Origin of the sequence: Nocardioides agri (genome assembly GCF_013778305.1) — a bacterium.
GTDB lineage: Bacteria > Actinomycetota > Actinomycetes > Propionibacteriales > Nocardioidaceae > Nocardioides > Nocardioides agri.
In genome coordinates, this window is the sequence record NZ_JACEIC010000002.1 from 1797576 (window position 1) to 2253060 (window position 455485).

General features: G+C 72.6%; 417 protein-coding genes and 4 tRNA genes (2 of these 421 only partly in view). 202 read left to right on the top strand and 219 right to left on the bottom strand.

The window, feature by feature from the left end:
- Positions 1-1692 carry the 3' portion of a hypothetical protein gene (locus tag HZF07_RS13335; protein ID WP_157342285.1) on the top strand. The gene continues 438 nt to the left of window position 1, outside the view, so only the last 1692 of its 2130 coding nucleotides appear in the window; its start codon lies beyond the left edge, outside the window; its stop codon occupies positions 1690-1692.
- Between the two features lie 238 nt (positions 1693-1930).
- On the top strand, positions 1931-4054 hold the full coding sequence (locus tag HZF07_RS13340) for a hypothetical protein (RefSeq protein ID WP_157342287.1): 2124 nt from the start codon (positions 1931-1933) through the stop codon (positions 4052-4054).
- Between the two features lie 90 nt (positions 4055-4144).
- On the opposite strand, the gene HZF07_RS13345 is transcribed toward HZF07_RS13340, so the two are convergent.
- Both HZF07_RS13345 and HZF07_RS13350 read right to left on the bottom strand, forming a co-directional pair.
- A complete protein-coding gene (locus HZF07_RS13345; RefSeq protein WP_309504726.1) occupies positions 4145-4645 on the bottom strand; it encodes a MarR family winged helix-turn-helix transcriptional regulator in 501 nt (166 codons plus the stop codon).
- A complete protein-coding gene (locus HZF07_RS13350; protein ID WP_157342290.1) occupies positions 4642-5142 on the bottom strand; it encodes a universal stress protein in 501 nt (166 codons plus the stop codon). The genes HZF07_RS13345 and HZF07_RS13350 overlap by 4 nt, the downstream gene beginning before the upstream one ends.
- Positions 5143-5187: 45 nt before the next feature.
- Between HZF07_RS13350 and HZF07_RS13355 the strand changes: the two genes are divergently transcribed.
- Positions 5188-6183: a DMT family transporter gene (locus HZF07_RS13355; protein ID WP_232523048.1), complete on the top strand. Its 996-nt coding sequence runs from the start codon at positions 5188-5190 to the stop codon at positions 6181-6183.
- Between the two features lie 578 nt (positions 6184-6761).
- Here HZF07_RS13355 and HZF07_RS13360 read toward each other — a convergent pair.
- Positions 6762-7199 carry a nuclear transport factor 2 family protein gene (locus tag HZF07_RS13360; RefSeq protein WP_181645162.1) on the bottom strand — a complete coding sequence of 146 codons (438 nt, stop codon included), beginning with the start codon at positions 7197-7199 and terminating at the stop codon, positions 6762-6764.
- Between the two features lie 45 nt (positions 7200-7244).
- Between HZF07_RS13360 and HZF07_RS13365 the strand changes: the two genes are divergently transcribed.
- The 5 genes from HZF07_RS13365 to HZF07_RS13385 are packed head-to-tail and all read left to right on the top strand — an operon-like array spanning position 7245 to position 12354.
- Positions 7245-8123: a TIGR03619 family F420-dependent LLM class oxidoreductase gene (locus HZF07_RS13365; protein WP_157342292.1), complete on the top strand. Its 879-nt coding sequence runs from the start codon at positions 7245-7247 to the stop codon at positions 8121-8123.
- The gene (locus tag HZF07_RS13370; protein ID WP_157342294.1) at positions 8120-9274 is read left to right on the top strand and encodes a hypothetical protein; all 1155 of its coding nucleotides are present in this window, start codon (positions 8120-8122) and stop codon (positions 9272-9274) included. The genes HZF07_RS13365 and HZF07_RS13370 overlap by 4 nt, the downstream gene beginning before the upstream one ends.
- Entirely contained in the window at positions 9274-10113 is an 840-nt protein-coding gene (locus HZF07_RS13375; RefSeq protein ID WP_157342296.1) for an SDR family oxidoreductase, read from the top strand. The genes HZF07_RS13370 and HZF07_RS13375 overlap by 1 nt, the downstream gene beginning before the upstream one ends.
- Positions 10113-11270 carry a sulfotransferase family protein gene (locus tag HZF07_RS13380; RefSeq protein WP_157342298.1) on the top strand — a complete coding sequence of 386 codons (1158 nt, stop codon included), beginning with the start codon at positions 10113-10115 and terminating at the stop codon, positions 11268-11270. Before HZF07_RS13375 ends, HZF07_RS13380 begins: the two co-directional genes overlap by 1 nt.
- 7 nt (positions 11271-11277) lie before the next feature.
- A complete protein-coding gene (locus tag HZF07_RS13385) occupies positions 11278-12354 on the top strand; it encodes an NAD(P)H-dependent amine dehydrogenase family protein (protein WP_157342300.1) in 1077 nt (358 codons plus the stop codon).
- A gap of 153 nt (positions 12355-12507) precedes the next feature.
- On the opposite strand, the gene HZF07_RS13390 is transcribed toward HZF07_RS13385, so the two are convergent.
- Positions 12508-13443: an AraC family transcriptional regulator gene (locus HZF07_RS13390; protein WP_157342302.1), complete on the bottom strand. Its 936-nt coding sequence runs from the start codon at positions 13441-13443 to the stop codon at positions 12508-12510.
- Between the two features lie 87 nt (positions 13444-13530).
- On the opposite strand from HZF07_RS13390, the gene HZF07_RS13395 reads away from it, so the two are divergent.
- From HZF07_RS13395 to HZF07_RS13405, 3 genes are read left to right on the top strand one after another with little or no spacing between them, the layout of a single operon-like run.
- Positions 13531-13986 (top strand): anthrone oxygenase family protein, encoded by a 456-nt coding sequence (locus HZF07_RS13395; RefSeq protein WP_198346400.1) that lies wholly within the window; start codon positions 13531-13533, stop codon positions 13984-13986.
- 36 nt (positions 13987-14022) lie between these two features.
- Positions 14023-15492, top strand: coding sequence for an ABC transporter substrate-binding protein/permease (locus HZF07_RS13400; RefSeq protein ID WP_309504727.1), 1470 nt, complete (start codon positions 14023-14025; stop codon positions 15490-15492).
- Positions 15489-16238, top strand: a complete 750-nt coding sequence (locus tag HZF07_RS13405) for an amino acid ABC transporter ATP-binding protein (protein WP_157342307.1) — start codon at positions 15489-15491, stop codon at positions 16236-16238. The genes HZF07_RS13400 and HZF07_RS13405 overlap by 4 nt, the downstream gene beginning before the upstream one ends.
- Positions 16239-16260: 22 nt before the next feature.
- On the opposite strand, the gene HZF07_RS13410 is transcribed toward HZF07_RS13405, so the two are convergent.
- A complete protein-coding gene (locus tag HZF07_RS13410; protein WP_181645163.1) occupies positions 16261-16935 on the bottom strand; it encodes a TetR/AcrR family transcriptional regulator in 675 nt (224 codons plus the stop codon).
- 56 nt (positions 16936-16991) lie between these two features.
- Here HZF07_RS13410 and HZF07_RS13415 point away from each other — a divergent pair, with 56 nt between their 5' ends.
- Positions 16992-17480, top strand: a complete 489-nt coding sequence (locus HZF07_RS13415; RefSeq protein WP_157342308.1) for a cupin domain-containing protein — start codon at positions 16992-16994, stop codon at positions 17478-17480.
- 20 nt (positions 17481-17500) lie between these two features.
- Here the strand turns inward: HZF07_RS13415 and HZF07_RS13420 are convergent, their stop codons facing one another.
- From HZF07_RS13420 to HZF07_RS13430, 3 genes are all read right to left on the bottom strand, one after another.
- Positions 17501-17974 carry a pyridoxamine 5'-phosphate oxidase family protein gene (locus HZF07_RS13420; RefSeq protein WP_157342310.1) on the bottom strand — a complete coding sequence of 158 codons (474 nt, stop codon included), beginning with the start codon at positions 17972-17974 and terminating at the stop codon, positions 17501-17503.
- A gap of 138 nt (positions 17975-18112) precedes the next feature.
- Positions 18113-19396: an MFS transporter gene (locus HZF07_RS13425; RefSeq protein WP_309504728.1), complete on the bottom strand. Its 1284-nt coding sequence runs from the start codon at positions 19394-19396 to the stop codon at positions 18113-18115.
- 42 nt (positions 19397-19438) lie between these two features.
- Positions 19439-20815 carry a cytochrome P450 gene (locus HZF07_RS13430; RefSeq protein WP_309504729.1) on the bottom strand — a complete coding sequence of 459 codons (1377 nt, stop codon included), beginning with the start codon at positions 20813-20815 and terminating at the stop codon, positions 19439-19441.
- A gap of 99 nt (positions 20816-20914) precedes the next feature.
- On the opposite strand from HZF07_RS13430, the gene HZF07_RS13435 reads away from it, so the two are divergent.
- A complete protein-coding gene (locus HZF07_RS13435) occupies positions 20915-22330 on the top strand; it encodes a hypothetical protein (protein WP_157342312.1) in 1416 nt (471 codons plus the stop codon).
- Complete coding sequence (locus HZF07_RS13440; RefSeq protein ID WP_157342314.1) at positions 22327-22995, top strand: class E sortase; 669 nt, start codon at positions 22327-22329, stop codon at positions 22993-22995. Before HZF07_RS13435 ends, HZF07_RS13440 begins: the two co-directional genes overlap by 4 nt.
- 3 nt (positions 22996-22998) lie before the next feature.
- On the opposite strand, the gene HZF07_RS13445 is transcribed toward HZF07_RS13440, so the two are convergent.
- Genes HZF07_RS13445 through HZF07_RS13455 form a run of 3 tightly spaced genes read right to left on the bottom strand, consistent with a single transcriptional unit; the run spans position 22999 to position 25810 of the window.
- Entirely contained in the window at positions 22999-23889 is an 891-nt protein-coding gene (locus HZF07_RS13445) for an alpha/beta hydrolase (protein WP_157342316.1), read from the bottom strand.
- Complete coding sequence (locus HZF07_RS13450) at positions 23886-24485, bottom strand: TetR/AcrR family transcriptional regulator (RefSeq protein ID WP_181645164.1); 600 nt, start codon at positions 24483-24485, stop codon at positions 23886-23888. The genes HZF07_RS13445 and HZF07_RS13450 overlap by 4 nt, the downstream gene beginning before the upstream one ends.
- A complete protein-coding gene (locus HZF07_RS13455) occupies positions 24482-25810 on the bottom strand; it encodes a flavin-containing monooxygenase (protein ID WP_181645165.1) in 1329 nt (442 codons plus the stop codon). Before HZF07_RS13455 ends, HZF07_RS13450 begins: the two co-directional genes overlap by 4 nt.
- Before the next feature lie 102 nt (positions 25811-25912).
- On the opposite strand from HZF07_RS13455, the gene HZF07_RS13460 reads away from it, so the two are divergent.
- Genes HZF07_RS13460 through HZF07_RS13475 form a run of 4 tightly spaced genes read left to right on the top strand, consistent with a single transcriptional unit; the run spans position 25913 to position 27960 of the window.
- Entirely contained in the window at positions 25913-26632 is a 720-nt protein-coding gene (locus HZF07_RS13460) for an SDR family NAD(P)-dependent oxidoreductase (protein WP_157342318.1), read from the top strand.
- 55 nt (positions 26633-26687) lie between these two features.
- Positions 26688-26999 carry a PadR family transcriptional regulator gene (locus HZF07_RS13465; RefSeq protein ID WP_157342320.1) on the top strand — a complete coding sequence of 104 codons (312 nt, stop codon included), beginning with the start codon at positions 26688-26690 and terminating at the stop codon, positions 26997-26999.
- A gap of 7 nt (positions 27000-27006) precedes the next feature.
- Positions 27007-27381, top strand: coding sequence for a hypothetical protein (locus tag HZF07_RS13470; RefSeq protein WP_157342322.1), 375 nt, complete (start codon positions 27007-27009; stop codon positions 27379-27381).
- A gap of 27 nt (positions 27382-27408) precedes the next feature.
- Positions 27409-27960: a CG0192-related protein gene (locus HZF07_RS13475; RefSeq protein WP_157342324.1), complete on the top strand. Its 552-nt coding sequence runs from the start codon at positions 27409-27411 to the stop codon at positions 27958-27960.
- 14 nt (positions 27961-27974) lie between these two features.
- On the opposite strand, the gene HZF07_RS24470 is transcribed toward HZF07_RS13475, so the two are convergent.
- The 8 genes from HZF07_RS24470 to HZF07_RS13515 form a co-directional block, all read right to left on the bottom strand.
- The gene (locus tag HZF07_RS24470; protein WP_181645166.1) at positions 27975-28871 is read right to left on the bottom strand and encodes a sucrase ferredoxin; all 897 of its coding nucleotides are present in this window, start codon (positions 28869-28871) and stop codon (positions 27975-27977) included.
- Positions 28868-29977, bottom strand: coding sequence for a cupin domain-containing protein (locus HZF07_RS13485; RefSeq protein ID WP_181645167.1), 1110 nt, complete (start codon positions 29975-29977; stop codon positions 28868-28870). Before HZF07_RS13485 ends, HZF07_RS24470 begins: the two co-directional genes overlap by 4 nt.
- Positions 29978-30175: a hypothetical protein gene (locus HZF07_RS13490; RefSeq protein ID WP_157342328.1), complete on the bottom strand. Its 198-nt coding sequence runs from the start codon at positions 30173-30175 to the stop codon at positions 29978-29980. It abuts the gene before it with no gap.
- 76 nt (positions 30176-30251) lie between these two features.
- Entirely contained in the window at positions 30252-33194 is a 2943-nt protein-coding gene (locus HZF07_RS24475) for a helix-turn-helix transcriptional regulator (RefSeq protein ID WP_181645168.1), read from the bottom strand.
- A gap of 67 nt (positions 33195-33261) precedes the next feature.
- Positions 33262-33411 (bottom strand): hypothetical protein, encoded by a 150-nt coding sequence (locus tag HZF07_RS13500; RefSeq protein WP_157342333.1) that lies wholly within the window; start codon positions 33409-33411, stop codon positions 33262-33264.
- A gap of 99 nt (positions 33412-33510) precedes the next feature.
- On the bottom strand, positions 33511-34665 hold the full coding sequence (gene hutI / locus HZF07_RS13505) for an imidazolonepropionase (protein WP_181645169.1): 1155 nt from the start codon (positions 34663-34665) through the stop codon (positions 33511-33513).
- Positions 34650-35876 carry a formimidoylglutamate deiminase gene (locus tag HZF07_RS13510; RefSeq protein WP_181645170.1) on the bottom strand — a complete coding sequence of 409 codons (1227 nt, stop codon included), beginning with the start codon at positions 35874-35876 and terminating at the stop codon, positions 34650-34652. The genes hutI and HZF07_RS13510 overlap by 16 nt, the downstream gene beginning before the upstream one ends.
- Positions 35873-37057 (bottom strand): allantoate amidohydrolase, encoded by a 1185-nt coding sequence (locus tag HZF07_RS13515; RefSeq protein ID WP_309504730.1) that lies wholly within the window; start codon positions 37055-37057, stop codon positions 35873-35875. The genes HZF07_RS13510 and HZF07_RS13515 overlap by 4 nt, the downstream gene beginning before the upstream one ends.
- A 10-nt stretch (positions 37058-37067) precedes the next feature.
- On the opposite strand from HZF07_RS13515, the gene HZF07_RS13520 reads away from it, so the two are divergent.
- The 9 genes from HZF07_RS13520 to HZF07_RS13560 all read left to right on the top strand — a co-directional run bounded on the left by HZF07_RS13520 (position 37068) and on the right by HZF07_RS13560 (position 44794).
- On the top strand, positions 37068-37697 hold the full coding sequence (locus HZF07_RS13520; protein ID WP_157342337.1) for a nitroreductase family protein: 630 nt from the start codon (positions 37068-37070) through the stop codon (positions 37695-37697).
- Between the two features lie 76 nt (positions 37698-37773).
- On the top strand, positions 37774-39099 hold the full coding sequence (locus HZF07_RS13525) for a M20/M25/M40 family metallo-hydrolase (protein ID WP_181645171.1): 1326 nt from the start codon (positions 37774-37776) through the stop codon (positions 39097-39099).
- The gene (locus HZF07_RS13530; RefSeq protein ID WP_157342339.1) at positions 39096-40541 is read left to right on the top strand and encodes an MFS transporter; all 1446 of its coding nucleotides are present in this window, start codon (positions 39096-39098) and stop codon (positions 40539-40541) included. The genes HZF07_RS13525 and HZF07_RS13530 overlap by 4 nt, the downstream gene beginning before the upstream one ends.
- A gap of 82 nt (positions 40542-40623) precedes the next feature.
- Positions 40624-41154, top strand: a complete 531-nt coding sequence (locus tag HZF07_RS13535; protein ID WP_157342341.1) for a DnaJ family domain-containing protein — start codon at positions 40624-40626, stop codon at positions 41152-41154.
- Positions 41151-41996: a 3-hydroxybutyryl-CoA dehydrogenase gene (locus tag HZF07_RS13540; protein ID WP_157342343.1), complete on the top strand. Its 846-nt coding sequence runs from the start codon at positions 41151-41153 to the stop codon at positions 41994-41996. The genes HZF07_RS13535 and HZF07_RS13540 overlap by 4 nt, the downstream gene beginning before the upstream one ends.
- A gap of 213 nt (positions 41997-42209) precedes the next feature.
- Entirely contained in the window at positions 42210-43286 is a 1077-nt protein-coding gene (locus HZF07_RS13545; RefSeq protein WP_157342345.1) for an HpcH/HpaI aldolase/citrate lyase family protein, read from the top strand.
- Positions 43279-44148, top strand: a complete 870-nt coding sequence (locus HZF07_RS13550) for an HpcH/HpaI aldolase/citrate lyase family protein (RefSeq protein ID WP_309504731.1) — start codon at positions 43279-43281, stop codon at positions 44146-44148. Before HZF07_RS13545 ends, HZF07_RS13550 begins: the two co-directional genes overlap by 8 nt.
- Complete coding sequence (gene dtd, locus HZF07_RS13555; protein WP_181645172.1) at positions 44145-44576, top strand: D-aminoacyl-tRNA deacylase; 432 nt, start codon at positions 44145-44147, stop codon at positions 44574-44576. The genes HZF07_RS13550 and dtd overlap by 4 nt, the downstream gene beginning before the upstream one ends.
- Before the next feature lie 74 nt (positions 44577-44650).
- Positions 44651-44794 (top strand): hypothetical protein, encoded by a 144-nt coding sequence (locus HZF07_RS13560; RefSeq protein ID WP_181645173.1) that lies wholly within the window; start codon positions 44651-44653, stop codon positions 44792-44794.
- Between the two features lie 70 nt (positions 44795-44864).
- Here HZF07_RS13560 and HZF07_RS13565 read toward each other — a convergent pair whose 3' ends face one another.
- The 6 genes from HZF07_RS13565 to hutH form a co-directional block, all read right to left on the bottom strand.
- Positions 44865-45731, bottom strand: coding sequence for a universal stress protein (locus HZF07_RS13565; RefSeq protein ID WP_181645174.1), 867 nt, complete (start codon positions 45729-45731; stop codon positions 44865-44867).
- On the bottom strand, positions 45728-47164 hold the full coding sequence (locus HZF07_RS13570) for an amino acid permease (protein ID WP_181645175.1): 1437 nt from the start codon (positions 47162-47164) through the stop codon (positions 45728-45730). The genes HZF07_RS13565 and HZF07_RS13570 overlap by 4 nt, the downstream gene beginning before the upstream one ends.
- An 85-nt stretch (positions 47165-47249) precedes the next feature.
- Positions 47250-47798, bottom strand: coding sequence for a cysteine dioxygenase (locus HZF07_RS13575; RefSeq protein WP_157342349.1), 549 nt, complete (start codon positions 47796-47798; stop codon positions 47250-47252).
- On the bottom strand, positions 47795-48778 hold the full coding sequence (locus HZF07_RS13580; protein ID WP_309504732.1) for an amidohydrolase family protein: 984 nt from the start codon (positions 48776-48778) through the stop codon (positions 47795-47797). Before HZF07_RS13580 ends, HZF07_RS13575 begins: the two co-directional genes overlap by 4 nt.
- Before the next feature lie 58 nt (positions 48779-48836).
- Entirely contained in the window at positions 48837-50492 is a 1656-nt protein-coding gene (gene hutU, locus HZF07_RS13585) for a urocanate hydratase (protein WP_157342351.1), read from the bottom strand.
- A complete protein-coding gene (gene hutH / locus HZF07_RS13590; RefSeq protein ID WP_157342353.1) occupies positions 50489-52039 on the bottom strand; it encodes a histidine ammonia-lyase in 1551 nt (516 codons plus the stop codon). The genes hutU and hutH overlap by 4 nt, the downstream gene beginning before the upstream one ends.
- Before the next feature lie 180 nt (positions 52040-52219).
- Here hutH and HZF07_RS13595 point away from each other — a divergent pair, with 180 nt between their 5' ends.
- The 8 genes from HZF07_RS13595 (at position 52220) to HZF07_RS13630 (ending at position 62432) form a co-directional block, all read left to right on the top strand.
- Complete coding sequence (locus HZF07_RS13595; RefSeq protein WP_157342355.1) at positions 52220-53527, top strand: choice-of-anchor P family protein; 1308 nt, start codon at positions 52220-52222, stop codon at positions 53525-53527.
- 61 nt (positions 53528-53588) lie between these two features.
- Positions 53589-54785: an MFS transporter gene (locus HZF07_RS13600; RefSeq protein WP_309504733.1), complete on the top strand. Its 1197-nt coding sequence runs from the start codon at positions 53589-53591 to the stop codon at positions 54783-54785.
- 61 nt (positions 54786-54846) lie between these two features.
- Positions 54847-55254 carry a hypothetical protein gene (locus HZF07_RS13605; RefSeq protein ID WP_157342357.1) on the top strand — a complete coding sequence of 136 codons (408 nt, stop codon included), beginning with the start codon at positions 54847-54849 and terminating at the stop codon, positions 55252-55254.
- A gap of 36 nt (positions 55255-55290) precedes the next feature.
- Positions 55291-56055: an IclR family transcriptional regulator gene (locus tag HZF07_RS13610; protein ID WP_157342359.1), complete on the top strand. Its 765-nt coding sequence runs from the start codon at positions 55291-55293 to the stop codon at positions 56053-56055.
- Positions 56056-56095: 40 nt separating this feature from the next.
- A complete protein-coding gene (locus tag HZF07_RS13615) occupies positions 56096-57013 on the top strand; it encodes a DMT family transporter (protein WP_181645176.1) in 918 nt (305 codons plus the stop codon).
- Positions 57014-57056: 43 nt separating this feature from the next.
- Positions 57057-59471 (top strand): hypothetical protein, encoded by a 2415-nt coding sequence (locus tag HZF07_RS13620; protein WP_157342362.1) that lies wholly within the window; start codon positions 57057-57059, stop codon positions 59469-59471.
- 43 nt (positions 59472-59514) lie between these two features.
- Positions 59515-61761, top strand: a complete 2247-nt coding sequence (locus HZF07_RS24480; protein WP_157342364.1) for a sensor histidine kinase — start codon at positions 59515-59517, stop codon at positions 61759-61761.
- Positions 61758-62432, top strand: coding sequence for a response regulator (locus tag HZF07_RS13630; protein WP_157342366.1), 675 nt, complete (start codon positions 61758-61760; stop codon positions 62430-62432). Before HZF07_RS24480 ends, HZF07_RS13630 begins: the two co-directional genes overlap by 4 nt.
- On the opposite strand, the gene HZF07_RS13635 is transcribed toward HZF07_RS13630, so the two are convergent.
- The 3 genes from HZF07_RS13635 to HZF07_RS13645 are packed head-to-tail and all read right to left on the bottom strand — an operon-like array spanning position 62429 to position 65561.
- On the bottom strand, positions 62429-63316 hold the full coding sequence (locus HZF07_RS13635) for an LCP family protein (protein ID WP_157342368.1): 888 nt from the start codon (positions 63314-63316) through the stop codon (positions 62429-62431). The genes HZF07_RS13630 and HZF07_RS13635 overlap by 4 nt on opposite strands.
- Positions 63313-63930, bottom strand: a complete 618-nt coding sequence (locus HZF07_RS13640) for a hypothetical protein (protein ID WP_157342369.1) — start codon at positions 63928-63930, stop codon at positions 63313-63315. The genes HZF07_RS13635 and HZF07_RS13640 overlap by 4 nt, the downstream gene beginning before the upstream one ends.
- Before the next feature lie 35 nt (positions 63931-63965).
- The gene (locus HZF07_RS13645; RefSeq protein ID WP_157342371.1) at positions 63966-65561 is read right to left on the bottom strand and encodes a N,N-dimethylformamidase beta subunit family domain-containing protein; all 1596 of its coding nucleotides are present in this window, start codon (positions 65559-65561) and stop codon (positions 63966-63968) included.
- 305 nt (positions 65562-65866) lie between these two features.
- Here HZF07_RS13645 and HZF07_RS13650 point away from each other — a divergent pair, with 305 nt between their 5' ends.
- A complete protein-coding gene (locus HZF07_RS13650) occupies positions 65867-69151 on the top strand; it encodes a heterodisulfide reductase-related iron-sulfur binding cluster (protein ID WP_157342373.1) in 3285 nt (1094 codons plus the stop codon).
- Between the two features lie 45 nt (positions 69152-69196).
- The gene (locus tag HZF07_RS13655) at positions 69197-69688 is read left to right on the top strand and encodes a hypothetical protein (RefSeq protein WP_157342375.1); all 492 of its coding nucleotides are present in this window, start codon (positions 69197-69199) and stop codon (positions 69686-69688) included.
- Positions 69689-69793: 105 nt separating this feature from the next.
- Here HZF07_RS13655 and HZF07_RS13660 read toward each other — a convergent pair whose 3' ends face one another.
- Entirely contained in the window at positions 69794-70225 is a 432-nt protein-coding gene (locus HZF07_RS13660; protein WP_181645177.1) for a DUF1810 domain-containing protein, read from the bottom strand.
- A 71-nt stretch (positions 70226-70296) separates the two neighbouring features.
- Here HZF07_RS13660 and HZF07_RS13665 point away from each other — a divergent pair, with 71 nt between their 5' ends.
- On the top strand, positions 70297-71256 hold the full coding sequence (locus tag HZF07_RS13665) for a PASTA domain-containing protein (protein ID WP_157342376.1): 960 nt from the start codon (positions 70297-70299) through the stop codon (positions 71254-71256).
- On the opposite strand, the gene HZF07_RS13670 is transcribed toward HZF07_RS13665, so the two are convergent.
- Positions 71238-71492: a hypothetical protein gene (locus tag HZF07_RS13670; protein ID WP_157342378.1), complete on the bottom strand. Its 255-nt coding sequence runs from the start codon at positions 71490-71492 to the stop codon at positions 71238-71240. The genes HZF07_RS13665 and HZF07_RS13670 overlap by 19 nt on opposite strands.
- 10 nt (positions 71493-71502) lie before the next feature.
- Positions 71503-73248, bottom strand: a complete 1746-nt coding sequence (locus HZF07_RS13675) for a sodium:solute symporter family protein (RefSeq protein WP_157342381.1) — start codon at positions 73246-73248, stop codon at positions 71503-71505.
- A 142-nt stretch (positions 73249-73390) separates the two neighbouring features.
- Here HZF07_RS13675 and HZF07_RS13680 point away from each other — a divergent pair, with 142 nt between their 5' ends.
- The 3 genes from HZF07_RS13680 to HZF07_RS13690 all read left to right on the top strand — a co-directional run bounded on the left by HZF07_RS13680 (position 73391) and on the right by HZF07_RS13690 (position 75027).
- Positions 73391-73924 (top strand): toxin-antitoxin system HicB family antitoxin, encoded by a 534-nt coding sequence (locus tag HZF07_RS13680; RefSeq protein WP_157342383.1) that lies wholly within the window; start codon positions 73391-73393, stop codon positions 73922-73924.
- Positions 73925-73998: 74 nt separating this feature from the next.
- Complete coding sequence (locus HZF07_RS13685; protein WP_157342385.1) at positions 73999-74820, top strand: DUF4097 family beta strand repeat-containing protein; 822 nt, start codon at positions 73999-74001, stop codon at positions 74818-74820.
- Positions 74821-74871: 51 nt separating this feature from the next.
- On the top strand, positions 74872-75027 hold the full coding sequence (locus tag HZF07_RS13690; protein WP_157342387.1) for a hypothetical protein: 156 nt from the start codon (positions 74872-74874) through the stop codon (positions 75025-75027).
- 1 nt (position 75028) lies between these two features.
- Here the strand turns inward: HZF07_RS13690 and HZF07_RS13695 are convergent, their stop codons facing one another.
- Positions 75029-75973, bottom strand: coding sequence for a siderophore-interacting protein (locus tag HZF07_RS13695; RefSeq protein WP_157342389.1), 945 nt, complete (start codon positions 75971-75973; stop codon positions 75029-75031).
- Between the two features lie 44 nt (positions 75974-76017).
- The gene (dcd, locus tag HZF07_RS13700) at positions 76018-76593 is read right to left on the bottom strand and encodes a dCTP deaminase (RefSeq protein WP_181645178.1); all 576 of its coding nucleotides are present in this window, start codon (positions 76591-76593) and stop codon (positions 76018-76020) included.
- 49 nt (positions 76594-76642) lie between these two features.
- Between dcd and HZF07_RS13705 the strand changes: the two genes are divergently transcribed.
- The 4 genes from HZF07_RS13705 to HZF07_RS13720 all read left to right on the top strand — a co-directional run bounded on the left by HZF07_RS13705 (position 76643) and on the right by HZF07_RS13720 (position 79968).
- A complete protein-coding gene (locus HZF07_RS13705; protein WP_309504734.1) occupies positions 76643-77404 on the top strand; it encodes an SGNH/GDSL hydrolase family protein in 762 nt (253 codons plus the stop codon).
- 33 nt (positions 77405-77437) lie between these two features.
- Positions 77438-77513: transfer RNA gene (locus HZF07_RS13710), tRNA-Gly, on the top strand.
- Between the two features lie 218 nt (positions 77514-77731).
- Positions 77732-78934 (top strand): C39 family peptidase, encoded by a 1203-nt coding sequence (locus tag HZF07_RS13715; protein WP_157342393.1) that lies wholly within the window; start codon positions 77732-77734, stop codon positions 78932-78934.
- Positions 78934-79968: a hypothetical protein gene (locus tag HZF07_RS13720; RefSeq protein WP_157342395.1), complete on the top strand. Its 1035-nt coding sequence runs from the start codon at positions 78934-78936 to the stop codon at positions 79966-79968. Before HZF07_RS13715 ends, HZF07_RS13720 begins: the two co-directional genes overlap by 1 nt.
- Here the strand turns inward: HZF07_RS13720 and HZF07_RS13725 are convergent.
- Positions 79943-80806, bottom strand: a complete 864-nt coding sequence (locus HZF07_RS13725; protein ID WP_157342397.1) for an endonuclease/exonuclease/phosphatase family protein — start codon at positions 80804-80806, stop codon at positions 79943-79945. The genes HZF07_RS13720 and HZF07_RS13725 overlap by 26 nt on opposite strands.
- Positions 80807-80846: 40 nt before the next feature.
- On the opposite strand from HZF07_RS13725, the gene HZF07_RS13730 reads away from it, so the two are divergent.
- Positions 80847-81485, top strand: coding sequence for a DUF2461 domain-containing protein (locus HZF07_RS13730; protein ID WP_309504735.1), 639 nt, complete (start codon positions 80847-80849; stop codon positions 81483-81485).
- A gap of 9 nt (positions 81486-81494) precedes the next feature.
- On the opposite strand, the gene HZF07_RS13735 is transcribed toward HZF07_RS13730, so the two are convergent.
- Positions 81495-81947, bottom strand: coding sequence for a nuclear transport factor 2 family protein (locus HZF07_RS13735; protein WP_157342402.1), 453 nt, complete (start codon positions 81945-81947; stop codon positions 81495-81497).
- Positions 81948-82054: 107 nt separating this feature from the next.
- On the opposite strand from HZF07_RS13735, the gene HZF07_RS13740 reads away from it, so the two are divergent.
- A complete protein-coding gene (locus tag HZF07_RS13740; protein WP_157342404.1) occupies positions 82055-82708 on the top strand; it encodes a hypothetical protein in 654 nt (217 codons plus the stop codon).
- Here the strand turns inward: HZF07_RS13740 and HZF07_RS13745 are convergent.
- Complete coding sequence (locus HZF07_RS13745; RefSeq protein WP_157342406.1) at positions 82665-83123, bottom strand: RrF2 family transcriptional regulator; 459 nt, start codon at positions 83121-83123, stop codon at positions 82665-82667. The genes HZF07_RS13740 and HZF07_RS13745 overlap by 44 nt on opposite strands.
- Before the next feature lie 69 nt (positions 83124-83192).
- Positions 83193-84095: a sulfite exporter TauE/SafE family protein gene (locus tag HZF07_RS13750; RefSeq protein ID WP_157342408.1), complete on the bottom strand. Its 903-nt coding sequence runs from the start codon at positions 84093-84095 to the stop codon at positions 83193-83195.
- A gap of 185 nt (positions 84096-84280) precedes the next feature.
- On the opposite strand from HZF07_RS13750, the gene HZF07_RS13755 reads away from it, so the two are divergent.
- Positions 84281-84856: a DUF2231 domain-containing protein gene (locus tag HZF07_RS13755; RefSeq protein ID WP_157342410.1), complete on the top strand. Its 576-nt coding sequence runs from the start codon at positions 84281-84283 to the stop codon at positions 84854-84856.
- A gap of 112 nt (positions 84857-84968) precedes the next feature.
- Positions 84969-86825 carry an acyl-CoA dehydrogenase gene (locus tag HZF07_RS13760; protein WP_181645179.1) on the top strand — a complete coding sequence of 619 codons (1857 nt, stop codon included), beginning with the start codon at positions 84969-84971 and terminating at the stop codon, positions 86823-86825.
- A gap of 52 nt (positions 86826-86877) precedes the next feature.
- Here the strand turns inward: HZF07_RS13760 and HZF07_RS13765 are convergent, their stop codons facing one another.
- Positions 86878-87540, bottom strand: coding sequence for a DNA alkylation repair protein (locus HZF07_RS13765; RefSeq protein WP_181645180.1), 663 nt, complete (start codon positions 87538-87540; stop codon positions 86878-86880).
- A 4-nt stretch (positions 87541-87544) separates the two neighbouring features.
- Positions 87545-88951 carry an aminotransferase-like domain-containing protein gene (locus HZF07_RS13770; protein WP_157342412.1) on the bottom strand — a complete coding sequence of 469 codons (1407 nt, stop codon included), beginning with the start codon at positions 88949-88951 and terminating at the stop codon, positions 87545-87547.
- A 37-nt stretch (positions 88952-88988) separates the two neighbouring features.
- Between HZF07_RS13770 and HZF07_RS13775 the strand changes: the two genes are divergently transcribed.
- On the top strand, positions 88989-89903 hold the full coding sequence (locus HZF07_RS13775) for a DMT family transporter (RefSeq protein ID WP_309504736.1): 915 nt from the start codon (positions 88989-88991) through the stop codon (positions 89901-89903).
- Here HZF07_RS13775 and HZF07_RS13780 read toward each other — a convergent pair.
- Entirely contained in the window at positions 89854-90720 is an 867-nt protein-coding gene (locus tag HZF07_RS13780; RefSeq protein ID WP_157342417.1) for a LysR family transcriptional regulator ArgP, read from the bottom strand. The genes HZF07_RS13775 and HZF07_RS13780 overlap by 50 nt on opposite strands.
- Before the next feature lie 69 nt (positions 90721-90789).
- On the opposite strand from HZF07_RS13780, the gene HZF07_RS13785 reads away from it, so the two are divergent.
- The 5 genes from HZF07_RS13785 to HZF07_RS13805 all read left to right on the top strand — a co-directional run bounded on the left by HZF07_RS13785 (position 90790) and on the right by HZF07_RS13805 (position 94619).
- Positions 90790-91392, top strand: coding sequence for a LysE/ArgO family amino acid transporter (locus HZF07_RS13785; RefSeq protein WP_181645181.1), 603 nt, complete (start codon positions 90790-90792; stop codon positions 91390-91392).
- Between the two features lie 25 nt (positions 91393-91417).
- On the top strand, positions 91418-92245 hold the full coding sequence (locus HZF07_RS13790) for a maleylpyruvate isomerase family mycothiol-dependent enzyme (protein ID WP_157342419.1): 828 nt from the start codon (positions 91418-91420) through the stop codon (positions 92243-92245).
- Complete coding sequence (locus HZF07_RS13795) at positions 92242-93183, top strand: oxidoreductase (RefSeq protein ID WP_181645182.1); 942 nt, start codon at positions 92242-92244, stop codon at positions 93181-93183. The genes HZF07_RS13790 and HZF07_RS13795 overlap by 4 nt, the downstream gene beginning before the upstream one ends.
- A gap of 66 nt (positions 93184-93249) precedes the next feature.
- Positions 93250-93828: a hypothetical protein gene (locus HZF07_RS13800; RefSeq protein WP_157342421.1), complete on the top strand. Its 579-nt coding sequence runs from the start codon at positions 93250-93252 to the stop codon at positions 93826-93828.
- A gap of 95 nt (positions 93829-93923) precedes the next feature.
- Positions 93924-94619, top strand: coding sequence for an ANTAR domain-containing protein (locus HZF07_RS13805; protein WP_181645183.1), 696 nt, complete (start codon positions 93924-93926; stop codon positions 94617-94619).
- Between the two features lie 4 nt (positions 94620-94623).
- Here the strand turns inward: HZF07_RS13805 and HZF07_RS13810 are convergent, their stop codons facing one another.
- Entirely contained in the window at positions 94624-95436 is an 813-nt protein-coding gene (locus HZF07_RS13810; RefSeq protein ID WP_157342425.1) for a hypothetical protein, read from the bottom strand.
- Positions 95437-95625: 189 nt separating this feature from the next.
- Here HZF07_RS13810 and HZF07_RS13815 point away from each other — a divergent pair, with 189 nt between their 5' ends.
- Positions 95626-99384 carry a 5'-nucleotidase C-terminal domain-containing protein gene (locus HZF07_RS13815; protein WP_157342427.1) on the top strand — a complete coding sequence of 1253 codons (3759 nt, stop codon included), beginning with the start codon at positions 95626-95628 and terminating at the stop codon, positions 99382-99384.
- Here the strand turns inward: HZF07_RS13815 and HZF07_RS13820 are convergent.
- A complete protein-coding gene (locus tag HZF07_RS13820) occupies positions 99381-100772 on the bottom strand; it encodes a hypothetical protein (RefSeq protein WP_157342429.1) in 1392 nt (463 codons plus the stop codon). The genes HZF07_RS13815 and HZF07_RS13820 overlap by 4 nt on opposite strands.
- A gap of 13 nt (positions 100773-100785) precedes the next feature.
- Complete coding sequence (locus HZF07_RS13825; RefSeq protein WP_157342431.1) at positions 100786-101451, bottom strand: VC0807 family protein; 666 nt, start codon at positions 101449-101451, stop codon at positions 100786-100788.
- 87 nt (positions 101452-101538) lie between these two features.
- On the opposite strand from HZF07_RS13825, the gene pgm reads away from it, so the two are divergent.
- Positions 101539-103167 (top strand): phosphoglucomutase (alpha-D-glucose-1,6-bisphosphate-dependent), encoded by a 1629-nt coding sequence (pgm, locus tag HZF07_RS13830; protein WP_157342433.1) that lies wholly within the window; start codon positions 101539-101541, stop codon positions 103165-103167.
- Positions 103168-103175: 8 nt separating this feature from the next.
- Here the strand turns inward: pgm and HZF07_RS13835 are convergent, their stop codons facing one another.
- Entirely contained in the window at positions 103176-104648 is a 1473-nt protein-coding gene (locus HZF07_RS13835; RefSeq protein WP_198346401.1) for an MFS transporter, read from the bottom strand.
- 79 nt (positions 104649-104727) lie between these two features.
- On the opposite strand from HZF07_RS13835, the gene HZF07_RS13840 reads away from it, so the two are divergent.
- The gene (locus HZF07_RS13840) at positions 104728-105351 is read left to right on the top strand and encodes a winged helix-turn-helix transcriptional regulator (RefSeq protein WP_181645184.1); all 624 of its coding nucleotides are present in this window, start codon (positions 104728-104730) and stop codon (positions 105349-105351) included.
- A gap of 3 nt (positions 105352-105354) precedes the next feature.
- On the opposite strand, the gene HZF07_RS13845 is transcribed toward HZF07_RS13840, so the two are convergent.
- On the bottom strand, positions 105355-105750 hold the full coding sequence (locus HZF07_RS13845; RefSeq protein WP_181645185.1) for a hypothetical protein: 396 nt from the start codon (positions 105748-105750) through the stop codon (positions 105355-105357).
- A gap of 56 nt (positions 105751-105806) precedes the next feature.
- Here HZF07_RS13845 and HZF07_RS13850 point away from each other — a divergent pair, with 56 nt between their 5' ends.
- On the top strand, positions 105807-106304 hold the full coding sequence (locus HZF07_RS13850; RefSeq protein WP_157342435.1) for a pyridoxamine 5'-phosphate oxidase family protein: 498 nt from the start codon (positions 105807-105809) through the stop codon (positions 106302-106304).
- 12 nt (positions 106305-106316) lie between these two features.
- Here the strand turns inward: HZF07_RS13850 and HZF07_RS13855 are convergent, their stop codons facing one another.
- Positions 106317-107570, bottom strand: a complete 1254-nt coding sequence (locus HZF07_RS13855) for a fatty acid desaturase family protein (protein ID WP_157342437.1) — start codon at positions 107568-107570, stop codon at positions 106317-106319.
- A 10-nt stretch (positions 107571-107580) separates the two neighbouring features.
- A complete protein-coding gene (locus HZF07_RS13860; RefSeq protein ID WP_157342439.1) occupies positions 107581-108696 on the bottom strand; it encodes a ferredoxin reductase in 1116 nt (371 codons plus the stop codon).
- Positions 108697-108778: 82 nt separating this feature from the next.
- Between HZF07_RS13860 and HZF07_RS13865 the strand changes: the two genes are divergently transcribed.
- Positions 108779-109936, top strand: coding sequence for a helix-turn-helix domain-containing protein (locus HZF07_RS13865; protein WP_157342441.1), 1158 nt, complete (start codon positions 108779-108781; stop codon positions 109934-109936).
- 105 nt (positions 109937-110041) lie between these two features.
- On the top strand, positions 110042-110671 hold the full coding sequence (locus tag HZF07_RS13870; protein ID WP_157342443.1) for a fasciclin domain-containing protein: 630 nt from the start codon (positions 110042-110044) through the stop codon (positions 110669-110671).
- 21 nt (positions 110672-110692) lie between these two features.
- Here HZF07_RS13870 and HZF07_RS13875 read toward each other — a convergent pair whose 3' ends face one another.
- The 4 genes from HZF07_RS13875 to HZF07_RS13890 form a co-directional block, all read right to left on the bottom strand.
- Positions 110693-111337, bottom strand: coding sequence for a pentapeptide repeat-containing protein (locus tag HZF07_RS13875; RefSeq protein ID WP_157342445.1), 645 nt, complete (start codon positions 111335-111337; stop codon positions 110693-110695).
- Between the two features lie 31 nt (positions 111338-111368).
- Positions 111369-115139 (bottom strand): SpoIIE family protein phosphatase, encoded by a 3771-nt coding sequence (locus HZF07_RS13880; RefSeq protein ID WP_157342447.1) that lies wholly within the window; start codon positions 115137-115139, stop codon positions 111369-111371.
- Positions 115140-115258: 119 nt separating this feature from the next.
- The gene (locus HZF07_RS13885) at positions 115259-115807 is read right to left on the bottom strand and encodes a DinB family protein (RefSeq protein WP_157342449.1); all 549 of its coding nucleotides are present in this window, start codon (positions 115805-115807) and stop codon (positions 115259-115261) included.
- A gap of 10 nt (positions 115808-115817) precedes the next feature.
- A complete protein-coding gene (locus HZF07_RS13890) occupies positions 115818-116297 on the bottom strand; it encodes a diadenosine tetraphosphate hydrolase (protein WP_157342451.1) in 480 nt (159 codons plus the stop codon).
- Positions 116298-116321: 24 nt separating this feature from the next.
- Between HZF07_RS13890 and HZF07_RS13895 the strand changes: the two genes are divergently transcribed.
- Positions 116322-116816, top strand: a complete 495-nt coding sequence (locus HZF07_RS13895; protein WP_157342453.1) for a DinB family protein — start codon at positions 116322-116324, stop codon at positions 116814-116816.
- 94 nt (positions 116817-116910) lie between these two features.
- Here HZF07_RS13895 and HZF07_RS13900 read toward each other — a convergent pair whose 3' ends face one another.
- The 10 genes from HZF07_RS13900 to HZF07_RS13945 form a co-directional block, all read right to left on the bottom strand.
- Entirely contained in the window at positions 116911-117690 is a 780-nt protein-coding gene (locus HZF07_RS13900) for a glucosamine-6-phosphate deaminase (protein ID WP_157342455.1), read from the bottom strand.
- Positions 117690-118625 (bottom strand): N-acetylglucosamine-6-phosphate deacetylase, encoded by a 936-nt coding sequence (locus HZF07_RS13905; RefSeq protein WP_157342457.1) that lies wholly within the window; start codon positions 118623-118625, stop codon positions 117690-117692. The genes HZF07_RS13900 and HZF07_RS13905 overlap by 1 nt, the downstream gene beginning before the upstream one ends.
- A 9-nt stretch (positions 118626-118634) precedes the next feature.
- A complete protein-coding gene (locus HZF07_RS13910; protein WP_309504737.1) occupies positions 118635-119528 on the bottom strand; it encodes an ROK family protein in 894 nt (297 codons plus the stop codon).
- Positions 119525-120898: a glycoside hydrolase family 3 protein gene (locus tag HZF07_RS13915; RefSeq protein ID WP_232523049.1), complete on the bottom strand. Its 1374-nt coding sequence runs from the start codon at positions 120896-120898 to the stop codon at positions 119525-119527. The genes HZF07_RS13910 and HZF07_RS13915 overlap by 4 nt, the downstream gene beginning before the upstream one ends.
- Positions 120899-120900: 2 nt before the next feature.
- A complete protein-coding gene (locus tag HZF07_RS13920) occupies positions 120901-121740 on the bottom strand; it encodes a carbohydrate ABC transporter permease (RefSeq protein ID WP_157342462.1) in 840 nt (279 codons plus the stop codon).
- A complete protein-coding gene (locus tag HZF07_RS13925) occupies positions 121740-122660 on the bottom strand; it encodes a carbohydrate ABC transporter permease (RefSeq protein ID WP_157342465.1) in 921 nt (306 codons plus the stop codon). Before HZF07_RS13925 ends, HZF07_RS13920 begins: the two co-directional genes overlap by 1 nt.
- A 113-nt stretch (positions 122661-122773) precedes the next feature.
- Positions 122774-124069: an extracellular solute-binding protein gene (locus HZF07_RS13930; protein ID WP_181645187.1), complete on the bottom strand. Its 1296-nt coding sequence runs from the start codon at positions 124067-124069 to the stop codon at positions 122774-122776.
- A gap of 68 nt (positions 124070-124137) precedes the next feature.
- Positions 124138-125268 (bottom strand): ROK family transcriptional regulator, encoded by a 1131-nt coding sequence (locus HZF07_RS13935; RefSeq protein ID WP_181645188.1) that lies wholly within the window; start codon positions 125266-125268, stop codon positions 124138-124140.
- A gap of 158 nt (positions 125269-125426) precedes the next feature.
- Positions 125427-127277 (bottom strand): ABC transporter permease, encoded by a 1851-nt coding sequence (locus HZF07_RS13940; RefSeq protein WP_157342467.1) that lies wholly within the window; start codon positions 127275-127277, stop codon positions 125427-125429.
- Complete coding sequence (locus tag HZF07_RS13945) at positions 127274-128005, bottom strand: ABC transporter ATP-binding protein (RefSeq protein WP_157342469.1); 732 nt, start codon at positions 128003-128005, stop codon at positions 127274-127276. Before HZF07_RS13945 ends, HZF07_RS13940 begins: the two co-directional genes overlap by 4 nt.
- A gap of 107 nt (positions 128006-128112) precedes the next feature.
- On the opposite strand from HZF07_RS13945, the gene HZF07_RS13950 reads away from it, so the two are divergent.
- A complete protein-coding gene (locus HZF07_RS13950; RefSeq protein ID WP_157342471.1) occupies positions 128113-129366 on the top strand; it encodes a sensor histidine kinase in 1254 nt (417 codons plus the stop codon).
- On the top strand, positions 129363-130013 hold the full coding sequence (locus HZF07_RS13955; RefSeq protein ID WP_157345273.1) for a response regulator transcription factor: 651 nt from the start codon (positions 129363-129365) through the stop codon (positions 130011-130013). Before HZF07_RS13950 ends, HZF07_RS13955 begins: the two co-directional genes overlap by 4 nt.
- 81 nt (positions 130014-130094) lie before the next feature.
- Here the strand turns inward: HZF07_RS13955 and HZF07_RS13960 are convergent, their stop codons facing one another.
- On the bottom strand, positions 130095-131060 hold the full coding sequence (locus HZF07_RS13960; RefSeq protein ID WP_309504739.1) for a cation diffusion facilitator family transporter: 966 nt from the start codon (positions 131058-131060) through the stop codon (positions 130095-130097).
- Between the two features lie 40 nt (positions 131061-131100).
- On the opposite strand from HZF07_RS13960, the gene HZF07_RS13965 reads away from it, so the two are divergent.
- The gene (locus HZF07_RS13965) at positions 131101-131991 is read left to right on the top strand and encodes an SGNH/GDSL hydrolase family protein (protein WP_157342475.1); all 891 of its coding nucleotides are present in this window, start codon (positions 131101-131103) and stop codon (positions 131989-131991) included.
- Here the strand turns inward: HZF07_RS13965 and HZF07_RS13970 are convergent.
- Entirely contained in the window at positions 131984-132934 is a 951-nt protein-coding gene (locus HZF07_RS13970; protein WP_157342477.1) for a GlxA family transcriptional regulator, read from the bottom strand. The two genes, HZF07_RS13965 and HZF07_RS13970, sit on opposite strands and share 8 nt — an antisense overlap.
- A gap of 71 nt (positions 132935-133005) precedes the next feature.
- On the opposite strand from HZF07_RS13970, the gene HZF07_RS13975 reads away from it, so the two are divergent.
- Positions 133006-133998: a saccharopine dehydrogenase family protein gene (locus tag HZF07_RS13975; RefSeq protein WP_198346402.1), complete on the top strand. Its 993-nt coding sequence runs from the start codon at positions 133006-133008 to the stop codon at positions 133996-133998.
- Here HZF07_RS13975 and HZF07_RS13980 read toward each other — a convergent pair.
- The gene (locus HZF07_RS13980; RefSeq protein ID WP_181645189.1) at positions 133995-135509 is read right to left on the bottom strand and encodes an amidohydrolase; all 1515 of its coding nucleotides are present in this window, start codon (positions 135507-135509) and stop codon (positions 133995-133997) included. The two genes, HZF07_RS13975 and HZF07_RS13980, sit on opposite strands and share 4 nt — an antisense overlap.
- Before the next feature lie 10 nt (positions 135510-135519).
- Positions 135520-136134, bottom strand: coding sequence for a MerR family transcriptional regulator (locus HZF07_RS13985; protein ID WP_157342481.1), 615 nt, complete (start codon positions 136132-136134; stop codon positions 135520-135522).
- Between the two features lie 78 nt (positions 136135-136212).
- On the opposite strand from HZF07_RS13985, the gene HZF07_RS13990 reads away from it, so the two are divergent.
- Positions 136213-136620 (top strand): hypothetical protein, encoded by a 408-nt coding sequence (locus HZF07_RS13990; protein WP_157342483.1) that lies wholly within the window; start codon positions 136213-136215, stop codon positions 136618-136620.
- A gap of 80 nt (positions 136621-136700) precedes the next feature.
- Here the strand turns inward: HZF07_RS13990 and HZF07_RS13995 are convergent, their stop codons facing one another.
- A complete protein-coding gene (locus HZF07_RS13995; RefSeq protein WP_157342485.1) occupies positions 136701-138122 on the bottom strand; it encodes a DHA2 family efflux MFS transporter permease subunit in 1422 nt (473 codons plus the stop codon).
- Between the two features lie 93 nt (positions 138123-138215).
- A complete protein-coding gene (gene paaN, locus HZF07_RS14000; RefSeq protein ID WP_157342488.1) occupies positions 138216-139874 on the bottom strand; it encodes a phenylacetic acid degradation protein PaaN in 1659 nt (552 codons plus the stop codon).
- A gap of 89 nt (positions 139875-139963) precedes the next feature.
- On the opposite strand from paaN, the gene HZF07_RS14005 reads away from it, so the two are divergent.
- On the top strand, positions 139964-140599 hold the full coding sequence (locus tag HZF07_RS14005) for a hypothetical protein (protein WP_157342490.1): 636 nt from the start codon (positions 139964-139966) through the stop codon (positions 140597-140599).
- Positions 140600-140602: 3 nt separating this feature from the next.
- Here HZF07_RS14005 and HZF07_RS14010 read toward each other — a convergent pair whose 3' ends face one another.
- Positions 140603-142045: a serine/threonine-protein kinase gene (locus HZF07_RS14010; protein WP_157345277.1), complete on the bottom strand. Its 1443-nt coding sequence runs from the start codon at positions 142043-142045 to the stop codon at positions 140603-140605.
- A 129-nt stretch (positions 142046-142174) separates the two neighbouring features.
- Between HZF07_RS14010 and HZF07_RS14015 the strand changes: the two genes are divergently transcribed.
- The 5 genes from HZF07_RS14015 (at position 142175) to HZF07_RS14035 (ending at position 146977) form a co-directional block, all read left to right on the top strand.
- Positions 142175-143083 (top strand): ABC transporter ATP-binding protein, encoded by a 909-nt coding sequence (locus HZF07_RS14015; RefSeq protein ID WP_157342492.1) that lies wholly within the window; start codon positions 142175-142177, stop codon positions 143081-143083.
- Complete coding sequence (locus HZF07_RS14020; RefSeq protein ID WP_157342494.1) at positions 143080-143886, top strand: ABC transporter permease; 807 nt, start codon at positions 143080-143082, stop codon at positions 143884-143886. Before HZF07_RS14015 ends, HZF07_RS14020 begins: the two co-directional genes overlap by 4 nt.
- Positions 143887-143949: 63 nt before the next feature.
- Positions 143950-144510 (top strand): RNA polymerase sigma factor, encoded by a 561-nt coding sequence (locus HZF07_RS14025; protein ID WP_157342496.1) that lies wholly within the window; start codon positions 143950-143952, stop codon positions 144508-144510.
- Positions 144510-145958: a M1 family metallopeptidase gene (locus HZF07_RS14030; RefSeq protein WP_157342499.1), complete on the top strand. Its 1449-nt coding sequence runs from the start codon at positions 144510-144512 to the stop codon at positions 145956-145958. Before HZF07_RS14025 ends, HZF07_RS14030 begins: the two co-directional genes overlap by 1 nt.
- A gap of 41 nt (positions 145959-145999) precedes the next feature.
- A complete protein-coding gene (locus HZF07_RS14035) occupies positions 146000-146977 on the top strand; it encodes an NAD-dependent epimerase/dehydratase family protein (RefSeq protein WP_181645192.1) in 978 nt (325 codons plus the stop codon).
- Positions 146978-146981: 4 nt separating this feature from the next.
- Here the strand turns inward: HZF07_RS14035 and HZF07_RS14040 are convergent, their stop codons facing one another.
- Positions 146982-147977 (bottom strand): hypothetical protein, encoded by a 996-nt coding sequence (locus HZF07_RS14040; RefSeq protein WP_157342503.1) that lies wholly within the window; start codon positions 147975-147977, stop codon positions 146982-146984.
- A gap of 123 nt (positions 147978-148100) precedes the next feature.
- Between HZF07_RS14040 and HZF07_RS14045 the strand changes: the two genes are divergently transcribed.
- The 4 genes from HZF07_RS14045 to HZF07_RS14060 are packed head-to-tail and all read left to right on the top strand — an operon-like array spanning position 148101 to position 152885.
- A complete protein-coding gene (locus HZF07_RS14045) occupies positions 148101-149591 on the top strand; it encodes a carboxyl transferase domain-containing protein (protein ID WP_157342505.1) in 1491 nt (496 codons plus the stop codon).
- A 37-nt stretch (positions 149592-149628) separates the two neighbouring features.
- Positions 149629-150447 (top strand): SDR family oxidoreductase, encoded by an 819-nt coding sequence (locus HZF07_RS14050; RefSeq protein ID WP_157342507.1) that lies wholly within the window; start codon positions 149629-149631, stop codon positions 150445-150447.
- A gap of 20 nt (positions 150448-150467) precedes the next feature.
- Entirely contained in the window at positions 150468-151736 is a 1269-nt protein-coding gene (locus HZF07_RS14055; RefSeq protein WP_309504740.1) for an ArgE/DapE family deacylase, read from the top strand.
- 18 nt (positions 151737-151754) lie between these two features.
- Positions 151755-152885, top strand: a complete 1131-nt coding sequence (locus HZF07_RS14060) for a right-handed parallel beta-helix repeat-containing protein (protein ID WP_157342509.1) — start codon at positions 151755-151757, stop codon at positions 152883-152885.
- Here HZF07_RS14060 and HZF07_RS14065 read toward each other — a convergent pair whose 3' ends face one another.
- The 5 genes from HZF07_RS14065 to HZF07_RS14085 form a co-directional block, all read right to left on the bottom strand.
- Positions 152886-153827 (bottom strand): DUF2804 domain-containing protein, encoded by a 942-nt coding sequence (locus HZF07_RS14065; RefSeq protein ID WP_181645193.1) that lies wholly within the window; start codon positions 153825-153827, stop codon positions 152886-152888. It lies immediately after the preceding gene.
- 17 nt (positions 153828-153844) lie between these two features.
- On the bottom strand, positions 153845-155245 hold the full coding sequence (locus HZF07_RS14070) for a dihydrolipoamide acetyltransferase family protein (protein ID WP_157342511.1): 1401 nt from the start codon (positions 155243-155245) through the stop codon (positions 153845-153847).
- 1 nt (position 155246) lies between these two features.
- Positions 155247-156227, bottom strand: a complete 981-nt coding sequence (locus HZF07_RS14075) for an alpha-ketoacid dehydrogenase subunit beta (protein WP_157342513.1) — start codon at positions 156225-156227, stop codon at positions 155247-155249.
- A complete protein-coding gene (gene pdhA / locus HZF07_RS14080; protein WP_309504741.1) occupies positions 156227-157390 on the bottom strand; it encodes a pyruvate dehydrogenase (acetyl-transferring) E1 component subunit alpha in 1164 nt (387 codons plus the stop codon). The genes HZF07_RS14075 and pdhA overlap by 1 nt, the downstream gene beginning before the upstream one ends.
- Positions 157391-157603: 213 nt before the next feature.
- A complete protein-coding gene (locus tag HZF07_RS14085) occupies positions 157604-158599 on the bottom strand; it encodes a LacI family DNA-binding transcriptional regulator (RefSeq protein ID WP_157342515.1) in 996 nt (331 codons plus the stop codon).
- Between the two features lie 65 nt (positions 158600-158664).
- On the opposite strand from HZF07_RS14085, the gene HZF07_RS14090 reads away from it, so the two are divergent.
- The 3 genes from HZF07_RS14090 to HZF07_RS14100 are packed head-to-tail and all read left to right on the top strand — an operon-like array spanning position 158665 to position 162633.
- A complete protein-coding gene (locus tag HZF07_RS14090; RefSeq protein ID WP_157342516.1) occupies positions 158665-160038 on the top strand; it encodes an MFS transporter in 1374 nt (457 codons plus the stop codon).
- Complete coding sequence (locus tag HZF07_RS14095; RefSeq protein ID WP_157342517.1) at positions 160035-160898, top strand: shikimate dehydrogenase; 864 nt, start codon at positions 160035-160037, stop codon at positions 160896-160898. The genes HZF07_RS14090 and HZF07_RS14095 overlap by 4 nt, the downstream gene beginning before the upstream one ends.
- Before the next feature lie 10 nt (positions 160899-160908).
- The gene (locus HZF07_RS14100; protein WP_157342519.1) at positions 160909-162633 is read left to right on the top strand and encodes a sugar phosphate isomerase/epimerase and 4-hydroxyphenylpyruvate domain-containing protein; all 1725 of its coding nucleotides are present in this window, start codon (positions 160909-160911) and stop codon (positions 162631-162633) included.
- Here the strand turns inward: HZF07_RS14100 and HZF07_RS14105 are convergent.
- The 7 genes from HZF07_RS14105 to HZF07_RS14130 all read right to left on the bottom strand — a co-directional run bounded on the left by HZF07_RS14105 (position 162630) and on the right by HZF07_RS14130 (position 168266).
- Positions 162630-163553, bottom strand: a complete 924-nt coding sequence (locus HZF07_RS14105; RefSeq protein ID WP_157342521.1) for a cation diffusion facilitator family transporter — start codon at positions 163551-163553, stop codon at positions 162630-162632. The genes HZF07_RS14100 and HZF07_RS14105 overlap by 4 nt on opposite strands.
- Positions 163554-163654: 101 nt before the next feature.
- Positions 163655-164596, bottom strand: a complete 942-nt coding sequence (locus HZF07_RS14110; protein WP_157342523.1) for a glutathione S-transferase family protein — start codon at positions 164594-164596, stop codon at positions 163655-163657.
- A gap of 22 nt (positions 164597-164618) precedes the next feature.
- Positions 164619-164753: a hypothetical protein gene (locus tag HZF07_RS23960; RefSeq protein ID WP_258562581.1), complete on the bottom strand. Its 135-nt coding sequence runs from the start codon at positions 164751-164753 to the stop codon at positions 164619-164621.
- A gap of 47 nt (positions 164754-164800) precedes the next feature.
- Positions 164801-165994 carry a glycoside hydrolase family 3 protein gene (locus HZF07_RS14115; protein ID WP_198346403.1) on the bottom strand — a complete coding sequence of 398 codons (1194 nt, stop codon included), beginning with the start codon at positions 165992-165994 and terminating at the stop codon, positions 164801-164803.
- Positions 165995-166021: 27 nt separating this feature from the next.
- Positions 166022-167092, bottom strand: coding sequence for a histidinol-phosphate transaminase (hisC, locus tag HZF07_RS14120; RefSeq protein ID WP_157342525.1), 1071 nt, complete (start codon positions 167090-167092; stop codon positions 166022-166024).
- A gap of 19 nt (positions 167093-167111) precedes the next feature.
- The gene (locus tag HZF07_RS24485; protein ID WP_157342527.1) at positions 167112-167663 is read right to left on the bottom strand and encodes a VanZ family protein; all 552 of its coding nucleotides are present in this window, start codon (positions 167661-167663) and stop codon (positions 167112-167114) included.
- Between the two features lie 9 nt (positions 167664-167672).
- A complete protein-coding gene (locus HZF07_RS14130; protein ID WP_157342529.1) occupies positions 167673-168266 on the bottom strand; it encodes a TetR/AcrR family transcriptional regulator in 594 nt (197 codons plus the stop codon).
- A 74-nt stretch (positions 168267-168340) separates the two neighbouring features.
- Between HZF07_RS14130 and HZF07_RS14135 the strand changes: the two genes are divergently transcribed.
- The 8 genes from HZF07_RS14135 (at position 168341) to HZF07_RS14170 (ending at position 175232) form a co-directional block, all read left to right on the top strand.
- Positions 168341-169675 carry a carotenoid oxygenase family protein gene (locus tag HZF07_RS14135; protein ID WP_157342531.1) on the top strand — a complete coding sequence of 445 codons (1335 nt, stop codon included), beginning with the start codon at positions 168341-168343 and terminating at the stop codon, positions 169673-169675.
- A gap of 173 nt (positions 169676-169848) precedes the next feature.
- A complete protein-coding gene (locus HZF07_RS14140; protein ID WP_181645195.1) occupies positions 169849-170250 on the top strand; it encodes a phage holin family protein in 402 nt (133 codons plus the stop codon).
- 4 nt (positions 170251-170254) lie between these two features.
- Positions 170255-170764, top strand: coding sequence for a low molecular weight protein-tyrosine-phosphatase (locus HZF07_RS14145; RefSeq protein WP_181645196.1), 510 nt, complete (start codon positions 170255-170257; stop codon positions 170762-170764).
- A complete protein-coding gene (locus HZF07_RS14150) occupies positions 170761-171627 on the top strand; it encodes a fructosamine kinase family protein (RefSeq protein WP_181645197.1) in 867 nt (288 codons plus the stop codon). Before HZF07_RS14145 ends, HZF07_RS14150 begins: the two co-directional genes overlap by 4 nt.
- A 48-nt stretch (positions 171628-171675) precedes the next feature.
- Positions 171676-172377, top strand: a complete 702-nt coding sequence (locus HZF07_RS14155) for a response regulator transcription factor (protein ID WP_157342533.1) — start codon at positions 171676-171678, stop codon at positions 172375-172377.
- A complete protein-coding gene (locus tag HZF07_RS24490) occupies positions 172374-173801 on the top strand; it encodes a sensor histidine kinase (RefSeq protein ID WP_181645198.1) in 1428 nt (475 codons plus the stop codon). The genes HZF07_RS14155 and HZF07_RS24490 overlap by 4 nt, the downstream gene beginning before the upstream one ends.
- Complete coding sequence (locus HZF07_RS14165) at positions 173801-174334, top strand: DUF3558 family protein (RefSeq protein ID WP_157342534.1); 534 nt, start codon at positions 173801-173803, stop codon at positions 174332-174334. Before HZF07_RS24490 ends, HZF07_RS14165 begins: the two co-directional genes overlap by 1 nt.
- 46 nt (positions 174335-174380) lie before the next feature.
- Positions 174381-175232, top strand: a complete 852-nt coding sequence (locus HZF07_RS14170; protein ID WP_309504742.1) for an acyl-CoA thioesterase domain-containing protein — start codon at positions 174381-174383, stop codon at positions 175230-175232.
- Here the strand turns inward: HZF07_RS14170 and HZF07_RS14175 are convergent.
- From HZF07_RS14175 to HZF07_RS14190, 4 genes are read right to left on the bottom strand one after another with little or no spacing between them, the layout of a single operon-like run.
- The gene (locus HZF07_RS14175) at positions 175229-176353 is read right to left on the bottom strand and encodes a low temperature requirement protein A (protein WP_157342536.1); all 1125 of its coding nucleotides are present in this window, start codon (positions 176351-176353) and stop codon (positions 175229-175231) included. The two genes, HZF07_RS14170 and HZF07_RS14175, sit on opposite strands and share 4 nt — an antisense overlap.
- On the bottom strand, positions 176350-177585 hold the full coding sequence (locus HZF07_RS14180) for an anthranilate synthase component I family protein (protein ID WP_181645199.1): 1236 nt from the start codon (positions 177583-177585) through the stop codon (positions 176350-176352). Before HZF07_RS14180 ends, HZF07_RS14175 begins: the two co-directional genes overlap by 4 nt.
- Positions 177582-178187: an anthranilate synthase component II gene (locus tag HZF07_RS14185; RefSeq protein ID WP_309504743.1), complete on the bottom strand. Its 606-nt coding sequence runs from the start codon at positions 178185-178187 to the stop codon at positions 177582-177584. Before HZF07_RS14185 ends, HZF07_RS14180 begins: the two co-directional genes overlap by 4 nt.
- A 33-nt stretch (positions 178188-178220) precedes the next feature.
- Positions 178221-180152 (bottom strand): anthranilate synthase family protein, encoded by a 1932-nt coding sequence (locus HZF07_RS14190; RefSeq protein ID WP_157342538.1) that lies wholly within the window; start codon positions 180150-180152, stop codon positions 178221-178223.
- Between the two features lie 120 nt (positions 180153-180272).
- Between HZF07_RS14190 and HZF07_RS24495 the strand changes: the two genes are divergently transcribed.
- A complete protein-coding gene (locus HZF07_RS24495) occupies positions 180273-181865 on the top strand; it encodes a glycosyltransferase (RefSeq protein ID WP_157342539.1) in 1593 nt (530 codons plus the stop codon).
- A 101-nt stretch (positions 181866-181966) separates the two neighbouring features.
- Positions 181967-183280, top strand: a complete 1314-nt coding sequence (locus HZF07_RS14200) for an O-antigen ligase family protein (RefSeq protein WP_157342540.1) — start codon at positions 181967-181969, stop codon at positions 183278-183280.
- A 15-nt stretch (positions 183281-183295) separates the two neighbouring features.
- On the opposite strand, the gene HZF07_RS14205 is transcribed toward HZF07_RS14200, so the two are convergent.
- From HZF07_RS14205 to HZF07_RS14220, 4 genes are all read right to left on the bottom strand, one after another.
- Entirely contained in the window at positions 183296-184750 is a 1455-nt protein-coding gene (locus HZF07_RS14205; RefSeq protein WP_157342541.1) for a lipopolysaccharide biosynthesis protein, read from the bottom strand.
- Positions 184747-186087, bottom strand: a complete 1341-nt coding sequence (locus tag HZF07_RS14210; RefSeq protein WP_157342542.1) for a glycosyltransferase family protein — start codon at positions 186085-186087, stop codon at positions 184747-184749. Before HZF07_RS14210 ends, HZF07_RS14205 begins: the two co-directional genes overlap by 4 nt.
- Positions 186084-187400 carry an O-antigen ligase family protein gene (locus HZF07_RS14215; RefSeq protein WP_157342543.1) on the bottom strand — a complete coding sequence of 439 codons (1317 nt, stop codon included), beginning with the start codon at positions 187398-187400 and terminating at the stop codon, positions 186084-186086. Before HZF07_RS14215 ends, HZF07_RS14210 begins: the two co-directional genes overlap by 4 nt.
- 84 nt (positions 187401-187484) lie before the next feature.
- Positions 187485-189353: a glycosyltransferase family 4 protein gene (locus tag HZF07_RS14220; protein WP_157342544.1), complete on the bottom strand. Its 1869-nt coding sequence runs from the start codon at positions 189351-189353 to the stop codon at positions 187485-187487.
- 110 nt (positions 189354-189463) lie between these two features.
- On the opposite strand from HZF07_RS14220, the gene HZF07_RS14225 reads away from it, so the two are divergent.
- The 7 genes from HZF07_RS14225 (at position 189464) to wecB (ending at position 197802) form a co-directional block, all read left to right on the top strand.
- Positions 189464-190642 (top strand): DegT/DnrJ/EryC1/StrS family aminotransferase, encoded by a 1179-nt coding sequence (locus HZF07_RS14225; RefSeq protein ID WP_181645200.1) that lies wholly within the window; start codon positions 189464-189466, stop codon positions 190640-190642.
- The gene (locus tag HZF07_RS14230) at positions 190639-191238 is read left to right on the top strand and encodes a sugar transferase (protein WP_181645201.1); all 600 of its coding nucleotides are present in this window, start codon (positions 190639-190641) and stop codon (positions 191236-191238) included. Before HZF07_RS14225 ends, HZF07_RS14230 begins: the two co-directional genes overlap by 4 nt.
- Positions 191235-192563, top strand: a complete 1329-nt coding sequence (locus HZF07_RS14235) for a glycosyltransferase family protein (RefSeq protein WP_157342545.1) — start codon at positions 191235-191237, stop codon at positions 192561-192563. Before HZF07_RS14230 ends, HZF07_RS14235 begins: the two co-directional genes overlap by 4 nt.
- Before the next feature lie 113 nt (positions 192564-192676).
- Complete coding sequence (locus HZF07_RS14240) at positions 192677-194413, top strand: polysaccharide biosynthesis protein (RefSeq protein ID WP_157342546.1); 1737 nt, start codon at positions 192677-192679, stop codon at positions 194411-194413.
- Positions 194414-194477: 64 nt separating this feature from the next.
- Entirely contained in the window at positions 194478-195539 is a 1062-nt protein-coding gene (locus HZF07_RS14245) for a polysaccharide biosynthesis protein (protein WP_157342547.1), read from the top strand.
- Positions 195536-196666, top strand: a complete 1131-nt coding sequence (locus tag HZF07_RS14250) for a polysaccharide biosynthesis C-terminal domain-containing protein (protein WP_157342548.1) — start codon at positions 195536-195538, stop codon at positions 196664-196666. The genes HZF07_RS14245 and HZF07_RS14250 overlap by 4 nt, the downstream gene beginning before the upstream one ends.
- Positions 196663-197802: a non-hydrolyzing UDP-N-acetylglucosamine 2-epimerase gene (gene wecB / locus HZF07_RS14255; protein WP_157342549.1), complete on the top strand. Its 1140-nt coding sequence runs from the start codon at positions 196663-196665 to the stop codon at positions 197800-197802. The genes HZF07_RS14250 and wecB overlap by 4 nt, the downstream gene beginning before the upstream one ends.
- A 6-nt stretch (positions 197803-197808) precedes the next feature.
- Here the strand turns inward: wecB and HZF07_RS14260 are convergent, their stop codons facing one another.
- From HZF07_RS14260 to HZF07_RS14270, 3 genes are all read right to left on the bottom strand, one after another.
- A complete protein-coding gene (locus HZF07_RS14260) occupies positions 197809-199338 on the bottom strand; it encodes a glycoside hydrolase family 5 protein (RefSeq protein WP_157342550.1) in 1530 nt (509 codons plus the stop codon).
- Between the two features lie 64 nt (positions 199339-199402).
- Positions 199403-201595 carry a HelD family protein gene (locus tag HZF07_RS14265; RefSeq protein ID WP_157342551.1) on the bottom strand — a complete coding sequence of 731 codons (2193 nt, stop codon included), beginning with the start codon at positions 201593-201595 and terminating at the stop codon, positions 199403-199405.
- 116 nt (positions 201596-201711) lie between these two features.
- Positions 201712-202461: an enoyl-CoA hydratase-related protein gene (locus HZF07_RS14270; RefSeq protein WP_309504744.1), complete on the bottom strand. Its 750-nt coding sequence runs from the start codon at positions 202459-202461 to the stop codon at positions 201712-201714.
- A gap of 62 nt (positions 202462-202523) precedes the next feature.
- Here HZF07_RS14270 and HZF07_RS14275 point away from each other — a divergent pair, with 62 nt between their 5' ends.
- The 12 genes from HZF07_RS14275 to HZF07_RS14330 all read left to right on the top strand — a co-directional run bounded on the left by HZF07_RS14275 (position 202524) and on the right by HZF07_RS14330 (position 216073).
- Entirely contained in the window at positions 202524-204017 is a 1494-nt protein-coding gene (locus HZF07_RS14275) for a molybdopterin-dependent oxidoreductase (RefSeq protein WP_157342553.1), read from the top strand.
- Between the two features lie 293 nt (positions 204018-204310).
- Complete coding sequence (locus HZF07_RS14280) at positions 204311-205447, top strand: HNH endonuclease signature motif containing protein (RefSeq protein ID WP_232523051.1); 1137 nt, start codon at positions 204311-204313, stop codon at positions 205445-205447.
- A gap of 264 nt (positions 205448-205711) precedes the next feature.
- Positions 205712-206377 carry a fasciclin domain-containing protein gene (locus HZF07_RS14285; protein WP_157342555.1) on the top strand — a complete coding sequence of 222 codons (666 nt, stop codon included), beginning with the start codon at positions 205712-205714 and terminating at the stop codon, positions 206375-206377.
- A 17-nt stretch (positions 206378-206394) separates the two neighbouring features.
- Positions 206395-206997 (top strand): ECF RNA polymerase sigma factor SigK, encoded by a 603-nt coding sequence (sigK, locus tag HZF07_RS14290; protein ID WP_181645202.1) that lies wholly within the window; start codon positions 206395-206397, stop codon positions 206995-206997.
- Positions 206994-207707 carry an anti-sigma factor gene (locus tag HZF07_RS14295; RefSeq protein ID WP_157342556.1) on the top strand — a complete coding sequence of 238 codons (714 nt, stop codon included), beginning with the start codon at positions 206994-206996 and terminating at the stop codon, positions 207705-207707. The genes sigK and HZF07_RS14295 overlap by 4 nt, the downstream gene beginning before the upstream one ends.
- A complete protein-coding gene (locus tag HZF07_RS24500; RefSeq protein ID WP_309504745.1) occupies positions 207704-209659 on the top strand; it encodes an FAD-dependent oxidoreductase in 1956 nt (651 codons plus the stop codon). Before HZF07_RS14295 ends, HZF07_RS24500 begins: the two co-directional genes overlap by 4 nt.
- The gene (locus HZF07_RS14305; RefSeq protein WP_157342559.1) at positions 209656-210858 is read left to right on the top strand and encodes an SAM-dependent methyltransferase; all 1203 of its coding nucleotides are present in this window, start codon (positions 209656-209658) and stop codon (positions 210856-210858) included. Before HZF07_RS24500 ends, HZF07_RS14305 begins: the two co-directional genes overlap by 4 nt.
- Complete coding sequence (locus tag HZF07_RS14310; protein ID WP_157342561.1) at positions 210851-211642, top strand: DUF1295 domain-containing protein; 792 nt, start codon at positions 210851-210853, stop codon at positions 211640-211642. The genes HZF07_RS14305 and HZF07_RS14310 overlap by 8 nt, the downstream gene beginning before the upstream one ends.
- A gap of 13 nt (positions 211643-211655) precedes the next feature.
- Complete coding sequence (locus HZF07_RS14315; RefSeq protein ID WP_157342562.1) at positions 211656-212219, top strand: protein-L-isoaspartate O-methyltransferase family protein; 564 nt, start codon at positions 211656-211658, stop codon at positions 212217-212219.
- Positions 212220-212261: 42 nt separating this feature from the next.
- A complete protein-coding gene (locus tag HZF07_RS14320) occupies positions 212262-213050 on the top strand; it encodes a tyrosine-protein phosphatase (RefSeq protein ID WP_157342564.1) in 789 nt (262 codons plus the stop codon).
- A 15-nt stretch (positions 213051-213065) separates the two neighbouring features.
- On the top strand, positions 213066-214523 hold the full coding sequence (locus tag HZF07_RS14325) for an ArnT family glycosyltransferase (protein ID WP_157342566.1): 1458 nt from the start codon (positions 213066-213068) through the stop codon (positions 214521-214523).
- A 59-nt stretch (positions 214524-214582) separates the two neighbouring features.
- A complete protein-coding gene (locus tag HZF07_RS14330) occupies positions 214583-216073 on the top strand; it encodes an ArnT family glycosyltransferase (protein ID WP_157342568.1) in 1491 nt (496 codons plus the stop codon).
- A 15-nt stretch (positions 216074-216088) separates the two neighbouring features.
- Here HZF07_RS14330 and HZF07_RS14335 read toward each other — a convergent pair whose 3' ends face one another.
- From HZF07_RS14335 to HZF07_RS14400, 14 genes are all read right to left on the bottom strand, one after another.
- Positions 216089-217111: a YihY/virulence factor BrkB family protein gene (locus HZF07_RS14335; protein WP_181645203.1), complete on the bottom strand. Its 1023-nt coding sequence runs from the start codon at positions 217109-217111 to the stop codon at positions 216089-216091.
- Between the two features lie 9 nt (positions 217112-217120).
- Positions 217121-217900: a carboxymuconolactone decarboxylase family protein gene (locus HZF07_RS14340; RefSeq protein WP_157342570.1), complete on the bottom strand. Its 780-nt coding sequence runs from the start codon at positions 217898-217900 to the stop codon at positions 217121-217123.
- 4 nt (positions 217901-217904) lie between these two features.
- Positions 217905-219128, bottom strand: a complete 1224-nt coding sequence (dinB, locus tag HZF07_RS14345) for a DNA polymerase IV (protein WP_309504747.1) — start codon at positions 219126-219128, stop codon at positions 217905-217907.
- Positions 219129-219167: 39 nt separating this feature from the next.
- On the bottom strand, positions 219168-219773 hold the full coding sequence (locus HZF07_RS14350; RefSeq protein ID WP_157342574.1) for a hypothetical protein: 606 nt from the start codon (positions 219771-219773) through the stop codon (positions 219168-219170).
- Between the two features lie 19 nt (positions 219774-219792).
- Positions 219793-220953, bottom strand: a complete 1161-nt coding sequence (locus HZF07_RS14355) for an acyl-CoA dehydrogenase family protein (protein WP_181645204.1) — start codon at positions 220951-220953, stop codon at positions 219793-219795.
- Positions 220950-222827 carry an acetyl/propionyl/methylcrotonyl-CoA carboxylase subunit alpha gene (locus HZF07_RS14360; protein ID WP_181645205.1) on the bottom strand — a complete coding sequence of 626 codons (1878 nt, stop codon included), beginning with the start codon at positions 222825-222827 and terminating at the stop codon, positions 220950-220952. The genes HZF07_RS14355 and HZF07_RS14360 overlap by 4 nt, the downstream gene beginning before the upstream one ends.
- Positions 222824-224395 (bottom strand): acyl-CoA carboxylase subunit beta, encoded by a 1572-nt coding sequence (locus HZF07_RS14365; protein WP_157342576.1) that lies wholly within the window; start codon positions 224393-224395, stop codon positions 222824-222826. The genes HZF07_RS14360 and HZF07_RS14365 overlap by 4 nt, the downstream gene beginning before the upstream one ends.
- Complete coding sequence (locus HZF07_RS14370) at positions 224392-224844, bottom strand: SRPBCC family protein (RefSeq protein ID WP_157342578.1); 453 nt, start codon at positions 224842-224844, stop codon at positions 224392-224394. Before HZF07_RS14370 ends, HZF07_RS14365 begins: the two co-directional genes overlap by 4 nt.
- Before the next feature lie 8 nt (positions 224845-224852).
- Positions 224853-225971: an acyl-CoA dehydrogenase family protein gene (locus HZF07_RS14375; RefSeq protein WP_181645206.1), complete on the bottom strand. Its 1119-nt coding sequence runs from the start codon at positions 225969-225971 to the stop codon at positions 224853-224855.
- A 148-nt stretch (positions 225972-226119) separates the two neighbouring features.
- Positions 226120-227811 (bottom strand): acyclic terpene utilization AtuA family protein, encoded by a 1692-nt coding sequence (locus HZF07_RS14380; RefSeq protein WP_309504749.1) that lies wholly within the window; start codon positions 227809-227811, stop codon positions 226120-226122.
- Complete coding sequence (locus tag HZF07_RS14385; RefSeq protein ID WP_157342580.1) at positions 227808-228608, bottom strand: TIGR03084 family metal-binding protein; 801 nt, start codon at positions 228606-228608, stop codon at positions 227808-227810. The genes HZF07_RS14380 and HZF07_RS14385 overlap by 4 nt, the downstream gene beginning before the upstream one ends.
- Positions 228605-229237: a TetR/AcrR family transcriptional regulator gene (locus HZF07_RS14390; protein ID WP_157342582.1), complete on the bottom strand. Its 633-nt coding sequence runs from the start codon at positions 229235-229237 to the stop codon at positions 228605-228607. Before HZF07_RS14390 ends, HZF07_RS14385 begins: the two co-directional genes overlap by 4 nt.
- A 130-nt stretch (positions 229238-229367) precedes the next feature.
- Positions 229368-232325 carry a S8 family peptidase gene (locus tag HZF07_RS14395; protein WP_157342584.1) on the bottom strand — a complete coding sequence of 986 codons (2958 nt, stop codon included), beginning with the start codon at positions 232323-232325 and terminating at the stop codon, positions 229368-229370.
- Positions 232326-232396: 71 nt separating this feature from the next.
- Positions 232397-233050 carry a histidine phosphatase family protein gene (locus HZF07_RS14400; protein WP_157342586.1) on the bottom strand — a complete coding sequence of 218 codons (654 nt, stop codon included), beginning with the start codon at positions 233048-233050 and terminating at the stop codon, positions 232397-232399.
- Positions 233051-233120: 70 nt separating this feature from the next.
- Between HZF07_RS14400 and HZF07_RS14405 the strand changes: the two genes are divergently transcribed.
- Positions 233121-233720, top strand: a complete 600-nt coding sequence (locus HZF07_RS14405; protein ID WP_157342588.1) for a hypothetical protein — start codon at positions 233121-233123, stop codon at positions 233718-233720.
- Here HZF07_RS14405 and HZF07_RS14410 read toward each other — a convergent pair.
- Complete coding sequence (locus tag HZF07_RS14410; protein WP_157342590.1) at positions 233706-234653, bottom strand: ArsR/SmtB family transcription factor; 948 nt, start codon at positions 234651-234653, stop codon at positions 233706-233708. The genes HZF07_RS14405 and HZF07_RS14410 overlap by 15 nt on opposite strands.
- A 61-nt stretch (positions 234654-234714) precedes the next feature.
- Here HZF07_RS14410 and HZF07_RS14415 point away from each other — a divergent pair, with 61 nt between their 5' ends.
- The gene (locus tag HZF07_RS14415) at positions 234715-235671 is read left to right on the top strand and encodes an SMP-30/gluconolactonase/LRE family protein (RefSeq protein WP_157342592.1); all 957 of its coding nucleotides are present in this window, start codon (positions 234715-234717) and stop codon (positions 235669-235671) included.
- Between the two features lie 55 nt (positions 235672-235726).
- Here the strand turns inward: HZF07_RS14415 and HZF07_RS14420 are convergent, their stop codons facing one another.
- Entirely contained in the window at positions 235727-237916 is a 2190-nt protein-coding gene (locus HZF07_RS14420) for a 3-hydroxyacyl-CoA dehydrogenase NAD-binding domain-containing protein (RefSeq protein ID WP_157342594.1), read from the bottom strand.
- A 32-nt stretch (positions 237917-237948) separates the two neighbouring features.
- Entirely contained in the window at positions 237949-239160 is a 1212-nt protein-coding gene (locus HZF07_RS14425) for an acetyl-CoA C-acetyltransferase (RefSeq protein WP_157342596.1), read from the bottom strand.
- 102 nt (positions 239161-239262) lie between these two features.
- Between HZF07_RS14425 and HZF07_RS14430 the strand changes: the two genes are divergently transcribed.
- Complete coding sequence (locus HZF07_RS14430; RefSeq protein WP_157342598.1) at positions 239263-239988, top strand: MerR family transcriptional regulator; 726 nt, start codon at positions 239263-239265, stop codon at positions 239986-239988.
- A 124-nt stretch (positions 239989-240112) separates the two neighbouring features.
- Here HZF07_RS14430 and HZF07_RS14435 read toward each other — a convergent pair whose 3' ends face one another.
- On the bottom strand, positions 240113-240556 hold the full coding sequence (locus tag HZF07_RS14435; protein WP_157342599.1) for a pyridoxamine 5'-phosphate oxidase family protein: 444 nt from the start codon (positions 240554-240556) through the stop codon (positions 240113-240115).
- Between the two features lie 72 nt (positions 240557-240628).
- On the opposite strand from HZF07_RS14435, the gene HZF07_RS14440 reads away from it, so the two are divergent.
- On the top strand, positions 240629-241549 hold the full coding sequence (locus tag HZF07_RS14440; protein WP_157342601.1) for an NAD(P)H-binding protein: 921 nt from the start codon (positions 240629-240631) through the stop codon (positions 241547-241549).
- Here HZF07_RS14440 and HZF07_RS24505 read toward each other — a convergent pair.
- The 10 genes from HZF07_RS24505 to HZF07_RS14490 all read right to left on the bottom strand — a co-directional run bounded on the left by HZF07_RS24505 (position 241511) and on the right by HZF07_RS14490 (position 250513).
- Positions 241511-242101, bottom strand: a complete 591-nt coding sequence (locus HZF07_RS24505; RefSeq protein WP_157342603.1) for a CPBP family intramembrane glutamic endopeptidase — start codon at positions 242099-242101, stop codon at positions 241511-241513. The genes HZF07_RS14440 and HZF07_RS24505 overlap by 39 nt on opposite strands.
- Before the next feature lie 32 nt (positions 242102-242133).
- Positions 242134-243624 (bottom strand): DEAD/DEAH box helicase, encoded by a 1491-nt coding sequence (locus tag HZF07_RS14450; RefSeq protein ID WP_157342605.1) that lies wholly within the window; start codon positions 243622-243624, stop codon positions 242134-242136.
- A gap of 197 nt (positions 243625-243821) precedes the next feature.
- A complete protein-coding gene (locus HZF07_RS14455; protein ID WP_157342607.1) occupies positions 243822-244016 on the bottom strand; it encodes a CsbD family protein in 195 nt (64 codons plus the stop codon).
- Between the two features lie 42 nt (positions 244017-244058).
- Complete coding sequence (locus tag HZF07_RS14460; protein ID WP_181645207.1) at positions 244059-245495, bottom strand: flavin-containing monooxygenase; 1437 nt, start codon at positions 245493-245495, stop codon at positions 244059-244061.
- A 23-nt stretch (positions 245496-245518) separates the two neighbouring features.
- A complete protein-coding gene (locus HZF07_RS14465; protein WP_157342609.1) occupies positions 245519-246253 on the bottom strand; it encodes a glutamine amidotransferase in 735 nt (244 codons plus the stop codon).
- Between the two features lie 24 nt (positions 246254-246277).
- Entirely contained in the window at positions 246278-247444 is a 1167-nt protein-coding gene (locus tag HZF07_RS14470) for a CaiB/BaiF CoA transferase family protein (RefSeq protein ID WP_157342611.1), read from the bottom strand.
- A gap of 122 nt (positions 247445-247566) precedes the next feature.
- Positions 247567-248301, bottom strand: coding sequence for an amino acid ABC transporter ATP-binding protein (locus HZF07_RS14475; RefSeq protein WP_181645208.1), 735 nt, complete (start codon positions 248299-248301; stop codon positions 247567-247569).
- Complete coding sequence (locus HZF07_RS14480) at positions 248298-249146, bottom strand: amino acid ABC transporter permease (RefSeq protein ID WP_309504751.1); 849 nt, start codon at positions 249144-249146, stop codon at positions 248298-248300. The genes HZF07_RS14475 and HZF07_RS14480 overlap by 4 nt, the downstream gene beginning before the upstream one ends.
- Positions 249143-250036, bottom strand: coding sequence for an ABC transporter substrate-binding protein (locus HZF07_RS14485; RefSeq protein WP_157342613.1), 894 nt, complete (start codon positions 250034-250036; stop codon positions 249143-249145). The genes HZF07_RS14480 and HZF07_RS14485 overlap by 4 nt, the downstream gene beginning before the upstream one ends.
- 21 nt (positions 250037-250057) lie before the next feature.
- Positions 250058-250513 (bottom strand): DUF4396 domain-containing protein, encoded by a 456-nt coding sequence (locus HZF07_RS14490; protein ID WP_157342615.1) that lies wholly within the window; start codon positions 250511-250513, stop codon positions 250058-250060.
- A 49-nt stretch (positions 250514-250562) separates the two neighbouring features.
- Between HZF07_RS14490 and HZF07_RS14495 the strand changes: the two genes are divergently transcribed.
- On the top strand, positions 250563-251498 hold the full coding sequence (locus HZF07_RS14495; protein WP_157342618.1) for a M28 family metallopeptidase: 936 nt from the start codon (positions 250563-250565) through the stop codon (positions 251496-251498).
- On the opposite strand, the gene HZF07_RS14500 is transcribed toward HZF07_RS14495, so the two are convergent.
- Positions 251473-252831, bottom strand: coding sequence for a CapA family protein (locus HZF07_RS14500; RefSeq protein WP_157342620.1), 1359 nt, complete (start codon positions 252829-252831; stop codon positions 251473-251475). The two genes, HZF07_RS14495 and HZF07_RS14500, sit on opposite strands and share 26 nt — an antisense overlap.
- 23 nt (positions 252832-252854) lie before the next feature.
- Between HZF07_RS14500 and HZF07_RS14505 the strand changes: the two genes are divergently transcribed.
- Complete coding sequence (locus tag HZF07_RS14505; protein WP_157342622.1) at positions 252855-253970, top strand: MalY/PatB family protein; 1116 nt, start codon at positions 252855-252857, stop codon at positions 253968-253970.
- An 88-nt stretch (positions 253971-254058) separates the two neighbouring features.
- Here the strand turns inward: HZF07_RS14505 and HZF07_RS14510 are convergent, their stop codons facing one another.
- Positions 254059-255420 carry a GH1 family beta-glucosidase gene (locus HZF07_RS14510; protein ID WP_309504753.1) on the bottom strand — a complete coding sequence of 454 codons (1362 nt, stop codon included), beginning with the start codon at positions 255418-255420 and terminating at the stop codon, positions 254059-254061.
- 15 nt (positions 255421-255435) lie between these two features.
- On the opposite strand from HZF07_RS14510, the gene HZF07_RS14515 reads away from it, so the two are divergent.
- Positions 255436-256101, top strand: a complete 666-nt coding sequence (locus tag HZF07_RS14515; RefSeq protein WP_157342626.1) for a pirin family protein — start codon at positions 255436-255438, stop codon at positions 256099-256101.
- Between the two features lie 18 nt (positions 256102-256119).
- Here HZF07_RS14515 and HZF07_RS14520 read toward each other — a convergent pair whose 3' ends face one another.
- Both HZF07_RS14520 and HZF07_RS14525 read right to left on the bottom strand, forming a co-directional pair.
- On the bottom strand, positions 256120-257031 hold the full coding sequence (locus HZF07_RS14520) for a diacylglycerol kinase family protein (protein WP_181645209.1): 912 nt from the start codon (positions 257029-257031) through the stop codon (positions 256120-256122).
- Positions 257028-258596: an FAD-binding oxidoreductase gene (locus HZF07_RS14525; protein ID WP_309504754.1), complete on the bottom strand. Its 1569-nt coding sequence runs from the start codon at positions 258594-258596 to the stop codon at positions 257028-257030. The genes HZF07_RS14520 and HZF07_RS14525 overlap by 4 nt, the downstream gene beginning before the upstream one ends.
- A 17-nt stretch (positions 258597-258613) precedes the next feature.
- Here HZF07_RS14525 and HZF07_RS14530 point away from each other — a divergent pair, with 17 nt between their 5' ends.
- The 6 genes from HZF07_RS14530 (at position 258614) to HZF07_RS14555 (ending at position 264639) form a co-directional block, all read left to right on the top strand.
- Positions 258614-259216, top strand: coding sequence for a TetR/AcrR family transcriptional regulator (locus HZF07_RS14530; protein ID WP_157342628.1), 603 nt, complete (start codon positions 258614-258616; stop codon positions 259214-259216).
- Positions 259213-260757: a glycerol-3-phosphate dehydrogenase/oxidase gene (locus tag HZF07_RS24510; protein WP_181645210.1), complete on the top strand. Its 1545-nt coding sequence runs from the start codon at positions 259213-259215 to the stop codon at positions 260755-260757. The genes HZF07_RS14530 and HZF07_RS24510 overlap by 4 nt, the downstream gene beginning before the upstream one ends.
- Before the next feature lie 22 nt (positions 260758-260779).
- Positions 260780-261748, top strand: coding sequence for a sigma-70 family RNA polymerase sigma factor (locus tag HZF07_RS14540; RefSeq protein ID WP_232523054.1), 969 nt, complete (start codon positions 260780-260782; stop codon positions 261746-261748).
- Positions 261745-262299: a TIGR03086 family metal-binding protein gene (locus HZF07_RS14545; protein WP_157342630.1), complete on the top strand. Its 555-nt coding sequence runs from the start codon at positions 261745-261747 to the stop codon at positions 262297-262299. The genes HZF07_RS14540 and HZF07_RS14545 overlap by 4 nt, the downstream gene beginning before the upstream one ends.
- Before the next feature lie 66 nt (positions 262300-262365).
- Positions 262366-263391 (top strand): helix-turn-helix transcriptional regulator, encoded by a 1026-nt coding sequence (locus tag HZF07_RS14550; RefSeq protein WP_157342632.1) that lies wholly within the window; start codon positions 262366-262368, stop codon positions 263389-263391.
- Between the two features lie 15 nt (positions 263392-263406).
- Positions 263407-264639 carry a low temperature requirement protein A gene (locus HZF07_RS14555; protein WP_232523055.1) on the top strand — a complete coding sequence of 411 codons (1233 nt, stop codon included), beginning with the start codon at positions 263407-263409 and terminating at the stop codon, positions 264637-264639.
- A gap of 9 nt (positions 264640-264648) precedes the next feature.
- On the opposite strand, the gene HZF07_RS14560 is transcribed toward HZF07_RS14555, so the two are convergent.
- The 4 genes from HZF07_RS14560 to HZF07_RS14575 are packed head-to-tail and all read right to left on the bottom strand — an operon-like array spanning position 264649 to position 269448.
- Positions 264649-265914, bottom strand: a complete 1266-nt coding sequence (locus HZF07_RS14560) for an MFS transporter (protein ID WP_157342634.1) — start codon at positions 265912-265914, stop codon at positions 264649-264651.
- A gap of 52 nt (positions 265915-265966) precedes the next feature.
- Positions 265967-266929, bottom strand: a complete 963-nt coding sequence (locus HZF07_RS14565) for a zinc-binding dehydrogenase (RefSeq protein ID WP_157342636.1) — start codon at positions 266927-266929, stop codon at positions 265967-265969.
- A 17-nt stretch (positions 266930-266946) separates the two neighbouring features.
- Positions 266947-267942 carry a DUF2332 domain-containing protein gene (locus HZF07_RS14570; RefSeq protein ID WP_157342638.1) on the bottom strand — a complete coding sequence of 332 codons (996 nt, stop codon included), beginning with the start codon at positions 267940-267942 and terminating at the stop codon, positions 266947-266949.
- A gap of 48 nt (positions 267943-267990) precedes the next feature.
- Positions 267991-269448 (bottom strand): NAD-dependent succinate-semialdehyde dehydrogenase, encoded by a 1458-nt coding sequence (locus HZF07_RS14575; protein WP_157342640.1) that lies wholly within the window; start codon positions 269446-269448, stop codon positions 267991-267993.
- Between the two features lie 368 nt (positions 269449-269816).
- On the opposite strand from HZF07_RS14575, the gene HZF07_RS14580 reads away from it, so the two are divergent.
- Positions 269817-271913 carry an elongation factor G-like protein EF-G2 gene (locus HZF07_RS14580; RefSeq protein WP_157342642.1) on the top strand — a complete coding sequence of 699 codons (2097 nt, stop codon included), beginning with the start codon at positions 269817-269819 and terminating at the stop codon, positions 271911-271913.
- A gap of 6 nt (positions 271914-271919) precedes the next feature.
- Here the strand turns inward: HZF07_RS14580 and HZF07_RS14585 are convergent, their stop codons facing one another.
- The 6 genes from HZF07_RS14585 to HZF07_RS14610 form a co-directional block, all read right to left on the bottom strand.
- On the bottom strand, positions 271920-272756 hold the full coding sequence (locus HZF07_RS14585) for an alpha/beta hydrolase family protein (protein WP_157342644.1): 837 nt from the start codon (positions 272754-272756) through the stop codon (positions 271920-271922).
- The gene (locus HZF07_RS14590) at positions 272753-274633 is read right to left on the bottom strand and encodes a penicillin-binding transpeptidase domain-containing protein (protein ID WP_181645211.1); all 1881 of its coding nucleotides are present in this window, start codon (positions 274631-274633) and stop codon (positions 272753-272755) included. Before HZF07_RS14590 ends, HZF07_RS14585 begins: the two co-directional genes overlap by 4 nt.
- Before the next feature lie 22 nt (positions 274634-274655).
- Entirely contained in the window at positions 274656-275456 is an 801-nt protein-coding gene (locus tag HZF07_RS14595) for an SGNH/GDSL hydrolase family protein (RefSeq protein ID WP_157342646.1), read from the bottom strand.
- Between the two features lie 157 nt (positions 275457-275613).
- Positions 275614-277371, bottom strand: coding sequence for a DEAD/DEAH box helicase (locus tag HZF07_RS14600; RefSeq protein WP_181645212.1), 1758 nt, complete (start codon positions 277369-277371; stop codon positions 275614-275616).
- A gap of 58 nt (positions 277372-277429) precedes the next feature.
- Complete coding sequence (gene glmS / locus HZF07_RS14605) at positions 277430-279250, bottom strand: glutamine--fructose-6-phosphate transaminase (isomerizing) (protein WP_157342648.1); 1821 nt, start codon at positions 279248-279250, stop codon at positions 277430-277432.
- Positions 279251-279263: 13 nt separating this feature from the next.
- Positions 279264-279539 (bottom strand): hypothetical protein, encoded by a 276-nt coding sequence (locus tag HZF07_RS14610; protein WP_157342650.1) that lies wholly within the window; start codon positions 279537-279539, stop codon positions 279264-279266.
- Positions 279540-279775: 236 nt separating this feature from the next.
- Between HZF07_RS14610 and HZF07_RS23995 the strand changes: the two genes are divergently transcribed.
- Both HZF07_RS23995 and HZF07_RS14615 read left to right on the top strand, forming a co-directional pair.
- Positions 279776-279910 (top strand): hypothetical protein, encoded by a 135-nt coding sequence (locus tag HZF07_RS23995; protein ID WP_258562589.1) that lies wholly within the window; start codon positions 279776-279778, stop codon positions 279908-279910.
- Positions 279911-280061: 151 nt separating this feature from the next.
- Complete coding sequence (locus tag HZF07_RS14615) at positions 280062-280652, top strand: YceI family protein (protein ID WP_157342652.1); 591 nt, start codon at positions 280062-280064, stop codon at positions 280650-280652.
- A gap of 71 nt (positions 280653-280723) precedes the next feature.
- Here the strand turns inward: HZF07_RS14615 and HZF07_RS14620 are convergent, their stop codons facing one another.
- Both HZF07_RS14620 and HZF07_RS14625 read right to left on the bottom strand, forming a co-directional pair.
- Positions 280724-282004, bottom strand: coding sequence for a DUF1501 domain-containing protein (locus HZF07_RS14620; RefSeq protein ID WP_157342654.1), 1281 nt, complete (start codon positions 282002-282004; stop codon positions 280724-280726).
- A 19-nt stretch (positions 282005-282023) separates the two neighbouring features.
- Positions 282024-283583 (bottom strand): DUF1800 domain-containing protein, encoded by a 1560-nt coding sequence (locus tag HZF07_RS14625; protein WP_157342656.1) that lies wholly within the window; start codon positions 283581-283583, stop codon positions 282024-282026.
- Positions 283584-283761: 178 nt separating this feature from the next.
- Between HZF07_RS14625 and HZF07_RS14630 the strand changes: the two genes are divergently transcribed.
- From HZF07_RS14630 to HZF07_RS14640, 3 genes are all read left to right on the top strand, one after another.
- Complete coding sequence (locus HZF07_RS14630; protein WP_157342659.1) at positions 283762-284667, top strand: GNAT family N-acetyltransferase; 906 nt, start codon at positions 283762-283764, stop codon at positions 284665-284667.
- Positions 284668-284785: 118 nt separating this feature from the next.
- Entirely contained in the window at positions 284786-285751 is a 966-nt protein-coding gene (locus tag HZF07_RS14635) for an LLM class flavin-dependent oxidoreductase (protein ID WP_157342661.1), read from the top strand.
- A 45-nt stretch (positions 285752-285796) separates the two neighbouring features.
- A complete protein-coding gene (locus HZF07_RS14640) occupies positions 285797-286234 on the top strand; it encodes a universal stress protein (protein WP_157342663.1) in 438 nt (145 codons plus the stop codon).
- Positions 286235-286300: 66 nt separating this feature from the next.
- Here HZF07_RS14640 and HZF07_RS14645 read toward each other — a convergent pair whose 3' ends face one another.
- Together HZF07_RS14645 and HZF07_RS14650 are read right to left on the bottom strand one after the other, a co-directional pair.
- Positions 286301-286888, bottom strand: coding sequence for a hypothetical protein (locus HZF07_RS14645; RefSeq protein ID WP_157342664.1), 588 nt, complete (start codon positions 286886-286888; stop codon positions 286301-286303).
- Positions 286888-288111, bottom strand: a complete 1224-nt coding sequence (locus HZF07_RS14650; protein ID WP_309504756.1) for an acyl-CoA dehydrogenase family protein — start codon at positions 288109-288111, stop codon at positions 286888-286890. Before HZF07_RS14650 ends, HZF07_RS14645 begins: the two co-directional genes overlap by 1 nt.
- 97 nt (positions 288112-288208) lie before the next feature.
- Between HZF07_RS14650 and HZF07_RS14655 the strand changes: the two genes are divergently transcribed.
- On the top strand, positions 288209-288604 hold the full coding sequence (locus HZF07_RS14655) for a MerR family transcriptional regulator (protein WP_157342666.1): 396 nt from the start codon (positions 288209-288211) through the stop codon (positions 288602-288604).
- Positions 288601-288939 (top strand): thioredoxin family protein, encoded by a 339-nt coding sequence (locus HZF07_RS14660; protein WP_181645213.1) that lies wholly within the window; start codon positions 288601-288603, stop codon positions 288937-288939. Before HZF07_RS14655 ends, HZF07_RS14660 begins: the two co-directional genes overlap by 4 nt.
- A gap of 24 nt (positions 288940-288963) precedes the next feature.
- Here the strand turns inward: HZF07_RS14660 and mctP are convergent, their stop codons facing one another.
- The 7 genes from mctP to HZF07_RS14695 form a co-directional block, all read right to left on the bottom strand.
- Positions 288964-290604 carry a monocarboxylate uptake permease MctP gene (gene mctP, locus HZF07_RS14665; RefSeq protein ID WP_157342668.1) on the bottom strand — a complete coding sequence of 547 codons (1641 nt, stop codon included), beginning with the start codon at positions 290602-290604 and terminating at the stop codon, positions 288964-288966.
- The gene (locus HZF07_RS14670; RefSeq protein WP_157342670.1) at positions 290601-290924 is read right to left on the bottom strand and encodes a DUF3311 domain-containing protein; all 324 of its coding nucleotides are present in this window, start codon (positions 290922-290924) and stop codon (positions 290601-290603) included. The genes mctP and HZF07_RS14670 overlap by 4 nt, the downstream gene beginning before the upstream one ends.
- Before the next feature lie 84 nt (positions 290925-291008).
- The gene (locus tag HZF07_RS14675) at positions 291009-291416 is read right to left on the bottom strand and encodes a DUF1707 SHOCT-like domain-containing protein (RefSeq protein ID WP_157342672.1); all 408 of its coding nucleotides are present in this window, start codon (positions 291414-291416) and stop codon (positions 291009-291011) included.
- Positions 291416-292135: a PadR family transcriptional regulator gene (locus tag HZF07_RS14680; protein WP_157342674.1), complete on the bottom strand. Its 720-nt coding sequence runs from the start codon at positions 292133-292135 to the stop codon at positions 291416-291418. Before HZF07_RS14680 ends, HZF07_RS14675 begins: the two co-directional genes overlap by 1 nt.
- A gap of 191 nt (positions 292136-292326) precedes the next feature.
- The gene (locus HZF07_RS14685) at positions 292327-294243 is read right to left on the bottom strand and encodes a M3 family metallopeptidase (protein ID WP_157342676.1); all 1917 of its coding nucleotides are present in this window, start codon (positions 294241-294243) and stop codon (positions 292327-292329) included.
- Complete coding sequence (locus tag HZF07_RS14690) at positions 294240-295457, bottom strand: RNA polymerase sigma factor (RefSeq protein WP_181645214.1); 1218 nt, start codon at positions 295455-295457, stop codon at positions 294240-294242. The genes HZF07_RS14685 and HZF07_RS14690 overlap by 4 nt, the downstream gene beginning before the upstream one ends.
- A 7-nt stretch (positions 295458-295464) precedes the next feature.
- On the bottom strand, positions 295465-295818 hold the full coding sequence (locus HZF07_RS14695; RefSeq protein WP_157342677.1) for a YciI family protein: 354 nt from the start codon (positions 295816-295818) through the stop codon (positions 295465-295467).
- A 169-nt stretch (positions 295819-295987) separates the two neighbouring features.
- Between HZF07_RS14695 and HZF07_RS14700 the strand changes: the two genes are divergently transcribed.
- Together HZF07_RS14700 and HZF07_RS14705 are read left to right on the top strand one after the other, a co-directional pair.
- Entirely contained in the window at positions 295988-296977 is a 990-nt protein-coding gene (locus tag HZF07_RS14700) for a glycoside hydrolase family 6 protein (protein ID WP_157342679.1), read from the top strand.
- A 10-nt stretch (positions 296978-296987) separates the two neighbouring features.
- Positions 296988-297344, top strand: a complete 357-nt coding sequence (locus HZF07_RS14705; protein WP_157342680.1) for a hypothetical protein — start codon at positions 296988-296990, stop codon at positions 297342-297344.
- 12 nt (positions 297345-297356) lie between these two features.
- Here HZF07_RS14705 and HZF07_RS14710 read toward each other — a convergent pair whose 3' ends face one another.
- A complete protein-coding gene (locus tag HZF07_RS14710) occupies positions 297357-297833 on the bottom strand; it encodes a DUF427 domain-containing protein (protein ID WP_309504758.1) in 477 nt (158 codons plus the stop codon).
- 55 nt (positions 297834-297888) lie between these two features.
- Here HZF07_RS14710 and HZF07_RS14715 point away from each other — a divergent pair, with 55 nt between their 5' ends.
- Genes HZF07_RS14715 through HZF07_RS14730 form a run of 4 tightly spaced genes read left to right on the top strand, consistent with a single transcriptional unit; the run spans position 297889 to position 301498 of the window.
- Positions 297889-299172, top strand: coding sequence for an MFS transporter (locus HZF07_RS14715; RefSeq protein WP_181645215.1), 1284 nt, complete (start codon positions 297889-297891; stop codon positions 299170-299172).
- Positions 299169-300632 (top strand): SDR family NAD(P)-dependent oxidoreductase, encoded by a 1464-nt coding sequence (locus HZF07_RS14720; protein ID WP_181645216.1) that lies wholly within the window; start codon positions 299169-299171, stop codon positions 300630-300632. The genes HZF07_RS14715 and HZF07_RS14720 overlap by 4 nt, the downstream gene beginning before the upstream one ends.
- A complete protein-coding gene (locus HZF07_RS14725; RefSeq protein ID WP_309504759.1) occupies positions 300629-301327 on the top strand; it encodes an NADPH-dependent F420 reductase in 699 nt (232 codons plus the stop codon). The genes HZF07_RS14720 and HZF07_RS14725 overlap by 4 nt, the downstream gene beginning before the upstream one ends.
- Before the next feature lie 24 nt (positions 301328-301351).
- Positions 301352-301498, top strand: a complete 147-nt coding sequence (locus tag HZF07_RS14730) for a hypothetical protein (RefSeq protein WP_157342683.1) — start codon at positions 301352-301354, stop codon at positions 301496-301498.
- Here the strand turns inward: HZF07_RS14730 and HZF07_RS14735 are convergent.
- On the bottom strand, positions 301495-301992 hold the full coding sequence (locus HZF07_RS14735) for a mycothiol transferase (protein ID WP_157342685.1): 498 nt from the start codon (positions 301990-301992) through the stop codon (positions 301495-301497). The two genes, HZF07_RS14730 and HZF07_RS14735, sit on opposite strands and share 4 nt — an antisense overlap.
- Before the next feature lie 54 nt (positions 301993-302046).
- Between HZF07_RS14735 and HZF07_RS14740 the strand changes: the two genes are divergently transcribed.
- Complete coding sequence (locus HZF07_RS14740) at positions 302047-302514, top strand: group II truncated hemoglobin (RefSeq protein ID WP_157342686.1); 468 nt, start codon at positions 302047-302049, stop codon at positions 302512-302514.
- 1 nt (position 302515) lies between these two features.
- Here the strand turns inward: HZF07_RS14740 and HZF07_RS14745 are convergent, their stop codons facing one another.
- The 6 genes from HZF07_RS14745 to HZF07_RS14770 form a co-directional block, all read right to left on the bottom strand.
- Positions 302516-304165 carry a DUF429 domain-containing protein gene (locus HZF07_RS14745; protein WP_181645217.1) on the bottom strand — a complete coding sequence of 550 codons (1650 nt, stop codon included), beginning with the start codon at positions 304163-304165 and terminating at the stop codon, positions 302516-302518.
- A gap of 14 nt (positions 304166-304179) precedes the next feature.
- Positions 304180-304647, bottom strand: coding sequence for a TetR/AcrR family transcriptional regulator (locus HZF07_RS24000; protein ID WP_181645218.1), 468 nt, complete (start codon positions 304645-304647; stop codon positions 304180-304182).
- The gene (locus tag HZF07_RS14755) at positions 304644-305819 is read right to left on the bottom strand and encodes a cytochrome P450 (protein ID WP_309504760.1); all 1176 of its coding nucleotides are present in this window, start codon (positions 305817-305819) and stop codon (positions 304644-304646) included. Before HZF07_RS14755 ends, HZF07_RS24000 begins: the two co-directional genes overlap by 4 nt.
- A gap of 52 nt (positions 305820-305871) precedes the next feature.
- Positions 305872-306030 carry a hypothetical protein gene (locus tag HZF07_RS14760; RefSeq protein WP_157342688.1) on the bottom strand — a complete coding sequence of 53 codons (159 nt, stop codon included), beginning with the start codon at positions 306028-306030 and terminating at the stop codon, positions 305872-305874.
- 227 nt (positions 306031-306257) lie between these two features.
- Positions 306258-307178 carry a pseudouridine-5'-phosphate glycosidase gene (locus HZF07_RS14765; RefSeq protein WP_157342689.1) on the bottom strand — a complete coding sequence of 307 codons (921 nt, stop codon included), beginning with the start codon at positions 307176-307178 and terminating at the stop codon, positions 306258-306260.
- Positions 307175-308272, bottom strand: a complete 1098-nt coding sequence (locus tag HZF07_RS14770; protein ID WP_157342690.1) for a carbohydrate kinase — start codon at positions 308270-308272, stop codon at positions 307175-307177. Before HZF07_RS14770 ends, HZF07_RS14765 begins: the two co-directional genes overlap by 4 nt.
- A gap of 84 nt (positions 308273-308356) precedes the next feature.
- Between HZF07_RS14770 and HZF07_RS14775 the strand changes: the two genes are divergently transcribed.
- Entirely contained in the window at positions 308357-310519 is a 2163-nt protein-coding gene (locus HZF07_RS14775) for an arylsulfotransferase family protein (RefSeq protein WP_157342691.1), read from the top strand.
- Between the two features lie 72 nt (positions 310520-310591).
- Positions 310592-311233, top strand: a complete 642-nt coding sequence (locus HZF07_RS14780) for a LysE family translocator (RefSeq protein WP_181645219.1) — start codon at positions 310592-310594, stop codon at positions 311231-311233.
- A gap of 130 nt (positions 311234-311363) precedes the next feature.
- On the opposite strand, the gene HZF07_RS14785 is transcribed toward HZF07_RS14780, so the two are convergent.
- The 3 genes from HZF07_RS14785 to HZF07_RS14795 are packed head-to-tail and all read right to left on the bottom strand — an operon-like array spanning position 311364 to position 313901.
- Positions 311364-311711: an iron chaperone gene (locus HZF07_RS14785; protein WP_157342692.1), complete on the bottom strand. Its 348-nt coding sequence runs from the start codon at positions 311709-311711 to the stop codon at positions 311364-311366.
- Positions 311712-311719: 8 nt separating this feature from the next.
- Positions 311720-313264 carry a PucR family transcriptional regulator gene (locus HZF07_RS24515; RefSeq protein WP_157342693.1) on the bottom strand — a complete coding sequence of 515 codons (1545 nt, stop codon included), beginning with the start codon at positions 313262-313264 and terminating at the stop codon, positions 311720-311722.
- Between the two features lie 28 nt (positions 313265-313292).
- The gene (locus HZF07_RS14795; protein WP_157342694.1) at positions 313293-313901 is read right to left on the bottom strand and encodes a TetR/AcrR family transcriptional regulator; all 609 of its coding nucleotides are present in this window, start codon (positions 313899-313901) and stop codon (positions 313293-313295) included.
- A 57-nt stretch (positions 313902-313958) separates the two neighbouring features.
- On the opposite strand from HZF07_RS14795, the gene HZF07_RS14800 reads away from it, so the two are divergent.
- The 8 genes from HZF07_RS14800 (at position 313959) to HZF07_RS14835 (ending at position 324418) form a co-directional block, all read left to right on the top strand.
- Positions 313959-315302: a cytochrome P450 gene (locus HZF07_RS14800; RefSeq protein ID WP_157342696.1), complete on the top strand. Its 1344-nt coding sequence runs from the start codon at positions 313959-313961 to the stop codon at positions 315300-315302.
- A gap of 15 nt (positions 315303-315317) precedes the next feature.
- Positions 315318-316526, top strand: coding sequence for an acyl-CoA dehydrogenase family protein (locus HZF07_RS14805; protein WP_157342697.1), 1209 nt, complete (start codon positions 315318-315320; stop codon positions 316524-316526).
- Positions 316523-317497 carry an acyl-CoA dehydrogenase family protein gene (locus HZF07_RS14810; RefSeq protein ID WP_157342698.1) on the top strand — a complete coding sequence of 325 codons (975 nt, stop codon included), beginning with the start codon at positions 316523-316525 and terminating at the stop codon, positions 317495-317497. Before HZF07_RS14805 ends, HZF07_RS14810 begins: the two co-directional genes overlap by 4 nt.
- Positions 317494-318999 (top strand): class I adenylate-forming enzyme family protein, encoded by a 1506-nt coding sequence (locus HZF07_RS14815; RefSeq protein ID WP_157342699.1) that lies wholly within the window; start codon positions 317494-317496, stop codon positions 318997-318999. Before HZF07_RS14810 ends, HZF07_RS14815 begins: the two co-directional genes overlap by 4 nt.
- A gap of 73 nt (positions 319000-319072) precedes the next feature.
- Entirely contained in the window at positions 319073-320566 is a 1494-nt protein-coding gene (locus HZF07_RS14820; protein ID WP_157342700.1) for a CoA-acylating methylmalonate-semialdehyde dehydrogenase, read from the top strand.
- Positions 320567-320591: 25 nt separating this feature from the next.
- Positions 320592-321896, top strand: a complete 1305-nt coding sequence (locus HZF07_RS14825) for an aspartate aminotransferase family protein (protein WP_157342701.1) — start codon at positions 320592-320594, stop codon at positions 321894-321896.
- The gene (locus HZF07_RS14830; RefSeq protein ID WP_157342702.1) at positions 321886-323289 is read left to right on the top strand and encodes an NAD(P)/FAD-dependent oxidoreductase; all 1404 of its coding nucleotides are present in this window, start codon (positions 321886-321888) and stop codon (positions 323287-323289) included. Before HZF07_RS14825 ends, HZF07_RS14830 begins: the two co-directional genes overlap by 11 nt.
- A gap of 553 nt (positions 323290-323842) precedes the next feature.
- Positions 323843-324418 (top strand): GNAT family N-acetyltransferase, encoded by a 576-nt coding sequence (locus tag HZF07_RS14835; protein ID WP_157342703.1) that lies wholly within the window; start codon positions 323843-323845, stop codon positions 324416-324418.
- On the opposite strand, the gene HZF07_RS14840 is transcribed toward HZF07_RS14835, so the two are convergent.
- The gene (locus tag HZF07_RS14840) at positions 324415-325065 is read right to left on the bottom strand and encodes a GNAT family N-acetyltransferase (RefSeq protein WP_157342704.1); all 651 of its coding nucleotides are present in this window, start codon (positions 325063-325065) and stop codon (positions 324415-324417) included. The genes HZF07_RS14835 and HZF07_RS14840 overlap by 4 nt on opposite strands.
- A gap of 47 nt (positions 325066-325112) precedes the next feature.
- Here HZF07_RS14840 and HZF07_RS14845 point away from each other — a divergent pair, with 47 nt between their 5' ends.
- Positions 325113-326213, top strand: coding sequence for a heparan-alpha-glucosaminide N-acetyltransferase domain-containing protein (locus tag HZF07_RS14845; RefSeq protein WP_157342705.1), 1101 nt, complete (start codon positions 325113-325115; stop codon positions 326211-326213).
- Here the strand turns inward: HZF07_RS14845 and HZF07_RS14850 are convergent.
- From HZF07_RS14850 to HZF07_RS14860, 3 genes are read right to left on the bottom strand one after another with little or no spacing between them, the layout of a single operon-like run.
- Complete coding sequence (locus HZF07_RS14850; protein WP_157342707.1) at positions 326194-326667, bottom strand: tetratricopeptide repeat protein; 474 nt, start codon at positions 326665-326667, stop codon at positions 326194-326196. The genes HZF07_RS14845 and HZF07_RS14850 overlap by 20 nt on opposite strands.
- On the bottom strand, positions 326664-327176 hold the full coding sequence (locus HZF07_RS14855; RefSeq protein ID WP_157342708.1) for a GNAT family N-acetyltransferase: 513 nt from the start codon (positions 327174-327176) through the stop codon (positions 326664-326666). The genes HZF07_RS14850 and HZF07_RS14855 overlap by 4 nt, the downstream gene beginning before the upstream one ends.
- Positions 327173-328066, bottom strand: coding sequence for an alpha/beta hydrolase (locus HZF07_RS14860; protein ID WP_157342709.1), 894 nt, complete (start codon positions 328064-328066; stop codon positions 327173-327175). The genes HZF07_RS14855 and HZF07_RS14860 overlap by 4 nt, the downstream gene beginning before the upstream one ends.
- A gap of 92 nt (positions 328067-328158) precedes the next feature.
- Here HZF07_RS14860 and HZF07_RS14865 point away from each other — a divergent pair, with 92 nt between their 5' ends.
- A complete protein-coding gene (locus HZF07_RS14865; RefSeq protein WP_157342710.1) occupies positions 328159-328779 on the top strand; it encodes a TetR/AcrR family transcriptional regulator in 621 nt (206 codons plus the stop codon).
- Here HZF07_RS14865 and HZF07_RS14870 read toward each other — a convergent pair.
- From HZF07_RS14870 to HZF07_RS14880, 3 genes are read right to left on the bottom strand one after another with little or no spacing between them, the layout of a single operon-like run.
- Positions 328760-330589 (bottom strand): PKD domain-containing protein, encoded by a 1830-nt coding sequence (locus HZF07_RS14870; protein ID WP_157342712.1) that lies wholly within the window; start codon positions 330587-330589, stop codon positions 328760-328762. The genes HZF07_RS14865 and HZF07_RS14870 overlap by 20 nt on opposite strands.
- Before the next feature lie 21 nt (positions 330590-330610).
- Entirely contained in the window at positions 330611-332281 is a 1671-nt protein-coding gene (locus HZF07_RS14875; protein WP_309504762.1) for a copper resistance CopC/CopD family protein, read from the bottom strand.
- A complete protein-coding gene (locus HZF07_RS14880; protein ID WP_181645220.1) occupies positions 332278-333000 on the bottom strand; it encodes a YcnI family copper-binding membrane protein in 723 nt (240 codons plus the stop codon). The genes HZF07_RS14875 and HZF07_RS14880 overlap by 4 nt, the downstream gene beginning before the upstream one ends.
- A 161-nt stretch (positions 333001-333161) precedes the next feature.
- Between HZF07_RS14880 and HZF07_RS14885 the strand changes: the two genes are divergently transcribed.
- Positions 333162-333389: a tautomerase family protein gene (locus HZF07_RS14885; RefSeq protein ID WP_157342714.1), complete on the top strand. Its 228-nt coding sequence runs from the start codon at positions 333162-333164 to the stop codon at positions 333387-333389.
- A 92-nt stretch (positions 333390-333481) separates the two neighbouring features.
- On the opposite strand, the gene HZF07_RS14890 is transcribed toward HZF07_RS14885, so the two are convergent.
- From HZF07_RS14890 to kduI, 10 genes are all read right to left on the bottom strand, one after another.
- Positions 333482-339943, bottom strand: coding sequence for a LamG-like jellyroll fold domain-containing protein (locus tag HZF07_RS14890; RefSeq protein ID WP_157342715.1), 6462 nt, complete (start codon positions 339941-339943; stop codon positions 333482-333484).
- Positions 339944-340070: 127 nt separating this feature from the next.
- The gene (locus HZF07_RS14895) at positions 340071-341168 is read right to left on the bottom strand and encodes a sugar kinase (protein ID WP_157342716.1); all 1098 of its coding nucleotides are present in this window, start codon (positions 341166-341168) and stop codon (positions 340071-340073) included.
- Positions 341165-341818 (bottom strand): bifunctional 4-hydroxy-2-oxoglutarate aldolase/2-dehydro-3-deoxy-phosphogluconate aldolase, encoded by a 654-nt coding sequence (gene eda, locus HZF07_RS14900; RefSeq protein ID WP_157342718.1) that lies wholly within the window; start codon positions 341816-341818, stop codon positions 341165-341167. The genes HZF07_RS14895 and eda overlap by 4 nt, the downstream gene beginning before the upstream one ends.
- The gene (locus tag HZF07_RS14905; protein ID WP_157342719.1) at positions 341818-343311 is read right to left on the bottom strand and encodes an aldehyde dehydrogenase family protein; all 1494 of its coding nucleotides are present in this window, start codon (positions 343309-343311) and stop codon (positions 341818-341820) included. The genes eda and HZF07_RS14905 overlap by 1 nt, the downstream gene beginning before the upstream one ends.
- Positions 343312-343363: 52 nt before the next feature.
- Complete coding sequence (locus HZF07_RS14910) at positions 343364-344359, bottom strand: ABC transporter permease (protein ID WP_181645221.1); 996 nt, start codon at positions 344357-344359, stop codon at positions 343364-343366.
- Complete coding sequence (locus tag HZF07_RS14915; RefSeq protein ID WP_181645222.1) at positions 344356-345918, bottom strand: sugar ABC transporter ATP-binding protein; 1563 nt, start codon at positions 345916-345918, stop codon at positions 344356-344358. The genes HZF07_RS14910 and HZF07_RS14915 overlap by 4 nt, the downstream gene beginning before the upstream one ends.
- A complete protein-coding gene (locus HZF07_RS14920; RefSeq protein WP_157345353.1) occupies positions 345915-346922 on the bottom strand; it encodes an ABC transporter permease in 1008 nt (335 codons plus the stop codon). Before HZF07_RS14920 ends, HZF07_RS14915 begins: the two co-directional genes overlap by 4 nt.
- Positions 346923-346924: 2 nt before the next feature.
- Positions 346925-348013: a sugar ABC transporter substrate-binding protein gene (locus HZF07_RS14925; RefSeq protein WP_157342720.1), complete on the bottom strand. Its 1089-nt coding sequence runs from the start codon at positions 348011-348013 to the stop codon at positions 346925-346927.
- Between the two features lie 119 nt (positions 348014-348132).
- The gene (kduD, locus tag HZF07_RS14930; protein WP_181645223.1) at positions 348133-348888 is read right to left on the bottom strand and encodes a 2-dehydro-3-deoxy-D-gluconate 5-dehydrogenase KduD; all 756 of its coding nucleotides are present in this window, start codon (positions 348886-348888) and stop codon (positions 348133-348135) included.
- Positions 348885-349667 carry a 5-dehydro-4-deoxy-D-glucuronate isomerase gene (kduI, locus tag HZF07_RS14935; protein ID WP_309504764.1) on the bottom strand — a complete coding sequence of 261 codons (783 nt, stop codon included), beginning with the start codon at positions 349665-349667 and terminating at the stop codon, positions 348885-348887. The genes kduD and kduI overlap by 4 nt, the downstream gene beginning before the upstream one ends.
- A 202-nt stretch (positions 349668-349869) precedes the next feature.
- On the opposite strand from kduI, the gene HZF07_RS14940 reads away from it, so the two are divergent.
- Positions 349870-350658 carry an IclR family transcriptional regulator gene (locus tag HZF07_RS14940; RefSeq protein ID WP_157342721.1) on the top strand — a complete coding sequence of 263 codons (789 nt, stop codon included), beginning with the start codon at positions 349870-349872 and terminating at the stop codon, positions 350656-350658.
- A gap of 256 nt (positions 350659-350914) precedes the next feature.
- On the opposite strand, the gene HZF07_RS14945 is transcribed toward HZF07_RS14940, so the two are convergent.
- The 3 genes from HZF07_RS14945 to dnaB all read right to left on the bottom strand — a co-directional run bounded on the left by HZF07_RS14945 (position 350915) and on the right by dnaB (position 353470).
- Positions 350915-351310, bottom strand: a complete 396-nt coding sequence (locus HZF07_RS14945; protein ID WP_157342722.1) for a hypothetical protein — start codon at positions 351308-351310, stop codon at positions 350915-350917.
- A gap of 161 nt (positions 351311-351471) precedes the next feature.
- Positions 351472-351981 carry a hypothetical protein gene (locus HZF07_RS14950; protein ID WP_157342723.1) on the bottom strand — a complete coding sequence of 170 codons (510 nt, stop codon included), beginning with the start codon at positions 351979-351981 and terminating at the stop codon, positions 351472-351474.
- A 199-nt stretch (positions 351982-352180) separates the two neighbouring features.
- Complete coding sequence (gene dnaB, locus HZF07_RS14955) at positions 352181-353470, bottom strand: replicative DNA helicase (RefSeq protein ID WP_232523484.1); 1290 nt, start codon at positions 353468-353470, stop codon at positions 352181-352183.
- A 599-nt stretch (positions 353471-354069) separates the two neighbouring features.
- Between dnaB and HZF07_RS14960 the strand changes: the two genes are divergently transcribed.
- The gene (locus tag HZF07_RS14960) at positions 354070-355398 is read left to right on the top strand and encodes an MATE family efflux transporter (RefSeq protein WP_157342725.1); all 1329 of its coding nucleotides are present in this window, start codon (positions 354070-354072) and stop codon (positions 355396-355398) included.
- A gap of 73 nt (positions 355399-355471) precedes the next feature.
- Here the strand turns inward: HZF07_RS14960 and rplI are convergent, their stop codons facing one another.
- The 4 genes from rplI to rpsF all read right to left on the bottom strand — a co-directional run bounded on the left by rplI (position 355472) and on the right by rpsF (position 357216).
- A complete protein-coding gene (rplI, locus tag HZF07_RS14965; RefSeq protein WP_157342726.1) occupies positions 355472-355918 on the bottom strand; it encodes a 50S ribosomal protein L9 in 447 nt (148 codons plus the stop codon).
- Positions 355919-355932: 14 nt separating this feature from the next.
- Complete coding sequence (gene rpsR / locus HZF07_RS14970; RefSeq protein ID WP_157342728.1) at positions 355933-356169, bottom strand: 30S ribosomal protein S18; 237 nt, start codon at positions 356167-356169, stop codon at positions 355933-355935.
- Between the two features lie 77 nt (positions 356170-356246).
- A complete protein-coding gene (locus HZF07_RS14975) occupies positions 356247-356804 on the bottom strand; it encodes a single-stranded DNA-binding protein (protein ID WP_157342729.1) in 558 nt (185 codons plus the stop codon).
- Between the two features lie 124 nt (positions 356805-356928).
- Positions 356929-357216 (bottom strand): 30S ribosomal protein S6, encoded by a 288-nt coding sequence (rpsF, locus tag HZF07_RS14980; RefSeq protein ID WP_181645225.1) that lies wholly within the window; start codon positions 357214-357216, stop codon positions 356929-356931.
- Positions 357217-357384: 168 nt separating this feature from the next.
- On the opposite strand from rpsF, the gene HZF07_RS14985 reads away from it, so the two are divergent.
- From HZF07_RS14985 to HZF07_RS14995, 3 genes are read left to right on the top strand one after another with little or no spacing between them, the layout of a single operon-like run.
- On the top strand, positions 357385-358299 hold the full coding sequence (locus tag HZF07_RS14985) for a serine/threonine-protein kinase (protein ID WP_157342730.1): 915 nt from the start codon (positions 357385-357387) through the stop codon (positions 358297-358299).
- Positions 358300-358308: 9 nt separating this feature from the next.
- Positions 358309-359277 carry a threonine dehydratase gene (locus HZF07_RS14990; RefSeq protein WP_181645226.1) on the top strand — a complete coding sequence of 323 codons (969 nt, stop codon included), beginning with the start codon at positions 358309-358311 and terminating at the stop codon, positions 359275-359277.
- On the top strand, positions 359274-360071 hold the full coding sequence (locus tag HZF07_RS14995; RefSeq protein ID WP_157342731.1) for a deoxyribonuclease IV: 798 nt from the start codon (positions 359274-359276) through the stop codon (positions 360069-360071). Before HZF07_RS14990 ends, HZF07_RS14995 begins: the two co-directional genes overlap by 4 nt.
- A gap of 361 nt (positions 360072-360432) precedes the next feature.
- Here HZF07_RS14995 and HZF07_RS15000 read toward each other — a convergent pair whose 3' ends face one another.
- The 5 genes from HZF07_RS15000 to HZF07_RS15020 form a co-directional block, all read right to left on the bottom strand.
- Positions 360433-360762 (bottom strand): hypothetical protein, encoded by a 330-nt coding sequence (locus HZF07_RS15000; protein ID WP_157342732.1) that lies wholly within the window; start codon positions 360760-360762, stop codon positions 360433-360435.
- Between the two features lie 71 nt (positions 360763-360833).
- Positions 360834-363290: a CHAT domain-containing protein gene (locus HZF07_RS15005; RefSeq protein ID WP_157342733.1), complete on the bottom strand. Its 2457-nt coding sequence runs from the start codon at positions 363288-363290 to the stop codon at positions 360834-360836.
- A gap of 4 nt (positions 363291-363294) precedes the next feature.
- The gene (locus HZF07_RS24520) at positions 363295-365043 is read right to left on the bottom strand and encodes a S8 family peptidase (protein WP_157342734.1); all 1749 of its coding nucleotides are present in this window, start codon (positions 365041-365043) and stop codon (positions 363295-363297) included.
- Positions 365044-365051: 8 nt separating this feature from the next.
- Positions 365052-365513 (bottom strand): hypothetical protein, encoded by a 462-nt coding sequence (locus HZF07_RS15015; RefSeq protein ID WP_157342735.1) that lies wholly within the window; start codon positions 365511-365513, stop codon positions 365052-365054.
- Positions 365513-366118, bottom strand: coding sequence for a sigma-70 family RNA polymerase sigma factor (locus tag HZF07_RS15020; RefSeq protein ID WP_157342736.1), 606 nt, complete (start codon positions 366116-366118; stop codon positions 365513-365515). The genes HZF07_RS15015 and HZF07_RS15020 overlap by 1 nt, the downstream gene beginning before the upstream one ends.
- Positions 366119-366310: 192 nt before the next feature.
- Between HZF07_RS15020 and HZF07_RS15025 the strand changes: the two genes are divergently transcribed.
- Entirely contained in the window at positions 366311-367444 is a 1134-nt protein-coding gene (locus HZF07_RS15025) for a lipid II:glycine glycyltransferase FemX (RefSeq protein WP_181645227.1), read from the top strand.
- A complete protein-coding gene (locus tag HZF07_RS15030; RefSeq protein WP_157342737.1) occupies positions 367444-368514 on the top strand; it encodes an alanine racemase in 1071 nt (356 codons plus the stop codon). The genes HZF07_RS15025 and HZF07_RS15030 overlap by 1 nt, the downstream gene beginning before the upstream one ends.
- Here the strand turns inward: HZF07_RS15030 and HZF07_RS15035 are convergent.
- Together HZF07_RS15035 and HZF07_RS15040 are read right to left on the bottom strand one after the other, a co-directional pair.
- A complete protein-coding gene (locus HZF07_RS15035; RefSeq protein ID WP_157342739.1) occupies positions 368475-369923 on the bottom strand; it encodes a glycosyltransferase family 87 protein in 1449 nt (482 codons plus the stop codon). The two genes, HZF07_RS15030 and HZF07_RS15035, sit on opposite strands and share 40 nt — an antisense overlap.
- Before the next feature lie 3 nt (positions 369924-369926).
- The gene (locus HZF07_RS15040; protein ID WP_181645228.1) at positions 369927-372257 is read right to left on the bottom strand and encodes a transglycosylase domain-containing protein; all 2331 of its coding nucleotides are present in this window, start codon (positions 372255-372257) and stop codon (positions 369927-369929) included.
- A gap of 250 nt (positions 372258-372507) precedes the next feature.
- On the opposite strand from HZF07_RS15040, the gene HZF07_RS15045 reads away from it, so the two are divergent.
- The 3 genes from HZF07_RS15045 to HZF07_RS15055 all read left to right on the top strand — a co-directional run bounded on the left by HZF07_RS15045 (position 372508) and on the right by HZF07_RS15055 (position 375359).
- On the top strand, positions 372508-373116 hold the full coding sequence (locus HZF07_RS15045; protein ID WP_181645229.1) for a PadR family transcriptional regulator: 609 nt from the start codon (positions 372508-372510) through the stop codon (positions 373114-373116).
- 18 nt (positions 373117-373134) lie between these two features.
- The gene (locus tag HZF07_RS15050) at positions 373135-374220 is read left to right on the top strand and encodes an inositol-3-phosphate synthase (RefSeq protein ID WP_157342741.1); all 1086 of its coding nucleotides are present in this window, start codon (positions 373135-373137) and stop codon (positions 374218-374220) included.
- Between the two features lie 161 nt (positions 374221-374381).
- Positions 374382-375359, top strand: a complete 978-nt coding sequence (locus HZF07_RS15055; RefSeq protein WP_157342742.1) for a hypothetical protein — start codon at positions 374382-374384, stop codon at positions 375357-375359.
- A gap of 59 nt (positions 375360-375418) precedes the next feature.
- Here the strand turns inward: HZF07_RS15055 and HZF07_RS15060 are convergent, their stop codons facing one another.
- Together HZF07_RS15060 and HZF07_RS15065 are read right to left on the bottom strand one after the other, a co-directional pair.
- Positions 375419-376984 carry a helicase HerA-like domain-containing protein gene (locus tag HZF07_RS15060; protein ID WP_157342744.1) on the bottom strand — a complete coding sequence of 522 codons (1566 nt, stop codon included), beginning with the start codon at positions 376982-376984 and terminating at the stop codon, positions 375419-375421.
- Positions 376985-377005: 21 nt separating this feature from the next.
- A complete protein-coding gene (locus HZF07_RS15065) occupies positions 377006-378451 on the bottom strand; it encodes a CCA tRNA nucleotidyltransferase (RefSeq protein WP_181645230.1) in 1446 nt (481 codons plus the stop codon).
- A gap of 69 nt (positions 378452-378520) precedes the next feature.
- Here HZF07_RS15065 and HZF07_RS15070 point away from each other — a divergent pair, with 69 nt between their 5' ends.
- The 7 genes from HZF07_RS15070 to trxA all read left to right on the top strand — a co-directional run bounded on the left by HZF07_RS15070 (position 378521) and on the right by trxA (position 387187).
- A complete protein-coding gene (locus tag HZF07_RS15070) occupies positions 378521-380698 on the top strand; it encodes a DUF6049 family protein (RefSeq protein ID WP_157342746.1) in 2178 nt (725 codons plus the stop codon).
- The gene (gene murJ, locus HZF07_RS15075) at positions 380695-382371 is read left to right on the top strand and encodes a murein biosynthesis integral membrane protein MurJ (protein ID WP_157342747.1); all 1677 of its coding nucleotides are present in this window, start codon (positions 380695-380697) and stop codon (positions 382369-382371) included. Before HZF07_RS15070 ends, murJ begins: the two co-directional genes overlap by 4 nt.
- Before the next feature lie 64 nt (positions 382372-382435).
- Positions 382436-384295, top strand: a complete 1860-nt coding sequence (locus HZF07_RS15080; protein ID WP_157342749.1) for a protein kinase family protein — start codon at positions 382436-382438, stop codon at positions 384293-384295.
- Positions 384292-384966, top strand: coding sequence for an RNA polymerase sigma factor SigM (gene sigM / locus HZF07_RS15085; protein WP_157342750.1), 675 nt, complete (start codon positions 384292-384294; stop codon positions 384964-384966). Before HZF07_RS15080 ends, sigM begins: the two co-directional genes overlap by 4 nt.
- A gap of 54 nt (positions 384967-385020) precedes the next feature.
- Positions 385021-385680 (top strand): hypothetical protein, encoded by a 660-nt coding sequence (locus HZF07_RS15090; RefSeq protein WP_157342751.1) that lies wholly within the window; start codon positions 385021-385023, stop codon positions 385678-385680.
- Between the two features lie 75 nt (positions 385681-385755).
- Positions 385756-386781 (top strand): thioredoxin-disulfide reductase, encoded by a 1026-nt coding sequence (gene trxB, locus HZF07_RS15095; protein WP_157342753.1) that lies wholly within the window; start codon positions 385756-385758, stop codon positions 386779-386781.
- A gap of 79 nt (positions 386782-386860) precedes the next feature.
- The gene (gene trxA / locus HZF07_RS15100) at positions 386861-387187 is read left to right on the top strand and encodes a thioredoxin (RefSeq protein WP_309504765.1); all 327 of its coding nucleotides are present in this window, start codon (positions 386861-386863) and stop codon (positions 387185-387187) included.
- Between the two features lie 18 nt (positions 387188-387205).
- Here trxA and HZF07_RS15105 read toward each other — a convergent pair whose 3' ends face one another.
- Positions 387206-387853 (bottom strand): GNAT family N-acetyltransferase, encoded by a 648-nt coding sequence (locus HZF07_RS15105; RefSeq protein WP_157342754.1) that lies wholly within the window; start codon positions 387851-387853, stop codon positions 387206-387208.
- Between the two features lie 61 nt (positions 387854-387914).
- On the opposite strand from HZF07_RS15105, the gene HZF07_RS15110 reads away from it, so the two are divergent.
- Both HZF07_RS15110 and HZF07_RS15115 read left to right on the top strand, forming a co-directional pair.
- Entirely contained in the window at positions 387915-389129 is a 1215-nt protein-coding gene (locus HZF07_RS15110) for a pyridoxal phosphate-dependent aminotransferase (RefSeq protein ID WP_181645231.1), read from the top strand.
- Between the two features lie 17 nt (positions 389130-389146).
- Complete coding sequence (locus HZF07_RS15115; RefSeq protein ID WP_157342755.1) at positions 389147-389911, top strand: lysophospholipid acyltransferase family protein; 765 nt, start codon at positions 389147-389149, stop codon at positions 389909-389911.
- Between the two features lie 39 nt (positions 389912-389950).
- Here HZF07_RS15115 and HZF07_RS15120 read toward each other — a convergent pair whose 3' ends face one another.
- From HZF07_RS15120 to rpmH, 8 genes are read right to left on the bottom strand one after another with little or no spacing between them, the layout of a single operon-like run.
- Complete coding sequence (locus HZF07_RS15120) at positions 389951-390895, bottom strand: ParB/RepB/Spo0J family partition protein (RefSeq protein WP_181645232.1); 945 nt, start codon at positions 390893-390895, stop codon at positions 389951-389953.
- On the bottom strand, positions 390892-392001 hold the full coding sequence (locus tag HZF07_RS15125) for a ParA family protein (RefSeq protein ID WP_309504766.1): 1110 nt from the start codon (positions 391999-392001) through the stop codon (positions 390892-390894). The genes HZF07_RS15120 and HZF07_RS15125 overlap by 4 nt, the downstream gene beginning before the upstream one ends.
- On the bottom strand, positions 391998-392705 hold the full coding sequence (gene rsmG / locus HZF07_RS15130; protein ID WP_309504767.1) for a 16S rRNA (guanine(527)-N(7))-methyltransferase RsmG: 708 nt from the start codon (positions 392703-392705) through the stop codon (positions 391998-392000). Before rsmG ends, HZF07_RS15125 begins: the two co-directional genes overlap by 4 nt.
- 44 nt (positions 392706-392749) lie before the next feature.
- Positions 392750-393295, bottom strand: coding sequence for a Jag family protein (locus HZF07_RS15135; protein WP_434063454.1), 546 nt, complete (start codon positions 393293-393295; stop codon positions 392750-392752).
- Positions 393292-394260 (bottom strand): membrane protein insertase YidC, encoded by a 969-nt coding sequence (gene yidC / locus HZF07_RS15140; protein ID WP_157345370.1) that lies wholly within the window; start codon positions 394258-394260, stop codon positions 393292-393294. The genes HZF07_RS15135 and yidC overlap by 4 nt, the downstream gene beginning before the upstream one ends.
- 36 nt (positions 394261-394296) lie before the next feature.
- Positions 394297-394590 carry a membrane protein insertion efficiency factor YidD gene (gene yidD, locus HZF07_RS15145; protein ID WP_157342757.1) on the bottom strand — a complete coding sequence of 98 codons (294 nt, stop codon included), beginning with the start codon at positions 394588-394590 and terminating at the stop codon, positions 394297-394299.
- Complete coding sequence (gene rnpA / locus HZF07_RS15150; RefSeq protein ID WP_181645234.1) at positions 394587-394955, bottom strand: ribonuclease P protein component; 369 nt, start codon at positions 394953-394955, stop codon at positions 394587-394589. The genes yidD and rnpA overlap by 4 nt, the downstream gene beginning before the upstream one ends.
- 26 nt (positions 394956-394981) lie before the next feature.
- On the bottom strand, positions 394982-395119 hold the full coding sequence (gene rpmH, locus HZF07_RS15155; protein ID WP_011758123.1) for a 50S ribosomal protein L34: 138 nt from the start codon (positions 395117-395119) through the stop codon (positions 394982-394984).
- A 560-nt stretch (positions 395120-395679) separates the two neighbouring features.
- On the opposite strand from rpmH, the gene dnaA reads away from it, so the two are divergent.
- The 16 genes from dnaA to HZF07_RS15230 all read left to right on the top strand — a co-directional run bounded on the left by dnaA (position 395680) and on the right by HZF07_RS15230 (position 412256).
- Entirely contained in the window at positions 395680-397101 is a 1422-nt protein-coding gene (dnaA, locus tag HZF07_RS15160) for a chromosomal replication initiator protein DnaA (RefSeq protein ID WP_396954815.1), read from the top strand.
- A 430-nt stretch (positions 397102-397531) separates the two neighbouring features.
- Complete coding sequence (dnaN, locus tag HZF07_RS15165; protein ID WP_181645235.1) at positions 397532-398668, top strand: DNA polymerase III subunit beta; 1137 nt, start codon at positions 397532-397534, stop codon at positions 398666-398668.
- A gap of 29 nt (positions 398669-398697) precedes the next feature.
- On the top strand, positions 398698-399618 hold the full coding sequence (gnd, locus tag HZF07_RS15170; RefSeq protein ID WP_157342760.1) for a phosphogluconate dehydrogenase (NAD(+)-dependent, decarboxylating): 921 nt from the start codon (positions 398698-398700) through the stop codon (positions 399616-399618).
- Between the two features lie 12 nt (positions 399619-399630).
- Positions 399631-400743, top strand: a complete 1113-nt coding sequence (gene recF / locus HZF07_RS15175) for a DNA replication/repair protein RecF (RefSeq protein ID WP_181645236.1) — start codon at positions 399631-399633, stop codon at positions 400741-400743.
- On the top strand, positions 400736-401275 hold the full coding sequence (locus HZF07_RS15180) for a DUF721 domain-containing protein (RefSeq protein ID WP_181645237.1): 540 nt from the start codon (positions 400736-400738) through the stop codon (positions 401273-401275). Before recF ends, HZF07_RS15180 begins: the two co-directional genes overlap by 8 nt.
- A gap of 240 nt (positions 401276-401515) precedes the next feature.
- The gene (gene gyrB, locus HZF07_RS15185) at positions 401516-403627 is read left to right on the top strand and encodes a DNA topoisomerase (ATP-hydrolyzing) subunit B (RefSeq protein WP_309504768.1); all 2112 of its coding nucleotides are present in this window, start codon (positions 401516-401518) and stop codon (positions 403625-403627) included.
- Positions 403628-403738: 111 nt separating this feature from the next.
- Positions 403739-406354 carry a DNA gyrase subunit A gene (gene gyrA / locus HZF07_RS15190; RefSeq protein WP_157345380.1) on the top strand — a complete coding sequence of 872 codons (2616 nt, stop codon included), beginning with the start codon at positions 403739-403741 and terminating at the stop codon, positions 406352-406354.
- Positions 406354-406914, top strand: coding sequence for a DUF3566 domain-containing protein (locus HZF07_RS24020; RefSeq protein ID WP_232523057.1), 561 nt, complete (start codon positions 406354-406356; stop codon positions 406912-406914). Before gyrA ends, HZF07_RS24020 begins: the two co-directional genes overlap by 1 nt.
- Positions 406915-406985: 71 nt before the next feature.
- Positions 406986-407062 (top strand) — tRNA-Ile (locus tag HZF07_RS15200).
- Between the two features lie 43 nt (positions 407063-407105).
- Positions 407106-407231, top strand: coding sequence for a DLW-39 family protein (locus tag HZF07_RS23510; RefSeq protein WP_220131841.1), 126 nt, complete (start codon positions 407106-407108; stop codon positions 407229-407231).
- A gap of 24 nt (positions 407232-407255) precedes the next feature.
- Positions 407256-407331: transfer RNA gene (locus tag HZF07_RS15205), tRNA-Ala, on the top strand.
- Positions 407332-407500: 169 nt separating this feature from the next.
- On the top strand, positions 407501-407794 hold the full coding sequence (locus tag HZF07_RS15210) for a hypothetical protein (protein ID WP_157342762.1): 294 nt from the start codon (positions 407501-407503) through the stop codon (positions 407792-407794).
- A gap of 157 nt (positions 407795-407951) precedes the next feature.
- Positions 407952-410000: a Z1 domain-containing protein gene (locus HZF07_RS15215; RefSeq protein WP_157342764.1), complete on the top strand. Its 2049-nt coding sequence runs from the start codon at positions 407952-407954 to the stop codon at positions 409998-410000.
- Positions 409993-411099 carry a hypothetical protein gene (locus HZF07_RS15220; RefSeq protein ID WP_157342765.1) on the top strand — a complete coding sequence of 369 codons (1107 nt, stop codon included), beginning with the start codon at positions 409993-409995 and terminating at the stop codon, positions 411097-411099. Before HZF07_RS15215 ends, HZF07_RS15220 begins: the two co-directional genes overlap by 8 nt.
- A gap of 3 nt (positions 411100-411102) precedes the next feature.
- Complete coding sequence (locus HZF07_RS15225) at positions 411103-411978, top strand: hypothetical protein (RefSeq protein WP_157342766.1); 876 nt, start codon at positions 411103-411105, stop codon at positions 411976-411978.
- Positions 411975-412256: a hypothetical protein gene (locus HZF07_RS15230; protein ID WP_157342767.1), complete on the top strand. Its 282-nt coding sequence runs from the start codon at positions 411975-411977 to the stop codon at positions 412254-412256. Before HZF07_RS15225 ends, HZF07_RS15230 begins: the two co-directional genes overlap by 4 nt.
- Before the next feature lie 12 nt (positions 412257-412268).
- Here HZF07_RS15230 and HZF07_RS15235 read toward each other — a convergent pair whose 3' ends face one another.
- Both HZF07_RS15235 and HZF07_RS15240 read right to left on the bottom strand, forming a co-directional pair.
- Positions 412269-413660, bottom strand: a complete 1392-nt coding sequence (locus HZF07_RS15235; protein WP_157342768.1) for a DNA cytosine methyltransferase — start codon at positions 413658-413660, stop codon at positions 412269-412271.
- Positions 413661-413845: 185 nt separating this feature from the next.
- On the bottom strand, positions 413846-414289 hold the full coding sequence (locus HZF07_RS15240) for a very short patch repair endonuclease (protein ID WP_157342770.1): 444 nt from the start codon (positions 414287-414289) through the stop codon (positions 413846-413848).
- 887 nt (positions 414290-415176) lie between these two features.
- Between HZF07_RS15240 and HZF07_RS15245 the strand changes: the two genes are divergently transcribed.
- Genes HZF07_RS15245 through HZF07_RS15265 form a run of 5 tightly spaced genes read left to right on the top strand, consistent with a single transcriptional unit; the run spans position 415177 to position 419771 of the window.
- Positions 415177-416712, top strand: coding sequence for a zinc metalloprotease (locus tag HZF07_RS15245; RefSeq protein WP_157342771.1), 1536 nt, complete (start codon positions 415177-415179; stop codon positions 416710-416712).
- A gap of 56 nt (positions 416713-416768) precedes the next feature.
- Complete coding sequence (locus tag HZF07_RS15250) at positions 416769-417521, top strand: SURF1 family protein (RefSeq protein WP_157342772.1); 753 nt, start codon at positions 416769-416771, stop codon at positions 417519-417521.
- Between the two features lie 9 nt (positions 417522-417530).
- The gene (locus tag HZF07_RS15255; RefSeq protein ID WP_181645239.1) at positions 417531-417875 is read left to right on the top strand and encodes a DUF3817 domain-containing protein; all 345 of its coding nucleotides are present in this window, start codon (positions 417531-417533) and stop codon (positions 417873-417875) included.
- Between the two features lie 7 nt (positions 417876-417882).
- A complete protein-coding gene (locus HZF07_RS15260; RefSeq protein ID WP_157342773.1) occupies positions 417883-418731 on the top strand; it encodes a patatin-like phospholipase family protein in 849 nt (282 codons plus the stop codon).
- Positions 418728-419771 (top strand): 1-acyl-sn-glycerol-3-phosphate acyltransferase, encoded by a 1044-nt coding sequence (locus tag HZF07_RS15265; RefSeq protein ID WP_309504769.1) that lies wholly within the window; start codon positions 418728-418730, stop codon positions 419769-419771. The genes HZF07_RS15260 and HZF07_RS15265 overlap by 4 nt, the downstream gene beginning before the upstream one ends.
- 21 nt (positions 419772-419792) lie before the next feature.
- Here the strand turns inward: HZF07_RS15265 and HZF07_RS15270 are convergent, their stop codons facing one another.
- A complete protein-coding gene (locus HZF07_RS15270; RefSeq protein ID WP_157342774.1) occupies positions 419793-420512 on the bottom strand; it encodes a hypothetical protein in 720 nt (239 codons plus the stop codon).
- Positions 420513-420605: 93 nt separating this feature from the next.
- Between HZF07_RS15270 and HZF07_RS15275 the strand changes: the two genes are divergently transcribed.
- Positions 420606-421118 (top strand): peptidylprolyl isomerase, encoded by a 513-nt coding sequence (locus tag HZF07_RS15275; RefSeq protein ID WP_157342775.1) that lies wholly within the window; start codon positions 420606-420608, stop codon positions 421116-421118.
- Between the two features lie 120 nt (positions 421119-421238).
- The gene (locus HZF07_RS15280) at positions 421239-422054 is read left to right on the top strand and encodes a rhomboid family intramembrane serine protease (protein ID WP_220131842.1); all 816 of its coding nucleotides are present in this window, start codon (positions 421239-421241) and stop codon (positions 422052-422054) included.
- Positions 422055-422318: 264 nt separating this feature from the next.
- Here the strand turns inward: HZF07_RS15280 and HZF07_RS15285 are convergent, their stop codons facing one another.
- The gene (locus HZF07_RS15285) at positions 422319-422786 is read right to left on the bottom strand and encodes a cell division protein CrgA (RefSeq protein ID WP_181645241.1); all 468 of its coding nucleotides are present in this window, start codon (positions 422784-422786) and stop codon (positions 422319-422321) included.
- 72 nt (positions 422787-422858) lie between these two features.
- On the opposite strand from HZF07_RS15285, the gene HZF07_RS15290 reads away from it, so the two are divergent.
- Positions 422859-423662, top strand: a complete 804-nt coding sequence (locus HZF07_RS15290; RefSeq protein ID WP_309504770.1) for a DUF881 domain-containing protein — start codon at positions 422859-422861, stop codon at positions 423660-423662.
- Between the two features lie 21 nt (positions 423663-423683).
- On the opposite strand, the gene pknB is transcribed toward HZF07_RS15290, so the two are convergent.
- The 7 genes from pknB to HZF07_RS15325 form a co-directional block, all read right to left on the bottom strand.
- Entirely contained in the window at positions 423684-425357 is a 1674-nt protein-coding gene (gene pknB, locus HZF07_RS15295) for a Stk1 family PASTA domain-containing Ser/Thr kinase (protein ID WP_232523506.1), read from the bottom strand.
- A gap of 82 nt (positions 425358-425439) precedes the next feature.
- Positions 425440-426900 (bottom strand): serine/threonine-protein kinase, encoded by a 1461-nt coding sequence (locus HZF07_RS15300; protein WP_157342777.1) that lies wholly within the window; start codon positions 426898-426900, stop codon positions 425440-425442.
- Positions 426897-428369 (bottom strand): peptidoglycan D,D-transpeptidase FtsI family protein, encoded by a 1473-nt coding sequence (locus tag HZF07_RS15305; protein ID WP_157342778.1) that lies wholly within the window; start codon positions 428367-428369, stop codon positions 426897-426899. The genes HZF07_RS15300 and HZF07_RS15305 overlap by 4 nt, the downstream gene beginning before the upstream one ends.
- Positions 428366-429772 carry an FtsW/RodA/SpoVE family cell cycle protein gene (locus tag HZF07_RS15310; RefSeq protein WP_157342779.1) on the bottom strand — a complete coding sequence of 469 codons (1407 nt, stop codon included), beginning with the start codon at positions 429770-429772 and terminating at the stop codon, positions 428366-428368. The genes HZF07_RS15305 and HZF07_RS15310 overlap by 4 nt, the downstream gene beginning before the upstream one ends.
- Before the next feature lies 1 nt (position 429773).
- On the bottom strand, positions 429774-431120 hold the full coding sequence (locus HZF07_RS15315) for a PP2C family protein-serine/threonine phosphatase (protein WP_157342780.1): 1347 nt from the start codon (positions 431118-431120) through the stop codon (positions 429774-429776).
- 6 nt (positions 431121-431126) lie between these two features.
- Positions 431127-431603: an FHA domain-containing protein FhaB/FipA gene (locus HZF07_RS15320; RefSeq protein WP_157342782.1), complete on the bottom strand. Its 477-nt coding sequence runs from the start codon at positions 431601-431603 to the stop codon at positions 431127-431129.
- A 6-nt stretch (positions 431604-431609) separates the two neighbouring features.
- On the bottom strand, positions 431610-432317 hold the full coding sequence (locus HZF07_RS15325; protein WP_181645244.1) for an FhaA domain-containing protein: 708 nt from the start codon (positions 432315-432317) through the stop codon (positions 431610-431612).
- A gap of 234 nt (positions 432318-432551) precedes the next feature.
- Here HZF07_RS15325 and HZF07_RS15330 point away from each other — a divergent pair.
- Together HZF07_RS15330 and HZF07_RS15335 are read left to right on the top strand one after the other, a co-directional pair.
- Positions 432552-432634, top strand: a tRNA-Leu gene (locus tag HZF07_RS15330).
- 111 nt (positions 432635-432745) lie between these two features.
- Positions 432746-433891 carry a CDP-glycerol glycerophosphotransferase family protein gene (locus tag HZF07_RS15335; protein ID WP_157342783.1) on the top strand — a complete coding sequence of 382 codons (1146 nt, stop codon included), beginning with the start codon at positions 432746-432748 and terminating at the stop codon, positions 433889-433891.
- A 102-nt stretch (positions 433892-433993) separates the two neighbouring features.
- On the opposite strand, the gene HZF07_RS15340 is transcribed toward HZF07_RS15335, so the two are convergent.
- Positions 433994-434395 (bottom strand): DUF7144 family membrane protein, encoded by a 402-nt coding sequence (locus tag HZF07_RS15340; protein ID WP_157342784.1) that lies wholly within the window; start codon positions 434393-434395, stop codon positions 433994-433996.
- A gap of 169 nt (positions 434396-434564) precedes the next feature.
- On the opposite strand from HZF07_RS15340, the gene HZF07_RS15345 reads away from it, so the two are divergent.
- From HZF07_RS15345 to HZF07_RS15355, 3 genes are all read left to right on the top strand, one after another.
- Positions 434565-435851, top strand: a complete 1287-nt coding sequence (locus tag HZF07_RS15345; RefSeq protein WP_309504771.1) for a D-arabinono-1,4-lactone oxidase — start codon at positions 434565-434567, stop codon at positions 435849-435851.
- 85 nt (positions 435852-435936) lie between these two features.
- The gene (locus HZF07_RS15350) at positions 435937-438201 is read left to right on the top strand and encodes a SpoIIE family protein phosphatase (protein ID WP_181645245.1); all 2265 of its coding nucleotides are present in this window, start codon (positions 435937-435939) and stop codon (positions 438199-438201) included.
- A 9-nt stretch (positions 438202-438210) separates the two neighbouring features.
- Positions 438211-439089 (top strand): formylglycine-generating enzyme family protein, encoded by an 879-nt coding sequence (locus HZF07_RS15355; protein ID WP_198346404.1) that lies wholly within the window; start codon positions 438211-438213, stop codon positions 439087-439089.
- Here HZF07_RS15355 and HZF07_RS15360 read toward each other — a convergent pair.
- Positions 439056-439631 carry a potassium channel family protein gene (locus tag HZF07_RS15360; protein ID WP_157342788.1) on the bottom strand — a complete coding sequence of 192 codons (576 nt, stop codon included), beginning with the start codon at positions 439629-439631 and terminating at the stop codon, positions 439056-439058. The two genes, HZF07_RS15355 and HZF07_RS15360, sit on opposite strands and share 34 nt — an antisense overlap.
- A 142-nt stretch (positions 439632-439773) precedes the next feature.
- On the opposite strand from HZF07_RS15360, the gene HZF07_RS15365 reads away from it, so the two are divergent.
- On the top strand, positions 439774-440679 hold the full coding sequence (locus HZF07_RS15365; RefSeq protein WP_157342789.1) for a YhjD/YihY/BrkB family envelope integrity protein: 906 nt from the start codon (positions 439774-439776) through the stop codon (positions 440677-440679).
- On the opposite strand, the gene HZF07_RS15370 is transcribed toward HZF07_RS15365, so the two are convergent.
- From HZF07_RS15370 to HZF07_RS15390, 5 genes are all read right to left on the bottom strand, one after another.
- Positions 440588-441946 (bottom strand): hypothetical protein, encoded by a 1359-nt coding sequence (locus tag HZF07_RS15370; protein WP_157342790.1) that lies wholly within the window; start codon positions 441944-441946, stop codon positions 440588-440590. The two genes, HZF07_RS15365 and HZF07_RS15370, sit on opposite strands and share 92 nt — an antisense overlap.
- A gap of 26 nt (positions 441947-441972) precedes the next feature.
- Positions 441973-442560, bottom strand: coding sequence for an HdeD family acid-resistance protein (locus HZF07_RS15375; RefSeq protein WP_157342791.1), 588 nt, complete (start codon positions 442558-442560; stop codon positions 441973-441975).
- A 91-nt stretch (positions 442561-442651) separates the two neighbouring features.
- Entirely contained in the window at positions 442652-445261 is a 2610-nt protein-coding gene (locus tag HZF07_RS24025) for a LuxR C-terminal-related transcriptional regulator (protein ID WP_232523058.1), read from the bottom strand.
- A 154-nt stretch (positions 445262-445415) separates the two neighbouring features.
- Positions 445416-448001: a LuxR C-terminal-related transcriptional regulator gene (locus HZF07_RS24525; protein ID WP_309504772.1), complete on the bottom strand. Its 2586-nt coding sequence runs from the start codon at positions 447999-448001 to the stop codon at positions 445416-445418.
- 130 nt (positions 448002-448131) lie between these two features.
- Complete coding sequence (locus HZF07_RS15390) at positions 448132-448638, bottom strand: DUF1269 domain-containing protein (protein WP_157342792.1); 507 nt, start codon at positions 448636-448638, stop codon at positions 448132-448134.
- A gap of 217 nt (positions 448639-448855) precedes the next feature.
- Between HZF07_RS15390 and HZF07_RS15395 the strand changes: the two genes are divergently transcribed.
- Positions 448856-449056 carry a hypothetical protein gene (locus HZF07_RS15395; protein WP_157342793.1) on the top strand — a complete coding sequence of 67 codons (201 nt, stop codon included), beginning with the start codon at positions 448856-448858 and terminating at the stop codon, positions 449054-449056.
- Between the two features lie 37 nt (positions 449057-449093).
- On the opposite strand, the gene HZF07_RS15400 is transcribed toward HZF07_RS15395, so the two are convergent.
- Positions 449094-450161, bottom strand: a complete 1068-nt coding sequence (locus tag HZF07_RS15400; RefSeq protein WP_309504774.1) for an AI-2E family transporter — start codon at positions 450159-450161, stop codon at positions 449094-449096.
- Positions 450162-450329: 168 nt separating this feature from the next.
- Here HZF07_RS15400 and cls point away from each other — a divergent pair, with 168 nt between their 5' ends.
- Together cls and HZF07_RS15410 are read left to right on the top strand one after the other, a co-directional pair.
- Positions 450330-451811, top strand: a complete 1482-nt coding sequence (gene cls / locus HZF07_RS15405) for a cardiolipin synthase (RefSeq protein ID WP_157342794.1) — start codon at positions 450330-450332, stop codon at positions 451809-451811.
- Between the two features lie 16 nt (positions 451812-451827).
- Positions 451828-452472, top strand: a complete 645-nt coding sequence (locus tag HZF07_RS15410) for a hypothetical protein (RefSeq protein ID WP_157342795.1) — start codon at positions 451828-451830, stop codon at positions 452470-452472.
- A 202-nt stretch (positions 452473-452674) separates the two neighbouring features.
- Here the strand turns inward: HZF07_RS15410 and HZF07_RS15415 are convergent, their stop codons facing one another.
- Together HZF07_RS15415 and HZF07_RS15420 are read right to left on the bottom strand one after the other, a co-directional pair.
- Positions 452675-454999: an MMPL family transporter gene (locus tag HZF07_RS15415; protein ID WP_157342796.1), complete on the bottom strand. Its 2325-nt coding sequence runs from the start codon at positions 454997-454999 to the stop codon at positions 452675-452677.
- 33 nt (positions 455000-455032) lie between these two features.
- A protein-coding gene (locus HZF07_RS15420; RefSeq protein ID WP_157342797.1) for a TetR/AcrR family transcriptional regulator crosses the window boundary here: on the bottom strand, positions 455033-455485 show its 3' portion. Its footprint extends 135 nt past the window's final position; 453 of the gene's 588 nt are visible here — the last part of the coding sequence; its start codon lies off the right edge, out of view — the gene reads right to left on this strand; it ends in the stop codon at positions 455033-455035.

Here is a 455485-nt window from a genome sequence, read left to right on the forward strand (position 1 = left end):
GCGCCGGACTGCACCACGCACACCGTGACCAGCACCAAGGAGTCCCGCTCCCGCACCTACAGCTGGAACGGGACGAGCTGGACCCCCGGACCGTGGTCCGCGTGGACGACGGTCACGACGACGACGACGCCCACGACCCCCGAGCAGTGCCCGGGCACCGAGGTGACGGCGACGACGCCGACGTACTCGCCGCCGGACTGCTCCTCGGCACCGAGCCTCACCTACGCGGCCGGCGAGGGCTACCACTGGACGCTCAGCGGTCCCCCGGAGGCGCGGGTTCTCACCGCAGTCGCCGAGAACGGCCGCACCCTGGTCGGCCAGACGGTCTTCGGGCCCTACGACACCACGCCGTGGACCGCGGACGAGAGGGCTGCGCACGGCTGTGTCGCCCAGCTCGCCGAGCCCGTGGCCATCCCGTCGTCCGGGTGCGGCGCTCCCGCCTCCATCACCCCGCCGACCGGTGAGCACCTCGCGTACACGATCTCGGGGGGACGCTGGAGCGACCTGGCCGGCGGTGACTACCTCATCACCGCGACCCTGACGGACGGCGCCACCGAGTTCGGCAACACCCTCGGCTGGCAGGTCCAGGGGCGGACGGCGACCAAGATCGTCCACATCGCGCCTGCCAGGACCTGCGTGACCCCGGACGTCCAGGTCACCTCGGCCGCCTGTGTGCCCGGGTCGACCAGCCCGGCCGTCGGCGGTCACCTCACCGTCCCGGTGCAGCAGGGCGTCACCTACCAGGTGCGCAACGCAGCGGGTGCCGTGATCGACGCGAGCGCCACTCTCGCACCCGGCACGTACGTCGTCACGGCGACGGCGGCCGACGGCTACGAGGTGGCCGACGCCAACGGCTTCGTCGACGGCAGCCGGACCGTGGAGATCGCGGCCACGGGCACGAGCTGCGCGGCGGCCTCGGTCCCGATCCGCCCGTCCGTCCGTGCGGTGGACCGCTGCTACACGGCGGCCGATCGCGTGGTCTTCGACCGGGAGAACCAGTACTGGACCGCGTCGATCACCGACGACTCGCACGTGACCTTCGTCGCCAAGGGCGACAACCGGTTCGTGGACGAGAGCGGCACCCCGGTCGACCGGCTGGTGCTGGCCTACCCGCCGCTCACCGACGAGCAGTGCCCGCTCACCCCGGGCGGGGTCGACGCCTCCTGCGTCGGGTCCGTGCCGTACCTGGCCTACTCGCTCGACCTGCCCCGTGGGTTCGAGACCGACGAGGCGACGCCGCTCACCATCACGTTCGTCAACCCGGACGGCCCCGACCACGCCATCACCGACCTGCCGCTCTCGGGCCGGGTGCTGTGGCCCGGAGCGTCGGCGACACCGCCGCTGATGTGGCCCGGGTGGGACCTGGTCGACGGCGAGTACGTCAACGTCGGGGACCAGCGGTTCGGCTGGACGCGCGACGGCATCACGGTGCGCTTCAAGGTCAACCCGGAGTACTCCACGACGCTGAACTACCCACCGGCCACGGTGGCCTGCGCCAACCCGCCGACCACCTCTCGGACGCCGGAGCTCCCGCCGACCGGACCTCCGCCCGGCGCCTTCCGCCCGCCGCCGGCGATCGGCCCGCCGCCGCTGCCCAACACCGGTGGCCCGAGCAGCCTGCTGGCCGGACTCGGGGCGCTGCTGCTGCTGGCCGGGTGCGCGCTGGTGGTGCACGCGCGCAGGATCGGCTGACCGACGAGCGGTCACCCACCGACTGGCGGGCCTCTCCGGGCCCGCCAGTCCGCCGGGGCTCCTCACCGTCAGATTCGCCGGTGACGGCGCCCGACGACGAAGAAATAGCGGCTCCGCCGCCGAACTGACGCCAGACCTGCCGAATATCGGTGACGACCTCAGCGCCGAGTCTGGCGATGGTGAACCAATGACTGGGGGATCAGGCAAGGTACACACACGACTTCTGACCCGGATCGGCGTGCTTCTTCTCGTCGTCCTGGGTCTCACGACCGTCACCGAGGGCACCGCCTCGGCGCACATCGGCAGGGCCGGAGCGACCTGCGAGGCGTTGACGGTCACGTTGACCGACTACAAGACACCGGGCACGAACACGGTGAAGGTCGTCGTCGACGGGGCGACGCTGGCGGACACCACGTTCGTCGAGGAGTACTCGCAGAGCTTCGGGCTGGGCAACCCCGCGGTGGCGCACACCTGGAGCGTCGCGGTCACCGCGTGGGACGACCCGGACGGCTCGATCGGCTGGACGTTCACGAAGAGCGACTCGTCGACGCCGTGCACTCCACCCGACGCATGTCCCGACCTGGAAGGCGACCAGCCGCCCGACACGATGTGCACGCCGCCTCCGGACGACAAGGAGACCCGCGAGGTCCGCGGGACCCCTGACTGCACGTCCGAGACGGTGACCGTCACCACCGAGGAGCGGACCCGCAGCTACTCGTGGAACGGCACGAGCTGGGTGCCCGGCCCGTGGAGCAGCTGGAAGACGGTGAGCACGCGCAGCGAGCCCACCCAGCCCGGCGACTGCGCCGAGAACAAGGTGACGTCCGCTGCTCCCGGCTACACGCCCCCGAGCTGCGCGTCCGCACCCAGCCTGCACCTCCCGCAGGGAGTCGGCTACCACTGGGTGCTCAGCGGCCCGGCGGATGCACGCATCGCCACCGCGGTCGCCGACACCGGCTACACGCTCACCGGTACGACGGTCTACGGGCCCTACGACACGACGGCGTGGACGGCGCAGAAGCGGGTCGAGGAAGGCTGCGCGGTCGTGCTCGCCGCCCCGCAGGTGCAGCAGGAGGCACGTTGCGACGCGCGCGGCTCGATCGCGCCTCTGGTCGGAGCGCTGGTCACCTACACGATCTCCGGCGGCAGCTGGAGCGGCCTCGCCGCGGGTGACTACACGATCACCGCCACCCTCAAGGGCGGCGCCACCGAGTTCGACGCGGCCGCTGCGGCCGGATGGAGCATCGCCGGCACGACGGCCACCAGGGTCGTCCACATCGGGGCACCGAAGACGTGCGTCGTCCCGAGCGCCCAGGTGAGCCCGCAGGTCTGCGTACCGGCCGGCACCACCACCGGTGGTGCCATCACGCTGGGCACGCAGCCGGGCATCAGCTACGTGGTGACCGGCGCCGATGGAGCGGTGATCGCACCGACCGCCCTGAGCTCGCTGGCGCCCGGGACCTACACGGTGACCGCCACCGCGCTCAGCGGCTTCGACGTCGTCGCCGGCAACGGCTTCATCTCGGGGGTGCGGACCCTCGTCGTTCCCCCAGCGGCGACCGACTGCAGGCAGGCGGCGGCGGTCCGCCCGGCGGTCAGCGTGGTGGACGAGTGCTACACCGCCGATGACAAGGTCGTCTTCGAGGCCGAGAACGCCTACTGGACCGCGTCTGCCTCCGACGCAACGCACGTGACGTTCACGGCGAAGGACGCCTACTACTTCGCCGACGACCAGGGCAACCAGACCAAGCAGGTCGTGCTCGAGCACGCGCCGACGACCAACGAGCAGTGCCCGTTGCTGCCGGGCTCCGTCGAGACCGCCTGCGTCGGGGACGTGCCCTACCTCGACTACGCGATGACGCTGCCCGAGGGGTTCGAGACCGACGATCCGACGCCGCTCACCATCACGTTCGTCAACCCGGACGGCCCCGACCACGCGATCACCGGCCTGCCGCTCTCGGGCCGGGTGCTGTGGCCCGGAGCGTCGGCGACACCGCCGCTGATGTGGCCCGGGTGGGACCTGGTCGACGGCGAGTACGTCGACGTCGGGGACCAGCGGTTCGGCTGGACGCGCGACGGCATCACGGTGCGCTTCAAGGTCAACCCGGAGTACTCCACGACGCTGAACTACCCACCGGCCACGGTGGCCTGCGCCAACCCGCCGACCACTTCTCGGACGCCGGAGCTGCCGCCGACCGGACCTCCGCCCGGCGCCTTCCGCCCGCCGCCGGCGATCGGCCCGCCGCCGCTGCCCAACACCGGTGGCCCGAGCAGCCTGCTCGCCGGACTCGGAGCGCTGCTGCTGGTGGCCGGCTGCGCGATGGTGTGGCGGGCCCGCCGGACCCGCCCGACGACCGACTGACGGGCCGGTCCCGGGAGAGACCGCCGTCAACGTCGACCGCCACCGGGCACCGTGGGTCCGGTGGCGGTCGACCGGGTGGATCCGGAGGCGTCAGGCCCCCGGACCGAGGGCCCGGCCCCACTTCTCCAGGAGGTGGGCCAGCCGGGCCCGCTCCATCTCGTCCAGGTGCCCGACCAGCCGGTGCTCGTTGGCCATGTGCGCCCCGAAGGCCCGGTCGATGACGTCGAAGCCCGCGTCGGTCAGGGCCACCACCCGGCCGCGCGCGTCGTTGTCGCTGACCCGGCGCGTCACCCAGCCCTGCTCGACGCACCGGTCGACCCGCTTGGTGACGGCGCCGGACGACACCATCGTCTGGGCGCCGAGCTCGCTCGGCGTCAGCTCGTACGGCGCGCCCGCGCGGCGCAGCGTCGCGAGGACGTCGAACTCACCCTCGCCGAGGCCGTACTCGCCGTAGACCGCGACCAGCTCCTCGGTGAGCCGGGCCGCGAGCCGGTGCAGCCGGCCGATGATGCCCTGCGGCGAGACGTCGAGGTCGGGGCGCTCGACGGCCCACTGGGCCATGATCCGACCGACGTGGTCGGGCTCGGTCACTCGACGAGCCCGCTGTCGAGGCGGCGCGAGCGCTCGATGTCGGCGGAGTGCTCGTCGCGGATCACCACGACCGGGCACGCGGCGTGGCGCACGCACTGGTCGCTGACCGAGCCGAGCGCCAGCCCCTTGAAGCCGCCGAGCCCACGGGCGCCCATCACGAGCAGGTCGGCGTCCTGGGACGCCTCGACCAGCCCGTTGGCGGGCGCGCCGCGATAGGCCTCGTAGGAGACCGGTACGCCGGAGCCGCGCTGGGCCACGACCCGCGCGCCGTCCTTCTCGAGGTCGGCGACCACCGCAGCCTCGAACTCCTCGATCGGCGGCACGTAGCCGCCGGTCATCGAGGCCGGTCGTGGGGCCGTCGACATCGACCAGCCGCGCACGACCCGGATCTCGGCGTCGAAGCGCCCGGCGTAGTCCAGCGCCCACGCGAGCGCCAGGTCGGCGGTGCCCGACCCGTCATGACCGACGACCACGGTGCGTGCAGCAGAGCTCTCCATGCCTCGGAACATACCGACTTGGCGATATCTGACGTGGAAACTAATATGTCTTCCATGGAAAATAGGTGGCGCACGCTCGGGCTCACGGCCGTGGCGCCGATCGCGTGGGGGTCGGGCTACTACGTCACCGAGGCCTACCTGCCGCCGGACCGTCCGCTGTTCGGCGCCATGGTCCGGGCGCTGCCGTTCGGCCTGCTGCTGCTCGCCCTCCGTCCCGGGCTGCCGCGGGGCGTGTGGTGGTGGCGGGCGCTGCTCCTCGGCACCCTCAACATCGGCGCCTTCTTCGCGCTGATCTTCGTCGCGGCCTACCGCCTCCCCGGCGGGATGGCGGCCACCCTCACGGCGACCGCGCCGATCATGGTCATGCTCGTCGCCTGGCTGGTGATCGGCGAGCGGCCCCGCGCCGCCTCGCTCGCGGGCGCGGCCGTCGGCGCCACCGGCGTCGCGCTGCTGGTGCTCCGCTCCGGCGTCGTGGTCGATCCGCTCGGCGTCGCCGCGTCCTTCGGCGCCGTCGCGATGTCGTCGTTGGGCTTCGTGCTCGTCAAGCGCTGGCAGCCCCCGGTCGACCTGCTCACGTTCACGGCCTGGCAGCTCGTCGCCGGCGGCCTCGTGCTGCTCCCCATCGCACTGGTCGTGGAGGGTGCTCCCCCGCCGATCGACCTGCCCGCCGTCGGCGGCTTCCTCTACCTCGGCGTCGCCGGCACGCTCGTCGCGTACGTCGTGTGGTTCCGCGGCCTGCGCCGGCTGCCGGCCGCCGCGGTGTCGCTCGTCGGCCTGCTCAACCCGGTCGCCGGGACGGTCGTGGGGGTGGCCCTCGCGGGCGAGGCGTTCGGCGCCGCCCAGGCCGCCGGGCTGCTGCTGGTGCTCACCGGCATCCTGGCCGGCCAGCCGGCGATCCTCGACCGGCTGCGCCGCTCACCCGACGACGGTGATCGTGACCTCGTCGGACTTCAGTCCGGAGTCGCTGTCGACGACCCGGAAGCGGGTCTGGCCGAGCCGGCTCGACTGGACCGGGATCTGGAACTGCTCGCCCGCCACTGACCCGGTCGCCGGGAAGTCGACCCACGAGCCGTTCTCGAACCGCTGGACGGTGAGGATCGCGCCCTCGCCCTGCGGGTAGACGCCGGTCAGCTCGAAGGGCTCCATCGAGCCGACCTCGGTCGCGGACACCGCGAGCGTGATCGAGGGCTCCGGGGACTCACTTCCCTTGGGCTCGGGCGACTCGGACGCCGTCGGCGACTCGGTCTCCCCGGAGCCCAGGGTGACCTCGGGCTCGTCGAGGTCCTCGGTCGGCTTCGGCTCCGGCAGGTAGAGCGTCGCCTGCCCGCTGCTCGAGCCGTCCGAGGAGTCCTCCCCGAGCCCGAGCACCTTCGTGCCAACCAGGACCACGGCGCCGATGACGACCCCGACTGCAACGCCGACCGCGACGAGCGCGACCAGCCCCGCGACGATCGGGTGGCGCTCGTCAGGGCGGTCCGGCATTCGGTCGGCCACGTCGTCACTCTCCCCGAAGACTTGGTGCGGGCGTCGCGACCATTCTCGACATGCGGCCCAAGCGCGCCAACCCGGGCCGGGTCGACGACCGCCCGAGCGTGACCAGCGTCGCTCGGGCCGGCGCCCTAGAGCCCCCGCTTCCAGACGATCTCCTCGTGCAGCCTGCGGCTGCGCCAGCCGTCGGCGGTCCGCACGAGGGTGTGGTGGTAGAGCCCGCCGAACTCGACGACCTTGGTGCCGCCCTGGCCGTCGTCCATCGGCATCGGGTTGTGGAAGTACGCCGTCGCGAGCGCCTCGTCGCCGGCGCCCTCGTCAGGGAACGAGATCGCGACCTGCGCGAGCGAGTGCATCCGCTTCGGGAAGAACGCCGGCAGCACCTCGGCCAGCCAGGCCTTCACGGCCGGGAACGTGTCCGCGATGCCACCGGACTCGGTGTAGTCGATCTCCGCGTCCGGAGTGAAGACCGTGTCGAGCAGGTCCCACTCGCCGGTGTCGATGCCGCGGGTGTAGCGGATGAGCACACCCTCGATCTCCATGCGGTCGCTGATCTCCTGGAGGTCCACGCCCGCACTCTGGCACAGAACTGGAACACGTTCTAGTGTGTGCGCATGCGATTCAGCTACGCCGAGGCGATGACCCAGGCGACGTACTACGCCCCTCTGGCTCAGGCCGCCGAGGCCGCCGGCTACACGAGCATGACCGTGGCCGACAGCGTCATCTACCCGAAGGACTCCGACTCGAAGTACCCCTACACCGACACCGGGGACCGGGAGTTCCTCGACGGCAAGGAGTTCATCGAGACGATGGTGCTGTGCGCGCACCTCTTCGCGCACACCACCACGCTGCGGCTCACGCCGTTCGTGCTCAAGCTGCCGATCCGGCCGCCGGTGCTCGTCGCCAAGCAGGCGTCGTCCCTCGCGTTCCTCTCGGGCAACCGGCTCGGGCTCGGCGTCGGCATCTCGCCCTGGCCCGAGGACTTCGACGCGATGGGCGTCTCGTGGGAGCGGCGCGGCAAGCGCATGGACGAGGCGATGGACATCCTGCGCGGGCTGACGACCGGAGAGTTCTTCGAGTACCACGGCGACTTCTACGACGTGGAGGCGCTCAAGCAGTGCCCGGGCGCCACCGAGAGGATCCCGCTGCTGGTCGGCGGGCACGCGGACGCCGCGCTGCGCCGCGCCGTCCGCAAGGGCGACGGCTGGATGCACGCCGGCGGCGACGGCGAGGAGCTCGACCGGCTGCTCACCCGGCTCGCCGAGATCCGCGCCGAGGAGGGCGACACCCGCGACGACTTCGAGGTGCACGTGATCTCCTACGACGCCTACACCGTCGACGGCATCAAGCGCCTCGAGGACAAGGGTGTCACCGACTGCATCGTCGGCTTCCGGATGCCCTACATCAAGGGCCCCGACACCGAGCCGCTGGACAAGAAGGTCGAGCACCTGGAGCGCTACGCCGAGCAGATCATCTCGAAGGTCAACGGATGAGCGAGTCCTACGGCCTGACCAAGGTCCTCCAGGACGCGATCGCGGAGGCCGAGGAGCTGGTCGCCAACGCACCGTTCATCACGACCGAGCAGGACCGGCTCGAGGGCTACGACTACCTCGCCGGCCGGATCCGGATGGCCATGCAGATGGCCTTCGACCACGACCTCGACCGGCCGCTGTTCATCAACCCCACGCACCAGTTCTCCCGGCAGGGCCTGGACAACCCGGACGCGATCTACTTCAACGCCTACCTCAAGGAGGGCGTCGAGTACGTCGTCCGCGGCCGCCGCGGCACGAGCGCCGACCTGTCGTTCCAGGTGATGGGCGGCTCCTACTCGGCCGACTCGGCGGCCAGCTCGATGCTGGCCTTCGACGACCGCGAGCTCGACGTCGCATCCGACGGCACCTTCGAGTTCCGCTACGTGGCGGAGCCCGGAGCGAAGACGATGATCGTGCGCGAGGTCTTCAACGACTGGGACACCGAGGAGCGCGGCCTGCTCACGATCGAGCGCGCCGACACCCTCGGGCAGCCCGCCAAGCCGCTGCGGCGGGAGCGGCTGGCGCAGCGCTACGAGGTCGCGGCCAAGAGCCTGGTCGGCTCGATCCAGACCTGGATCGCCTTCCCGCACTTCTTCCAGTACCAGGAGCCGGCCAACCGGCCGACCGTGCCGCAGTCGACGCCCGGCGGGCTGTCGTCGCAGCGCTCCTCGATCGGCCACTACGACCTCGCCGAGGACCAGGCGCTGGTCATCACCGTGCCCGAGTGCGCCGACTGCGCCTACCAGGCGATCCAGATCGGCTCGGACTGGTACGCCTCGACCGACTACGAGACGCACCAGACCTCGCTGACCAAGGCGCAGGCGCAGGTCGACCCCGACGGCAGGATGCGCTTCGTGATCTCGGAGACGCCGCCGGGCGGCACGCCGATCGCCAACTGGCTGGAGACCACCGGCCACCGCACCGGCGCGATCATGCTGCGCTGGCAGCGCCTCGAGCGCGACCTCGGCCCCGAGGACGGGCCGGTCGCCGAGGTGATGCCGCTGGCCGACGTACCTTCTCGGGTCCCGCACTTCACCCCCCTCACCACCGAGGAGTACGCCGCGCGGATCGCCGCCCGGCAGCGCTCCGTTGCCCGAAGGATGATCAGCTGATGACCGAGCTTGGCTACGCCGAGGCCCACGACACCTCGATCGAGGAGCGCTACACCCCCGTGCCCCTGCTCCGGGGCAAGGTCGTCGTGATCTCCGGCATCGGACCCGGCCTGGGCCGGTCACTGGCCCACGAGGCGGCGAGGATGGGGGCCGACCTCGTGATCGCGAGCCGCACCGAGTCGCGGCTCCTGGAGCTCCAGTCCGAGCTCGAGGGCCACGGCGTCAAGGTGCTGAGCGTGGTCACCGACGTGCGCGACGAGGCGTCCCGCGCCAACCTGCGCGACCGGACGCTCGAGGCGTTCGGCCGGGTCGACTGCGTCATCAACAACGCGTTCACGATCCCGCCGATGGACCCGATCTCGCAGATCGACCCGGCCAAGCTGGCCAAGGTCAACGAGACCAACGTGTTCGCGCCGCTGCGGCTCTCGGCGCTCTTCGCCGATGCGCTGTCGGAGTCCAAGGGCTCGATCATCATGCTCAACTCCTGCGTCGTCTTCTCCTCCCAGCCCGAGTACGCCGGCTACAAGCTCTCCAAGGGGGCGCTCGAGCACCTCGCCTCGTCCCTGGCCACCGAGCTCGGGCCGCGCGGCATCCGGGTCAACAGCGTGGCGCCGTCGTACATCTACGAGGACGTCAACCGCGGCTACTTCGACTTCCTGGCGGCCGTCGAGGACAAGACGCACGAGCAGGTGTACGCCGAGAAGGCGGCGCCCACCGACCTCAAGCGGCTCGCCTCCTCGGAGGAGGTCGCGCGCGCCACGCTCTTCCTCGCCTCCGACCTGGCGTCCGCCGTCACCGGCCAGATGCTGACCGTCGACTGCGGCGAGTTCCACGACTGATGTCCGACAACGTCATGACCCGGGAGCGCCCGGACGTCGGCAGCTACGAGGACATCGTCGCGGCCGCCGTCCGGACCACCGGCATGAGCGACTTCGGCGACGGCGCCCACGAAGAGGGCCTGCGGGTCCTCGTCGAGGATCTGTCGTCCCCCGAGGCGGGGCTGACCCCGCGGGGCAACTACTTCCAACGGTCCGAGGTGAAGTCGGCGCTGGTCGGCGTGCTGCTCACCCAGGCTCAGCTCACGGCCCACCCGGAGCACCGCGACGTGCCGATCGAGCGGCCGATCTTCCTGATGGGCCTGCCGCGCACCGGCACCACGGCGCTGCACCGCTACCTGCACGCGGACCCGAACGCGCAGGGCCTCGAGATGTGGCTGACCCAGTACCCGCAGCCGCGCCCGCCGCGCGAGACCTGGGAGTCGGACCCGATCTTCCAGGCCATGCAGCAGGCGTTCACCGCGCACCACGTCGAGAGCCCCGCGTTCATGGGGATCCACTACATGGATGCCACCACCGTCGAGGAGTGCTGGCGGCTGCTGCGCCAGACCGGGAAGTCCAACTCCTACGAGTCGTTGGCGAACCTGCCCCGCTACACCGAGTGGCTCAAGCAGCAGGACTGGACCGACGCCTACGCGCGGCACCGGCAGAACCTCCAGCTGGTGGGGCTCAACGACCCCGAGAAGCGCTGGGTGCTCAAGAACCCCTCGCACATGACCGCGCTCGACGCGCTGATGACCGTCTACCCCGACGCCCTGATCGTCTACACCCACCGCGACCCGGTCACCTGCATCGCCTCGTCGTGCTCGCTGTCCGCCGAGACCACCGCGGGGCACAGCGACACCTACGTCGGCGGCGTGATCGGCCACACCCAGCTCGACCTGTGGTCCCGGGCGTTCCACGCCTTCCACGACGCGCGGCCGGCGTACGACCAGGACCAGTTCATCGACATCGCCTTCCAGGACCTGGTGGCCGACCCGCTCGGCGTGACCCGCCGGGTCTACGACCGGTTCGGGCTCGACTGGACGCCCGAGGCGCAGGCCGCGATCGAGGCGGTCGACCGGGAGTCCAAGCAGGGCAAGGCCAAGCCGTCGCACACCTACACGCTCAAGGACTACGGCCTCACCGAGGACCGGGTCCGCGCGGCGTTCGACCGTTAGGACCGTCATGGACAAGAAGCGCGTCGTCGTCTGGGGCACCGGCGTGGTCGGGTCGATGGTGATCGCGGAGATCGTCGACCACCCCGTGTTCGAGCTGGTCGGGGTCGGCGTGACGCGCAGCGACCGGGCCGGCACGGACGTGGCCGAGCTGTGCGGACTCCCAGCCGCCACAGGCATCCTGGCCACCACGGACGTCGACGAGCTGATCGCGCTGCGGCCCGACGCGCTGGTCCACTACGGCCCGACGGCGCAGTACGCCGACGACAACATCCGAGTGATCACGGCGTTCCTGCGCGCCGGCATCGACGTCTGCTCGACGGCGATGACGCCGTGGGTGTGGCCGCACATGAGACAGAACCCCGGCAACTGGATCACCCCGGTCGAGGAGGCCTGCGCCGAGGGCGGCGCCTCATGCTTCACGACCGGCATCGACCCCGGCTTCGCCAACGACCTCTTCCCGATGACGCTGATGGGCCTGTGCGGCCGCGTCGACTCGGTGCGCGCGTCGGAGCTGCTCGACTACACCGACTACGCGGGCGACTACGAGGACGAGATGGGCATCGGCCGGCCCCCGTCGTACACGCCCCTCCTCGAGATCCCGGACCTGCTGGTCATGGCGTGGGGCGCGACGGTGCCGATGATCGCGCACGCCGCCGGCATCGAGCTCGACGACATGACCACCACCTGGGAGAAGTGGGTGACGCCGACCGACCGCAAGACCGCCAAGGGCGTCATCGAGGCCGGCAACGTGGCGGCGATCCGCTTCACGATCAACGGCGTGTACGGCGGCCGCGAGGTCATCACGCTCGAGCACGTCAACCGGATCGGTCTCGACGCCGCACCCGACTGGCCCTCCGGGTCGGGAGACGACGTCTACCGCGTCGACATCGTCGGCTCGCCGTCGATCAGCCAGGAGACGGCGTTCCGCTTCACCGACGGCTCCGGCCGCGCCCCGGCGGTGGCCGGCTGCCTGGCGACCGGGCTGCGCGCGCTCAACGCCGTCCCTGCCGTCAACGACCTGCCGCCCGGCTGGGTGACCGCACTCGACCTGCCGCTGGTGCCGGGGGTCGGGACGATCCGCTAGGGCCCGCGGGAGTTTCATCAAGGGATGAGGGCGAACCCGCGCTTCCCACGACGAGTTCGCCGAGGGAACCGCGGCGCCACCGTCATCCCTTGATGAAACGCCACCACGTCCACCACGCCGGCCACGCCGCCACGCCCGCGCCCGCCACACCAGCTACGCCGACACCAGCCGGTGCTCCCGCGGGCTGACGCCGTGCTCGCGCTTGAACGCCGCGCTGAGCGCGAACGGCGTGGAGTAGCCGACCTGGCGCGCGACGGTGGCGAGCGTCGCCGTCGGGTCGCGCAGCAGGTCGGCGGCGAGCGCGAGGCGCCAACCGGTGAGGAACGTCATCGGCGGCTCGCCGACGACGTCGGTGAAGCGGCGGGCGAACGCCGCGCGGGACACCCCGGCGGCAGCGGCGAGCGACGCCACGGTCCACGGGTGGTCGGGGTGGTGCTGCATCAGCCGGAGCGTGGGGCCGACGACGGGGTCGGACTGGCCGACGTACCAGGCGGGCGGGTCGGCGTCGGGCCGGGCGAACCAGGACCGGAGGACGGCGATGAGCAGCAGGTCGAGGAGCCGGTCGAGCACGGCGTCCTGGCCGGGGTCGTCCTTGACGATCTCGTCGGCCAGCAGCGGGAGCAGCGGCGAGCCGAGCTCCGCCTCCGACAGCACGACGAAGCGCGGGAGCGCCCGCAGCAGCCGCCGGCTGACCTCGCCCTCGAGCGCGTAGGCGCCGGTCAGCATCACCGTCGAGCCGGTGGCGCTGTTGCCCCAGCTGCGCACGCCCTGGTGCATCGCCTCGGCCAGCGGCCGGCCGTCCGGCGTGGTGCAGTGCTGTCCCGGGTGGATGACGGCCTGCACCGGGGTCGCCGGCTCGTCGGCGATCGTCCAGTGGTCGGTGCCGACGGTGACCAGAACGTCGCCCGGTCCGAGCCGGAACGGCGGGCCGTCGTCGGGCACGGCCCACATCTCGCCGCGCACCACGGCCGTGAGCGTCAGCGGCGACTCGTCCTGCAGCCGGACCGACCAGGGCGGGTCCATCAGGCAGCGGAGGAGGAACGCGCCCCGCGCCCGCGGGCCGTCGAGCAGCGCCGCCAGTCCGTCCATGACCGGAAGCGTAGGCCTGGACGCTCGCGTATGGAAGTGCGCGTTCTCGCCATGGATCGTCTCGCCGCGGCGAGGTGGGATGGGGGCATGACCGCGATCCTCGAGACCCTGCGCAGCCCCGTCCTGCTCGCCGCCACCGTCGCGGCCGGCCTCCAGGCCGGCACCTACTACACCTGGGCCTGCGGCGTGATGCCCGGTCTGGCCGAGGTCGACGACCGCACGTTCACCTCCACCATGACGCAGGTCAACGTGGCGATCGTGAACCCCGTCTTCATGCTGACCTTCCTCGGCGCGCCGGCCCTCGCCGCGGCCGCCGTCGCCACCACCACGGGCGGCGCGCGGGGGTGGGCGATCGCCGGGCTGGTGCTCGCGTTGGGGACCGTCGCCGTCACCGCGGCCGGCAACGTGCCGCTGAACGACGCGCTGGCAGCCGGCGGCTCCCGAGCGGACTTCGAGACCGCCTGGGTGCGGTGGAACGTCGTCCGCACGCTCACCTCGACCGGCGCGCTCGCAGCACTCGCGTGGGCGGCCATCCGCTCCTGAGGGTTGGAGCCGGAGCGTCGCGGGTATCGGTTGCGGGTGCGCCCCCGCCTCATCGTGCTGCTCGCCCTGCTCGGCGCACTGCTCGCGGTCGGCGGGCCTGCCGTGGCCGACGCCGACGGCGAGCCGCAGGTCGTGCGGGTGGGGACGGAGGGCGTGTACCCGCCGTTCACCTACCGCGACCCGGACACCAACGAGCTGACCGGCTTCGACGTCGAGGTGATGCGGGCGATCGGCGACGAGGCCGGCTGGGACCTCCGGTTCGTGGAGGCGCCGTTCGACTCGCTCTTCCCCGCCCTCGACTCCGACCGCATCGACGTCATCGCCAACCAGGTGACGATCACCGGCGAGCGCGAGGCGCGCTACCTGTTCAGCACGCCGTACACCTACTCCCACGGTGTCATCGTCACCGCCAAGGACACCGACGACATCACGTCGCTCGACGACCTGAAGGGCCGGACGACGGCGCAGACCGCCAGCAGCAACTGGGCGCAGGTCGCCAAGGACGCAGGCGCGAAGGTGCAGTACGTCCAGGACTTCGGCCCCGGGGTCGAGCTCGTCGTCCAGGGCCGGGTCGACGCGATCGTCAACGACAACATCGCGGTGCTCGACTACCTGGCCACGTCCGGCAACGACCAGGTCAAGATCGCCGGCGACGCCGGCGACGAGGTCCTCGAGCAGGCGCTGACCTTCCGGCAGAGCGATCCGGACCTCCAGCAGGAGGCCGACGACGCCATCGCGACGCTCACCGAGGACGGGACGCTCGCCGAGATCTCGGAGAAGTACTTCGGCGCCGACGTCACGGTGCAGGGCGGCGCCGAGGACGTCGACGTCGACGCCTCCGACTCGCGCACGACGTGGGAGGTCGTCAAGGACACGGCCTGGCCGATGTTCGTCGGGCTGGTGAAGGGCAACATCCCGCTCACGATCTGCAGCTTCGTGATCGGCATGGTGCTCGCGATCGCGGCGGCGCTCGCGCGGCTCTCGTCGCTCCGGGTCCTCGGCTGGATCGCCCGCGCGTACGTATCGGTCATCCGCGGCACGCCACTGCTGGTCCAGCTGTTCATCGTCTTCTACGGCCTGCCCCAGATCGGCATCGACCTCGACCCCTACCCGGCGGCGATCGCCGCGCTGAGCCTCAACGTGGGCGGGTACGCCGCCGAGGTGGTGCGGGCCGCCATCCTCTCGGTGCCCCGCGGCCAGCAGGAGGCCGCGACCGTGATCGGCATGGACTACTGGCAGTCGATGCGGCGCATCGTGCTGCCGCAGGCGGCGCGCATTGCCGTACCGCCGCTGGGCAACACACTGCTGTCGCTGATCAAGGACACGGCTCTCGCGTCGCTCGTGCTCGTGCCCGAACTCTTCCGGGAGGCTCAGGTCACCGCGGCGGCCACGACCGAGTACCTGCCGCTCTACACGATGGCCGCCCTCTACTTCTGGGTCGTCTGCTACCTCGTCAGCCTGGCGCAGGGTCCTCTCGAACGTCGACTGAGCAGGTACGCGACATGACCGACCTGATCGAGGTCCGTGGACTGGAGAAGTCCTTCGGCGACCACCACGTGCTGCGCGGGGTCGACTTCAGCGCCGAGTCCGGCACCGTGACCGCGCTGCTCGGTCCCTCCGGCTCGGGCAAGACGACGGTGCTGCGCTCGATGAACGTCCTCGAGATGCCGGACGCCGGGGTCGTGCGTATCGGCGAGGCCTCCATCGACTTCGCGACCCGGCCGGACCGCCGAGCGGTCAAGGCGCTCCGCGCGCGCAGCGGGATGGTCTTCCAGGCCCACAACCTGTTCCCGCACAAGACCGTGCTCGGCAACCTCATCGAGGGTCCGGTGCAGGTGCAGGGGCGCCCCACCGACGAGGCCGTCGCCGACGCGCGCTCCCTCCTCGAGCAGGTCGGCCTCGCCGGCCGCGAGGACGCCTACCCCGCCCAGCTCTCCGGTGGTCAGCAGCAGCGCGTGGGCATCGCCCGCGCCCTGGCCCTTCGGCCCGAGGTGCTCCTGCTCGACGAGCCCACCTCCGCCCTCGACCCCGAGCTGGTCGGCGAGGTGCTCGCCGTCATCCGCGACCTGGCCGCCGAGAACTGGACGCTCGTGATCGTCACCCACGAGGTCCGCTTCGCCCGCGACGTCGCCGACCAGGTGCTGTTCCTCGACGAGGGCGTCGTCGCCGAGCGCGGCGGCCCGGAGGTGCTCACCGATCCGCGCGAGGAGCGGACCCAGCGGTTCCTGGCCCGGGTGCTCGAGGCGGGCTGAGGAGGCGCTCCGCCCGGAGAGGCTACGTCGGCGACGTCTGCGATGCCGCCCCGGCCGCGAGGAGCGTCCGGCACAGGAGGTCGCCGAGCAGGTCGCCGTACTGCGCAGGCGTGTGGCCCCTGGAGGTGATCAGGGTGAACCACTCGGGGCTGTTGAGGGACCAGATCAGGTCGGCGACCAGCTCGTCGCCGAGGTCGTCGCGCAGCTCGCCGGTGCCTCGCAGGTCGGCGGCGAGCAGGCGCATGTTGGTGGCCCGGCGCTCCGCGATCTGCTCGTACTGCTCGGCGCACGCGGGGTCGGAGGCGCCGGCCTCGCGCAGTGCGGACATGATCGGCACCGTGCCTGGGAGCAGCCGCCCCATCGCGGCCGCGTAGGTGCGCAGCTTGGCCGCAGCGGTGGGTGCGGCCCGGACCGCCCGGACGTAGTCGCGCTCCTCGGCCTCGACGGGAGCCGGTCCTTCGGCCAGCACCATGTCGTGGACGGCCAGGAGCAGCTGCGGCTTGCGGCCGACCGTCGCGTAGACGGTGTCGACGGCGACCTGCGCGCGGTCGGCCACCGCCTGGACGGAGGTCGCTGCGTAACCACCCGCGGCGAACAGCTCACGCGCCGCGGCCAGGACACCCAACCGGGTCTGCTCGGCCGCAGCCCGCCGGCGGGACGCATCGTAGGTCCGTCGACGCTTGACCGGCTCCGTCACAGTGCCTACCTTATTAGTCCGAAGTGAATTCGGTCGAATATCGGAGGCGGCGAGCCATGGACGAGCAGCTGGTGGTGCGTGAGCCGGGAGCCGGGCGAGCGACGTGGGCGATGCAGTCGCTGTTCGAGCACCTCCTCGAGCCCGGGCAGAGCGCACGGCTCGGCGTGGCGCTGGTGACCCAGCCACCCGGCGTGGCCACGCCGACGCACCGGCACACCCAGGAGGCCGAGGCGTTCTACGTGCTGGAGGGCCGGCTGTCCTACCGCGCCGGCGAGGACACCTTCGACCTCTACGACGGCTGCTTCATCCACCTTCCCCAGGGCGTCCCCCACGCGTTCCGGATCCGGGGCGACCGGCCCGCCCGGCTCCTCGCCCTCACGACGCCGGCCGGGCTGCTGCACCTCTACGACGAGGTCGGCATCCCGGCGACCGAGCACCGACTCCCGGGCCCGGACGGCCTGGCCCCGGAGGTCGAGATCCCCCGGTGGATGGAGGTCGGCCCACGCTACGGGCTCGAGGTCGTCGGCCCACCCATCCCGGAGTAGCCGGAGGCCGGGCCGCGGACTCAGGCGAGGGGGACCTCCACCCGCGTCGCGTTCCCGAGGAGGAAGGCCGATCGGATCCGGGCGATGTAGAGGCGTGGCACCGACGGCTCCTCCACCTGGGCGCGCGTCCAGGTCCCACCGCCGGCCGCCACCGACGCGGCAGAGAACGCGGCGGCCGCGTCGTCCAGCAGCGCGGACGGGACGAGCTCGGCGTGTGCGGCGAACTGGAGGCCGTCCCCGGTGCCCGCAGGCTGGGCGCTGTTGAAGATGCTGATGCCGACCTCGGGCCGCTGGGTGAGGTTGCGCGAGTGCAGCGCCTCGGGCCTGGACAGCCAGACGAGCTCGACGGCGAGTCGTGTCGACGACCGGGACCGCTGCCAGGCGGTGTACCAGACGGTCGTGGACCAGGGCCGGCCACTCGCGTCTGCGGTCGCCAGGGTGAGGTACTGGTTCTCCTCGAGCAGTGCGTGTGCCCGCGCCACCAGGTCGTCCATCCGAGGATCGTCACACGCGGACGACATCTCACGCCTCCCCCGGTCCGGGAGGAGACCCAGACCGCTGACCCGGCGAACACCCCGGCTTGCTCCAGCAGGGCGACGATGCCGGCGCCGACCATCGCGCCGAGGCGGGGCTCAGGCCTCGCCGGCCGCCTCCCGTACGGCGCGCTCGGCGACGGCGTGCTCGTCGGTGCGGGCGTCGTAGGACCAGAAGTCGTGCAGGACCGCGGCGGTGGCCGCGACGCCGGCGACGCAGGCGAGGCCGCCGGACACGAAGGCGCCGCGCACCGACCACAGGTCGGCGGTGATGCCGGCGCGCACCTGGCCGCCGAGCGGGCCGACCGAGTAGGACAGCATCTCGATGCCCGCCAGCCGGCCGCGCATCGCCTCCGGGATCGTCTGGCTCCACACCGTCGACCGGAAGATGCCGGAGATCATGTCCGCCGCGCCCGCGAACGCGAGGAAGAGGGCGACCAGCCAGATCGACGGCATCAGGCCGGCGAGCGCGATCATCGCGCCGTACACCGCGGCCGCGAGGACGATCGCGCGGCCGTGGTGGTGCACCCGGGCCGTCCAGCCGCTGAGCCCGGTCGCGACCATCGCGCCGACGACCTCGGCGGTGTAGAGGAGGCCGAGCAGCTCGGGACGGTCGAAGATCTCCTCGACCATCGCCGGGAAGAGCACCACCGGCATCGCGAGCAGCATCGCGGCGATGTCGACGAAGTAGGTGCCGAGCAGGTCGCGGCGCCGGAACGCGTAGACCATCCCCTCCTTGATGCCGGCCAGGCTCGGCGGGGTGGTCTCCTCGCGGTGCGGGTAGGAGCGCATCAGCACGAAGAGGGAGGAGGCGATCAGCAGCCCGCACACGTCGACGAGGAAGCACCAGCCGACGCCGACGTACGCGACGAGGACGCCGCCGACGGCCGGGCCGGCGAAGAGCCCCAGCTGGATGCCGAAGCTGGAGAGCGCGTTGGCCGCGGGCAGCTCGTCGTGCCGCACGGTCCGCGGCAGCAGCGCCTCGCGCGAGGGGCGCTGCAGCGCCGAGCAGGACGTCAGCGCCACGGAGACCGCGAAGATCACCCAGACGTGCGGGTCGGCCAGGAAGGCGTTGACCGCGAGCACCGCGGTGAAGACCGCCTGCCCGAGGCCGGTGAAGATCAGCAGCCTGCGCCGGTCGACGTGGTCGGCCAGTGCGCCGCCGTAGAGGCCGAAGACGAGGATCGGCACCAGCTCGGCGATGCCGATCGCGCCGACCGCGAAGTTGGAGCCGGTCAACGTGTAGATCTGGTACGGGATGGCGACATAGCTGACCATCGCGCCGAAGTAGAAGACCGTGCCGGCCAGGAAGAGCAGCCGGAAGTCACGGGAGGTGCGCAGCGGCGTGGTGTCCATCCGCAGCGCGCGCAGGCGATCGATCACAAACGCAGATCGTCGCACCGGTGACGGTCGGCGCGAAGCGATTTACCGAGCCGTTACCCGGATCCGGGCGCCGTTGCGGGGCACGCTGGTGATGTTGCGGACCTTCGGCCGGTCGTCGCCGACCGCCTCGACGTCGTACGCCGCGAACACCTCACGCAGCACGGCGACGCCCTCCATCAGCGAGAAGCCGGCGCCGATGCAGCGGCGCACGCCGCCACCGAACGGGATCCAGGTGTTCGTCGGCGGGTTCTGGCCGAGGAACCGCTCCGGCCGGAAGGCCTCCGGGTCGTCGTGGTTGTCCTCGCGCTGGTGCGCCAGGATGATCGACGGACCGACCGTGGTGCCGGCGGGCAGGTCCCAGCCGGCGATCGTCGCGGGCTTCATGAGGGTGCGCACCACCATCGGGATCACCGGGTGCAGCCGCAGCGACTCCTTCAGCACCGCGTCGAGGAGCTCGTCGTCGCCGTCGGCCGCCGCCTGCTGGCAGCGCGCCAGCAGCGCGGGGTCGCGGCCGACCTCGTAGAGCGCCCAGGCCAGGGCGGTCGCGGTCGTCTCGTGCCCGGCCAGCAGCAGCGTGACGAGCTGGTCGCGCAGCTCGGTGTCGTCGAGCCGGTCACCGTCGCCGCCCTGGAGGATCAGCCGCGAGAGCACGTCGGTGCGCTCGGCCAGGTCGGGCGCGGTACGACGCTCGCGGATCTCGGCGTACATGAGCAGGTCGAGCTCGCGCTGGTTGTCGACGGTGCGCTTCCACGGGCCGAACTCCTGGAGCTTGGGGTAGCCCCAGCCGAGCAGGATCGCCGGACTCACGTTGACGGTGGCGTTGACCCGGGGCCGCAGCCGGGCGAGCCGCTCCTCGTCGGTCACCCCGAAGACGACCCGGAGGATCACCTCGAGCGTGAGCGCGTTCATCCGGTCGAGCGAGCGGAGCTCCTCGCCCGGACGCCAGCTCGCGACCTCGGCGCGGGCGACCTCGGCGACGAGGGCCTGGTACTCCCGCAGGGCGTGGCCGTTGAAGGCCGGCATCAGCAGCTTGCGGGCGCGCTTGTGCTCGGCGCCGTCCTGGAGGAGCAGCGAGTGCTCGCCCATGATCGGACCGAGGATGCCGTTGGCCTTGCCGGCGTGGAAGACCTCGGGGTCGCCGGCGAAGATCTCCTTGGCGTGCTCGGGCCGGGTGAAGAACACCAGCGGACGGCCACCCGGCGCGATCCTGATCGTGAAGACGTCGCCGTACCTGCGTCGCAGGTAGGGATGGAAGCGGTGCCGGAACCGCAGCAGCGCGGCCGTCTGGACGAGGACCGGCCAGCGCGGGCCGGCCGGCAGGCCGGACGTGTCGACGGGCGCCGACCGGGGCTGGTTGCCGGGGCTCATCCGGCGGAACCGCTGGGTCGTGAGCTCGTCGACGTCGTCGAGGGTCGTCACGTGCGCGACGCTACGCCCGCTATTGAACACTCGTCAATAGACGGGATCGCCCGTCCCGGGCGTAGCCAACGGCGGGCCGATCGTGCTGGGATCCTGGGCATGTCGGCAGTCTCTCGGAATCGTGCTCGTGCCCTCCTGGCCCTGGCGGTCGTCACCGCCTGCCTGTCCCTGGCGCCTGTCCGCGCGGACGCGGCGCCGCAGGAGAAGGTGAAGATCTGCCACCGCACGAACTCACGCACCAACCCCTACAACCAGGTCAACGACTCCAAGGACGGCGTCGTCAGCGGCCACGCGAACCACACCGGCCCGATCTTCGGGCCGGACGTGGAGAAGTGGGGCAACATCGTGCCGCCGATCGACCCCGGGCTGCCCGACGGCCTGAACTGGACCGCCGAGGGTCGCGCGATCCTCGACAACGGCTGCGAGATGCCACCCGATCCGGGGCCGATTCCGGCCGCCGAGATCGCCGACGCGGCGTGCAGCGGCGCAACGCCGAGCGTGAGCGTCACCGTCTCCAATGACGCCGACGCCACCGATCCGGCATCGTTCACGATCCGCGTCAACGGCGTCGCCGTCCAGACGGTCGGCCCGATCGCGCCGGGCGACAGCCAGACGGTCACCCTCGCCGGCGTCCCCGAGGACCGGGTCGCCGTCGTGGACGTGCTCGCGGACGGCGAGGTGGTCGCGAGCCGGGTCGTGACCGCGGACTGCACGCCGGGCCCGCCGCCCGTCAGCATCAAGGCCGGGTTCGGCTGCGTCGGCACGACGCCGCAGGGCACCCTGCAGGTGACCAACAACGGCACGGCCCCGCTCTCGGTCGTGCTGCAGGTCGACGGCGAGCAGATCGGCCCGGCCGTCTCCGTCGCGTCGGGCACCACCGAGAGCCGCACGATCGACGCGTCCCGGTGGGAGGACCAGACCGCGACGGCACGGGTGCTCGTCGACGGCGTCGTGGTCGCGACGTACACCGTGACCCCGGACTGCCAGCATCCGGTGGCGCGCCCCGCGGCCCGGATCGGCGGCGCCGTCTGTCCGCCCCTGAGGACGACGGTCACCCTCGCCAACGACGGCGACCCGGCCTCGACGGTCGTCTTCTTCATCCGCGTGAACGACCGGCCGGTCCAGCGCTCCGCCGCGCTCTACGGCGGCGACGCGACCACGATCGTCGTCGACCTCGCGCGCTTCGAGGGCAGGAGTGCGCACGTCGAGGCCGGGTACGACGACACCGTGCTCATCGACCGCACGATCCGGGTCCGGTGTCCTGCGGACACCGGGGGCGACACCGGCACGTACGCCGGCGGCGGCACCGGCGGCGATAGCGCCGGCGGAGGTAGCGACACCGGCGGCGGTAGCGGCGGCGGAGGCGCCGGCGGGGAGATCGCCGACGAGGCCGCGCTGCCGTCGGTCGGCTCCGGCGTGCCGAGCGGCGGCGTGCTCCTCGGCGCCGGTCTGCTGGCGGCCGGCGCCGTTCTGACGCTGGCCGGTCTCCGGACCGGGCGGCCGGGGCGGCGATGACCCGACGACGCGTCCTCCTCTGGTGCGGAGCCGGCCTGCTCGCGGCAGGCCTCGCCGTCCTCGGGTACGTCGCCTGGCAGTACGTCGGCACCAACGTGGTCGCCGAGCGCGCCCAGGCACGGAACATCGAGCGACTCGAGGAGCAGTGGCGCCGGCTCCCCACGTCGCAGGAGGGAGCGGCCGGCCCGAGCGAGACCCCGGTGGACCTCGGTGACGCGCTGGCGATCGTGCGGGTGCCGCGCTTCGGCGACGACTACGTGATGCCGGTGGTCGAAGGCGTCGACGACGACGCGCTGAGCAGCGGACTGGGCCACTTCGAGGACTCGGCCGCTCCGGGCGGCACGGGGAACTTCGCGCTCGCCGGGCACCGGGTCACCCACGGCGAGCCGCTGCGCCACATCGACGCGCTGCAGCCGGGCGACGTCGTGACCGTCGAGACCGCCCGCGCGACGTACACCTACGAGATCGACACCGACCCCGACGACCTCGAGGTCGACGACGACGACGCCTGGGTCATCGCCCCGGAGCCCGTGAACCCCGACGACGCCGGGACCGGACCCGCCGACGCGCGCAGGCTGCTGACGCTGGTCACCTGCGCCGAGCTCTTCCACACCGACGAGCGGACGGTCGTCTTCGGGCACCTGGTCGACACGGCCGAGAAGTAGCGGTCAGGGCGCGAGCACCCGGCGGAGGAAGAGCACCTGGTGCGCGACGACCGCGTCGTGCCAGGCCGTGCCGGCGTAGACGTCGAAGTGGTCGCAGGGGTAGTGCCGCACCTCGGCGCGGGCCGCGAACGCCGCCTTGGCGGCTGCCTGGGGCGGGGCGCTGCGGTCGAAGTCGGCGATCTGCACCAGCAGGGGCGCGCGGACGTCGGCCGCCGCCTTGCCGGGGCGGTGGTTGCCGAGCTCGAGGCCAACCGTCGCGTCGACCTCGTTGCGCCAGGTCGGGCCGGCGATGGCGAGGTAGGACTCCATGCTCCCCTCGAGGGTGAGGCAGCCGAGCTCGCCGGGGCGCGCGACGACCGGCATCATCCGCGGCCGGCCGACCTTGGACTGGAGGCCGACCACCGTGGAGCGGAGCATCGCGGTGGGCTTGTGGAAGGCCAGCGCGTGCCGCCCGGCCGCCACGCCGTCGACGAGCGGGGTCAGCGCCACGACGGCAGCGACGTCGTCGCGGTGCGCTGCGGCCGCGAGCACGTGGCCGCCCGCGAGCGAGACGCCCCAGAGCACGAGCCGGCGCGGGTCGACCCCGGGCAGCCGCGCCGCTGCGGACATCGCGGCGCGGTAGTCCTCCAGCTGGCCGGCCATCGAGACCGTCTGGCGCGGCTCGCCCGCCGAGGAGCCGAAGCCGCGGTAGTCGAAGGCCAGCACGTCGAGCCCGACCGCGGCGAGCGCCTCGGCGAAGGGCTCGAGCCCGGAGTCCTTGGTGCCGGCGAGGCCGTGCGCCATCACGACGACCGGCCGGCCGGCGTCGGTGGCGAGAGCGTCGCCCTCGCCGGTGTAGTGCCAGGCGTGGCACTCCACGCCGCCCGAGAGGAAGGTGACGTCGGCATGCTTCATGAGGTGCTCCCGTAGATGCTCGTCAGCCAGACGTGGACGACGGCCTCCAGGTGGGCCGCCGCGTCGAACCCCTCCGGGGCGCGGACGACGCGCTCCAGCGTGCGGTCGTTGAGGTCGAGCAGCGCGAGGGCGATCTCGCGGGCGTCGGGGCCAGGGGGCGCTGCACCGGCCGCGCGCTCGGCCTCGACGAGGTCGGCCACCACGTCGACGTACGACTGCTGGTAGTCCTCCCACTGGTCGCGCACCGCGGGGCTGGTCGCGCGCGCGTCGAGGATCGCGGCGTAGACGTGCGTGCGGTGGCCCCAGCCGGTGATGATCGCGCGGATCGCGGAGTCGATGCGGTCGCGCACCGAGCCGTCCCCGCCGAGGACGCCGGCCGCGTCGAAGCCCTCGGCGTACATCTCGTCGTGGAGCGCGGCGACCGCAGCGGCCTTGTTCTCGAAGTAGAAGTAGAACGCCGAGCGGGTGACGCCCGCGCCGCGGGAGATGTCGGCGATGTTGATCGAGTCGAGCGTGCTGCCCGCGCGCAGGGCCTCCTCGAGCGCGGCCAGCAGCGCGCCGCGGCGCTCGTCGCCCTTGGTGGCGCCGGCGCTCACGACGCCCGCCTCGCGTGCGCGCGCCTGCGGCCCTGCGGCAGCTCCTTGGTGCGCATCTGGTGCTCGTAGACGAAGTAGTCGAGCTGGTGGGTGTGCCGCGGGCGGTCGAGCATGTGCCCCATGTAGAGCTCGTCGTCGGCCTTGATCGCCGCGTGCATCTCGGCGACCGACGGCGGTGCGTACTCCCCCACGGCGTACGCCGCGATCAGCCGCGCCTGGCACTCGACGAACGGGAAGAGCGTGGGCGTCGCCTGGGCGAAGCCCGCGAAGAGGAGGTCGTCGATGCCCGGCTTGAAGATCCTGCGGTAGAGATCGATCCGGTTGTCCGGGGCGCTGAGGAACTCGGGGTCGAAGAACGGGAACGTCAGGTTGTAGCCGGTGGCGTAGATGATCACGTCGAAGTCGGCCGACGTGCCGTCCTCGAAGTGGACGGTCTCGCCGGCGAGCCGGGCGACGTTGCCCTTCGGGGTGACGTCGCCGGACTTCAGCCGCAGCGGCAGCTCGCCGGACTGGGTCGGGTGCGCCTCGAAGAACTTGTGGTTGGGCTTCGGCAGGCCGTAGAGCGTCGGGTCGGAGTAGGTGAACCGCTGCCCCCACTGGGCGGCCTTGCGCTGCCAGGAGAGCGGCAGCTGCGGGATCGTGCGGTAGTTCATGTCGGCGGCCTTGCCGGCGACCAGCTTGGGCACGATCCAGGCGCTGCTGCGCGTCGACAGCGTGACCTGGTTGCGGAAGGCGCGCTGGGAGAGCTCGACGGTGATGTCGGCGGCGCTGTTGCCGAGGCCGACGACCAGGATCCGCTTGTCCATCAGGTGCAGCGGCGTCCACGGGTCGATGTAGTGGTGCGAGTGGATGGTCTCGCCCGTGAACATCCCCGGGAAGTCGGCGAAGCGCGGGTCCCAGTGGTGGCCGTTGGCGACCACGAGCAGGTCGAAGCGGCGTACGTCGCCGGCCTGGTCGAGGATCTCCCAGCCGCCGCCGTCGAGGCGGGTGGCCTTCGCGACGCCGTTCTGGAACTCGATCCGCTCGCGCAGGCCGAACGCGTCGGCGTACGCGTCGAGGTAGGCCTTGATCTGGGTGTGGTGCGGGAAGTCGGGGTAGTCGTCGGGCATCGGGAAGTCGCGGAAGGACAGCTGGTGCTTGGAGGTGTCGATGTGCAGCGACTGGTAGGCGCTGCTGTGCCCGTTGGGGTTGCCGAAGGCCCAGTTGCCGCCGACGCGGTCGGAGGACTCGAAGGTCGTGTACGGGACGCCGTAGTCGCCGAGCATCTTGCTGGCGGTGAGGCCGCTGATGCCGGCGCCGATGACGGCGGTGGTCGGTCGGGCCACGCCGGCCCTCCTGTCCTCGAAGAACACTGACTGGAACCTGTTCTATTTCGGGACCGTAGGCCCTAAGTTGACACGCGTCAACAACACCTGGGGAGGTTCGTCATGGTCGAGGCAGCAGATCGGGTGGCGGTCGTGGTGGGCGGGGCCTCCGGCATCGGAGCCGCCATCGCCGCCCGCTTCACGGCGGAGGGGTGGACGACGGTGGTCGCCGACCTCCCCGCGACCGACGTGACCGACGAGGCGTCGGTCGCGGCGATGCTGGACGGCGTGCTCGCCGAGCACGGCCGCCTCGACCTCGTCGTCAACAGCGCCGGCGTCTCGACGCTCGGCAACGTCGTCGACCTCGCCGCCGAGGAGTGGCGGCGCGTCGTCGACGTCTGCCTGACCGGGGCGTTCCTGGTGATGAAGCACGCGGGGCAGCGGCTGACCGCGGGCGGCTCGATCATCTCGCTGTCGTCGCTCAACGCCCGGCAGCCGGGCGCCGGCCTGGCGCCGTACTGCGCCGCGAAGGCGGGCCTGTCGATGCTGACCGAGGTGGCGGCCCTCGAGCTGGCGCCGAGGGGGATCCGGGTCAACGCGATCGCGCCGGGCCTGGTCGTCACGCCACTGACCCAGCCGGCGATGGACATCCCCGGCATCGAGGACGACTACCTCGCCAACACGCCCCTCGGCCGCGCCGGCACCCCCGAGGAGATCGCCGAGGCCGCGGTCTACCTCGCGGACGCCGCGTGGGTGACCGGCGAGGTGCTCGACATCAACGGCGGGGCGCACCTGATGCGCTACCCGGACCTCAACAAGCACGTGCTGGCGGCGTTCGGCTGACCGCTTCGTGGCTTGTTCTCTACCTAGACCCTAGGTAGAGTACGACGTTGTGCGGATGACGATCCCGACCCAGCTGGTCCTGCAGGTGCTGCTGCAGGAGCCGGGCGAGGAGCGCTACGGCTACGAGGTCGGCGAGCTCGCCGGGCTCGCCAGCGGCACCGTGCACCCGATCCTGGCGCGGCTCGAGGGCGCGGGCTGGGTGGCGTCCCGCTGGGAGGACGTCGAGGCGAGCGTGGCGGGGCGACCGCCCCGTCGCTACTACCGGCTCACCGCGGACGGCGTCGGCTCCGCCCACGACGCACTGGCCCGCGCGCGCCGCCCCCGGCGGACCGGGCTCGACCCCTGGACGGCACCGGGACCGACGTGAGCACGACATGATCAGCACGGAGGGACGCCCGCAGTGGTGGTCGATGGCGATCACCCGGTCCGCCCTCCGCCTGATCCCGGCCGGCGACACGCGCGATCGCTGGCAGCAGGAGCTCGTCACCGAGCTCTACGGACTCAGCCGGACCGAGCAGGCCCGGCACACCTGGGGCGTGGTCACCCGCGCGCCCGCGCTCCGCGCGGCGGCCACCGCCCCCGACCGGATCGTCCCGGAGGCCGTGATGAGGAAGCCGCTGCGCTGCCGAGTGGGGTGGCACAAGTGGTCCCACCGCTACACCGACGAGCACCTGCGCTACCTGGAGTGCACGCGCTGCCACAAGCAGGGTGACGCCTACGACTACCTGCCGCCGATGGGCTGGGGCTGACCTCGGGGCTGACCCTAGGCTCGGCGCATGGCCCTCCTGCACCACGCGACCATCGTCCCGTCCAAGCGCGAGCTGATCGGCGCCTGGCTGCCCGGCCAGACGTGGGCGGCCGGGCTGCCGGAGCTGGCGCCGATCGGTGGCTACCGGTTCGACGACCCCGCCGGCGAGGTGGGCATGGAGGGCATCCTGCTGCGCAGCGAGGACGGCGCCGTCACGGTGCACGTGCCGCTGACCTACCGCGCCGCGCCGCTCGACGGCGCCGAGGCCCACCTGGTCGGCACGACCGAGCACTCGGTGCTCGGCACCCGGTGGGTGTACGACGCGCCCGCCGACCCGGTCTTCGAGGCCGCGCTGACCGAGGTGATCACCTCGGGCGGCACGGGCGCGGAGGAGTACTTCGAGGAGGACGGCGTACGCCGGACCCGCGAGCCCGCGGTCACGGTCGTCGGCAGCGGCGTCGCCGGCGGCGGCGGCGACGAGGTCTCGGTGGTCCGCGTGGTCGGCGAGCCCGTCGACTCCGAGGCCGTGCTCACCGGCACCTGGGCCGGCGGCTCCGGCGTGCTGGCCGCGCTCGGCTGAGACCGCGCGGCCGGTCAGGAGCGGCGGACGACCTTGATGACCTCGTGCCGCGGGACGGGGTTGTCGCGGACCGCCTTGCAGGTGAGTCGCGCGGCGGTGCGCTGGTCGCGGATCGTGCGGACGACGACGGCGTAGGTGCCGCCGGCGACCGAGAAGGACGCCGAGGTGAAGTCGCCGTCGAGGACCCGCTCGCGCAGGACGACGTCGTCGACGCGGGTCGCGCCGAGCTCGCGACGCAGGTGGATCTCCGCGGCCTGCACCGGCATCGGCCACGACGAGCGGCCGCGCAGGTGGTCGAGGTCGAGCTCGCCGGCGAGGTGGGCGCCGGCGACCGCGAGCGAGGACGGGACGTCGAGGCGCCCGTAATAGAGCCCGTGCGGCAGCACGACCAGGTTGGCCGCGAACCGGTCGCCGCCGATGTGGGAGACCTCCCAGGTCTCCTCCGGGTGCGCGCGGTCGAGCGCCTGCGCGACCGGGCGGCCGCGCTCGGCACAGCAGGCGTCGTGACGGCCGTTGGTGCAGACGCAGAACAGCGAGCCGTCGTAGGCCGCCAGCCCGCTGCTGCCCCCCTCCCGGAGCGCGGCGAGGTCGAGGTCGAGCACCTCGCGCGGGTCGGCGAGCGTGCCGGACTCCAGGCGCGGGGCGACCGGGTCGGCGTACGCCGCGAAGACCCGCAGGCCCGGGCCGTCGGGCTTGGAGCTGAAGCGACGGATCAGCAGGACCTTGGCGCGGTGGGTCCGCGCCCGCTCCGTGAGTGCGCCGCCCAGACCCTCGGGCAGCCGTGCGTCGAGCAGCGCCTCGCTGCCCCACGGCCCGACGTGCTCGAGCAGCAGCCAGGTGCGGACATGGGTCGCGGTGCCGGCGACGTCCTCGTCACGGAGCACGCTCTCCGCCGCGCAACGGAAGGTCACGCGATCTCCAGCAGCCCTTCGCGGACCAGCCTCCGGCAGAGGACGAGGTTGCTCTGGGGGTCGAGCGGGAGGTCGCCAGGGGTGAGCTCCTCGCGCGCCCGCACCTCGTCGAGCGCCGGTCGGATCCAGGCCGGGACGGTCATCGTGCGGTCGCCGAGCAGCACCTCGAGCTGCTCGCCGCGGTCGAGCAGCACGCACGGGTGCCCGGGGCGTCGGCGCAGCCGCGTCGACTCCTCGACCGGGCCGAGCACGTCGTGCAGGCCGCCCGCCAGCCGCGGCGGCCGGCTGGTGAGGAACCGGCGGACCTCGGACTCGACCGCGGCCGTCGCATCCACCCGGCCGACGGCGTCCGCGACGTCGCGCAGCCGGTCGGCGAGCGTGTCCGCGAGCAGCGCGGGGTCGTCGAGGTAGCCGGCCGGCAGGTGGTCGTCGGGCACCGCCGCGACCACGTCGGCGAGGGCGCGCTCGAGCAGGCCGCGCCAGGTGAGCTGGTTGATGCCGATCGTGACGTGCAGCGAGACCGTCTCCTGCGCGCGGGCGGCGTGCGGGGTGCCGGTGGGGAGGTACATCGAGAGGCCGGGCTCGAGGAGCACGTCCTCGGGGCCGTCCTGGCCGTGCACCTCCCAGAGCTTCGAGCCGGCGGTCTGGAACACGAACACGTCGTGGCTGTCGGAGTGCACGGCGAACCCCTGCGACCCCGGCGGGGTGAGGTAGGCGTTGGCCTGGCAGGGGTGGCCGAGCTCGAGCTCGAGCTCGGCGATCAGTCGGGTCAGCGGCGGCCAGTAGCGGTGCAGTCCCTGGAAGACGACGGTCGCGCCGTCGCCGAAGAGCGCGAGCGCCTTGGCGGCGTCGACCAGGCCGGTGAGCGGCTTGCCGGCGAGCGTCGCGCTGCGGGTGTAGGCCGACTCCGGGAGCACGCTGCCGTCCTTGGCCATCCGGACCGACGGCGTGCGGATCGCCGCCGAGGTCAGCAGGTGGTCGGCGTCGTCGAGCGACAGCAGGCCGACGAGGTCGGCGGGGTCGGTGCGGTGCAGGTGGACGCGGGACGCCCAGACCTTCGTCAGGAAGGTCTGGGCGTCACCGCTGAGCAGGTCGAGTGCGTTCACTCAGCCGTCGGTGCCGTCCGTGCCGTCGCTGTCGGAGCCGTCGCCGTCGGTGGCGTCTCCGTCGGTGCCGTCGCTGTCGTGGGAGTCGCCGTCGGTGCCGTCACCGTCGGTGCCGTCGGCGTCGCCACCACCGGTCAGCGGGTCGCCCTGGGGGCTGGTGGTCATCTCGTCATCGCTCAGGGGCTCTTCCGGGGTCATGCGTCCTCCTGGGATCGTCGGGTCTCGCCAGTCTGCTGTGCCGCGGACCGGCGGACAAGGAGTACCCGATCGGCCGCTACACCAGTCCCCGGCGCCGTGCGATCGCGGCGGCCTCGGTGCGCCCGGACGCGTCGAGCTTGGCGAGGATGTTGGAGACGTGCACCGAGACCGTCTTGGCGCTGATGAAGAGCTGCTTGGCGATCTCGCCGTTGGAGCGGCCCTCGGCGACCAGCGCCAGGATCTCGGTCTCCCGCGGCGTCAGCGTGTCCGGCGCCGACTCGCTCCGCACCGGCGCGCTGCCCAGCGACTTCAGGTCGTCGAGCAGGTGGACGGCGCCGAGCCGGTGCGCGGCGTCGCGGGCCGGGTCGCCGAGCTCGCGCGCGCCCGCCTGGTCGCCGGCGGCGCGCAGGATCCCGGCGAGCGCGGTGCGCACCCGGGCGAGCTCGTGCACGTGGCCGAAGTCCTCGTAGAGCGCGATCGCGTCCCGCCACGCCGCGACGAGCGCGTCCTGGGGCGGGGCGTCGATCCCCACCAGCCACCGGAACCGCAGCGTCTCGGCGTCCAGCCGCTTCATCCAGGCGCGGCCCTCCGGACCCCAGTGGCCGGACGGGTCGGAGTAGCGGTCCAGCACCATGTGGCCGTCGGCGAGGATGCGGTCGACGCGTTCGGCGTACGCCGCCCGCTCGGCCGCGGACAGCTGCGGCACCGCTCGGCTGATCGCGCCGATCGTCAGCGCGCCGAGCCGGATCCGCGCGCTGAACCACTCGTGCCAGATCCGCGAGAGCACGGCGACGACCTCGTCGTAGGCCTCGACGGCGCTCGCCGCGTCGCCGCGGTAGCCGGCGGCGTCGATCTCGACGGCGGCGGAGTTGATCGCGACCCCGCCCTCGCGCGCCCAGAACTTCCGCAGCGCCCGTGCGTCGTCGCCGACCTCCTCGCCGCGGGCCAGGCGGATCTGGAGCCGCAGCGACTCGATCAACGCCCGCGGGATCGGCGGCGGGGAGTACTGCGCGACGTCGGCGAGGTCGAGTGCGTCGTCCCAGCGGCCGAGCACGTCGAAGACCCAGGCCAGCTGCCAGCGGGCCTCGAACGCGTACGGCGCGAACGGCATGCCCGCGTCGACCCCGCGGTCGATCGCGCTCCGGAACCACTCGATGGTCTCGTCGAACTCCGCCCAGTCCTCGTAGGAGCGGCCGAGCAGGTAGCGGGCACGCAGCTCCGAGGAGAGCGCGCCCGACTCCTCCGCCCGGGCGACGGCGTCGCGGAGCGCCGCCCGCAGGCCCTCCTTCGGCCCCGCCTTCTTCAGGCCCGAGAGCGTCGTGATCGCGTCGGAGGCGAGCTCGCTGAGGTCGAGCCGCTCGGCGAGCGTCAACGCGTCCATGCCGACGATCTGCGCCTCGTCGTAGCGGCCGTAGCCGGCGAGCACCCGGGCGTGGGTCGCCAGGATGCGCGCCCGCAGCGCGCTGTCGCCCTCGGGTGTCAGCGCCACGGCGTCCTCGGAGACCGGGATCGGCTCGTGGCCGCTGTCGGTCATCATCATCACGTGCGCCTGGGTGGAGAGCATCCGCGCCCGCCAGGCGGTCGGGGCGTCGACCGGCAGCCGCTCGAGCTGCTCGGACACCACCTTCACCGCTCGTTCCGGGTCGCCGCTGGCCGAGAGCGCCTCGGCGGCGGCGACGACGATCTTGGAGAGGTCGACGTCGTCGCCGGAGGACCGGCGCGGGTCGGCGAGCAGCTGCAGCGCCTGCTGGTAGTGGTACGCCGCCTCGTCGGGGCCGCCCACCTGGCTGGCCTCGTGGCCGGCCTGGATGCTGGCGCCGAGCGCGGTGTCGAGGTCGTGGGCGAGCCGGGCGTGCCGGGCCAGCTCCGCCGCGGTGCCGGTGGCCGCGCCGCTCCGCAGCGCTGCGACGTACTTGCCGTGCAGGCGGACCCGCTCGCCGGGCAGCAGGTCGTCGTAGACCGCTTCGCCGAGCAGCGCGTGCCGGAAGGAGTAGCGGCCGTCGCTGGCGACGAGGATGTTCATCTCGACCGCCTTGCGCAGGCCCTCGTCGAGCGCGCCGTCGTCGAGGTCGGCCACGGCGGCGAGCATGTCGTGGGCGACCCGCCGGCCCGCGACGCTGGCGGCGCGGACCACGTCGCGCGCGGTGTCGTCGAGCCGGTCGAGCCGGACCAGCAGCACGTCGGCGAGGTCGTCGGGCACCCACCGGCCGGGGCCGGCGGCGGCGCTGGTGAGCTCCTCCACGAAGAACGCGTTGCCCTCGGCGCGGCCGACGATGTCGGCGAGCTCCTTCTCGGACAGGCCGCCGGGAACGAGCTCGGCGATAAGGGCGCGGACCGCCTCGTCGGGCAACGGCGAGAGCGCCACCCGGTGCACGCCCCGGAGCCGGGTCCACTCCGCGACCTGGCGGCGGAGGGGGTGCCGCCGGTGCAGGTCGTCGGAGCGGTAGGACACGACGAGCGAGACCGGCCCGGAGAACGGCCGGGAGAAGAGGAAGCTGAGCATGTCGCGGGTCGACTGGTCGGCCCAGTGGGAGTCCTCGATGACGAGCAGCAGCGGCGCCTTCGCGGCCGCGGCCTCGATGAGCGCGTGCACGGCCTCGAAGAGGTCGGCACGGTCGAGGGCCCCGCTGTCCTCGCGATCGCGGCCCATCATCCGGCGTCCCGGCTGGAGCCGGGCCAGGGCGGGGTGCTGGCCGGCGACCTCGTCGACGGTCGCGGGCAGGTCGGCGGCCAACCGGCCGAGGACCTCGGAGAAGGGGAGGTAGGGCAGGGCGCTGTCGCCGAAGTCCAGGCAGTGCCCGGCGACGACCTGCCAGCCCTCGGTGAAGGCGAGGTCGCGCAGCTCGGTCAGCAGCCGGGTCTTGCCGACACCGGCATCGCCGGACAGCAGGACGGTGGTCGCCTCGCCGGCCTGCGTACCGCCGGCGTCGACTGAGGACGACCGGACGCCGAGCAGCGAAGCGACCTCCGCCAGCTCGGCGTCTCGACCGACCAGGGTCCGGCTGGAGTTGTTGGCCACGCCGGACAGTGTCTCGTGTTCGATTGTCTGCTGCGCATCCATTTCGCGCGCCACGTCCTGCGCGCGCTCAGCGGGTCGGCCAGCCGCCGTCTCCCGCGTCTCCTCGACGCCCCAGCGACCGGCGGCGGCGCCGGCCTCCGATGTCGCCGCGGATCCGCTCGATGCGGTAGTCGAGCTCGCTCTTCAGCAGGTCTCGGTTGAGGCTGTTCTCGTACATGGTGGGCTCCTCAGCTCCTCGCTCTCCTGATGACGAGGTTCCTCTTCTGAGGTAGGCCGGCACATCGGGCAGGTGCCTTATCTGAGGTGGCCGGGCGTCTTAGACGGGCCGCCCGCCGATCCAGGTGGCGGCGACGAGCGGCACGCCGGGGCGGTAGGCGAGGTGCACGTGGGACGGCGCGTCGAGCACGACGAGGTCGGCCCGCCGCCCCGGCACGAGCGCGCCCACGTCGTCGCGGTCGAGCGCCTCGGCGCCGCGGTACGTCGCGGCGTGGACCGCCTCAGCCGGCGTCATCCCCATCTCGCGCACGGCGAGCGCGATGCAGAGGGGCAGCGAGCTGGTGAAGCAGGAGCCGGGGTTGCAGTCGCTGGCGAGCGCCACCCGCACCCCGGCGTCGATGAGGCGGCGGGCGTCCGGGTAGGGCTGCTTGGTCGAGAACTCCACCCCCGGCAGCAGCGTGGCGATCGTGCCGCTGTCGCGGAGCGCGGCGACGTCGTCGTCGGCGAGGAAGGTGCAGTGGTCGACGGCGGCCAGGCCGAGCTCGGCGGCGAGCCGCACCCCGCCGCCGTATGTGAGCTGGTTGGCGTGCAGCCGGCCTCGCAGGCCGGCCGCGGCGCCGGCGGCGAGGATCGTGCGGGCCTGGTCGACGTCGAAGGCGCCCCGCTCGCAGAAGACGTCGATCCAGCGCGCGTGCTCCTTGGCGGCGTCGAGCATCGGGCCGGTCACGAGCTCGACGTACGCGTCGGCATCGCCCTCCGGCACGACGTGCGCGCCGAGGAAGGTCGTCTCCGCCGTGAACTGCCGCGCGACCGCGAGGCTGCGGGCCTCGTCGTGGACGGTCAGGCCGTAGCCGCTCTTGATCTCGACGGTCGTGGTGCCCTGCCGGCGCATCTCGCCGACGAGGCGGGCCACGTGGCCGGTGAGCTGCTCGTCGGTGGCCGCGCGGGTCGCCGCGACCGTGGTGCGGATGCCGCCGGCGGCGTACGGCGTGCCGGTCATCCGGGCCGCGAACTCCTGGGCGCGGTCGCCCGCGAACACCAGGTGGGAGTGGGAGTCGACGAAGCCGGGGAGCACCGCGCGACCGCCCACGTCGAGCACCTCGTCGGCGGCGGGCGCGTCGGCGGCGCGACCGGTCCACACCACGCGGTCGCCCTCGACGACGAGTGCGGCGCCCTCGATCGCGCCGATCAGGTCGGCGGCCCGCGGGTCGTTGGTGACCAGCTCGCCGATGTTGGTGATCAGGGTCGTGGCCACAGGGCTCCCATCGCCGCGTCGAGCTCGCGCCCGATCGCCTCGTCGTCGCTGCTCGTGTAGACCGGCTCCCCCGCGACGACGACGTGGGTGACGTCGGCGGCGGTGGCCGCGAAGACCGCGGTGCTCTCGTCGGCGCCGGTGCCGGCGGTGCGCGGGCTGGTGGTGTCGATCGTGACCAGGTCGGCTCGGTCGCCGGCCCGGATGCCGCCGTCGGTGCCGATCTCGAGCAGCTCGGCCGCGGACCAATGGCCGCGCACCTGGGTCCTGAGCCGCTCGTCCATCTCGAGGCCGCGCAGCTCCTCGAACGGGTCGATCACCGCGTGGCTGTCGCTGCCGATCGTGAGTCGGCACCCGGCCTCTGCGAGCGCCCGGGCCGGGCCGATGCCGTCGGCGAGGTCGCGCTCGGTCGTGGGCGTGATGCACACGTTGGTGCGCGTGCCGCCGAGCAGCGCGATGTCGTCGGGGGTGAGGTGGGTGGCGTGGACGACCGTCGTGCCGGGGCCGAGCAGCCCCTCATCGTGGAGCAGCCGGGTGGGGGTCACGCCGTACGCCGCCAGGCAGGCGTCGTTCTCGGCGACCTGCTCGGAGAGGTGCACGTGCAGCGGCGCCCGGCCGCGGAACACGTGGAGCTGGTCGCGCGGCACCGCCCGCACGGAGTGGATCGCGGCCGGGCCGTCGCCGACCCGCTCGGCCCACTGCTGGGCGGTGCCGTCGCTGTACCTCGTCTGGACGCCCTCGGGCGGCGCCCCGAAGCCGCTGCTGACGTAGCAGGTGTCGAGCAGCGTGAACCCGATGCCCGCCTCGGCGGCCGCGGAGCGCAGCGCGTCCCCCATCGCCGGCTCGGGCTCGTGGAGGTAGTGGAACTCGCTCACCCGCGTGTAGCCGGCCGCCACCATCTCGCGGTAGGTCGCCCGCGCGAGGGCGAAGTAGGTGTCCGGCGTCAGCCGCTCGGCCACGGCGTACATCTGCTCGCGCCAGGTCCAGAACGTGCCGCGCTCGCGCTGCGTGCGCCCGCGCAGCGCCCGGTGGAAGGCGTGGCTGTGGTCGTTGACGAGGCCGGGGACCGTCAGGCCGGCGAGGCGCGTGCCGCCGGTGCCCTCGACGGTGCCGCCGACGGTGACGGCGGCGAACCGGTCGCCCTCGATCTCGACGAGCACGTCGTCGTGGACGGCGCCGTCGACCCAGGCCCGCTCCAGGAGGTACGCCGTCACCTGGTGAGCCTCTCCAGGGTGTCGGCCAGCGCCGACACGCCCACCAGGCAGTCGGCGATCTCGGCGTGCTCGGCCGGGGAGTGCGAGACGCCGCTCGGGTTGCGGACGAAGAGCATCGCGGTCGGGATGCCGGCGGCGGACAGGATCCCGGCGTCGTGGCCGGCCTGGGTCGCGATGACGGGCCAGTCGCCGCCCTCGTGGTCGGCGGCCAGGGCGGCGGCCAGCGAGGAGTCGAAGGCGACCGAGGCGGACACCGACTCGGCCGTCACCTCGACCGTCGTGCCGTCGCGGTCCGCGCGGTCGGTCGCCTGCCGGGTGACGGCCTCGACCAGGTCCGAGAGACCGGCGTCGGTCGCGCAGCGCGCGTCCATCCAGGCGGTGACCCTCGAGGGCACCGCGTTGGTGCCGTTGGGCTCGACCGCCACCCGGCCGAACGTCGCCCGCTGCCCCGCCAGCCGGGCCTGCTTGTTGGCCGCCAGCGCGGTCATCGCGTAGGTGAGCATCGGGTCCTGCCGGTCCTCCATGCGCGTGGTGCCGGCGTGGTTGGCCGACCCGGTGAAGTCGAAGCGGTAGCGGCCGTGCGGCCAGATCTCGCTCGCCACCCCGATCGCGGCGCCGCGGTCGACGAGGTCGCGGCCCTGCTCGACGTGCAGCTCCACGAAGGTCCCCACGTCGGCGAGCAGCGACGAGGACCCGCCGACGACGACGTCGCCGAGACGTACGCCGTCGCGGTCCTGCAGCTCGCGCGCGGTCTCCCACGAGGTCGCGCCGGTCGCCAGCCGCGAGCCGAGGCAGGCCAGCCCGAAGCGCGAGCCCTCCTCCTCGACGAACACCGAGACGCCGACCGGACGTGACGGCACCACGCCGCGCGAGCGCATCAGGTCGACCGCCGCCAGCGCGGAGACCACGCCGAGCGGACCGTCGTACGCGCCCCCGTCGAGCACGGAGTCCAGGTGCGAGCCGGTGAGCACCGCCGGCCCGGAGCCGGTGTCCCACCAGGCGACGATGTTGCCGAAGTCGTCGCTCTCGACGCGCAGCCCTCGCGCTTCGGCCTGCTCGAGGAACCAGGCGACGAGCTCGCGCTCCGGCGAGGTGAACGGCTGCCGGAAGTAGCCGCCGGACGAGGCCGACCGACCCAGCGGGCGGAGGTCGCCCCACATGAGCTCGAAGTCGTCAGGCACAGTTCCCTCCATGGAGTTCCAGGACGTCGTCCGCCGCCGCAAGATGGTCCGCAACTACTCGACCGACCCGGTGGACCCGGCGGTCGTGGATCGGGCGCTGCACAACGCGACGCGTGCGCCGAACGCCGGCTTCAGCCAGGGCTGGGCCTTCCTCGTGCTCGACACACCCGAGGACGTGCGCCGCTACTGGGAGGTCACCGCCGAGGACGTCGACCGGCCCGACCGGTGGCTCGCCGGCATGATGAAGGCGCCGGTCGTGATCCTGCCGTGCTCCAGCAAGGCCGCCTACCTGCGGCGCTACGCCGAGGCCGACAAGGGCTGGACCGACCAGGACGAGGCGCGCTGGCCCAAGCCCTTCTGGGACATGGACACCGCGATGGCGGCGCTGCTGATCCTGCAGACGGCGACCGACGCCGGCCTGGGGTCGTGCTTCATCGGCGTGCCGACCGACCGGCAGGACGCCGTGCGCGCGGCGTTCGGGATCCACGAGGACTTCGACCCGGTCGGCGTCGTGACGATCGGCCACCCGGCCGCGGACGAGGGGGCGGCCGGGTCGCCGCGCTCCCGCGCCCGCAAGCCCCTCACGGACCTGGTGCATCGGGGACGGTGGGGGCAGCACGGCACCAGTCCATCGGCGTGAGCCACCGCGGTCAACGACCGCGACCCGACCTGGGTCTCGCATCCGAGACCGAGAGCCGGTGCCCTAGCCTCGCGTCGTGAGCACGCATCGCGCCGTGGGGAAGCTGCAGGCCCTGGTCCGGATCCCGACCGTCTCCTACCCCGACTGGGAGGACGTCGACGTCGAGGCGTTCGACTCCTTCGTCGTGGAGCTCCGGACGCAGTTCCCGCTCCTGCACGAGCGGCTCGAGCTCACCCGCGTCGACACCCACGGGCTGCTCTTCCGCTGGGCCGGCCGCCACGCGGACCGGCCCGTCGTGCTGATGGCGCACCTGGACGTCGTACCGGTCGACGGCGACACGGTCTGGCAGCACCCGCCGTTCGGCGCGGAGATCCACGACGGGGCCATCTGGGGACGCGGCACGCTCGACGACAAGGGCCAGCTGGTCGCGATCTGCGAGGCCGTCGAGACGCTGCTGGAGCAGGACTTCACCCCGGAGCAGGACGTCTGGCTGTCGTTCGGGTGCAACGAGGAGGTCTCCGGTGCTGCCGCCCGGCTCGCGGTCGAGGAGCTCACGCGGCGCGGCGTACGGCCGTGGTTCGTCCTCGACGAGGGCGGCGCCGTCGCTACCGGCGCCTTCCCCGGGATCGACGTGCCGATCGGCGCCGTGGGCGTCACCGAGAAGGGCCAGACGTCGATCGAGCTGCGCGTCGACGGCCGCGGCGGGCACGCCTCGACGCCGGCCCGCAACGCGCCGACCGTCCGCATCGCGCGGGCGATCCGCCGGCTCGACAAGCACCAGATGGCGGCCAGCGTGCCCGACCCGATGATCGAGCTGCTCCGCCGGCTGGCCCCGCACGCTCCCCGGGCACTGCGGCCGGTCATGCAGAACGCCGGGAGGATCCGGCCGCTGCTCACGAAGGCGCTGCTCGCGGCGGGTCCGGAGACAGCGGCCGCCACGCGCACGACGTTCGCGATGACGACGCTCTCCGGCTCGCCCGCCCTCAACGTCATCGCCAGCACCGCCAAGGCCGGCGTGAACATCCGGATCATGGTCGGCGACACCGTCACCAGCGTCCTCGAGCACGTCCGGCGGACGATCGACGACGACCAGGTCCAGGTGACGCTCGTCGAGGGCACCGATCCGTCGCCGATCTCGCCGATGGACGACGCCTTCGCGCTGATCGAAGCGACGATCATCGAGGTGTTCCCCGGCGCGGTGCCCGCGCCGTACGTCATGATGGCCGCCACCGACTCGCGGTTCTTCACCGGGCTCTGCCCTCGGGTCTACCGGTTCGCCCCCTTCTGGATGACCAAGGCGCAGCGCGAGTCGATCCACAGCTACGACGAGCACCTCGGGATCGACGCCCTGGTCGAGGGCGTGCAGTGGTACCAGCGGCTGATCGAGAGGATCCCCTCATGACCATCACCTCCGACCCGCGGGTGCGCGGACTGGCCGCGATCGTCGGCTTCCTCGTCTGCGTCGAGCTGGCCAGTGGCGTGCTGCAGGGCTTCTACACGCCGATCTACTCCGACATCGCCGACCACCTCGGCATCAAGGACGCCGACGTCAACTGGTTCGAGGCGGCGCAGCTGATCGTCTCCGCGCTGGTCGTGCCGCCACTGGCACGGCTCGGCGACCTGGTCGGCCACAAGAAGGTGCTGCTGCTCTCCACCGCCATCACCGCGCTGGGCTCGTGGATCCTGGCGTTCGCGCCGTCGTTCACCACGTTCCTCATCGGGTTCGCGATCCAGGGCGCGTACGTCGTGTGGCTGCCGCTCGAGGTGGCGATCATCCACCGGCGTACGGCCGACACCGGCCGCCAGAACCTGCTCACCCGGCGGGCCGCCGGCGTGCTGGTCGGTGCCCTCGAGCTGGCCGTCATCATCGGCGCGCTCACGTCGGGCGCTCTGGTCGAGGCGACCTCGATGTCGTTCCTGCTGATGCTGCCCGCGATCGTCGTCACGGCTGTCTTCTTCGTGATCTGGTTCGGCGTCGAGGACGCCCCGGGCACCTCCACCGGCGGGTTCGACCTCGGCGGCCTGGCGCTGCTCACCGCGTCGATCTGCCTGGTGATGGGCGGGCTGATCACGATCCGTCTCGACGGCCCGGGCAGCGTGCTCGCGTGGGGCCTGATCGCCCTCGGCCTGCTCACGCTGCTGCCGTTCGTGCGCTTCGAGCTCACCCAGGAGGAGCCGATCGTCGACGTCCGCCTGATGAGCGCGCCCGGTCAGTGGCCGGTGCAGCTGACGGCGTTCCTCTTCGGCATGTCGATCCTCGGCGCGCAGATCCCGCTGTCGACGTTCGCGCGCACCGACCCGGACGTCGCCGGCTACGGCCTCGGCGCGACCGCGGGCTTCGTGTCCACGCTCATCGGCGTGTACGTGATCTTCCTGGCGATCGGCGCGTTCACGCTGCCGGTGACCAGCCGGGTCCTCGGGCCGCGCGGTGCGCTGATCGGCTCGACCCTGCTGGTCGCCCTCGGCTACGCGCTGTGGCTGCCCTTCCACGACCACACCTGGCAGGCGCTGCTCAACATGGCCGTCGCCGGTCTCGGCTCCGGCGCACTCGTCGCCGCCCTGCCGGCGATGGCGGCCGCCGCCGCGCCGCCGGAGCGCACCGGCTTCGCCACCGGCATGACCAACGCGACCAAGACCATCGGCGGCGCGTTCGCCTCCGCGATCTTCGCCATCGCGCTGTCGGCCACCGGCTCCCTGGACGACCTCGAGGAGGGCCACGCCCCGTTGTCGGGCTACCTCACCGTCTGGGCCGTCTGCGCCGTCGCCGCCCTGCTCGCCGCCTGCGCCCTCGTCATGCTCCCGAAGCACGTGGCCGACGAGGCACCGGCCACCGTCGTCCACTGAGGGCCCGGTGCGATAGCCACAGACGTTCTGGCTGTTCCCGGCGGCCGCGAGCGACCACGACGTCGCTGGCTATCGTGGTGGGATGACGGAGGACGAGCACCGTCCAGCACGGCGTACCGACTCGTCGGCCGCGGCCGCCGCCCGGATCCGGCAGCAGCACACCTGGGTGGACCTGCAGGTGCAGCAGGCGATCGCGCGCGGCGAGTTCGACGACCTTCCCGGCGCGGGCAAGCCGATCGAGGGCCTCGGCGCCGAGCACGACCCCGACTGGTGGCTGAAGAAGCTCGTCGAGCGCGAGCGGATCGCCGTGCTGCCGCCCAGCGTCCAGCTGCGCAAGGAGGACGCCGAGCTCGACGCGCGCCTCGACGAGTACGCCGCGGAGAGCCAGGTCCGCGCGCACGTCGAGGACTTCAACGAGCGGGTGATCCGGGCGCGCTACCTGCTCCCGGAGGGTCCGCCCCTGGTGACGATGCCCCGCGACGTGGAGGCGACGGTCGAGGCCTGGCGAGAGCGCCGGGCAGCCCGCCGCGTCCCACCCACCGGGCCCGCCGTACGGGAGCGCAGGCGGCACTGGTGGAATCGACGCAGCACACGTGGAGAGGGAGACACATGAACAACGTGGCTGTGATCGGTGGTGGCCTGATGGGGTCGGGCATCGCCGAGGTCAGCGCCAGGGCTGGGCACGACGTCATCGTCGTGGAGTCCTCGGACGCTGCAGCGAAGGCCGCGCTCGGCCGCTTGGAGAAGTCGCTCGAGCGCGCGGAGGCCAAGGGCAAGATCGAGTCGGCGGGCAGCGTGCTCCAGCTGATCCGGGTCGAGACCGACCTGGACGCCGTCGCCGACCGCGAGGTCGTCGTCGAGGCGATCGTCGAGGACGAGGCGGCCAAGGTCGCGCTGTTCAAGCGGCTCGACGACGTCGTGAAGGCGCCGGACGCGATCCTGGCGTCCAACACCTCCTCGATCCCGATCATGAAGCTGGGCGTGGTCACCTCGCGCCCGACCCAGGTGATCGGCATCCACTTCTTCAACCCGGTGCCGGTGCTCCAGCTCGTCGAGCTGGTGCCGTCGCTGCTGACGTCGGAGGAGACGACCGCGCGCTCGCGCCAGTGGGTCGAGGGGTCGCTCGGCAAGCAGGCGATCGACTGCCAGGACCGCGCCGGCTTCGTGGTCAACGCGCTGCTGATCCCCTTCATCCTGTCGGCGATCCGGATGTTCGAGTCCGGCTTCGCCTCGGCCGAGGACATCGACCGCGGCCTGGTGCTCGGCGCCGCGCACCCGCAGGGCCCGCTGGCGCTGGCGGACCTGATCGGCCTCGACACCACCAAGGCGGTCGCGGAGTCGCTCTACGAGGAGTTCAAGGAGCCGCTGTACGCCGCCCCGCCGCTGCTGCAGCGGATGGTGGACGCCGGCCTGCTCGGTCGCAAGACCGGGCGGGGCTTCTACACCTACGGCTGAGGGCTGCCGCCGCCGGTCGCCGCCGGTCGCCGCCGGTCGCCGCCGGTCGCAGTTTCATCAAGGGATGACGTCGGCGCCGCGCCTCCCTCGGCGAACTCGTCGAGGGAAGCGCGGTTTCGCCTACATCCCTTGATGAAACTGTCACACGCCGAGCGCCGCCCGTGTCAGATCCGTCATACCGACGGGTAGCCCTCCGCTGCTACCTTCCGCGCCATGAGCGGATCCCGCAGCGCGAAGGACTTCTTCCGACCCCTGGCCGTGGGGGCGCCGAGCCCCCTGACGGAGATCCCGGCGCGGCCGAGCCGGGCGATCCACTTCTTCGACCCGAGCAACCCGAAGATGGCCGCGAAGGTCCCCGACCTGGTGAGCACCGTCGACGTGCTGCTCGGCAACCTCGAGGACGCCGTCAAGGCCGACAACAAGCTCGCCGCCCGCGAGGGCCTCGTGCAGATCGCCCAGGACACCGACTTCGGTCCCACCCAGCTGTGGACCCGGATCAACTCCCTCGACAGCCCCTGGGTGCTCGACGACCTGACGACGCTGGTGCCCGCGATCGGCCACAAGCTCGACGTGATCATGGTGCCGAAGGTGCAGGGCGCCGAGGACATCCACTACGTCGACCGGCTGCTCGCCCAGCTCGAGGCCAAGGCCGACCTGGAGCGGCCGATCCTGGTCCACGCGATCCTCGAGACCGCCCGCGGCGTCGCGAACGTCGAGGAGATCTGCGGCGCCAGCCCGCGCATGCAGGGCATCTCCCTCGGCCCCGCCGACCTGGCCGCCGACCGCCGGATGAAGACCACCCGCGTCGGCGGCGGCCACCCCGGCTACCTGGTCCGCCAGGACCCGAACCCCGACCAGCCCGCCGCCGTCCGGCAGACCTACCAGCAGGACCTCTGGCACTACACGATCGCGCGCATGGTCGACGCCTGCGCGATGCACGGGATCTACCCCTACTACGGACCGTTCGGCGACATCGCCGACGTCACCGCCTGCGAGGACCAGTTCCGCAACGCCTTCCTGCTCGGCTGCGTCGGCACCTGGAGCCTGCACCCCAAGCAGATCGAGATCGCCAACCGGGTCTTCAGCCCCAGCGTCGAGGACATCGCGCACGCGCGCCGCGTGGTCGCCGCGATGGGCGACGGCACCGGCGCGGTGATGCTCGACGGCAAGATGGAGGACGACGCGTCCCTCAAGCAGTGCCTGGTGATGGTCGAGCTCGCCGAGCAGCTCGCCGCGATCGACCCGGCGCTCAAGGCGCAGTACGACGCGATCGAGGTGCCCAGTGAGTGACTTCACCCCGCTGCGCAGCGTCCTCTACATGCCCAGCTCCAACGCCAAGGCGCTCGAGAAGGCCAAGACGCTCCCGATCGACGCGGTGATCTTCGACCTCGAGGACGCCGTCGCGCCGGACGCCAAGCCGGCCGCGCGCGAGGCCGCCGCCGCGGCCGCCGCGAGCGGTGAGTACGGACGCCGTACCCTCACGATCCGGGTCAACGGCATCGGCACCGAGTGGCACGACGCCGACCTGGCCGCCGCAGCGCAGGCCGGGCCGGACGCGGTCGTCGTCCCCAAGGTCAACAGCGCCGCCGAGGTCGCCCAGCTGGTGGCCGGCCTCGAGAAGCACGGCGCCCCCGACCACACGAGGCTCTGGGCGATGATCGAGACCCCGGTGGCGATCCTCGACGCGCTCGCGATCGCCCGAGCGAGCGAGCGGCTGAGCTGCTTCGTGATGGGCACCAATGACCTCGTCAAGGAGCTGTACGCCGAGCACGTGCCCGGCCGGGCGCCGATCCTGCCGAGCCTGCACACCGCGCTGCTCGCCGCGCGCGCGGCCGGCATCGCGATCCTCGACGGCGTCTACAACGACGTGAAGGACACCGACGGCTTCCTCGCCGAGTGCGAGCAGGGCCGGCAGATGGGCTTCGACGGCAAGACCCTGATCCACCCGGGCCAGGTCGAGGGCGCCAACACCGCGTTCGCCCCGAGCGAGCGGGCGGTCGAGGACGCCCGCGGCCTGATCCAGGCCTTCGAGGACGGGCAGGGGTCGGGTGTCGTGACCTACAACGGCCGGATGGTCGAGAACCTCCACGTCGAGTCGGCCCGCCGCACGCTCAGCATCCACGAGGCGATCCAGGCCCTCGCGAGCCAGTGAGGGCCGTCGTCCAGCGCGTGCACGGCGCGCACGTCACGGTCGAGGGCCAGGTCGTCGGCGGGTTCGAGGGGCCTGGCGTGCTGGCCTACCTCGGCGTGACCCACGACGACGGCGCGGCCGACGTCGCGTGGATGGCCCGCAAGATCTGGGACCTGAGGATCCTGCGCGACGAGCAGTCCGCGTCCGACGTCGGCGCACCGGTCCTCGTCGTCAGCCAGTTCACGCTGTACGGCGACGCCCGCAAGGGTCGGCGTCCCACCTGGCAGGCGGCCGCACCGGGGCCGGTCTCCGAGCCGTTGTACGACGCGGTCTGCGCCGCACTGTCCGAGCTCGGCGCGCGCGTCGAGCGCGGAGTCTTCGGCGCCGACATGCGGATCGACTCGGTCAACGACGGGCCGATCACGATCGTGCTCGATAGCCCACGCTGAGGTTTCTGCCCCCGTCAGCGGGGTACATCCTGTGCTGGCTCACCACCCACGAGCCGCTACTCAGGAGGGAACCCATGATCATCCTCGGTGTTGTTCTGTTGCTCATCGGCCTGTTGGCCGACATCCCGATCCTCACCACGATCGGCGCGATCCTCGCGGTCGTCGGCCTGGTGCTCAACCTGGTGCCGATCGGTGGCACGCGCCGCAGGGTCTACTAGCGCATCCCAGACATCGGCGGCCGCCGGCACGTGCCTCGGGCACGGGTCGGCGGCCGTCGTACGTCGCGGCTCAGGTCTCGGGGACCAGCACCACCGGCACCGGCGCGTGCCGGAGGATCCGGTAGGCGTTCGCACCCAGGAGCACCCGCGAGAGGAGGCCGCCGGTGGCCGAGCCGAGCACCAGGATGTCGTCGTGCCGCCACGCCAGGCGCCCGATCGCCGTCGCCCAGTCCGGTCCGACCGCGACCGTGCACTCGACGCCCTCGGGCGCGGCGACCTGCGCCAGCGCCGCTGCCTGTGCAGCCCGGGCCTGGTCGACGAACGCGGCCACGACCTCCTCCTCGCCGGCGACCTCGGGCGGGTACATCGTGCGGCCCTCGACCCCGAAGGTCGCGACCCGCAGGGCGGCACCGGAGTCCGCGCAGATCTGCCCGATCCGGCGGAGCACCTCGACCGAGGCGCGGTCGGCGCGGAAGGCGCAGGTGGCCCGGGTGAAGCGGGGCACGGCGTGCGTGGAGAAGCCTCGGGTGGCGACCGCCACCGCACGGTCGGCCGCGTGCAGCAGCCGGTCGCCCGTCGACCCGATCGCCACCCGGTCCCACGGACCCTCGTCGACGGAGCCGATGACGACGAGCGACGCGTCGACCTCGCGCGCCCGGGCCAGCAGGGTGCCGGCGACCGAGCGACCGGGCACGACCTCCACGGTCGCCGGCAGGTCGGGCGCCACCTCGGCGAGCACCGTGGTCGCGTAGCCCAGCGCGCGTTCCCGGTGCGCCTCCTGGGCCGCGGTCGACGCGCGACCCGGCACGGCTGGCCACGGCGCGGGCAGCACCGACACGACGTGGAGGCCCATCCCGCGGGTGCGCGCGAGCATCGCGGCGTACGAGATGGCGGACCGGTCGTGCGGACGCGGCGGGTGTCCGACGAGGATCGTCACCGGGCGGCCTCCTTCCCGAGCACGGCGTGCCGGCGTCCCCACAGCATGTAGAACCCCAGCACCAGCGCGAGCCAGCAGCCGAAGATCACCCAGGTGACGAGCGCGATCCCGGACAGGATGTAGAGGCACACCGCGATCGTCAGCACTGGTACGACGGGGTGCAGCGGCACCCGGAACGGCCGCGGCAGGTCCGGCTGCGTGCGCCGCAGCGCCAGCACGCCGGCCGCCACCACGATGAAGGCGACGAGCGTCCCGATCGAGACCGTGTCCCACAGGTAGTCGGCCGGCACGAAGCCGCCGATCAGGGCGACCACCGTGCCGCACACGATCGTGTTGAACGTGGGCGTCAACGTCCGCGGGTTCACCGACGAGAAGCGGTCGGGCAGCATCCCGTCGCGACCCATCGCGAAGAGGATCCTGGTCTGTCCGTAGAGCGTCACCAGGGTCACCGAGAAGATCGAGATCACCGCGCCCGCGGCCAGGATCGTGGGTGCCACGGTCGACCCGGTGATGTCCTCGAGGATCACCGACAGGCCGGCGGACTGCTGGTCGGGGTCGGAGAACTTCTCCGGCGGCTGGGCCGCGATGCCCGCGACGGCGACCAGCACGTAGACCGTGACGACGACCGCGAGCGCGCCCATGATCGCCCGGGGCAGGGCCCGCTGCGGGTCGCGCACCTCCTCGCCGGCGGTCGAGACGGCATCGAGGCCGATGAACGAGAAGAAGATCGTGGCGGCGGCCGCCGAGATCCCGTGGGGACCGGCGTCCCAGAATCCCGCGAAGTTGTCGCTGTCCCAGGCCGTCAGGGCGATGGCGACGAACATCAGCAGCACGCTGAGCTTGATGATCACCATGACGGTGTTGACCCGCGCGGACTCGCTGGCGCCGCGCACCAGCAGGATCGTGCACATCATCACCAGGAGCACGGCCGGCAGGTTCACGATCCCGGTGACGTTGTCCTCGTAGGGGATCGGCGAGTACGACAGGGCGTCGGGGAGGTGCCACCCGAGGACGTTCTCGAGCAGCTCGTTGAGGTAGCCGCTCCATCCGACCGCGACGGCGCCGCTCGAGACGCCGTACTCCAGCAGCACGCACGCGGCGATGCCCATCGCGACCAGCTCGCCGAACGCGTGGTAGGCGTAGGAGTACGTCGATCCGCTGACCGGGATCGCGCTCGCGATCTCGGCGTAGCAGAGCGCCGACAGCCCGGCGCCGAGCCCCGCGATCAGGAACGAGACGATCACCGCCGGGCCGGCGTCGGGAACCGCCTCCTGGAGCACGAAGAAGATGCCGGTGCCGACGGTGGCCCCGACGCCGAACATCATCAGCTGGAAGGTGCTGAGGCTGCGGCTCAGGTCCGGTCCGCCGTGCGGACCCGCCTGGAGGCGGAGCGGCTTGCGGCGGGTGAGCTGCGCGGTCAACGTCGGGGGCACGCGACGCCTCCTACCCCGCCGTTCTCGGCGATAGTCCTCAGCGTCACTCTGGCACGTCGGACACCGCCCGCGCGCGGGGCGGAGGCTAGTCGCCGGCCAGGGGGCGAAGCTCGTCGGCGTACGAGACGGAGTAGCGACGCATCACGCCGGACGGGCTGATGGAGTACTGCCCCATCCGCCACAGCGGCGGCGAGTAGGCGTGGATGGAGACCGATCCGTCGACGGCGCCGGCCATCCGGTGGATGTGGTCGGGCCCGAAGGCGAACGCCGTCCCGGCCGCGAGGGTCTTGCTGACCGGCTCGCCGCCCAGGCGGGGGCGGTTCTCGACGACGGCCCCCCGCGTCACGGCCACGGCTCCGGAGGAGGTGTCGTGGTCGTGCCAGCCGGTGTCGTCGACGGTGTTCCAGCAGAGCAGCCAGACGTCGATGTCGGCATCGCGGTAGAGCTGCACGAAGTGGCGACCGTCGGTGTCGTGGCGCACGTGCTGCTGCCAGCGCTCGGGGTCGGCGGCCAGCTCGCGCACCCAGGCGAGCAGCTCGGCGGGCTCGAGGACGCGGCCCGGGAGGGCCGGCAGCTGGTGAGCGGAGAGCGTGCCCGCAGTGGTCGCCGACGGGTGCTCGGGCGCGAGGGTCATCGGGGTGCTCCGTTCAGCAGGTGGGCCGGGTTGGTGACGAAGAGCGACTGGGAGAACGCGGCCCCGAGGCCGGGATCGGTGGGCCGGGCATAGGGCCGGTCGGAGCCGTGCACGAGCGGGTCGACGCCCACGACCCGGACCATCGCGTCGATGGCGCGCGTGCCGTAGGACGAGGTCTCGTAGTGCACGAGCGGGTCGATCGCCCCGAGCTCGCCACCGCGCTGGGCCAGCCGCTCGTGGTGCAGCGGTGCCAGCCCGGCGAGCCCGACGAACGCGATCCGGAGCCGCGGCAGCAGCCGGCGGCCGGCGACGTGCCAGGCGAACCAGGACGCGCTCAGCTGCGCGGTGTACGACGTCAGCGCCGGCCACCAGCCGGGCACGTCCTGGGCCTCGACGGACCGGCCGGGGTGCACGAGGACGGGGCCGGGGTGCACGAGGACGGGAAGGTCCGCGGCCTCGACCAGTGCGAGCATCGGCGCCAGCCGCTCGACCGAGGCCGGGTCGGCCAGTGCCGGCGCCGGCACCTGGAGGCCGTGCACGCGCGGGTGGCGGAGCCACGTGGCGAGGTCGGCGAGGTCCGGGTCGATCACGTTGACGGACGCCCAGAGGCCGAACCCCTCGACCCGGTCGCGCTCGAGGTCGTCGGCCAGCGAGTGCCAGGCCGCGAGCAGCGGGGCGGACTCGTCGGGGTGCATCGACTCGATGCCGAGCGGGCTCGAGAGCGACAGCAGGGCGAGGTCGATGCCGTCGGCCGCGTCGGTCGCACGGCGGGCGACGAGGTCGTGCGCGGCCGGGTCGACCACGTAGGGCGGCTCGCCGTCGAGGAGGAGCGTCCAACCCTCGAGGCGCGGACCGCGGTGGCGGCGGCGGAGCAGCTCGACGAAGGCCGCCGGCCACAGGTGCTGGTGGCAGTCGGTCACCGGACCGAGCTGCACCGGGACGCCCGCGCCGGAGCCGATCGGGGAAGGGATCACGCTCACTTGTCTAGTAAACCACTAGACATTGTGGAAATCTCGCAGGCCCACCCTGCGGGCGGGTCTACTCCGCCATCGGGATGCGCACGTCGCGCTCGGCGGCGACCTCGGCGGCACGGTCGTAGCCCGCGTCGACGTGCCGGATCACGCCCATGCCCGGGTCGTTGGTGAGGACGCGCTCGATCTTCTGCGCCGCCAGCGGGGTGCCGTCGGCGACGCACACCTGGCCGGCGTGCAGCGACCGACCCATGCCGACGCCGCCGCCGTGGTGGAAGGACACCCAGGTCGCGCCGGAGGCGGTGTTGACCAGCGCGTTGAGGATCGCCCAGTCGGCGATGGCGTCCGAGCCGTCGATCATGCCCTCGGTCTCCCGGTACGGCGAGGCGACCGACCCGCAGTCGAGGTGGTCGCGACCGATCACGATCGGCGCCTTGAGCTCGCCGGACGCCACCATGTCGTTGAACCTCAGGCCCGCGAGGTGGCGCTCGCCGTACCCGAGCCAGCAGATGCGGGCCGGCAGGCCCTGGAAGTGCACCCGCTCGCCGGCCATGGTGATCCACTTCCGCAGCCGCTCGTTGTCGGGGAAGAGCTCGAGGATCGCCTTGTCGGTCGCGGCGATGTCGGCGGGGTCGCCGGAGAGCGCGGCCCAGCGGAAGGGGCCCTTGCCCTCGCAGAAGAGCGGCCGGATGTAGGCCGGCACGAAGCCGGGGAACTCGAAGGCCCGGTCGTAGCCGCCCTTGCGCGCCTCGTCGCGGATCGAGTTGCCGTAGTCGAAGACCTCGGCGCCGCGGTCCTGGAGCTCGACCATCGCGCGCACGTGTGCGGCCATCGAGGCCTGGGCCTCCTTGGTGAACCCCGCCGGGTCGGCGGTACGCCGCGCCTCCCACTCCTCGAACGGCACGCCGGCCGGCAGGTAGAAGAGCGGGTCGTGCGCGGAGGTCTGGTCGGTGACGATGTCGACCGGGGCGTCCATCTCCAGCAGCCGCGGCAGCAGCTCGGCGGCGTTGCCGAGCACGCCGATCGACAGCGGGCGGCGCTCGTCGCGGGCCGCGACCGCCATCTCGACGGCCTCCTCGAGCGACGCGGCCTGGACGTCGAGGTAGCGGTGGTCGATCCGGCGCTGGATGCGGGACCGGTCGCACTCGATGCAGATGACGACGCCGTCGTTCATCGTCACGGCCAGCGGCTGCGCGCCGCCCATGCCACCGAGGCCCGCGGTGACGGTGATCGTGCCGGCGAGCGTGCCCCCGAAGCGCTTGTCGGCGACGGCCGCGAACGTCTCGAACGTGCCCTGCAGGATGCCCTGGGTGCCGATGTAGATCCACGAGCCGGCGGTCATCTGGCCGTACATCGTCAGGCCGAGGTCCTCGAGCCGGCGGAACTCCTCCCAGTTGGCCCAGTCGCCGACCAGGTTGGAGTTCGCGATGAGCACCCGCGGCGCCCACTCGTGGGTCCTCATGACGCCGACCGGCTTGCCGGACTGCACGAGCATGGTCTCGTCGTCGGCCAGCGTCGACAGCGTGCGCACGAGCGCGTCGTAGGCCTCCCACGACCGGGCGGCCTTGCCGGTGCCGCCGTAGACCACGAGGTCCTCGGGGCGCTCGGCGTTCTCGGGGTCGAGGTTGTTCATCAGCATCCGCAGCGGCGCCTCGGTCTGCCACGAGCGGGCGGTGAGGTCGGTGCCGTGGGCGGCGTGGATCGGCAGGCGGGGGTTGGTCATCGGAGGGCTCCAGTCACGGACTCGGCGGCGGAGAGGACGGCGCCCGAGGCGACCAGCGCGACGGCGGCCTCGATCTCGGGCGAGAGGTGGCGGTCGGGGCCGGGGCCCTCGATGCCGGAGGCGCGGAGCAGGCCGACGACGGCACCGGTCGCCGGCGACGGCTCCAGGGGGGCGCGCAGGTCGAGCGCCCGAGCGGCGGTGAGCACCTCGATCGCGACGACGCGCGTCAGGCCGTCGACGGACCGGCGCAGCTTGCGCGCGGCCGACCAGCCCATCGACACGTGGTCCTCCTGCATGGCGCTGGAGGGGATCGAGTCGACGGACGCGGGCACCGCGAGCCGCTTGAGCTCGGAGACGATCGCGGCCTGCGTGTACTGGGCGATCATGTGCCCGGAGTCGACGCCGGGGTCGTCGGCGAGGAAGGGCGGCAGCCCGTGGTTGCGGGCCTTGTCGAGGAAGCGGTCGGTACGCCGCTCGCTGATCGACGCGACGTCGGCGGCGACGATCGCGAGGAAGTCGAGCACATAGGCGACCGGCGCACCGTGGAAGTTGCCGTTGGACTCCACCCGCTCCTCGTCGGCGAGCACCACGGGGTTGTCGACGGCGGAGGCGAGCTCGCGGGCGGCGACCGACGCGGCGTGGTCGACGGTGTCGCGGGCGGCGCCGTGCACCTGGGGCGAGCAGCGGAGCGAGTAGGCGTCCTGCACGCGGTTGCAGTCGGGGCCTCGGTGCGAGGCGACCACCCCGGAGTCCTTCAGCAGCACCGTCAGGTTGGCGGCCGAGTCGGCCTGTCCGGGGTGCGGCCGGATCGCCTGCAGCTCGGGCGCGAAGACCCGGTCGGTGGCGAGCTGCCCCTCGACCGACATCGCGGCGGCGACGTCCGCCGTGCGCAGCAGCATCCGCAGGTCCTGGATCGCCAGCACCAGCATGCCGAGCATGCCGTCGGTGCCGTTGATGAGCGCCAGACCCTCCTTGGCGACCAGCTCGACGGGCGCCAGGCCGGCGGCGGCGAGCGCCTCGGCCGCGGGCATCAGCGTGCCGGCGGCGTCGCGGACCTCGCCCTCGCCCATCAGGGCCAGCGCGCAGTGCGACAGGGGCGCGAGGTCGCCGGAGCAGCCGAGCGAGCCGTACTCACGCACCACCGGCGTGATGCCGTGGGTGAGCAGCCCGGCGAGCAGCTGCGCGGTCTCCACACGGACGCCGGTGTGGCCGGTCGCCAGCGTGGAGAGGCGCAGCAGCATCAGCGCGCGCACCACCTCCCGCTCGACCTCGGGCCCGGACCCGGCCGCGTGCGAGCGGACCAGCGAGCGCTGGAGCTGGGCGCGCATCTCGGTCGGGATGTGCCGGGTGGCGAGGGCGCCGAACCCGGTCGAGATGCCGTACGCCGGGGTCGGCGCGGCCGCCAGTCGGTCGACGACGGCGCGCGCCCGGGCGACCGCCCCGACGGCCTCCTCGGTCAGCTCGACGGCGGCACCGTCGCGGGCGACCGCGACGAGCTCCTCGACGGACACCGGCCCGCGGCCGACGGCAACGACGCGTTCGCTCATGCCGCCATCCTCGCCGCGCGTCCGGGACCCCACCAGGGAGCAGTGGCCCACGGGCGTCTGGAATCCGAGACGTGACACGCATCACCATCACCTCTCCGACGACCTTCCGTTGACCGGTGCAGGTGGGGGGCATCGACCGCTGCACCGGGCTCGGGCCCGTCGACTGGGGAGGGAGACCACATGTACCGCACGACCAAGACACGCATGCTGCGAGGAGGGCTGGCCGCCGCCACCGCGGTGACGCTCATCGGCTCGGGGCTGGCAGTGTCCGGCGCCGCGTCGGCCGCGAACCCGGACGCGCCCAAGGACCCCGACGCCACGCCGTTCGCGATGAAGGGCTGGGGCTTCGGCACCCGGGTCCAGGGCGGGCAGGTGCCGGTCGACTCGGGCGCCAGCGCCCACCAGATCGTGGCCTGCACCAACAAGGTCGGCAAGGATCGGACCAACGAGGTCGCCGACGTCGTGCTGCCGTCCCTCGGCACCGTCAGCGGCATCAAGACCCAGGTCCGCACCGTCCGCGACGGCGCCACGGTCGGCGTGGTGTCCACCAACACCATCGGCAAGATCACGCTCAGCGACTCGCCGCTCGGCACCCTGGTCCTCAACGCGGTGTCGACGACGGCCTACGCCTACAACGACGGCACCACCTTCGGCGCCACGACCAACACCGACCTGGCGAAGCTGCAGTTCCTGCCGCCGATCGGCCCGCCGCTCAACCTCGACCTGCCGTCGCCGGGCCAGCCCGTGGAGATCCCCGGGTTCGCGAAGGTGACGTTCGCGCACTCGTGGAAGCCCAAGACCGACAACGGCGCCCGGGCCTTCGCCAACGGTCTCAAGGTCCGCCTGCTGGCCACCAACACGACCGTGCGGGTGGCGCACGCGGCCGCGGTCATCGGGTCGGACGTCCGGCACGGCATCTTCACCGGTGAGTCCTACGCCCTCGGCGGCAGCGCCCTCGCCCACGTCGTCCAGCTCGGCAAGAACGCCCTGCTCAAGATGCCCTGCTCGGGCACCGCCGGCATCACCAAGACCCGCGGGCTCGCCGGCGTCGACCTGGCCGGCCAGATCGTCGTCGGCGCCGCCAAGAGCGACCAGATGGCCGACCAGAACGCCGCGAAGGCGTGGGGCTTCGAGCGCAGCGAGGTGGCCTCGGTCAACCTCGGCAACGGCGCCCTCGTGATCGACGGCATCGTCGGTCAGGTCAACGTGACGCGCACCGGCCCGAAGCCGAAGGACCTGACTCGCGACACCACCGGCACGTCGGTCGGCTCGATGACGGTCAACGGCCAGGCGCAGGAGCTCCCGCTCGACCAGCCCATCGAGATCCCCGGCCTGGCCAAGATCGAGCCGAAGGTCGTGACCAAGGTGCCCAACGGGCTCAAGGTGACCGCGCTGCGGATCACCCTGCTCGACGGCACCGGCGCGGTGCTCGAGCTCGGCAACGCGCGGCTCCAGGTCCGCAAGGTGCCCGAGCCGAAGGTGGGCTGACCCCTTCCGACTGGCAAGACCGGCCCCGGCCCGACCGTGCGGGCGGCGTTGACTGGGCCTCGTGACCGCGACGAGGACGATCGACCCGCGCACCGTCGGGGCCGGGCGCCGTTGGGCGATGCTCGTGGCGAGCACCCTCGCCCAGGCCGCCAGCGCGGTCATGGTGCACGGCCCGGCGTTCCTCATCCCCACGCTGCACCGGGAGGGGATGTCGCTGCCCGAGGCGGGCCTGGTGGCGGCCGCGCCCTCGGTCGGGATGATGCTCGCCCTGGTGGCCTGGGGCTGGGTGACCGACCGTCGCGGCGAGCGGTTCGTGCTGCTCACCGGGCTCACCGGCGCCGCCCTCGCCGGCCTGGCCAGCGTGCTCGTCGACGGGCTGGCCCCGCTGGTCGTCACCCTCGTGCTCGGAGGTGCAGCCGCCGCGAGCACGAACGCCGCCAGCGGTCGCGTCGTCGTCGGCTGGTTCCCGCCCGAGCGCCGCGGCCTGGCGATGGGCTTCCGACAGATGTCCCAGCCGATCGGGGTCGGCATCGCCGCGGTCTCGATCGCCGTCGTCGCCGACGAGCACGGTGTGTCCGCCGCGCTCTGGGTGCCGACCATCGCCGCGGTCGCCGTGCTCGGCCTGGTCGCGGCCGTCGTCCTCGACCCACCTCGCCCCGCACGGACGGCAGAGTCGGCCGACAACCCGTACCGCGGGAGCCGCTACGTCGCCCGGATCCACGGCGTGTCCGTGCTCCTGGTGGTGCCGCAGTTCGTGGTGTGGACCTTCGCCCTGGTGTGGCTGGTCCAGGGCCGCGGCTGGTCGCCGGCCGCCGCCGGCACCCTCGTCGGCGTCGCCCAGGTCGCCGGCGCGCTCGGGCGGATGGGAGCCGGCTACCTCTCTGACGTCGTCGGCAGCCGGCTCCGGCCGCTGCGCTGGGTCGCGCTCGCCGCCGCGGCCACGATGGCGCTGCTCGGCCTCGCCGTCGGGCTCGAGCTGTCGGTGGCCGTGCTGCTGCTGGTCATCGCGACGATGGTGACCGTCGCCGACAACGGCCTCGCCTTCACCGCGATCGCCGAACGCGCCGGACCCTTCTGGTCCGGCCGCGCCCTCGGCCTGCAGAACACCGCTCAGTACCTGGCCGCCTCGGCGGTGCCGCCCCTCGCCGGACTGACCGTCACGCACGCCGGGTACGCCGCGGCGTTCGCACTGGCGGCGATCTTCCCCGTGGTCGCCGCACCCCTGGTGCCGGTGGACGCCGAGCGTCCCTTGTCCTGAGCGCGTTAGAACCGGGTCGGCCGGGTACAGCGCGCGACGGGGACCTTAAGGAGGGACCGTCATGGACACCACGACCACCGTCATCGTCGTCGCCGTCGTCGTCGTGCTGCTGATCGTCGCGGTCGCGGCGCTGCTGGCGGCGCGGCGCAACAAGGCGCACCGACGCGAGCAGGCCGCCGAGGTGCGCGCCGAGGCCGCCGCCCACACGGGCACGATCAGCTCCACGCGCGAGGAGCTGGCGGTCGCCGAGAGCCGCGCCGACATGGCCCGGGCCGAGGCCGAGCGCGCCGAGCGCGAGGCCGCCGAGGCCCGCCGCGAGCTCGACATGGACCGGGCCATCCAGGAGGACCGGCTCCGCGAGGCCGACGCCATCGACCCCGACGTCGACCAGCGCGCCGACGACTACGAGCCGCGGCTCGACCAGGTCGAGGGCTACGAGCAGGAGCAGGGCAAGCACCGCACCACCTGATGCTGCCGCGGCGGCACCTGGGTCTAGCCTTCGGGCATGAGCCAGGTGCCGGCCGCGACGCGCACGCTGCGGGTGCTCCGCTTCCTCGCCGGCCAGCCCGACCCCGTGCCGCTGGACCGGATCATGCGCGCGTGCGACCTGCCGCGCAGCACGACCTACCACCTCCTCAACGTGATGATCGAGGAGGGCTTCGTCGTCCACCTGCCCGACGAACGCCGCTTCGGGCTCGGCCTGGCGGCGTTCGAGATCGGCAGCGGCTACGCCCGTCAGGAGCCGTTGCAGCGCCTGGCTCGCCGCCCGCTCGCGGCGCTCGTCGACCGCACGGGTCAGTCGGCGCACCTCGCGGTGCTGCACGGCCGCGAGGTGCTGTACGTGATCGAGGAGCGGGCGACCGGTCGCCCCCCGCTGGTGACCGACGTCGGCGTCCGGCTGCCCGCTCACCTCACCGCCAGCGGCCGGGCCATCCTCGCCGGGCTCCCCGCCGCGCAGGTCCGAGCGCTCTACGCGAGCGCCGCCGACTTCGTCGACCGCCACGGCGAGGGACCCCGCACCCTGTCCGAGCTGCGCCGGGTGCTCACCGACACCCGCCAGCGCGGGTACGCCGTCGAGGCGGGCGAGGTCACGCCGGGGCTGGCGAGCGTGGCCGTCGCCGTCGTCGACCACAACCGGCACCCGGTGGCCGCGGTCGCCCTCACCTACCCCGACGACGCCGAGGACCCCGTCACGCTCGCGAGCGCCGTGGCGAGCACCGCCGACGCCCTCGCCCGCCGGATCGGCGGCGGCGCGTCCACGTCTCGGTAATCCGCAGGCTCTCCAGGCCGGTCCCCGCTTGGATGTCCGGGTGACCACGTCCCCCCGCGCCGGCCTCGGCCTCGCCCAGGTCTGCCTCGCGGGGGTGCTGTGGGGCACCGGCGGCCTCGGCGTGCAGGTCATCCGCGACCACGTCGACATGTCGGTGCTGACGATCAGCGCCTGGCGGATGGCGATCGCCGCGGTCGTGCTGCTGATCGTGCTGCTGGCGATGGGCCAGCTCCGCGCGCTGGGCGCGCTGCTGCGCACCCATCCGGTCCGGGTCGTACTCACCGGCTGCGGGACCGCGGCCTACCAGGCCCTCTACTTCGGCTCGGTCGTCGCCGTCGGCGTCTCGGTCTCGACGGTGGTCAGCCTCGGCCTGGCGCCGGTCCTGCTGACGGTCGCCGAGTCGGTCCGGCGACGCTCGGCGCCGGCGCTCGGTCAGGTCGGGGTGCTCGCGCTCGCCCTCGCCGGGCTGGTGCTCGTCAGCGTCGCGGCCGGCGCACACGAGCCGGGCCCGCACCCGACGCTCGGCGTGCTGCTGGCGATCGGGTCGGGGGCGACGTACGCCGCGACGACCGCGGTCGGCCGATCCCTGGCGCGAGGCACCTCTCCCCTGGTGCTGACGACCGCGACGACGACCGTGGGCGGCGTCGCGCTGATGCTGTGCGCGGCGGTGACGGGCTCGCTGGCCACCGGCTTCGGCGACGCGACCGCGACGCTGACCCTCGTCTACCTCGGCGTCTTCACGATGGCGCTCGCCTACGGCCTCTTCTACGCGGGCCTGCGCACCGTCGCCGGCAGCGCCGCCGTCATCGCGACCCTGCTCGAGCCGGTCACGGCCGCGATCGCGGCCGCCGTCTGGCTCGACGAGCAGCTCGGCACCGCCGGGATCCTCGGCACCGCCCTGATCCTGCTCGCCGTGGCCGGGCTCGGCCGTCGGACGGACGCCGTACCCCCGGCCTAGGGCGCTCGTTGACTGCTTCGAGCCCCCGGGGAGAGGAGCAGGTGTGAAGGATCCGCGTCCTGTCGGACGTCTGGTGATCGCCGCGACGGCCGCCGGCGCGCTGCTGACCGGCGCCGTCGTGCTCGGCGGCGCCGCCGGACTGCGCGCGGGCGACCTCGCCAGCCGCTACGCCGTCGCGCAGGACGCGCTCACCGCGCGGGCCGCGGAGAAGAACGCGATCTCGCGGGCCGGCGAGCTCGGCGCCGAGGCGCGGGACCCGACGACGGCAGCCGAGCGCACCGCGAGCGCGGCGTACGTCGCCCGCGAGCGACGACTCCCCGACCCGAGGCTGCGCAGGGCGCGGACCGCACCGCGGGCGCTGCACCCGCAGGACCGCTACGCGATGGCCAACGGGTGCTACGCCCTGGCCGGCGACCCGATCTACTTCAAGCCCACCGACCTCGGCGACTACCTGCTCTACGACGCCGCCCGGAGGTTCGTCACCGCCGGCGGCACGCGAGCCACTCAGCCGGGCCCGGCGGCGGTGTGGACGGCTCGCAGGTCCGGGTCGTCCTTCACCTTCTCCAACAACGGCTCGCCCCTCACGGTCGAGGGGGCCAACCGCTTCCGGCTGACCCGCACCACCGGCTGCGCCGACTACCCCGAGTCGCAGGTCGGCGTCACCGGCGCCCCGCACGCGGGCGTCTCGCCCTACCAGGAGGTGCGCGGCTACGTCGACGCGCACACCCACGGGATGGCCTTCGAGTTCCTCGGCGGGGCCGCCCACTGCGGCAAGCCGTGGGACCCGTACGGCGCGCCGTACGCGCTGGTCGACTGCCCCGACCACACCGCCACCGGCGGCTACGGCGGGGTGCTGGAGTCGGTGCTCTCCGGGCAGCCGCACCACGACCCGGTCGGCTGGCCCACGTTCAAGGACTGGCCGGCGCCGGAGTCGCTGACCCACGAGGGCACCTACTACCGCTGGCTCGAGCGCGCCTGGCGCGGCGGGCAGCGGATCTTCGTCAACCTGCTCGTCGAGAACGACCAGCTCTGCCGGGTCTACCCGCTCAAGCGCAGCCCCGAGTACGCCGCGTGCGACGACATGGCGTCGGTGCGCCGGCAGGCCGCCGACATGCGCCGCATGCAGGACTACATCGACGCGCAGTTCGGCGGGCCCGGCAAGGGCTTCTACCGGATCGTCACCGACCCCTTCCAGGCGCGCCGGGTGATCAACGCCGGCAAGCTCGCCGTGGTCATGGGGATCGAGACCAGCGTGCCCTTCGGCTGCACGATGAAGCTCGACGTCCCGGCCTGCGACATCGGCGACATCGACACGCAGCTCGACGCCGTCCGCGAGATGGGCGTGCGGCAGATGGAGCTGGTCAACAAGTTCGACAACGCGCTCTCCGGCGTCGCCGGCGACAACGGCGCGGTCGGCGCGGCCGTCAACGCCGCCAACTTCCTGGAGACCGGGTCCTTCTGGGACATGCGGCACTGCGAGCCCGCCGACGGCGAGTCCCACGACCGCGACCAGGTCGCGCTGCCGGACATCTCCGCGGAGCAGCAGGACGCCCTGTTCGGCGCGGTCGGTCAGCTCTTCGGCACGCTGCACACCGCCCTGCCCCTCTACGGCCGCCCGCACCACTGCAACGCCCGCGGGCTCACGACCCTGGGCGAGCACACGATCGAGGGGCTCGCGAAGCGGCACATGCTCTTCGACCCCGACCACATGAGCGTCAAGGCCCGGTCGGCGGCGCTCGACCAGATCGACGACCTCGGCTACCACGGCGTGATCTCCAGCCACTCCTGGGCGACCCCGGACGCCTACCCGCGGATCTACCAGGAGGGCGGCTTCATCACGCCGTACGCCGGCGACTCGACGGGCTTCGTGGAGAAGTGGCGTCGGCACGTCGGGTGGGCGGATCCCCGCTACTACTGGGGGATCGGCTACGGCGCCGACATGAACGGCCTCGGCGCGCAGGGCGACCCGCGCGGCGCCGACGTGCCCAACCCGGTGACCTACCCCTTCCGCGGGCTCGGCGGCGTGACGGTCGACAGGCAGCACGCCGGCGAGCGGGTCTACGACGTCAACGTCGACGGCGTCGCGCAGTACGGCCTCTACCCCGACTGGATCCAGGACCTGACCGAGGTCGCGGACGCACAGCAGGCCGGCGACGGGGCACGGATCGCCGACGACATGTCCCGCGGGGCGGAGGCCTACCTGCAGACCTGGGAGCGGGCCGAGGGCATCGCGCCGGACTCCTGCCGCAACCCGGGCCTGCGCAAGCCCGTCTCGCGCGTCGAGTCGCTGGTCCGTCGCGGCATGACGACGCGAGCGGTCATGGCGGCCGTCGGGCAGCCCTACCAGCGGCTCGGCACGACGTACCGCTTCTGCGCGAAGGACGCCGGCGACCCGAAGGTGATGGTGACGGTGGAGTTCTCGAAGGCGGGGAGGGTGGCGGCCCTGCGCCGCGGCTGAGCGGGCCTTCCCGCGGGCCCGAGTCGGGCGGCACCATGACGGGGTGTCGCGCGCGCGTCGCCTGCTGCTGGTGGTCGCGGCCTGGGCGGTCCCGACCGCGTGGGTCGTGGTGGCGCTGCTGTCCGGCCCGTCCGACGGCACCACCATCGCCGGGAGCCGGTGGAGCGACACCCTCGAGATCACCGAGGCCTACGGCGACACCCCACTGCGCGCGGGCGAGACCGTGCTGGCGGTCGATGGTCGCGACCTGGACTCGTGGGTGATCGACGGCGGTCCGAGCCGGGAGGTGGGCGACGTCGTGCCCTACCGCGTCCGCCGGGGCGGCACCGGCGTCGACGTCATCGTGACGGTGGAGGTGCCGCTGCGCCGGTACCCCCTCCTGGCTGCCGCCCGCGCGCACGCGTCCGCGCTGGCGATCGCCCTGATGCCGCTGGCTGCGGCGTCGTGGGTGCTGTGGCGGCGCCCGACCGTCGCGACCGGCTCGTTGCTGGCAGCCGCGGCCCTCGCGCCGGCGGCGCTGACCGCGAGCCCGCTCGGCCTCGGGCCGATCGACCTCGCCGGCGGCCGCGGGTCCTGGCCGTACGCCGTCGGACAGGCCGCGTTCGCCCTCGGCCTGGGGTGCGCCCTCCTCGTCGCGCTCACGTTCTGCGGCGTGCCGCGCTGGATGCGGCGCCGGCCCGTGGTGGCCGCGGCTCCGTTCGCCGTGCCTCTCCTGGGCTACCTGGTCTGGGCACTCGCCGCCGTCCCACGACAGGCGCCGGGAGCCGGCAGGCTCCAGGTGGCCGAGACCATCGCGCTGCCCGCGCTCGTGGCGACCGCGCCCGTCGCGGTCGCCGTGCTCGCGCGCGGCTACCTGACCGCCACGGAGCGTCGGGACCGGCTCGCGCTGCGCCTGGTGCTGCTGACCCTGTCCGGGGGGATCGCCGTCCGCCTCCTGCTCGTCGACCTGCCCCGAGCCCTCACCGGCGACGCCATCGTCCCGTGGCCGCTCCTGGGGCTCCTGCTGGTGCCGACGGTGCTGGTCTGCGTGGCCGTCGCGATGCTGCGCTACCGCCTCGACGAGATCGAGCCGGCCGTCCGACGCGCACTGGCGCAGTCACTCGCCTTCCTGGTCGTGGGGAGCCTGTTCGCCGCGCTCGCGGTCGCCGTCGGTCGCGCGTCGGACACCTCGTTCGAGGCGCTCGTCGCCGGCGGCGTCATCGCCCTGCTGCTCCTGCCGCTCGGCCTCGGGCTGCAGCGAGGGGTAGCCCGGCTGCTGCACCGCGACCGCGAGCTGCCCCGGGAGGTCGTCACGGAGCTCCGGGCGCTCGACCCGCTGACCGACCCGGCCGAGGTCCTCGAGGAGACGCTGACCCTCCTCGCCCGACGGCTGCACCTGTCGTACGCCGCGATCTCGGTGCAGGACTCGGACCCGGTCGACGCCTCCATCGGCGAGCCGCGCGGGGACGCGACGACCGTCGACCTGGTCGTGGCGGGCGCTCGCGTCGGCAGGTTGCTCCTGGAGGTCGACGCCGACCGCGCGCCGTTCGGCTCCGCCGATCGCCGGCTCCTCGAGGACGTGGGCAACCAGGTCGGCGTGCTCGTGCAGTCGGTGCTGATCAACCGCGAGCTGCAGCGGTCGCGGCAGCAGCTCGTCGCCGCGCGGGAGGAGGAGCGTCGTCGGGTGCGGCGCGACCTCCACGACGGGCTGGGCCCGTCGCTCGCGACGCTGGCCATGGGCCTCGAGGCCGCCGGAGAGCTCATCGCCGACGATCCGGAGCGAGCGGCGGGGATGGTCGCTGACCTCTCCGACCAGGCGCGCGAGGAGATCGCGGAGGTCCGGCGCCTGGTCGACGGTCTCCGCCCGCCGGCGCTCGACCAGCTGGGGCTGCTCTCCGCCCTGCAGCAGCGGGCCGACGACCACAACACCGCCGCGCGCGCCGGCACCCGGCCCGGCGTGATGACCTGGACGCTGGAGGCCGACGAGGACGTCGGGCAGCTGCCCGCGGCGGTCGAGGTCGCGGCGTACCGGATCGTGATCGAGGCGGTCAACAACGCCGCGCGCCACAGCAGCGCCCCGACCTGCGTCGTGGGCCTCCGGCGGGACCCGGACGCGCTGCTCATCCGCGTGGTGGACCACGGCACCGGGCTCGGTCCGCGGCCGGGCGCCGGGGTCGGGCTCTCCTCCATGCGGGAGCGGGCCGAGGAGCTCGGGGGCACGTGCACGTTGACGTCGTACGACGGGGCGGGGACGGTGGTCGAAGCACGGCTGCCGCTCCCGTCGCCGGCAGCACCGGGAGGTGCCGGATGATCAACGAACGACTGCGGGTGCTGATCGTGGACGACCACGAGGGCTTCCGGCGCGGGCTGGAGGCGATGCTGTCGGCGACCGACGGCGTCGAGGTCGTGGGGGCGGTGGAGGACGGGCGCGCGGCCGTCGACCTCGCCCTCGAGCTCCAGCCGGACGTGGTGCTGATGGACCTGCACATGCCGCGCCTCAACGGCATCGAGGCCACCGCCCAGATCGTGCAGTCCTCGCCGCACATCGGCGTGCTGGTGCTGTCGATGATGGAGGACGAGGACTCGGTCTTCGCTGCTGTCCGCGCGGGCGCTCGGGGCTACCTGCTCAAGGGCGCGCGGCGCGGCGAGATCCGTCGGTCGATCGAGGCCGTCGGCTCGGGCGAGGTCATCTTCGGCCCCGGCATCGCCGAGCGGATGATGTCCTACTTCCGCACCGCGCGGACCCGCCCGAGCGCCGAGGCCTTCCCCCAGCTGACCGAGCGGGAGCGCGTGGTGCTGGCGCGGATCGCCGAGGGCCTGGACAACGCGGAGATCGCGCGCGAGCTCGGGCTGTCGGTCAAGACGGTCCGCAACCACGCCAGCAACATCTTCGCCAAGCTGCAGGTCGCCCACCGGGCGCAGGCGATCGTCCTCGCCCGGGAGGCGGGCATCGACGTGTCCGACGCGCAGACTGCGCCCTAGCAGCCGCGGAGCCGGAAGTCGTCAGCAGCATCGGCACCGATCCGCCGCGCGGCCGGCGCGTCGACCAGCACGATGCTCGCACCGACCGCCGTCTCGTCCGGCGTGCCCGGCAACACGCAGGTCGTCACCTGCCCGGGCCGGACCCGGGTCACGGCCTGGGCGAGGCGGTAGACCTCCTGCGGCGACAGGTCGGTGTCGAAGCCGCGCAGCGCGGCGAGCGTGCCCCGCTCCAGGAAGCCCGGCTCGTCCTCGTGCGCGAGCAGGCCGCGCAGGAGCCCGAGCATGAGGAGCTGCTGGTTGGCCGACCTGGCGAAGTCACCGCTGCCGAACTGCTTGCGGGTGCGGGTGAAGTCCAGCGCCTCCTGAGCGTCGAAGGAGTTCAGCCCGGGGCGGACCTGCAATCCGGACGCGGGGTCGACGAACTCCTCGTCCACCCGGACGTCGACTCCGCCGATGGCGTCGACCATGTCCCGGAACCCGTCGAATCCGGCGAGGAGCACGTAGTCGGGCTGGATGCCCACGAGGTCCGCCACGATGTCGGCCAAGCCGTCGGGACCGATGTCTCCGTAGGCGGTGTTGATGCGGGCCGACTCGCCGGCCACGTCGACCCAGGCGTCTCGAGGAATGCCGATGCCGACCGCGCGGCCGCTCTCGAGGTCGAGGCCGACCAGCTGGATCGCATCCGTGTTCCCGCGGGTGACGTCCACGCCCGGGCGGGCGTCGGACCCCAGCACCAGGAGCCAGGCGGTGCCGCCGTCGAAGTCGACCCGCTTCGCCGACTCGACGTCGGTGAGGCTGATCGTGACGGGGTGCACGGTCGGCGCCGGCACGACCAGGCCGACGGCGGCGAGCACCACCGCGACGCGGACGAGCTGCCGGATCACGAGACCTCCCCCGCCACGGCTGCGTCGCCCCGGCGCCGCACGTCGTACCCGAAGACGGACCACTCACCGTCCTGCTTCTCGAGGAGCAGCCGGCCGCGCAACGCGATCGGTCGGGTCTCCCCGCCCGGCAGCGTCGCCTCGAAGACGAGCCGTACGGCGGCGCTCGCGCCGATGACCTCGCCGTCCGGCGCGAGCAGCGACAGCCGGGCGTCGAGCTTGGTGGCTCGGACGGACTCGGCGTCGGCGAAGCCCGCGGCCGTGAGGATGTCGAGGTCGCGGGCGGCCTCCGGCACGAGGCCCTCGGAGAAGGAGTCGTAGGCGCGCACGAAGTCACCCCGCGGATAGGTGCCGAGGAACCCGTCCGCCACGTACTGCGACAGCACGTCACCCACCTCGTCCTCCACCTCGGTGAGGGCCGCCCGGTCGAGGTCGTCCGCCCCGCTCACGGTCTCGAGCTGCAACGCGACCGACTCGGGCGGCTCGTGCTCGTCCGGGTCGCCCGCGTCCGTGCAGCCGGCCGTCGCCATGAGCAGCACCGCCAGTGCCGCGGCACCACGACGCGCGGGACGCGTCCCCGCTCCCCGCCGATCCGGGGAGTGCCGCCGGAGGGCCATGCCGCTCATCATGGCTGACGAGCACCAGAACCGCCTCAGCTCGCGTCCACGTAGTTGGCGACCGGAAGGTCGAACAGGTCGACGTTGGGTCGCGCCGGGTGGCGGTCGCCGACCGGTCCGTCGGCGTAGGCGCGCAGCACGTTCGCGGTGACGATCGAGACGAACTCCCCGGCCGCCCGCCCGAGCGGGTGCTCGCACAGGTCGATCAGCGCGCACCCCCAGCGCAGCGTGCCGGCGGTGAACACACCGGCCCCGGACGGCGCCGTGTAGTAGACGGACTGGCTCGTCGTAGAGACGCCGCGACAGTCGTACGAGGTGTTGCTGAGCACCTGCAGCCGAGCCGGCGACGCCTCGTCGGGGTAGACCCGGTCCGCCTCCGGCCCGACCAGCCCGGAGATCCTGTCGCCGGCGCGCAGGCCCGTCCCACGGAAGCCCCACCAGCCCGGCGCGGCGACCACGTAGTCCGCGTCGACGGGATAGCACTCGTACTGCATCCCGACCACGGCGTGCTCGGGGCGGGCGCTCGGCGCGTCCCGGAACCGTCCGGTGGCCTCGGCCGGCCGGGTCTCGCGCACCGGGTCGAGGTGGGCGTCGCTCCGGTAGCCCACGACGACCCGCGCCGGGCCGGTCGCCCGGTCCTCCAGGCGAACGCGCCAGTACATCGTGTTGGCGCCGAAGAAGGCGAGGTTGGTGCCGCTGTCGCGGGCGCCCTCGACGACGTCGCGCATCGTCGGCGTCCAGTACTCGTCGTGGCCCAGCGACGCGTAGCCGCGGGCGCCGTCCAGGACCCGGGGGTGCAGGTGGAGGTCGACGTTGGTGAAGTAGGACAGCGGGACGCCCGTCCACTCGGCTCGCACGACGATCGGCAGCGCGGCCCGGCGGAAGTCGTTGGCGCCGGGCGGACCGTCGTACGGCCGGTCGAAGCTCACCGCCCAGCTCCGGCGATCGCCGGCCGGACCCTCGTAGAGGCTGTAGCCGCCCCACGTGTTGTAGGCCTGCCAGGTCGTGACAGGCGCGACCAGCGCGACCGTGCCGCGCGCGCTCTCCGAGCGCACGACGTACGGCAGGACCGTCTCCCACCCGGTGGTGGTGCGCAGCTTGACCACGTAGTAGCCGGGGCGCCAGTCGTCGGTCTCGACGCTCACGTCGGGCTGCCAGCGCGCGACGACCGTCCGGGTCTCCGCCGGGGCGAACACGCCGCGGGGCTGCACGCGCCCCGCCAACCGGCCGGAGCTCCAGACCCGGTGTCCCCATCCGCCTCGATAGGCACCGATCCGGAAGACCGACACCCGGTAGGCGTCCTCGGTCGAGGACACCTTGAGCACGATCGGCTCGCCGGGCAGTCCGCTCGTACGGGTGGTGTAGCCCTCGATCTGACCGTCCTCCGACGGGTGGCGCACCCGCCAGTCGCCCGAGCCGGTCGGCCGGGCCGGTCCGTGGGGGTCAGCGGCCTGGGGCGCCGGGCCCGGCGCGCTGTCGGCCGTCGCCACCACCGCTCCGGACCGGGAGCCCCCGCGCGAGCCACCCCAGGGGCCGTCGCCGCCCTGCGTCACGACGATGCCGGCCACGGCCAGCGACGGCACGACCAGCGCCACACCCAGCGTCATCTTCATCTCGACCACCCGTCCCACGCGGCGTCGTTCGCGCCACCGCCGAGACGATGCGTCGCGGGAGCGTCCCGCCGCGTGAGGCGGCGGACCCATCTCTCCCGGGAAGAACGGGAACGCGGTCCCGAGTCCGGGCCTGGAGTCCCGGCCCCGGCGAGCCCAAGCCGCCCGAACCGAGGACGTCGCGAGGGACCGTCAAGTTACCTGCCGGTAGGATCCTTCTCACGTCGTACGGGACTGACGTCGGCTGAGCCTGGGAATAGGCTCACGGGCGCGCCCTGCGGCGTCGCTCGCACCCGACTGCCACCACTGAGGAAGTCACGCCCTCCATGCAGACCTTCGCCATCGTCGTCTCGCTCGCGCTCACCGCCGTCACGGTGGTCGTGGTGACCCTGGCCGTCCGCCAGATGCTCGGCGTGCTCCGCCAGGGCCAGCCGGCGCTGGCGCGCACCGACGCCAAGGGCGCCCGCACCGCGACCATGCTCAAGGAGACGGTCCTGCACACGCGGATGCTCCAGTGGACCTGGATCGGGGTCCTGCACTGGTTCGTGTTCGCGGCGTTCATCTTCCTCAGCACCGCAGTGGCGGCGGCGTACTTCCAGCTCTTCAGCCCCGACTTCGCCTGGCCGCTGATCGGCCACTGGTACCCCTACGAGTGGTTCAGCGAGCTCATCGGCCTGCTGAGCACGATCGGCATCATCGCGCTGATCGTCTACCGCCAGGTGAAGCACCCCCGGCGGCTCGGGCGCGGCAGCCGCTTCTTCGGCTCGACCCAGTGGCAGGCCTACTTCGTCGAGTACCTCGCCCTGCTCGAGGGCAGCGCGATCCTCTTCGTCCGCGCGGCGGAGTGGCGCCTCGACGAGGAGGTCGGCCGCAGCCACTACCCGATCTCCTCGTGGATCGGCGACGGCCTCTACCCGTCGGCCCCGGGCGGCCTCGAGAACATCATCTACGGCGTCGCCCTGTTCAAGATCGCGCTGGCGATGGTCTGGCTGCTGGTCATCGCCCGCAACCTGACGATGGGCATCGCCTGGCACCGCTTCACCGCCTGGTTCAACATCTGGTTCAAGCGTGAGGCCTCGGGCCGTACGGCGCTGGGCGCGGTCAAGCCGCTGACCTCCGCCGGCAAGCCGGTCACCCTCGACGACATCGAGGACCTCGACGAGGACACCGTCCTCGGCGCCGGCACGATCCAGGACTTCAGCTGGAAGGGCATCCTCGACTTCACGACGTGCACGGAGTGCGGACGCTGCCAGTCGCAGTGCCCGGCCTGGAACACCGAGAAGCCGCTGTCGCCCAAGCTGCTGGTCATGGGCCTGCGCGAGGAGGCGTACGCCCACGCGGCCGCGCCCGCCGGGACCGAGCCGAAGGCGCTGGTCGGCAAGACCGACGCAGACACGGCTGCCGGGGCCGGCACGGACGTCACGGACTGGTTCTACAACCCCGCCGACGGCGACTTCGTCATCGACGAGGACGTCCTCTGGTCGTGCACCTCCTGCGGCGCCTGCGTCCAGCAGTGCCCCGTCGACATCGAGCACGTCGACCACATCATCGACATGCGCCGCTACCAGGTGCTGGTCGAGTCGAACTTCCCCGCGGAGCTCAACGGTCTCTTCAAGGGGCTGGAGAACAAGGGCAACCCGTGGAACATGTCGCCGTCGGCCCGGATGGACTGGGCCAAGGGCCTCGACTTCGAGGTCAAGGTGGTCGGCGAGACCATCGAGTCGCTCGACGAGGTCGACTGGCTCTTCTGGGTAGGCTGCGCCGGCGCCTACGAGGACCGGGCGAAGAAGACGACCCGCGCCGTGGCCGAGCTGCTCGACATCGCGGGCGTCTCCTTCGGCGTGCTCGGCAACGGCGAGACCTGCACCGGTGACCCCGCCCGCCGGGCCGGCAACGAGTTCGTGTTCCAGGGCCTCGCTCAGCAGAACGCCGAGACGTTCAAGGAGTACAAGGTCAAGAAGGTCGTCTCGACCTGCGCCCACTGCTTCAACACGCTCAAGAACGAGTACAAGGAGTTCGGGGTCGAGCTCGAGGTCGTGCACCACACCCAGCTGCTCAACCGGCTGGTGCGCGAGGGCAGGCTGACGCCGGTCCAGGACGGCGCGGGTGCCCACAAGCGCTCGATCACCTACCACGACCCCTGCTACATCGGTCGCCACAACGGCGTCTACACGCCGCCGCGGGAGCTGCTCCAGGTGCTCCCCGGCGCCGAGGTCGTCGAGATGGAGCGCAACTCGGAGCGGTCCTTCTGCTGCGGCGCCGGCGGTGCCCGGATGTGGATGGAGGAGAACCTCGGCGAGCGGATCAACCTCAACCGCACCAAGGAGGCCGTCGCCACCGGTGCCGACCAGATCGCCGTCGGCTGCCCCTTCTGCCGGGTGATGCTCTCCGACGGCCTGACCGCCCAGCAGGCGAAGGGCGACGCCCGCGAGGAGGTCGAGGTCCTCGACGTCGCGCAGATGCTGCTCGCGTCGGTCAAGGGCGAGCAGGCGACCAAGCTCGCGCCGGGCGCCGGAGCGGCCGCGCCGGCCGCTGCGCCCGCCGCCCAGCCGGTCGAGACCAAGGCGGAGCCGGAGGCCGGCGACGACACGATCACCGAGGACACGGTCGTCGAGACCGCCGACGCCGGTCCGGCCGCGAAGGCCAGCGGCGGCTCGTCGCTCTTCGACGACGCCGGCTCGATGTTCGACGAGCCCGCGGCGACCGCGACCCCGGAGAAGGCGCCCGCCGAGGAGGCCGAGGCCGCGAAGCCCGCGTCCTCGGGTGGGTCGCTGTTCGACCTCGGCGGCGACGAGCCGCAGGCCGAGGAGAAGCCGGCTGAGGAGAAGGAGCCCGAGGAGAAGCCCGCTGCCACCGGCGGTGGCTCGCTCTTCGACATCGCCGCCGACGAGCCGACCGCGCCCACCGAGGAGAAGCCTGCCGCTGAGCCTGTGCAGGCGGCCGCGACGCCGCAGGCCGACCTGGGGTCCAGCGGCTCGCTCTTCGACCTGGCCGCCCCGGAACAGCCCGAGGCCGCGCCGGCGCCGGAAGCCACGGCGGAGCCCGAGCCCGAGTCCGAGCCGGAGGCCCAGGCCGAGCCGAAGCCCGAGGTGGACCTCGGGTCCGGCGGCTCGCTGTTCGACAACGCCGCCCCTGCGCCGGAGTCGGAGCCGGAGTCAGCGCCGGAGCCCGAGCCCCAGCCCGAGCCGACGGCCGAGGACGAGCCCGCTGCCGCCGCGCCCGCGGCGGAGGCGGCCCCGGCGAACGCGATCCCCGAGAGCGGCTCGCTCTTCGACATCGCCGCCCCCGAGCCCGTCGTCGCCCCCGAGCCGGACGCGGAGACGCAGCCCGAGCCGGAGCCCGCGTCGACCCCGGAGCCGGCCGACGACGGCAGGCCCGACCCGGCCGCGCTGAGCGCCGCCGCGACGGCGGCCGCCAGCGGGGACCCCGAGCCGGAGCCCGAGGCAGCGGCCGAGCCCGAGGCCGAGCCTGAGCCCCAGGTCGAGCCGGAGCCTGAGCCGGAGCCCGCACCGGAGGAGAAGCCGAAGGCTCCCCCGGCCGCCAGCGGCGAGACGCACCAGCCGAAGGCCGACGCGGACATCCACGGGGCGGGCTCGCTCTTCGACCTCTGACCCGGGTGGTCCCAGGTGTGCGTGTCGCGCGCCTAATGTGTCCCTGTGAGCTACGGATTGCGTGACCTCGATGGGGTGCGCGTCGAACTGTGCGACGAGTGTGGCTTCGACGATCGCGGCCTAGGTCCGCTGCCTGCGGCGTTCGCCGAGGTCTATGCGTCACTCCAGCAGCTCGAACGCCATCCCGACGCTGGGCGCAGGCCGGAGGAGGAGACCTGGTCGGGCAGCGAGTACGCCGAGCACTGCGTCGACGTCGCCGATCAGATTCTGGCTATCTGCGATCGCGCCGCCGGCCGCCCGGAATCGGCTTCCGTCGTGTCGCTCTCGCAGGCGGCCGCAGCCACGGACGACTTGATGGGCGCCTTGTCTGCCACCCAGTGGGAGGCGGTGACAGACGGATGGCCGTTCGAGGTGCGTGTGCGGGGCGCCCTCATCCACTTGCTGCACGACCTCGAGCACCACGTCTTGGACGTCCGCCGCGGGTACGCCAAGCTTGCGCTCGCCGACGGTGTCGAGGTCGTCACCAGTCGCAGGTAGTGCACCTGTCCTGATGGTGTTTCCTGCCGGCTGATGAGGCGGCCCGCGCGGATCGCCGACGGCGTTCGGGGGGCGGCACGCACTGTGCCGTACACCCACCTGCGCTCAGCCGCCCACCCACTCTGCGGTTCTGGGATCGCGCTTCCCGGCGAAGAACGTGTCCAGGACCTGCTGGAAGGCCGGCTCCGAGTCGGCAACGAGGGCGAACAGGGTCATCGAGGACCGCAGCTTCTCGTCATCCGGTGAACCCATGATCTCGCGAGCGGTCCGATCCGGATGAGCGAGGACTGCCCGCGCGGACTCGGCCAGTCGTGGACCCAGCAGGGGGTGAGCCACGTAGGCGCGAGCCTCATCGAGCGAGCCGATCGCATAGAACCGTGAGGTCGATGAGTGGCCCAGGCCGGCGATCTGCGGGAAGACGAACCAGATCCAATGGCTCGTCTTGCGGCCGGCGGTGAGCTCGGCCAACGCAGTCGCGTAGACGCCATCCGCCTGGGCCTCGACGAAGCGTTCCAGGCGGTAGGGGTCCACGCTCACCTCACCGAGGCTACGGGACGGCGGCACGCAGGGCGTGGTGCCGGCTCAGGGGGACGACCCACACTGGAGGTGTGGACCCCCGGGACTACCGAGACGCTCGGTGGCACGCGCTGCTGCGCGAGGCCGAGGAGCTCGGTGTGCCTGCCGAGGACGCACCCGCGGTGGTCGCTCGGGTGCTCGGAGAGCAGCAGCGCCGGATCCGTCGCGCGGACGACCCCGACCCGCTCGTCCGGGAGGCGCTCGCCGATGCCGTGCTCGGGCCGCCGGAGCGCACGGGGCGCCGGCGCTGGCCGGCCGCGCTCATCCTGGCGGCCGGTCTCCTGGTCCTCGGCGTCGTCGTGCTGCTCACCCGTCCGCAGCCGCCGCCCGCCGATCACCTCGGCGACGACCAGCTGCCGTCACTCTTCGGGTTCGACCGGACGACGGCGGAGCAGGTGCTGGAGGACCGCGGCTTCGAGGTCCAGCTCCGGACGTTCCAGTCCTGCGAGGTGCGGGACCGGGTGGTCGCGAGCGACCCGGGCCCCGGCGCGCGGGTGGACCGGGGCGACGAGGTCATCGTCTACACGTCGCTGCCAACGTCGAACAACTGCCTGCCGCGCTACGCCTACCGCGAGGCGGCGTGGCGCTTCCTCGACTTCGCGAACGGTCGCGGACCGGCACCGGAGTTCGCCGACCGCGTCTTCGTCTACCCCGAGGACGGCCGGCGGCTGGTCCTGACCGGCGCGGAGACCGCCGATCCCGAGGCCTGGGCGGCCACCGGGGTCTTCAGCCGGGTCCGGGCCGCCAGCGACGACGTCGCGCTGGTGTCCGAGCGGCCGCTCGCGTACGCCGTACCCGCGATCCGCGTGGTGGACGCGACCGAGGACCTCGGCACCTGCGGCGTCCCGGCGACCGCGGTGGCCGGGACGTCCGACGCGATCGCCGTGCTGGTCCGACCGGCCGACCGCCAGGGCTGCTCGCTGCGGATCGAGCTCTACCGCGACGCCGAGCGGCGCATCGAGAGCGTGGCGGTCTACCCGGCCGTGGACTGATCGTCGTGCGACGCGGGCACCACGACCGGACGCAGCCGCGCCCAGAGCAGGAAGCCGGCCCCGAAGACGACCATCCCGAGTCCCGCCCAGAGGTTGGCGTTGACGCCGCCGGTCTTGTCGAGCTCCTTGTCGCCGAAGATCCCCATCAGCGTGAGGATCACGCCGTAGAGACCGATCAGGCCGCCGATGATGTTGCGGATGTCGAAGGCGCCCGCGGTGTGCTTGGTGGTGGACATGGCTGGCTCCTCAGAAGATCACGTTCAGGATGATGACCAGGACCAGCGCGATGCCCGCGAGCGGCATCGTCCGCTGGTACCACGGGCGCGCGGCCTCGTCGGGGTCGATGAGGTCCTCCTTGGGCGTCTCCGAGTAGACCAGCCCTCGCAGCTCCGACGCGGGCTTGGGCTGGGTGGCGAAGGAGACGATGATGCTCAGCACGATGTCGACGACGAACGCCACGCCGGCGGCGACGAACGACGCGCCCTGGCCGGCGATCGGGAGCGTCCCGGTGCTCCACGAGCCGAAGGCGTCCTCGCTCAGGAACGCCACGGTGACCGCGGAGAGCGTGCCGGCCACGAGGCCGACCCAGCCGGCGGTCGCTGTCATCCGCTTCCAGAACATGCCGAGGATGAAGGTCGCGAAGAGCGGGGCGTTGAAGAACCCGAACAGGGTCTGCAGGTAGTTCATGATGTTCGAGAAGTTCGACGCCAGGCCCGCCGTGAAGATGGCGATGACGACGGCGGCGACCGTCGCGATCCGGCCGACCACGAGGTAGTAGTGGTCGCTGCGCTCCTTGACGATGTACCGCTCCCAGAGGTCGTAGCTCCAGACGGTGTTGAACGCCGAGACGTTGGCGGCCATGCCGGCCATGAAGGCCGCCAGCAGACCGGTGATCGCGATGCCCAGCAGACCGTTGGGCAGCACGTCGCGCATCAGGTAGAGCAGGGTGTCGTTGTAGGTGACGCCCTCGCCCGACGCTCCGCCCGCGACGGTCTCGCCCGCCTTGACGTCCGCGACGTCGGCGACGAGGACCGCGCCGATCATGCCGGGCAGGATCGTGATGAAGGGGACGAACATCTTCGGGTAGGAGCCGATGATCGGCGTCTTGCGCGCGGCGGAGATCGAGTTCGACGCCATCGCCCGCTGCACCTCGACGAAGTTCGTCGTCCAGTAGCCGAAGGACAGCACGAAGCCGAGACCGAACACGATCCCGACGATCGTCAGGAAGCTCGAGTCGAAGCCGGTCAACGCCTCGCCCGGCCAGGAGTTCAGCTGCTGCGAGGCCGGCGCGACCGTGTCGGGGTTCGCCTCGGCGGCGTCGGTGATGCCGCTCGTCAGGCCGTCCCAGCCGCCCACGCGGTGCAGGCCGATCAGGGTCAGCGGGAGGAGGCCCGCGACGATGACGAAGAACTGCAGCACCTCGTTGTAGATCGCGGCGCTCAGGCCACCGAGCGTGATGTAGGAGAGCACGATCGCCGCGGCGATGACGAGCGCGATCCACAGCGGCCAGCCGAGCAGCGCGTGGATGATGCTGCCGAGCAGGAAGAGGTTGATGCCGGCGATCAGCAGCTGCGCGACCGCGAAGGAGATCGCGTTGACCAGGTGCGCCCCGGTGCCGAAGCGCCGGAACATGAACTCCGGCACCGAGCGGACCTTGGAGCCGTAGTAGAACGGCATCATCACGACGCCGAGGAAGAGCATCGCCGGGATCGCGCCGATCCAGAAGTAGTGGACGGCCGGGAGACCGAACTGGGCGCCGTTGGCGGACATGCCCATGATCTCGACCGCGCCGAGGTTGGCGGAGATGAACGCCAGACCGGTCACCCACGCGGGCAGCGAGCGGCCGGACAGGAAGAAGTCGAGCGAGTCGGACACCTGGCGGCGGGCCAGGATGCCGATCCCGAGGACGACCACGAAGTAGGCGAAGATCACGAGGTAGTCGACGAACGACGCGTCGATGATCGTGCTCGCCAAGACGACCGGTGCTTGCATGGGAGGCCTCTCACAACCGACGACGGACCATCGGTGGAGGTGCCCTCGCTGCGCGGCCGCCAAACCAGTGACATCATCTGACGCCGCAAATGATGTCACTACGGTGTTGACCTGATGTCAAAGTGATGTCATGGTGGTGCACATGGACATCACCCCGTACGTCGAGAGCCTGCGGCGCGACCTGCTCGCAGCGGCCGAGGCCGCCGGGCCCGACGCCCGCGAGGCGACCGAGCGGCTCACGTACGCCCTCGACCCGGCCGCGCGGCTCGCGCTGATGGAGGCGATCTCCCAGGCCGCCGCGGAGATCACCGCCGAGCTGCCGGCCGGCGGCGTCGACGTCCGCCTCAACGGCCGCGACCTCGAGTTCGCGGTCCACGCGCCGCCGGCACCCGCGGCGTCGGCTCCGGCGCCCGCTCCGGCGGACGAGCCCGAGGACGACGGCAACCTGGCCCGGATCACGCTGCGGATCCCCGAGTCGGTCAAGACCAGGGCCGAGGAGCTCGCCGCGAAGTCCGGGAGCTCCCTCAACACCTGGCTGGTCAACGTCGTCCGGGCGGCGACCCGGGACGGCGCGATCAACGTCGACATCGACCTGTCGAGCATCCCGTTCCTCACCGGCGGCAGCGACCCCTTCGGCGGCAAGCGCGGCGGCAAGCGGATGAGCGGCTGGGTCTAGCCCACCCTGCACCGACAGCACCTCCGGGACCGGCGACAGGCCGGTGCCGTGGACGAGCACACCCAGGAGACACCATGACCGAGTACCGATTCGAGACCCACCGCCCCGTCCACCTCGCCGTCGAGATCGGCCGCGGGTCGGTCGAGGTCACCGCGAACGACACGACCGAGACGCACGTGCAGATCCAGGGTCGCGACGCTGAGCTGGTCGAGGTCCGGCAGGACGGCGACCGCATCGCGATCCGCGGGCCCCGGCAGCGCAGCCTCTTCAGCGCCGGGGACCGCCTCGACGTCGAGGTCACCGTGCCCACCGGCAGCGACGTCGCGGTGCGCACCGGCAGCGCCGACGTCCGCATCCACGGCACCGTCGCGTCCGGCCAGGTCAAGAGCGGGTCGGGCGAGGTCACGGTCGACACGGCCACCGGGCCACTCCAGGTGGAGACCGGCTCGGGTGACATCCAGGTCCGCGACGCCGAGGGCGCCCTGCAGATCAAGAGCGGATCGGGCGACATCGACGTCCGCGAGGTCGGCGGGACGCTGATGGTCTCGACCGGGTCGGGCGACGTCCAGATCGCGAGGACCCGCGCAGCCTCGGTCGTCAAGACCGGCTCCGGCGACCTCCAGGTCGGCGAGGCCCAGAGCGACCTCAGCTTCGCGACCGGCTCCGGCGACCTCGTCGTACGCGCGGCGTACCGCGGCCGGCTGACCGCGAAGGGCGCGTCCGGCGACATGCACGTCGGCGTCCGCGCGGGCGTGCCCGTCTGGACCGACGTCTCCACCGTCACCGGAGAGATCCGCTCCTCGCTCACCGGGGCCGGTGAGCCGGAGCCCGGCGAGGAGCACCTCGAGCTGCGCGCCAAGACCGTCAGCGGCGACGTCGTCCTCACCCAGGTGTGAGCGACGCCCCCGATGCACATCCCGATGTCAGAGCACGAGAGGAGCACGGCCATGGAGTTCAGCAGCACCGTCCTCGACGCCGAGGCCAACCGTCAGGAGCTCGCCGAGCGGATCGCCCGGGCCCAGACCCCGAAGATCCCCGCCACCGCCCACCGGCACCTGCTCGCCCAGCGGCTCCGGCGGATCGCCGACCGCGTCGACAACTAGCTCAGGACCGCATGGCGACGCCCTTGCGCCAGTAGCCCATGAAGGCGACCTGGGTGCGGTCCACGCCGAGGTCCTTGACCAGGACGCGCCGCAGCGCCGTCACGACGGCGGACTCACCGGCGATCCAGGCGTAGAGCTCGTCGCCGTCGGCCGCCGACCCGTCGATCGCCTCACCGGAGGACGAGTAGGTCGGCGTCTCCCACAGGTCCGGGTCGACCTCGGCCGGCTCCTCCAGCGGCGCCGCCCGGACGCCGAGGTGCGCGAGCACCGCCGGGTGCAGGGCGGCCCCGTGGTCAGCACCCTCGCGCGGGTGCCACGAGACGGAGACGCCCTCGGGGTGCACGACCGGCAGCACGTCGGCGGCCGTCGGGACCTCCAGGAAGGCGGCGCCGACGGCGTCGGCCGGCAGCTGCGCGAGGATCGCGCAGACCGCCGGCACCGCGGTCTCGTCACCGACGAGCAGCAGCCGGCCGGTCGCTGCGGGCGGCACGAACTCGATGCCGCCGTAGCGGATCCCCCGACGTGGCGCCATCAGCACCACCCGGTCGCCGACCTGCGCGCGGGCGGCCCAGGCGCAGCCCGGGCCCGGCGTACCGTGCGCGTCGCCGTGCACGACGATGTCGACCACCAGGCGGGTGTCGACGCCGGACCCGACGACGTCGCGGACGGTGTAGGTGCGCATGTGGCCGCGCTCCTCCTCCGGCCGCGAGAGCCAGGTCGTCCACCACGAGTCGTCGGCGCCGGCGAAGGACGGGAGCGGCCCGCCGGGCACGCCCGGGAAGACGAGCTTGATCCGCTGGTCGTACAGCGGGCCCTCGACGCCGAAGTCGGCGAGGCAGGCCCCGCCGAGCTCCACCCGCACGAAGGACGGCGAGAGCCGGTCGACGCCGACGACCTCGACCTCGTCGAGGATCATCGGCAGGGACTGGGGCGCGGTCACCGTCATAAGGGAAGGCTAACCTAACCTCGGGCGGCGCGCCCGGCCGCGTGTCAGATCTGGGTGCGGTGGAAGCTCTGGAAGGACCGCGACGGCGTCGGGCCGCGCTGGCCCTGGTAGCGCGAGCCGTACTTCTCCGAGCCGTAGGGGTGCTGCGACGGCGAGGAGAGCCGGAAGAAGCAGAACTGGCCGATCTTCATCCCGGGGTAGAGCTTGATCGGCAGCGTCGCGACGTTCGCCAGCTCCAGCGTCACGTGGCCGCTGAAGCCGGGGTCGACGAAGCCGGCGGTCGCGTGCGTCAGCAGGCCGAGGCGGCCGAGCGACGACTTGCCCTCGACCCGCGCGGCGATGTCGTCGGGCAGCGTGACGACCTCGTACGTCGAACCCAGCACGAACTCGCCGGGGTGCAGGATGAACGGCTCGTCGCCCTCCGGCTCGACCTCGCGGGTCAGGTCCGACTGGTCGGCGGCCGGGTCGATGTGCGGGTACTTGTGGTTCTCGAAGACGCGGAAGAACCGGTCCAGCCGGACGTCGATCGACGAGGGCTGGAGCATCGCCTCGTCGTACGGCTCGAGCGCGATCCGCCCGGCGTCGATCTCGGCGGTGATGTCGCGGTCTGAGAGCAGCACGCTGGCACCCTACCGGTGGCGGGCTGGTGGCGATCCGGACAATGGGACGGTGAGCTTCCAGCGGTACGTCGCGATCGGCGACTCCTTCACCGAGGGGGTCGGCGACCCCGACCCGACCCGACCCAACGGGCTGCGCGGCTGGGCCGACCGGGTCGCGGAGGTGCTCGGCCGCGGCGAGCCCTCGTTCGGCTACGCCAACCTCGCGATCCGGGGCCGCAAGCTCGACCCGATCCTGGACGAGCAGCTGGCTCCGGCGGTCGCGCTCGAGCCCGACCTGGTCACCGTCTACGCCGGCGCCAACGACATCCTGCGGCCGAAGGTCGACATCGACGGGCTGGTCGAGCGGTACGACGCGGCGCTCGACCGCCTCGCGGCCACCGGAGCGCGGCTGGTCGTCTTCACCGCGTTCGACCCCGGCGGCTCCGCGATCTACCGGCCGCTGCGCGGTCGGTTCGCCCTCTACAACGAGCTCGTGCGCACCAGTGCGCGCACCCACGGGGCGACCGTCGTCGACTTCTGGACGATGCGGGAGTACCGCGACTGGCGCTACTGGGACGCCGATCGGATGCACCTCGGGCCGGCCGGCCACCAGCGGATGGCGATCGAGGTGCTGGACACCCTCGGCGTACCGCACGACCTCCAGCCACTGCCCCTCACCGACCGCCCGCCGCTGACGAGGGCCGAGCAGCGGCAGGAGAACATCGCCTGGGTGCGCGGCATGGCGATCCCGTGGGTGCACCGCCGGCTGACCGGCCGATCCTCCGGCGACGGCCTCGACCCCAAGCGCCCTGCGCTGGCTCCGATCGACTAGTATCGCCGCGTCCGTCGGTCCGCCGGCGGGCGTGCGGATGTAGCTCAGTTGGTAGAGCGCGACCTTCCCAAGGTCGATGTCGCGAGTTCGAGTCTCGTCATCCGCTCCAGCCGTCACCATCGAGTTGGGCCCCCGTCACCCCGAGTTGGGCCCCCGTCACCCCGAGTTGGGCCCCCGTCACGGTCGAGTCGGGCCGCGTCCGCCGAGCGCTCGCGCGCACGCCTCCGTCACCCGGGTGACGATGTGACTGCTGGGACACTTGACTAGACCTGTGACTCGTGATGACAGTGGGGTGACCGTCTTCCCCCACCGGTCTCGAGGTCTGGCATGGCGCGACCGTCCCACCCGCGATGGATCGTCGTCGCCATCGGCGCGCTCGCGGTCCTCCTCGCGCTCGCGCCCCTCGTGCCGCGCGGTGCCGAGGAGGACAACCTCCTCCGTCCGTCCCGGGACGTCGAGCACCTCCGCGCGGCCAACGCCGTCGGCGCGTCGCGGCTGACCGCCGGGATGCGGGCGGAGATCGACCGGGTGGTCGCCGCCGGACGAAGCATCAGGCGGGGCGGCACGAAGGGAGCGGCCGTCCGGATGGGCAGCGCCGTGCGGTGCGCCGACCTCGACGGACAGCGCTACTGCCTCGGCGTCGGCTGGACGGACGACAGCGAGGCCCAGGTCCGGGCCCGGGTGGTCGCCGCGGCCCGGACGTCGGCGCGGTCCACGCGGGACCGGACCGGCGACCTCGACGCGGCCGCCGCCCTGGCCCGGACCGTGCGGATGGCACCGTCGCGGCGAGCGGCCGCCGAGCGGGCCGAGCTCGTCGAAGCCGCCCGCTCGGTCGCGAAGGTCTGGCTGCTGCGCCACGAGCTCCAGGGGACGCCGCTGCCGGCGGACTTCCTCGACCGTCACCCCGAGGCCCGGTCGTCGGCCCCCATCGCGGCCCGGGCCAGGTCCCGGACCGCCGCCGACTACCCCCGCCGGTCGACCGTGCTCCACGGCCGCGACGCCCGGGAGCAGCGGCGCACCTACTGGTGCGGGCCGACGACCATGCAGGCGATCGCCTCCGGCTGGCGCGGCCATCCCCGTCGGCAGCGCTACTGGGCGCACCGCCTCGGCACCACGCGCGACGGCACCGCGATCACCGACATCGTGCGCACCGTCAACCACGCCACCGGCTACGACCGACGCAGCCGCGCGGGACGCTACATCACCCTCGACGTCGGCGACTGGTCCTACCGTCAGTGGGCCCTGCTGATGATGCGGCACATCCACGACTACCGCGCTCCCGTCGTGCTGCACCCGGTCCTGCGCCGCAGGTACTTCACCTACCTCGACGACGACGCCTCCGGCCACTTCCAGGTGGGCCGCGGCTACGACAAGAACGGGCGCGGGCCCCTGCTGCTCGGCTACCTCGAGCCGTGGAACCAGCAGCGGTTCGACCCCTCCGAGCCCTTCGTACGACGCGTCCAGTGGCGCGGCGCCTACCGGAGCTACCGCGCCAACCAGGCCCACCCGATGCACAACGTGGGCGTCTGATGCGCGCGCCGTACGCCGCGGTCGCGGCGCTGCTGGCGGTCGCCGGCTGCACGTCCGAGGTCGATCCGCGGCCGGCAGCGCCCGCGAAGGAGGCCTCGGCCGAGCCCGCCGTGCTCGAATGGCAGCCGGTCGACGGACCCGTCGCCGCCACCGTGACCCGCAACAGCGACTGGACCCTCACCGTCGCAGCCGACGGGCGCAGCTGGGAGCTCGCCGGACCCGCCTCCGGATCCGGCGGCGGCAGCCAGGGACAGCGGGTGAGCGACGCGCTGCTCGACGAGGATTGGGCGGTCGTCGTGCTCCAGGACGAGGCCGAGCGGCGCCCGAGCACCGCCACCGTCACCGATCTGGCGACGGGCGAGACCTTCACGCTCGACGGTCGGTCACCGGTGCCGACGACCACCGGCGGCACCTGGGCGCTGGGCGACGACCGGCTGGTGCATGCGACCGTCCGGGGCGGTCGCTACTGCCTCGCCGAGGTGGACCTCGGCAGCCGGAGGTCCTCGGTCGCCTGGTGCGCCCCGGAGCGCCACGGCTTCAGCACCGCGCAGGTCTCCGATGACGGCGAGGTCTCCCTGCTGACCTTCGACGACGCCCGACCGTCGTGCCGGACGGTCGTGAGCCTCGACGACGGCACACCGACGCCGTACGCCGGTGTCGAGGAGTGCGCCGGCTGGGAGGGCGTCCGCACCGACGGGGGCGCCGTCTGGTCGGTGATCCCCGACGAGCGCCGGATCGAGGACGCCCGCTTCCACGGGCGGTCCGGCGGCGCCGAGGTCGACCTCGGAGCCGGGATCGCCGGCAGCCTGGTCGCGTGCGGCGGCGCCGCCTACTTCGCCCGGGATCCGCAGCGCGAGGGCCAGCCCGCCACCCTGGTGCGCTGGACGGCGGCCGAGGGCGCCTCCGTCGTGTACGAGTCCCCGCCGGGCGACGCCTTCCTGGAGCCACCTCGCTGCGGCGGTGACGCGATCACCGTGACGGCTCGTACGTCGGCCGGCGACGAGCAGGTCAGCGCCTCCGTCGGCCCAAGGTAGCGGTGACCACCGGGACCGCGTGGTCCGTGATGGCGTCCAGCCTCCCGCCGTCCTCGTAGCGGAACTTCTTCCACTCGATGCCCCGCGATCCGAAGATCCAGTCGACGCGCATCGGGGACGGTGTGCGGCATCCGTCGGCGTCGTTGCTGCCCCCGGACGCCGCGACCAGGCGCGTCTTGCCGGTGACGGCGCAGAAGACCCTGCGATGGCCGTTCATGTCGCCCGTGACCACGATCGGGCGGCGGGTCGGCTGGAGACGACGGACCTCGCGGACCAGCCGTGCCCTGCCGACGCGACGATCGCGGTTGCCGCGAGCGCCCTCCCTGGCGGACAGGTGGACGCTGATCACCCAGATCTGACGGTCGGTCCGACGATTCTGCAGGCGGACCACCGGCTGCTTGCGGTGCTGGCCGCGGGCGAACGGGATCGTGAAGGTGTGCGCCTCGAGCAGCCGCCAGCGCGACCGGCGCCAGATGACCGACTGCGCCGTCTCGGTGTTGCTGGCGTGCCGCGGGCTCGGGAAGGCCTTCCACCGCTTGCGGGTGAGCACGAGCAGCTGGTCGACCTGCGCCTCCTGGAGGCCGACGATGCTGAGGCCCTCGTTGCGGAGCCAACGGCGCGCGATCTTGGCGCGCGTGCGACCGCGGTGCCAGGAGCGCGACTGCATCGTGTGGTTGGACCCGAGCACGTTGAACGACGCGAGCCGCACGCTGACCGGCGGCCGCGACGAGGGCCTGCGATCCGCGGGCGCGGAGCTGGCGTCGTGGGCAGCGACCGGGACGGCAGGGCTCAGCAGCAGGACGGTCAGGACGGCGACCAGCGTGGCGCGAAGGGACATGGTGAGATCCGAAACGTCGGGAGTGCCTACGCTAACGAGCGTGACTGACGGCTTCTCTGGTTTCCCCGTCGCCGCGCTGGACTTCTACGACGATCTCGAGGTCGACAACACGAAGTCGTTCTGGGAGGCGCACAAGGCCGTCTACAACGACGCGGTGAAGGGGCCGATGACGGCGCTGTGCGCGGCGCTGGAGCGGGAGTTCGGCGCCGCGAAGGTGTTCCGGCCCTACCGCGACGTCCGGTTCGCCAAGGACAAGACGCCGTACAAGACCCACCAGGGCGCGTTCGTGCGGGTCGGCGAGTCGACCGGGTGGTACGTCGAGGTGTCGCCGCGCGGGGTCCGCACCGGCGGCGGGTTCTACGAGGCCAGCGGCCCGCGCCTGGCGGCGTTCCGCGAGGCGGTCGCGCACGAGCGCTTCGGACCGGAGCTCGAGAAGGTCCTGGCGGCGCTGGAGAGGAAGGGCTTCGAGATCGGCGGCGACCGGCTCAAGACCACGCCGCGCGGGTACGACGCCGACCACCCGCGCATCGAGCTGCTCCGGCACCGCTCGCTGACCGCCGGCCACCCGCTCGGCTTCGAGCCGGTGATCCACACCCCGGAGCTGCTCGACCTGGTGCGCGCCGACTGGCGCGCCCTGCGCCCGCTCGTCGAGTGGTGCGCGCGGCACGCCGCAGGCTGAGGGGTCGGGTCAGGGCTTGGTGAAGGACGCCATCGTGCGGTCGGGCTCCCAGTAGGCCTTCATCGACGCGACCCGGCCGTCCTCGTGGACGACGTAGACCATGATCAGCTCGGTGATCGTGTAGCTGCCGTCGGGGAACGACGTCTTGATCCGCCCGATGTTGGCGCAGGTGTTGCTGCCCGGGTTGGCGAAGGAGTCGTGGATGTCGAACTCGAACCTCGCGATCGGCGCGATCGCCTTCTCCCAGAACGCGGAGAGCCCCTCGTGACCGCGGTGCCCGACGCCCTCGGGGTCGAACATCGACGTCCCCACCGGGTCCTCGATGACCGCGTCCTCGGCGTAGACGGTCAGCCACTCGGCGAGGTCGCCCTTGGCGACGGCGGAGTAGGAGCGCTGCGACGCGGTCCGCGCCGGGTGGAGGTCGTTCGGCGCGTTCCAGGTGATGGCGTCGGAGGTGATCATGGGCGGCATCCTAGGCGGAGACTGGAACGTGTTCTAGGTCCGCAGGGTTCCGCGACCCGACACCCCGCGTTCACCGCCGCGCCCGGCCCACCGCCCACGCTGCCGGCATGGGACGACGCAGCGTGTACCTGCACCTCGGCCTCGCCGGCAGCGGCGGCGGCTTCCTGGAGACCGCGCTCCCCGAGCACGCGAGCGCGCTGGCCGCCCAGGGGGTGGCGCACCCGGTCGTCGCGGCCGACGAGATGTTCCGGGCGGCCGTCGAGATCCGGCGCGACCACCGCACGTGGGGCTACGCCCGCCGCGACGTCGAGGGCACCTGGGCGGCGATCTGCCGCCGCGTGCACCAGGCCCGGAGCACGGTGGTGCTCAGCCAGGAGCTGCTCACCGCCTGCACCGCCGACCAGGCCGACCTGCTGCTGGACACGCTGGCCGGCACCGAGGTGCACGCCGTCGTGACGGCACGCCGCCCGGATGTCGAGCGGCACGAGTTCACCGAGCTGACCGACCGCTGGCGGCGGGCTCTCGGCCGACGCAACCACCTGCACACGCTGGTCGTGCCGCCGTACGCCGAACCGCTCGGCTGGATCTGGACCGAGCTCGGGGCACTGGTCGGCTTCGACGCCGCCGGTCTCCCGCTCGGCGCCGACACGGCGGTCGCGGCGTTCGAGCTGTCCGGCCGGCGCGAGCAGCAGCGGGCGGAGGCCGCGCACCAGGAGGTCAGTGCGGCTGCCAGGCGTCCTCGTCGGCTGTTCGCGAGGTGACCGCGTCGGGGAGCCGACCGTCGGCGAGCTCCTGGATCGACACGTTCTCGAACACGTCGCGCAGGGAGCGGCGCGCCGCGATCCACACGTGCTGCAGCACGTCGGCGGACTCGTTGTAGGTGACCGCCTCCGGACGCAGGCCGTAGACGGACACGAGCGGCCCGTCGACCGCGCGGATCACGTCGGCGACCGACACGTCCGAGGCGTCCCGGCCCATCCGCCAGCCGCCGGACTGGCCGCGCTGCGACATGACGACGCCGGCGCGACGCAGGTCGGCGAGGATCGCCTGGAGGAAGCCGTGCGGGATCTCCTGGAGTCGTCCGAGCTCCTCGGCACTCACCGCCTTGCCGTCCTCGCGCGACGCCATCTCGATGAGGGCGCGCAGGGCGTAGTCGGACTTGGCGGACACTCGCATGAGGCCCAGTGTGTCAGATGTGTCGACTTGTTCACTCGACCTTGGCAGGTACGGCGGGCGCGTCCTCCCTCACGCCGGCAGCTGCGCGCGCACCTGGTGGCCGGGGTGCTCGCTGCCGGCCCGCTCGGCCTGCTCGAGCTTGACCGCGTAGGAGATCCAGAGCACCCACAGCGTGAACACGACCGAGGCGAGCAGGCCGATGTTGACGTCGTCGACCCCCAGCGCCTCGGCCAGGGTGCGGAGGTTGGTGAGCACGATGACGCCGCCCGCGCAGACGCCGAGCACGCGCGCCGGGAGGTAGCGCACCAGCAGGGCGGCGAGCGGTGCGGCGACCAGGCCGCCGACCATGAGCGCGGCCGCGGCGGCCCAGTGGATGCCCTGGCTGCCGAGGGCGAGCAGGAAGCCGATCGAGGCGCCGACGCTCACGACGAACTCCGCGGTGTCGACCGACCCGACGACCTTGCGCGGCTCGAGCCGTCCCGAGGAGAGCATCGCGCTGGTGCCGACCGGCCCCCAGCCGCCGCCCCCGAGCGCGTCCACGACGCCGCCCACCAGGCCGACCGGCGCCAGGAACCGGGCCGAGGGCCGGGAGCCGAACCGGAGCCGGTGGGCGGAGAGGAAGCGCCAGGTGACGTAGCAGCCGAGCACCAGCAGGATCACGGCGACCACCGGGCGGGCGCCGTCGGCGTCGAGGTTCGCGAGCACGATCGCCCCCGCGAACGCCCCGACGAAGCCCGGCGCCGCAAGGATGCCCACCGTGCGCCAGTCGACGTTGCCCAGCGCCGCGTGGGAGGCGCCCGAGGCGAGGGTGGTGGCGAGCTCGGAGATGTGGATGGCGGCCGAGGCGGCAGCCGGGCCGAGCCCGCCCGCCACGAGCAGCGATGCCGCGGTGACGCCGTACCCCATGCCCAGCGAGCCGTCGACGAGCTGAGCCGCGAGCCCCACCAGGGCCAGGACCACCAACCGTCGCATCGGAGCACCTTGAACGAAGTAAATGAACTGACTTTATGGTCTTAAGCCTCGGTGCCAAAGTCAAGGGCCTGCCGGCCGGTGCCGCGGGTCCTCCCTCCCAACGGCCCTTCGGCCCTGACCGCCGGCCGAGCGGCGCGGTGGACTGGAAGGAGCCCCGACCCGGGGCGTCCTCAGGAGGAAGGCTCATGTTCGACACCGTCTTCGGACTGCCCGTGCACCCTTTGATCGTCCACGCCACCGTCGTCGTGGTTCCGCTGGCCGCGCTGCTCGTGGCCCTCAGCGTCTGCTGGCCCCGGTTCCGCGCCTGGGCCGGCCCACTCCCCGCGTGCCTCAGCCTCGCAGGCCTGGTCCTGACGCCGCTCTCGACCGCGTCCGGCGAGAGCCTGGAGGAGACGGTGGGAGAGAGCTCGCTCGTGGAGCGGCACGCGGAGCTCGGCGACCAGCTGCTGCCGCTGACGGCGGCCCTGTTCGTGCTGTCCGGCCTCTATTGGTGGCTCGACCGCCGGCGGCCGGCTGCCACCGCCCTCGACATCCCGACGCCGGCCACGACGCATCCGACGTCGGCGGGAGGCACGGCCACCCTGAGTGCCCCCAGGCCCCAGGTGGCGACCCCCTCCCGCGACACCCGCTGGAGGGCGGCGACCTCGGTCGTCGGCGTGCTCGCCGTCCTCGCCGCCCTCGCCACCGGCGTCCAAGTGGCCCGGATCGGACACAGCGGCGCGAAGGCGGCGTGGTCCGACGCCTCGGCACTGGTCCGCTGAACCCGGGTCGCCGCTGCGCGTCTGGACCGCGCCTTGCGAGGTTACCGACGGGTACGTACCATGATGTTACCGACGAGTACCGTCCCAGATCGGGCTAGACGAAGGTGGGGCCGTGAGCCACTACAAGAGCAACATCCGCGACATCGAGTTCAACCTCTTCGAGGTGTTCGGACGCGACCAGGTGCTGGGCACCGGTCCGTTCGCCGAGGTCGACGGCGAGACCGCCCGCGAGGTCCTCGCCGAGGTCGACCGGCTGGCGCGTGAGGACCTGGCCGCGTCCTTCGTCGAGGCCGACCGCAACCCGCCGGTCTTCGACCCCGAGACCCACACCGCGCCGGTCCCGGAGGCGTTCAAGAAGAGCTACCAGGCCTGGATGGACGCCGAGTTCTGGCGGCTGACCACCTTCGCCGAGCTCGGTGGCACCCCCGCGCCGTCCAGCATCTGCTGGGCGATGGGCGAGATGGTGCTCGGCGCCAACCCGGCGATCTGGATGTACGGCGCCGGCCCGATGTTCGCGGGCGTGCTGCACCGCAACGGCAACGAGCGCGACCGCAAGATCGCCCAGCTCGTCGTCGACCAGGGCTGGAACACCACGATGGTGCTGACCGAGCCCGACGCGGGCTCCGACGTGGGGGCGGGCCGCACCAAGGCCACCCTCAATGACGACGGCACCTGGAACATCGAGGGCGTCAAGCGGTTCATCACCTCGGCCGAGAGCGACCTGAGCGACCAGATCATCCACATGGTGCTCGCGCGCCCGGTCGGCGTCGAGGGCGCCGGCGGCCCGGGCACCAAGGGCCTCTCGCTGTTCATCGTGCCGAAGTACCACTTCGACGTGGAGACCGGTGAGCTCGGCGCGCGCAACGGCGCCTACGTCACCAACGTCGAGCACAAGATGGGCATCAAGGTCTCCAACACCTGCGAGCTGACGTTCGGCGACCCGGGCGTCGGCGGCGGCGAGCCGGCGGTCGGCTACCTCCTCGGCGAGGTGCACAACGGCATCGCCCAGATGTTCCAGGTCATCGAGAACGCCCGGATGATGGTCGGCACCAAGGCCATCGCGACGCTGTCGACCGGCTACCTCAACGCGCTCGACTTCGCCAAGGAGCGCGTCCAGGGCGCCGACCTGAGCCAGTCCGCCGACAAGACCGCGCCGCGGGTCACGATCACCCACCACCCCGACGTGCGCCGGTCGCTGATGACCCAGAAGTCGTACGCCGAGGCGATGCGCGCGCTCGTGCTCTACACCGCCACCTGGCAGGACCAGGTGATGATCGCCGAGCACAACGGCGAGCGCGACGAGCTGGCCGAGAAGGTCAACGACCTGCTGCTGCCGATCGTCAAGGGCTACGGCTCGGAGCGATCCTGGACGCTGCTCGGCACCGAGTCGCTGCAGACCTTCGGTGGCTCCGGCTTCCTCCAGGAATACCCGATCGAGCAGTACGTCCGGGACGCGAAGATCGACACCCTCTACGAGGGCACCACCGCGATCCAGGGCCAGGACTTCTTCTTCCGCAAGATCGTCAAGGACCAGGGCCAGGCGCTGGGCCACCTCGCCAACGAGATCAAGGCGTTCATCGAGAGCGAGGCCGGCAACGGTCGCCTCAAGGTCGAGCGCGAGCTGCTCGCCGCGGCCCTCGACGACGCGCAGGCGATCGTCGGCCACATGATCAACGACCTGATGTCCTCCCAGGACGACGTCCGCAACATCTACAAGGTCGGCCTCAACACCAGCCGCCTGCTGATGGTGCTCGGCGACGTGGTCTGCTCGTGGCTGCTGCTGCGCCAGGCCGAGGTCGCGCTCGCGAAGCTCGCCGGCGAGCCGGGCAAGGACAAGTCCTTCTACGAGGGCAAGGTCGCGGCCGCGCAGTTCTTCGCGCAGAACGTGCTGCCGAAGGTCTCCGCCGAGCGGGTGCTCGCCGAGTCGACCGACCTGTCGATCATGGACCTCGACGAGTCCGCCTTCTGACGTTCCCTTCCTGGAACCGCCGACCCGCCCGATCCGATCGGGCGGGTCGGCGTCATTTCGGGAGCTTCTCGCGGGCCAGGCGCACCGCGGCGCGGGGCATCGCCGCCTCGTGCCGGTCGAGGAAGGCCAGCACCGCGGCCGGGTCGCGCTCGCCCGCGTGCTTGAGCAGGATCCCGACCGCCTTGTGCACCACCGGGTCGGGGTCGGCGCAGACGTCCGCCGCGACCGCGAGGCTCGGCGCGAGGTCGGCGTCGGCGCCGTAGCGGACGAGGTAGAGCGGCGCCGTCACCGCCGTACGCCGGCGCAGCGGGTCGGCCGACCGGGCCAGGTCGCGCAGCGGCGCCAGGTCCCGACCTGCCAGGTAGCCACCGACCACGCGGGGCGCCGCGCGGTCGACCATGTCCCAGGTCGTGATCTGGTCGTGCCGGTCGAGGTAGACGTCGTACAGGGCGCGGCGCTCGTCGTCGGAGAGCCGGCGCCGGGCACGGAAGTCGAGGATGCAGAAGGCCGCCATCCGTGGCTCGTAGGCCGGGTGGTCGAGGAGCGCGTGCACCTCGGGCAGCGGGAGGTCGGCGTGCGCCTTGGCGACGTCGAAGAGCAGCCCCATCCGCACGCCGAGCGCCTCCTCGCCGGGCGCGAGCCGCTTCCGGACGGCGGCGAGAGCGTCGTCGGACCGCTGCGCCGCGAGGTCGTCGACGACGTCGGCCGCGCTCACGCGGTCACCGTAGCGCGGCGAGGGCGGCGCCGATCACCTGCGCGCCGCGCTCGAAGGAGCCCGGGTCCGGACCGGAGAAGTTGAGGCGGACGTAGGCGCCGGCCGGCTCCGCGGGGAACCACTCGTCGCCCGCGGCGATCACGACGCCCGCCCCCTCGCAGTCGCGCGCGAGTCGGCGCACGTCGGTGCCGTCGGGGAGGCGGAGCCAGAGGTTGAGCCCGCCCGCGGGCAGCTCGAAGGTCGCCTGCGGCACGTGCTCGCGCAGGGCGGCGGCGAGCAGGTCGCGTCGCGCGGCGAGCTGCAGGCGGAGCCCGCGGACGTGGGTGCGCCAGGCCGGCTGGGTGACGACGTCGACGGCCACCGCCTGGAGCAGACCGCTGACGTACATCGCCTCCGCCTGGGCGGTCGCGAGCAGCCGCTCGCGGGCCGGTCCTCGGGCGACGATGCCGGCGACCCGGACCGCCGGGGACACGCTCTTGGTCAGCGAGCGGAGGTAGACGACGTGGCCACTGTCGTCGCGCGCGGCCAGCGGCACCGCCTCGGCGGTGATCGCGAAGTCGTGGGCCCAGTCGTCCTCCACGAGGAAGGCGCCACGGGCGCGGACGACGTCGAGCACGGCGTCCGCGAGATCGGGCGACCAGTGCGCCCCGGTCGGGTTGGCGAAGCTCGGCTGGGCGTAGAACGCCCGGGCACCCGTCGCCGCGAAGGCCCGGTCGAGCTCGTCGGGGTCCGGCCCGTGCGGCCCGCTCGGCACCGGCACCAGCTCCACGCGCGCCTGGGCGGCCGCGCCGATCACGCCCCAGTAGGTGGGCGACTCGACGAGCAGCGGACGGCCGGCGCCCACCAGGGCGCGGCACGCGATGCTCAGCCCGCTCTGGCTGCCGGGCGTCACGATGACGTCGCCGGCCGCGGGCGCGGCGAGCCCCGCCGGGGTGGCGGCGCCGAGCTCGGCAGCGAACCAGGCCTGGAGCTCGGGCAGACCCGCTGACGGCGGCCGGCCGACCGCCGCGTCGCTGCGCGCGGCCCGGGTCGTGGCGGCCCGCACGAGCCGCTCGGGCAGCAGGGCACGGTCCGGGTATCCGGAGTGCAGCGCGACCACGTCGTTCGGCGTCGTGCGCAGTGAGGTCGAGAGCCGCGGGCCACGCTCGGGCGCGGCGCCGAGCGCCGCCGTCTGCCAGCCGTGGTCGTGCGGGCGGACCGTGCGCGTCGCGCGCACGAAGGTGCCGACACCGGGCCGGCTCTCCACGATGCCCTGGGACGCCAGCGTGCGCAGCGCCTTCTGCACGGTGACCGGGCTGACGCCGTGCTCGGCGACCAGGGTCCGGGTCGAGGGCAGCCGCGCCCCGGGCGGCGCAGCCGCGATCCAGGAGCGCAGGTCCGCGACGATCCGGGCACTGCTATCGTCGTTCATGAATCAGCACGATAGCGCTACTCTCCCGCTGCCACAGGTGCTTTCGACGACCACGACCGGTGTCTGGTGGGGCCTGGTCGGAGTCCTGGCCTTCTCCTTCACGGTGCCGTTCACCCGCATCGCGGTCGACGGTGGCCTGCACCCGGTCGTCATCGGCTGCGGACGGGCGGTGGTCGCGGCGGCGCTCGCGGGCATCGCGCTCGCGTCCACCCGGCAGCCGGCCCCGCGTGGCCGGCAGTGGGCCCGGCTGGCAGTGGTCGCCGCCGGCGTCGTCGTGGGCTTCCCGGTGCTGACGTCGTTCGCGCTGACCACCGCCTCCGCGAGCCACGGCGCGGTGGTGATCGCGCTGCTGCCGGCCGCGACCGCGGCGATGGCGGTGCTGCGCGGGCACGAGCGGCCGCCCACGGCGTTCTGGGTGCTGGCCGGCTGCGGCGCCGTCGTGGCGGTCGGCTTCGCCTCGCTCCAGGGCGGCGGTCTCGGCGGCCTGCACCGGTCGGACCTGCTGCTCTTCGGCGCCGTGCTCGCGGCCGCGATCGGGTACGCCGAGGGAGGGCTGCTCTCCCGCGAGCTCGGCGCGTGGCAGACGGTGTCGTGGGCCCTCGTGCTCGCGGCGCCCGCGATGGTCGTCGCGACGGGAGCGGCAGCCGTCCACCAGCCACCGGACGTCGGCGTGCGCGCGTGGGCGGCGTTCGCGTACCTCGCCGTGGTGAGCATGTACCTGGGCTTCTTCGCCTGGTACCACGGCCTCGCGATCGGCCCGATGACGCAGGTGAGCCAGGTGCAGCTCGTCCAGCCGGTGCTCACGATCAGCTGGGCGGCGCTCCTGCTCGGCGAGGAGCTCACCTGGTCGACCGTGCTGGGCGGCGCCGCGGTGATCGCGTGCGCAGGTGCGGCGGTCCGGCTCAGGCTCGGCGCAGGACGCGACCGGACGCGCGACGTACGGCGTCGGTGAGCCGGTCCAGCGTCGGCGAGTCGAGCCGCCAGCGCTGCCAGAACAGCGGGACGTCGACGTGCAAGCGGCTGCCGAGCGGCACGAGACGCCCGTCGAGCTGCGGGACGGGGATCATTCCCCAGCCCAGGCCGCGGCAGACCGCCTCCCGGAAGTCCGCCGACGTCGGCACCCGGTGCACGACCGGGGGCTCGGCGACGCCGCGGGCGGCGAGCAGGTCGTGCTGGAGGGAGTCCTTCTCGTTGAAGACCACGACCGGCATCGCAGCCCAGTCGGGGCCGCGGCCGCGGCGCCAGCGCTCCGCGAGCTGCGGGGTCGCGCAGGGGACGTAGCGGAGCAGCCCCAGGTGCTCCACCGAGCAGCCCTGCACGGCCGTGGGCTCGGAGGTGACGGCGGCGAGCACCCCACCGGCGCGCAGCTGGTCGGCGGAGAACGCCTGGTCCTCGACGTGCAGGCGGAGCGCGACGTCCGACCAGGTCGCGACCTCGCCGATGACGTCACCGAACCAGGTCGCGAGCGAGTCCGCGTTGACGGCCACGGACAGCTCGACGGTGCCGACGTGACCGTGCGCGAGGGCGTCGCGGACCTCGTCGTGCAGCAGCCGGGTCTGCCGGGCCAGCCGCACCAGCACCTCGCCCGCCGCGGTCGGCCGGCACGGCACGGTCCGCTGCACCACGACCTGGCCCACCTCGGACTCGAGCGCGCGGATCCGCTGGCTGACCGCCGACGCGGTCACGTTGAGGTGCCGGGCCGCCGCCTCGAACGTGCCGTGGTCGGCGATCGCGGCCAGGGCGGCCAGCTGGGCGGGCACGAGATCCATGAAGCCATGCTAATGGTCCTGCAGAATCATTCGCTGGTCTTCATCCCGCCAGCACCCTAGCGTTGCCGTGTGCTCGACTCCTCGCTCGCCGGCCTGCTGACCGGCCTGTCCCTCATCGTCGCCATCGGCGCGCAGAACGCGTACGTGCTGCGGCAGGGCCTGGCGCGCGAGCACGTGGGGCTGGTCGTGGCGATCTGCGCGATCTCCGACGTCGTGCTCATCGCCGCCGGCGTCGCCGGCATCGGGCGGATCGTCGAGCAGGCGCCGTGGGCGATCGACCTGGTGCGGTGGCTCGGCGTCGCGTTCCTGACCTGGTACGGCGTGAGCTCGCTGCTCCGCGCCCGCAAGCCGGAGAGCCTGCACGCGGACGACCGGGTCACGGTGAGCAGGCGCGGCGTCGCCGTACGCGCGCTGGCCCTGACCTGGCTCAACCCGCACGTCTACCTCGACACCGTGCTGCTGCTCGGCACGATCGCCAACCAGCACGGGTCGGCCGGGCGCTGGTGGTTCGCCGCCGGCGCGTGCCTGGGCAGCATCCTGTGGTTCTCGGGGCTCGGCTTCGGCGCGCGCTACGCGAGCCGCTGGCTGTCCCGGCCGCGGGCCTGGCAGGTGCTCGACGTGCTGATCGGCCTGACGATGCTCGCGATCGCGCTGTCCCTCGCGTTGGGCTGAGCGCCACCTGGCTAGGGTGCTCGCCATGAGCGACCCCGCGAACGACCGCGCCGTGCTGGCCGGGTACGTCGACGTCTGGTGGCAGGCGATCAACGACTTCACCACCCTGCTCGAGGAGCTGCCGCCGGAGGCGTGGTCGCAGCCGACCGACCTGGCGGGCTGGGACGTGCGGGCCGTGGCCTCCCACGTCGCGCACCTGGAGGGCATCCTCGCCGGCTCACCGGAGGAGACCGCCGACGTCGGCGAGCCGCCGCACGTCACCGGCCTGATGGGGCTCTACACGGAGATCGGGGTCGTCAACCGCCGCGAGGCGAGCCCGGACGCGCTCATCAACGAGATCCGGTCGGCCGCGACCGCCCGGCACACCGCCCTGCTGGCCGACCCGCCCACGGACCCGGCCGGCAAGCCGGAGCCGATCTTCGGCGGCGTGCCGTGGGACTGGCGGACGCTGCTGCGCAACCGCCCGCTCGACGTCTGGATGCACGAGCAGGACGTACGCCGCGCCGTCGGCCGGCCCGGCGGGATGGACTCCCCCGCCGCCGTGCACACCGCCGAGTACCTCGCCGAGACCCTCGGCTACGTGCTGGCCAAGCGGGTCGGCGCGCCGGCCGGCACGACCGCCGTCCTGGAGCTCGAGGGGAGCGGGCCGTTCGCGTTCACCGTCAACGACGCCGGCCGCGGCGCACCTCTCGCCGAGGTGCCCGCCGACCCGACGGTGACGCTGCGGATGTCCCGCGAGGCGTTCATCCGCCTGGCGGGCGGCCGCTGCGAGCCCGTGCCCGGCACGGTGACCATCACCGGCAACGACGCGCTCGGTGCCCGCATCGTCGGCGCGATGGCGACCACCCCGTGAGCCGGGTCGACCGCTGGTCGACCGCCGACCTCCCCGACCTGACCGGCCGTACCATCCTCGTGACCGGCACGACCGTGGGCGGTCTCGGGCACGTCACCGCCCTCGAGCTCGCCCGCCGCGGCGCCCGCGTGGTGCTCACCGGCCGGCGGCCCGAGCGGATCGCGGAGACCCGCGAGGCGATCCTCGGCGAGGTGCCCGGTGCGGCGCTCGAGTCGGTCGAGCTCGACCTCGCCGACCTGTCGTCCGTGCGCCGCGCGGCCGCGGAGGTCTCCGGGCTCGGTGCCCTCGACGTGCTGGTCAACAACGCCGGCGTGATGGGCACGCCGTCCCTCCAGCGCACCGCGGACGGACTAGAACTGCAGATGGCCACCAACCACTTCGGGCCGTTCCTGCTCACGGGCCTGCTGCTGCCCCAGCTGGTCGCGTCGGAGGACGGCCGCGTCGTGACCGTCTCGTCGCAGATGCACCGGGTCGCGCGGTCGGCGCCCCTCTCGGACCCCCGCCACCTGGAGGGCCGCTACCGGCCCTGGCCGACCTACGGGCAGTCGAAGCTGGCCAACCTGCTCTTCACCTACGAGCTCGAGCGGCGTCTGCGCCGGGCCGAGCAGCCGGTGAGGGCGCTCGCCGCCCACCCGGGCTTCGCGTCGACCCACCTGGCGGCCAACGGACAGTACGGCCGCGCCAGCGGCGGCATCGCCTCAGTCCTCGACCGCACCATCAAGGTCGTCAGCCCCAACACCGCCGCGGAGGGCGCCTGGCCGACGCTGATGGCGGCCACCGCCGACCTCCCGGGCGCGACGTACGTCGGGCCGGACGGCTGGATGGAGTGGGGCGGCCACCCGCGGGTGACGCGCAGCAACAAGCTGTCCTACGACGAGACGGCGCAGCGCCGACTCTGGCAGCTGTCGGAGGAGACGGTCGGCATCACCTACCCCTGACGAAAGTCAGGCGAGGACCGACTCGGGGCCGATGTCCCCAGCCGGTCCACCGGCAACCCTGGTGGGATGGGCACGCAGGTCTGGTCGGGGACGGTCGGTGGTCGCACGCACCGGGTGGAGGCCGACGACGGCCTCACCCGCGCCGTGCGGTGGTCGGTCGACGGCGAGCTCGCGGCCCAGAAGCGATCGACGCAGGAGAAGGTGCGGCTCGAGGTCGCACCGGACCGGCTCGAGGTCCGGTTCAGCCCCCTGGGCGCGCCGCGGCGCGCGACCGTCGGGGGCGTGGACCTGGTGCCCGAGCCCGGGTCGAGGGCCGCGCGCCACGAGGAGGCCGTGGGCGGGCACCCCGAGCGCTACGCGCTGATCCAGGCCGCGGGCGGCGCGGCGAAGGTCGTCCTGCCCATCCTGCTCACCGTGCTGCTGGCACGGTTCGCGCTCTCGCTCCCGCTCCCGTCCATCGACGGGCCCGACCTGCCGTCGCTCCCCTTGCCGGACCTGCCCGACCTGCCCGACTGGTCGCTGCCGGGCTGGGTCGAGCAGGCGATCGGCGTCGTGAAGTACGTGTGGCCGGTGGTGCTGGCCTACGTGCTGGCCCGCTCGGAGATCAACCGGCGCCGCCGCCAGGACGAGGAGCGCGGCTCCTAGCCGACCCGACGGGCGACCGACGCCGGCCGCGTGCGATGCCCGCGGACGGGTACCGGATCGCGACAGCCGAGCCGCCGGTCCGGAGGTGCAGCGCAGTGATCAGCGAGGACTTGCTCTCGACCCTGTCGGAGCTGGCCAACGTGCTCCAGACCCAGCGGACGCTGGGCGGCGCGCTGGCGAACATCGCCGAGGCGGCGACCACGTCGGTGCCTCGCTGCGACGCGGCGAGCGTCGCCCTGTCGCTCAGCGGCCGGCCGGTGACGGCGTCCGCGACCGCCCGCGTCGCGCTCGAGCTCGACGTGGTCCAGTACGACCTCCACCACGGACCGTGCCTGACGACCTTCCGCCGCGCGGAGGCCCTGCGGCTCGACCTGGTGGGACTCGAGGCGCAGATGCCGCACTTCGCCGTGGCGGCGCGCCGGCGCGGGGTCGTCGCGGTGATGTCGGTGCCCGCCATCTGGGGGCAGGAGACCATCGCGACGCTGAACATCTACAGCCGCACCGGCACGTTCGACGAGTCCGCGGAGGCCGTCGCCGCCGTGCTGGCGACCCAGGTCACGATCGCGGTCAGCCGGTCCCCCGAGTTCGCGGCCGCGCGGGACGTCGTCGAGCAGGCACAGCGCGACGCCGACGACCTGAGCGACGTCAGCGTCGCCACCGGGATGCTGATGGCCAACCAGTCGTGCACCGCGGAGCAGGCGTCCGGGCTCCTGCGCCAGGCCGCCGAGCACGACGAGCGCACCATCGTCGAGGTCGCGCAGCGGATCATCCGGCAGCACCGCGCGACCTGACCGTCTAGCCCCTGGCCGGCGTCCCGGGCCCGGGGATGCGCGGACGAACGGGCCGTCGGCCGGCGACCAGCAGCGCGCCGCCGAGACCGACCAGCGCGAGACCGAGCGGCAGCAGCAGCATCGGAGGCCCACCCAGCCCCGGGATCGGAGAGCCGTCGAACGCGCAGCGGCGCAGGTCTCGTGGCGCGAGGCTCGAGGTCCCGCACGGGTCATCGACCAGCCGGGCCGAGGTGACGAGGGCCGGTGGCGCCTGGCGTCGGGCGTCCGCGGCACCGGCAGCCGCTCGACTGCCCGCCGGCGGGCGCGGGTGGCGGGCCACCACGTGGTGCGCCGGCGACGCCGCGGTCGCGGCCGACGCGCTCGCGGGTGCGGGCGCTGTCGCGGACGCGGGCGCGGTGTCGGCCTTCGGGACGGCCGACGGTGCGGCCTTCGGGACGGCCTTCGGGGCTGCCGGCTCGCTCTGCCGGTGCTCGGCCGGCGCGGGCACCACCGGTGCGGGCACCGCTGGCGCGGGCACCTGCGGCACGGGCACCGCGGGCAGCGGGTCGAGGGGAGCCGGCTCGGGGGTGCCGGTGATCGGGCCGACCACACCGCCCACCACGCCGCCCACCACGCCACCGACGCCGTCACCTGCCGGATCGCCGACCACGGCGCCCACGGCGCCCCCCACAGCGCCGCCGACACCCAGGTCGTCCCCCTGTGCCGGGCCCGCCGCCACCAGTGACAGCGAGAGCGCCCCGCACACGGCGAGGATCCTGACTCCAACCGATGCTCGCACCATGGCGAGCTCCCTCCGCCGGACCACCAGCTGCAGCACGCCCACAGCCTGCGGGTGCAACGAGGCCGGGTGGGCGGGTGTTACGCGATCGCCCTCCCCAACCCCCGGTTTCCGGCGGAGATACCCGATTCTGGGGATGGTGGGCGCTGATGGGCCGCGAGAGGTTCGATCCATCCGGCGGAGCCGCCCCGCCCGCGTGGCTCACCGGTCTCGGCCCAGGAGGAAGCCGTGGAGCCCTCGCACCGTCGTCCTGCCCTCGTCGTCGCCGTCGCCGCCCTGGTCGCGCCGCTGACGCTCACCGCCCTCGCGGTCGGCTCTTCGGAGGCCTCCGCCCACGGACGGGGGCACGGTCACCATCCCGACCACGGCGCCCCGACGTCGAAGGCCGTCTTCTTCGCGTCCGACGGCATGCGCCAGGACCTCGTCGAGAAGTACGCCGGCGCGGGCCTCATGCCGACGATGAAGTCGTTCCTGCGCAGCGGCGTGAAGGCGGAGGGCAACGGGCTCCTCACCCAGGCCCCACCCAACACCGGTGCCGGTTGGTACACCCTCGCGACCGGCGCGTGGCCCGGCGTGCACGGGTCGACGAACAACACCTTCCACAAGAACAGCGACCCGATGGCCAACCGCACGGCGGCGTTCGACCCCAACACGCTCCAGGCGGAGTCGATCGCGCAGTCCGCCGAGCGCGGCGGGTTGAAGGTCGCGCAGGTCGAGTGGGCCGGTGGCCGCAACGCGTCGATCCAGGGCCCGACCATCGACTTCCAGACCTTCCACTCGGGCCGCGGCGTCGCCACGAACTTCATCGGGCACGCGGGGGAGCCGATCTTCGACGACGCTGCGTTCATCAGCTCCTTCGGCCTGCAGTTCGACCACCCGGCCGGGTACGCCGGCCAGGCGCCGTTCGCCGGCGCCGCCCCGGCGCCGGCCACCGGCTGGAGCAACGTGCCGACGTCGTACAGCCCGGCGAAGGAGATGCGCCTGCGGGTCCTCGACGGCGGCGTCGACAAGTACGGCCTCAACGCCTACCTCTACGACAGCCGCAACGACGGCAGGACCAGGTACGACCACGTGCTCTTCTCGACGACCAAGGACGGTGCGGACGCCGTCGGCGACCTGCGTCAGGGCGAGTGGGCCGACGTGAAGGTGACGATCAACGGCGGTGCGCTCGCCGGCAAGACCGCCGGGATGCTGGTGCGGGTCGAGACGCTCGCGCCCGACCTCTCCCGCGTCCGGCTGTTCCACACCTCGGTGACCCGCGCCATCGCCACGTGGCCGACGTGGCACCCCGAGCCCGGCTACGCCGCGGGCGAGTTCGACGAGTTCCTCGCCCGGGAGTTCCCCACGTCGACGGCGGCGGACTTCGCGATCCTCGAGGCGGGCGTCACCAGCGAGGAGACGTACGTCGAGCAGGGGCTCTACTGGTCCACCGGCCACTGGCCGATGCTGAAGTACGTCGCCAGGACCTACCACCCGGACCTGCTCATGGTCGGCATGCCGACCACCGACGAGTTCCAGCACCAGTTCCTCGGCCTGGTCAGCAAGCGGCTCCCGGGCGGCGCCCCCAACCCGGCGTACGACGACGTCGACCTCAACGGCGTCCCGGACGGCCGGGTCCGCCAGCGTGAGGCGTTCATCCGGGAGGCCTACGCGGAGTCGGACGCGACCCTCAAGCTCGCGCGGTCACTGACCGGCAGGGACCCGACCACGTTCGTCAGCTCCGACCACGGGTTCGCGCCGCAGTTCCTCGCGATCGACGCCAGCAAGCCGCTGGTCGACCTGGGCCTGCTGTCGCGGCCGCAGACCTCCAACTGCCGCCCGGCCACCGGCGAGACGATCGGCAAGGCGAAGGCGTGCTGGGCCGGCGGCGCGCTGCAGGTCTACCTCAACCTCGCCGGACGCAACCCCGCCGGCGGCGGCTTCCAGCAGGTCGCGGCGGCCGACGAGGCATCGACCGTGGCGGCGATCAAGGCGGCGTACCTCGGCCTGACCGACCCCAACGACTGGACCCACGACGGCCAGCCGGAGCACTGGAAGATGATCGACCGCGTCTTCACCAAGGCACAGGCGAGGTACATCCCCAACGGTCCGGGCTCGACGTCTGACATGGCGCACCCGACCCGCACCGGCGACCTGGTCGTCTTCTCCTTCCCGCCCTACCAGTTCGACGCGGAGACGCCGGGCACGCTGGTCGCGCCGTCGCACTTCTTCGGACAGCACGGCTACGTCCCCGACGTCCAGGACCTCGGCGCGAACGTCAACATGCGCGCGACGTTCCTGGCCGGCGGAGCGGGCATCGCCCACCGGACGGTCGAGGCGAAGTCGATCGACCTCGCCCCGACGCTCGCGTTCCTGCTCGGGATCCCCGAGCCGCAGCACAGCCAGGGCAAGGTCCTGCTCGACGTCGTCGACGGTGGGCACCGGTACACGCCCGTCTCGATCGTCGGGCTGAACGACTTCCACGGCCAGCTCGACCCGACGACGTTCCTCTACGACGGGATCAACTCGCTCGTCGGCGGCGCGGCCTTCCTGGGCACGATGTTCGACGAGGAGCTCGACGCGCTGCCCGGCGACGGCCTGATCCTGGCGGGCGGCGACAACGTCGGCGCCTCCCCGCCGAACTCGGCGCTGCTGGAGGACAAGCCCGCGATCGACGTCGAGAACGCGTGGGGCCTGGACGCCACGTCCTACGGCAACCACGAGTTCGACTACGGCGTCGCGCGGCTGCTCGAGCACCAGGAGCGGGCGGACTTCCCGTTCCTGGCGACCAACATCGTCGACTCGGCGACCGGGAAGGCGCCGCCCTGGGTGACGCCGTCGAAGGTCTTCTGGGTCAACGGCGTGAAGGTCGGCGTCATCGGCGCCGAGCTCAAGGACACGCCCGAGCTGGTCTCGGCCGGAGCGACGGCGGGCCTGACGTTCCTCGACGAGGCGCCCCGGATCGCGGCCGAGTCGGAGCGGCTGAGGCGGAAGGGCGTGAAGGTCCAGGTGGTCGTCATCCACCAGGGCACCGCGACCGGTGCCAACCCGACCGGGAACGCCGCCGGGACGGAGTGGGCCGGCCCGATCATCGGCATCGCCGACGCTCTGCAGGACACCACGATCGACGCGATGGTGGTCGGCCACACGCACCGCGTCTCCAACCTGATGCGCGGCGACATCCTCATCACCGAGGGCTTCAACGCCGGGGCGACCTACTCGGTGCTCCAGCTGATGGTCAAGGGTGGCGACGTCGCGTGGGCCGGTGGCGCGACCCGCGTGGCCAAGGACATCGGCGTGGCCGCGCGGCCGGACGTGCAGGCGATCATCGACAAGGCGAACGCCGACACCGCGCCGCTCCGCAACCAGGTGATCGGCAGCCAGGTCGCCGACATCCGGCGGGCACCCAACCGCGACGCCGAGTCCGCCATGGGCAACCTGGTGACGGACGCGATGCGGCTGAAGTACCCAGGCGTCGACGGGGCGTTCACGAACTCCGGCGGCCTGCGGGCGGACCTCGTCTTCTCGCCACCGAGCGCCGGCGAGGCACCCGGTCAGATCACCTGGGGCGAGATGTTCGCGGTGCTGCCCTTCGGCAACCGGACGACGATCATCACCCTGACGGGCGCCCAGCTGCGCGCGGCGTACCTCAACGGCTTCTCGGCCGTCTGCAACCCGGCGATCAACACCGGCCGCTTCCCGCAGCTGTCCGGCCTCAAGGTGACCTACCACTGCGCAGGCACCACGCCGGTCATCGACGGCATGTGGAAGACCCCGAACGGGGCCGGCGGGCCGCAGGTGCCGATCGGGGACGCAGACCCGGTGCGGTTCGTCACCAACGACTTCATGTACACCGGGGGTGACGGCTACACGATGTTCGCGCAGGGCACCGACGTGCAGCAGCCCGGCGACGACCTGCGGCAGGTCGCCACCGACTACGTGACTGCGAACTCACCGGTCAACCCGGTCGTGGAGGGGAGGATCGTCCGCGGCGCGAACACGCCCTAGCCGCGGTCAGCCACCCGCACGAGGCCGCCGAGGACCGGCGCGTACGCCGCGCGCTCCGGGCCGAGCACGACGCTGCCACCGTGGTTGTCGTGCAGGCCGTTGAGGCCGACCCGGCGGGCCCAGACGAGTCGGCCCGACCGGAGCTCGATCGCGCTGAGGTACCAGGCGTCGACGCCGAGCCAGCTGTGCCGCTTGCTCCACACGTAGACCAGCCCGTCGTCGGTGGACACCGCCGGCGCGCCGCTGGGCACGTCGAGCTCGAGCGTCCAGCGCATCGCGCAGTCGGCACTCACCGTGGCGACACCGCGGTCGGTGGTGCGGCCCAGGATCGTGGAGAGCGGTCCGGCGTACCCGTGGGCGTTGGTGACGACGACGTCGTCCCCGGCCGCGACCAGGCCGCCGTCTGCCGCGCCGGAGCCGTCGTCGAACACCTCGGCGCGGCACTTCACCTCGCCCGTGTCGGCGCGGTGCAGCACCACCTGGAGGCGCGGGTCGCGGTTGTCGGCCACGGCGACCAGGCCGCTGCGCAGCACGACCGGCGCCGCGCCGCGCTCGCCGCCCTCCTCGTACGCCGAGGACCAGGCGACCACCGGCTCGTCACCGCGCAGCCCGACCCGGTGCAGGGCCTCGTCGCCCGCGATGTAGACGCCGGCGTTGCCGACCGCCAGGTCCTGCTCGACGCGGTCGCCCAGCTCGACCGTGCGCACCCGGCCCTTGGCGACGACGCCGGCGACGCCGCCCGCGGTGACGAACCAGGCGCGGCCACCGTCGACCCCGAGCCCCACGACGCAGTCGTCCGCGGCGAGCCGCTCGGCGAGGTCGAAGGAGGCGGCGATCGCCAGGTCGTCCGAGTCGACCACGAGCACCCGCTGGCCGCTGGTCGCGACGACCTGGGTGCCGGCCGCGGCCAGGCGGCCGTCGCAGCCCGCGCCGGGCAGCTCGGTGCGCGCCCGCTGCCGCAGGCTCGTCGCGTCGACCAGGCGGAGCACGGGGTGCTCACCGCCGCACATCGCGACGAGCCGGCCCTCGCCGCCGACGACGAGCCGCTCGCAGTCGCCGACGCCGTACGCCCGCGTCGTCACGGTGGGCGACTCACCGATCGGCCCGGCGACGCCCTGGGTGCCCGCCGGGCGCCCGACGTACGCCGGCGCCCCCCAGCGACCGGGGCCGGGGGCGATCGGCAGCCACCCGTCCGGGACGAGCACGACGACGCCCGCCAGCACGGCGACCGTGGCCACCCAGGCGAGCACGACCCGGCGGGTCGGGCGCATCCAAGCGCGCACCCGCGGGACGAGCAGCAGCCCCAGCGCGGCGAGGAGCACGAGCGGTCCGAGCAGCCACCAGAGGACACCGACCGCGGTCAGGACGATGGTGCGGGCGAACCTCATGACGCCCGGGATCCTAACGGGCGAGGAGCCCTTCCCGGCGGGCAACGTACGCCGCCGCGCCGATCGTGGCGGCGACCGCCGCGACGTTGACGCCCAGCGCCAGGCCCGCCTTGACGGGGACGTAGGTCTCGAGCGGCTGGGTGAGCAGGAGCCAGAGTCCCAGCGCGCCCTTGACCAGCCAGAGCGCGGCCCAGAGGGCCGTCAGCCCGCCGAAGAGCCGGGCCACCCGCGGGCGGGCGGCGAGCTCGTCGTCGACGGGGTAGAAGTCCCCGGCGAGCCGGCCGACGACCGGTCGGCCGAGGGCCAGCGAGCCGAGGAAGGCTCCCGCCACCAGGCCGTCCATGAGGATCGGCTGGAGGAAGTAGACGAACGTGCTGCCGGCCGCCAGCGCCACTGCCGTGCGCGCCGTCAGCATCGCGGTCGTCAGCAGCAGGAGCCCCGACGTGCGGCGGCCGGTCAGCGCGCGCCAGGCGAGCGTGCCGTAGGACCAGGCGAGCGTCGCCAGGATCGCGGTCCAGACGCCTGCGGCGGCGAAGAGCGTGTAGAAGACCGCGGCCGGCACCAGGCACCCGATGCCGAGGTTGACGCCGGCCCGGCGCGCCACGGCGCCCACCCCGACCCCCGGCCGGGCGAGCGGCGGGGCGAGCGGGACGGGCAGGGCAAGAGTGGCGACGGTCATCGGAGGCCCAACGGTCGAACGGCGTGAAGGTCTCATCGGCACGCCGGATCGAGACTTGAGTCACGTCCGGTCGGGCACTATGACGGCATGAGCGACCCCCGAGCCGGCCAACCGGCGGAGCCCTCCGACCTCGTCGACGTCGCGCACCTCGTGACGGCCTACTACACCGGGGTCCCGGACCCGGACGACGTCGACCAGCAGGTCGCGTTCGGCACCAGCGGGCACCGGGGGTCGTCGCTGCGGACCGCCTTCAACGAGACGCACATCCTGGCGACGACGCAGGCGATCGTCGACTACCGGCGGTCGCAGGGCTACGACGGGCCGCTGTTCCTGGGCCGCGACACCCACGGCCTCTCCGAGCCGGCGTGGGCCTCGGCGCTCGAGGTGCTGGCGGCGAACGACGTGACCGTGCTCGTCGACGACCGAGACGGCTACACGCCGACGCCCGCGGTCTCGCACGCGATCATCCGGGCCAACCGGGGCGGCGGGACCGCCGACGGGATCGTGGTCACGCCCTCGCACAACCCGCCGAGCGACGGCGGCTTCAAGTACAACCCGCCGCACGGCGGCCCGGCGGACACCGACGCCACCTCGGTGATCGCCGCGCGCGCCAACGAGCTGATCCGGGGCGGTCTTGTCGAGGTGCGCCGGGTGCCGTTCGCCCGGGCCCGCGCGCACGCCGCGGCGTACGACTTCCTGGGGACCTACGTCGACGACCTGCCGAGCGTGGTGGACCTCGAAGCGATCCGGTCGGCCGGCGTGCGGATCGGCGCGGACCCGCTCGGCGGCGCGGCGGTGGCGTACTGGGGCGAGATCGCCGACCGGCACCGGCTCGACCTGACGGTCGTGAACCCGCTGGTCGACCCGACCTGGCGCTTCATGACGCTCGACTGGGACGGCAAGATCCGGATGGACTGCTCCTCACCCTCCGCGATGGCTTCGTTGATCTCCCGCCGGGCGGACTACGACATCGCGACCGGCAACGACGCCGACGCCGACCGGCACGGGATCGTCACCCCGGACGCGGGGTTGATGAACCCCAACCACTTCCTCGCCGTCGCGATCGAGTACCTCTTCGGCGGCGCCCGGCCGGACTGGCCCGAGGGCGCCCGGATCGGCAAGACCCTGGTCTCGTCGTCGATGATCGACCGGGTCGCGGCCGCGCTCGGCCGCGAGATGGTCGAGGTGCCCGTCGGCTTCAAGTGGTTCGTGCCGGGCCTCATCGACGGGTCGTTCGGGTTCGGCGGCGAGGAGTCGGCGGGCGCGTCGTTCCTGCGCCGCGACGGCTCGGCGTGGACCACCGACAAGGACGGCATCATCCTCGCGCTGCTGGCCTCCGAGATCCTGGCGGTGACCGGGTCCTCGCCGTCCGCGCGGTACGCCGACCTCGTGGCGCAGCACGGCGAGCCGGCGTACGCGCGCGTCGACGCGCCGGCGACCCGCGAGGAGAAGGCGGCGCTCGGCGCGCTGACCCCCGACGCGGTGACCGCCACCGAGCTCGCGGGCGAGGAGATCACCGCCAAGCTCACCGAGGCCCCGGGCAACGGCGCCAAGATCGGCGGCCTCAAGGTGACGACGGAGTCGGCCTGGTTCGCCGCGCGGCCCTCGGGCACCGAGGACGTCTACAAGATCTACGCCGAGTCGTTCCGCGGCCCCGAGCACCTCGCGCAGGTGCAGGAGCAGGCGCGCGAGGTGGTCGGGGCCGCGTTGGGGTAGGCCGGCGGTCAGGCCGCCTCGAGCGCCACCTCCGGCTCCGGCAGCACCGCGCGCTCCAGCTCCCTCCTCCTGACGAGGGTGAGCGCCGCGACCAGGCCGAGGGCGGCGAAGACCGCACCCACCAGGAACGCCGAGGCGAACCCGTCGACCAGTGCCTGCGGCAGCAGCGCACCCTCCGCGAGGGAGTCCTCGGTCCCCGAGGTGGCGATCGTCGAGAGTGCCGCGATGCCGAGCGCGCCGCCGATCTGCTGGGAGGTGTTGATCAGCCCGGACGCCAGTCCGGCCTCGGCCGGCTGCACGCCGGCGAGCGCGGCGATCGAGATCGGCACGAACGAGAACCCGATGCCGACGCCGATGACGAGGAACCCGGGCAGCAGGTCGCCGAGGTAGCTGCCGCCGACCGAGACCTGGGTGAAGTACAGGAGTCCCACGGTCAGCGCCGCCATGCCGGTCACCAGCACCGGCTTCACGCCGATGCGGGTGACGAGCTGCGCCGCCACGGCGGACCAGACGATCGCCGTACCGGCGACGGCGAGGTAGGCGACGCCGGTCTTCATGGCGGAGTAGCCCAGCACCTGCTGCATGTAGAGCGTCAGCATCAGGAACATCGAGAACAGCGCGGTCCCCATGATGAAGCCGGCGACGTTGGCCCCGCTCACCGTCCGGGTGCGCAGGATGCCGAAGCGCATGAGCGGCTCCGGGTGCCGCAGCTCCCAGCCGACGAACGCGGCGAGGAGGGCGAGCGCGAGCGTCCCGACGGCGATCGTCGGCGCCGCGAGCCAGCCCTCCTGGCCCGCCTGCGTGATCGCGTAGACCAGCAAGGAGAGCCCGCTCGTGACCAGCACCGCGCCGGGCAGGTCGAACCGCTGGACGCTCGCGTCGCGGCTCTCCCGGAGCAGCACCGGCGCCAGCACCAGCCCGACGACGCCGACCGGGACGTTGACGAAGAAGATCCACTCCCAGCTGAGGGCGTCGGTCAGGATCCCGCCCAGCAGGACGCCCGCGGCCGCGCCGAAGCCACCGACGGCGCCCCACGCCCCGAGGGCGACGTTGCGATCGCGACCCTCGGCGAACGTCGTGGACAGGATCGACAGCGCGGCGGGCGTGATGATCGCGGCGCCCAGGCCCTGGAACGCGCGGGCCGCGACCAGCGAGGTGTCCGACCACGCCAGTCCGGCGAGCAGGGAGGCGACCGCGAACACGGCGATGCCGACGAGGAAGACGCGGCGCCGGCCGAGCATGTCGGCGGCCCGGCCGCCGAGCAGCAGGAAGCCGCCGAACACCAGCGCGTAGGCGCTGATCACCCACTGGAGGTCGCTCTGGGAGAACCCGAGGTCGACCTGGATGGAGGGGAGCGCCACGTTCACGATGGCGATGTCGAGGACGACCATGAACTGGACGAGGCAGAGGAGTGCGAGCGCCAGCCACCTGCGGCGATCCGGTGCCACCTCCGAAGTTATTGCTTGCATTTCTGAAGTCATGAAAGGGACCGTAACAGCGACTACTTCAATTTTGCAAGCATCTTCTTCGGAATCGGCATCCGAGTGGTAGCATGGCGGCATGGTCAAGCGCTACGAGCAGTACTGTCCGATGGCGCACGCGCTGGACATGGTGGGTGATCGCTGGGCGCTGCTGATCGTCCGTGACCTGATGCACGGCCCCCAGCGCTACACCGACCTCGTCGAGCGGCTGCCCGGCATCGGGACGAACATCCTGGCGGCCCGCCTGCGTGAGCTCGAGGCACACGGCATCGTCACCCGCCGCACCCTCCCGCCCCCGGCGGCGTCGCGGGTCTACGACCTCACCGACTACGGGCGCGCGCTGCGCCCGGCCCTGCGCGAGCTGGCGTTGTGGGGTGCCCGTTCGCTCGGCCCTCCGACCGACAAGGACGAGCTGTTCCAGGGCTGGCTGGCGAACGCGATGGACACGGTGATCGCTCGGCTGGCGCCGAACGGCCGCTTCGAGTTCCGGTGCGGCGAGGAGACCGCGTCGCTCGTCGACGGCGAGGTCCTCAGCGGGCCGATCGAGCACGCGGACGTCGTCGTGGAGGGCGACCCGGACGGCATCTATTACCTGTTCGTGAACCGGTCCCTCGACACGGTCACCGTCGACGGCGACCAGGACCTGCTGCTGCGGCTTCTGGACGCGGCCCCGGAGCGGGTCGAGGCGCCAGCCAGCGCGTAGCGCTCAGAGGTGGTCGGGCACGATCAGCGCGTCCGGGTCCTGCCGCGGCGGCACGTGGGAGAGCGCGAGCTGCACCAGCGCCACCCTGGCCTTCAGCAGAACCTTGCGCTTCATGCCCCGCTCGCCGCCGAGCCGCTCCTCGACCGCTGCGATGATCTGCTCCTCGGTGAACGTCGGCCGGGTGCCGACCTCGACGTCGACGTCGGGCAGCGCGACCAGCACCGGCAGCAGCTGGTCGCCGAGGCCGTCGAGCAGCTGGAAGCGCTGGAACTTGCCCAGCCCCTCCCACAGCTCGTCCGGCGTGGTGCGGCCCTTGCGGGCGTCCTTGTCCTGCGCCGCGAGCACGTCCTTGGCCGCTCCGGTGAGGGCGGCGGTCAGCTCGTGCTCGGTGAATCGCATGGTCACAGCATGCCGCAGGCCGATGACTCCTCCGGCCCGGGCCGGTCTGCACGGGCATGACGACCGGCAGGACCGATCCGCGCTTCAGCGAGCCCACCGCGATCCCGCCCGCCTGGCCGGAGGTGGAGCGGCTGCTCACCGACGCCGAGCTCTACTGGCTGACCACGGTGCGGGTCGACGGCCGGCCGCACTCCACGCCGCTGGTCGGCGTGTGGCACGACGGCGCGTTCGCGTTCTGCACGGGCGTGGGCGAGCAGAAGCACCTCAACCTCTGGCACTCCGGCCGCGTCACCGTGCTCACCGGTCGCAACGACTGGCGGGCCGGCACCGACGTGGTCGTCGAGGGCACGGCGCACCGGGTCGAGGGTCGCGAGCGGCTGGCGCCGCTCGCCGCCGCCTGGCGCGAGAAGTACGGCGCCGACTGGGCCTGGCAGGCCGACGACGAGGGCTTCGTCGCCGGGGACGGCACCGCCCCGCACGTGTACGTCGTACCGCCGGCGAAGGTGATCGCCTTCGGCAAGGACCCGCACGCCCAGACGACGTACCGCTTCTGAGGCCGCTGCCCGTCAGGCGGCGGTCGTCACGTCCTTGGCCTGCTCGAGGCGGCGGGCCTGCTGCTGGAGGCGGGCGGCGGCGGCGCGGCGGATCTTGGGACCCTTGGTCGACATCGCCCACAGCAGCTTGGTCTGCTCGGGGAGGTTCTTGACGTTCGTGGTCGCGAGCCAGCCGTTGGGCAGCGACAGCCGCACCACCCGGTGCCAGGCGGAGTAGACCTGCTGCGGCAGCGGCGCGGAGTGGTAGTTGAGGTCGTACTTCTCGAAGAGCGCCTGCACCTTCGGGGCCACCTCGGCGTACCGGTTGCTCGGCAGGTCGGGGAAGAGGTGGTGCTCGATCTGGTGCGAGAGGTTGCCGGACATCAGGTGCATGGCCTTGGACCCGGAGATGTTGGCGGAGCCGAGCATCTGGCGCAGGTACCACTCGCCGCGGGTCTCGTTGTCCGGGATCGACTTCTTCTCGAAGGTCTCGACGCCCTCGGGGAAGTGGCCGCACATGATCACCGAGTGCGACCAGAGGTTGCGCACCACGTTGGCGGTGAAGTTGGCGGCGAGCGTCGGCAGGAAGCCGCCGAACGGGATCGCGAGGCCGGGGTTGATCACGTAGTCCTTGGTGGCCTGCTTGCGGATCTTCTTCAGCGTCTTGGACAGGTCGGCCTTGAACTTCGCGCTGCGCTTCTCCTTGGGGATGCGCAGGTTGCGGCCGAGCTCGAGGTCGTAGGCCGCGATGCCGTACTCGAAGAAGCACGCGTTGATGAAGTTCCACAGCGGCTGCGCGAGGTACGCCGGGTGCCAGCGCTGGTCCTCGTCGACGCGCATGATGCCGTAGCCGAGGTCGTTGTCCTTGCCCACGATGTTGGTGTAGGTGTGGTGGATCTCGTTGTGGGCGTGCTTCCAGCCGTCGGCCGTCGACGCGTTGTCCCACTCCCAGGTGGTCGAGTGGATCTTCGGGTCACGCATCCAGTCCCACTGGCCGTGCATGACGTTGTGGCCGATCTCCATGTTCTCGAGGATCTTGGCGACCGACAGGCCGACCGTGCCGAGCACCCACAGCGGCGGCAGCGCGGAGCCGAGCAGCACGGCGCGGCTGGCCAGCTCGAGGCGGCGCTGCACGTCGACGACCTTGCGGATGTACGCCGCGTCGCGCTCGCCGCGGTCGTCGAGCACCTCCTGGCGGATCGCATCGAGCTCGATGCCGAGCTGCTCGATGTCCTCGGGGGTGAGGTGTGCCGTCGGGTTCACGGGCTTCTTCGTGATGGCGGTCATCTCATCGCTCCTAGTGGTCGATGTGGCACGGCCCAGCGGCCGCGTTGATGCAGGTCTGGATCGGGACGCCGCCGGGGCCGGTCTCACCCGGCACGGCGGTCGTGATGGCGCCGTTGCGCAGGTCGCGCACGGCACCCTCCTTCAGCGGGATCACGCAGCCCATGCAGATGCCCATCCGGCAGCCGCTGGGCATGAGGACGCCGGCCTGCTCGGCGGCGTCGAGGATCGGGGTGGCGCCGTCGGCCTCGACCACGGTGCCGCTGGCGAACGTGACGGTGCCGCCCTCGCCGGCCTCCACCAGGTGCGGGCGGAACCGCTCGGTCGTGAGCTGCAGGCCGCGAGCGGCGTGGTGGGCCTCGAGGGCGTCGAGCAGGCCGGCCGGCCCGCAGGCGTAGGCGAGCCGCTCGTCGAGGTCGGGCACCAGGGTCTCGAGGTGGTCGACCTCGAGGATGCCGTGCTGGTCGTCGTACCGCTCGACGAGCGTGATCCGGCCGGTGGACCCGAGCGCGCGGAGCTCGTCGCGGAAGATCGCGGACGACTCGTCGACGTTGACGTGGACGAGCACGATGTCGGTCGCCGGCGGCGTACGGCGCGAGTAGAGGTTGCGCAGCATGCCGATCACCGGCGTGATGCCGGAGCCGGCGGTCACCAGCAGGATCTTGTCGGGGAGCGGCTGCGGGAGCACGAACTCGCCCTCGGCCTGGGCCAGCTGGATCATCTGGCCGACCGGCGCGCGGTGCACGAGGTAGTCGGACACGACGCCGCCGGGGATCGCCTTGACCGTGATGCTGATCCGGCGGTCGGCACGCGGGCCGTGGGTGAGCGAGTAGGTGCGCCACAGCCGGACGCCGTCGACGTCGACGCCGACGCGGACGTACTGGCCCGGGACGTGACCCGACCAGTCGCGGCCGGGCTGGAGCACGATCGTGGCCGACTGGTCGGTCTCGTGGACCACCTCGACGATCCGGGCACGCAGGTCGGCGCCGCGGCGCAACGGGTGGAAGACGTCGAGCACGTCGTCGATGGACAGCGGCGTCACGGCGGCGTCGGCGACGCGCCGGAGGCTGTCCCTCAGGGAGCGCCCAGGCCCGGAACGGGTCGCGACGGTCGAGACGGTGATGCTCATGTCTCCAGTGTGCTGCGCCGAGGGCGTAATATCCTGTCCATCGGACGTGAAGATCTAGGTCACATTTGTTCGGAGGAGACAAATGACGCGAGCACGACGCTCCACCGGACTCGGCCTGGAGCTCCCCCCCGCCGCCCTCGCGGCGATGCACAGCCAGCTGGCGACGCTCGCCGACGACGTGGTGGCCACCATCGTCGACGAGGTGCCGAGCTATCGCGACGCCTTCTCCGGCCCGATGGGCGAGACCATCAGCAGCGCGGTGCAGCTGGCGCTGGGCGGGTTCCTCGACCTCGCCAACCGGGGGCGCACCGACGACCTGAGCGCGGCGCCCGCGGTGGCCGGCAGCTACCAGCTCGGCCGCGGCGAGGCCCGGAGCGGCCGCACGACCGACGCCCTCCTCTCGGCGTACCGGATCGGCGCCCGGGTCGCGTGGCGCGAGCTCTCGACCACCGCGGTCAGCCACGGCCTCGGGGCCGAGGTGCTCGCCGACTTCGCCGAGCTCGTGTTCGCCTACATCGACGAGCAGTCGGCGGCCGCCGTCGCCGGGCACTCCGACGAGCTCGCCACGACGGGCCGGGTGCGTCAGCGGATGCTCGAACGCGTCGCGCACCACCTCCTCAGCGGCTCGCCGGTCGACCAGGTCGTGGCCGCGGCGGAGCGCGCGAGCTGGGAGCCGCCGCTCACCCTGACGGCGGTGATCGTCCCGGAGCCGCAGGCCCGCCGGGTGCTGACCGCGCTGTCCCCCGCCACGCTGCCGGTGGCCGATCCGCCCGACCTCGACGAGGGCGTGCTGCTGCTCGTCCCCGATGCGCACGACCACCGCCGAGCCGCGCTGCTGCGCATCCTCGCCGACCGGGGAGCGCTCGCCGGGCCGGCCCGGCCGTGGCTGGAGGCGCGGGCGTCGTACGACCGCGCGCTGCGGGCCCGGGCGGCCGGCGCGGAGCTGGACACCGAGGCCCACCTGGTGCCGCTGGTGCTCGACGCCGACGCGGCCGCCCGAGCCGACCTGCGTGCCCAGGCGCTGGCCCCCCTCGCCGACCTGCGCCCGGGCACGGCCGAGAGGCTCGCCGACACGCTGCGCGCGTGGCTGCTCCTGCAGGGCCGGCGCGACGAGGTGGCCGCCGCGCTCTTCGTGCACCCGCAGACCGTGCGCTACCGGATGGGCCAGCTGCGAGAGCTCTACGGCGACCGGCTCGACGACCCCGAGCAGGTGCTGGCCCTGGTCGTCGCCCTTGGTTGAAACTCGCACCAATCCGGGCCGGCGCCCGCTCCGAAGCACTGGTGTCCAAGCCAGACGTGCCCCCGTGAGCCCGCGGGGGTCCAACCTCGGAGGGAACCCAGTCTGATGAACATCTCGATGCGCGGCCTGACGGCCGCCCTCGCCACGTCCGCCCTGGCCAGCACCGCCGCGCTCGTCGCCGCCCCGGCCGCCCAGGCGGCGGACCGGCCGACGAGCCTGGCCCAGGTGCTCGCCGCGGACGGGCACAAGTTCGACAAGAAGTGGGGTGACTTCGACATCCTCGACGCCGCCGTCATGGCCGTGCTCAAGGAGAAGCCGAAGAGCGCGGTCGGCGTGCTGGCCAAGGGGAGGGTCAAGCTGACGGCGTTCCTGCCGACCGACCGGGCCTTCCGCCAGCTCGCCACGACGCTGACCGGCACCAGGCCGGCCACCGAGAAGGCGACGTTCAAGGCCCTGGCCAGCGCCGCCGGCATCGACACGATCGAGACCGTGCTGCTCTACCACGTGGTGCCCGGCAAGACGCTGGGCAGCGGCAAGGTCGTCAAGGCCGACGGCGCGAAGCTGACGACCGCCCAGGGCGGCACCGTGACCGTCGACATCAAGGGCAAGCGGGTGTTCCTCGCCGACGCCGACCCGGACCTGCGCAACCCCCAGGTGATCGCGGTCGACATCAACAAGGGCAACCCGCAGATCGCGCACGCGATCAACCGCGTGCTGCTGCCGCTCGACATCTGATCCGCCGGCCGGCCGTCGGCCTCAGGGCTCCACGTCGAGCCCGAGGCCGGCGGCCAGCAGCGGCGCCAGCAGCGCCAGCTGATCCGGGCTGACGGTGGCGCCGCGCAGCCCCAGCACCCCGTCGACCGCCTCGAACGTGGCGCCCCGCAGGTCGACGTCCTGGAGGTCGGCGTGCTGGACGTTCAGCTGCCCGACCCGGGTGCCGCTGAGCCGGACCCGTCGGGCGATCGCCCCGACCAGGTCGAGCTCCTCCACCACGCAGTCGGTGAACGCGAGGTCGGCGACCTCCGCGCCCCGCAGGTTGAGGTAGCTGATCTTGCAGCCCACGACGTGCACCGAGCGCCACTGCGCCTCGTAGGCCTCGACGGACCCGAGGCGGCCGCTGACCGTCACGTCGCGCCACTGGCTGCGGGCGGCCCGGACCACCGGCACGTTGACGCCGTCGAGCTCGACGTCGGTGAGTCGCGTGCCCCGGAGGTCGGCCTCGTCGGCGCTCAGCCCCGCCCACTGCGACGAGGCGACCCGGGCCCCCTGGAGGTCGAGCAGAGGTACGGCGAGGTCGGCGTACCGGACCCCGTCGAGGTCGGCGTCGCGCCGGAGCTCGTCGGGATCGCCGTCCTCGAGACCGTCGAGGTGGAGTCGGTCGAGCTGCGGGCCACGGACCACGGGTGCCTCCTGCGTCTGCTGGGTCGCGGGGTCAGACCCGGACGGTGCACCACACCGTCTTGCCGGACTCCGACGACCGGGTGCCCCAGTCTGTCGTGAGGGCCTCGACGATGTTGAGCCCGCGTCCGTGCTCGTCGTCGTCGTCGGGCCGCCGCCGGCGCGGCCGCAGCAGGGCCCGGTCGTGGACCTCGAGCACCACCTCGTGGTGCGTGCGCCGGATGCGCAGGTCGATGGGCGGCCGGGCGTGTACGAAGGCGTTGGTCACGAGCTCGCTGGTGACCAGGACGAGGTCCTCGGCGAGCTCCTCGGGCACCCCCCATGCCGCGAGCTGCAGCCGGACGGCCCGGCGGGCCTGCCGCGCCGCGGTCTCGGCCGAGTCCAGGCGCACCTGCAGCCCGGGGTCCTCGGGCTCCGCGACCTTCACGAGCACCAGAGCGATGTCGTCGTCCACCTCGCCGCCGAGGAGGTCGTGCGCGAGCATCGCCGGGAGCTCGGCGAGGTCGTGGTCCACGTGGTCGCGCACCGCCTCCGCCAGCCGCTCGATGCCGTCGAAGAGATCGGTGCCGCGGCGCTCCACGAGGCCGTCGGTGTAGAGCACCACCAGGTCGTCGGCCTCCAGCGCGACCACCTCGGGCCGCATGCCGAAGTAGCCGGCGCCGAGCGGTGGCCCGGTCGCCTCGATGCGCGCCACGTTGTCGACGAGGTCGTGGCGCGCCAGCAGCGGCGGCGGGTGGCCGGCGTTCGCGTAGGTCAGCGTGCGGTCGGCCGCGTCGTGCACGGCGTAGACGCACGTGACGATCTGGTTGGAGCCGAGCTCCTGGACCAGCCGGTCGAGGAGCTCGAGCACCTCGACCGGCGTGAGGTCGAGCGCGGCGTAGGCACGGACCGCGGAGCGCAGCTGCCCCATCACGGAGGCCGCGCGCACCCCGCGGCCCATCACGTCGCCGATGACGAACGCCGTGCGACCGGCGCCGAGAGGGATGACGTCGTACCAGTCGCCCCCGACGTAGGTGCCCTCGACGCCGGCGCGGTAGAACGCCGCCACGTCGAGCGAGTCGAGGTCGAACTCGCTCTGCGGCAGCAGGCTCGCCTGGAGCTGCTCCGCGATCAGGCGCTCCCGGGTGGCCGCCTCGCGCTCGGCCTCGGCGGCGATCAGGCGCTCCTGGGTGGCGCGCTGGTCGGTGATGTCCTGGAAGGACCCGCGCAGCACCCGGCCGCCGGCGGGGTCGGTCGCGAGCTCCCCCCGCGCCTGGAACAGCCGGACCCGGCCGTCCGGCAGGACGACCCGGGTCTCGTACCGGACGATCTCGCCCGGCACGGCGTGGGCGATCTGGAGGTTGACGCGCTCGAGGTCGTCGGGGTGGACCAACGACTCGATGACGCGGGCGGTGCCGAGGCGGTCCATCTCCTCCGCCGACATGTGCATGAGCTCGTAGAACATCGGCGAGGCCGTGATCGTGTCCTGGTCGAGGTGGATCTCCCAGCTGCCGATCTGCGCGAGGCGCTGGGCCTGGGCGAGCAGCTCCTCGCTGCGCTCGAGCGCCTGACGCACCCGTTGCTCGCGGTCGAGCTCGAGGTTGACCCGCACCCGGGCGAGGAGCTCACGACCGGAGAACGGCTTGACGAGGTAGTCGTTGGCGCCGGCCTCGAGCCCCTCCAGCGTGCCCTCCTCGCCGGCCCGGGCCGACAGCATGATCACCGGGACCGACGTCAGCGCCGGGTCGCCCTGCATCTTGTGGAGCAGCCCGAATCCGTCGAGCCGCGGCATCATCACGTCGGTGAGCACGAGGTCCGGCCGACGCTCGGCCATCCGCTCCAGGGCGTCGATCCCGTCGGCCGCGACCTGGACGTCGTACTCGGGGTGCAGCAGGTCGGCGATGTAGGAGCGCATGTCCGCGTTGTCGTCGACCACGAGGACCGTGGGCTGGCCGCTGCGCGCGGCGGCCCGTGGCTCGGGCTGCGAGCCGTCCGGCAGCCAGCTGAGCGCCTGCGCGACCATGCTGCGGGTCGCGCCGTCGGCGGCGACCGCGATCGTCCCGGACTCGTGGGCGACCTGCTCGGCCGGGAGGTGCTCGTGGCCGAGCGGCAGCCGCACGACGAACGTCGAGCCCTCCCCCGGGGCGCTGTCGACGGACACGGTCCCGCCGTGCGCGTTCACCAGCTCCGCGACCAGCGCGAGGCCGATGCCCGAGCCCTCGTGGGTGCGCGAGCGGGACCCGGCCACCCGGTGGAACCGCTCGAACAGCCGCGGCTGGTCGGCCTCCGGGATGCCGGTGCCGGTGTCGCTCACACGCAGCACGGCCTCGCCGTCGTCCGAGCCGATCGTCACCGAGACGCCGCCCTCGAACGTGAACTTCAGGGCGTTCGAGATCAGGTTGAGCACGATCTTGGACCACTGGTCGCGGTCGACGTAGGCGACGGTGTCGCCGTCGCAGTCGATGTCGAGCCGCAGGCCCGCTCCCTCGGCTGCCGACTGGAACATCGCGGCCAGCTCTGCGGTGAGCACGCAGAGGTCGGTGCGCTGGAAGGACGACCGGCCCTGCCCGGACTCGAGCCGCGAGAAGTCGAGGAGGGTGTTGACCAGCTGGAGCATCCGCTGGCCGTTGCGCGCGATCGTCTCGAGGCGCGCGGCCTGGCTCGGCGGCAGCGGCGCGGCACCGTCGGCGAGGGCGTCCTCGGCGGGTCCGAGCAGCAGCGTGAGCGGCGTGCGCAGCTCGTGGCTGACGTTGGCGAAGAAGTCGGTCTTGGCCTGGTCGAGGCGGGCGAGCTGCTCGGCCCGCTCGCGCTCGGCCTGGATCGCGCGCGCGTCCGAGATCGCCGCCGACAGGTGCCCCGCCACGAGGTCGACGAAGTCGCGGTAGGTGTCGTCGAACGGCCGGTAGCGGTTGAGGCCGGCGACGAGGAACCCGTAGGGGTGGTCGGCGGCGGCCTGGGCCAGGGGGACGACGTACGCCTCCGTCGGCGGCTCGGGCCACCGGCCGCGCGGCACGTCCTCGAACCGGCCCGCCAGCGGGACGACGGAGCTGAGGCCGTCCCACAGCTCCGCGATCGGCCAGGTCGGCGACGGGGACGAGGCGTGGATCAGCGCGGGCGCGACCGGGTGGTCGCCGGCGACGCCCGCGGTCCCGGCGCGCCAGACGGTCGCCCCGTCGTCGTCGAAGAGGTAGACCACGGAGAACGGCAGCAGGCGCCCGTCGGCGTTGATCTGGTGGCAGGCCTCCGCGACCGCAGCCTGCTCGTCGCGCGCGGCGCTCATCCTGACCCCGAGGTCGCGCAGCAGCGCCATCCGGCTGGTGGCGACGACCTGCTGGGTGTCCTCGGTGACGACGCAGAGCATGCCGGCGACCGCGCCGTCGTCGTCGGCGAGCGGGCTGTAGGAGAAGGTGTGGTAGGTCTCCTCGGCGTATCCCGACCGTTCGAGGAACAGCAGCAGCGCCTCGTCCCAGGTCGCCTCGCCCGACTCCATCACGCGTGCGATGCGCGGCCCGATGTCGTCCCAGATCTCCGACCACACCTCGTCCGCGCGGCGGCCGAGGGCCCAGGGGTACTTCGTGCCGAGCGTGTCGCGGCGGTAGGCGTCGTTGCAGAAGAACGTCAGCTCGGGGCCCCACGCCATCCACATCGAGAACTTCGAGGTGAGCAGGATCCGGATCGCGTTCTTGAGGCTCAGCGACCACTGCTCCGGGTCGCCGAGCGGGGTCCGGGACCAGTCCACCTCGAGCAGGTCGGCGCCCACCTGTCCGCCGGACTCGAACGTCTCGCGCATCGAGCGCACCCGGCTGACCGGTTCGCGCGCCGTCATGCCACCACCCCTCTGTGCATGACGTCGTCCTACCCGCTCGGGACGCGTCTTGATCCTCGGGCAGAGATCGTGGCACACGGCACGCGACCACGCCCTCACCCCCCGGGGATCGGCGCGGGTCACTCCCGGGGCGGATCCTCACCGACGAGCCCGTCGACGGACTCGCGGATCAGGTCGGCGTGGCCGACGTGGCGGCCGTACTCCTCGATGAGGTCGAACAGGACGCGGCGCAGGTTGGGGTGGTTGCCCTCGTCGTCCTGGACCTCGGCGACGAAGTCGAGGCCACCGGCCGCGACGGCCTCGTCGACCAGGGCCCGCCCCTTCGCCACCGACTCGCGGAAGAGCGCCTCCAGCGACGCAGGGGTGTCGTCGTCCTCCACGCGGAGGTGCCAGTCCTCGTCGTCCCAGTCCGCCTTGTCGAACGGGGCGAAGGGTGCCCGGCCGTGCAGCTTCCACGCCAGCGTGGTCGCCTCGACGACCGCGGCGTGCTTGAGCAGGCCGCCGAGGGTCAGCGTCGAGGGGCCGAGGGTCGCGCGGATGCCGGCGTCGTCGAGGCCGCCGCACTTCCACAGGAGGTAGCCGCGCAACCGGTCGAGCGAGCCGGTGATCGCCGCCAGCTCGTCACCGGCGAGCGGGGGTTCCTGTCCGAGGTCGCCGAGGTCGGTCATGCCGCCGACTCTAGGGCAGGGCGCCCGCCGTGCGGTCGAGCTCGGCGGCGATCTGGGCGCGGAGCTCGTCGTGCTGCGGGCCGAGCTCGTGCTCGTCCGAGACCCGCTTCGTCCAGTGGTGGAGCGCGGCCGGCCACCCCACGACGTCGTCCGGCTCCCAGTCGTAGCGCGGCGTGACGTGGGCGTGCAGGAACGCGTCGGTGTTGCCCTGGATCTCGAGGTTGATCCGCCGGAAGCCCGGGTCCCGCCGCCGCGCGACCGTCGACACCGCGCGGCCCAGGACCGCCATGTCCTCGAGGAACACCAGCTGCCGCTCGGGGCTCAGGTCGGTGAGCTGGTCGGCGGCCGGGTCGTCGGTGATCAGCACGCAGTAGCCGGGGAGGTGCTGCACGTCGCCGATCACGGCGAACCCCGCACGCATCCGGCGGAGCACCGTCGGGTTGGTGCCGGCGAGCGCCGCGCCGACGCGGTCGAGTCGGAAGTCCGTCATGGCTCCGACCCTAGAGTCGGAGCCATGCTCGAGACACAGCGCGAGAGGGTCCCCGCCGACGACGACGGTGAGCTGGACACCGCACTGGCGTTCCTGAGGTTTCAACGCTCGTGCGTGTTCAAGAAGATCGACGGCCTGTCCGAGGAGCAGCTGCGACGGCGGCTGGTCGTCTCCGACACGACGCTGCTCGGCCTGGTCAAGCACTTCGCGGACGGCGAGCGGTGGTGGTTCGCCCACCACGTGGGCGGCGACCCGGCGTACGCCGACATCGACTGGACGATGGTCGTGCCGGAGTCGGTGCCGGCGGAGGCGGTGGTCGCGGACTACCGCGCCGCGATCGAGGAGGCCGATCGGCACATCGCCGCCGCCGGGTCGCCCGAGACGCTGACGAGGCTGCCCGTGGGTGACGCGCCGCGGACGCTGCGCTGGGTGCTGTGGCACAAGACCAGCGAGATCGCCCGCCACCTGGGCCACATGGACATCCTGCGCGAGCAGATCGACGGGGTCACCGGGCGCTGAGCGGCCGACTACTCAGGCTCTCCTGTCACTTCTCAGGCGTTGCAACGGCCGAGAAGTGACGGGATCACCGGTGCACCGGTGAATCCGGCACCGCTCACATCCCCTGCCAGGCAGGCTTCCCGGCGTACACCTCGCGGTAGTAGTCGAGGCGGGCGAGGCCGGCCGCGGCGTCGGGGTCGAGCAGGACCGTGGCGTGCGGGTGGAGCTGGAGCACGGAGGCCGGGCAGGACGCCGAGACCGGCCCCTCGACCGCGGCGGCGACGGCGTCCGCCTTGCCGGCACCGGTGGCGACCAGCAGCAGGTGGCGGGCGCGCAGGATCGTGCCGAGGCCCTGGGTGAGCACGTGCCGCGGCACGTCGTCGGCGGAGCCGAAGAAGCGCGCGTTGTCGTCGCGGGTCCGCGCGGTGAGCGTCTTGATGCGGGTCAGCGACGCGAGCGACGAGCCGGGCTCGTTGAACGCGAGGTGGCCGTCGCTGCCGATGCCCAGCACCTGCAGGTCCACCCCGCCCGCGGCGACGATGGCCTCCTCGTAGCGGGCGCCCGCTGTCTCGACGTCGGCCGGGTCAGGCGTCGCGACGCGGTCGCGAGGGATGTCGAGACCGTCGGTGAGCTCGCGGTAGATCGTCTCCCGGTAGGACTCCGGGTGGCCGATGGGCAGGCCGACGTACTCGTCGAGCGTGAAGCACCGCACCCCGCCGTACGACGGCCCGGTGCCGGCGCGGTGGCGCGCGAGGAGCTCCTGGTAGGTCGGCAGCGGGCTCGAGCCGGTCGCCAGCCCGAGCACGGCGTCGGGCCGGGAGCGGACCAGCGCCTCGATCGCGGACGCGGCGACGGCGCCGACCTCGGCGGCGGAGGAGAGGGGCACGACCTCCATCAGCGCAGCTCCAGGTCGTCGGTGAGCTCGATCGTCTCCTCGCGCGCGGGCAGGCCCAGCAGGGCGAGGGGCGTCGAGGTGGCGGTGGCGACGGCGTCGGAGACCGAGCAGCCGGTCTGCTGGACGAGGATCCGCAGGCAGTCGAGGACCGACGCGCCCGACCCGGCGAGCGTGCCGTCCGCGAGCCGGACCGTGCCGTCGGCGACGACGACGTCCTGGTCGCCGAGGCGGGCGGGACCGTCGGGCATCCCGAGCGCGGCGGTCGTGTCGGACACCGACAGGAAGCGCGCAGGCCCGAGCGCGCGCCAGGCGGCGCGCACGAAGTGCGGGTCGAGGTGGTGCCCGTCGACGATGAGGCCCGCGACGAGGTCGTCACCGCCCAGCGCGACGCCGACCGGCCCGGGCTCGCGCGGCGACACCGGCGCCATCGCGTTGCCGAGGTGGGTGACGCAGCGGGCGCCCGCCTCGATCGCGGCGAGCACCTCGGCGGTGTCGCCGGCGGTGTGGCCGACCGACACGACGACGCCCTCGGCGGTCAGCCGCTCGATCACCTCGAGGGCGCCGGGGAGCTCCGGCGCGACCGTCACCATCAGCACGCCGGCCTCGCGCGACCAGCCGTCGACGAGGTCGAGCGACGGCGGGCGCAGCCAGTGCTCGGGGTGCGCGCCCTTGCGGGACGGCGCGATCATCGGACCCTCGAAGTGCAGCCCGAGGGGCTCGGCCCCCGCCCAGCCCGCGGGCGGGCCGGCGGCGAGCGTCGCCAGCGCCTGCTCACGGGCGGCCGGGTCGGAGGTGATCACGGTCGGCAGGAACGCGACGACGCCGTACGCCGGCAGCGCGGCCGCGACCTCCCAGAGCCGGTGCGGCTCGGCGGTGAGGTCGATGCCGGCGGCGCCGTTGACCTGGGCGTCGACGAGGCCGGGGTAGCTGGTCATCGACTCACCTCACCGGCCGAGCAGGGCGGCGCCCACCGCGGCGACCGGGTAGTCCGCGGGCACGACGCGCAGACGGCCGGCCAGGTCGAGCGACGCCAGGAACGGCGAGCTGGCGGCCTGGGCCTGGAGGGCACCGGCGACGGCCACCCGGAGCTGCTCGCCGAGCTGCGCGACCCCGCCACCGAGCACGACCGTGCGCGGGTCGACGGCGAGCGCGAGCACCCGGATCGCCGAGGCGACGCCGGCGGCGAACTCGTCGCGCACGGCGACCGCCTTCTCGTCCCCGCCCTGCGCCGCGGCGAAGAGCGCCTGCGCGGGCGGCACGTGGCCGCTCGACGGCCACGCGGACGCGAGCGCCGAGCCGGACGCGATCGTCTCGAGGCAGCCGCGCTGGCCGCACTCGCAGAGCGCGCCCATGGGGTCGACCGGGATGTGGCCGACCTCCCCCGCCGCGCCGTGGTCGCCGCGGCGGAGCCGGCCCTCGAGCACCAGCCCGGCCGCGAGGCCGGTGCCGATGCTGAGGTAGACGAGGTCGTCCTCGCCGCAGACCTTGACAGCGCCGAGGGACGCGGCGTTGACGTCGTTCTCGACGACCACCCGCACGCCGAGGCGCTCGCCGAGCGCCTGGCCGAGCGGGAACCAGTCGCCGTCGAGGCCGAGGTTCACCGCGTGCTTGACCGTGCCGTTCGGGGGGTCGACCAGTCCGGGGATGCCGACGCCGACAGTGCCGGTCAGCGGCTCGCCGGTGGCGGCGCGCAGCGCCTCCACCACGCGCGCTGCGGTGCGCACGACGCCGTCGGTGCCGGGCTCGGTCGCCTCGCGGACCTCGGCCAGGATCTCGCCGGCGTCGTCGATGACGAGCCCCAGCGTCTTGGTCGCGCCGATGTCCAGGCCGACGTTCACCGGTCCCACCCTGCCTTCCTCAGCAGCTCCTCGACCGCGGCGGCTCCCGGTCGGGAGTAGCCGCGCGTGCAGATCCTCGGCACCGACCCGTCGAACGGGCCGGGCCAACCCCACTCGACCACGACCGCGGCGCCGTCGACCACGATCTCGGGACGACGGTGCGCGTCACGCATCTGCAGCACCACGGGCCGGTCGCCGGCGAACGGCTCACCCGGCGCGACGAAGCGGTCGGGCTCGAGTCCCCACGGCACCTCGCCCACGGCGATGTTGGCCGCGGTCGCAACGCTCACGATCTCGGCGCCGGCGAGGTCGGGCAGCTCGCCCTCGACCACCAGCGAGGCGTGCGCCGCGCGCCCTTGCGCCGGGATGCCGGCGTCGGGGCCGCCGGACATGTCGTAGCGGCGCAGCTGGGCGATCCGTGCGCACGCGTCGCGCAGCCGCTCCTCGGAGAGCCGCCCGTCGTGGACGGCGGCGACGATCGCGGCCTGGGTCTCGCGCACCAGGGACACCGGCTTGTCCGGGCCGATGCAGAGCAGGTCGGCGCCCGCCGCGAGCGACAGCACGGCCGCCTCGGGGATGCCGCGCTCCGCGGACGCACCGGCCATGTCGAGCGCGTCGCTGACGATGACGCCGGCATACCCCATGTCCTCGCGGAGCAGCCCGAGGACCGGCGCGCTGAGGGTGCCCGGCAGCGCCGGGTCGATCGCGGGTACGACGATGTGCGAGGTCATCACGGACGCGGCGCCGGCCTCGGCGGCGGCGGCGAACGGCACGAGCTCGCGGGTCCGCAGGGTCGCCAGGTCGGCGTCGACCGTGGGCAGCTCGAGGTGGCTGTCCTGCGCGGTGTCGCCGTGGCCCGGGAAGTGCTTCACGCAGGCGGCCACACCGGCCTCCTGCAGGCCGGTCACCCAGGCCGCGACGTGGGCGGCCGCCTGCTGCGGGTCGCCCGAGAAGCTGCGGGTGCCGATGACCGGGTTGTCCGGGTTCGTGTTGACGTCGGCGACCGGCCCGAGGTCGAGGTTGATGCCGGCGGCGGCGAGCTCGGCCCCGATCGACCGACCGACGGCGCGGGTCAGGTCGAGGTCGTCCGCGGCGCCGAGCGCGGCCGGCCCGAGCACCGGGCTGCCGTCCATCGCGTGCAGCCGGGTGACGTCGCCGCCCTCCTCGTCGACCGCGATGACGGCGTGGGGGTTGGCGGCGCGGATCGCGGCGCTCAGCTCGGCGACGGCCGCCGGACCGTCGGCGGTGTTGGTGCCGAAGTAGCAGATGCCGCCGAGGCCCTCGGCGAGCAGCGCGGCGTAGTCGTTTGGCAGCGTCGTGCCGGCGAACGCCGGCAGCTGCACCCGGAGCGCCATCTGGTCGAGGTCCATGCTCATCCCTTCACCGCGCCGGAGGTGAGACCGCCGACCATGCGGCCCTGGACGATGAGGAAGAACACGACGACCGGGATCGCGATGAGCGTCGAGCCGGCCATGATGCCGCCCCAGTCGGTGCCGCGGTTGACGTCGGCGAAGGTCGTCAGCCAGAGCGGCAGCGTGCGCTGGTCCTCCCGCGTCATCACGACGAGGGCGAGCGTGAACTCGTTCCAAGCCTGGATGAACCCGAAGACACCGGTCGCGACCAGGCCGGGCGCGAGGAGCGGGAACGTGACCCGGAAGAACGCCTGGGTGCGCGAGCAGCCGTCCATCATCGCGGCCTCCTCGAGCTCGTAGGGGACGCCGGACACGAAGCCGCGCAGCGTCCAGATCGTGAAGGGCAGCACGGCCGCGACGTACACGATGCTCAGGCCGACGATCGTGTTGAGCAGGTCCACCGCCTCGAGCATCTTGTACTGGGAGATGAAGAGGCCCTCGACCGGGATCATCTGGATGACCAGCAGGGCGACGATGAACGTCGTCCGCCCGCGGAACCGGAAGCGGGACACCGCGACCGAGGCGACGAACGCGAACACCAGCGAGACGAGGATCGTCAGGCCGGTCACCAGCAGGCTGATCTTGAGGGCGTTGACGAACTGGTCGGTCTCGAAGACCGTCCGGTAGTTGTCCAGGTTGCCGCCGAACGGCACCCAGGTCGGCACCGGGTTGCGGATCTCGCGGCGCGGCAGGAACGAGCTGTTGATCATCCAGTAGACCGGGAAGATCGCGAGCACGAACGCGACCAGGCCCAGGACGTTGGCGGTGATCCGCAGCGGCCGCGGGGTGGGGCGGGCCATCAGTCTTCACCTTCCTGGCGCAGCATGGCGCGGACGTACGGCGCGGTCAGCGCGACGGTCAGGACGAGCATGAACATCGCGACCGCCGCCGCCATGCCGAAGTTCCCGCTGCCGATGCCGAGCCGGTAGATGAGGGTGCCGAGGAGGTTGGTGTCGTGCGTGCTGCCGCCGGCCTTCTGGAGGATGTAGATCTGCGTGAAGACCCGCAGGTCCCAGATCACCTGCAGCAGGCCCACCACGAGCAGCACCGGTCGGATGCTCGGGAGGACGATGTGCCGCAGCCGCTGGGTCGGGCTGGCGCCGTCGATCTCGGCGGCCTCGACCAGGTCCTCGGGCACCTGGGTGAGCGCGGCGTAGACGGTGAACGCGACGAAGGGCACGCTCATCCAGACGACGATGACCGTCGCCACGAAGAAGAAGGAGAGCGGCTCGAGCAGCCACGGGTGGCCCTCGAAGTCGAAGCCGATCTTGGTCAGCAGGTAGTTGACGATCCCGTACTGGGTGTCGAAGAGCCACTGCCACACGGTGAGCGCGGCGACGACCGGCATCGCCCACGCGAGCAGCAGCCCGGCCTGCACGAGGATCCGGATGCCCTTGGACATGTGCTGCATGAGCAGCGCCAGCGCCACGCCGATCGTCATGGTGACGGCGGCGTTGACGAGGCAGAAGACGATCGAGCGGAGGGTGACCTTCCACAGGTAGGGGTCGGTGACCAGCTCCCGATAGTTCTCCAGGCCGACCCACTCCGGCGGGTTGCCGAACTGCTGGCGCAGCCCGTACTCCTGGAAGGACAGCAGCACCTGGCGCACGAGCGGGTAGCCCAGGGCGAGCCCGAGCGCGACGACCGCGGGCACGATCAGCACGTACGGCAGCGGCGACCGGCGGGCGCGGGGGGCCGAGCCGTTGTCGACTGTGGTCATGGTTGTTCCTCCTCCCGCATCATCGCGGGCATGGCACGGCCGGGGCGGCGGATCGCACCGCCCCGGCCGTCTGGGTTCCCTGCTTGTGGTGTTGCTGTGTCCGGCGAGGACTCTCAGCCGTTGAGCTGGGAGTTCATCTGCTCGTCGGCGTCGGCCGCGAGGTCGGCGACGTCGCCGCCCTGCGCGATCGCGCTGAAGAGGTCCTCCAGGACCCGCGAGCCCTCGACGTTGGCCCAGCCCGGCGCGGCCGGCGTGAGCTTGGCGTTCGAGGCCGCCGCGATGGTGGCCTGCGCGTACTCGTCGTCACCGAGGAGCGGGGCGAGCGAGGTCAGGGCCGGCGTCAGGCCGTTCTCGGCCATGATCGTCTGGTAGTCCTCGCTGAGCATCAGCGCGACGGCCTTGGCCGCGAGCTCCTGGTTGGCCGACTTGGCCGCGATCGCGATGTCCGAGCCACCGAGCAGCACCGGAGCCGGCGCACCGTCGGAGCCCGGGAGGGCGAAGACGCCGATCTGCTTGGCGAAGGTGTCGGGGCACCCGGTCTCCGGGTCCTCGATGAGGCCCTTGACCCAGCCCGGCGTCGACATCATGCCGACCTCACCCGCGCAGAACGGGGTCCACGGGTCCGCCTCGTTGCCGTCCTTGGGCGCACCGGACGCCTCCGTGAACAGCTTCTGGGCGGTCTCGAGGCCCGCGATCGACTCGTCCGAGGAGAGCGAGCCGCTGAACTCGCCGCCGTCCTCGACGGCCAGGTCGCCGCCGGCGTCCCAGATGAACGCCGCGCCGTTGCGCCAGTCCTGACCCGGGAACCAGAACCCGGAGAAGTTGGCCGGCTTGGGGTTGGCCTTCTTGAGGGCGACGGCCGCGTCGACGAACTCCTCCATCGTGGTCGGCACCTCGAGGCCCGCCTTCTCGAGGAGGTCCTTGCGGTAGAAGATGTACTTCGAGCCGGCGTAGTACGGCACAGCGTACGTCTTGCCGTCGATGGTCGCGCCGTCGACGAAGCCCTGGAGCAGGTCGTCGCCGCCGAGGTCCTCGAGCTGGTCGGTGACGTCGGCGAAGGCGCCGGCCGAGGTGAACGTCGGGGCCTGGGTGTTGCCGATCTCGACGACGTCCGGGGTCTCGGAGTCGCTGGAGAGCGCGGTCGTCAGCTTCTCGACGAGGCCGTCCCACTCCTGCTGCTCGATGGTGAGCGTGGAGCCGGGGTTCTGGTCCTCGAAGGTCTTCTTCAGCCAGTCCCGCGCCTCCTGCGGGGTGTCGGTGCCGTTGAGCCAGACACGGATGTCCGCGGCCTGGGGGGCGCTGTCGCCCGACGAGTCGCTGTCGCTGTCGCTGTCGTCGCCGCACGCGGCGAGCGTGGTCAGGGCCAGGGCGGCGACGGCCGCTCCGGCGAGGGTCCTCTTGATGCGCACCGCGGTGTTCCTCTCTGATGACTTTCTCTGGTGGTGGTGATGTCCGAGACGTGGGTGGATCTGGTTCTTCAGGAGACGCCGAGCTGTCCGGCGAGGACGAGGACGGCGGCACCGACGAGGACGACGTCCTCGCCGAGTCGTGAGGTGCGGACGGTCAGGCCGGCCGAGCTGACCGGCATGGTCCGCTCGCGGATGACCCGGTCGGCCGCGTCGAGCAGCGGACCGTCGAGGAGCTCGGTCGGCCCGCTGAGCACCAGCTCGTGCAGGTTGAGCGTCCCGACGACCGGGGCCAGGACGACGCCGAGCCGCTCGCCGGCGTCGGTGAGCACGGCGGTCGGGTCGACCTCCCCGCTGAGCCGGCGACGAAGGTGCGGGACGGCGAGGATCGTCTCCAGGCAGCCGGTGCGCGAGCAGGCGCACACCTCGCCGTCGGGATCGACGACGACGTGGCCGATCTCGCCCGCGGCGCCCAGGTGCCCGTGCAGCAGCGAGCCCTCGAGCACCAGGCCGGCACCGACACCGGTCCCGACCCGGAGCACCATCAGGCCGCCGTCGCCGGTGGCGCCGAAGGTGTGCTCGCCGAGGACGGCGGTGTTGGCGTCGTTGGCGACGAAGACGGGCAGCCCGAAGGCCTCGGCGAGCGTGGCGGCGAGCGGCGCGTCGGTCCAGGCGAGGTTGGGCGCGTCGATGACGGTGCCCCCCGCGTCGACGACGCCCGGGCTGCCGACGCCGATGCCGAGCACCGGGCGGCGGGTCATCGCGATCAGGTCGGCGGCGAGCCGGTGCACCAGGGCGACGGCGTCGGCGCCGACCGCGCCGTCGCGGGCCAGCTCGTGGCGGGCCTGGACCTCCCCGGCGAGGTTGATGACCGCCCCGGTCATCCGGTCGGTGGCGGAGAGGTCGATGCCGATGACGTGGGTGGAGTCGGCGGCCAGGCCGACCAGCGTCGGGGGCTTCCCGACCCGGCTCTCGGCGGGCGCGCCGAGCTCCTCGACGAGCCCGTCGGCGACCAGCTCGCCGACCAGGTCGGAGACCGTCACCCGGGTGAGCCCGGACGTGCGGGCCAGGTCGGCGCGGCTGGCCGGGCCCTCACGGAACAGCTGCTGGAGCAGCAGCGACCGGTGGTGGCGACGGGCGTCCTCCTGGAGGAGCTTGCCGCGGGGCCGGAGGGGCCGGCCCACCGGGGAGGTCTGGGTCACGTTTGTTAGTTCAGCGCACTTACATATTCCTCGTCAAGCGCTTCGCGGAAATTTCCCGGCGCTTTGCCGTGCCGGTTTCACCGGTGCACCGGTGATCCCGTCACTTCTCGGCCGTTGCAACGCCTGAGAAGTGACAGGAAAGCCTGAGGAGTGCGGCCTCACCCGGCTCGCTGCCGCACCGCCACCCGGGCGCCGACCACCGCCGCAACCAGGGCGAGACCGAGGCAGGTGGCGGCGATCGCGGCCAGTGGCAGCCAGGGCACGGTCAGCGGGGCGCCGGGGACGTCGCGCGCGATGGCATAGCGGAGCAGGCCGCCGACGGACGCGGTGACCAGCCCCCCGAGCAGCAGGGCGGCGGCGCCCACGAGGCCGGCCTCCCAGATCGCCATCCGGCGCAGTTGCTCATCGGTCGCGCCGAGCAGCGCGACCGTCCGCAGCTGCCGGCGGCGCTGGGAGACGCCGATCAGCACGGAGTTCACGATCGCGATGCCGGCGTAGAGGCCGGCCGGACCGAGCAGCACCCACAGCCCGAGCTGGTTGTTGGCGCGGGTCCGGGCGTCGACCTGCTCGATCCACGCCTCGGCGGTCAGGACGGTGGCATTGGTGCCGTCCAGCGTGGCCGGCAGGTCCGCGCTGCCGGGGTCGACGAACACGACGTCGGGTACGACGCGCCCGGCCCGGGCACCACCCAGCGCCGGCGGCACCAGCACGTCGGCGTACAGGTCCGGGGCGTCGCTGACGACGGCAGCGACCACGGGCCGGATCCGCTGCCCGTCGACCCGCAGCGGCACCCGGTCACCCAGCCCCTTGCCGGAGTCGGAGGCGTAGGTCTCGGTCACCGCGATGCGGTCGTCGCCGAGGTCGGCGAGGCTGCCCCGGACGGCGGCCAGTCCCCGGGTCTGCGCAGCGAGGTCCACGTCGACGACCTCGTGCTCGCCGACGACGACCCGCGGGTCGGCGAGGGCCACGTCCGGGTCCGACGTCAGCGCCGCCGCGACCGTGCGGTCGCCGTTGGTCTCGACGACGACCGGGGTCTGCAGCTGCTCCCGGTCGAGCGCCGTCGTCCAGTCGGCGGCGAAGCTCAGCGTCACGATCATCGAGCCCGCGATCGCCGCGATCGCCAGGACCGGCGCGGCGAGCGCCGCCGGCGTACGGGCGCCGGTGCGCACGTGGTCACGCGCCAGCCGGGTGGCGACATCGCGGCGGACGAACGGCCGGGCGAGCAGGCCGCCCAGCCACGGGAACAGCGCGCGGCCGAAGCAGACGAGGCCGACCACGACCACCTCGGGCAGCAGGATGCCCACCACCATCGCGAGCAGCGGGCTGATCTCGTCGGCGACGAGGAGCACCGTCGCCGGGCCGACCAGGCAGAGGGTGCCGACGACGATCTGCACGACCGACGGGCGGCGCCGCTCGAGACCGGCCTCGCGCAGCGCGGCGACCGGCGAGACCCGCGCGGCCCGCTTCGACGCCCGCCACGAGCCGAGCAGGGCGACGCCGATGCCGCAGCCGCCGGAGGCCGCCCACGCGATCCAGGGCGGCGGCATGGTCAGCTCGACGGCGAGCAGCCCCTTGGCCTCGAGGAGCGCGACGAAGACCGGCGTCGCCAGGGTCGCGAGCAGTGCCCCGGCGACCGTCGCGACGACGGCGACGATCGTCGACTCCCCCAACACCATCCGGCGCACCTGCCGGGGCGTCGCGCCGACGAGCCGGAGCAGCCCGAGCTCGCGCTGACGCGCGGCGACGACGAACCCGAACGTGCTCGCGACCACGAACATCGCCATGAAGAGCGAGACGCCGGCCATGATGCCGAGCATCGCGGCGAGGTCGTCGAGCTGCATCCGCTCGGCAGCGGTCACCCCGGGGCGCCGGGTGCTGACGTCGACCGCGCCGATCATGGTGGCGGTCATCGCGATGAGGACGACACCGCAGGCCATCGCCACGAAGGCGCCGGCGTACGGCGGCCACGACTGCCGGACCGTCCTCCGGCTCAGCGACAGCATCCTCATCGCTCGAGCTCGCTCATGAAGGCGGCGATCCGGGTGGCGTCGGCGCGGTCGAGGCGGCCGACGACCTGGCCGTCGGCGAGGAAGAGCGTGCTGTGGGCGTACGACGCGGCGAGCGGGTCGTGGGTCACCATGACGACGGTCTGACCCTGCTCGTCGGCGACCGACCGGAGCAGCTCCAGCACCTGGCGGCCCGAGCTCCGGTCGAGCGCGCCGGTCGGCTCGTCGGCGAAGAGCACGTCGGGGCTGCTGTGCAGGGCCCGCGCGATCGCGACCCGCTGCTGCTGCCCGCCGGAGAGCTCGGGCGGCCGGCGCCTCGCGAGCCCGTCGAGCCCGACCTGCTGCAGCGCGCCGAGGACCGCGTCGCGGCGGACCGGCTGGCCGGCGAGGCGGGCGGGCAGCGCCACGTTGTCGTACGCCGTGAGCGCGTCGAGCAGGTTGTAGGACTGGAAGACGAAGCCCATGGAGGTGCGCCGGAGCTTGGTCAGCGCGGTCTGGTCGAGACGGCCGAGCGGGCGGCCGCCGACCGCGACCGCACCCCGGGTCGGCCTGTCGAGCCCGGCCGCGACCTGGAGCAGCGTCGACTTACCCGACCCCGACGGGCCCATGATCGCGGTGAAGCTGCCGCGCACGAACGTGTGCGTGACCCCGCGCAGCGCGTGCACCTCGCCGGCGCGGGACTTGTAGGTGCGGGTGATGCCGTCGAGGGTGACGGCGACGTTCTCGGTCATGCCTCCATCCCACGCGGGAACCCGCCGTCGATCGCTGGCCTGCACGCGACACCTGGGGTAGCGCGTGCGCTACCCCGCGGGGCCGGTCGGCGCCCTAGGGTCGGGTCATGAGCCGGACGCCGGACGCGTGGGCGGCCCTGCGCGCGAAACCCTGGCGCTACCTGGGTTCCCGGTGGCCGTGGGGCGCGTTGGCCTACCTGCTCTCGACCGTGCCGATCGGCATCGCGATGCTGGCCGTGCTCGCCCTCGCCCTCGTCGTCGGCGCGGCGACGCTCGTCGTGGTCGTCGGGCTGGTCGTGCTCGCCGGCATCCCGGTCCTGGCTGGGGTCCTGGGCGTCGTGGAGCGCAGCCGGCTCCGGCTGGTGCAGGGTGCGCCGGCCTCGGGCATGACGGTGCGCGAGCGGCTCAGCGCCGGCCGGCGGCTGGCGGTGTCGTGGCCCGAGGTGGGCTACGCGTTCCTGGTCTCGGTCGTGCTCTGGCCGATCGACTTCGTCGTCGTGATGTTCGCGGTCACCGTGCCGGTCGTGCTGCTGCTCGCACCGTGGCTCTCTCGGGTCGACCGGCTGGAAATGCTCGGCTGGGCGATCGACACCACCGCCGAGTCGTGGCTGGCAGCGCTGGCCGGCGTGGTCGCAGCCGCGCTGTCGGCGTACCTCGTCGGCCTGCTGGCCGTCGCCCAGGCCGCGCTCGCCCGGCTGCTGCTCGCGCCGCGGGACGCCGAGCTCGCGCAGGCGGTCGCGGACCTCCGCCGGTCGCGGGTCGACCTCGTGGACGCGTTCGAGACCGAGCGCCGCCGCATCGAGCGCGACCTGCACGACGGCGTGCAGCAACGCCTCGTGGCGCTGACGATGACGCTCGGCAGCGCCGAGCTCGACGTGCCGGAGGGGCCGGGGCTGACGCTGGTCCGGCAGGCGCACCGGCAGGCCGAGGAGGCGCTCGAGGAGCTGCGCGCGACCGTGCGCGGCATCCACCCGCGGGTGCTGGCCGACCACGGCCTGGCCGCCGCGGTGCACGAGATCGCCGACCGCTCCCCGGTCCCGGTGGCGGTCGAGATCCGGCTCGACGAGCGCCTGCCCGAGCCGGTGGAGGCGGCGGCGTACTTCGTCGTGAGCGAGGCGCTCACCAACGTCGTGCGGCACTCCGGTGCGCGCCGCGCGCAGGTGCAGGCCTGGCGCCAGGCGGACACGTTCGTGCTCAGCGTCCAGGACGACGGGGCCGGCGGCGCGGTCGTCGACCGCCAGAGCGGCAGCGGCCTGGCCGGGCTGGCCGTCCGCCTCGACGCGCTCGGCGGCGAGCTGCGGGTGACCAGCCCCCTCGGTGGGCCCACCGAGGTGCGGATGGAGGCGCCGTGCGCAGCCTGAGGATCGTGCTCGCCGAGGATGCCGCGCTGCTCCGCGAGGGGCTGGTGGGCATCCTCGAGCGCGCCGGTCACGAGGTCGTCGCGGCCGTGCCGGACGCCGACGCGCTGCTCGTCTACGTCGCCCGCGAGCTGCCCGACGTCGTCGTCACCGACATCCGGATGCCACCGACCCACACCGACGAGGGCCTGCGCGCCGCGGCCCGGATCCGGGCCGAGCACCCCGATATCGCGGTGATGGTGCTGTCGGCGTACGTCGCCGAGGCCTACGTGCCCGAGCTGCTCGACTCCGCGCCGGGCAACGCCACCAGCGGCGTCGGCTACCTGCTCAAGGACCGGGTCGGGCACGTCCGGGAGTTCCTCGACAGCCTCGACCGCGTCGCCGCCGGCGAGACCGTCGTCGACCCGCAGGTGGTGCGCCAGCTGCTCGGCCGGCGGCGTGACGACGGCCCGCTCGCCACCCTCACCGACCGCGAGCGCGAGGTGCTCGCGCTGATGGCGGAGGGCCGCACCAACGGCTCGATCGCCGACGAGCTCGTCGTCAGCGAGGCCGCCGTGCGCAAGCACGTCGGCAACATCTTCGCCAAGCTCCGCCTCGACCCGGCCTCGGACCGGCGGGTGTCGGCGGTGCTGGCCTACCTGCGGGGCTAGCCGCGCCGTCTGCCGTCGAGTGACGCGGGACGGTCCTTTTCCACCGGGTTGGAGGGCGCGTTCGCGTCACTCGACGGCAGATCAGGGCACGAGCGACGGGTCCCCGGGCTGCGCGAGGGTGAGCACGGCGTCCTCGATGAGCGGCTCCCGCTCGATGTCGGCCTCCACGTCCCGCAGGCGTACGGCGAGGCTGGACTCGGTGTCGTCACCGACCAGGTCGACGGCGGCGACGACGAAGACCCGCTGCGGGCCGACGTACTCCAGGTGCAGGTAGGTGAGCCGCTCGACCTGGGGGTGGGCGAGCAGCCCGGAGATCACCCGCGAGCGGGTGGCGTCGGTGGGCGCCTCGCCGAGCAGGTAGTCCATGTTGCGGCTGATCAGGAAGACGGCGACGAAGGCGAGCAGCACGCCGATCGCGATCGAGCTGAGGGCGTCGTACACGGCGTCGCCGGTCAGCTGGTGCAGGCCGATTCCGGCCGCGGCGATGAGGATGCCGAGCAGGGCGGAGAAGTCCTCGAAGAAGACCGCGCGCAGCATGGGGCTCGAGGTCTTGGCGACGTAGCGCAGCGGGTGCATCCCGAACCGGCGAGAGGCCCCGTGCACCTGGCGGCTCGCCTGCACGAAGGACACGCCCTCGAGCACGAACGCGATGCCGAGCACGACGTAGTTCACGAGGAAGCTGGTCTCCTCGGACTCGCTCAGCAGCTCCGAGATGCCGTGCCAGATCGAGACGACGGCGCCGGCGGTGAACAGGCCGAAGGCGGCGATCATCGACCAGGCGTACGTCGCCCGCCCGTAGCCGCGCGGGTGCGCCTCGTCGCGCGGCCGGCTGCCCTTGCGCTCGGCGACCAGGAGGAACACCTCGTTGCCGGTGTCGGCCCACGAGTGCGCGGCCTCGGCCACCATCGCGGCCGACCCCGTGAACGCGGCCGCGACGGACTTGGCGACCGCGAGCAGGCCGTTGGCCACGAGGGCGACCAGCACGGTGAAGAGGGAGTCGCCGCCGGTCTGCTCGGCCGGCACGGGAGGCACGTCGGTGGTCGTCACGGTTCCTTCGTACCCGGATCCACCCCGTACGGTCGAGAACATGCTCCGAACCTCGGCCACCGCCCTCCTCGCGCTCGCGCTGACCACGGTCGCCGGCTGCGCGGACGACGACCCGCAGCCCGCGCCGCTGCCGGCGCACGGGGTCGGCGAGCCGACGAGTGGGGCGACGCCGGTGATCCAGTACGTCGCGCTCGGCGACTCCTACACGGCCGCACCGCTCGTCCCGCCGACCGACACGTCGACCATCTGCCTGCGCTCGCAGAAGAACTACCCCGCCATCGTCACCGAGGGGCTGCCCGGCGCCCGGCTCACCGACGTCAGCTGCAGCGGTGCCACCACCCTGAACGTCACGACCCGGCAGGAGGCCCAGACCGGCGGGGTGCCACCCCAGCTCCGCGCCGTGCGGCCCGGCACCGAGTTGGTCACGATCGGCCTCGGCGGCAACGACGAGGCGCTGTTCGGCACGATGCTCGTCCGTTGCACCCAGCTCGCGAAGCAGGAGCCGCAGGGCACCCCGTGCTCGGACGAGCTCCAGGACGGTGTCGACGGGACCCTGGACCGGACCCGGGACAACCTCGTCGAGGTCGTCCAGCGGGTCCGCAGGCGCGCGCCCGACGCCCGGGTGCTGCTGGTCGGCTACCCGCAGATCGTGCCAGAGTCGGGCACCTGCCCGGACCTGCCGCTCGCGGCCGGCGACTACCCCTTCGTGCGCAGCGTCAACGAGCGCCTGGCCGGCGCGGTCGAGCACGCCGCCGAGGACGCGGACGCCGACTACGTCGACGTCTGGACCCCGAGCGCCGGCCACGACATCTGCGGTGCCGAGCCGTGGATCAACGGGCGGGTCACCAAGCTCGACACCGCGCTCGCCTACCACCCGCTCGCCGTCGAGCAGCAGGCCGTCGCCGAGCTGGTGCTCGGGATCGTCAGCTGACCGGCCCGCGGAACATCGAGCGGTACGCCGTCGGCGTCACCCCGGTCGCGCGGTGGAAGTGCCGGCGCAGGGTGGCGGCGGTGCCCAGGCCGCAGCTGGCGGCCACCTGGTCGACCGATGCGTCGGTGCGCTCCAGGAGCTCGCGGGCGCGCACGATGCGCTGCTGGTGCAGCCAGTCGAGCGGGCCGCTCTGCAGCTCGGCCCGCATGCGGCGGGCGAGCTGCCGGGTGCTCAGGCTGGCGTGCCGGGCGAGGTCGGCGACCGTCAGCGGCTGGTCGAGCCGTCCGCGCGCCCAGTCGAGCGTGGGCCCCAGGCCGTCGGGACTGCGCGGCGCCGCGGGGGCGTCGATGAACTGCGCTTGGCCGCCCCGCCGGTGGGCGGGCACCACCAGGCGGCGGGCCAGGCCGTTGGCGGCGCTCGCCCCCAGGTCCGTGCGCACGAGGTGGAGGCAGAGGTCGAGCGCCGCGGTCTTGCCAGCGGAGGTCAGCACGTCGCCCTCGTCGACGTAGAGCACGTCGGCGCGCACGTCGACCCGCGGGTAGCGGCGCGCGAGCTCCTCGGCGTGCATCCAGTGGGTGGTCGCCGCGCGGCCGTCGAGCAGGCCGGCCGCGGCGAGCACGAACGCCCCCGTGCACAGCGCCGCGACCCGGGAACCGCCGGCGTGCGCCGCCCGCAGCTCCGTCACCAGCTCCGGGTCCGGCTCGCCGGCGAGGTCGTCGTAGGACGGCACGACGACGAGGTCGGCGCCGAGGAGGGCGGCGTACGTCGCGGTCGGGTGGTCCGGCAGCCAGGGGTGGGGGCGACCGTCACGGGTGCAGACCACCAGGTCGTACCAGCGCCCGGCTGGGGCGAGCTCGGACCGGTCGACGCCGAGCACCTCGGCCGCGATGGCGATCTCGTAGAGCATCGGTGACTCGTGCAGGACGAGGGCGACCCGGGGCATGTCCGAAAGTGTACGCACCACGTCGTTTCAGACGCTCGTCCGCAGAGGCCATGCGCCCCAGGATCGACGTCATGGACACCACGAGCTCCCAGGTCATGGTCTACGGCGCCTCCGGTCACACGGGCCGCTTCATCGTCGACGAGCTGCGCCGGCGCGGGGTCGAGCCCGTGCTCGCGGGCCGGTCGACGGGGGCGCGGGTCTTCGGGCTCGACGACGCCGGCGCCGTACGCCGCGGCCTCGACGGCATCGGCGTCGTCATCAACGCGGCCGGGCCGTTCCTCGACACGGCGCTGCCGCTGGCGCGGGGCGCGGTCGCGGCCGGCGCCCACTACCTCGACGTGACGGCCGAGCAGCCCGCCGCGCAGGAGCTCTACCGCGCAGTCGACGGCGCGGCCCGAGACGCCGGGGTCACCGTGGTGCCCGCGATGGCGTTCTACGGAGCGCTCTCCGACCTGCTCGCGACCGCGCTCCTGGACGGCGAGCCGGTCGCCGACGCGATCGACGTGGCGTTCGGGCTCGACCACTGGTGGCCGACGGCGGGCAGCCTCGCGACCGGCGCCCGCAACACCGCGCCGCGCCTGGTCGTGCGCGGCGGCGGGCTCGTGCCCCTCGGGGAGCCGGACACCCGGTCGTGGACCTTCCTGGGACCGCTCGGCGAGCAGGAGGTGGTCGCGGTGCCGTTCACCGACGTCGTGACGATCGCCCGGCACCTCGACGTCGGCGAGGTGGGCTCCTACCTCACGGCGGTCTCGCTGGCCGAGCTGCGCGACCCGAGCACCCAGGCTCCGGCGCCGGTCGACGAGGCCGGCCGGTCGGCGCAGCGGTTCGTCGTGGAGGTGGCCGTCCGACGGGGGGCCGAGACGAGGCGCGCGAGCGTCGCGGGCCGGGACATCTACGCCGTGTCCGCGCCGATCGTGGTCGAGGGCGCGCTCCGGCTGCTCGACGGCCGCGGGCGGACGACCGGCGCGGTCGCGCCGGGGTCGGCCTTCGACGCCGCGGAGGTGCTGGCCGCGCTCGAGCGCGAGGTGCCCGACCTCTCGGTCACCCTCCCCGTGCGTGCCTAGCGCGCGTCGTGCACGACGTGGCCTGCGACGACCGTCGTCGCGACGGACATCCCGCGCAGCGCGCGGCCCAGGTCGGCGGTGTCGGCCGGACCGAGGTCGCGCAGCAGCGGGTCGCGGTCGACCAGCGCGAGGTCGCCGACCGATCCGAGGCCGACCGTCGGCCGCCCGTCGACCGACGCGGCCAGCGCCTCGCGCACCGAGATCGCCTGCTCGGCGTGCCACGGGTCGCGCTCGTCGGCACTGCGGTGCACCGCCGAGGCCATCGCCAGCCACGGGTCGAGCGGCGAGACCGGCGCGTCCGAGCCGAGCACCAGGTCGACCCCGTCGTCGAGCATCCAGCGCATCGCGAAGCAACGCTCCGACCGCTCGCCCCAGACCTTCTCGGTGATGTCGCGGTCGTCGAGGAGGTGGGCCGGCTGCACGCTCGCGCGGACGCCGAGCTCGGCCATCCGGCGGACGTCGTCGCGGCGGCACATCTGCGCGTGCTCGACCGAGCCCCGGGCGCCGGTCTCGGCGTACGCCGCCAGAGCCTCGCGCACTGCGGCGTCGCCGATGGCGTGGGTGGCGACCTGGAGCCCACGGGTGTGCGCGCGGGCGAGCAGGCCGCGCAGCTCGGCGCCGGTGAGGTTGGGCTGGCCCTCGGGATGGTCGAGCGCGTGCGCGTCGCCGTACGGCTCGCAGCACCAGGCCGTGCGGGTGTTGAGCGAGCCGTCGCTGATGATCTTGAGCGGGCCCATGGTCAGGCGCGGGTCGCCGGCCAGCGGGTCGCCGGTGCGCAGGCCGGCGGCGATCACGTCGTCGAGGGTGTCGGCGTAGGTCGCCCAGCGGATCCTGAGCAGGTCGCAGCCCTCGCCCCAGCGCTCCAGCCAGCCGTCGCGGGTGGCGCCGAACTCGAAGTCGACCATCCCGACGATGCCCCTGGCCGCGGCGTCCTCGAGCATCCGGCGGTAGGCCTCCGGCGAGGTGCCGTCGGTGCCGACGAGCGTGACCAGCCGCGGGTAGGCGGCGAACCACTCGGTCTCGCGGACCACGGAGTCGCGCACGGGCATCGCGAGGTGCATGAGGGCGGAGGTGTTGAGCCACGCGTGGTGGCCGTCCCCGCTGATGAGGACGACCGGAGTCTCGCCCGAGACGGCGTCGAGCTCGGTCACGGTGGGCTCCCGGTGCCACCCGACGGAGCGGTGCCCCCAGCCGATGACGGGCAGGTCCGGGTGCTGCGCGATCCGCTCGGCGACCGCACGGGTGGCGTCCTCGGGCGAGCGTGCGCCGGCGAGGTCGAGGCGCTGGGAGGCGAGCGTCCACTGGGTGAGGTGCGTGTGCTGGTCCCACAGCCCGGGGATCAGCCAGCGCCCGGCGGCGTCGATCTCGTCCACACCATGCGGCCGCTCGACCGCCGCGCCGAGGGCGACGACCTCGCCGCGCTCGACGAGCACGTCGACCGGCGCGTCGGGCACGTCGTCGTCGGCCCCGACCGGGACCAGGCGGGCGTTGCGGATGAGGATGCTCGGCACGACCGGAACGCTAGCCGTTGCGGGCCAGCCGCCGGCGCGCGAGGTGCTCGTGCGCCATCCGGCGGAGGGCGACGAGGATCGGCTCGTTGACCAGCGTCCCGATGACGGCGTACGCCGTGGCGTCCTGCGCGTCGCGACGCGGGGTGGTCGCCAGATCGCGGCGGGCGACGTCCGCGGCGGCCGTCGCGTAGATCTCCAGCGTGGCGTCGGACATCGGCTGGTCCGCGAGCGCAGCGGTGTCGAGGGCCGCGGCGAGCGCGATCGCGTGGGAGGCGTCCGGGTCGGTGTGCCAGCGCTTGCGACGGACCAAGGCGGCCACGCGCTCCCGCGACGCCGCGCTCGGCTCGGTGGCGGGCGGGCTGGAGAGCTGCATGTGCGCCGCCCCGATCGCGGCCATCAGGTCGCCGCTCTCGTCGTCGACGGCGGCCAGGACCTCGCGCACCCGGTCGAGACCGAGTCCCGCGATGTCGACGAGCGCGCGGATGAGCCGGAGGCGGCGCACGTGGGACTCGTCGTACACCGCGCGGGTCGCGCCCACGGCCTCGCCGGCATGGAGCAGTCCCTCGCGGAGGTAGTACTTCACCGTCGGCACCGGCACGCCGCTGCGCTCGGACAGCTCGGACATCCACACGGAATCATCGTGGCATTGGATAGCGTTCTATCCAACAGTTTGGAGAGTCCACTATCCAAAGGAAGTCTTCTGATGATGCTGTCCGACGAGAGCCGGATCCTCGCGGGGGTCCTGCTGCTGAGCCTGGTGACCGTCGAGAGCGGCGGGCTCTACATGCTGCAGATCGTCCGCGGGCGCGCCGGCGTGACGCCCTTCCAGGAGAAGTTCGCCCGCGCCGGCCACGCCCACGCCGGCGTCCTGCTGATCGTGGCGCTCCTCTGCCAGCTCTACGCGGACGCCACGTCGCAGACCGGCGTCCTCGACTGGCTCTCGCACCTCGGCGTGGCCGTCGCGGCCCTGGTGATGCCCGGCGGGTTCTTCCTCTCCTCGCTGGGCGCCGGCCGCACCGAGCCGAACCGCCTGGTCGTGATGATCCCCGTCGGCGCGCTCATCCTGGCTGCCGGGCTGGTCAGCCTCGGGGTGGGTCTGCTGCTCGGCTGACGCCGAGACCGTCGAGTGACGCGAACCGGCCCTCGGGAGCAGCTCCTGGGGGCCGGTTCGCGTCACTCGACGGCAGATGATCAGGCCGCGCAGGCCTCCTCGTCCGGGAGCTCCTCCGGCATCACCATCGGCTTCGGGCGGAGGAACACCCCGCCGACGACCGCGGCGAGGGCGGCCGCCGCGGCGCCGACCGCGAAGGCGACCTGGAAGCCACCGTTGAGCGCCTCGAGCGGAGCCGCACCGGCGTCGGCGAGCGAGGTCGTGCGGGCGGTGGAGATGCTGACCAGCACGGCCAGGCCGAGCGCGCCGCCCATCATGAAGGACGTGTTGACCACGCCGGAGGCGAGGCCGGACTCGTGCGGCTCGACGTCACCCATCGCCGCCAGCAGCACCGGGTTGAACGCGATGCCGGCGCCGGCACCGAGCAGCACCATCGAGGGCAGCACGTCGACGAGGAAGTTGCCGTCGACGGGCGCCCGGGAGAACAGCGCCAGGCTGACCGCGGCGAGCGAGAGCCCGACCACGAGCGGCGGGCGGATGCCGAACCGCATGACGAGCCGGTCGGAGACGCGCAGCGAGCACCACGCCATCACGACGCTGGTCGGGATGAACGCGAGGCCGACCTCGAGGGCGCCGTACCCGAGCACCTGCTGGAGGTAGAGGGCGGCGAGGAAGAACCAGGCGAACATGGCCGCGGCCCACAGCACGCCGACGATCTGCGAGACGACCACGTTGCGGAGCCGGAAGAGGCGCAGCGGCACGAGCGGCTCGGCGATGCGGGACTCCCGGAGCACGAACGCTGCCAGCAGCACGGCGCTGACCCCGAGCAGCGCCCAGCGGCTGCTGACGATGCCGTAGACCGAGGTCATCAGCGCGGCGGTGATCAGCACGGCACCGAGCACGTCGATCCGGCCGCGGTGCTCGACGGTCTCGTCGGCGGGCAGCACCCGCCGGGCGGCGAACCAGACGGAGACGCCGATCGGCACGTTCACCAGGAAGATCCAGTGCCACGAGAAGAGCCCGGTCAGCACGCCGCCGAGCAGCACGCCGACCGCGCCGCCGCCCGACATCACGAACCCGAAGACGCCCATCGCGCGCGCCCGCTCGCCAGGGTCGGAGAAGAGGCCGACGATCAGCGACAGCGCCACGGCCGACACGGCCGCGCCGCCGAGCCCCTGGACCGCGCGGCCGACGACAAGCAGGCTGGCCGACGGCGCCATCCCGCACGCGATCGAGGCGGCCGTGAACGAGACGACGCCGCCGAGGAACACCCGACGGTTGCCGAGCAGGTCGCCGAGCCGTCCGGAGAGCAGCAGGAAGCCGCCGAAGGTCAGCAGGTAGGCGTTCACGACCCACGCCAGAGCGGACTGGGAGAACCCCAGGTCCTCCTGGATCGAGGGCAGCGCGACGTTCACGATGCTCGAGTCGAGCACGATCATCAGGTCGCCCAGGCACAGGACGTACAGGGCGAGCCAGCGGCTGCGTGTGGTCATCTCGGTCATCGGTCGTCTCCTCCGTGGAAGGGCTCTCACCCCTACGACGAAGGCGGCCCTACGAAATCGACAGACCCGGCGAAACTGCTTTCCTCATCGGCGTCAGACGTGCCGGCGCGACTGCACCACCCGGAACCGCGAGGCGACGTAGGCACCGTCGGTGTAGGTCGCGTTGGCGGCCGGGTTGGCGCCGGTGCCGTGGAAGTCGGAGAACGCCGCCGACTGGTTGACGAAGACCGCGCCGTGCAGGTTCTCCGACAGCGCCACTCCGGCCTCGAGCGCGGCCTCGCGCACCTGGCCGAGCACCTTGTCGGACGTCGAGTAGACGGACGCCGTCATCGCGCCGTGCCGCTCGACGGTGAGGCCGAAGAGCGCGATCGACTCGTCCGTGTCGGCCGTCTCGATGAGGTAGGCGACCGGCCCGAAGCACTCGGTGGAGTAGGTGTCCGCGTCGTCGGAGGTGAGCCGCAGCAGCGTCGGGGTCCGCACGGTGGCGTCGGGGTACGACGGGTGCGGGACCTCGCGGCTCGGCACCAGCACGTCGCCGCGGCCGGCGCGCTCCAGCCGGTCGACGATCGCCGGGGCGACGATGCCGCCGAGCAGCTCGACCGCGCGCGCGTCGTCGCCGAGGAGCCGGTCGAGCGCGGCGCCGATGCCGGCAGCGACCTCGGCCGCGCTCTTGTGACCGTCGTCGGTCTCGATGCCGGCGGCCGGGAGGAACACGTTCTGTGGCGCCGTGCACATCTGGCCGGAGTAGAGGGAGAACGAGAAGGCCAGGTTCTGGCACATCCCCGCGAAGTCGGCGGTGGAGTCGACGATGACCGTGTTGACGCCGGCCTTCTCGGTGAAGACGACGGCCTGCGGGGCGTGCGTCTCGAGCCACTCGCCGAACGCGTTGCCGCCGGTGAAGTCGATGATCCGCACCTCCGGCCGCCGGGCCAGGGTGGCGGCGAGCTTGTCGCCGTCCTCCTCGGCGGCGAGCACGACGAGGTTCGGGTCGAACCCGGCCTCGGCCAGCACCTCCTGGCAGACCTGCACCGTGATCGCGAGCGGCAGCACGGCCGCCGGGTGCGGCTTCACGACGACGGCGTTGCCGGTGACCAGGGACGCGAAGAGCCCGGGCCAGGAGTTCCAGGTCGGGAACGTGTTGCAGCCGACCACCAGCGCGACCCCGCGCGGCATCACGGTGAACGTCTTCTCCATCCGCAGCGGCTCGCCGCGGCCCGGCTTCTCCCAGACGACGGTCTCGGGCGTGCGCGTCATCTCGGTCCAGGCGTAGGCGATCGCCTCGAGCGCCCGGTCGAGCGCGTGCGCGCCGCCGGCCTGGAACGCCATCACGAACGCCTGCCCGCTGGTGTGCTGCACGGCGTTGGCGAGCTCGAAGATCCGCGCGTGCAGGCGCGCCAGGATCTCCAGGCAGACGCCGGCCCGGCCGTCGGGACCGGCCAGCCGCCAGGCGTGCATGCCGGCCCGCGCCGCCTCGAGCAGCGGCCCGACGTCGGCCGCACGCGGGTAGCGCACCCCCAGGTCGAAGCCGTACGGCGACCGCTCGGTCGCCACCGTGCCGTCGGCGCCCGGCGTCGTCAGCGGGAACTCCGTCCCCAGCCACGCCTCGTACGCCGCGCGTCCGGCGCCGGCGGCCTCCTCGCCGTACACCCGCGGCGACGGCGACTCGTCGAACGCGGAGAAGTACTCGCGGCTCGCACAGGCAGCCACGGCAGCGTCGAGCAGCGCGCGGTGCCGGTCGAAAAGTTCCTGCATCCTGACCTCCCGAGTCGTGGAGTGCGACCACACCTTGCCACAGCCCCGGCGTGCCGCCCACATGCCGACGCGCCGGTACCTTGTGCCGCATGAGGGTGCGCTGGCTCGGGGTCGCGTGCGCGCTCGTGCTGCTCGCCGCCGGCGCCGCCCTGCTGGGCTACCGGGTCGGCCGCGAGGACGTGCCCGAGCCGGTGCGGTTCGAGGCCCGGCCGATGCCCGCGGCCTCGCCGAGCATCCCGGTGACCCCGGCCGAGGTCGTGCCCGACGACCCCTACCCCGCCCTGCGACCGGGGGTGCGTACCCGGCCGGTGGAGGTCGGAGCACCACCGTTCCAGGTGACGCTGCCCGTCCCCCGAGGCTGGGTCAGGTCAGACTCCAGCCCCGGCGAGTGGCGCTGGTTCCCCGAGCCGGGGCTGACGAAGAACCTGTTCTTCTTCCGGGTCAGCCAGGTCGGGCAGAACCACCAGCCCGTGGCGGACGCGGTGGCCGGCCGGATCGCGGCGCTGCGCGCGGCGCCGGACGCCGACGACCTCGTGGTGGAGTCGCAGTCCGACGACCGCTTCGTCTCGACCTACGTCACCGACGAGCACCGGCGGGTCAGCTACGAGGGCTTCATCCCGCGGGACGGCACGGCGTACCTGCGCGTCGCGGTGATCGGTCGCGAGGCCGACCGCGCCGGGCTCGCCGACCTCTTCGACCGGCTGATGTCGGACACCGAGCTCTGAGGGTCAGCCGAAGCCGTGGGTCTCGACGCCGTCGAGCACCCGGTTGGCGGCCGCCATCGAGCCGGTGCGGATCTGTACCCAGAGCAGCCGGTTGGCAGCCACCTGCACGACCCGCTCGGCGATCACGTCGCCCTCCGGGCACCCGGTGTAGACGACCGTCATCGCGTCGCTGCCCTCGACCGGCGGGTGCGCGACCTCGCACTCGGGGTGGCCGGGCACGTGGTCGGGCAGCTCCGACTGCGGCAGCACGCCGAGGAACACGCCCTCGGCGCCGGGCTGCTCCCGCCAGTCGGGTGTCGTGCCGACCGACAGCGCCGGGTAGTCGTCGTGCTGGTCCGGCGGCTGCCACTCGTCGGTCGCGACCGCGGCGTCCCACGCGGACGGCACGGTCACGGTCAGGGCACCGGTCGAGTCGTCGACGGTCTCGGTCGCGGGAGGGTCGCCGGCCGCGACGTACCCGGCCGCGGCCGCGCCGGCCAGCACGACCAGGCACGCGGCGGTCGCCGCAGCCCAGCGACGGCGGCGGCGGGGCGGCACCGGCTCCGGCAGTGGCGAGCCCGGTGCGGCACGCGAGGGCGCCGCGCCGGGCTGGGTCAGGTGGGGGTCGACGGGCAGCCAGGGCTCGGGGGCGTCCGCACCCACCGGGCCGAGCGCCGCGCCCAGCGCCGCGAGGTACGTCGCGACGTCCGGCCACCGCTCCTCCCGGTCGACGGCCAGGCCGCGGCGGACGACCGCCTCGACCTCGGCGGGGACCGGCCGGTCGGGCGTGGACAGCGGCGGCGGCGGGCCCGGGGCGGACGCGGCGGCGAGCGTCGCGTGCGAGTAGGCGGCCCGGCCGCTGAGCAGCAGGTAGGTCAGCGCGGCCAGCGAGTAGAGGTCCGCCCGCGCGTCGAGCGCCTCCCCCTGCGCCTGCTCGGGGGCGACGAACGACGGGGTGCCGGCGATCACCGTCAGCCGTGAGGACACCTCCATCGACTTGCCGAGGCCGAGGTCGCCGACCATCGCCCGGACCCGCCCGTCCACGGTGCGGAAGAGCACGTTGGCGGGCTTGAGGTCGCGGTGCAGCACGCCGCGGTCGTGCAGCGTCTGCAGGCCGGTGCCGATCTGCCGGACCACCTCGAAGGCCTGCGCCGGGGTGAGGCCGTCGACCTCGAGCCGGTCGGCGAGCGTGCCCTGGTCGGCGTAGGACATCACCAGGTAGGGGCGTCCGTCGTCGAGCTCGCCTGCGTCGTAGACGGTGACCACGTGGGGCGACTCCACCTTGCGCAGGAAGCGCCCCTCCTCGAGGAAGCGCTGGCGCACCTGGAGGTCCTCGGTCCAGTTCTCGGCCAGCACCTTGATGGCCACCGGGGAGTCCAGCTGCTCGTCGAACGCCAGCCACACGGTGGCGAACGCGCCCGACCCGATACGCCGGCGCACGGCGTACCGACCGAGACGGGCAGGCATGGGCACGCGCGCATCATTCCAGGGACGCGTCTCGGGGTCGCGACCCCGAGAGACCTCGGGGTCGGGTCAGGGACCGAGCCACCGGCTTCCCCGATGTGCGATGACCCTCCGGACCGCGAGGGTCGAGTCATGATCAAGGTCGAGTCCCTCACCAAGAAGTACGGCGGCTTCACCGCCGTCGACGATGTCTCCTTCACGGCGCAGCCCGGTCGCGTCACCGGCTTCCTCGGGCCCAACGGCGCCGGGAAGTCCACCACCATGCGGATCATGGTCGGGCTGACGCCCGCCTCGTCCGGCCACGCCGAGATCGCCGGCCGCCGGTACGCCGACCTGCCGAACCCCGGGCTCGAGGTCGGCGTCCTCCTCGACGCCTCCGCCCAGCACGCCGGACGCACCGGCCGCGAGATCCTGACGATCGCCGCGCAGACGATGGGCCTGCCGAAGGGCCGCGTCGACGCGATGCTCGAGCGGGTCAGCCTGACCCCGACCGAGGCCAACCGCCGGGTCCGCAACTACTCCCTCGGCATGCGCCAGCGGCTCGGCATCGCGACCGCGCTGCTCGGCGACCCCGCGGTCCTCATCCTCGACGAGCCCGCGAACGGCCTCGACCCGGCCGGCATCCGCTGGATGCGCGACCTGCTGCGCGGGTACGCCGACCAGGGCGGCACCGTGCTGCTCTCGAGCCACCTGCTGCACGAGATCGAGGTCATCGCCGACGACCTGGTGGTCATCGGCCAGGGCCGGATCGTCGCCGGCGGCACCAAGGCCGAGCTGCTCGCCGCAGCGGGCACCCTGGTGCGGACCCGCGACCTGCCGACCCTGTCGCGGGCGCTCGTCGCCGCGGACCTGCACTTCGTCGAGTCGACCGGCGCGCTCCGCGTCGAGGCCGACCCGGACGTCGTCGGCGAGGTCGCGCTCGCCGCGGGCGTCGCCCTGACCGAGCTGCGCAGCGCCGACGGCGCCGGCCTCGAGGAGATGTTCCTCGAGCTCACCGCAGAGACCCAGCGTGACCAGAAGAGCGAAGGAGTGGCGGCATGACTGCCGTAGCAGTAGAGACCGAGGTCGGCCGGACGACGCGACCGACCCCCGCCCGGATCCCCATGTCCCGGATCATCGGCGTCGAGCTGCGCAAGTCGTTCGACACCCGGTCCGGCTTCTGGCTGCTGGCCAGCGTCGGCATCCTCGCCGTGCTCGCGACGGCGGCGACGATCCTGTTCGCTCCCGACGACGCCATCACCTACGACTCGTTCGGCGCGGCCATCGGCATCCCGATGGCGATCATCCTGCCGATGATCGCGATCCTGTCGGTCACCAGCGAGTGGAGCCAGCGCACCGGGCTCACGTCGTTCACCCTGGTGCCGCACCGGGGCCGGATCATCCGGGCCAAGCTCACCGTGGCGCTGGGCGTCGGCATCGTCTCGATGCTGCTCGCCTTCGGCATCGGCGCGCTCGGCAACCTCCTCGGCGCCGCGATCGTCGGCGTGGACCCGGTCTGGGACATCGTCGGCGGCGACTTCGCCGGGCTGATCCTCTTCCAGATCCTCAACATGCTGATCGGGTTCATGCTCGGCGTGCTGTTCCGCAACTCGGCGGGCGCGATCGTGGGCTACTTCGTCTACGGGTTCGTGCTGGGCACGATCACCTCGGTGCTCGCCGCCACCCAGGAGTGGTTCGAGAAGGCCCAGCCGTGGGTCGACTTCAACTACGCGCAGGGCGCCCTCACCGACGCCTCCTCGATGACCGGGGAGAACTGGGCCCAGCTCGCGGTGACCGGCCTCTTCTGGCTGGTGATCCCGCTGGCGATCGGCCTCTGGTCGGTGCTCCGCTCCGAGGTCAAGTAACGCTTCGGTCACCCTTCCCCGTCGTCGAGCACAATGGTGCCCACGACGGGGAAGGGTGCCTGCATGACCGAGGGACTCATGCCGGACGAGATCGACGATCTCGCCCGGCGTGCGCGTGGGGGTGACCGCGACGCGCTCGAGGCACTGCTCGCCGCGGTGCGGCCGCGCACGCTGAACGTCTGCCGCGGCGTGCTCCCCCACCTCGCCGACGCCGAGGACGCCTGCCAGGACGCGCTCATCAACGTCGCCAACAAGATCGGCTCCTGGCAGGGCACCGGCCGCTTCACCACCTGGCTGCACGTCGTGGCGGTCAACAGCGCCCGCTCGACCTACCGCCGCCTCAAGACCCAGGCCACGCCCCGCGACCCGCACGAGCCCGGTGCGGCCGACCGGCCCGACCCGCGGACCACCAGCGTCATCGCCGGGACCCGCCTCGACCTGCTCGAGGCGATGGAGACCCTCGAGCGCGAGCACCCCCAGTACGTCGAGCCGCTGCTGCTCCGCGACGTCTACGGGCTGCCCTACGACGAGATCGCCCAGCAGGTCGGCGTCCCGCTCGGCACCGTCAAGGCGCAGATCCACCACGGCCGCCGGCTCGCCCGGCCGCTGCTCCGGGAGTCCTGATGAGGGCGGGCGCGGTGGTGGCGACGGCGCTGCTGCTGACGGCCTGCACGGGCGACACCGACGAGCCGCGCGAGGCCTCCCCCGCGCCCGGGCCGGCACCCGCCACATCGACGCCGCCGCCCGCCACCGTCCGCGGCGAGAGCGAGCCCGTCGAGGACTCGGTCTACCCCGACGTCGGCGACCCCGGAGTCGACGCGCTGCGCTACGACCTCGACCTCAGGTGGGATCGCGTGACGACGACGCTGACGGGCGTCGAGCGGCTCCGCTTCCGCGCCACCGCGGACGCCGACCGGGTCCGGCTCGACCTGAGCGACGCCCTCACGGTCAGCAGCGTGACCCTCGACCGCGTGCCCGCGTCGTACGAGCAGGACGGCAAGGACCTCCTCGTCTCCGCCACCGTCGCGGCGGACAGCCGGCACACGCTCGTCGTCCGCTACGCGGGCACGCCGGAGCCCGTCCCGGCCCCGGTGCAGCGCCGGGACTTCGACACGACCGGCTGGACCCCGACGTCCGACGGCGGGGCATGGACGATGCAGGAGCCCTTCGGGGCCTACACCTGGTACGCCGTCAACGACCAGCCGTCCGACAAGGCCCTCTACTCCTTCACGATCACGACCCCCGCGCCGTGGGTCGGGATCGCCAACGGCGAGCTGCGGGACCGCCACACCACGGGTGGCCGCACGGTGACCCGCTGGGTGCTCGACGAGCCGGCCGCGTCCTACCTCGTCACGGTCGCGGTCGGGGAGTTCGAGGCGACCCTGGACCGGTCGGACTCCGGGGTGCCGATCACCTACTGGACCCCGCCCGACCGCCCGAGACTGGTGGAGCGGCTCCGGGCGGCCCCGGCCGGGTTGGCGTGGCTGGAGGACCGGCTCGGCCCCTACCCCTTCTCCACCCTCGGGTTCCTCGTCGTCGACTCCATGAGCGGCATGGAGACCCAGACGATGATCACGCTCGGCGACAACGACTACGCCACCTCACCCGAGGTGCTGGTGCACGAGATGGCCCACCACTGGTACGGCGACCAGGTGACGCCCCGGGACTGGTCGGACGTGTGGATGAACGAGGGCATGGCGACCTACCTCCAGTTCGTCTGGGAGGACGAGGTCGGCACCGTCCCGCTGGACTCGGCGGTCCGAGCGTGGGCGAAGACCGACGCGAGCCTGCGCGAGAAGTTCGGACCGCCGGCCGACTACGACCCGACCGCGTTCGCGTCCTCGAACGTCTACACCGTCCCCGCCCTGATGTGGCACGAGCTGCGGGGCCGGCTGGGCGAGGACACCTTCTGGAGGCTGGTGCGCGAGTGGCCGGCCAGCCACGACGACGGCAACGCCGACTACGACGAGATCACCGCGTGGTGGTCGGCGGAGTCCGGCGAGGACCTGTCCGCGTTCTTCGACGACTGGCTGCTCGGGGAGACCACGCCCGAGGTCTCTGCTCTGGGCTGAATCGCTTGTCCCGCCGGGCTTTTGCCGCCACCGTGGGCGGCGTGAGGATCCTGGTGCTCGGCGGTTCGGTGTTCCTGTCCAAGGCGGTCGCGGCCGAGGCGGTCGCCCGCGGCCACGACGTGACCTGCGCCAACCGCGGGAGCTCCGGTCCGGTGCCCGACGGCGCCGCGCTGGTGCACTGGGACCGGGCGGAGCCCGTGCCCGACGCGCTCGCGGAGACGGCGTACGACGCCGTCGTGGACGTCGCGCGGCTCCCGTCGTGGGTGCGCAGCGCCGTCGCGGCCTGGCCGGACGCCCACTGGGTGTTCGTCTCGACCGTGAACGTCTACCCCGACCCGCACCCGCCGCTCGGCACGCCGGCGACCTCGCCGACGCGTGAGCCGCTCACCGAAGACGTCGATCCCCGGTCGAGCGCGGAGGCCTACGGCCGGATGAAGGTCGCGTGCGAGGACGTCGTGCGGGCCGGCGCGGCCACGACGACCGTGGTCCGGCCGGGCTTGATCGTCGGGCCGGACGACCCCACCGGCCGGTTCACCTACTGGCCCGCGCGGCTGGCCGACGCCGGCGAGGCGCTCGCCGGTGGCAGCCCCGAGGACCGGCTCCAGGTCATCGACGTCCGCGACCTCGCCGCGTGGATCGTCACCTGCGCCGAGGAGCGCACCGTCGGCGACTACGACGGCGTGGGCGACGTGCTCCCCGCTGCCGAGCTGCTGGCCCGGGTCGCGGACGGCGTCGGCGCGCAGGCGTCGCTGGCCTGGCTGCCCCAGGACGCCCTCGAGGACTTGGGCGTCGAGCCGTGGGCCGGACCGGAGTCGCTGCCGCTGTGGCTGCCGAGACCCCTCTACGACGGGATGGCGGCGCACGACCCCGAGCCGTCGTACGCCGCCGGACTCGTGACCCGCCCGATCGCCGACACCGCCCGCGACACGCTCGCGTGGCTGCGCGCCACCCCGGACGCCGTGGTCACGGGGATGACCCGGGACCGCGAGGCCGAGATCCTCGCGGCGACCCGGGCCTGACCCGTCACTCGGCGCAGGCGTGGACACCCTGCTGGATCGTGGTGACCTGCTGGCGAGCCGCCGTCGCCGCCTTGGTGAGCTTCGTGAGCCGCTTCCTGGCCTTCTTCCTGGCCTTCGGCGTCTTCGCCTTCGCCAGCCTCTGCTTGGCCTTCGCGACCGCCTTGTCGGCCCCGGCCAGCGCCGCGGTGGCCGTCTCGAGCGTGAGCGTGCCGCTCTTGAGGTCGCAGCTGACGAACGTGGCGACCGCGGGGCTCGGGTCGGCGTTGCCGAACCCGTCGAGCGCGCGGACCGCCACCGTGTGCGACCCGACCGCCAGCGCCGTGAGCTCGAGCGGTGAGGTGCACGCTGCGAAGGCCGCGCCGTCGACCTGGCACTGGAAGCTCGCGGTGTCAGCGGCCGGCTGGCCGGTGAAGGTCAGCACGGCGGCGGAGTCGCGCACCTTGGCCGGCGGGGTCCTCACGAACGCCGTGTCGGGCGGGGTCGTGTCGTCGGCCAGGTCGAAGGTGACGTCGCCCGAGCAGGCCTCCTGGGCGTTGGTGTTGTTGAGGACGGCGACGTAGGTCCTGCCCTTCTCGACGCTGACCTGGAGCGGCGGGGCGGTGGCGCCCGAGGAGCCCTGGTCGCCGAGGTAGTGGCTGGCCTGCGACGTGGGGTGGTACTCGGCGCTGTAGATCGACAGGAACGCGTTGGTCGGCGAGACGCAGGTGACGTGCGAGAGGCTGACGGTCAGACACCCCGAGGTCGGGGCGACGAACGCCGTGGTCGCGTAGTTGAAGGTCGTGGCCGGGCTGGCGCTCCCGGGGTAGACCTTCTGCGTCCCGCACTGGGACGCGGTGCCGTCGCGGAGCATCCGGCCGGGCTGGGTCGTGCTGCCGTCGAGGGTCACCGTGGCGATCTGGTGCACGGCGGAGGCGGGCTGGGGCACCACGATCACGAGGAGCGAGGCGAGCAGGGCGAGAGCGGACGCGCCGACGGCGCGGCGCAGGTGGCGAGCGGACATGGATGGCACTCCAGGTTCGGGGCCGCGAGGTTGGCCCGGTCACCAGGTGAGGAGGTCGGCCGACCGCCCGGACCACGTAGCCCTTCCGGGTGGTTCTGACGGCGCCTGGACTAGCGTGCCGACATGAGCCCGACTCCCTCCCGCCTCGCCGCCGCCGAGCTCATCGACCTGGTCCTCGACGAGGGCTCGTGGACGTCGTGGGACGTCGCGCCGAACCGCACCGGCGTGTCGCCGGAGTACGCCGCCGAGCTCGCCGCCGCGCAGGAGAAGAGCGGTGCCGACGAGTCCGTGCTCACCGGCGAGGGGCTGATGAAGGGCCGCCGGGTGGCCGTGGTCATGGGCGAGTTCGCGTTCCTCGCCGGCTCGATCGGCCGCGCCTCCGCCGACCGGCTGATCGCCGCGATCGAGCGCGCCACCCGCGAGGGCCTGCCGCTGCTCGCGGGTCCGGTGAGCGGCGGCACCCGGATGCAGGAGGGCACCCCGGCGTTCGTCCAGATGGTGCGGATCACCGCCGCCGTCGCGGCGCACAAGGCCGCCGGGCTGCCGTACCTCGTCTACCTCCGGCACCCCACGACCGGTGGGGTGATGGCCTCGTGGGGGTCGCTCGGCCACGTGACGGTCGCCGAGCCCGGCGCGCTGATCGGGTTCCTCGGGCCGCGGGTCTACGAGGCGCTCTACGGCAAGCCCTTCCCGGAGGGGGTGCAGACGGCCGAGAACCTCTACGCCCGCGGCATCGTCGACGCGGTGATGCCACCCTCGGAGATCGCCGGCATCCTCGACCGGGCGCTGCGGATCCTGCTCGCGCCGCGCCACGGCATCCGCCCCGTGCCCGACCCGGTGCCGCTCAGCCCGCTGCCGGACGTCGAGACGTGGGACGCCGTCACCCGGTCGCGTCGGCCGGACCGCCCCGGCGTACGCCGGCTGCTGAGGTACGCCGCCAGCGACGTGATCCCGCTCAACGGCACCGGCCAGGGCGAGCGCGACCCGGGGCTGCTGCTGGCGCTGGCGAGCTTCGGCGACGCGCCGTGCGTGTTCCTCGGGCAGGACCGGCGGGGCCAGACCGCCGAGCACCCGATGGGGCCCGAGGCGCTGCGCGAGGCGCAGCGCGGGATGCGCCTCGCGGCCGAGCTCGGGCTGCCCCTGGTCACGGTCATCGACACCCAGGGCGCGGCGCTGTCGGCCGAGGCGGAGAACGGCGGCATGGCGGGCGAGATCGCGCGCTGCCTCCACGAGCTCGTCACCCTGACCGCCCCGACGCTGTGCCTGATGCTCGGCGAGGGCAACGGCGGCGGCGCGCTCGCCTTCCTGCCCGCCGACCGGGTGATCGCCGCGCAGCACGCCTGGCTCTCGCCGCTCCCGCCGGAGGGCGCCAGCGCGATCGTCCACCGCGACCTCGACCACGCGCCCGAGATGGCGCGGTCCCAGCAGGTGCGGGCGCTCGACCTCAAGGAGCGCGGCATCGTCGACCGGATCGTGGCCGAGCTCCCCGACGCCGCCGACGAGCCCGAGGAGTTCTGCCGCCGGGTGGGCGCGGTGCTCGAGCACGAGCTGGCCGGCATGCTCGAGGTCGGTCCGGGGTCGCTCGCCCAGCGGGCCCGTCGCTACCGGTTCTGACGCCACCGGCGCACTAGAACGCGTTACAGTCCCGGCCATGAGGACGTACGTCGTGAGCGGGGCGGCTTCGGGGATCGGGGCGGCGACCGCTCGGATGCTGCGCGGCCAGGGGCACCAGGTCATCGGTGTCGACGTGACGCCCGGCGACGGCGTCGAGGTGCTCGCCGACCTGGCCACGCCGGACGGCCGGGCGCGCGCGGTCGACGGCGTACGCGCGCTCACCGACGTCGTCCACGGCGCGGTGCCGGCGGCGGGGATCGCCGGCCGCACCGGCATCGACTCGGCGCTCCTGGTGTCCGTGAACTTCTTCGGCGCGGTCGCGCTGGTCACCGGTCTCCACGCCGAGCTGACCCGCGGTGCGCAGGCCGGCGGCGCCGGCGTCGTGCTGCTCGCGTCGAACTCCATCACCGGCATGCCCGGCTGGAACGCCCCGGTCGCGCAGGCCTGCCTGCGCGACGACGAGCCGCTCGCCCGGGAGGAGGCCGCCAAGGTCGACTCGGTGATGGTCTACCCCTCCAGCAAGGCCGCGCTCGCCTGGTGGGCGCGCCGCGAGGGCGTGAAGCCGGAGTGGGCCGGCGCCGGCATCCGGCTCAACTCCGTGGCGCCCGGCGCGACCGAGACGCCGATGGTCGAGGCGATGCGCGCCGACCCCGTGCTCGGGGCTGCGGTGGACGCCTACCCGACCGCGATCGGCCGCACCGGGCGGCCGGAGGAGGTCGCCGCGGCGATCGGCTTCCTGCTGTCCGCAGGCGCGGCCAACATCGTCGGCGCGGTGCTCTTCGTCGACGGCGGCACCGACGCGATGCTGCACCCGATCGCACCCCCAGGTTGGGAAGTCCCCCACATCGAGCCCTGAGCGGACCTACCCTTCCGGGTGTGTCCCACCGCGACCTCTCCGACGTCGAGCTGCGGGCGCTCGCGTTCGTCGACGAGCGCGAGCTCGTCCGCGACCTCGTCGACCTCATCGCCGTCCCGTCGGTGAGCGGGTCGGACGCCGAGTCCGACGTCCAGCACCTGCTCGCCAAGCAGCTGCGCGGGCTCGACCTCGACGTCGACCTCTGGCAGCTCGACCTCCCGCGGCTGACCGCGGACCCGGGGTTCCCCGGCTGGGAGGCGGTGCGCAGCGAGTCGTGGGGCCTGGTCGCGAGCAGCGGTCCCGGCGAACCGGAGCTGGTGCTCCAGGGACACGTCGACGTCGTGCCCAGCGGCGACCTCGGCCAGTGGCGCACCGACCCCTTCACGGCCACCGTCGAGGGCCGCACCGTGCACGGCCGGGGCACCTGCGACATGAAGGCCGGCGTGGTCGCCAACCTCGCCGCCGCCCGGGCGGTCCGCGCCGCGGGCATCGAGCTCTCCAGGCCGTACGCCCTCCAGCTCGTCGTCGGCGAGGAGGACGGCGGCCTCGGGGCGTTCGCCACGCTCGACCGCGGCCACCGCGGCAGGGCCTGCATCATCACCGAGCCGACCGGCGGCACGATCACCACCGCCAACGCCGGAGCGCTCACCTTCGAGCTGCGGGTCCCGGGCGTGGCGACGCACGGCAGCACGTCGTACGCCGGGGTCAGCGCGCTCGAGAAGTTCCTCCCGGTGCACGCGGCGCTCGCCGCGCTGCAGGAGCGCCGCAACCGGGACGTGCACCCGCTGATGGCGGAGTACCCGGTCGCCTACCCGCTCTCGATCGGGAGGGTCGCCTGCGGCGACTGGGCGAGCAGCGTGCCCGACCTGCTCGTCGCCGAGGGGCGCTACGGCGTCGCGCTCGGGGAGGACCCGGCCGCCGCCCGCGCCGCGCTCGAGGAGGCGGTCGCCGACGCGGCCGCCGCCGACCCGTGGCTGCGCGAGCACCGGCCGACGGTCGCGTGGACCGGCGGCCAGTTCGCGAGCGGCGCGTACGCCGAGGACGACCGCGCCCTCTACGACCTGGTCGCGGGCGCCCATGCCGACGTCACGCGCGGGCCGCGGCCGCGCGAGCGCGGCGCGCCGTACGGCAGCGACCTGCGTCTCTACGCCGGCGCGGGCGTGCCGACGCTGCACTACGGACCCGGCGACGTGCGGCTCGCGCACGGGCCCGAGGAGGCGGTGTCGATCGACGAGCTGGTCGCGGTGACCGAGAGCCTGGTGCTGGCGCTGGTGCGCGCCTGCCTCTAGCGCCCACACAATGGGCCCATGCGGCCCACCCTCTCGGTCCTCCTCGGCTGCCTCCTGTGCACCGTGACCCTCGTCCCGGCAGACGCCGGCGGACCGCGCACCTGGCGAGTCGGTCCGGACCGCGAGCTCCGGACGCCCAGCGCGGCCGCGGCGGTCGCGCGCGACGGCGACACCGTGCTGATCGACCCCGGCACCTACGTCGGTGACGTGGCGACCTGGACCCAGGACGACCTGACGCTGCGCGGCGACGGCGGCCGGGCGCACCTGCGCGCCGCCGGCGCGAGCGCGCAGGGCAAGGCGATCTGGGTGATCGCCGGGGACCGCACGACCGTCGACCTCGTCGAGCTCAGCGGGGCGACCGTCCCCGACGGCAACGGTGCCGGCATCCGCCAGGAGGGCACCGACCTCACGGTCACCCGGAGCTGGTTCCACCACAACCAGGACGGCATCCTCACCGGCGCCGACCCCGCCAGCGACATCGTGATCCGGCGCTCGCGGTTCTTCCGCAACTGTGCCGGCGACGGCCTGACCCACAACATCTACGTCGGAGCGGTCCGCTCGCTCACCGTCACGGGCAGCTACCTCTGGGGCGCCGACACCGGCCACGAGCTGAAGTCCCGCGCCGCACGCAACACCATCGTCGGCAACCTGATCACCGACCGCGACGCCACCGCGAGCTACTCGATCGACCTGCCGAACGGCGGCCGCTCGCTCGTCGCCGGCAACGTGGTCGTCCAGGGGCCGCGGTCCGAGAACTCCGCCCTGGTCTCGTACGGCGCGGAGGGGCTGACCGGGACCCCGCAGCTCTGGGTCGTCGGCAACACGTTCGTGAACCGCCGCCCGGCAGGCACGTTCGTCGACCTCGCCGCGGGCAGCCGCGCCGAGCTGCGCAACAACCTGCTGGTCGGCCCCGGCGAGCTGACCTCGCTCGCCGGCGTGCCGTCGCGGGCCAACCTCCGCGTCGGTCGGGGAACCTTCGTCGACCCGGCGCACGACGACTTCCGCCTGCGGGCCGGGTCGCCCGCCCTCGACCGCGGCGTGCGCGTGCCGCAGCGGTGGCGGGTCCGCTGGGAGTACGTCCACCCCGCCGGGCAGGTGCGCCGGCCGGTGGTGGGCCGGACCGACCTCGGCGCGTTCGAGCGCCGCTGATCACCAGCGGTTGCGCGCCTCCTCCGCCCAGCCGACGAGGCCCTCGAGGTCGACCCGCTCGCCGGCGTCGGTGGCCGCCCAGCCCGTCCAGTGCCCGAAGCACTGGTGGGTCTCGTTGGCGACCACGCCGAGGTTGGTCCTCGACACCTTCTCGTGGAACGGCGTGAACCTCGCGTCGATCCCCTCGCCGTGGACGCGCCACGGCCTCAGCCAGTCGGTCGGGTCGTACTCCCACACCAGGTCGGCGTGGATCTTGTGCAGCCGGCCGTCGACGAACAGCCCGTTCTCGGTGATGCCGGTGCGGTCGGTCCACTTGCCGCCGAGGGTCAGCCCGCGGCCCGGGCCGGAGCCGGCCGCCCAGTTCCAGGTGATCGAGTAGGGCCACTTGCCGCGTCCGTGGTCGAGCACGCCCCAGCCCTCGACGTCGTACGACGTGCCGTCGACGACGATCCGGCCCGACACCGGCCGCGAGACGTCCTTGACCGTGTACTGGAAGCGGCGGCTGCTCCACGGCACGACCACGCCCAGCACCTCGGCACCCGGCGCGACCGCCAGGTCGACCTCGACGCCGGGCGCGGTGGCCCGCAGCGCGCTGTCGGACACCTCGATGTGCAGGTGCCCGGCCGTGACGGACGCGACGCCGCCGTACTCGGGCGGCAGGGTGACGCCCCGGCCGAGCGGCGGCACGGCCTCGCTCTCCCACGTCCGCCCGGTCTCGCGGTCCAGCACCCACAGGGAGCAGACGCCGGCGTAGTCGAGTGCCGACACCACGATCCCCACGCAGAAGCGGTCGGTGACGACGCCCCAGTACTCCCAGCGCTTCGCCCGCCCCCAGCCGCGCAGGTTCGGGCGGACCAACGGGCGGCGGGACCAGCCGACGGCCGCCTCGTCGAGGCGGCCGTCGGACCGGCAGAGGTCGATCGGCTCGGTCAGCTCACGCACGCGGCGAGCGTGCCAGATCAGTAGAGCAGCGCGCTGCCCGGGTCCTGCAGGATCCCGGCGACGTCGGCGAGGAACCGCGAGCCCTTCTCGCCGTCGATGTGCCGGTGGTCGAAGGACAGGGCCAGCGTCGTCACGTCGCGCACCACGATCTCACCGGTGACCTCGTCGACCCACGGGCGCTTGTTGATCGCGCCGAAGCAGAGGATCGCCGACTCACCCGGGTTGATGATCGGGGTGCCCGCGTCGACGCCGAAGACGCCGACGTTGGTGATCGTGAACGTGCCGCCGCTCATCTCGGCCGGCTGCGTCTTGCCGGCGCGGGCCGTGTCGACGAGCTCCCCGAGCGCCGAGGCGAGCTCGGTCAGCGAGAGCGACTCGGCGTCCTTGACGTTGGGCACGACCAGCCCGCGCGGGGTCGCCGCGGCGATGCCGAGGTTGACGTAGCGCTTGTAGACGACCTCCTGCGCGGCCTCGTCCCACCAGGAGTTGATCTCCGGCGTCCGGCGGATCGCGAGCAGGGTCGCCCGCGCCAGCAGGAGCAGCGGATTGACGCGCACGTCGCGCAGCTCCCGACGGGTCTTGAGCCGCTCGACGAGCTCCATCGTGCGGGTCACGTCGACGGTGATCCACTCGGTGACGTGCGGGCTGGTGAAGGCCGACTGGCTCATCGCCTGCGCCATCATCTTGCGCACGCCCTTGATCGGCTCGCGCGTCTCCCGCTCGCCCGGCGCCAGGGCGTACGCCGTGGTCGCCGGAGCAGCCGATCCGGACGACGTCCCGCCCGCGGCGGCCTGCACGTCGTCGCGGGACACGGTCCCGTCCGGACCGGTCGGGGTGAGCGTGGTGAGGTCGACGCCGAGGTCCTTGGCGAGCTTGCGCACGGGCGGCTTGGCGAGCACGCGGACCTCGGCGGCGGACACCGGCACCGCGCGGGACGGCACCGGCTCCGGGGCCGACTCGGCCTCGACCATCGGCGAGGCCACGCCGGACTCGAAGGCCGCCTGGGTCTGCCAGTGGGCGGCGGCCGCGCCCGAGGCGACCTTGCGGGCGCGCCGGACCGGCCCGCGGTCGGCCTTGTTGCGACCGACCAGCGACTCGCCCTCGCCGCCGCCGGAGGCGGCCGGGTTGGACAGGTCGATCTCGGTGGGGTCCACGGCGGCAGGGGCCGGGGCCGACGGCGCGGCCTCGTCGCCGACCGCGATGATCGGCGTGCCGACCGGGACCGTCTCGCCCTCGGGCACCAGCAGCGCGGTGACCGTGCCGGCGTACGGCGAGGGCAGCTCGACGATCGACTTCGCGGTCTCGATGTCGACGATGACCTGGTTGATCGTCACGACGTCGCCGACGGCCACGTGCCACTTGACGATCTCGGCCTCGGTGAGGCCCTCGCCCACGTCGGGCAGCTTGAACTCGGCCATGTCAGAACCCCAACGATCGGTCGACGGCGTCCAGCACCCGGTCGAGGTCGGGGAGGAAGTCCTCCTCGATCCGCGACGGCGGGTAGGGCGCGTCGAACGCGCCCACGCGCAGCACCGGGGCCTCCAGGGAGTAGAAGCACTCCTCGGTGATCCGGGCGGCGAGCTCGGCGCCGATGCCGAGGTTGACGTGCGCCTCGTGGGTGACGACGACGCGGCCGGTCCGGCGTACGGACTCGTAGACCGGGGCCATGTCGAGCGGCGAGAGCGTGCGCAGGTCGATCACCTCGAGCGAGCGCCCCTCGCCGGCGGCGGCCTCGGCCGCGGACAGCGCGGTCTTCACCGTCGGGCCGTAGGCGAGCACGGTGACGTCGCCGCCGGCGCGCACGACCCGCGAGCGGAAGAGCGGCTCCGGGGTCGCGGTCTCGTCGAGGTCGGCCTTGTCAGCGTGGTACTGCCGCTTCGGCTCCAGGAAGATCACCGGGTCGTCGGACTTGATGGCCTGCTGGATCATCCAGTAGCCGTCGACGGGGTTGGAGCAGGCGACCACCTTGAGGCCCGGCGTGTGCGCGAACTGCGCCTCCGGCGACTCGCTGTGGTGCTCGACCGCGCCGATGCCGCCGCCGAACGGGATCCGGATGACCATCGGCATCTTGAGCTTGCCCTGGGAGCGGTAATGGATCTTCGCGACCTGGCAGACGATCTGGTCGTAGGCCGGGTAGACGAACCCGTCGAACTGGATCTCGACGACCGGGCGGTAGCCGCGCAGCGCGAGGCCGACCGCGGTGCCGACGATGCCGGACTCGGCCAGCGGGCTGTCGATGACCCGGTCCTCGCCGAAGTCCTTCTGCAGCCCGTCGGTGATCCGGAAGACGCCGCCGAGCTTGCCGACGTCCTCACCCATCAGGAGGACCTTGGGGTCGTCCTCCATGGCCTTACGGAGGCCCATGTTGAGGGCCTTGGCGAGCGTGACCTTCTGTGCCATCAGCGAGCTCCCTCGAACGAGTCGAGGTAGGCCGCGAAGCCGTCGCGCTGGGCGGCGAGCTCCTCGGTCATCTCGGCGTAGACGTGGTCGAACATCGACAGCGGCTGCGGGTCGGGCAGCGCCTTGCAGCCCTCGCGCAGGTGGACGCCGAGGTCGTCGGCCTCCTCCTGCACGGCGGCGAAGAAGTCGTCCCCGGCGAGGCCGTTGCGGCGCAGGTAGACCTCGACGCGGGCGATCGGGTCCTTGAGCTTCCAGCGCTCGAGGTCGTCGGAGAGCCGGTAGCGGGTGGGGTCGTCGGTCGTGGTGTGCGCACCCATCCGGTAGGTGTAGGCCTCCACGAACGTCGGGCCCTGGCCGTCGCGGGCTCGCTGCAGCGCGGCCTGCGTGACGGCGTACGTCGCGAGCACGTCGTTGCCGTCGACCCGGACGCCCGGGAAGCCGAAGCCGAGGGCGCGCTGGTAGAGCGGGATGCGGGTCTGGCGCTCGATCGGCTCCGAGATCGCCCACTGGTTGTTCTGGCAGAAGAACACGACGGGGGCGTTGTAGGAGGCCGCGAAGATGAACGCCTCGTTGACGTCGCCCTGCGAGGACGCGCCGTCGCCGAAGTGGGCGACGACCGCGGCGTCCCGGTCGGGGTCGCCGGTGCCGACGACGCCGTCGCGCTGCATGCCCATGGCGTAGCCGGTGGCGTGCAGCGTCTGCGCGCCGATCACGATCGTGTAGAGCCCGAAGTTGTTGGCCGCCGGGTCCCAGCCGCCCTGGTCGACGCCTCGGAAGAGGCCGAGCAGGTTGAGCGGGTCGACGCCGCGGCACCAGGCGACGCCGTGCTCGCGGTAGGTCGGGAAGACGAAGTCCTGCGGGCGCAGCGCGCGGCCGGCGCCCACCTGGGCGGCCTCCTGGCCGAGCAGCTGGGCCCAGATGCCCAGCTCACCGTGGCGCTGGAGCGCGGTGGCCTCGACGTCGATGCGGCGCGTGAGCACCATGTCGCGGTAGAAGCCGCGGACGACCTCGTCCTCCGGCTCCCCGCCCGTGTCGAAGCGGAAGTCCGGGTGGTCGACGCGCTCACCTTCGGGCGTCAGGAGCTGGACCAGCTCCGGACCGCCGTCCTGTTGTGAGGGGCCGAAGACCTCGACGAGGTCCGGGCCGAAGCCGTTGTGGGTCACGTGCACTCCTTCGAGGTCACCGGCATGGGCGGGGTCTCCGCGTACCGAGGTACTAGTGCCCCGGCAGCCGGCGCGGGGGTGGTGCGCCTTGTGACCCGGAGCACAATCGTGCTGCGCAAAAGGTACCTGCGGCATCGTCGCCGCCGCCAATCAGGTGGCCCGATCCTGTCGGCGGACACCACTGGGGCAGGCTGTCGGACCCACCGTCGCCGGTCAGCCGGGCACCGGCCCGCTGGACCGGCGTACGACGAGCTGGGTCGGCAGCACCCGGGTCGGCGGGTCGTCGGTGCGGCTGAGCACCTGGGCGGCCACCGCCTCGACCGCCCGCGCTCCCGCCTCCTCGGTGCGCTCGGCGAGGGTCGTGAGCGGCGGGTTGCAGAAGTCGGCGCCGACGATGTTGTCGAAGCCGACGACGCTGACGTCACCGGGGACGTCGACGCCGCGCTCGGCGAGCCGGAGCATCACCCCGATCGCCAGCATGTCGTTGTGCGCGACGACCGCGGTGGCGCCGGCGGCGATCGCCGCGTCCGCCGCGGCCGCGCCGCCCGCCAGGGCCGGCACGTAGGGGCCGAAGCGGGTCGCGCCGAGCCCTCGCTCCTCCGCCGCGGCCCGCAGCCCGGCCCAGCGCCGCGCGCCCGACCAGGACTCGGGCGGGCCGCCGAGGAAGACCAAGGAGTGGTGGCCGAGCGACGCCAGGTGGTCGACGATCTGGCGGGTGCCGCTGTCGAAGTCGGCGACCACGCAGGCGAGGCCCGGGGTGGCCCGGTTGACGAGCGCGATCGGGTTCAGGTCGGCCGCCCGCCGGAGCTCCTCGTCGGGCAGCCGGGACGCGCTGAGCACGAACCCGTCGACCGCCGGCCCGAGCCGCCGAACCAGCTGCGCCTCCTGGGCGGGGTTCTCCGCCGTGTCGCCGAGCACCAAGGTCAGGCCCGCGGCGGCAGCCCCGCGCTCGGCCCCCTTGATGACCCCCGCGAAGTAGGGGTTGGTGATGTCGGGGACGAGCAGAGCGAGGGTGCGGGTGCGCCCCGACTCCAGCGCCCGCGCGGCCGGGTTGGGCGCGTAGCCGAGCTCCTCGGCGACCGCCAGGACGTGCTCGCGGGTGTGCACGTTGACCCGGCCGGGGTGGGTGAACGCGCGCGAGACCGTCGAGGCGGCGACCCCCGCGGCAGCCGCGACGTCGGTGATGGTGGCCCGCTTGCGGGGAGGCATGTCTCATGATGGCAACAAATGGCAAACGCTTGCCATGTGACGCGCGCCACCTCAGCCTCGACGGCATGACGACCTCGCAGGACACCACCCACGAGCCGGTCCGGACCCCGGGCAAGGCCGCACTCGCCGCTTGGTTCGGCAGCGCGCTCGAGTACTACGACTTCGCCATCTACGGCATCGCCGCGGCGCTGGTCTTCCCCGACATCTTCTTCCCCGAGGGCAACGACACGGCCGCCACCGTCGCCGCGTTCGCCACGTTCGGGGTCGCGTACGTCGCGCGTCCGATCGGCTCGTTCTTCATGGGCCACGTCGGCGACCGCCTCGGCCGCAAGCGGGTGATGATCGGGACGATCCTGCTGATGGGCGCCTCGACGTTCCTGGTCGGCTGCCTCCCGACCTACCACCAGGTCGGCATCCTCGCGCCGATCCTGCTCGTGGTGCTGCGGATCCTGCAGGGCCTCTCGGCCGCCGGCGAGCAGGCCGGCGCGAACTCGATGTCGTTCGAGCACGCCCCCGACCACCGCCGTGGCTTCTTCACCAGCTTCACGCTGAGCGGGACGCAAGGCGGCCAGATCCTCGCGCCGGCCGTCTTCCTGCCGCTGGCGGCCGTGCTGTCCGACGACGCGCTGCAGTCGTGGGGCTGGCGGATCCCCTTCTGGCTCAGCGCCGCCGTGGTGGTCGTCGGCCTGGTCATCCGCCGCCGGCTGGACGAGACGCCCGAGTTCCAGGCCGAGGCCGCGACCGACGCGGCACCGCGCGCGCCGCTGGCCATCCTCTTCCGCGACCACTGGACCGCCGTGGTGCGCGTGTTCTTCGCGGCCTTCATCGCGACCGTCAACACCATGTTCGCGGTGTTCGCGCTCAACCTCGCCACCTCCGACGACTACGACATCGGCATCAGCAAGACCACGATGCTGTGGCTCGCGATCGTCGCCAACGTCTGCGCCATCGCGGTCATCCCGCTCTGGGCGACGCTGTCCGACCGGATCGGCCGCAAGCCGGTCTTCGTCACCGGCGTGATCGGCAGCGGAGTGCTGGTCGTCCCCTTCCTGGGTGCGATCGCGCACGGCCAGACCGTGCTGATGTTCGTGCTCGGGGTGCTGCTCGCCGGCTTCGTCTACTCGATGCCCAACGCGGTCTGGCCGGCGACGTACGCCGAGTACTTCCCGACCCGCGTCCGCCTCTCCGGCATGGCGATCGGCACCCAGTTCGGGTTCGCGCTGGCCGGCTTCACGCCCACGATCGCCGGTGCCCTGCTCGGCGGCGACGTCGACAACTGGACGAACGTCGCGCTCTTCACCGCCGGTGCCTGTGCGGTCTCGGCGATCGCCGTCCTCACCGGACCGAAGGCGACCCACCTGGTGGCGACCCGGGCGATCGGCGTCCGGGCGCCGCGGCCGTCCGACGCCTCCGACCGCCAGGTCGGAGTGCCCGCATGAGCGAGGCGCCGGAGCGCGCGTCGTACCTCCTCGGCCTCGTGGGTGAAGGCATCTCCGCCTCACTCACCCCCGCCATGCAGGAGCGCGAGGGTGAGGAGCAGGGGCTGCTCCTGAGCTACCGGATCATCGACGCCGGCCGGCTCGGGGTCGGGGCCGGCGACCTGCCCGCCCTCCTCGGGTGGGCCGAGCGGCTCGGCTTCGACGGCCTCAACATCACCCACCCCTTCAAGCAGGCGGTCCTGCCGCTGGTCGACGAGCTCTCCGAGGACGCGGCCGACCTCGGCGCGGTCAACACGGTGGTCTTCACCGAGGGTCGCCGGCTCGGGCGCAACACCGACTGGTCGGGCTACGGGCGGGCGTTCCGCTCGACGCTGCCCGAGGCGGTCGGCGACCGCGCGGTGCTGGTCGGTGCGGGCGGCGCCGGGGCGGCCGTCGGCTACGGGCTGCTCGACCAGGGCGCCGAGCACGTGGCGGTCCTCGACACCGACCCGGAGCGCGCCGAGGCCTGCGCGATCCGGCTCGCCAAGCGATGGGGCGACGACCGGGTCAGCGCGGTCACGGACCTCGCGCGGGCGCTCGACGAAGCGCAGGGCCTGGTCAACGCGACGCCGGTCGGGATGCTCGGCCACGCGGGCCTGCCCGTGCCGGCCGAGCTCGTGCGTCCGGACGTCTGGGTCAGCGACGTCATCTACTTCCCGCTCGAGACCGAGCTGGTCCGGCTCGCCAGGTCGCGGGGCTGCCGGGTGCTGCCCGGCGGCGGGATGGCCGTGCAGCAGGCCGTCGGCGCGTTCGAGCTGTTCACCGGCCGGGCCGCCGACCCGGACCGCATGGCGCGGCACTTCGCGGAGCTCACCTCGTGAGGCCCGGTCGATGAAGCGGTCGATCGCCACCGTCTCGCTCAGCGGCCTCCTCTCCGACAAGCTGGAGGCGATCGCCGCCGCCGGCTTCGACGGCCTGGAGATCTTCGACAACGACCTGATCGCCTCGCCGCTCACCCCGCGGGAGGTCGCCCAGCGGTGCGCCGAACTCGGCCTCACCATCGACCTCTTCCAGCCGGTGCGCGACGTCGAGGGCGTGCCGCCCGACCGGTTCGACGCCGTGCTGCACCGCTTCCGGGTCAAGCTCGGCGTCATGGCCGAGCTCGGCGCGACCACCGTGCTGTGCTGCTCGAACGTCGCCCGCGACGCGGTCGACGACCCCGACCTGTCCGCCGCGCAGCTGGCCCGGCTCGGCGACCTGGCGGCCGAGCAGGGCGCGACGATCGCCTACGAGGCGCTGGCCTGGGGCCGGCACGTCCACCGCGTCGGCCAGGCCTGGGAGATCGTCCAGCGGGCCGACCACCCGGCTGTCACGCTGGCGGTCGACACCTTCCACATGCTCGCCCGCGGCGACGACGGCACCGCGCTGGCCGGCGTCCCCGGCGGGCGGATCGGCTTCCTCCAGGTCGCCGACGCGCCGCTGCTCGACATGGACGTGCTCGAGTGGAGCCGGCACTTCCGCTGCTTCCCCGGCGAGGGCATGCTCGACGTCGCCGGCGTCGTGGGCGCCTGCGTCGAGGCGGGGTACGACGGCCCGGTGTCGCTGGAGGTCTTCTCCGACGTCGTGCGTGAGGCCGACCCGCATGTCACCGCCCGCGACGCCATGCGGTCGCTCCTCCACCTGGAGGACCAGGCACCCCCGGCGCCGAGCCGGGTCGACCCGGCGTTCCTCGAGGTGCCCGGATCCCCAGCGATCACGGGGCTCCTGGGCTCGCTCGGCTTCTCGGTGGCTGGCCGGCACCGGACCAAGCCGGTGACGTGGTGGCGCAACGGCGGCGCCCACGTGGTCGTCAACGACGGCTCCCCCGACCCGGCGCTCGGCGTGGTGGCGAGCCCGGTGCCGGCGGTCGCGGCGCGCGCCAAGGCGCTGCTCTGGCCCGAGGTCGACCGCACCCGCGGCGCCGGCGAGGCGCACCTGCCCGGCATCACCTCGCCGTCCGGGCTGCACGTCTTCGTGAGCGCCCCGGAGGGCGAGGACGACGACTGGCAGCAGGACTTCACTCCGGAGCCGGCCGGTGGCGACTGGACGGGCATCGACCACGTGGCGATCGCCGTACCCGCCGAGCGGCTCAACGAGGAGGTCTCCTTCCTGCGCACGCTCTTCGACCTCGCACCCGGCGCGGTCGAGGAGTTCATGGAGCCCCACGGGCGGCTGCGCTCGCGCGCCTTCCGGCCCTCCGCCGGCCACCTCAGGGTCGTGCTGAACGTGGAGGACTCGAGCCGCGGCCCGGCGACCGGCATCACCCAGGTCGCCTTCGCCTGCCCCGACGTGCGAGCCGCCGTCCGGGCGATGCGTGACGCGGGCGTGGTGCTGATGCCGGTGCCCGACAACTACTACGTCGACCTCGAGGCGCGCTTCGGACTCTCGCCGGAGGCGCTGGCGGACCTGCGGTCGCACGGGCTGCTCTACGACCGGGCCGGCGACGGGGAGCTCCTGCACGCGTTCACCGCACCGCTGCCGACCGGCTTCCACGTCGAGGTGCTCGAGCGCAGCGGCGGGTACGACGGCTACGGCTCGGCGAGCACCCACGTGCGGCTGGCGGCGCAGCGCGTCTAGTGGACCTCGCCGAGGTCCTCGTGCGACCGGTGGCTGACCGGCTCCACCTGGAACGTGGAGTGCCGCACCTCGAAGTGGTCGGCGGTGCACTGTGACAGCTGGTCGAGCAGGCCGCCGACGCCGTGCTCGGCCAGCGCCTCCTCGGTGACCGTCACGTGCGCGGAGAGGCTGGGCATCCCGCTGGTGATCGTCCAGGCGTGCAGGTCGTGCACGTCGACGACGCCGGGCATCTCCAGCAGGTGCCGGCGGACGTCGTCGAGGTCCATGCCGGCCGGCGCGATCTCGAGCAGCACGGCCGCCGACTCCTTGAGCAGCACGACGGAGCGGGGCAGGATCAGGGCCGCGATCAGCAGCGAGGCCAGGGGATCCGCGCGCTCCCAGTCCCAGAAGAGGATCGTCAGGCCGGCGACGACCGCCAGGATCGAGCCGACCAGGTCGGCGAGCACCTCGTTGGCCGCGCCGCGCAGGTTGAGCGAGCCGGTGTCGGAGCGGTTGAGGATCGTCAGCGAGACCGCGTTGGCCAGCAGACCGACCAGCGCGAAGGCCACCATCGGCCCGGCGTCGACGTCCGTCGGGTCCGCCAGCCGCGAGATGCCGGCCCAGGCGAGGTAGCCGCAGACGACCAGCAGCACCAGCGCGTTGACCATCGCCGCGAGGATCTCGGCCCGGTGGAGGCCGAACGTCGACCGCGGGCCGCCCCGCAGCGTTGCGACGTACGACGCCCCGAGCGCGAGCACCACCGCGGCCGCGTCGGTCGCCATGTGGCCGGCGTCGGCGAGCAGCGCCAGGGATCCGGTGAGGAGCGCGCCGACGACCTCGACGACCATCACGGTCAGCGTGACGACGAGCACCAGTCGCAGCCGCGACCGGTCGGCCGCGCGGCCCGCGGCGTGGCCCCCGTGGTCGTGGCCGTGTCCCATGGGACCCAGCCTAGGAGGCTCAGACCTCGCGCCACCCCCGCGCCGAGTCGTGGCCGTCCGCCGCCGTCAGCATCAGGCCTCCGTCGACGGCGTCGGACGGGTCAGCCGCGGCCGTGCGGCTCCTGCCAGGTCGTGAGGTCCGGGCCCTTCGGCACGATCTGCGTCGGGTTGATGTCCTTGTGCACGACGTAGTAGTGCGTCTTGATCTGCTCGAAGTCGGTGTTGTCGGAGAACGCCGGCAGGGCGTAGAGGTCGCGCGCGTAGCCCCAGAGGTTCGGCATCTCCGTGAGCTTCTGGCGGTTGCACTTGAAGTGCCCGTGGTAGACCGCGTCGAAGCGGGCCAGCGTCGTCCAGAGCCGGACGTCGGCCTCGGTGAGGGTGTCGCCCATGAGGTAGCGGCTCCTCGACAGCCGGTCCTCGAGCCAGTCGAGGGCGGTCCAGAGCCGGTCGTACGCCGCGTCGTACGCCTCCTGCGACCCGGCGAACCCGCAGCGGTAGACGCCGTTGTTGACCTCGGTGTAGACCCGCTCCATCACGTCGTCCATCTCGTCGCGGAGGTGGCTCGGCCAGAGGTCGGGCGCGTCCGCGCGGTGGTGCTCGCGCCACTCGAAGAAGAGGTCGTGGGTGATCCACGGGAAGTCGTTGGTGACGACCTGGCCGCTGGGCACGTCGACGATCGCGGGCACCGTGATGCCCTTCGGGTAGTCGGGGAAGCGCGCGAGGTAGGCCTGCTGCAGGCGCTCGATGCCGAGCACCGGGTCGACGCCGCCGGGGTCGAGGTCGAAGGTCCAGCTGCGCTCGTCGTGCGTCGGGCCGCACAGCCCGACCGAGATCACGTCCTCGAGCCCGAGCAGCTGCCGCACGATGAGGCTGCGGGTCGCCCAGGGGCAGGCCTTCGCGGCCACCAGCCGGTAGCGGCCCGGCTCCACCGGCCAGAGGTCACCGTCGACCGGCCCGTGCTCCGGCTTCCGCCCGTCCCTCGTGATCCGATCCGGGATGTAGTCGGTGTCCCGTTCGAACGTGCCCGAGCTCGCGTACGCCATGCCGCTCACTGTAGGTGAACGCTCAACCAGTCTTGCGGCGTCGGTCGCGGAGCCGGTCGGTCGCGGCCCGGATGCGCGCCTGGTTCTCCGGCTTCCGCGACTCGTCGTACAGCTTCTTGGCGATCCCGGCCAGTGCGACGGCTCTCATCAGCTTCATGCCCGCCCTGTACCCAGTCGCGGCGGACTGTCGTCACACCGGTGGGATCAACCACCGTCCCCGCGACGCGGCAAGAGCCCGTGCGCCTGCTTCGCGGTGAGCACCCGCAGGGCGGAGGCGCGCACCAGGTCGCGGAAGGCGGGGTCGTGCCGGGCACGGGCGAGGACGGCGCGGTACATCGCCGGCACGGGGGCTGGGTCGACGCTGAGGACGAGGTCGCCACCGGCGGCGAGGAAGCGGAGGGCGCGCTCGGCCGGCCGGAGCCCGGCGACCTGCTTGGCGTGCGCGAGGTCGTCGGAGATGACCACGCCGCCGAAGCCGAGGTCGCCGCGCAGCAGCTCGCCGATGACGTACGGCGAGAAGGCGGCGGGATGCTGCGGGTCGAGGTGGGTGTAGCGGGCCGTCGACATCATCACGACCGGAACGCCGGCCTCGACGGCGGCGCGGAACGGCCGGAGGTAGGGGTCGTCGCGGCGGGTGACCCGGTCGACGACGTCCGCGGCGGTGTCGGTGTTGGCGCGCACCCGGCCGAGGCCGGGGAAGTGCTTGACGGCGGCCGCGACCCGGCCGTCGGCGAGGCCGCGCGCGAACGCGAGGCCGTGCGCGGTCACCGCCTTCGGGGTGAAGCCGTACTGGCGGTCGTAGGCGCCGATCGGCGGGTTGTGCTCGGCCGCGCGGCGACCCGGGACGGTGTCGAGCACGGGCGCGAGGTCGAGGTTCACGCCAGCGCGGCGGAGCTCGTGGGCCCACCGCTGGGCGGCGGCACGCAGCCGCCGGGGCGACCAGCGGCCCTGCACGAGCGCGGACGGCATCGGCGAGAACCCGTGACCCTGGAGGACCCGGACCAGTCCGCCCTCCTGGTCGGTCGCGACGAACAGTCGGACGCGCGCGGTGGCGGCAGCCGACACCTGTCCGCGCATCGCCCGCGAGACCCGCGCCGGCGCCCGGACGCCGTGGCGGCTGCGGCCGGTGAGCATCACGTTGCCGACGTGGAGGTCGCCGATCTGCCGCAGCGTCCGCCGGTCGATCTGGTCGGCGCGCGTGCCGACGACGAAGAGCTGGCCGACCTGCTGGGCCAGCGTCATCTCCTCGAGCACCTGCTCCGCCCGCGTCGGCGCCGGCGCCGCGAGCCGGAGAGGCACGGGCTCCGGGATGTGGGCGGGAGCCGGCGCCACGGGCGTCAGGGAGAGGCTGGTCCCCAGCAGAGCGCAGCCGAAGAGCCGGCGGATCGGGGTCGCCACGCCGGGACCGTACCGGGTGGCCTGCGCTCAGCGGGTGAACGCGGCCGCAACGGCGACCAACCGGTCGTTGGCCTCGGTCTCCCCGATCGACACACGGCACCCCTCGCCGGCGAACGGGCGTACGACGATGCCGGCCTCGTCGGCCGCTGCGGCGAAGTCCAGCGTGCGGTCGCCGAGCTCGAACCACACGAAGTTGCCCTGCGCCTCCGGCACGTCCCAGCCGACTCCGCGCAGCGCCTCGACCACGCGGGTGCGCTCGGCGACCAGGGAGTCCACCCGCTCGAAGAGCTCGGCCCGGCGCTCCAGCGACGCGATCGCCGCGGCCTGGGCGACGGTCGAGACCCCGAAGGGCAGCGACACCGCACGGAGCGCGGCCGCGATCGGCGCGGGCGCCACGGCGTACCCGACCCGGAAGCCGGCGAGCCCGTAGGCCTTGGAGAAGGTCCGGGTGAGGACGACGTTCTGGTGGCTGCGGTAGGTCGCGATGCCGTCGACGGGGTCGGTCATCCGCACGAACTCAACGTAGGCCTCGTCGACGACGACCAGCACGTGGGAGGGCACCCGCGCGAGGAACGCGTCGAGCTCGGACTGCGAGACCGCCGGGCCGGTGGGGTTGTTGGGCGTGCAGACCAGCACGACCTTCGTGCGGTCGGTGATCGCGGCGGCCATCGCGTCGAGGTCGTGGCGGCCGTCGGCCAGCACCGGCACCTTGACGGCGGTCGCGGCCGCTGCGGTCACCGCGATCGGGTAGGCCTCGAAGGACCGCCAGGCGAACACCACCTCGTCGCCTGGATCGCAGAACGCCTGCACCAGCTGGTAGATCAGCCCCACCGAGCCGGTCGCCACCGACAGGTGGCCGGCCGGCACGTCGAAGGTCTCGGCCAGGGCGGCGTAGAGCGCGGCGCTGCCCATGTCGGGGTAGCGGTTCATCGCGCCCACGCCGGCCTGCACGGCCTCGATGACGCCGGGCAGCGGCGGGTAGGGGTTCTCGTTGGAGGACAGCTTGTACGACGTCATCCCGGGTCGGACCGTCGGCGGCTTGCCTGCGACGTACGGCGGGATCTCCGCCACGTTCGCGCGGGGCTGAGGGGTGCTCATGCCCGCACCCTAGCCAGGGTCAGGGGCGCTGCCGCCACGGCCGCAGGGCCAGCGCGAGCACGACGCCGATCCCGACGCCGAGCACGGCGCCGGTGACGTTGTCGACCACGTCGGTGACGTCGCACGCGCGGTCGATGCGGGCCAGCTCGAGCTGGGTCGCCTCGATGGCGACGGAGTACGCCGCCAGCCCGACGAGCCCGAGCGGCACCAGCACCCACGCCGCCCGCCAGCGCGCGAGCGCCAGCACCAGCAGCACCCCGGCCGGCACGAACACCAGGACGTTGAGCATCCGCTGGCCACCGGAGAAGATCCAGAAGCCCTCGGGCGCCGGTCCGCCGATGTCCCAGGAGCACGACGTCAGGCGGCCCTCGGCCGGGACCACCCCCGGCGCTCCGTTCGCCGGGATCAGCGTGAGGATGCCGATCACCGCGAGCGCCCACAGGAAGCCGGCGATCGCCCCCGCGCTCAGCCACCCCAGTCGCCCGCGCAGCGCCAGGAAGACCAGCACGCACACGCCTCCGGACAGCGCGATGAGGGCGAGCATCACCCCCACACCGCCGACCGGAAACACGACCCGACGCTAGCGGAGGGCCGCCAGCAGGCGGCCGAGCAGCGGCTGGAGCACCTGAGCCTCCGGGTCGTCGAACATGCTGTAGAAGTCGGCGATCTCGAGCACGACGTACCCGTGCAGGGCGGTCCAGAACTGGGCGGCGACGGGCGCCGGGTCGTCCCGCCGGAGCGCGCCCGCGGCCATCGCACGCTCGATGAGGCCGACCAGCTGCTGGAACGCCGCGATCCCGACCTCGAGCTCCTCGTCGTGGAGGCGGTACTCGCCCAGCGAGGCCGAGCCGAACATGACGGAGTAGACGTGCGGGTTGGCGAGCGCGTTCGCGCGGTACGCCGCCGCCGCGGCCGCGAGGTCGGCGATCGGGTCGTCGGTCAGCTCGACCTCGGCCACGCGGTCGAAGAGCCGCCGGAACCCCTCGGCCACGACAGCCTGCACGAGCCCCGGCATGCCGCCGAAGTGCGTGTAGACCGCCATCGTCGACGTCCCGGCATCCCGCGCCAGCCGGCGGGCGGAGAGCGCGGCCGGCCCCTCGTCGCCGAGCACGTCGGCGGCGAGCTCGATCAGGCGGCGGCGTACGTCGGGCTCGCCCGGCCCCTCCGATGACATGGTTGCCATGCTGCCATAACGGCGTTATGGTCCTGGGATAACAGCGTTATGCCGACACCGGGAGGGTCGAGGACATGAACCGCTACCTGCAGGAGAACTTCGCTCCCGTCCACGAGGAGCACACGGCGTTCGACCTGGAGGTGACGGGCGCGATCCCCGACCACCTCGACGGCCGCTACCTGCGCATCGGGCCCAACCCCGCCGCCGACCCCGGCGTCGACTACCACTGGTTCCTCGGCGAGGGCATGGTGCACGGCGTCCGCCTCGGCGACGGCCGCGCGCAGTGGTACCGCAACCGGTGGGTGCGCCCCCAGGGCGACGACTTCGCGCCCAACACCAACGTCCTCCAGCACGCCGGCCACACCCTGGCGCTCGTCGAGGCCGGCGCCGCGCCGTACGAGCTGACCGACGAGCTCGACACGGTCGGGCCGTGCGCGCTCGGCACGGTCACCGGCGGCTACACCGCGCACCCGCACGAGGACCCGGCCACCGGGGAGCTGCACGCGGTCTCCTACAGCTGGACCCGCGGCAACCTGGTCGACTACTCCGTCCTGGACCCGACCGGACGGGTGCGCCGCCAGGTCGAGATCGAGGTGACGGGCAGCCCGATGATCCACGACTGCGCGCTGACCGAGCACTACGTCGTCATCTACGACCTGCCGGTCACCTTCGACCTCGGCATGGTCGCCGGCGAGCGGCCCCGCCCCCTGCAGACGACCGACCGGCTGATCGACGAGACGCTGCGCGCGCGCACCTACCGCCCGCTGCCCTACTCCTGGGACGCCGACTACCCGGCGCGGATCGGCCTGCTGCCGCGCGAGGGCACCGCCGCCGACGTGCGGTGGTTCGAGATCGACCAGTGCTACGTCTTCCACACCCTCAACGCCTACGAGGAGGGCAGCGACGTCGTCATCGACGTCGTCCGGCACGACCGGATGTTCGCCACCGACTTCACCGGCCCCAACGAGGGCTCGGCGTACCTGACCCGCTTCACCGTCGACACCGTCGCCGGCAAGGTGCGCGAGCACCGGTTCGACGAGCACAGCCAGGAGTTCCCGAGGTACGACGAACGGCTCACCGGCCGGCGGCACCGCTACGGGTACGCCGCGGGTGTCGTCGCCGAGGGCGCGCGCACCGGCGACGGCGTGCTCAAGCACGACGTGGTCGCCGGGACCACGCTGGAGCGCCGGCTCGGCGCCGGCCGCGAGGTGAGCGAGTTCTGCTTCGTGCCCGCCGCGCCCGACAGCGCCGAGGACGAGGGCGTGCTCATGGGCTACGTGTTCGACCGCGGCACCGGCCGCAGCGACCTGCGCCTGCTCGACGCCGCCACCCTCGACGACGTCGCCGCCGTCCACCTCCCCGGCCGGGTGCCCGCCGGGTTCCACGGCAACTGGGCGCCGACCCCCTGACTCCTCAGGCTCTCCTGTCACTTCTCAGGCGTTGCAACGGCCGAGAAGTGACGGTTTCACCGGTGCACCGGTGAAACCGCGGCCGGCGCCTCGGCGCCCTCCAACGACACCGCGCCGACGCCGAGACGTCGATCCTCCGAGCACCGGGTCGCCGTCACCCCTAGGCTGCGAGCGTGGGTTTCCTCAAGTTCATCGCGTGGCTCGCCACCAACACCGTCGCCGTGGCCGCGGCGTGCGTGATCTTCGACGGCATCGGCTTCACCGGCTCGTCCGGGTGGGACGAGGTCGCGGACAACTTCTGGGGGCTGCTCTTCGTGGGCCTGATCCTCGGCATCGTGAACTCGTTCGTGTCGCCGATCATCAAGTTCCTGTCGCTGCCCTTCATCGTGATCACGCTCGGGCTCTTCCTGCTCGTGATCAACGCCCTGATGCTGCTCTTCGTCGAGTGGCTGGTCGGCCTGTTCGACGTGGACTTCTTCGTCGACGGGTTCTGGAACGCGGTCGGCGGCGCGATCGTGATCACGATCGTGACGTGGGTCGTCGGACTGCTGTTCGGCGACGCACGGGAGGCCTGAGCCGGTGCTGCCGCCGGCCCGCTCGCCCGGTCGCTACCGGGTCGAGCTGGTCTGCCTCGGCAACATCTGCCGCTCGCCCACGGCGCACGTCGTCGTGGCCGAGCGGCTCGCCGACGCCGGTCTCGACGGCGTCGTCACGGTCACCAGCTCCGGCACCGGCGACTGGCACGTCGGCGGCCCGATGGACCGCCGGGCAGCGGCGACGCTGACCGCGGCGGGGTACGACGCGTCGCGCCATCGCGCCCGCCTGTGGGAGACCGGCGACGAGCTCGACCTGGTGCTCGCGATGGACGACGCGAACCTCGCCGACCTCGGCGGACGCACCGACCGGGTGCGGAAGTTCCGGGACCTGGACCCGGTCGATCCGGGGAGCGACGTGCCGGACCCGTACTACGGTGGGCCAGACGGCTTCGAGGAGGTGCTCGCGATGGTCGAACGGACCGCAGCCGCGCTGGTCGGCGCGCTGGAGCACGAGCGGCCCTGGGAGGCCGGCCAGGACCCCGGTCAGCCGTGACCCGCCAGCCGCTGGTCGCCCGTCGTGCCGAGGAGCTCCTCGGCACGTCCGTGGTGGCCACGGCCCCGGTCGCCGGCGGTGACATCGCGACCGCGACCCGGCTCCGTCTCAGCGACGGCACCACGGCGCTGATGAAGACGCTGCCGCACGCCCCCCACGACTTCTTCACCGACGAGGCCGACGGCCTGCGCTGGCTGGGCGAGCCGGCCGCCGACGGCGGGGTGCAGGTGCCCGAGGTGCTGGCCGCCGACCACGAGTGCCTCATCATCCGCTGGGTCGAGCCGGGCAAGAACACCGTCGACGCGGCCTCCGCCTTCGGGCGCCAGCTCGCCGCGACGCACGCCGCCGGGGCCGACGGCTTCGGCGCCGCGGCCGACGGCTACATCGGCAAGCTCCCGCTGCCGAACCGGTCGGCCGACACCTGGGCCGAGTTCTACGCCGTCCGCCGGGTGCTGCCCTACCTCAAGCTCGCGCGCGACCGGGGCGCCGCCGACGCAGACCAGGCCGCGACCATCGAGGCGCTGGTCGCGAGGCTGCCCGCGCTGGTCCCGGCGGAGCCGCCGGCCCGGCTGCACGGCGACCTGTGGAACGGCAACGTGCTCTGGGGGCTCGACGGCAACGTGTGGCTCATCGACCCGGCGGCCTACGGCGGGCACCGCGAGGTCGACCTCGCGATGCTGACCCTCTTCGGGCTGCCGCACCTGCCGCGCGTGCTCGAGGCCTACGACGAGGCGGCGCCGCTGGCCGACGGCTGGCAGGACCGCACCGGCCTGCACCAGGTGTTCCCCTTGCTCGTGCACGCCTGCCACTTCGGCGGGGGGTACGCCGCGCGCGCGGCGCAGGCTGCGGCGGCGTACCTGTGAGCGCCCGCTTCTCAGTCCTGATTCAGCCTCCACTGACAAGGTGAGCCCATGACCAGCGCCCAGGCCCCGAAGCCCCGCGTCCTCGTCGTCGACGACGACAAGGCCGTGCGCGAGTCGCTGCGGCGGTCCCTGGAGTTCAACGGCTACACCGTCGCGCTCGCCGGCGACGGCGCCGAGGCGCTGGCGGCGATCGCGGCCACCGCGCCCGACGTGGTCGTGATGGACGTGATGATGCCGCGCCTCGACGGCCTCGAGGCGACCCGCGCGCTCCGCGCGGCGGGCCACGACCTGCCGATCCTGGTGCTCACCGCCCGCGACGCGGTCGGCGACCGGGTCGAGGGCCTCGACGCCGGGGCCGACGACTACCTCACCAAGCCGTTCGCCCTCCAGGAGCTGCTGGCCCGGCTGCGGGCGCTGCTGCGCCGGGTGCCGCGGGAGGAGCTCGAGGACGAGGTCGTCTCGTTCTCCGACCTGTCCATGGACATCGCGACCCGCGAGGTCAAGCGCGGCGACCGCGTCATCGAGCTGACCCGCACCGAGTTCACGCTGCTGGAGATGTTCCTGCGGCGGCCGCGCCGGGTGCTGGAGCGGTCGTTCATCCTCGAGGAGGTCTGGGGCTACGACTTCCCGACCACCGCGAACTCGCTCGAGGTCTACGTCGGCTACCTGCGCCGCAAGACCGAGGCCGAGGGCGAGTCCCGCCTGATCCACACCGTGCGCGGGGTGGGCTACGTGCTGAAGGAATCGTGAGCGCCTCCCCCACTGACCACCCGGACGGCCGCCGGCACACCCGTCGTTCGCTCGCGGCCCGGGTCACCATCCTCACCGCGCTCGCGGCCGGCGCCACCGTCGCGCTCGTCGCCTTCGGCGCCTACCTGACCGTGCGCATGCAGCTCCAGGCGACGCTCGACGACTCGCTGCTCGAACGCGCCAACCGGGCCGTGGAGTCCGGCTCGATCGAGGCGATGACGGCCGACTGCAGCCTGCCGACCTGGGCCGTCGACAGCGCCGACGTGCGCATCGCCCTGGTCGACCTCGACCGTGAGCCCACCGTGCAGACCTGCTACTTCTCCAAGCACCAGCTGCGGCTCGGCGCGCCCGAGGTCGGCGTCGCGTCCGGCAACTTCGACTCCAGCATCCGCACGATCTACGCCGGCGGCCAGCCCTACCGCGTCGTCGCCGTGCACACCTCGGAGCCGGGCGAGGCGTTCGTGGTCGCCCAGTCCCTCGAGGGGCAGCAGACCGTGCTGCGCAAGCTCGGCATCGTGATGCTGCTCTTCGGCATCGCCGGCGTCATCGGCGCCGGCCTCGCCGGCTGGGCCGTCGCCCGCAGCGGACTGCGCCCGGTGCGACGCCTGACCGCCGAGGTCGAGGAGATCGCCCGCACCGAGGACCTGCACCCGATCCCGGTCGAGGGCGACGACGAGATCGCGCGTCTCGCGACGGCGTTCAACCAGATGCTCGCCGCGCTCGCCGCGTCGCGCGACCGCCAGCGCCAGCTGGTCGCCGACGCCGGCCACGAGCTGCGCACCCCGCTCACCTCCCTGCGCACCAACCTGGACCTGCTCACCCAGTCCGACACCCCCGGCGGCGCGAGCCTGCCGGTCGAGGCACGCATCGAGCTGATGGACGACGTCCGCGCGCAGATCGAGGAGCTCACCACGCTGATCGGCGACCTCGTCGAGCTCGCGCGCGACGAGCCGCTGACCCACGTCGTCGAGCCGATCGACCTGCCCGAGATCGTCGACCGGGCGATCGCCCGGGTGCGTCGTCGCGCACCGGGCCTGACCTTCGACGTCGAGATGGGGTCCTGGTTCGTCGTGGGCGAGAGCGCCGGCATCGAGCGCGCCGTCACCAACCTCTTCGACAACGCGGCCAAGTGGAGCCCGGAGGACGGCAACGTCACGGTGCGTCTCGTCGACGGCACGCTGACCGTCGACGACGAGGGCCCCGGGATCGCCGAGGCCGACCGGCCGCACGTGTTCGACCGCTTCTACCGCTCGGCGGAGTCGCGCGGCATGTCGGGCTCCGGCCTCGGCCTGTCGATCGTGCGCCAGGTCGCCGAGCGGCACTCGGGCACCGTCCGGGTCGACGACGCCCCCGGCGGAGGCGCCCGGCTGGTGCTGTGGCTGCCGGGCTCCGCCTCCCCGGTGCCGGACTGGATCCCGGCCTGATGCGCGCGGTGCTCGGCGCGGCCCTCGCGGTCGCGCTCCTCGTGCTGACCGGGTGCTCCTCGGACGATCCCGAGCAGCCCTCCGCCGAGCAGTCACAGGCCGCCGCAGTCGCCTGGAGCCCCTGCGACGGGCTGACCGCCGACGCGGTGGCCGAGCTCGTCGGCGAGCCGGTCAACGAGGTCGACGGCTCCGCCGACCAGCCGCGCTGCACCTTCACCCCGCAGCGCAAGGGCGGCGCGGCGTACGACCTGAGCTACCTGTGGTTCGACGGCGGTCTCGACGCGGCGCTCACCGCGATGGGTGCGGCGGGCTCGCAGCTCGAGCCGATCGACGTCCCCGGCGCCGACGCGGCCCGGATCGTCGTCGACGCGCGCGGCGACGACGGGATGCTGGTCACCGGGTTCGTGCAGACCGGTGGTCTGGTGCAGAGCGTCAACGCCGTGCAGCTGGCGCCGTACGACGAGCAGGCGGTCGTCGCGGCGACGAAGGCGCTGCTCGGCGAGCTCGCGGCGAAGGCACCGGACTCGCCGTAGGAGGGGGCCCGCGCCGGACATCGACGGCGGCCGGGACAATGGCGCCGTGACCGACGAGATCGCGTTCTTCACCCCGGCCGGCGACGACCTGGTCCCCACCCCGCTCGCGTGCAGCATGTGGAGCGACGACCAGCTGCACGGCGTCGCGGTCAGCGGCGCGCTGGCGCGTGCGGCGGAGCTCCGGCTGCGGGTGACCGGGCGCTCCGACCTGCGCCCGGCGCGGTGGGTGGTCGACCTGTTCAAGGCGGCCCGGATGCGGCCGTGCACCTTCACCACCGAGGTGGTGCGGGAGGGCTCGCGGATCGTCCTGGTCGACGTCACGCTGACGCAGGACGGCGAGCGGGTCGCTCGCGCCAGCGCCACCTTCCTCAAGCCCTCGGAGTCGGCGCCCGGCGAGGTCTGGGAGCCGGCCGACCGCCCGTCTCCCCCGCCGCTGGACGTCGCACCGGAGTCCGACGAGCCCCGGGTGCCGTTCGTGCACTCGGAGTCGGGCTGGTCGCAGAACTTCACCGAGCACCAGAACGCCTCGCGCAAGGGGTCGTGGAGCAGTGCGATCCCGGTGGTGCCCGGCGAGCCGCTGACGCCGTTCCAGGCCGTCGCGGCCGCGGCCGACGGCGCGAGCATGGTCACGAACTGGGGCACCAAGGGCGTCGAGTACATCAACACCGACATCGCGCTCACCCTCGCCCGCGAGCCGGTCGGCGTCGAGATCGGTCTGCTGGCGACCGACCGGGTCGAGCACGACGGCATCGCGTCGGGCACGACCGCGGTCTTCGACCGGGCAGGCGCGCTCGGGACCGTCACCGTGGCCGCGCTCTCGAACGCCCGGCGGACCGTCGACATGGGCGGCGTCGAGTACTCCGACGACGGCCAGCGGCGGTCGGCCTCCCGGGTCTAGCTGCTCGGGCGGGCCGCCAGCGCCCCGAGCACCCCGGCCGCGAGCACCCACACCACGCCCTCCGAGCGGAGGTCGGCCACCGCGACCACGGCAGCGGCCAGACCGAGGCAGACCCCGACGTACGCCGCCCGCCGGCGCTCGCCGACCGCGAGCAGGATGCCGGCGGAGAGCACCGCCCACCCGGCGTACGCCGTGACCAGCAACGCGACCGTGTGGTCGCTGACGTCGTCGCGCGGACGGGCGACCAGCTCGCCGACCAGGGGGGCGATCGTCGCGAGCGCCAGCGTCGCGAGCAGGTGGGCGGGCCAGGAGAGCCGCGGCGACAGCGCCTGCTCGGGGAGCAGCGCGACGCCGGCGTACCCGAACCGGACGGCTGCGGCCCACAGGCCGACCATCAGCGCGAACGCGCCGGCGCCGGCGACCGCGAGCGAGCGGTCCCACTCGGCCTCGCTGGCGGCGTGGATGATCTGCACCAGGCCCTCGCCGACGACGATGAGGACGAAGAGGCCGAGCCGCTCGGTGAGATGCGGGACGTCGGCCTCGCGGACCTCGATCGGGTGCTCGTCGCCGCGCGGATGCCGGGCGAGGCGGGCGGTGATGTCGGCGACCAGGCGCTCCTTGTTGGTGGAGACGAGGAACAGCAGGTCGAGCCCGATGCCGACGGCCCACAGGACGTACTGCGTGGTGCCCTCGAACCAGAACGACACCACCCACGGGACGATCCCCGCGCCGGCGTGGACGATGGGCAGGTCGGCGGCCACGGTCGTGCGGTCCCAGGGCCGGCCGGCGAGGAACCGACCCACCACGTAGGCGATCGCGAACGCCCGGGCGTGCTCCCCGTGGATCTCCGGGATCGCCGCGATCATCACGCCCAGCACGAACATCGCCGCGAGGATCACGCCCACGTGGACCTGGGTGCCGGCCACGTTGCCGTAGAGGGTGAAGCAGGCCCACAGCATCCAGATCGCGGCGTAGGCGATCACGTAGACCGCGAGGCCACCGGTGCTCGTGTCCTCGGACAGCAGGTGCGCGAGCATGCCGATGCCGGCGACCGCGACGAGGTCGAAGAACAGCTCGAGCCACGACGCGTGCCGCTCCTCGCCGACCCCGGTGACGGTCATCGCAGGGCTCCGAGCAGCCGGTCGGCCTTCCACCGCGACTCGGCGTACTCGTCATCGACGCCGGAGCGGACCGTGATGCCGCCACCCGTGCCGAGCAGCCACCGGCCGTCGCCGGCGGTCATCAGGCTGCGGATCACCACGCCGAGGTCGGCGCGGCCGTCGGCGCTGACCCAGCCGAACGCCCCGGCGTACGGGCCGCGCGGGCTGTCCTCCACGTCCTCGATGACCTGCATCGTGCGGAGCTTGGGGGCGCCGGTCATGGAGCCGGCCGGGAAGAGGGCGCGCAGCGCGTCGATGGTCGTGACGTCGTCGCGGAGCCGGCCGCGGACCGTGCTCACGAGCTGGTGCACGGTCTCGTAGGACTCCACGTCCATCAGCACCGGGACGGTCACGGTCCCGGGCTCGCAGACCAGCGACAGGTCGTTGCGGAGGAGGTCGACGATCATCAGGTTCTCGGCCCGGAACCGCGGGTCGCTCGCGAGGTGCGCCCGGGTGCGGTCGTCCTCCTCGGGGGTGGCACCGCGGGCGGTGGTGCCCTTGATCGGCTTGGTCTCCAGGGTCCGGTCGGCGGTGATGAGCGCATAGCGCTCCGGGCTCGAGCTCAGCAGCCACCCGCGCGCTCCTGGCAGGTCGTGCTGGAGGAAGCCGGCGTACGGCGCGGGGTTGAGCTCGCGCAGCCGCAGGTACGCCGTGACGGGGTCGGTGTCGCTGGTGGTCTCGACGCGGTAGGTCAGGTTGACCTCGTAGGTGTTGCCCGCGTGCAGCTGCTCCTGCACCTCGGCGAAGGCCTCTGCGTAGGACTCCGGCAGGGCTCTTCCGAGACTCGTCGCCGGCACTCCGCGCACCTCGACGGCAGGGCGCTCGTGCTCGAACATCCGGACCTGGCTCGGCCGCATCCAGACCGCGTCGGGGAGGCCGGACCCGACGGCCGCCGGAAGGTCGGGACGGCACGCGTAGCCGAGGTACCCGAACCAGGACGCGTCCGGGGACCCGGACGCCAGCTCCGCCGAGAGCGCCGCGAAGACGTCGTCCCCCACGACCTCGGCGCGGCCGGACGCGTGGCGGGTGACCAGGCGCGTGCCGGCGTCGTAGGTGAGCGACACGTCGTCCTCGTCGAGCCAGCCGACGATCGAGCGGCGGCCCGACCAGTCCCGGGCTCCCCCGCCGTCGAGCCAGAAGCAGCGCCGGCGCGAGGCCGCCACCGAGGCGAAGAACCCGACCGGGTCGGTCACGCCGACCCCAGGAAGTTGGCGACGAGGGCCCGCCCGTGCTCGGACAGCACCGACTCCGGGTGGAACTGCACGCCCTCCAGCGGCAGCGTCCGGTGCCGGACGCCCATCACCACCCCGTCCTCCGACCGGGCGGTCACCTCCAGGTCGGGCGGCACGAGGACGGCCCCCAGCGAGTGGTAGCGCACGGCGGCGAGCGGGGACGGCAGGCCGGCGAAGACGCCGCGACCGTCGTGGGTCACCGACGCGACCTCGCCGTGCGCGGGCGGCACCCGGTCGACGGTGCCGCCGTACGCCGTCACCAGCCCCTGCATCCCGAGGCAGACGCCGAGCACCGGCCGGTCGCCGGCGAGCAGCAGCTCGCGTCCGACCGCGAAGTCCGTCGGGGACGCGGGGTGGCCCGGGCCGGGCGAGAGCACCACGTGGGTGTAGGCCGCGAGGTCGGCCGCCGCCACCTCGTCGTGCTCGACGACGGCCGGCAGCACGCCGGTCACGGCGGCCACCAGGTGCACGAGGTTCCAGGTGTAGGAGTCGTGGTGGTCGACGACGACCACGGAGCCGGCGAAATGGCGGAGGGCCCGATGAAGCTGGGGGGCAGTCTCCACCGGGCCCACGAACGGCTCCGCCGTGATCACAGCCTAGCCCGCGCCCGACCCGTTGTCGCCCGGCGGTACGAGGAGGCCGGCCACCAGGTCGTGCAGCAGCTCGAAGCCGTGCTCGGTGAGGATCGACTCGGCGTGGAACTGGATGCCGCGGTAGTGCGGACCGCGCACCAGGTGGACGTCACCGGACTCCGGGTCCGCCTCCACCGTCACCCCGTCCGGCAGGCCGGCGGCGCCGACCCGGCCGACGAAGGTGTTGTAGAAGCCGACCCGCTCGATGCGCCCGCCCATCCGCACCGGCGACTGGGTGCCCTGGAACACGATGTCCTTGTAGGCCAGCTCGAGACCCAGCTGGTGGCACAGCGCCTGGTGGCCCAGGCAGACCGCGAGGAACGGTCGGCCGGCGGCGAGGAGCTCGGCGACGGCCGCGCGCAGGTTGGCCATCTTCGGGTCGTCGCCGTCCCGGGGATCGCCCGGACCCGGCCCGACGATCACGAGGTCGAAGCCGTCGAGGCAGCCGGCGACGTACTCCTCGTGACGCACCACCTCGGACGTCATGCCGAACACGCCGAGCACGTGGCGCAGCATGTTCACGAAGTCGTCCTCGCCGTCGAGGATCACCACGCGCTGGCCGGCGAGCCCGGGGTCCGGCGCGGTGCCGCCCTGGTCGGTGAGCCAGAACGTCGACAGCCGGTGGTTGCGCGCGTTGAGCGCGAGCAGCACGTCCTCGTCGTTGACGAGCTCGGCAACGTTGACGTCGGGCACGGGCGCCGGCTCGACGAGCCCGAAGGCACTCAGGATGCCGCCCGCCTTCGCGTGGGTTTCCGCCACCTCGTACGCCGGGTCCGAGTCGCGCACCAGGGTGGCGCCCGCGGTGACGGTGAGCCGTCCCTCGAGGTCGACGTCTGCGGTACGGATGACGATCGGGCTGTCCAGGATCGGGTCGCCGGCGCCGTCGCGGCCGAGGATCGCGAGCGCCGCACCGTAGTAGCCGCGGCCGACCTGCTCGTACTGCTTGATCAGCCGGCAGGCGTTCTCGACCGGCGAGCCGGTCACCGTGGCGGCGTACATCGTGTCGCGCAGCACCTCGCGCGGGTCGCGGTTGGTGCGGCCGGCGAGGAGGTACTCCGTGTGCACCAGGCGGCTCATCGGCTTGAGGAACGGCCCGAGCACCTGGCCGCCCTCGTTGCAGATGTCGCACATCATCTTCAGCTCCTCGTCGACGACCATGAAGAGCTCGAAGATCTCCTTCTCGTCGTGGAGGAAGTCCAGCAGCGGGCGGCGCACGTCGCCCTCGCGCGGAATCCGGAAGGTGCCGCTGATCGGGTTCATCCGCACGTCGCCGCCGTGGATGGTGACGTGCCGCTCCGGGCTCGCGCCGATCAGGTAGCGGTCGCCGGTGAAGAACACGAACGTCCAGTAGGAGCCGCGCTCCCGCTCGAGCAGCCGGCGGAAGACGGCGAGCGCCCGGTCGGCGCCCCAGTCGGCGACGGTGGCGCGGTAATGCCGGCCGATGACCAGGTTGGCGCCCTCGCCCTGGCCGATCTCGTCGGTGATGATCGAGGACACGAGCTTGCCGTAGTCCTCGTCGTCGGTCTCGAAGCCGCCGCGGTCGGCGAACTCGACGGGCACCTCGTCGATCGCGTCGATCACCTCGGCGACCGTGAACTCCAGCTCGGACTCGACGTCGACGACCACCAGCGGCGTGCCGTCGTCGTGCGCCTCGAAGCCGCGCTCGCGGACCTGACGGAAGGGCACCGCGAGCAGCCGGTCGGCGATGTGCCCGTCCTCGGGCACACCCGCGGCGAGCGGCACGTCGAGCACCGACTCGACGACGCTGCGCCGGCCACCGACGACGCCGACGGTGTCGCGGTCACCCGCCCTGGTGGAGCGCCGGATGATCGCCCACGCCTCGTGCCCCTGGACGGCCGTGATGGCTTCCCGGGCAGTCGGCTTGGAGTCGTCCATGGCCCGACTCTATTGCGCGCGACGTCGGTCCCGAGCACCTGTCCGCGAGGCGCTGGTGCACCTCCCGGGGCGCCGTCCTAGAGTTGCGCGGAGTCCGGTCCGATCGAGAGGGGTTACGCCGTGGCGGATGGGGTCACCCTGCGTCTCGAGCTGCGCGACGGGTACGAGCAGGTGCTGCGCGACCGCACCGCGGAGCTGTGGCTGCGATCGCTGGCCGAGGTCGCGGAGTCGCGGCGCCTCCTCATCAGTGCCGCCTCCGAGCTGACGTCCGAGGTGCGCGAGGTCCTGACGACGCTCTCCTCCGCCCACGGAGTCGAGCTCGTCAACGCCCCGGAGGACGGCGACGTCGTCGTGCTCGCCGACGCCGCCGACCTGCCCGTGCCGCACGCCGTCGCCGGTCTCGTCGCCACCGTGGCCGAGGGCGAGGTGGCCGACGCGCGCACCGTGCCCGTCGGCGTACCGGCCTCCGGCACCCCCGCCGGCGCCTGCGTCGCGCTGACGGAGCGCACCTGGACCGAGCTCGGCCGACCGACCGGGTCCGCGTTCCGGACCGCCGTCCACGCCGCGCGCATCCCCGTCCGGGTGGCAGCGGCGTCGGTCTTCCACGACGTCCGACTCGACGCAGACGGGACGGTCGTCGATCCGCCGGCGCCCTCGCCCGACGGCGCGGGCAACGCCGAGGGCGATCCCTCGTCGCCGTTCCTCAGCATCGTGACGCGGACCCAGGGTTTCCGGCTCTCCCCGCTGGCCGAGACCCTCACCTGCCTGGCGGCGCAGACCGTGCGCGACTTCGAGGTGCTGGTCATGTGCCACCGGGTGGCACCGGAGGCCCGGGCAGGCGTCGCGGCGCTGGTGGACGCCCAGCCGGCGTGGCTGCGGGAGCGCATCCGGCTCCTCGACGTCGAGCGCCCCGGGCGCTCCGCGCCCCTCAACGAGGGGTTCACCGCCGCCGCGGGCCGCTACATCGCGGGCCTCGACGACGACAACGTCGTCCTGAGCCATTGGGTCGAGACCTTCCGCGACCTCGCCGAGCGCTCGCCCGGTCGGGTCCTGCGAGTCGGGATCGTGTGCCAGGACATGCTGCCCGTCCAGCACCTCGACGGCTCGCCGCTCCACCTCGTGGCCAAGGGAGCGCCGTACGTCGAGTGGCCGACCGAGTTCAGCATCGTCGACCACCTGCACGGGAACTTCACCGAGTTCATGACCGTGGCCTTCCCCCGCTCGGTCGTCCACGAGCTCGGCCACCGCTTCGACGAGGAGCTCTCGACCACGGAGGACTGGGAGTTCATCGTCCGCGCGGTCGTCGCCGTCGGGCTGGCCAACGAGCCCGAGCGCACCTGCGTCTACCGCACCTGGTCGGTCGGCACCTCGCGCGCCGAGCACTCCCACGAGGAGTGGGACCGGGCCCGCGAGCGGGTCCTGCGCTCCTTCGACGGCCTCACCATCACCCTCCCTCCCGGCAGCGCCCACCGCGTCGCCGAGATGCAGGCCGAGATCGCCCGTCTGACGAACGAGGTCGCCCGCCTGCGACGCGACCAGTCGGCCGAGCAGGTCGGCCGGCTCCAGCACGCGCACGACCAGGCCGTCCGCGAGCGAGATGCCTACCTCGAAGAGGTCGGGTTCCTGTGGGTCCGGGTGCGGGAGCTCGAGGAGGAGAACCGCGCCCTCGGCGCCCCGGCCGACCAGCCCCGTCCTGGACGACGGGGTCGGTAGGCCGGGTGCACCAGCCGTCGACGACGAACGAACTGAGTGACATGTCCTCTGATGCTGCCCGCAACCCGGTCCGACGTCTGTGGAGCGCCACGACGAGCGGCGTGACAGCCGCGCCCGTCGTCCACGACAGCCGGCTCGGCGCGATGTGGACCGTCATCATCGCGCTGGACTTCTTCTGGCTGTCCAACCCGATGATCCTCTTCACGTTCCACCAGTCGCTGGGGAACGCGGCGGCGGTGACGCTCGCCGGGCTGCTCGTCACGCCGGGACGCTCCACCCCCCGCGCCGCGACCTCGGTGGTGGCGTTGCTCGCCTTCGGCCTCGCCTCCTCGCTCTGGTCCTTCTTCTCCCGGTTGACCGTCGACTACACACTCATCTACATCTGCGTGGCGGTCGTGGCGACCGTCGTCGCGGTCACCGTCGACGCTCGCACGGTCGCTCAGGGCATGCTGCTCGGCGGCGTCCTGATCGTGGTGGGGTCCTACCTCGCCCTCCAGCTCGACTACCCCGGGGCCGCGATCCCGCTCGGTGGCACGGGCTATATGGCCGGCGTCGGGATGAACCGGAACATCCTGGGCTACACGCTCGTCCTCTCGCTGGCCTTCGCCGTGGGCTTCATCCCCCGCCTCCCGTGGGCGAGGGTGCTGTGGGCGGTCGGCACCGGGGTGGTCCTGCTCGGCGTCGGCGTGGCCCAGTCCGGCACCAGCTACGTGGCGGCGGCGGTCGTGGTGGCGCTCGCGATCGCGCTGGCCGGCCTCGACCGGTGGCACCCGCCGAGCGCCGTGCGCAGCGCTCGACGCCGCTGGGGCATCCGCGCCGTGACCATCGTCCTCCTCGCCGGCGCCGTCGCTGGGATCTACGTCGTCGCGGACCTGCTCGACCGCGACCTGTCGTCGCTGACCGGTCGGGTACCCCTGTGGAAGGCCGTCTGGACCGAGACGACCGGGCTGGACCGCTGGTTCGGAGCCGGGTGGGGCGTCGTGTGGCCGCACCCCTGGCACCCCGCCCCGGCGAACGCCACCCTCGGCGACATCGTGGAGCGAGCGGGGATCTTCCTGGAGCACGGGCACAGCTCCCTGTTCGACCTCATCCCCGAGATCGGCCTGGTCGGGGCTGCCCTCATGGCGCTCGTCTACGTCCAGGCCGTGGCCCGCGGGCTCGCCCACCGGGACTCCCGCGCGGTCAACGCGGGGCGTCTTGAAGCCTCTCGCCTCGCTCTGCTGAGCGTGATCGCCCTCCTGGTCCTGGGCCTCACCGAGCCGCTGTCGGTGATCCCGCTCGGCTGGTTCGTGATCGTGATCCTCGCGACCGGTCTGAGCCCGGCCTCCCTCGACACCGACCGACCCGAGGGCGAGGCAGGCGCCACGACCGCGGCGCCCGGGCGTCGGCGTGCGGGTGCCTGGCCCGCTCGGTGAGCGTGCCGGCGGCCGTCACGCCGCGGCAGCGCCGGTCGCGCGGCGAGCCCTGATCTTCATCCCGCCGAGCACCACGAGCAGCAGAGCCAGCAAGGCTGCGAGGGCGAACCGCACCGCCACCGCGTCCGCGAGAGCGGCGGCCCCCGCCAGCACGCCTCCGGTGCCGACCACGACTGCCGCCATCGTCAGCTGCGGGAGGTTGCGGCAGCCGAGGACGCGTCCGACTGCGATCGCTCCGAGCGCCATGACGGCCGCGGCCAGGAAGGAGACCACCGCGACCCCGGTGGCCCCCCAGGGCTCGATGGCGGCGACGCTGAGGGTCAGGGTCAGCGCACAGCCAACCGCTGAGACCGCGAGGACGAGCCCGGTGCGGCGTCGGTAGATGAGGTAGTTGGCCGCGACGTTGAAGACGAAGGTGCTGGTGCCGGCGGCGATGAACACCGGGACGATGACGTCGCCGCCCCAGAAGGCGCGTCCGGTGATCGCGCGGAGCACCTCCGGGCTCACCAGGATCGCGATGGTCATCAGCAGGCCGAAGCCTCCGATGAGCTCACGAGCCGCCCGCTGCGTGGCCGCATCGGCCCCGGCCTTCGCGTTGGCGAAGTACCAGGGCGTCCAGGCGGCGTTGACCGCTGCAGCCGTCAGCGCAGCGACGCCGCCCAGGGTGGCGGCGTAGGCGAAGACGCCCGCCTCCGTGGCGTTCTCGAGCCGTAGGACGATCACCCGGTTGGCGTTGCCGGCCACCTGCCACAACAGCTCGTGGGCCAGCAGGGGCAGCGCGATCGGCAGCGCATAGGGGAGGTAGCCGCGCACGCGGCCACCGCGCCCCGAGCCGCCGAGCACGTCCGGCACGAGGACGGCGACGACCATCACAGACCCGGCGACGTAGCCGAGCACCCGCGCGAGCGCGTCGTCGGTCAGGAGGCCGATGAGCACGAGCCCGACGAGCGCTCCGCCGACCGTGGCGAGGAAGGTGAGGAGCAGGTAGCGGACCCGGCGCCCCGTCACGACCGCCTGGGCGATCGCCATCATCGACGCGGCGATGCACACCCCGTTGCCGACGGCCAGCACGAGCCAGGTCCAGGGAAGGCCGAGCGCGTCCTCCCACCAGCCGCGAGCGGCGAGCAGGACCACCAGCAACGCCACCGCGGGTACGGCGCACCACGGCATGACGCCCCGGATGAACGACGCCAGCTGGTTCCGACCGAAGTGCGTCACGGCGTTGTTGAGGGTGCCGTGGAGCTGCAGGCTGATGGCGATGCCGAACATCGTGCTCCAGAAGAGGTAGTTCACCGCCCGGCCCATCTCGGCGCCGGTCATCACGTGGGTGAACACCGGCGTGAGCAGGAAGTTCGTGCCCTGGAGCACCAGCGCGCCGATCGTGTACGTCAGGGCGCTGCCCCAGAACCCGCCGCTCGGGCCGGCGACGGCCGCCGGGTCGGAGTCGACCTCCGACGGCTCGGTGGTCATCCCCTCGCCGCCTCGAGGATCTCCGTGCGGACCATCGCCGAGATGCGGCTGCGGAGGTGGTGCTCCCGCACCAGCCCGGCGCCGCGGGCCGCATAGGCACGGCGCTGGTCGGCGTCGCCGAGCAACCGCCGCAGGGCCGCGACGAGGTCCTCGACGGAGGCGGTCGTCACGACCTCGGCTGCCTGGTGCTCCGTCAGGTACTCGATCGACGCGACGTCGGAGGGACCGATCGCCAGCACCGGCCGGTTCGACGCGAGGTACTCGGGCACCTTCGTCGAGATCGACAACCGGGTGATCTCCCGGTTGTGGCGATCGAAGGACTCCACGTGCACGAGCGCGGTCGCCTCCCGGCGCCGGTCGGCCAGCTGCTCCGAGCTCGCCGATCCGCAGAAGCGGACCCGCGCGGAGCTCGTCAGCTGCTCGAGCTCTCCGGCCTCAGGCTCCACCAGGGACCAGACCTCCAGCTGAGCGTCGATCCCGTCGAGCGCGTGCAGCCGGTCGAGCGCGTGACCCAGCTCGGCCAGGACCCGCCATCGGTTCAGCCCCAGGTTGCCGGCGTAGTGGAGCACGACGGGCGACGCCGTCGACCCCGGCGCGTCGACGTTCTCGAGCGCGTCGACGGAGTTCATGGCGATCTCGTACCGGCCGCCGAACCGCGCGGCGTACTCGCGCGCCATCTTCTGACCGATCGCGATCACGACGTGCGACCGGTCGACCGCTGCCTGGTAGGCGCGGGAGATCTGGCGGTGGTAGAGCCCGCCGAGCGGGTCCCTGCTCGAGGTGCGCGTGACGTAGTCGTCGGTCGTCTCGAGGATGAGCGGAATGCCGCGGCGGTCGCAGATGGTCGCAACGACGTCGAACGCGAACGTGCAGTTGCTGCTCTGGAAGAGCACCACCTCGGGGTCGAACTCGTCGAGCCAACGGTCGAGGTCCGCAGTGGCCCACCGATCGCTCCACACCCACGACCTCAGCACCAGGGCGGACGGCCAACGACGCTGGAACATCCAGCGCACCATGCGGAAGAGACGGCCCCGATGGAGGTCGGCGCGTACGGCGTCCGTCCGAGCGACCGCGTCCGCCGTGACCGGCCCCTGCGACGATGGACGCCGGAGAAGGCGACGGAGCATGTCCACGTCGGTCACCCGGTAGAAGCGCCGGCACACGCTGAACGCCGGTGCATCCATCGTGAAGAAGAGCTGCGCGAGCCGGTCCGGATCCCAGCCGTCGAAGAACGCGGTCAGCGTCTTGCCGTTGCTCTGCAGATCGCTGAACGGGTTGTGGCTGACCACGAGCACCCGGGGCAGCCCACTCGAAGGAGAACCGGCTCCCGCGCTCATCTGTCGCTGCCCGGAGGTGCCGGCGACAGCTCCGCCTGGCGGTGCTTCATCGCGGCGATCACGAGCCACAGCGGGATGGTCACGGTGAAGATCATCATCGTCGGCTGGGCGAGCGAGAAGCCCATCGTGGTACCGAGCGTCAGCCACGCGCAGACGTTCTCGGCAGCGCCCGGCCTCCTCATGGAGATCGTCGTGCAGCCGGGCAGCAGCACGACGGCGAACATGCCGAGGTAGAGCAGGAACCCGACGACGCCGTACGCGTTGAGGTGCTCGAGCACGAAGTTGTGCGGACTCGCAGTCTCCTCCCCCAGGTCGTTGTCGTAGGGGAAGTAGACGCGCCCGTCGGTGAAGAGCGGATCCTCCTCGATCTCGTCGATCGACTGGCGCTGGAGCGCACTGCGGTTGAGGTCGGCCTTGCCCTTCTCGGACTCGACCACCTCGATCGCCGCCTCCTCCGCAGAGTTGGTGGCCGGAGCCGGCACGACGCGGTAGATCCCGAACGCCGCACCACCCGGGTTGGTCTTCCAGACGGCGGCGTGCGTCGCCCCGACGACCACCACGACCGCAGCGATCAGCAGCAGCACGCCGGCCCGGCGGACGAGTGCCGCCACGCTGACCACGAACACGAGTCCGCACAGCATCGTGAGCGAGCGCGAGCCCGTCCAGACGGGCATCACGAGGCCGAAGGCGAGGTTCAGGACGGCCGCGACCTTGAGTACGACGTCGCCGCGACTCGAGCCGCGCGTCGCCAGGACGTAGACGTTCAGCGGGATCAACATGACGAGGAATGCGCCGTACACCATGGAGTTGCCCAGGTAGTCGGACATCCGCATGTCCTGCCACTCCGGCAGGTGCACGAGACTCACGCCGAGGTCGACGAGGACCAGGCCTCGAACGACCCGCAACGGCCGGTCCCACCCGATGTCGATCAGTGCGTAGCAGACCAGCGGCAGGATGGTGGTGCGGAGCACGAGCGCGCTCTGCTTCACCTCCTCGCCCGTCGCCTGCCGGACGCCACTGACGACCAGGTACCACGCCAGGAAGACCACCGAGACGAGGATGAGGCGTCGGCAGGCGGAGCCGGGTCGCCAGCGCCGCGTCAGGAGCAGGACGAGGAGCACCGCTCCGATGACCGCGGCCAGACCCTCGGACGCGTAGACGTCCAGCCTTCCCGAGTCCGATCCGGGGAAGGGGACCGAGAAGGTCGCCAGCGAGAGCAGGACCAGGACCAGGCCGAGGCCGACCCAGTCGCGCCATGACGTTGCGTCGGACTCCGCGACGGCGTCCGGTCCGACGGTCTCCGTCGCCGCCATGGCTGTCATCCCCCTCTGTCGACGCCGAGGCACCCCGATGGCGCCCCCGACGTGCCTGACGAATCCTAGACGTGACGCGGGCCGTCAGGCGCCCAGGGACCGTTGGTAGACGTTCATCCGCCGGCCTTCGCGGGTCGTGTGCTCATGGCGGAGCTCCCACCCGTGCGAACGGTAGAAGCGGTTCACCTCGGCGTTGCGGTCCGCGTCCGTGCTCAGGTGGGCGGCGGTCGCGCCACGCGACGACGCCTCCTCCGTCCACCGTCCGAGCAGGAGTCCGCCGACACCGCGACCCTGGGCGGCCGGGTCCACGCAGATGGAGCTCAGCAGCGCGCCCTCCCCCGACTCCTCACCGCGGTAGAGGACGCCACGCACCAGGCGGACGACGCTGGACGGCCGTCGAAGCGCCGCCCGGGCGCTCGCGATCGCGAACCCGACCAGCTGTCGGCGAAGCAGCCGACCGAAGAACCCTGCGGGGGCGGTGGTGCCGACGACGATGCCCAGCAGGTCACCGCCCGCGTCGGCCACCACGGCCGTGACCGCGGTGTCGTCGTCCAGGAACCCGCGGTAGAACTCCCGCAGGAACGGCTCGCCCAGCGCGCTGAGGAAGAAGCTCGGGAACGCCCGCCTGTGCAGCGCTGCGGCCGCGCGCACGTCACCCGCCCGCATCCCACGCACCTGCAGACCACGCGCCGCGGACGTCCGGCCGCCGTCGGGCAGCGCGGCGGCGAGCAGCGACTCGACCCGGTCGATGCCCACGCCGGCCGCGTAGCCCCCGTCGTACGCGGCGCGGGCGGCGGTCCCCAGCGCGGCCAGCTCGGTGCGCCCGGCGGCGCACAGGCGCTCGAGGACCTCGGCCAGAGCGGCCGGGTCCGCGGCGGGAGCCACGAAGGCAGCACCGGTCGCAGCCGCTGCGTCGGCGAGGTCGCCGTCGGCGCTGACCACGAGGCACCTGCCCGCCGCCAGCCCGGCCTGGAACTTGCTCGGCATCGTGATGCGCGACAACGGGTGCGGGCTCAGCGCCACGAACGACGCGTCGGCCGCGGCCATCAGTCCCGGCATCGACTCCGGTGCCACTCGGCCGAGGAAGTCCACGTTGCGCACGCCGAGGTCGGCCGCCTGGCGCCGCAGGGAGTCCTCCTCGGCGCCCGAGCCCGCGATCAGGCACCGCAGCCGTGGGTCGCCGACCCGGGCACAGGCCTCGATGAGCACGTCCAGGCCCTGAGCACGTCCGAGGCTTCCGGCGTAGAGGAGGACGACGTCGTCGTCGGCCAGGTCGACGCCCGGGACGACTCGGGACTCGGGCCCCGCGCCCAGCGGCGCGGGCCAGAGCTGTTCGTCCGCCCACAGCGGCACGTAGGCGAGCTTGTCGCGCGGGACGCCGCGCGAGGCCAGCACGTCGACCACTCCGGGAGAGTTGACGGCCACCGTCGCGGCGCTGCGGTACATGCGCGCGCACCATGCGCTGACCGCGGACTCCACCGCCCGGTGCGCGGCGCCCTCGCCGCCGAACCCCCCGGCGGTGACCGTGTCCGGCCACAGGTCGAGCACGTGCACGACGACCGGCACATCGCGACGATGGTGCAGCCACCACATCGTCGGAGCGACCGTGATCGGCGAGTAGTTCACCCAGAGCACGTCGATGTCGCGCAGCGCGTCGACGCCGAGGATGAGGGACGAGGCACCGAAGCTGCCGTAGTTCAGGAGCCTGCGCGCCATCGACGCGTCGTGGCTCGGGTAGAGCCAGGTACGGCGGACGCGGACTCCGTCACGCTCCTCGTCCGCGCGGGCCGAGAGCCGGTAGCCGTCGGCGAGATGCCCGCTCGGATAGTTCGGGAACCCGGTCAGCACGGTGACCTGGTGACCGCGCTCGACGAGTCCGCGCGCGAGTGCGCCCGGCAACGCGGCCGGCCCCGGCTCGGGGTCGTACCACTGGGTCAGCAGGCCCACGCGCACGGCGACGTCCTCGTGTTGGTTCGGGGGGAGACGGGCGGCTGATTAGTCTAGGCAGGTCGGCGCCCTGTCCGGCCACGACACCACGCGCAGGAGAGGCGGACGAACCCACCGTGGCGAGCCCCAGCCCCGATCACATCCCGTTCGCCCTTCCCGACATCGGTGAGGCCGAGATCGAGGCGGTCGTCAGCGCTCTGCGGTCGGGCTGGTTGACGACCGGCCCGAACGCCGCGGCGTTCGAGTCGGAGTTCTCCGCCCAGCTCGCCTCGATCGGTGGCGGAGAGGTCACTTCGATCGCCGTCAACTCTGCCACCGCCGGGCTCCACCTGGCGCTCGAGGCCTGCGGGATCGGACCGGGTGACGAGGTGATCATCCCGGACTGGACGTTCACTGCGACCGGGGAGGTCGTCCGCTACCTCGGCGCGGACGTCGTCGTCGTCGACGTCGATCCCAAGACGCTCAACGTCGACCTGGCCGTCGCCGAGCGGGCGATCACGGCACGCACGAAGGCGATCGTGCCCGTCCACTTCGCAGGCCTGCCGGTCGACCGGACCGCACTGGCCGACCTCGCGAGCGCGCACGGGCTCCGCGTCGTCGAGGACGCCGCGCATGCCCACCCCGTGGTGTCGGGAGGGCTGCCGGTCGGCACCGGCACCAGCGACGCGGTCGTCTTCAGCTTCTACGCGACCAAGACGATGACCACAGGGGAGGGCGGCATGGTCACCGTCCACGACCCGGATCTCGCGCGCCGGATCCGCACGATGCGCCTCCACGGCATCTCCCGCGACGTGTTCGACAGGTACCGCTCCACCGTGCCGTCCTGGCACTACGAGGTCGTGGCACCCGGGTTCAAGTACAACCTGCCCGACCCGGCAGCGGCGATGGGCCGGGTGCAGCTGAGCCGGGCGGCGACGATGCTGTCGGCGCGCCGATCGATCGCCACCCGGTACGCCGCCGCGTTCGCCGACCTCCCGGTCACCCTGCCCGCCGGCCTCGACCTGCCCGACGACCAGCACGCCTGGCACCTCTTCGTGCTCCGGCTCAACGACGACGCTCCGCTCGAGCGGGACGCGTTCATCCAGCGGATGGCGGACCTCGGCGTCTCGTGCAGCGTGCACTTCATCCCGCTGCACCTGCAGCCCTACTGGCGTGACACCTACCGGCTCGACCCCGCGGACTTCCCCGTCGCGCACGACAGCTTCGCGCGCGCCGTCAGCCTCCCGGCCTTCTCGTCGATGACCGACGAGCAGGTGCAACGGGTGATCGACGCCGTGCGCGAGGTCCTCGGGTGACCCTCGATCCCAAGCGCCTGCTCGACCTGGTCGTCTCGGCGGTGGGCCTCGTGCTGCTCTCGCCGGTGCTGGCCGTGGTCGGACTCGTCGTCCGCTGCGACAGCCCCGGCCCCGCACTGTTCCGGCAGCAGCGGGTGGGACGCGGCGGTCAGCCGTTCACGATCCACAAGTTCCGCACCATGCGCGTCGACGCCGGCGGACCCCTCGTGACGGTCGGCGGCGAGAGCCGCATCACCCGGTCCGGGATCGTGCTGCGGGCATCGAAGCTCGACGAGATGCCCCAGCTCTACGACGTCCTGCGCGGTGCGATGAGCCTCGTGGGGCCACGGCCCGAGGTGGCCGAGTACGTCGCACTGTGGCCGGCCGAGCACCGCGACCTCATCCTCTCGGTGCGTCCGGGCATCACCGACCCGGTCTCGCTGGAGCTCCGCGACGAGCAGGGCCTCCTGGCCGAGCAGGACGAGCCGGAGACCTACTACCGGGAGGTGCTGCTGCCGTGGAAGGCCGAGCACTACGCGGCGTACGTCCGCGGTCGCACGTTGCGCGGTGACCTGGGCATCATCGCCCGCACGGTCTGGGCCGTGGTCCGCCGATGACCGCCGCCGACCAGCTCCGGGTGCTGGTCGTGAACGGCGAGAGCATGCACTCCCCGTCCCCGACCGGCGTCACGCTGAGCACCGTGCTGGGCGGGCTGCGCCCGGACCAGGTCCTGGAGCTCACGCTCTCGCCGGGCGCGCCCGCGGAGGACGGTCGAGCGCCGTCGCTCCTCCTTCCCGGATCGGTGTTCCCGCTGCGCCACCTCGCCCGCCGGTTCCTCGGAGGTGCCGGCGTCGCCGCGGCCGTCAACCAGCAGGTGCGGGACGCCGAGCTGGCCGGTGACAGCGCCCGCGCTCGTGGGCGCACCCGTCTCCGCGCACTCGGCAACGCCTACCTCGACCTCGGCCCGGTGCGGCTGCCCCGCCGCTACCGGGCAGCGATCCGCGACTTCGCGCCGCACGTCGTCTACACGGCTGGATGCACGATCGGCATCAACCGGCTGGCGCTGGCCGCCGGACGCGTCGCCGGGGCCCCGGTGCTCATGCACTACCTCGACAACTGGCGGGAGAGCCTGTACGCCGAGTCCGCGACCTGGCTGCCCCGGCGTGCGCTGGCGCGCTCGGTGCGTCGGGTCGAGGCAGGCAGCGGGTCCGCCCTGGTGATCAGCGACCGCATGGGCGAGGCATACGGAGGCGGCCGCCCGGTGCGCTACTTCACGCTCATGAACGCCGCCGAACCGGCACCCGCCTCGTCGCCGCCCCCGCGTCGCCCGGACGCGCCCCTGCGCGTCGTCTACACGGGTGGCCTGCACCTGCGGCGCCATGAGTCGATGCTGGTCGTCGAGGAGGCCGTCCGCGAGCTGCGGGACGCCGGGACACCGTGCGAGCTGGTCATCCACCTCTCCCCGAAGGACGACTGGCTCCGCCCCCGCTTCGATCCGGCGACCACGACGTTCGCGCCGTACGTCGCCCACGACCAGCTGCCGGAGGTGTACGCCGCAGCGGACGTCCTCGTGCACGCGGAGAGCTTCGACCCCGCGGTCCGGACGTTCATCCGCTACTCGATCTCCACCAAGATCTCCGAGTACCTGGCTGCCGGACGCCCGATCCTCTGCTACGCACCGGCCGGCACCGCCCTGCAGGACTACGTCTCCTCCAGCGGCGCCGGACTCGCACCCACGTCGCCGGACGACCTCCGGCACGACCTGCGCCGCCTGGCGACGGACCCCGGCCTGCGAGCGACGATGGGCGCCGAAGGCCGCCGCGTCGCGCACGAGCGGCACACGCCGGAGGCGGCGCACGCGACCTTGGAGGCAGCGATCAGGACCGCGCTGTCCTCGCGAGGGCGCACTGCGGAATCCGGACGCGAGGCCGGGTCGCGGTAACATCGCGGCGCCGTGTCGCGCCGCGCCGCGTCGTGGTTGCGAGAGCGAGGGAAGGGAAGGTCGTCGTGCCGATTGCGACGCCAGTGCCTGACAGCGCACAGGCGCGTCGAGCCATGCTGGCCCTGTGGGACGTCGCGTGCTGGACGCTCGGCACCCTGATCGTGCTCGGCGTCAGGCACGACTTCCAGATCCCGGAGATCACGTGGGAGTCGGTGCTGCGCTACATCGTGACGGCGGCGGCGCTGATCTTCGGGATCGGCTACGCGACCCGCTTCTACCGCGGCCGCTACGTCGTCGGCTCCTTCGACGAGGCCATCGGGCTGGGTGCCCACCTGTTCGCCGTGGCTGTCGTGACGATCGCGACCTACCCCGTCATCAACCCCGCCCTCCCGCGCAGCGTCGCGGTGCTGACCCCGCCGCTGGCGTTCCTCGGATCGGCCGCCGGGCGTTGGATCTACCGAGCGGTCCGGGACCGCGGCGTCACCGCGGGCGCCTCCGACCAGGTCCACCGGGTGCTCGTCTACGGCGCCGGCGAGGCCGGTGGCCAGGTGCTGCGGCTGATCCGCGGTGACCTGAGCGGCACCTACTCCGCGGTCGGACTCCTCGACGACAACCCCCGGAGGCGACACCTGCGTCTGCAGGGCGTGTCCGTGCTCGGCTCGGGCGACGACCTCGAGCGGATCGCTGCTGAGCACGACGTCGACGCGGTGATCCTCGCCGTCCCGGAGGCGTCGGGAAGGTTCATCGGCGCGTTCCAGGCCCGGGCGCGGCGCGCCGGCCTGGAGTTCCTGGTGCTGCCGTCGCTCAGCGAGCTGATGGGTGCCCGGGTCGTCGCCACCGACATCCGTCGCGTGGAGATCTCCGACGTGCTCGGCCGGCACCAGGTCTCGACCAGCCTCACCGACATCGCCGACTACCTCAGCAACAGACGCGTGCTCATCACCGGGGCCGGCGGCTCGATCGGCGCGGAGCTCTCGCGCCAGGTGAACCGGTTCGGGCCGTCGTCGATGATCATGCTGGACCGCGACGAGTCGGCCCTGCACGCCGTGCAGCTGGAGATCTTCGGACACGGCCTCCTCCAGGGACCCGACACGGTGCTCTGCGACATCCGCGACATCGAGCCGCTGCGCGCTGTCTTCCGCGAGCACCGGCCGGAGATCGTCTTCCACGCGGCGGCGCTCAAGCACCTGCCGATGCTCGAGCGGTTCCCGGACGAGGGCTGGAAGACCAACGTGCTGGGCACCCTGAACCTCCTCGAGCTGGCCGAGGAGTTCGACGTGCAGCGGTTCGTCAACATCTCGACCGACAAGGCCGCCGACCCGACGAGCGTGCTCGGATCCACCAAGCGCACGGCGGAGCAGCTGACCTCGTGGCACGCGCAGCGGACCGGCCGTCCCTACATCAGCGTCCGGTTCGGCAACGTCCTCGGCTCCCGCGGCTCGATGCTTGCCACCTTCACGCGCCAGATCGAGCTCGGCGGACCCGTCACCGTCACCCACCCGGACGTCGAGCGCTACTTCATGACGATCCCCGAGGCCTGCGAGCTGGTCGTCCAGGCGGGCGCGCTCGGCGCGTCGGGCGAGGTCATGGTGCTCGAGATGGGCGAGCCGGTGAAGATCCTCGACGTCGCCGAGCAGATGATCGCCCTCACGGGTCGCCACGACATCGAGATCACGTTCACCGGCCTGCGCCCGGGCGAGAAGCTGTCGGAGCAGCTCTTCTCCGGGTCGGAGCGTCCGCGCCCCACCGGCCACCCGCTGATCCGCGCGGTCGACGTCACCCCGCTGTCCCCGGAGCAGCTGACGAGCCCGCCCCAGACGCCGCGCGGTCAAGAGCTCCGGGAGCACTGACCCGCTTCAGCGCCGCGACGCGCGCGCCACCTCATTCCACGCCCGGACCACGAAGGAGTCTCCGATGACCACACGCCCGCACACCGGGCCCGCCCAGCCCGACGAGCGGTCGCTCGACGGCACGACCGTCACGATCACGGGCGGCACCGGGTCGTTCGGGTCGGTGATGGCGCGGCACCTCCTGGAGGAGGGTGTGGCTCGCGTGCACGTCTTCAGCCGGGACGAGGCGAAGCAGGACCTGATGCGCCGCTCGTTCAACGACGACCGCCTCCGGTTCTTCCTCGGCGACGTGCGCGACATCGACAGCATCGCTCCGGCGGTCTACGGCGCCGACTACGTCTTCCACGCCGCGGCGCTCAAGCAGGTGCCCTCGTGCGAGTTCTTCCCCCAGCAGGCCGTCAAGACCAACGTCACGGGCAGCCACAACGTGCTCCAGGCATCGGCGGCGGCCGGCGTCCGCTCGGTCGTCTGCCTCAGCACCGACAAGGCGGTCTACCCGGTCAACGCGATGGGCATGTCCAAGGCGCTGATGGAGAAGACGGCGCAGGCCTTCGCCCGCAACAACCCCGAGTCGCCGATGACGGTGTCGGTGACCCGCTACGGCAACGTCATGTACTCCCGCGGCTCGGTGATCCCCGCCTTCATCAGCCAGATCCGCGCCGGTCAGCCGCTGACGCTGACCGCGCCGAACATGACCCGCTTCCTCATGTCCCTGGCCGAGTCCGTGGACCTGGTGAAGCACGCGTTCCTCCACGCCCGGCCAGGCGACCTCTTCGTCAAGAAGGCACCGGCATCGACCGTCGACGTGCTCGCCCGAGCCGTGTGGGGTCTCTTCGGCGACGACGACCCGCAGCTCCGGGTCATCGGTGTGCGGCACGGCGAGAAGCTCCACGAGACCCTGCTCTCGCGCGAGGAGTTCGTGAAGGCCGAGGACCAGGGCGACTACTTCCGCGTGCCGATCGACGATCGTGACCTGCAGTACGAGAAGTACTTCAGCGAGGGCGAGGGCGAGGTCACGCACGAGGAGGACTACAACTCGGCCAACACCGACCGCCTCGACGTCGCGGGCACGACCGACCTGCTGATGACGATCCCCGAGGTCCGCGAGGAGCTGGCGCGCCGATGAGGATCGTGGTCACCGGCGCCGACGGCTTCCTCGGCTGGCACACCAGGTGCCGGCTGCACGCGACCACCGACCACGAGGTGGTGCCGGTCGGCCGCGCCGAGTGGGCGGACCTGACCGCGCTCGTGGCAGGTGCCGACGCCGTCCTCCACCTCGCGGGCATCAACCGGGCCCCTGACGACGAGCTCGTCGCGGGCAACCGCGGTCTCGCGGAGGACGTCGCCGCCGCGATCGCGGCCGCCCCACGGCCGCTGCGACTCGCGTTCGCGAACTCGACGCAGGTCGGCAACGGCACGGCGTACGCCGACGGCAAGGAGCAGGCCGCCGCCGTGCTGCGCGCCGCCGCCGAACGGACCGGGTCCAGCTTCGTCGACGTCCTGCTGCCCAACCTCTTCGGCGAGCACGGGCGGCCCGGCTACAACTCGTTCGTCGCCTCCTTCGTCGACGCCACGGTGGCCGGGGCGAGCCCGAGCATCAGTGACCGGACGATCGGGCTGCTGCACGTGCAGCGCGCCGCCGCCGCGATGATCGCCGCGATCGAGGAGACCGCTCCCGGAACAGTCGGCCAGGTGAGCCCGGAGCCCGTCGCCACGTCGGTGCAGCAGGTGTGGGACACCCTCCAGCGCTTCCACACGACGTACGCCACCACGGGGGACGTCCCGGACCTGAGCGGACCTCTGGACACCGACCTCTTCAACACCTACCGGGCCGCGCTCTTCCCCGCCGGCTACCCGATCGCGCTGGCGCCGCGCGCCGACCAGCGCGGTCGTCTCGTCGAGACCGTCCGCAGCCACGGAGCCGGCGGCCAGACGTTCGTGTCGACCACCGTGCCCGGGGTCACCCGCGGCGAGCACTACCACCTGCACAAGATCGAGCGCTTCGTGGTGCTCAGCGGTCGCGCGACGATCGCGCTGCGCAGGCTCTTCACCCGCGAGGTCGTCGAGCTCGAGGTCACCGGCGACGAGCCGGTGCTCGTCGACATGCCCACGATGTGGGTGCACAACATCACCAACACCGGCGACACCGAGCTCCTGACGGTGTTCTGGACCGACACCCTCTTCGACGCCGACAACCCCGACACCCACCCGGTGCCCGTCGCCGGTGCCGCCGAACTGGAGCAGACCCGATGAGCGAGAGCGCGATCACCCGACGTACGAAGGTGATGACGATCGTCGGCACCCGGCCCGAGATCATCCGCCTCTCGGAGGTGATCAAGCGGCTGGACCGCACCGTCGACCACGTGCTGGTGCACACCGGCCAGAACTACGACTACACGCTCAACGAGATCTTCTTCGACGATCTGGGGCTGCGGGCCCCCGACCACTTCCTCGGCGTGGACACCTCCAGCCTGGGTGCCGTGCTGGGCGGGGTGCTCGTGAAGACCGAGGAGGTGCTGCTCGCCGAGCGGCCCGACGCCCTGCTCGTGCTCGGGGACACCAACAGCTGCATCGCCGCGATCATGGCGAAGCGGATGCGGATCCCCGTCTACCACATGGAGGCGGGCAACCGGTGCTTCGACGAGAACGTGCCGGAGGAGACCAACCGGCGCCTCGTCGACCACGTCGCGGACTTCAACCTCGTCTACACCGAGCACGCCCGGCGCAACCTCCTCGCCGAGGGGCTGCACCCCCGGCGCATCCTCAAGACCGGCTCGCCGATGCGGGAGGTCCTCGAGGCGCACACCGAGGCCATCGCCGGCTCCGACGCGCTCGACCGCCTCGGCCTGACGGCCGGTGAGTTCGTGCTCGTCAGCGCACACCGCGAGGAGAACGTCGACAACCCCGAGCGGCTCGGCGCGCTCCTGGACTGCCTCGAGGCGGTGCACCGCTCCTTCGGCAAGCGGGTGCTCGTCTCGACCCACCCCCGCACGAGGAAGCGGCTGGACGCGCTCGGCCGCTCGACGGAGGGGATCGAGTTCCACGAGCCGCTGGGCTTCCTGGACTACAACCACCTCCAGGCGAAGTCGTTCTGCGTCCTCTCGGACTCCGGCACGATCTCCGAGGAGTCGTCCCTGCTCCGCTTCCCGGCCGTCACGCTGCGCGACTCGATCGAGCGGCCGGAGGCGCTGGACACCGGCGCGATCCTGATGACCGGGCTGGACCCGGCCAACGTGGTCGAGGCCGTCGGCGTCGTGACCAGCACGCCGCGCGGCGACTGGCTGCTGCCCGACGACTACGCGATCGCCAACTGCTCCGAGCGCGCGGTCAACTTCATCCTGTCGACCCAGCGCCGCCACGCGCAGTGGGCCGGGCTCCGGACGACCTGACCGGGCTCAGCCGATCCGCAGCCGGAACCTGTCGGCGACGCAGCCGCGCAGCACGACGTTGCCGAGGTGGCGGGTACGGCGCACCTCGGTGACGCCCGTGACCCGCACCCGCTTGCCGGCGAACCGCTGCGGCACGAAGACCTGCAGGCCGCAGCGGTCGGCGCCCGCGGCGTACGTGCCGCGCAGCTCGAGGCGGCCGGTGCGGCCGTTCGAGGTCAGCTCGGTGATCCGGCCGGGCACCGCGCGCGGGACGGGGCGGGACAGCACCTGGCCGAACTCGGCCGGGATCCCCGTCGCCTTGTCGCCGGGGCAGGAGAAGCGGACCAGGCTCTGCGAGATCGGCCCGGGCTGGCCACCGGGAGCCCCGATCATGTGGGGGTTGCCGCAGGCCTGCTCCCAGACCCACCAGGCCCCGCCGTAGGCGCGCTCGTCCTCGGCGGCCGCGTAGTCCTCGACCTTCGTCGCGGACTCGGCGGGGTCGGAGGGGAAGAAGCCCCACTCGCCCGACCACACCGGCACGCCGTGGTCGGCAGCGACCTCGGCGGCGTTCTTGAAGCCGTCCGGGATCGTGCTGGCGTTGAGCGACCCGGAGTAGACGTGCGGCGCGAAGACGAGGTTGCGGTCCCGGGAGAAGCCGGGCTCCGGCGTCGCCCACTTCCCGGTCGCCGACCACATGACGCTCGGCTCCCAGAAGACGATGTGCGAGAAGCCGCGACCGGCGCGCTCGCCCCGGCGGATCGCGGTGATCGCGCGATCGTAGAAGCGGCCGAGCCCGGTGGTGTCCATGAGGTTGTCGCCGAAGCCCGGCTCGTTGAGCAGGTCGAAGCCGGCGACGTTGGTGTCGCGGGCGAAGTCCCGGGCCAGCCGGCCCCAGGTCCGCACGAGCTGGCCCTGGATCCCGGCGGTGTCGTCGTAGAAGTGCTGCCAGGCCGCGCGGACCGCGGGCGCGAGCTCGCGCTCCAGCGTCGTGCAGGTGGACGCACCGTCCGTGATCGTCGCCCAGGCGGGGGCGCCGTCCCAGCCGTTGTTCGGGCGGGTGCCCTCCGGGCAGGCCGTCCCGATCGGGGTGTCGACCGCGAGGCCCCAGGCGTCCTGGTGCATGTCGATGATCGAGTACATGCCGTAGTCGGCGGCCCAGCGGACCGCCTGCCTCACCTTCGCGACGTACGCCCTGTCGTAGGCGCCGCGCGTGGGCTGGAGCTCGGACCAGCTGACGAGCAGCCGGACGGAGTTGAAGCCGAGCCGGGCGATCCGCTTGAAGTCGCCGCGGTCCTGGTCCAGCACCGCCGGGTAGGCGGGGTTGGGCTGGTAGTACTCGGCGAGGCCGTTGACGTTGACCCCGCGGAGCAGCACCTGCGCGCCGTCCGCGCTGCGGATCACCGCCCGCCTGCCGTGCGTCGCGTGCAGCGCGGGGAGCGCCGTGCCTGCCCGCACCGTCGGCTCGTGAGGCGCCGCCGCGTCGGTCGCGGGCAGGCCGCCGGCCAGGACAGCGCCGGCGGCGAGGACGGACAGGGCGAGGGAGGTGACGCGCTTCACGCGCGCATCCTCTCCCGGGGACCGGCTCCTGGCTACGAAACCGGCGCAACCTGTCCGTAAAACTTCAGGACAGGGTGGTGAGCAGCTGCGTCGCCCGGGTCAGCACGACGTAGAGCGTCGCGCGACCGGTGGCGGACTCGTCCTCGATCTCTTGCGGCCTGACCACCACGATGCCGTCGAACTCCAGGCCCTTGGTGTCCAGGCCGGTGAGCACGACCACGCGGTCGTCGCCGGAGGGCGGCACGGCCGAGTCGATCGCGGCCCGCGCACCCCGGGCGTCGTCGGCCCGCTCGGGCCAGGACGCCAGCCACGCGTTGACCTCGGAGCGCCGGGCGACCGGCACCACGATGCCGATGGTGCCCTCGACCTGGTCCGCGATCTCGGCGACGGCGGCGCGGGTCGCGGCCTCGAGCTCCGCGTCGGAGATGCCCGCCCGGACGTCGGGCTCGGTGCCGGTCCGCCGGACGGCGGTCGGCAGGTCGGCGTCGAGACCGACCCGCTCGGCGTACGCCGCGGCATGTGCGTAGATCTCGGCCGAGTTGCGGTAGTTGGTCGAGAGGTGGAACTCGTGGACCTGCTTGCCCTCGAGCGCCTCGGCGCGCGCCGCAGCGGCCTCCTCGGGCACCGGCCAGGACGACTGCGCCGGGTCGCCGACGATCGTCCAGGTGGCGGTGCGACCGCGGCGGCCGACCATGCGCCACTGCATCGGGGTGAGGTCCTGCGCCTCGTCGATGAGCACGTGGGCGAAGGGGTCGTCCTCGATCTTGTGCGTCGGCGGCGCCCAGGCCCGGCCCGCCGGCGCGAACTCGCGGTCGGCGACCGTGAAGAGCTCCTGCATGTCGTGGCCGCCCTCGAGCAGACCGGTGTCGGCGAGCTCGACCTCGTCGTCGGTGCGCGCCGGCACGTCGCCGATCGCGTAGCGGAGCTCGTCGACGAGCGGCACGTCCTCGACCGACAGGTCGGCGCCGTCGCCCCACGACTTGATGAGCAGCCGCTGGTCCTCGGCGCTCAGCACGCCGTCGCTGACCCGGGCCAGGAACTCCGGCTCGCGCAGCCACCCGAAGACCTCGGTCGCGTCGAGCGGCGGCCACCAGCCGGCGACGAAGTCGAGGAACGCCTGGCTCGAGAGCATCTCGTCGTCGAACGCCTCGCGGCCCCGCTCGCGACCGCGCTCGCCGCGCACCTGGCGCCACATCGCGTCGAGCAGGGTGCCGGGCACCCGCGGGAGCTGGCGGTTGCGCCGGCCCTGGGACATCAGGTTGCGGCGGATCGCGCCGAGCTGGTTGCGGTCGAGCACGATCGTGTCGTCGCGCCAGAAGACCCGGAACTCCCGCGGGCTGCCGGGCGGCTGCTGCCGCGCCGTACGCCGCATCAACTCGGCCATGCGTGCCGCGCCCTTGACGTCGGCGACCGCCGGCTCGTCGTGGCGGAGCGCGCGGAGGCCGTCGACGACCTCGCCGAGAGATCGCAGCGCGACGGCGGTCTCGCCGAGGCTGGGCAGCACCCGCTCGATGTAGCGCATGAAGACGCCGCTCGGTCCGACGATGAGCACGCCGCCGGACTCGTAGCGCCGCCGGTCGGTGTAGAGGAGGTACGCCGCGCGGTGCAGGGCGACGACCGTCTTGCCCGTGCCGGGACCGCCGGAGATCGCGACGACGCCCCTGCTGGGGGCGCGGATCGCCTGGTCCTGCTCGGCCTGGATGGTCGCGACGATCGAGTGCATCGAGCGGTCGCGGGCCCGGGAGAGCTGCGCCATGAGCGCGCCCTCGCCGACGATGGGGAGGTCCGCGCCGGACTCGGCGAGCGCCTCGGCGTCGAGCAGCTCGTCCTCGACGCCGACGACCTCGCGGCCCGCGGACCGCAGCACCCGGCGGCGGATCACGCGCTGCGGCGTGGCCGCCGTCGCCTGGTAGAACACCGCGGCGGCCGGGGCGCGCCAGTCGATCAGCAGGGAGTCGCGGTTCTCGTCGCGCAGCCCGATCCGGCCGATGTAGCGCGGGTCGGGGTCGAACTCGGGGTGCAGGTCGAGGCGGCCGAAGACCAGGCCCTCGTGCGCGGCGTCGAGCTGCGCCATCCGGCGCGCCGCCTGGAACACCATGGCGTCCCGCTCGACCAGCCCACCCTCGTGGCCGAGCCGGCCACGGCTGTGGCCCTCACGGGCCAGCTCCTGGGCGGCCTTCGCCGACTGCTCGAGCTGCCGGTAGACCCGGTCCACGAACGCCTGCTCGGTCGCCACCTCGCGCGACTCCTCGGACAAGCCCGACTCCCCCTCATCCACTGCTGCCGCCTGATCCGGCAAGTCGTCAAGCGTACTCGCTCGCACCCCCGATGGCGTCCTTGCCGGACGATTCCTGTCCGGTGGGGTTCCGGAGGCTACTTGCCCCGGGAGAGGAACGCCGTCATCGCGGCCTTCGCCTCGTCGGAGGCGAACAGCCGCGCGGAGAGGTCGGCGAGCTCTCCGCCCCGCTCGTCGATCCGCGCCAGCAGGTCACGGTTGAGGATCCGCTTGGACTCGCGCAGCCCTTGCGCGGCCCCGGTCGCGAGCGAGGCGCAGATCTCGCCGACCGCGTCGTCCACGGCGTCGGCCGGCACCGCCCACGTCACCAGGCCGTACGCCGCCGCCTCGGTGCCGGTGAACGTCTCGCCGCCGAGCGTGGTGAGCGCGGCCGCGCGCGGGTTCATCCGGTGGTGGACGGTCAGCGAGATGATCGCCGCAGCGAGCCCGAGCTTGACCTCGGTGAGCGCGAAGGTCGCGTCCTCGCTGGCGATCACGACGTCCGCGGCGGCGACGATGCCGATGCCGCCGGCCCGGACGGGTCCGGCCAGCGCGACCACGACGGGCTTGTCCATGGCCACGATCAGCCGCTGGAGCTCGACGATGCGGTGCGCGCCCTCGGCCATGCCGCCCTCGGTCGCCTCGGAGAGGTCGGCGCCCGAGCAGAACACCCGGTGCGCCGAGGTCAGCAGCACGACCTTGACCTCGGGGTCCGCCTCCGCCTCGCGCAGCCGCTCGAAGAGCTCGGTGACGAGCTGCCGGGAGAGCGCGTTGCGGTTGTGCGGCGAGTCGAGGGTGATCCGGGCGACGGCGTCCGCCGTCCTCTCCAGGTGCACGAGCTCAGGCATGCGGCTCATCCTGCCGCATGCTCGGACCCGTCCGTCCGGGAACCGGCTACGAAGCACTGGGCATGAGCAACCGCCTGCTGTCCTTCGGACTCGGTGTCCTGGCCGCCCTCGTCGGCGTCGCCGCCGGGCACCTCGCGGCGGCGCTCACGACGCCGGCCGCGTCTCCCGTGCTCGCCGTCGGCTCCGAGGTCATCGACCTCACGCCGACGCCGCTGAAGGAGTGGGCGGTGCGCGAGCTCGGCACCCGGGACAAGCCGGTGCTGGTCGGCTCGGTGCTGGTCGGCGTGCTCGTGCTGGCCGGGATCGCCGGGCTGCTGGCCCGTCGTCGCTTCCGGTACGGCGCCGTGCTGCTCGTCGCCCTCGTCGCGGTCCCGGCCGTGCTCGCCTCGTCGGTGTGGCCCAGCGTCGTGGCCGGGGTGGTCGGCGTCCTCGCCCTGTTCGTCCTGACCCGGTCGGCCGCCCCCGTCCCCGCCCCGGGCGACGGACCGAGCCGGCGGGCCGTGCTCGTCGGCGTCGGCTCGGTGGCGTTCGCGGGGGTCGCGATGGGTGCCGCCGGGCGCTGGATCACGTCGTACCGCACCCGGGTGGTGGCGGTCTCGCTGCCGGCGCCGGCCTCGTCCGCCACGGACTTCCCCGCCCGCGCCCTCGACTCCCGGGTCCCCGGCATCACGCCACTGCGCACGCCGACCGCGGACTTCTACCGCGTCGACACCCGCCTCGCGCTGCCGGTGGTCGACCTCGACGGCTGGACGTTGACGATAGACGGCGATGTCGAGCGCTCGGTGACCTACTCCTTCGACGACCTGCTCGCGATGCCACTCATCGAGCGCGACATCACGCTGACCTGCGTGTCCAACGACGTCGGCGGCCGGTACGTCGGCGGCGCGCGCTGGCTCGGCGTACCGCTCGGCGACCTGCTGTCTGCCGCGGGCATTGCGGGCACGCGGGCCGACCAGATCCTGTCGACCGACGTCGACGGCATGACGATCAGCACCCCGCTCTCCGTCGCCACCGACGGTCGCGACGCGATGATCGCGGTCGGCATGAACGGCGCCTCGCTCCCGCGTGAGCACGGCTTCCCTGCGCGGATGGTGGTGCCGGGGCTGTACGGCTTCGTCAGCGCGTGCAAGTGGATCACCCGGATGACGCTCACGACCTACGCCGAGCAGGGCGCCTACTGGACCCAGCGCGACTGGGCCACCGATGCGCCCATCAAGATCGCCAGCCGGGTCGACACTCCCCGGCCCCTGTCGACGGTCTCCCCCGGCCGCACGGTGATCGGCGGCATCGCCTGGGCGCAGCACCGGGGCGGCGTCACCGCCGTCGAGGTGTCCGTCGACGGCGGCTCGTGGTCTCCCGCCCGGCTGGGCCCGTCGCTCGGCGAGGACTACTGGCGGCAGTGGTACCTCCCCTGGACCGCCACCCCCGGCCGCCACACCGTCTCCTGCCGCGCCACCGCCGGCTCCGGTGAGGTGCAGACCGCCACTCGCGCGGCGCCCTTCCCCGACGGGTCGTCAGGGCTCCAGGAGATCGTGGTGCTGGTGTCGGACGGCTGACCGTGGCTTGCGGGTCCGTTGGGGTGGGCCGCCGCAAGGCAGCAAAGCGGGGACGGCGGGCGTCGGGTTGCGGCTGCTTCCCGGCTCTCCGGCCGGCGGCCTTGCCCTCAGAATGTATTCGTCACGGTTGTCCACATACCGGGCAAACACTGGGTTCTGGGGCTCTGACTGTCGGTGGTCGGTGCTTGGATTTCTCTATGACAGCGATCGCCACCCCGAGACACCGAGTGTCGGTGGCGACCGCGCATGTCCACCAGGAGCTGGACGCCGTCAATGATGCTTCGGTGTGGTCGATGGACGAGTCCGAGACCGCCGCCACGCTCGTCGGCCTCGCGCGGGCGAGGGCGAAGCTCGCCGAGCTCGAAGCCCGGGTCGCCGCTCACGCCGACGACCTCCAGATCGGCCAGGACGTCGCCGCATCGTCGGCCGCGAACTGGCTGGCGCACCAGACCAAGCAGACCCGCGCCGAGACCCACCGGACCGTGCGGCTCGGGCACGACCTCGAGCAGCACCCGCTCACTAGGGACGCGCTCGCCGCCGGCCGGGTCTGTGTCGACCAGGCCCGCGTGATCATCCAGGCCGTCGACCGGCTCCCCGCCGAGGCGCGGTCCCGGGCCGAGCGGCACCTGCTGGCCGAAGCCGCCCACCACGACGCGAAGACCCTGGGGATCCTGGGCAAGCGGCTCTACGAGGTCATCGACCCCGACGCCGCCGACGCCCACGAAGCCGCGCTCCTGGAACGTGAGGAGGCCGCGGCGATGCAGGCGTGCCGGCTCACGCTGCGCGACGACGGCCACGGCACCACCCACCTGCGCGGCCAGATCCCCACGTTCCACGGCGCCGCGCTGCGCAAGATGCTGGCCGCGCTCACCGCCCCCAAGCACCAACGCGCCACCCACGGCGCGGGTGTCGAGTGGGTGCCCGGCCCGGAGGCGATGGGGCAGGCGTTCTGCGCTCTGATCGAGCGCTTCCCGGTCGAGCAGCTGCCGAAGCTGGGCGGCCTCACCGCCACCCTGGTCGTCACCATCACCGAGGACTCGCTGTTGGGACGCGTCGAGCGCGCCGGCCTCCTGGACACCGGCGACCGCATCTCCCCCGGCGCCGCCCGCCGGCTGCTGTGCGAAGCCGGCGTCATCCCGGTCGTCCTGGGCGGTGACTCGATGCCGATCGACGTCGGGCGGGAGCGGCGGTTCCACCCGAAGTACCACCGGGTCGCGATCCTCACCCGGGACCAGGGCTGCCGCGCCGAGGGCTGCGACCGCCGCCTCGGGCTCCACACCCACCACGTAGACCGGTGGGCCGACGGAGGGACCACCACCGTCGGCCAGGGCATCGCGCTGTGCCCGTGGCACCACTCCCGCATCCACGACACCACCTACGAGACCACGAAGCTGCCCTCCGGGAAGGTCGCCTTCCACCGGCGGACGTAGACCGGAGATCTTGATCCACCAGGTGCACCAGAAGCTCCGCTCAAGCACCTGCGCGCCCGACCGAGGTCGGCGTCCTCCCGATAGGCGCCGAACTCGTCCGGAGGCGGCCGGGTCAAGGGCGGCGAAGCCGGCGAAGCGAACCCTTGACGCGGCCGCCGGAGGACGAACAATGAGCGCCCCGGGAGGACGACGACACCGGCACCAATCCGATCCCGGACCAGCACCGAACAACCGGTGTCCAGACCGAACCGGGAAGGCACCACCATGAACCGCTCCCTCCGACGTACGACTGGTCTCGCCGCACTGGCGCTGACCGCGACCCTGGGGCTCGCTGCGTGCAGCGACGACGGGGACAGCAACGACACGGCAGCCGACGACAGCTCGATGTCGTCGGACATGTCCACCACGCCGAGCGACGACATGAGCTCGTCGGACGACATGGGGTCGTCCGACATCGCCGCGCAGACCTTCGGGTCCGGCTGCTCCGCGATCCCCGCCGACGGGGCGGGCTCGCTCGACGGGATGGCGACCGAGCCGGTCGCGACCGCGGCGAGCGCGAACCCGCTGCTCACCACGCTGGTGACGGCGGTCGGCGAGGCCGAGCTCGTCGACACCCTCAACTCCGCCGACGGGATCACCGTGTTCGCGCCGACCGACGACGCGTTCGGGGCGGTCCCGAAGAAGGACCTCAACGCGCTGCTGGCCGACAAGGACGCACTGACCAAGGTGCTCACGTACCATGTCGTGCCTGGCCAGCTCACGCCCGACCAGCTCGCCGGGACCCACAAGACCCTCGAGGGCGAGGACCTCGTCGTCGAGGGCTCGGGTGAGGAGTTCACCGTCGGCGCGAACAAGGCGGCGGTCATCTGCGGCAACGTCCCGACCGCCAACGCGACTGTGTACGTCATCGACGGCGTACTGATGCCCTGATCGACGAGGTGACCCGAGTGGAACACATCAGGCGCCTGGGTGGTGACGCCCCTCTCCCTGAGGACGGGGCGTCGCCACCCGACCTGGCCGACCTGCTGAAGCGGGCCGGCCGGGCCGACGAGACCGCCTTCGCCGCCCTGTACGACGCCACCGCGGCGCGCGTGCACGGCCTGGCGCTCCGGGTCGTGCGCGACCCGGCCCAGGCCGAGGAGGTCACCCAGGAGGCGTTCCTCGAGATCTGGCGCACCGCGAGCCGCTTCGACCCCGCCCGGGGCAGCGCGCTCGGCTGGCTGCTGACGATCACCCACCGCACCGCGGTGGACCGGGTCCGCTCAGCGGAGGCGAGCAGCCGCCGCGACTCGTCCTACCACCAGCAGAACCAACCGGTCGACCACGACACGACCGCCGAGGCCGCTCAGGCCTCACTCGAAGCACACCGGGTCCGCTCAGCGATGGCGACCCTCACCGAGGTGCAGCGCGAGGCCGTCGGCCTCGCCTACTTCGGTGGCTACACGCACACGGAGGTGGCGAAGATGCTCGACCTGCCGGTCGGCACCGCCAAGACCCGCATCCGAGACGGCCTGATCAGGCTCCGCGACGCGATGGGGGTCGGCTCATGACCGAGATCCACGCCCTGTCCGGCGCCTACGCCGTCGACGCGGTCGACGACCTCGAGCGCGCGGCGTTCGAGCGCCACCTCGCCGAGTGCGCGGAGTGCCGCGCCGAGGTCGCGAGCCTCCGCGAGACCGCGGCCATGCTCGCCGAGACCACCGCCGCCGCACCGCCGAGCGCCCTGCGCGACCGGGTGCTCGCCGACATCACCACCATCCGCCAGCTGCCGCCGGAGGTGCCGACCGCCCAGCCGGTACGCCGCCACCGCGTCCGACTGCTCGTCGCGGCTGCCGCCGCGGTCGTGCTGGTCGGCGCCGGCACCGCCGTCGTCGTCACCCAGCCCTGGGCCGACGAGACCCGCCCGCCGTCGGCCACCGTGCAGGTGCTCGAGGCTCCCGACGCCCAGAGCACCACGCTCGAGTTCCCCGGCGGCGCGTCGGCCACGGTCACGCACTCCGACGAGCTCGACCGGGCGGTGCTCCAGACCGAGGACATGCCGCCACCGCCGGAGGGCAAGGTCTACCAGGTCTGGCTCGACCAGCCCGGCAAGGGGATGGTCCCGGCCGGGGTCATGCCGGTGGAGGAGGACCAGACCCTGCTCCTCGAGGGCGACGCCGCCACCGCCACCGGCGCCGGCATCACCGTCGAGCCGGAGGGCGGCTCGCCGGCGCCGACGTCGGAGCCGATCGCGCTCTTCGACTTCGGGCGCTCCGCGTGAGGCGACGCATCGCCGTGGTCGGCTCCGGCGTCGCCGGACTGACCGCGGCGTACGTCGCGTCGCGCACGGCCGAGGTCACGCTCTACGAGGCCGACGACCGGCTCGGCGGGCACGCTGACACGCACCTCGTCGACGACGGGGCGGACGGGCTCGCGATCGACACCGGGTTCATCGTCCACAACGAGCGCACCTACCCGACGCTGCTGCGGCTCTTCGGCGAGCTTGGGGTCGCCACCCAGGACTCCGAGATGTCGATGTCGGTGCGCGACGACGCCACCGGGCTGGAGTACGCCGGAGCGCTCGGGCCCCGCGGCCTCTTCCCTGCGGGCCGCAACCTCCGCAACCCGGCGTACCTGCGGATGCTGGCCGAGGTCCCGCGCTTCCACCGGCTGGCCCGCCGGCTCGAGGACGACGTCACGCTCGGCGACTTCCTCGCGCGGCACGGGTTCTCGGCGTACTTCCGGCGGCACTTCATGGAGCCCCTCGTCGCGGCGGTGTGGTCGTGCGACCCGGCGGTCGCGCTGGAGTACCCGGCTCGCTACCTCTTCGCGTTCCTCAGCCACCACGGGATGCTCAGCGTCACCGGCTCGCCGCAGTGGCGCACCGTCACCGGAGGCTCGCGCACCTACGTCGAGCGGGTCGCGGCCGTGCTCGACGAGGTCCGCACCGGCACCAAGGTGACGTCGGTGCTCGAGACGCCGGACGGCGTCGAGATCACCGACGGCAACGGCGTGGTCACGGCCTACGACGCCGCGGTGGTGGCCACCCACCCGAGCCAGGCGCTCGCGATGCTCGCCGAGCCGACCCCGCTGCAGCGCGAGGTCCTGGCCGCGATCCCCTACTCGCCCAACGTCGCCCTGCTGCACACCGACACCAGGCTGCTGCCGGAGACGCAGCACGCCCGGGCGTCCTGGAACTTCCGGCGCCCGACCGAGGACCTCGGCCACGTCGTCGTCACCTACGACCTGACCCGGCTCCAGCGGCTGCCCACCGACACCCGCTACCTCGTCACCCTCGGCGGCGAGCACCTCGTCGACCCGGCGCTGGTGATCGACCGGATGGAGTACGAGCACCCGCTCTACACGCCCGCGTCGGTGGCCGCGCAGGCGCGGCTGCCCGAGATCGACACCGACCGGCTCGCGTTCGCCGGCGCCTACCACGGCTGGGGCTTCCACGAGGACGGGGCGCGGTCGGGGCGGGCGGCGGCCGAGCGGCTCGGGCTGGAGTGGCCGGGTGCTTTCGAGACGGGACCTCGTCCGTCCTCGACCGCCGCGCGGACCTACGCGACCACGATCCGGCACACCCGGCGGACGCCGTGGAGGCGGTCGTTCACGCACCGTTCGCACACCTGGGTCGTCGACCTCGACGACCTCCCCGACCACGGCGTGCTCGGGCGGTTCGAGGGGCGCGACCACCTCGGCGACCCGGAGCGCAGCATCCGGGACAACCTCGCGCGATTCCTGGCGCTGCAGGGCATCGAGCTCGGTGCCGGACAGGTCCTGATGGCGGCCCACCCCCGCGCGCTCGGCTTCTGCTTCAACCCGATCACGGTCTTCTGGGTGACCCCGGAGCACGGCGACCCGTGTGCGGTCGTCGAGGTGCACAACACCTACGGTGACCGGCACGCCTACCTCGTGCACCCCGACGCCCAGGGCCGGGCCCGCACTGGGAAGGCGATGTACGTGTCGCCGTTCCACGGCACCGACGGCGCCTACGAGCTGGCGGTCCCGGTGCCCACCGACCGCCTCCACGTCGCGGTCACCCTGCACACCGCCGACGGAGCCACCTTCAGTGCGTCGCTCTCCGGGCACCGGACCGACCACCGCGCCTGGCGCGCCGCGCCCGAGGCGCTCCGCGGCGCCGCGCTGATCCGCCTCCACGGGATCGCGCTGTGGCTGCGCCGCCTGCCGGTCCGCCCCCGCCCCGACCACCACCAGGAGGGAGTCCGATGACCCTCGCGCCCGACCGCCAGGACCTCGCGTGGCCCGGCCTCGACCGGCTCCCGTCGGGGCCACGCGCCGCCGTCTCCGCATACGTCGCCCGCCAGCTCTTCCACTCGGCGTTCCGACGGCTCCCCCTGACCGACGACGCCATCACGATCCACCGCCCGGACGAGTTCTTCGCCCGGCTCGGGCGCGACGGGCTCATCGGCTTCGGCGAGGCGTACCTGACGGGCGCCTGGGACGCCGACGACCTGACCGGCTTCCTGACCGTGCTCGCGACGGAGGTCGCCGACCTGGTGCCCCGGCCGCTGCAGCGGTTCCGCGGGCTCGTCGCGCCACGTACGCCGTCCGGGCACCGGCCGTCCGAGGACCACACCCGCGAGCTCATCGCGCACCACTACGACCTGTCCAACGACCTCTTCCGCCTGTTCCTCGACGAGACGATGAGCTACTCCTCCGCGCTCTTCGACACCTCGACCGACCTGGTCACGGCCCAGCACCGGAAGATCGACCGCCTGCTCGACGCCGCCGGCGTCGGCCCCGGCACCCGGGTGCTCGAGATCGGCACCGGCTGGGGCGAGCTGGCGATCCGTGCGGCCGGCCGCGGCGCGACGGTCCGGACGATCACGCTCTCGACCGAGCAGCAGGCGCTGGCCCGCGAGCGGATCGCCGCCGCCGGGCACGCCGACCGCGTCGACGTCGAGCTGTGCGACTACCGGCACGTCTCGGGCGAGTACGACGCGGTGCTCAGCGTCGAGATGGTGGAGGCGGTCGGGCACGAGTACTGGCCGGCGTACTTCCGGACCCTCGACCGGGTGCTCGCGCCCGGCGGCCGGGTCGGGATCCAGGCGATCCTGATGCCGCACGACCGGATGCTCGCCACCCGCGGCAGCTACACGTGGATCAACAAGTACATCTTCCCCGGCGGCTTCCTGCCCTCCGCGCAGGTCATCGACGAGGTCTGCGCCGAGCACACCTCGCTCGGCGTGACCGGCCGGCTGTCGTTCGGGCTCGACTACGCCGAGACGCTGCGCCTCTGGGACGAGACCTTCCTGGCCCGGCGCGACGACGTGCTCGCCCTCGGCTTCGACGAGACCTTCATCCGGATGTGGCACTTCTACCTGGCCTACTCCCGAGCCGGGTTCGCTTCTGGTTACCTCGACGTCCAGCAGCTCGTGCTCGACCGCGTGAAGGGACCCCATGCCTGACCTCCTCGTCGTCGCCGGCCTGTCCCTGACCGCCGCAGCGCTCGTGATGACCCTGACCACCGTCTGGGCGACCCGCGCCGGCCGGGTCTCGGTCGTCGACGTCGCGTGGGGGGCCGCCCTCACCCTCGTCGCGCTGGTCTGTGCCGTCCTCGGCGGCACCTGGCAGTGCTGGCTGCTCTTCGTCCTCGTCGCCGCGTGGGCCGGCCGGCTGTCCTCGCACATCGGCATCCGCTCGCGCGGGCACGGCGAGGACCCGCGCTACCGGGAGCTCATGGGCGGAGAGCTGTCCGAGGTCGGCGTGGCGCACGCGGTCCGCAAGGTCTTCTTCGTCCAGGGCGCCGCGGTCTGGCTCGTCTCGCTCCCTCTGCAGGCAGCGGCGGTCTCCGGGCTCGAGTGGACGTGGGCGGTCTGGGCGGGCGTGGCGCTCTGGGTCGTGGGCGTGACGTTCGAGTCCGTCGGTGACGCGCAGCTCGCGGCATACAAGCGCGACCCCGACCGCGGCCCCGTGATGGACCGCGGCCTGTGGGGCTGGACGCGGCACCCCAACTACTTCGGCGACGCGTGCGTCTGGTGGGGCCTCTGGCTCGCCGGCGGCCTGGCCTCCGGCTGGCTCGCCGCTCTGGTCACCGTGCTCTCCCCGGTCGCGATGACGGTCTGGCTCGTCTGGATCACGGGCGCCCGGCTGCTCGAGAAGACGATGATGCAGCGGCCCGGCTACCCCGAGTACGCCGCCCGCACGTCGATGTTCGTGCCGCTGCCGCCGAGGCGCCGCGCCGCTGCGTGACAGACTCGCAGGCATGGGCGCCGACCGGGTGGCGGACGCGTTCGCGGCGGTGCCGCGGGAGTGGTTCCTGCCGGAGTCGGCCCGCGCTCGCGCGGCCCACGACGGCCCGATCGAGATCGGCCACGGCCAGACGAACTCCCAGCCGCGCACGGTCGCGGCGATGCTGCGGCTGCTCGACGTGCGGCCGGGGCAGCGGGTGCTCGACGTCGGCTCCGGCTCGGGCTGGACGACCGGGCTGCTCGCGCACCTCGTCGGCCCGGAGGGTGAGGTGCGCGGCGTGGAGCTCGAGCCGGACCTGGTCGCCTTCGGGCGGGCCAACCTGGCGCGCGGCGACTGGACGTGGGCGCGCATCGACCCGACCGAGCCCGGCGTGCTGGGCGACCCGTCCGGTGCGCCGTACGACCGGATCCTGGTGTCGGCCGAGGCCCGGAGCCTCCCCGCCGAGCTGGTCGCCCAGCTCGGCGACGCGGGCCGGATGGTCGCCCCGGTCGACGGCGTGATGCTGCTGGTCGAGCACGTCGCCGGGTCGGCCCGGGTCAGCCGGCACGGTCGCTACCGGTTCGTGCCGCTGCGCTGAGCACCGCGCCGACCCCGACCTCCGGCTGCCTATGCTGCCGGGGTGGACGACGTGACGACCGACGAGCAGGCCCCGCTCCGTGAGCTGGCTCGACTCGCCTCCGCCGACAACTTCCGCGACGTCGCGGGGCCGGGTGACGGCTACCCGACCGTGGCTGGCCGGCGGGTCCGGCGCGGCGTCTTCTTCCGCTCCAACGAGCTGCAGCTCACCGACGCGGACGCCGCGACGCTCGCCGGCCTCGGCATCACGACGATCCACGACCTCCGGGGCGCCCTGGAGGTCGAGGCCCATCCCGACGTGGCGGTGCCGGGGGCGACCTGGGTCCACGTCGAGGTCTCCGGCATCCCGATGGAGATGGTCTCCGGGCTGGCCGACGTCGACGCCGCCCTGCGGGTCATGCGCGAGGTGTACGTCGCGTTCGTGCGCTCGCCCGAGGCGCGCGCGTCGTACGCCAGGCTGCTCACCGACCTCGCGACCGCGCCGCTGCCGCAGCTCTTCCACTGCACCGCCGGCAAGGACCGCACCGGGTGGGCCGCGGCGCTGCTGCTGGAGCTGGCCGGGGTCGATCGCGAGACGATCCTCGCCGACTACCTCCTGACCAACGACGTGTCGTCCGCGACCCGCGAGAAGTACCTCGCGCTGATCGCCGAGCACCTCGGCGCCGACGAGGTCGCGGTCTACGAGCCGACGATGGTCGTGGAGCCCGGCTACCTCGACGCGGCGTACGCGGCCGTGGCCGAGGACTTCGGGTCGGTGGACGGCTACCTGCGCAGCGGTCTCGGACTCGCCGACGACGTTCTCGCCGAACTCCGGGCCAGACTGCTCGCCTGACGCCACACTGGCGGCGTGGACCGGCCGCCGTACGCCACCCGCGAGGTCGCCGCCGTCGTGGCGGTGCAGGCCGCGCTGCTGCTCGCGATGGCCCCCCACTACGGGCCGCACCGCGACGAGCTCTACTTCGTCTCCGCCGGCCAGCACCCCGCGTGGGGGTACGCCGACCAGCCGGCGCTGACGCCGCTGCTCGCCGGGCTCGCGCACTGGGTCGCCCCGGGCAGCCTGACCGTGCTGCGGCTGCCCAGCCTGATCGCCGTGGCGGCGCTGGTCTGGCTGGCCGCCCACTTCGCCAGGCTGCTGGGCGGCGGCCGGGCGCCGCAGGTGCTGACGGCCGTCTCGGTCGCCTCGGGCGGGCTCACCATGGCGGTCGGGCACCGGCTCTCGACCGCGACCTTCGACACCCTGGCCTGGACCGCGATCGCCATCATCGTGGCCCAGGCGCTGATCGACGACCGCCCGCGGCTGTGGCTGCTCGCGGGGCTGGTGGCGGGGATCGGCCTGAACAACAAGCACGGGGTCGTCTTCTGCCTCTTCGGTCTCCTCGTCGGGGTGGCCGCCGTTCGCGAGACCCGTCCGGCGCTGCGCACCCGGTGGCCGTGGCTCGCCGGCCTGCTCGCACTCGTGCTCTGGACCCCGAACCTGCTCTGGCAGGCCGCGCACGACTGGCCCGTCCTCGAGCTCTCCCGCGACATCTCGGAGGAGTACGGCGGGCTCGCCGGCCGTGGGGAGCTGGTCGGCCAGGCGCTGGTGATGCTCAGCCCGCTGATCGGCGTCGTCGCGATCATCGGCCTGGTGCAGCTGCTCCGGCGGCCGCAGTGGACGCTGGCCGGCCCGGTCGCTGTCGGCTTCCTCGCCGTGCTCGGGCTGTTCCTGGTCACCGGCGGCAAGGGCTACTACGTGGCCGGGTTCGCGGTGCCGCTCGTGTCAGCCGGGGCGATCTGGGTCGCGGAGCGCTTCCGGGGGCGCCGGGCCGTGGCCGCCGGCGCCGTCCTGGCGCTCTCGGCGATGGTCGCGTGGCCGGCGCTCGTCCCGGCGCTGCCGATGGACACCTACGTGGCGTCGTACCCCAAGCTCGACGTCGACCAGCTCGAGACCATCGGCTGGCCCGAGTACGCCGCCCAGGCGCGCGCGGTCGTCGACGGACTGCCGCCCGAGGAGCGCGGGCACGCCGTCGTGTTCACCGGCAACTACGGCGAGGCCGGTGCGATGGAGTGGTACGACGTCGGCGTGCCCGTCTACAGCGGGCACAACGGCTGGCGCGAGTGGGGCCCGCCGCCGGAGTCCGCCGGACCGGTGGTGGTCGTCAGCCAGGGCTCGGCCGACGGGTTCAGCGGGTGCACGCTCGAAACGAGGCTCGCGAACAGCGCGGGCGCGGAGGGCGAGGAGGTCGGCGCCGGGGTGTGGCTCTGTGACGGTCCGGTCGGTGGGTGGCGCTCCGCCTGGAGCCGACTCGTGCACTACGACGCCTGATGCTGCAGGTGCGGGCGCGGCAGCGTGCTCGGATTGGCGTCGCCGGACAGACTGTGCGCGTGACCCGTCCGCCGTACGCCGTCCGCGAGGTCGCGGTCGTCGTCGCGGTGCTGGAGCTGGGGCTGGTGCTCCTGGCGCCGTACTACGGGCCCCACCGCGACGAGCTCTACTTCGTCGCGGCCGGGCAGCATCTCGCGTGGGGCTATCCCGACCAGCCGGCGCTGACGCCGCTGCTCGCGCGGCTGGCGGATCTGGTCGCGCCCGGCAACCTCGTCGTGCTCCGGATCCCGTCGACGCTCGCGTCGGTCGGCGTCGTGCTGCTGTCGGCCCAGGCCGCGCGGCTCCTCGGCGGCCGCCGGGCCAGCCAGGTGGCGACCGCGGTGGTGGTCGGCTTCTCCGTCCTGGTCCCCGGCCTGGGCCACCTCCTCTCGACGGCGACGTTCGACATGCTGCTGTGGACCGCCGTGCTGGTGGTGGTCATGCAGGCGCTCCTCGACGACCGGCCACGGCTGTGGCTGCTCGCCGGTGCGCTCGCCGGCCTCGGGCTCAACAACAAGCACGCGATGGTGTTCTGCCTGCTCGGCGTGCTGGTGGGGGTCGCCGCCGTCGAGGAGACCCGCCCGGTGCTCCGCACCCGCTGGCCCTGGCTGGGCGGGCTCATCGCCCTGGCGATGTGGATCCCCAACCTCGTCTGGCAGGCCCTGCACGGCTGGCCCGTGTTCGCGCTCGCCGCCGACATCGCCCGCGAGTACGGCGGCGTCGGTGGCCGGCTCGGCCTCGTGCTCGAGGTGCTGGTGATGTTCAGCCCCTTGATCGCGGCCGTGTGGATCCTCGGCCTGGTCCGGCTGATGCAGCGTCCCGACTGGGTGCTGGTCCGCCCGGTGGCCGTGGCGTTCCTCGTCGTGCTGGGCGTCTTCGTCATCACCGGCGGCAAGGGCTACTACCTCGCCGGCCTCGTCCCGGTCCTCATCGCCGCCGGCCTCACCAGCCTGGTGCACAAGCCCTCGGGACGCCGGCGCCTCGAGCAGGCCACGACCCGCGGACTCGCGATCACCAGCGCCGTCCTGGTGGCCTCGGCCGCGGTCGCCTACCCGGCCGTGCTGCCCCTGCTCCCGGCCTCGACGTACGCCGGCTCCGTGTGGGCCGACCTGGACGGAGGCCAGCTCGACACCATCGGCTGGCCCGAGTACGCGGGTCAGGTCTCGGCCGTCATCGAGCAGCTGACGGAGCCGGAGCGAGCGAGCGTCGTCATCTTCACCGGCAACTACGGCGAGGCCGGCGCGATGGAGTGGTACGGCGTGGGCCGGCCGGTCTACAGCGGCCACAACGGCTACCAGGAGTGGGGCCCGCCACCGGAGGATGCGACGCCGGTGATCGTGGTCTTCCCGACCAACCCCAGCAAGTGGTTCCGCGCCTGCGAGGACCGGCTGAAGCTGAACAACGAGGCCGACGCGCCGAACGAGGAGGTCGGGGTCGGCATCTGGGTCTGCGCAGGCCCCCGCGGATCGTGGGCCGACGCGTGGGACGAGCTGTCCCACTACAGCGCCTAGCCCGCGGGCCCGCGCCTACGACGTGTGGTCGGCGCCGTCGTCCTCGTCGTCCGGCATCGGCAGGCCGACCTGCGCGAACGTCACCTCGACCGTCTCGAAGCCCTTGTGGCGCTGGGCTCTCGCATAGCTGGCGTAGGCACGCCGGTCGGCGTCGGTGAGGTTGACCCGGTCGGTGAAGGGGGTGAGCAGGGCGCGCGGCCACAGCCGCCGGTCGAGCACGACGTTGACCTCGATGCCGAGGACGCCGATCACCGCAGCCAGCCAGATCACGCCGATGAGACCGAGGACGAGCGCGAAGGTCTGGTTCATCCCGGTGGTCTTCGTGATGACGTTGGTGACGTAGAGGGCACCGATCGACTGGAGCACCAGCCACAGCAGCGACGCGGTGACCGCGCCCGGCACGGAGCCGGTCCAGATGCTGTGGCTGCGCGCCGCGCCGACCCGGAAGAGCGCCGTGAGCACGAGCGTGTTGACGGTGACGGTCAGCACGGTGATCGGCCACTTGAAGTCCGACAGGCTCTCGCCCAGCACCTCGGTGTGGCTGACCAGGATCGCCAGACCCGAGATCGCGAGCACCGCCATGCCCGCGGTGACCAGCAGGAAGAGGCTCTTCAGCCGCAGCAGGATCGGGTTCGGACGGCTGTTGCGGGGGACTCCCCACGCGACGTTGAGCGTGTTCTGGAGCGCCTGGCCCAGCCCGAGGGCGCCGTACAGGGCCACCAGGCCACCGACGACCACGACCGTCGTCGACCCAGTGAGGCCTTCGGGGCGGCCGAGCTGGTCGCCGATGATCGGGAACTGCGCGAGCGCGGTGTCGAGCAGCTCCTGCTGGCGCTCGGGATCGCCCTCGAGGAAGAAGCCCAGGATCGTCGAGGCGAGGAGCAGCAGCGGGAAGATCGAGATGAAGGCGTAGTAGGTGATGATCGCGGCCAGATAGTTGCCCTGGTCGTCGAAGTACTTGTAGATGACGCCGAGCGGATATCCGAACACCGACCAGCGTCGCTGGGCGCCGTCGACGGCGTCGATGACCCTGGCCACCCGGACACGCTACCGAGGATCGGTCCCCACGATGGTCAGGTTGCCGTCCGCGTCGGTGGCGAAGAGCTCGACGCCGTCGGTCACCGCGGCCGCGTCGGCCCCCAGGGCGACGGCGATCTTGTTGGCCGCGTTGCGGGTCACGTCGAGCACGAGCTCCACCACCTGCTCCGGCGTCAGGTGCTCGGCCGCGGCCGCGGCGACCGGCGGCGGGATGAGGTAGGGCGACCAGATCACCGCGTCGGTCAGTGCGAGCGCCGCCTTGGCCGCGGCCGGGAGGTCGCTCTCGGCGTGGTGGTCGACCGCGCCGAACTCGGCCTCGCCGGCACCGGCCTCGAGGGCGGCCACCGACCGGCGCGACGTGCACAGCCGGCACTCGTGCTGCCGGGCACCGCGCAGCCGCACCAGCTCGGTCAGCACCGGGTCGAGCGCGTCGAGCCGGGCGACCTCGCGCATGAAGTCCTCGACGAGCGGCCAGAGCTCCCGGGGCTCGCCCGGTGCCGGCACCACGAACGTCGAGCTCCCCAGCACCGCACCGATCGCGATGCCCGCGCGCGGCCAGTAGTCGTCGACGTAGACCGCCTGCGCCACCTCGAACGCCGTCGGTCCGGTCGCGGCGAGGAAGCGGCGCCGCATGTCGTCGTCGACCAGGGACACGTCGACGCCGAACTGGTCGGCGAAGAGCTCGACGGCCGGGTCGTCGAGGTCGATGTCCAGCGCGGTGCGCGCTGCGTGCACGGCGTCGAAGGCGCGGGCGGCGGCCGGCGCGTAGCGGTGCATGAGGTCGGACATGGGGTCAGGCTAGAGCTCGGTGGGGACGTCGGGGCGGGACGTGGTCCGGCAGCGTGGGCATCTCCAGGCCGGTGCGCCGCCCGACGAGCGCGCCGCGCGTGACGACCGACGAGCCGAACCTCTCCCGCACCCGGTCGAGCGCCGCGTCGAGCCCGCACTCGTGCGGGCCGTGCGGGAACAGCGGGAGCTCGAGCTGCTGGGACCGGCCGTCGACGAGGCCGGAGATCGTCACGCCCAGGAGCGTGCAGCCCTTCTCCTCGATGAGCGGCCACGCGGCGTCCAGCAGCCGCCTGCCGGTCTCCAGCCAGGTCGCGGTCGCCGCACTCGAGTGGGCCAGCGTGGCCGAGCGGGTGGCGCGCCCGAAGTCGTCGAAGCGCAGCCGCAGGGTGAACGTCTGGCCGATCCGCTCGCCCGCCCGGAGTCGGCGCGCGACCCGGTCGACGAGGCCGGCGAGCAGCGCCTCGAGCTCGGGCCGGCTCTTGGGCTTGCCGGGCCGCCCGATCGCGCACTGCGAGCCGATCGACCGGCGGCGCCGGCCGACCTCGACCGGGCGCGGGTCGAGCAGGTTGGCCAGTGCCCAGAGGTGCCGACCCGCTGCCTTGCCGACGGTGGTCCGGAGCTCCGCCTCCTCGCGGCCGGCGAGCTCGCCGATCGTGCGGATGCCGTCGGCGTGCAGCTTCGCGGCGGTAATGGCACCGACGCCCCACAGCCGCTCGACGGGCAGCGGGTGCAGGAACTCCTCCTCGCGGTAGGGGTCGACCGCGAGGAGCCCGTCGGGCTTGCTGACGGCGCTGGCGACCTTGGCGAGGTACTTGGTGCGAGCGATGCCGACGGAGATCGGCAGCCCGACCTCGTCGCGCACCCGCTCCCGCAGCGAGGCCGCGATGTCCTCGGGCTCACCGACGAGCCGGCGGAGTCCGCCGACGTCGAGGAACGCCTCGTCGATCGAGACGCCCTCGACCAGCGGCGTGGTGTCGTCGAAGATCGCGAAGACCTGCTTGCTGGCCTCGACGTACGCCGAGAAGCGGGCCGGCACCACGAGTGCGTCGGGGCACAGCCGCATCGCCTGCCGCCCGCCCATCGCCGAGCGCACACCGTAGGCCTTCGCCTCGTAGCTGGCGGCGAGCACGACGCCACCGCCGACGATCACCGGCCGGCCGCGCAGTCGCGGGTCGTCGCGCTGCTCGACCGAGGCGAAGAACGAGTCGAGGTCGGCGTGCAGGATCACCCGACCATGATCGAACATGTGTTCGATCGATGCAACCGGCTACGCCGCGAGCGCGGCCTCGATCTTGCCGGCCGACCGGCGCGCGCCGTCGAGCACGACGTCGACGGCCTCGGCCGGGGTGAGGAGCTCGTGGACCGCCTCCACCACCGACGCGGGGATCGCCGCCGGCGCTCGCAGCATCGCGTCGCTGAGCGCGAGCGCGGCGTTCGCCGCGTCCGGCCGGTCGCTGGACCGGTCGCTGTGGAACGTGTCGGACCGCGCCACGACCTCCAGGAAGCTCTCCACGACCGCGCTGGTGTCGGCGACGGGGTACCGCCGTCGACCCGGCCACCCGGACGACTCCCCGAAGAGCGCGTCGAGCGCCCCCCGGATCCGCGGCGCCACGTCGGCGATCCAGACCATGTCGAGGACCGCGCTCGTGTGCGTGCCGGTCGCCGCCACGAACCGGGCCCGCGTCGGCTCGTCGATCGCCGCGGCGTCGTCGCGGAACTGCGCCGCGAACGCCGTGACCGCGGGCGACTCCAGCATCTCGTCGTGCACCCCCGACGGGCGGACCGACACGAGCACGGCGTACGACGTGAGCGCCTCGGGTGCGTGCTCCGCGAGCGCGTCGGCTCCTCCGCTGGTCCAGCTCTCGTCCGTCATCCCCTCGACTGTGTCACCTTCAGTACGACTTGGGCAGCCCCAGCGAGTGCATGGCCACGAAATTGAGGATCATCTCCCGGCTGACCGGGGCGATCCGGCCGGCGCGGGTGGCGACGAGCAGCCCGGCGACGCCGTACTCCTGGGTGATGCCGTTGCCGCCGTGGGTCTGCACCGCGGCGTCGGCGGCGTTGCAGGCCGCCTCGGCAGCGGCGTACTTGGCCATGTTGGCGGCCTCGCCGGCGCCGAAGTCGTCACCGGCGTCGTAGAGCGCGGCCGCCTTCTGGGTCATCAGCCGCGCCATCTCGGTCTCGATGTGCACCTGCGCGAGCGGGTGCGCGACCGCCTGGTGGGCGCCGATCGCGTCCTTGAAGACCGTGCGCTCCTTGGCGTACGCCGCGGCCTTGCCGATCGCGTAGCGGGCCAGCCCGGTCGAGAACGACGCGGCCATGATCCGCTCGGGGTTGAGGCCGGCGAAGAGCTGCACGAGGCCGCCGTCCTCGTCGCCGACCAGCGCGTCGCCGGGCAGCCGGACGTCGTCGAGGAAGACCTGGAACTGCAGCTCCGGGCTGACGATCTCCATGGGGATGTGCTTGTACTCGAAGCCCGGGGCGTCCGTGGGGACGACGAACAGCACCGGCTTCACCTTGCCGGTCCGGGCGTCCTCGGCCCGGGCGACGACGAGGACGTTGTCGGCCTCGTCGACCCCGGAGATGTAGACCTTGCGGCCGTTGAGCACCCACTCGCTGCCGTCCTTGCGGGCGGTGGTGGTGATGTTGTGGGTGTTGGTGCCGGCGTCGGGCTCGGTGATCGCGAAGGCCATCGTCGAGGTGCCGTCGCAGATGCCGGGCAGCCAGCGCTGCTTCTGCTCGTCGGTGCCGTAGCGGGTGATGATCGTGCCGCAGATCGCCGGGCTGACGACCATGAGCAGCAGCGGGCAACCCTGGGCGGCGAGCTCCTCGCAGACCGCCGCGATGTCGCCGATGCCGCCGCCCCCGCCGCCGTACTCCTCGGGGATGTTGATGCCGAGGTAGCCGTTCTTGCCGATCTCGAGCCAGAGCTCGGTGGTCTTCTCGCCGGCGCGGGCCTTCTCGGTGAACCACTCGCGGCCGTACTTCCCGGCCAGCCTGGCCACGGCCTTGCGCAGCTCCTGGCGCTCCTCGGACTCGCTGAACGTGCTCACGCTGTCTCCTCCACCACGGCTAGGACCTCACCGGCGGCGACCTGCGCGCCGGGCTTCACGTCGATCTCCGTGACCACGCCGGCGTACGGCGCGCTCACGGTGTGCTGCATCTTCATGGCCTCGAGCACCAGCACCTGCTGGCCGGCCTCGACCTGCTGCCCGGCCTCGACGGCGACGCTGACGACCGTGCCGGGCATCGGGGCCAGCAGGCTGCCGCTGGCGACCTGCTCGGCCGGGTCGACGAACCGCGGGACCCGGGTCAGCCGGACGTGCCCGCGAGCGCTGTCGACGTCGACAGCCCCGCCGTTGACCGTGATCGCGTACGTCGTGCGCACGCCGTCGGTCTCGAGCGTCACCTCGGTCGGGCTCGCGGCGACCACCTCGTGGCCGTCAACGGCGTAAGCCCCGTACCACTCGACCGTGGCCTCCTCGAAGACCGTGCGCTGCGGCTGGGAGACGACGTTGCGCCAGGCGACCGGGATGCCGCGCTGGACCGTCCGCGCTTCCTTGGCCCGCTCGGCCAGCGCGATCGCCGCGGCGACCGCCGCGTCGGCGGTCGAGGTGGGACGAAGTCCGGTCTCGAAACCACCCAAGAAGTCGGTGCTCACCTCCCCGGACAGGAACCGCGGGTCGCGCAGGATGCCCACCAGCAGGTCACGGTTCGTCACCAGCCCGTGGATCCGCGCCCGACCCAGGACGCCCGCGAGCTTGCGCGCCGCAGCCTCCCGGCTCGGCGCGTGCGCGATCACCTTGGCCAGCATCGCGTCGTAGTGCGTCGACACCTCGCTGCCGGACTCGAAGCCCGCGTCGACGCGGATCCCCTCCTCCAGCGGGATCTCGAACGTCGTCAGCGTCCCGCTCTGCGGCTGGTAGTCGGCGGCCGGGTCCTCGGCGTAGAGGCGTACCTCGATCGCGTGGCCGTTCACGGTGGTCGAGGAGGGCGCGCTGGCGCCGGTCTCGAGTCCGCCTTCCGCCGAGGCGATCTGCAGCCGCACGAGGTCGACGCCGTGCACCGCCTCGGTGACCGGGTGCTCGACCTGGAGCCGGGTGTTCATCTCCAGGAACCAGAACCGCTCGCTCGCCGGGTCGTAGAGGAACTCGACCGTGCCGGCGCCGCGGTAGTCGATCGCCTCGGCCGCCGTGCGCGCGGCCTCGTGCAGCGCGCTGCGCACCTCGTCGCTCAGGCCGGGCGCGGGGGCCTCCTCCACCACCTTCTGGTGGCGGCGCTGCAGCGAGCAGTCGCGCTCGCCGTAGACGACCGAGTCGACGACCTGGACCTCGACGTGCCTTCCGCGCTCGACGTACGGCTCGACGAAGACCGTGCCGTCGCCGAACGCGGACAGCGCCTCGGCCTCCGCCTTCGCGATCTCGCCGGCCAGGTCCTCGAGTCGTCGCACGACGCGCATGCCGCGCCCACCGCCGCCCGCGGAGGCCTTGACGAGCAGCGGCAGATCGGCCCCGGTCGGTTCGTCGGGCGCGTCGAGCACCGGGACGCCGGCCGCCTTCATCAGCTTCTTGGCCTCGATCTTGGAGCCCATCCGCTCGATCGACTCGGGGCTCGGGCCGACCCAGGTCAGTCCGGCGTCGACGACCGCTCGCGCGAAGTCGGCGTTCTCGGACAGGAACCCGTAGCCCGGGTGGACCGCGTCGGCCCCGGACCGCCGCACGGCGTCCAGCACCAGGTCGGTCCGCAGGTAGGTGTCCGACGGCGCGTTGCCCGGCAGGCGTACGGCGTGGTCGGCCTCGCGCACGTAGGGCAGGCCGGCGTCGCCGTCCGAGTGGATCGCCACGGTCTCGATCCCGAGGGCCCGGCAGGTCCGGAAGACGCGCGAGGCGATCTCGGCCCGGTTGGCGACGAGCAGTCTGGAGATCACGGTCGGAACACCCCGAATCGGTCGGTGCCCACGACGGGCTGGTTCTCGATGACGGAGAGGCAGATGCCGAGGATCGTGCGGGTGTCGCGCGGGTCGATGACGCCGTCGTCGTAGACCATCCCGGACAGGAAGTGCGGAAGCGACTGCTCCTCGACCGAGGCCTCGATCATCGCCTTGACGCCCTGGAACCCCTCCGCGTCGAACGGCTGACCCTTCGACTCCGCCGACTGCTGGGCGACGATCTCGAGGACCCCCGCGAGCTGGGCGGGGCCCATCACCGCGGACTTGGCGGACGGCCAGGTGAAGAGGAAGCGCGGGTCGAACGCGCGGCCATTCATGCCGTAGTTGCCGGCGCCGTACGACGCGCCCATGATCACGCTCAGGTGCGGGACCGTGGAGTTGCTGATCGCGTTGATCATCATCGCGCCGTGCTTGATGATCCCGCCCTGCTCGTAGTCCTTGCCGACCATGTAGCCGGTGGTGTTGTGCAGGAAGAGCAGCGGGGTGTCGGTCTGGTTGGCGAGCTGCACGAACTGGGTCGCCTTCTGCGCCTCCGCGCTGAACAGCACGCCCTGGGCGTTGGCGAGGATGCCGATCGGCCGGCCGTGCAGCCTGGCCCAGCCGGTCACCAGAGAGGTGCCGTAGAGCGGCTTGAACTCGTCGAACACCACGCCGTTGGTGGCCGAGACCCCGTCGCAGACCCGCCGGATCACCTCGCGAGGGTCGAACGGCTCCTTGAGGTCGCTCGGGATCAGTTCGAGCAGGCCCTCCGGGTCCTCGTCGGGCTCGGCCCACGAGGTCGGGGCCGCGGTCGCCTTGCGCCAGTTGAGGCGCGCGACGATCCGCCGCCCGATCCGGATCGCGTCGTGCTCGTCCTCGGCGAGGTAGTCGGCGAGACCCGACGTCCGCGCGTGCATCTCGGCGCCGCCGAGCGACTCGTCGTCGGACTCCTCGCCCGTCGCCATCTTCACCAGCGGCGGGCCGCCGAGGAAGACCTTGGCCTGCTCCTTGACCATCACCGTGTAGTCGGACATGCCGGGCACGTAGGCGCCACCGGCGGTGGAGTTGCCGAAGACCAGCGCGACCGTGGGCTCCTTGCGCGCCGACGCCCGGGTGATGTCGCGGAAGAGCTTGCCGCCCGGGATGAAGATCTCCTTCTGGGTGGGCAGGTCCGCGCCGCCGGACTCCACCAGCGACACCGTCGGCAGGCCGTTCTCCTCCGCGATCTGCGAGGCCCGGAAGATCTTCTTCACCGTCCACGGGTTGGAGGCGCCGCCCTTCACCGTCGGGTCGTTGGCCGTGATCATGCACTCGACGCCCTCGATCACCCCGATGCCCGTGACCACCGAGGCGCCGACGGTGAAGTCCGAGCCCCAGCCGGCCAGCGGCGAGAGCTCCAGGAAGGCCGAGCCCTCGTCGACGAGCAGCTCGATCCGCTCGCGGGGCAGCAGCTTGCCGCGGCCGTGGTGCCGGGCGATCGAACGCTCGCCACCGCCGGCCACCGCCTTGGCGTGCTCGGCGTCGAGGTCGGCGAGCTTCTCCAGCATCGCCGTCCGGTTGTCGCTCATGCCTCGACGACCTCCTTCATCCGTTCGAGGGTGGTGCGCATGCCGCGCTCGTTGGTGCGGCCGCGCAGTGCGCCGAGCACCAGCCAGTAGAACCGCAGGTAGGGCTTGGGCTCGAGGCGGAAGTACTCGGTGACGAGCGACCCGTCGCCGTCGGGCTCGATGCGGTAGCCCCAGTTGTTGATCGGCACCTCCTCGGTGCCGACCCGGAACTCGAAGACCTCGCCCGGCACGCAGGCCGTCACCTGGCAGGGCGTCCAGTACGTCGGGCCGACGCCGTTGCGCTTCACGTGGCCCTTGAAGTAGGCGCCCACCTCGGGGCCGGTCGAGCCGCGCGACCAGCGTGCCTCGAACGTCTCGGGCGAGAACTCGCCGATGCGCGTCACGTCCGAGACCAGCGCCCACACCTTCTCGGGCGGCGCGTCCATCCGGAGGCTCACCTCACCGGACATGGAGCCCCTCACGCGTAGCCCAGCAGCTTGGCTGCGAGATCGGCCAGCACTTCGCTCGCCCCTCCTCCGATCGGCAGGATCCGGGCGTCGCGGTAGTGCCGCTCCACCTCGGTCCCGTGCATGTATCCCGTCCCGCCGTGCAGCTGGACGGCCTGGTCGCAGACGTACGTCGCGCAGTCGACCGCGGTCTGCTTCGCCAAGCAGGCCTCGGCGATCACCATCTCGCCGGTGGCGTGCCGGCGGGCGACCTCGCGGGTGTAGGTGCGCGCGACCTCGACCTGGCGGCGCATCTCGACGAGCTTGTGCCGCACGACCTGCCGGCTGACCAGCGGCTTGCCGAACGTGTCGCGGTCGCGGCAGTACGTCGCGGTCAGCTCGAGCGAGCGGCCGGCGATCCCGTAGGCGTGCACCGCGAGGGCCAGCCGCTCGACCACGAACTGCTGCGCGATCTGCGCGAACCCGCTGCCCTCCTCGCCGACCAGGTTGCCGACCGGGACCCGCGCGTCGACGAACGACAGCTCGGCGGTGTCGGAGCAGTGCCAGCCCATCTTGCGCAGCGACCGGTCGACGGTGAAGCCCGGCGTGCCCTTCTCGACCACCAGCAGGCTCACCCCGCCGGCACCGGGGCCGCCGGTGCGCACCGCGGTGGTGACGAAGTCCGCGCGCACCCCGCTGGTGATGAACGTCTTGGCGCCGTTGACGACGTACTCGTCGCCCTGGCGGACGGCGGTCGTGCGGATGCCGCCCACGTCGGAGCCGCCGCCGGGCTCGGTGATGCCGAGCGCGCCGATCTTCTCCCCGGCCAGCGTCGGTCGGACGAAGCGGTCGACCAGGTCGGCGTCGCCGGAGGCCACGATGTGCGGCAGGGCGATGCCGCCGGTGAACAGCGCGGCCATCAGGCCAGACGACGCGCCCGCGCCGAGCATCCCCTCCTGGAGGTCGACGGTGTCGAGCACGTCGCCGCCCTCGCCGCCGACGTCCTCGGGGAAGGAGATGCCGAGCAGACCCTGCTTGGCGGCCGCCCGGTGCAGCTCGCGCGGGACCTCGCCGGCGTCCTCCCACTCCTGGAGGTGGTCGACGACCTCGCGGCGCACGAACTCGGCTCCCAGGTCCCTGAGATCGCTCACGTCGTGCCCCCTCGCGCTCCCGCGGTTTCATCAAGGGATGACGGTGAACCCGCGCTTCCCTGGACGAGCTCGTCGAGGGAAGCGCGGCTCGAACCGCATCCCTTGATGAAACGCCGCCGCCCTCGCGCCAGCAACGCAGCACCCCGGCTCACAGGAGGTCCTCCTGGATGTTGACCATGCGGGACCGGACCCACTCGCCCAGCCCCTTCGCCTGCGGGTCGAAGCGGGTGGAGGCGGCGACGCCGTCCCCGAGCAGGCCGCGGATCAGCACGTTGACGCCGCCGAGGTTGGGCAGCACGTGCACCTCGACGTCGAGGTCGGCCGCCTCCGGGACCAGCTCCCGCACCTTGCGGGGCGTGATCAGCTTGGCGAGCCAGGTGACCCGGGCGTCGTACTGCTCCGACCCGTCGTGCACCACCCAGAGGCCGAGGTTCGCGTCGCCGCCCTTGTCGCCGGACCGTGCGTGGACGAACGAGCCGAGCGGCGCGCGGCGGGTCAGCGAGTCGGGGCGCGCGGGGTACGGCGACGGGCGCCGTCCCGCGGCCGGGTCGGCGGAGGAGCGCTCCGGCGGATCGGGGACGACCTCCCTCCGGCCGTCGGCGTGCACGACCGTGTGCGTGACGGCCGAGCGGTCGACGTACTCCGCCCGGTAGATGCCGAAGGGCGTGGGCGCGGCCGGCGGCGCGGTCATCGTGAAGCCGGGGTACGACGCCAGCGCGAGCTCGACCGCGGCGGCGGTGAACCCGCGGCCGACCGGGTCGGGCTTGGCGTCCTTGACCGTGCAGCGCAGCAGCGCGGAGGCGCCCTCCTCGGTGTCGGCGTCGAGGGGCGGCAGGGCCGAGCGGGTCCAGGTGACCTCGGCGGCAGTGAGCGCGGGCGCCAGCTGCTCGCGCACCCAGTCGGCCTTGGCGTCGATGTCGAGGCCGGTGAGCACGAGCTCGACGGTGTTGCGGAACCCGCCGAGCTCGTTGACGCAGACCTTGAGCCGCTCGGGCGGCGCCTCCCCCCGGACGCCGGTGATCGACACGCGGTCCGGACCGGCCTGGCTCAGCTCGACCGTGTCGAGGAGCGTGGTGACGTCGGGGTTGAGGTAGCGCGTGGACTGGATCTCGTAGAGCAACTGCGCGGTGACGGTGTCGACGGTGACCGCGCCGCCCGTGCCGTCGTGCTTGGTGATCACGCTGCTGCCGTCGGCGGCGATCTCCGCCAGCGGGAAACCCAACGGTTGACCGGTGTGTGGCAGCGAGCGGAAGCCGGAGAAGTTGCCGCCGGTCGCCTGGCAGCCGCACTCGAGCACGTGCCCGGCGACGACGGCGCCGGCGAGCTCGTCGTAGGACGTCGGCGTCCAGCCATGGTGGGCGACCGCCGGTCCGACGACCAGGGACGCGTCCGTCACGCGCCCGGTGACGACGATGTCGGCGCCGGCCTGCAGGGCCGCCGCGATGCCGAAGCCGCCGAGGTAGGCGTTGGCGGTCAGTGCGTCGGCGAAACCGAGCGCGCGGACGTCGTCGCCCTCGACGTGCGCGATCGCCGGGTCGAGCCCGAGACCGGACGCGACCTCGCGTAGCTTGTCGGCGAGGCCGGCGGGGTTGAGGCCGCCGGCGTTGCTGACGATCTTGACGCCGCGCTCGAGCGCGAGGCCGAGGCAGTCCTCGACCTGGCGGACGAAGGTCTTCGCGTAGCCCAGCGAGGCGTCCTTCATCGTGTCCTTGCCGAGGATGAGCATCGTCAGCTCAGCGAGGTAGTCGCCGGTCAGGTAGTCGAGCTGGCCGCCCTCGAGCATCTCCCGCATCGCGGAGAGCCGGTCGCCGTAGAAGCCGGAGCAGTTGCCGATCCTCACGCCTGCTTCTCCCGCCCCTCACCGGCCGGGCCGGCGAACGCCTGCGCGATCGTCAGCCACCGCTCGGCGTCCGCGCCGGTCGCCACCAGGTCCGTGTCGTCGCGGTGCACCCGCTGGGTGACCAGCAGGCAGAAGTCCCACGCCGAGCCGGTGACGGTCTGCGCGGCGTCCTCCGGACCCCACGACCACACCTCGCCGGACGGGGCGACGAGGTCGATCCGGAACTCGTCGGCCGGCGGCTCGAGCTCGTGCACCGAGAACGCGAAGCCGCGGGTGCGTACGCCGAGGTGGGCGACGTGCCGGACGCGGTCGCTGCGCTCCGGCTCGATGCCGAGCGCGTCGTAGACGTCGAGCGCGTGTGCCCAGGTCTCCATGAAGCGGGCGGTGACCATCGAGGCCGGCGACATCGGCGGGCCGAACCACGGCATCCTCTCGCCGGCCGGGTACTCGCGCAGCGCGGTCCGCAGGGCCTCGCGCGCGGCGCCCCACCGGGCCAGCAGCGCCTCGGGGGCGAGCCGGGCGACCTCGTGCGCCTGCTGGTCGATGAAGCCGGTCGGGTCGTTGATCGCGTCGAGCACGACCGCGTCCCAGGCGTCCTTGCCCTCGGGCGTGCGGGCGCCGGCGGCGAGCACGGCGACCTCGTCGGTCCAGAGCACGTGGGCGACCTGGGTGGCGACGGTCCACCCGGCGGCGGGGGTGGGGGCCGCCCAGCCGTCGGCGTCGAGGCCGGAGACGGTGGCCCAGAGCCGGTCACCCTCGACCGTCAGGTCGTCGAGCAGGGCGTCGAGCAGCGTCATGACTGGTCTCCGTCGGTGTCGTCCGGGTGGTGCAGCGCGTGCTCGAGCACCTCGGACCAGCGGTCCAGGATCGCCGCGCGCCGTCGGCTGTCGTCGGTGATCGTGCTGGCCAGGCCGAGCCCCCGGACCAGGTCGAGCGTGGCCTGCACGAGCTCGCGGTTGCCGGGCAGGGACTCGTCGACGCCGAGCAGGTCGACCGTGATCCGGTGGATCTCCCGGCCGATGCGCTGCTCCAGCGGCTCGACGGCCGCCAGCAGCGACTCGTCGGTGCGGGCGGCGACCCACAGCTCCAGCGCGGCCGCGAAGACCGCGCCGGTGAAGTGGTCGGCGAGCATCGCGAGGACCGCGCGGGTGTGCCGCGGGCCGTCGGGCAGCGCCGCCGCCGCCTCGGCGAGCTCCGCGCCGCGCTTCTCGGTCAGGTGCTCGACCGCGGCCACCACGAGGTCGTTCTTGGTCGGGAAGTGGTGCAGCTGCGCCCCGCGGCTCACGCCCGCCCGCTCGGAGACCAGCGTGGTCGAGGTGCCGGCGAAGCCGCGCTCGACCAGGCACTCGACCGTGGCGTCCAGCAGCCGGGACCGCATCACCCGGGTCCGCTCCTCCTGCGGCACGCGGGTGGTCGTCGTCGGCATGCCCCCAGCCTGCCCGCCCGACTAACAAACAGTCAAGCCTGACTTTTTTGGTGCTCCGCCGGGATATCCAGCGACGTACTGGTTGCTCCCGCGCCCCGGGAACGACCACATCGTCGCTGGGTATCCCGCCTCAGGGGGTGGTGACCTCCACGACCGTGATGTCGCCGGAGCGCTGGTAGGACAGGAAGCCGAGGTACTTCGAGGCGGGAGCGAGGCCGGACCACGAGAGCGAGACCGACGTCTGCTTGCCGGCCCGGACCGGCACCGGGTTGGGGCTGACCTGGAGGCCACCCGCCACGGCGCTGGGGTCGACGTCCCAGAAGTCGAACGCGTACCCGATCGGGCTGCCCGCCGTCCCGGCCGAGAAGCCGTTGACCACGGCGATGTAGGTGCCAGGATCGGGGTCGCGCAGGGTGACCTGCTCGTCGCCGGACGCGGTGCCCGACTGCCCGGCCACGCCAACGGCGTCGTCGGGGTTGCAGCTCTTCGAGGCGAGCACGACGAGGTCGATGTCGGCGGTGTCGTCGGTGGAGTCGGCGCGGAAGCGGGCCAGCGTGGTCCCCGGCGTGACCGTCACGCAGTGGAACGCGTCGGCGGCGGCGGCCACCGAGCCAGCCACGGTCGTGGACTTCGCGAGGCCGTGCGCGGCGACGCTGAGGTCGCCGGTGAACCCGGCGGTCAGCGGCACCGTGACGGTGCCGGTCGGCGCCGTGCCAGTGACGGAGAGCGGCGCGTCGACCGAGACCGGCTGGAGGGCCACGGGCAGCCGGACCGTGGTCGGCCCGTCGAGCGTGACCGCACCCTGCGTGTAGCGACCGAGCTTCGCGTCGGTGCGCCGGAAGGTGAACTTCACCCCGATCAGGTCGCCCTGGCGGTCGGCACGCACCCGCTTGGGAGTCGTGGTGACCCGGAACCCCGGCACCGACGCGGAGATCTTCCAGGTCCCGACCCGGGTGGCCCGGAAGGTACGCCGGAAGGTCGTCTTCGCCGTCACGGCCCCGTCGGCCATCGACGGCAGGTTGACCTTCTTCGCGGCCAGCGCCGGGACGCCGGTCGCGATGCCCTGCGCGGTGATGAACCCGCGCCACTGCGTGGCGTCGGAGGTGACGAAGAGACCGGGGTCGAAGAACGACCGGGGCGTCACCTGGCCGGCGCCCTGGGCGAGCGCGTCGCGCGACCGCTTGCCCTTGTCGTCGAGGGTCGGCACCGCGGTCGTCATCATCGCGGACTTCACCTGCATGGGCGTCCACGCGGGACGCTCGCCCACCAGGAAGGCCGCCAGGCCGGCGATGTGCGGCGAGGCCATCGAGGTGCCGGAGTAGAGGTCGTACTTGCGGCCCTGGTTGGCCGGCGGCGCGACCGCGGCGAGCACGCTGACGCCGGGCGCCGTGATGTCGGGCTTGAGCAGGTCGCCGTTGGCGACCAGCACCGGACCGCGCGAGGAGAAGCCGGCGACCACGGGCAGCGGCGTCACGTGCCTGGTCTGGTTGCCGACCAGGAACGAGGCCACCGGGCGCGACGCCTTGGCGAGGTACTTGAAGAGCTTGGGGCCGTCGGTGTCGGGGAGGTGGATCGTCGGCACCGCGTGGAAGTCGGCGTCGAGGCTGTTGGGCGAGGGGTTGACGAGGATCATCGCGACGCCACCGGCGCGCTTGACCTCCGCGCTCTTGGCGACCCGGTCGTAGACGCCGCGCAGGCAGACCACGATCTTGCCCTTGACCTTGCCGGCGTCGAGGGACTTCGGCCCGCACAGGTCGGCGTCCCCGGGCTCGGAGCCGGGAGCCGCGGCCTTGGCGGAGTCGATGACGCGGGTCTTCGGGACCGGCCGGGTGGCGATGGAGGCGCCCAGGAGCTTGACGCCGTTGCCGAGCAGGACGGTGTTCTCGAACCGCACGTGGGTCGACGCCGCCACGGTGGTGACCCACGGGGCCGGGTGGTCGAGCGTCGAGGGGTCCGGACCCGAGTTGCCGGCCGAGGTGGCGACGAAGATGCCGGCCTCCGCCGCGCCCTCGAAGGCGAGCTCGATCGCGTCGAGCGTCGGGCTGGCGCCACCGCCGACGGAGAAGTTGATGACGTCGACCCCGTCGATCACGGCCTGCTCGATCGCGGCGACCGAGTCGAGGTTGTTGCAGCCGCTGAGGTCCTCGTCGGCCGCCTCCCAGCAGACCTTGTAGACGGCCACCCGGGCGCCGGGGGCCATGCCGCTGACGGTGCCGAAGTCGCGGCGCTCGGTGGTGACGTCGTCGACGACGTTGCCGGCCGCGGTGCTCGCGGTGTGCGAGCCGTGGCCGTCGCCGTCGCGCGCCGAGATCTGCTCGGTGTCGGCGAGCTCGCTGCGCGGCACCGACTCCAGGAAGCTGTCGGGGTAGAAGCGCGCACCGATGAGCTTGGTGTTGCAGTCGGCGCGGGTCCACCGCTCGGCCACGACGCAGCGGCCGGTGAAGAGCGAGCCGTCGACCTTCTCCATCCGGGTCGCCTGGCCGTGGCGGGAGATGTCCCACGTCGTCTTCGGCTTCTTGGTGAGCGGCTTGCCGGCGAACGACTTCGACTCCGGCCAGATGCCGGAGTCGAGCACGCCGACGACGACACCCGAGCCGGCGCTCGCCCGGCTGCCGTGCTGCTTCCACGTGCCGCTCGTGCCGGACAGGCCGAGGAACTCCGGCGAGCGCCACGTGTCGAGGTGCAGGGTGCGCGACTTCTCGACGAGCAGCACCCGGCGGTCGGTCGCGAGGTCGAGCGCCTGGGCGGCGCTGAGGTCGGCGACGAAGCCGTTGGCCGCCACGGTGAAGCTGTCGACGGGCCGCGCGCCGTACTCGCCCGCGACGTCGCTCTGGACGCGCCGGAGGTGGGAGGAGTACGCCGCGACCTTCGTCGACCGTGCGTCGAAGCGGCCGGCGTCCGACCGGGTCGTGCGGGAGCTGGCGGCGGCGGGCTCGCGCAGCATCACGACGTAGCGGCCGGCGGAGTAGGTGGTGGACGTGGACGGATCGTCTCCCGACGGCGCCGCATGGGCGCTGCTGCCCACGACCGCCATCATGGCGGCGACCAGGCCGACCGTCAGGACACGTGCACCGATCGAACTCGCCACCCCAGAGATGTTCACCGGGCTACTCAACGCGTAGCGAACCAACCCGTCAAGAGCGTGTCGGCGTCACTGGCTCAGCGGTAGGTGACGTGCTCGGCCGGCAGGTGCGGGTGCTCGTTGAAGGTCAGCAGGCGGGCCCCGGTGCCGCCGACGACGACCCTGGTCACCGCGGCGTTCACCAGCACCGTGTTGAGGCGGCTCCAGAGCCGGGCGTACGCCGCGTCGTCGGCCTCGGGGTCCACCAGGTCGGCGCAGACGGCGGCGATCGGCCCGCCCGAGCTCACGACGACGGTCGTCTCACCGGACCCCGTCCGGGCGACCGCGGCGGCGAACGACGCCCGCACGCGGTCCCGGAAGGCCGGCCACGGCTCGGCGTACTCGGGGTCGTGCGTGCCGCCCGACCACCGGGCGGTGGCGAGCTCGAAGACCCGCTGGAACTCGCGGCGGTCGAGGTCGCCCGACGGCCGGTCGGGGTAGGCCTCCACGACGCTCAGGTGGTCGAACTCGTCCCAGCCCGCGTCGGTCTCGGCCGCCGTCCACCCGGCGGCGTCAGCGGTCTCGCGGTGCCGGCGCATCCCGCCGCGCACCACCGCGCCCGGCGCGACGTCGGTGTCCCGGAGCCAGCCTCCCAGGAGCCGGCCCTGCTCCCAGCCGACGTCGGACAGCACGTCGTAGTCGTCCGCGCCGAACGACGCCTGGCCGTGGCGGACGAGCAGCAGGAGACCCATGGCCCGCAGGCTAGACGGATCACCTATCCGGGCCATGCCCGGACCACCCCGCCGGGTCTACGGTCGAGGGATGTTCATCCAGATCATCCAGGGCAGGTGCACCCGTCACGACGAGCTGCGCACCGTGCTCGAGCGGTGGCCCGAGGAGCTCGGGCCCGGCGCGGACGGCTGGCTCGGCGGCACGTACGGATTCACCGACGACGACCTCTTCGTGGCGGTCGTCCGATTCAGCGACCGAGAGGCCGCGATGGCCAACTCCGAGCGACCCGAGCAGGGACGCTGGGCCGAGGAGATGATGGCCGCCTTCGACGGGCCGGTGGAGTTCCACGACTCCGACGACGTCACCCTGCTCTTCGACGGCGGCTCCGACGACGCGGGCTTCGTCCAGGTCATCCGCGGCAAGGTGGACGACCCCGAGCGGCTGCGCCGCCTGATGACGTCGGACCCCACCGAGCTCAAGCGGATGCGCCCGGAGATCATCGGCGCGACGTTGGCGATCGAGCCCGACGGCACGTTCACCGAGACGGTGGCGTTCACCGACGAGCAGAGCGCCCGCGGCGGGGAGACCCAGGAGCCGCCCGAGGACGTGCGCGCCGAGCTCGAGTACGCCATGCGCGACGCGACGTTCTACGACCTGCGCCAGCCCTGGTTCGCCTCACGCTGGGGCTGAGCGCCGGGGACCGCCGGCGTACCCGGCGAGCTGCCGCGTCACCTCCTCCAGGCGGTCCGGGCAGGCCCGGTAGAGCACGTACCACCCGTCGCGCTCGCTGGTGACGAGCCCGTGCTCGGCCAGCCGCTGGAGGTGCCGCGACGCGGTCGACGGCGCCATCGACAGCATGGGCGCGAGCTCCTGCACGGTGCGCGGTCGCTCGGCGAGGGCGTGGAGGAGCCGGAGCCGGGCCTCGCTGCCGCAAGCGAGCAGTGCCTCGGCCAGCCCGGCCGGCGGCGACGCCTCCCGCACGACGGCCTGCACGGGGACCGCGAACTGGACGGCGGCCGGGGTCTCCACGTCGACGTAGACGTGGGGCGCGGCGAAGGCGCTCGGCACCACGGTGACGGGCAGGCCGCGGACGTCGAAGGTCAGCATCGGCTCCTGGCCGGCGGCGTCCTCGCTGGCGGTGCACCCGAACTGCACCTCGTGCCGCGCCGGGCGGGCGGCGATCCACGGCGCCACCCGGTCGAGCAGCGCCAGCACGCCGGTGTCGGCGATCTCGGCGGCCATCGCCGCGCCCGCCCGCTCCAGAGTCGGCAGCAGCCGGCTCCACTCCGCGGCGAACGCGAGGTCCCAGAAGTCCGCGACCAGGCCCGCGACCTCGGCGTCGACCTCGGCCAGGGCGCCGAGCAGCACGGGCAGGTCGGCGGTCGGGTCCGGATGCGGGTTGATCAGCTGCTCGGGCAGGTGCGAGAACGTGGCGCGGCGCCTGGCCAGGTCGGCCCGGAAGGCCGGCGGCAGGGCCCGCATCTCACGGACGAACGGGTGCTGCTCGGGATGGTGCCCGGGCTCGGCGAGCACGTGCAGCGCGAGCATCGCCTCGACCAGGGGGGCGGGCCGGACCCGCGTGCGGCCCGGGGCGTCGGGGCCCAGAGCGACGGTGGCGGCCATCCGATTTCCACTTCCTCGAATCACATCGGTCCACGGGGACGGCCGACCCTACGGTCCCGGCATGAAATCCTCCACCGTCCTCATCAGCCTCGCCGCGGCACTCCTGACCGCGGCGCCCGCCGTCGCGACGGCACCGGACGCGCGCCCGGGCCAGGTGCACGCCGTCGTCGCGCTCGACTACGCCGCCGGGCAGCACCCGGAGGGCATCGCCGCCGCTCGCGACGGCTCGCTCTACGTCGGCATGGCGCCGACCGGCCAGCTCACCCGGGTCACGCCCGACGGCGACGTCGCCGACCTCGGCGCCCCGGCGTTCCCCGAGGGCGCCGGCTACCTCCTCGGACTCGCGCTCGACTCCCACGAACAGGTGTACGGCGCCGTCGTGCGCTTCGACGGCGGTCCTACCGGCGTCTGGCGGTACGACGCCGCCGCCGGCTCGTGGTCCCTCTTCGCCGCCACCGATCCGGGCGGCTTCCCCAACGGCCTGGCCTTCACCGACGACGGCACCCTGCTCGTCGCCGACTCCGCGCTCGGGACGATCTGGGCCGTCGACCGGTCCGGCGCCGTCACCACGTGGCTGGCCGACAGCCGCTTCGCGCCGGTCGAGCTCGGCATCGGGGTCAACGGGCTGGCCGTCGACCGCGACGGCGACGTGTGGTTCACGAACTCCGAGCAGGCGACCGTCGGCGTGGTCGGGACCGACCGGCACGGCGAGCCCGTCGGTCGGCCCCGGGTCGTGGCCCACGACGCCGAGCTGCTCGCCATCGCCGACGGGCTGACGTTGGACCGGTCCGGGGAGGTCTGGGTCGCGGGGTCGTACGGCAACGACCGGCTGCTCCGGGTCACGCGACGAGGTGACGTGTGCGTGGTCGCCGACCGCGCCGACGGGCTCGACTACACCGCGAGCCCCGTCTTCGGCCGCACCCCGTCCACCCGGACGACGCTCTACGTCACCAACGCCGGGGACGACTTCGGCCAGCCGTCGGTGACATCGGTGCGCAGCCCGGGCTGCGCGCGCTGAGAGACGCGAGCGGCGCCGGCGACCACGGGGGATCGCCGGCGCCGCTGCGTGCTGCTCAGGCCGGGAACGAGCCGCCGGAGGCGGCCAGCTCGCGCAGGTACGCCGTGGGGCGGAAGCGCTCGCCGTAGGCGTCGGCCAGCTCGTCGGCACGGGCCACGAACGCGCCGAGGCCGACCTGGCCCGCGGCGTTCTCGTAGCCCTGCATGAACTGGGCGGCGCCACCGGTCATCGCCGGGAAGCCGATGCCCATGATCGAGCCGATGTTGGCCGCGGCGGCCGACTCGATCACGCCCTCCTCGAAGCACTTGGCGGTCTCGATCGCCTCGGCGAAGAGCATCCGGTCCTTCATGTCCTGGAAGGGGATGGCGTCGGCGATCGGGAACTGCTCGGCGAGGCCGGACCACACCGAGCCGCGCTTGCCGTGGACGTACTCGTAGAAGCCGGCGCCCTTGAGCCGCGACGGCCGGTCGAGCTCGATCATCCTCTCGACGACCAGCGTGCCCGGGTGCGGCTCGTAGTCGATGCCCTCGCGCTCGGCGGCGTCCTTGGTCGCCTTGCCGATCTTGGCCATCAGCTGCATGTTGAGCTCGTCGGTGAGCTGCAGCGGGCCGACGGGGTAGCCGGCCTGGGTCGCGGCGCGCTCGATGGAGTAGGGCTGCTGGCCCTCGGCCACCATCGCGAGGCCCTCGTTGACCATCGTGCCGATGACCCGCGAGGTGTAGAAGCCGCGGCTGTCGTTGACCACGATCGGCGTCTTCTTGATCTGCTGGACGACGTCGTAGGCCTTGGCGAGCGCCTCGTCCGAGGTCTCCTTGCCCTTGATGATCTCGACGAGCGGCATCTTGTCGACCGGGCTGAAGAAGTGCAGGCCGATGAAGTCGGCCGGCCGGTCCACGCCCGTGGCGAGCTCGGTGATCGGCAGCGTCGAGGTGTTGGAGCAGAGCAGCGCGTCGCTGTTGACGTACGGCGCGATCTCGGCGAACACCTGCTGCTTGAGCGACGGGTCCTCGAAGACGGCCTCGATCACCAGGTCGCAGCCGGCCAGGTCGGCGGGGTCGGCGGTCGGGGTGATCCGGTCGAGCAGCTCCTGCGACTTCTCGGGGGTGAGCCGGCCGCGCTCGATCGCCTTGGCGTTGAGGCCCTCGGAGTAGGCCTTGCCCTTGGCGGCGCCCTCGGCCGAGACGTCCTTGAGCACGACCTCCATGCCCGCCCGGGCGCAGGAGTAGGCGATGCCGGCGCCCATCATGCCGGCGCCGAGCACGCCGACCTTGACCGCCTGGTAGGGCTCGATGCCCTGCGGGCGGAGCTTGCCCGCGTTGATCGCCTGCAGGTCGAAGAAGAACGCCTGGATCATGTTCTTCGAGCCCTGGTTGACGACGAGGTTCGTCAGGTAGCGCGACTCGATCCGCGAGGCGGTGTCGAAGTCGACGCTCGCGCCCTCGACCGCGGCCGACAGGATCGCCCGCGGCGCCTGGTAGACCGCGCCCTTGGTCTGCTTGCGCAGCAGTGCCGGGAACGCCGGCAGGAACGCCGCCAGTGCCGGGGTCTTCGGGGTGCCGCCGGGCATCTTGTAGCCGCGCTTGTCCCAGGGGTTCTGGGCTTCCTCCGGGTTGGCCTTGATCCACGCCTTGGCGGCCGGGACCAGCTCCTCGCGGGTCGCGACGAGCTCGTCGACGAGGCCCTTCTCCTGGGCCGCGGACGGCGCGAACTGGGTACCGGGGAGCAGCACGTCCATCAGGCCCTGCTGCAGCCCGAGCAGGCGTACGACGCGCGTGACGCCGCCGCCGCCGGGGAGCAGGCCGAGGCTCGACTCCGGCAGGCCGATCTTCACCGACCGGTCGTCGAGGGCGATCCGGTGGTTGCAGGCCAGGCAGATCTCGAAGCCGCCGCCGAGCGCGGCGCCGTTGATCGCGGCGACGACCGGGCGCGGGTAGAGCTCGAGGCGGCGCAGCCCGGCCTTGACGGCCTCGCCCATGGCGAACACCGAGGCGGCGTCGGCCTTGGTCGTCTGGACCATGTTCTTGAGGTTGCCGCCGGCGAAGAACGTCTTCTTCGCGCTGGCGATGACCACGCCGGTGACGTCGTCGACCTCGTCGTAGAGCCGCTGCACCGCGGCGGCCATCGACTCGAGGTAGAGCTCGTTCATCGTGTTGGCACTGGCCGTCGGGTCGTCGAGCGTGAGGGTGACGATGCCGTCGGCGTCGCGGTCGTAGTGGACCGCGGTCTGCTGAGTCGTGGTGCTCATGTGGCTGTGAAGTCCTTAGCTCTCGGCCGGTCTCAGACGATCTCGACGATGGTGGCGATGCCCATGCCGCCGCCCACGCAGAGCGTGGCGAGGCCGCGGCGCAGGTCCCGGCGCTGCAGCTCGTCGACGAGCGTGCCGAGGATCATCGCGCCGGTGGCGCCGAGCGGGTGGCCCATGGCGATCGCGCCGCCGTTGACGTTGGTGATCTCGTGGCTGATGCCCATGTCGCGCATGAACCGCATGGCGACGGCGGCGAACGCCTCGTTGATCTCGAAGAGGTCGATGTCGTCCACCTCGAGCCCGGCCTTGGCCAGCGCCTTGCGGGCCGCCGGGGCGGGGCCGGTGAGCATGATCGTCGGGTCCGCGCCGGAGACCGCGGTCGCGAGGATGCGGGCGCGCGGGGTGAGGCCGAGCTGGCTGCCGACCTCCTCCGTGCCGATCGCCATCAGCGCGGCGCCGTCGACGATGCCCGAGGAGTTGCCGGCGTGGTGGACGTGGTCGATCTTCTCGACCCAGTGGTACTTCTCCAGCGCCACCTCGTCGAACCCGGCGTCGCGGCCGATCTGGGCGAAGCTCGGCTTGAGGCCGGCCAGGCCCTCGGGGCTGGTGTCGGGGCGGATCGTCTCGTCGTGGTCGAGGACCGTGATGCCGTTGAGGTCCCGGACCGGGACGACGGCGTTGGCGAAGTAGCCGTTGGCCCACGCCTTCGCGGCGCGGTGGTGCGACTCCGCGGCGTAGGCGTCGACGTCGGCGCGGCCCCAGCCCTCGAGGGTCGCGATCAGGTCGGCACCGATGCCCTGTGGCACGAAGCCGGTGGTGAGCGCGGTGGCCGGGTCGGACGCCCAGGCGCCGCCGTCGGAGCCCATCGGCACCCGGCTCATCGACTCCACGCCGCCGGCGAGGATCAGGTCCTCGAAGCCGCCGCGGACGCGGGACGCGGCCTGGTTGACGGCCTCGAGGCCGGAGGCGCAGAAGCGGTTGAGCTGCACGCCGGCGACGGTCTCGGGGTAGCCGGCCTTGAGGGCCGCGGTCTTGGCGATGTCGCCGCCCTGCTCGCCGATCGGCGAGACGACGCCGAGCACGACGTCGTCGACCCGCGCGGGGTCGAGGCCGGGGTTGCGGACCTTGATCTCGTCGAGGAGGCCGACGATCAGGTCGACCGGCTTCACCTCGTGCAGCGTGCCTGCCGCCTTGCCCTTACCGCGTGGCGTACGAATGTGGTCGTACACGAAAGCTTCAGCCATGACGTCCTACTCCGTGGGAGAAATCTGAGGTTGAGGTACCTGCGCTCGATTGTGACACTATTACTGTCACCGTCAAGGTCGGGTCGGAATGTGAGGAGGGTCATGGAGGAGTCCGTCGAGTCGTTGCGGGAGCTGTTGACCCTCGACGAGCTCACCAACCGGGTCGGCATGAGCGTGCGCAACATCCGCTTCTACACGACCAAGGGCCTGGTGCCGCCGCCGATCCGGCGCGGGCGGTCCGGCTACTACACGCCCGACCACGTCGCCCGGCTCGAGCTGGTCCAGGAGCTGCAGGCCCACGGCTTCACGCTCGCGGCGATCGAGAAGTACGTCGCGCGCATCCCCGCCGACGCCACCCCGGAGGACATCGCGCTGCACCGCACGATGCTCGCGCCCTGGCAGGCGGACCTGCCCGTCGAGATGTCGCGCGCCGAGCTCGACCGGCGTACCGCCCGCACGCTGAGCGACGACGACCTGGCGACCCTCAACGCGCTCGGCATCGTCTTCCGCACCAAGCGCGGCCGCTACGAGGTCGCGGTCTCCCAGCTGTCGGTCGGCCTGACCCTGCTGGACCTCGGCTTCCCGGTCGAGGCCGCGGTCGCCGCCGCCGACGTGTACGCCGACCACGGCCGGCAGATCGCCAAGGAGCTGAACGAGCTCTTCCGCACCATGGTGTGGCCGGTCTACAAGGAGGCCGGCGCGTCCACCGAGACCCTGCGCAAGGTCGTCGAGAGCCTCAAGCCGCTCTCGATTGCCAGCCTGGTCGCGGCCTACGAGTCAGCCATGGACGAGACCCGCCGCGAGGACATCGAGCGCCGGACGCGCTAGCGGGCCCTGTCGGTGGGGCCGCTCGGTTGGCTCTGTCGGTTTCACCGGTGCACCGGTGAAACTGTCACTTCTCGGCCGTTGCAACGCCTGAGAAGTGACAGGAACGCCTGAGGAGTGCCGGCCGCTAGCCGCTGGGCCGCATCGTCAGCCAGGGCCGGTCGAGCCGGAACCTGCGGCCGGTGACCTCGGCGGGCACGATCTCGACCACGTCGTACTTCGGCGTGCCGACCCACGGCCGCAGCGGCAGGGTCTCGGCCCGGTGCTCCTCGTCCTCACCGAGGTGGCGGGCGTGGCCGCGCACGACCACGCTGACCGCGGTCTCGCCGGCGAAGTCGTCGATCTCGAAGGCCACCTCGGCCCCGATCTCGACGGCGAGGAGCTTGGCGCCGGGTGCGGTGCGGAAGAGGAGGGTCTGGTTGCCCAGCGCGTCGCGGTCGACGGCGTAGTTGATCGGGGTGATGTGCTGCTCGTCGACCACCGTGAACGCGAGCCGGCCGAACTCGTGCTCGCCCAGCAGCTCCCAGCACTCCTCCGGGGTCAGCTCCACGACCGGTGACTCGTCGTTCATCCGTCCAGACTGTCAGAGCCGGCTCCCGCGGGCGAGAGTCGATGGTCCCGGGTTCGGGTACGTTCACGAGCAATGGACGACGACGAGCAGCTCCGGGTCCTGGTGGCCGGCGCGACGGGGTTCGTGGGGCGCCATCTCGTCCCCGCCCTGATCGAGCGCGGCGACCGCGTGCGCGCCATGACCCGTCGGCCCGAGTCGTACGACGGGCCGGCGGACGCCGTCGGTGGGGACGTCTCGGACGCCGGCAGCCTGGCCGAGGCGCTGACCGACATCGACGTCGCCGTCTACCTCGTGCACTCGCTGGCCGAGGACGACTTCGAGCGCAAGGACGCCGAGGCGGCGCGAGGCTTCGGCCTCGCGTGCGCGGCGACCGGGGTGCGGCAGATCGTCTACCTCGGCGGGCTCGGTCGCGACGACGACGACCTGTCCTCGCACCTGCGATCGCGGCGCGAGGTCGAGCGGCTGCTCGGCGAGGCCGGGGTCCCGGTGACGACGCTGCGCGCGGCAGTCGTCGTCGGCGCCGGCGGCATCTCCTGGGAGATCACCCGCCAGCTGGTGCACAACCTCCCGGCGATGGTGGTCCCCAAGTGGGCGACGACCCTCTCGCAGCCCATCGCGCTCGACGACGTGGTCCGCTACCTCGTCGGCGTGATCGGCACCGAGGCGGCGTACGCGCGGACGTTCGAGGTCGGCGGCCCGGAGCAGCTGACCTACATCGAGATGATGCAGCAGGCCAGCGAGCAGATGACCGGTCACCGGCTCCCGATCCTCACCGCGCCGGTGCTGACGCCGGAGCTCTCGTCCTACTGGATCGCGACCGTGACCGACGTCGACGTCACCACGGGGCGCAACCTCATCGAGTCGATGCGCACCGAGGTCGTCGTCACCGACGACTCGATCCGCGAGCTCGTGCCCGGTGAGCCGCTGACGTACGCCGAGGCCGTGCGGCGCGCGCTAGAACAGGCGCGGCAGGGCGAGCAGCAGGACGACTGACCAGGTCGCGTGCACCAGGCAGGGGGCGACCACCCCGCCGCTGTGCCGCCGGGCCGCCGCGGCCACCAGGCCGAGCAGCACCGAGGCGAAGACCAGCATCACGTTGCCGGTGGCCACGGTGACGACGGCGTAGACGAGGGTGGTCGCCAGCACCGGCCGCGGCAGGGCGTCGTAGAGCGCGCCGCGGAAGTAGAGCTCCTCGGACAGCCCGGTCACGACCGCGACCAGCACGACCAGCGGCCCCGAGCCGCGGTCGGCGTACGCCGTCACCGCGCCGACCGCGTCGTCGAGCGCCGGGATCTCGCGGACCACCAGGGCGCCGACGACGAAGACCGCACCGAGAGCGAGACCGACGAGGACCGGTCGCACCGGCGAGCGGTCACCGAAGGTCGGCGGCCCGGCGAGCAGTGCGCCGCCGGCCCAGACGGCCGCGAGCGCGAGCGCCGCGGGGTAGAACCAGACGGTCCCGGGCTCGATGCGCAGCGAGACGCCGAGCAGCACCGTGCCGAGCACGAGGGTGGTCACCAGCACCACCCGACGTCGGTCCCCCACGCGCCGACTGTACGGCGCGTGGGGGCACACGATCAGCGGCGGCCGGTGCTGAAGGAGGACGCGCTGTGGCGGGACTGCCCGCCACCGGAGGACTGTGCCGAGCCGCCGGCACGCCGGCGCGAGCCGCCGTTGCCGCCGCCGGACTTCGGCGCGCCGGAGCGCCCCTGACCGCCGGACTTCGCCTGGCCACCGCCGGAGCGGCCCTGGCCGCCGGTCGTGGCCTGACCGCCGCTGCGGCCACCGCCGCTCGAGCGGCGACCGCCGCCGGAGCGCCGGCCACCGCCGCCACCGGTGCGGCCCTGGCTCTGGGCCGGGGCCTCGACGACGAGGCCGCCGGGCAGGGTCCGCTCGCCGGGAGCGAGCTCGGCGAGCAGCGGGTGGCCCGCGCCGTTGATCTTCGTGGTCGTCGGCTTGATGCCGGCGGCGCGCGTCAGGTCGCGGACGTCACGCACCTGGTCGTCGGTCATCAACGTGATGACCGTGCCCTTGGCACCGGCGCGCGCCGTACGGCCGGAGCGGTGCAGGTAGGCCTTGTGCTCGACCGGCGGGTCGGCGTGCACGACCAGCGACACGTCGTCGACGTGGATGCCGCGGGCGGCGATGTCGGTCGCGACCAGCGTGGTGGCGCGGCCGGAGTGGAAGGCCTCCATGTTGCGGGTCCGGGCGTTCTGGCTGAGGTTGCCGTGCAGCTCGACCGTCGGCACGCCGTTGCTGTTGAGCTGGCGGGTGAGCGCCTTGGCGCCGTGCTTGGTGCGCGTGAAGACGACCGTGCGCCCCGGCGCGCTGACCAGGTCGGTCAGCACGGAGACGCGGTGCTCGCGCGCCAGGTGCAGGACGTGGTGGTCCATGGTCGCGACCGGCGACTGCGCCGAGTCGGCCTGGTGGGTCACCGGGTTCTGCAGGAAGCGCTTCACGAGCACGTCGATCGCGCGGTCCAGGGTGGCCGAGAACAGCAGCCGCTGGCCGCTGCGCGGGGTCTGGTCCATGATCCGGCGGACGCCGGGCAGGAAGCCGAGGTCGGCCATGTGGTCGGCCTCGTCCAGGATCGTGATCTCGACCTGGCTGAGGTCGCAGTGGCCCTGGCCGATCAGGTCCTCGAGCCGGCCGGGGCAGGCGAGCACGATGTCGGCGCCCTTGCGGAGGCCCTGGACCTGCGGGTTCTGGCCCACGCCGCCGAAGATCGTCTGGGTGGTGAGGCCGGCCGTCGCGGCCAGCGGCTTCAACGAGTCGTTGATCTGGTTGACGAGCTCGCGCGTCGGGGCCAGGACCAGGGCGCGCGGCTTGCGCGCCTGGGCCGGCCGCCCGGAGGCGGAGAGGCGGGCGACCAGCGGCAGCAGGAACGCGTAGGTCTTGCCGGAGCCGGTGCGGCCGCGGCCGAGCACGTCGCGACCCGCGAGCGAGTCGGGCAGCGTGGCGGCCTGGATGGGGGTCGGGGTGGAGATGCCGAGGTCCGCGAGGACGGCGGCAAGGGAAGCGGGGACGCCGAGATCGGCGAAGCCCGCAGCAGACACTGCAGTGGACAAGAGAAGATCACTCACTGTTGGCGTGTCTCGCCAAGCTGAACCCACCGGTGGGTGGGAGCGGAGAAGCTGCCTCACGATGTGAGGGGCGCGATCCCCGAGGGATCGGCCGAAGCCCGAGGCAAGACTGAACGGGCTGCTCCCGCAAGCCTAGTGGGAGCAGCCCGTCAGACCTGCATCGACACGGTGTGACGTTGGACCTACGGGGTGATGCCGTCCTTGACGTCCTTGGCGGCGTCCTTGACGTGCTCGCCCGCGTCCTTGACCTTCGACGAGGTCTGGTCGGCCTTGCCCTCGGCCTCGAGGCTCTCGTCGCCGGTGGCCTTGCCCGCCGACTCCTTGCCCTGGCCCTTGAGGTTCTCGACCTTGTTCTCTGCCTTGTCCTTCAGTCCCATGTCTACCTCCTCGTTGTAGCCCATGGGTGTCCGATCGAGGGGTCAGGCAAACCTCAGGACGCCGTCGTCGATGGCCTCGCGGCGGATCGTGCGGACGTCGGTGAGGTAGTTCTGCTTCAGCTGCCACGGCGCCCGGTCGCCCTGGACGGGGACGGCGTCGAGCGCGCGGAGGACGTAGCCGGACGAGAAGTCCATGAACGGCCGCTCCCCCACGCTCGGGTCACGCTCGGCCAGCACCTGGCGGTAGCCGTGCTCGTCCATGTGGCGCAGCAGCCGGACGACGTACTCGGTGACGAGGTCGGCCTTGAGGGTCCAGGACGCGTTGGTGTAGCCGATCGTGAAGGCGAAGTTGGGGACGCCGCTGAGCATCAGGGCCTTGTACGACATGGTGTCGTGGGCCTTCACCTCGGCGCCGTCGACGCTGAGCGTGATGCCGCCGAAGGCGAGCACCTTGAGGCCCGTGGCCGTGACGATGATGTCGGCCTCGAGCTGCTCGCCCGACGTCAGCCGGATCCCGGTCTCGGTGAAGGTGTCGATCGTGTCGGTGACGATCGAGGCGGTGCCGTGCCGCAGCGCGCGGAAGAGGTCCCCGTCGGGCACCAGGCAGAGCCGCTGGTCCCAGGGGTCGTACGTCGGCTTGAAGTGCGTGTCGACGTCGATCTCCGGCGGCAGCAGCTTGATCGTCGCCTTGCGGATGAAGTTGCGCAGCACGTCGGGCCGCTTGCGACTGACCTGGTAGCTGGCCATCGCGAGCAGGATGCTCTTCCAGCGCACGATCGGGTAGGAGATCCGCTCGGGCAGGCGGCTCAGTCGCTGCGCGATGGGGTCGCGGCCCGGCGCGGAGAGGATGTACGTCGGCGAGCGCTGCAGCATCGTCACGTGTGCGGCGTCCTCGGCCATCGCCGGCACCAGCGTCACCGCGGTCGCGCCGCTGCCGATCACGACGACCCGCTTGCCGGCGTAGTCGAGGTCCTCGGGCCAGTGCTGCGGGTGGATCACCTGGCCGCGGAAGTCGTCCTGGCCGGGGAAGCGCGGCGCGTAGCCCTGCTCGTAGTCGTAGTAGCCGGTGCAGCCGAGCAGGAAGCCGGCCGTGAGCTGCCGTGGCCCGTCGGGGGTCTCCACCTGGACCGTCCAGCGCGCGTCCGCGCTGCTCCAGTCGACCCGGACGACCCGGTGGCCGTAGCGGATCAGCCGGTCCACGCCGTACTCCTGGGCGACGTCGCGGACGTACTGGAGGATCGACGGACCGTCCGCCAGCGCCTTCTGGCCGCGCCAGGGCCGCCAGCGGTAGCCGAGCGTGAACATGTCGGAGTCGGAGCGGACGCCCGGGTAGCGGAAGAGGTCCCAGGTGCCGCCGCTCACCGCCCGCGCCTCCAGCACCGCGAGGGTGCGGTGCGGGTGCTGCTGGCGGAGCTGGGCCGCGGCGCCGATGCCCGAGAGGCCGGCACCGACGACGAGGACGTCCACGTGCTCAGTCACCCGGCCACCTTACTGAATATCTGTCAACAGGAGAAGAGCTCCACGAACCGCGCCAGCAGGCGCGTCGGGTGCTCGACGTGGCTGGCCCGGGCCATCTCCATCAGCGCCTCAGCCTGCTCGGGCGGGTCGAAGTAGCCGTGGTGGCGGTAGGTGTCGATGCGCAGCACGAGCCCGTCGATGTCGAGCTCAGGGTGGAACTGCGTGGCGTAGACGTTGTCGCCGAGCCGGAAGGCGTGCACCGGGCAGTCGGCGCTCGACGCCAGCAGCACCGCGCCGGCCGGCAGCCGGCGGACCGCCTCCTTGTGCCCGAGGAACGCGTCGAACGTCGGCGGCATCGTGCCGAGCAGCCGGTCCGCGCGACCGGCGTCGGTGAGGGTGATCTCGCGAGCGGAGATCGGCTCGGCGTGGTGGCGGTCGACGACGCCGCCCCGCAGGGTGCCGAGCACGCCGATGCCGTAGCAGGCACCGAGGAACGGGAAGTCGGCGTCGACCACCCGGGTCGCCAGGTCGTGGAGCTCCGCCTCGGCCCGCAGCTGGGCGGCGCTCTTGCGCTCCGCCGGGTCGCTCACGTTGAACGGCCCGCCCCCGAGGATGATCCCCGACCAGTCCGCGAGGTCGACCGGCCCGAGCGGGTCGCGCTCGAGCCGGACCCGGCGTACGTCCCTCTCGTCGAGGCCGGCGCACCGCAGCACCGCGGCGTACTCGCTGTCCGCCGCGGCGTCCTCGGCCCGGGTGCCGAGGAAGAGGAAGGGCTTCATGCCCTCATCCTCACGCCCGCGCCCTCATGCCTGCACGGCGGCGCCGCTCTCGAGCAGCGCGTCGACGTCGTCGATGCCCCACGCCGCCAGCGCCGCGCGGGTGCTGTCGCCGGCGCTCTCGGCGGCGCGGCCGATGGTCGGCTCGGTGCGGGAGAAGCGCGGCGCCGGGGCGGGCTGGACGTGGCCGTCCTTCTCGACGAACGTGCCGCGGGCCTTCAGGTGCGGGTGCTCGAACGCCTCGCTGATCGGCAGGATGCCCGCGACGCACGCGTCGGTGCCCTCGAAGAGGGCGACCCACTCGGCCTGCGTCTTCTGCCGGAAGGTGTCGGCGAAGAGCTTCTTGAGCGCCTCGTTGTTGGCCGGGTCCCAGCGGTCGGGCGCGGTCTCCGTGAGGTCGAGGAGGTCGAGGAAGGCGTCGTAGAACTGCGGCTCCAGCGCGCCCACCGACATGTGCCGGCCGTCGGCGGTCTCGTAGATGTCGTAGTACGCCGCGCCGCCGTCGAGCAGGTTGGCCGCGCGCTCCTCGCGGTAGCCGCCGGACGCCAGGAACGCGGCCGTCATCGCGTTGAGGTGCGCCGTGCCGTCCACGATCGCGGCGTCGACGACCTGGCCCGTGCCACTGACCCTGGCCTCGAGGAGCGCGGCGAGGATGCCGATGACGAGGTAGGTCGAGCCGCCGCCGAAGTCGCCCACCAGGTTGGTCGGGAAGTGCGGTCGGCTCTTGTCCTGGCCGAGGCCGAACAGCGCGCCGGTGATGGCGATGTAGTTCATGTCATGGCCGGCCGCCTGGGCGAGCGGGCCGTCCTGGCCCCACCCGGTCATCCGGCCGTAGACGAGGCGCTCGTTGACCTCGGCGAGGTCGTCGGGGCCGAGTCCCAGCCGCTCCATCACCCCGGGCCGCATGCCCTCGACGAGGACGTCGGCCTGCGCCACGAGGCGCTTCACGGTCGCGATGGCGTCGGGGTTCTTGAGGTCCAGCGCGACGCTGGGCCGGCCGCGGTTGAGCAGCATGTGGCTGCCCCCGCCGGCCAGCGCCTGCCCGCCGGGCCGCTCGACGCGGATCACGTCCGCGCCGAGGTCGGCCAGGATCATGCACGCGTGCGGGCCCGGCCCGATGCCCGCGATCTCCACGACCTTCACGCCCCTGAGCGGCCCGGTGCCCTGCCCGAGCTCGTACGTCTCCTCAGCCATGCCTCGCATCATGACAGAAGTGCTGTCACGGTCGAGGGGCTGCGGGCCGTCGCCCGTCGTCCCTGACCCCAGCGTCGTGGTTCCGCCGGATTGACGACGCTGGGGTCAGGTACGACGGGACATCAGGCCGGCAGCACCCGGCGCAGGAACTGTCGGGTCCGCTCCTCGCGGGGCGCGCTGAAGATCTCGGCGGGCGGGCCCTGCTCGAGGATCCGGCCGCGGTCGAGGAAGCAGACCGAGGTGGCGACGTCGCGGGCGAAGGCCATCTCGTGGGTGGCGAGGACCATCGTCATCCCGGCCTCGGCCTCCGCGCGGACGATCTCCAGCACCTCGCCGACCAGCTCGGGGTCGAGGGCGGCGGTGATCTCGTCGAGGAGCAGCAGGGTCGGGGAGGTGCACATCGCGCGCACCAGCGCGACCCGCTGCTGCTGGCCGCCGGAGAGCCGGTCGGGGTGCTTGGCGGCGTGCTCCGAGAGCCCGAAGCGCTCGAGCAGCAACAGCGCCCGCGCCTCCGCCTCCGCCCGCGGTACGCCGTGGACGCGGCGCGGGGCGAGCGTGCAGTTCTCGAGGACGCTCAGGTGCGGGAAGAGGTTGTAGGCCTGGAACACCATGCCCATCCGCGACCGCACCTCGCGCGGGTCGACCCGCGGGTCGGAGATCTCCCGGCCCTCGAAGGTGATGACGCCGTCGTCGATGTCCTCGAGGAGGTTGAGGCAGCGCAGCAGCGTCGACTTGCCGGAGCCGGACGAGCCGATCAGGCAGATGACGTCGTGCGGCTCGACGGTCAGCGACACGTCGTCGAGCACCAGGCGGTCGCCGTAGGACTTCCGCAGGCCGGAGACGGACAGCAGGCTCACAGCGCACCCGCCAGCTCACGTCGCCGCATTCGCGCGGTCAGCCAGTCGCAGAGCCGCGCGAGCGGCACGGTCATCACGATGAAGAAGCACGACACCACGACCAGCGGGGTGTAGTTGAAGTTGTAGTTGCCGTAGTCGCGGGCCACGAAGACCGCCTCGAACACGGCCGCCGCCGACGCGAGCGCGGTGTCCTTCTGGAGCGACACGAAGTCGTTGAGCAGCGGCGGTACGACCCGGCGCACGCCCTGCGGGACGACCACGTGCCGCAGGGTCTGGCCGCGGGTCAGCCCCAGCGCCTGCGCGCTCGCCCACTGCGACGGGTGCACGGACTCGATGCCGGAGCGGAACACCTCGGCGACGTAGGCGCTGTAGGAGATGATCAGCGCCACCGTCGCCCACACGTACGCGCTGTTCGTGACGCCCTGCAGCCGCAGGGCGGGCACGCCGAAGGCGAGCAGGTAGACGAGCAGGATGGTCGGGATGCCGCGGACGACGTCGGTGTAGACGACGGCGGTGGCGCGCAGGGGCGCCAGCCACGGCGAGCGGCTGACCCGGGCGAGCGCGATCAGCATCGCGAACGGCAGGATGACCGCCTCGGCGATCAGGAACATCTTGATGTTCAGCCAGATGGCGTCCCAGATGTCCGGGAGCGCCTCGCGGGCGTCGTCCCAGTTGAAGAACAGCTCCTGCACGCTGGGCCACCCGGGCGAGCCGGTGACGACCAGTGCCGCGGCGACGAAGACCAGGACGGTCATCACCGTCGCGATCAGCGCCGACCGCGTCCGGAGCCGCCGGCGCAGCCGCCGGCGGTCCAGCTCGTGCTGGCTGGGGGTCCAGTCGCTCACTGGAGCTCAGGCACGCCCACGGTGTCGGAGAGCCACTCCTGCTCGATCGCGTCGAGCGAGCCGTCCTCCCGGAGCGCGGCCAGCGCCTGGTTGACGCAGTCGACGAGACCGCTGCCCTTCTCGAAGAGCATGCCGAACTCCTCCTGCTCCCCGGTCTCCGGCTGGAACTGGCCGACGATCGTGCTCTTCGGGATCTCCACCGCCGAGATGTAGAAGGCGGTCGGGAGGTCGGCGAGGATCGCGTCGACCTGGTCGTTCTGGAGCGCCTGCTTCGCGCCGTTGGTGTCCTCGAACACGACCGGGTCGGTCTCCGGCTGGATGATGTCGCGGATCGCGGTGAGCGAGGTGGTGCCGGTCTGGGCGCCGAGGCGGAGGCCCGTGAGGTCGTCGAGGCTGGCGGCCTCCGCGCCCTTGGTGCCCTTGAGCGCGATGACGGCCTGCGCGGCGGAGTAGTAGCCGTCGGAGAAGTCCACGACCTCGGCGCGCTCGGGCGTGATCGAGATCTGGTTGATGTCGAAGTCGAAGTCCTTCGGACCCGGCGCGTAGGACTTGTTGAACGGCACCTTCACCCAGGTCACCTGGTCGGCGCTGAAGCCGAGCTGCTCGGCGACGGCGTAGGCCACGGCGGACTCGAAGCCCTTGCCGTTGGCCGGGTCGTTGTCGACGAACCACGGCTCGTACGCCGGGGAGTCGGTGCCGACCGTCAGCTGGCCGGCCGTCCGCAGCGGAAGCGAGTCGGTCGCGCACGCGTCGGCGGACTCGCTGGCGCTGGTCGACGCGGCCGGGTCGGACGCGGTCGAGGAGTCGTCCCCCTCCTCCGGGGCGCACGCGGCGACGGCGAGGGCGAAGGGCAGGACGGCCGCAGCGGCCAGGGCACGACGTACACGCATGGGAGAAGCGTAGAGCCGCGCTCAGTGCTGGTGGTGCGCCGCGTGCGTCTGGTGGACGACGGCGTGACCGCGGCCACGTCCGATCATCCAGTGGTTGACCGGCACGGTGACCACGAACGCGACAGCGAGGGCGGCCGCGAGCGAGACCCAGAAGAGGCCGTCGGCCAGGGTGGCGGCCATGGCGCCGGGCACCAGCAGCAGGAACGCGTTGTCGACCACCTCCATCACCAGGATCGACACGGTGTCCGCGGCGAGCGCCACCTTGACCGCCGCTCGGAGGTCCAGCCCGGCACGCCGCTGACCGACGAAGGTCAGCAGGTAGCCGAAGAAGAATGCCAGTGCGACGGCCAGCGCGATCGCGGCCGCGTCGTGCCAGCCCCACCAGGTCGCGAGCACCATGCCCAGCACCTCACCGATGGCACAGCCCGTCAGGCAGTGCCGGGTCGCCGTGATCGCCATCCGCCAGCTCGAGTCCATGCGTCTCACCCTATACCCCCTAGGGGTATCTGCCAAGTACCGTCGAGCCATGCGTCGCGCGCTCGTCGCCTCCCTCGTCGTCCTGACGGCGGGGTGCACCGACGCGCCCACCGCCGATCCCCCCGACCCCGCCGCACCGGTGACGACGGCCTCCGCCACCCCCACCACCGCCGCCGACCCGGAACCGGTGCCGGCGCGCGAGTTCGAGGCGGCTCGCGCGCTGCGCACCGTCCGCCACCTGGCCGGCCGGATCGGTCCGCGGCTGGCCACCGGACCGGCGTTCCGCGGGGCAGCGGCGTACGTCGGCGACGCGCTCGCCGACCTCGGCTACGTCGTGCGCCGACAGCCCGTCGCGGTGCCGGCGGGCGACTCGTGGGGGGTGCCGGTCAAGGCTGGCCGGTCGAGCAACGTGATCGCGACGCCCGCCGACTTCGACCCGGCCGCGCCGTGGCTGCTCGTCGGCGCCCACCTCGACACGGTCGCGGTGGCGCCGGGGGCGGAGGACAACGCGTCCGGGGTCGCGGTGCTGCTCGAGCTCGCGCGGGTGCTGGGCGGTCGAGGCCAGGTGGTGCTGGTCGCGTTCGGAGCGGAGGAGCCGCGTGGTCCGGGCGATCTCCACCACTTCGGGTCGAAGCGCTATGTCGCCGCGCTCGACGACGACGAGGGCGTCCACCTGCGCGGCATGGTCTCCCTCGACCGGGTCGGCGTCGGCGCGGTCGTGCCGCTCTCGTCGGTCGCGGGCACGCCCAGCGCACTGCGGGACCGGCTCGCGCGGGTCGCCGAGCGGGCCGGCGTCCCGCACCGGGTCGAGACCGACGCGGCGAGCGACCACGAGTCGTTCGCGGACGCCGGCTTCCTCGCCGCACGCATCGGCAGCACGCCGTACGCCGGCTACCACTCGGCGGCCGACGTGCCCGCCGTGGTCGACCCGCGTCAGCTCCACCGCGTGGGTGAGCTGCTCAGCGCGTGGCTGCGAGCGAGCTGAGCTCCCAGAAGGGGTCGAGGATCGAGGCCGCCTTCGCGAGGGGGACGACCCGCGGCGCGAGGTCGGCGCCCATCCGGTAGGGCACGAAGTCGGCGGCGACCACGCGGCCGCCGGAGAAGGTCGCCTCGAGCACCAGCCCCTCGCGGGTCTGCGGCTCGGTCATGTCGAAGGTGAAGTTGCCGAGCGAGTGCACGACCAGCGCGTCACCGATCTGCTCGGCGCCCTGGACCCAGTGGGGATGGCCGCCGACCACGAGGTCCGCGCCGGCGCGGACCAGCTCCCGCGCCACCTGGTGCTGGATCGGGTCGGGGCGGTGGGTGTACTGCGTGCCCCAGTGCGGCAGCACCACGACCGCGTCGACCCGCCGCGAGAGGCGGCGCACGTCGGCGAGCACCCGGTCGAGCTCGGCCCGGTCGAGCGGGCCGGTGCGCGGCGGCATGCTCACGGACACCGCGCCCGGCTGCCCGGGCGCGGCCTCGGGCGTCTCGCCGATCGCGTTGAAGCCGAGGAGCCCGAACCGGACGCCGTCGCGCTCCAGCACCACCGGACGTCGGGCCTCGGCGAGGTCGCGGCCGGCCCCGAAGGTCGGCAGGCCGCCCGCCCGCAGCCGGTCGACCGTCTGGACGAGCGCGCGGTCGCCGTAGTCGCCGGCGTGGTTGTTGGCGAGGCTGAGCGCGTCGAACCCGGCGGCGCGCAGGTCGCGGCGCACGGCCGGCGGGGCGTGGAAGGAGTCGCCGCCCTGGGTCGGCTCGCCGTCGTCCGACAGCGTGCTCTCGAGGTTGCCGACCGTGATGTCCGCGCTCGCCAGCCGCTCGCTCATCGGTGCGAGCACCGGCAGCCCGGTCACCCGGCGCCCGAGCATGATGTCCCCGACGATCGTCACCGTCGTGACCTCGGCCGGCGGCGGACCCTGGACCTGGATCGGGTACGCCGCGGGGTCGCGCACGGGGTCGACGCCGTCGACGGTCGCCATCCGGACCGCCGGTGTCGCGGCCTCGGCGACCACGACCGCGACCGTGTCCATCGGCAGGTGCGCGAGGTCCCCGGTGCGGTCGTCGACCCGCAGCCGGCCGGACGGCTGGCCCAGCTCGCGCCAGTTCGTGATCTCGCCACGCTGGAGCCGGCGCGCCTGCTCGGCGGTCAGGGCCAGCGCCGGCCGGCGGGCGTTGACCGCGAAGCCCAGCGGCCGGGTGGACGGCGCGAGCGCGGTGGCTGACGGCGACGGCATGGCCGCCGGGCCGTCGGTGAACGCCCGGTCGACCGGCGCCTCGTCGCCGTCGTCGGTGCACCCGGCGAGCGCGAGCACGAGCACGCACCCGACCAGGAGCCTCATGCCGTCAAGGGTAGGTTGCCAGCGTGATCCGCGATCTCAGCGACGACGAGGCCCGCGCCGCACTGCCGCTCAAGTGGGAGGCCTCCGGCGTGGTCCCCGCGTGGGTCGCGGAGATGGACTACCTCCAGGCCGAGCCGGTCACCGAGGCGCTCGTCGACGCCGTACGCCGCGGCGCCCTGGGCTACCCGCCGCACGGCGACGACCTCGGGGCCGCGTTCTCCGGCTTCGCGGCCCGCCACTGGGGCTGGGAGGTGCCGGCCGCGGCGTCGGTCGCGACCGGCGGCGTGATGAGCGGGATCCGACTGGCGCTCGAGGTGCTCTGCCCGCCCGGACCGGTCGTGGTGCCGATGCCCTGCTACCCGCCCTTCCGCGACGTCGTCACGGTGATCGGCCGCGAGATCGTGCCGGTCCACCTCGACCCGGACGGCGACGGCCGCCTCGACCTGGCCGCGGTCTCGCGGGCGTTCGCGGCCGGCGCCCGGACGCTGCTGCTCTGCAACCCGCACAACCCGCTCGGCCAGGTGCCGTCGCACGGGGAGCTGGCGGCGCTCGCCGCGCTCGCCCACGAGTACGACGCCCGCGTGGTCAGCGACGAGATCCACGCGCCGCTGGTGCTGTCGGGCGCGACGTTCACGCCGTACCTCTCGGTCGACGACCGCGGGATCCTCGTGACCAGCCCGTCGAAGGCGTTCAACATGCCGGCGACCCACGGCGCGCAGGTCGTCTCGCTGCAGCCGGACGACCACGCCCGCCTCGCCACGGTGCCGGTGCCCGCGCAGAACACCTGGTCCAGCCTCGGCGTCGTCGCCGGGATCGTGGCGTGGCGCGACTGCGACGAGTGGCTGGCCGCCCTGCGCCAGCGGCTCTCCGCCCAGCGCGCGCTGCTGACCGACCTGCTCGCCGACCGGCTGCCGAAGGCGCGGATGCGCCCGCTGGAGGCGACCTACCTGGCCTGGCTGGACCTGCGCGGGTACGGCGTCGCCGACCCGGCCGCCGCCGCGCTCGACCACGGCGTCCGCGTCGCGCCGGGCCACGACTACCTGGCCGGCCTCGAGGGGCACGTGCGCATCAACATCGCCACCAGCCCCGACCGGCTGGAGCGGGTGGTGGACGGGTTGGCGCGGGCGGTGGGCGGCTGACGCGGGATCACCGGTGCACCGGTGATCCCGTCACTTCTCAGGGGTTGCAACGGCCGAGAAGTGACAGGAGAGCCTGAGGAGTGACGCCTTAGCCGATCGACTTCGTCTGCGCGGCGATCACGTCGGCGTACCAGTCGAAGGACCGCTTCGGGGTGCGCTTCAGCGTGTCGTAGTCGACGTGCACGAGGCCGAACCGCTGGGTGAAGCCCTCGGACCACTCGAAGTTGTCCATGAGCGACCACGTGTAGTAGCCGCGGACGTCGACGCCGCGCTGCACGGCGGTGGCGACCGCGCGCAGGTGCGCGTCGAGGTAGTCGATGCGCGGCTGGTCGTCGACGACGCCGTTCTCGTCCGGGCCCATGTTGTAGGCGCAGCCCGACTCGGTGATGTAGATCGGCGGCAGCGCGGCGCGGAAGCGGGCGCGCAGCAGGATCAGCCACTCGCGCAGCGCGTCGGGGACGATCGGCCAGCCGAAGTCCGTCACCGGGTAGCCGAGCAGCTCGCGGAACTCGAAGGGCATCTCGGCGTCCGCTCCGGCCGCGCCGATCTTGAACGGGTTGTAGTAGTTGAGCCCGTAGAAGTCGAGCGGCTGGCGGATGACCGCCATGTCGCCGTCGCGGACGATGCCCTCGAACAGCGGCTCGAGGTCGGCGGGGTAGCGCCCGAGCAGCATCGGCTCGATGAACATGCCGTTCCACAGCGCGTCGAAGAGCTTGGTCGCGCCGACGTCGGCCTCGTCCTCGCTGGCCGGCCACATGGGCGCGTGGTTGTTGGCGCAGCCGATGCTGGTCGCGCCCGCCTCGCGCAGCGCGATCGCGGCGCGGCCGTGGCCGAGCAGCAGGTGGTGGGCCACCGGCATCGCGTCGAACATCAGCGTCTTGCCGGGCGCGTGGAAGCCGATCGCGTAGCCCATCATCATCACGACGTTGGGCTCGTTGACCGGGATCCAGTGCTCGACGCGGTCCGCGAACCGCTCGCCGAGGATCGCGGCGTAGTCGGCGAACCGGTCGACGGTGTCGCGGTTGAGCCAGCCGCCGTCGTCCTCGAGCGCCTGCGGCAGGTCCCAGTGGTAGAGCGTGACCATCGGCTGCACGTCGTTGGCCAGCAGCTCGTCGATGAGCCGGTCGTAGAACCCGAGCCCCGCCTGGTTGGCCGGGCCGCGCCCGTCGGGCTGGATCCGCGGCCACGCGACCGACAGGCGGTAGCCGCCCACCCCGAGGCGCTTCATCAGCGCCACGTCCTCGGGGTAGCGGTGGTAGTGGTCGCACGCCACCGCCCCGCTCGACCCGTCGAGGATCCGCCCCTCCTCGGCGGTGAAGGTGTCCCAGATGCTGGGGCCCTTGCCGTCCTCGGTGGCGGCGCCCTCGATCTGGTACGACGCGGTGCTGGTACCGAATCGGAAGCCTGGTGGGAGCACGGGAAGGCCGGCGGCCGGTCGGGGGTCTGGCACGGCACAATGATGCATGTGAGTGTCGAGATCCGCCGAGGAACCGACCGCTACGTCACCCGCGAGAGGGGACATTTCACCCGTCACTCGTTCTCCTTCGGCGGCCACTACGACCCCGACAACGTGCGGTTCGGGCGGCTGGTGTGCCACGACGACCACCTGCTCGCCGGCGGCGCCGGGTTCGAGGACCACCCGCACCAGGACGTCGAGATCGTCAGCTGGGTGCTCACCGGCGCGCTGCACCACCGCGACTCCTCCGGCCACGAGCACGTCGTGCGCCCCGGCGAGGTGCAGGTGCTGTCGGCCGGCTCGGGCGTCACGCACGCCGAGACGGCCGGCCCGGGCGGCGCGACCCGCTTCGTGCAGGCCTGGCTGACCCCGGAGGAGACCGGTACGCCGCCGGCGTACTCGGTCACGGCTGCCCAGCTCACCCCGGGGGCGCTGAGCGAGGTGCTGCGGCTCGGCGACGCGCGCTTCCGGGTGGCCCGGCTGGAGACCGGCGACGTGCTGACCCTGCCCGACGAGCCGCTGCAGCACGTGTTCGTCGCGACCGGCGCGCTGCTGCGCTCGTCGCTGGCCGAGCCGCTCTCCGACGGCGACGCCTTCCGGATCACCGAGCGCCCGGGCCTCGCGGTGACCGCCGCGGTCCCCACCGAGCTGCTCGTCTGGACCTTCGGCACGTGACCGGCCGCGCGCTGCCGCTCAGCAGAGGACGCTGATCGCGCCGGGCACGACCTCGACGACGGCGGGCTCGGGGGCACCGAACGCCGGCAGCTGGCCGAGGGGCTCGCCGTCGGCGCCCACGGAGATGGGGGCGCGGCCGGTGCCGCGGACCTCGACCCGCTTGCCGGAGAGCAGGGTGACCTCGGGCAGCGCGACGTGGCCGCCGTCGTAGACCTTGGGCAGCGAGCGCATCAGCGCCAGCCGGCCGGCCGCCTCGATGACGACCACGTCGAGGACGCCGTCCTCGACGGCCGCGGGCGGGGCGATCTGCATGCCGCTGCCGTAGTAGGCCGAGTTCGCGACGACGACGGTGGCGGCGGCGTACTCGTGCTCGATGCCGTCGACCGCGACCCGGTAGCGCCCGGGCTGGTAGGTCGCCAGCGAGCGCAGGGCGGCGTAGGGGTACTGCAGCGAGCGCGGCAGCCAGGTGGCGCGGTCCACGATCTGCGCGGCCCGGGCGTCGACGCCGGCGTAGACCGAGCCGGCGACCAGCCGGCGCTCGGGACCGAGCCCGGTGACGGCGAGCAGGTCGATGGCGCGGGCCGGCACCTCGAGCAGCAGCCGCGCCTGCGCCTCGGCCGAGTCGGGCAGCCCCAGCATCCGGGCGAAGTCGTTGCCGCGGCCGGCCGGCAGGATGCCCAGGGTGCCGCCGCGGACCGAGACCAGGCCGGCGAGCGAGGAGAGCATCCCGTCCCCGCCGACCGAGACCACGACGTCGCCGCGGTCGACGGCGGCGGCGACGAGGTCGTGCATCGCGTGCGGGCCGGGCGAGTACGTGACGTCGACGGTCGCGCCCGCCTCGCGCAGCAGCCGCGCGACCGGTACGACGGCGCCCGGGGCCGCGCCGCCACCGGACGCCGGGTTGACCAGGAACGTGAACGAGCGCGTCACGGGATCAGCACCCCGGGGTTGAGGATGCCGGTCGGGTCCAGGTCGGCCTTCACCGCGCGGAGCACGGAGACGCCGAGCGGCCCGACCTCCTGCGCGAACCACGGCTTGTGGTCGGTGCCGACCGCGTGGTGGTGGGTGATCGTGGCGCCGGCCGCAATCATCGCGTCGCTCGCGGCGGTCTTCGCCTTGTCCCACTGCGCCAGCGGGTCGGCGGACTCCTTCGCCGCCACCGTGAAGTAGAGCGAGCAGCCGGTCTCGTAGACGTGCGAGATGTGGCAGAGCACGATCGACGGGTCACCGAGCGCCGCGGTCAGTGCGGCCTTCACGTCGGCGTAGAGCCGCTCGACGTTGGACCAGAACGTCGCCGTCTCCAGGGTCTCCACCAGGACGCCGGCGTCGAGCATCGAGTCGCGGAGGTACGGCGCGTCGAAGCGGCCGTGCGCCCACTTCTCCCCGGCCGCGGTGCCGGTGCCGTCACCGCCGAGGCCGGTGAGGACCGCGGTGACCGCCGCGCGCTTGGCGTCGACCGCCGCCTGCTCGCCCTCGTAGCCGGTGATCATCAGGCAGCCCGCCGACCCCTCGCCCCCGACCGCGGCGGGGTCGGCGAGGTTGATCGCGGTCTCGGCCTCGTCGGAGAGCCGGATCACCGTCGGCAGCAGCCCGGCCTGCGCGAGGGTGCGCACCGCGGCGGCGCCGTCGGCGAAGGACGGCCAGCGCCAGCCCTCGTAGACCTTCACGGCCGGCAGCCTGCGCACCCGCACGGTGACGGAGGTGATCACGCCGAACGTGCCCTCGGAGCCGAGGAAGAGCTGGCGCAGGTCGGGCCCGGCGGCGTTGGCCGGCGCGCTGCCGAGGTCGACCCGGCCGCGCGGCGTCGCGACCGAGAGGCCGACGACGAGGGCGTCGAAGCGGCCGTAGCCGGCGCTGGACTGGCCGCTGGACCGGGTGGCGGCGAAGCCGCCGATCGACGCGAACTCCCAGGACTGCGGGTAGTGGCCGAGCGTGAGGCCCTCGGCCGCGAGCAGCGCCTCGGCCTCCGGGCCGCGCAGGCCGGGCTCGAGGGTCGCGGTCATCGAGGTGTGGTCGACGGCCAGGAGCCGCTTCATCCGGACCAGGTCGAGGCTGAGCACGCCGACGAACCCGGCGCGCCGGGCGACCAGGCCCCCCGTGACCGACGTACCGCCCCCGAAGGGCACGACCGCGAGGCGGTGCTCGACCGCGAAGGCCAGCACGGAGGCGACCTCGTCGTGGTCGCCAGGCCGGACGACGGCGTCGGGGGCGTCGCCCAGGTCGCCGGACCGGGCGCGGAGCAGGTCGGGGGTCGACTTGCCGCGGGTGCGCAGGCGGCGGGTCTCGTCGTCGGTGCGTACCTGGTCGGCGCCCACGATCGCGGCCAGCCCGGCGAGCAGGTCGGCGCCGAGCGCCGACGGCGGCAGCGTCGGGTGGTCGACGGCGGGGCGGTCGTAGACACCGAAGACCATCTCGACCAGACCGCGAGTGGCGTCCGGGAGGGCGGCGGCGCGGGCCGGGTCGCCCCAGCGGGACGGGTGCATCTCCTCGTTCACGCGTTACACTGTGACACATGACGTCACTTCGTCACAACGGCGACGACAAGACCGAGGCCCGCGACGCCTACCTCGACGCGGCCCGCGACTGCATCCTCGACGTCGGCTGGCGGCGCACCACACTCACCGAGGTGGCCCGCCGGGCCGGCGTCTCCCGGATGACGATCTACCGCACCTGGACCGACATGCCGCAGCTGCTCGGCGACCTGATGACCCGGGAGTGGGCCGGTGTGGTCGCCGAAGCCCTCGCCGAGGAGGACCCCGACGCCCCGACGGTCGAGCGGCTGGTCGGCGACATCGTCGGGACCGTGCGGCGGCTGCGCGAGAACGAGCTCTTCGTGCGGATCGTCGACCTCGACCCCGAGCTGATCCTCCCCTACCTCTTCTCGCGACGCGGCCGCTCCCAGGACGCGATCCTCGAGCTCACCGTCGCCGCGCTGCGCAAGGCCCAGGCCGAGGGCACGGTCCGCGACGGCAACCCGGTGGTGATGGCCCGGGCGATGCTGCTCGCCGCCCACGGGTTCGTGCTGTCGGCGCACACGATGGTCGACGACGAGGTCTCCGCCGAGGAGCTCGATGCCGAGCTCATCCGCGCGCTGACCCGGGGGCTGCTGCCGTGACGACCCGGATCACGGCCGGTCTCGCCGACGCGCCCGCCGACGTCGACGTGGTCGTCATCGGCCTCGGGATCACCGGCGTCGGCGTCGCGCTCGACGCGGTGACCCGCGGGCTGTCGGTGCTGGCGGTCGACGCCCACGACCTCGCGTTCGGCACCTCGCGGTGGTCCTCCAAGATGGTGCACGGCGGCCTCCGCTACCTCGCCAAGGGACAGGTCGGCGTCGCCCACGAGAGCGCGGTCGAGCGGGGCATCCTCATGGAGGTCACCGCACCCCACCTCACCCGGGCGATGCCGATGGTGGTGCCGCTCTCCTCCAGCGTCGGCCGCCGCCAGGCCGCGGTCACCCGCGGCGGCCTGATGGCCGGCGACCTGCTCCGCCGCGGCGCCCACACCGACGCCGCGACCCTCCCGAAGCCGCGCCACCTCACCCGCACCGAGACCCTGCGGCTGGTGCCCGCGCTGCGGTCCGCGGGCCTGCGCGGCGCGATGCTCGGCTGGGACGGCCAGCTCGAGGACGACGCCCGCCTGGTCACCACCGTGGCCCGCACCGCTGCGTCGTACGGCGCCCACGTGCGCACGCGGGCCCGCGTGCTGGCGGCGACCGGCACCTCCGTGGACCTGCGCGACGAGCTGACCGGCGAGCCCCGCACGATCACCGCGCGCGCCGTCGTCAACGCGACGGGCGTGTGGGCCGACACCCTCGTCGACGGGATCACCCTGCGGCCGAGCCGCGGCACCCACCTGGTGCTGCGCGGGGACACGCTGCCCGGGCTCACGGTGTCGGTCTTCTGCCCGGTGCCCGCCGAGACCAACCGCTTCGTCATGGTGCTCCCGCAGCCCGACGGCACGATCTACGTCGGCCTCACCGACGAGGCGGTCGAGGGCGCGGTGCCCGACGTGCCCGAGCCGACCGAGCCCGAGATCGGGTTCCTGCTCGACGTGGTGTCGGCCGCGTTCGACCGGCAGCTGCACCGCGACGACGTCGTCGGGGCGTACGCCGGGCTGCGCCCGCTGCTCGACACCGCCGACGGCTCGACCGCGGACCTCTCCCGGCGGCACGCGGTGCTGACGAGCACCACCGGCGTGGTGACGATCGTCGGCGGCAAGCTCACGACCTACCGCCGGATGGCCGAGGACGCCGTCGACGCAGCGGTCGCGCGCACCGGGCTGCCCGCCGGGCCCTGCCGGACCGCCACGCTGCCGCTGCTCGGCGCGGCACCGCGCGACGTGCTCTCCGCGCTCGAGGCGCCGCCACGGCTGGTGCGCCGCTTCGGCACCGACGCCGGTCTGGTCCTCGACACCGCCCGCGCGGCCACGGGCCTGCCCGACACCGAGCTGCTCGCCGCGGTGGCCGAGCAGGTGCCCGTGACGCTGGCCGAGCTCGTCTTCGGGGTGACCCACGAGGGGGCCCACGACGTCGACGACCTGCTCGACCGGCGCACCCGGGTCGGCCTGGTGCCGGCCGACCGGGCGCTCGCCGTACCCGCCGCGGAGCGGGCCCTGGCCATGGCGATGAGTTCGGGCATCGACTCCGGTCAGTAGGAGCATGCAGACTGGAACGGTCATGACTTCGACCGAGCTCGACGACTTCCCTGCCCTGACGCAGCGCTACCAGCGCGAGCTGCTGGCGCACTGCTACCGCATGTCGGGATCGGTGCAGGAGGCCGAGGACCTCGTGCAGGAGACGTTCCTGCGCGCCTGGAAGGCGGCCGACCGGTTCGAGGGCCGCTCGTCCGTGCGCACCTGGCTCTACCGCATCGCCACCAACGTGTGCCTCACCAACCTCGAGGGGCGGCCGCGCCGGCCGCTGCCCGCCGGCATCGGCACGCCCGAGGCGATGGCCGGCGACGCGCTCGAGGCCGACCACGAGATCGCCTGGCTCGAGCCGGTCCCCGACGCCGCGGTCGTGGTCGCCGAGCGCGACTCGATCCGGCTGGCGTTCGTCGCCGCGCTCCAGCACCTGCCCGCCAAGCAGCGCGCGGTGCTGATCCTGCGCGACGTGCTGCGCTGGAGCGCGGCCGAGGTGGCCGAGGCGCTCGACACCACCACGGCCGCGGTCAACTCCGCGCTCCAGCGCGCGCACGCGCAGATGGCGGAGCGCGGGCTCACCGAGGACAGCGTCGAGCCCGAGCTCTCCCCCGCGCAGCGGCAGCTCCTGGATCGCTACGTCGACGCGTTCTGGCGCAAGGACGTCGACACGATCGTCAGCCTGCTCACCGCGGAGGCGACCTGGGACATGCCGCCGTTCACCAGCTGGTTCAAGGGCGCCACCAACATCGGCTGGCTGATCGGCACCGAGTGCCCCGGCGGCGCCCACGACATGCCGATGCTCGAGACCCGGGCCAACGGGCAGCCGGCGTACGGCCTCTACATGCGCACGCCCGCGGGCGACTTCGTGCCCTTCCAGCTGCAGGTGCTCGAGCTCGACGGCGAGCGGGTCAAGCACGTCACGGCGTTCTTCGACCATGCGCTGTTCGCGACGTTCGGCCTGCCCGAGCGGCTGCCCGCCGACCACGCCCCGAGCCCGCGATGACGGCGCAGCTCGGCGAGTCCGTCGAGCTGCTGGAGCGGGCACTGGCCTACACGGGCACGCGGCTCTCCGAGGTGGACGAGAGCCGGCTCGGACGGCGTACGCCGTGCGCCGACTGGCGGCTCGACGACCTGCTGGCCCACATGGAGGACGCGCTGGACGCGTTCACCGAGGCGGCCGGCGGCGCCGTGCCGGTGCACTCCGCGGCCGGGCGGCCGGGCCGGGTCGACGTGATCCGGACGAAGGCCTGCGAGCTGCTCGGCGCCTGGAGCCGCCCCGGCCCCGGCGACGTGCTGGTGGGCGGCGTCGACCTGCCCAGCCGCATGCTGGTCGCCACGGCGGCGCTGGAGGTGACGGTCCACGGATGGGACGTGGCCCAGGCCGTCGGCTCCCCGGTGCCGATCCCCGAGGCGCTCGCGGCCGCGCTGCTGCCGGTCGCCCGGACGGCCGTGGCGCCGGCGGACCGCGGCGTCCGCTTCGCCGCACCGCGACCGGTGCCGGCGGATGCGCCGGCCGCCACCCGTCTGCTGGCGCACCTGGGCCGTCGCACCTGACTAGTCGGCCCCCCGATATCGCCCCATTCGGCCACGCGGACCGCGGCTCCTTCCTAGGCTCCCCGCATGCCGTTGACGTGGGCACAGGGACAGGGTGCCGCCCAGCGGGGCACGCTCGACCACCCACGTGAGCTGCTCTCGCGCGGGCTCGTCAGCGCGCGCGCCGGAGCGATCACCGCGGCCCTCGGCGACCTCGCTGACGCGTGGGTCGAGGGCGAGGGAGTGCTCGACGACCTGGAGCGCGCGACGCTGCTGACCGCGAGCCTGGACTGCCGCCTCGCCCGCGGCGAGCTGACCGAGGCCCGCGCGCTCGGCGAGCTGCTCGAGCCGCTGCGCGACCAGCCCGGCCCCGTCGGTGCGTCCGCCCGCTACGGCCTCGGCGAGCTCTGCGCGGCCGACAGCAACGTCGAGGCCGCCGCGGCGCACTTCGCCCACATCCCCACGCTGCTCCCTCCGGCCGACGACGACCCCGGCCGGCTGCCGTGGCGCACCGCCGCGGCGCTGGCCGCCGTCCGGCTCGGCCGGCGCACGGAGGGCACCGCCCTGGCGCGCGAGCACCTCGCGCTCGCCGGCGTCAACGGCGCGCCGTACCCGATCGCGCTCGGGCTGCGCACCCTCGCGACCGTCGATGCCCACACCGACCGGACCTCCCTCCTGCGCCAGGCGATCGACGAGCTCGACGGCGTGCCCGCCGCGCGGCTGGTCGCCCAGATCGGCACCGACCTCGCCGGGCTGCTGCTGCTGGGCAACGACGCCGGCGACGCCGACGAGGCGCTCACGCTGCTGCGTGCCGCCGAGCTCTACGCCGGCAACGAGGGGCTCTGGCCGCTGCTGGGCCGGGTCCGCCGGCTGCTGGACCGGCTCGGCCACCCGCACCGACCGGTGCTCGGCGAGACACTCGCCTTGCTGACCGCCGCCCAGCAGCGGGTCGCGCGGCTCGCCGCCGTCGGGCACACCAACCGCGAGATCGCCGAGCAGCTCGTGGTCACCGTGAAGGCCGTGGAGTGGCACCTCTCCCACGTCTACCGCAAGCTCGGCATCGCCTCCCGCGTCGAGCTCGCCGGCGCGCTGGGACGGCAGGGCCTCGCCTGACCCTAGGCTGACGGCATGCCCGACCGGACCATCCACACCGCCGTCCGGATGGCAGGCCGCGACCCGCACGAGGGCGGTCGGACGGCGACCCCGCTGGAGCTGCTGTTCGACCTGACGTTCGTCATCGCCTTCGGCGCCGCCGCCAACGAGCTCTCCCACTTCCTCGTCGCGGACCACGTGTGGGACGGGATCGTGGGGTTCGCGTTCGCGACGTTCGCCGTCTCGTGGGCGTGGATCAACTTCAGCTGGTTCGCGTCGGCCTACGACACCGACGACTGGGTCTACCGGCTGACCACGATGGTGCAGATGATCGGCGTCATCATCCTGGCGCTCGGCCTGCCGGACATGTTCGAGTCGCTGCTGCACGACGAGCACATGGACAACCGCGTGATGGTGCTCGGGTACGTCGTGATGCGGGTGCCGATGATCCTCCAGTGGCTGCGCGCCAGCCGTCAGGACCCCGAGCGCGCGCCGGTCTGCCGGGTCTTCATCGTGACCCTCGTCGTCTCGCAGTCCGCCTGGATCGTGCTCGCCCTGGTCGAGACCTCGATCCCGGTGTTCTTCGCGCTGGCGATCCCGTTCGTCCTCGTCGAGCTCGCCGGGCCCTACGTCGCCGAGCACCTGGACGACGGGACCCCGTGGCACGCCCACCACATCGCCGAGCGCTACGGCCTGATGGTGATCATCGCGCTCGGTGAGGGACTGATCGGCGGCGCGGCCACGCTGTCCGCGCTGATCTCCACCGAGGGCTGGACCGCCGAGGTGGTGCTGCTCGGGCTCGCCGGCGTCGGCGTCGCCTTCGGCATGTGGTGGACCTACTTCGTGATCCCGAGCGGCGACATCCTGCACGTCCACCGTCGCCGCGGGTTCGGGTGGGGCTACGGGCACATCCCGTTCTTCGGCGCGCTGGTCGCGGTCGGCGCGGGCCTGCACGCCGCGGCGTACCTCCTGGAGGACCACTCCGAGCTCACCGACACCGAGACCGTGCTCGCCGTCGCCATCCCGCTCGGCCTGTACGTCGCGCTGCTCTACCTGCTCTACGCGCACCTGAGCCACACCGTCGATCCCTTCCACGTGCTGCTCGTGGCGTTGTCAGCGGCGGTGCTGGTGCTCGGCGTCGTGCTCGTGGCACTGGGCGTCACGCTCAGCTGGTCGCTGCTGGTCGTCGCGTTCACGCCGTGGGTCACGGTGATCGGCTACGAGACCGTCGGGCACCGGCACAACGAGGACGTGCTCGCCTCGCTGTAGCCGCCCGGCTCACAGCGGGTGGGCGATCTCGTCCTCGGGCAGCCTGGCGGCCACGATCGCGACGGCGGCGGCGATGGCCGGCACGATGCCGGCGATGAGGAACGTGGTGCGCAGGCCGATCGCCTCCGACACCGGCCCCGAGAGCGCCATCGACACCGGCATCAGGCTGATGGAGACGAAGAAGTCGAGCGAGGCGACCCGGCCGAGCAGGTGCGGGGGGACCCGCCGCTGGAGCAGCGTGCCCCAGATGACCATCGGCGCGGAGAAGAGCACGCCCAGCACGAAGGCCGACGCGACGACCTGCCAGATCTCGGTCGCGAAGCCCATGACGACGAACGGCAGCGCGCCGAGGCCCCACATCAGGTTCATCCAGGTGAGGTAGCGGCGCGGCATCCGGCGCGACGCCATGATCAGCGAGCCGATCGCGCCGCCGACGCCGAAGGCGGCGAGCACCTTGGCGTGGTCACCCGGACCGCCGCCGAGCCGGTCCTTGATGAGGAACGGCACCAGCACCTCGAGCGGGCCCATCATCACGAAGACCATCACCGAGGCGAAGAGCAGCGTCGCGAGCAGCCAGGGCGTGCGCCACATGTAGGCGAAGCCCTCGCGCAGGTCGTGCAGCACCGTCGACGGAGTGCCGTCGGACTCGCGACGGACCGGCGTCAGCGGCACCGTCGTCAGCGCGAGCAGGCCCGCGAGCGAGGAGATCGCCGCGATCGAGAGCGCCGCCCCCGGAGACGCGGCCCCGACCACGGCGCCGGCGACCGCCGGGCCGACGGCCTGGCCGATCGTCGGCCGGATCATCCCCTCGAAGCCGTTGACCTGGAGCAGGTCCTCCTCGGGCACCAGCGCCGGCAGCCAGGCGGAGTAGGCGGGGTAGTAGAAGGCCATCGCCGCGCCGATGAGGAACCCGACCGCGCCGAGCTGCCAGAGCACGGTGAGGTCGCTGACCGAGAGCAGCGCGACCGTGCCCATGCACAGCATCTCGAGGGTGGCGACGCCGAGCAGGATGAGCTTCTGCGGCACCCGGTCGGCGACCACGCCGCCGACCAGCGCGGGCAGGATGACGCCGACGGCGCTGGCGGTCGCCACCACGGAGAGCTGCCCGGGCCCGCCGCCGATGCGGATGACCTCCCAGACCAGGCCGACCGTCCACACCCCGCCCGCGAACGTCGCCAGCACCAGCGCCACCGCCAGCCGGCGGTAGGCGGCGTGCCGGAAGGGGTGCAGCGCCCTCGGCAGCCGGCGCCCCGGCGGCGCCTGGACCTCGGTCATCGCTCCTCCTCCCGGACAGTCTGACAAGGCGGACAGACGGTACCCACCGGACTCATCGGGGCTCGAGGACGACCTTGCCGAGCGCCCGTCGGCCCTCGAGGTCGGCGTGTGCCCGCGCCGCCTCCGCGAGCGGGTACGCCGTGACGAGCGGCCGCCACTCCCCGGCCGCGACCCGGTCGAGCGCCCGGGTGGCCAGGCCCGGGATGCCGCCGGGCAGCGCTTGCATCCGGGCGCCCAGGCTCCAGCCGGCGCTCACCCCGAGACGCACCAGGTCACCGCTGTCGAAGGCCGTCGGCGACCCGGCCGAGAAGCCGAACATCACCAGCCGACCCCCGGGACGCAGCAGCTCGAGGGCGGTCCGCCCGATCGCGCCGCCGACCCCGTCGTAGACGACGGTGACCCCGCCCTCGACCTGCTCCGCCCAGTCGTCGCGGCCGTAGTCGACGACGAGGTCGGGCGCGATCTCCGCGAGACGGTCGCCGCGGTCGCCGCGAGCAGCTGCGACGACGCGGGCACCGCGGGCCCGGGCGTCCTGCACGAGCAGCCAGCCGAGGCCGCCCGCGGCCGAGAGCACCAGCACCGTGTCGTCCGGCCCGGCCGGTTCGAGCTCGACGACCCCCTGGGCGGTCCGACCGGTGCCGATCGCGGCGACGGCGGCGGGGAAGGTCACGTGGTCGGGCACGGGGAACAGCAGCCCGACCGCGGCGACGGCCTGCTCGGCGTACCCGCCCGGCACCATGCCGAGGTGCGCGGCCACCCGGCGGCCGAGCCAGGTCGGCTCGACCCCGTCGCCGAGTGCGTCGACGACGCCGGCGACCTCCCGGCCCGGGATCGTCGGCAGCTCCGGCGCCGGCAACGGCCCCGGCTCGCCGCGTCGGATCGTGGTGTCGAGGAGGTGCACCCCGCTCGCTGCGACGGCGATCCGCACCTGGCCGGGGCCGGGTTCGAGGTCGGGCAGCTCGTCGAGGACGAGCACGTCGGGAGGGCCGAAGGAGTGCATCCGGATCGCGTGCATGCCCCTATCCGACAAGCTCAAGCGCGCTTCAGGTCAAACCAGCGCAGCCACGTGCCGTGGCCGTGGGCCCACGCGACGGCGCGGCCGTCGACGCCGAGCACGAACCCACGGACGTCGTCGGGCATCGCGGGCCCGGTCGCGGTGACGGCGGGCAGAACGCGCGGCCCCTCGTTGCTCACCCAGTGGCAGCGGCCCCTGCCGACCAGGTCCGTCATCAGGTCCTGGAAGCGGTCGCGGTCGTCCGGCGCCAGGTAGGCGATCACCGCGCTGTGGAACACGACGACCGGGCCGTGCGCGGCGGCCTCCTCGACGAGGGCAGGCAGGCGGTCGAGCAGGTCGCCGGCGACGAGCCGCGGCGGCTCGGTGCGGGCGACCTCGACGGCGCGCGCCAGCAGCGCCCGCCGCTCCTCGTGCTCGGGCCACACCAGGTTCGTGAGCCACTCCACCTGGTCGGCGTCCGTGACGTCGATCGGGTGCAGGTCGACGCCGGCCCTCCAGGAGACGTCCGGCACCGCGTCCGGGAGCGGCGCCGGCCCCTCGACCCGCGCGGCGAGCACCGGCCCCGCGCCGGCACGCCGGACGCCCGCGGCGGTGCTCCACTCGTAGGCGTAGCGGTCCGGGAAGAGGTTGAGCCCTGCGCTCGCCCCGACCTCGATGAGCGCGATCGGCCGGCCGCCGGCCACCGACGCGAACGCCGGCAGGAGCGTGGCCAGCCGGCCGGCCTCGTTGGTCTGCGTCGAGCGCGCGAGGATCGTGCGCTCGATGGCGCCGTCGTCAGCGAGCAGGGCGGTCCGCAGCCCGTCGTACGGACCGGGCGCGGCGACCCCGTGCCAGCGGGCGGCCGCGAAGACGAGGTTGGGCTGCTGCTTGGGCAGCGGCAGTCGCGACAGCCACCCGAGCACCTCCGGGTCCTCGGCGACCCGCGATGCCCAGTCGTCGAAGCAGGGCGAGTAGCCGCGGGCGTCGAGCGCGAAGGCGCGGTACTGCTCGGCGGTGTCGGCGGTGAGGTCCATGGCGCCATTGTGGAGTCGCGGGCGGCGAAGCCTGACGCCGGCCGTCCGCTACCCCGCGGGCAGCGAGACGTAGGTCGTCTCGAGGTACTCCTCGATGCCCTCGAAGCCGCCCTCGCGGCCGAAGCCGCTCGCCTTGACCCCGCCGAACGGGGCGGCAGGGTTGGAGACCAGGCCGGTGTTGATGCCGACCATCCCGAAGTCGAGCGACTCGGCGACCCGGATCGTGCGGGCCAGGTCGCGGGTGTAGACGTACGACGCGAGGCCGTACTCCGTCGCGTTGGCCTGCCGGATCGCCTCGTCCTCGGTCTCGAACGTCGTGATCGGCGCGACCGGCCCGAAGATCTCCTGGAGGTTGATCTCGGACTCGGCGGGCACGTCCAGCAGCACGGTCGGCGGGTAGAAGTAGCCCGGCCCGTCGGACGCGCTGCCACCGCAGACCACGGTCGCCCCGTCGTGCACCGCGTCGGTGACGAGCTGGCTCACGCTCTCGACCGCCTTCTCGTCGATCAGCGGGCCGACGTCGACGCCCTCGTCCTGCCCCCGGCCGACCGAGAGCGCGCTCATCCGCTTGCCGAGCTTCTCGCCGAACTCCTGCGCCACGGAGGAGTGCACGAGGAACCGGTTGGCCGCGGTGCACGCCTCGCCCATGTTGCGCATCTTCGCGAGCATCGCGCCGTCGACGGCCGCGTCGACGTCGGCGTCCTCGAACACGAGGAACGGCGCGTTGCCGCCCAGCTCCATGCTGAGCCGCTGGAGCTGCTCCGCGGACTGGCGCACCAGCAGCTTCCCGACCGCCGTCGACCCGGTGAAGCTCACCTTGCGCAGCCGGTCGTCGGCCTGGAGGGTCTCGCTGAACTCGCTGTGCTTGCTGGTCGTCACGATGTTGAGCACGCCGTCGGGCAGGCCGGCCTCGGTGAGCACGGTCGCGAGCGCCAGCATGGTGAGCGGCGTCTGGCTGGCCGGCTTCACCACCATCGTGCAGCCGGCGGCGATCGCGGCGCCGATCTTGCGGGTCCCCATCGCCAGCGGGAAGTTCCACGGGGTGATGAACAGGCACGGACCGACCGGCTTCTTGATCGTCAGCAGCCGGCTGCCGCCCGCGGGCGCCTGCATCCAGCGGCCGTGGATGCGCACCGCCTCCTCGGCGTACCAGCGGAAGAACTCCGCGCCGTAGCCGACCTCGCCGCGCGCCTCGGCGACGGTCTTGCCCATCTCCAGGCTCATGAGGTGCGCGAACTGGTCGGCGCGGTCGATGATCAGCCCGAACGCCGCGCGCAGGATCTCCCCGCGCTCCCGCGGGGGGGTCGTCGCCCAGGCCGCCTGGGCCGCGACGGCGGCGTCCAGCGCGTCGACCGCGTCGTTGACGCTGCCGTCGGCGACATCGGTGAGCACCGAGCCGTCGGCGGGGTCGATCACGTCGATGCGCTGCCCGGTCTCCGAGTCGCGCCAGGTCCCGCCGATGAAGAGGCCCCGCTGGTCGGGGCCGAGGAGATCGAGTCCGTTCATGGTGCCCAGCCTGACACTCCCTCCCCTTCGGACAAACCGCTGACACCCCGGTCGGAACATGGCACCCTTGAGATGTCGACTCGGAGGGAGCACTTTGATGTCGGCAAGAGCCCCTTGCTGACCCCATGCAGCGAGGGGCTCGCCCCCTTCGCAGGCTCGATCTGCCGCACCCCCTCGCGTCAGATCACCAGGCTGAGAAGGACCGGGGCCCCGGCGTGCACGCCGGGGCCTCGTGTCATCTCCCGACCAGCCCGACGTCGCCGATGCGAATCGGTGCCGGACAGCCCTTGTGCGCGCCGAGCAAGAGGAGTTCCCTCGGATCGGAGGGTCGAGGAAGACCGGCCCGCAGGCACGGCAGGAGGCAGGCCATGGCCGAGAAGACCGCCCGGAGAGCGTCGGGACAAGATCTGGGGGCGAGCAGCCCGGACCGGATCAGGAACGTGGTGCTGGTGGGCCCGGCCGGGTCCGGGAAGACCACGCTCGCCGAGACCCTGCTCGCCGCCTCGGGCGCGATCCAGCGCGCCGGCTCCGTGCGCGACGGCACCACCGTCTGCGACCACGAGGAGTCCGAGCACGCCCACGGCCGCACCATCTCCCTCGCCGTCGCGCCGCTGGTGCACGAGGGCATCAAGATCAACCTCGTCGACACGCCCGGGTACGCCGACTTCGTCGGCGAGCTGCGGGCCGGGCTCCGGGCCGCCGACTGCGCGCTCTTCGTCATCGCGGCCAACGAGGACATCGACGACGGCACGCGGGCGCTGTGGCGCGAGTGCGCGAGCGTCGGCATGCCGCGCGCGGTCGTGATCACCAAGCTCGACCAGGCCCGGGCCGACTACGACGGCCTGCTGATGCAGGCGCAGGACGCGTTCGGTGAGCGGGTGATGCCGCTGTTCGTCCCGGTGCGACAGGGCGACGACGTCGTCTCGCTGACCGGCCTGCTCCCGCCGAGCGACGCGGCCGAGGCGACCGGGCTGCGCGGCGACCTGATCGAGGCCGTCATCGAGGAGTCCGAGGACGAGACGCTGATGGACCGCTACGTCGGGGGCGAGGAGATCGACGAGAAGGTGCTCGTCGACGACCTCGAGCGCGCGGTCGCCCGCGCGACCTTCTTCCCCGTCGTACCCGTGTGCTCGGTGACCGGCGTCGGCTGCGCCGAGCTGCTCGACCTCGCCGTCCGGGCCTTCCCTTCGCCGGCCGAGCACGTCCCGCCGGAGGTCTTCACGCCGTCGGGGGCGGGCGCCGGCGAGATCGCGTGCGACCCCGAGGGACCACTGGTGGCCGAGGTGGTCAAGACGACCAGCGACCCGTACGTCGGCCGGCTGAGCCTCGTCCGGGTCTTCTCCGGGACGCTCACCGCCGACCAGGCGGTGCACGTCTCCGGGCACTTCACGTCGTTCTTCGGCGAGTCCGCCGGACACCCCGACCACGACGAGGACGAGAAGATCGGCGCGCTGGCGTACGTGTTCGGCAAGGCCCAGGCGCCGACCGAGCGCGTCGTCGCCGGTGACATCTGCGCGATCGGGCGCCTCAGCCGAGCCGAGACCGGCGACACCCTCTCCGCCGCGGAGGAGCCGCGGGTGCTGCGGCCGTGGTCGATGCCGGAGCCCCTGATGCCGACGGCGATCGTGGCGAGCAGCAAGGCCGACGAGGACAAGCTCTCCCAGGCGCTGGCGCGGCTGGCCGCCGAGGATCCGTCGCTGCGGATCGAGAACAACGCCGAGACCCACCAGCTGGTGCTGTGGTGCATGGGCGAGTCGCACGTCGACGTGACCCTGGAGCGGCTCACCGAGCGCTACGGCGTGCACGTCGAGACGGTCCCGTTCATCGTGTCGCTGCGTGAGACCTTCGCCGGGAAGGCCAAGGGCCTCGGCCGGCACGTGAAGCAGTCCGGCGGCCACGGCCAGTTCGCGGTCTGCCACATCGAGGTGGAGCCGCTCCCGGAGGGCAGCGGCTTCGAGTTCGTCGACAAGGTCGTCGGCGGCGCCGTCCCCCGCAACTTCATCCCGAGCGTCGAGAAGGGCGTGCGGCACCAGATGGAGCGGGGCGTGCGGCTCGGCCACCCGGTCGTCGACCTGCGGGTGACGCTCACCGACGGCAAGGCGCACAGCGTCGACTCCTCGGACATGGCCTTCCAGACCGCGGGCGCGCTCGCGCTGCGCGAGGCCGCCGCCGCGACGACGGTCACGATGCTCGAGCCCTACGACTCGGTGTCGGTGATCGTCCCCGACGACCAGGTCGGTCCGGTGATGAGCGACCTCTCCTCCCGCCGCGGGCGCCTGCTCGGCACCGACAAGGTCGGCGAGGACCGCACCCAGGTGCTGGCCGAGGTGCCGCAGACCGAGCTCGTCCGGTACGCCGTGGACCTGCGCTCCGCGACCCACGGCGCCGGCGTCTTCACGCGCACCTTCGCCCACTACGAGCCGATGCCCGAGGAGGTGGCGAGGACGATCCCGCCGCGGGAGTGAGGACGCTCAGCCGAGGTGCTGCCGGAAGAACGCGACGGCGTCGGCGGCGACCTCGCGGCGCACGGGTGCCTCGGGGCGCAGTGGGGGGATGAAGTCCTCGTGGCCCGCCGGGCCGACCTCCCGGCCGGCGGCGCCCGGGATGCCCTCGAGGTAGGGACGCGCGTCGGCGTCGAAGGGATTGATCCGGTCGGCGCTCGCCCAGCGGATCTCGACCGGCACCGACACCCCGCGCAGGCTCCCCGGGTCGACCAGGCCACCGAGGCCGGGCGCGACCAGGAAGGCAGCGCGGACGCGGTCGTCGGAGAGGTCCGCACCCGAGCGCGCGACCGCGGCCGCGACGGCGTCCGGCGAGACCTCCTGGCGCAGCCGTTCGAAGACGTCGGGGAACTCGGGGATGTCGGGTGCCGGCACCGCACCGCCGACCACCGCCCCGACCACGACCGGGTCGAGCCGTGCGCCGGCGAGCGCGGCGACCGTGTAGCCGCCGTACGAGAAGCCGGCGGCTCCGACCGGTCCGAGAGGCCCCTCCCGCTCGAGGGCGTCGAGGACCACGGTCAGGTCCCGCGGTCGCTCCCACCCGAACAGGAAGCCGGCCGGGTGGTAGCCGCCGTGGGCGTCGTTGCCGTGGTGGTCGAGGGCGACCACCCGGAAGCCGGCGTCGGACAGCGGCTCCGCGAGCCAGGCCATCGCGCCGGCCGAGCCGCCGGTGCCGTGCGAGAGCACGACCAAGGGGTCGCCCGGCGCGTGCGGCCACTCGTGCACGCGGATCGGCCGCGGCTCGTCGGCGTCCCAGTAGCTGCGTCGCTCGGGGTCGAGGAGGACGCGGGTCGAGGGCGACCTCATCGCGTGCGCAGGAACCGCTCGAGGAGCGGACCCGCGGTCCCGGACCCGGAGTCGCCCTCGTCGACGTAGACCGCGACCGCGAGGTCGCCCTGCGCGGCGACCATCCAGGCGTGCGTGAGGGTCTTGCCGCCCTTCTCGAACTCGGCGGTGCCGGTCTTGGCGATCGCCGGCGGGCCGGGGAGGTCGAGCAGGCCGCGGCCGCTGCCGGAGGTGACGACCGCCCGGAGCATGCCCTGGAGCGCGGCGGCCTCCTGGGCGCCCAGCGGCGTCGCCTCGTCGGGCACGGCGGACTCGACCGACCTCACCAGCTGCGGCACCACGGTCCGGCCGGCCTGGATGGAGGCCATCACGGTCGCCATCGCCATCGGGGAGGCGAGGATGCCGCCCTGGCCGATCAGGTCGGCCGCGGCCTCGGTCTGCGACTGCGGCTCCGGCACCTGGCCGAAGTACGCCGGGAAGCCGAGGTCGTGGTCGATCCCGAGGCCCAGCGACGCCGCAGCGGCCGCCAGGTCGCCATCGCCGACCTTGCCGGCCTGGGAGATGAACGCGGTGTTGCAGGAGTTGGCGACCGCGGTGCGCAGCGGGATGTCGCCGAGGGCCGAGCTCGGGTAGTCGTCGTAGTTCTCGAACGGCTTGCCGTCGACGCCCACCCTGCTGGTGCACGGCACCACGGTGTCGGGCGTCAGGCCGGCCCGCAGCAGGGCGAGGCTGCTCACGGTCTTGAACGTCGAGCCGGGCGCGGCCTGGCCGTAGGTCGCGAAGTTGTAGCCGCCGGTGCCGGGGCCGTTGGCGGCCGCCAGGATCGCCCCGTCGGAGGGCCGGACCGCGACCAGGGCGCTCGCCGGGCCGACGTCGGCGAGCGCGGCCTCGGCAGCCTGCTGGGCCTGGACGTCCAGGGTCAGCTCGATCGTCTGGCCGGGCTGCGGATCGACGCGGTAGAGCTCGCGCTCGCGGCCGCTCCCGGCGACGGCGTTGACCACGAGCCCGTCGACGCCCTGGAGCTGCTCGTCGTAGCGCGCCTGGAGGCCGGACAGACCGGCCTGGTCGCCGACCTGGTAGCGGTCCGGATGCTCCGCGATCATCTCCGCCGTGACCTCGCCGACGGAGCCGAGGATCGGCAGCGCGAAGTCGCGGGTCGGTCCCAGTGGGATGTCGTCGGCGACCGCCCGGGCGCCGGTGATCGCCGCGTAGCCCTGCGCCACGTCGAGCGGCACGTCGTCCTTGCGGATCACGATCGCCTCGACGAACGCCTTCTCACCGGCGGCCTCGACGCGTGCGGCGTACGCCGCCGGGTCGATCCCGACCAGCTGGGCCAGCCGGCGTGCCGACCGTCCGGCCTGCGCCTGGGGCACCTGGGACCGGTCGATGCCGAACCTGGTCACGGCCCGGTCGGTGACGATCACGTCGCCGTGGTTGCCGAGGATCAGGCCGCGGTCGCCGGCGACCGGGGTGACGTCGAGGACGCTGCCCTCGCGCAGGCTCGGCTCCACGAGCGCGCGGCTCCACTCGACCTGCCACTCGTCGCCGGCCTTGGTCATCGTGACGGGGGCGGTGTAGCTCCACTCCTCGCCGCCGACCGGCCAGGTCCAGGCCAGGGTTGCGCTCGCGGTCTCGCCGTCCTCCTCGACGCCGCCGGCCGTGACCGTCGGCGTCAGGTCGCCCATCCCCTCGACGACCGTCGAGTAGTCGGTGGCGACCTCGTCGACGGTCTGGCCGGAGGTCAGCGCGACGTCGCTGAAGTCGCCCCCGACCAGTGCCAGCGCCAACGTGTCCGCGGCGTCGTCGGGGTCGGGCCCGGTGACCTTGTCGGCCGCGTCGCACGCGGTGAGGGCACCCAGGACGAGGGCGGCGGCGACGGCTGGTCGGAGGGAACGCACGCCCCCGGTTTTACCAGCCGGGTCAGACGAGCATCCCGGACACCAGCGGCAGGTAGCCGCTCGCGTGCCCGGCCCGGTTGGGGTGGTAGCTCTCGCTGACCGGGTTGGAGAGCCCGTTCAGCCACTCGGTGTCGTCGCAGACGGCGTGGCCGACGAACCGGCTGGTCGGGTTAGCGAAGGAGAACCCCCGCGCTGCGGCGGCGGCCGAGAGCTTGCTGTTGAGCAGGTCCGCCGTCGCGTTGAGCCGGGTCTCCTCGGCCGGGGAGAAGAAGGTCCCGGCGTTGCAGTCCTCACCGTTGAACACCCGGGGGTAGCCGACCACGACCACCTTGGCGTTCGGCGCCTTGCTGCGGATCGAGGAGTAGAGCGTCGACAGCGCGCCGGGCAGCGTGTTGTTGATGTAGGCCTGCGCGGTGTTGATCCTGCCGTCGCAGTTGCTGGCCCAGCCGGGCTGCGCGCACTCGGTGACCACGCTCGAGAACCCGGCGTCGTTGCCGCCCACCGAGACCGTGACGTAGCCGGTGCCCGTCGACAGCGCGCTCAGCTGACCGGTGACGTCGGGGATCTTGGCGCCGGAGCAGGCCTTGAACGTCAGCGCGTAGCCCTTCTGCTGCGCCACGAGGTAGGGGTAGGCGTAGGTCGAGCGCTGGCAGGACGTCCCGTCGCTGATGTAGGTGCGGGTCCCGACGCCGGACGAGTAGGAGTCGCCGAGGGCGACGTACGCCGGCGCGGCGGCCTGGGCCGGCGCGGTGAGGACGAGCGGGACCGCGAGCAGCGACGCGAGCGCGGAGACCGTGGCAGCGAGGCGACGGCGCAGTGACATGGGACCTCCCGGGAGCGGACGTCACGCCGCCCGCCGGTGTGACCGCGATCACACTAGGGGTCCCCGATGTCGAGTTGGGCCCGAATCACCCGCCAGTCGGGCACAAATCACGGACCGGCGGGAACGCGGCCCAGCTCAACGGTGACTGGCGCCCAACTCAACGGTTCTTGTGGCGGGGCTTCTTGTCGTAGCCGCGGTCCGGGCGGCGGTCGCGGGGCGGGCCGCCGGCGTCCTGGGAGAGCTCGATGAGCTTGCCGGAGATCCGGGTGCCGCGCAGGCGGTCCCACGCCTCGCCGGGCAGGTCGGCGGGCAGCTCGACGAGCGAGTGGTCGCCGCGGATGTCGATGTGGCCGAAGTCCTCGCGGGAGAGGCCGCCCTCGTTGGCGAGCGCGCCGACGATCTGGCGGGGCTCGACGCGGTGCCGCTTGCCGACCGCGATCCGGTACGTCGCCATGGGGACGTCGCTGCGGCCACGCGGGCGCCGCTCGCGCGGCCCCCGGTCGCCGCGGTCCGGGCGGTCGCCGCGGTCGCGGGCCGGGCGGTCCTCGCGCGGCGGACGGATCTCGTCGCCGGGCTGGAGCAGCAGCGGGGTCTCGCCCTGGGCGACGATCGCCAGCGCGGCGGCCACGTCGGCCTCGGGCACGTCGTGCTCGCGGACGTAGTGGCCGATGATGTCGCGGAAGCGGTCGACGCGCGCGGTCTGGGTCAGCGCCTCGGTGATCGCGTCGTCGAAGCGCGAGAGCCGCGTGCTGTTGACGTCCTCGGCGGTCGGCAGCTGCATCTGCGTCAGGGGCTGCCGGGTCGCCTTCTCGATGTGCTTGAGCAGGTAGCGCTCGCGCGGGGTCACGAACGAGATCGCGTCGCCGCTGCGGCCGGCGCGACCGGTGCGGCCGATCCGGTGCACGTAGGACTCGGTGTCGGTGGGGATGTCGTAGTTGACGACGTGGCTGATCCGCTCGACGTCGAGACCGCGGGCCGCGACGTCGGTGGCGACCAGGATGTCGAGCTTGGCGGACTTCAGCTGGTTGACCGTGCGCTCACGTTGGGCCTGGACGACGTCGCCGTTGATCGCCGCCGCCGAGAAGCCGCGGGCCCGGAGCTTCTCCGCCAGCATCTCCGTCTCGCTCTTGGTGCGGACGAAGACGATCATCCCTTCGAAGTTCTCGACCTCGAGGATCCGCGTGAGGGCGTCGACCTTCTGCGGGTAGCTCACCATCAGGTAGCGCTGGGTGATGTTGGGCGAGGTCGTGGTCTTGCCCTTGACCGTGATCTCTTCGGGGTTGCTGAGGTACTGCTTGGAGATGCGGCGGATCTGGGCCGGCATCGTCGCGGAGAACAGCGCGACGTTCTTGTCGTCCGGGGTGTCGGCGAGGATCGTCTCGACGTCCTCGGCGAAGCCCATGTTGAGCATCTCGTCGGCCTCGTCGAGCACCAGGAAGCGCAGCTCGGTCAGGTCGAGCGTGCCCTTCTCGAGGTGGTCCATGATCCGGCCCGGGGTGCCGACGACGATGTGCACGCCGCGGCGCAGGGCGCTGAGCTGTACGCCGTACGCCTGGCCGCCGTAGACCGGCAGCACGTGCACGCCCTTCATGTGCGCGGCGTACTTCTCGAACGCCTCGCAGACCTGCAGCGCGAGCTCACGCGTCGGGGCGAGCACCAGCGCCTGGGGCGTCTTCTGCGAGAGGTCGAGGCGGGACAGGATCGGCAGCGCGAACGCCGCGGTCTTGCCGGTGCCGGTCTGCGCCAGGCCGACGACGTCGCGGCCGGCGAGCAGCGGCGGGATGGTCGCGGCCTGGATGGCGGACGGCTTCTCGTAGCCGACGTCGCTCAGCGCCTTCAGCACCTTGGCGTCGAGTCCGAGGTCGTCGAACGTCACCTCGGGGGTGGTCGGGTCGTCCTGGTCCTCGTTGCTCACCCGTCAACGGTAGTGGGCTCGTCCAGCCCTGCCACCTTCGTCGGCGCGGTGGGCTGGGTCACTCGACGGTGACCGACTTGGCCAGGTTGCGCGGCTTGTCGATGTCGTGGCCGAGCCGCAGCGCGGCGTGGTAGGCCAGCAGCTGCAGCGGTACGACGAGCAGCACCGGGTCGAGCTCGCGCTCGTTGCGCGGCACGTCGATCCGCACGCACTGCACCTCGCCGAGGTCGACGCCCTCGTGGGTGATCACGACGAGGGGGCCGCGGCGCGCGGCGATCTCGTGCAGGGCGCCGACGTTGCGGTCGGTGAGCTCGTCGTCCGGGACGATCGCCACCGTCGGCACCTGCTCGCTGACCAGCGCGAGCGGGCCGTGCTTGAGCTCGGAGGTCTGGTAGGCCTCGGCGTGCCGGTAGGAGATCTCCTTGAACTTCTGCGCGCCCTCGCGGGCGACCGGGTAGCCGCGCACCCGGCCGACGAAGAAGAGGCTCTCGGCGTCGGCGAGCTGCTGCGCGACCTCGCCGATCTCCGCCTCGCGGTCGAGGATCTCCTGGATCTGCTCAGGGATCCGGGCCAGCCCGGCGATGAGCCGCTTGCCGTCGGCGATCGAGAGGTCCCGCACCCGGCCGAGCTGGAGGGCGAGCAGCGCGAAGCCGAGGAACATGTTGGTGAGCGCCTTGGTCGACGCGACCGCCACCTCTGGCCCGGCGTGGAGGTAGATCCCGCCGTCGCACTCGCGCGCGATCGCGCTGCCGACGACGTTGACCAGCCCGACGACGCGGCCGCCCTTGCGCCGGATCTCCTGCACGGCCAGCAGGGTGTCGATCGTCTCGCCCGACTGGCTGACCGCGACGTAGAGGGTGTCCGGCTCGATGACCGGGTCGCGGTAGCGGAACTCGCTGGCCGCCTCGGCGTCCGCCGGGATGCGCGCCAGCTCCTCCACGAGCGCGGCGCCCATCTGGCCGACGTAGTAGGCCGACCCGCAGCCCAGGATCTTCACCCGGCGGATCGCGCGGGTGTCACGGGCGTCCATGTTGAGGCCGCCGAGGTGCGCGGTCCCGAAGCGATCGTCGAGCCGGCCGCGCAGCACCCGCTCCGCGGCGACGGGCTGCTCGAGCATCTCCTTGTGCATGTAGGACTCGTGGTCGCCGGCGTCGTACGCCGCCGGGTCGACGTCGACCGTCACCGCCGACCGGGTGACCGGCCGCAGGTCCCCGCCGTACGTCGTGAAGCCGCCGGCCGTCACGGTGGCGATCTCGCCGTCGTCGAGGTGCGCGACCGTCGTCGTGTGCCGCACCACCGCCGCCAGGTCGGAGGCGACCCACATCTCCTTCTCGCCGACGCCGATCAGCAGCGGGCTGCCGTTGCGCGCGACGACCATCCGGTCGGGGAAGTCGACGTGCAGGACGGCGAGGCCGTAGGTGCCCTCGATGGCGGCGAGCGCGTCGACGACCTTGCCCTCGAGGGTCCCCGCCTCCGACCGGGCGACCAGGTGCGCGACGACCTCGGTGTCGGTGTCGCTCACCAGGTCGACGCCCTCGTCGGACAGCCGCTGCCGCAGCGCGGCCGCGTTGTCGATGATCCCGTTGTGGACGACGGCCACCAGGCCCTTGGCGTCGGTGTGCGGGTGGGCGTTGACGTCGTTGGCGGGACCGTGCGTGGCCCAGCGGGTGTGCCCGATCCCGGTCTTGCCGCCGAACCGCTTCGGGAGGCTGTCCGCGAGGTCGCGCACCCGCCCGGCCTGCTTGGCGACCTTGAGGCCGGTGCCGCCCAGCAGCGCGACACCCGCCGAGTCGTAGCCCCGGTGCTCGAGGCGGCTGAGCCCCTCGAGCAGCAGCGGGGCGGCCTGCTGGGCTCCGACGTACCCGACGATTCCGCACATCTTCGTTGTCCTCTCAGCCGTACACGATCCGGCGCAGCTGTCGCTCGGACAGCTCGGGAGCGGCCACCACGCGGCCGGCCAGCTCCTCGGCGATCCGGGCGAAGATCTCCGAGTTCTTCGCGCCGTAGGTCTTCAGGTGGGCGTGCCGACGCCGCACGTAGTCCTCCACGGACTCGGCGTGGAAGGCGACGACGTCCTCCACCACCCGGGTCGCCTCGCCGGCCGAGAGGCCGGTGCTGGCGACGATCCGCGCCACCAGCGCGGGGTCGGGCGGTGTCGGCACGGTCATGATCGTCGGTCGATCCGGGGCTATCTGCAACTTCCTGCCCGAATTCGGGCAGGAAACCCCTACTTCTAGGGAATCCAGCACCACCCGCCGCGCTGAGCGCGGGTGGAGCACGGTGCGCCCGCTATCGCCGTGGAGTGGGTCCGGGTGGGGCGCCGAGGCCGATCTAGCCGGAGATGCGACGGGCGCGGTGGGGATCGGCTACGCTGGGTGAACGGACGGTGAACGAAAGGCATCCCATGAGCGACACCAACATGACCACCGGTCTCGTGCAGACCTGGGTGCCGACGACCGACGACGGCGGCCGGACCCGGCTCGAGGCGCACTGGATCTCCGCGCCGGCGGTGCCGGCGCACGCGACGCACGCCGCCTGACCCACGGACACCGAGGAGCCCACCCGGACAGCTCCGGGCGGGCTTCTCGTGCGTCCGGACGATCTTCTTCGGGGGGTGGGGAATGAATCGGACCGCGGTCCGGTTCAGGTGATCAAAGGTTCAACCACTTTCTCGATCACCAGGAGTTCCGATGTCGTTCTTCAACCGCCAGGCCGCCGAGCAGTTCGACGCCCCCACCGCCGCCGTCGAGGACATCTCCGGCGACTACACCATCGACCCGACGCACACCCGGATCGGCTTCAGCACCCGGCACGCGATGGTCACGACCGTCCGCGGCCAGTTCACCGACTTCGCCGGCACCGCCCACGTGGACGCCGCGAACCCGGCCGCCTCGAAGGTCGAGCTGAGCATCCAGACCGCGAGCATCGACACCGGCGTCGCCGACCGCGACGGCCACCTGCGCTCCGCCGACTTCTTCGACGCGGACAACAACAAGGAGATCACCTTCTCCTCCACGAAGGTCGAGCGCGACGGCGACGACTGGGTCGTCACCGGCGACCTGTCGATCAAGGGCGAGACCAAGCCCGTCACCGTCGTCTTCGAGCCGACCGGCTCGGCGCGCGACCCGTTCGGCAACCTGCGCATCGGCTTCGAGGGTGGCACCACCATCAACCGCAAGGACTGGGGCCTGACCTGGAACGCCGCGCTCGAGACCGGCGGCGTGCTGGTCTCCGAGAAGGTCAAGCTCGAGTTCGACGTCTCGGCGATCCGCAACGCCTGAGCCTCAGCACCCGACAGCACGACGGCCCGTCCCCGGTGGGGGCGGGCCGTCGTCCTACGTCGGCCCGGCGCTCAGGCCGCCATCACCCCGACGGCCTCCGGCTGGAAGCCCGGGAAGACGGCCGCGGTCGAGGCGGAGGTGCGGGTGGCGACGATCTCGGCGAGCACGCTGCGGTAGTCGGTCGTGACGGAGACGTCGGCGTCGAGGCCGGCCTGCAGCCCCGGCCACCGGCCGTAGTACTGACCACCCTTGACGCCCGCGCCGGCGACCAGCATGACGTTGCCCCACCCGTGGTCGAGCCCGCCGTTGGCGTTCTCCTGGACCCGTCGCCCGAACTCGCTGATGGTGACCAGCGTGACCCGGTCGGCCGCAGGCCCCAGGTCGGCGAAGAACGCAGCGATCGCCGTCGAGAGCTCGGTGGCGTTGTTGCGCATCCACCCCGACTCCGGCTTGCCGAGGCCGACGTGCATGTCCCAGATGCCGCTGTCGACGGTCACGGCGGCCACGCCGAGGTCGGCGCGCAGCGTGCGCGCGACCGAGGAGAGCGCCTGGCCCAGGTCGGTCGTGGGGTACGCCGCGAGGTTCGAGGGCTGCTCGACCGCCGAGCGCAGGTCGACGACCGCCGCGAGCGCCTCGCGGAAGGCGCCGCCCATCGGACCGGCGGCGCGCGCCCACTGGGCGTTGAGCGCGCCCAGCCGGCCGGTCGCGGCGCTGGCCCGGCGGCCGGTGCCGGCGACCCGCGCGCGCTCGAGGCTGGCGAACGACATCACCGGCTGCGGACCGGCCATCGCGGTCGGCAGGCTCGTGCCGACGGCCAGCGCCCGGAGCGAGCCCTCGCTGCCGTCGTTGCCGACCAGGCGGTTGAGCCAACCCACCCGCTGGCTGGACCCGGGGTCGGCGTCCTCCAGCTCCTCCATCGCCGAGAAGTGCGAGCGGTTGGGCACCGGCAGCCCGGTGGCGTGGACGGCGGCGAGCTTGCCGGCGGTCCACAGCGGCAGCAGCGGCGCCATCGCCGGGTGCATGCCGAAGAACCCGTCCTTGGCGATCAGCTGGTCGGCCGGGACCGCGATGCCGGGCCGCGCGGCGTAGTAGACCGGGTCGCCGTGCGGCACCACGAGCGAGAGCCCGTCGGCGGCGCCGCGCAGGGAGACCACCACCAGCGCGTTGCCACCGCGGGGCGCGGCCTTGGCGGCGACCGCGTCGCGGGCGCCGACGGTCACGGCGGTGCCGCCGAACATCGTCGTCGCACCGAGGAGGGCGGCGCCGCGCAGCATCGAGCGGCGGGTCGGACCGGGCTGGGGGCAACCGCACGGGTCGTCGGCGAGGAACTCGTCGTGAGGCAGGGCACTCATGGGGACTCCTGGGCGGTGGTCAGCGGTGGTAGAAGGCGGGGCTGTCGAGGACGGTGGCGACCAGGCGCGGCATCCGGGACTGCAGGACGGGCGAGCCCGGGCCCACCTCGTCGTCCGGGTGCGCGTTCACGGCGACACAGCACGCCTCGAGCAGCCCGCGGGTCGACTCGCGGTGGAGCAGCAGCCGGGAGAGGTGGTCGACGAGGTCGCGGAACACCATGCTCCGGCCGCGCGCGAGCCAGGAGCGCTTGCGCGGGAACTGCACGGAGTCGCCCGGCCAGAACCCGTTGACCATGTCCCAGTGGAAGGCCATCGACGCGAGCGCCCGGGTCGCGGACGACCACGATGCGTTGTCGACGGGCTGGCCGTCGGGCCGGGGCCAGGTGAACGGCGCGAGACCCAGCAGGGCGGTCTGCCAGTAGACCTGGTTGGCCGCCGACGCCTCGGTCCGCGGCGGCTTCACGCCGACCCCGAGGACGCGGTACGTCGCGACGACGTCCTCATCGGCGTCGCGCACCTTCTTGTCGATCGCGGAGCGGAACTCGGCCGAGCGGACCAGCGTCCGGAGCACCGGCGCGATGGCCGTGTCGTTCTGGAGGTAGACCGCAGCCAGCTGGTCCACGAGGCTCGCCGGCACGCTGTCCGACACGAAGGCCCGGGCCAGCTTCGTCGCGATCCGTCGTGCGGTCGCCGGGTGGTGCGCGAGGTAGGTCAGGTAGCGCCGGACGAGGTCCCGCCCGTCCGCGTCGGCGTTCGGGTCGCTGAACCCGGCCACCGACACCGGGCCGGTCCAGTGGTCCTGCGGGGCGTAGTAGGCCGCCCAGGTGTTGTAGAGGTCGACCCGGTGACCGGTGAGGATTCGCGCGGAGCTCTTGACGTCGTCCTCGCCGAAGCTGCCGATGCCCAGCGTGTGCAGCTCGAGCAGCTCACGGCCGAGGTTCTCGTTGGGGTGCGCCTTCGTCGAGGTCGCGGCACCCAGGTAGGTCAGCATCGCGGGGTGCACCACCGTGGCCTGGAGCAGGTCCTCGAACCGGCCGAGCGCCCGCTGTCGGATGGTCTCGCCGTACCCGATCCGGCTGACGTGGATGTTGTCGAAGGTGGTCGGGACGTGGAAGTGGTTCTCCCAGAACTCCGTCATCACCTCGAGCACCTGGCGTGGGGAGGTCATCCGCCGCATCACCACGCGGTTGCCGTAGTCCCACATCACCTCCCAGCCGCCGCGGATGCCCATCCTGTTGCGCTCCCAGAGCGTGACCGCGTCGAGGTGCAGGTCCGGCCACCAGTCGCAGAGGTTGTCCGCGCTGCCGTCGTACGCCGTGGCGAGCTGCTGGTCGAACCAGGCGAGATGGCCACCCGCGGCACGCACCTCGGCGGCCAGCCGCGGGGTGATGCCATAGCTGAACCGGTTCACCAGGTGGCGCGCGGCGGGCTTCAGGATCGCGGTCTGCGGGTAGCGGCCGGGGCGGTAGGAGACCTTCGGACGCGTTGCGACGGCGGGCGCGGCCGCGGCACCGGTCGCGACGACGGCCGTGCCCGCGGCACCGCCGGCGAGGCGCAGGGCGCGCCGTCGGGTGGGCACGTCAGGAGTGGAAGCAGTCATGGCGGACGTCCCTGTCCTCGGGGGGTTGGGGAAAACCGGTCGTGATCCGTGTCGCGATCCGTGCGACAGGCCCCCCATCGGTCGGCGCAGGTGCCACCTGAGGCCGCCGCCGTAATTGCCGTGCGTCGGACGTCGTCCTTCGGCGAGACTCCCCGGCATGACCGACGTCCTCGCCCTGCCTGCCGGGCTCACCCAGCGGCCCCTCGTCCTCTCGGACGCCCGCGCCGTCTACGAGGTGATGGCGGCGCAGGAGCAGCGCGACCTCGACGAGGTCTCGATCGAGGAGGCCGACATCGTGGGCGACTGGCAGCGGCCGTCGTACGACGTGTCGGCCGGCACGGTCGGCGTCTTCGACGGCGACCACCTCGTCGCCTACGCCGAGGTCTCGGGGGGCGACCGCGGCGACGCCGCCGTGCACCCCGACTACCGCGGCCAGGGCATCGGCACCGCGCTCGCCGGCTGGATGCAGTCCCGCGCGCGCGCCGCCGGCAGCACGGTCGTCGGCATGCCGGTCCCCGTCGGCTCGGCCGGTGACCGGCTGCTGTCCGACCTCGGCTACCACGTGCGCTGGGAGAGCTGGGAGCTCGAGCTCCCCGAGGGCGCCACGGTCCCCGAGCGTGCGCTGCCGGCCGGCTACGCGATCCGCGAGGCGACCGCCGACGACCACGAGGCCTGCTGGACCGTGCTCGAGGACGCGTTCCTCGAGTGGTCCGTGCGGGAGCGCGACTCCTTCGAGGACTTCCTGGCGCGGACCACCCAGCGGCCCGGCTTCGAGCCCTGGCACCTGCGGGTCGCCACCGACCCCGCCGGCGAGGTCGTCGGGGTCACGTTCGTCTACCTGTTCGGGACGATGGGGTACGTCGACCGGATCGCCACCCGCAAGGACCAGCGCGGTCAGGGCATCGCGCAGGCGATGCTCGTCGATGCGTTCGCGGTCGCTCGCGAGCACGGTGCGCTCACCTCGACGCTCAACACCGACTCCAGGACCGGTGCGCTCGGCCTCTACGAGAGGGTCGGCATGCGGGTCTTCCGTACCTGGGTCAACCGCGCGATCTCGCTCTGATCCAACCCGAATGGACATCTCTCGAGCGTGGCGACTCCCGCGTCACGCACGCATACCCGAATTCGATACACGCGGGCAGCAGTAGAACGCGTTCCATTTCGTCTGCTTGGCTGGGCACATGCCGCGCACCCAGTTCGCCACCCGCTACGACTTCCGGGCCCCGGGCGCCGACCCCGCCACCCGGCAGGAGATCTTCGCGCGCGCGATCGAGCAGGCGGCGTACGTCGACCGGCACGGCCACGACGCCCTGATGGTGTCCGAGCACCACGCGTCCGACGACGGCTACCTGCCCAGCCCGATGGTGGTCGCCTCGGCGTTCGCGGCCGTCACCGCACGGATCCCGATCACCGTGTCGGCGCTGCTGGTCAACCTCTACGAGCCGGTGCGGCTCGCCGAGGACATCGCGGTGCTCGACCACCTGTCGCAGGGCCGGGTCGCCTACACGTTCGGGCTCGGCTACCGGCCCGTGGAGTACGAGCTCTACGGGCGCTCGTGGGCGACCCGCGGGGCCGACGTCGAGGCGCGCATCAGCGCCGTGCTCGACGCGTGGTCCTCGGGCACGGTGACGCCCGCGCCGTACTCCCAGCCGCACCCCTTCCTCTTCTACGGCGGCGGCTCGCCGGCCGCCGCGCGCCGGGCCGGGCGGCTCGGCCTCAACTTCCAGCCCCAGCACGGGTCCGCGGAGCTGAAGGACATCTACGAGGCGGCCTGTCGTGAGGGCGGTCGCGAGCCGGGCCTCGTGCTCCAGGCACCGGACGACGGGCCGGCCAACGTCTTCTGCGCCGCCGACCCCGAGGAGTTCTGGGAGCGCTTCGGCCACCACCTGCTCGCCGACGCCACGGCCTACCAGGAGTGGCACGGCGAGGCCGGGTCCTACGTCGTCGACCACTCGCGCTCGGTCGAGGAGATGCGCACGGCGGGGAAGTACGTCGTGCTCACCGCGGACGACCTCGTCGACCGGTGCCGCTCCGGCGAGATCCGGCTCGTCACCAGCCACCCCGCGTGCGGCGGCCTGCCCGCGGAGCCGTCGTGGGAGAGCCTCCGGCTGATCTCCGAGACGGTGCTGCCGGCGGTCCGGGGGTAGTACGTTGCGAGTCACCACCCGACCTGGTTCGACGGGAGCGAGACGATGACCAAGACCATCGTGTGCGGCATCGACAACAGCCCCACCGCGGCGGCCGCCGCGCGCAAGGCGGCCGAGCTCGCCGTGGCGCTGGGCGGCAACCTCCACCTGGTCTCTGCCTACGGCAAGGTCGAGGCGCAGACCGTCGAGGTCGGCGCGGAGGAGTTCCTGGTGAGCAACGAGATGGAGGCGGACCGGGTCACCGGCGCGGTGGCCCTCGAGCTGCGCCGCGAGTTCCCCGGGCTCCGTGTCCAGCCGGAGGCATCGGGCGGCAAGCCGGGCGACGCCCTCGTGCACTGCGCCGAGCGCCTCGGCGCCGACCTGATCGTGGTCGGCAACAAGCGCACCCAGGGCCTGGCCCGCGTCCTCGGCAGCATCGCCCGCGACGTCATCGGCCACGCTCCCTGCGACGTGTACGTCGCGCACACCCACCGCCGCCACTAGCTCGGACGCACTGCCGGACGTGGCCCCCATCTCGTCCAGCTGACTCGCGCACCCGCACCTCCGCGCTCACCGCGCGTCGGGGCGCACGGTCGTCACCAGGTCGGTCACCGACGGCCGGGGCGGGGTCGAGGAGAAGCCGAAGCCCGGCGCGGGGTGGACCGGGGCAAGGGCTCCGAGGTCGCTCCCGTCGAAGGTCCCCGTCATCGCCTCGACGGTGCGGACGTCCGTCGCGCCGTACCACTCGAGGCGTCCGTCCTTGGCGCTGCCGCGGGTGCGGACCCCGCGCAGCACCACCCGGGCCACCGGATCGGTGATGCTGCACCACCACGTGCTCTCGGCGACCCGGCGCGGCACGAGGCGGAGCAGCCACCCCAGCGGGGTCCGGTCGCCGACGGTCAGGTCCAGCGTCAGCGACCCGGACCGCACCGACCAGCCGTCGACGGCGACCGGTTCGATGCGGACCTCGTCGAAGGAGTAGGTGGCCGCGACGAAGTCCGCGACCTCGGCCGTCGGCGCCAGCAGGACCCGGTGCCCGGACACCGTCTCGACCATGGCGTCCGCGAAGGCGCCGTACGGCGACTCGTCCCACCGTCCGACGACCACGCGCACGCCGCTCGTCGAGCCGACGCCGGCGATCGCCCCACGGAATTGCATCAGCGGATCGGCGCCCCTGACACGGAACGCGCGATGACGAGCCGCTGGATCTCCGAGGTGCCCTCGAAGATCGTGTAGATCTTCGCGTCGCGGGCCATCCGCTCGACGGGGTACTCGCGGGTGAACCCGTTGCCCCCCAGGATCTGCATGGCCTCGGTCGTCACCCTCACCGCGGTCTCGCCGGCGAAGAGCTTCGACATCGAGCCCTCGGCGTTCTCGAAGGTCTTGCCCTGCCGGGCCATCCAGGCCGCGCGCCAGACCAGCAGCCGCGAGGCCTCGATGGAGGTGGCCATGTCGGCGAGCTTGAAGGCGATCGCCTGGTTCTCGATGATCGGCTTGCCGAACTGCTCGCGGGTCTTCGCGTAGTCGAGGGCGACCTCGTACGCCGCGCGCGCGATGCCGATCGCCTGGGCGCCGACCGCGGGGCGGGTGCGCTCGAAGGTCGCCATGCTCGCGTTGCCGCGGGCGCCGCCGCCCTCGCGGGCCCGGGCCAGGCGGCCGTCGAGCTTCTCCTTGCCGCCGAGCAGGCAGCGACCGGGGACGCGCACGTTGTCGAGCACGACCTCGGCGGTGTGCGAGGCGCGGATGCCGTGCTTGTGAAACTTCTGTCCCTGGCTGAGCCCCTTGGTGCCCGGCGGCACGACGAACGACGCCTGGCCCCGGGTGCGCAGCTCCGGGTCCACGACCGCGGTCACGACGTGCACGTCGGCGATGCCGCCGTTGGTGGCCCAGGTCTTGGTGCCGTTGATGACCCACTCGTCGGTCGCCTCGTCGTAGGTCGCCCGGGTGCGCATCGCGCCGACGTCGGAGCCGGCGTCCGGCTCGGAGGAGCAGAACGCGCCGAGCTTGAGGTCGCCGGGCGTGCCGTACATCTGCGGCACCCACTCGCCGACCTGCTCGTCGGTGCCGTTGGCGCGCACCCCGGCGGCCGCGAGCGAGGTGCCGACGATCGACAGGCCGATGCCGGCGTCGCCCCAGAACAGCTCCTCCATCGTGACCGGGAACCCGAGGCCGGTCTCGTCGAAGGCCTGGGTGGCGATGAAGTCGACGGAGTAGAGCCCGATCTTGGCGGCCTCCTCGACCACCGGCCAGGGGAACTCCTCGCGCTCGTCCCACTCGGCGGCGGCGGGCCGCACCACGTCGGCGGCGAAGCGGTGCACCCACTCGCGCAGCTCGAGGTGGTCGGGGCCCAGGTCGAAGGACGGCGTCGTCGGCTCGCTCACGGTCGGCAGGCTACCCACCGAGCGGTCCGGGAATGCCGGACCCGGGCTTGACCTTGCCCCAGGGGGCAAGGCCTAGCGTCGCAGTCGAGGAGGCACGATGCGGATCGGCGAGGCGGCCAGCAGGGCCGGGGTGAGCACCAAGGCGGTGCGCTACTACGAGTCGCTCGGGCTGGTGACGGCCCCGCGGCTGGCCAATGGCTACCGGGACTACGACGAGGCGCAGGTGCGCCGGATCGGCGAGATCCGCGGCCTGGTGCGGCTCGGCATCCCGGCCGAGCAGACCCGTCCCTTCCTGGACTGCCTGGACTCCGGGCAGGCTGCCGGGGACGACTGCCCGGCGTCGCTGGACACCTACCGCGCCGCCATCGCCGACCTGGACCTCCGGGTCGTGGAGCTCGCCGAACGCCGGGAAACCCTGGCCGCCCGCCTGGCCGAGGCCACCGCGCGCTCCGCTCCTCGCTGCCTGTTCACCCCCACCGAGGAGATCCCGTGAAGACCGACGCCCCTGCCTTCCCGACCGTCACCGACGCCACCTTCGCCGATGAGGTGCTCGGGTCCGAGAGCCCAGTCCTGGTCGACTTCTGGGCCGCGTGGTGCGGCCCGTGCCACCAGCTCGCGCCCGTCCTCGAGCGGGTCGCCGGCGAGCTCGACGGCCGGCTCCGCGTGGTCGCGCTCAACGCGGACGAGAACCCGGTGACCTCCGCGGCGTACCGCGTCCTCGGCCTGCCGACGATGAAGGTCTTCGCCCGCGGCGAGGAGATCGGCTCGATCACCGGCAGCCGCAGCGCGAGCGCCCTGCGCGACCAGCTGGAGCGGATCCTCGGCTGACCGCACGGACGGGTCGAGCCGCGGTCAGACGTGCGCGGGGGCCTCCGGGTCGAGCTCCGCCTCGACGCCCGGGTCGCCGGCATCGACGTGGTAGTCCTGGGCACGGGTCTGGTCGACGCCCTCGTTGAGGTTCATCGCCCGGAAGACGAACGTCAGCAGCACCGCGACGAGAAGGTTCGCGAGGAACGCGATCAGGGCGATGTAGAACTTCGTCTCGGTGAACGGGAAGTTCACGAGCGGACCGCCGAAGTGGTCCTGCACGGGCGACTTGACGCCGTACGCAAGCCAGGTGCCGTAGGCCATGCCCACCGCCCAGCCGGCGAACAGCGCCCACCGGTGCAGCCAGCGCGTGTAGAGGCCGATCACGATCGCCGGCAGCGTCTGCAGGATCCACACCCCGCCGAGCAGCTGCAGGTTGATCGCGAAGTCCTTGGACAGGCCGAGCACGAACACCAGCGCCCCGAACTTCACCACCAGCGAGACGACCTTGCTCTGCGTCGCCTCCTGCTTGTGGGTGGCGTCGCGGTTGATGAACGCCTTGTAGACGTTGCGGGTCCAGAGGTTGGCGGCGGCGATCGACATGATCGCGGCCGGCACCAGTGCGCCGATCACGATCGCGGCGAACGCGACGCCGGCGAACCACGGGCTGAACTGGTCCTCGAAGAGCTGCGGCACCGACTGCTGCGGGTTCTCGACCTTCACCCCCGCCGCGATCGCGACGAAGCCGAGCAGGGCGAGCAGCCCCAGCAGGAAGGAGTACGCCGGCAGCAGGGCCGCGTTGCGGCGGATCACGCTGCGGCTGCGCGTCGACAGCACGCCGGTCACCGAGTGCGGGTACATGAACAGCGCCAGCGCCGAGCCGAGGGCGAGGCTGCCGTAGGCCCAGTGCAGCAGCTCCGGCGGCATCGTGGCCTTGGGGGCGGCCTCCCCGGCCGCGATGGCGTCGGCGTTCTCGGTGTTGAACGTCGCGAAGCTGTCGGCGGCGGTGCTGAAGATGTGGTCCCAACCGCCGACCTGGGACGGGATGTAGATGACGGCGACGATGATCACGACGTAGATCAGCGTGTCCTTGACGAACGCGATCAGCGCCGGCGCCCGCAAGCCGCTGGAGTAGGTGTAGGCGGCCAGCACGACGAACGCGATGAAGAGCGGCAGGTGGTTGACGAACCACGTGTCGCTGCTGGTGCCGATGCCCATCACCTGCAGCACGACCTCCATGCCGACGAGCTGCAGCGCGATGTAGGGCATCGTCGCGAGGATGCCCGTGAGGGCGACCACGAGCGCGAGCGCCCGGCTGTCGTAGCGGCCCTGGACGAAGTCCGCGGGGGTGACGTAGCCGTGCCGGTGGCTCACCGACCACAGGCGCGGCAGGAAGACGAAGATCAGCGGGTAGACCACGATCGTGTACGGCACGGCGAAGAAGCCGACCGCGGAGCCGGCGTACAGGGTCGCGGGCACCGCGATGAACGTGTAGGCCGTGTAGATGTCGCCGCCGATGAGGAACCAGGCGATGAACGTGCCGAAGCCGCGGCCGCCCAGGCCCCACTCGTCGAGGCTGTCGAGGTCGGCGCGACGCCAGCGGGCGGCGGCGAAGCCGAGCACCGTGACGAGCAGGAAGAGGAAGACGAAGACGCCGAGGACGACGCCGTTGACGTTCTCGATCATCGGCCGGCCTCCCCGTCGAGGCGGTCGGCGCCGGCGTCGTCCGGCGGCGGGTCCGGGGTGAGGCCGTGCCGGACCCGGCTGTCGCGGTCGGCGGCCTGAGCCAGCCGGTAGGCGGTGAGCGTCAGCCCGACGGCGACCACGATCAACGCCATCTGGAACCAGAAGAAGAACGGCCAGCTCCCGAGGGTGGGCTCCTCACGGTCGTAGAGCGACACCCACAGCGGCAGGATCACCGCCGGCGCCAGCAGCACGAGGATCAGGGGCCACCGGCTCCTGCCGTGGCCGGACGTCGGCTCAGGTCGATCGGGCAGGTCAGACATGCGCGCACCTCCGAGCGGTGACCGGTGACGTGCGTCACCATCACGCCTTTTACCCATTCGGGCGAGGCGGCGAACGTCGGCCGTCTACGCCCGGGGTCTGCCGCGGTGGCCCAGCCCCGGCGTCCAGATCCAGCGGCGGCGCGCGAACAGGACCACGAACGCGACCAACACCGCCACCCCCGGGGTGAGCGGTGTCGTCGCGATCAGCACGATCAGCGCCGCCACGGCCAGCGGCAGCCAGCCGCGCGGGATGCCGAGGCAGCGTCGGCGGTACGCCGGGCCGCTGACGACCGGCCGGTGCGCCGGCACGCCTCCCGCGACCGGCAGGTCCCGGAAGAGGTCGGTCAGGTCGGCCCGGGTGCGGGCGCTCCAGACCGCGTCGACGCGCTCGGCGTGCTCCTCGGCGGAGAGGCGGCCGGCGACGAAGTGGTCGCCGAGGGCTGCGGCCGCCTGCTCACGCTCGACGTCGCTCACCCGCAGCTGCTCGTCCATCAGGCGTCCTCGGCCTCGGCCGTGCCCTCGTCGCCGTCGGCGAGGATGCCGTAGAGCCGGCGCCGGGCGTCGACGAGGACGTCGACGGCGGCCTGGCGCTGGGCGTCGGTCCCGGTCGTGACGATCTGCCAGACCGCGTTCATCACCTGCGCGATCTCGGGCCGGAGGTCGACGCCGTCGCCGAAGTCCTCCCGGTCCCGCCCGGCGGCCTCGAACGGCGCCCACACGGCCGCCAGCTCGGCGTCGTTCTCGGCGGCGTACGCCGCGCCGGCGTCGGTGAGCCGCAGGCTGCGCCGGCCGTTGACCTCGGCGGTCTCGACCAGGCCCTCGTCCTCGAGCTGCTGGATGGTCGGGTAGACCGAGCCGGGGCTGGGGCGCCAGGCGCCCTCGCTCCGGGCGGCGATCTGCTGGATCACCTGGTAGCCGTTGATCTCCTCGCCGGCTTCCTGCGCGGTGCGGACGACGTCGAGGATCGCGGAGCGGACGTCGCCGCGGCGCACCCGCGGTCCGCGCTGGCGCTCGCCCTGGGCGAGGCCGAACAGGCCCGCGACCCAGGGCGGCGGTCCGGGGTGGCCCGGCCGGCCGAAGCCGCCCGGCCCGCCGCCCCACGGCCCAGGGCCCCACGGCCCGGGGCCCCAGCCGCCGCGGCGGCCGCCGTGCTGGCGGCGCTCACCCTCGGGGTGCTGCGCCCACTGTCGGTTGTATCCCTTGTGTCCCATGGAAGGACTCCTTCGCTGTCTGAATCTGTGTCTGTGTGTGGTGTCATCGCGGGGCGACAGTCCTTGAAGGTCGTTCACTGTCGTCAACCTGTCGCGATATATCGGAAGCGTACGACGACGGAGGCGCCGCCGCAAGCAGGCCCCACGGTCGGCCGGTGAGTCAGCCGGTGAGTCAGGCGGGAGTCAGGCGGCTACCGGGCCAGCCAGGCGGCGTACGCGTCGAAGGTGTAGGGCCGGCCGAGGAAGTCCGCGACCAGGTCGGCGGCGTCGCTGGCGCCGCCGGGGGCGAGCACCCGGTCGCGGTAGCGACCGGCGACCTCGGGGTCGAAGAGGTTCGCGGGGTCGAAGGCCGAGAACAGGTCCTTCGCGATCACCAGCGACCACATGTAGGTGTAGTAGCCCGACGAGTAGCCGGAGAGGTGCCCGAAGCTGGCGAACATGTGCGTGCCCTCGAGGTAGGGGAACGGCGAGTAGCGCGCCTGGAGCTCCTGCATCGCGACGGTCAGGTCCGCGGGCCGCGCGGTGTGGAACCAGTAGGACATCGCGGCGTAGAACATCTGGGTCCGGGCCTGGTAGCCCTTGCCGAAGTCGTCGGCCGCGCGCATCCGCTCCACGAGGTCGGCCGGGATCGGCTCCCCGCTCGCCGACACCGCGAACGTGCGCAGCACGTCGGCGTCCCAGGCCCACTCCTCGAGCATCTGGCTCGGCGCCTCGACGAAGTCCCACTCCGTCGCGACCCCGGCGAAGCGCGTCCACTCCCCCGAGCCGCCCAGGACGTGGTGGACGAGGTGCCCGAACTCGTGGAAGAGCGTGACGACGTCGTCGTGCTCCATCAGGCCGCGCGAGAAGTTGCAGACGAGCGCGCCCTCGGCCAGCTGCCGCCCGGCGAGGCCGTCCGCGAGGGTGAACTGCGCCGCGTGCTTGTACTTCCCCTCCCGCGGGTGCAGGTCGAGGAAGATCCGACCGATCCGCTCGCCGTCCCTCACGACGTCGTACGCCGTGACGTCCGGGTGCCACACCGGGGCGTCGGGCACCGCGTCGTAGCGCACCCCGAACAGGCGGGCGGTCACGTCGAGCAGCCCCTGCCGGACCCGGGCGAAGTCGAAGTAGGTGCGCACGGTCTGCGCGTCGACGTCGTGCCGCTCCTGGCGCACCAGCTCCTCGTAGTAGAGGGAGTCCGCGGTCGTGATGGAGGTCGCGTCGGGGACGTCGCGGCGGAAGCGCTCGAGGAGCAGGTCGAGGTCGCGGCGCATCGGCCCCTCGGCCGCCTCCGCGATCCGGTCGATGAACGCCGGGATCGCCTCGCCGGTGCCGATCATCTTCACGGCCGCGTCGTAGGACGCCCAGTCCGGGAAGCCGACGAGCCGGGCGAGCTCCTCGCGCAGCGCGAACAGCTCCTGGAGCAGCGGCTCGTTCTGCGGCCAGCCGCGCTCGAGGAACGCGACGGTGATGTCGCGCCGCACGCCGGCGTCGTGGGCGAACATCCGCACCGGCAGCACGTCGGGGTAGTCGGTCGTGACCGTCACCAGCCCGTCGTCGTCCGCCGGGTGCGCGTCCAGCCAGTCCTGGGGCAGCCCGGCCAGCCGTGCGGGCGGCACCCGCACGGTGCGGACGTCGTCGCGGATGGTGCGGCCGAACTCCTGCCCCACCGAGGTCAACCGGTCGTTGATCTGCGCGATCCTCGCCCGCGCGGCCTCGTCGCGGTCGACGCCCGCGCGCCGGAAGTCCTCGAGGGTCTTGTCGAGCAGCCGGGCGGCGACGGGGTCGAGCCCGCCGGCGTCGGCCGCAGCGAAGACGTCGTACAGCGCCCGGTCCTGACGCAGCTCGGTGACGTAGCGGTCGACCTCGACCTCGGCCTGCTCGCACGCCGTGCGCACCGGCTCCGACGGGTGGACGTTGGCCAGCAGCGACGCCGCGGCGGCGACGTTGCTGAGCTGCCGGGACAGCTCGTCCCACGCGCGCAGGAGGTCCAGGGTCCCGGCCGGCGGCGTGGACCGGAGGTCGTCGGCGATCGCACGGGCGGCGGCCAGCCCGTCCCGGGTCCTCGCCTCCGCCCACTCCAGCGCGTCGTCGTCGGCGGGGAGGGCGAGCGGCTCGGGCGCGGTCATGGCGCCAGACTGCCACGCCTCCGGGCCAGGTAGGCGCGCTCCGCGGTGTTGCCGGACGTCTCGATCGCCGCGTCGTACGCCGCCCGCGCCTCGTCGCTGCGGCCGAGGCGGCGCAGCAGGTCGGCGCGCGTCGCGTGCCAGGCGTGGTACGTCGTGAGGTCGAGCCGGTCCACCTCGGCGAGCGCGACCTCGGGTCCGTCGAGCTCGGCGACCGCCACCGCGCGGTTGAGCGCCACCACCGGGCTGGGCGCGACGGCGTACAGCTGGTCGTAGAGCGTCGCGATCTGCTCCCAGTCCGTGGCGCTCGCGTCGGGGGCGTCGGTGTGCACGGCGTTGATCGCGGCGAGCAGCTGGTACGGCCCCGGTCGGCCCCGCACCAGGCACTCCCGGACCAGGTCGTGGCCCTCGGCGACGAGCGCGCGGTCCCAACCGCCGCGGTCCTGGTCGCGCAGCGGCACGAGCTCGCCACGGTCGTCGACCCGGGACGGGCGCCGCGCCTCGGTGAGCAGCATCAGGGCCAGCAGCCCGGCGACCTCGGGCTGCTCGGGCATCAGGTCGCGGAGGATCCGGCCGAGCCGGATCGCCTCGCCGGTGAGGTCCTCGCGGATCGAGTGCTGCCCGGAGGAGGCGAGGTAGCCCTCGTTGAACACGAGGTAGACGACCGCCAGGACCCCGCCGAGCCGGGCCGTCAGGTCTTCGGCGGCGGGGACCCGGTAGGGGATCTTGGCCGCCGCGATCTTCTTCTTCGCGCGGGTGATCCGCTGCGCCATCGTGGTCTCGGGGACGAGGAACGCCTGGGCGATCTCGGGGACGGTGAGCCCGCCGAGCAGGCGGAGGGTCAGAGCCACCCGGGCCTCGGGAGCGAGAGCGGGGTGGCAGCAGGTGAAGATCAGCCGGAGCCGGTCGTCCTCGACGATGCCGGTCGGTTCGTGCGGGGTGTCGTCCTCGAGCATGAGAGCCGCCTGGTGCTTGGCGTGGCGGTGGGACTCCCGTCGGATCCGGTCGATCGCGCAGTTGCCCGCGGTCGTCGTCAACCAGCCGCCGGGGTTGGGCGGCACGCCGTCGGCGGGCCAGCGTTCGAGTGCGACCAGGAGGGCCTCGCCGGCCGCCTCCTCGGCGATGTCGATGTCGCCGAAGCGGCGGACCAGCGAGGCGACGACCCGGCCGTACTCCTCGCGGTAGATCCGTTCGACCGCCGCGTGCGCGTCGGTCACCGGATCCTCACTCGCTCTGGAAGGGCCGGACCTCGACCCGCCCGCCACAGGCCTTCGACCCGTCGGCGGCCCACGTCAGCGCGGCGTCGAGGTCGGGGAGCTCGAAGATCCAGAAGCCGCCGAGCCACTCCTTGGACTCCGCGAACGGACCGTCGGTGACGATCGCCTCGGCACCGCGGTTGTCGACGGTGGTCGCCGTCTCGATGGGCTCGAGGCCCCCGGCGAAGACCCAGATGCCCGCCGCCTGGGCTCGCTCGTTGAAGGCGCCGACGTCGGCGAACATCTTCTCGATCACGGCCTGGTCGGTGGGCAACGCGTCGTCACCCGCGCCGTGGTGGACGGACAGCATGTACTGCGGCATCGCCTGACTCCTTCATCCGGAGGGCCCGGGTGGCCCTCTCGACCTCTCCACGAACGACCGCGTCCGGATACGACACCTTTCCCGAAAACCTCTCGGCTGCCTACCGTGGCGGCCCACACCGTCGGATGTTCCGCATCCATGCCGGCCCTGCTGCCCGTACCCTGAGCGCGTGCTCCCTCGGTCGCTCGTGCGCGCGTGCGCGACGTCCGCCGCGCTCGCCCTCCTGTCGGCCGGCCCCGTCGGCGCCGCCGACGGCGCCCGGCCGCCGCAGGACCCCCGCCGCACCCAGGGCCTCTTCGTCGACGCGACGATGCCGGCCTACCAGCAGGGCGGCGCCTACCAGCAGCGGATCGGCACGGTGTCACAGTCGTTCTGGGTGATCCCGGAGGCGTACGGCGTCGACGCGGTGCGCAGCACGGTGCAGGAGTACACCGGCAACGCGAGCGCCGCGCGGAGGACGCCGGTGCTCACCGTCTACGGCATCCCCGGTCGCGACTGCGGGAGGTACTCCTCCGGCAACCCGCTGAGGACCGCACCGGAGTACCGCGCCTGGATCCGACAGGTCGCCCGCGGGCTGAGGGGCACGAAGGCGCTCGTCGTCCTCGAGCCCGACGCGCTGCCCCTCTTCAGCAGCGACCTCGCCGCCTGCCCGACCAGGCCGTCCGGCTGGCCGGCGATGCTCCGGTTCGCGAGCAGGACGCTGAGCAGGACCGGCGCCTGGGTCTACCTCGACGCCGGGCACTCCGACTGGACGCCCTACGAGGCGCGACCCCGCTTCCTCGAGGCCGCCGGCGTGCAGTTCGCCCGCGGGATCAGCACCAACGTCTCCAACTTCCGGCCCACGGCGGACGAGAAGGCCTACGCGCTCACGCTGCTGCGCGGGCTGAAGGCGCTGGGCATCAGGGGCAAGAAGTACGTCGTCGACACCTCGCGCAACGGCGGGACGCCGAGCGCCGGCGGCCACGACGCCATCAACCCGACCTGGGCGCGGGTCGGCGCGAGGCCCCGGCTGGTGTTCGAGGGTGCGTTCGACGGCAGGCTCTGGATCAAGCATCCCGGCGAGTCCGACGGGTACGAGAACGGTGGGCCGGCCGCGGGGCAGTGGTGCGACTTCCTCGCCGACCGGCTGCTCGGGTTCCCCGAGAGCGGCACCTGCTGAGGAGGCGACGATGGCGACGTACACGGTCAACCCCGACGCCGTGGCCCACGTCCGCGCGCTGATCGACAAGCGGCAGTACGTCCTCGACAGCGACTGGGGCGACGTGCAGCCGCGCGCCGACGCCGAGAACGCCTACCTCGAGCGGCACTCGTGGGAGGAGTACGCCGCCTGGCACCTCGGCCTCACCGAGGGCGCCAACGACGAGACCAAGGCGCGCTACGCGTTCGTGTGCGGCGACCTGCGCCGGGTGCACCGCAGCGGCCTCATCGCGTGCGTCTACCGCGCCGCCGAGTGGCGCCACAAGGCGGTCGAGCGCGCGGCGTACGACCTGCTCCAGCGCCTCGACGAGGTCGCCGGGATCGAGTAGCCGGGACTCGGCTCACCAGCCCGCGGTGCCGGGGCCGCCCTTGAACGGCCCGGTGACCCGGCTGGTGATCCACCCGCCGTAGAAGCCGCCGGGCTGCGGCGTGACGACCTCGCCGTCGACGGTGCAGCGGTCGACCGCCCCCGGCATCACCGCCACGGCGCCGGCGATCTCCTCGAAGCCCGCGGTGGGGGTCGGGTAGGTCCAGGCGGCGCGGGGCACCACCCGGTCACCGACCACGAGGTCGAAGTACGACGCCTGCCCCTTCCACTCGCACCAGGTGTGGCCGGTGGCCGGTCGCAGCACGTCGGCGACGAACGCAGCCCGGGGCAGGTAGTAGGTCGGCGGGTGGCTGGTCTCCAGCACCCGCCAGCTCCGGTCGCTCGCGGCGACGACGCGGCCGCCGAGCTCCACCTCGACGTGCTCCGCGCTGGCCTCGAGCCGCGGCGGGCGCGGGTAGTCCCAGACGGACTCGGGAGCGAGGTGGCTCACACCTCGACAGTACCGGCGCCCGGAACAGCCGCCCGCCGGGTTAGGTTCGGGAATCGTGCAGCGACTCCGTGGCCTCGTGGCCGACACCCGCCCGCTGCGCAACGACAACTTCCGGCGGCTCTGGATCGCCGGCGTCATCACGATGGTCGGCGCCCAGCTCACGGTCGTGTCGGTGCCGGCGCAGATCTACGACATCAGCGGCTCCTCGGCGTACGTCGGCCTGACCGGCCTGTTCGGCCTCATCCCGCTGGTCGTCTTCGGGCTCTGGGGCGGCGCGCTGGCCGACCACTTCGACCGGCGCACGATGATGCTGATCACGACGAGCGGCCTGATCGGGACCAGCGCGCTCTTCTGGCTGCAGGCCGCCCTCGGCAACGCGAACGTCTGGGTGCTGCTGGGCCTGTTCGCGGTGCAGCAGGCGTTCTTCGCGGTCAACTCCCCCACCCGCCAGGCGATCCTGCCCAAGCTGCTGCCGGCCGAGCAGCTGCCGGCGGCGAACTCGCTGACCATGACCGTCTTCCAGGCCGGCGCGATCGGCGGGCCGCTCGTCGCCGGCATCCTGATCCCGGTCATCGGCTACGAGTGGCTCTACCTCATCGACACGCTCACGCTGTTCGCGACCCTGAGCGCCGTCATCCGCCTGCCCCGCCTCCCGGTCGACAACCCGATCGGCTCGCCGGGCCTGCGCTCGGTGATCGAGGGCTTCCGCTACCTGCGCGGCCACACCGTGCTGCTGATGTCGTTCGTCGTCGACCTGATCGCGATGATCTTCGGCATGCCGCGGGCGCTCTTCCCGGAGATCGCGCACGTCTCCTTCAACGGCCCGGACGAGGGCGGCCTGGTCTTCGCGCTGCTCTTCGCCGCGATCCCGGCCGGCGCTGTCATCGGCGGCGTCTTCTCGGGGTGGGTCTCCCGGGTCGAGCGGCAGGGGTACGCCGTCATCGTCTGCATCCTCGTCTGGGGTGCGGCGATGACCGGGTTCGGCGTTGCCGTCGCGCTCGCGGACCACTGGCAGCAGGCGATGCTCGTGGTCGCCCTGCTCATGCTGGTGATCGGCGGTGCCGCCGACATGGCGTCGGCGGCGTTCCGGACCTCGATGCTGCAGAGCGCCGCCGACGACGCCGTGCGCGGCCGACTCCAGGGCATCTTCATCGTCGTCGTCGCCGGCGGCCCGCGGGTCGCCGACGTCGTGCACGGCGCCAGCGCGGCGATGGTCGGTACGGCGGCCGCCGCGGCCGGCGGCGGCATCCTGGTGATCGTCGGCACCATGGTCGCGGCGGTCGCGGTGCCGTCGTTCATTCGGTACCGGATCACCCGGACACCTACCATCACCCGGTGAACCGCCCCGCGATCGACCCCGACGACCTCGCCACCACCGTGCGAGTCCTCGGCCAGCTGCACCACCTCGACCAGGACGACCCGGACCTGGTGACCGTCAAGCGCGCGGCGTCGCACCTGTACAAGGCGCTCAAGGCCGAGCGCCGCACCCGCAAGCGCCAGGCCGAGCTGGCGCACGACCGGGCTGTCACCGAGGCGACCGCGACCGGCTCGCCGATGCGCATCGACGACGAGACCCAGGGGATCCCGCTCGTCTCCAACGCGCCGGGCGCCTTCGCCGGCGAGCTGATCAACCCGCGCGGGTGCTACATCTGCAAGCAGGACTACACGCTCGTCGACGCGTTCTACCACTGGCTGTGCCCGGGCTGCGCGGCGATGTCGCACGCCAAGCGCGACCAGGGCACCGACCTCACCGGCCGCCGCGCGCTGCTGACCGGCGGCCGCGCCAAGATCGGCATGTACATCGCGCTGCGGCTGCTGCGCGACGGCGCCCACACCACGATCACGACGCGCTTCCCGCACGACGCCGTACGCCGCTTCTCGGCGCTGGAGGACAGCGCCGAGTGGATCGACCGGCTCAAGGTCGTCGGCATCGACCTGCGCGACCCGACGCAGGTCGTCGCGCTGGCCGACGAGGTCGCGGCCGCCGGCCCGCTCGACATCCTGATCAACAACGCCTGCCAGACCGTCCGTCGTACGCCGGGCGCCTACGGCCCGCTCGTCGAGGCGGAGCTCGCACCGCTGCCGAGCGGCGGCACGCTGCCCGAGATCGTCTCCTTCGACCGGATCAGCGACGCCCACCCCGCCGCGCTCGCGGGCACGCTGAAGCAGCACGCGATCGCCCACCACGAGACCCCGGCGCACACGCCCGCCTCGATCACGGCGCTCGCGCTGCAGGCGGGCAACGCGAGCCTCGAGGCGCACCTGGCCGGCACCGCGGTCGACGCGGGCGGCCTCCTGCCGGACCTGCAGACCACCAACTCCTGGACGCAGACCATCGACGAGGTCGACCCGCTCGAGCTGCTCGAGGTGCAGCTCTGCAACGCGACCGCGCCGTTCCTGCTGATCTCGCGGCTGCGCGCCTCGATGCGGGCCTCGTCGGCGCGGCGCACCTACGTCGTCAACGTGTCGGCGATGGAGGGCCAGTTCGGCGGCCGGCGCTACAAGGGCTCGGGTCACCCGCACACCAACATGGCGAAGGCGGCGCTCAACATGCTGACCCGCACCAGCGCGGGCGAGATGTTCGAGACCGACCGGATCCTGATGAACGCCGTCGACACCGGGTGGATCACCGACGAGCGGCCGCACCAGGACAAGCTGCGGATCGCGGCCGAGGGCTGGCACGCGCCCCTCGACCTGGTCGACGGCGCGGCGCGGGTCTACGACCCGATCGTGCGCGGCGAGGCCGGCGAGGACCTCTACGGCCGCTTCCTCAAGGACTTCGTGCCGGCACCCTGGTGACGCGCGAGCCGGAACAAGTCGGCCCGCCAGGCCGTTCGTCACACATGACCACCATCGGCATCATCGGCAGCGGCAACATCGGCGGCACGCTCGCGCGGCTCTTCGCGGCGCAGGGCCACGAGGTCGTCGTCAGCAACTCACGCGGACCGGAGACGCTCTCGGAGCTGGTCTCCGAGATCGGCGGCTCGGCCCGGGCGGCGACGGCGGCCGAGGCCGCGGAGGCCGGCGACGTGGTCGTCGTGTCGGTCCCCTTCCTCGCGGTCGACTCGCTGCCGGTCGAGCCGCTGGCGGGCAAGGTCGTCATCGACACCAACAACTACTACTGGGAGCGCGACGGCCACGTGGCCGACATCGACGAGGGGCGGACCACGCCCAGCGAGATGCTCCAGGCGCACCTGCCGACCTCGTCGGTCGTGAAGCTCTTCAACGCGATCCGCGCCGACCACCTGCTCACCCAGGGCACCGCGAGCGGCACCGACGGCCGCCGGGCCCTGCCGCTGGCGGGCGACGACCCGGCCGCCAAGGCGACGGTCGCCGCCCTCACGGACGAGATCGGGTACGACGTCGTCGACGCGGGCCCGCTGGCCGAGGGCTGGCGCTTCGACCGCGACCAGCCGGCGTACGGCCCGGAGGCGGACGCCGCCACCCTCGCCGACCTGCTCGCCCGGGCCACGCGCGCCTCCGACGCAGCGTAGGCGGCCGGTGGCAGGATCCGTGCCGTGGACGCGATGGAGTGCGACGGCTGCGGGGCGACGATGCGCTGGGAGACCTCCCACTCGCGGTGCGACCGCTGCGGCTACATCCGCCCGTGCTGCGAGGGCGCGCCGGTGACGGCGGGCTGCGTCGTCCCCACGACCGCGGGCTAGAGCAGCCCGCGGAGGTACGCCGCCTGGCCGATGTGCTGGGCGTCGTCGTCGACGATGCTGACCAGCCGGACGCCGCGGGTCACCGGCGGGTCCCAGGCGCGGTCGACGACGTCGTCGAGCTCGGCCTCGGTGACGGTGCGCAGGTAGGCGACCGACGCCTCGTGGGTGGCGCGGAGGTAGCCGGCGAGCAGCTCGGCGCTCGCCCGGACCTTGCCCACCTGCTCGCTCGTGTGGCCGTAGCCGTGGTCGTCGGGGTCGAGGTCGAGCCCGAAGCGCTCCGCCCAGCCGTCGCGGACCCACACCTCCTCGGTGCCGGCCAGCGGGGCCATCTGGGCGTCCTGCACCCGCGCGGTGTGCCAGACCAGCCAGGCGATCGAGTTGGCGTCGGGCGTCAGCCGGTGGGCGAGCTGCTCGTCGGTCAGTCCGGCGACCACGGCCTCGCCGTTGTCGAGGATCCGCTCGAGGAAGTCGATGTAGATCTCCGCAGGAGTCATGCCCCGACACTAATCAGGGTGACCGACAGCCGGTCTCGGTGTGACGATCGGACCATGGCCTCCGAGGTGCCGACCCTCTTCGACTGGGCGGGCGGGCGCGACGCGCTGCGCCGCTTCCTCGACTGCTTCTACGACCGCGTCGAGCAGGACGAGGAGCTCGCCGGGTTCTTCCCCGGCGGGGTCTCGGAGGAGCACCGCGACCACGTCACCACCTGGTGGGCCGAGGTGCTGGGCGGACCTGACGCCTACACCCGCGAGCTCGGTGGCTACGCGGCGATGCTCGCCCACCACCGCAACCTCTCGATCACGCCCGAGCAGCGGCACCGGTTCGCCACGACGATGAGCCTCGCGGCGGACGACGCCGAGCTGCCCGACGACCCGGAGTTCCGCGCCGCGCTGATGGGCTACGTCGAGTGGGGCACCCGACTCGCGATGCACAACTCCCAGCCGGACGCCGAGGTCGTCGAGCAGGCGCCTGTCCCGCGGTGGGGGTGGGGCGTGGCCCCGCCGTACCAGCCCTGACCTACCCGCGGATCCGCTCCAGGCGGGCCGTGAGCAGCGGGACCCGGTGCGCGTTGCCGGGCAGCTCGACGTAGCGCTCGCCGTACGCCGCGAGCAGCGCGTCGTCGAGGCGGCGGACCGCGCCGGGCGGGTACTTGTACTCCATCTGCGCGACGATGCCGTCCGCGTCGATCGCGGCCAGCGCCTCGCCGAGCTCGGCGAGGGTGCCGACCCCCAGCTCGTGCAGGAGGGCGGCGATCCACTCGTAGTGGTCCGGGCGCGACCACTCGGCGTCGGCGTACTGGGCGGCGAGGTAGGCCGCGAGCTCGCGCGGGTTGATGCCCTCCGCGCCGGCCTCGACGTCCTCGACCGCGCCGCCTCGCAGCCGCTCGCGGATCGTGGTGAACTCCTGGTCGGCGAGCTCGAGCAGCCCCGCCGCCAGCGTGAACCGGCGGTCGAAGTCGCGGGCGTGCTCGGCCGGCACGCTGCCCTTGTAGCGGATGTCGTGCTCGAACTCCGCCCAGGCGTGCTGCAGGACGGTCCGGACCTGGACCTGGGCGACGGGGTCGTCGTCGTGGGCGACCTGGAGGTGCCGGCTGGCGTAGCCGAAGCGGCCCTCGCTCGCGGTCTCGTGGCCGAGGTCGCGGTCGTCGAGGATCCGCAGCTGGGAGCCGAGCACCTCGGCGACCGCGGCGACGTCGGCGCGGACGTAGGTGATCACCCGGACGCCGATCTGGTCGCCGATCTCGACCAGCGGGTCGGTGTAGGCCGGCAGCCCGTCGACGGTCCGGGCGGCCTTCGCCTCGAACGACGCGACGCTCTTGGCCCGCCCGGTCACCGACAGGTAGTTGATGCCCGCCTCGTCGAGGATCGAGGTCACCAGCGCGACGTACTCCTCCGCGACGGCGACCAGCCCGGGCTGGCGCACGGCGTACTCCTCCACCGCCCGGCGGATCGCGCCGTGGGTGTCGAGCAGGGTCGGCGTGACGATGTAGCCCTGCTCGAAGGAGCCGTACGTCGTGAGCCGCTTCGGCCACCGGTGCGCCATCAGGGCGACGTAGGCGCAGACCACGGCGTCGACCTGGTCCTCCGCGCGGCCGAGCTCGCTCTTGCGGCTCGCGGTCGCGACCTGGGTGCGCAGCGCCCGCCAGGTCGGGTCGGGCGGCACCAGCCGCTCGAGGTGGTCCATGAGCCGCAGCAGCTCGGCCTGCATCGACTCGAACGTGCGCCCGGGCTTGGACTTGTACTTCAGCGTCTTGGCGAGGTTGAAGAGCACGATCGTCGCCGGGTGCGGATAGACCTCGATCGCCCGCCGCTGCCGGCCCGAGCGCGGATCCATGTCGAGCTGGAGCTGCCGGCAGATCCGGGCGCCGCGGGTGCCGGCCGCGAACTCCGGCTTGCCGGTGTTGGACGGGTGCGCGCCGGCCTCGAAGCGGTGGAAGTCGGCGTTGAGGTCCTTCTCCGCCTGCCGCGACCCGGTCGCGTTGGCGACGATCAGCGGGGCGTCGATGCCGACGATGCAGGCGTCCTCGGTGTACGGCGCGAGGGTGTCGACGATCTCCGCGTCGGTGTGCACCGACGAGAGGTGGACCAGGTGGCCGTCGGCATCGAGCACGGCCAGGCCGGTGCGCTGCTTCTCTCCCCAAGCGAGGTCGACGCCCACGTAGAACACGGGGACAGCCTGCCCTACCGCCGGGCGCCGAGGACCCCGGGCACGACGAACCGCTCGACGAGGGCGCGCTCCTCCGTCTCGTCGCGGCCGGGCACGATCAGGAGCGAGACGATCACCCGCACCAGCCACCGCGCGGTCTCGCCGTCGCCGAGCATCCCGACGACGGCCTCGGACTGGGCGAGCTCCGCGGTCGTCCCGGCGTCGGCGGCGCCGAACCACGCGAGCAGCTCGGGGCGGGCCCGGACCTCCCGCAGGGCCGCGAGGATCGCCTCGACCGGGTCGTCGGTCGGCAGCAGCCCTCCGATCCGGCGCGCCTCCCGTTGCACGAACGCGACGTGCAGCTCGTGGCGGTCCGGGAAGTAGCGGTAGAGCGTCGCCCGTGAGCAGCCCGCCGCCCGGGCGATCTCGCCCATCCCGACCGCGTTGACGCCCCGCCCGGCGAACAGACCGGCCGCGGCGTCGAGGATGGCCTCGGTCTTCACGGCGCGAGCGGCACGGTCGTCGGACGGCGGACGTAGGGCCCGGGCGCCCACTGCACGCCGTCGAGGTCGACGGTGAAGTCGGGGCAGCGGGCCAGGAGCTCCTCCAGCGCCACCCGGGCCTGGAGCCGGGCGGCCGCGGCGCCCAGGCAGTGGTGGCTGCCCTGGCTGAAGGTCAGGATCTGCGTCGGCCGGCGGCGTACGTCGAGCTCGTCGGCGTCCGGGCCGTAGCGGCGCGGGTCGCGGTTGGCGGCGCCGTAGTGCAGCAGCACCTTGCGGCCCGCCGGGATCGTCGTCCCGTGCACCTCGACGTCGCGGGTGGTGGTGCGGGCCAGCGCCTGCACCGGCGAGGTGAGCCGGAGCAGCTCCTCGACCGCCTCCTCGACGAGCGTGGGGTCGTCGAGCAGCAGCCGGCGCTGGTCGCGGTCGGTCTCGAGCAGCTGGACGCTGCCGCCGAGCATGCCGGTGGTGGTGTCGTTGCCTCCGGTGACGACCGTGAAGACGTACGCGAGGATCGAGAGCACGCCGCGATCGTCGTCCCCGACCCCGGCCGCGACCAGGTGGGAGACGGTGTCGTCGCCGGACTCGACGCGGCGGCGCTCGACCAGCTCGGCGAAGTAGCCCATCATCGCGGCGACCGCCTCAGCGGCCTCGGCGACGGCTCCGGCCGAGCTCGCGGAGACGATCGCGTCGGTCCAGTCGTCGAAGGCGCCGCGGTCGCCCTCGGGGACCCCGAGGTAGTGCGCGACCACCATCGTCGGCAGTGGCTTGAAGAGCGCCTCGACGATGTCGCCGCCGCCCTGCTCGCGCAGCCGGTCGAGCCGCTCGGCGACGAACGCGCGCACCAGCGGCTCGAGCGTGCGCACCTGACGCGGGGTGAACCCCCGCGAGACCAGGCGCCGGAACGCGGTGTGGTCGGGCGGGTCCAGCATCACCAGCGGGAGGTTGTCGGCGAGGCCGATCCGCTCCAGCTCGTCGTACTCGGTCGTGAGGCCCTGGGCGGAGGAGTAGGTCGCGGTGTCGACCGCGGCGGTCAGCACGTCGGCGTGCCGGGACAGGACGAAGTAGTCACGACCGCCGTCGCGGGGGACGCGGTGGACCGGGTCGTGGTCGCGGAGGTCGGCGTACGCCGGCCACGGGCTGGCCCAGGTGTCGGGGGTGGCGTGGTGGTACACGCCCGCCATCGTGAGACAAATCCGTAGATCTGTCCAACGCGCCCGGGTCCCGTCAGAGGCCGGCGCGCTCCAGCGCGACCCGGGCGGAGCGCGCGGCCGACGCGGCGCGGGTGGCCCGGCGGGTGCGGCGCGCCCGCGCGATCCGGACCTCGTCACCGGACCGGAGAGCGTGGTCGACGGCGATCGCGGAGTTGACGGTGAGCGGGTTCATGACTGCCTTCTCTGGGTGGTGGTTCCTCGGGTTCCTCTGACCCTCACGCTCCCCGATGAGGTAGTGGCCAGACATCGGGAGGAGTCCCGATATCGCGGCCAGATACCTCAGTGTCGACTGATTCTGAGTTCCTCAGAGCGTCAGCCTTCGGATCCGGTCGCGCACGGTCTACGCCCGGGAGACCCGTCCGGTTGCCTCGCACCGGCCCCTTTCTTCGGCGGCCCGGCTCAGCCCCCGGCGTACTCCCGCGCGATCGCGGCGCCGAGCCGGGCGTTGTGGCGCACGAGCGCGATGTTGGCGGTGAGCGAGGCGCCGCCGGTGATCTCGACGATCCGGCCGAGCAGGTACGGCGTGGCGTCCTTGCCCGTGATGCCGAGCGCGTCCATGTCGGCGAGCGCCCGGTCGATGATCGCGCCGATCTCGTCGGCGGGGATCTCGTCCTCGAGCGGGATCGGGTTCGCGACCACGACGCCGCCGTCGAGACCGAGGTCCCACTTCGCCCGCATGACGGCGGCGACCTCGGCGGCCGAGTCGACGCGCATGGGGGCCCGGTGCCCGCTGGAGCGGGAGTAGAAGGACGGGAACTCGTCGCTCCCGACGCCCAGCACCGGCACGCCGAGCGTCTCCAGCATCTCCAGGGTCAGGCCGATGTCGAGGATCGACTTCACGCCCGCCGACACCACCGCGACGGAGGTCTGGCCCAGCTCGGTGAGATCGGCGCTGACGTCGAAGGTCTGCTGGGCACCGCGGTGGACGCCGCCGAGGCCGCCGGTGACGAAGACCCGGATGCCGGCCATCGCCGCCAGGCGCATGGTCGCGGCGACCGTCGTCGCGCCGTGGGCGCGGCGCGCCACGACGTACGGCAGGTCCCGGACGCTGACCTTGGTGACGTCGTCGTCGCTGGCGAGCAGCTCGAGCTGCTCCGCCGAGAGCCCGATGCACAGCCGGCCGTCGAGGATCGCGATCGTGGCGGGCGTCGCGCCGTGCTCGCGGACGATGCCCTCGACCTCGGTCGCCATCGCGACGTTCTGGGGGTAGGGCATGCCGTGGCTGATGATCGTGCTCTCCAGCGCGACCACCGGCCGGCCGGCGGCGAGCGCGTCGGCCACCTCGTCGGCGAGGTGGAGGGCGGGGTGCGGTGCGTTCATGCGGTGGTGCTCCTGACGAGACGGTCGGTGAGGTCGGGGCGGACGGTGTGCGGACTGGCGATCGTGAGAGCGGCCGCCGCGTGGCCGTACGCCGCCGCGTCGGCCGGGTCGGCGCCGTCGAGCAGCGCGTGGCAGAACGCGGCGAGCATGGCGTCGCCGGCACCCGTCACGTCGACGACGTCGGCAGGGACGGCGTCCAGGGCGACGACCCCGTCCGGGCCGCTGAGCAGCGAGCCGGCAGCGCCGAGGCGCGCCCAGACCAGCTCGACGCCGCGGTCGTGGAGCGCCGCGGCGGCCTGCTGGACCTGCCGGTCGGTGCGCGTCGGCAGGCCGGTGAGCGCACCGAGCTCGTCGCGGTTGGGCGTGAGGGCGTAGACCGGACGGTCCGCGGTGACCAGCGGTGCCAGCGCCGCGGCCTTCGGCACGCTGACCGGCTCGAGCACGACCCGGGTGCCGGCCGCGGCCGAGAGCTCGAGCGCCAGGGCGAGGGTGCGGGTCGCGAGGTTGCCGTCGAGCACCACGAGCGACGCGGAGGCGAAGAGGTCGCGGGCCGCGTCGACCTGCTCGGGGGCGAGCTCGTCCGTGGCGGCCATGTCGGCGACCGCGACGACGAGCTCGCCCTCGGCGTCGAGCACGGCGGTGTAGGTGCCGGTGGCGCGCGCGCTGCGGCGTACGTGCTCGACGTGCACGCCGGCACCGGAGGTCGCCGAGAGCACCTGGTCGCCCAGGGCGTCGGCACCCACGGCGGCCACGAGGTGGGTGCGGGTGCCGAGGCGGGCGAGGTTCTCGGCGACGTTGCGGCCGACGCCGCCGGCCGACATCGTCGCAGCGCCGGGGTTGCTGGTGGCGAGCACGGCCGGGCGGGTGCTGCGCGCCTTGACATCCATGTTGGCGCCGCCCACGACGAGGACCGACGCCTGCTCGCTGAGCACGTAGCCGCGGCCGAGGATGACGCCCTTCTTGCCGAGGTTCGACAGGTGCACGTTGACGGCGGCCCGCGTCGTGCCGAGCTCGTGCGCGATCGCGGCGGACCCGATGAGCGGGTCGCGGCGCAGCAGCGCGACGATCTCGCGCTCACGCTCCGTCAGAGACATGCTTGTCATCATAAGACGGCTTTACTCTGACAAGGCGGGCCGGTATCTCTCAGGTCCGGCGAACCGCTGCCGTAACCTCCCTACATGGTGCGGGGAATCTCGGTCGTCGTCTCACTCGCGCTCATCCTGGCGGGCGCCGTGCTCGGCGTGGCCCGTACGGCGGACGCCGACCCACCCGGCCTGGACATCACCGTGGACGGCACCGGCGTCGCCACCTACCCGGCCTTCGATCCCGCCATCCACCGCTACGGCGTGACCACGACCGCGGCCACCGCGGGAACGGTCACGGTCTCCGTGGCCGCCGGTCCCGACGCCGCCGTGCGCATCGACGGCCGCCCGGCACCAACGTCCTCGCGCACGTTCACCGGCCTGACCTCGGGCGACGAGATCTCTGTGCTGGTGACCAGCGCTGGCGCCACCACGCCGTACTCCTTCGTCTACCTGCCGGCCGGGTTCCCGAAGCTGGAGCGCGTTCCTGCAGGCACCGACAGCCCGTCGCCGGGCTACGTCTTCCTCACCCTCGCCTTGTGGGTCAGCCCGTCGCCCACCTACGAGGCCGCGGTCGATGCGAACGGCGTGCCTGTCTACGTCCGGTCGACCGACACGGCGATCGACCTCAAGCCGATTCCAGGTGGCTACTCGGTCGGCCGCTCGACGACCGTGCCCAACGGCGGCTCCGACCTCGTCGAGCTCGACAGCGCCTTCCGTGAGGTGCGCCGCCGCCACACCTCGGCGCCGGTGGTGAACACCGATGGGCACGACTCGGTCCTGATGCCGGACGGCAGTGCCTACCTGCTGTCGTACGAACCGAACGTCGACACGGGGGACGTGGACACGATCATCCAGCAGGTGTCCGCCGACGGGACCGCGCTGTTCACGTGGAACTCCAAGGACCACGTGGACATCGAGGCCGAGACCGTCACCGACCGCAGTCCGGCCAACCCGAACCGCGCCGATTACGCGCACTCCAACTCGATCCAGGTGCTGCCCGACGGTGACCTGCTGGTGTCCTTCCGGCACCTCAGCTCCGCCTTCAAGATCGCCCGCACCGCTCACGACGGCTACGCCGTCGGCGACGTGATCTGGAAGCTCGGCGGCCGCGACAGCGACTTCGCCTTCACGGACGAGGAAGGCGACCCTGACGGCGGCCCGTGTGCGCAGCACACCGTCTACCAGGTCGCCCCTGGGCGCATCCTGATGTTCGACAACGGCAGCGGGCCCGGTGGTTTCGCCCCGCCGATGTGCATCAACCCCGCAGACCCGACGGGACCGACGATCGCCCGCCCGCACACCCGGATCGTGGAGTGGGCGTACAGCTGGGACGAGACGACGCACACCGGGACCGCACACGTCGTCCGGTCCTACGCGCCCGCCGGCCGGTTCGCCTTGTTCGCCGGTTCGTCCCAGCGGCTCCCGAACGGCCACACGATGATCGGCTGGGCCGCATCGACACCCACGATGGCGACCGAGCTCGACGAGGACGGCGATCCCGTCTGGGAGCTGCGCGACCCGTCGGCGACGCCGTACTTCACCTACCGCGCGTTCAAGGGCGCTGCTCCCGACACCCAGCGCCCGGACGTGGCGATCGCGTCGCCGGCCCCCGGCGCCGTCTACCAGCTGGGGGCACCGTCCGACCCCGTCGTGGCCGACTGCACCGACCGCGGCGGCTCCTCTCTGGCGACCTGCGAGGTGCCGGTCCTCTCGACCGCGGTCGCTGGCACTCACTCCTACGAGGTCACCGCGGCCGACCGCGCGGGCAACACGACGACCGTGAAGCGCAGCTACACGGTCGTCGCGTCGCCGACGACGCCCGCGCCCACCGCGCCCACGGCGCCCGCGACCACGCCCGGCCGACCGGACGCCCGGGTCCGCGTCGCCGGCGGGCGCCCGACCGGCGACAACCGGTACGACTGGACCGGCAAGCACCGTCGCACCGTGAGGCTCGCGGGCCCGGTCACCCGCCGCACGGCCTGGGTGACGGTCGTCAACCGGGGCGAGGAGCCGGCTCGGTTCGCGCTCTCCCGCACGGCCGACAGCCGCAGGTTCCGGGCCGTCCTGACATCGGCCGACGGCGTACGCCGCTCCACGGTGCTCGCGCCGGGCGAGGCATGGACGATCCGGGTCCGGGTCGAGCGCAGCCCCCGTGCCCGCCCCGGGGACGAACGTGTCTTCCTCATCCGCGTGCGGTCCGCGACCGATCCCTTGCTTCGCGACGCGGTCGCCGTCCACGTCCGGGCCGTGCGCTGACCGGGCTGCGGCACCCGCCGAGCCCGTGATATCCAGGGGGCCCGGATCGCCCCGGACCCCCATAATGGCTCCGTGCCGACGACCAGCCAGTGGCTCGCCTTCGTGGTGGCCAGCGCCCTCTTCATCCAGGTGCCGGGGCCGAGCCTGCTCTTCACGATCGGCCGTGCCCTGACGGTCGGTCGCCGCGACGCGCTCCTCTCGGTGGTCGGCAACGCGCTCGGGATCACGACCCAGGTCCTGCTCGTCGCGGTCGGGCTGGGCGCCGTGGTGGCCGCCAGCGCCGAGGCCTACACGGCGCTGAAGGTCGTGGGCGCGGCGTACGTCGTCTGGCTCGGCATCCAGGCGATCCGGCACCGCGCCGATGCCCGGGCGGCGCTCGCCGCGGTCGACACCCTCGAGGTCGGTCGGGCCAACGCGCGGCGGTCCCTGCGGATCGGTTTCACCGTCGGGCTGACCAACCCCAAGACGATCGTCTTCTTCGTCGCGTTCCTGCCGCAGTTCGTCAACGAGCAGGCCGGCCACGCCGGCGCCCAGCTCGCGCTGCTCGGCCTGGTCTTCGGGCTGATGGCCTGCGGCTCCGACTCGGTGTGGGCGCTGGCCGCCGCCAAGGCCCGCGACTGGTTCGCCCGTCGCCCGAGCCGCCTCGACAAGCTCGGTGTAGCCGGTGGCGTGATGATGATCGGCCTCGGCGCGACCCTCGCCGCCTCCGAGTAGCGGCGGGCCGAAGCGCGCCCGCCCGCGGGCTGCGACTCGTCGCGACCGAGGTCGCTCGACCGGTCTCCCACCTGGTGCTGACCGTCGCCGGGCCGGCCTACCCGACCTGCGAGGCACCGGCGTGCCGGAGCTACCCGCGCGACTCCAGTAGCCGCCGCACCACCCGCTCGACGAGGTCGAACGGCAGGTCGTCGTACGGCAGCCTGAGCGTGCCCTTGCCGGCGACGTACGGCGCCAGGTCGCGGTCGAGGTCGGCGTCGCCCTCGGGCGGGACCGGGTAGACCGCCACGTGCTCCTTCCACGCCCCGGCGTGGACGAGCGAGTGCCCGCCGACCTGCCAGGTGGGGATGTCGTAGCGGATGACCCCCGTCGCGTCGGGCGCGACCGCTAGGACCCGGCGCTCGATCTCCTCGACCGCGGTGCGCTGCCGCTCGTCGAGCGACGCCAGGTAGTCGTCGACCGTCTCGAACGTCGCCATGCCTCAGGCTAGCGACCGCGCAGCTCGTGCGACTGGTCGTAGGCGAGCAGCGCGACGCCGAGGGAGAGCCGCGAGGTGGGGTCGTCGAGCGGGTGGCCGACCAGCTCCTCGAGCCGCTTGAGGGCGGGGTAGAGCGAGGTGCGGTTGCGGTGCGCGACCCGCGCCAGCTCGGTCTTGTTGCCGCCGACGGCGAGGTAGTGGCGCAGCAGGTCCACGAGCCCGCCGCCGTGCCGAGCCTCGTGCTCGAGCAGCCGGCCCAGCTCGGCCTCGGCGAACTCCTGGAGCCGCGCGTCCTCGCGCAGCGACATCAGCAGCCCGGGCAGCCGGATGTCGGCCTGCCGCACGCAGCCGTCGTACGCCGGCAGCGTGGCCGCCACGTCGGCCACCACCCGGGCCGAGCGCAGCGACGCGGCCGCCGGGAGCACCCCGGTCGCGACGTGGCCCGCCGCCAGCACGGCATCCGGCTCGACGCCCGCGAGGGCGCGGGCCACCTCGTCGAGGTCGACGGCGCCCGGCACCAGCAGGCCGACGTGGTCGGCGTCGAGCACGCCGACCAGTCCGGTCACGTCACCAAGCGCGGTCACCAGGCGGTCCACGGACCCGTCCGAGGACCGCAGCCGGGCGACGGCGCCGACGTGGTCGGTCGACTCGGGCACGCCGAGCGCGCGCAGCCGGGCCGCCGCGACGGCCTCGCTGCCGAGCCGTCCGTCGAGCAGGTCGAGCAGGAAGCCGGCGTGCACGCGCAGCTGGATCGAGGTCTCGTCGCGCTCGATCATCCGGCCGAGCTCGAGCGCCTGCGCGGCGCGCTCGGCCACCAGCCGGGCCCGGGCGTCCTCGCGCGGCGTCGTCACCACGAGCCGGCCCCACGCCCCGCCCTGGATGCCGACCGGCGTGGTCAGCCAGCCCTCGGGCCCGCCCGTCCCCGTCTCGCGCAGCGACGGCGTGAGCCGCGAGCGCCGCTCCCAGTCGGTGAGCAGCCGGTCGACCGGCTCGGCCCGGGCAGCGGTCGCGAGCACCCGGCGGGCCAGGTCCTCCAGCACGACCGAGCTGCCGGTCAGGTCGGCGGCGGCCTCGACCAGCCGGGTCATCGAGGCCCGGGCCAGCCCGAGGTCGCTGAACGTCCGGTGCACCTCGCCGGCGAACCGCACCTCTTCGAACTGCTCGGCGACGATCGCCCGGTGCACCTGCTCGGTGACCTCGACGAACCGCACCGGCCGGTTGAGCACCACCAGCGGGAATCCGGCGGCCCGGGCGCGGCCCAGCGCTCCGTCCGGCACCGAGGGGTAGGCCGCGCTGAGCTCGACGACGAGCCCGGCGGCGCCGACCTCGACCAGCTGCCGCACGAAGTCCTCGGCGGCCGCGGGTGAGGCGGCCATCCCGATCCCGGTGCTGAGCACCAGCTCGTCCCCGACCAGCACCGCGCCGACATCACGCACCTCGGAGACGTGCACCCAGCGGATCCGGGCGTCCAGGCCGCGCTCGCCGCTGAGCACCACCGGGTCGCCGGCGGCAAGCACGGGGAGCGCGAGGGCCTCGCGCACGGAGACGGCCACGCCCGAAGACTAGGCCGGGGAGCGGGGCTCAGCCGTAGAGCGCGAGGAAGCTGCGGGCCGCGGCCGCGATCAGGTCGTCGGGAGTCGCGTCGACGGCGCCGTCGAGCCAGGCGGTGACGAGCTCGGCGACCCCACCGATGAAGACCAGGCCGGCCAGCTCGTCCTCGGCCCCGCCACGCGGCGAGAGGCGCAGCTCGCCAGCCGCCTCCGCCGTCCGGTGCGCGAAGTGCCGCATCAGCTCGGTGCGCCGCGGCCGCAGCGCCGGCAGCGCGGCCGCCTCGACGATCGCGACCCGACCCTTGCGCGGGTCGTCGACGAGCAGCTGCACGAACGCGCTGACCGAGGCGATCGCCCGCGCGGCCGGGTCGGCGCCGGCCGCCTCGGCTGCCTCGTGGGTGATCGTCTCGATCTCGGTCGCGACCTGGTCGAGTACGGCGGTCTGCGCCGCGTCGAGGTTCGCGAAGCTCTCGTAGAAGTAGCGCTCGGACAGGCCGGCCCGCGCGCACACGTTCGTCATCGTGGTGCTGACGTCCGGGTCGGCCCACACGGCGAGCGTCGCCTCCAGCAGCCGGCCGCGACGCTCGGCGGCGCGCTCCACGGCACTCACGCCGCGGTAGACACCCGACTGGACGGCCATGGCGACAGCGTCTCACAGAAGGTTGACAGGGCATCCTGCCTGATTCAGGGTGTGACCATGACCACTCCGTTGCTGGAGATCCCTCGACAGCACCGCGAGGACAGAGGGCTGCCGCTCCTCGGCCGGATCTTCGAGTACGCCCGCGACCCGGTCGCGATGATGCGCCACCAGTACGACACCTACGGGCCGGTCGCGCCGTTCAAGGCGCTCAACAACGAGGCCGTGATGCTGCTGGGTCCGGACGCGGTCGAGGCAGCGCTGGTCAACAAGGACAAGGCGTTCGCCAACCAGCCGGCCTGGACCCGGCTCGTCGGCCCGTTCTTCGGCGGCGGGCTGATGCTCATCGACTTCGACGAGCACCACGTGCACCGCCGGATCATGCAGGAGGCCTTCACCCGCGACCGGCTCGAGGCGTACGCCGCGCGCATGCACCCCGCCATCGAGGCGGGCATGGCCGACTGGGGCACCGACCCCGGGTTCCAGGCCTACTGGCGGCTCAAGCAGCTCACGCTCGACATCGCGGCCGACATCTTCATGGGCGGCGCGGAGTCCACGAGCCGCGAGGAGATGGAGCAGGTCAACAAGGCGTTCATCGCCTGCGTCCAGGCCGCCGCCGGCATCGTCCGGGCCGACGTGCCGTACACCCGCTGGGGCCGTGCCTACCGCGGCCGCCGGGTGCTCGAGGACTTCCTGCGCGGCTACCTGCCGGCGCGCCGGGCGACCCGCACCGACGACATCTTCTCCGTGCTGTGCCACATCGAGACCGAGGACGGCGAGCGGTTCAGCGACGACGACGTGGTCAACCACATGATCTTCCTGATGATGGCCGCCCACGACACCTCGACCATCACGACGTCGACGATCCTGCAGTACCTCGGCCAGCACCCGGAGTGGCAGGAGCGGTGCCGGGCGGAGTCCCTGGCGCTGGGACCCGAGCCGACCCTCGCCGAGCTCGAGGCGCTGCCCTCGATCGATCTGGTGATGAAGGAGGCGCTCCGGCTGCGCGCACCGGTGCCGGTCGTCGTGCGCAAGACCGTGAAGGAGACCGTCGTCCAGGGCGTGCGGATCCCGGCCGACAAGGACGTCGTGGTCGCCATCCAGCTCTCGCACCTGCTCGAGGACTACTGGACCGACCCGACGGCGTGGGACCCCGAGCGCTTCTCCCCCGAGCGCCGCGAGGACAAGTCCCACCGGTTCGCGTGGTCGCCGTTCGGCGGCGGCGTGCACAAGTGCATCGGCATGTACTTCGCCGGCGCCGAGGTCAAGGCGATCATGCACCGGCTGCTGCGCGGCTACCACTGGAGCGTCGACCCGTCGTACGTCGCCCCGCTCGACAACCACTCGCTGCCGTTCCCCAAGGACGGACAGCCGATCGACCTCGTCCGCGACGCGTCGCGCTAGCCCCGGAAGGCACCCATGGACTTCGACGACACCCCCGACGAGGCCGCCTGGCGCGGCGAGGTGCGCTCGTTCATCGAGCAGCACCGCGACCGGCTCGGCCGCCGGTCCGACGGGCGCGAGCCCGACCAGGCGGTGGCCCGCGAGCGCCAGGCGCTGCTGTACGACGGCGGCCTGGTCGGCATCACCTGGCCGGTCGAGGCGGGCGGCCGGGGAGGCACCCCGATGCAGCAGGCGATCGTCGACCAGGAGCTGGCGCGCGCCGACGTGCCCGGCCTGATCAACCTCATCGGCATCGGCATGTGCGGGCCGACGGTCATGCACCACGGCAGCGACGACCAGAAGGAGCGCTACCTGCGCCGGCTGCTGCGCGCCGAGGACATCTGGTGCCAGCTCTTCAGCGAGCCCGCGTCGGGCAGCGACCTCGCGGCGCTGCGCACCAGGGCGGTCCGCACCGAGGACGGCAACTGGCGGGTGAGCGGCCAGAAGGTCTGGACGACGCTCGCCCACGTCGCCGACTACGGCATCCTGCTCACCCGCACCGACCCCGACGTCGCCAAGCACCGCGGCCTGACGATGTTCGTGGTCGACATGTCGGCGCCGGGCGTGACGGTCCGGCCGCTGCGCCAGATGAGCGGCGGCGCGGACTTCAACGAGGTGTTCTTCGACGACGTCGTGATCCCCGACAGCGAGCGGCTCGGCGACGTCGGCGACGGCTGGCGGGTCGCGCTCACGACCCTGATGAGCGAGCGGCTCTCGCTCGGCGGCGGTGGCACCGACATCGGCGCCGGCGCCACGACGGTGGCCGCGCACGTCGCCGCCCACCTCGACGGGCTCGACGAGGGCCGGCAGGCGCTGGTGCGCCAGCAGCTCGGCCGGGCGTACGTCGCCTCGCTCGCCAACCGCTACACCGGCTACCGCCTGCTCTCGAAGATCAGCAAGGGCGAGATGCCCGGCCCGGAGGCCTCGGCCGGCAAGCTCTCCGGCACCCAGGTCGCGCGCGACCTCGCCGACCTCGCCGTCCGCGTCCTCGGCGACGACGCGGCGTACGGAGCCACCGCGGACGGCTCGACCGGCTGGCAGGACCTCCAGGCGGGACTGCCGGGCATGGCGATCGCCGGCGGCACCAACGAGGTGCTGCGCAACATCATCGGCGAGCGGGTGCTGGGCCTGCCGGCCGAGCCGCGCGCCGACAAGGGCATCACGTTCAAGGAGAGCCTGGCATGAACTTCGACCTCGACGACGAGCAGCGCGACCTCGCCGCGGCCGCGCGCGACTTCCTCTCCGACGCCGCCTCGCCGGCGGCCGCGAGAGCCGCGCTCGACGACGGCGCCGACGTGGAGCCGGGCCGCGCAGCCCTGGCGAAGAGCGGGTTCGCGACGATCACGGTGCCCGAGGACGCCGGCGGCGGGGGCGGCTCCGTGCTCGACCTCGCGGTCGTCGCGGAGCAGGCCGGTCGGGTCCTCGCCGGGCCTTCGCTGGTGACCTACGCCCGCGCCGCGGTGCTGCTGGCCGGCGACGGACGGCTGGCGGCGCTGGCCGACGGCTCGCTCGCGGTGGCGGTGGTCGACCGGCACGGGCCCGTCCTCGACGCGGTCGGGGCGGACACCTTCCTCGCCGGGCGCGGCGACGACGTCGTGCTCGGCGCCGGCGACGTCACCGTGCGCGCGCCGATCGACGCCACCCGAGGGCTCGGCGACGTCACGCTCGGCGACGTCGAGGTCGTCGCCCGCGACGCGGCCCTGCGCTGGCAGCACGCCGAGCGCGTCGGCCGGGTGGTGCTGGCCGCCGAGGGACTCGGCACCGCGAGCCGCGCGCTCGAGATCGGCGTCGCGTACGCCCAGCAGCGCCACGCCTTCGGTCGGGCCATCGGGTCCTACCAGGCCGTCAAGCACGCGCTCGTCGACGTCTACGTGCAGGTCGAGCAGCTGCGGTCGCTGGTCTGGTGGGCGGCCTGGGCCGCCGACGAGGCGCCCGACGAGCTGCCGATGGCCTCCGCGGCCGCCAAGGCGGCGGCCGCGACGACCCTGGAGCACGCGGCCGAGACCCTCATCCAGGTCCATGGCGGCATCGGCTTCACCTGGGAGCACGACGCGCACCTCTTCTGGCGCCGGGCCAAGGTCGACCGCCTCCTGCTGGGCGACGACGTGGCGGCGTACGACGAGGTGGCGCGGCTGGCGATGGCAGGTGCGCGATGAGCCACCACCTCGCGCTGCTGGCCGAGGAGTCGTTCGAGCGCCTCGGCGACTACGACCAGCTGCTCTTCGAGGGCACCTGGCACACCTCGGGCGAGATCAGGTCCCGGGCCCGCCGGGCGGCCACCGGCCTGGCGGCACTGGGCATCGGCCCCGGTGACCGGGTCGTCGTGCTGACCATGAACACCCCGGAGGTGCTGGTCGCCTACCCCGCGATCTGGCGTGCGGGCGCGGTCGTGACGCCGGTGATCTTCTTGCAGACGCCGACCGAGCTTCGGCACATCCTGGAGAACTCCGGCGCGAAGGCGGCCATCGTCAGCCCGGAGCTGGTGCCGATGTTCGTCGGATCCGCCGAGGGCCTCGACCTGAGGCTGGTGGTCGCCGGAGACGTGCCCGACGGCGTCGACGCGGTCAGCTTCGCGTCGCTGGAGGAGCACGAGCCGGGCGAGATCGTGCCCCGCGACGACGACGACCTGGCGGCGCTGCTCTACACCGGCGGCACGACCGGTCGGGCCAAGGGCGTGATGCTCAGCCACCACGGTCTCTGGCACGCGGGCAGCGGCATGGCCGACGTGGCCCGGAGCATGGGCACCACCCGGTCCCTGCTCCCGCTGCCGCTGTCGCACGCGTTCGGCCTCAACGTGCTGGTCGCCGGGCTGCACGGCGACCGGCAGCACGTCTCGGTGATGCAGCGCTGGTTCGACCCGCACGGCTGGCTCGAGCTCGTGCAGGAGCACCGTCTCGAGACCAGCCCGGTGGTGCCGTCGATGATGCAGATGCTGCTCGACCAGCCCTACGCCGACTACGACCTGAGCTCGCTGGTGTCGTTCGGCTCCGGCGGGGCGCCGCTGCTGCCGAGCCTGCGCGAGAAGGTCGAGGCGGCGTTCGGCGTCACGATCCTCGAGGGCTACGGCCTGACCGAGAGCACCGCGATCGCCACCGCCTCGACCGTCGACGCCAACCGCCCCGGCAGCGTCGGCAGGCCCGCGCCGCACGTCCGGCTCCGGATCGTCGACCCGCTCGGCGAGCCGGTCCCGACCGGTGAGGACGGCGAGATCTGCATCGCCGGACCCGGCGTGATGATGGGCTACTGGCAGGACCCGGAGCAGACCGCGGCGGCGATCGTCGACGGGTGGCTGCACACCGGCGACGTCGGACACCTCGACGAGGACGGGTTCCTCTACGTCGTCGACCGGGTCAAGGACCTCATCATCCGCGGCGGCTTCAACGTCTACCCGCGCGACGTCGAGGACGTGCTGCTCGCCCACCCGGCGGTGACCGCCGCCGCCGTGGTCGGACGCCCGGACGAGAAGAGCGGCGAGGAGGTCGTCGCGGTGGTCTCCGTGTCGGACGGGTCGGTGACGCCCGAGGCGCTGGTCGAGTTCGCCCGCGGGCGGCTCGCGAAGTACAAGTACCCGCGCGAGGTGATCGTCGTCCCCGCCGTACCGCTCACGTCGGTCGGCAAGACCGACCGCAAGGCGGTGCGGGCCCTGGTGCGCGACTGATCGTCGCCCGCGAGCGCCTTCCGACGACAGTCTGTCCCTGGCCAACGCCCCCAAGGGCGACCACGATGGGGCCATGCAGACGATTGGGCACTGGATCGACGGCACGAACCACCCGGGGAGCGGCAGCCGGGTCGGCGACGTCACCAACCCGGCGACCGGGGAGGTGACCGGCCAGGTCGCGTTCGCCGGCCCCGAGGAGATCGAGTCGGCGGTCGCGTCGGCCAAGAAGGCGTCGGTCGACTGGGCCGCGACGTCGGTGAGCGCACGGACCCAGGTGGTCTTCCGCTTCCGCGAGCTGCTCAGCTCCCGCAAGGAGGAGCTGGCCGCGATCATCACCGCCGAGCACGGCAAGGTGCGCTCCGACGCCCTGGGCGAGGTGGCCCGCGGCCAGGAGGTCGTCGAGTTCGCGTGCGGCATCCCCCACCTGCTCAAGGGCGGCAACTCCCCGCAGGTCTCCAGCGGGGTCGACGTGAAGAGCATCCGGCAGCCGCTCGGCGTCGTCGCCATCATCAGCCCGTTCAACTTCCCCGCGATGGTCCCGATGTGGTTCTTCCCCATCGCGATCGCCGCCGGCAACGCGGTGGTGCTCAAGCCCAGCGAGAAGGACCCCTCGGCCGCGATCTGGATGGCCGAGCTGTGGCGCGAGGCGGGCCTGCCCGCCGGCGTCTTCACCGTGCTGCAGGGCGACAAGGTCGCCGTCGACGGGCTCCTCGACCACCCGGACGTCGCCTCGATCAGCTTCGTCGGCTCGACGCCGATCGCGGAGTACGTCTACGAGCGCGCCTCGCGGGCCGGCAAGCGGGTCCAGGCCCTGGGCGGTGCGAAGAACCACATGGTCGTGCTGCCCGACGCCGACCTCGACCTGGCTGCGGACGCCGCGGTCAGCGCGGGCTACGGATCTGCCGGCGAGCGCTGCATGGCGATCAGCGTCGTGGTCGCGGTCGGCGACACCGGCGACGCGCTCGTGCACAAGATCGCCGAGCGCACCCACACGCTGCAGGTCGGCGACGGGGCTGCTGACACCGACATGGGACCCCTCGTCACCCAGGCGCACCGCGACAAGGTCGCGTCGTACGTCGACGCCGGCGAGACGGAGGGTGCGACCCTGGTGGTGGACGGCCGGAGCGTCGACGCGCAGGGAGCGGCGGACGGCTTCTGGCTCGGCCCGACGCTCTTCGACCACGTGACGCCGTCGATGAGCATCTACACCGACGAGATCTTCGGGCCGGTGCTCTCGGTCGTCCGCGCCGACACCTACCAGGAGGCGCTCGACCTGGTGAACGCCAACAGGTACGGCAACGGCACCGCGATCTTCACCAGCAACGGCGGCGCGGCGCGGGCCTTCGAGCAGGACGTCCAGGTCGGCATGATCGGCGTCAACGTGCCGATCCCGGTGCCGATGGCCTACTACTCCTTCGGCGGCTGGAAGGCCTCGCTCTTCGGCGACACCCACGCCCACGGCACCGAGGGCGTGCACTTCTTCACCCGCGGCAAGGTGGTCACCACCCGGTGGCCGGACCCCGCGACCGCCGGCGGCCTCGAGCTCGCCTTCCCGAAGAACCACTGAGCCCACCACCCGCGAGAGGACAGCCATGAGCACGGCGTACGAGCTGGACCGCAAGCACGTCTTCCACTCCTGGTCCGCGCAGGCCGAGATCACCCCGATGGTGATCGCGGCGGCGCGCGGCTCCTACGTCTGGGACGACGAGGACCGGCGCTACCTCGACTTCTCGAGCCAGCTGGTGTTCACCAACATCGGCCACCAGCACCCGCGCGTGGTCGCCGCGATCAAGGAGCAGGCGGAGCGGCTGTGCACGGTCGCGCCGCAGTTCGCCAACGAGCAGCGGGCGCAGGCGGCCGAGCTGATCGCCGGCATCGCGCCGGACGGCTTCGAGAAGGTGTTCTTCACCAACGGCGGCGCCGACGCCAACGAGCACGCGATCCGGATGGCGCGGCTGCACACCGGGCGGTTCAAGGTGCTCTCGGCCTACCGCAGCTACCACGGCGGCACGCAGACCGCGATCAACGTGACCGGCGATCCCCGCCGCTGGGCCAACGACACCGCGACCGCCGGCACCGTGCACTTCTTCGGTCCGTTCCTCTACCGCTCGGAGTTCCACGCGAGCACCGAGGAGGAGGAGTGCGAGCGCGCGCTCGCCCACCTGCGCCGCACGATCGAGGCCGAGGGGCCCGCCACGATCGCGGCCATCATCCTCGAGACGATCCCGGGCACGGCGGGCATCTTCGCGCCGCCGCCGGGCTACCTCGCCGGCGTCCGAGAGCTGTGCGACCAGCACGGCATCGTGATGATCCTCGACGAGGTGATGGCGGGGTTCGGGCGCGCAGGCTCCTGGCTGGCTCTGGACCTCTACGACGTCGTCCCGGACCTGATCACCTTCGCCAAGGGCGTGAACTCCGGCTACGTCCCGCTCGGCGGGGTGGTCATCAGGGACCCGATCGCGGCGACCTTCGACCACACGCCCTACCCCGGCGGGCTCACCTACTCCGGCCACCCGCTCGCCTGTGCCGCAGCGGTCGCGACGATCCACGCGATGCGCGACGAGGGCATCGTGGACAACGCCGCGCGCCTCGGCCGCGAGGTCTTCGGCCCCGGCCTCGCGGAGATCGCCTCCCGGCACGCCTGCGTCGGCGAGGTCCGTGGTGTCGGCGCGTTCTGGGCGCTCGACCTGGTCGTCGACCAGGGCACCCGGGAGCTGCTGCCGCCGGCCGGGCTGAACGACGTGGTGGCGGCGTGCAAGGCCGGCGGGCTGCTGCCCTTCGCCAACACCAACCGGATCCACGTCGTGCCGCCGTGCACGATGAGCGACGACGAGGCGCGCGAGGGCCTCGCGATCCTCGACGAGGCGCTCAAGGCCGGCGACGTGCATGCCGCGTAGGCCGACCGCCTACGAACGTCACGCCCCGGCGCGCGCGGTCGTCGACGCCGCGCTCGCGGGGTCGCGGCACGCGGTCTTCTGGCTCGAGGACGCGCCCGGCACGTCGTACGACGCGCTGGCGGCGTCGGCCTCGGCCGACCTCGCCGTGGTGGGCGGCGGCTACTGCGGGCTCTGGACCGCGCTACTCGCCAAGCGCCGCAACCCCGGCGCGCGCGTGGTGCTCCTCGAGGCCGGGACCGTCGGGTGGGCGGCGTCAGGTCGCAACGGCGGCTTCTGCGAGGCCAGCCTCACGCACGGCGAGGAGAACGGCCGCTCGCGCTGGCCCGACGAGTACGACGCGCTCGACCGGCTCGGCCACGAGAACCTCGACGCCCTCGAGGCCGACGTCCGCACGTTGGGCATCGACTGCCAGCTCGAGCGGACCGGCGCGCTCGCGGTCGCCGTCGAGCCGCACCAGGTGGCGTGGCTGGGTCCCGGCCACCTGGACCGCGACGCCGTCCGCGCGGAGATCGACAGCCCGCTCTTCCTGGCCGGCGAGTGGGACCGGGACGGCTCCGCGCTCGTCCATCCCGCCCGCCTCGCCCGCGAGCTGGCCCGGGTGGCCAGCGAGCTCGGCGTGGAGGTCCACGAGCACACCCGCGTCGTCGGGCTCGACACGCCGGCCCGCGGGCCGGTCGTGCTGCGCACCCCCGCCGGGGCCGTGACGGCCGACCGGGCCGCGCTGGCGACCAACGTGTTCCCGTCCCTGCTGCGCCGCACGCGGCTGATGACGGTGCCGGTCTACGACTACGTGCTGATGACCGAGCCGCTGTCGGCGGCGCAGCTGGCGTCGATCGGCTGGGCCGGCCGGCAGGGGCTCGGCGACCTGGCCAACCAGTTCCACTACGCGCGACTGACGGCCGACAACCGGATCCTCTGGGGCGGCTACGACGCGATCTACCACCGCGGACGGCGGGTGCGCGCGGCGTACGAGGAGCGGCCGGAGACCTTCCACCGCCTGGCCTCCCACTTCCTCGCGGCCTTCCCGCAGCTGGAGGGCCTGCGGTTCACCCACCGCTGGGCGGGTGCGATCGACACCTCGACGCAGTTCGTGGCGTTCCACGGGCTGGCCGCCCGCGGCCGGGTCGCGTACGCCGCCGGCTTCACCGGCCTCGGCGTCGGCGCGACCCGCTTCGCCGCCGAGGTGATGCTCGACCGGCTGTCCGGCCTGTCCACCGAGCGGACCCGCCTGCAGATGGTGCAGCGCACGCCGCCGCCCTTCCCTCCCGAGCCGCTCGCGGCGATCGGCATCAACGCGACCCGCTGGTCGCTCGACCGCGCCGACCACCACGAGGGGCGGCGCAACCTGTTCCTGAAGACCCTCGACGCCGTCGGGCTGGGCTTCGACTCCTGAGGGTGCGGTCGCCCGGCGTTTCATCACGGGATGAGGGCGACGCCGCGCTTCCCCGGGCGAACTCGGCCGGGGAGGCGCGGTGTGGTCAGCCTCCCTTGATGAAACCCGCGTCAGCGGCCCGCCGCGCGGGTACGAAACGCCCATGGCACGCCACAACTCCGACCTGCAGGCCGCCGTCGACGCCACCTCCGTGGCCAAGGACGCGAAGGAGACCGACGACCTCGAGGGCTACCTGCGCGAGCAGCTGGCCGAGCGGGAGATCGAGACCACCGACGATGCGTGGATCCGGCGCACGGTCGAGCGGATCGACGCCGACCCGAACTACATGGTCGGGGCGAGCCCAGCGACTTCGACGCGTCCTGAGCGCGTTCGCGGACGGTGGGTACCGGACCCCCATGACGACCACACCCGACGAGCCCAACCCGAACGCCGAGGTCGTGCCCAGCGGCGACCCGATCCCCACCGAGCCCAACCCCGACGACCCGGGCCCGGACCCGACCCCGCAGATCATCTGAGCGAGCGGGCGGGCGGTGCCGCCTGACAGGATGCGGGCATGCCCCAGGACCTGAGCGCCGTGCCCTGGCCGGTCCGCACCGCGCGGCTCTCGCTGCGTCCGGCCACGCCCGACGACATCAAGGCCACCTGGGCCTACCGCCGCCTGGCCGAGGTGAGCGAGTGGCTGACCCACGCGGACAGCGACCGCGCGCACTACGCCGAGGTGTTCCTCGACCCCGACCGGCTCACCAGCACCCTCGTCATCGAGCACGAGGGTGCGGTGGTCGGCGACCTCATGCTCCGCATCCAGGACCTCTGGGCGCAGAGCGAGGTCGTTGAGTGGGCGCGAGGACTGCAGGCCGAGCTGGGCTGGGTCGTCGCGCCCGAGCACGCCGGGCGAGGCATCGCCACCGAGGCGGCGCGCGAGCTGCTGCGGATCTGCTTCGAGGACCTGGGGCTCTACCGGGTGACCGCGCTCTGCTTCGCCGACAACGAGGCGTCGTGGCGGCTCATGGAGCGCCTCGGCATGCGCCGCGAGGCCCACAACGTCCGCGACTCGCTGCACCGCGTCCGCGGCTGGCTCGACGGGTACGGCTACGCGCTGCTCGCCGACGAGTGGCGCGCCTCCGGCTAGACCTCGCGCACCATGTCCTGCTGGTGCATCCGCCGGCCGTCGTACCGCGACCCGGGCACGACGTGGTTGGCCCCGTGCCTGCGGAAGCCGACGCTCTCGAAGAACCGCACCGCCCGCTGGTTCTCCGCGGACGTCTGCAGGTAGCAGCCCGGCGAGCCCACCTCGCGGAGGCGCTCGAACCACAGCTCCATCAGCCGGGCGGCCGCGCCGGTGCCGCGCGCCACCGGCATCACGTCGATGTGCAGGTGGCTCGGCCAGCGCGGGTCCTTCAGCTCACCGGCGGTGGGGATCCGGCGGACCTTGAAGAGGGCGGTGTCGTAGGCCGCGCGCACGAAGAAGCGCCGCGGTCCGGGCATCCGGTAGAGCCGGTACTTCTGGATCACCGACTTCAGCCGCTCCCCCTCGCTGGGGAAGCGCGCGTCGTCGACGCAGCCGGCGAGGTAGCCGACGGGCCGGCCGTCGGCGGTGACGACGAAGACCGAGTCCGGCTCGAGATCGAGGTACGGCGTCAGGTAGACGTCGGCGAGGGAGGCGTGGTGGCCCCACACCTCCGAGCCGGGCGCTCCCTCGCCGGCCGCCTCGAACACGACCCCGAGCAGCTCGGCACGGTCGGCGGGGTCGTAGGGCCGGACGTCGATCTCGGGCATGGGGCCAGCGTGGCAGACGATCCGGCCCGCCTCGCTACCGTGGCGGGATGCGGGAAGGGCGGCTCGTCGGGCTGGACGTCGCCCGGTGCCTGGCGCTGCTCGGCATGGTCGCCACGCACGTGCTCGACGAGCGCACGCCGGCGGGCGACCTGACCTTCGGGCAGTGGCTGGCCGGTGGGCGGGCGTCGGCGCTGTTCGCGGTGCTGGCCGGGGTCAGCCTGGCGCTGATGACCCGCGCTCACCTGCGCGGTGCGCCGCTGGCCCGACGTACGGCGGCGATCGCGGCGCGGGCACTGCTGATCGCGGTGCTCGGCCTGGTGCTCGGCGGCCTCGACACCGGGCTGGCGATCATCCTGACCTACTACGGCGTGCTCTTCCTGCTCGGCCTGCCGTTCACCCTGCTGGGCGCTCGCGCCCTCGCCGTGCTGGCGGTGGCCTGGGTGGTCGCGGCACCCGTCGCGTCCTACCTGCTCCGACCGGTGCTGCCGCCGCGCGGCTACGAGAGTCCGACCTTCGGCCAGCTCGCCGACCCGGGGCAGCTGGCGAGCGAGCTGCTGTTCACCGGCTACTACCCCGTCGTGCCCTGGCTGGCCTACCTGCTCGCCGGCCTCGCGCTCGGCCGGGCGGACCTCCGCAACCGCACCCTCCTGGTCAGCCTCACGCTCGGCGGTCTCGGCGTCGCCGTCCTGGCCACGCAGGTCTCCCGGGCCCTCGTCGACCCGGTCGTGGCGTCACGCAACGCGACCGGCATGTTCGGCAACACCCCGACCGACGACTGGTCCTGGCTGCTCGTCGTCGCGCCGCACAGCAGTACGCCGCTCGACCTGGCGCAGACGATCGGGAGCGCGGTGTTCGTGATCGGCCTGTGCCTGCTGGTCGAGCGTGCGCTCCCGCGGCCGGCGACCGTCGTGCTCGCCGTGGTCTTCGGGGCGGGCGCCATGACGCTCTCGCTCTACTCCCTGCACGTCGTGATGCGCACCCCGGAGGTCTGGCCCCGGGAGTCGCCCGACACCTACCTGACCCACGTGGTCGTGCTGCTCGTGATCGGCGCGGCGTACGCGCTCCTCCGCCGCCGCGGCCCCCTCGAGACCGCCGTCGGCGTGCCGCTGCAGTGGGCGCGGCGGGACGCTATCCCGACAGAGCGCTGAGCGCGGCTGCGGTCTGGGCCGCGCGGGGCTCGCCGAGGCGCTCGCGGATGGCGAGACAGGCGGTGAACGCCGCGCGCGCGCCGTCGAGGTCGCCGGAGTCGACGAGGTGCCGGCCGAGGTGATGAAGCGTGTAGTGCTCGAGCTCCTCGTCGCCTGCCGTTCGCGCGAGGGCGAGCGCCTCGGTGAAGCCCGCGGTGGCGCGGTCGGCCCCGCCGGCGTACTGCTCGGCGGTCGCCAGCGTCAGCACCGCCCAGCCGAGCGCGTCCGGCGCCGCACCCTCCCGGCGGGCGGCGTCGACCGCGGGCGAGAGCAGGTCGACGGCCTCGTGCTCGCGTCGCGCGACGGTCAGCGCCGTCCCGAGGTCAATCGTCGCCTCCAGCACGCCGGCCGCCGCCTCGCGGTCGGGCAGCGTGTAGCGGCCGAACTCGGGCTCACCCAGGACGAACGTCGTCACGGCCGGCAGCCTAGGCGTCGGGCGACCGTCCGCGCGCGGGTCGGCTGCACCGGGAAGACGTAGGTCACCGTGGCGCCGTCGCGCTCGCGGACCGCGTCGGGGGCACGTCGCGCGACCATCCGGGCGACGGCCTCGTTGGTCGCGGTCGCGAACACCTCGACCCGCTCCACCCCGCGCGCGGTCAGGTCGGAGATCAGCGCCTCCGTGAGCGCCGTGCCGACTCCCCGGCCCTGGTGGGCGTCCGCGACGACGAGGCCGATCTCGGCCACGGGCGCGGTGCCGGCCCGGCGCCACACGCCGTGACCGACCAGGTCCGGTCCGTCGTAGGCCAGCATCGCGCCGCCCCGCGACCCCTCCGGCAGCAGCGCGGTCAGCACCGACGCGCGGGGGGTCGGTCCGAGCGCGGCCTGGAAGCGCCGGTAGGACGACTCCGGGCTCAGCCCGCCCAGCAGCTCGGCGAGCGCCGCCCGGTCGGCGGGTACGGCGCGCCGCAGCCGCAGGCCGGTCATCTCGGCCCGCCGGTGACGAAGGCGACGGCTGCGGCGACGACCGCGGGGTCGCGCAGGATCCGGTAGTGCCCGAGGCCGGTGGTCTCGAGCAGCCGCGCCTGCGCGCCCTGCGCGGCCAGCAGCAGGTCGGCCTGACCGCGCAGCACCACGCGGTCCGTGGTGTCGTGCACGACGAGCACCTCCCGGCCCGGCAGGCGGTGGGTGGAGAAGCGCTCCCAGATCCCTGCGTCCCCGTCGAACCAGCGGCGCTCGATCGCCGCGCGCAGCGCACTGTCCACCGGCGCGTCGAGCCCGAGCTGGGCGCAGAACGAGCCGACGAGGTCGCCGAAGTCGCCCATCCCGCTGATCGCGACCACCCGGTCCGCCGCGAGCCCGTCGGCGACGGCGTGCCAGGCCACCGGCACGCCGAAGCTGTGCGCGACGACGGCCTCGAACCCGCCGTGCCGCTGCTCCAGGGCGCCGATCACCTGCCGGTGGTCGAGGATCGTGCGCGCCGGCCCCGGCGTGGCGCCGTGGCCCCACGCGTCGTACGCCACCGGGCTGAGCCCGGCTTCCAGCAGGGCCGCCACGACCGGGGCGAAGCGGGAGGCGCGGCCTCCCCACCCGTGCACGAGGAGCACGGGCCGGCGCCCGTCGCCCCAGGCGTACGTCGCGACGCGGGTGCCGTCGTGGGCGACCGGCTCGTTGCGCGCGAGGTCGTGCACGGCGCGCTCGGTGCGATGCACCTGGATCGGGCGGCCCGGACGTCGCCAGATCTCGAGGGCGATCCGGCCCGCGAGCCGCGGGGAGACGCGGGCGGCCGGGTTGAGGACGGCGCGGATCGCGGCGGGGGCGAACCCGGGCGCGACCGGCACGGTCGTGGTCTGCGGCGAGGCGGTGGTCTGGGTCATCGGCGGTCCTCGGGTCGGCTTCACAAACAATACGAACGATCGTACTATTTGTTTGTCCCGTCAATCCCTTTCCCCGAACTAGGCTGACGCCGATGACTGAGCAGCTGACCACCGACGGCCGGGTCGCCCGGGGCGACCGCACGCGCCGCGTGGTGCTCGCGAAGGCCGTCGACGTCGCGTCCGTCGAGGGGCTCGAGGGGCTCTCGATCGGCCGGCTGGCGGCCGAGCTGTCGATCAGCAAGAGCGGGCTGATCGCGCACTTCGGCACCAAGGAGGAGCTCCAGCTCCGGACGATCCGCGCCGCCCGCGCGATCTTCGCGCAGACGGTGATCGAGCCCGCGCTGGCGATCCCACCGGGGATGGCGCGGCTGCGCGCACTCCTCGACGCCTGGGTCGAGTACTCCCGCGACCGCCGCTTCCCCGGCGGCTGCTTCTTCGCCCGCGCCGCGCACGAGTACGCCGCCCGCCCGGGGCCGGTCCGCGACGCCCTCGCCGCGGTCGACGAGGAGTGGCTCGGCCTGATGGTCGAGGCCATCACCCAGGCCCAGGACGCGGGCGAGATCCGGCCCGACGTCGACGCCGGGCTGCTCGCCTTCGACCTGGTCGCCGCCCTCGACTCGGCCAACCTGCGCTCGCTGCTGATGGGCAGCTTCGACGTCTACGACCAGGCGAGGCGGGCGATGGACGAGCGGCTCAGCGCAGCCGCCACCTGACCGCGCGCCGGTTGCCGACGGCGTCGGTGGCCGCCACCACGACGGCGTGCGGACCGGGTCCGAGCGCGCGCCGGAGCGTCAGGCTGTGGGGGCCGCCGGCGGACGTCGCCCTGACCACACGCCCGTCGACGCGCAGCACCACGTCGGCCCGGCGGACACCCGACAGGCGGTCCCGCACCGCGAACCGGAGCACCGGCGCTCGACCGTCGACGAGCCGGACCGTCGGCGCGGTGGTGTCGACGCTCCAGCGGCGCACCGCGGGTGTCGGGTCGGTGCGGCCGGCCGCCGCCGCCCGCGCCTCGAGCCGGTGCCGGCCGTCGCGCAGGCCGGCCAGCCGGAGCGGGGTGGTGCAGGCGCGCCACCCGGCCCCGTCGACGCGGCACGAGAAGGTCTCGCCACCGGTCAGCCGGAACGTCGCCCGCCGGGCCCGCACCACGCCGGCCGGCCCCCCGGCGATGCCGGTCTGCGGCACGGCCTCGGTGGTCGCCCCGACGACCACCCGCACCGTGGAGCTGGCCGCGGCCTGCGGACGCCCGGCGCGGCTGACGGTCACGGTCGCGAGGTAGCTGCCCGCGGCGGCGTACGCGTGGTCGGGGTCGCTGCCCGTCGCGGTCGTGCCGTCGCCGAAGTCCCAGGCGTAGCTGAGGTCTGCGGTGTCCGGGACGAGGTCGACGCACCCGATCCGCCTCGCCGGGTTGTCGGGGTCGTGGATCACGATGGACACCGCCTTCGCGCCGGCGCGTAGCGGTGGGGCGACCTCGATCCGGCCACTCCGCCCGGCGGCGTCGGCGGTGAACGGCAGCCAGATCTCGTTCTCGGCGCCGAAGGCCCTGGTCTCGTCGAAGCGGAAGTGCGCGCCGCCGTGGGCCGACGCGCACGCCTGCTCGTGGACGTGCACGAGGTGGGCGCCGCCCGGGGCCAGCCCGGTCGCGTCGAGGTACGCCGTCGTCCGGCCCCGGGCCCGGACCAGGCCCGCCGTGCCGGCGAGCCGGGGGTAGGTGGCCGTGCCGTCGGCGTACGGGGTGAACGTCCCGGTCGTGCTCACCTCGGTCGCGTACGCGACCGTGAGCGGCCCACCGGCGGCCGGGGTCGCCACCGCCGTGACGTCGGGGACCCGCCCGGACGTCACCGTGATCGGCACGCGGTGCACCGTCGTGCCGCCCCGGCCGTCGGACACCTCCACGGTGGCGGTGTAGGTGCCCGGGGTGTCGTAGGTGTACGACGCCTGCGCGCCGTCGGCCTCGGCGCCGGTGCCGAAGGCCCAGTGGTAGCCGAGCGGGTCGCCGTCGGGGTCGCTGGCGGTCGCCGCGAAGCGCACCTCGAGGGGCGCCGGCCCGGCACCGGGCTGGGCGGTCGCGGTCCCCGTCGGCGCGGTGTTGCCCGGGTCCGGGGCGAGGACGACGACGGTGCCGTGCATGACGGTGCCGTGGATCGAGCAGAGGAAGTCGTAGGTGCCCGGCGTGGTGAACGTGCGCCGGACCGGTGCGCCGCCGGGGCGGCGGTACTCCGCGACCGCGGGCACCCACGCCGAACCGCTGTCCTGCGAGGTGAGGTCGTGGTCGACGACGGCCTGGTCGAACTGCCACTCCACGGTGTCCCCGGCCTCGATCGTGACCTCGGAACTCCCGGTGTCCGCCGCGACCCAGCGGGCGCCGTAGAGGTCGTCGACGGCGTCGACGACCCAGGTGCGGCCGCCGTCCGGCGCCGCCTCGGCGGTGCGGTCGACGACGCTCACCGCCGTCAGCAGGCCGACGACGGCGGTGAGGACGACGAGCACCTCGGCGGCGCGCCGGGTGGGGTGCGATGACATGGCGCCTCTCGATGGGGTCGGTCAGGACGGGTCGTCGACGGTGAACCCCACCGAGGCGACGGGGTTGTCGAACTCGCTGGTGCGCAGCGAGACCTGCAGGTCCCAGGCGCCGGCCGTCGGGAAGACCACCCGGGCGGTGTAGACGCCGGGCCCGACGTTCTCGAGCGCCAGGTCGCCGAGGTCGAGCTCGTCGCTCGCGAGGCTCGCGGTCGGAGCGGCGAAGCCCTCGGTCGGCTCGCCCGCGGCGTCGAGCAGCTCCACCGTCACCTCGCTGGGTCCGGTGACCGGCGAGGACACGGTGGCCTGCGCGCTCACGTCGCCGAGCGTGGCCGTCTGGACAGCCGGGCCGGCGACCCGCGCCGCGGCCGCCGCCGGGCTCTGGTCGACCAGCAGCCCGGTGAGCACCAGGACCAGGCCGAGGATCGCCACCTCGGCGGTGACGACCTTGGTGACCAGCCGCGCGCCCGCGCGCACCTGCGTGCGTCGGGTGGCCGCCCGCATCCGCGGCACGAGGGCACGGCGGTTCCACGCGGCGAGCAGCACGGCGACGACGGCCGTCGCGATCTTCGCCAGCAGCAGCCGGCCGTAGTCGGTGCCGACGAGGGCGCCCCACGAGCCGACGATCCGCCAGGCGAGGAGGGCGCCGCTCGCCACGAGCACCGCCAGCACCCCCGCCGCGATCACGGAGAACCGCGCCAGCGTCTCGGCCGCCAGCGTGCCGCGGCCGGCGAGGTCGGGCAGCACGAGGGCCAGCGCGACGACCCCGCCGAGCCAGGTGCTGCCCGCGAGCAGGTGCAGCACGTCGACGGCCACCACCAGGGCCTCGGGCGCCTCCGCCCGTGAGTGGCCGGTCAGCGCCGGGGCGCCGATCGCGACCCAGGCGGCCGCCAGGGAGGTCGTGCGCCGGAGCCCGGCCGGCTCGCCGGCGCCGAGCAGCGCGACGGCGCCGAGGGTGCCGACCACGACGAACGCCGCGACGGCGTACTCCGTGCGCGCCAGCGCCGACCAGGTGGCGGTCCGGGTGACGAGGTCGGGCCCGCCGCCCGCCTGGTAGGTCGCGACTGCGGGCAGCGCCAGCAGCCACGACCCGGCGGCGCCTGCCGCGGCGGCCCGGGCGACACGGACCAGCCGCCGCCGAGCCCGGGCCGTCTGGCCCCCCGACGGCAGCACGAGCAGGACGAAGGCGACCAGCCCGGTGGCGAGCAGGAGGCAGACGTAGCCGGTCACCCGGAGCGCACGGAGGACGTACGGCGCGCGCGCGGCGCCGTCGTCGCCGTCGCCGATCGCGGGCGCCACGACCGTCTCGCTCGGCGCGCCGACGGAGAAGCGCAGCGACCCGCTGACCGGGTGACCGTCGGCGGAGACGATCCGCCAGACGACCACGAGCGTGCCGTCGTCGACCGGCTCGGTGAGCGCGACCGTGAGCACGGCGTCGGTCACCGAGGCCTCGGCGGCGACCCGGTCGCCGGTGGCGTCGAAGACCTGGACGCCGTCGGGGACGGCGGCCACGCTCTCGGTGAACGTGAACGTGACCCGCTCCGGCGCCACGGCGAGGACGGCGCCCTCGGCGGGGTCGGAGGCGACGAGCGTCGCGTGCGCCTGGGCCGGCGGGGCGGTGCCCAGCAGCAGCGCGGCGACGACCACCAGCAGGACGAGCCGGGCTGCCGCCCGGCCCGCACGACCGCCGTTCACGAGCGCCGGCGCTGCCGGGCCAGCGCGGCGATCGCGAGCAGCGTGGCGAGCAGGCCGAGCCCGAACGCGCCGACGGCCAGGAGCGGGGCCTCGCCGTTGCCGCGGCCGCTGGGATCGGTGTCGGCCCGCACCGCGGTGAGCGTGTCGACCGCCGAGGCCGCCCCGTCGGCGCCCGGGTCGTCGGGGGTGACGACTAGCGTCGGCGCCGGCCGGTCCAGCTGCTCGGGGTCCTGGCCGCCGGCGGGCACCTCGGTCCACGCCGACTGGCCCTGCTCACAGGTCTGGATCGTCGGGAAGGACAACGTGGTCCCCGCGTCGGGCGGGAGCACGAGCGCGATCTCGAGGACGTCGCGCTCGCCCTCGGGCAGGGGCTCCTGGGCACGAAAGGTGACCGCGGCGACGCGCTCGGTGAGGCGGGCGCCGTGGGCGTCGACGACCGGCGGGTCGAGCGGCACCACCTCCTGCTCGACGTCCCACAGCGGGTGCCTGGTCGGTGTCACCGCGGTGATCGGCTCCGGGATCCGGATGGTGACGGCGGTCGTCGCCGAGCCGTCGCACCCGTGCCCGATCGCGAACCGGAGGACTGCGGGTTCCCCCGCCTGGGTCGTGGACGGGGTGAGCGTCACGTGCGCGGTGGCCGGCGCGGCGACCGCGAGGCCGAGGAGGGCGACGGCGGGCGCCGTCCCGCGGAGCAGCCAGCGGGCAGCGGGCCGGGCCACGGCAGTCCTCCTGCGTCGGGGTCGAGTGATCGCCGCCACACCATCACGATGCGGAACTCTTGTCAAGGATGTGAACTCAGGACGATACTTGGAACATCCGTTCACAACATCGAACCAAAGTCGTCGATCTGACCGGCGGCTGCAGCCGAGAGGGACCACCCATGCCGAACATCACCGTCGAGCTGCTCCGCGGCCGGAGCATCGAGCAGCGCCGCGCCTTCGCGCGTGCGGTCGCCGACAGCGCCGTCGAGATCCTGGGCGCCCGGCGTCAGGACGTCCGGATGGTCTTCACCGAGATCACCCCCGACATCGTCGCAAACGGCGGCGTCCTCGCCAGCGAGGACGAGAGCCGCGCGGGCGTGGTGGCGGCGCTCGACGGGAGCGACTGACCGCGCCGGCTTCCACCAGCAACCGCGAACGACGAAGCGGGCCCGGAGGAGAACCTCCGGGCCCGCTTCGTGTTCCACCCATCACCACCGGGTCAGCGGCGCACCCGGATCGTGTCGGTCCGCACCGCCTTCGAGACCAGGGCGCTGCCCTCGTAGGTGGCGGTGATCTTCAGGCGACCCGGCCGGGTGGCCTTCGGGAGCCGGAAGGTGACCTTCCCACCGCGCAGCGTGCCGGTCAGGGTGCCGCCACCGCGGACCCTGATCGTCACCTTGCCGGTCACCGCCACCTGGTCGGGTGCCGTCACCGTCACCCGGACGACGGCTCGGGTGCCCGTCCTGACCGAGGCCGGCCCCTGCACCGTGATCGTCGGGGACGCCTTGCGGACGGTCACGACGGTCGTCGCCGACGACGCCTGGTGCTGTGCGTCACCGGCGTACCGCAGGGTGAGCGTGTGCCCACCCGGCTGGAGCGACCGGGCCGGCAGCGCGATGCTGACCTTCCCGCCCGCCACCGTGCCGGTGCCCAGGACGGTCGAGCCGAGGCTGACCGTCACGGTGCCCGTGGCGGTGGCGGGGGTGACCGTCGCCGACACCGTGCCCGCCTTGCCGAAGGTGAAGGTCGGCACCGATCCGGCGATCGTGGTCGACTCCGGCGCCGGCGGAGGCGGCGTGGTCGACACCTCGGTCACCGTGATCGTCACCGTGGCGGGCGCGGACTCCGCCGTCCCGTCGGTGGCGCGGTAGCTGAAGGTGTCGGTGCCGTGGAACCCGGCCGCCGGCGTGTAGGTGAGCGACCCGTTCCCGGCGAGGGTGACCGAGCCGTGGCCCGGCTGGGTGACTCCCGTCGCCGTGACAGGGTCCGCGTCGGCGTCGGTGTCGTTGCCGAGCACGCCGGGCGCCGCCACGCTCAGGGCGGTGCCCTGCTTCGTGCTGTACGCGTCGGCGGTCGCGACCGGCGCCGTGTTCGGCGGCGGACCCTCGAACAGCTCGGTGACCTCGTCCGGTGACAGCTCGTGGCCGTACATCCGGAAGTCGTCGACCAGGCCGTTCCACCGCGGGTCGGGCCAGCTGGTGCCGCCGATCATGTTCGCGGTGGTGTTGCCACCGGCCCCGATGTCGCCGATGTCCAGCGTGAAGTCGGTCCGCGTCCCGACGAGCTCGCCGTCGAAGTAGAGCCGACCGGTCTCGCCGTTCATCGTGAACACCACGTGCGTCCACTCGTTCAGCGGCAGGTCGTTGCCCGCACCGAGCGTCAGCCGCTCCTGGACCGGGTTCCCCGGCGCCTTGAACGTGGCCGCGAACCCGGAGGCACTGTTCGCCGGGCCGGCCTGGGTGTTGGACTGCAGCAGGAAGAACGAGTCGGTGCTGCTGCCGATCTGGAGCAGCGGGACCCAGTTGGGCAGCGCCCGGGGGTTCGTCCAGATCGACACCGAGAACTCGTCGCTGAGGTCCTGGTCGAGGTTGTCGGGCAGGTCGATGTGGTTGCCGGTGGCCGATGCGCCACCCGGCAGGTCCACGACCGTGCCCAGCTCCTCGTCCTCCGCCCAGGCGGTGGTGCCGCCCAGCTCGGCGGCGCCGACCGAGTCGTCGAAGCCGGTGTTCTCGGCCGTGGCGCCCGTGCCCTCGTCGAGGGCGTAGCGGACCTGCGGCGCGTCGACCGCCGGAGCCGGAGCCACCACGATCGTCACCGTCGCCGGCTCGGACTCGTGCTCGCCGTCGCTGGCGCGGTAGGTGAAGGTGTCGGCCCCGGCGAACCCGGCGTCCGGCGTGTAGGTGAACGAGCCGTCGCCGTTGAGGGCGAGCCCACCGTGGTCGGGCTGCGTGGCACCGACCGCGGTCAGCTCCTCGCTGTCCGCGTCGACGTCGTTGCCGAGCACACCCGGCGCGGCGACGACCAGCGCCTGGCCCTGGTCGGCCGTGTAGCGCTCGCCGGACGCGACCGGGGTCACCGGCGGCGGGGGTCCCTCGTACAGGTCGGTGACCTCCTCCGGCGACAGCTCGTGGCCGTAGAGCCGGAAGTCGTCGACCTTGCCGTTCCACCGCTGGTCGGGCCAGCTGGTGCCGCCGATCATGTTCGCGGTGGTCGTGCCGCCGATCCCGACGTCGTCGATGCCGAGGCTGAAGTCGGTGCGCGTGCCCACCAGCTGACCGTCGAAGTAGATCTTCCCGGTGCTGCCGCTCATCGTGAAGACCACGTGGGTCCACTCGTTGAGGGGCAGCTCGTCGTTGGCGGCAGCGCCGCCGTTGCCCAGCGTCAGCCGCTCCTGGGTCGCGTTGCCGGCCTGCTTGAACGTGGCCGCGAACCCGGTGTTGCCGGCGGCCTGGGTGGCCGACTGGAGCAGGAAGAACGTGTCGGTGCTGCTGCCGATCTGGAGAAGCGGGACCCAGTTGGGCAGCGCCCGCGGGTTCGCCCAGATCGACACCGAGAACTCGTCCTCGAGGTCCTGCCCGATGTTGTTCGGCAGCACCACGTGGTTGGCCGTGGCGGCCGCGCCGCCGGGCAGGTCCACCGCGCCGCCGAACTTGCCGGCCGCCGTCCGCCACGCCGGGTTCAGCGTGGCGGCGCCGACGGAGGCGTCGGTGCCGGCGTTGGCCTCCGTGCCGCCGCCGACCGCGTCGAAGGTGTAGTGCACGGGCACCCCGGGCGCCGGCGGCGGCCGGAGGACCGTGTGGCTCACCGTCGCCGAGGAGCCCCGCCAGCCGTCGGCCGGCAGGTAGCGGACCTCGACCTCGTGGTCACCACGCGTGAGCGTGACGTCGGGGAAGGTGACCGCCCCGTCCACGAGGTCCGCCGGGGAGCCGACGCGCGCGTCGTCCACCCAGAGCTCGACCTGGCCCTCGGCGGGCTGGTCGTCGGAGCCGTCGACAGTCGTCGATACGCTGAGCGGCTCGCCGAAGGCCGACGGGGAGGCCGGGCTGACCGCCACGGTCGTGGTGGTGCGCAGGGAGGAGCCGTCGGCGTACAGGCTCGCCACGTCGGCCGCGCCGAGCGACGTCGTGTACAGCCGGACGTCGTCCATGAGGCCGTCGTACGACGGGTCCGGGTAGCCGTTGCGGCCCAGCCAGTTGTTGGTCGTCGGACCGACGTCGGTCATGTCGATCGTCAGGTCGCTCCGGCTCGCGATCTGCACCCCGTTGAGGTAGAGCGTGCCGACCGCGCCGTCGCGGGTGAACACGACGTGGTTCCACTGGTTGGCGGTCACGTCCTTCGTCGGCGCGGCGTAGACGCGCTCCTGGAGCGCGCTCCCCTTCGCCTTGAAGGTCGCGGCGAGACCGGTGTTGCCGGCCGCCTGGGTCTGCATCTGGATCTGGAAGAAGCTGCCGGCATCCGCCAGCCCGTCACCGATGTGGAACAGGTTGATCCAGTTCCCCTTGGTGTCCGGGCGCACCCAGAACGACGTCGTGAAGGCGTCCTCCCCCTGGAGCAGGTTGTCCGGCAGGTCGACCGTGTTGGCGTTGCTGCCGCCCTTCAGGTCCAGCGCGTTGCCGAAGGTCCCGTTCGCGGACCAGCCGGTGGTGCCGACCAGCGTGCCGGACCCGACGGAGTCGTCGGTGCCCGTGTTGGCGGCCGTCGTGCCGGTGCCCTCCTCGAACTCGTAGTGGACGGGTGCGTCCGCGAGACCCGGGTCCTCGCCGATCACGACGAGGTCGTCGATCATCAGCCCGGCGCCGGCTCCGGAGCCGGTCAGGCTGAGCCGCTCGGACCGCTGGTCGGCGGTGAACGTCCCGACGAAGGTCGCGTACGTCGTGTCGTTGGTGCCCTGCGACGGGTTGTCGGCCGTCGCGGTGAGCGTGGTGTCGAGCGACCCCACGCTCAGCTGGGCGCTCGCGGAACCGAGGCCGGCGGCCGACCGGCTGTCGCGGGCGTAGCGCAGCGACAGTCGGTACTCACGTCCCGGGTCGAGACCCTGAAGCGTCCGCTCGATGCTGCCGGACTGGCCGAGCGCGAGCTGGTAGCCCGTGCCGCCGAGGCCGCCGTTGGTCGCGACGGTGCCGCGCACCAGCTGCACCTGGCTGTCCACGACCCACGGAGCGATCCGGCCGTTGCCCGGAGCGACGTCGATGGTGTTGGGCGGGTTGGCGCCGCGCCACTCGGCGGGCAGCTTCGGGTACTCGAACTGGTCGACGACCTTCGGGCTGCGCTGGTCCATCGCGACCGTGGGGTCGATGTCGATGATCTTCGCGACCGACGGGGTGCCGTCGGCGTCGAAGACGAACAGCATGTAGGAGCCCGGGGGTGCGTAGGTGCCGTCCTGCGGGGCGTCGATGGTGACGGTCCCGCCGGCCTGGCTGAACTCCAGGTCCTGGAAGTTCTGGTCGTTGTTGAAGCCGTGCGTGACCGAGCCGTTGCGGACCAGGGTCACGCGCGAGACCGAGTCGGGCGTCGAGACCTGGAACGACCCGTCGTACCCGACCTTCTTCGGTGCGCTCGTGATCACCGGCCGCACGGCCGGCGCGTCGCCATCGAAGAGGTAGGACGGCGAGTAGTACTCGACGTCGGTGTAGTTGCGCGGGCCCGGGGCGCCACCGCCGCCGACCATGAGCCGACCGTCGGGGAGCAGCAGGGCGGAGGAGTGGTAGAGCCGCGCGTGCTCGTACGGCGTCTCGACCGTCGTCCACTCGCCGGTGTCCGGGTCCCAGATCTCGGCGTTGGTGACGTAGCCGCCGTTGCCGTTGTTCTCGCGGCTGCCGCCGGTGACGATGACGTCGCCGTCGGGCAGCACGGTCGCGGTCGCCCAGTGGCGCTTGTACTGCATCGGCTGGGTCGCGGTGACGACCGGGTTCTCGGTGCCGCCGGTGATGTCGACCGTGAAGCCGGCGCGGGCGCCGTCGGGTCCGCCGCCGTTGGCCCACCAGCCGCCGCCGACCTGCAGGATCTTGCCGGGCCGGTACATCGCCGCCGTGGAGGTCGCGCCGACCGGGTTGCCGTCAGTGCCCTGGTTGGCGACGCTGCTCGGGAGCGTGCCGCGCGGGGTCAGCGTGCCGGTGCCGCTCGGGTCGAGCTCGAACATGGCCGTGCCGCTGATGGTGAAGATCTTCCCGCTGCCCGGGGCGACGAAGGCCCGCGGGTACCACCAGCGGTTCTCGTCGGGACCGTTGCCGTTGCCGCCGTCACCGTAGGCGAACGCGCTCTTCGCGCCGGTCAGCAGCTGCCAGCCGGAGCCCTGGTCGGGGCGGTAGACCTCCGGCGTGAGCACGCCGGCGCCACCCGGGCCACCGCGGATGCTGCCACCCTGGACGACGATGTCGCCGTCGGCGGTGGTGGTGCCGGTCGGGTACCAGCGCGGGTAGTTCATCGGCGCCTCGTCGCGCATGCCCTTGCCGGTCTGGTAGCTCGTCACGCCGATAGCGGCGTCGTTGGGTGCGTTGCCGCCGAGGCTGTCGTCACCGCCAACGGTGAAGGTCGCGCCCGTGTGGGGGTTCTGCACCTGCATGGAGCAGAAGAGGTCGGTGTAGGTGTTGTTGGCCTGCAGGCCGGCGTTGACGTTCGCGAGGGTCCGCGGCTGCGCCGGGTCCCAGACGTCGAACTCCATCTGCCCGCCCTGGGTCACCGAGCCGTTGCCGGTCCAGTCGTACGGCGCGGTGTCGTTGCCCCAGCCGCCGACGCTGCCGAAGCTCTGGACCTTGCCGTCCGGGGTGAGCGCCATGTTGATCGGCACCAGCGGCCACGGCGTGACGCCGCTCCACGAGCCCGCGTCGTCCTTGGCCGGCGGCGAGCAGTCGGCCTCGAGCAGGCCCGCGGCGTACGCGATGCCCTTCTTCAGCTGGGCGCGCATGAAGGGCTCGGAGTACGCCGTGCCCTCGTGGCCCATGCCGGTGTACCAGGACCGACCCGCGTCGATCTCCTGGCACCAGGTGATCGGGTGCGAGCTGCCCTGCCGGCCCATGCCGTAGGACGTCTCGTCGGCCTCGAGCAGGGTGCGCACGTTCTGGGCCGGGTTGACCGTCCAGTCGTACCACTCGTCGCTGCGGGTGATCTCGGCCGGCAGGCCCGCGGTCAGCGGGTGGCCGACGGCCTTCAGGACCACGCGGCCCGGGCGGACGCCCGGGTCCTCCGGGTGGCCCTCGGACATCGCGCCGACGAGCTGGAGGTAGAACGGGTTGACGTCGTGCTCGCTCTGGCCGACCGACCAGCCGGTGTAGTGCATGCCGGCGAACCCGCCGCCACCGCGGATGTAGCTCTCGAGCGCGGCGCGCTGCGCGGTGTTGAAGAGCACCCCGCCGGTCTGGGCGAACACCAGGGTGTCGACGGTGGCCAGGTTCTCGGGCGTGAACGCCGCCGGGTCCTGGGTCTCCTGGACCTGCAGGCTGAGGCTGTTCTCGGCCGCGAGCTCGGCGGCGAGGGCGTTGATCGCCTGCCGGGCCTGCACGTGCGAGGCGTGGAAGTTGTCCTTGTAGAACAGCAGGACCTTCAGCACCTCGTCGTCGCCGGCGGCCGCGGCGGCGGGCGTCGACATGGCCGGCACGGCGACCAGCGCCATCGACAGTGCGACGGCGCTCAGGAGGATGCGCCGGAGGCGCCCTCCGGGTTCACGGACGGATCTGCGTAGCACGTTCAACCCCTTGTCTCGGGTGGACTCTCTGGTTGTCGAGATGCATCAGCGACGCCTCACCAGGGCATGGCGAGGCCAGACGACCGGCGCGCCGCGTGGGCCCGCCGTCGCCGTGGTGACGTGCGGTCTACCGACGAACGCGCGCGCTGCCACCGGCGGCGAGCGCGTAGACCTCCTCCCGAGATGCCATCGAGGTGTCCCCGGGCGTCGTCATCGCCAGGGCGCCGTGGGCAGCGCCCAACTCGAGGGCCTGCTGCAGGTCCTCGCCCTGGAGCAGGCCGTAGACCAGGCCGGACGCGAAGCCGTCGCCGCCGCCGACCCGGTCGTAGATCGCGAGGTGGTCGCGGGGCGTGGAGGCCAGCACCCCGGTCTCCGGCGACCAGGCGATCGCCTGCCAGTCGTTGTCGCTGGCGGTGTGCACCGTGCGCAGCGTCGTGGCGATGACCTTGAACCACGGCATCTTCTCGGCGACCGTGCCGACCATCGCCTCGAAGCTGTCCATGGGCAGCGTGCTGAGGTGCTCGTCGACGTGGGCGACCTCGAAGCCGAGCGCGGCGGTGAAGTCCTCCTCGTTGCCGATCATCACGTCGACGTGGCTCGCCAGCCGGGTGTTCACGTCGCGGGCGAAGTCGGTGCCGCCGATCCCCGCCCACAGGCTGGGCCGGTAGTTGAGGTCGAAGGACACGACGGTGCCGTGCCGCTGCGCGGCGGCCATCGCCTCCTCGGCGACCGCTGCGGTGCTCTCCGACAGCGCGGCGAAGATGCCGCCGGTGTGCAGCCAGCGCACACCGCGTCGGCCGAACAGGTCGTCCCAGTCGACCGTGCCGGGCGCGAGCTGACTGATCGCGGTGTTGGCCCGGTCGGACACGCCGACCGCGCCGCGCACCCCGAAGCCGCGCTCGGTGAAGTTCAGCCCGTTGCGCACCGTGCGGCCGATCCCGTCGTACTTCTCCCACTGGATCAGCGAGGTGTCGACGCCGCCCTGCATGACGAGGTTCTCGACCAGTCGGCCGATCTCGTTGTCGGCGAGCGCGGTGACGACGCCCGCACGCAGGCCGAAGACCTTGCGCATGCCGCGGGCGACGTTGTACTCGCCGCCGCCCTCCCAGGCCTCGAACCGGCGCGCGGTGCGCACCCGGCCCTCACCGGGGTCGAGGCGCAGCATCACCTCGCCGAGCGCGACGATGTCGAGCTCGCACTCGTCGGCCGGACGGGTCTCGATCATGCGGGCGCTCCTTGCAGGTCGGCGTGGAGGTCGGCGTGGAGGTCGGCGTGGAGATCGGCGCAGCGGCGGGAGACCTCGTCCCAGTCCCCCGCTGCGAGCAGGTCGGGGGCGACCATCCAACTGCCGCCGACGGCGACGACCGCGGGATGGGCCAGGTAGGCGGGGGCACTGGCCGCGGTGATGCCGCCGGTCGGCATGAACCGGACCTGCGGGAAGGCCGCCGACAGCGCCTTCACGGTGGGGAGCCCGCCGCACGCCTCCGCCGGGAAGAGCTTCACGGTCTCGAGCCCGAGGTCGAGGGCCGCGATGATCTCGGTGGCCGTGCTGACGCCGGGGAACACCGGGAGGTCGAGCGCCTGGCAGCGTCGTACGACGTCCGCGCTCAGCCCCGGCGACACGACGAAGCGCGCACCCGCGTCGTGCGCGCGGTCGACCTGCTCGGCCGTGATCACCGTGCCGGCGCCGACCACGAGGTCGCCGCGCTCGGCGAGCCGGCCGAGCACGGAGGCGGCCTCCGGCGTGCGGAACGTGACCTCGGCGACCGGCAGCCCGCCGGCGACCAGGGCGGCACCGAGGTCGTCGGCGCGGGCCGCGTCGTCCAGGACGACCACCGGGACGACCCGGTGGCCGTCGAGCACCTCGACCCCCATCAGCGGAGCTCGGCGATGACGGTCTTGAGCTCGGTGTAGTCGTCCAGGCCGAACGACCCGAGCTCGCGGCCCCAGCCCGACTGCTTGAAGCCACCGCGCGGGAGCGTGACGTCGTCGGCGTGCCAGGTGTTGAGCCACACCGTGCCGGCCCGCAGCTTCGAGCCGACGCGGTGCGCCGTACCGATGTCCTTGGACCACACGCCCGCAGCCAGGCCGTAGACGGTGTTGTTGGCGGCCGCGACGACCTCCTCCTCGGTGTCGAAGGGGATCGCGGTGACGACCGGGCCGAAGATCTCGTCGGTCTGCACCGCCATCGTCTCGGTGACGCCGGTGATCAGCGTCGGCGAGCAGAAGTAGCCGCGGTCGGCGGCCGGGTCCGGGCTGCCCGCGTTGATCGTGGCGCCGTCGGCGACCGCGCCGCGCACGTAGCCCATGACCTTCTCGTGCTGCTCCTGCGAGACGAGCGGGCCCATGGTCGTCGCGGGGTCGAAGCCGTCGCCGACCTTGATCGCGCGGGCCGCGGCGGCGACGCCCTCGATGACCTCGTCGAACACCGCGCGCTGCACGTAGAGGCGCGAGCCGTTGACGCAGCACTGGCCCTCGTTGAAGTAGCCCGCGAGCGCGGCGCCGGCGATCGCGGCCTCGAGGTCGGCGTCGGCGAAGATGATGTTGGGCGCCTTGCCGCCGAGCTCGAGCGAGACCTTCTTGAGGTTCTTCGAGGCGCCGGCCGCGATCTTCTTGCCGACCTCGGTGCTGCCGGTGAACGCGACCTTGTCGACGCCCGGGTGGTCGACCAGGGCGGCGCCCGCGTCGCCGAAGCCGGGCAGCACGTTGACGACGCCGGCGGGGACGCCGGCCTCGAGGAGCAGCTCCCCGAGCCGCAGCGCGGTGAGCGGGGTCTGCTCGGCGGGCTTCAGCACGACGGTGTTGCCGGCGGTGATCGCCGGGATGACCTTGAAGGCCGCCATCGTGAGCGGGAAGTTCCAGGGGACGATGCCCGCGACGACGCCGATCGCCTCGCGCCGGGTGTAGGCGTGAAAGTCGCGACCCGGCACCGACATCGGGATCGTGGTGCCCTCCATCTTGGTGGCCCATCCGGCGAAGTAGCGGAAGAGCTCGGCGGCCACGCCGACGTCGCCGCGGGCCGATGCGAGGCTCTTGCCGTTGTCGAGGGACTCGAGTTGGGCGAACTCCTCGGCGCGCTCGTCGATCATGTCGCCGATGCGCCACAGCAGGTGCGAGCGCTCGCGCGGGGTCATCCGCGACCACGGCGAGGGTGACTCGAAGGCGTTGCGGGCGGCCACCACGGCGCGGTCGGCGTCGACGGCGGAGGCCTGCGCGACCTGGACGAGGACCTCCTCGGTCGAGGGGTCGATGGTGGCGAAGGTGCGCCCGTCCTTGGCGTCGACCCACTCGCCGTCGATCAGCAGCTGCTTCGGCGTGGAAAGGAACGAGCGGACGGCGGGGAGGAGAGCGGAGCGGTCGTGCGACATGGGGTGCCTTCCAGGGGGAGCGTGGTTCGTCGGGGTACGTCGGGAGCGTGGGCTACTTGATGATCAACACCTTCGATCGGTCCAGCGTGAGCGCGACCGCCACCACGATGATCGCGCCATAGAGGATCTGCTCGTACGCCGACGGCACGCCGACGATCGGCAGGCCGACGCGCAGCAGCGTGATGACGAGCGCGCCGACGAGCGAGCGCCACAGGCTGCCGTGGCCGCCGGTGATCGCGGTGCCGCCGACGACGATCGCGGCGACGGCGGGGAGCAGCAGGTTGTCGGCCATCGTCGGGCTGCCGCTGAAGTTCCGCGAGACCAGCATGATCGAGGCCAGTCCGGCGCAGGCGCCCGAGACCGTGAACGCCAGCACCTTGACGAGGTCGACCGGTGCGCCGGCGAGCCGGGCGGACGCCTCGGAGTAGCCGGTCGAGGTCAGGTAGCTCTGCAGCGGCGTGAGCTTGAGGGCCAGCCAGATCGCGGCGACCACGAGGACGGCGACCGCGAAGGCCATCGGCACGTAGCCGCCGACGTACAGCGTGAGCCACTTGGTGGCGTCGCGGTCGGTGACCCGCACGGGCCCGGCGTCGGAGATGACGAGCGCGACCGCCGAGAAGATGCTCATGCCGCCGAGCGTCACGATGAAGGACGGGATGCGGAGCACCACGTGGGCGATGCCCTGCACGGCGCCGATCGCACCGGCGACCGCAATGACGGCAGGCGTCGTCAGGCCGCCGAGGTCGGGCAACCACAGGGCGAAGAGCACCGACGACAGCGACGCGAGCGCCGCGATCGACAGGTCGATGCCGCCGCAGAGCACCACGAGCGTCGCGCCGGTGGCGAGGACGACCAGCGGCGCCGAGGTCCGCACCGCCGCCGTGAGGCTCCGCTGGGTCAGGAACTCCGGGTCGGCGATCGTCAGCGCGGCGAGGAGCGCGACCAGCGCGATCAGCGGCATGAAGAGCGTGAGCCGCTGCGACAGCGACGGCCCACCCTTCACCGCGCCAGTGTCGGCGGCGGGCTTGGCCAGGACTGGGGTGCTCACACCATCTCCTTGACGAGGTCGAGCGGGGTCGGCTTGTTGCCCGACGGACAGCCGACCTCGGCGGTGATCCGGCCGTCGCTCATCACGACGATGCGGTCGGCCATGCCGATCGCCTCCTCGAGGCTGTCGGCCAGGAGGACCGTGGCGACGCCGTTGTTGGCGAGCTCGCGCATCAGCCGGTAGACCTCCGACCGGGCGCCGACGTCGAGGCCGCGGGTGGGGTGGTCGAGCAGCAGCAGGCGTACGTCGTCGGCCACCAGCCAGCGGGCCAGCACCACCTTCTGCTGGTTGCCGCCCGAGAGCCGCTGGATCGCGGTGCTGCGCTGCGGGGTGCGGATCGACAGCCGGTCGATCCACCGGTCCACGAGCGTGGCCTGCTTGCGCGGCGACACCAGCGGCCCGACGCACCGGGACTTCTGCTTGGCGAGCGTCATGTTGTCCGCGACCGACATCGGCCCGACCATGCCCTCGATCTTGCGCTCGGCCGGCACGTAGCCGACGCCGGCGGCGCAGGCGGCGCGGGTGTCGGAGAGGTCGAGCTTCTTCCCGGCGAGCAGCGCCTCGCCGGCCGTGGTCGGCTCGGCGCCGAACAGCGCGCGGCAGACGTCCTCGCGGCCGGAGCCGTGCACGCCGACGATGCCGAGGATCTCACCGGGCCGAACGTCGAAGCTCACGTCGCGGAACGTCTTGCCGGCCAGGCCACGGACGCTGAGGAGCGGCTCCCCCTCCTGCTCGGGGCGCTCGATCGCGGTGTCGTGGTAGTGGTCGTCGTTGCCGGTCGAGCCGATCATCATCCGGTGCAGCTCGGCCGGGGCGGCGCCCGCCGTCGGCACGTCGCCGACGGACTGCCCGCCGCGCAGCACGGTGACCCGGTCGCACACGTCGAGCACCTCGTCGAGGCGGTGCGACACGAAGATCACGGAGGCGAACTCGCGCAGCCGGCGTACCTGGGTGAAGAGGGTCTCGATCTCCTTCGACTCCAGCACCGAGGTGGGCTCGTCGAGGATGATCACCGGCGGGTGCGAGGTGCGCTCCTCGATCCGCAGGACCTTCGCGATCTCGACCATCTGCCGGTCGGCGAAGCTGAGCGTGTCTGTGCGCGCCAGCGGGTCGATGTGCGAGCCGATCTTGTCGAGCTGCGCCTGCGCGAGCCGGCGCATCGTGTCCCAGCGGTAGACGCCCCGGCGGACCCCGGCGCCTTCGGCGCCGAGCACGATGTTCTCCGCGGCGGTCAGGTTGGGCACCAGCGACTGCTCCTGGAAGACCATCCCGATGCCGTGGTCGGCGGCGTCGACGACGCTCTTGAGCCGCACCTTCTCACCGCGCACCCAGATCTCCCCGGCGTCCGGCCGGACCAGGCCGACCAGCGCCTTGAGCAGCGTGGACTTGCCGGCGCCGTTCTCGCCCGCCAGGCCGAGCACCTCGTGCGGGCGGACCACGAGGTCCACGCCGTCGAGCGCCTTCACGCCGGGGTAGTGCTTGACCAGCCCGCGCACCTCCAGCGCCGGCACCGCTGCCGGCGGGGTCGGGGAGGGAGCCGGCTCGACGTTGACGCTCACTTGACCACCTGGTTCCTTCGACGCTGCGGGAGGACGGCCGCGGCGACCGCCGCGACGACGATCAGGCCCTGGACGCCGCCCTGCCAGTAGGGGCTGACGCCGATCTGCACGAGCCCGTTGGTGAGGACCGTGACCAGCAGGACCCCGACGGTGGAGTGGAGGACGCCTCCGCGCCCACCGGTGAGGAGGGTGCCGCCGACGACCGCCGCGGTGATCGCGGCGAAGTCGTAGCCCTTGCCGGCCTGCACGAGGCCCGCGCTGAGCTGGCTGGTCACCATCACGCCGGCGAGTCCGTAGAAGGCGCCGGCGAGGGTGAAGACCGCGACCTTGTACGGCGCCACCTTCACACCCGAGAGCGACAGGACCTCCTCGGCGCCGCCGATCGCGTAGGCGTAGCGGCCGAGCCGCGAGTAGCGCTGCACCAGGTAGCCGACGAGCACGCAGGCCGCGGCGAGCCAGGTCAGGTAGGAGAACCCGAGCAGCCGGTCGACCGCGAGGCTGGCCAGCGTCGCGTCGGAGATGTTGGGCTGCACGCCGCCGAACATCAGCGTCGCGACACCGAGGCCGATGGCGCAGACGCCGAGGGTGGTCATGAACGACGGCACCTTCAGCAGCACCAGCGCCAGCCCGCTCACGCACCCGAGGACCGCGGCCAGCAGGACCGCCATCAGGACGCCGGCCAGGCCGAGGTCGTTGTCGTTGCGGTTGTTGGCGACCAGCAGCGCGACCGCGATGGCGGAGGCGCCCATGATGCCGGGGGCGGAGAGGTCGATGGACCCCATGAGGAGCACGAACGTGATGCCGCACGTGACGACCGCGAGGACCGAGGCGGTGTCCATGATGTTCTGGACGTTGCCCAGCGTGCGGAACTCCGAGCTCAGGACGGAGAACACGAGGAAGACGACGACGAGCGCGATCGGCGGACCCGCGTCGCGGAGGGACACCCCCCGCCGAGGACGGGGGCGCGCCGCGACGACCTCGACGTCCTCGGCAGGGGATGTCATGGTCACGAGATCGGACCCTGCGACCGGCTGAAGACGTTGTCGCACTCGTACTCGGACGCGTCGACCGTCGGGGACGTGAAGTCCGCGACGTTGTCCTGCTGGATCAGGAACTGCTCGGCGAACCAGGCGCGGTCGGCGATGTCGTCGACCGAGAGCTCACCGGTGGCCACGCAGTAGCCGATCGCCAGGCCGATGCCGCCCTGCCACGGGCCGTCGCTGGAGACGGTGGCGGTCATGGCGCCGTCCTCGATCGCGGTGAGCGCGTCGGGCACGGCGTCGATGCCGACGACCGCGACCTGGCCCTCCTTGCCCGCGGCCTTGAGGGCCTCGAGCGCGCCGAGGGCCATGTCGTCGTTGGCGGCCCAGATGCCCTTGATGTCGTCGCCGTGCTTGGTCAGCAGCGTCTTGGTCACCTCGAGCGCCTCGGCGCGGGAGAAGTTCGCCGTCTGCTGGTCGAGCAGCTTCACGTCCGGGTGCTCGGCGAGCGAGGCCTCCAGGCCGGCGAACCGGTCCTTGGCGGCACCGGTGTCGAGGATGCCCTGGAGCGCGATGATGCCGCCCGAGCCGCCGATCGCGTCGGCGAGCGCGTCACCGATCTGCTGGCCCGACGTGACGCCGTCATAGGTGATGTGGCTCAGCCACTGGCTGTAGTCGGTGACCTCGAGGTCGGCCGGCTTGTTCCACTGGGTCACCAGGAAGGCGCCCGCCTCTTGGGCCTGCTCGACGATCGGCGGGGTGTCGGAGTCGCCGTTGGGCAGGATGTTCATGACCAGGCACTCGGTGTCGCCCGCGAGGAGCTGGCTGATCTGCTCCTGCTGCTTGGTCGAGTCACCGTCGTAGGTGAGCCGCTCCTGGGACAGGCCGACCGACTCGGCGAAGGCGTCGCCGCCCTCGAGCCACGCGGCCTCGTAGGGGTTGGACTCGTTGCGGACCTGGCCGACCAGCTTGACGTCGGCGGGGTCGCAGGCGCCAGCGGCCGCGGGCGAGTCGTTGCCGCTCTCGGCGTTCGACTCCTCGCTGCAGCCCGTGAAGGCGAGTGCCGCCAGCGAGAGGCTGAGCAGGGCAACGGCGGAACGTGACTTGACGATCATCGTCATCCTCTTCTGTAGGTGCCAGAGTCTCCGGCGGTGGTGGACCCGAGAGGTGGTGCGGTGCCGCTGGTGCGGCGGAGACGTGCGGAGCGGGCGGGGGAGGCGAGCCCCCGGGGGGATCAGCGCGCCATCCAGCCCCCGTCCACGACCAGCACGTGGCCGTTGACGTAGTCCGCGGCGGCGGAGCTGAGGAAGACGGCCGCGCCGGCGATGTCGGCCGGGGTGCCCCAGCGTCCGGCCGGGATCCGCTCGAGGATCGCCCGAGCCCGATCGGGGTCCTCGCGCAGTGCCGTCGTGTTGTCGGTGGCCATGTATCCCGGCGCGATCGCATTGACCTGGACGCCGAGCGGGCCCCACTCGTTGGCGAGCGCCTTGGTGATGCCGGCGACGCCGTGCTTGCTCGCGGTGTAGGAGATGACCCGGATCCCGCCCTGGAAGGCGAGCAGGCTGGCGATGCTCACGATCTTGCCGCTGCCGCGCTCGACCATCGGGCGGCCGATCGCCTGGGTGAGGAAGAACAGGCCGGACAGGTTGATGTCGAGGACGGTGTTCCAGGAGTCGTCGGTGACGTCGACCGTGTCGTGACGGTCGATGATGCCGGCGTTGTTGACCAGGATGTCGACCCGGTGCGCCGCGGAGATCCGGGCGCCGACGGCCGCCACGGCCGCGTGGTCGCTGACGTCGAGGTCGACGACGTCCACGTCGCGGCCGAGGTCGCGGACCAGCTTCTCGGTCTCGGTCTGACTGTCGGGGAGGCCGACGAGCACGAGGTCGGCGCCCGCCTCAGCGAGGCCGAGGGCCACGCCCTGGCCGAGGCCGCGACCCGCACCCGTGACGACGGCGCGCTTGCCGGTGAGGTCGAACGGGGTGCTCACAGCTCCTCCAGGGAGACGGGGAAGAGGTCGGTGTACGCGTTGTTCTCGCCGGCCATCGCCCAGATGAAGGCGTAGGAGCCGGTGCCGGCGCCGGCATGGACCGACCACGGCGGCGAGATGACGGCCTCCCGGTTGCCGACGACCAGGTGCCGGGTCGCGCCGGGCTGGCCGAGGAAGTGGAAGACGCGGTCGTCCTCGTCGAGGTCGACGTAGAGGTAGACCTCGGTGCGCCGCGCGTGCAGGTGCGGCGGCATCGTGTTCCAGACCGACCCGCGGGAGATGACGGTCACCCCGAACTGCAGGTTCGCGGTCGCCAGGTCCTCGCCCCACGCGTACTTGTAGAGGTGCCGCTCACTGGCGCTCTGGGCGCTGCCGATCGCGACCGGCTCGACCTCGGCGTGGTTGAGGGCGACCGCCGGGTGGGTGGCGTGCGCCGGGGCGGAGACGAAGTAGAAGGCCGCGTCGGCGCCGGCGAACGAGACCTCGCTGCCGCGCCCGACGTAGAGACCGTCGAGGTGGGCGAGCTCGAACTTCTCGCCGTCGACGAGGACGTGGCCGGACTCCCCGACGTTGATGACGCCGAGCTCGCGGCGCTCGAGGTGGGACTCGACGCCGAGGACGTCGGTCCAGGCCGGCAGCTCGAGCTGGCCGCTGCCGGGCACCGCGCCACCGACGACCAGGCGGTCGTCGTGGGTGTAGGTCGCGTGCACCTCGCCGGTCTCGAACAGGCCGGGCACGAGGAAGTGGTCGCGCAGGTCCGCGGCGTGGGCGGTCTCCACGCTCGACGGAGAAGTCGAATACCGGACCTGGATCACACGGGCTCCTCATGTTGTGAACTAAGTTCGTGAATGTGAACCCGGAATGTATACGTGACCACCGTCACTGGTCAATAGGCAGAAGTGCGTCCATGTATGTGAACGTGGGCTAGGATCAGACCAGCCGGACCGCGCACCGACGCGCGGTCGACCAGGAGGACGCCGCATGCAGCTCGAGAAGACGCCGACCGCTCCCGCCGCGGGGCCGGTCAAGTCGGCCGCCCGCGCGCTCGACCTGCTCGACGAGATCGCCGCGAACGGCCCGGGCACCCAGCTGCAGCTCTCGACCCGACTGGGCATCCCGAAGAGCAGCCTGCACGCGCTGCTGCGCACGATGACCGACCGCGGCTGGCTGCAGACCGACCCGACCGGCAGCGTCTACCAGCTCGGCATCCGCGCGCTGGTCGTGAGCTCGGCGTACCTCGCCGGCGACTCGGTCCTCTCCCGCACCGCCGGGATCATGGACGAGATCTCCGCCGCCACCGAGGAGACCGTCAACCTCGGCCGACTCACCGGCGCCGACGTCATCTACACCGCCAAGCGCGAGTCCGTGCACCCCCTGCGCATGCACTCACCCGTCGGCAGGCGGCTGCCGGCGTACTCCACGGCGCTCGGCCGCGCGATCCTCGCCGAGCACCCCGTCGAGGTGCGCGAGGCGCTCGTGCCGCACCACATCGACCCCATCACCACCCGGACGCTCACCGACCGCGACGAGGTCCTGCAGGTCATCGACACCGCCGCCACCGTGGGGTACGCCGCCGAGAGCGACGAGTCCTGCATCGGCGTGCGCTGCTTCGGCATCGCGCTCCCGTTCTCGCGCCCGGCGGTCGACGGCATCAGCGTCGCCGTCCCGATGACCCGCCTCGGCGGCGGCCGCGAGGAGCTGATCGTCGAGACGCTGCTGAGCATCCGCTCCCGGCTGTCGCTGGAGCACAGCAACAGCATGGTGCGCTGACGCTGGCGCACCCGGGTTGGCAGCACCGAGGATTCTCGCGAGTCTGGTCAAGATCCCCTTGGCACGTGTCATGCTCGCCCTGACAGTCACGAGGGCGGGCCCCCGGCCAGCAGCGCGTGACCCGCGCGGGGGACGGGTCACGTGTGACGGCAGGACCGCGGTCGTGGGCGATCTCGACCCGGCGCGCACCGTCCTCGGCGGGCGCACCGGGTTCGGGGTCGTCCAGAAGCCCCGTGGCCCCGGGCGGTGCGCCGACTCAGGCCGGGCTGGTTCGCGTGCGCCCCTCGACCCGCTGCGCGAAACGCTCCCAGGCGGCCTGCCGCGACACCCCCAGCGCCTTGCCGATCTCCGCCCACGACAGCGACCGCGCTCGGGCCATCTCGACCCACTCGACCAGGAACTCGGAGACCTGGTCGGCGGTCCGTGAGATATGCGGCAGGACCGCGAGCAGCTCCGCGTCGGTCATCGACTCCCAGGGCGGTCGCGCCGCGGCGCGACTCTTGGCGGCCGAGTGGAAGACCTCGTGGTAGTGCTCGACGCAGTCCTCGCAGATCATCGCGCCGTACCCGCCGCCGAACTTGATGCCTCGCTTGCCGGCCCTGCCGCAGAACGAGCAGCTCTTGCGGGCGACGTCCGTGTCCATCGGCGCCATGACGCACTCCTCCTCGACCTGCGGCCTGCGCCTCGGTCACCGACCTCGACGATAGCCGTTCGAACCGGACCGACGCGCCGAGGTCGCACGGCGGTGCCAGTGCTGCTCGAGTCCACGAGGTCCGTCCCCATGCCGGGCAAGCGCGCTTGACGGCGGCCAGGTCAGCACTCGGTGGGCGACAGGTTCAGGAGGACGCGGATCTCTGCCTTCCCCTTCTCGACCTTCGTGATCTGGCCGTTGGCCTTCCAGAACGTCCGCCACCAGCTGCGGGGGGTCGGCGCCTGGGCGGCGTGGGCGAGGAATCGTCCGCTCTTGAACCCGGCGTCGGCGACGGCCTGCACCGAGCTCGCGACCTGCGCGGGCCAGACGTCCGGTGGGCCGAGCAGCCTGGTGGCGAAACGGGTCTGGGCGGCTCCCAGCTTCCTCGCCTCCCGCTTGAACCGGGGGAACCGCTTCTCGACGTCCGCGAACCGGATGGAGCCATGCCGCGTCATGTCGTGGACGAAGAGGTAGAGGGCAAGGCTGTTCCTGCACTCGTGTGCGAGGTAGTAGACGCTGGCCTGCTCCGGAGTCATCTCCGCGTGAGCCGCAGATGTGAAGGTCGGCGCGAACGCGACGAGGAGCACGGCGGAGATCGAGCAGGCGATGGTGTGCCGGAGGTTGATGGTCATCTGGCCACCATCGAGCGGTCGAGCGCCACGCGCATGAGGCACGCGTCCTGGTTCCAGCGGGAACCTGACGAGCCGACCGGGACCGGAGTCCTGCACGTCCTGAGCGCACCGGCCTCGGGCGGGCGCCGCGTCCTCCGGGTGTGTTCGTGCCGGGACCGGCGGCCGGGCGGAGAGGTCCAACGGCCTTGTCGTCTCCGCGTCAGTGCGCCATGTCGACGAAGCGGGAGTAGTGGCCCTGGAAGGCGACGGTGATGTCGCGGGTGGGGCCGTTGCGGTGCTTGGCGACGATCAGGTCGGCCTCGCCGGGGCGGGTCGACTCCTTCTCGTAGACGTCGTCGCGGTGCAGCAGCACCACCATGTCGGCGTCCTGCTCGATCGAGCCGGACTCACGCAGGTCGCTGACCATCGGGCGCTTGTCGGCGCGCTGCTCGGGACCACGGTTGAGCTGGGAGAGCGCGATGACCGGGACCTCGAGCTCCTTGGCGAGCAGCTTGATCTGCCGCGAGAACTCCGAGACCTCGAGCTGGCGGGACTCGACCTTCTTGCCCGAGGTCATCAGCTGGAGGTAGTCGATGACGATCAGCCGCAGGTCGTGGCGCTGGCGGAGCCGGCGGGCCTTGGCCCGGATCTCCATCATCGTCATGTTGGGCGAGTCGTCGATGAACATCGGCGCCGAGGACACCTCGCCCATCTTGCGGGCCAGCTTGGCCCAGTCGTCGTCGGTCATGTTGCCGTTGCGGATGTGGTTGAGCGGCACCTTCGCCTCCGCCGAGAGCAGGCGCATGGTGATCTCGGTGCGCGTCATCTCGAGGCTGAAGAAGACGCTGGCGAGGTTGTTGTGGATCGAGGCCGCACGGCAGAAGTCGAGGGCCAGGGTCGACTTGCCCATCGCCGGACGCGCGGCGACGATGATCATCTGCCCGCCGTGGAAGCCGTTGGTGAGGTCGTCGAAGTCGGCGAACCCGGTGGGCACGCCGTAGATGCCGGCCTCGCGGTTGGAGATCGCCTCGATCTCGTCGAGGACGCCGTCCATGATGTCGCTCAGCGGCGCGTAGTCCTCCGACGAGCGCTTGTCGGTGACCTTGTAGACCTCGGCCTGCGCCTCGTCGACGATCGCGTCGACCTGACCCTCGCCCGCGTAGCCGATCTGGACGATCTTGGTGCCGGCGTCGACCAGGCGCCGCAGGATCGCCTTCTCGCGGACGATCTCGGCGTAGTAGCCGGCGTTGGCGGCGATCGGCACGTTGGCCGAGAGCGTGTGGAGGTAGGGCGCCCCGCCGATGCGCTGCAGCTCGCCGCGACGCTGGAGCTCGGCCGCGACCGTGACCATGTCGACCGGCTCGCCGCGGCCGTAGAGGTCGATGATCGCGTCGAAGATCGTCTCGTGCGACGGGCGGTAGAAGTCGACGCCGCGGATCGCCTCGCTGACGTCGGCGATCGCGTCCTTGGAGATGAGCATCGAGCCGAGCACGGACTGCTCGGCGGCCATGTCCTGGGGTGGGGTGCGATCACCCGGCGTGCTCGGCCGCTCGCCCGGCGCGTACGGCGCGGGCCCGTCGCCCCACTCCTCGAACGGCGGGTCGGGAAAGCCTCGTGCGTCCTGCTCGGTGACGCTCATCAGCCCGTCGCTCCCCCTGCTCGCTACCCGGCTCCGACCCGCGTCCCCGACGCTAGGCGGGACCACCGACATCCACCCCCGGCGGTGCCGGACCCCCCGGACAGTACGGGGCCGGGTGCCGTCGACGACAGTGCCCTATCCACAGGTCCCGCGGCAGCCTGGGGATAACCCGCCGCTCCCTCGTGGACGACACGCCGCGAGGTGTGCACAGGTTGGGGACCGCCCTGTGGAGACCAAACCGGCCCGACCGGTAATGTGCGCTCTGACCTGCGACAACGCTGACACACAGGTGTGGATGGAAAATTGTCGGTCGAGAACTCGGTTCAGACGCCGGTCACCTGACGGCCACCTGTTGGTTTGTCGACTTAGCGTGGTGGGTGCAGGTTTTCCCTAGCTTGTCCACAAGTGTTGATGACTAGTCTGGTAAGGATCGAGCGGCCGTCCATGACCCTTACGATGACTAGACCCGCATGACCAGCCGCGCCCCGGACCGCGAGATCCTCCGGCTCGCCGTGCCGGCCTTCCTCGCGCTGGTCGCGGAGCCGCTCTTCCTGCTCGCCGACGCCGCGATCGTCGGGCACCTCGGCACCGCGTCGCTGGCCGGGCTGGGCGTCGCCGCGGCGGTGCTGCAGACGCTCATCGGCATCTGCGTCTTCCTCGCCTACGGCACCACCGCGAGCGTCGCCCGCAAGCTGGGGGCGGGCGACCTCAGGGGCGCGCTGGCCCAGGGCGTCGACGGCATCTGGCTGGCCGTCGGACTCGGGGCCGCGATCACCGTGGTCGGCGTGCTGGCCACCGGGCCGCTGGTCGCGGCCTTCGGCCCCGTGCCGGAGGTCCGCGACGCGGCCGAGACCTACCTGCGGATCGCGTTCCTCGGCACCGTCCCGCTGCTGGTGATGCTCGCCGCCACCGGCGTGCTCCGCGGCCTGCAGGACACCCGGACCCCGCTCGTCGTCGCGGTCGGCGGCAACGCGCTCAACATCGTGCTCAACCTGCTGCTGGTCTATCCCGTGGGACTCGGCATCGCGGGCTCGGCACTCGGCTCGGTCCTCGCGCAGGCGGCGAGCGCCGCCGCGTTCCTGGTGGTCGTGGTCCGCGGTGCGCGCCGCGAGCGCGCCTCGCTGCGGCCCGACCTGCCCGGCATCCGGGCCGCATGGCGCACCGGCGTGCCCCTGGTCGTCCGGACGCTCACGCTGCGCGCCGCCCTCCTCCTGACGACGTACGCCGTGACGTCCGGCGCCGCCGCCGGCGAGCAGGGCGTCGACCTGGCCACCCATCAGCTCGCGATGACGCTGTGGACCTTCCTGGCCTTCGCCCTGGACGCCATCGCCATCGCCGCGCAGGCGCTCACCGGCCGGCTGCTCGGTGCCGGCGACGTGAGCGGCACCCGGAGCACCACCGACCGGATGGTGCGCTGGGGCGCGTGGAGCGGCGTGATGACCGGCCTGCTGCTCGCGGCCGCGAGCCCGTGGCTCGGCAGCCTCTTCACCGGCGACGGTGCCGTGCAGGACCTGCTGGTGCCGGTGCTGCTCGTGGCCGCGCTCGGTCAGCCGATCGCCGGGGTGGTGTTCGTGCTCGACGGGGTGCTCATCGGTGCCGGCGACGGCCGCTACCTCGCGCGCGCCGGACTGGTCACCTTCGTCGTCTACGCTCCCGTCGTGCTCGCCCTGGGCGCCGCGTCCGCCGGGGTGGTCGCGATCTGGGTGGCGTTCTCCGCGCTCTTCATGGGCGCCCGCCTCGCCGTTCTCCTCCATCGAGCGCGTGGCGACGCCTGGCTGGTGACCGGCGCGCGCGCCTGATCGGTCCGGGCACGCAGCAGGGGCCGCCCTCCCGGAGGAGGAACGGCCCCTGATGGGCAGCACTGGAGAAGCGTCAGGCCGGGATGACGTTGAGGGCCACCGTGGCGGACACCTCGTCGTGCAGCTTGACCGACACCTCGTGGTTGCCGAGACCCTTGATCGGGTTGGTGACGACGATCGTGCGCTTGTCGACCTTCTCGCCCGAGGTCTCCGCGAGGGCGTCGGCGATCTCACCGACGGTCACGGCACCGAACAGGCGGCCGCCGGCGCCGGCGCGCACCTTGACGCTGACCGGCTGGGCCTCGAGCTTGGTCTTGATCTCCTCGGCGTGGCCGAGGTCGCGGACCGCGCGGGAGGAGCGGGCGGCCTTGATCGACTCGACCTGCTTCTCGCCACCACGGGTCCACCGCAGCGCGAGGCCGCGCGGCACGAGGTAGTTGCGGCCGTAGCCGTCCTTCACCTCGACGACGTCGCCCGGGGCGCCGAGGCCGGTGACTTCCTGGGTCAGGATGAGCTTCATGTCCTGGACTCCTTTCAGCGACCGGTCGAGGTGTAGGGCAGCAGCGCGAGCTCGCGCGCGTTCTTGACGGCGATGGCCACGTCGCGCTGGTGCTGGACGCAGTTGCCGGTCACGCGACGCGCACGGATCTTGCCGCGGTCGGAGATGAACTTGCGGAGCAGCGTGGCGTCCTTGTAGTCGACGCCGGTCGCCTTCTCCTTGCAGAACTGGCAAACCTTCTTCTTCGGCTTGCGAATCACTGCCTTGGCCATTGTGGTGCTTCCTTTCTAGAAGCCCGGCCCAGACTGGTTACTGGCCCGGAATGGTTGAGGGTGTTCGGATGGGTGGATCAGAACGGGGGCTCGTCGGAGCCGGCGCCCGGAGCGCCCCACGGGTCGTTGGCCGGAGCGGACTGGCCGCCCCCGCCTCCGCCCTGCTGGGGAGCGGGCGTCGCCCACGGGTCGTTGCCACCGCCGCCGCCGGACTGCGGGCGGGGCTGACCGCCCTGCCCGCCGCCGGAGTAGCCACCGCCGCCGCCCGAGCGGGACGCGCGGGTGACCTTGGCGGTCGCGAAGGCCAGCGCGGGGCCGACCTCGTCGACCTCGAGCTCCACGACGGTGCGCTTCTCGCCCTCGCGGGTCTCGTAGGAGCGCTGCTTCAGGCGGCCCTGCACGATCACGCGCATGCCGCGCTGCAGGGACTCGGCAACGTTCTCCGCGGCCTGCCGCCACACCGAGCAGGAGAGGAACAGCGCGTCGCCGTCCTTCCACTCGTTGGTCTGGCGGTCGAAGGTGCGCGGCGTCGACGCGATCCGGAAGTTGGCCACGGCCGCCCCCGCGGGGGTGAAGCGCAGCTCCGGGTCGTCGACGAGGTTGCCGACCACCGTGATGACGGTCTCGCCTGCCATGAGGTCTCCTCGAGCGTTGTTCTGATCAGAGTCGGTCAGTGGTCGTGCGACCACGCCCGCACATCGTTGCGTCTAGCACCGACACACGGAAGCGTTTCTCCACAGCGTCCCGGAGGACGAGGGGTCACTGCGCGGCGCGCAGCACCTTCGTGCGGAGGATCGACTCGTTGAGGGTGAGCTGGCGGTCGAGCTCCTTGACCGTGGCCGGCTCGGCGTTCAGCGTGATGACGGCGTAGATGCCCTCGGCGTTCTTCTTGACCTCGTAGGCCAGGCGACGCCGGCCCCACACGTCGACGGACTCGACGGTGCCGCCGTCCTTGCGGACGACGTTCAGGTACTTGTCGAGGGACCCCTCGACGGTCCGCTCTTCGATGCTGGGGTCGAGGATGACCATCACTTCGTAGGCACGCACAGCGGTCTCCACCTCCTCTGGACTGAGACGGCCACGGACTCTCCGTGGCAGGAGGGCTTTGCGTATGTCCCCGCACACGACCCGTCGGTGGGTCGGCCAGGGAACGCTCAAGGCTAGCAGCGGGCACCGGCGGTGAGGAAAACCGCGCGAGCGGGTAGGAGGACCCTGATGACCTCGCCCGCACCGCCGCTCCCGCTCGCCGGCCGCTACCAGCTCCTGGACCGGATCGGCAGCGGCGCCATGGGCTCGGTCTGGCGGGCCACCGACCTGCGCACCGGGGAGACGGTCGCCGCCAAGGTGCTCGGCGCCCACGACAGCGCGATGCTCCTGCGCTTCGTGCGCGAGCAGTCGCTGCGGATCCGGCACCCGCACGTGCTGGCCCCCACCGGCTGGGCGGCCGACGACCACCGGGTGGTGCTCGGCATGGACCTCGTGCGCGGCGGGTCGCTCGACGACCTGCTCGCCGAGACCGGTCCGCTGCCCACGTCGTACGCCGTGCTCCTGCTCGACCAGCTGCTCCAGGCCCTCGCGGCCGTGCACGCCGCCGGGGTCGTGCACCGGGACGTGAAGCCGGCCAACCTGCTGCTCGAGCCGACCGGCGACGGTGCGCCCTTCCTGCGGCTCGGCGACTTCGGGGTGGCCGTGCCCGTCGAGGACGTGCGGCTGACGCGCGGCCCGGCCGCGATCGGCACCGACGGCTACATGGCACCCGAGCAGGTCGGCGGGGCGGCGCCGGACCCGCGACAGGACGTGTACGCCGCCGGCGTGGTCGCCGTGCAGCTGCTCACCGGCCGGCCACCGCGCGTCGGGCACCCGTCGCTCGTGCCGGAGGGGCCGCTGCGGCCCCTGCTCGGCGCGATGACCCATTCCGACCCGGCCGTCCGGACGCCGTCCGCTGCCGCGGCGCTCGAGCGGCTGCGCCGCCTCGACGTGCCTGGCGACGGACCCTGGCCGTGGGTGCCCGACCGTCTCGGCGAGCCGACCCCGGCGCGTGGGCGCGACCGGGCCGCCGTCGCGCTCGTGGCGGCGCTGGTGGTCGTGGTGGTCGCGCTGGCGGCGTACCTGCTTGCCACCGCTCACTAGCGTGGCCTCGTGGACGCCGACTCGCTCGCAGCCGCTCGCGGCCGCATCGCCGCGGACGTGCCACCGACGCCCGCCCGTCGCTGGCCGCTGCTGGAGCGCGCGACCGGCACCGAGACCTGGGTCAAGCACGAGAACCACAACCCCACCGGCGCCTTCAAGGTCCGCGGCGGGCTCAACCTCGCGGCCCGCACGGTCGAGGCGGGCGGGTCGCCCGGGCTGATCTCGGCCAGCCGCGGCAACCACAGCCAGAGCCTGGCCTTCGCCGGCGCCCGGCACGGTCTGCCCGTGACGATCGTGGTGCCGGAGGGCAACTCGCCCGACAAGAACGCCGCCACCGAGGCGTTCGGCGCCGAGCTCGTGGTCCACGGCGCCGACTTCCAGGCCGCGCTCGAGCACGCGGTCGCGCTGGCGGAGGAGCGCGGCCTGATGCTGGTGCCGCCCTTCCACCCGTGGCTGGTCGAGGGCGTGGCGACCTACGCTGCGGAGCTCCACGAGCAGGTGCCCGGCCTCGACGTCGTCTACGTCCCGGTCGGGATGGGCAGCGGCATCTGCGCCAACATCGCGGTCCGCGACCTCCTCGGCGCCGGCACGGAGGTCGTCGGGGTGGTGGCCGAGCGCGCTCCGGCGTACGCGCTGTCCTTCGTGGCCGGCGAGCCGGTGTCGACGCCGAGCGCCGACACGTTCGTCGACGGCGTCGCCTGCCGGACCCCCGACCCGGAGGCGGTCCGGCTCATCGTGGCCGGCGCCGCCCGCATCGTGCGGGTGAGCGAGGAGCAGGCCGAGGGGGCGATGGCGCTGGCCTACCGGAGCACCCACAACCTCCCCGAGCCCGCCGGGTCGCTGGCGCTGGCCGGGCTCCTGGCGGAGCGCGACGCGGTGGCCGGCAAGCGGGTGGCGGTCATCCAGACCGGCGGCAACGCGGACTTCGAGGTGCTGGCGCGGGCGCTGTCCGCGGGCCGTTCTACCGTGGAGCCATGACCGCCCTCGCCATCGGAGCCCACGTCGACCAGTCCGACCCGATCGCCGAGGCGCAGGCGCGCGGCATGTCCCACGTGCAGTTCTTCCTCGGCGACCCGCAGGGCTACAAGGGCCCGGAGTTCCGGTACGCCGGAGGCGCCGAGGGCCTGAAGGCGGACGCCGAGGCGGCGGGCATCGGGCTCTACGTGCACGCGCCCTACATCGTCAACGTCGCCACCACCAACAACCGGATCCGGATCCCGAGCCGCAAGCTGCTGCAGCAGCACGTCGACGCGGCCGCCTCGATCGGCGCCCGGGGTCTGATCGTGCACGGCGGTCACGTCAACAAGGACGACGACCCGGCCAAGGGCTTCGACAACTGGCGCAAGGCCGTCGAAGCGGTCGACCTCAAGCTGCCACTGCTGATCGAGAACACCGCCGGCGGCGACAACGCGATGACCCGCTACCTCGACCGGATCGGCCGCGTCTTCGACGCGATCTCGACGACCGAGCAGTTCGACCTCGTCGGCTTCTGCCTCGACACCTGCCACGCCCACGCGGGCGGCAACCCGCTCGAGACCGTGGTCGACGACGTCCTTAGGATCACCGGCCGGATCGACCTCGTGCACTGCAACGACAGCCGCGACGCGTTCGACTCCGGCGCCGATCGGCACGCCAACCTCGGCGCCGGCAAGGTCGACCCCGACCTGCTCGCGGCCGTCGTCCGCGACGCGGGCGCCCCGGTCGTCCTGGAGACTCCGGGCGGGGCCGCCGAGCACACCGCCGACGCCGGCTGGCTGGCCGAGCGGCTGTAGGGGCTTGCCGGTTCGCCCTCATCCCTTGATGGAACGGCGGTTCCCCGGGCGAGCTCGGCGTGGAAGGCGCCGGTTCGCCGTCATCCCTTGATGGAACGGCGGTTCCCCGGGCGAGCTCGGCGTGGAAAGCGCCCGTTCGGCCTCATCCCTTGATGGAACCGCGGTTCCCCGGGCGAGCCCGGCGTGGAAAGCGCCCGTTCGGCCTCATCCCTTGATGAAACCGCGGTTCCCCGGGCGAGCCCGGCGTGGAAGGCGCCGGGTCGGCCTCATCCCTTGATGAAACCGCGGTTCCCCGGGCGAGCTCGGCGTGGAAAGTGCCGGTTCGGCCTCATCCCTTGATGAAACGCCGACGGGCCTCGGGCTAGACGACCCGGATCGTGAGGTCGCGCACCTCGCCGGCGCCGGAGCGGTCCACGCGCCGGCGCACCAGCCGCAGCGGCACCTCGTCGGCCTCGCCGGCGTCGAAGACCAGGAACAGGAAGTCGTGCGGACCCTCCTCGAGCGGCAGCAGGGACCCGGGGCGCTCGAGCACCTGCCACCGGCTCAGACCCAGCCCGCGGCGGCGGAACTTCACCGCCAGCCTGCAGCCGGCGGGCACCGACAGCCGGAGGCCGGGGTGCGGGTCGTGGACGACGTGCACGGTGGTCCTGCGCGTCGGTCGAACGGGTGCGGGAGTGCTGACCATCGTCATCGGTGGCTCCTCGGGTAGAGCGGTTCCCCTGACGCGGTTCAGGAGCAGGACGTCGCCGCCCTGATACCGGCTCAGCCGAAGCAGACGAGCGGGACGGGGGCGCTGCCGGCCGTCGCGGCCGGCACCGACTCCGCCAGCGCTGCGGCCGGGTCGAGCCCGGCGGCGAGGCGCTGGTGGACGGCGACGAGCACGTCGTACGCCGCCCGGTCGTTGATCGCCGCGGGCGACGCGATCACGCACCGGGCGCCCGCGTGCAGCCAGGCGGTGGTCATCCCGATCAGCTCCTCGCCCGACCGCACCGTCGAGCGGCCGACCTCGCAGGCCGAGAGCAGCACGACGTCGGGGACGTGCCGGAGCCGGTCGATGTCGTAGCCGAACCACGGGCCGTCGACGAGCTGGACACCGGCGAACATCGCGTTCTCGGCACTGTGCCGGCCGTGCGCGGCGACGTGCAGCACGTCGACGGCCTCGGCCAGCGCGGAGACCGCGGCGGCGGTCGCGTCCTCCCCCGCGTGCACGGCGGCCTCCGCCCACTCCTTCGCGGCGGCCCGCACCTCGTCCTCCGCGCGGGCGACCCGCGGCCCGGCGACGAAGCCGGCACGCGCGGTGCGCAGCGGGGTCGTCCGTCGCGCCAGCCACGCGGTCGCGGACTGGGCGACCGTGATCGGCCGGCCGACGAACCCCGGCAGCAGCGTCCAAGGCACTCCCGCCAGCACGCCGGACGGCGTGAGCACCGCCCGACGGTCGCCGACGGCGTCGAGCACGGGGGCGACGAGCACGGACGCCAGGCCCTCCAGCCGTTGCGCGAGCTCCGCGCGGACGAAGGCGCCCATCGCGTCCGGCAGGTCGGTGGCGGCCATGTCGAGGTCGGGGATGAGCCCGTCGAGCAGGGAGTCCAGCTCGTCGCGGTGGCCGAGGTCGACCCAGGTCGTCGTGTCGGCGGTGACGACCAGCGCCACGGCGGCCGTCGCGGTGACGACGTAGGCGACCAGTGCGGTCTCGGCGTCCAGCGCTGCGGTCAGCTCGGGCAGCCGCACCGGGTCGGCGACCTCACCGGAGCCCTGCCGCTGCCAGGCCCGCTCGCGCACCCGCTGCCGGAGCTCGGCCTCGCGGGCGGGGTCTCTGCGCTCCTCGGCGGCCATCTCGCGCAGCTCGGCCAGGTCGGCCGCGATCTGCTCGTCCTCCGGGGCACGCACGGGCTGCACCCGGCTGGCCAGCATCCTGGCGCGCTCGGACCACTCGAACAGCACGTCGGCCCGGTCCGTCTCGACGGCGAGCGCGAGGCCGCGGACGCCGAGCCGGGTGCCGTGCCCGACCACCCCGGTCTGCAGGTCGAGGGAGCCGAACGAGCTCTGCCACCCGTGCAGGTCGTCGAGCCCCGCGCGCAGGTGCCTGAGCGCGGTGGCGCGGCGACCGGAGGCCGCGGCGAGCTCGGCCCGGGCGTCCCGGTCGAGCAGGCGCACCACGATCGGCGCCTTCGCGCTCGCGCCGACGGCGCTCAACAGCTCTCGTGCGCTGTCGAGGTCACCGCGGCGGATCGCGACCCGCGCCGCGTCGAGGCGCGCCGCGGCCGCCTCCCACCTCAGGCCCTGGCCGGCCAGCTCCTCGGCCAGCCCGACGCCCCGGCGCACGAGCGAGGGGCCGGTGCCGCCGCCCTCCACCTCGGCGCTGAGCAGCGTCGCCTCCGCGCGCACCTCCCACGCGCGGGCGCCGGTGCGCCGGAACCGGCGCAGCGCGTCGCGCGCCGCAGCCTTGGCGCGGCCGGGCTCGGTGAGCACGAAGCTGCGGGCCAGCGCGAGCTCGGCCTCGCCGCGGCGCTGGTAGAGCCGGCGCCGCCCGTAGGCGTCCGCGGAGGCGGCGAGGGCCGCGGCGCCCTGCTCGTGGAGGCCGGCGGCCATCAGCACCTCGGCCCGGTCCTGGTCGGCCATCGCGGTCATCACGGGACCCTCGGCCTCGAACGTCGGGTACGCCTCGTCGAGCCGCTGCAGCGCGGCCACGAGGTCACCGGCGAGGAAGTGGGTGTACCCGAAGTTGTGCACGGCCTTCGCGGCGCCGTACTCGTCACCGACCCCGCGGTACGCCGCGACCGACGTCTCGAAGTCGGCGAGGGCCTGCGGCAGCTGGCGCCGCTGGAGGTGCACGTTCCCCCGGTTGAGGTGGATCCGCGCGTAGACGCCCCGGTCGTCGACGAGCGGGATCGCCGCCTCGAGCTCGGCGAGCGCCCGAGCCGTCTCGCCGCGCAGCATCAGGATGAGACCGAGCTGGGAGTGCAGCACGCCGCGGGTGTGGTCGGCGACCGACGGGTTCGCGAGAGCCTCGCGGTAGACCGCCATCGCCGCGTCGTGCTCGCCGGTCTCGGAGAGCACGTAGGCGAGGCTCGCGCAGATGCGCGCGTCGAGGTCGGAGCCGACGGCACCCTCGCGGGCCACCTCGTCACGGGCCTGCTCGAACAGGCGCAGCGCCTCTCGGTGGCGACCGCGGTTCATCGCCCGGACGCCCCGGGCGTGCAGGTCCAGTGCCGAGGTCACGGGCTCATGATCGCGCCAACTCCGTGCACTTGGACACAGCGGTCCAGGCCGTGTCGATCGCGGTGGCCGCGTCGACCGGCTGACCGGCCGGCTCGAGAGCGCCGACGAGGGCTGCGGCGACGTCGCCCGCGAGGACAGGCGCGCTGAACGACGTACCGGTCCAGACGGCGAAGCCGCCGCGGAAGTCGTCGGGGTCGATCGCCTCCCGTACCCGGTCGTAGGCGCGGGTCCGCGCGACCGGCTCGTAGCCGCCGCGGAACGCCGGCATGGTGCTGAGCACCGCGGCGCCCGGTGCGTAGGCGCGGACCCAGGGACCGGCGTTGCTGAAGAGCGCGTCGGTGCCGTTGGGGTTGAGTGCGCCGACGGAGATGATCGGCGCCACCGTCGGGTCGAACGCGATCGGGCCCTCGTCGTCGCGCCACCGGGCGAACCCGGCGGGGAAGGCGGGCCGGCTCGTCGCGTCGTTGCCCGCCGAGGCGACGACCACGACGCCGTTGGCCATCATCTCCTCCAGGATCGCGTACATCGTCGGGTCGAAGAGGGCGTCCTCCGGTGTCTCGTGGTAATAGCCCATCGAGAGGCTGAGCACGTCGATCGGGTGGCCGCCCGGCTCCCCGGCGCGGTGACGACGGGCCACCTCGGCGATCTGGGCGAGCGTCGCGACGAGGTCGGACTCGACGATCGGGCCGTCGGAGGGCATCACCCGCCACGAGACGATGTCGGCGTCGGGGCACCGCTGCCGGATCAGCCCGGCGATGAAGGTGCCGTGACCGGAGATCGGGTCGATGGAGCCGTCCATCGGGCCCTGCTGGTCGCCGTCGTCCTCCGGCGAGACCGAGGTGGCGTCGGAGTAGCCGATCGGTCGGCCGTCCAGCGTGACGCGCTTCTTGACGATGCCGTCGAGCCACGGGTGCGACCCGCAGCCGGTGTCGAGGACGGCGACGACCGGCCGGCGGCCGGTGATCTCGTGGTCGCGTCGGCGGACCGGCGGGGACCCGACGTAGGCGACCGGCTGCCGTCCGCCCCACCCGATCTGGAGGTAGGACATGACGGCCCGGGAGCTGCGCGCGTCCTGGACCGGGCTGCCGTCGTGCATCGGGGACCCGTCATGCATCGGCGACCCGTCATGCATGGGACTGCCGTCGTGCATCGGGGACCCGTCATGCATGGGACTGCCGTCGTGCATCGGGGACCCGTCATGCATGGGACTGCCGTCGTGCATCGGGGACCCGTCATGCATGGGACTGCCGTCGTGCATCGGGGAGCCGTCGTGCATCGGCGACCCCTCGTGCATCGGGTTGCCACTGATCGACGGGAGCACCAGGTGGTCGAGGCTGACGCCGGTGACGGCGTCGACGCCGAACTGGGCGCGGGTCTGCTGCAGCAGCGTCCACGCGTCGGGGGCGATCGTCGCGCGTCTCGAGGCGACGACGAGTCGCAGCGGCACGTAGCCGAACTTCAGGTCGACGGTGCGCGGGTCCTCCTCCTCGCGGACCACGTCCCACCCGAGCGGCTCGGCGACGTAGCGCAGCACGCGGATCGCGCCCTCGACGTCGACGGCCTTGGAGACGAGCAGGCGTGGCCCGACGTACGCCGTCGGGCGCGGGATGACGCCGTCGACCATCAGGGCGGTCGCGGGGTCGAGGAGCCGGCCCTGGGCAGCGGCGATCGTGGTGTGGTGCGGCGGCCGCGGGTCGCGGTCGAGCGGCTTGCGGGTGGGTCGAGCGGGGCGCTGTGGCTTCTCGGGGTCCACGGGATTCCTCAGATCTCGAAGGCGGGAGTGGCGAAGGCCGGGCGTGCGGTGTCGTGCGGCTCGAGCCGCAGCCGCAGCACCCCGATCGGCAGGTCGGTCAGCGCGAACCGTCCCGATTCGCTCACCACTGCCTCGTGGGTGTCGGGGCGCTCGCCCGGAAGCGCCCGGATCGTCATCGGCTCCGGCGGCACGATCCAGCCGTCGACCCGGGAGCGCCCGTTGTCGACGGCGATGCGCAGGAGGAGGTCGGTGTCGCCGTGCACGAAGCGCAGCGTGTACGACGTGGAGCCGCGCGCGCCGACCAGCTCGGTCGAGCGCTCGACGAGCTCCATCAGCTCGAGGTCGAGGTCGGAGTCGGCCAGTGCGGCAGCGGCCTGCATGGCCGCGACGAGGTGCTCCGGCACGGGGTCGTGCCGCTCCCACACGTCGCGCACGATCTCCAGGAGGGCGTCCCTGCTCAGCTCGCTCATCAGATTCCTCCAGCCTCGATCAGGGCGACCCGCAACTTGGCGAGGCAGCGGCCGCGGGTGGGTCCGATGCTGCCGACGGGCATCCCGAGCTCGGTCGCGAGCTCGCGGTAGTCGGGTCGGTTCTCGAACGCGACGACCCGCAGCAGGCGGCGGCACCGCTCGGGCAGCCCGTCGACGGCGGCCCAGAGGCGGTCGCCCTCGTCGTGCTGCACCACAGCGTCCTCCGCGGAGCCCTGCCGCGGAAGGGCGAGCGCCAGGTCGTCGTCCTCGACGGGGGTCGCCGCCGTCGATCCGGACGTCCGCCACGCCTCGCGACGGGCGGTCGTGGTGAGCCAGCCACCGACGGCGACCGGGTCGAGGATGGCGGACCGGCGGCGGACGAGCGCCAGCCAGGTGTTCTGGATGACGTCCTCGGCGGCGGTCTCCGAGAGGCGGTACGCGCGGACGACGTGCCAGAGGACGGGGGTCATGACGGCGACGAGGTCGTCGAGGCCGGCGGGGTCACCGGCGACCCAGCGGTTGAACGCGGCCGTCGCCTGCGCCCACGGCTCGTTCGTCCGTGCCGGCGGCTCGTCCGGCTCGACGCCGGTCTGACGGCTGGGCATGCGCCGCGTCGCTCCCTCTCCCGTGCCGCGGGCTCCGCCGCAGCTTGTCTCGATCAGGATCACGCCTATGAGGAGTGTGTGGGCCGTTTCCTGATACCAGGTTCCTCACATCTTCTTCCGAGCGCCACCCGGCGGTCCTCGCCCGGACCGGGTGAGGACCGCCGGGTGCACCCTGTCCGATAGCCTCGAGCGGTGCCACCAGCCCACCTCACGGTCCGCGCGATCACGCCGGCCGAGCACCTCTCCTGGCTGCGCGGACGCCGATCCGCGAGCTTCCTGCAGACCCCTGCCTGGGGTGCGGTGAAGTCGGAGTGGCGGCACGAGTCCCTGGGCTGGTTCCGCGACGCCGAGCTCGTCGGCGCCGGCCTGGTGCTCTACCGCCAGCTGCCCAGGGTGAAGCGCTACCTCGCCTACCTGCCCGAGGGTCCGGTCCTCGACTGGGAGGCCGACGACCTCGCCGTCTGGCTGCGACCGATGGCGGACTACCTCAAGGGGCAGGGCGCCTTCGGCGTCCGGATGGGTCCGCCGGTCGTGACCCGCCGCTGGGACGCCGCGACGGTCAAGGCCGGCATCGCCGACCCCGCCGTACGCCGGCTCGGCGACCTGGTGCCCACCGAGCGCAGCCACGCCGGCGCCCGGGTGGTCGCCCAGCTGCGCGAGCTGGGCTGGCGGCCGCAGGCGGTCGAGGGCGGGTTCGCCGCCGGCCAGCCGCAGTACGTGTTCCAGGTGCCGCTCGCCGGCCGCACCGAGGACGAGGTGCTCGCCGGCATGAACCAGCTGTGGCGCCGCAACATCAAGAAGGCCACCAAGGAGGGCGTCGAGGTCGCGTCCTACGACGGCCCGGCGATCGAGCCGGAGCTCAAGTCGTTCCACGACCTCTACGTGCACACCGCGGAGCGCGACCACTTCACCCCGCGACCGCTCTCCTACTTCCGCACGATGGTCGAGGCGCTCGGCGCCGAGGAGCCCGACCGGATCCGGCTCTACGCCGCGCGGCACGAGGGGACGCTGGTCGCCGCGACGATCGCGATCCGCGTCGGCGGTCACGCGTGGTACTCCTACGGCGCCTCCTCCACCGAGAAGCGCGAGGTGCGCGGGTCCAACGCCGTGCAGTGGGCGATGATCCGCGACGCGATCGCCGCCGGCGCGGACGTCTACGACCTGCGCGGCATCACCGACACGCTCTCCGAGGACGACCCGCACCTCGGGCTGATCCAGTTCAAGGTCGGCACCGGCGGCGAGGCCGTCGAGTACGCCGGCGAGTGGGACCTGCCGCTCAACAAGCCGCTCTACAAGGCCTTCGACGTCTACATGCGGAGGCGTTGATGAGTCTCACCCTCGCGGTGGACGGCGACCGCTGGCGCAGCCACCTGCGCGCGCTCGCCGCCGCCACCCCCGGCCTGGTGCCCGTGGCGAAGGGCAACGGCTACGGGTTCACGCTCGGCCGCCTCGCCCGCAAGGCCCAGTGGCTGAAGGACAACGGGCTGGGCGTCGACACGGTGGCCGTCGGCACCTACGAGGAGCTGCCCGAGGTCGCGAGCCGCTACGACGGCGACCTGCTGGTGCTCACCCCGTGGCGCCCGTTCGGCGCGGCGCTGGAGGTCGACGCCGGACTGGCGCGGCGCGTCGTGCACACCGTCAGCCGGCTCGAGGACCTCAGCGACCTGCTCGGCCGCCAGCCGGACGCGCGGGTCGTGCTCGAGCGGTCCACCAGCATGCTGCGCCACGGCATGACCGCGCGCGAGTTGTGGGCCACCGCCGAGGTCGTGACCGCGCACCCCCGGGCGCGGGTGGCGGGCGTCGCGATGCACCTCCCCCTGGGCACCGGGGCGCACGTGTCCGAGGTGCACCGGCTGATGACCGAGGTCGTCGCGACCGAGCTGCCGCTCGACACCGTGTGGGTCAGCCACCTGACGACCGCCGAGCTCGCAGCACTGCGGGCGTCGTACCCCGACTTCACGTTCCGCCCGCGGATCGGCACCGACCTCTGGCTCGGCGACCGGGGTGCGCTGCGGGTGACCGCGACCGTCCTCGACGTGCACGCCGTCGAGCGGGGCGACGGCTTCGGCTACCGCCACCGCACCGCGCCCAAGGCCGGGCACGTGCTCGTCGTGAGCGGCGGCACCGCCCACGGCATCGGCCTGGAGGCGCCACTCGGCGACGCGAGCCTCAAGGGCCGGGCGGCGACGCTGGCCCGTGGCGGTCTCGACGCGGCCGGCTTCGTGCGCTCGCCGTTCTCGATCGACGGCAAGCAGCGGCTGTTCGCCGAGCCGCCGCACATGCAGGCCTCGATGCTGTTCCTGCCGCACGGCGCGCGGGTGCCGTCGGTCGGTGACGTGGTCGACGTGCGGGTGCGCTACACCGCGACGGCGTTCGACCGCGTCGTCGTCAGCTGACGCTCCAGCTCGCTCTGCCGCACCACGTCGTGCCGGGGCGACCAGAGGTCGCGGACGACCATGCCGACGAGGTAGAGCTCCGCGGCCATCCGGGCGAGCACCGCGGCCCAGTAGAAGCCGGCGTCGCCGCCCGCGGCGGGCGCGAGGTAGCCGCCGAGGTACCACCAGACCGCGGCGAAGTAGAGCACCTCGCCGGCCTGCCAGAGGAGGATGTCGCGCCAGCGGGGCCGGGCCAGGGCCGCGAGCGGCAGCAGCCACAGCACGTACTGCGGCGAGTAGACCTTGTTGATCAGCAGGAAGCCGGCGACCACCAGGAAGCCGAGCTGCGCGAGTCGGGGCGTCGCCGGCGAGGTCAGGCCGAGCGCGGCGACGCCGAGGCACCACGCTCCGAAGAAGACCCACGACCCGAGGTTGATCGTGTGCGGGTCGAAGGCGAACGGGCTCGGCACCGTGTCCCTGGCCTGCTGGACGACCAGCCAGATCGAGCCCAGGTCGGCACCCCGGTCGGAGTTGAAGTGCCAGAAGACCTTCCACTGCTCCGCGCCGGTGGCGAGCGCGGGCAGGTTCGCGACCACCCACGCGCCGACCGTGCCGGCGACCACCAGCCCGAGCTCGCGCAGGCGCCGCTGGCGCAGGCAGATGACCAGCACCCCGCCCAGCAGGAAGAGCGGGTAGAGCTTGGTGGCGGTGCCGAGGCCGATCAGCACGCCCGTCAGCACCGGCCGGTCCCGCGCCCACGCCCACAGCACACCGGCGACCAGCGCGACGGCGAGCAGGTCCCAGTTCACGAGCCCGGTCAGCAGCAGCGCCGGGGACAGCGCGAAGAGCGCGGCGTCCCAGGGGCGGCGCGGGTTCACGCCGGCGAGCAGCCAGGTGGTGAGCAGCGCCAGGACGGCGAACCCGAGCGCGTTGACGATGACGAAGATGCGCATCTCGCGGTGGACGTCCGGCCGACCGGCGACGTCCTCGGCGGGCTGCGACCGGCGCTCCTCGAGGTCCGGTGACCCGTTGAGCCAGTGCGTGACGGTGGCCGTTCCCCAGGCCCAGTAGGAGATGCCGACGGGGTACTCCATGACCTCGAACCGGCTGCGGACGTCGGGGTCGCCGGAGTAGGGCCAGGCGAGCTCGGCGAACCCGCGCCCCGTGTAGAGGTAGGGCAGGTCGGAGTAGCACATCTGGCTGTAGCGGCTCTGCCCGTTCTGCCAGGTCTGGTCGTAGCAGGTGCTCTTCTGGAGCATGCCGAGCGCCAGGCAGACGGCGGTCAGCGCCAGCACGACCCGGACCGGCGTCCACCAGGGATGCCGACCCGCCCGGGTGCCGATCGGGCCGCCGACGCCCTCACTCAGGCCGCGGACCACAGGGTCGTCGTCGGTGGGGTCCACCCAGGCGCGCTTCCCCACCGACGTCATGCCTCAGCCCAGGCGCACGCGGCGCGGCGTGGGTGTCGTCGCCGCCTGTCCCGGCGTCGCGGACGGGGTGGGGGCCGGGGGTGGCGGGGTCTCGGCCGGCGGGGTGGGCGTGGCCGGCGGCGGGGTGGTCGGGCAGCCCAGCACCCCGCACGGGTCGGTGGGGGTGGGCGTCGGCACCGGCGTCACCGGAGCCGTCGGGGTGGGCGTCGGCGTGGGCGTGGCCGACTCGGTCTCGGGCGTCTTCGACGGCTTCTTCGACGGCTTCGGCTTGTTGGTCGGCGGCGGCGGAGCCGGCGCGTGGCCGTCCTCCGGGGCGTCGCCGTCGAGCAGGGCCGGCTCGGGGAAGTCCTCGACCTCGGTGCCCTCGAGGGCCCGGCCCATCACGTCGGTCCAGGTGCGGGCGGGATAGGAGCCGCCGTAGTACTCCGGCAGCCAGCCGTCGAGCTGGCCCTGGCCCTTGCCGCGCACGTACATGACCGCGGTCGCGAGCTGCGGGGTGAACCCGACGAACCAGGCCGAGGAGACGTAGTCGTCGATGGCCGGGTCGGGCGAGGAGGCGGTCGCGGTGCCGGTCTTGCCGGCGGCCGGGCGGCCGAGATTGAGCGCCGCCGTGCCGGTGCCGGACTGGACGACCTGCTGCATGGCGTACGACGTGTCCGCGGCGATGTCCTCGGAGACCGCGCGAGTGTTGCGGTCCTTGTGGCCGTAGAGCTGCTCGCCGTCCTTGCTGACGACCTTCTCGACGACGTGCAGCTGGGCGGCGCGGCCGCCGTTGGCGATGCTGGCGTAGGCGTTGGCCATGTTGACCGGTGCGATCGTCGCCGAACCGAGGGCGATGCCCGCCACCGGCTCGAGACCGGGGCTGTTGTCGATGTTGTTGTAGCCGCCCTGGTCGCGGTCCCAGTTGGGGATGCCCAGGTCCTCGGCGGTCTTCAAGATCTTGTCGGGACCGTCGGGCATCGAGACGGTCAGGTCGGCGAAGACCGTGTTGATGGACTCCTCGAGGCCGTGGAGGAGGGTGACGGCGGAGCCGTAGTCGTTGCCGTCGCCCGAGCCCTCGTTCTCGACCTTCGGGCCGGTGCCGTCCTCGCTGTAGTAGAACGGCGAGTTGCCCTCGAAGGTGTCCTTGAGGGCGTAGCCCTCCTTCAGGCCGGCGGCGACGGCGAACGGCTTGAACGTCGAGCCGACCTGGCCGCCGGTGACGGCCCAGTTGATCTGGGACTGGAGGTAGTCCTGGCCGCCGAAGAAGCCGCGGAGCGCGCCGGTGCCGGGCTCGACGGAGGCGACGGCGACGTGCAGCTCCTTGTCGCCGAAGCCCTCGGGACGCTGCTCCTTCACGCCCTCCTCGGCCGCGGCCATCGCCTTCTGCGTGAACGTCGTGGTCACGCGCAGGCCGCCGCCGTCGATCTGGTCGTCGTCGAAGCCGAGCCGGTGCAGCTCGTCGCGCACCATCGCCAGCATGTGACCCTTCTGGCCGGCGTACCGGCTCTGCGCCGCGATCTTCGGGAACTTCGGCAGCCGGCGCTCGGCCTTGGCGGCCTGGTCGGCGGTGATGTTGTCGGCCTTGGCCATCCCGCTGAGGACGTAGTCGTAGCGCTCCTTGAGCGCCTGGCGGGACTCACGGCCGTTGGCCGGGTCGAAGCGCGAGGGGTTGTTGAGCACGCTGGCGAGCACGGCCGACTCGCGAAGCGTCAGGTCCTTGGCGTCCTTGTTGAAGAACGCCTCCGCCGCGGCCTGGACGCCGTACGCGCCGCGACCGAAGTAGATGGTGTTGAGGTAGCCCTCGAGGATCTCGGTCTTGCTGGTGGTGCGCTGCAGCTTCAGCGAGAGGATCGCCTCCTTCAGCTTGCGCTGGTAGGAGCGCTCCTGCGTCAGGTAGAGGATCTTCACGTACTGCTGGGTGATCGTGGACGCGCCCTGCTGTGAGTTGCCGGAGGCGTTGCTGAACGCCGCGCGCACGATGCCCTTGGGGTCGATGCCCTTGTCGCTCCAGAAGCCGCGGTTCTCCGCCGCGACGACCGCGTTCTGGAGGTCCTCGGGCATGTCCTCGATCGGGATGGACTCGCGGTTCTGCGTCGCGTAGCTGCCGACCTCCGTCTTGCCGTCGGCGTAGTAGACGTAGGAGGTCTCGGTCTCGAACTCGGTGTTGGCGTTCGGGATCTCGGTCGACTGGTAGAGGTAGACGAACGCGCCGACCACGACGAGCACGCCGACCAGGCAGACGATCAGGAACCACTTGCCGACCTTGCGCAGCCTCTGCTTGCGCGTGAGGGGTCGCTTCGGCCCGGCCTTGCTCTTGGTTGCCGCGCCGGGGGCGCGGCGCTTGCCACTCACGGTCGATGCGCTCCGCTGGTCGGGGACGGGGGCCGGACCGGGGAAGACAGACCGGACCGAGATCGTTCGACAGGGTACGGGGGCCCGCCACGCCCACCCAAGACGGCGCACGGGGACCCCGTTATCACGACGATACGGTCCCGTGGGGAGAGCCCCTCGGTCGTGACCGAGGTCTCAGCCGGGGGACCCGATGGAAACCCGCAACAGGTCCCCCGTTCGCAACGCGCGGATATATCGCTACGATAGGTCTGTGGCACGTCGAGCAGAGACCATCGAGCTGGCAGTCCTGGGACTGCTGCACGAGGGACCCATGCACGGCTACGAGCTGCGCAAGCGGCTCAACCTGATGCTCGGCTGGGGTCGGGTGCTCTCCTACGGCTCGCTCTACCCGACGCTGAAGAAGATGCTCCGCGCCAACCTCATCGAGGAGACGATGAGCACGAAGACGCCGGGCACCCCGGTGTCGAAGCGACCGCGCATCACCTACCAGGTCACCGAGGCCGGGAACCGGGAGTTCCAGCGCCTGATGTCGGAGGTCGGGCCCACTGCGTGGGAGGACGACAACTTCGACATCCGCTTCGCGTTCTTCTCCTCCACCGACATGGAGATCCGGCTGCGCGTGCTCGAGGGCCGGCGTACCCGTCTCCAGGAGCGGCTCGACCGGGTCCAGACCCAGCTGGCGATGACCCAGAAGGAGGTCGACCGCTACGCGGCCGAGCTCCAGCGCCACGGCGTCGAGTCGGTCGAGCGTGAGGTCCGGTGGCTCTCCGAGCTGATCAACGCCGAGCGCAACTCGGTCACCACGGCCGTGCCAGACAAGCAACCCCCCGCCGCCCCCGCGGCCGATCAGAAGCTGTAACCAGGAAAGGAAACCCCGATGGGTTCGGTACGAGTAGCAATCGTGGGAGTGGGCAACTGCGCCACCTCCCTGATCCAGGGTGTTCAGTACTACAAGGACGCCGACCCCTCGGGCACCGTCCCGGGCCTGATGCACGTCACCTTCGGGGACTACCACGTCTCCGACGTGCAGTTCGTGGCGGCGTTCGACGTCGACGACAAGAAGGTCGGCAAGGACCTCTCCGAGGCGATCAACGCCTCCGAGAACAACACCATCAAGATCTGCGACGTGCCGACCCTCGGCATCGACGTGCAGCGCGGCCACACCCTCGACGGCCTCGGCAAGTACTACCGCGAGACCATCGAGGAGTCGGCCGCCGAGCCGGTCGACATCGTCCAGATCCTCAAGGACACCCAGGCCGACGTCCTCGTCTCCTACCTGCCGGTGGGCTCCGAGGAGGCCGACAAGTTCTACGCGCAGTGCGCGATCGACGCCGGCGTGGCCTTCGTCAACGCGCTCCCCGTCTTCATCGCCTCCGACCCGGTCTGGGCCAAGAAGTTCGAGGACGCCGGCGTCCCGATCGTCGGCGACGACATCAAGTCGCAGGTCGGCGCCACGATCACCCACCGGGTGATGGCCCGCCTCTTCGAGGACCGCGGCGTGACGCTGGACCGCACCTACCAGCTCAACGTCGGCGGCAACATGGACTTCAAGAACATGCTCGAGCGCGAGCGCCTGGAGTCCAAGAAGGTCTCCAAGACCCAGGCCGTCACCTCGAACCTCACCGGCGACCTGGCCGGCAAGGTCTACGACAAGAACGTGCACATCGGCCCGTCCGACTACGTCGCCTGGCTCGACGACCGCAAGTGGGCCTACGTCCGCCTCGAGGGTCGCGCCTTCGGTGACGTCCCGCTCAACCTCGAGTACAAGCTCGAGGTCTGGGACTCCCCGAACTCCGCCGGCATCATCATCGACGCGATCCGCGCCGCCAAGATCGCCAAGGACCGCGGCATCGGCGGCCCGATCATCTCGGCATCGTCGTACCTGATGAAGTCCCCGCCGGTCCAGCTCCCCGACGACGAGGGCCGCCGCCGCGTGGAGGCCTTCATCCGCGGCGAGGAGTGACCTGCAGCTGATGTGCCTCCGCTGCCGCGGAGACCGTCGAGTGACGTGGAACGGCCCCTGGAGCACTGCTCTGGGGGCCGTTTCGCGTCACTCGACGGACCCATCCACAGGTACGACGAGGCCTGGTTAGTCCACAGCCGCCGGCGGGGCAGGCGTGGCGCATGCCGCATCGCTGGGATCCCATCTCGCCGCCCGTGCCGCCCCTGGTCGTCCCCGTCCGGATCGACCCGACCGGCCGGGACGGCCCCACGGCGAAGCAGTCGCGCGGCCCGCGGTGGCGCCGGACGTCACCGGGGCTGTTCGTGCCGGCCACCGTCGACGGCGCGACCGTGGAGCAGCGGATCGTCGAGTCCCACGCGCGGGCCGGGCCGCGAGCCGTGCTCACCGGGTGGGCATCCCTCCGACTCCAGCGCGCCAACTTCTTCGACGGCTTGGCACGCGACGGTCGGACCCCACTCCCGGTGCCCATCGCCGCCAACGGCGAGCGCCTGGCCTCGGACGAGCACACCGCCGTGGTGCGAGACGTCATCCCCGACGACGAGGTCGTGGTCCTCAACGGCATGCGATGCACGCGACCCGAGCGCGCGCTGTACGACGAGATGCAGCGCATCGGCGAGCTGCGCGAGATGGCGGTCGCCGTCGGGTCGGCGTGCGCGGCCAGGCTCACCTCGGTCGGTCGCATGCGTCTCTACGCAGCCACGCGCCGCTGGTATCGCGACGTGCGCCTCGTGAAGGAGGCGATCGAGATGGCGCACGAGGACTGCCGCTCGCCGCAGGAGCACCGGTTCGCCCTGATCTGGGAGCACGACGCCAAGTGGAGCCGGCCGCTCGTCAACCGACCCGTCTACGACGTCGACGGCCGATTCATCGCGACCCCCGACCTCCTCGACCCCGAACGCGGCGTGGTGGGCGAGTACGCCGGCGCAGGTCACCGCGACCTCGACCAGCACGCCGCCGACATCGCGCGGGAGGCGGACCTCCGCGATGTCGGGCTCGAGTACGTCGAGGTCGTCGGTCGCGACCTCCGCGACCCGTGGCGCGTGGTCCGTCGGATGCAGCACGCGGCAGCACGCGCCGTACACCTGGAGCGCCGGTGGGTGGTCGGTCCCGCTGCGTGGCCCCTCACCCCCGTCGAGTGACGTCAACCGGCCCTCGGAGGGCTCGCCGAAGGGCGCGCTCGCGTCACTCGACGAGAAATTCAGCGGCGACCCGTCTTGAACACCCCGCGGGCGATCTCCCGGGTGGCGGTGCGCACGAAGTCCTTGAACGCCGACGACTTCACGACCTGCTCCACGACGCTGTCCTCGTGCTTCGGCGCCTTCGGGCGGGGTGCCTTCGGGACCGGGATGTGCCGCTTCGCGGGGTCGGTCGGCGCCTCCTGCGCCTGCTTGGCCGCACCCTGCTCGAGACGGGCGGCGAGGATCTCGCGGGCCGACTCGCGGTCGAGCGCCGCCGCGTACTTCGCCGCCCGCGGACTCGCGGCGCCGGCGGCCGTGACGAGGTCGGGGTCGCAGGGATCCATCCGCGACTCCGGGGCGCGCAGGCGGGTCCAGGCGACCGGGGTGGGCGCGCCACGCTCGTTCATCACCGTCACGATCGCCTCGCCGATGCCGAGGCTGGTGATCACCTCGCCCAGGTCGGCGTACCCGCTCGTCGGGTACGTCGCGACCGTGGCCTTGAGCGCCTTGGCGTCGTTGGGCGTGTGCGCCCGCAGTTGGTGCTGGACCCGCGATCCGAGCTGGGCGAGCACCGCATCCGGTACGTCGGTCGGGCTCTGCGTCACGAAGAAGACGCCGACACCCTTGGACCTGATCAGCCGCACGGTCTGGGCCACCTGGTCGAGGAACGCGTCGGAGGCGTCGGCGAAGAGCAGGTGCGCCTCGTCGAAGAAGAACACCAGCTTGGGCTTGTCGACGTCGCCGACCTCGGGCAGCTCGTGGAAGAGGTCGGCGAGCAGCCACATCAGGAACGTCGAGAAGATCGCCGGCCGGTCCTGCAGCTGCGGCAGCTCGACGAGCGAGACCAGTCCACGGCCGTCGGGCGCGACCTGGAGCAGGTCCGCCGACTCGAACTCCGGCTCGCCGAAGAACGTGTCGCCGCCCTGGTCCTCCAGCCCGATCAGCTCCCGCAGGATCACCCCCGCCGTCGCCGAGGACAGCCCGCCGAGCGCCTTCAGCTCGGCCTTGCCCTCATCACTCAACAGGTGTGCGACCACCGCACGCAGGTCCGCGAGGTCGAGCAGCGGCAGACCGGCCTGGTCGGCGTAGTGGAAGATCAGGCCCAGGCTGGACTCCTGGGTGTCGTTGAGCCCGAGGACCTTGCTGAGCAACGTCGGCCCGAACGCGCTCATCGTGACGCGCAGCGGCAGGCCCGACCCGATCCCCCCGATCGCGTAGAACTCGACGGGGAACCCGGTGGGCGTCCACTGCTGCCCGAGCGTCGTCGCCCGGGCGGTCAGCTTGTCGTTCGCCTCGCCGGGCTGCGCGAGCCCCGAGAGGTCGCCCTTGATGTCGGCGGCGAAGACCGGCACCCCGGCCGCGCTGAGCTGCTCCACCAGCAGCTGCAGCGTCCGGGTCTTGCCGGTGCCGGTCGCGCCGGCGACCAGACCGTGCCGGTTGAGCATGCCGAGCGGGATCCGCACCGGCACGTCGGTCAGCCGCTCGGCGTCCAGCAGCAGGCCCCCCAGCTCGAGCGCGGCACCCTCGAAGGCGTAGCCGGCCCGGACGGCGTCGGTCAGCTTCTGGTCCGCGTCACTCGCTCCCATGGAGCGACTGTAGGTGCGGCGTCAACGCCGCTCCGCCCAGGCACGCAGCGCGGCGGTGGCGTCGGCCTCGGTCATCGGGCCGTTGTCCATCCGCAGCTCGAGCAGGAACCTGTAGGCCTCGCCGACCTCACGGCCGGGGCCGATCCCCAGGATCTCCATGATCTGGTTGCCGTCCAGGTCCGGCCGGATCGCGTCCAGCTCCTCCTGCTCGGCGAGCTGCGCGATCCGCGCCTCGAGCTCGTCGTAGGTCCGGCGCAGCCGGTCGGCCTTGCGCTTGTTGCGCGTCGTGCAGTCGGCGCGCGTCAGGACGTGCAGCCGGGCCAGCTGGTCGCCGGCGTCACGCACGTAGCGGCGGACGGCCGAGTCGGTCCACTCCCCGGACCCGTAGCCGTGGAAGCGCAGGTGCAGCTCCACCAGGTGGCTGACCGCGTCGATGTCGTCGTTGGAGAACCGCAGCGCCTTCATCCGCTTGCGGGTCATCTTCGCGCCGACCACGTCGTGGTGGTGGAAGGTGACGGTCCCGTCCTCGACGAAGCGGCGGGTCCGCGGCTTGCCGACGTCGTGCATGAGCGCGGCGAAGCGGGACACGAAGTCCGGGCCGTCGAGGCGGGTGGCCTCCAGGTCGATCGCCTGCTCGAGCACCGTGAGCGTGTGCTCGTAGACGTCCTTGTGCCGGTGGTGCTCGTCGCGCTCCAGCGCCAGGGCCGGCAGCTCGGGCAGCACCAGGTCGGCGAGGCCGGTCTCGACGAGCAGCGTCAGGCCGAGCCGCGGGTACGGCGCGCACACCAGCTTGACCAGCTCGTCGCGGACCCGCTCGGCGGAGATGATCTCGATGCGCGACGCCATGTCCCGCATCGCGTCGACCACGGCGGGGTCGACCGTGAAGCCGAGCTGCGCCGCGAACCGAGCGGCCCGCATCATCCGCAGCGGGTCGTCGGAGAAGGAGTCCTCCGGCCGGCCCGGCGTGCGCAGCACCCGGTGGGCGAGGTCGACGACGCCGCCGTACGGGTCCACGATCTCGCGGCCGGGCAGCGTGACGGCCATGGCGTTGACAGTGAAGTCCCGGCGCCGGAGGTCGCCCTCCAGGCTGTCGCCGAAGTCCACGTCCGGCTTGCGGGAGGACGGGTCGTAGGCCTCGGAGCGGTAGGTCGTGATCTCGACCTGCCAGTCGCCGTGGCGGCAGCCGATGGTGCCGAACGCTCGGCCCATGTCCCAGATCGCGTCGGCCCAGCCCTTGAGCAGCTTCTCGGTCTGCTCGGGCCGCGCGGACGTGGTGAGGTCCAGGTCGTTGTGGTGCCGGCCCAGCATCGCGTCGCGCACCGGTCCGCCGACCAGCGCGATCTCGTGCCCGGCCTCGGTGAAGCGGCGGCCCAGCTCGTCGATCACCGGCGCGATCCGGTCCAGCTCGGCCGCGACACTGCGCTGGGCGTCGGCGATCTGGAGTGGCGGAGGGGGAGCGGCGGGCACGGGCGGCAAGTTTAGTGCCGACTGGCCCGTGGGCCCGATTCGCACGGACCCGGCCAGTAGAGTCACTGCGTGCTTCGCCCCGTGTCGCTGCTGTCTGCCCTCGCAGCAGCGATCCTCGGCACCACGCTCGTCGCGATCGGAAGCGTCGCGTTCGCGCCGGGACTCGCCGGAGCCGCGCACGCTCCCAAGCGCGCGGACGCCGAGCCGCTGGCGGTCACCATCGAGAGGCTGACGCCGTCGGCGATCCCGAGGAGGGGGCCGGTGCGCGTGAGCGGCCGGGTGACGAACCTCGACGAGCAGACCTGGTCGACGATCAACCTCTATCCCTTCGCCTCCGAGGCCCCGATCACCACCGACGCCGAGCTCGCGGCCCAGGCCGCGGCGCCGGCGGACACGCCGGTCGGTGAGCGGATCACCGACCCGGGTCCCTACTTCGTCATCGACGAGCTCGCCCCCGGGGAGAGCAAGCAGTACTCGTTCTCCGTCCCGCGGCGGCTGCTCCCGCGCGTGCCGGGCGTCTACTGGTTCGGCGTGCACGCACTCGGCCAGACCGGCGCGGAGCGCGACCCCGCAGCGGTGGCCGACGGCCGCGCACGCACCTTCCTGCCGCTCGTGCCGGCGTCGCAGGAGCCGGTCGACACGGCCTTGGTGGTGCCGGTCCGCCACGCGGTGCGGCACGACGCCGACGGGTCGGTCTCCGACGTCGAGCGGTGGGGGGAGACGCTGGCCCTCGGCGGCCAGCTCCGGTCCCTCGTCGACTTCGGCGTGGCCGCCGGCGACCGGCCGCTCAGCTGGCTCGTCGACCCGGCAGTCGTCGCCGCCGCCGGCCACCTCGCCGCAGGCAACCCCGCCCGCTCCATCGAGCCGACGATCGACGAGGAGCCCGACGCGGACGCCTCGGGGAGCCCGTCCCCGAGCGGCAGCGCGTCCGCGGACGAGGAGCCCGACTCCGACGGGACGAGCGACGGCGCGGGTGACGAGGAGGGCGACGGGGAGCCGGCCGAGAGCGACGAGGCCACCGCGGCTGCCGCGGCGGCCGCCGCCGAGTGGCTGCGTCGCCTGGAGACCGGGGTGACCGGCAGCGAGGTCCTCGGGCTGCCGTACGGCGACCTCGACGTCTCGGCCGCCGCGCAGCAGCAGCCGACGGCGTACGCCGAGGCGCGCGAGCGCACGGGCACCCAGCTCGCGCCGTGGGGCACGCCGCTGACCCCCGCCGTCGCCGCGCCCAACGGCTACCTCTCCAGCGCCGGTCTCGCCCTGACGCAGCCGGACACCCGGATCCTCATGACCGACCGCGCGTTCGGCGCCGACCCGCCCGCCGTCGCGCACACCGACGCGCGCACCGTGGTCGTCAGCTCGTTCGGCGCCGCCAGCGGTGGGCCCGGACCCGAGGACCGCCGCTCGCCGATCGCGATGCGGCAGCGCCTGGTCAGCGAGGCCGCCCTCCGGGCGCTGGCGCCCGAGAGCCGGCCACTGGTGGTCGTGTTCCCCGACACCTGGGCGCCGTCGTCGAGCAGTGGCTTCTTCGAGGGTCTCGACCTGCCCTGGCTGCACCTGACCTCGGTCGGCGCCGTCGCCCAGCAGCCCAGCCGTGAGGTCGCCGCCGACGACATCCGCTACTCCGCCCGGCAGCGCCGCGCCGAGGTGAGCGCGGTCGACTTCGCCGCCTCCGACGAGCTGATCTCGGCGGGCGACACGCTCCAGAACCTGCTCACCCGCAACGACCAGGTCGGGGGGGTCGTCCGCGGCGAGGCGTACTCGCTGCGCGGGTACGCCGCGCGCCGGGCGCCGCTGCGCACCCGCGCCTCGGCGTTCCGCTCCCGCGGCTGGATCGAGGAGCGGCTGGGCGCCGTCGAGGTCGACGCGCCGCGGGCCGTCATCCTCTCCAGCGGCAGCGGACGGTTCACGGCGACGCTCACCAACGGCCTCGACCAGCCCGTCACCGTCCGGCTCCGCGCGGTCACCGACCCGCAGCTGCGCGTCTCGGTGCCGGACGAGCCGATCGAGCTGGCGGCGGACGCCCGCACCACCGTGCTGCTCAACGCCTCCTCCGACGGCGCCGGCGTCCGGTCCGCGAACCTCGTGCTCACCGACACCGAAGGCACCACGATCGACTCCGACCCGGTGCCGATCCGGTCCAACCGGGTCAGCAACGTGATCTGGCTGATCCTCGGCACCGGCGTGGCGCTGCTGTTCGCGACGATCGTGCTCCGGCTGGTGCGCCGGGTCCGGGCGGCCCGCTCATGAGCACCTTCGACGACGAGCGCCCGGAGGACGAGCGCGCCGGCGTCCTCGCCAACAGCGCGGTGATGGCGGCCGGCACGGTCTTCTCCCGGATGAGCGGGTTCATCCGCTCGGCGCTGCTCGCCGCGGCGCTCGGCCCCGCCCTGCACGCCGACCTGTTCAACATCGCCAACACGATCCCGAACATGGTCTACATCCTGGTCGCCGGCGGGGTGATCAACGCGGTGCTCGTGCCCCAGCTCGTGCGCACCATGCGCAGCGACCCCGACGGCGGCGACGCCTACCTCAGCCGGATCGTGACCCTCGCCGCGCTCTTCCTCGGCGCCGTCACGCTCGTGCTGATCGCCCTGGCGCCATGGGCGATGGACCTCTTCCTCGACTCCGACTACTCCGAGCCCGAGCTGGCGGACCAGCGCCAGTCGATCATCGACTTCGCGCGGTTCTGCCTGCCCCAGGTCTTCTTCTACGGGATGTTCGTGCTGGTCGGCCAGATCCTCAATGCCCGCGGCCGGTTCGGGCCGATGATGTGGGCGCCGATCGCCAACAACATCATCTCGGTCGGCGTGCTGGTCACCTACCTCGTCGTCTTCGGGCCCGCCCGGGGCGCCGAGATCGTCGGCGCCTTCACGCCCGGTCAGGAGCTCCTGCTCGGCCTCGGCGCGACGCTCGGCATCGTCGCCCAGTTCGCGGTGCTGGTGCCCTACCTGCGCGCCGCCGGCGTCCACTACCGCCCGCGCTTCGACTTCCTCCACACCGGCCTCGGGCACACGATGCGCCTCGCGGTGTGGACGGTGCTGTTCGTCGTCGTCAACCAGATCGCCTACACGGTGGTCGTCCACCTCGCCTCGGGCGGCACCGCCTCCGACCCCGACGGCACCGGCTACACCGTCTACCAGAACACGTTCCTCATCATGATGGTCCCGCACTCGGTCGTGACGGTCTCGCTGGCGACCGCGATCCTGCCGCGGATGTCGGCGCGCGCCGCGAGTGACGACCGCGCCGCCATGTCGCGGACGCTCGCGGAGACGCTGCGCACCGCGCTGAGCGTGGTGCTGCCGTTCGCCCTGCTGCTGCCGGTCATCGCCACCGATCTCTCGCACCTGATCTGGGGGTACGGCGCGAGCTCGGAGCTCTTCGACCGCTACGCGCCGTCGCTCGCGCTCTTCGGCATCGGGCTGGTGTTCTTCACCGTCCACTACCTGGTGCTGCGCGGCTTCTACGCCCTGGAGATGACCCGCACCGTCTTCTGGATCCAGTGCGCGGTCGCCGGCACCAACATCGTCGTCGCGATGCTGCTGGTGCGCGAGGCCACCGCCGCCGAGACGTCGCCCGCCCTCGTGCTCGCCTACAGCGCCTCCTACCTGGTCGGGTCGTGCCTCTCGTACGCCGTGCTCCGGCGTCTCCTCGGCGGGCTGCACACCCCGGCGCTGGTGCGCTTCCTCGTGCGGATGGCGATCGTCGCCGGCCTCGCCACGGCGGCGGCCGCGGGCACGGCGTACCTGCTCGACTCGGTCGCCGACGACGAGAGCTGGATCCTGGCCGTGGTCCGGCTGACGGTCGTCGGCGCGGTGGACGCCGTCGTGCTCGTCGCCCTGGCCCGCGCGTTCCACGTGCGGGAGCTGACCTCGATGATCGAGACGATCACCCGCCGTGTTCCCGTCCTGCGACGACCATGACTCGCCCTACGATGACCTTGAGCCCTACGGCCCAGACCTGATCACGGCAGACGGAGGGAGCTGAGTGCCGAGCTCGATCCGGCCGGGCGACGTGCTCGCCGACCGGTACCGCCTGGTCGACCTCCTCACCGAGAGCGGAGGCGGCCGCTTCTGGCGTGCGCACGACCGGATCCTCGAGCGGCACGTCGCCCTGCACGTCATCGCCGAGGACGACGAGCGGGCGGCAGCGCTGATGGAGGCCGCCCGCCGGTCCGCGACCGTCCACGACCGGCGGCTGCTGCGCGTGCTGGATGCCGACGAGGCCGACGGCCTGTGCTTCGTCGTCAACGAGTGGGGCTCGGGCGACTCCCTCGACATCATGCTCGCCGGCGGCGGGCCGCTCGGGCCGCGCCGGGCGGCGTGGATCGTCTCCGAGGTCGCGGCGGCGATCGCCGCGGGTCACCGCGCGGGCGTCGCGCACGGCCGGCTGGTCCCGGAGAACGTCCTCATCGACCACACCGGCGGGGTCCGCCTGATCGGCTTCGCGGTCGACGCCGCCATGCACGGCCTGCCGCCCGGGCGCGTGACGACCGACGTCGCCGACCTCGGCAGCCTCCTCTACGCCGCGCTCACCGGCCGCTGGACCGGGTCGCCCGGCTCCGCCGTCCCTCCGGCGCCGGTCGAGCAGGGCCGGGTGCTGCGCCCCCGCCAGGTCCGGGCGGGGATCCCCCGTCCGCTCGACGCGCTGTGCGACGAGATCGTGAACCCCTACGCCGGCCCGACCGCGGCCCGGCTCCGCGGCACCCACGACCTGGCGACCGCCCAGGGCATCGCCGACTACCTCTGCGAGTTCGTCGGGGACCCGACCGGCCTGGCCGAGGCGGAGGCGGCCGCGGGGCACCGCGACACCACCGAGGTCCCGGTCCTGCCGCCGGTCCCGGACCTGCTGCCGCACGACGCCGCGCCCCCGGAGCCCGAGCCCGAGCCCGAGCCGGAGCCCGTACCCGAACGGGTCCCCGAGCCCGAGCCGACCCAGGCGGGCCTGCCGATCTTCGACGACGACGGCGGCGTGTCGTGGATGACCGCGCCCGGGACGCCGGCGCCACCCCCACCGCCCTTCGAGGAGCCGCCGGAGCGGCCGCTCTTCGCCCCCGCGCCGACCGACGGCGCCCCGGTGCGCACGCCCCGGCCCGGTCGGGCGCCGGACCCGCAGCCCGAGCCGACGCCCCGCCCGACCCCGGCCGGTCCGGCCGGTCGCTCGTTCTGGCCCTGGGACACCGGCACCGGGGCGATCGCCGTGGCCGACCCCGACCTCGAGGCCGAGGAGGTGCCCGGCCGGAGCTGGCTGCGCCTCGCGGCGATCATCGGCGCCGGCGTGCTCCTGCTGCTCGCCGTGGTCGTCGCCTACAACGTCGGCCGCGGCCGCACGCCGCTCGGCGCCCTGCCGGAGGACGAGTCCCCCACCCCGAGCCCCAGCAGCCAGACGCCGATCGCGCGGTCCTCGAACCCGATCGAGGTGGTCGCGAAGAGCGACTTCGACCCGCAGGGCTCTCCTCGTGAGGAGAACCCCGAGGAGGTGCCGCTCGCGCTCGACGGCGACGCGACCACCGCATGGCGCACCCAGACCTACGAGCAGAACTTCGGGCCGCAGGGTCTCAAGACCGGCGTCGGGCTGCTGCTCGACCTCGGCAGCAGCCAGTCGGTCAGCGCCGTGGACGTCACGGTCGCCGGCGGCTCCACCGGAGTGTCGCTCTACCTGACGGACGCGGTGCCGACCGGGGTCCGCGACCTCACGCCCGTCCAGTCGGCGACCGTCGACGCGGCCGGGCAGATCGAGCTGCCGGAGCCGACCACCGGGCGCTACGTCGTCGTGTGGCTGACCTCGCTCCCCGCCGTCGCCGGCGGGTTCCAGGGTGCGGTCGCCGAGGTGACGGTCCGCGGATGAGCGAGCGCACCGACCGCGAGCTGCTCGCCGCGCACGTCGCCGGTGACCGCGACGCGTTCGGCGTGCTCTTCACCCGCCACCGCGACCGGATGTGGGCCGTCGCGCTGCGCACGATGGGCAACCACGAGGACGCGGCCGACGGCCTCCAGGACGGCATGATCGCGGCGTACCGCCGGGCGTCGAGCTACCGCGGCGACGCGGCCGTCACCACCTGGCTGCACCGGGTCGTGGTCAACGCCTGCCTCGACCGCCTCCGGGCCGGCAAGGTGCGCCGCGCCGACCCCCTCCCCGACGACCTCGACGAGCGCAGCGGCCGGGGCTCGCTGGTCGCCGCCGACCCGAGCGGCACCCCCGACCCGGCCGACGTCGCCGTGCGGCACGAACGGCGGGGCGTGGTGCTCGACGCCCTCGCGACCCTGCCGCCGGAGCAGCGCGCTGCGCTGGTGCTGGTCGACATGGAGGGCTACCCGGTCGCCGAAGCGGCCGTGATGCTCGACTGCCCGGTCGGCACCGTGAAGTCGCGGTGCTCCCGGGGCCGGGCGCGGCTCGCCGAGCTGCTCGCGCCCCTGCTGGACGCCGAGCGTGACGCAGACGACGTCCCGGCCCGGAACCCCGTCCCGCCCGCGCCCGTCTCACCCGGTGACCCACCCCGTGGCCCGCCCGTGAGCTGAGGTCGTCCCCTGCCCAGACCACACCCGCCCGCACCCGAGAGGAGGTGAGCTCCCATGAACGATCCCGACGACGCCGTCCGCCGCCTGCTGGCCGAGGCCCGCCACGCCGAGCCGCTCCCCGACGACGTCGCCGCACGGCTCGACGACGTGCTCGCCGACCTCCGTGCCGAAGGTCCGCCCCCCGCGGTTGTCGACCTGGCCGCGGCCCGCCGGCGGCGCACCCGGCTGCGCAACGGGCTGGTCGCCGCGGCCGCGGTGGTGCTGGTCGGGTTCGGCATCAGCCGCGTCGACCTCTCCGGCATGTCGACGGACTCCTCCGACGCCGGGGGGTCTGCGGACAGCGCGGCGCGCGAGTCCGCGGCGGCGCCCGCGGCCCCGAGCCCGCTCGACGGCGACGCGCAGGCGGAGGGGCAGCTGGACGGGCAGGGCCTGGCGAGCCTCGGCCCGGTCGTGCGGCTGCGCTCCGACCGGCTCGAGCAGCAGGTGCAGCGGCTGGTCGCCGCCTCGGCGGCCGGCTCCGACCAGGGCCGCTCGGCCGACGAGGTCGACGAGTGCCCGGCCCCGTCCGGCCCGGGGCGGTCGCTCGCTGCGACGTACGACGGGGCGCCGGCGGTCCTCGTGCTGCGCCCCCCGGCGGGCGGTGTCCGGGTCGCCGACGTCTACCTGTGCGGGGAGAGCACCCCGGTCCGCTCGGTGAGCGTCCCCGTGGGCTGAGCGGGAAGGTTCCTCACCTACGATCGGTTGTACTGGTCGCAGTCCCGCGTCCCTCACCGAGGAGAGTCACCCTCCATGTCCGACACCGTGCGCGACGTCGTTCGAGATGTCATCGTCATCGGCTCCGGCCCGTCCGGCTACACCGCCGCGCTCTACACCGCTCGCGCCAACCTCAAGCCCCTCGTCTTCGAGGGCTCGGTGACCGCGGGCGGCGCCCTGATGAACACCACCGAGGTCGAGAACTTCCCCGGCTTCCGGGACGGCATCATGGGTCCGGCCCTGATGGACGAGATGCGCGCCCAGGCGGAGCGCTTCGGTGCCGAGCTGGTCGCCGACGACGTCGTCGAGGTCGACCTCACCGGCGACGTCAAGGTCGTGAAGACCGCCGACGGCACCTTCCACGCCCGGGCGGTGATCCTCGCGATGGGGTCCGGCTACCGCAAGCTCGGCCTGCCGCGCGAGGAGGAGCTCTCCGGCCGCGGCGTCTCGTGGTGCGCGACCTGCGACGGCTTCTTCTTCCGCGACCAGCACATCGCGGTCGTCGGCGGCGGCGACTCGGCGATCGAGGAGGCGACGTTCCTCACCCGCTTCGGCTCCAAGGTCTCGCTGATCGTCCGCCGCGACGAGCTCCGCGCCTCGAAGATCATGCAGGAGCGGGCGTTCGCGGACCCGAAGCTGGAGATCATCTGGAACTCCGTGGTCGAGGAGATCAACGGCGCCGACCGGCTCGAGTCGCTCACGCTCAAGGACACCGTGACCGGCGAGACGAGCAACCTCCCGGCGACCGGCCTGTTCATCGCGATCGGTCACGACCCCCGCTCCGAGCTGCTGCCGGGCCAGGTCGACCTCGACGAGAACGGCTACGTGATCGCGAGCCACCCCTCGACCGGCACCAACCTGCCGGGCGTGTTCGCCGCCGGTGACCTCGTCGACCACCACTACCGGCAGGCGATCACCGCGGCCGGCACCGGCTGCGCCGCGGCGCTCGACGCCGAGCGCTACCTGGCCGAGCTCGACCACGCGGCCACCAGCCCGCAGGACGCGCAGTCGCGCGCCGACGCGGAGCTGATCGCCGAGGTCGCGCAGACCGCCGGCGCCTGAGCGAGCCTCGGAACAACGGTCGGCACCTCGGTGTTGACTGTGATCAGACCTTGAGTTCACCGAAGAAGGGAAGCCACCCGTGGGCAACATCAACGCCGTGACCGACGCCGAGTTCGACGCGCAGGTCCTGAAGTCCGACAAGCCGGTCCTCGTGGACTTCTGGGCGGAGTGGTGCGGCCCGTGCCGCCAGGTCGCCCCGATCCTCGACGAGATCGCCGGCGCGCACGGCGACAAGATCACGTTCTTCAAGATGAACGTCGACGAGAACCCGGTCACCCCCTCGACCTACCGCGTCACGGGGATCCCGACGATCAACGTCTACCAGGGCGGCGAGGTCGTGAAGACGATCGTCGGCGCCCGGCCGAAGGCCGCGATCCTCAAGGAGCTCGAGGACTTCACCGCCTGAGCGAGCTGACCCAGCACCTCAACGCGAGGCCCGCGCCGATCCCGGCGTCGGGCCTCGCGTCGCTTCCGGCCGGGTCACCGGCCGCACCGCCCCGACGATCCGCTCGATCGCGGCCTCGACCTCGTCACGCCAGGTGACGGCCGTCCGCAGGTCCATCCGGAGCCGTGGGCTGACCGGGTGCGGACGGTGGGTCTTGAACCCCACGCTCCCGAGGAAGTCGACCGGGACCATGTGGTGGCGGCCGGTCCCCCGCGGGTCACCGAACGCCTCGACCGCGTCGATGCCGCCGCGGCGGATCAGGTCCTTGGCCATCCCCTGCACCAGCATCCGGCCGAGCCCCCCGCCCCGCTCCGCCGGATCGACGTACGCCGTGGTGAGCAGCACCGCGTCGGGTGAGGCGGGTGCGGTCGGGAAGCTCGCGGCTCCGGGCACGAACGCCGCCGGGGCGTAGACCAGGAAGCCCACCGGCACCTCGTCGACGAGGGCCACCCGGCCGCACGACCCCCACTCGCGCAGCACCTGCGAGACCCACGCGTCCTTCTCGGCGCACCGGTCGGCCACGCGCTCGCGGCGCACCGGGTCGAGCTCCCAGAAGAGGCATGAGCGGCAGGGCGCGTCGAAGGTGTCGAGGTGGTCCAGCGTCAGCCGGACGATCTTGCGCGACATCACACCTCCGTCACGTGAAACCCAAGGGCCATGGTAGGCGCGGGCCTGCGAGGATGACGGCGTGCGCAAGATCCGACAGAGCCGGAAGCTCCAGAACGTCCGCTACGACGTCCGCGGTCCCATCCTGGTCGAGGCCCAGCGGCTGGAGGCAGAGGGTCACCACGTCCTGAAGCTCAACATCGGCAACACCGCACCCTTCGGGTTCGACGCACCCGAGGCGATCGTCGCGGACATCGTGCACCACCTGCCGGACTCGCAGGGCTACAGCGACAGCCAGGGCATCTACCCGGCCCGCACCGCGGTGGCGCAGTACTACCAGAGCCACGGCCTGCGCGACGTGACCGTCGAGGACGTCTTCATCGGCAACGGCGTGTCCGAGCTGATCACGATGGTCCTCCAGACCTTCATCGACGACGGCAACGAGATCCTCGTCCCCGCGCCCGACTACCCGCTGTGGACCGGCGCCGTGACGCTGTCCGGCGGCACCGCGGTGCACTACGAGTGCGACGAGGCCAACGGCTGGAACCCGAACCTCGCGGACATCGAGGCCAAGATCACCGAGAACACCCACGGCCTCGTGATCATCAACCCCAACAACCCCACGGGCGCGGTCTACAGCGAGGACACCGTCAAGGGGCTCATCGACATCGCCCGGCGTCACGAGCTCGTGGTCTTCGCCGACGAGATCTACGAGAAGATCGTGTTCGACGACGCGGTGCACCACCACGCCGCGTCGTACGCCGGCAGCGACGTGCTGTGCCTGACGTTCAGCGGGCTGTCGAAGGCCTACCGGGTCTGCGGCTACCGGGCCGGCTGGGTGATGATCTCCGGCCCCAAGGAGGTCGCCGAGGACTTCCTCGAGGGCCTCACGCTGATGGCCAACATGCGGATGTGCGCCAACGTGCCGGCGCAGCACGCCATCCAGACCGCGCTCGGCGGCTACCAGTCGGTCCAGGAGCTCATCGTCCCCGGCGGCCGCTTCTACGAGCAGAGCAAGCTGGCCAGCCGGCTGCTCAACGAGATCCCGGGCGTCAGCAACGTCGAGCCCATGGGCGCGCTCTACTGCTTCCCGCGGCTGGACCCCGAGGTCTACCCCATCGAGGACGACGAGACGTTCGTCATCGACCTGCTCCGGGCCAAGAAGCTCCTCGTCACCCACGGCACCGGCTTCAACTGGCCGCGGCCGGACCACTTCCGGCTGGTGACGCTCCCCGACGCCCACGTGCTCGAGGAGGCGATCGGCCGGATCGCGGACTTCCTCGCCACCCGTCGCTGAGGGCATGCTGGGCCACCATGCGCGACCTCACCTATCCCCCCGTCATCGTCGCCGCCAAGACCGCGTTCCGGCTGCTCGGCCAGCACTTCACGATGTCGGGCACCGAGCACGTCCCTCGTGAGGGCGGCGTGCTGCTCGCGTGCAACCACATCGGCTACGTCGACTTCATCTACGGCGGCCTGGCCGCCAACCCCTCCGGCCGACTGGTGCGGTTCATGGCCAAGCGCGAGCTGTTCGACCACCGGTTCGTCGGTCCGCTGATGCGTTCGCTCCACCACATCGAGGTCGATCGGGGCGCCGGGGAGGCCTCGGCCCGCACGGCCGTCGAGTACCTGCGCGCGGGCGAGGCCGTCGGGATCTTCCCCGAGGCGACGATCTCGCGCTCCTTCGAGCTCAAGGAGTTCAAGACTGGAGCCGTCCGGATCGCAGCCGAGGCACAGGTGCCGCTCGTCCCGGTCGTCCTGTGGGGCACCCAGCGGATGATGACCAAGGACCACCCGCGCGACTTCTCCCGGGGCAAGACGATCGCGATCACGGTCGGCGAGCCGCTGCACCCGACGGGCGCGGACCCGGTCGCGGAGACCGCGCAGCTGCGGGCGGCGATGGCCGGGCTGCTCGACCGGACGATCCGCGCCTACCCCGCGGCCGAGCAGCCACCCGGCTCGTGGTGGCTGCCCGCGTCGTACGGCGGCACCGCCCCGTCGCCGGAGGAGGCCCTCCGGCTGGACGACGAGGAGCGCCGCCGTCGGGCCGAGCGCCGTGCCAATAAGTCGACAAACTGACTTATCGCTCTATCGCTCTGTTTCCAGAACGACAAGTGCCTACGGCCGGGTGCGCTGTGGGTCCATGATGTCGACGATCCGCTGGAGGTCGTCGATCGAGGCGAACTCGACGGTGATCTTGCCCTTCGCACGGCCGAGGTCGACCTTCACCCGGGTCTCGAAGCGGTCCGAGAGCCGCTCGGCGAGGTCGACCAGGCCCGGCGCCACGGGCTTCTTGCGCACGAGCCGGGCCGGCGCACCGGACTCGTCGGCGTCGCGCACCGCGACGATCTCCTCGAGGCCGCGCACGCTGATGCCCTCGGCGATCACCCGGGCCGCCAGCCGGTCCTGCACCTCGGGGTCGCCGACCGCGAGCAGGGCGCGGGCGTGGCCGGCGGAGAGGATCCCCGCGGCGACCCGGCGCTGCACGGACGGGCTGAGCTTGAGCAGCCGGAGGGTGTTGCTGATCTGCGGCCGGGATCGGCCGATGCGGTCGGCGAGCTCCTCGTGCGTGCACTCGAAGTCGTCGAGCATCTGCCGGTAGGCGGCCGCCTCTTCCAGCGGGTTCAGCTGCGATCGGTGGAGGTTCTCCAGGAGCGCGTCGCGCAGCATGTCGACGTCGTCGGTCTCGCGGATGATCGCCGGGATGACGTCGCGGCCCGCGGCCCGGGTGGCGCGCCAGCGCCGCTCCCCCATGACCAGCTCGTAGTCCTCCGGACCGCGCCGGCGGACAACGACCGGCTGCAGCACGCCGATCTCGCGCACGGAGTGCACGAGCTCCTCCATGGCCTCCTCGTCGAAGACCTGGCGGGGCTGCGCGTCGTTGGGGCGGATCTGGGCGACCGGCAGCTCGGCGAAGTAGGCACCCGCCACGGGCGCCAGGCTGGGGTCCGACGTCGTGCCGGCGACCTCCACGCCCTCCTCGTCCGTCGTCGGCGCCGTGGGGATCAGGGATCCGAGGCCCCGACCGAGGCCTCGACGCTGCGGTGGACGGTTGGCGTTCACTGGGAGGCTCCTTGCGCGGCGATCTCGCGTGCGGCCTCCAGGTAGGAGAGCGCACCGGGCGAACCGGGATCGTAGGTCATCACGGTCTGGCCGTAGGACGGCGCCTCGGAGACCCGCACCGAGCGGGGGATGCTGGTCCGCAGCACCCGCTCGCCGAAGTGCTCGCGCACCTCCTCGGCCACCCCGGAGGCGAGCCGGGTGCGGGCGTCGTACATCGTCACGAGGATCGTGGACACGTCGAGCCCCTGGTTGAGGTGCGCGCGCACCATCTCGACGGTCTCGAGGAGCTGGCCGAGACCCTCGAGCGCGTAGTACTCCGCCTGGATGGGGATCAGCATCTCGTCGCCGGCGACGAGCGCGTTGAGCGTCAGCAGGCCCAGCGACGGCGGGCAGTCGACGAAGACGTAGTCGAAGCGCTCCTCGCCGGCCGCGGTGGCGGAGCCGACCCACGGGTGGCCATGGATCGCCTTGCGCAGCCGGCTCTCGCGGGCCACGACCGAGACGAGCTCGATCTCGGCGCCCGCCAGGTCGATGGTCGCCGGCACCACCCAGAGGTTCTGCGCCTCCGGCGACGCGCTGACGACGTCGGCCAGCGGGACGCCCTCGACGAGGGAGTCGTAGGTCGACGGCACCCCGCGTCGGTGCTCCACCCCGAGCGCGGTCGACGCGTTGCCCTGGGGGTCGAGGTCGACCACGAGCACCCGCTGCCCGAGTTGGGCGAGCGCGGCGGCGACGTTGACGGTGGACGTGGTCTTGCCGACGCCGCCCTTCTGGTTGGCCACCACGAACACCCGGGTGTGGTCCGGGCGCGGCATCGCCGGGCGCATCAGCGCACCCTGGCGGGCCAGCACGACGTGCTCGGCGGCCCGCGCCAACGGGGTCGCGTGGTCGTCGTCGAAGGTCGGGGCGGCGACCGCGATGTCGGCCGCCGTGCGGACCTGGAAGGCCGCGGCCGCGTCTGTTTCACGTGAAACAGCCGCGTCGTCAGAACCGGACGACGGTTGTCCGTCCTGTGGATGGACGACGCCGATCTGTGGAGAAAGACGCTCGGGGACGGTCTCCGTCCCGGTGGAAAACTCCGAGCCCGACCCGGGATTCTCGGTCACGTCCTGTGCCTCCGCTTCGATGTCGACCGGCTACGGCCCCCTGCCGTGTGCCTCTTCTTCGCGGCCGGCGCAAGCGGCCAAGATACCTGCCGGGGGTCCGCCCAGGCCACCCGGAGGGCCACCGTCGGTGACACCTCGGGCCAGTCTTCGCCGAGCAGGTGGATCTCCGGCTCCGCGCAGCCCCATCGCCGCAGCTCCTCAGCCGCACCGGCGACCTCCTCAGCGGCGGAGGAGCCCTTCATCGCGACCAGCGCGCCGGTCGGAGCCACGAGCGGCATCGACCAGGACAGCAGGCGGTCGAGCGGCGCCACCGCGCGCGAGGTGACCACGTCGAAGGTGCGCACGCCGTGCAGCGCGTCGGCACGGCCTCGCACGACCTCGACGTTGTCGAGCGCCAGCCGCTCGACGACCTCGTCGAGGAACGTGGTCCGCCGCAGCAGCGGCTCCACGAGTGTGAGCCGGAGGTCCGGGCGGGCGATCGCCAGCACCAGGCCCGGCAGGCCCGCGCCGCTGCCGATGTCGCAGACCTCGGCCTGGTCCGGCAGCAGCTCGCCGAGGAGCGCGCAGTTGACCAGGTGCCGGTCCCAGAGGCGCGGCGCCTCCCGGGGGCCGATGAGGCCACGGACGACGCCGTCGGTGGCGAGGAGCGCGGCGTACGCCTCGGCCACCGGCAGGCGGGCAGACGAGAACGCCCTCCGCGCCACCTCGGGCGTGGAGGGCGTTTCACGTGAAACAGCGGGATCCATGCTCAGCCCGGCAGCACCACGACGTGCCGGCGGGGCTCCACGCCCTCGGACTCCGAGGTCAGGCCGGCGGCCGCGACCGCGTCGTGCACGACCTTGCGCTCGAACGGCGTCATCGGGCTGAGCGAGAGCGGCTCGCCCGTCTCCTTCACCGTGGCGACCGACTCCTCAGCCAGGCGCTCCAGCTCCTCGCGCTTGCGGGCCCGGAAGCCGGAGATGTCCAGCATCAGCCGCGACCGCTCACCGGTCTCGCGGTAGACGGCCAGCCGCGTGAGCTCCTGCAGCGCCTCGAGGACCTCCCCGCGGTCGCCGACCAGCTGGGAGAGGTCGGCCCCGACGATCGACACCGCGGCGCGATCGCCGTCGACGTCCATGTCCAGGTCGCCGTCGAGGTCGGCGATGTCCAGCAGCTCCTCGAGGTAGTCGGCGGCGATGTCGCCCTCCTGCTCGAGCTGCTCCAACCGCGAGCCGGACCTCTCGGACTCGACCGTCTCGGTCTCGACCGTCTCCTCGGGCGCGTCGACCGTCTCGGTCACGGACTCGTCACTCACTTGGTGCCTCCTTCGGGCTTCGGCTTCGGGGCGGGACGCTGGCCCGAGCCCTGCTGGCGCTGCTTCTTGGTCTGCTTCTTCGGCTGCTGGCGTGGCGCCGGCCGCTGCTCGACCTCCGGCTCGACGACGGTCGTCTCCGTCACGGCCGGCTTGCCGTGCTTGGCGGCCTTCGCGCGGTCGCGCTCCTGCTTCGCCTTCTCAGCGGCCGTGCCCGGTGCCGGGTTGTTGCGGATGACGTAGAACTGCTGGCCCATCGTCCACAGGTTGGAGGTGGTCCAGTAGAAGAGCACGCCGATCGGGAACGCGATGCCGCCGACGGCGAACACGATCGGGAGGACGTAGAGCAGCAGCTTCTGCTGCTGGGCGTAGGGGCCGCTCAGCGCGTCCGCCGGCATGTTCTTGCTCATCAGCTGGCGCTGGGTGGTGAACGTCGTGGCGGTCATCGCGAGCACGAGCACCGCGGCGACGATCTGCACCGCCAGCACCCCGCCGCTCTTGAGGAACGTCGCGCTCAGCGGCACGACACCGAAGAGCTCCGCCTGCCCGAAGCTCCGGGCCAGGTCGTCGGTGAGGAAGAAGATGCCGTCGAGCTTCGCGGCGTGGTGGTCGAGCAGCCGGAACAGCGCCAGGAAGATCGGCATCTGGATCAGGATCGGCAGGCACGAGGCGAACGGGTTCGTCCCGCTCTCCTTGTAGAGCTTCATCGTCTCCTGCGCGAGACGCTCCCGGTCGTGCCCGTACTTCTTCTGCAGCTCCTTGACCTTCGGCTGGATGAGCTGCATGTTGCGGCTGGACTTGATCTGCCGCACGAACAGCGGGATCAGGGCGGCCCGCACCGTCAGGGTCAGACCGATGATCGACAGCACCCAGGTCGCGCCGCCGTCGGGATCCATCTGGAGGACTTCACTGAACATCCAGTGCCATGCGACCAGGACCGCCGAGATCACGTAGTACAGCGGCGTCATGATCAGGTGGCCGATTTCGCCGAGGAATCCCACGGGTCAGGCTCCTTGCTGGGGTGAGGGAGACGGGCCCGCGTGCGTGCGGGAAGACGGTGTGTGTTCAGTGCGGGCCGGCACGGGGTCGTAGCCGCCGGCGGCCCAGGGGTGGCAGCGGGCCAGCCGGCGCACCGAGAGCCAGGTGCCTCGGAGGCTACCGTGCACCGTCACGGCCTCGAGCGCGTACGCCGAGCAGGTCGGGTGGTAGCGGCAGACCTGGCCGTAGAGCGGGCTGATCAGCAGGCGGTAGGCGCGGAGGAACCCGATCAGCGCCCAGCGCAGCGGGTCGTACCTCATCCGCTCACCTCCGCCGTGACCCGAGACAGGCAACGGCCCAGGTCGGCGCGGAGTTCCCCGGAGGACGCCTCGGCAGCTGCGGGCAGCGCACGCACCACGAGCACAGCAGCGCCCGGGAGCGTCGAGACGTGCTCCCGGGCGAGGTGTCGAAGCCGGCGCTTCACGCGGTTGCGGACCACGGCGTTGCCCACCGCCTTGCTGACGACGAAGCCGACCCGCGGCCCGTCCGGACCACCGTCCGGATCACCGTCGGGGTCGGCCGGGACCAGGTGCACCACCAGGGTGCGGGAACCGGCGCGCCGACCGGCGCGAACCGTCCGATGGAAGGTGGCGCTGTCGGTGAGGCGATGTGCCGCGGACAGCACGGGCCGGCCTGGGCGGCGGCCCGCCGTCAGACGGCGAGGCTCTTGCGGCCCTTGCGGCGGCGCGACGACAGGATCGCGCGGCCGGCGCGGGTGCGCATCCGCAGGCGGAAGCCGTGCACCTTGTGACGGCGGCGGTTGTTCGGCTGGTACGTACGCTTGCTCACAGGATTCTCTCCATGCTTGGTCGGGGCAGCCACACCGGGCCGGGCGACGTGTGCAGTAGCCTCTTTCGGCTGGCACCGCCCACCCACGACTGCGCCTGATGGCGGCTGCCCGTCGTGGACATGCGGCACCGGTCGACACCGGGTGACCGAACAACGGTACGCGGCCGGAATCCACAGGGTCAAACCGGCGTCCGCCGGAAACCCGATCGCCTGTGGATGACGGCTTGCCGCTGCACTTCTCCACAGGTTACGTTCCTGGGGACCGAGGTTCCCCGCCGGCCTCGATCCCCGGACCCGCAGCCGCAGCTGTGACCGACGCCACATCACGGTCCACAAGCCGCTGACCTGCACAAACGTGGTGATCCAGGGATCGCGACCGGGTCTCGGACCGGCCCGATCCCTCCGGAGACGGCCGGGTTCACAACCTGTGGACAAAGTTGTGGACGCGACCTGGTCGACCGACCTGCCCGGTTCCCCTGCGGAGCCGGACCCGCGTCCCTGACGATGGGCCTGCCTGGATCGGATCCGGGCCGAAGCGAACCATTCAGAAAGCGGTAACGGTGGAGCAGCAGACCTCGGACCTCGGCGTCGCCTGGCGCGGCGTGGTCGACGAACTCCAGCCCAACCAGCGCGCCTGGCTCAACGCGAGCGAGCCGGTCACGCTCCACGAGAGCACCGCGATCGTCGCCGTGCCCAACGACTTCACCCGCAACCAGCTCGAGGGCCGGCTGCGCGCCCAGCTCGAGGACGCGCTCAGCGAGCGCTTCGGGCGGGAGATCCGGATCGCGGTCACGGTCAACCCGGCGCTCGAGTCCGAGACCACCCCCGCAGCCGAGCCGGAGCCACAAAGCGACATATCGACAAAGCAACGGGACGACATCGTCAGCGCTCACGCCCGTCCCCCCGCGGAGCCCGTCGAGCCGCCCCGGCCGACCACCGCGCTCGAGACCCGCCTCAACCCGAAGTACACCTTCGAGACCTTCGTCATCGGCTCGTCCAACCGCTTCCCGCACGCGGCCGCCGTCGCGGTCGCGGAAGCGCCGGGCAAGGCCTACAACCCGCTCCTCGTCTACGGCGACTCCGGGCTGGGCAAGACCCACCTCCTGCACGCCATCGGCCACTACGTCCGGTCGCTCTACACCTCCGCCCGCGTGCGGTACGTGTCGAGCGAGGAGTTCACCAACGAGTTCATCAACGCGATCCGCGACGACCGGCAGGACCGCTTCAAGCGGCGCTACCGCGACGTCGACGTGCTGCTGATCGACGACATCCAGTTCCTGGAGGGCAAGACCCAGACCCAGGAGGAGTTCTTCCACACGTTCAACACCCTCCACAACGCCAACAAGCAGATCGTCCTCACCTCCGACCGTGCGCCGAAGCGCCTCGAGGCGCTGGAGGACCGCCTGCGCAACCGGTTCGAGTGGGGGCTCATCACCGACGTCCAGCCGCCGGACCTCGAGACGCGCATCGCGATCCTCCGCAAGAAGGCGGCCATGGACCGCCTGACGGCGCCGCCGGACGTGCTGGAGTTCATCGCGTCGAAGATCCAGACCAACATCCGCGAGCTCGAGGGCGCGTTGATCCGGGTGACCGCCTTCGCCAACCTCAACCGCCAGGAGGTCGACATGACCCTGGCCGAGATCGTGCTCAAAGACCTGATCCCCGACGGCGGCGAGCCGGAGATCACCGCGGCGCTGATCATCGCCCAGACGGCGGCGTACTTCGGGCTCTCGATCGAGGAGCTCACCGGCCCCAGCCGCGGCCGGCACCTCGTCATGGCCCGCCAGATCGCGATGTACCTGTGCCGCGAGCTCACCGACCTGTCGCTGCCCAAGATCGGCGCCCAGTTCGGCAACCGCGACCACACGACGGTCATGTACGCCGACCGGAAGATCAACCAGCTCCTCGCCGAGCGCAGAGCGGTGTTCAACCAGGTCTCCGAGCTCACCAACCGGATCAAGATGCAGGCCCGCCAGTCCTGACCGGTCTCCCCACCGTCTCCCCGTCACCCCACGAGCCGCCCTCACGAGGGCGGCTCGTGGTCATTTCGTGTGCTTCCACCGGCTGTGGACGACCTGTGCGCCACCGTGCCACCCGCCGAGGGGAGCTGTGGAGGGACGGCGCCGAACCTGCGCACGAACGACACCGCTCCACATCCCGCGCGAGTCGTGCATTTGTCGTTCCACACCCTTGTGCACCACCGAAACCGGGTCTGACCTGGGCGGACGAGGATTGTCCACAGTTTCCACCGATGCTGTGACTCCGACCTACCTAGACACGATCCGACTCCCTGGGAACATCCATCCGGGCCCCTTCCTGGGGACAACCCCTGGAAACCCCACCGCACCTCCCGCGCTCGCGCTCCTCATGGCAGGATTCGCATCCCCACTCGTCCGACCCGAAGGAACAACCGTGAAGTTCCGCGTCGAGCGCGACGTCCTCGCCGATGCCGTGGCGTGGGCTGCCCGCAGCCTGCCGGTCCGCCCGAGCGTGCCGGTGCTCGCCGGTCTGCTCATCGAGGCGACCGACGACGGCCTGGTGCTGTCGACCTTCGACTACGAGACCTCCGCGCGCGCCACACTGAGCGCGCAGGTCAGCGACGAGGGGCGGGCGCTGGTCAGCGGTCGTTTGCTGGCCGACATCTGCCGGAGCCTGCCGGCCAAGCCGGTGGAGATGGTGCTCGACGGCGCGCGGGTCTCGCTCACCTGCGGGTCCGCGCGGTTCAGCCTCCAGACCATGCCGGTCGAGGACTACCCCTCCCTGCCCGACATGCCGGCCGCGACCGGGACCGTCGACAGCGAGGGCTTCGCGCACGCCGTGGCCCAGGCGGTCACCGCGGCCGGTCGCGACGACATGCTCCCGGTGCTCACCGGCGTCCGCATCGAGATCGACGGCTCGACGATCTCGATGCTCGCCACCGACCGCTTCCGTCTCTCGCTGCGCGAGCTCGAGTGGAACCCCGGCACCCCCGACGTCTCGGCCGCCGCGCTGGTGCCCGCTCGGGTGCTCGGCGACACGGCGAAGTCGCTGACCGGCGGCGGCGAGGTCACGATCGCGCTGTCGGCCACCGGCACCGGCGAGGGCATCATCGGGTTCGAGGGTGAGGGCGCCGGCGGCCGGCGGCGTACGACGACCCGCCTGCTCGACGGCGAGTTCCCCAAGGTCCGCAGCCTGTTCCCCAACGAGCACCTGACCACGGCGCTCGTCGACAAGACCGCGTTCATCGAGTCCGTGCGCCGCGTCTCGCTCGTCGCCGAGCGCAACACCGCGGTCCAGCTCGCGTTCAGCGACGGCGTGCTCACCCTCGACGCCGGGTCGGGCGACGAGGCGCAGGCGTCGGAGTCCATCGAGGCCAGCATCAACGGCGAGGACATCACCACGGGCTTCAACCCGCAGTTCCTCCTCGACGGGCTCACGGTGATCGACCAGCAGGTCGTCGAGCTGGCCTTCACGCAGTCGTCCAAGCCGGTCGTCATCAGCGGATCCACCGAGGGCGAGTCGGACTCCGCGTTCCGCTACCTGCTGATGCCGCGCCGCCTGCTCTCCTGACGCGCACCCTCCCGGCCTAGGCTGAGCCCATGGACATCGGACTCGTCGGACTCGGCAAGATGGGCGGCAACATGCGCACGCGCCTGCGCAACGCCGGCCACACGGTGGTCGGCTACGACCGCAACCCCGATCTCGCGGACGCGGGCAGCCTCGCCGAGATGGTCGAGCAGCTCCCCTCGCCGAAGGTGGTGTGGGTGATGGTTCCCTCCGGGGAGCCGACCCGGGCCACGATCCGCGAGCTCGGTGACCTGCTCGGCGAGGGGGACCTCGTCGTCGACGGCGGCAACTCCAAGTGGACCGACGACCAGGTCAACGCCGAGATGCTCGCCGAGAAGGGCATCGGGTTCGTCGACTGCGGCGTCTCCGGCGGGGTCTGGGGCCTGAAGAACGGCTACGCGCTGATGTGCGGGGGCACCGACGAGGACGTCGCGAAGGTGCAGCCGGCCTTCGACGCGCTCAAGCCCGACGAGGGCGGGTTCGTCCACGCCGGGAAGAAGCCGGGTGCCGGCCACTTCGCGAAGATGGTCCACAACGGCATCGAGTACGCGATCATGCAGAGCTACGCCGAGGGCTGGGAGCTGCTCGAGACGGTCGACCTGGTCGACAACGTGCCGGCGATCTTCGACTCCTGGCGCTCCGGCACCGTGATCCGGTCCTGGCTGCTCGACCTGCTGGTCGCGGCCATCGAGGACGACGAGCACCTCGAGAAGATCGCCGGCTACGCCGAGGACTCCGGCGAGGGCCGGTGGACCGTCGAGGCGGCCATCGACAACGCGGTGCCGATGAACGTCATCGCCGCCTCGCTCTTCGCGCGGTTCGTGTCCCGGCAGGACGACAGCCCGGCGATGAAGGCGATCGCCGCGATGCGCAACCAGTTCGGCGGCCACGCCGTACGCACCGAGCCGCCGGTCGGCGGGGACGCCAACCCCGACGCCAACCCCGACGCCTGACGTGCCCGTGACGTGTACGTCTCGCACCTGACCCTCCACGACTTCCGGTCGTACGCCGCGGCGGACGTCGCGCTCGAACCGGGGGTGACGGCGTTCATCGGACGCAACGGTCAGGGCAAGACCAACCTCGTCGAGGCGATCGACTACCTCTCGCGGCTGGCGTCGCACCGCGTCGCCACCGACGCACCGCTGATCCGGGCCGGCGCCGACCGGGCCGTGGTCCGCGCGTCGGTGGTCCGCGACGGGCGCACCGCGGTGCTCGAGGTCGAGCTCAACCCGGGCAAGGCCAACCGGGCGCGCATCAACCGCTCGCCCCTCCCCCGGGCGCGCGAGCTGATCGGCCTGGTGCGCACGGTGGTCTTCTCGCCCGAGGACCTCACGCTGGTCAAGGGCGACCCGAGCGATCGGCGCAGGTTCCTCGACGACCTGCTGGTGCTGCGCACCCCGCGGCTGGCCGGCGTCCGCGCCGACTACGACCGGGTCCTGCGGCAGCGCAACTCGCTCCTCAAGACCGCACGGATGAGCCGGGGTGCCCTCGACACGCTCGGCGTCTGGGACGCCCACCTCGCCCGGACCGGTGCGGAGGTGCTCGCCGAGCGGCTCGCCCTGGTCGACGCCCTGCGCCCCTACGTCGGGAAGGCGTACGAGACCGTCGCCCGCGGCGCGACCCGCGACGACGCCGACATCGAGTACAAGCCGTCCTTCGACCTCGAGGGCCGCACCAGCCGCGACGACCTCACGGAGGCGCTGCTGGCCGAGGTCGAGCGGCGCCGCGGCGACGAGGTCGACCGCGGCATCTCGTTGGTGGGCCCGCACCGCGACGAGCTGCTGCTCCGGCTCGGCGACCTCCCGGTCAAGGGCTACGCGTCGCACGGGGAGTCGTGGTCGTTCGCGCTCGCGCTGCGGCTCGCGTCGTACGACCTGCTCCGCGCCGACGGCGACGACCCGATCCTGATCCTCGACGACGTGTTCGCCGAGCTCGACACCGAGCGCCGGGCCCAGCTGGCCGACCTGGTCGCGGGCGCCGAGCAGGTGCTGGTCACCGCGGCGGTCGGCGCGGACGTCCCCGAGGCGCTGGCCGGGGTGCGCTACCTCGTCGGCGGTGGCGAGGTCGTCCGTGAGTGACGAGCCGGAGCTGGAGCCGGAGGTCCCGGAGCCCGAGCCGCACGCGGACGACGGCCTCGACCTGGCCCGCTCGCTGACCCGGGCCACCTCGCGCTCGACGCCGGCGGCGCGCAAGCGGAAGCGCAAGCCCGACCTGCCCCGAGGTGGCCGGGTCACCGGCGCCCACCCCGACGACCGGGACCCCCAGCTGCTCGACTCGACGCTGGGCCGGCTGGTGGCCGAGCACGGCTGGGAGGTAGACCTGCGGGTCCAAGGCGTGTTCGGGCGGTGGGAGGAGCTCGTCGGAGCCGAGGTGGCGCAGCACTGCACGCCGGAGTCCTTCGACGACGGCCGCCTGGTGGTGCGCACCGACTCGACCGCGTGGGCGACCCAGTTGCGGCTGCTGGCGCCGACCGTCGTACGCCGGCTCAACGAGGAGCTCGGGCACGGCACCGTCACGGTGATCGAGGTCCTCGGGCCGCACCTGCCGACCTGGAAGAAGGGTCCGCGCTCGGTCCGCGACGGACGCGGCCCCCGCGACACCTACGGCTGAGCCGCTGAGCCGCCCTGACGGCGTTCCGCCCATACCGGGGCCTGTCCACACCCCTGTTCGGGCCGCGGAGACGCGCTCACGGGGCGCATGGGGCCTGATTTCGTCCACAGGCACCACCTCGACGGAGGGGGACACGTGGAATGCGGGCCTCAGAGGGCTATCATGGCGGTTGGCCGCACAGCCCTCGCGCAGCGGCCTTCTCCATGTCATGACAGGTCCACAGCCGTAGAAGAGGTACGCGTGAGCGACGTCAACCCCGTCGAGCCGGACGAGACCCCCGCCCCCGCGGCAGAGGCACCGACCAACCGGGTCGAGACCGAGTACGACGCCTCCGCGATCCAGGTCCTCGAGGGCCTCGAGGCGGTCCGCAAGCGGCCCGGCATGTACATCGGCTCGACCGGTGAGCGCGGCCTGCACCACCTGATCTGGGAGATCGTCGACAACGCGGTCGACGAGGCGCTCGCCGGCCACTGCGACCGGATCGTCGTCACCCTCCAGGCCGACGGCGGCGTCCGCGTCGACGACAACGGCCGCGGCATCCCGACCGGCACCGCGCCGGGCCAAGAGCTGCCGGCCCTGACCCTCGCCCTGACGGTGCTGCACGCCGGTGGCAAGTTCGGCGGCGGCGGCTACAAGGTGTCCGGCGGCCTCCACGGCGTCGGCGTCTCGGTCGTCAACGCGCTCTCCTCCACCCTCGTCGCCGAGGTCAAGAACCGCGGCCACCTGTGGCGCCAGACCTTCACCGTCGGCGTCCCCGACGGGGAGCTCGAGCAGGTGCGGCCGATGGAGCCGGGCGAGCGCACCGGCACGTCGATCACCTTCTGGGCCTCCCCCGACATCTTCGAGACCACGACGTACTCGCTGGAGACGATCACCTCCCGGATCCGCGAGATGGCGTTCCTCAACAAGGGCCTCGAGATCGTCGTGCGCGACGAGCGACCGGCCGCCGAGGACATCGCCGACGCGGTCGAGGACGACACCGTCGCCGCCGACATCGACTCGGCTCGCCCCGACGCGATCAAGCGCGCCGAGGCCGGCGGCATCGAGCAGGTCTTCAAGTACGAGCGCGGCCTGGTCGACTACGTCGAGCACATCAACCGCAAGAAGCAGCCGGCGAACCCGTCGGTCATCTCCTTCGAGGCCGAGACGCCCGACACCGTCGAGAACCACATGAGCCTCGAGGTCGCGATGCAGTGGAACGTCTCGTTCAACGAGTCGGTCCACACCTTCGCCAACACCATCAACACCCACGAGGGCGGCACCCACGAGGAGGGCTTCCGGGCCGCGCTCACCTCCCTGGTCAACAACTGGGGCTTCGAGTGGGGCCTGATGAAGAAGCAGGAGGACCGGCTCACGGGTGACGACATCCGCGAGGGTCTGACCGCGATCATCTCGATCAAGCTCGGCGAGCCGCAGTTCGAGGGCCAGACGAAGACCAAGCTCGGCAACACCGAGGCCAAGGGCTTCGTGCAGCGGATCGTCAACGACCAGCTCGGTGCCTGGCTGGAGCAGAACCCGGCCGAGGGCAAGGAGATCATCCGCAAGGCGCAGGCCGCGGCGACCGCCCGCATCGCGGCGCGCAAGGCGCGCGACCTGGCCCGCAACCGCAAGGGCCTGCTCGGCGGCGGCGGCCTGCCCGGCAAGCTCTCGGACTGCCAGTCGACGAACCCGGAGGAGTGCGAGGTCTTCATCGTCGAGGGTGACTCCGCCGGCGGCTCCGCCCGGCAGGGCCGCGACCCCCGCGTCCAGGCGATCCTGCCGATCCGCGGCAAGATCCTGAACGTCGAGAAGGCGCGCATCGACAAGGTCCTGGGCAACCAGGAGGTCCAGTCGATCATCTCTGCGCTGGGCACCGGCATCCAGGAAGAGTTCGCGATCGAGAAGCTGCGCTACCACAAGGTGGTGCTGATGGCGGACGCCGACGTGGACGGCCACCACATCAACACGCTGCTGCTCACGCTGCTCTTCCGGTTCATGAAGCCACTGATCGAGGGCGGCTACGTCTACATGGCCCAGCCGCCGCTCTACCGGCTGCGCTGGAACAAGCCGCACGAGCACGAGTTCGTCTACTCCGACGCCGAGCGCGACGCGCTGTTGCGGGCCGGCCAGGAGGCGGGCAAGAAGCTGCCCAAGGAGAACCCGGTCCAGCGCTACAAGGGTCTCGGCGAGATGAACGCCAAGGAGCTGTGGGAGACCACGATGGACCCCGACCAGCGACTGATGCTGCAGGTGACGCTGGACGACGCCGCCCACGCGGACGAGATCTTCTCGATCCTGATGGGCGAGGACGTCGAGCAGCGGCGGTCCTTCATCCAGCGCAACGCCAAGGACGTCCGATTCCTGGATATCTAGTCGTCTAGCGACGTCACTAGATTCCAGTAGAACCGATGAGAGAGACGAACACCCGTGACTGAGACCCCTATCGGCGGCGGCCGGATCGAGCCGGTCGAGCTGCAGACCTCGATGCAGCGCGCCTACATCGACTACGCGATGGCGGTCATCGTCGGCCGGGCGCTGCCCGACGTCCGCGACGGCCTCAAGCCGGTGCACCGCCGCGTGCTCTACGCCATGTTCGACGGTGGCTACCGGCCCGACCGCGGCTTCTCGAAGTGCTCGCGCGTCGTCGGCGACGTCATGGGTCAGTACCACCCGCACGGCGACACCGCGATCTACGACACCCTGGTCCGTCTCGCCCAGCCGTGGGTGATGCGCGCCCCGCTGGTCCACGGCCAGGGCAACTTCGGCTCGCCGGGCAACGACTCGGCGGCGGCGATGCGGTACACCGAGTGCCGGATGGCGCCGCTCGCGCTGGAGATGGTCCGCGACATCGACGAGGACACCGTCGACTTCCAGCCCAACTACGACGGTCGCTCGCAGGAGCCGGTCGTGCTGCCCGCGCGGTTCCCCAACCTGCTGGTCAACGGCTCCGCCGGCATCGCGGTCGGCATGGCGACGAGCATCCCGCCGCACAACCTCGGCGAGGTCGCCGACGGCGCGAAGTGGGCGCTCGAGCACCCGGACGCGACCCGCGAGGAGCTCCAGGAGGCGCTGCTCGAGCGGATCAAGGGGCCCGACTTCCCCAACGGCGCCCTCATCGTCGGCCACCAGGGCATCGAGCAGGCCTACCGCACCGGCCGTGGCTCGATCACCCAGCGCGCGGTGATCGAGGTCGACGAGGACGCCAAGGGCCGCACCTGCCTGGTGATCACCGAGCTGCCCTACATGGTCAACCCCGACAACCTGGCGCTGAAGATCGCCGAGCTGGCCGACTCCGGCAAGGTGCAGGGCATCTCCGACGTCCGCGACGACACCTCCGACCGCACCGGTCAGCGGCTGGTCGTCGTGCTCAAGCGCGACGCCGTGGCGCGGGTCGTGCTCAACAACCTGCTCAAGCACACGGAGCTGCAGACCAACTTCAGCGCCAACATGCTGGCGCTGGTCGACGGGGTCCCGCGCACGCTGAGCATCGACCAGTTCATCAGCAACTGGGTCACCCACCAGATCGAGGTCATCCAGCGGCGGACGCGCTACCGCCTGGCCGAGGCCGAGCGCCAGGCGCACATCTACCGCGGCTACGCGAAGGCGCTCGACGCGCTCGACGAGGTGATCGCGCTGATCCGCCGTTCGCCCGACGTGGCGGAGGCGCGCGACGGCCTCATGGGGCTGCTCGAGATCGACGAGATCCAGGCCGACGCGATCCTCCAGATGCAGCTGCGCCAGCTCGCCGCCCTGCAGCGACAGCGCATCCTCGACCGCCTGGCCGAGCTCGAGGTCACGATCGCCGACCTCCAGGACATCCTCGCCAACGAGGCCCGGCAGCGGCAGATCGTCTCCGACGAGCTCACCGAGATCGTCGACAAGTACGGCAACGAGCGGCGCACGCAGATCATCGCGGCCGACGGCGACCTGTCGATGGAGGACCTGATCCCCGACGAGGACCTGGTCGTCTCGATCACCCGCGGGGGTTACGCCAAGCGCACCCGCGCCGACCAGTACCGGACCCAGAAGCGGGGCGGCAAGGGGGTGCGCGGAGCGACCCTGCGCGGCGACGACGTGGTCGAGCACTTCATCGCGACCACCAACCACCACTGGCTGCTGTTCTTCACCACCGCCGGCCGGGTCTACCGCACGAAGGCCTACAACCTCCCCGAGGCCTCGCGCGACGCCAAGGGCGGGCACGTCGCCGGGCTGCTGTCCTTCCAGCCGGACGAGAACATCGCCCAGGTGCTCGCGATCCGCGACTACGAGCAGGCGCCGTACCTCGTGCTCGCCACCCGCAACGGGCTGGTCAAGAAGACCCGCCTCGGCGACTACAACAGCCCGCGCCAGGCCGGCGTCATCGCGATCAACTTCCGCGAGGACGACGACGAGCTGATCGGCGCCGAGCTGGTCAACGCCGACGACGACATCTTGCTGGTGTCGCGCAAGGGCCAGGCGATCCGCTTCCAGGCGAGCGACTCCCAGCTGCGCCCGATGGGTCGCGCGACGTCCGGCGTCACCGGGATGAAGTTCCGCTCGGACGCCGACTCGGTGCTGTCGATGTCGGTGATCCGCGCCGAGCAGATGGCCGCCGAGGAGGCCGCCGAGCACGGTGAGGGGGGCGACGTGAAGGAGCAGTACGTCTTCACGATCACCGACGGTGGCTTCGCGAAGCGCAGCCGGATCTCGGAGTACCGGATCACCAACCGTGGTGGTGTCGGCATCAAGGCGATGGCGCTCGCGAACGAGGAGCGGGGCCAGCTCGTCGGCGCGTTCATCGTGGAGGAGGGCGACGAGATCCTGTCCATCACCCAGAACGGCCAGGTCGTCCGCAGCCCCATCAACGCCGACTTCCGACCCACGGGACGGTCGACCATGGGCGTGAAGTTCGTCAGCCCCAAGAACGGCGACGCGGTCGCCGTGGTGGCCCGCTCGGTCGAGGCGCGTGACGACGAGGAGGCCGAGGCCGCGGCGGCCGAGACCGCCGCCGAGTCGTCGGATGTGCAGACGGGTGCAACAATCGAGGCATCCGCGGCTGACGCACCGGCCGACGTCGCGGACTCCAGCGAGGCCGAGAGCGACGGAGAGAGCGAGGCCTGATGACCGACCGTTCCGCCGAGACCACCGCCACCCGCAGTCCCGAGGCGCCCACCCAGGCGCGCTCCGGGTCCGGCGCGCGGGGCAAGGGCGACGCGTCGGGCACGTCCGCGCCGGCCAAGCCCGCGCCGCCCGCCAAGCCCGCCAAGCCCGCCCCGGCGGCCAAGCGGCCGGCCGCACCCAAGAAGCCGCCGCGCCGCGCGCGGCTGCGACTGACCCGGATCGACCCGTGGTCGGTCATGAAGACGTCGTTCCTGCTCGCGATCGCGTTCGGCGTGGTCACGGTGGTCTCGGTCTTCATCATCTGGTCGGTGCTGGCCGCGGCCGGCGTCTGGGACTCGGTCAACCAGGCCGTCCAGGACGTCGTGGGCGGCGAGGACGCGTCGAGCTGGGACATCGAGAAGTACGTCGGGATGTCCCGCGTCATGGGCTTCACGATGCTCGTGGCCGTGGTCGACGTCATCCTCATCACCGCCATCGCGACCCTCGGCGCGTTCCTCTACAACATGTCCGCGGCACTGCTCGGCGGCGTCGAGCTGACCCTCGCGGAGGACCAGCGCTGAGCCGCTCCCCCGTGAGCTCCCCCGTTTTGTCGGGCGCTCCGGGCGTGGGGTAATGTTCCCCCTCGGTTCACGGGCCTATAGCTCAGACGGTTAGAGCGCTTCCCTGATAAGGAAGAGGTCACAGGTTCAAGTCCTGTTAGGCCCACCATCCCGGCACAACCAGCGGCCGTACCGACCCCCTGGGAGTCACCGTGAAGAAGATCATCCTGCTCGTGCTCGTCGCCGGCGCCGCCGTCGTGGCGAAGAAGAAGATCGACGCGAGCAAGCACGAGCAGGCCCTCTGGGCCGAGGCGACCGACAGCGTCACCCGGTCCTGATCCCTCCGGCCCGACGGGCCACCAGGGGCCTTGGCGCAATTGGTAGCGCACCTGCTTTGCAAGCAGGGGGTTAGGGGTTCGAGTCCCCTAGGCTCCACCACCAGAGACCGCAGGTCAGGCTGTGGTCTCTTGCTCTTGCGACCTTATCCCCCCTGCTCACCACGGATCCGACGTGCGGGACGGTGGGGGACCGCTCGGTGGACGTCCATGGCGCGACGGTCCACCTATTGCGGGGACGAACCCTCATGCGCGGTCCTAAGATCCAGCGCGTGAGCAAGGAATCTGAGATCACGGCGATTGCCAACATGGTCGGCATTCCCGACCCGGGACTGGGCGTCGGCTCGTCGGTGCCGAAAGCTCTCTTCGATGGAGTGTGCGCAGAGCTCGGGCTCGACCCAAGCGGGACGATGCCCGAGCAGGCTCAGCGGATCGTGACGGCTGCAAACCTTCCATACCGTTCCGACTACTTCGACAGCCGGGGAACACCCTCCATGGGTGGATCGACTGTGACACTCCAAGGACTTCAGGCAATCAAGGCGGCGGTTCAGATTCTGCTGAACTAGTGAGATATAGGTCGCTTCTGGCGCCCTTCACGTGCGTATTGCCACGGAGAGGGAGACCTATGCGCGGGTGCCACCTGGGATCCTGGTGGTTCGAAGCAGCGCATTCAGGTGGCAGACGTCAGGTCCTGCCTGAGCAGTGTCAGGAGGCACGTCTCGGATGAGTGAGGTTGAGCGGCTCGACGACGTCCTTGCGCTGTCGATCGATGACCAGACGCGTACCGGAATCTGGCGATCCGTTGAAGCCATCCTCGAGCAGGGTCCGCAGCCGGAGGTTGCAACCGAGGCAACGGTTCTCGCCTTGGGCTACGTGCAGTCAGGTAAGACAACATCGATGACGGCGCTGGCCGCGGCAGCTGCCGATGCGGGGTATCAGGTGATCGTTGCCCTGCTGGGGTCCACCAACCTCCTGCTTGGTCAGAACAGCGAGCGCCTGGAGTTGGCCCTCGGGATCACTACACGCTCCGACTACGTGTGGATCAGCGAAACCAATCCTTCGACGGAGACCGCGGGCAAGAAGCTCAGGAAGTTCGTCGACATGGGGCGTGTGTGCTTGGTTCCAGTCCTCAAGCACGCCGGACGCATCCGAGCGGTGGCCAAGCAGATGGAGAAGATCCCTGACGGTCTGCGCGTTCTCATCATCGACGATGAGGCAGACCAGGCATCTCTGAACACGAGCAAGGACTCCGAGAGCAGCACCTATGCCGCCATCCGTGAGCTCCGGAAGGCCGTGCCTAGCCACCTCTATGTGCAGTACACAGCGACGCCCTATGCGCCGCTGTTGCTTGATGCTGCGGACATCCTCAGTCCGCAGCATGTCGAGTTCCTGACGCCAGGCAAGGGCTACACCGGTGGAAAGCAGTTCTTCATCGACAATGCCGACCGCGTGGTGCGTAGCGTTCCCTTGCTGGACGAGCAGGCATCGAAGACACCGCCGTTGCAACTGCAGAAGAGCCTCCACCGCGCTCTCTCGGCCTTCCTAGCCGGCTCTGCACTCCTTCTTATTCACGACGCCGCGACCCCGCCAATCAGCATGCTTGTCCACTCCACGGCACGAAACGACGTCCAGGCGCGGTACGAGTTCCTGATTCGCCGCCAACTTGAACAGTGGAGAAAGACGATCGCCTCGGGCGACCTCACCACGGTTCCCGACGTCATCTTGGAGGAGCGGCGTCGCATCGTGGCCAATGGCGCGGCGGACGTGGACGACATGCAGTTCGTCGAGAAGTTCAAGGTCGTGATCAATGAAGCCATGACCTGGCTCGTCAACAGCACAGCAGATGTCAACAAGGTCGACTGGCATGTATCGCCGATCCACATCCTTGTGGGCGGCAACAAACTCGACAGGGGCTTCACCGTCGAGGGACTGACGGTCACCTACATGAACAGGCCCGCGAGCCCGCAGGTGGATACGCTCGAGCAACGGGCCCGCGCCTTCGGGTATCGAGGAGACCTGCTGCCGTATTGCCAGTTCTTCGCGAGCAAGAAGACGGTCCGTTCGCTCACCGAGGTCGTCCATACTGAAGAGGATCTTCGGGCACGCCTGCGGGAACACATCGACAACGGCGGTTCGGTGCATACGTGGGCACGAGAGATCGGCCTCCTCCTGCCAGAGGGGATGACTCCGACGCGCTCAAGTGTCGTTACGGCCCTGTCAACGATGGGCCTGGGCTGGCACCAGATGCGAGCACCCTCTCGACTCCCCGACGACACCAAGCAAAACCGCGCCTTGCTCGACCAGATCGGGCTGCATTCCGCCCCGCGCTCACCCCAGGGCCGACTTTCCTTCCGCACGGTGCATCTCGATTCAATTGAGCCGGTCGAGCAGCTGCTCCGGAGATGGGCCCGACCGGAGTACAGCCCTGGTTGGCTGCACGAGGAGTTCGTCGATGCAGTCGTCCGTGGATTCGCTCATCTCAAGAGGGCAACCGTCATGCTGATGGAGGACGGGGATAAGCCGCGGACACGCAGTTGGTCCGACGATCTCGGGTTCGTCAACCTCTTCCAGGGGCGCGATCTGAAACCCCAGCCGAACGGTGACTTCTACCCGGGCGATCGGTTCGTCGAGAACCTCGAGGACGAACCGAACCAGATCGTCATCCAAGTCCACCGCACCCAAGTACGACAGCATGAGAGTGACGGAGAGGTCTTGGCACTGGCCATCTACCTAGGCTCCGGCCTAGTAGTTCGGAAGGAATCGAATGTCTGAGTCTCTGCCGGTCAGCGCAGGTCGCCCCGGAAGTGTCCCTCTCTCATCCCTGCGGCTCGACCCGGAGAATCCGCGCATTCCGGAGACGCACCGGACCAAGGACACCGCTGAGTTGGCGACTCTGCTGGAGATGGGCTTCGAGGCATACCCAGTCGCCCAGTCGATCGCCGAGCTTGGCTTCTTCAACGCGGAGCCACTGATTGTGATCCCAAGCCCCGACGAGGCCGACACGTGGATCGTGGTCGAGGGAAACCGACGCCTGACCGCGCTCGTCGGGCTCGCGTACCCAGATATTCGGGCCGGCTTCGCCACCCCCGACCGTTGGGAGGATCTCGCCGGGAAGCGTTCAATCAGTCCCGACATGGCAGTCCCCGTGGTCATCCACGAGACACGCGAGACGACGCACGCCGAGATCGCCCGCGTCCACGTCGTCGGCAAGCTCGCGTGGCGGCCCTTTATGCAGGCGAGGTACATCGCAGCCCGTGTGGCTGAGGGACGGACTCTGCAGGAGGTCGCCGACCTGATCGGCATTCCGAAGAGCAAGGCAGCCGACCTGTACCGGGACCAGGCAGTGCTGACCCAGGCCGCAAGCCTTGGACTCGAGACCTCGCAGGTCGAGAGCGCGTTCTCGCTTCTCACGGTCGCGATGGGCAGCACGAAGATCCGCAACCACGTCTGTGCGCCCTTGGGATCCCAGACCAACATCGGCCAGGACCCCGTTCCAGCCGACAAGGCTGAGGAGCTAAAGGAGGTCATCCAGTGGGTGTTCGGCGACGAGGAGCACGAGTCACTGATCTCGGACTCTCGGCAGATCTCGCAATTGGGAAATGTCGTCGCATCCGAGGTCGGCCTCGAGGCACTCCGTGAAGGCAAGACGCTCGAGGAGGCCAAGCAGCGCATCCAGGAGAAGGGCCTCGACCCGCTCAAGGCATTAACCCTCAAGTTGAACGCCGCAAAGAACTCTCTCAATGCGGCGAGCAGCGACGTAGCGGAGTTCGCTGCCGACACCGAGGTGCGGACCCTCGTCGAAGACATCGAGTCGCTTGTGGGCAGCATCCGGTCGACCTTGGACGACATCGAGGCAGAGTCGGGGCTGTAGGTCATGACGGACTTGGAAGTCTCGAGCACCGAGGCGATTGCCGACTGGATCGAGACGAGCGTGCTCGTCAGCGCCTCGGGACACTTCGGACGAGACAAGCTCGACGATCTCGCGCTGGCGGAGATCGGCGCTACTCCGATGAGGGTTTCGATGGCCATCGACGCGATGGCCAGGCGAGCCAGCGTGCTCGGAGACTCCTATCCCTTCGTCGTCAGCGACATCGCAATCCTGCGCAGGAAGTGTCGCCATGCAGCCACCTATGCGGCGCTCCTCTTCCTGACCCCGAGCTCAGTCGCTCGCCAGACGGTGCGTGCTTCCGAGACAGCTGTGATGGGCGAATTGCTCGAAGAGATCAGCGAGGCGGCACTCGCGAACTTCTGGGGTCAGGGTGGAAGCGCCCTGTCCTTCGGGTATCCATCGAAGCACGGTCGCCCCGAGGCGTTCGATCAAGCAGTTGTCTGGTTGGCCGGCAAGATCGGGCTTGAGGCGGGCCGGGGCTATCGGCCGCCTCGCCGGAAGGACGGCGGGGTCGACGTGGTTGCCTGGCGACAGTTCGCGGATCGGCGAGCGGGTTTCCCCGTTGCGCTGGCGCAGTGCACGATCCAGGCTGAGACCTTCACCAAGACCACCGACATTGACCTGCGACTCTGGTCGAGTTGGCTTGCGATGGACAGCGATCCGCTCAGCATGCTGGTGATCCCGGGAACGATTCGGTCCGCCGGACCGGACTGGAGGCAGTTGACTACCGTCGTCATGGTCATCGACCGGATTCGGCTGATGGATCTCTTGGGACGCGGGACCGACGACGGCAGGGACATCGACTGGTCCACGGAGACGGCGGCCGCTCTGAGGGCCGTCTTGGGAGCGGCGGAACTGTGAGTACCAAGGCAGACATCGTCTGGGACATCGCCATCAAGCTCGGTGTCGAGGCACCGAAGATGTCCACAGGATCGACAGAGCCGCGGGAGATCTTCGAGATGGTCAACGACCGCCTCGGCCTGGGCATCGACAGTCGGCTCACCAAGCCTGACATGGCACGTCAGATCGTGGAGGCCGCGGGTATGACCTGGAACGCCCACTATGAATCCAGTGGCGGAACGGTGACGAAGGTAGGGCTCGCCGCCGTGCTCGAGGCCGTCGAGCACTTCGTGGCCTGACGGCGTTCCTGGTCAGCCGGCGATGCGACGGGTGCTATTTGGGCGCCGCCGCCTCGCAATGACTTCCCGGGTCGGATCCCGATGCCGCTCGAGCGCCTCATCAGGGCTGACCGCCGACTGCTCGACGGCCAGAGCGAGGCCGGGCGCGCGACGGCGCACCGCTTCTAATGAGCGAAGGACGTGCTCACGGAAGACGTGGTAGGCGGCGCCAACGTTCACCCCGTTGCCCATCTGCTTGTAGGTCGCAGCGTCCGGTTGGTCGCCGAAGTCGTACCACTCTGGAAGGCCCTGCAGCCTGGCGGCCTCGCGCGGCGAGATCCTACGGAGGCGGTCACCGAGGATGCTTGTCTGGGTGATTGCTACCAGCGCTGGTACGTAGGTCGCCTGCTTCACGCGCAGGCCAGACGGGCGCAGGTGCATCACGGTGTCCCGTAGTGACTTGGCGTCCTGCGCCTGCCACTCGAACTTCCTTCGCGAAGCTGGGAAGTCGCGCAGATAGTTCCAACGAGAGAGCCACGACTCGAGGAGCTCTTGATGCTCGGTGTAGAACGCTGCATTCTTGCGAAGGAACGCCGCCTTCCATTCCGCGGTTCCAGGAGGGACCACCAGGTCATCTTGGTGGACGAATGCGTCGACCCACACCGGGAAGCCGGGCAACTTCTCGACCCCGGCGGATCGGAGTGTGACAACAAAGTCGTTCCACGCCTCGACCCAGGTCGTCTCCGCTGGTCCGAGATTCAGTCTCAGTCGGTTGCCGAGCTCAGAATCCGGCTGGACCGGCAGATGCTCAACCAGGTCCCACCCGGACGGCGACCAACCGTCAACCGCAAGGTGGGGTACTGACGGCTCCACGTCGATGTGGGAGGTACGCGTTCCGACGTACGTCGCCATGATGAAGACGCGCTCACGAACCTGAGGACGTCCCCCACGCTCAGGCGGAAGCAGGTGCGGTGAGAAGACGATCGGCCGAGACGAGACCTGGTAGCCAAGCTCGCGGAGCGAGCGGACGATCACTTCCCACTCGTGCTTGTGACGCGGGCCGTAGATGTTGCGGACGTTCTCAAGCAAGACGACAGTCGGTCGTCGCGCTTCGAGGATCCGCAGGATGTTCCAGAACAGAGTGCCCCGAGCCTCGTCCATGCCGCGCTGGAAGCCAGACTTCGAGAACGGTTGGCACGGGAAGCCCGCGGCCAAGACGTCGTGCTTGGGCACTCGCATTTGGGTCTCGGTGTCATCGACGATGTCGCCGTGAGCTCGGATGTTCCAGTTCCGCTCGTAAACACTCGCGGCCTTGGCGTCCTTCTCGACCGCATAGACACACTCGCCGCCAAGAGCGCTGAGAGCAGCGTGGAACCCGCCAACGCCTGCGAATAGGTCGACGAACGTGAACGGCGGTGAACTCATGTCAGCTAGCTTAGCTGAGCTTTCAGCTGAACGCGGGTGTTCTTGCATGGCGTTTCCTCTGTCCGCTGCCCGATGGCGGCACGCCGTTCGTGCGGCGCAGAGACGACAACGCTAGGTGGATGCACCGACATCTCCGATGTCCTTCCCTGCTCGGCCGGACTTCAGGCATACCTCCGCGAGACCTACTAAGACTTGGTCTCAGCCGTTTCATCTGATGCTCGAACTGCTGTCGACACCTTGGCGGCGACCTCTTCGGGGTCCTCGTGCTCCCAGAATCGCAGCACGGTCCAGCCGGCCGCGATGAGTTGGTTCGTCGTATCTGCATCTCGCGCCACGTTCCGCTCGAGCTTCTCGGACCAGTAAGAGGCGTTTGCCCGTGCCACCGTCCCGTGCTCCGGGCAGGCGTGCCAGTAGCACCCATCGATGAAGACTGCGATGCGTCGCTTCGTGAACACGATGTCCGCCGTGCGGCGGAGTCGCGGTTCCGGTCGGTAGGCGACTCGGAAGCGCAGACCTACTGCGTGCAATCGACGGCGGATTGCCAACTCAGGGGCGGTGTCCCTGGACCGGTTGCCTTGCATGACCTTTCGGGAGGCGGGGGTACTAGCCCAACTCTCGTAGGTCGACATGCGGACATCATCCCTCGAGGTTCCAGCTGACTCAGGGGGCGGCCTTGGATGAACAGGTGTGCAAGCCGGCGATCTAGGGACGCGAGGCCACGAGTCCGAACTCGATCAGCGCGCGAGTCTGACTATCAGACAAGCTGTAGAGCCGGTCCAGAACGTTTCGCAGCTCGGTGACGTCGGGGTCGCACTCGTACTCAGCTACGTAGTCCCAGAGGCGCTCTCGTTGATGCCCACTGAGGAGGGGATGCTTAGACCATGCACTGTCACTCTTAATGTCGGTGCACGTCTTGCATGCGGGCACGACGTTGCCCCACGCATGGAGTCCGACAGATGCCCAGGGAGTTAGGGGTTCGAGTCCCCTAGGCTCCACCACGAACGAACCGCAGGCGACTCCGGTCTTTCATGTCGTCGCGGCCGCCGAGTGAGGTCCATGAAAGACCGTGGGCCGGTGCGCGCAGCGGCTCCTGGCCTCTCCAGTTGCGAGCTCAGCGTGCACGTACTTGCCCGCTAGTCAGGCGGTCGCCCCGAGGCCGCGCGGCATGCACCGCTAGGGGTTGAGTCCCGAGGCCCACGGCTCTCGAGGCGTCCAGCGGACGCGGGCGGCGTCGGCCGAGGGTCGAGCCACCCCTCAAGGCCAGCGCGCGCCGGCCGATAAATCTCTGTGCCGGGTCGCTGCGGCGCCGGACCGGCATCGCCCTCTCTCCTTGCCGACCCGCGCCGACTGCCTGAGCCTCGAAGGACCTCGACCCTTGATCCACCACGGCACGCTCCGGCGCGTCCTGCTCACGGTCGCAACGTTCGCGACCCTCGCTGCGACGGTGCTGGCACCGACCCCGACGTCAGCCGCACGACCGGCCGGCGCCGATGGCCGCGGGCGGGTGGATGGCGACGTGATCGCCCCGGACCGTCCGGACCGACGGGTCGCCTCGGGCCACGCGGTCGACGCCGCGATCTCCTGGGCCGACGAGGTCTTCGTCCCCGGGGAGCAGGTGTCGGTCACCTTCACGATCACGGGGCTCGCCGTGGCTGCCCGTGCGTACCTGACCTGGGTCCCGCAGTACGGCGCCGCGGGCGGCACGATCGCCAGCACCGCCGGGATGCCCGACGTCTCGCCGACGGGGGTCACCCTGACCGCCGTCGCGCCGCGCGAGCCCGGCGACTACACGCTCCACGCCTATGTCGTCGTGCCGGTCTGGGACAACGAGGTCGTCGCCGAGGACTGGGTCGAGACCTCGGTCCTGGGACCCGGACTCACGTGGGTCGACCCGGAGGTGGCCGTCACCTGGCCGGCGCCCTCGGCGACGGTGGGCACCGCAGCGGTGGTCGGGCTCGCCGCCACGGATCTCGACGCGCCGACGACGTTCCAGCTGCGGCGCCGCGCCGCCCGCGGTGACGACGAGGTCGTCGGAGCCGTCACGCTGACGCCGCAGGTGCCGGTGGGCAGCATCGCGCTGCCGACGGACCGGCTCGGCAGGCTCGACTACGTCGTCGACGCGGTCGACCGGTACGTCGACGTGGCCGGTGACGACGGCTTCACCTTCACCGTCGTCGGCTACCCGACGCGGCTGCACACAGCCATCCCGACGGCGCGGGTGCGCGCCGGCGCGACGAGGGTCATCAGCGGGACCGTCTCGCAGACGGTCGGCTCGCCCGCCGGCCGGGTCGTCCAGGTCCAGGCCAAGGGACGGAACGGGACGTGGGTGCCGCTGGCGGAGACCCGGGTCACCGCTGCGGGCACCTTCACGGTGAAGGCCCCGACGTGGTGGGTCGCCGAGCAGCAGCTCCGCGCGTACGTGGCGAGCGACGGCACCCACGAGGCGGCGGCCGCCGGCGCCGGTGCGCTGACGGTGCACAGCCAGTTCCGCGCGACGGGCGGCAGGGCGTTCCGGTTGATGGGGGGCGCGCGGTGGGACCCGTGCACCGTGCACACCTACCGGGTCAACCCGCGCCTGCTGCCGAAGGACGGACTGCGCAACATCAAGTACGTGTTCGGTGAGGTCGCGGCGGCGACCGGCCTCCGGTTCCGCTACGCCGGCAGCACCAGCTACGTCCCCATGGCGCGCGGTGCGAAGCAGCAACCCGACACGGCCGACTTCTTCTTCGCCTGGGCGACCACGAAGCAGGTCCGCGCGCTCGCCGGCCCCATCGGGTTCGGCGGCTCACAGTGGGGCGGGTCGGGCGGCCGCACCGGCGGCGAGGTCGTGCTGCGCGCCGGGTGGAAGCCCTACGGCAGCCGGGCTCAGGCTCACCGGCAGCAGGTTGGTCTGCTGCTGCACGAGATCGGGCACGCCATCGGGCTCGACCACGTCGCCGACCGTCGACAGGCGATGACGACACCTCTCCCGATCAACGGCTTCCTGCACTACGGCGCCGGCGACCTGCGTGGGCTGGCCAAGTTGGGCGCGGCGGGCGGCTGCGTCGGCTGACGCGGCCAGGAAGCCCGGGAGGCGCCGGCACTGACGGGCTGCGTACGCTGGCAGGCGTGCCCAGCCCGCTCGCCCCGCGTTACTGGGGCGCGCACCTGCTGGCGCTCGTCCTGGTCGGCACCGCCGTCGCGCTCGGGATCTGGCAGTACGACGCGTGGCAGGCTCATCGCACGGCGGCGGCCAGCGACGTCACCCACGACGAACCCGTGCCGTTGACCGGAGTCCTCGGCCCCGACGACCCCTTCCCCGGCGACCAGGTGGGCCGGCCGGTGACCGTCACCGGGACGTGGGTGCCCGAGGGCACCGTGTACGTCTCCGGCCGCCCGGACGCCGGCGTCGACGGCTACTGGGTGGTCACGCCGCTCGCGGTCGACGGCAGCGACGGCGCCGCGCTCCCGGTCGTGCGTGGCTGGGTCGCCGACCCGGACGACGCGCCGTCCGCCCCGAGCGGTGCCGCCACCGTCGAGGGCTGGCTCCAGCCGTCCGAGGGCAGCGGACAGGTCGACGACGACCCGACCGACGACGTCCTCCCCCAGCTGCGCATCGCCGACGTGATCCAGCACGTCGACCAGGACCTCTACGGTGCGTACGTCGTCGCGTCGAGCCCCGAGCAGGGCCTCGCCGCCGCCGACCTCGAGCAGCTGCCCGAGGCCGGCACCTTCACCGGCATCCGCAACCTGCTCTACGCGATCGAGTGGTGGTTCTTCGGCCTCTTCGCCGCCTTCATCTGGTGGCGCTGGGTGAGCGACACGACACGGGCGCCCACCGGGTCCGGACTCGCCGAGGGCGAGCCGGTCCCCGATCCGTAGGCTGGACGCGTGACGCTGTTCAATGCCTATCGCGTGCTGGCCTTCGTCGTCGGCGTGCTGCTCGCCTTCTGCGCGCTGGTCGCCGCCCCCCTCAAGTACCTCGCCGCGGAGGGGAGCAGCCTCCAGGAGTTCGGCGAGACGGCCAGCATCATGTGGCTCTTCCACGGCTGGATCTTCATGATCTACGTCGTGGTCGCGTTCCTGCTGGCCCGCCGGGCCCGCTGGTCGATCGGCTTCACGCTGCTGATGCTCGTCGCCGGCCTGGTGCCGCTGCTCATCTTCTGGGTCGAGCACAAGGTCGCCCAGAAGGTACGAGCCGAGAACCCCGACCTCGTGGGATCCTCGACGACGTGACAGTCCGATGACCACGGCGTTCGTCCTGGGCGGCGGCGGCGTCCTCGGCGCGGTCGAGGTCGGCATGCTCCGCGCCCTCTTCGAACGCGGCATCACCCCCGACCTGGTGCTCGGCACCAGCGTCGGTGCGCTCAACGGCGCGATGGTCGCGCGCCAGCCGGACGCCACGGTGATCGAGCCGCTCACGGAGCTGTGGCAGGGCGCCGGAACCGTCGGCCCCGACGTGTACGGCGACCGGCCGCTGCGCACCGTGCGGCGGGCCGTCGCCACCGGCACGCACCTGTGGTCGTCGCAGCCGCTCAAGCAGGCGCTCCTCGAAGAGCTCGGCGACCTCACCTTCGAGGAGCTGCCGGTGCGCTTCCAGGTCTGTGCCGCGAGCATCGAGCGCGCGGCGGAGCACTGGTTCGACTCCGGGTCGGTGGTCGACGCGGTCGTCGCGAGCGCTGCGGTGCCTGGCCTGCTGCCACCGGCGCAGGTCGGCGACGAGCACTACCTCGACGGCGGGATCGTGAACTCGGTCCCCCTGGGCCGCGCGGTCCAGCTGGGGGCGACCCGCGTCTTCGTGCTCCAGGTGGGCCGCATCGACCGCCAGCTCTCGGTGCCGAAGCGACCGTGGGAGGTCGCCAGGGTCTCGTTCGAGATCGCCCGCCGGCACCGCTTCAACCGCGAGCTCGAGGAGCTGCCGGACGGCGTCGCGGCCTACGTGCTGCCCGCGCGGGGCACCTCGACCAAGGACGACACCCTGCTCGGCAGCCGCGACTTCGCGAGCGTGCAGGAGCGCATCGACCTGACCTTCGAGGCGTCGAAGGAGTACCTGGACGAACATCTCGGGCCGGTGATCGCGGGCGACCCGTGAGCCGGCCCGTGCGGCGGGTCCTGGCCTGGGTCCTGCGCCGGCTCGTGATCGCGCCGCTCGTGGTGTTGCTCGCGCTCGCGATGTGGCTGAGCCTGCCGATCTGGGTGATCGGCACCGCCGCGCTCTCCCCGGTCGTGTCCGGCCGCCTCCGGCCGCTGCGGTTCGCGTGGGTGGTGTTCGTCTACGTCACCTGCGAGGCGCTGCTGCTGGTCGTGATGTTCGGGCTCTGGCTGGCCTCCGGGTTCGGGTGGCGGCTGCGCACGCCGTACTTCCAGGGCATCCACTACGACCTCGTGCAGGGGACGATGTGGGTCTTCTTCCTCGAGGCCCGCCGGGTGCTGCGGCTGCGCATCGAGACCGAGGGTCCGACCCCTGCCGCGCACCCCGGGCGGCCCATCCTGGTCTGCTGCCGGCACGCCGGGCCCGGCGACTCGTTCGTGCTCATCCACACGCTGATGGCGTGGTACGACCGCGAGCCGCGGGTGGTCCTCAAGAACACCCTGTCCTGGGACCCGGCGATCGACGTGCTGCTCAACCGGGTGCCGGCGCGCTTCATCACGCCGAACCCGGAGGCCGGCGTCGACCTCGAGAGGCAGATCGGGGAGCTGGCGACCGGCCTGGACGCCGACGACGCGTTCGTGATCTTCCCGGAGGGCGGGAACTTCACCCCGCGGCGCCGGCAGCGCGCGATCGACCGGCTGCGCCAGCTCGGCATGGAGCGGATGGCGCAGCGGGCGGAGCAGATGATCCACGTGCTCGCCCCCCGCCCGGGCGGGTTCCTCGCCGCGCTCGACGCGGCGCCGGACGCGGACGTGGTGCTGGTGGCGCACACCGGGCTCGACCACATGATGACCGTGGCCGACGTGTGGCGGGAGCTGCCGATGGACAAGCGGATCGTGATGCGGTGGTGGCAGGTGCCGCGCGCCGAGATCCCGGCCGGGCGCGAGGAGCGGATCGACTGGCTCTTCGCGTGGTGGGAGCGCATCGACGAGTGGATCGCCGAGAACCGGCCGGCGGAGCTGCCCACCGGCCGGTCCTGAGGCGGCGTACGCCGCCGGCGGCTACGGCTTGTCGTCCACGTCGACGACCGCGGCCGGGTCGTCGGGGGTGGTGACCGAGTGCGGGGTGTCCGCCTGGTCGGCGAGCGCCTCGGCCGGCGAGGCGCCGCCGAGGTCGTCCTCCACCGGCGTGGGAGCGGCCGGCCGCGGGGCGGGCGTCGGCGAGTAGGACGACTGCCACGCGTCGGTCTGCTGGCCGCCGCGCAGCTTGGCGGCGACGAACGCGGCGCCGGCGGCGACGCCCGTGATGATGACGACCTTGCGCAGCCGGTGCTTCTTCTTGGGGGGGTCGGCGATCTCCGCCGCCTTGTCCGCCGCTGCCTCGGCCGCAGCCGCCGCGTGCTCCGCCGCGATGGTGGCCCCAGCGGCGATCTTCTCGGCCGCGAGCGCGGCGCCCGCGGCGATCGCCGGGGCCGCCTTGTCACGGGCGTCGGCGATCACGGGTGCCGCCTTGGCCCGGGCGTCGGCGATGACGGGCGCGGCCTTGTCGCGGGCGTCCGCGAGCGCCGGGCCGGCCTTCTCCCGTGCGGTGGCCACGGCAGCCTCGAGCTGCGGCCGCACCTGCTCGACGTACTCGGTGACGGTGTCACTGGCCTGGTCGAGGATCGACTTGTTCTTGCGAAGGCCCATCGGGATCTTCCTCTCGTCGTGTCCGGCTGACTCGATCATGGCACCGTCGGCCAACCGGGTGTGCGGCCAGCGGACCGGCCACTTGGTGATCATGGGAGGATCGGACGGCACGAACCGGCCACGGCACCGTCCGTGGTGTACCCATCCACGCACGCAGCGACACCGCACCGACACCGAGAGGCAGTCATGGCTGACCAGCAGGCCATCTTGAAGACCAACCGGGGCGACATCACGCTCAACCTCTTCCCGAACCACGCCCCGGAGACCGTGTCGAACTTCGTCGGCCTGGCGCAGGGCACCAAGTCCTACGACGCCGGCAACGGCAAGACCGGTCCGTTCTACGACGGCCTCGGTTTCCACCGGGTCATCGAGGGCTTCATGATCCAGGGCGGCTGCCCGCTCGGCACCGGCACGGGCGGCCCGGGCTACACGTTCAAGGACGAGCCGCACCCCGAGCTGACCTTCGACAAGCCCTACCTGCTCGCGATGGCCAACGCCGGCCCGGGCACCAATGGCTCTCAGTTCTTCATCACCGTGGGTGCGACCACCTGGCTGAACTTCAAGCACACGATCTTCGGCGAGGTGGCCGACCAGGCCGGTCGCGACGTCGTCGACGCGATCGCGACCACCGCCACCGGACCCGGCGACCGTCCGGTCGACCCGGTCGTCATCGAGTCCGTCGAGATCGTCGGCGCCTGAGGCCCACCACCTGTGACCGACCACCCGGCTCCCGCCGGGGTGCCCGTCTGCTACCGGCACCCCGGTCGGGAGTCGCACATCCGGTGCCAGCGGTGTGAGCGGCCGATCTGCCCGGACTGCATGAACGACGCCGCCGTGGGCTTCCAGTGCCCCGAGTGCATCGCCGCGGGCCGCAAGGAGACCCGCAGCGCGCGCACGACGTACGGCGGCCTGCGGCCCACCAACGCCGCCACGACCTCCCTGGTGCTGATCGGCATCAACGTCGCCGTCTGGGTGGCCCTCCTGGTCAGCGGCGGGGCGGGCAGCCGGCTCTTCAACCTGCTGGTGCTGCGCCCCGACGGCGCGTGCGACCTGCAGAACGGCTACCTCAACGTGCAGGTCGGCGAGGCCGCGTGCACCGCCGGTGGCGGTGTCTGGCTGCCCGGGGTCGCCGACGGCGCCTGGTGGCAGCTGATGACCAGCGCCTTCGCCCACGTGCAGCCGCTGCACCTCGCGTTCAACATGTTCGCGCTCTACCTGTTCGGCCCCCAGCTCGAGCTGTTCTTCGGCCGGGCCCGCTTCCTGGCGCTCTACCTGATCAGCGCACTGACGGGCGCCGCGGCCGTCTACTGGTTCAGCCCGGAGTTCTCGCCCACGCTCGGCGCGTCCGGCGCCATCTACGGCCTGATGGGTGCGCTGCTGGTGATCTCGCTCAAGGTGCGGGTCAACGTCCAGGGCCTGCTCGCGCTCATCGGCATCAACCTGCTGCTGACCTTCACGATCAGCAACATCTCCTGGCAGGGCCATCTCGGGGGCCTCGTGGGCGGGGCGGCCACCGCGGCGGTGCTCGTCTACGCCCCGCGCACGCGGCGTACGCCGGTCCAGGTCGCCGGCCTCGTCGCCCTCGTCGCGCTCACCGTCGTGGCGATCATGGCCCGCACCGCGCAGCTGACCTGAGCGGCCCCATCTGCCGTCGAGTGACGTGAGACGGCCCCGAGGACCCGGTCCTGGGGGCGGTTTCGCGTCACTCGACGACCCCGGCGCAGCCGGGCAGACAATCCACAGCTGTGCACACAGGTGTGGAGAACTACACCGATGTAGTTCTCCACAGCAGTTATCCCCAATGTGGACAACCGCGGGCGGCGGCACCGGGGACAAACGGCAGACGCCGGCCGGTCCTGACGGACCGACCGGCGTCCCAGAGAAGGAATGCCGAGTGGGTCATTCCCACCGGGTGGCGTAGGTGAAACCCACCGCCATGAATCCGATGCCGACGATCAGGTTCTTCTGGCCGAGGTCGTTGAGGACCGGGATGTCCTCGAGCTTGGTGGGCTCGCTGAAGATGTAGTAGGTGCAGATCCAGAGCAGGCCGATGATGAAGCAGCCGAGCATGCCGACCACCACGCCGCGGCCGCGACCGAGCGGCGTCGAGGGGTGCGCGGCGAGGATCAGGCCCAGGAAGATCAGGCCGAAGCCGATCAGGTAGTTCCAGTTGCCGAGGTCGGCCATGAAGGCCGGGTTGCCCGGCTTGGGCGCCGGGAAGACGGTCGGGTCGACCCGGACGACGACGTAGTAGTACGCCATCCACGCGATGCCGAGGACCATGAGCACCAGCGCCACGATGAAGCGCGGCGACAGCACCGGCCCGGTGGCGGGGGCGAGGGGGTCCTTGACCTTGGACTTGGACACGGGTGCTCCTGGGTGCATCGGACGTGCGTCGGGATTCCGGGCGAGACCCGGCTCCGGGCTACCTTAGTGGGCGTGAGCGGCGGATCCCACGCGAGGCCCTCCGGGTCTGCGGGCGCGGAGGAGCCGCCGCGACCCCGGCGTACGCCGGCCGGCCGCCGCCGCTGGCGGGTGGGCACGCCGCTCGTCGTGCTGGCCTGCGGCGCGCTCTTCGTCGTCAGCGCGGTCAACAGCGACGGCACCGAGCTGCGCCCCGGCCGCTACACCGACCTCGCCTCGCTCGTGGAGGACCAGGCCGACGCCTACGCCGAGCTCGAGGACGAGGTGGCCGCCCTCGACCGGGAGGTGACCGCGCTGAGCAAGGGCGTCGCCGACACCCGGGTCAACCGCTTCCAGAAGCGGATCGAGGAGCTCAAGGACCCGGCCGGGCTGGTCGAGCGGCGCGGGCCCGGCGTGACGATCACGCTGTCCGACGCCCCCGAGGACGTCATCAACTCGGCCACCGGCGACCTCAACCCGCTGCTCGTCCACCAGCAGGACATCCAGGCCGTGGTCAACGCCCTCTGGAAGGGCGGCGCCACCGCGGTCACGGTGCAGGGCCAGCGGGTGGTCTCGACCACCGGCATCAAGTGCGAGGGCAACGCGGTCCAGCTCCAGGGCGTGCCCTACCCGCAGCCCTACGTGATCAGCGCGGTCGGCGACCAGGCCGACCTGCTCGACGCGGTCGACGGTGACGACTACCTCGCCGGCTACCGCGAGGACGCCGACGACCCCGACATCGCGGTGGGCTGGGACCTCGAGCTCGAGAACGTCGTCGTCGCGCCGGCGTACGCCGGCCTGCAGGACTTCAGCTACGCGACCCCGCTCGCGACCGACTGAACCGGTCCCGTGGCCCGCCGCCTAGCGGCGGACCCGGGCCGGCGGCGTCTCGGTCGGCAGGGGCGTCTCGGTCGGCAGGGGCGTCTCGGTCGGCGCGGGCGGCGCCACGAACGACGACACCACGATCGTCACCGTCGACCCCGCCGACGGCGTCTCACCGGCCCGCGGGCTCATGTCGATCACCGTGCCGGCCGGCTCGGTGGTGTCGGCGTTCTGGATCACGCGCGGCTCGAAGCCGGCGTTGCGGATCGCGGTCTCCGCCTCGGCCTGCTGCATGCCGAGGACGTCCGGGACCTTCTCGCGGCCGTCGGAGAAGAAGACGACGATCCGGGTGCCCTCCGCGACCAGCGTGCCCTGCGCGGGCTCGGTGCGGGTGACGGTGTCCTTCTCCTCGTCCGACTCCTCCTTCTTCAGGTCCACCTCGAAGCCCTGGGCGACGAGGGACGCCTCGGCGTCGTCCTTGTTCTGGCCGATCACGAACGGCACCTCGACCTGCGGCTTGCCGAGCGAGACGACGAGGTCGACGGCGCTGTCGGGAGCCAGGTAGGAGTCGGGGGTGGGGTCCTGGCGGATCACCTTGCCCTCGGGGACGTCGCTGCTCGCCTCCCGCTCGATGGTGCCGACGGCGAGCTCGGCCTCCCCGATCAGGGTGCGGGCCTGCCGCTCGGTCTTGCCGATGACGTTGGGCACCGGGACCTCGTCGGGGGCGGGGTCGAAGAGCTTGGGCAGGAAGAAGAACGCGGCGCCGATCAGCAGCACGGTCAGCAGGATCCCCAGCGTGACCAGCAGGCCGGTGCGGCTGCGCGGCTCCTCGTCGTAGGCCGCGGGCGGCACCGCGGCGGAGACCGCGGTCGGCGGCCCGGACACCGGCGGGGGGACCGGGGCGGGCGGGAGCGTGGCCTGGACCGGTCGGCCGGCGAGGTAGCGCTCGATGTCGCTGCGCATCGCCGCGGCCGACTGGTAGCGGTCCTCGAGCCGCTTGGTGAGGGCCTTGAGCACGATCGCGTCGACCTCGGGCGGCAGCGCCGTGTCGTGGTCGGACGGGGGTACGGCGGGCTCGCGGACGTGTTGGTAGGCGACCGCGACCGGGCTGTCGCCCACGAACGGCGGCCGGCCGGTCAGCAGCTCGTAGAGCAGGCAGCCGGCGGAGTAGACGTCGGAGCGGGAGTCGACGGTCTCGCCGCGCGCCTGCTCGGGGGAGAGGTACTGCGCGGTGCCCACCACGGCCGCGGTCTGGGTCATCGTCGACGCCGCGTCGCTGACCGCGCGGGCGATGCCGAAGTCCATCACCTTCACGTCGCCCGACGGGGTCAGCATGACGTTGCCCGGCTTGATGTCGCGGTGGATGATCCCGGCCCGGTGGCTGTAGTCGAGCGCGGACAGCACGCCGCTGGTGATCTCCAGCGCCCGCTCGGGCAGGATCTTGCGGCCCTCGCGCAGGATGTCGCGCAACGTCCGACCGGCGACGTACTCCATGACGATGTAGGGCTGGGAGACGCCGGAGCCGTCGGTCGCGGGCTCCTCGCCGGTGTCGTAGACGGCGACGATCGCCGGATGGTTGAGGGACGCCGCGGACTGGGCCTCGCGGCGGAACCGGGCCTGGAACGTCGCGTCGCTGGCGAGGTCGGTGCGCAGCCTCTTGACGGCCACGACCCGGCCGAGGCGGGTGTCGGTGCCCTTGCGCACCTCGGCCATCCCTCCGCGGCCGAGGAGCTCGCCGAGCTCGTAGCGCCCGCCGACCAGGACCGGCTCTTGGTTGTTCACTGGTGACCTTGCCTTAGCTGCTGGTGGGGGGAGGGACGTCGCTGGGCGTCTCGGAGGGCGTCTCCGAGGGAGTCTCGGACGGGGTCTCCGAGGGGGTTGGCGAGGGGGTCTCGGACGGCGTCTCGGGAGGCGGGAGCGGACCCCAGTAGCTGACCGTCACCGTGTCGCCGCGCTGCAGCGCGCCAGTGGGGTTGACGCTCTCGACGTCGCCCTCGATCCGGTCGCCCGGGTTGTCCAGGCGCTCCTTCGACACGCGCAGGCCGAGGTCGCCGAGCTCGCGCTCGACGTCGGCGAGCGGGCGGTCGACGTAGTCGCCCTCGTCGATGCGGATCGTGGCGTCCTCGGTCGCCGACGTCGTCGGCTCGCTGGGCGTGGTGGGCGGCGAGCTCACCGGGGACGTGCTCGCGGTGTCGTCGGGCTGCTGGTCCGCGTCGCCGCGGTTGACCAGCCAGACGGCGACCACGATCGCGGCCACCACCGCGACGACGCCGAGCAGGGCCCAGAGCCAGGCCCGGCTCTCCGGCTCGTCGTCGTAGTCGTAGATGGGCTCGATCGGTCCGACCCCCGTCGCCGAGGTGGGCGGCGCCACCGGCGGGGGCGCGACCACCTGGGTCACCTGGGTCGCCTCGAGGTACGCCGCCGCCGGGTTGCGGAGCGCAGCCGCGAACGCGGCGCCGTCGGCGTACCGCTCCGCCGGGTCCTTGGCGAGCGCCCGGCGGACCACGGCGGCCAGGTCGGCCGGCACGCTCGGCGGCAGGTCGGGGACGGGCTCGCGGATGTGCGCGAGCGCGGTCGTCACCGGCGTCTCGCCCTGGAAGGGGCGCTGCCCGGTGAGGCACTCGAAGGCGACGACGCCGAGCGCGTAGACGTCCGCGGCCGCCGTCGTCGTCTCGCCGCGGGCCTGCTCGGGCGAGAGGTACTGCGGCGTGCCGAGCACCTCGCCCGTGCCGGTGAGCCCGACGCCGGCGGCCGCGCGGGCGATGCCGAAGTCGGTGATCTTGACCTGGCGGGTCGGGGTCACGAGCACGTTGGCCGGCTTCACGTCGCGGTGGACGATCCCCGCGGCGTGCGCGGCCCCGAGCCCGTCGGCGACCTGGGCGAGCAGGTCCCGGGCGGCGTCGGGCTCCATCGGCTCGCCCGGCCGGAGCAGGGCGGAGAGCGGCTGCCCGTCGACGAGCTCCATCACCAGGAACGGCCGGGGCACGCCGGAGCCGTCGGACACCGCGGACTCGCCGACGTCGTAGACCGAGGCGATGTTGGGGTGGTGCAGCGACGCGGCGTGCTGGGCCTCGGCCTCGAAGCGCACGCGGAACGAGGGGTCGTCGGCGTACTCGCGCTTGAGCAGCTTCACCGCGACGCGGCGGTCGAGCACCGTGTCGGTGGCCCGCCAGACCTCGCCCATGCCGCCGGTCGCGAGCCGGGCGTCGAGCCGGTAGCGCCGGGAGTCGTCGGCGTACTCCGGGAGCTCCGTCACCTGATCACCGCCTCCATGACCGACTTGGCGATGGGACCGCCGAGCAGTCCGCCGGCGATCTCGTCGCGAGGGATGTCGGCGTTCTGGATCATCACGGCGACGGCGACGACGGGGTTCTCGGCGGGGGCGAACGAGATGAACCAGGCGTACGGCGACCGGTCGGACTGGCCGGTCTGCGCGGTGCCGGTCTTGCCGGCGACGTCGATGCCCGGGATCGCGGCCGGCGAGGCCGTGCCGTTGGCGACCGTCGACACCATCAGGTCGGTGACCTCGGCGGCGGTCTCGGGCGAGACGGCCCGCGACAGCTCCTCCGGGTCGGTCTTGTCGAGCACGTCGAGGTCGGCCGACTGCTTCTCGTCGACGAGGTAGGGCTTCATCACCGAGCCGCCGTTGCCGAGCCCGGCGGCGACCATCGCCATCTGCAGCGGCGTGGCCGAGACGTCGAACTGCCCGAAGCCGGTCTGGCCGAGCTGCGCGTCGTCGATGTCGGTCGGGAACTCCGAGGTCGCCTGCGGGAGGATGTCGGTGAAGTACTGCTGGTTGAAGCCGAAGCCCTCCGCCGTCGCGGCCATGTCCTCGGCGCCGACCTCGCCCGCGATCTGCGCGAACGAGGTGTTGCAGGAGTTCTCCATCGCCTGCGCGAACGGGATCTTCGAGCCGTTGGCGCCGCAGTCGCGACCCTCGTTGTCGATGAGGCCGGTCGGGCCCTGCGTCAGCGGCAGCTGGTAGGTCTCGCCGCCGGGCACCTCGGAGTCGGCGTCGTAGAGGCCCTTCTCGATCGCCGCGGCAGCGGTGACGACCTTGAACGTCGACCCGGGAGGCAGCCGCACCTGGCTGCCGCGGTTGAGCAGCGGCTCGGTGGGGTCCGCGTTGAGCTCCTTCGACCTCTTGGCCACCGCGCGCAGGTCGTGCGAGGCGAGCTGGTTGGGGTCGAAGGTGGGCAGCGACACCATCGCGAGGATCTTGCCGGTGCTCGGCTCGATCGCGACGACGCCGCCCTGGGTGTCGGGACCGAGGCCGGTGAGGCCGTCGTACGCCGCCTGCTGGGCGGCCGGGTCGATCGTCAGCGTGACGTTGCCACCCTTGGGCGGCTTGCTGCTGAGCAGGTCGACGGTGTTGGTGACGAAGAGCCGCGGGTCGTCCCCGGAGAGGATGTCGTTCTGCGTCTGCTCGACGGCGGTGGCGCCGTAGTAGGAGAAGTAGCCGGTGATCGGCGCGTACATGAGCGGCTTGGGGTAGGTCCGCTGGAAGAGGTACTCGTCGTCGGACTCCACGCTCAGCGCGACCGGCGTCCGGCCGACGAGGATCGCGCCCCGCTCCTGGGAGTACGCCGCCTGGATCACCCGGCGGTTGCGGGCGTCGTCGTTGAGCGCGCCCGCCTTCCAGTACATGACGTAGCTGGCGTTGATCATCAGCGCCAGGAAGAGCAGCAGGCAGAAGATCGAGATCGTGCGGATCGGCTTGTTCATCGGCGCTCACCGATCTTCACGATCTGGGTCGCGTCGTCGCTGATCGCCGTCGTGTCGTCGGAGATCGTCGGCGCGGGTCGCCGGGCCTGGTCGGAGATGCGGAGCAGCAGCGCGATGATCACCCAGTTCGCGATGAGGGAGGAGCCGCCGTAGGAGAGGAACGGCGTGGTCAGTCCGGTGAGCGGGATCAGGCCGGTGACGCCGCCGACGACGACGAAGACCTGGAGCGCGATGGCGCTGCCGAGGCCGGTGGCGACGAGCTTGCCGAAGGCGTCACGGCAGATGACCGCCGTGCGCAGCGCGCGCTCGACGATCAGCCCGTACATCATCAGCACCGCCATGACCGCGGTCAGCCCGAGCTCCTCGCCGATGGAGGAGATGATGAAGTCGGACTCCGCGAACGGCACCCGGTTGGGGTCGCCGTTGCCGAAGCCGCGGCCGACCAGCCCGCCCCAGCCGAGGCCGAAGCGCGCCTCGATCGGCTGGAAGCTCTCCCCGCTCTCGTAGAAGTCGAACGGGTGCAGCCAGATGTCGAACCGCTCGCGCACGTGGCCGAAGAGGAAGTAGGCGAGGAACGCGCCGCCGACGAAGAGCAGCGCGCCGACGACGAGCCAGCCCGGCCGCTCGGTCGCGACGTAGAGCATGATCAGGAAGAGCCCGAAGAACAGCAGGCTCGACCCGAGGTCGCGCTGGAAGACCAGGATGCCCAGGCTGATCAGCCACATGACGAGGATCGGGCCCAGGTCGCGACCGCGCGGCAGGTCGACGAACAGCACCCGGCGGCCGGCGAGCGCGAGCGCGTCGCGGTGCGGGACGAGGTAGCCGGCGATCGCGATGACCAGCAGCACCTTGGCGACCTCGCCGGGCTGGAAGCTGAACGGGCCGACGTGGATCCAGATGCGGGCGCCGTAGATCGTGCGCCCGATGCCGGGCAGCAGCGGCAGCAGGAGCAGGACGATCGCGGCCAGGCCGCTGGTGTAGGTGAACCGCTGCAGCACCCGGTGGTCGCGCACGGCGAGCAGGGTGATGACGAAGAGGGCGACACCGACGGTCATCCAGATCAGCTGCTGCTGGGCGAAGGCGTGCGGGCTCCCGGCCGCCTCCTTGGCGAGGTCGATGCGGTGGATGACCGCGAGGCCGAGCCCGTTGAGCGCGGCGACCACGGGGAGCAGCACGGGGTCGGCGTACGGCGCGGCGAAGCGGATGACCAGGTGGGCGGCGACCAGCAGCGCGGCCAGCCAGGCGCCGTACCCGAACAGGTCGGCGGGCACCTCGCCGTCGACGCCCAGCCCGACGGCGGCGTACGCGCCGATCCCGACGGCCAGCGCCAGGATGAGCAGGAAGAGCTCCGCACCCCGCCGGCGGCGGTGCACGAAACCCATGATCGTGGAGGGCTGGGCCATCTCAGCTCTCCGTGGCCGGGTCCGGCTGGCTGTCGTCGGGCTGCTGGCTGGCGAGGTTCTCGACGGTCTGCTGGGCGTCGGCGAGGTCGTCGGCGTCGATGCCCTCCTCGACCTTGCTGGCGTCGAACTCCGACAGGTCGGCGATCTGCAGGTCGGTGGTCTGGTAGGGCTCGGAGAGGTCGAGGCCGGGCAGCGAGGCGTTGAGCCCGCGGAAGATCACCACGGCGCCGTCCTGCTCGCCCACGTAGTACTGCTTCTGGGTCCACGACCACAGCGCGGCGGCCGCGACCCAGGCGAGGCCGATCACGATGGCCAGGGCGCAGAGCCTCTTCGCCCAGACGAAGCGGCGCGGCGGGCGCGGCGCGTAGCGCGCGCTCTCGGGGTCGGCATCGATGGCGTCGGCCGGGGCCTCGGGCGGCAGGTCGGCCGGCACCGGGTCGAGCTCGCCGGTGTCGCCGGAGCGGTGCCCGCGGAAGAGGCCGGTGCGGGCCGGCTTGTGGGCGCGCCGCTCGGCGGCGGCCCCGACGACCAGCACCTCCGGCTCGCCGACGGCGTCGGCGGGCGCGTCGCTCGCGTCGAGCACGTCGCCGACCACGCAGGTGACGTTGTCGGTGCTGCCGGCCTCGAGGCTGGCGCGGACGAGCTCGACGGCGGCGTACTCGGCGTTGCCGGTGGCGAGGATGTCGGCCAGCCGGCCGTTGTCGAGGACGCCGCTGGCGCCGTCGCTGCAGACGAGCAGCCGGTCGCCGGGGTGGACGTCGAGGACGAAGAGGTCGGGCTCGGTGTCGCTGGACGCGTCGATCGCCCGCAGGATGAGGTTGCGGTGCGGGTGGACCCGGGCCTCGTCCTCGGTGATCCGGCCGTCGTCGATGAGGGTCTGGACGAACGTGTGGTCGGTGGTGATCTGCCGGATCGTGCCGTCGCGGAAGAGGTAGGCACGGCTGTCGCCGGCGTGGCCGACGCCGACCTGGGTGCCGTCGAACGCGAGCAGCGTGGCGGTGGTGCTGGTGCCGTGGAGCGCGGGGTTCTCGTCGACGACCTCGACCAGCCGGTCGTGGGCGCGGTGCACGGCGCCCGCGATCCGCCCGAGCAGGTCCTCGGCGGACGCGTCGGCGGAGGGCGGCTCGTCGAGGCGGCGCAGCTGGGCGATCGCGGTCGACGAGGCGATGTCGCCGCCGGCGGCACCGCCGACGCCGTCGCAGACCGCGAGCAGCCACGGCCCGGCGTAGCCGGAGTCCTGGTTGTCGCGGCGCACCCGGCCGACGTCGGACACGGCGCTGTAGTCGAGCCGCAGGCGCGGACCGCGCACGGGCTCGGAAGCAGGCTGCTCGGGGGGCTGCTCGGTCATCCGGCGCTACTTCCGCAGCTCGATGATCGTCTTGCCGACGCGGACCTGGGTGCCGAGGCCGATCGTCGTGGGCTGGCTGATCCGCACCGTCCCGACGTACGTGCCGTTGGTGGAGCCGAGGTCCTCGACGAACCACTGGTCGCCGGAGGCGGCGATCCGGGCGTGCCGGGTCGAGACGTAGTCGTCGTCGAGCCGGATCGCGGCGTCGGACCCGCGGCCGATCAGGATCGGCGTCGGTCCGAGCTCGGCGCGCTCCCCGACGTTGGACCCCTCGGTGACGAGCGCGTGGGTCGGGACGCTGCGGCGCTTGCCGGGCTTCGGCTGCCTCGGCGCCTTCGGGGCGCGGCCGCCGCCCGTGCGCGCCGCCTCCGGCACCCGGGCGCCGAACATGTCGGAGCGGATCACCGAGATCGCGGAGAGCACGAAGATCCAGAGGATCGCGAGGTAGCCGGCCTTGATGAGGAAGAGCGTCAGCTCAGACATGTGGCGTCACCTGTCCTCGAGCACGCGGACGACCATGGTGGTGCTGCCGATCCGGACCTCCGAGCCGTCGCGGAGCCGGGTCGACGTGATGCGGTGGCCGTCGACGAGCATCCCGTTGGTGGAGCCGAGGTCGTGCACCTCGATCTGCGGGGTGGCCCCGGAGCCGGGGCTGATGAGGAACTGGATGTGCCGCCGGCTGACGCCGGGGTCGTTGATGCGCAGGTCGGCCTCCGTGCCGCGGCCCACGACCAGGCCGGGCTGCTGGAGGGGGTGACGCGTGCCGTTGACCTCGATGAACGCCCGGGCGCGCCCGGCCTGGGTCGCGGTGGCGTCGCTGGTGACCTTGGCCTGGGCGCGGCTGCGGATCCGGAACCGACCCGTGGTGAGGTCGTCGGCCGCGTCGAAGGAGATCGTGACGGGGCCCGGGAAGACGTAGCCCTGCTGGTCGGCGTGCGTGCGCAGCTGCCCGGCCATGTCCTCGGCGAGCGCTGCGTCGTACGCCGAGAGGCGGTCGAGGTCGGTGCGCGAGAGCTCGACGTGGAAGTCGTTGGGCACCAGGCGGCGCTCGCGGGACAGGATCTGCGCGTTGTTGTCGCACTCGCGCTGCAGGGCCGCCGCGATCTCGACCGGCTGCACGGCCGAGCGGAAGGCCCGCGCGAAGGCGCCGGAGATCATCTGCTCGAGCTTGTTCTCCAGGCGTTGGAGCCCGCCCACGCTGCCCTCCTTCCGTCCCCGTGTCACCGATGCCGCTGCTGGTCCCGCTGATCGTTGCCCGCTGCCGGCTGGCGGAAACCGTGGGAGCGGTCACCGGCCGGCGGCAGGCAGGACGAACGCCCGGGCCGGTGCCGGGCTCCGACGATCGTATCGGGGTCGGCCACGCGAACGCGGGATGGCCTCGCCCCGGTTTGGGCGGAGCCGCGCCCCTGGGATAGCCTGAGCCCGCTTCACGCGCGAGTGGCGGAACGGCAGACGCGCTGGCTTCAGGTGCCAGTGTCCGAAAGGGCGTGGGGGTTCAAATCCCCCCTCGCGCACGTGATGATGGGAAGCTCCCATCAAGAGGGTCGAGGCTGAGGCAGCCTCGGCCCTCTGTCGTTGGGGCGGCGGTGCCGCCCGACCATGGAAACCGGAGAACCAGCAGCCACGTGAACGACCCGCACGTCATCGCCTACTTCGCCGACGACCCCACCCGCGCCTACCAGCTCATCCAGTGGCTGCCGGTCCTCGAGCGCCTCGACCGGGAGCAGCCGGTGCACATCGTGGCCCGCCACGAGGAGACGGAGGCCGTCCTCCGCGCGCGCACCGGCCTCCCGATCGTGCTGGCGCCGTCGTTCCGCGAGCTCACCGACCTCTACGCCGCCACGGACGCCAAGGTCGTGCTCTACTGCAACAACTCGATGACGAACTTCCAGTCGTTGCTCGACAACCGCAAGCTCCACGTGCACATCAACCACGGTGAGTCGGACAAGGAGTCGATGGCCTCCAACAACGCGAAGGCCTACGACCGGGTCTTCGTCGCCGGCCAGGCGGCGGTGTCCCGGCTGGAGGCCGGGCTGCTCGAGTTCGACACCAGCCGGCTGGTCCGGATCGGTCGCCCGCAGCTCGACCTGCGGCCGCCCGCGCTCCTCGAGCCCTCGGCCCGCCGTACCGTCCTCTACGCACCGACGTGGGAGGGCGACGCCGACTACAACGACTACACCTCGGTCGACACGATCGGTCCCGACGTCGTTCGCGCGATCCTCGCCGTCGACGACGTGCGCCTGGTCTACAAGCCGCACCCGAAGGTCACCACCAGCCAGGTGCCGGCCATCCAGGAGGGCCACCGCCGGATCCTCGACCTCCTCGAGGACGCGGCTCGCCGCGACCCGCAGGCCGGGCACGTCGCCGTCCTCGGCGGCGACATCCTCGCGGTCATCCCGGGGTGTGACACGATGGTCACCGACGTGTCGTCGGTCGGCCTGGACTGGCTCTACCTGCGCACCGAGAAGCCGATCTTCATCACCGACCGGCACCACGACGCCGAGCGACTGCGCCACGACGTCCCGGTGAGCCGCTGCGCCGACGTGATCGCCGAGGTGGACGTCGCCGACCTGACCGCGCTCATCGGCAGCCGGCTCGACCACGACGAGCACCACCTCGCCCGGACGGCCATGCGGCACCACTACTTCGGCGACCTCAACGTCGGCGACAGCACCACCCGGTTCATCGAGGCCGTCTCCGAGCTCGTGACGCTCCGCGACCGGCTCCTCGGGGCGGGGCCGCCCGTCCACGACGCGGCGATCACCGCCTGACCCTGCCCTCGGTCGTGGTCCAGACACCTGAACGGCCCCCAGGACGAGTCCTGGGGGCCGTTCGGGTCTGGCGACGGTGCTCCGCGACAGCGGAGGGAGCAGCTACGCGCGGCGGCTGCCGAGCAGGGTGCTCAGCGCCCAGATGACCGCGATGTCGAAGGCGATGATGAGGACCGCCCAGAAGGGGTAGTACGGCATCCACACGAAGTTCAGCAGCGCGGAGAGGACCGCCACCACGATGCCGGCGACGTACGCCCAGGGCTGGCTGGCCAGGATCGCTCCGCCCACGATGGCGACGATGATGCCGAGCACGATGTGGATCCAGCCCCACGTGGTGAGGTCGAACTCGAAGACGTAGTTGGAGGTGCGGACGAAGACGTCGTCCTTCGCCGCGGCGGCGACGCCCTCCAGGAACTGGAAGATGCCGACGGTGAGCAGAGCCGCTCCGGCGAAGATGCCGATGCCTTCGGCCCAGGCGCTCTCGGTGCTGGACGGGTGCGACATGGTGGAGTCTCCTTCGAGGTGGGACGGGCTGTGCGCCCGCCCGAGTCTCCCGCCGCCACCGCGCCCCTCGGTTCCCCCGGACCGGGTGAGTCCGCTCCGGCCAGGAGCAGGATCTAGGCTGATCGAGCCGGTCACGGACGACGGCGAGGGCGTCAGGAGGACGACGGGAGTGAGTGCACTCAGCGGTGGGCGCGAGGTGGCGCGCCCCGACGGGACGGTGCTCCGCAACTGGGCCGGCAACCACGCCTACGCCGCGGAGCGCGTGCACGACCCGCGGGACGTGTCCGAGCTCCGCGACATCGTCGGAAGGCTCGAGCGGGTGCACGCGCTCGGTACCCGGCACTCCTTCACCGACCTCGCCGACACCACCGGCGACCTCGTCTCCACCCAGCAGATGCCCGCGGACCTCGAGATCGACGCCGAGCGGCGCGTCGTGCGCGTCGGGTCGGGCGTCCGCTACGGCTTGCTGGCCGAGCACCTGGTCCGCCGCGACTGGGCGCTCGCGTCGATGGCGTCGCTCCCGCACATCAGCGTCGCCGGAGCGGTGGCGACCGGCACGCACGGCAGTGGTGACCGGACCGGGTCGCTGGCCAGCGCCGTGGCGGCCGTCGAGCTGGTGGCCGCCGACGGCGAGCTGCGCCGGGTCGAGCGCGGCGACCCCGAGTTCGAGGGGTACGTCGTGTCGCTGGGCGCGCTCGGCGTCGTGACGCACCTCGAGCTGGACATCGAGCCGACGTACACCGTGCGCCAGGACGTCTACACCGACCTCGCCTGGGACGTCGCGGTGGAGCACCTCGACGAGCTGACGGCCAGCGCCTACAGCGTCAGCCTGTTCACCGACTGGCTCAGCGGGCGGATCCAGCAGGTGTGGCTGAAGAGCCGTGACACCACGCCGCCGACCGACCTGTGGGGCGCTCGGCCCGCGGGGGAGACGCTGCACATGCTCGCCGGCGCCGACGTCGAGGCGGTCACCCGGCAGGGCGGGATCGTGGGGGCCTGGCACCGCCGGCTCCCCCACTTCGAGATGGACTTCACGCCCAGTCGCGGCGAGGAGCTGCAGAGCGAGTACCTCGTCCCCCGCGGCGCCGCCGCCGAGGCGATCGAGCGGCTGCGCGCGCTGGCGCCGGCGTACGCCGACCTCCTCCAGGTCGCCGAGGTGCGCACCGTCGCTGCCGACGACCTCTGGCTGAGCGGCGCCCAGGGCCACGACGTCGTCGCCCTCCACTTCACCTGGCTGCGCGACGTCGAGGGCGTCTACGCCGTGCTGCCCGCGATCGAGGAGGCGTTGCTGCCGCTCGCCGCGCGCCCGCACTGGGGCAAGTGCTTCGTGGCCGACGCCGAGGCGCTCCGTGCGCTCTATCCGCACTTCGACGACTTCCGCGCCCTCGCGGGCCGGGTCGACCCGCTGGGGAAGTTCCACAACCCCTTCCTCCTACGTCACCTCGGCCTTGGCTGACATCACCCCGAAGGGCGAGCCTGGGCCGGAGGGGCTGGGCCAGACTGAGCGGGACAGTCGTCCACCACCAGCACCGGAGCCGCCCGTGTCCCAGTCGACCCTCCACACCCCCGCCTACGGGGAGGTGGACCTGTCGACCTGCGATCGCGAACCGATCCACGTCCCAGGCGCGATCCAGCCCCACGGCGTGCTCGTCGCGCTCGACGACGAGCTGCGCGCGGTGATGGTGTCGGCCAACGTCGGCGAGCTGCTCGACGTCACCGCCGAGACCGCCCTCGGCCGCCCGCTGACCGAGCTGCTCGGCCCCGTCGCCGCAGAGCTGGCGGACCGGTTCTCGAGACCGGAGTCGACCGAGCCGCTGGTGGTCACGCTGGCCGGCCGTGAGGTCGACGTGCGGCGCCACCGGTCCGGCGATCGCTGGATCGTCGAGCTGGAGCCGATCGACCCGGACACGGCGCGGATGACCTACGACGTCACCCGTGGCGCGATGGCCCGCCTGGCGCGGACCGGCTCGGTGGTCGAGCTCGCCGGGGCGCTGGCGGGCGAGGTGCGGGCACAGCTGGGCTTCGACCGGGTGATGGTCTACCGCTTCGACGACGAGTGGAACGGCGAGGTGATCGCGGAGGAGCGGCGCTCCGACCTCAACTCCTTCCTCGGGCTGCACTACCCGGCCTCGGACATCCCCGCCCAGGCGCGCCGGCTCTACACGGTCAACTGGAGCCGGCTGATCGCCGACATCGGCTACCAGCCGGTGCCGTTGCACCCGATCTTCGACCCCAGCACCGGCGCTCCTCTCGACCTGTCCCACGCGACCCTGCGCAGCGTGTCGCCCATCCACATCGAGTACCTCTCCAACATGGGCGTCGGCGCCTCGATGTCGATCTCCCTGATCGTCGACGGTGAGCTGTGGGGCCTGGTCGCGTGCCACCACTACTCCGGCCCGCACCGCCCGAGCCACGACGCCCGGGCGGCGGCGGAGTTCCTCGGCCAGGTGGCGAGCCAGTTCGTCGCGGACCGCGAGCGCGCCGACGGACGGGCCCGGGCGCTGGACGCCCAGACGGTGCTGGCCCGGATGACCGCCCGCATCACCGCGGCCCCGGGCTGGCCGATCGGGAACCTGCTCGACGACCACGACTTCCTGTCCATCGTCGGTGCGTCCGGTGCTGCGCTGCTGATCGACGGCACGATCCACCGCCGCGGGGACGTGCCCTTCGACGACCTGACACTCCAGCGCATCGCCGAGGTGGTCGACGACCCCGACCACTACGTCACCCACACCGACCGGCTGCCGACCCTGCTCCCCGACCTCGCCTCGTCCACGTCCGTCGCCGGCGTGCTGCGCGTCGGGTCCGCTCCGGACCGGTGGCTGCTCTGGCTCCGGCCCGAGCGGGAACGCGTCGTCGACTGGGGTGGCGATCCTCGGAACAAGGAGCTCGCCGCTGCCGAGGGGCCCGACGTCCGGCTCAGCCCCCGCAAGTCCTTCGAGAAGTGGCGCGAGGTGGTCCGCGGCCGGAGCCTGCCGTGGGCGCCGTGGAAGCTCGAGATCGCCGAGACCCTCGGGAGCCACATGGTCAACCTCCTGCTGAACAGCTCGAAGGACCAGATCGCGATGGCCGAGGCGATGCAGCGCAGCGTGGTCCTGGACCGGCCCCCGGCCGTGCGGGACGCCGAGGTCGCCGCGCGCTACGAGCCGGCCTCGAGCTACCAGCTCGGTGGTGACTGGTGGGACGTGTTCGAGCTCGACGACGGCAGCCTCGCGGTGGTGGTCGGCGACGTCGCCGGCCACGGGGTGGACGCCGCGTCGGCGATGACCCAGGTGCGGATGGCGCTGCGGGCCTACCTCTTCGAGGGGCACCGGCCGGCGGCGTGCCTGGACCGGCTCGACCACCTGATGGTCCGGCTGCTCGACCACCAGGTCGCCACGGTGCTGGTCGGCGTCGTCGACCCCGCACGCACCCGGGTCGAGCTGGCGAGCGCCGGGCACCCGCCCCCGATGAAGGTGGTCGACGGCCAGGCGGAGGAGGTCGCGGTGAGCGTCCGGCCGCTCCTGGGGGTCGGTGCCGGCGAGGCGATCGCCACGACCATCGACCTGTCGCCCGACGCCAGCCTGCTCTTCTACACCGACGGGCTCATCGAGCGCCGCGGGGCCGACCTCACCGCCCTGACCGACCGCCTGAGGCGCCTCGCGGCCGAGACCCACGGGCCGGGCTCGCTCGACGACTGGCTGGACCGGCTGCTCGCCGCGCACGCCGAGGGCGACCGGCGCCCGGTCGCCGCCGACGACACGACCGTGCTGGCGATCCGGCTCGCACCTCGACCGGCGGGCACGACCGACAGCAGGAGCCGGTAGAAAGGACCCATGCGCGAGGGCATGGTGCTGGTGCCGGGCGGCACGGCCGTCATCGGGAGCACCTCCTGGTACGCCGAGGAGGCGCCGCTGCGCACGGTCGAGGTCGGTGACGTCTGGTTCGACCGGGTGCCGGTCACCAACGCCGACTTCGCACGGTTCGTCGAGGACACCGGGCACGTGACCGTCGCCGAGACGGCACCCGACGCCGCGGACTTCCCCGGCGCCGACCCGGCGCTGCTGGTGCCGGGCTCGCAGCTCTTCACGCAGACCGACGGCCCGGTGCACCTCGGCGACTGGACCCAGTGGTGGCGCTGGCAGCCGGGCGCCTGCTGGCGCGCGCCCGACGGCCCGGGCAGCACCTGGGAGGACCGTGAGGACCATCCGGTCGTCCACGTCGGCTGGGAGGACGCCACGGCGTACGCCGCGTGGGCCGGCAAGGACCTGGCCAGCGAGGCCGAGTGGGAGCACGCGGCCCGTGGCGGCCTGGCCGGCCGGGACTTCGCCTGGGGCGACGAGCTCAACCCCGGCGGGAGTCGGCTCGCGAACACCTGGGTCGGCCCGTTCCCCTGGCGCAGCGACGACCCGGACGGGCACCATCGCACGTCGCCGGTGGGAAGCTACCCCGCCAACGGCTACGGCCTGGCCGACATGATCGGCAACGTCTGGGAGTGGACCTCGACGCGCTGGACCGACGACCACGGCACGTCCCCGTCCCCGTGCTGCGGAGGCGGGTCGTCCCTCCGGGAGACCGACCGCTTCGTCACCAAGGGCGGCTCACACCTCTGCTCGCCCCACTACTGCCAGCGCTACCGGCCTGCCGCCCGCCAGGGTCACGGCGTCCGGGACACGACCTCTCACGTCGGGTTCCGGTGCGTGCTCCGTCCGTGACCGCGGCGCCGGCGCAGCAGGTGCTCCGACGACGCGCCGCTGGCTGCTCGCTCCTGCGCGTGCTCGATGGCCTTCTCGCGGATCCGCCGGTTGATGGCGGTCGCGGCCGTCGCGATGATCGCGACGTTGAAGAAGATCTGGACGATCACGACGCCGCGGGCGAACTGCCCGGCCGCGTGGATGTCGCCGTACCCGATCGTCATCAGGGTCGTCAGCGTGAAGTAGAGCGCGTCCAGCTTGGTGTGGAGCTCCGGGATCTGGGCGGGCGAGCGGTCCGCGATCGTGTAGAAGATGAGCGCGAACACCACGATCGACAGGGCCAGCGCCAGGACCAGCCCGTCGACGTGCCGGGTGTCGTCGACCATCTGGAGCCGCACCTGCCAGATCACCAGCACCGCGAGCAGCGCCATCACCACGAGGCCGAGGCACAGCCGGACGACCTCGCTGCGGTTCGGGTCCGAGGTGAGGGGGAGGACGAAGTAGAGCACGCCCATCAGCCCGAGCCCGACGCCGAGCCGCAACCAGCGACGCCAGCCGTCCACGGTGCCTCCTCCAGCCCGTTTCACCCGCTACGGGTGATCGATCGTCGGCGCGGTGCCACCACGCTGAGGCCATCCTGCCGGAAGGTGTGCCGCGGACACGGGAGGTGAGCACGGGGTGGACCTCGCCGCGCTGCGGGATCGGATGACCACGACGTACCGGCTCCGCCGGGACCAGGTGCTTGACCTGGTCGAACGCGTGCCCATCCTCGGCCGTCTGGTCAACGAGTTCGTCCGCATCGAGTTCATCGACCGGTGCATGCTGATCGCCGCCCAGGGACTGCTGGCGCTGATCCCGATGCTGGTGGTGCTGGCGGCGTTCCTCCCGAACCTCACCGAGGCGGGCCTCGACCAGTTCTCCTCGGCCACCGGGCTCGCCGGCGGCAACCAGATGGTGAAGGCGGACGTGAACATCAGCGAGGTGCGTGCGCAGACCGGGCTGGTCGGCCTGCTGATCACGTTCTTCTCGGCCACCAGCTTCGCCCGCGCGGTGCAGCGGATGTACGAGCGGAACTGGCAGGTGCCGCACATCGGCGGCGTGGTCGGCGCCCGGCGCTGCTTCCTGTGGCTGGTGGGCTGGCTGCTCACGCTGCAGCTCCTCTCGGCCCTCATCCAGTTCATCGGCGGCGACTCCGTACTGCTCGGCACGATGCGGACCGGCGCCCAGATGCTCCTGGCGAGCGTGCTGTGGCTGGCGACCTCGCGCCTGCTGCTCTTCGGCCGGGTGCCGTGGCGTCACCTCGTCCTCGGCGCGCTGCTGACCGGGGTGCTGACGACCGTCTACAGCCGCGGCTCGTCGCTCGTGATGCCGCTCTACGTCGACCAGAACGCCGAGCAGTTCGGCACGCTCGGCGTGATCCTCGCGATCTCGACCTGGCTCATCGGGTTCGCCGCCGTGCTGGTCGGGTCGGCCCTCGTCGGACGGATCGTCTCCGAGGACCCGACGGTGCACCGCGTCGTCAGGGCGACGCTGGCGGCGGCGGGTCCGCTGCTTCCGGCTCGGTGGCGGCCGTCGGCGGACGGGACAGCAGCTCCACGACCAGGAGGATGACGGCGGCGATCACGACCAACCAGAGCGTGAATCCGCCGGTCGGGTGGTCGGCCATCGCGTAGACGATGAGCGCCAGGCCGAGCACGCCGCCGCGGATGGCGACCTTGTAGGTGCCGAGGAACTCGCCGAACGCGCCGGTGTTGACGCCGATCCGCTCGCCGCCCTGGCGGGCCCGGCCGATCGCGCCGCTCGTGCCGCGTCGCAGCGTGACCGCTGCCCGGCCGGGGCCGGAGATCCAGCCCACGAAGGCGATCGCCAGTGACAGGACCAGGATCGCGCGCAGGTTGAGCCGGATGAACCAGACCAGGGTGTCGTAGATCGCGGCGGCGGCGTCGACCGGGATCTGGTCGGTCGGGATCGCGTCGAGGTAGACCATCCGGAACGCGTTGAGGGCGACACCGAGCAGCAGCATCGACGCGGCGACGGCCAGCATCGCCGCGATCAGCGTCGTACGCCGGTTGCGCGCGACGCCCACGGCCACGGCGAGCAGCACGAGCAGCAGGATCGGCAGCAGCGTGTTGAGCGCGCTCAGCAGGCGGAAGGCGTTCTGCGCCTTGGTGATGTCGTCGGACTGGAAGATCGTGAACTGGGCGTCGACGGGCGGCAGCCGCTGGGCGAGGGTGAACCCGCGGTCGATCAGCCGCTGCTTGACCGCGTCGATGACGGTGGCCAGGTTGACGCTCACCGCGTTGTTGCTGATCTCGACCAGGTCGCTGTCCTTGCCGGTGAGCACCGCGACGAGCTGGGTGTGCGCCTGGCGGTTCGCCTCGATCCAGGCGTCCTCGAACTGGTCGGACTCGACCAGCGCCGCGACCTGGTCGTGGATGAAGCTCTCGATTGAGTCGGCCAGCGGGCCGCTGAGCGCGGCGAGGCTGGTCGCGGCGAGCGGCGGCAGGCCTCGGTCCTTGAGGGCGTCGATCGCCTCCTGGGTGACGGCCTGGACCTGGAGGCGGGTGGTGATCTCGCTGGTGACCCGGTCGGTCACGGCGGCCTGCACGTCGGGGTCGTCGGCGAGCGGCGCGATCGACTCGACGTACCGGTCGGTGTCGGCCACCTCGTTGTGCGCCCAGCGCGCGATCACCCCGAGCGGGGTGAGGATCGCGATCACGACCACGAGCACGGTCGCCACGACCGGGCGCCACCACCCCGTGCGGTCGGGCTGCTGGACCGGGAGCGGGACCGTCGGCGGGGCGGCGTCGACCTGCGCCCGCAGCCGCTCGACCTCGGCGCGCAGCTCCTCGACCTCGGACTGCTGGGGCTCGGTCACTGTGGACTCCCTTCAGGCCCGGCGGCTCAGGCGGCCGGTCGCAGCGAACGCAGGCGCAGGGCGGCGAAGAGCGCGAGCGCGCCGGCGAGGAGGAGCCACAGCGCGACCAGCAGCACCAGCACCTTGAGCGAGAAGTCGGTGAAGACCACGAGGAAGCCACCGAACAGCATGCTGAGCAGGCCGGTCACGAGCTCGAAGGCGCGGCCGCCGGCGCCGGGCGAGACCAGGGCGCCGAGGACGTCGACGATGCCGGCGATCAGCCAGAAGACGCCGAGCACCATGGCGACGACGAGCACGCTCTGCAGCGGGTCACGCAGGATGAGCAGGCCGACGATGAGCGCGATGCCGCCGGTCAGGCCCACGAGCACCCGGATCCCCTCGGTGCGTCCGGACACGGCGGCCACCAGCCGCAGCACGCCCATCACCAGCAGCTGGATCGCCACGAGGACGGTGAAGATCGTGATCGTGACGTCCGGCCAGACCAGCAGGGCCACGCCCATGGCCAGCGTCACGATGGCGTAGGCGAGCACGAGTCCCCAGTGCTCGGCGAGGTTGACCAGGAGCGGCGGCAACGGCCGGTCCGGTTCCCTCTCGGCGATCTGGCTGTGCGTCATCAGTCCCTCCCGGGCGCCGTCGGTGACCTCACGATCCCGCGCGGGGGTGCGGACTGCCCTCGCCCGAATCGGGTGGACTGACCTGGGGCCGTCAGAGCAGGTTCATCGCCCGCGCGGCGGCGAGGGCCGCGCTGCGCCGGTTGACGGAGAGCTTCGCGTAGAGGCTCGACACGTGGGTCTTGACGGTGTTCTCCGAGACGAAGAGGTTGGCCGCGATGTCGGCGTACGTCGACCCGCGGGCCAGCTCGTGCAGCACGTCGCGCTCGCGGGGGCTCAGCGTCGGACGGATCGTCGTGGCCGGCTCGCCCTCGCGCTCGCGCGGCGATGCGGTGGAGGGTCCGAAGAACGCCGTGATGCCGGCGAGCCCGGCGATGTCGGCCAGCACCTCCGAGAGCCACGGGTCGGTGTGGCCGGCCAGCAGCCGCTGCACCAGGTCGGGCACCGGCGTCCCGTGCCGGCACCAGCCGAGGAACGCCACTGCGTTGCGGCGTACCGCCGTCTCGAGGGAGGCCTCCTGCAGCAGCGCCAGTGCCCGGTCGCGCTCGCCGAGCGCGTCGGCGAGCTGGGCCTGCGCCACCAGGGCGATCGCCCGGACGGCCGGCTGCGACCGGACCGGAGCCTGCGCGGCCTCGCCCAGGTGGCGCAGCGCCGCCCGTCGGTCTCCGAGGAAGTCGGCGCGCAGACCGCGCACCAGCGCGGCCTCCGCGCGGGCGTCGAGCTCGGCCAGCTGGTCGTGGATCCGCGCCAGCAGGGGCGCGTCGCCGCTCAGGCCGGCGAGGAAGGCCCGTTCGAGCAACAGGCCGACCGCGAGGTGGACCGGCAGCGGAGGGGTCTCCAGCGGCACCTCGAGCGCCAGCTCGGCACCGGCCACGGACCCGTGGGCGAGCTCCAGCCGCGAGCGGCGGGTGCGGATCCAGAACCTGGTCGCGAGGTCGGAGGGGTGGGCCGGCACCGGGTCGTGGGCGATCTCGGCGATCCCGCGGCGCAGCGGCACGCTGTTGAGCTGGGAGAGCTGGCGGACCAGGCGGGCTCGTCCCACCGAGTAGTCCGCGTCGAGGCCGCGAGCCTCCACCTGGGCGAGCACCTCCTCGGCGACCTCGATCGCCGCGCTCTCGCGGCCGCGCATGTACTCGGTGAAGGCGAGGTGGGACAGGGCGACGACGCCGAGCAGCGGCAGGTCGTGGCTCTGGCTGAGGCGGACCGCGGCCGAGAGGTGCTCCTCGGCCGCCTCGAGGTCGCCGGTCCAGTTCTGGGTGATCGCGATCTCGCACAGCAGCATCGGCAGCGATGCGGGTGCCTGGGAGGCCGCGTCCGCGGCGACCCGCTCACCGTGCTCGATGGCGAGTGCGGTCGGCTCGAGCCCGAGCCGCGAGCGCATCAGCCGGGCGGTGGCCAGGTGGAGCACGGAGTCGGGGGTGTTCGGCTGCGGCTCGTGCAGGATCCGGTCGAGCCACTGCGCGGCGGTGGTGATGTCACCGCGGAACCACCGCTCCATCGCGAGCGTGAACCACGTCCCCGGGTTGACCTCGACGGCCGACGGGTGGGCGGCGGCGAAGCCCTGGATGGCGTCCCGGTGGTCGCGCAGCAGCAGCGTCGGTCCCTCGTCGGCGAGGAGAGCGGCCGCCGCGGCGTGCTCGCCGACGGCCGCGAGCCGCGGGAGCGCCCGCTCCGTCGCGCCGCGGCCGACGTCGAGCCGCACGGCCCGCTGGACCGTGGCCGCCGCGCGGATCACGTCGACCCCACCGGAGGAGATCCGCCGGCGGACGACCTCGGTGAGCAGCGGGTGGATGACGTAGCGCTCGCCGGCCTCGGCCGGCGACGCCACGAGCTCGTCGGAGTCGTGGGCCGCGACCCGGGTGACCAGCAGCCCCGTGGCCTCCAGGTCGGCGAGGATCGCGCCGGCCTCGTTGTCGTGGGAGAGGTGCGCCGCGATCTCGGACGTGACGACCGGCTCGTTGGCGACGCAGAGCAGCAGGTGCCGCTCGCGCGGACGCAGGGTGGCGAACACGTCGCTGGCCACGCGGTCGGCGACCGAGGGGCCGCCGGCGGCGTACCGCAGCGCGCTGTCGACGGGGTCAGGGGTCGCCCCGACCGCACGGGCCGTCAGCACCACCGCGGCGCACCAGCCCTGGGTGCGGCCGGCGATCGCCCGGGCGACCTCGGGGGCGTCGGTGCGGGCGTGCGCGGCGACCAGGGCCCCGGTCTCGGCCTCGTCGAGCCGCAGCAGCTCGCCGCGCAGCATCGTCAGGTGACCGAGGAGCTCGGGCGCGAGCCGGGTGAACGGCAGGTCCCACCGGGAGGCGAGCAGCACGCGGAAGGACTCGGGGTCGGTGTCGAGGAGCGCGTCGAGCGCCCGGACGGTCGGAAGCGGCAGCCGGTGGGCGTCGTCGACGACGACGAGCGCCGGCCGGTCGGCCACCGTCCGGCGCAGCAGCGGCAGCAGCCGGTCGGCGTCCCAGCCGGCGTCGGCGGTCACCCAGGTCGCGTCGGCGGCGCGGCCGCTGCGCCGCAGCCAGCCGGCGATGCCGAGCGTCTTGCCCGAGCCGCCGGGGCCGATGAGCAGGGTGACGGCCGACTCGGTGGCCTCGTCCAGGTGCTCCCAGAGTCGACGGCGCGGGACGTAGGCGCGTGGCAACGCAGGAAGGCGTCCGGCCAGTGCCGCGCTGGTGCGCGGCCGGTGCCGTGCGGCTGCGCCAGCCATGGGTCTTCTCTCCGATGGCGAGCGAGCACGGGTTCGACCCGCTCTTTACGGTCACCCTAGGGTCGGAATGGGCCATCAGTGTCACCCACCCGGGTGAAGTCCGGGTGAACTTTCTCGAGCGCGGAACTCGACGGAAAAGGTCCGTATTCGGCTATCAGAGCAGGCCGTGCGTGCGGGCGACCCGCAACGCGTCGACCCGGCGATCGACGTCGAGCTTGCGGTAGATCGAGGCGAGGTGGGTCTTGACGGTGTTCTCGCTGACGAACAGCGCGCGGGCCAGATCGGCGTTGCCCCCGCCGAGCGCCAGCTGCTGGAGCACCTCGAGCTCGCGGGCGGTCAGCACGAACCGGGTCTGGCCGGACGCGTCCCGGCCCCGCCCGACGTCGGGGTAGCGCAGCGGCAGGCGGGCCATCGCCTCGACGGCGGTGGCCGCGAACGGGTGTGCTTCGGGCCGGGCGGCCTCGGCGACGAAGAGGTCGGCGAACGACGGGCTGAGCATCCGACCGATCGACAGGATCCACAGGAGTCGCTGGGGTGCCGCCCGGGTGAGCAGGTCGGGCACCAGGTCCCGGGCGGTCTCGACCGAGCTGGGGGTGCCCATCCGCTGGAGCATCGCGACGTGGCAGACGGCGGCCGGGAGCGCGACCGACGCCGGAGCATGGACCGTGGCGAGGACCAGGTCCGCCAGCTCACGCGTGGCCCGCTGCTCGTCGCCCGCCAGGGCGGCCTGCACGGCCTCGGAGAGGCGGACCTCCGACTCCAGGCCGAGGTCGCGCATGGAGTCGGCGAGTCCGGTGACCATCCCCAGGTCGCCCATCGTGACGGCGATCGGCAGCCGGACCAGGCGGTCGACGCGGGCGATGTGGCGGGGCAGCAGCTCCGGGACCTCGCCGCGCCCGTCGAGCAGCCGGCGCGCCGCCTCGGCGTTCCCGGTCGCCGTCAGGACGCACGCCTGCAGCAGCCGGCCGAACGCGCGCAGCAGCGGGTCGCGCAGCCCGTGGGGGGTGGCCTCGAACGCGTCGACCGCCGCCTCGGCCTCGTCCAGCCGCAGCTCCATCAGCAGACCCCAGCCGCGCGCCAGGTGCGCGCGCGCCGTCGCCTTGCCGGCACCGCCCGAGCCGGGGACGTGGACGCGCATGGCGCGCTCGGCCGACTCGACAGCGTTCTGGTAGCCGCCCGTCACCATCTCGAGCACAGCGCGCTGGGCGAGCGCGCCGCGGGTGAGGACGGGGTGGTCGACCTGCTCGGCGTACATGATCACGTCCTGGACGTGCACCCCTGCGAGCGCCACCTGACCGAGCCAGATCTCGAACGCCGACAGCTCGAGGCTCAGCCAGGCCGCCGCCGTCGGTGACATGCCGGCCAGGTCGTGGGCGCTGACCTCCTCGTCGTGGCGGCAACCGAGGACCCGCGCGGCGCGCTCCAGCGCCGGCACCGACTCCCGCCACCCGTAGCGGGCCTGCCACAGCTCCAGCATCGCGAGGAGTGCCTCGCCGTCGCGCGACAGCGGGACGGCGGGCCCGCGGCCGTCGGCGGCGAGGGCGCGGTCCGCGGTGGCCTTCGCCGCGTCGACCCGGCCGCGCAGGCGCAGGAGTGTTGCGCGCAGCACCATCAGCTCCAGGTGCTGGGTGCGGACGTCGATCGGGATGGCCGCGACGGCCTCCTCGACGGCGGCGATGCGCTGCGTGCTCAGCAGCTCGGCCGCGAACGCCCGGAGCACCCGCAGCTGGACATCGATGTCGCCGGTGAGCCCCGCGTGACGGAGCGCGCGCTCGGCGTCCCGGGCCTCGACGTAGGCGTCGGTCGCGCGGTGGTGGGCCTCGACGACCAGCGGCCGGTCCGGACCGTCCGGGCCCGTCCGCTGCCGCAGCAGGTGGAGGAGCAGTGGGTGGTAGCGCCAGGTGGCGGCGCCGCTGTCGGGGTCGTGGCCGGTGGTGATGAAGACGCCGGTCGCCCGCTCGAGGTGGGCCTGGGCGTCAGGCACGCCGGAGAGCAGGGCCGCCTCGTCGGCGCGCACGGCGTCGAGGTGGCAGGTGGTGAGCAGCACGCGCCACAGCTCCGGAGGCCAGCGGACGGCCACCTCGCGCTCGAGGTAGTCGACGATCTGCGGTCGGGTGGCGGTGAGAGCCGCGCGTGCGGCCAGGTCGTCGGGCGACCCCGCGACGGCCCGGGCGCCGAGGACCAGCGCCGCAGCCCAGCCGTCCGCCTCGTCGAGCAGCGCGGCCCCGACGTCGGGATCGGTGTCGACGAGGTGGGGGCGGACGAGCTCCCACGCCCCGTCCTCGTCGAGACGGAGGTCGGTCGCGCGCAGCTGGGTCGCCCGACCGGCGAGGGTGAGGGCCGTCGGCACCAGACCGGGGTCGCCCCGGCCCATCAGCAGCAGCCGCACGGACTCCGGGTCGGTGGCCAGGATCTCGGAGATGGACCTCGCGGTCAGCGGCGCGAGCTGGTGGATCTCGTCGACCACGACGACGGCGGGTCCGTCCGGCTGCTCCGGGCACCGCATCGCCTCGAGGACGGCGAGCACGTGGTCGTCGTGGTCGCCGCGGACCCACGCGACCTTCAGTGTCGGGTCGGCGCTCGTCGCCCGCTGGACCCAGGCGGCGGCGGCGGCCGTCTTGCCGGTGCCGGCGTGCGCGACCAGCAGTGTCGCCGGCAGGGTCGGGACGGCGTCGAGCGCGTCGTCGATGCGCGGGCGGGGGACGTACGGCGCGGGTGGCGTGGGCGCTCTGGTGGCCACCGAGCGCTCGCTGTCCCCTGGCCGCATCACTGTTACATCCTCCCTGTCCCGTCAGCATTCCAGCACGGATCGCGCCGCTGCACCGGCCGTCCGCCGACACGCCGGTGGGCGGACGGTTCGCGAGGCAGCCTCACCGACCGAAGACCTCGCGCAGCGCGGCCAGGTGGGCGTCGGCGAGATCGGCGACGATGAGCTCGGCCCGCGGGACGTCGGCGACTGCGGCGTGGACCCGGTCCACGGCCGCTCGGGAGCTCAGCACCACCAGGGCGGAGCTGCCCGGCGTGACCTGGTCGCGGACCCGGTTGATGAAGCGGTCGTCGATGCCGATGTCCGCGAGCGAGCCCGCCACGGCACCCCCGGCCGCACCGACCGCGGCGCCGAGCAGCGGCACGAAGAACACCAGGCCGAAGAGCAGCGCCCAGAAGCCCTCGTCGAGGGCGCCGGTGAGCGCCGGCGCGGCCACCTGCCAGGTCCGCGGCCTGCGCTCCTTGGCGTCCCACTCCACGACGGCCGCGTCGTGCAGCGCGACGGTCTGGTCGTCCTGGAAGTCCGGATCGCCGGCCAGGTCGTCGAGGAGCTGTGCGGCGCGCGCTGCACCGGCGGGCGTGTCGAACCGCCAGACGGTGAGCGAGGGCATGGGGCGAGCGTGGCCGCACGTGCCGGTGACGACCTCACCCGTTCCTCGTGAACCTGTCCCGCCGGGCCCGGCCGGTGCCTGGCGGGCGGACCGTCTCCCCCTTTTCCGGTGAGGCGGACGCCGGGGGCGCCGCTTACGGTCGAGACCGGAGCCGGGGTGTGGGACAAGGACATCGCCGGTTCCGCCCACCCCTTCCCCGGGAGCATGCAGGCGACCCATGACCAGGATGTTGATCCGCGTCGACGCGGAGCTCAGTGACGAGCTCAGCGGTGCCTTTCCGCACCTCGTCGCACGCAAGCAGCCCGCCACCACGACGCTCACGGGTGAGATGACGGACCAGGCCGAGCTCCAGGGCGTGCTGAACCTGCTGAACTCGCTGGGCATCAACGTCGTCGAGGTCGTGACCATCCCCGACTGACCCGTCTGTCAGGGGCCGGCCGGGCCACCCGCGCGGCTCAGGCCGGGGAGTCCTCGGGCTCGTCCTTGTTGGAGATCAGCGGTCGCACCCAGCGCGTCGTCGGGTCGGCGTCGACCAGCACCGCCTTCGTGAACAGCGTGAGAGGGATGGCGAGCAGCGCGCCGAGCGGCCCGATCACCCAGGTCCAGAAGACCAGCGAGAAGAAGCTCAGGGTGGTGGACAGCCCGACCGCGTCGCCGACGACCTTCGGCTGGATCACCGACTGGATGACGACGTTGAGCACGCAGTAGACGGCGATCACCGCGAGCATCAGGCTCGGGCCACCCTCGAGCAGCGCCAGGATGGCCGGCGGGATCAGCCCGATGATGAAGCCGATGTTGGGGATGTAGTTGGTGATGAAGGCCAGCAGACCCCAGAGCAGCGGCAGCGGCACCCCGAGCAGGGCGAGCGCGATCGAGTCAAGGACGGCGACGATCAGGCCGAAGACCGTGGACACGCCGAGGTAGCGGCGGGTGCCGTGCGCGAAGTCGTCGATCGAGTCGACGATCGCCGGCTTGTAGCCGCGCGCCCGCTCGAGCTGGCGCGGGAACGAGCTGCCGTCGACGGTCATGAACAGCACCAGCGCGAAGATGAAGAACAGGTTCGAGACCAGCCCCAGCAGCTCGCCCAGCAGGTCGGCGATGAAGCCGCCGAGCTGGCCGAGGTCGAACGACGACGCGACGGCGTCGATCTGTTTCTGGTCCACCCCGGCGTCGCTCAACCACGCGACGGCGTCGTCCACTCGCTTGTGGAACTCGTCGGTGTACTCCGGCAGGAGGGCCGCGAACCTGGCCGCTGAGACGACCAGCGCCAGCGCCAGCAGCACGATGCCCAGGTAGACCGTCGCGATGCAGACCGCTGACGACGCCCAGGACGGCATCCACCGGTTCAGCCAGCGACGCAGGGGATGGGCCAGCACGGTCAGGATCAGGGCGAAGAACGCCGGCGCGAGGATGTCGGCGGCCGCCCTCATCCCGGCGATGACCACGACGGCCGCGGCGAGCCCGACGAGGAGGAGGACGCCGCGCGGCAGCCCCGGGCGGGTCTGGTCGCTGGTCGTCGACACGTCGAGCTCCTCGGGTCCGTGGGCTGTGCCGCCCCATCGTGGTCGAGCCGCGGTGGGGGTCGGCTCACCCGAGTTGGGTGACCTCCGCAGGTTCGCCGATCCCTACTGTGGACCCGCTACGCGCCGTTGGGGCCGCGACCCACCGAGAGTGAGGCGGGGATGACCGGGATGCTCTCTTCTCCTGGCGCGGTGTGGAGCGCGATCGTCGTGGCGCTCAACCTCGCGATCGTCCTGTGCGCCCTGCTCGTGCTGCCGGGCGGGCGCCGACCGCAGACCGCGATGGCATGGCTGATCCTGATCCTGGCGCTGCCGTTCCTGGGCTTCGTGCTCTTCCTCCTCTTCGGCCGGACGACCGTCGGCAAGAAGCGGCGCGAGCTCCAGGTGCAGGTCAACGAGGCGATCCTCGCCGCGGCCCCGCTCTCACACCTCGCCGAGGACGACGACCGGCCGCCGCTGCCGCCGCTCGTCGAGGGCTTCACCAAGCTCAACCGCAACCTCGGCGTGCTCCCGATGACCCACGGCAACTCCGTGGAGCTGATCGACGACTACAACGGCTGTGTCGCCGCGATGGCACAGGAGGTCGCGACCGCGGAGCGGTTCGTGAACGTGCAGTTCTACATCTCGGCGTGGGACGAGGTGACCTCGCCCTTCTTCGAGGAGGTGGTGCGGGCGGTCCAGCGCGGCGTCGAGGTCCGCTTCCTCTTCGACCACATCGGCTCGAAGGGCATCCCGGTCTACAAGGAGATGCTCGCGAAGCTCGAGGGCACCGGGATCCGGTGGGCGCCGATGCTGCCGATCCGGCCCCTGAAGGGCGAGTTCCGGCGACCGGACCTGCGCAACCACCGCAAGATCCTCGTCGTTGACGGCCGGGTGGCGTTCAGCGGCTCGCAGAACCTGATCGAGGCCTGCTACGACAAGCCGAAGAACCAGAAGCTCGGCCGCGCCTGGGTGGAGCTGATGGCCCGGATCGAGGGCCCCGCCGTCCAGGAGCTCAACATCGTCTTCGCGACCGACTGGTTCACCGAGACCGGTGAGAGCCTGGAGCACCAGGTCGCCGAGGTTCCGAGCGCGCCGACGTCGCGGCCCGGGGCGGTCGCCGACGTCGGCGTGCAGGTGGTGCCCAGCGGTCCCGGCTTCGTCACCGAGAACAACCTGCGCCTCTTCAACAGCATCCTCTACTCGGCCGAGCGGACGCTCTCGGTGACGAGTCCCTACTTCGTGCCCGACGACTCGCTGCTCTACGCGATCACCACCGCAGCGCAGCGCGGGGTCGACGTCGAGCTCTTCGTCGGGGCGACGGCCGACCAGTTCATGGTCGCCCACGCGCAGCGCTCCTACTACGAGGCGCTGCTCGAGGCCGGGGTGCGCATCTGGCTCTACCCCGAGCCGTTCGTGCTGCACGCCAAGCACTTCAGCGTCGACGACCGGGTCGCGGTCGTCGGGTCCAGCAACATGGACATGCGGTCCTTCGCCCTCAACTACGAGGTCGTGATGATGATGACCGGCGCCGACATCGTCGCCCGGCTGGGGCGGGTCCAGGACACCTACCGCTCCCTGTCGACCGAGCTCACCCTCGACGAGTGGCGGCAGCGCACCCGCGGCCAGCGCTACGTCGACAACCTGATGCGCCTCACCGCCACGATCCAGTAGCCCCGATACTTGACCCATGGCTCGTCGGGCGCGTCGGTCGCAGTACGTCGGGGTGTGGGTCGTCGCGGCCGTGCTCGTCAACCTGCCGCTGGTGCACAGCACCTGGGCGGCCAACCGCATCGAGCGGGCCGGGGTCGACGTGACGGCCGAGGTCACCGACCACGGCGTGGCCGGGGACTGGCACTACCTGCGGTTCCAGCTGCCGGCCGACGTCGACCCGGCGCAGGCCACGCGGCAGGTCGAGGTGGACGACGCGACGTACGACGACGCCGTCGCGAGCGGGGAGCTCCAAGTCCGGGTGCTGCCCGACGACCCGGCGCAGTTCCAGGTCGACGGCCAGGCCGGCAACGGTGTGCTCGTTGTCCTCACGCTGCTCGTCGATCTGCTGCTGGTCGTGGTGGCGCTGCTGCTGTGGCGGTTCGGGCGAAGCCGCGGGCCGCTGCGCCTGCTGGCGGTCGAGGACGTGCGCCGCGGACCGCCCGGCGCGGAGCTGAACCAGGTGGCGCCGGAGACCTACCTGGTCCGGGGCGAGGTCGCCGAGATCACGGCGGACCGGATCGTGCTCGATCTCGACGGCAAGAGCGTCGAGGTGCTGCTCAACGGGCACTCGAACCCGGTCGGCCACCAACAGCCGGCACAGGTGCATGCGCGCCTGGCGTGACCGCGGCCCGGCGAGACATGCCGGTGACCAGCACGGCGACCATCAGCAACGGCCCGAGCACGACGAACGCCATCAGACCAGCCAGCACGAACGATGCACCCGACACGACAACCTCCTGGATCTTTGCCCCCCACCGAGAAAGGTCTCCCGCGGGGGACCGGCCTAAACCGTGGCGCGGGCAACACGCCCGCGCCACGGTCCGTCAGGCCCGGCTCTCGTCGCGGGCCAGGGCGTCGAGCTCCTCGTCGTACGACGTGTCGCGGAGGTAGGGCCGCTCCAGCTTCTCGCCCTCGACGTCGACGTCGGGCAGCAGCCGGTCCAGCCAGCGCGGCAGCCACCACGCGCGGTCGCCCAGGAGGTAGAGCGTCGCCGGGATCAGCACCATGCGGACGATGAAGGCGTCGAAGACGACGGCGGCGGCGAGCGCGAAGCCCATCGACTTCACGATCGGCTCGTCCTGGAGCATGAACGCCGCGAACACGGCGGTCATGATCGTCGCGGCGGCCGTGACCACCCGGGCGCTGTTGCGGAACCCGTCGACGATCGCCTCCCTCATCGAGTAGCCGTGGACGTGGGCCTCGCGGATCCGGGTCACCAGGAACACCTGGTAGTCCATCGCCAGGCCGAACACCACGCCGATCAGGAAGATCGGCATGAAGCTGACGATCGGCTGCCCCTCCATGAGGCCGAACGCGCCGTCCTGGAAGACCGCCACGGTCGCGCCCAGGGTGGCGAGCACCGACAGCAGGAACCCGAGGGTCGCCGTCAGCGGCACCAGGATCGAGCGGAACACGACCATCAGCAGCAGGAACGCGAGCCCGATGACGACCGCCAGGTAGATCGGCAGCGCGTCGGAGAGCCGCTCGGACACGTCGGTCGTGATCGCGGTCAGACCGGTGACGCCGGTGTCCGTGCCGGTCTCGGCCTCGATGCCCGCCTGGCCGTCGCGCAGGTCCTGGAGCAGCTGCTCCGTGGCCGTGTCGTCGGGGCCGGAGGACGGGGTGATCATGATCTGCGCGCCGGTGCCGGCCTCGTTCATGCCGACGACCTGCGCGTTCTCGACGTCCCGCTGGTCCGCGGCCCAGGCCGCGACCTTGCCGATCGCAGCGCCGCGGTCGGCCTCAGCGACGTCGGTGGCGTCGACGACGACCATCAGCGGACCCTCCCGGCCCGGGCCGAACGCCTCGGCGATCAGGTCGGAGGCCTTGCGCTGCGTGGTGTCGCTGGCAGCGGTGCTGTCGGTGGGGAACGCGAGGTGCAGGTCCTTCAGCGGCAGCGCGAGTGCGCCGAGGCCGAGGATCGTGACCAGGGCGAACGCCACCGGTCGGCGGCCGACGAGCCGGGCCCAGCGCACCCCGTTGTTGAGCACGTGGCCGTCGGGCTCGCGGTGCGGGGCGTAGCGGCGTACCCGGCCGGCGAAGGCCTTCGACTTCAGCATGCCGAGGATCGCCGGCAGCAGGGTCAGGGCGACGAGCACGGCGATCAGCACCGTCGCGGCGGCGGCGAGACCCATCGCGGTGAGGAAGGGGATGCCGACGACCGCCAGGGCGCTGAGCGCGATGAGCACGGTGAGGCCGGCGAAGACCACCGCCGAGCCGGCGGTGCCGACCGCGATGCCGACGGCCTGCTCGCGGTCCTCGGTGTGGTGGAGCTCGGTGCGGTAGCGGGCCAGGATGAACAGGGTGTAGTCGATGCCGACCGCGAGGCCGATCATCGTCGCGAGCATCGGGGTGCTGGAGCCGATGTCCATGAACGCGGTCATCGCCGTGATGCCGGTCATGCCGAGCGCGACGCCGAAGACCGCGGTGAGGATCGGGAGCCCGGCGGCCACCATCGACCAGAAGGTGAGCACGAGGACGACGAGCGCGACGGCGATGCCGATCAGCTCAGACGAGCCGCCGGGCTCGGACATGGCGCTCATGCCGGAGCCGTTGGCCTCGACGGTGAGGCCGTCCGCGCGGGCGGTGTCCATGACTTCCGCGAGCCGGTCCTGGGTGGCGGGCTCCACGTCCTGCGGGGTCTCGACGTCGAAGTCGAAGGTGATCGTGCCGACCCGGGCGTCGGCGGAGAGCGGGCTCAGCGCCTGGGCGTCGGCCCGCGCCGCGCTCGGCGGGGTGCCGCTCTGCCGGGCCGACTCGAGCATCTGCTGGCGCTGCGAGTCGGCAGCCCGGACGGGGTTGGCGATCGGCGCGTCCGCCGCGACCTGCGGCAGCTCGCGCAGGTCGGCGACCAGGGCGTCGACGGCGGCGGCGTACGACGCGTCCTCGAGGGTGTGACCCTCCGGCGCGGCGACGACGACGTCGACGGTCGCCTGGTCGAAGGCGTCGACCGACTGCGGGAAGAGCTCCTCCTGCATGTCGGCCGCCTTCTCGGACGGGATGCCGGGGATCGAGAACGAGTCGGTCATCGGCTTCGACATGGTCGCGGCGACGAAGCCGACGGCGAGCATCGCGACGATCCAGCCGACGATGAAGACCGGCCACCGCCGGTAGGCGGTCGTGCCGAGCCTGTGGAGCAGGGTTGCCATGGGGTGTCCTTCTGGGTGGGGAAGCGGAACGGGTCAGCCGAGGAGCTCGCGGGCGGCCGCGAGCTGGTCGTCGAAGGCCTCGACGAGGGTGCGGTCGCCTGCGGTGAAGGCGTCGAGCGCGACGTCGAACAGCGCGAGGACCAGCCGCAGCAGGAGTCGGGCCCGGGCCGGGTCGAAGCCCGCACCCTCCCGCTCGAGCACCAGGTCGGTGAAGTCCGCGGTGATCGTCTCGAACCGGTGGTGCGCGGCGGCGAGCAGCCGCGGCTCGCTCACGAGCAGCCGACGGGCGCGCTCGACCGTGGGCCGGTCGAGCTGCTTGGTGGAGAGCGCGGTGCGCGCGAGCTCGGCGAGGTCGTCGATGAGGGTGCCGTGCGGGCCGCCGGCGCGGAACGCCGCGACATCCCGTTCGGGCACCTCCGGCTCGGGGCCGAGGACCGCGTCGGTCTTGCTCGCGAAGTAGTTGAAGAGTGTCCGGCGGGACACGTC

Excerpts from the sequence above, each read along its gene's own strand:
- HZF07_RS13350 (WP_157342290.1), bottom strand. The coding sequence starts at position 5,142 with ATGGAGAGCTCTGCTGCACGCACCGTGGTCGTCGGTCATGACGGGTCG.
- HZF07_RS13355 (WP_232523048.1), top strand. The coding sequence starts at position 5,188 with ATGTCTTCCATGGAAAATAGGTGGCGCACGCTCGGGCTCACGGCCGTG.
- HZF07_RS13365 (WP_157342292.1), top strand. The coding sequence starts at position 7,245 with ATGCGATTCAGCTACGCCGAGGCGATGACCCAGGCGACGTACTACGCC.
- HZF07_RS13370 (WP_157342294.1), top strand. The coding sequence starts at position 8,120 with ATGAGCGAGTCCTACGGCCTGACCAAGGTCCTCCAGGACGCGATCGCG.
- HZF07_RS13375 (WP_157342296.1), top strand. The coding sequence starts at position 9,274 with ATGACCGAGCTTGGCTACGCCGAGGCCCACGACACCTCGATCGAGGAG.
- HZF07_RS13380 (WP_157342298.1), top strand. The coding sequence starts at position 10,113 with ATGTCCGACAACGTCATGACCCGGGAGCGCCCGGACGTCGGCAGCTAC.
- HZF07_RS13385 (WP_157342300.1), top strand. The coding sequence starts at position 11,278 with ATGGACAAGAAGCGCGTCGTCGTCTGGGGCACCGGCGTGGTCGGGTCG.
- HZF07_RS13390 (WP_157342302.1), bottom strand. The coding sequence starts at position 13,443 with ATGGACGGACTGGCGGCGCTGCTCGACGGCCCGCGGGCGCGGGGCGCG.
- HZF07_RS13395 (WP_198346400.1), top strand. The coding sequence starts at position 13,531 with ATGACCGCGATCCTCGAGACCCTGCGCAGCCCCGTCCTGCTCGCCGCC.
- HZF07_RS13405 (WP_157342307.1), top strand. The coding sequence starts at position 15,489 with ATGACCGACCTGATCGAGGTCCGTGGACTGGAGAAGTCCTTCGGCGAC.
- HZF07_RS13415 (WP_157342308.1), top strand. The coding sequence starts at position 16,992 with ATGGACGAGCAGCTGGTGGTGCGTGAGCCGGGAGCCGGGCGAGCGACG.
- HZF07_RS13420 (WP_157342310.1), bottom strand. The coding sequence starts at position 17,974 with ATGGACGACCTGGTGGCGCGGGCACACGCACTGCTCGAGGAGAACCAG.
- HZF07_RS13435 (WP_157342312.1), top strand. The coding sequence starts at position 20,915 with ATGTCGGCAGTCTCTCGGAATCGTGCTCGTGCCCTCCTGGCCCTGGCG.
- HZF07_RS13440 (WP_157342314.1), top strand. The coding sequence starts at position 22,327 with ATGACCCGACGACGCGTCCTCCTCTGGTGCGGAGCCGGCCTGCTCGCG.
- HZF07_RS13445 (WP_157342316.1), bottom strand. The coding sequence starts at position 23,889 with ATGAAGCATGCCGACGTCACCTTCCTCTCGGGCGGCGTGGAGTGCCAC.
- HZF07_RS13460 (WP_157342318.1), top strand. The coding sequence starts at position 25,913 with ATGGTCGAGGCAGCAGATCGGGTGGCGGTCGTGGTGGGCGGGGCCTCC.
- HZF07_RS13465 (WP_157342320.1), top strand. The coding sequence starts at position 26,688 with ATGACGATCCCGACCCAGCTGGTCCTGCAGGTGCTGCTGCAGGAGCCG.
- HZF07_RS13470 (WP_157342322.1), top strand. The coding sequence starts at position 27,007 with ATGATCAGCACGGAGGGACGCCCGCAGTGGTGGTCGATGGCGATCACC.
- HZF07_RS13475 (WP_157342324.1), top strand. The coding sequence starts at position 27,409 with ATGGCCCTCCTGCACCACGCGACCATCGTCCCGTCCAAGCGCGAGCTG.
- HZF07_RS13490 (WP_157342328.1), bottom strand. The coding sequence starts at position 30,175 with ATGACCCCGGAAGAGCCCCTGAGCGATGACGAGATGACCACCAGCCCC.
- HZF07_RS13500 (WP_157342333.1), bottom strand. The coding sequence starts at position 33,411 with ATGTACGAGAACAGCCTCAACCGAGACCTGCTGAAGAGCGAGCTCGAC.
- HZF07_RS13520 (WP_157342337.1), top strand. The coding sequence starts at position 37,068 with ATGGAGTTCCAGGACGTCGTCCGCCGCCGCAAGATGGTCCGCAACTAC.
- HZF07_RS13530 (WP_157342339.1), top strand. The coding sequence starts at position 39,096 with ATGACCATCACCTCCGACCCGCGGGTGCGCGGACTGGCCGCGATCGTC.
- HZF07_RS13535 (WP_157342341.1), top strand. The coding sequence starts at position 40,624 with ATGACGGAGGACGAGCACCGTCCAGCACGGCGTACCGACTCGTCGGCC.
- HZF07_RS13540 (WP_157342343.1), top strand. The coding sequence starts at position 41,151 with ATGAACAACGTGGCTGTGATCGGTGGTGGCCTGATGGGGTCGGGCATC.
- HZF07_RS13545 (WP_157342345.1), top strand. The coding sequence starts at position 42,210 with ATGAGCGGATCCCGCAGCGCGAAGGACTTCTTCCGACCCCTGGCCGTG.
- HZF07_RS13560 (WP_181645173.1), top strand. The coding sequence starts at position 44,651 with ATGATCATCCTCGGTGTTGTTCTGTTGCTCATCGGCCTGTTGGCCGAC.
- HZF07_RS13575 (WP_157342349.1), bottom strand. The coding sequence starts at position 47,798 with ATGACCCTCGCGCCCGAGCACCCGTCGGCGACCACTGCGGGCACGCTC.
- hutU (WP_157342351.1), bottom strand. The coding sequence starts at position 50,492 with ATGACCAACCCCCGCCTGCCGATCCACGCCGCCCACGGCACCGACCTC.
- hutH (WP_157342353.1), bottom strand. The coding sequence starts at position 52,039 with ATGAGCGAACGCGTCGTTGCCGTCGGCCGCGGGCCGGTGTCCGTCGAG.
- HZF07_RS13595 (WP_157342355.1), top strand. The coding sequence starts at position 52,220 with ATGTACCGCACGACCAAGACACGCATGCTGCGAGGAGGGCTGGCCGCC.
- HZF07_RS13605 (WP_157342357.1), top strand. The coding sequence starts at position 54,847 with ATGGACACCACGACCACCGTCATCGTCGTCGCCGTCGTCGTCGTGCTG.
- HZF07_RS13610 (WP_157342359.1), top strand. The coding sequence starts at position 55,291 with ATGAGCCAGGTGCCGGCCGCGACGCGCACGCTGCGGGTGCTCCGCTTC.
- HZF07_RS13630 (WP_157342366.1), top strand. The coding sequence starts at position 61,758 with ATGATCAACGAACGACTGCGGGTGCTGATCGTGGACGACCACGAGGGC.
- HZF07_RS13640 (WP_157342369.1), bottom strand. The coding sequence starts at position 63,930 with ATGGCCCTCCGGCGGCACTCCCCGGATCGGCGGGGAGCGGGGACGCGT.
- HZF07_RS13650 (WP_157342373.1), top strand. The coding sequence starts at position 65,867 with ATGCAGACCTTCGCCATCGTCGTCTCGCTCGCGCTCACCGCCGTCACG.
- HZF07_RS13670 (WP_157342378.1), bottom strand. The coding sequence starts at position 71,492 with ATGTCCACCACCAAGCACACCGCGGGCGCCTTCGACATCCGCAACATC.
- HZF07_RS13675 (WP_157342381.1), bottom strand. The coding sequence starts at position 73,248 with ATGCAAGCACCGGTCGTCTTGGCGAGCACGATCATCGACGCGTCGTTC.
- HZF07_RS13680 (WP_157342383.1), top strand. The coding sequence starts at position 73,391 with ATGGACATCACCCCGTACGTCGAGAGCCTGCGGCGCGACCTGCTCGCA.
- HZF07_RS13685 (WP_157342385.1), top strand. The coding sequence starts at position 73,999 with ATGACCGAGTACCGATTCGAGACCCACCGCCCCGTCCACCTCGCCGTC.
- HZF07_RS13690 (WP_157342387.1), top strand. The coding sequence starts at position 74,872 with ATGGAGTTCAGCAGCACCGTCCTCGACGCCGAGGCCAACCGTCAGGAG.
- HZF07_RS13695 (WP_157342389.1), bottom strand. The coding sequence starts at position 75,973 with ATGACGGTGACCGCGCCCCAGTCCCTGCCGATGATCCTCGACGAGGTC.
- HZF07_RS13715 (WP_157342393.1), top strand. The coding sequence starts at position 77,732 with ATGGCGCGACCGTCCCACCCGCGATGGATCGTCGTCGCCATCGGCGCG.
- HZF07_RS13720 (WP_157342395.1), top strand. The coding sequence starts at position 78,934 with ATGCGCGCGCCGTACGCCGCGGTCGCGGCGCTGCTGGCGGTCGCCGGC.
- HZF07_RS13725 (WP_157342397.1), bottom strand. The coding sequence starts at position 80,806 with ATGTCCCTTCGCGCCACGCTGGTCGCCGTCCTGACCGTCCTGCTGCTG.
- HZF07_RS13735 (WP_157342402.1), bottom strand. The coding sequence starts at position 81,947 with ATGATCACCTCCGACGCCATCACCTGGAACGCGCCGAACGACCTCCAC.
- HZF07_RS13740 (WP_157342404.1), top strand. The coding sequence starts at position 82,055 with ATGGGACGACGCAGCGTGTACCTGCACCTCGGCCTCGCCGGCAGCGGC.
- HZF07_RS13745 (WP_157342406.1), bottom strand. The coding sequence starts at position 83,123 with ATGCGAGTGTCCGCCAAGTCCGACTACGCCCTGCGCGCCCTCATCGAG.
- HZF07_RS13750 (WP_157342408.1), bottom strand. The coding sequence starts at position 84,095 with ATGCGACGGTTGGTGGTCCTGGCCCTGGTGGGGCTCGCGGCTCAGCTC.
- HZF07_RS13755 (WP_157342410.1), top strand. The coding sequence starts at position 84,281 with ATGTTCGACACCGTCTTCGGACTGCCCGTGCACCCTTTGATCGTCCAC.
- HZF07_RS13770 (WP_157342412.1), bottom strand. The coding sequence starts at position 88,951 with ATGAACGACGATAGCAGTGCCCGGATCGTCGCGGACCTGCGCTCCTGG.
- HZF07_RS13780 (WP_157342417.1), bottom strand. The coding sequence starts at position 90,720 with ATGGATCTCGTGCCCGCCCAGCTGGCCGCCCTGGCCGCGATCGCCGAC.
- HZF07_RS13790 (WP_157342419.1), top strand. The coding sequence starts at position 91,418 with ATGAGCGACCCCGCGAACGACCGCGCCGTGCTGGCCGGGTACGTCGAC.
- HZF07_RS13800 (WP_157342421.1), top strand. The coding sequence starts at position 93,250 with ATGGGCACGCAGGTCTGGTCGGGGACGGTCGGTGGTCGCACGCACCGG.
- HZF07_RS13820 (WP_157342429.1), bottom strand. The coding sequence starts at position 100,772 with ATGAGGTTCGCCCGCACCATCGTCCTGACCGCGGTCGGTGTCCTCTGG.
- HZF07_RS13825 (WP_157342431.1), bottom strand. The coding sequence starts at position 101,451 with ATGACCGTCGCCACTCTTGCCCTGCCCGTCCCGCTCGCCCCGCCGCTC.
- pgm (WP_157342433.1), top strand. The coding sequence starts at position 101,539 with ATGAGCGACCCCCGAGCCGGCCAACCGGCGGAGCCCTCCGACCTCGTC.
- HZF07_RS13835 (WP_198346401.1), bottom strand. The coding sequence starts at position 104,648 with ATGACTTCAGAAATGCAAGCAATAACTTCGGAGGTGGCACCGGATCGC.
- HZF07_RS13840 (WP_181645184.1), top strand. The coding sequence starts at position 104,728 with ATGGTCAAGCGCTACGAGCAGTACTGTCCGATGGCGCACGCGCTGGAC.
- HZF07_RS13845 (WP_181645185.1), bottom strand. The coding sequence starts at position 105,750 with ATGCGATTCACCGAGCACGAGCTGACCGCCGCCCTCACCGGAGCGGCC.
- HZF07_RS13850 (WP_157342435.1), top strand. The coding sequence starts at position 105,807 with ATGACGACCGGCAGGACCGATCCGCGCTTCAGCGAGCCCACCGCGATC.
- HZF07_RS13855 (WP_157342437.1), bottom strand. The coding sequence starts at position 107,570 with ATGACCGCCATCACGAAGAAGCCCGTGAACCCGACGGCACACCTCACC.
- HZF07_RS13860 (WP_157342439.1), bottom strand. The coding sequence starts at position 108,696 with ATGAGCATCACCGTCTCGACCGTCGCGACCCGTTCCGGGCCTGGGCGC.
- HZF07_RS13865 (WP_157342441.1), top strand. The coding sequence starts at position 108,779 with ATGACGCGAGCACGACGCTCCACCGGACTCGGCCTGGAGCTCCCCCCC.
- HZF07_RS13870 (WP_157342443.1), top strand. The coding sequence starts at position 110,042 with ATGAACATCTCGATGCGCGGCCTGACGGCCGCCCTCGCCACGTCCGCC.
- HZF07_RS13880 (WP_157342447.1), bottom strand. The coding sequence starts at position 115,139 with ATGACGGCGCGCGAACCGGTCAGCCGGGTGCGCTCGATGCGCGAGACG.
- HZF07_RS13885 (WP_157342449.1), bottom strand. The coding sequence starts at position 115,807 with ATGACCGACCTCGGCGACCTCGGACAGGAACCCCCGCTCGCCGGTGAC.
- HZF07_RS13890 (WP_157342451.1), bottom strand. The coding sequence starts at position 116,297 with ATGACGGACTTCCGACTCGACCGCGTCGGCGCGGCGCTCGCCGGCACC.
- HZF07_RS13895 (WP_157342453.1), top strand. The coding sequence starts at position 116,322 with ATGCTCGAGACACAGCGCGAGAGGGTCCCCGCCGACGACGACGGTGAG.
- HZF07_RS13900 (WP_157342455.1), bottom strand. The coding sequence starts at position 117,690 with ATGGAGGTCGTGCCCCTCTCCTCCGCCGCCGAGGTCGGCGCCGTCGCC.
- HZF07_RS13905 (WP_157342457.1), bottom strand. The coding sequence starts at position 118,625 with ATGACCAGCTACCCCGGCCTCGTCGACGCCCAGGTCAACGGCGCCGCC.
- HZF07_RS13915 (WP_232523049.1), bottom strand. The coding sequence starts at position 120,898 with ATGGACCTCGACCAGATGGCGCTCCGGGTGCAGCTGCCGGCGTTCGCC.
- HZF07_RS13920 (WP_157342462.1), bottom strand. The coding sequence starts at position 121,740 with ATGGCCCGCCCCACCCCGCGGCCGCTGCGGATCACCGCCAACGTCCTG.
- HZF07_RS13925 (WP_157342465.1), bottom strand. The coding sequence starts at position 122,660 with ATGACCACAGTCGACAACGGCTCGGCCCCCCGCGCCCGCCGGTCGCCG.
- HZF07_RS13940 (WP_157342467.1), bottom strand. The coding sequence starts at position 127,277 with ATGAGGATGCTGTCGCTGAGCCGGAGGACGGTCCGGCAGTCGTGGCCG.
- HZF07_RS13945 (WP_157342469.1), bottom strand. The coding sequence starts at position 128,005 with ATGACCGAGAACGTCGCCGTCACCCTCGACGGCATCACCCGCACCTAC.
- HZF07_RS13950 (WP_157342471.1), top strand. The coding sequence starts at position 128,113 with ATGAGCCGGACGCCGGACGCGTGGGCGGCCCTGCGCGCGAAACCCTGG.
- HZF07_RS13965 (WP_157342475.1), top strand. The coding sequence starts at position 131,101 with ATGCTCCGAACCTCGGCCACCGCCCTCCTCGCGCTCGCGCTGACCACG.
- HZF07_RS13970 (WP_157342477.1), bottom strand. The coding sequence starts at position 132,934 with ATGCCCCGGGTCGCCCTCGTCCTGCACGAGTCACCGATGCTCTACGAG.
- HZF07_RS13975 (WP_198346402.1), top strand. The coding sequence starts at position 133,006 with ATGGACACCACGAGCTCCCAGGTCATGGTCTACGGCGCCTCCGGTCAC.
- HZF07_RS13985 (WP_157342481.1), bottom strand. The coding sequence starts at position 136,134 with ATGTCCGAGCTGTCCGAGCGCAGCGGCGTGCCGGTGCCGACGGTGAAG.
- HZF07_RS13990 (WP_157342483.1), top strand. The coding sequence starts at position 136,213 with ATGATGCTGTCCGACGAGAGCCGGATCCTCGCGGGGGTCCTGCTGCTG.
- HZF07_RS13995 (WP_157342485.1), bottom strand. The coding sequence starts at position 138,122 with ATGACCGAGATGACCACACGCAGCCGCTGGCTCGCCCTGTACGTCCTG.
- paaN (WP_157342488.1), bottom strand. The coding sequence starts at position 139,874 with ATGCAGGAACTTTTCGACCGGCACCGCGCGCTGCTCGACGCTGCCGTG.
- HZF07_RS14005 (WP_157342490.1), top strand. The coding sequence starts at position 139,964 with ATGAGGGTGCGCTGGCTCGGGGTCGCGTGCGCGCTCGTGCTGCTCGCC.
- HZF07_RS14010 (WP_157345277.1), bottom strand. The coding sequence starts at position 142,045 with ATGCCTGCCCGTCTCGGTCGGTACGCCGTGCGCCGGCGTATCGGGTCG.
- HZF07_RS14015 (WP_157342492.1), top strand. The coding sequence starts at position 142,175 with ATGATCAAGGTCGAGTCCCTCACCAAGAAGTACGGCGGCTTCACCGCC.
- HZF07_RS14020 (WP_157342494.1), top strand. The coding sequence starts at position 143,080 with ATGACTGCCGTAGCAGTAGAGACCGAGGTCGGCCGGACGACGCGACCG.
- HZF07_RS14025 (WP_157342496.1), top strand. The coding sequence starts at position 143,950 with ATGACCGAGGGACTCATGCCGGACGAGATCGACGATCTCGCCCGGCGT.
- HZF07_RS14030 (WP_157342499.1), top strand. The coding sequence starts at position 144,510 with ATGAGGGCGGGCGCGGTGGTGGCGACGGCGCTGCTGCTGACGGCCTGC.
- HZF07_RS14040 (WP_157342503.1), bottom strand. The coding sequence starts at position 147,977 with ATGTCCGCTCGCCACCTGCGCCGCGCCGTCGGCGCGTCCGCTCTCGCC.
- HZF07_RS14045 (WP_157342505.1), top strand. The coding sequence starts at position 148,101 with ATGAGCCCGACTCCCTCCCGCCTCGCCGCCGCCGAGCTCATCGACCTG.
- HZF07_RS14050 (WP_157342507.1), top strand. The coding sequence starts at position 149,629 with ATGAGGACGTACGTCGTGAGCGGGGCGGCTTCGGGGATCGGGGCGGCG.
- HZF07_RS14060 (WP_157342509.1), top strand. The coding sequence starts at position 151,755 with ATGCGGCCCACCCTCTCGGTCCTCCTCGGCTGCCTCCTGTGCACCGTG.
- HZF07_RS14070 (WP_157342511.1), bottom strand. The coding sequence starts at position 155,245 with ATGGCCGAGTTCAAGCTGCCCGACGTGGGCGAGGGCCTCACCGAGGCC.
- HZF07_RS14075 (WP_157342513.1), bottom strand. The coding sequence starts at position 156,227 with ATGGCACAGAAGGTCACGCTCGCCAAGGCCCTCAACATGGGCCTCCGT.
- HZF07_RS14085 (WP_157342515.1), bottom strand. The coding sequence starts at position 158,599 with ATGCCTCCCCGCAAGCGGGCCACCATCACCGACGTCGCGGCTGCCGCG.
- HZF07_RS14090 (WP_157342516.1), top strand. The coding sequence starts at position 158,665 with ATGACGACCTCGCAGGACACCACCCACGAGCCGGTCCGGACCCCGGGC.
- HZF07_RS14095 (WP_157342517.1), top strand. The coding sequence starts at position 160,035 with ATGAGCGAGGCGCCGGAGCGCGCGTCGTACCTCCTCGGCCTCGTGGGT.
- HZF07_RS14100 (WP_157342519.1), top strand. The coding sequence starts at position 160,909 with ATGAAGCGGTCGATCGCCACCGTCTCGCTCAGCGGCCTCCTCTCCGAC.
- HZF07_RS14105 (WP_157342521.1), bottom strand. The coding sequence starts at position 163,553 with ATGGGACACGGCCACGACCACGGGGGCCACGCCGCGGGCCGCGCGGCC.
- HZF07_RS14110 (WP_157342523.1), bottom strand. The coding sequence starts at position 164,596 with ATGGCGTACGCGAGCTCGGGCACGTTCGAACGGGACACCGACTACATC.
- HZF07_RS23960 (WP_258562581.1), bottom strand. The coding sequence starts at position 164,753 with ATGAAGCTGATGAGAGCCGTCGCACTGGCCGGGATCGCCAAGAAGCTG.
- hisC (WP_157342525.1), bottom strand. The coding sequence starts at position 167,092 with ATGAGCACCCCTCAGCCCCGCGCGAACGTGGCGGAGATCCCGCCGTAC.
- HZF07_RS14130 (WP_157342529.1), bottom strand. The coding sequence starts at position 168,266 with ATGTCATCGGAGGGGCCGGGCGAGCCCGACGTACGCCGCCGCCTGATC.
- HZF07_RS14135 (WP_157342531.1), top strand. The coding sequence starts at position 168,341 with ATGAACCGCTACCTGCAGGAGAACTTCGCTCCCGTCCACGAGGAGCAC.
- HZF07_RS14155 (WP_157342533.1), top strand. The coding sequence starts at position 171,676 with ATGACCAGCGCCCAGGCCCCGAAGCCCCGCGTCCTCGTCGTCGACGAC.
- HZF07_RS14165 (WP_157342534.1), top strand. The coding sequence starts at position 173,801 with ATGCGCGCGGTGCTCGGCGCGGCCCTCGCGGTCGCGCTCCTCGTGCTG.
- HZF07_RS14175 (WP_157342536.1), bottom strand. The coding sequence starts at position 176,353 with ATGACCGTCACCGGGGTCGGCGAGGAGCGGCACGCGTCGTGGCTCGAG.
- HZF07_RS14190 (WP_157342538.1), bottom strand. The coding sequence starts at position 180,152 with ATGGACGACTCCAAGCCGACTGCCCGGGAAGCCATCACGGCCGTCCAG.
- HZF07_RS14205 (WP_157342541.1), bottom strand. The coding sequence starts at position 184,750 with ATGACCACCGAGCCGTCGGAGGTCGACTCCGACCCGGCGGCCGTCGCC.
- HZF07_RS14210 (WP_157342542.1), bottom strand. The coding sequence starts at position 186,087 with ATGAGCGCGGGAGCCGGTTCTCCTTCGAGTGGGCTGCCCCGGGTGCTC.
- HZF07_RS14215 (WP_157342543.1), bottom strand. The coding sequence starts at position 187,400 with ATGGCGGCGACGGAGACCGTCGGACCGGACGCCGTCGCGGAGTCCGAC.
- HZF07_RS14235 (WP_157342545.1), top strand. The coding sequence starts at position 191,235 with ATGACCGCCGCCGACCAGCTCCGGGTGCTGGTCGTGAACGGCGAGAGC.
- HZF07_RS14240 (WP_157342546.1), top strand. The coding sequence starts at position 192,677 with ATGCTGGCCCTGTGGGACGTCGCGTGCTGGACGCTCGGCACCCTGATC.
- HZF07_RS14245 (WP_157342547.1), top strand. The coding sequence starts at position 194,478 with ATGACCACACGCCCGCACACCGGGCCCGCCCAGCCCGACGAGCGGTCG.
- HZF07_RS14250 (WP_157342548.1), top strand. The coding sequence starts at position 195,536 with ATGAGGATCGTGGTCACCGGCGCCGACGGCTTCCTCGGCTGGCACACC.
- wecB (WP_157342549.1), top strand. The coding sequence starts at position 196,663 with ATGAGCGAGAGCGCGATCACCCGACGTACGAAGGTGATGACGATCGTC.
- HZF07_RS14270 (WP_309504744.1), bottom strand. The coding sequence starts at position 202,461 with ATGCCTGAGCTCGTGCACCTGGAGAGGACGGCGGACGCCGTCGCCCGG.
- HZF07_RS14275 (WP_157342553.1), top strand. The coding sequence starts at position 202,524 with ATGAGCAACCGCCTGCTGTCCTTCGGACTCGGTGTCCTGGCCGCCCTC.
- HZF07_RS14280 (WP_232523051.1), top strand. The coding sequence starts at position 204,311 with ATGGACGAGTCCGAGACCGCCGCCACGCTCGTCGGCCTCGCGCGGGCG.
- HZF07_RS14285 (WP_157342555.1), top strand. The coding sequence starts at position 205,712 with ATGAACCGCTCCCTCCGACGTACGACTGGTCTCGCCGCACTGGCGCTG.
- HZF07_RS14295 (WP_157342556.1), top strand. The coding sequence starts at position 206,994 with ATGACCGAGATCCACGCCCTGTCCGGCGCCTACGCCGTCGACGCGGTC.
- HZF07_RS14305 (WP_157342559.1), top strand. The coding sequence starts at position 209,656 with ATGACCCTCGCGCCCGACCGCCAGGACCTCGCGTGGCCCGGCCTCGAC.
- HZF07_RS14310 (WP_157342561.1), top strand. The coding sequence starts at position 210,851 with ATGCCTGACCTCCTCGTCGTCGCCGGCCTGTCCCTGACCGCCGCAGCG.
- HZF07_RS14315 (WP_157342562.1), top strand. The coding sequence starts at position 211,656 with ATGGGCGCCGACCGGGTGGCGGACGCGTTCGCGGCGGTGCCGCGGGAG.
- HZF07_RS14340 (WP_157342570.1), bottom strand. The coding sequence starts at position 217,900 with ATGTCCGACCTCATGCACCGCTACGCGCCGGCCGCCGCCCGCGCCTTC.
- HZF07_RS14350 (WP_157342574.1), bottom strand. The coding sequence starts at position 219,773 with ATGACGGACGAGAGCTGGACCAGCGGAGGAGCCGACGCGCTCGCGGAG.
- HZF07_RS14365 (WP_157342576.1), bottom strand. The coding sequence starts at position 224,395 with ATGAGCGACAACCGGACGGCGATGCTGGAGAAGCTCGCCGACCTCGAC.
- HZF07_RS14370 (WP_157342578.1), bottom strand. The coding sequence starts at position 224,844 with ATGTCCGGTGAGGTGAGCCTCCGGATGGACGCGCCGCCCGAGAAGGTG.
- HZF07_RS14385 (WP_157342580.1), bottom strand. The coding sequence starts at position 228,608 with ATGACGCTGCTCGACGCCCTGCTCGACGACCTGACGGTCGAGGGTGAC.
- HZF07_RS14390 (WP_157342582.1), bottom strand. The coding sequence starts at position 229,237 with ATGCCGACGACGACCACCCGCGTGCCGCAGGAGGAGCGGACCCGGGTG.
- HZF07_RS14400 (WP_157342586.1), bottom strand. The coding sequence starts at position 233,050 with ATGGGTCTCCTGCTGCTCGTCCGCCACGGCCAGGCGTCGTTCGGCGCG.
- HZF07_RS14405 (WP_157342588.1), top strand. The coding sequence starts at position 233,121 with ATGTTCATCCAGATCATCCAGGGCAGGTGCACCCGTCACGACGAGCTG.
- HZF07_RS14410 (WP_157342590.1), bottom strand. The coding sequence starts at position 234,653 with ATGGCCGCCACCGTCGCTCTGGGCCCCGACGCCCCGGGCCGCACGCGG.
- HZF07_RS14415 (WP_157342592.1), top strand. The coding sequence starts at position 234,715 with ATGAAATCCTCCACCGTCCTCATCAGCCTCGCCGCGGCACTCCTGACC.
- HZF07_RS14420 (WP_157342594.1), bottom strand. The coding sequence starts at position 237,916 with ATGAGCACCACGACTCAGCAGACCGCGGTCCACTACGACCGCGACGCC.
- HZF07_RS14425 (WP_157342596.1), bottom strand. The coding sequence starts at position 239,160 with ATGGCTGAAGCTTTCGTGTACGACCACATTCGTACGCCACGCGGTAAG.
- HZF07_RS14430 (WP_157342598.1), top strand. The coding sequence starts at position 239,263 with ATGGAGGAGTCCGTCGAGTCGTTGCGGGAGCTGTTGACCCTCGACGAG.
- HZF07_RS14435 (WP_157342599.1), bottom strand. The coding sequence starts at position 240,556 with ATGAACGACGAGTCACCGGTCGTGGAGCTGACCCCGGAGGAGTGCTGG.
- HZF07_RS14440 (WP_157342601.1), top strand. The coding sequence starts at position 240,629 with ATGGACGACGACGAGCAGCTCCGGGTCCTGGTGGCCGGCGCGACGGGG.
- HZF07_RS14455 (WP_157342607.1), bottom strand. The coding sequence starts at position 244,016 with ATGGGACTGAAGGACAAGGCAGAGAACAAGGTCGAGAACCTCAAGGGC.
- HZF07_RS14465 (WP_157342609.1), bottom strand. The coding sequence starts at position 246,253 with ATGAAGCCCTTCCTCTTCCTCGGCACCCGGGCCGAGGACGCCGCGGCG.
- HZF07_RS14470 (WP_157342611.1), bottom strand. The coding sequence starts at position 247,444 with ATGGCTGAGGAGACGTACGAGCTCGGGCAGGGCACCGGGCCGCTCAGG.
- HZF07_RS14485 (WP_157342613.1), bottom strand. The coding sequence starts at position 250,036 with ATGCGTGTACGTCGTGCCCTGGCCGCTGCGGCCGTCCTGCCCTTCGCC.
- HZF07_RS14490 (WP_157342615.1), bottom strand. The coding sequence starts at position 250,513 with ATGGACTCGAGCTGGCGGATGGCGATCACGGCGACCCGGCACTGCCTG.
- HZF07_RS14495 (WP_157342618.1), top strand. The coding sequence starts at position 250,563 with ATGCGTCGCGCGCTCGTCGCCTCCCTCGTCGTCCTGACGGCGGGGTGC.
- HZF07_RS14500 (WP_157342620.1), bottom strand. The coding sequence starts at position 252,831 with ATGAGGCTCCTGGTCGGGTGCGTGCTCGTGCTCGCGCTCGCCGGGTGC.
- HZF07_RS14530 (WP_157342628.1), top strand. The coding sequence starts at position 258,614 with ATGACGTCACTTCGTCACAACGGCGACGACAAGACCGAGGCCCGCGAC.
- HZF07_RS14540 (WP_232523054.1), top strand. The coding sequence starts at position 260,780 with ATGACTTCGACCGAGCTCGACGACTTCCCTGCCCTGACGCAGCGCTAC.
- HZF07_RS14545 (WP_157342630.1), top strand. The coding sequence starts at position 261,745 with ATGACGGCGCAGCTCGGCGAGTCCGTCGAGCTGCTGGAGCGGGCACTG.
- HZF07_RS14550 (WP_157342632.1), top strand. The coding sequence starts at position 262,366 with ATGCCGTTGACGTGGGCACAGGGACAGGGTGCCGCCCAGCGGGGCACG.
- HZF07_RS14555 (WP_232523055.1), top strand. The coding sequence starts at position 263,407 with ATGCCCGACCGGACCATCCACACCGCCGTCCGGATGGCAGGCCGCGAC.
- HZF07_RS14560 (WP_157342634.1), bottom strand. The coding sequence starts at position 265,914 with ATGACCGAGGTCCAGGCGCCGCCGGGGCGCCGGCTGCCGAGGGCGCTG.
- HZF07_RS14565 (WP_157342636.1), bottom strand. The coding sequence starts at position 266,929 with ATGCACGCGATCCGGATGCACTCCTTCGGCCCTCCCGACGTGCTCGTC.
- HZF07_RS14570 (WP_157342638.1), bottom strand. The coding sequence starts at position 267,942 with ATGGACCTCACCGCCGACACCGCCGAGCAGTACCGCGCCTTCGCGCTC.
- HZF07_RS14575 (WP_157342640.1), bottom strand. The coding sequence starts at position 269,448 with ATGAACGGACTCGATCTCCTCGGCCCCGACCAGCGGGGCCTCTTCATC.
- HZF07_RS14580 (WP_157342642.1), top strand. The coding sequence starts at position 269,817 with ATGGCCGAGAAGACCGCCCGGAGAGCGTCGGGACAAGATCTGGGGGCG.
- HZF07_RS14585 (WP_157342644.1), bottom strand. The coding sequence starts at position 272,756 with ATGAGGTCGCCCTCGACCCGCGTCCTCCTCGACCCCGAGCGACGCAGC.
- HZF07_RS14595 (WP_157342646.1), bottom strand. The coding sequence starts at position 275,456 with ATGTCACTGCGCCGTCGCCTCGCTGCCACGGTCTCCGCGCTCGCGTCG.
- glmS (WP_157342648.1), bottom strand. The coding sequence starts at position 279,250 with ATGTGCGGAATCGTCGGGTACGTCGGAGCCCAGCAGGCCGCCCCGCTG.
- HZF07_RS14610 (WP_157342650.1), bottom strand. The coding sequence starts at position 279,539 with ATGACCGTGCCGACACCGCCCGACCCCGCGCTGGTGGCGCGGATCGTC.
- HZF07_RS23995 (WP_258562589.1), top strand. The coding sequence starts at position 279,776 with ATGAGCGACACCAACATGACCACCGGTCTCGTGCAGACCTGGGTGCCG.
- HZF07_RS14615 (WP_157342652.1), top strand. The coding sequence starts at position 280,062 with ATGTCGTTCTTCAACCGCCAGGCCGCCGAGCAGTTCGACGCCCCCACC.
- HZF07_RS14620 (WP_157342654.1), bottom strand. The coding sequence starts at position 282,004 with ATGAGTGCCCTGCCTCACGACGAGTTCCTCGCCGACGACCCGTGCGGT.
- HZF07_RS14630 (WP_157342659.1), top strand. The coding sequence starts at position 283,762 with ATGACCGACGTCCTCGCCCTGCCTGCCGGGCTCACCCAGCGGCCCCTC.
- HZF07_RS14635 (WP_157342661.1), top strand. The coding sequence starts at position 284,786 with ATGCCGCGCACCCAGTTCGCCACCCGCTACGACTTCCGGGCCCCGGGC.
- HZF07_RS14640 (WP_157342663.1), top strand. The coding sequence starts at position 285,797 with ATGACCAAGACCATCGTGTGCGGCATCGACAACAGCCCCACCGCGGCG.
- HZF07_RS14645 (WP_157342664.1), bottom strand. The coding sequence starts at position 286,888 with ATGCAATTCCGTGGGGCGATCGCCGGCGTCGGCTCGACGAGCGGCGTG.
- HZF07_RS14655 (WP_157342666.1), top strand. The coding sequence starts at position 288,209 with ATGCGGATCGGCGAGGCGGCCAGCAGGGCCGGGGTGAGCACCAAGGCG.
- mctP (WP_157342668.1), bottom strand. The coding sequence starts at position 290,604 with ATGATCGAGAACGTCAACGGCGTCGTCCTCGGCGTCTTCGTCTTCCTC.
- HZF07_RS14670 (WP_157342670.1), bottom strand. The coding sequence starts at position 290,924 with ATGTCTGACCTGCCCGATCGACCTGAGCCGACGTCCGGCCACGGCAGG.
- HZF07_RS14675 (WP_157342672.1), bottom strand. The coding sequence starts at position 291,416 with ATGGACGAGCAGCTGCGGGTGAGCGACGTCGAGCGTGAGCAGGCGGCC.
- HZF07_RS14680 (WP_157342674.1), bottom strand. The coding sequence starts at position 292,135 with ATGGGACACAAGGGATACAACCGACAGTGGGCGCAGCACCCCGAGGGT.
- HZF07_RS14685 (WP_157342676.1), bottom strand. The coding sequence starts at position 294,243 with ATGACCGCGCCCGAGCCGCTCGCCCTCCCCGCCGACGACGACGCGCTG.
- HZF07_RS14695 (WP_157342677.1), bottom strand. The coding sequence starts at position 295,818 with ATGCCGCAGTACATGCTGTCCGTCCACCACGGCGCGGGTGACGACGCG.
- HZF07_RS14705 (WP_157342680.1), top strand. The coding sequence starts at position 296,988 with ATGGCGACGTACACGGTCAACCCCGACGCCGTGGCCCACGTCCGCGCG.
- HZF07_RS14735 (WP_157342685.1), bottom strand. The coding sequence starts at position 301,992 with ATGACTCCTGCGGAGATCTACATCGACTTCCTCGAGCGGATCCTCGAC.
- HZF07_RS14740 (WP_157342686.1), top strand. The coding sequence starts at position 302,047 with ATGGCCTCCGAGGTGCCGACCCTCTTCGACTGGGCGGGCGGGCGCGAC.
- HZF07_RS14760 (WP_157342688.1), bottom strand. The coding sequence starts at position 306,030 with ATGAACCCGCTCACCGTCAACTCCGCGATCGCCGTCGACCACGCTCTC.
- HZF07_RS14765 (WP_157342689.1), bottom strand. The coding sequence starts at position 307,178 with ATGAACGCACCGCACCCCGCCCTCCACCTCGCCGACGAGGTGGCCGAC.
- HZF07_RS14770 (WP_157342690.1), bottom strand. The coding sequence starts at position 308,272 with ATGTCTCTGACGGAGCGTGAGCGCGAGATCGTCGCGCTGCTGCGCCGC.
- HZF07_RS14775 (WP_157342691.1), top strand. The coding sequence starts at position 308,357 with ATGGTGCGGGGAATCTCGGTCGTCGTCTCACTCGCGCTCATCCTGGCG.
- HZF07_RS14785 (WP_157342692.1), bottom strand. The coding sequence starts at position 311,711 with ATGGCGACGTTCGAGACGGTCGACGACTACCTGGCGTCGCTCGACGAG.
- HZF07_RS14795 (WP_157342694.1), bottom strand. The coding sequence starts at position 313,901 with ATGGCCGTCCAGTCGGGTGTCTACCGCGGCGTGAGTGCCGTGGAGCGC.
- HZF07_RS14800 (WP_157342696.1), top strand. The coding sequence starts at position 313,959 with ATGACCACTCCGTTGCTGGAGATCCCTCGACAGCACCGCGAGGACAGA.
- HZF07_RS14805 (WP_157342697.1), top strand. The coding sequence starts at position 315,318 with ATGGACTTCGACGACACCCCCGACGAGGCCGCCTGGCGCGGCGAGGTG.
- HZF07_RS14810 (WP_157342698.1), top strand. The coding sequence starts at position 316,523 with ATGAACTTCGACCTCGACGACGAGCAGCGCGACCTCGCCGCGGCCGCG.
- HZF07_RS14815 (WP_157342699.1), top strand. The coding sequence starts at position 317,494 with ATGAGCCACCACCTCGCGCTGCTGGCCGAGGAGTCGTTCGAGCGCCTC.
- HZF07_RS14820 (WP_157342700.1), top strand. The coding sequence starts at position 319,073 with ATGCAGACGATTGGGCACTGGATCGACGGCACGAACCACCCGGGGAGC.
- HZF07_RS14825 (WP_157342701.1), top strand. The coding sequence starts at position 320,592 with ATGAGCACGGCGTACGAGCTGGACCGCAAGCACGTCTTCCACTCCTGG.
- HZF07_RS14830 (WP_157342702.1), top strand. The coding sequence starts at position 321,886 with ATGCCGCGTAGGCCGACCGCCTACGAACGTCACGCCCCGGCGCGCGCG.
- HZF07_RS14835 (WP_157342703.1), top strand. The coding sequence starts at position 323,843 with ATGCCCCAGGACCTGAGCGCCGTGCCCTGGCCGGTCCGCACCGCGCGG.
- HZF07_RS14840 (WP_157342704.1), bottom strand. The coding sequence starts at position 325,065 with ATGCCCGAGATCGACGTCCGGCCCTACGACCCCGCCGACCGTGCCGAG.
- HZF07_RS14845 (WP_157342705.1), top strand. The coding sequence starts at position 325,113 with ATGCGGGAAGGGCGGCTCGTCGGGCTGGACGTCGCCCGGTGCCTGGCG.
- HZF07_RS14855 (WP_157342708.1), bottom strand. The coding sequence starts at position 327,176 with ATGACCGGCCTGCGGCTGCGGCGCGCCGTACCCGCCGACCGGGCGGCG.
- HZF07_RS14860 (WP_157342709.1), bottom strand. The coding sequence starts at position 328,066 with ATGACCCAGACCACCGCCTCGCCGCAGACCACGACCGTGCCGGTCGCG.
- HZF07_RS14865 (WP_157342710.1), top strand. The coding sequence starts at position 328,159 with ATGACTGAGCAGCTGACCACCGACGGCCGGGTCGCCCGGGGCGACCGC.
- HZF07_RS14870 (WP_157342712.1), bottom strand. The coding sequence starts at position 330,589 with ATGTCATCGCACCCCACCCGGCGCGCCGCCGAGGTGCTCGTCGTCCTC.
- HZF07_RS14885 (WP_157342714.1), top strand. The coding sequence starts at position 333,162 with ATGCCGAACATCACCGTCGAGCTGCTCCGCGGCCGGAGCATCGAGCAG.
- HZF07_RS14895 (WP_157342716.1), bottom strand. The coding sequence starts at position 341,168 with ATGATCGAGACCCGTCCGGCCGACGAGTGCGAGCTCGACATCGTCGCG.
- eda (WP_157342718.1), bottom strand. The coding sequence starts at position 341,818 with ATGGGGGTCGAGGTGCTCGACGGCCACCGGGTCGTCCCGGTGGTCGTC.
- HZF07_RS14905 (WP_157342719.1), bottom strand. The coding sequence starts at position 343,311 with ATGTCGCACGACCGCTCCGCTCTCCTCCCCGCCGTCCGCTCGTTCCTT.
- HZF07_RS14920 (WP_157345353.1), bottom strand. The coding sequence starts at position 346,922 with ATGACATCCCCTGCCGAGGACGTCGAGGTCGTCGCGGCGCGCCCCCGT.
- HZF07_RS14925 (WP_157342720.1), bottom strand. The coding sequence starts at position 348,013 with ATGATCGTCAAGTCACGTTCCGCCGTTGCCCTGCTCAGCCTCTCGCTG.
- HZF07_RS14940 (WP_157342721.1), top strand. The coding sequence starts at position 349,870 with ATGCAGCTCGAGAAGACGCCGACCGCTCCCGCCGCGGGGCCGGTCAAG.
- HZF07_RS14945 (WP_157342722.1), bottom strand. The coding sequence starts at position 351,310 with ATGGCGCCGATGGACACGGACGTCGCCCGCAAGAGCTGCTCGTTCTGC.
- HZF07_RS14950 (WP_157342723.1), bottom strand. The coding sequence starts at position 351,981 with ATGACCATCAACCTCCGGCACACCATCGCCTGCTCGATCTCCGCCGTG.
- dnaB (WP_232523484.1), bottom strand. The coding sequence starts at position 353,470 with ATGGCCGCCGAGCAGTCCGTGCTCGGCTCGATGCTCATCTCCAAGGAC.
- HZF07_RS14960 (WP_157342725.1), top strand. The coding sequence starts at position 354,070 with ATGACCAGCCGCGCCCCGGACCGCGAGATCCTCCGGCTCGCCGTGCCG.
- rplI (WP_157342726.1), bottom strand. The coding sequence starts at position 355,918 with ATGAAGCTCATCCTGACCCAGGAAGTCACCGGCCTCGGCGCCCCGGGC.
- rpsR (WP_157342728.1), bottom strand. The coding sequence starts at position 356,169 with ATGGCCAAGGCAGTGATTCGCAAGCCGAAGAAGAAGGTTTGCCAGTTC.
- HZF07_RS14975 (WP_157342729.1), bottom strand. The coding sequence starts at position 356,804 with ATGGCAGGCGAGACCGTCATCACGGTGGTCGGCAACCTCGTCGACGAC.
- HZF07_RS14985 (WP_157342730.1), top strand. The coding sequence starts at position 357,385 with ATGACCTCGCCCGCACCGCCGCTCCCGCTCGCCGGCCGCTACCAGCTC.
- HZF07_RS14995 (WP_157342731.1), top strand. The coding sequence starts at position 359,274 with ATGACCGCCCTCGCCATCGGAGCCCACGTCGACCAGTCCGACCCGATC.
- HZF07_RS15000 (WP_157342732.1), bottom strand. The coding sequence starts at position 360,762 with ATGACGATGGTCAGCACTCCCGCACCCGTTCGACCGACGCGCAGGACC.
- HZF07_RS15015 (WP_157342735.1), bottom strand. The coding sequence starts at position 365,513 with ATGAGCGAGCTGAGCAGGGACGCCCTCCTGGAGATCGTGCGCGACGTG.
- HZF07_RS15020 (WP_157342736.1), bottom strand. The coding sequence starts at position 366,118 with ATGCCCAGCCGTCAGACCGGCGTCGAGCCGGACGAGCCGCCGGCACGG.
- HZF07_RS15030 (WP_157342737.1), top strand. The coding sequence starts at position 367,444 with ATGAGTCTCACCCTCGCGGTGGACGGCGACCGCTGGCGCAGCCACCTG.
- HZF07_RS15035 (WP_157342739.1), bottom strand. The coding sequence starts at position 369,923 with ATGACGTCGGTGGGGAAGCGCGCCTGGGTGGACCCCACCGACGACGAC.
- HZF07_RS15050 (WP_157342741.1), top strand. The coding sequence starts at position 373,135 with ATGGGTTCGGTACGAGTAGCAATCGTGGGAGTGGGCAACTGCGCCACC.
- HZF07_RS15055 (WP_157342742.1), top strand. The coding sequence starts at position 374,382 with ATGCCGCATCGCTGGGATCCCATCTCGCCGCCCGTGCCGCCCCTGGTC.
- HZF07_RS15060 (WP_157342744.1), bottom strand. The coding sequence starts at position 376,984 with ATGGGAGCGAGTGACGCGGACCAGAAGCTGACCGACGCCGTCCGGGCC.
- murJ (WP_157342747.1), top strand. The coding sequence starts at position 380,695 with ATGAGCACCTTCGACGACGAGCGCCCGGAGGACGAGCGCGCCGGCGTC.
- sigM (WP_157342750.1), top strand. The coding sequence starts at position 384,292 with ATGAGCGAGCGCACCGACCGCGAGCTGCTCGCCGCGCACGTCGCCGGT.
- HZF07_RS15090 (WP_157342751.1), top strand. The coding sequence starts at position 385,021 with ATGAACGATCCCGACGACGCCGTCCGCCGCCTGCTGGCCGAGGCCCGC.
- trxB (WP_157342753.1), top strand. The coding sequence starts at position 385,756 with ATGTCCGACACCGTGCGCGACGTCGTTCGAGATGTCATCGTCATCGGC.
- HZF07_RS15105 (WP_157342754.1), bottom strand. The coding sequence starts at position 387,853 with ATGTCGCGCAAGATCGTCCGGCTGACGCTGGACCACCTCGACACCTTC.
- HZF07_RS15115 (WP_157342755.1), top strand. The coding sequence starts at position 389,147 with ATGCGCGACCTCACCTATCCCCCCGTCATCGTCGCCGCCAAGACCGCG.
- yidC (WP_157345370.1), bottom strand. The coding sequence starts at position 394,260 with ATGACGCCGCTGTACTACGTGATCTCGGCGGTCCTGGTCGCATGGCAC.
- yidD (WP_157342757.1), bottom strand. The coding sequence starts at position 394,590 with ATGAGGTACGACCCGCTGCGCTGGGCGCTGATCGGGTTCCTCCGCGCC.
- gnd (WP_157342760.1), top strand. The coding sequence starts at position 398,698 with ATGGACATCGGACTCGTCGGACTCGGCAAGATGGGCGGCAACATGCGC.
- gyrA (WP_157345380.1), top strand. The coding sequence starts at position 403,739 with ATGCAGCGCGCCTACATCGACTACGCGATGGCGGTCATCGTCGGCCGG.
- HZF07_RS24020 (WP_232523057.1), top strand. The coding sequence starts at position 406,354 with ATGACCGACCGTTCCGCCGAGACCACCGCCACCCGCAGTCCCGAGGCG.
- HZF07_RS15215 (WP_157342764.1), top strand. The coding sequence starts at position 407,952 with ATGAGTGAGGTTGAGCGGCTCGACGACGTCCTTGCGCTGTCGATCGAT.
- HZF07_RS15220 (WP_157342765.1), top strand. The coding sequence starts at position 409,993 with ATGTCTGAGTCTCTGCCGGTCAGCGCAGGTCGCCCCGGAAGTGTCCCT.
- HZF07_RS15225 (WP_157342766.1), top strand. The coding sequence starts at position 411,103 with ATGACGGACTTGGAAGTCTCGAGCACCGAGGCGATTGCCGACTGGATC.
- HZF07_RS15235 (WP_157342768.1), bottom strand. The coding sequence starts at position 413,660 with ATGAGTTCACCGCCGTTCACGTTCGTCGACCTATTCGCAGGCGTTGGC.
- HZF07_RS15240 (WP_157342770.1), bottom strand. The coding sequence starts at position 414,289 with ATGTCGACCTACGAGAGTTGGGCTAGTACCCCCGCCTCCCGAAAGGTC.
- HZF07_RS15260 (WP_157342773.1), top strand. The coding sequence starts at position 417,883 with ATGACCACGGCGTTCGTCCTGGGCGGCGGCGGCGTCCTCGGCGCGGTC.
- HZF07_RS15270 (WP_157342774.1), bottom strand. The coding sequence starts at position 420,512 with ATGATCACCAAGTGGCCGGTCCGCTGGCCGCACACCCGGTTGGCCGAC.
- HZF07_RS15275 (WP_157342775.1), top strand. The coding sequence starts at position 420,606 with ATGGCTGACCAGCAGGCCATCTTGAAGACCAACCGGGGCGACATCACG.
- HZF07_RS15280 (WP_220131842.1), top strand. The coding sequence starts at position 421,239 with ATGAACGACGCCGCCGTGGGCTTCCAGTGCCCCGAGTGCATCGCCGCG.
- pknB (WP_232523506.1), bottom strand. The coding sequence starts at position 425,357 with ATGGCCGAGGTGCGCAAGGGCACCGACACCCGCCTCGGCCGGGTCGTG.
- HZF07_RS15305 (WP_157342778.1), bottom strand. The coding sequence starts at position 428,369 with ATGAACAAGCCGATCCGCACGATCTCGATCTTCTGCCTGCTGCTCTTC.
- HZF07_RS15310 (WP_157342779.1), bottom strand. The coding sequence starts at position 429,772 with ATGGCCCAGCCCTCCACGATCATGGGTTTCGTGCACCGCCGCCGGCGG.
- HZF07_RS15315 (WP_157342780.1), bottom strand. The coding sequence starts at position 431,120 with ATGACCGAGCAGCCCCCCGAGCAGCCTGCTTCCGAGCCCGTGCGCGGT.
- HZF07_RS15320 (WP_157342782.1), bottom strand. The coding sequence starts at position 431,603 with ATGTCTGAGCTGACGCTCTTCCTCATCAAGGCCGGCTACCTCGCGATC.
- HZF07_RS15340 (WP_157342784.1), bottom strand. The coding sequence starts at position 434,395 with ATGTCGCACCCGTCCAGCACCGAGAGCGCCTGGGCCGAAGGCATCGGC.
- HZF07_RS15355 (WP_198346404.1), top strand. The coding sequence starts at position 438,211 with ATGCGCGAGGGCATGGTGCTGGTGCCGGGCGGCACGGCCGTCATCGGG.
- HZF07_RS15365 (WP_157342789.1), top strand. The coding sequence starts at position 439,774 with ATGACCACGACGTACCGGCTCCGCCGGGACCAGGTGCTTGACCTGGTC.
- HZF07_RS15375 (WP_157342791.1), bottom strand. The coding sequence starts at position 442,560 with ATGACGCACAGCCAGATCGCCGAGAGGGAACCGGACCGGCCGTTGCCG.
- HZF07_RS24025 (WP_232523058.1), bottom strand. The coding sequence starts at position 445,261 with ATGGCTGGCGCAGCCGCACGGCACCGGCCGCGCACCAGCGCGGCACTG.
- HZF07_RS15390 (WP_157342792.1), bottom strand. The coding sequence starts at position 448,638 with ATGCCCTCGCTCACCGTCTGGCGGTTCGACACGCCCGCCGGTGCAGCG.
- HZF07_RS15395 (WP_157342793.1), top strand. The coding sequence starts at position 448,856 with ATGACCAGGATGTTGATCCGCGTCGACGCGGAGCTCAGTGACGAGCTC.
- cls (WP_157342794.1), top strand. The coding sequence starts at position 450,330 with ATGCTCTCTTCTCCTGGCGCGGTGTGGAGCGCGATCGTCGTGGCGCTC.
- HZF07_RS15410 (WP_157342795.1), top strand. The coding sequence starts at position 451,828 with ATGGCTCGTCGGGCGCGTCGGTCGCAGTACGTCGGGGTGTGGGTCGTC.
- HZF07_RS15415 (WP_157342796.1), bottom strand. The coding sequence starts at position 454,999 with ATGGCAACCCTGCTCCACAGGCTCGGCACGACCGCCTACCGGCGGTGG.